This is a genomic window from Lentilactobacillus fungorum, from assembly GCF_016860605.1.
Lineage (GTDB): Bacteria > Bacillota > Bacilli > Lactobacillales > Lactobacillaceae > Lentilactobacillus > Lentilactobacillus fungorum.
In genome coordinates, this window is sequence record NZ_BNJR01000004.1 from 57,672 (window position 1) to 440,690 (window position 383,019).

Annotated in this window: 396 protein-coding genes, 4 tRNA genes, 1 other RNA gene, 2 riboswitches and 4 other annotated features; of the genes, 181 read left to right on the top strand and 220 right to left on the bottom strand. The window is 41.5% G+C overall.

What is annotated here, in order from left to right; genetic code table 11:
* The first annotated feature begins 151 nt into the window (after positions 1–151).
* The 14 genes from YK48G_RS00385 to YK48G_RS00450 all read left to right on the top strand — a co-directional run bounded on the left by YK48G_RS00385 (position 152) and on the right by YK48G_RS00450 (position 12,606).
* Positions 152–886, top strand: a complete 735-nt coding sequence (locus YK48G_RS00385) for a YebC/PmpR family DNA-binding transcriptional regulator (protein WP_203628728.1) — start codon at positions 152–154, stop codon at positions 884–886.
* A 110-nt stretch (positions 887–996) separates the two neighbouring features.
* The gene (gene comGA / locus YK48G_RS00390) at positions 997–1,968 is read left to right on the top strand and encodes a competence type IV pilus ATPase ComGA (protein WP_203628729.1); all 972 of its coding nucleotides are present in this window, start codon (positions 997–999) and stop codon (positions 1,966–1,968) included.
* Positions 1,937–2,956, top strand: a complete 1,020-nt coding sequence (locus YK48G_RS00395) for a type II secretion system F family protein (RefSeq protein WP_232365229.1) — start codon at positions 1,937–1,939, stop codon at positions 2,954–2,956. The genes comGA and YK48G_RS00395 overlap by 32 nt, the downstream gene beginning before the upstream one ends.
* A gap of 1 nt (position 2,957) precedes the next feature.
* Positions 2,958–3,272 (top strand): competence type IV pilus major pilin ComGC, encoded by a 315-nt coding sequence (comGC, locus tag YK48G_RS00400; RefSeq protein WP_203628731.1) that lies wholly within the window; start codon positions 2,958–2,960, stop codon positions 3,270–3,272.
* Positions 3,256–3,693: a hypothetical protein gene (locus YK48G_RS00405; protein ID WP_203628732.1), complete on the top strand. Its 438-nt coding sequence runs from the start codon at positions 3,256–3,258 to the stop codon at positions 3,691–3,693. The genes comGC and YK48G_RS00405 overlap by 17 nt, the downstream gene beginning before the upstream one ends.
* A gap of 140 nt (positions 3,694–3,833) precedes the next feature.
* Positions 3,834–4,280 carry a competence type IV pilus minor pilin ComGF gene (locus YK48G_RS00410; protein ID WP_203628733.1) on the top strand — a complete coding sequence of 149 codons (447 nt, stop codon included), beginning with the start codon at positions 3,834–3,836 and terminating at the stop codon, positions 4,278–4,280.
* 332 nt (positions 4,281–4,612) lie between these two features.
* Positions 4,613–5,623 (top strand): class I SAM-dependent methyltransferase, encoded by a 1,011-nt coding sequence (locus YK48G_RS00415; protein WP_203628734.1) that lies wholly within the window; start codon positions 4,613–4,615, stop codon positions 5,621–5,623.
* A 24-nt stretch (positions 5,624–5,647) separates the two neighbouring features.
* Positions 5,648–6,847, top strand: coding sequence for an acetate/propionate family kinase (locus YK48G_RS00420; RefSeq protein WP_203628735.1), 1,200 nt, complete (start codon positions 5,648–5,650; stop codon positions 6,845–6,847).
* 298 nt (positions 6,848–7,145) lie between these two features.
* Positions 7,146–8,516 carry an amino acid permease gene (locus YK48G_RS00425; protein ID WP_203628736.1) on the top strand — a complete coding sequence of 457 codons (1,371 nt, stop codon included), beginning with the start codon at positions 7,146–7,148 and terminating at the stop codon, positions 8,514–8,516.
* A 73-nt stretch (positions 8,517–8,589) separates the two neighbouring features.
* Complete coding sequence (locus YK48G_RS00430) at positions 8,590–9,198, top strand: metallophosphoesterase family protein (protein WP_203628737.1); 609 nt, start codon at positions 8,590–8,592, stop codon at positions 9,196–9,198.
* A 15-nt stretch (positions 9,199–9,213) separates the two neighbouring features.
* Positions 9,214–10,605: a bifunctional metallophosphatase/5'-nucleotidase gene (locus YK48G_RS00435; protein ID WP_203628738.1), complete on the top strand. Its 1,392-nt coding sequence runs from the start codon at positions 9,214–9,216 to the stop codon at positions 10,603–10,605.
* 13 nt (positions 10,606–10,618) lie between these two features.
* Positions 10,619–11,191 (top strand): YutD family protein, encoded by a 573-nt coding sequence (locus YK48G_RS00440; RefSeq protein ID WP_203628739.1) that lies wholly within the window; start codon positions 10,619–10,621, stop codon positions 11,189–11,191.
* A gap of 13 nt (positions 11,192–11,204) precedes the next feature.
* Positions 11,205–11,978: a TIGR01457 family HAD-type hydrolase gene (locus YK48G_RS00445; RefSeq protein ID WP_203628740.1), complete on the top strand. Its 774-nt coding sequence runs from the start codon at positions 11,205–11,207 to the stop codon at positions 11,976–11,978.
* Between the two features lie 7 nt (positions 11,979–11,985).
* On the top strand, positions 11,986–12,606 hold the full coding sequence (locus YK48G_RS00450; RefSeq protein ID WP_232365230.1) for a TIGR01906 family membrane protein: 621 nt from the start codon (positions 11,986–11,988) through the stop codon (positions 12,604–12,606).
* A gap of 80 nt (positions 12,607–12,686) precedes the next feature.
* Here the strand turns inward: YK48G_RS00450 and YK48G_RS00455 are convergent, their stop codons facing one another.
* Positions 12,687–12,875: a PspC domain-containing protein gene (locus tag YK48G_RS00455; RefSeq protein WP_203628742.1), complete on the bottom strand. Its 189-nt coding sequence runs from the start codon at positions 12,873–12,875 to the stop codon at positions 12,687–12,689.
* Positions 12,876–12,998: 123 nt separating this feature from the next.
* On the opposite strand from YK48G_RS00455, the gene YK48G_RS00460 reads away from it, so the two are divergent.
* Together YK48G_RS00460 and YK48G_RS00465 are read left to right on the top strand one after the other, a co-directional pair.
* On the top strand, positions 12,999–13,250 hold the full coding sequence (locus YK48G_RS00460) for a hypothetical protein (protein WP_203628743.1): 252 nt from the start codon (positions 12,999–13,001) through the stop codon (positions 13,248–13,250).
* 81 nt (positions 13,251–13,331) lie between these two features.
* Entirely contained in the window at positions 13,332–14,507 is a 1,176-nt protein-coding gene (locus tag YK48G_RS00465; protein WP_203628744.1) for a hydroxymethylglutaryl-CoA synthase, read from the top strand.
* Between the two features lie 63 nt (positions 14,508–14,570).
* Here the strand turns inward: YK48G_RS00465 and lexA are convergent, their stop codons facing one another.
* On the bottom strand, positions 14,571–15,200 hold the full coding sequence (lexA, locus tag YK48G_RS00470) for a transcriptional repressor LexA (RefSeq protein ID WP_203628745.1): 630 nt from the start codon (positions 15,198–15,200) through the stop codon (positions 14,571–14,573).
* 235 nt (positions 15,201–15,435) lie between these two features.
* Here lexA and YK48G_RS00475 point away from each other — a divergent pair, with 235 nt between their 5' ends.
* Both YK48G_RS00475 and YK48G_RS00480 read left to right on the top strand, forming a co-directional pair.
* Positions 15,436–15,720: a DUF896 domain-containing protein gene (locus tag YK48G_RS00475; RefSeq protein ID WP_203628746.1), complete on the top strand. Its 285-nt coding sequence runs from the start codon at positions 15,436–15,438 to the stop codon at positions 15,718–15,720.
* 94 nt (positions 15,721–15,814) lie between these two features.
* Positions 15,815–16,039, top strand: a complete 225-nt coding sequence (locus YK48G_RS00480) for a YneF family protein (RefSeq protein WP_203628747.1) — start codon at positions 15,815–15,817, stop codon at positions 16,037–16,039.
* 73 nt (positions 16,040–16,112) lie between these two features.
* On the opposite strand, the gene YK48G_RS00485 is transcribed toward YK48G_RS00480, so the two are convergent.
* A complete protein-coding gene (locus YK48G_RS00485) occupies positions 16,113–16,742 on the bottom strand; it encodes a lysophospholipid acyltransferase family protein (protein WP_203628748.1) in 630 nt (209 codons plus the stop codon).
* 88 nt (positions 16,743–16,830) lie between these two features.
* On the opposite strand from YK48G_RS00485, the gene YK48G_RS00490 reads away from it, so the two are divergent.
* The 3 genes from YK48G_RS00490 to YK48G_RS00500 all read left to right on the top strand — a co-directional run bounded on the left by YK48G_RS00490 (position 16,831) and on the right by YK48G_RS00500 (position 18,905).
* Positions 16,831–17,577, top strand: a complete 747-nt coding sequence (locus YK48G_RS00490; protein ID WP_203628749.1) for a tRNA1(Val) (adenine(37)-N6)-methyltransferase — start codon at positions 16,831–16,833, stop codon at positions 17,575–17,577.
* Positions 17,564–17,836, top strand: a complete 273-nt coding sequence (locus tag YK48G_RS00495) for a GIY-YIG nuclease family protein (RefSeq protein WP_203628750.1) — start codon at positions 17,564–17,566, stop codon at positions 17,834–17,836. Before YK48G_RS00490 ends, YK48G_RS00495 begins: the two co-directional genes overlap by 14 nt.
* 70 nt (positions 17,837–17,906) lie before the next feature.
* The gene (locus YK48G_RS00500; protein ID WP_203628751.1) at positions 17,907–18,905 is read left to right on the top strand and encodes a D-2-hydroxyacid dehydrogenase; all 999 of its coding nucleotides are present in this window, start codon (positions 17,907–17,909) and stop codon (positions 18,903–18,905) included.
* 119 nt (positions 18,906–19,024) lie between these two features.
* On the opposite strand, the gene YK48G_RS00505 is transcribed toward YK48G_RS00500, so the two are convergent.
* A complete protein-coding gene (locus tag YK48G_RS00505; RefSeq protein WP_203628752.1) occupies positions 19,025–19,753 on the bottom strand; it encodes an HAD family hydrolase in 729 nt (242 codons plus the stop codon).
* A gap of 222 nt (positions 19,754–19,975) precedes the next feature.
* Between YK48G_RS00505 and rpsB the strand changes: the two genes are divergently transcribed.
* From rpsB to YK48G_RS00530, 5 genes are all read left to right on the top strand, one after another.
* Positions 19,976–20,776 (top strand): 30S ribosomal protein S2, encoded by an 801-nt coding sequence (rpsB, locus tag YK48G_RS00510; protein WP_203628753.1) that lies wholly within the window; start codon positions 19,976–19,978, stop codon positions 20,774–20,776.
* 93 nt (positions 20,777–20,869) lie between these two features.
* Entirely contained in the window at positions 20,870–21,748 is an 879-nt protein-coding gene (tsf, locus tag YK48G_RS00515; RefSeq protein WP_203628754.1) for a translation elongation factor Ts, read from the top strand.
* Positions 21,749–21,941: 193 nt separating this feature from the next.
* Positions 21,942–22,664: a UMP kinase gene (gene pyrH / locus YK48G_RS00520; RefSeq protein WP_203628755.1), complete on the top strand. Its 723-nt coding sequence runs from the start codon at positions 21,942–21,944 to the stop codon at positions 22,662–22,664.
* 2 nt (positions 22,665–22,666) lie between these two features.
* A complete protein-coding gene (gene frr, locus YK48G_RS00525; protein WP_203628756.1) occupies positions 22,667–23,230 on the top strand; it encodes a ribosome recycling factor in 564 nt (187 codons plus the stop codon).
* A 16-nt stretch (positions 23,231–23,246) separates the two neighbouring features.
* The gene (locus YK48G_RS00530; protein ID WP_203628757.1) at positions 23,247–23,696 is read left to right on the top strand and encodes a hypothetical protein; all 450 of its coding nucleotides are present in this window, start codon (positions 23,247–23,249) and stop codon (positions 23,694–23,696) included.
* A gap of 22 nt (positions 23,697–23,718) precedes the next feature.
* On the opposite strand, the gene YK48G_RS13580 is transcribed toward YK48G_RS00530, so the two are convergent.
* Positions 23,719–23,850 (bottom strand): hypothetical protein, encoded by a 132-nt coding sequence (locus tag YK48G_RS13580; protein ID WP_284691999.1) that lies wholly within the window; start codon positions 23,848–23,850, stop codon positions 23,719–23,721.
* Positions 23,851–23,897: 47 nt separating this feature from the next.
* Between YK48G_RS13580 and uppS the strand changes: the two genes are divergently transcribed.
* From uppS to lepA, 18 genes are all read left to right on the top strand, one after another.
* Positions 23,898–24,650: an undecaprenyl pyrophosphate synthase gene (uppS, locus tag YK48G_RS00535; RefSeq protein ID WP_203628758.1), complete on the top strand. Its 753-nt coding sequence runs from the start codon at positions 23,898–23,900 to the stop codon at positions 24,648–24,650.
* A gap of 19 nt (positions 24,651–24,669) precedes the next feature.
* Entirely contained in the window at positions 24,670–25,458 is a 789-nt protein-coding gene (locus tag YK48G_RS00540; protein WP_203628759.1) for a phosphatidate cytidylyltransferase, read from the top strand.
* A 21-nt stretch (positions 25,459–25,479) separates the two neighbouring features.
* Positions 25,480–26,754 (top strand): RIP metalloprotease RseP, encoded by a 1,275-nt coding sequence (rseP, locus tag YK48G_RS00545; RefSeq protein ID WP_203628760.1) that lies wholly within the window; start codon positions 25,480–25,482, stop codon positions 26,752–26,754.
* A gap of 36 nt (positions 26,755–26,790) precedes the next feature.
* A complete protein-coding gene (locus YK48G_RS00550) occupies positions 26,791–28,500 on the top strand; it encodes a proline--tRNA ligase (RefSeq protein WP_203628761.1) in 1,710 nt (569 codons plus the stop codon).
* A gap of 178 nt (positions 28,501–28,678) precedes the next feature.
* On the top strand, positions 28,679–32,995 hold the full coding sequence (locus YK48G_RS00555) for a PolC-type DNA polymerase III (protein WP_203628762.1): 4,317 nt from the start codon (positions 28,679–28,681) through the stop codon (positions 32,993–32,995).
* A gap of 272 nt (positions 32,996–33,267) precedes the next feature.
* Complete coding sequence (gene rimP / locus YK48G_RS00560) at positions 33,268–33,741, top strand: ribosome maturation factor RimP (protein WP_203628763.1); 474 nt, start codon at positions 33,268–33,270, stop codon at positions 33,739–33,741.
* 19 nt (positions 33,742–33,760) lie between these two features.
* On the top strand, positions 33,761–35,005 hold the full coding sequence (nusA, locus tag YK48G_RS00565) for a transcription termination factor NusA (RefSeq protein ID WP_203628764.1): 1,245 nt from the start codon (positions 33,761–33,763) through the stop codon (positions 35,003–35,005).
* 18 nt (positions 35,006–35,023) lie between these two features.
* Positions 35,024–35,323: an RNase P modulator RnpM gene (rnpM, locus tag YK48G_RS00570; RefSeq protein WP_203628765.1), complete on the top strand. Its 300-nt coding sequence runs from the start codon at positions 35,024–35,026 to the stop codon at positions 35,321–35,323.
* Positions 35,313–35,630, top strand: coding sequence for a L7Ae/L30e/S12e/Gadd45 family ribosomal protein (locus YK48G_RS00575; RefSeq protein WP_203628766.1), 318 nt, complete (start codon positions 35,313–35,315; stop codon positions 35,628–35,630). The genes rnpM and YK48G_RS00575 overlap by 11 nt, the downstream gene beginning before the upstream one ends.
* Before the next feature lie 4 nt (positions 35,631–35,634).
* The gene (infB, locus tag YK48G_RS00580) at positions 35,635–38,211 is read left to right on the top strand and encodes a translation initiation factor IF-2 (protein WP_203628767.1); all 2,577 of its coding nucleotides are present in this window, start codon (positions 35,635–35,637) and stop codon (positions 38,209–38,211) included.
* Positions 38,212–38,226: 15 nt separating this feature from the next.
* Positions 38,227–38,580, top strand: coding sequence for a 30S ribosome-binding factor RbfA (gene rbfA, locus YK48G_RS00585; RefSeq protein WP_203628768.1), 354 nt, complete (start codon positions 38,227–38,229; stop codon positions 38,578–38,580).
* Positions 38,581–38,765: 185 nt separating this feature from the next.
* On the top strand, positions 38,766–39,671 hold the full coding sequence (gene truB, locus YK48G_RS00590; RefSeq protein WP_203628769.1) for a tRNA pseudouridine(55) synthase TruB: 906 nt from the start codon (positions 38,766–38,768) through the stop codon (positions 39,669–39,671).
* Between the two features lie 19 nt (positions 39,672–39,690).
* Positions 39,691–40,647 (top strand): riboflavin biosynthesis protein RibF, encoded by a 957-nt coding sequence (gene ribF / locus YK48G_RS00595; protein WP_203629094.1) that lies wholly within the window; start codon positions 39,691–39,693, stop codon positions 40,645–40,647.
* Positions 40,648–40,772: 125 nt separating this feature from the next.
* Entirely contained in the window at positions 40,773–41,810 is a 1,038-nt protein-coding gene (gene hrcA / locus YK48G_RS00600) for a heat-inducible transcriptional repressor HrcA (protein ID WP_203629095.1), read from the top strand.
* A gap of 38 nt (positions 41,811–41,848) precedes the next feature.
* Positions 41,849–42,463 carry a nucleotide exchange factor GrpE gene (gene grpE, locus YK48G_RS00605; protein ID WP_203628770.1) on the top strand — a complete coding sequence of 205 codons (615 nt, stop codon included), beginning with the start codon at positions 41,849–41,851 and terminating at the stop codon, positions 42,461–42,463.
* A 26-nt stretch (positions 42,464–42,489) separates the two neighbouring features.
* Positions 42,490–44,349 carry a molecular chaperone DnaK gene (gene dnaK, locus YK48G_RS00610; RefSeq protein WP_203628771.1) on the top strand — a complete coding sequence of 620 codons (1,860 nt, stop codon included), beginning with the start codon at positions 42,490–42,492 and terminating at the stop codon, positions 44,347–44,349.
* Positions 44,350–44,459: 110 nt separating this feature from the next.
* Positions 44,460–45,608 carry a molecular chaperone DnaJ gene (gene dnaJ / locus YK48G_RS00615; RefSeq protein WP_203628772.1) on the top strand — a complete coding sequence of 383 codons (1,149 nt, stop codon included), beginning with the start codon at positions 44,460–44,462 and terminating at the stop codon, positions 45,606–45,608.
* 252 nt (positions 45,609–45,860) lie between these two features.
* Positions 45,861–47,699: a translation elongation factor 4 gene (lepA, locus tag YK48G_RS00620; protein WP_203628773.1), complete on the top strand. Its 1,839-nt coding sequence runs from the start codon at positions 45,861–45,863 to the stop codon at positions 47,697–47,699.
* Between the two features lie 80 nt (positions 47,700–47,779).
* Here lepA and YK48G_RS13455 read toward each other — a convergent pair whose 3' ends face one another.
* From YK48G_RS13455 to YK48G_RS00640, 6 genes are all read right to left on the bottom strand, one after another.
* Positions 47,780–48,067: a tyrosine-type recombinase/integrase gene (locus tag YK48G_RS13455; protein ID WP_232365231.1), complete on the bottom strand. Its 288-nt coding sequence runs from the start codon at positions 48,065–48,067 to the stop codon at positions 47,780–47,782.
* Positions 48,068–48,164: 97 nt separating this feature from the next.
* Positions 48,165–48,398, bottom strand: coding sequence for a tyrosine-type recombinase/integrase (locus YK48G_RS13460; RefSeq protein WP_232365232.1), 234 nt, complete (start codon positions 48,396–48,398; stop codon positions 48,165–48,167).
* Positions 48,399–48,409: 11 nt separating this feature from the next.
* Positions 48,410–48,709 (bottom strand): tyrosine-type recombinase/integrase, encoded by a 300-nt coding sequence (locus tag YK48G_RS13465; RefSeq protein WP_308440154.1) that lies wholly within the window; start codon positions 48,707–48,709, stop codon positions 48,410–48,412.
* Positions 48,710–49,108: 399 nt separating this feature from the next.
* On the bottom strand, positions 49,109–50,263 hold the full coding sequence (locus tag YK48G_RS00630) for an Abi family protein (protein ID WP_203628774.1): 1,155 nt from the start codon (positions 50,261–50,263) through the stop codon (positions 49,109–49,111).
* Positions 50,264–50,265: 2 nt separating this feature from the next.
* Positions 50,266–50,655, bottom strand: coding sequence for a hypothetical protein (locus YK48G_RS00635; RefSeq protein WP_203628775.1), 390 nt, complete (start codon positions 50,653–50,655; stop codon positions 50,266–50,268).
* Between the two features lie 40 nt (positions 50,656–50,695).
* Entirely contained in the window at positions 50,696–51,028 is a 333-nt protein-coding gene (locus YK48G_RS00640) for a hypothetical protein (RefSeq protein ID WP_203628776.1), read from the bottom strand.
* Between the two features lie 1,920 nt (positions 51,029–52,948).
* Here YK48G_RS00640 and YK48G_RS00645 point away from each other — a divergent pair.
* Positions 52,949–53,131 (top strand): hypothetical protein, encoded by a 183-nt coding sequence (locus tag YK48G_RS00645; RefSeq protein ID WP_203628777.1) that lies wholly within the window; start codon positions 52,949–52,951, stop codon positions 53,129–53,131.
* A gap of 238 nt (positions 53,132–53,369) precedes the next feature.
* Here the strand turns inward: YK48G_RS00645 and YK48G_RS00650 are convergent, their stop codons facing one another.
* Positions 53,370–53,801, bottom strand: coding sequence for a hypothetical protein (locus YK48G_RS00650; protein ID WP_203628778.1), 432 nt, complete (start codon positions 53,799–53,801; stop codon positions 53,370–53,372).
* 233 nt (positions 53,802–54,034) lie between these two features.
* Entirely contained in the window at positions 54,035–54,430 is a 396-nt protein-coding gene (locus YK48G_RS00655; RefSeq protein ID WP_203628779.1) for a hypothetical protein, read from the bottom strand.
* 171 nt (positions 54,431–54,601) lie between these two features.
* Between YK48G_RS00655 and YK48G_RS00660 the strand changes: the two genes are divergently transcribed.
* The 6 genes from YK48G_RS00660 to YK48G_RS00685 all read left to right on the top strand — a co-directional run bounded on the left by YK48G_RS00660 (position 54,602) and on the right by YK48G_RS00685 (position 60,353).
* A complete protein-coding gene (locus tag YK48G_RS00660) occupies positions 54,602–54,946 on the top strand; it encodes a hypothetical protein (RefSeq protein WP_203628780.1) in 345 nt (114 codons plus the stop codon).
* A gap of 41 nt (positions 54,947–54,987) precedes the next feature.
* Entirely contained in the window at positions 54,988–55,947 is a 960-nt protein-coding gene (prmA, locus tag YK48G_RS00665) for a 50S ribosomal protein L11 methyltransferase (RefSeq protein ID WP_203628781.1), read from the top strand.
* 1 nt (position 55,948) lies between these two features.
* Positions 55,949–56,725: a 16S rRNA (uracil(1498)-N(3))-methyltransferase gene (locus tag YK48G_RS00670; protein WP_203628782.1), complete on the top strand. Its 777-nt coding sequence runs from the start codon at positions 55,949–55,951 to the stop codon at positions 56,723–56,725.
* 108 nt (positions 56,726–56,833) lie between these two features.
* Positions 56,834–59,005, top strand: coding sequence for a RelA/SpoT family protein (locus tag YK48G_RS00675; protein ID WP_284692007.1), 2,172 nt, complete (start codon positions 56,834–56,836; stop codon positions 59,003–59,005).
* 12 nt (positions 59,006–59,017) lie between these two features.
* Positions 59,018–59,464 carry a D-aminoacyl-tRNA deacylase gene (gene dtd, locus YK48G_RS00680; RefSeq protein WP_203628784.1) on the top strand — a complete coding sequence of 149 codons (447 nt, stop codon included), beginning with the start codon at positions 59,018–59,020 and terminating at the stop codon, positions 59,462–59,464.
* A 247-nt stretch (positions 59,465–59,711) separates the two neighbouring features.
* Positions 59,712–60,353, top strand: a complete 642-nt coding sequence (locus YK48G_RS00685) for an HAD-IA family hydrolase (protein WP_203628785.1) — start codon at positions 59,712–59,714, stop codon at positions 60,351–60,353.
* Here the strand turns inward: YK48G_RS00685 and YK48G_RS00690 are convergent.
* Positions 60,350–61,192 (bottom strand): fructosamine kinase family protein, encoded by an 843-nt coding sequence (locus tag YK48G_RS00690; protein ID WP_203628786.1) that lies wholly within the window; start codon positions 61,190–61,192, stop codon positions 60,350–60,352. The two genes, YK48G_RS00685 and YK48G_RS00690, sit on opposite strands and share 4 nt — an antisense overlap.
* Before the next feature lie 17 nt (positions 61,193–61,209).
* Entirely contained in the window at positions 61,210–62,052 is an 843-nt protein-coding gene (locus YK48G_RS00695; protein ID WP_203628787.1) for an N-acetylmuramoyl-L-alanine amidase family protein, read from the bottom strand.
* 470 nt (positions 62,053–62,522) lie between these two features.
* Here YK48G_RS00695 and hisS point away from each other — a divergent pair, with 470 nt between their 5' ends.
* The 7 genes from hisS to YK48G_RS00730 all read left to right on the top strand — a co-directional run bounded on the left by hisS (position 62,523) and on the right by YK48G_RS00730 (position 70,918).
* Complete coding sequence (gene hisS, locus YK48G_RS00700; protein ID WP_203628788.1) at positions 62,523–63,830, top strand: histidine--tRNA ligase; 1,308 nt, start codon at positions 62,523–62,525, stop codon at positions 63,828–63,830.
* A 1-nt stretch (position 63,831) separates the two neighbouring features.
* Positions 63,832–65,625, top strand: a complete 1,794-nt coding sequence (aspS, locus tag YK48G_RS00705; RefSeq protein ID WP_203628789.1) for an aspartate--tRNA ligase — start codon at positions 63,832–63,834, stop codon at positions 65,623–65,625.
* Between the two features lie 194 nt (positions 65,626–65,819).
* Positions 65,820–66,695 carry a YitT family protein gene (locus tag YK48G_RS00710; RefSeq protein ID WP_203628790.1) on the top strand — a complete coding sequence of 292 codons (876 nt, stop codon included), beginning with the start codon at positions 65,820–65,822 and terminating at the stop codon, positions 66,693–66,695.
* Between the two features lie 94 nt (positions 66,696–66,789).
* On the top strand, positions 66,790–67,941 hold the full coding sequence (locus tag YK48G_RS00715) for a CDP-glycerol glycerophosphotransferase family protein (RefSeq protein WP_232365234.1): 1,152 nt from the start codon (positions 66,790–66,792) through the stop codon (positions 67,939–67,941).
* Positions 67,942–67,954: 13 nt separating this feature from the next.
* A complete protein-coding gene (locus YK48G_RS00720) occupies positions 67,955–68,764 on the top strand; it encodes an ABC transporter permease (protein WP_203628792.1) in 810 nt (269 codons plus the stop codon).
* 73 nt (positions 68,765–68,837) lie between these two features.
* Complete coding sequence (locus YK48G_RS00725) at positions 68,838–69,992, top strand: CDP-glycerol glycerophosphotransferase family protein (RefSeq protein ID WP_373300144.1); 1,155 nt, start codon at positions 68,838–68,840, stop codon at positions 69,990–69,992.
* On the top strand, positions 69,989–70,918 hold the full coding sequence (locus YK48G_RS00730) for a deoxyribonuclease IV (RefSeq protein WP_203628793.1): 930 nt from the start codon (positions 69,989–69,991) through the stop codon (positions 70,916–70,918). The genes YK48G_RS00725 and YK48G_RS00730 overlap by 4 nt, the downstream gene beginning before the upstream one ends.
* A gap of 6 nt (positions 70,919–70,924) precedes the next feature.
* Here the strand turns inward: YK48G_RS00730 and YK48G_RS00735 are convergent, their stop codons facing one another.
* Positions 70,925–71,746 carry a pyruvate, water dikinase regulatory protein gene (locus YK48G_RS00735; protein ID WP_203628794.1) on the bottom strand — a complete coding sequence of 274 codons (822 nt, stop codon included), beginning with the start codon at positions 71,744–71,746 and terminating at the stop codon, positions 70,925–70,927.
* Positions 71,747–71,926: 180 nt separating this feature from the next.
* Between YK48G_RS00735 and rpsU the strand changes: the two genes are divergently transcribed.
* The 16 genes from rpsU (at position 71,927) to YK48G_RS00815 (ending at position 90,059) form a co-directional block, all read left to right on the top strand.
* Entirely contained in the window at positions 71,927–72,118 is a 192-nt protein-coding gene (rpsU, locus tag YK48G_RS00740; protein ID WP_035177572.1) for a 30S ribosomal protein S21, read from the top strand.
* Between the two features lie 92 nt (positions 72,119–72,210).
* The gene (locus tag YK48G_RS00745) at positions 72,211–72,660 is read left to right on the top strand and encodes a GatB/YqeY domain-containing protein (RefSeq protein ID WP_203628795.1); all 450 of its coding nucleotides are present in this window, start codon (positions 72,211–72,213) and stop codon (positions 72,658–72,660) included.
* 82 nt (positions 72,661–72,742) lie between these two features.
* Positions 72,743–73,708: a PhoH family protein gene (locus YK48G_RS00750; protein ID WP_203628796.1), complete on the top strand. Its 966-nt coding sequence runs from the start codon at positions 72,743–72,745 to the stop codon at positions 73,706–73,708.
* A 21-nt stretch (positions 73,709–73,729) separates the two neighbouring features.
* Positions 73,730–74,212 carry an rRNA maturation RNase YbeY gene (gene ybeY / locus YK48G_RS00755; protein WP_203628797.1) on the top strand — a complete coding sequence of 161 codons (483 nt, stop codon included), beginning with the start codon at positions 73,730–73,732 and terminating at the stop codon, positions 74,210–74,212.
* Entirely contained in the window at positions 74,196–74,597 is a 402-nt protein-coding gene (locus YK48G_RS00760; protein ID WP_203628798.1) for a diacylglycerol kinase family protein, read from the top strand. Before ybeY ends, YK48G_RS00760 begins: the two co-directional genes overlap by 17 nt.
* A 12-nt stretch (positions 74,598–74,609) precedes the next feature.
* On the top strand, positions 74,610–75,506 hold the full coding sequence (gene era / locus YK48G_RS00765; RefSeq protein WP_203628799.1) for a GTPase Era: 897 nt from the start codon (positions 74,610–74,612) through the stop codon (positions 75,504–75,506).
* Between the two features lie 75 nt (positions 75,507–75,581).
* Positions 75,582–76,343 (top strand): DNA repair protein RecO, encoded by a 762-nt coding sequence (gene recO, locus YK48G_RS00770; protein WP_203628800.1) that lies wholly within the window; start codon positions 75,582–75,584, stop codon positions 76,341–76,343.
* 378 nt (positions 76,344–76,721) lie between these two features.
* Positions 76,722–77,648, top strand: coding sequence for a glycine--tRNA ligase subunit alpha (gene glyQ, locus YK48G_RS00775; protein ID WP_203628801.1), 927 nt, complete (start codon positions 76,722–76,724; stop codon positions 77,646–77,648).
* Entirely contained in the window at positions 77,648–79,732 is a 2,085-nt protein-coding gene (gene glyS, locus YK48G_RS00780; RefSeq protein ID WP_203628802.1) for a glycine--tRNA ligase subunit beta, read from the top strand. Before glyQ ends, glyS begins: the two co-directional genes overlap by 1 nt.
* 129 nt (positions 79,733–79,861) lie before the next feature.
* Positions 79,862–81,691 carry a DNA primase gene (dnaG, locus tag YK48G_RS00785; RefSeq protein ID WP_203629097.1) on the top strand — a complete coding sequence of 610 codons (1,830 nt, stop codon included), beginning with the start codon at positions 79,862–79,864 and terminating at the stop codon, positions 81,689–81,691.
* A gap of 17 nt (positions 81,692–81,708) precedes the next feature.
* On the top strand, positions 81,709–82,875 hold the full coding sequence (gene rpoD, locus YK48G_RS00790; protein ID WP_203628803.1) for an RNA polymerase sigma factor RpoD: 1,167 nt from the start codon (positions 81,709–81,711) through the stop codon (positions 82,873–82,875).
* 443 nt (positions 82,876–83,318) lie between these two features.
* Positions 83,319–84,026 carry a tRNA (adenine(22)-N(1))-methyltransferase gene (locus tag YK48G_RS00795; RefSeq protein WP_203628804.1) on the top strand — a complete coding sequence of 236 codons (708 nt, stop codon included), beginning with the start codon at positions 83,319–83,321 and terminating at the stop codon, positions 84,024–84,026.
* On the top strand, positions 84,013–85,128 hold the full coding sequence (locus tag YK48G_RS00800) for a Nif3-like dinuclear metal center hexameric protein (RefSeq protein ID WP_203628805.1): 1,116 nt from the start codon (positions 84,013–84,015) through the stop codon (positions 85,126–85,128). Before YK48G_RS00795 ends, YK48G_RS00800 begins: the two co-directional genes overlap by 14 nt.
* A 23-nt stretch (positions 85,129–85,151) precedes the next feature.
* The gene (gene pepT / locus YK48G_RS00805; protein ID WP_203629098.1) at positions 85,152–86,390 is read left to right on the top strand and encodes a peptidase T; all 1,239 of its coding nucleotides are present in this window, start codon (positions 85,152–85,154) and stop codon (positions 86,388–86,390) included.
* A 147-nt stretch (positions 86,391–86,537) separates the two neighbouring features.
* On the top strand, positions 86,538–89,150 hold the full coding sequence (clpB, locus tag YK48G_RS00810) for an ATP-dependent chaperone ClpB (RefSeq protein ID WP_203628806.1): 2,613 nt from the start codon (positions 86,538–86,540) through the stop codon (positions 89,148–89,150).
* Positions 89,151–89,153: 3 nt separating this feature from the next.
* The gene (locus tag YK48G_RS00815; RefSeq protein ID WP_232365236.1) at positions 89,154–90,059 is read left to right on the top strand and encodes an alpha/beta fold hydrolase; all 906 of its coding nucleotides are present in this window, start codon (positions 89,154–89,156) and stop codon (positions 90,057–90,059) included.
* 58 nt (positions 90,060–90,117) lie between these two features.
* Here the strand turns inward: YK48G_RS00815 and YK48G_RS00820 are convergent, their stop codons facing one another.
* Entirely contained in the window at positions 90,118–90,300 is a 183-nt protein-coding gene (locus tag YK48G_RS00820) for a DUF2929 family protein (protein WP_203628807.1), read from the bottom strand.
* Between the two features lie 140 nt (positions 90,301–90,440).
* Here YK48G_RS00820 and dnaE point away from each other — a divergent pair, with 140 nt between their 5' ends.
* From dnaE to YK48G_RS00905, 17 genes are all read left to right on the top strand, one after another.
* Positions 90,441–93,788, top strand: a complete 3,348-nt coding sequence (gene dnaE / locus YK48G_RS00825; RefSeq protein WP_203628808.1) for a DNA polymerase III subunit alpha — start codon at positions 90,441–90,443, stop codon at positions 93,786–93,788.
* Between the two features lie 235 nt (positions 93,789–94,023).
* Entirely contained in the window at positions 94,024–95,781 is a 1,758-nt protein-coding gene (gene pyk, locus YK48G_RS00830; protein ID WP_203628809.1) for a pyruvate kinase, read from the top strand.
* A gap of 170 nt (positions 95,782–95,951) precedes the next feature.
* Complete coding sequence (locus YK48G_RS00835; protein ID WP_203628810.1) at positions 95,952–96,812, top strand: CvfB family protein; 861 nt, start codon at positions 95,952–95,954, stop codon at positions 96,810–96,812.
* A gap of 7 nt (positions 96,813–96,819) precedes the next feature.
* Positions 96,820–97,707, top strand: coding sequence for a site-specific tyrosine recombinase XerD (xerD, locus tag YK48G_RS00840; protein WP_203628811.1), 888 nt, complete (start codon positions 96,820–96,822; stop codon positions 97,705–97,707).
* A gap of 12 nt (positions 97,708–97,719) precedes the next feature.
* A complete protein-coding gene (locus YK48G_RS00845; protein WP_203628812.1) occupies positions 97,720–98,085 on the top strand; it encodes a reductase in 366 nt (121 codons plus the stop codon).
* Positions 98,075–98,824 carry a segregation and condensation protein A gene (locus YK48G_RS00850; protein ID WP_203628813.1) on the top strand — a complete coding sequence of 250 codons (750 nt, stop codon included), beginning with the start codon at positions 98,075–98,077 and terminating at the stop codon, positions 98,822–98,824. Before YK48G_RS00845 ends, YK48G_RS00850 begins: the two co-directional genes overlap by 11 nt.
* Entirely contained in the window at positions 98,811–99,401 is a 591-nt protein-coding gene (gene scpB, locus YK48G_RS00855) for an SMC-Scp complex subunit ScpB (protein ID WP_203628814.1), read from the top strand. Before YK48G_RS00850 ends, scpB begins: the two co-directional genes overlap by 14 nt.
* The gene (locus YK48G_RS00860) at positions 99,402–100,130 is read left to right on the top strand and encodes a pseudouridine synthase (protein ID WP_203628815.1); all 729 of its coding nucleotides are present in this window, start codon (positions 99,402–99,404) and stop codon (positions 100,128–100,130) included.
* Between the two features lie 43 nt (positions 100,131–100,173).
* Positions 100,174–100,294: riboswitch (FMN riboswitch) on the top strand.
* Positions 100,295–100,376: 82 nt separating this feature from the next.
* Positions 100,377–100,961 (top strand): ECF transporter S component, encoded by a 585-nt coding sequence (locus tag YK48G_RS00865; RefSeq protein ID WP_203628816.1) that lies wholly within the window; start codon positions 100,377–100,379, stop codon positions 100,959–100,961.
* Between the two features lie 105 nt (positions 100,962–101,066).
* Positions 101,067–102,119, top strand: a complete 1,053-nt coding sequence (locus YK48G_RS00870) for a helix-turn-helix domain-containing protein (RefSeq protein ID WP_203628817.1) — start codon at positions 101,067–101,069, stop codon at positions 102,117–102,119.
* Positions 102,109–103,560, top strand: coding sequence for a RecQ family ATP-dependent DNA helicase (locus tag YK48G_RS00875; RefSeq protein ID WP_232365237.1), 1,452 nt, complete (start codon positions 102,109–102,111; stop codon positions 103,558–103,560). Before YK48G_RS00870 ends, YK48G_RS00875 begins: the two co-directional genes overlap by 11 nt.
* 65 nt (positions 103,561–103,625) lie before the next feature.
* Positions 103,626–104,264, top strand: a complete 639-nt coding sequence (locus tag YK48G_RS00880) for a LysM peptidoglycan-binding domain-containing protein (protein WP_203628818.1) — start codon at positions 103,626–103,628, stop codon at positions 104,262–104,264.
* Positions 104,265–104,318: 54 nt separating this feature from the next.
* A complete protein-coding gene (cmk, locus tag YK48G_RS00885) occupies positions 104,319–105,002 on the top strand; it encodes a (d)CMP kinase (protein WP_203628819.1) in 684 nt (227 codons plus the stop codon).
* 76 nt (positions 105,003–105,078) lie between these two features.
* A complete protein-coding gene (rpsA, locus tag YK48G_RS00890; RefSeq protein WP_203628820.1) occupies positions 105,079–106,317 on the top strand; it encodes a 30S ribosomal protein S1 in 1,239 nt (412 codons plus the stop codon).
* Between the two features lie 122 nt (positions 106,318–106,439).
* Positions 106,440–107,747, top strand: a complete 1,308-nt coding sequence (gene der / locus YK48G_RS00895) for a ribosome biogenesis GTPase Der (protein ID WP_203628821.1) — start codon at positions 106,440–106,442, stop codon at positions 107,745–107,747.
* A gap of 202 nt (positions 107,748–107,949) precedes the next feature.
* The gene (gene hbs / locus YK48G_RS00900; protein ID WP_203628822.1) at positions 107,950–108,225 is read left to right on the top strand and encodes a non-specific DNA-binding protein Hbs; all 276 of its coding nucleotides are present in this window, start codon (positions 107,950–107,952) and stop codon (positions 108,223–108,225) included.
* A 68-nt stretch (positions 108,226–108,293) separates the two neighbouring features.
* Complete coding sequence (locus tag YK48G_RS00905; protein WP_203628823.1) at positions 108,294–109,556, top strand: tetratricopeptide repeat protein; 1,263 nt, start codon at positions 108,294–108,296, stop codon at positions 109,554–109,556.
* Positions 109,557–109,575: 19 nt separating this feature from the next.
* Here YK48G_RS00905 and YK48G_RS00910 read toward each other — a convergent pair whose 3' ends face one another.
* Positions 109,576–110,460 (bottom strand): YitT family protein, encoded by an 885-nt coding sequence (locus YK48G_RS00910; protein WP_203628824.1) that lies wholly within the window; start codon positions 110,458–110,460, stop codon positions 109,576–109,578.
* 743 nt (positions 110,461–111,203) lie between these two features.
* On the opposite strand from YK48G_RS00910, the gene YK48G_RS00915 reads away from it, so the two are divergent.
* From YK48G_RS00915 to YK48G_RS00975, 13 genes are all read left to right on the top strand, one after another.
* Positions 111,204–112,412, top strand: a complete 1,209-nt coding sequence (locus tag YK48G_RS00915) for a CCA tRNA nucleotidyltransferase (RefSeq protein ID WP_373300127.1) — start codon at positions 111,204–111,206, stop codon at positions 112,410–112,412.
* 3 nt (positions 112,413–112,415) lie between these two features.
* Positions 112,416–114,317 (top strand): ABC-F family ATP-binding cassette domain-containing protein, encoded by a 1,902-nt coding sequence (locus YK48G_RS00920; protein ID WP_203628825.1) that lies wholly within the window; start codon positions 112,416–112,418, stop codon positions 114,315–114,317.
* 21 nt (positions 114,318–114,338) lie between these two features.
* On the top strand, positions 114,339–115,289 hold the full coding sequence (locus YK48G_RS00925; RefSeq protein ID WP_284692000.1) for a thymidylate synthase: 951 nt from the start codon (positions 114,339–114,341) through the stop codon (positions 115,287–115,289).
* An 11-nt stretch (positions 115,290–115,300) separates the two neighbouring features.
* Positions 115,301–115,786 carry a dihydrofolate reductase gene (locus YK48G_RS00930; protein WP_203628826.1) on the top strand — a complete coding sequence of 162 codons (486 nt, stop codon included), beginning with the start codon at positions 115,301–115,303 and terminating at the stop codon, positions 115,784–115,786.
* Positions 115,787–115,882: 96 nt separating this feature from the next.
* Complete coding sequence (fakB, locus tag YK48G_RS00935) at positions 115,883–116,731, top strand: DegV family protein (protein ID WP_203628827.1); 849 nt, start codon at positions 115,883–115,885, stop codon at positions 116,729–116,731.
* A gap of 113 nt (positions 116,732–116,844) precedes the next feature.
* Entirely contained in the window at positions 116,845–117,747 is a 903-nt protein-coding gene (locus YK48G_RS00940; protein ID WP_232365238.1) for a GDSL-type esterase/lipase family protein, read from the top strand.
* 30 nt (positions 117,748–117,777) lie between these two features.
* On the top strand, positions 117,778–118,365 hold the full coding sequence (locus tag YK48G_RS00945) for a YpmS family protein (RefSeq protein ID WP_232365239.1): 588 nt from the start codon (positions 117,778–117,780) through the stop codon (positions 118,363–118,365).
* 239 nt (positions 118,366–118,604) lie between these two features.
* On the top strand, positions 118,605–118,823 hold the full coding sequence (locus tag YK48G_RS00950) for a YozE family protein (RefSeq protein ID WP_203628829.1): 219 nt from the start codon (positions 118,605–118,607) through the stop codon (positions 118,821–118,823).
* 11 nt (positions 118,824–118,834) lie between these two features.
* Positions 118,835–119,695, top strand: coding sequence for a ribosome biogenesis GTPase YlqF (ylqF, locus tag YK48G_RS00955; protein ID WP_203628830.1), 861 nt, complete (start codon positions 118,835–118,837; stop codon positions 119,693–119,695).
* Position 119,696: 1 nt separating this feature from the next.
* Positions 119,697–120,458 (top strand): ribonuclease HII, encoded by a 762-nt coding sequence (gene rnhB, locus YK48G_RS00960; protein ID WP_203628831.1) that lies wholly within the window; start codon positions 119,697–119,699, stop codon positions 120,456–120,458.
* Between the two features lie 43 nt (positions 120,459–120,501).
* A complete protein-coding gene (gene dprA / locus YK48G_RS00965) occupies positions 120,502–121,377 on the top strand; it encodes a DNA-processing protein DprA (RefSeq protein ID WP_203628832.1) in 876 nt (291 codons plus the stop codon).
* A gap of 93 nt (positions 121,378–121,470) precedes the next feature.
* The gene (topA, locus tag YK48G_RS00970; protein ID WP_203628833.1) at positions 121,471–123,597 is read left to right on the top strand and encodes a type I DNA topoisomerase; all 2,127 of its coding nucleotides are present in this window, start codon (positions 121,471–121,473) and stop codon (positions 123,595–123,597) included.
* Positions 123,598–123,761: 164 nt separating this feature from the next.
* Complete coding sequence (locus tag YK48G_RS00975; protein WP_203628834.1) at positions 123,762–125,183, top strand: C69 family dipeptidase; 1,422 nt, start codon at positions 123,762–123,764, stop codon at positions 125,181–125,183.
* A 179-nt stretch (positions 125,184–125,362) separates the two neighbouring features.
* Here the strand turns inward: YK48G_RS00975 and YK48G_RS00980 are convergent, their stop codons facing one another.
* Positions 125,363–126,796 carry a C69 family dipeptidase gene (locus YK48G_RS00980; RefSeq protein ID WP_203628835.1) on the bottom strand — a complete coding sequence of 478 codons (1,434 nt, stop codon included), beginning with the start codon at positions 126,794–126,796 and terminating at the stop codon, positions 125,363–125,365.
* A gap of 156 nt (positions 126,797–126,952) precedes the next feature.
* On the opposite strand from YK48G_RS00980, the gene thmT reads away from it, so the two are divergent.
* The 3 genes from thmT to YK48G_RS00995 all read left to right on the top strand — a co-directional run bounded on the left by thmT (position 126,953) and on the right by YK48G_RS00995 (position 130,467).
* Entirely contained in the window at positions 126,953–127,147 is a 195-nt protein-coding gene (gene thmT / locus YK48G_RS00985; protein WP_203628836.1) for a 2-hydroxymuconate tautomerase, read from the top strand.
* A gap of 229 nt (positions 127,148–127,376) precedes the next feature.
* Positions 127,377–128,885, top strand: a complete 1,509-nt coding sequence (gene glpK, locus YK48G_RS00990) for a glycerol kinase GlpK (RefSeq protein ID WP_203628837.1) — start codon at positions 127,377–127,379, stop codon at positions 128,883–128,885.
* A gap of 448 nt (positions 128,886–129,333) precedes the next feature.
* Complete coding sequence (locus YK48G_RS00995; protein WP_203628838.1) at positions 129,334–130,467, top strand: NAD(P)-dependent alcohol dehydrogenase; 1,134 nt, start codon at positions 129,334–129,336, stop codon at positions 130,465–130,467.
* A 223-nt stretch (positions 130,468–130,690) separates the two neighbouring features.
* Here YK48G_RS00995 and YK48G_RS01000 read toward each other — a convergent pair whose 3' ends face one another.
* Entirely contained in the window at positions 130,691–131,095 is a 405-nt protein-coding gene (locus YK48G_RS01000) for a flavodoxin family protein (protein ID WP_203628839.1), read from the bottom strand.
* A gap of 223 nt (positions 131,096–131,318) precedes the next feature.
* Between YK48G_RS01000 and spxB the strand changes: the two genes are divergently transcribed.
* Positions 131,319–133,079: a pyruvate oxidase gene (gene spxB, locus YK48G_RS01005; RefSeq protein WP_203628840.1), complete on the top strand. Its 1,761-nt coding sequence runs from the start codon at positions 131,319–131,321 to the stop codon at positions 133,077–133,079.
* 92 nt (positions 133,080–133,171) lie between these two features.
* Here the strand turns inward: spxB and YK48G_RS01010 are convergent, their stop codons facing one another.
* A complete protein-coding gene (locus tag YK48G_RS01010) occupies positions 133,172–133,633 on the bottom strand; it encodes a hypothetical protein (protein WP_203628841.1) in 462 nt (153 codons plus the stop codon).
* A 529-nt stretch (positions 133,634–134,162) separates the two neighbouring features.
* Complete coding sequence (locus YK48G_RS01015) at positions 134,163–134,990, bottom strand: Cof-type HAD-IIB family hydrolase (RefSeq protein WP_203629104.1); 828 nt, start codon at positions 134,988–134,990, stop codon at positions 134,163–134,165.
* Between the two features lie 80 nt (positions 134,991–135,070).
* Between YK48G_RS01015 and YK48G_RS01020 the strand changes: the two genes are divergently transcribed.
* Positions 135,071–136,435 carry an RsmB/NOP family class I SAM-dependent RNA methyltransferase gene (locus YK48G_RS01020; protein ID WP_203628842.1) on the top strand — a complete coding sequence of 455 codons (1,365 nt, stop codon included), beginning with the start codon at positions 135,071–135,073 and terminating at the stop codon, positions 136,433–136,435.
* Positions 136,436–136,633: 198 nt separating this feature from the next.
* On the opposite strand, the gene fni is transcribed toward YK48G_RS01020, so the two are convergent.
* Genes fni through mvk form a run of 4 tightly spaced genes read right to left on the bottom strand, consistent with a single transcriptional unit; the run spans position 136,634 to position 140,721 of the window.
* Positions 136,634–137,668, bottom strand: coding sequence for a type 2 isopentenyl-diphosphate Delta-isomerase (fni, locus tag YK48G_RS01025; RefSeq protein ID WP_203628843.1), 1,035 nt, complete (start codon positions 137,666–137,668; stop codon positions 136,634–136,636).
* A 3-nt stretch (positions 137,669–137,671) separates the two neighbouring features.
* A complete protein-coding gene (locus tag YK48G_RS01030) occupies positions 137,672–138,757 on the bottom strand; it encodes a phosphomevalonate kinase (RefSeq protein WP_203628844.1) in 1,086 nt (361 codons plus the stop codon).
* 19 nt (positions 138,758–138,776) lie between these two features.
* The gene (gene mvaD / locus YK48G_RS01035) at positions 138,777–139,763 is read right to left on the bottom strand and encodes a diphosphomevalonate decarboxylase (protein WP_203628845.1); all 987 of its coding nucleotides are present in this window, start codon (positions 139,761–139,763) and stop codon (positions 138,777–138,779) included.
* Positions 139,744–140,721, bottom strand: a complete 978-nt coding sequence (gene mvk / locus YK48G_RS01040) for a mevalonate kinase (RefSeq protein WP_203628846.1) — start codon at positions 140,719–140,721, stop codon at positions 139,744–139,746. Before mvk ends, mvaD begins: the two co-directional genes overlap by 20 nt.
* Positions 140,722–140,913: 192 nt before the next feature.
* Between mvk and YK48G_RS01045 the strand changes: the two genes are divergently transcribed.
* From YK48G_RS01045 to YK48G_RS01065, 5 genes are all read left to right on the top strand, one after another.
* The gene (locus tag YK48G_RS01045; RefSeq protein WP_203628847.1) at positions 140,914–143,751 is read left to right on the top strand and encodes a helicase C-terminal domain-containing protein; all 2,838 of its coding nucleotides are present in this window, start codon (positions 140,914–140,916) and stop codon (positions 143,749–143,751) included.
* 65 nt (positions 143,752–143,816) lie between these two features.
* Complete coding sequence (locus YK48G_RS01050) at positions 143,817–144,323, top strand: cell wall elongation regulator TseB-like domain-containing protein (RefSeq protein ID WP_203628848.1); 507 nt, start codon at positions 143,817–143,819, stop codon at positions 144,321–144,323.
* Between the two features lie 120 nt (positions 144,324–144,443).
* Positions 144,444–145,664 (top strand): pyridoxal phosphate-dependent aminotransferase, encoded by a 1,221-nt coding sequence (locus YK48G_RS01055; protein ID WP_203628849.1) that lies wholly within the window; start codon positions 144,444–144,446, stop codon positions 145,662–145,664.
* Positions 145,651–146,946 (top strand): asparagine--tRNA ligase, encoded by a 1,296-nt coding sequence (asnS, locus tag YK48G_RS01060; protein ID WP_203628850.1) that lies wholly within the window; start codon positions 145,651–145,653, stop codon positions 146,944–146,946. The genes YK48G_RS01055 and asnS overlap by 14 nt, the downstream gene beginning before the upstream one ends.
* A gap of 36 nt (positions 146,947–146,982) precedes the next feature.
* Entirely contained in the window at positions 146,983–147,702 is a 720-nt protein-coding gene (locus tag YK48G_RS01065; RefSeq protein WP_203628851.1) for a DnaD domain-containing protein, read from the top strand.
* A 123-nt stretch (positions 147,703–147,825) separates the two neighbouring features.
* On the opposite strand, the gene YK48G_RS01070 is transcribed toward YK48G_RS01065, so the two are convergent.
* Entirely contained in the window at positions 147,826–150,165 is a 2,340-nt protein-coding gene (locus YK48G_RS01070; RefSeq protein ID WP_203628852.1) for a PBP1A family penicillin-binding protein, read from the bottom strand.
* Positions 150,166–150,187: 22 nt separating this feature from the next.
* The gene (gene recU / locus YK48G_RS01075; protein ID WP_203628853.1) at positions 150,188–150,787 is read right to left on the bottom strand and encodes a Holliday junction resolvase RecU; all 600 of its coding nucleotides are present in this window, start codon (positions 150,785–150,787) and stop codon (positions 150,188–150,190) included.
* A gap of 131 nt (positions 150,788–150,918) precedes the next feature.
* Here recU and YK48G_RS01080 point away from each other — a divergent pair, with 131 nt between their 5' ends.
* From YK48G_RS01080 to YK48G_RS01100, 5 genes are all read left to right on the top strand, one after another.
* Complete coding sequence (locus tag YK48G_RS01080) at positions 150,919–151,491, top strand: SLOG family protein (RefSeq protein WP_203628854.1); 573 nt, start codon at positions 150,919–150,921, stop codon at positions 151,489–151,491.
* A 56-nt stretch (positions 151,492–151,547) separates the two neighbouring features.
* Complete coding sequence (gene gpsB / locus YK48G_RS01085) at positions 151,548–151,928, top strand: cell division regulator GpsB (RefSeq protein WP_203628855.1); 381 nt, start codon at positions 151,548–151,550, stop codon at positions 151,926–151,928.
* 27 nt (positions 151,929–151,955) lie between these two features.
* Positions 151,956–152,329: RNase P RNA component class B (rnpB, locus tag YK48G_RS01090), an RNA gene on the top strand.
* Between the two features lie 195 nt (positions 152,330–152,524).
* Positions 152,525–153,679, top strand: a complete 1,155-nt coding sequence (locus YK48G_RS01095) for a THUMP domain-containing class I SAM-dependent RNA methyltransferase (protein ID WP_203628856.1) — start codon at positions 152,525–152,527, stop codon at positions 153,677–153,679.
* A 59-nt stretch (positions 153,680–153,738) separates the two neighbouring features.
* A complete protein-coding gene (locus YK48G_RS01100; RefSeq protein ID WP_203628857.1) occupies positions 153,739–154,848 on the top strand; it encodes an NAD(P)/FAD-dependent oxidoreductase in 1,110 nt (369 codons plus the stop codon).
* 1 nt (position 154,849) lies between these two features.
* Here YK48G_RS01100 and YK48G_RS01105 read toward each other — a convergent pair whose 3' ends face one another.
* Positions 154,850–155,239: a ribonuclease HI family protein gene (locus YK48G_RS01105; protein ID WP_203628858.1), complete on the bottom strand. Its 390-nt coding sequence runs from the start codon at positions 155,237–155,239 to the stop codon at positions 154,850–154,852.
* A 33-nt stretch (positions 155,240–155,272) separates the two neighbouring features.
* Here YK48G_RS01105 and YK48G_RS01110 point away from each other — a divergent pair, with 33 nt between their 5' ends.
* The 7 genes from YK48G_RS01110 to YK48G_RS01140 all read left to right on the top strand — a co-directional run bounded on the left by YK48G_RS01110 (position 155,273) and on the right by YK48G_RS01140 (position 162,974).
* Positions 155,273–155,659, top strand: a complete 387-nt coding sequence (locus tag YK48G_RS01110; protein WP_203628859.1) for an EbsA family protein — start codon at positions 155,273–155,275, stop codon at positions 155,657–155,659.
* Positions 155,660–155,720: 61 nt separating this feature from the next.
* Positions 155,721–157,382 carry a formate--tetrahydrofolate ligase gene (locus tag YK48G_RS01115; protein WP_203628860.1) on the top strand — a complete coding sequence of 554 codons (1,662 nt, stop codon included), beginning with the start codon at positions 155,721–155,723 and terminating at the stop codon, positions 157,380–157,382.
* A 13-nt stretch (positions 157,383–157,395) separates the two neighbouring features.
* Complete coding sequence (lspA, locus tag YK48G_RS01120; RefSeq protein ID WP_203628861.1) at positions 157,396–157,836, top strand: signal peptidase II; 441 nt, start codon at positions 157,396–157,398, stop codon at positions 157,834–157,836.
* 10 nt (positions 157,837–157,846) lie between these two features.
* A complete protein-coding gene (locus YK48G_RS01125; RefSeq protein WP_203628862.1) occupies positions 157,847–158,761 on the top strand; it encodes an RluA family pseudouridine synthase in 915 nt (304 codons plus the stop codon).
* A gap of 80 nt (positions 158,762–158,841) precedes the next feature.
* Positions 158,842–159,375, top strand: coding sequence for a bifunctional pyr operon transcriptional regulator/uracil phosphoribosyltransferase PyrR (gene pyrR, locus YK48G_RS01130; RefSeq protein ID WP_203629105.1), 534 nt, complete (start codon positions 158,842–158,844; stop codon positions 159,373–159,375).
* Between the two features lie 19 nt (positions 159,376–159,394).
* Positions 159,395–160,486, top strand: coding sequence for a carbamoyl phosphate synthase small subunit (locus YK48G_RS01135; protein ID WP_203628863.1), 1,092 nt, complete (start codon positions 159,395–159,397; stop codon positions 160,484–160,486).
* Positions 160,470–162,974 carry a carbamoyl phosphate synthase preATP-grasp domain-containing protein gene (locus tag YK48G_RS01140; RefSeq protein WP_203628864.1) on the top strand — a complete coding sequence of 835 codons (2,505 nt, stop codon included), beginning with the start codon at positions 160,470–160,472 and terminating at the stop codon, positions 162,972–162,974. Before YK48G_RS01135 ends, YK48G_RS01140 begins: the two co-directional genes overlap by 17 nt.
* Positions 162,975–163,043: 69 nt before the next feature.
* Here the strand turns inward: YK48G_RS01140 and YK48G_RS01145 are convergent, their stop codons facing one another.
* The gene (locus YK48G_RS01145; RefSeq protein ID WP_203629106.1) at positions 163,044–164,753 is read right to left on the bottom strand and encodes an NFACT RNA binding domain-containing protein; all 1,710 of its coding nucleotides are present in this window, start codon (positions 164,751–164,753) and stop codon (positions 163,044–163,046) included.
* A gap of 130 nt (positions 164,754–164,883) precedes the next feature.
* Here YK48G_RS01145 and YK48G_RS01150 point away from each other — a divergent pair, with 130 nt between their 5' ends.
* The 11 genes from YK48G_RS01150 (at position 164,884) to YK48G_RS01200 (ending at position 173,570) form a co-directional block, all read left to right on the top strand.
* Positions 164,884–165,297: a MarR family winged helix-turn-helix transcriptional regulator gene (locus tag YK48G_RS01150; protein ID WP_203628865.1), complete on the top strand. Its 414-nt coding sequence runs from the start codon at positions 164,884–164,886 to the stop codon at positions 165,295–165,297.
* Between the two features lie 19 nt (positions 165,298–165,316).
* Positions 165,317–166,189: a DegV family protein gene (gene fakB, locus YK48G_RS01155; protein WP_203628866.1), complete on the top strand. Its 873-nt coding sequence runs from the start codon at positions 165,317–165,319 to the stop codon at positions 166,187–166,189.
* Positions 166,190–166,296: 107 nt separating this feature from the next.
* Positions 166,297–166,411: riboswitch (THF riboswitch) on the top strand.
* Positions 166,412–166,464: 53 nt separating this feature from the next.
* Positions 166,465–166,995 (top strand): folate family ECF transporter S component, encoded by a 531-nt coding sequence (locus YK48G_RS01160; protein ID WP_203628867.1) that lies wholly within the window; start codon positions 166,465–166,467, stop codon positions 166,993–166,995.
* A gap of 84 nt (positions 166,996–167,079) precedes the next feature.
* Positions 167,080–167,430, top strand: coding sequence for a dihydroneopterin aldolase (gene folB, locus YK48G_RS01165; RefSeq protein ID WP_203628868.1), 351 nt, complete (start codon positions 167,080–167,082; stop codon positions 167,428–167,430).
* The gene (gene folE, locus YK48G_RS01170) at positions 167,430–168,482 is read left to right on the top strand and encodes a GTP cyclohydrolase I FolE (RefSeq protein WP_203628869.1); all 1,053 of its coding nucleotides are present in this window, start codon (positions 167,430–167,432) and stop codon (positions 168,480–168,482) included. Before folB ends, folE begins: the two co-directional genes overlap by 1 nt.
* Before the next feature lie 7 nt (positions 168,483–168,489).
* Entirely contained in the window at positions 168,490–169,800 is a 1,311-nt protein-coding gene (locus tag YK48G_RS01175; protein WP_203628870.1) for a bifunctional folylpolyglutamate synthase/dihydrofolate synthase, read from the top strand.
* A complete protein-coding gene (gene folP / locus YK48G_RS01180) occupies positions 169,793–170,659 on the top strand; it encodes a dihydropteroate synthase (RefSeq protein ID WP_203628871.1) in 867 nt (288 codons plus the stop codon). Before YK48G_RS01175 ends, folP begins: the two co-directional genes overlap by 8 nt.
* Positions 170,660–170,693: 34 nt before the next feature.
* Positions 170,694–171,224, top strand: a complete 531-nt coding sequence (locus YK48G_RS01185) for an NUDIX domain-containing protein (RefSeq protein WP_373300130.1) — start codon at positions 170,694–170,696, stop codon at positions 171,222–171,224.
* A gap of 3 nt (positions 171,225–171,227) precedes the next feature.
* The gene (locus YK48G_RS01190) at positions 171,228–172,037 is read left to right on the top strand and encodes an N-formylglutamate amidohydrolase (RefSeq protein ID WP_232365241.1); all 810 of its coding nucleotides are present in this window, start codon (positions 171,228–171,230) and stop codon (positions 172,035–172,037) included.
* 47 nt (positions 172,038–172,084) lie between these two features.
* Positions 172,085–172,525 carry a GNAT family N-acetyltransferase gene (locus YK48G_RS01195; protein WP_203628872.1) on the top strand — a complete coding sequence of 147 codons (441 nt, stop codon included), beginning with the start codon at positions 172,085–172,087 and terminating at the stop codon, positions 172,523–172,525.
* Positions 172,526–172,619: 94 nt separating this feature from the next.
* Positions 172,620–173,570, top strand: coding sequence for a quinone oxidoreductase family protein (locus YK48G_RS01200; RefSeq protein ID WP_203628873.1), 951 nt, complete (start codon positions 172,620–172,622; stop codon positions 173,568–173,570).
* Positions 173,571–173,837: 267 nt separating this feature from the next.
* On the opposite strand, the gene YK48G_RS01205 is transcribed toward YK48G_RS01200, so the two are convergent.
* Positions 173,838–174,704: a LicD family protein gene (locus tag YK48G_RS01205; protein WP_203628874.1), complete on the bottom strand. Its 867-nt coding sequence runs from the start codon at positions 174,702–174,704 to the stop codon at positions 173,838–173,840.
* Between the two features lie 275 nt (positions 174,705–174,979).
* Here YK48G_RS01205 and xerS point away from each other — a divergent pair, with 275 nt between their 5' ends.
* Positions 174,980–176,077 (top strand): tyrosine recombinase XerS, encoded by a 1,098-nt coding sequence (gene xerS, locus YK48G_RS01210; protein WP_203628875.1) that lies wholly within the window; start codon positions 174,980–174,982, stop codon positions 176,075–176,077.
* Positions 176,078–176,173: 96 nt separating this feature from the next.
* Here the strand turns inward: xerS and mutY are convergent, their stop codons facing one another.
* The 7 genes from mutY to parE all read right to left on the bottom strand — a co-directional run bounded on the left by mutY (position 176,174) and on the right by parE (position 185,332).
* Complete coding sequence (mutY, locus tag YK48G_RS01215; protein ID WP_203628876.1) at positions 176,174–177,286, bottom strand: A/G-specific adenine glycosylase; 1,113 nt, start codon at positions 177,284–177,286, stop codon at positions 176,174–176,176.
* Between the two features lie 276 nt (positions 177,287–177,562).
* Complete coding sequence (msrA, locus tag YK48G_RS01220; protein ID WP_203628877.1) at positions 177,563–178,081, bottom strand: peptide-methionine (S)-S-oxide reductase MsrA; 519 nt, start codon at positions 178,079–178,081, stop codon at positions 177,563–177,565.
* 1 nt (position 178,082) lies between these two features.
* Positions 178,083–178,520: a peptide-methionine (R)-S-oxide reductase MsrB gene (msrB, locus tag YK48G_RS01225; protein WP_203628878.1), complete on the bottom strand. Its 438-nt coding sequence runs from the start codon at positions 178,518–178,520 to the stop codon at positions 178,083–178,085.
* Positions 178,521–178,884: 364 nt separating this feature from the next.
* The gene (locus YK48G_RS01230; protein ID WP_203628879.1) at positions 178,885–179,814 is read right to left on the bottom strand and encodes a manganese-dependent inorganic pyrophosphatase; all 930 of its coding nucleotides are present in this window, start codon (positions 179,812–179,814) and stop codon (positions 178,885–178,887) included.
* A gap of 29 nt (positions 179,815–179,843) precedes the next feature.
* Positions 179,844–180,803, bottom strand: coding sequence for a LysR family transcriptional regulator (locus YK48G_RS01235; protein WP_203628880.1), 960 nt, complete (start codon positions 180,801–180,803; stop codon positions 179,844–179,846).
* Positions 180,804–180,925: 122 nt separating this feature from the next.
* Positions 180,926–183,364 carry a DNA topoisomerase IV subunit A gene (gene parC / locus YK48G_RS01240; RefSeq protein WP_203628881.1) on the bottom strand — a complete coding sequence of 813 codons (2,439 nt, stop codon included), beginning with the start codon at positions 183,362–183,364 and terminating at the stop codon, positions 180,926–180,928.
* A gap of 12 nt (positions 183,365–183,376) precedes the next feature.
* Positions 183,377–185,332 carry a DNA topoisomerase IV subunit B gene (gene parE / locus YK48G_RS01245; RefSeq protein WP_203628882.1) on the bottom strand — a complete coding sequence of 652 codons (1,956 nt, stop codon included), beginning with the start codon at positions 185,330–185,332 and terminating at the stop codon, positions 183,377–183,379.
* 147 nt (positions 185,333–185,479) lie between these two features.
* Between parE and plsY the strand changes: the two genes are divergently transcribed.
* Positions 185,480–186,115 (top strand): glycerol-3-phosphate 1-O-acyltransferase PlsY, encoded by a 636-nt coding sequence (gene plsY / locus YK48G_RS01250; RefSeq protein ID WP_203628883.1) that lies wholly within the window; start codon positions 185,480–185,482, stop codon positions 186,113–186,115.
* An 85-nt stretch (positions 186,116–186,200) separates the two neighbouring features.
* On the opposite strand, the gene YK48G_RS01255 is transcribed toward plsY, so the two are convergent.
* The 19 genes from YK48G_RS01255 to YK48G_RS01345 all read right to left on the bottom strand — a co-directional run bounded on the left by YK48G_RS01255 (position 186,201) and on the right by YK48G_RS01345 (position 206,188).
* On the bottom strand, positions 186,201–187,085 hold the full coding sequence (locus YK48G_RS01255) for an aldose 1-epimerase family protein (protein ID WP_203628884.1): 885 nt from the start codon (positions 187,083–187,085) through the stop codon (positions 186,201–186,203).
* A gap of 18 nt (positions 187,086–187,103) precedes the next feature.
* Positions 187,104–188,516: an ATP-dependent protease ATPase subunit HslU gene (hslU, locus tag YK48G_RS01260; protein WP_203628885.1), complete on the bottom strand. Its 1,413-nt coding sequence runs from the start codon at positions 188,514–188,516 to the stop codon at positions 187,104–187,106.
* Between the two features lie 14 nt (positions 188,517–188,530).
* Positions 188,531–189,073 carry an ATP-dependent protease subunit HslV gene (hslV, locus tag YK48G_RS01265; protein WP_203628886.1) on the bottom strand — a complete coding sequence of 181 codons (543 nt, stop codon included), beginning with the start codon at positions 189,071–189,073 and terminating at the stop codon, positions 188,531–188,533.
* Positions 189,074–189,084: 11 nt separating this feature from the next.
* Positions 189,085–190,020 carry a tyrosine recombinase XerC gene (gene xerC / locus YK48G_RS01270; RefSeq protein ID WP_203628887.1) on the bottom strand — a complete coding sequence of 312 codons (936 nt, stop codon included), beginning with the start codon at positions 190,018–190,020 and terminating at the stop codon, positions 189,085–189,087.
* A 287-nt stretch (positions 190,021–190,307) separates the two neighbouring features.
* The gene (rplS, locus tag YK48G_RS01275) at positions 190,308–190,670 is read right to left on the bottom strand and encodes a 50S ribosomal protein L19 (RefSeq protein ID WP_203628888.1); all 363 of its coding nucleotides are present in this window, start codon (positions 190,668–190,670) and stop codon (positions 190,308–190,310) included.
* 92 nt (positions 190,671–190,762) lie between these two features.
* Positions 190,763–191,560, bottom strand: coding sequence for a tRNA (guanosine(37)-N1)-methyltransferase TrmD (gene trmD / locus YK48G_RS01280; protein WP_203628889.1), 798 nt, complete (start codon positions 191,558–191,560; stop codon positions 190,763–190,765).
* Positions 191,557–192,078, bottom strand: a complete 522-nt coding sequence (gene rimM / locus YK48G_RS01285) for a ribosome maturation factor RimM (RefSeq protein ID WP_203628890.1) — start codon at positions 192,076–192,078, stop codon at positions 191,557–191,559. Before rimM ends, trmD begins: the two co-directional genes overlap by 4 nt.
* Before the next feature lie 199 nt (positions 192,079–192,277).
* A complete protein-coding gene (locus YK48G_RS01290) occupies positions 192,278–192,526 on the bottom strand; it encodes a KH domain-containing protein (RefSeq protein WP_203628891.1) in 249 nt (82 codons plus the stop codon).
* Between the two features lie 17 nt (positions 192,527–192,543).
* The gene (gene rpsP / locus YK48G_RS01295; protein ID WP_203628892.1) at positions 192,544–192,819 is read right to left on the bottom strand and encodes a 30S ribosomal protein S16; all 276 of its coding nucleotides are present in this window, start codon (positions 192,817–192,819) and stop codon (positions 192,544–192,546) included.
* 107 nt (positions 192,820–192,926) lie between these two features.
* Positions 192,927–194,366: a signal recognition particle protein gene (gene ffh, locus YK48G_RS01300; protein ID WP_203628893.1), complete on the bottom strand. Its 1,440-nt coding sequence runs from the start codon at positions 194,364–194,366 to the stop codon at positions 192,927–192,929.
* Positions 194,367–194,379: 13 nt separating this feature from the next.
* Positions 194,380–194,721 (bottom strand): putative DNA-binding protein, encoded by a 342-nt coding sequence (locus tag YK48G_RS01305; protein ID WP_203628894.1) that lies wholly within the window; start codon positions 194,719–194,721, stop codon positions 194,380–194,382.
* An 85-nt stretch (positions 194,722–194,806) separates the two neighbouring features.
* Positions 194,807–196,228, bottom strand: a complete 1,422-nt coding sequence (gene ftsY / locus YK48G_RS01310) for a signal recognition particle-docking protein FtsY (protein ID WP_203628895.1) — start codon at positions 196,226–196,228, stop codon at positions 194,807–194,809.
* A complete protein-coding gene (smc, locus tag YK48G_RS01315) occupies positions 196,228–199,779 on the bottom strand; it encodes a chromosome segregation protein SMC (protein WP_203628896.1) in 3,552 nt (1,183 codons plus the stop codon). Before smc ends, ftsY begins: the two co-directional genes overlap by 1 nt.
* Positions 199,780–199,793: 14 nt before the next feature.
* Positions 199,794–200,504, bottom strand: a complete 711-nt coding sequence (rnc, locus tag YK48G_RS01320) for a ribonuclease III (RefSeq protein WP_203628897.1) — start codon at positions 200,502–200,504, stop codon at positions 199,794–199,796.
* 127 nt (positions 200,505–200,631) lie between these two features.
* The gene (gene acpP / locus YK48G_RS01325; RefSeq protein WP_203628898.1) at positions 200,632–200,877 is read right to left on the bottom strand and encodes an acyl carrier protein; all 246 of its coding nucleotides are present in this window, start codon (positions 200,875–200,877) and stop codon (positions 200,632–200,634) included.
* 51 nt (positions 200,878–200,928) lie between these two features.
* Positions 200,929–201,972 (bottom strand): phosphate acyltransferase PlsX, encoded by a 1,044-nt coding sequence (plsX, locus tag YK48G_RS01330; RefSeq protein WP_203628899.1) that lies wholly within the window; start codon positions 201,970–201,972, stop codon positions 200,929–200,931.
* A gap of 14 nt (positions 201,973–201,986) precedes the next feature.
* On the bottom strand, positions 201,987–204,017 hold the full coding sequence (gene recG / locus YK48G_RS01335) for an ATP-dependent DNA helicase RecG (protein ID WP_203628900.1): 2,031 nt from the start codon (positions 204,015–204,017) through the stop codon (positions 201,987–201,989).
* Positions 204,018–204,083: 66 nt separating this feature from the next.
* Positions 204,084–205,790, bottom strand: a complete 1,707-nt coding sequence (gene fakA / locus YK48G_RS01340; protein WP_203628901.1) for a DAK2 domain-containing protein — start codon at positions 205,788–205,790, stop codon at positions 204,084–204,086.
* A gap of 35 nt (positions 205,791–205,825) precedes the next feature.
* Positions 205,826–206,188, bottom strand: coding sequence for an Asp23/Gls24 family envelope stress response protein (locus YK48G_RS01345; RefSeq protein ID WP_203628902.1), 363 nt, complete (start codon positions 206,186–206,188; stop codon positions 205,826–205,828).
* Positions 206,189–206,410: 222 nt separating this feature from the next.
* On the opposite strand from YK48G_RS01345, the gene rpmB reads away from it, so the two are divergent.
* Positions 206,411–206,596 (top strand): 50S ribosomal protein L28, encoded by a 186-nt coding sequence (gene rpmB / locus YK48G_RS01350; RefSeq protein ID WP_203628903.1) that lies wholly within the window; start codon positions 206,411–206,413, stop codon positions 206,594–206,596.
* A 163-nt stretch (positions 206,597–206,759) separates the two neighbouring features.
* Here rpmB and YK48G_RS01355 read toward each other — a convergent pair whose 3' ends face one another.
* From YK48G_RS01355 to gmk, 11 genes are all read right to left on the bottom strand, one after another.
* Positions 206,760–207,422, bottom strand: coding sequence for a thiamine diphosphokinase (locus YK48G_RS01355; RefSeq protein ID WP_203628904.1), 663 nt, complete (start codon positions 207,420–207,422; stop codon positions 206,760–206,762).
* Positions 207,423–208,076, bottom strand: a complete 654-nt coding sequence (gene rpe / locus YK48G_RS01360) for a ribulose-phosphate 3-epimerase (RefSeq protein WP_203628905.1) — start codon at positions 208,074–208,076, stop codon at positions 207,423–207,425.
* A gap of 11 nt (positions 208,077–208,087) precedes the next feature.
* The gene (rsgA, locus tag YK48G_RS01365) at positions 208,088–208,978 is read right to left on the bottom strand and encodes a ribosome small subunit-dependent GTPase A (protein ID WP_203628906.1); all 891 of its coding nucleotides are present in this window, start codon (positions 208,976–208,978) and stop codon (positions 208,088–208,090) included.
* Between the two features lie 70 nt (positions 208,979–209,048).
* The gene (pknB, locus tag YK48G_RS01370; RefSeq protein ID WP_203628907.1) at positions 209,049–211,106 is read right to left on the bottom strand and encodes a Stk1 family PASTA domain-containing Ser/Thr kinase; all 2,058 of its coding nucleotides are present in this window, start codon (positions 211,104–211,106) and stop codon (positions 209,049–209,051) included.
* A complete protein-coding gene (locus YK48G_RS01375) occupies positions 211,099–211,848 on the bottom strand; it encodes a Stp1/IreP family PP2C-type Ser/Thr phosphatase (protein ID WP_203628908.1) in 750 nt (249 codons plus the stop codon). Before YK48G_RS01375 ends, pknB begins: the two co-directional genes overlap by 8 nt.
* A gap of 14 nt (positions 211,849–211,862) precedes the next feature.
* The gene (rsmB, locus tag YK48G_RS01380) at positions 211,863–213,200 is read right to left on the bottom strand and encodes a 16S rRNA (cytosine(967)-C(5))-methyltransferase RsmB (RefSeq protein WP_203628909.1); all 1,338 of its coding nucleotides are present in this window, start codon (positions 213,198–213,200) and stop codon (positions 211,863–211,865) included.
* The gene (gene fmt / locus YK48G_RS01385; protein ID WP_203628910.1) at positions 213,201–214,145 is read right to left on the bottom strand and encodes a methionyl-tRNA formyltransferase; all 945 of its coding nucleotides are present in this window, start codon (positions 214,143–214,145) and stop codon (positions 213,201–213,203) included. It abuts the gene before it with no gap.
* 18 nt (positions 214,146–214,163) lie between these two features.
* Complete coding sequence (gene priA / locus YK48G_RS01390; RefSeq protein WP_203628911.1) at positions 214,164–216,563, bottom strand: primosomal protein N'; 2,400 nt, start codon at positions 216,561–216,563, stop codon at positions 214,164–214,166.
* Positions 216,564–216,595: 32 nt separating this feature from the next.
* Positions 216,596–217,804: a bifunctional phosphopantothenoylcysteine decarboxylase/phosphopantothenate--cysteine ligase CoaBC gene (gene coaBC / locus YK48G_RS01395; protein WP_232365242.1), complete on the bottom strand. Its 1,209-nt coding sequence runs from the start codon at positions 217,802–217,804 to the stop codon at positions 216,596–216,598.
* Positions 217,805–217,917: 113 nt separating this feature from the next.
* The gene (gene rpoZ, locus YK48G_RS01400) at positions 217,918–218,130 is read right to left on the bottom strand and encodes a DNA-directed RNA polymerase subunit omega (RefSeq protein ID WP_203628912.1); all 213 of its coding nucleotides are present in this window, start codon (positions 218,128–218,130) and stop codon (positions 217,918–217,920) included.
* Positions 218,131–218,132: 2 nt separating this feature from the next.
* The gene (gmk, locus tag YK48G_RS01405; protein ID WP_203628913.1) at positions 218,133–218,747 is read right to left on the bottom strand and encodes a guanylate kinase; all 615 of its coding nucleotides are present in this window, start codon (positions 218,745–218,747) and stop codon (positions 218,133–218,135) included.
* Between the two features lie 173 nt (positions 218,748–218,920).
* Between gmk and YK48G_RS01410 the strand changes: the two genes are divergently transcribed.
* On the top strand, positions 218,921–219,226 hold the full coding sequence (locus YK48G_RS01410) for a hypothetical protein (protein WP_203628914.1): 306 nt from the start codon (positions 218,921–218,923) through the stop codon (positions 219,224–219,226).
* Positions 219,227–219,409: 183 nt separating this feature from the next.
* Here YK48G_RS01410 and recN read toward each other — a convergent pair whose 3' ends face one another.
* The 13 genes from recN to rplU all read right to left on the bottom strand — a co-directional run bounded on the left by recN (position 219,410) and on the right by rplU (position 228,596).
* Positions 219,410–221,107 carry a DNA repair protein RecN gene (gene recN, locus YK48G_RS01415; RefSeq protein ID WP_203628915.1) on the bottom strand — a complete coding sequence of 566 codons (1,698 nt, stop codon included), beginning with the start codon at positions 221,105–221,107 and terminating at the stop codon, positions 219,410–219,412.
* A 22-nt stretch (positions 221,108–221,129) separates the two neighbouring features.
* Positions 221,130–221,588: an arginine repressor gene (locus tag YK48G_RS01420; protein WP_203628916.1), complete on the bottom strand. Its 459-nt coding sequence runs from the start codon at positions 221,586–221,588 to the stop codon at positions 221,130–221,132.
* Between the two features lie 37 nt (positions 221,589–221,625).
* Positions 221,626–222,438: a TlyA family RNA methyltransferase gene (locus tag YK48G_RS01425; RefSeq protein WP_203628917.1), complete on the bottom strand. Its 813-nt coding sequence runs from the start codon at positions 222,436–222,438 to the stop codon at positions 221,626–221,628.
* Positions 222,419–223,342: a polyprenyl synthetase family protein gene (locus tag YK48G_RS01430; protein WP_203628918.1), complete on the bottom strand. Its 924-nt coding sequence runs from the start codon at positions 223,340–223,342 to the stop codon at positions 222,419–222,421. Before YK48G_RS01430 ends, YK48G_RS01425 begins: the two co-directional genes overlap by 20 nt.
* Positions 223,317–223,583, bottom strand: coding sequence for an exodeoxyribonuclease VII small subunit (locus tag YK48G_RS01435; RefSeq protein ID WP_203628919.1), 267 nt, complete (start codon positions 223,581–223,583; stop codon positions 223,317–223,319). Before YK48G_RS01435 ends, YK48G_RS01430 begins: the two co-directional genes overlap by 26 nt.
* 1 nt (position 223,584) lies before the next feature.
* On the bottom strand, positions 223,585–224,943 hold the full coding sequence (gene xseA / locus YK48G_RS01440; protein WP_203628920.1) for an exodeoxyribonuclease VII large subunit: 1,359 nt from the start codon (positions 224,941–224,943) through the stop codon (positions 223,585–223,587).
* Positions 224,933–225,799 (bottom strand): bifunctional 5,10-methylenetetrahydrofolate dehydrogenase/5,10-methenyltetrahydrofolate cyclohydrolase, encoded by an 867-nt coding sequence (locus YK48G_RS01445; protein WP_203628921.1) that lies wholly within the window; start codon positions 225,797–225,799, stop codon positions 224,933–224,935. The genes xseA and YK48G_RS01445 overlap by 11 nt, the downstream gene beginning before the upstream one ends.
* 80 nt (positions 225,800–225,879) lie before the next feature.
* Positions 225,880–226,293 (bottom strand): transcription antitermination factor NusB, encoded by a 414-nt coding sequence (nusB, locus tag YK48G_RS01450; RefSeq protein ID WP_203628922.1) that lies wholly within the window; start codon positions 226,291–226,293, stop codon positions 225,880–225,882.
* Positions 226,293–226,733: an Asp23/Gls24 family envelope stress response protein gene (locus YK48G_RS01455; RefSeq protein ID WP_203628923.1), complete on the bottom strand. Its 441-nt coding sequence runs from the start codon at positions 226,731–226,733 to the stop codon at positions 226,293–226,295. Before YK48G_RS01455 ends, nusB begins: the two co-directional genes overlap by 1 nt.
* 42 nt (positions 226,734–226,775) lie before the next feature.
* On the bottom strand, positions 226,776–227,336 hold the full coding sequence (efp, locus tag YK48G_RS01460) for an elongation factor P (RefSeq protein ID WP_203628924.1): 561 nt from the start codon (positions 227,334–227,336) through the stop codon (positions 226,776–226,778).
* Between the two features lie 274 nt (positions 227,337–227,610).
* Positions 227,611–227,904 (bottom strand): 50S ribosomal protein L27, encoded by a 294-nt coding sequence (gene rpmA, locus YK48G_RS01465; RefSeq protein WP_203628925.1) that lies wholly within the window; start codon positions 227,902–227,904, stop codon positions 227,611–227,613.
* A gap of 24 nt (positions 227,905–227,928) precedes the next feature.
* The gene (locus tag YK48G_RS01470) at positions 227,929–228,264 is read right to left on the bottom strand and encodes a ribosomal-processing cysteine protease Prp (RefSeq protein WP_203628926.1); all 336 of its coding nucleotides are present in this window, start codon (positions 228,262–228,264) and stop codon (positions 227,929–227,931) included.
* Positions 228,265–228,287: 23 nt separating this feature from the next.
* The gene (gene rplU, locus YK48G_RS01475; RefSeq protein WP_203628927.1) at positions 228,288–228,596 is read right to left on the bottom strand and encodes a 50S ribosomal protein L21; all 309 of its coding nucleotides are present in this window, start codon (positions 228,594–228,596) and stop codon (positions 228,288–228,290) included.
* Positions 228,597–228,613: 17 nt separating this feature from the next.
* Positions 228,614–228,689, bottom strand: a sequence feature (ribosomal protein L21 leader region).
* Between the two features lie 427 nt (positions 228,690–229,116).
* On the opposite strand from rplU, the gene YK48G_RS01480 reads away from it, so the two are divergent.
* Positions 229,117–229,190, top strand: a tRNA-Arg gene (locus YK48G_RS01480).
* 417 nt (positions 229,191–229,607) lie between these two features.
* Positions 229,608–229,826 (top strand): hypothetical protein, encoded by a 219-nt coding sequence (locus YK48G_RS01485; RefSeq protein ID WP_203628928.1) that lies wholly within the window; start codon positions 229,608–229,610, stop codon positions 229,824–229,826.
* A 983-nt stretch (positions 229,827–230,809) separates the two neighbouring features.
* On the opposite strand, the gene YK48G_RS01490 is transcribed toward YK48G_RS01485, so the two are convergent.
* The 8 genes from YK48G_RS01490 to YK48G_RS01525 form a co-directional block, all read right to left on the bottom strand.
* Entirely contained in the window at positions 230,810–231,349 is a 540-nt protein-coding gene (locus YK48G_RS01490) for a dUTPase (RefSeq protein ID WP_203628929.1), read from the bottom strand.
* A gap of 10 nt (positions 231,350–231,359) precedes the next feature.
* Positions 231,360–232,295, bottom strand: a complete 936-nt coding sequence (locus tag YK48G_RS01495) for a hypothetical protein (RefSeq protein WP_203628930.1) — start codon at positions 232,293–232,295, stop codon at positions 231,360–231,362.
* Positions 232,288–233,169 carry a hypothetical protein gene (locus YK48G_RS01500; RefSeq protein ID WP_203628931.1) on the bottom strand — a complete coding sequence of 294 codons (882 nt, stop codon included), beginning with the start codon at positions 233,167–233,169 and terminating at the stop codon, positions 232,288–232,290. Before YK48G_RS01500 ends, YK48G_RS01495 begins: the two co-directional genes overlap by 8 nt.
* Positions 233,170–233,463: 294 nt before the next feature.
* The gene (locus YK48G_RS01505) at positions 233,464–235,104 is read right to left on the bottom strand and encodes a peptide ABC transporter substrate-binding protein (protein WP_203628932.1); all 1,641 of its coding nucleotides are present in this window, start codon (positions 235,102–235,104) and stop codon (positions 233,464–233,466) included.
* 183 nt (positions 235,105–235,287) lie between these two features.
* Positions 235,288–236,631 (bottom strand): type I glutamate--ammonia ligase, encoded by a 1,344-nt coding sequence (gene glnA, locus YK48G_RS01510; protein WP_203628933.1) that lies wholly within the window; start codon positions 236,629–236,631, stop codon positions 235,288–235,290.
* Between the two features lie 20 nt (positions 236,632–236,651).
* Positions 236,652–237,053, bottom strand: a complete 402-nt coding sequence (locus YK48G_RS01515) for a MerR family transcriptional regulator (RefSeq protein WP_203628934.1) — start codon at positions 237,051–237,053, stop codon at positions 236,652–236,654.
* A 69-nt stretch (positions 237,054–237,122) separates the two neighbouring features.
* A complete protein-coding gene (gene miaA / locus YK48G_RS01520) occupies positions 237,123–238,061 on the bottom strand; it encodes a tRNA (adenosine(37)-N6)-dimethylallyltransferase MiaA (protein WP_203628935.1) in 939 nt (312 codons plus the stop codon).
* A gap of 2 nt (positions 238,062–238,063) precedes the next feature.
* Positions 238,064–238,804, bottom strand: coding sequence for a glycerophosphodiester phosphodiesterase (locus tag YK48G_RS01525; RefSeq protein ID WP_203628936.1), 741 nt, complete (start codon positions 238,802–238,804; stop codon positions 238,064–238,066).
* Between the two features lie 99 nt (positions 238,805–238,903).
* Here YK48G_RS01525 and YK48G_RS01530 point away from each other — a divergent pair, with 99 nt between their 5' ends.
* Positions 238,904–239,080, top strand: coding sequence for a DUF3042 family protein (locus YK48G_RS01530; RefSeq protein ID WP_203628937.1), 177 nt, complete (start codon positions 238,904–238,906; stop codon positions 239,078–239,080).
* Positions 239,081–239,334: 254 nt separating this feature from the next.
* Here the strand turns inward: YK48G_RS01530 and YK48G_RS01535 are convergent, their stop codons facing one another.
* From YK48G_RS01535 to YK48G_RS01565, 7 genes are all read right to left on the bottom strand, one after another.
* Positions 239,335–239,760, bottom strand: a complete 426-nt coding sequence (locus tag YK48G_RS01535; RefSeq protein WP_203628938.1) for a rhodanese-like domain-containing protein — start codon at positions 239,758–239,760, stop codon at positions 239,335–239,337.
* A 36-nt stretch (positions 239,761–239,796) separates the two neighbouring features.
* Positions 239,797–240,765 carry an ROK family glucokinase gene (locus YK48G_RS01540; protein ID WP_284692003.1) on the bottom strand — a complete coding sequence of 323 codons (969 nt, stop codon included), beginning with the start codon at positions 240,763–240,765 and terminating at the stop codon, positions 239,797–239,799.
* A 5-nt stretch (positions 240,766–240,770) separates the two neighbouring features.
* On the bottom strand, positions 240,771–240,980 hold the full coding sequence (locus YK48G_RS01545; protein ID WP_203628940.1) for a YqgQ family protein: 210 nt from the start codon (positions 240,978–240,980) through the stop codon (positions 240,771–240,773).
* Between the two features lie 43 nt (positions 240,981–241,023).
* Complete coding sequence (locus YK48G_RS01550; protein WP_203628941.1) at positions 241,024–241,686, bottom strand: rhomboid family intramembrane serine protease; 663 nt, start codon at positions 241,684–241,686, stop codon at positions 241,024–241,026.
* A gap of 23 nt (positions 241,687–241,709) precedes the next feature.
* Positions 241,710–242,264 carry a 5-formyltetrahydrofolate cyclo-ligase gene (locus YK48G_RS01555; protein ID WP_203628942.1) on the bottom strand — a complete coding sequence of 185 codons (555 nt, stop codon included), beginning with the start codon at positions 242,262–242,264 and terminating at the stop codon, positions 241,710–241,712.
* Positions 242,265–242,338: 74 nt separating this feature from the next.
* Positions 242,339–242,488, bottom strand: a complete 150-nt coding sequence (gene rpmG / locus YK48G_RS01560) for a 50S ribosomal protein L33 (RefSeq protein ID WP_081467807.1) — start codon at positions 242,486–242,488, stop codon at positions 242,339–242,341.
* A gap of 116 nt (positions 242,489–242,604) precedes the next feature.
* Positions 242,605–244,656 carry a peptidoglycan D,D-transpeptidase FtsI family protein gene (locus YK48G_RS01565; protein WP_203628943.1) on the bottom strand — a complete coding sequence of 684 codons (2,052 nt, stop codon included), beginning with the start codon at positions 244,654–244,656 and terminating at the stop codon, positions 242,605–242,607.
* Positions 244,657–244,786: 130 nt separating this feature from the next.
* On the opposite strand from YK48G_RS01565, the gene YK48G_RS01570 reads away from it, so the two are divergent.
* The gene (locus YK48G_RS01570) at positions 244,787–247,471 is read left to right on the top strand and encodes a YfhO family protein (protein WP_203628944.1); all 2,685 of its coding nucleotides are present in this window, start codon (positions 244,787–244,789) and stop codon (positions 247,469–247,471) included.
* 77 nt (positions 247,472–247,548) lie between these two features.
* Here the strand turns inward: YK48G_RS01570 and YK48G_RS01575 are convergent, their stop codons facing one another.
* The 9 genes from YK48G_RS01575 to YK48G_RS01615 all read right to left on the bottom strand — a co-directional run bounded on the left by YK48G_RS01575 (position 247,549) and on the right by YK48G_RS01615 (position 255,926).
* Complete coding sequence (locus YK48G_RS01575) at positions 247,549–247,860, bottom strand: HesB/YadR/YfhF family protein (protein WP_203628945.1); 312 nt, start codon at positions 247,858–247,860, stop codon at positions 247,549–247,551.
* Positions 247,861–248,038: 178 nt separating this feature from the next.
* Entirely contained in the window at positions 248,039–248,515 is a 477-nt protein-coding gene (gene greA, locus YK48G_RS01580; RefSeq protein ID WP_203628946.1) for a transcription elongation factor GreA, read from the bottom strand.
* Positions 248,516–248,537: 22 nt separating this feature from the next.
* Complete coding sequence (gene udk, locus YK48G_RS01585; protein WP_203628947.1) at positions 248,538–249,221, bottom strand: uridine kinase; 684 nt, start codon at positions 249,219–249,221, stop codon at positions 248,538–248,540.
* Positions 249,222–249,245: 24 nt separating this feature from the next.
* The gene (gene mltG, locus YK48G_RS01590) at positions 249,246–250,379 is read right to left on the bottom strand and encodes an endolytic transglycosylase MltG (protein ID WP_203628948.1); all 1,134 of its coding nucleotides are present in this window, start codon (positions 250,377–250,379) and stop codon (positions 249,246–249,248) included.
* Between the two features lie 46 nt (positions 250,380–250,425).
* Entirely contained in the window at positions 250,426–252,837 is a 2,412-nt protein-coding gene (gene pheT, locus YK48G_RS01595; protein WP_203628949.1) for a phenylalanine--tRNA ligase subunit beta, read from the bottom strand.
* A gap of 2 nt (positions 252,838–252,839) precedes the next feature.
* Positions 252,840–253,889 carry a phenylalanine--tRNA ligase subunit alpha gene (gene pheS, locus YK48G_RS01600; protein ID WP_203628950.1) on the bottom strand — a complete coding sequence of 350 codons (1,050 nt, stop codon included), beginning with the start codon at positions 253,887–253,889 and terminating at the stop codon, positions 252,840–252,842.
* 46 nt (positions 253,890–253,935) lie between these two features.
* Positions 253,936–254,156 (bottom strand) — a binding site (T-box leader).
* A 36-nt stretch (positions 254,157–254,192) separates the two neighbouring features.
* A complete protein-coding gene (locus YK48G_RS01605) occupies positions 254,193–254,543 on the bottom strand; it encodes a winged helix-turn-helix transcriptional regulator (RefSeq protein ID WP_203628951.1) in 351 nt (116 codons plus the stop codon).
* A gap of 37 nt (positions 254,544–254,580) precedes the next feature.
* Entirely contained in the window at positions 254,581–255,087 is a 507-nt protein-coding gene (locus YK48G_RS01610) for an HD domain-containing protein (protein ID WP_203628952.1), read from the bottom strand.
* A gap of 71 nt (positions 255,088–255,158) precedes the next feature.
* Positions 255,159–255,926, bottom strand: coding sequence for a TrmH family RNA methyltransferase (locus tag YK48G_RS01615; protein ID WP_203628953.1), 768 nt, complete (start codon positions 255,924–255,926; stop codon positions 255,159–255,161).
* Between the two features lie 29 nt (positions 255,927–255,955).
* Between YK48G_RS01615 and YK48G_RS01620 the strand changes: the two genes are divergently transcribed.
* Complete coding sequence (locus tag YK48G_RS01620) at positions 255,956–256,249, top strand: acylphosphatase (protein ID WP_373300135.1); 294 nt, start codon at positions 255,956–255,958, stop codon at positions 256,247–256,249.
* Between the two features lie 69 nt (positions 256,250–256,318).
* Positions 256,319–257,356, top strand: a complete 1,038-nt coding sequence (gene yidC, locus YK48G_RS01625) for a membrane protein insertase YidC (RefSeq protein ID WP_203628954.1) — start codon at positions 256,319–256,321, stop codon at positions 257,354–257,356.
* Between the two features lie 257 nt (positions 257,357–257,613).
* On the opposite strand, the gene YK48G_RS01630 is transcribed toward yidC, so the two are convergent.
* Positions 257,614–259,182, bottom strand: a complete 1,569-nt coding sequence (locus YK48G_RS01630; protein ID WP_203628955.1) for a HAMP domain-containing sensor histidine kinase — start codon at positions 259,180–259,182, stop codon at positions 257,614–257,616.
* Positions 259,179–259,865 (bottom strand): response regulator transcription factor, encoded by a 687-nt coding sequence (locus YK48G_RS01635; protein WP_203628956.1) that lies wholly within the window; start codon positions 259,863–259,865, stop codon positions 259,179–259,181. Before YK48G_RS01635 ends, YK48G_RS01630 begins: the two co-directional genes overlap by 4 nt.
* Positions 259,866–260,136: 271 nt before the next feature.
* Between YK48G_RS01635 and adhP the strand changes: the two genes are divergently transcribed.
* On the top strand, positions 260,137–261,153 hold the full coding sequence (gene adhP, locus YK48G_RS01640) for an alcohol dehydrogenase AdhP (protein ID WP_203628957.1): 1,017 nt from the start codon (positions 260,137–260,139) through the stop codon (positions 261,151–261,153).
* A gap of 187 nt (positions 261,154–261,340) precedes the next feature.
* Here adhP and rpmF read toward each other — a convergent pair whose 3' ends face one another.
* The 25 genes from rpmF to YK48G_RS01765 form a co-directional block, all read right to left on the bottom strand.
* A complete protein-coding gene (rpmF, locus tag YK48G_RS01645) occupies positions 261,341–261,517 on the bottom strand; it encodes a 50S ribosomal protein L32 (protein WP_203628958.1) in 177 nt (58 codons plus the stop codon).
* A 55-nt stretch (positions 261,518–261,572) separates the two neighbouring features.
* Complete coding sequence (locus YK48G_RS01650) at positions 261,573–262,127, bottom strand: DUF177 domain-containing protein (protein WP_203628959.1); 555 nt, start codon at positions 262,125–262,127, stop codon at positions 261,573–261,575.
* 81 nt (positions 262,128–262,208) lie between these two features.
* Positions 262,209–263,345, bottom strand: coding sequence for a nucleotidyltransferase (locus tag YK48G_RS01655; protein WP_203628960.1), 1,137 nt, complete (start codon positions 263,343–263,345; stop codon positions 262,209–262,211).
* Positions 263,346–263,351: 6 nt separating this feature from the next.
* Entirely contained in the window at positions 263,352–264,107 is a 756-nt protein-coding gene (locus YK48G_RS01660) for a class I SAM-dependent DNA methyltransferase (protein WP_203628961.1), read from the bottom strand.
* Entirely contained in the window at positions 264,104–264,460 is a 357-nt protein-coding gene (gene rsfS, locus YK48G_RS01665; RefSeq protein ID WP_203628962.1) for a ribosome silencing factor, read from the bottom strand. Before rsfS ends, YK48G_RS01660 begins: the two co-directional genes overlap by 4 nt.
* A 2-nt stretch (positions 264,461–264,462) precedes the next feature.
* Complete coding sequence (gene yqeK, locus YK48G_RS01670; RefSeq protein ID WP_203628963.1) at positions 264,463–265,074, bottom strand: bis(5'-nucleosyl)-tetraphosphatase (symmetrical) YqeK; 612 nt, start codon at positions 265,072–265,074, stop codon at positions 264,463–264,465.
* On the bottom strand, positions 265,064–265,696 hold the full coding sequence (locus YK48G_RS01675) for a nicotinate-nucleotide adenylyltransferase (RefSeq protein ID WP_203628964.1): 633 nt from the start codon (positions 265,694–265,696) through the stop codon (positions 265,064–265,066). The genes yqeK and YK48G_RS01675 overlap by 11 nt, the downstream gene beginning before the upstream one ends.
* Before the next feature lie 12 nt (positions 265,697–265,708).
* Positions 265,709–266,020 (bottom strand): ribosome assembly RNA-binding protein YhbY, encoded by a 312-nt coding sequence (yhbY, locus tag YK48G_RS01680; protein ID WP_203628965.1) that lies wholly within the window; start codon positions 266,018–266,020, stop codon positions 265,709–265,711.
* A gap of 17 nt (positions 266,021–266,037) precedes the next feature.
* On the bottom strand, positions 266,038–267,174 hold the full coding sequence (gene yqeH, locus YK48G_RS01685) for a ribosome biogenesis GTPase YqeH (RefSeq protein ID WP_203628966.1): 1,137 nt from the start codon (positions 267,172–267,174) through the stop codon (positions 266,038–266,040).
* A 381-nt stretch (positions 267,175–267,555) separates the two neighbouring features.
* Positions 267,556–268,071, bottom strand: a complete 516-nt coding sequence (locus tag YK48G_RS01690) for a YqeG family HAD IIIA-type phosphatase (protein WP_203628967.1) — start codon at positions 268,069–268,071, stop codon at positions 267,556–267,558.
* Positions 268,072–268,149: 78 nt separating this feature from the next.
* Entirely contained in the window at positions 268,150–268,506 is a 357-nt protein-coding gene (gene rplT / locus YK48G_RS01695; protein WP_008856900.1) for a 50S ribosomal protein L20, read from the bottom strand.
* 52 nt (positions 268,507–268,558) lie between these two features.
* Entirely contained in the window at positions 268,559–268,756 is a 198-nt protein-coding gene (rpmI, locus tag YK48G_RS01700; RefSeq protein ID WP_008856901.1) for a 50S ribosomal protein L35, read from the bottom strand.
* A 35-nt stretch (positions 268,757–268,791) separates the two neighbouring features.
* A complete protein-coding gene (infC, locus tag YK48G_RS01705) occupies positions 268,792–269,301 on the bottom strand; it encodes a translation initiation factor IF-3 (RefSeq protein ID WP_203628968.1) in 510 nt (169 codons plus the stop codon).
* 38 nt (positions 269,302–269,339) lie between these two features.
* Positions 269,340–269,476 (bottom strand) — a sequence feature (ribosomal protein L20 leader region).
* A gap of 72 nt (positions 269,477–269,548) precedes the next feature.
* Positions 269,549–271,498 carry a threonine--tRNA ligase gene (thrS, locus tag YK48G_RS01710; RefSeq protein ID WP_203628969.1) on the bottom strand — a complete coding sequence of 650 codons (1,950 nt, stop codon included), beginning with the start codon at positions 271,496–271,498 and terminating at the stop codon, positions 269,549–269,551.
* 332 nt (positions 271,499–271,830) lie between these two features.
* Positions 271,831–272,772 (bottom strand): primosomal protein DnaI, encoded by a 942-nt coding sequence (gene dnaI, locus YK48G_RS01715; protein ID WP_203628970.1) that lies wholly within the window; start codon positions 272,770–272,772, stop codon positions 271,831–271,833.
* Positions 272,773–272,790: 18 nt separating this feature from the next.
* Positions 272,791–274,164, bottom strand: a complete 1,374-nt coding sequence (locus tag YK48G_RS01720) for a replication initiation and membrane attachment family protein (protein ID WP_203628971.1) — start codon at positions 274,162–274,164, stop codon at positions 272,791–272,793.
* Complete coding sequence (gene nrdR, locus YK48G_RS01725; protein WP_203628972.1) at positions 274,165–274,656, bottom strand: transcriptional regulator NrdR; 492 nt, start codon at positions 274,654–274,656, stop codon at positions 274,165–274,167.
* A 14-nt stretch (positions 274,657–274,670) separates the two neighbouring features.
* On the bottom strand, positions 274,671–275,261 hold the full coding sequence (gene coaE, locus YK48G_RS01730; RefSeq protein ID WP_203628973.1) for a dephospho-CoA kinase: 591 nt from the start codon (positions 275,259–275,261) through the stop codon (positions 274,671–274,673).
* Positions 275,254–276,096 carry a DNA-formamidopyrimidine glycosylase gene (gene mutM / locus YK48G_RS01735; protein ID WP_203628974.1) on the bottom strand — a complete coding sequence of 281 codons (843 nt, stop codon included), beginning with the start codon at positions 276,094–276,096 and terminating at the stop codon, positions 275,254–275,256. The genes coaE and mutM overlap by 8 nt, the downstream gene beginning before the upstream one ends.
* Before the next feature lie 66 nt (positions 276,097–276,162).
* Complete coding sequence (gene polA / locus YK48G_RS01740; protein WP_203628975.1) at positions 276,163–278,820, bottom strand: DNA polymerase I; 2,658 nt, start codon at positions 278,818–278,820, stop codon at positions 276,163–276,165.
* 317 nt (positions 278,821–279,137) lie between these two features.
* A complete protein-coding gene (locus YK48G_RS01745; protein WP_203628976.1) occupies positions 279,138–279,860 on the bottom strand; it encodes a Bax inhibitor-1/YccA family protein in 723 nt (240 codons plus the stop codon).
* Between the two features lie 107 nt (positions 279,861–279,967).
* On the bottom strand, positions 279,968–281,299 hold the full coding sequence (murC, locus tag YK48G_RS01750; RefSeq protein WP_203628977.1) for a UDP-N-acetylmuramate--L-alanine ligase: 1,332 nt from the start codon (positions 281,297–281,299) through the stop codon (positions 279,968–279,970).
* 25 nt (positions 281,300–281,324) lie between these two features.
* Positions 281,325–283,526 (bottom strand): DNA translocase FtsK, encoded by a 2,202-nt coding sequence (locus YK48G_RS01755; RefSeq protein WP_203628978.1) that lies wholly within the window; start codon positions 283,524–283,526, stop codon positions 281,325–281,327.
* Positions 283,527–283,541: 15 nt separating this feature from the next.
* Positions 283,542–284,180, bottom strand: a complete 639-nt coding sequence (ytpR, locus tag YK48G_RS01760) for a YtpR family tRNA-binding protein (RefSeq protein ID WP_203628979.1) — start codon at positions 284,178–284,180, stop codon at positions 283,542–283,544.
* An 18-nt stretch (positions 284,181–284,198) separates the two neighbouring features.
* On the bottom strand, positions 284,199–284,525 hold the full coding sequence (locus tag YK48G_RS01765; protein ID WP_203628980.1) for a thioredoxin family protein: 327 nt from the start codon (positions 284,523–284,525) through the stop codon (positions 284,199–284,201).
* Between the two features lie 129 nt (positions 284,526–284,654).
* On the opposite strand from YK48G_RS01765, the gene YK48G_RS01770 reads away from it, so the two are divergent.
* Complete coding sequence (locus tag YK48G_RS01770; RefSeq protein ID WP_203628981.1) at positions 284,655–284,966, top strand: hypothetical protein; 312 nt, start codon at positions 284,655–284,657, stop codon at positions 284,964–284,966.
* Here the strand turns inward: YK48G_RS01770 and trmB are convergent.
* From trmB to YK48G_RS01785, 3 genes are all read right to left on the bottom strand, one after another.
* Positions 284,956–285,597, bottom strand: a complete 642-nt coding sequence (gene trmB / locus YK48G_RS01775; RefSeq protein WP_203628982.1) for a tRNA (guanosine(46)-N7)-methyltransferase TrmB — start codon at positions 285,595–285,597, stop codon at positions 284,956–284,958. The genes YK48G_RS01770 and trmB overlap by 11 nt on opposite strands.
* Positions 285,598–285,858: 261 nt before the next feature.
* On the bottom strand, positions 285,859–287,091 hold the full coding sequence (locus tag YK48G_RS01780; RefSeq protein ID WP_203628983.1) for an ABC transporter permease: 1,233 nt from the start codon (positions 287,089–287,091) through the stop codon (positions 285,859–285,861).
* Positions 287,088–287,825 carry an ABC transporter ATP-binding protein gene (locus YK48G_RS01785; RefSeq protein WP_203628984.1) on the bottom strand — a complete coding sequence of 246 codons (738 nt, stop codon included), beginning with the start codon at positions 287,823–287,825 and terminating at the stop codon, positions 287,088–287,090. The genes YK48G_RS01780 and YK48G_RS01785 overlap by 4 nt, the downstream gene beginning before the upstream one ends.
* A 128-nt stretch (positions 287,826–287,953) precedes the next feature.
* On the opposite strand from YK48G_RS01785, the gene YK48G_RS01790 reads away from it, so the two are divergent.
* The 3 genes from YK48G_RS01790 to YK48G_RS01800 all read left to right on the top strand — a co-directional run bounded on the left by YK48G_RS01790 (position 287,954) and on the right by YK48G_RS01800 (position 289,717).
* Complete coding sequence (locus tag YK48G_RS01790) at positions 287,954–288,382, top strand: HIT family protein (protein ID WP_203628985.1); 429 nt, start codon at positions 287,954–287,956, stop codon at positions 288,380–288,382.
* Complete coding sequence (locus YK48G_RS01795; protein WP_232365244.1) at positions 288,382–288,699, top strand: hypothetical protein; 318 nt, start codon at positions 288,382–288,384, stop codon at positions 288,697–288,699. Before YK48G_RS01790 ends, YK48G_RS01795 begins: the two co-directional genes overlap by 1 nt.
* Positions 288,700–288,832: 133 nt before the next feature.
* Positions 288,833–289,717, top strand: coding sequence for a peptidylprolyl isomerase PrsA (locus YK48G_RS01800; protein WP_203628986.1), 885 nt, complete (start codon positions 288,833–288,835; stop codon positions 289,715–289,717).
* A gap of 80 nt (positions 289,718–289,797) precedes the next feature.
* Here YK48G_RS01800 and YK48G_RS01805 read toward each other — a convergent pair whose 3' ends face one another.
* The 7 genes from YK48G_RS01805 to YK48G_RS01835 form a co-directional block, all read right to left on the bottom strand.
* Entirely contained in the window at positions 289,798–290,781 is a 984-nt protein-coding gene (locus tag YK48G_RS01805) for a 3'-5' exoribonuclease YhaM family protein (protein ID WP_203628987.1), read from the bottom strand.
* A 298-nt stretch (positions 290,782–291,079) separates the two neighbouring features.
* Positions 291,080–293,665: an ATP-binding protein gene (locus YK48G_RS01810; protein ID WP_203628988.1), complete on the bottom strand. Its 2,586-nt coding sequence runs from the start codon at positions 293,663–293,665 to the stop codon at positions 291,080–291,082.
* The gene (locus YK48G_RS01815; protein ID WP_203628989.1) at positions 293,662–294,900 is read right to left on the bottom strand and encodes a metallophosphoesterase family protein; all 1,239 of its coding nucleotides are present in this window, start codon (positions 294,898–294,900) and stop codon (positions 293,662–293,664) included. The genes YK48G_RS01810 and YK48G_RS01815 overlap by 4 nt, the downstream gene beginning before the upstream one ends.
* Positions 294,901–295,254: 354 nt before the next feature.
* Positions 295,255–295,599, bottom strand: coding sequence for a YlbF family regulator (locus YK48G_RS01820; protein WP_203628990.1), 345 nt, complete (start codon positions 295,597–295,599; stop codon positions 295,255–295,257).
* A 68-nt stretch (positions 295,600–295,667) separates the two neighbouring features.
* Complete coding sequence (locus tag YK48G_RS01825; RefSeq protein ID WP_203628991.1) at positions 295,668–297,755, bottom strand: PBP1A family penicillin-binding protein; 2,088 nt, start codon at positions 297,753–297,755, stop codon at positions 295,668–295,670.
* Between the two features lie 247 nt (positions 297,756–298,002).
* The gene (gene argS / locus YK48G_RS01830; protein WP_203628992.1) at positions 298,003–299,694 is read right to left on the bottom strand and encodes an arginine--tRNA ligase; all 1,692 of its coding nucleotides are present in this window, start codon (positions 299,692–299,694) and stop codon (positions 298,003–298,005) included.
* A gap of 306 nt (positions 299,695–300,000) precedes the next feature.
* Positions 300,001–300,071: transfer RNA gene (locus YK48G_RS01835), tRNA-Gly, on the bottom strand.
* Positions 300,072–300,197: 126 nt separating this feature from the next.
* Here YK48G_RS01835 and YK48G_RS01840 point away from each other — a divergent pair.
* The gene (locus YK48G_RS01840) at positions 300,198–300,536 is read left to right on the top strand and encodes a YisL family protein (protein ID WP_203628993.1); all 339 of its coding nucleotides are present in this window, start codon (positions 300,198–300,200) and stop codon (positions 300,534–300,536) included.
* Here the strand turns inward: YK48G_RS01840 and YK48G_RS01845 are convergent.
* From YK48G_RS01845 to asnB, 4 genes are read right to left on the bottom strand one after another with little or no spacing between them, the layout of a single operon-like run.
* Complete coding sequence (locus tag YK48G_RS01845; RefSeq protein WP_203628994.1) at positions 300,533–301,261, bottom strand: aspartate/glutamate racemase family protein; 729 nt, start codon at positions 301,259–301,261, stop codon at positions 300,533–300,535. The two genes, YK48G_RS01840 and YK48G_RS01845, sit on opposite strands and share 4 nt — an antisense overlap.
* A 12-nt stretch (positions 301,262–301,273) precedes the next feature.
* Positions 301,274–302,524: a carboxylate--amine ligase gene (locus tag YK48G_RS01850; protein ID WP_203628995.1), complete on the bottom strand. Its 1,251-nt coding sequence runs from the start codon at positions 302,522–302,524 to the stop codon at positions 301,274–301,276.
* Between the two features lie 4 nt (positions 302,525–302,528).
* Complete coding sequence (locus YK48G_RS01855) at positions 302,529–304,064, bottom strand: UDP-N-acetylmuramoyl-L-alanyl-D-glutamate--2,6-diaminopimelate ligase (protein ID WP_203628996.1); 1,536 nt, start codon at positions 304,062–304,064, stop codon at positions 302,529–302,531.
* Between the two features lie 29 nt (positions 304,065–304,093).
* Positions 304,094–305,974 (bottom strand): asparagine synthase (glutamine-hydrolyzing), encoded by a 1,881-nt coding sequence (gene asnB / locus YK48G_RS01860; RefSeq protein ID WP_203628997.1) that lies wholly within the window; start codon positions 305,972–305,974, stop codon positions 304,094–304,096.
* 204 nt (positions 305,975–306,178) lie between these two features.
* Between asnB and YK48G_RS01865 the strand changes: the two genes are divergently transcribed.
* Positions 306,179–306,415: a hypothetical protein gene (locus YK48G_RS01865; RefSeq protein ID WP_203628998.1), complete on the top strand. Its 237-nt coding sequence runs from the start codon at positions 306,179–306,181 to the stop codon at positions 306,413–306,415.
* A gap of 98 nt (positions 306,416–306,513) precedes the next feature.
* Here the strand turns inward: YK48G_RS01865 and YK48G_RS01870 are convergent, their stop codons facing one another.
* Complete coding sequence (locus YK48G_RS01870) at positions 306,514–306,954, bottom strand: universal stress protein (RefSeq protein WP_203628999.1); 441 nt, start codon at positions 306,952–306,954, stop codon at positions 306,514–306,516.
* Positions 306,955–307,367: 413 nt separating this feature from the next.
* On the opposite strand from YK48G_RS01870, the gene YK48G_RS01875 reads away from it, so the two are divergent.
* Positions 307,368–307,868: a cupin domain-containing protein gene (locus YK48G_RS01875; RefSeq protein ID WP_203629000.1), complete on the top strand. Its 501-nt coding sequence runs from the start codon at positions 307,368–307,370 to the stop codon at positions 307,866–307,868.
* A 158-nt stretch (positions 307,869–308,026) separates the two neighbouring features.
* Here the strand turns inward: YK48G_RS01875 and YK48G_RS01880 are convergent, their stop codons facing one another.
* The 14 genes from YK48G_RS01880 to YK48G_RS01945 all read right to left on the bottom strand — a co-directional run bounded on the left by YK48G_RS01880 (position 308,027) and on the right by YK48G_RS01945 (position 320,899).
* Positions 308,027–308,272: a hypothetical protein gene (locus YK48G_RS01880; protein ID WP_203629001.1), complete on the bottom strand. Its 246-nt coding sequence runs from the start codon at positions 308,270–308,272 to the stop codon at positions 308,027–308,029.
* Positions 308,273–308,549: 277 nt separating this feature from the next.
* Complete coding sequence (locus tag YK48G_RS01885) at positions 308,550–308,816, bottom strand: hemolysin XhlA family protein (protein ID WP_203629002.1); 267 nt, start codon at positions 308,814–308,816, stop codon at positions 308,550–308,552.
* 2 nt (positions 308,817–308,818) lie between these two features.
* Positions 308,819–309,619, bottom strand: a complete 801-nt coding sequence (locus YK48G_RS01890) for a GH25 family lysozyme (protein ID WP_203629003.1) — start codon at positions 309,617–309,619, stop codon at positions 308,819–308,821.
* 2 nt (positions 309,620–309,621) lie between these two features.
* Positions 309,622–310,095, bottom strand: a complete 474-nt coding sequence (locus YK48G_RS01895; protein WP_203629004.1) for a phage holin, LLH family — start codon at positions 310,093–310,095, stop codon at positions 309,622–309,624.
* Between the two features lie 269 nt (positions 310,096–310,364).
* A complete protein-coding gene (locus tag YK48G_RS01900; protein WP_203629005.1) occupies positions 310,365–310,781 on the bottom strand; it encodes a hypothetical protein in 417 nt (138 codons plus the stop codon).
* An 11-nt stretch (positions 310,782–310,792) separates the two neighbouring features.
* Entirely contained in the window at positions 310,793–311,824 is a 1,032-nt protein-coding gene (locus YK48G_RS01905; RefSeq protein ID WP_203629006.1) for a phage upper tail fiber protein, read from the bottom strand.
* Positions 311,825–312,427, bottom strand: a complete 603-nt coding sequence (locus tag YK48G_RS01910; RefSeq protein WP_203629007.1) for a hypothetical protein — start codon at positions 312,425–312,427, stop codon at positions 311,825–311,827. It lies immediately after the preceding gene.
* 11 nt (positions 312,428–312,438) lie between these two features.
* Positions 312,439–313,725, bottom strand: a complete 1,287-nt coding sequence (locus tag YK48G_RS01915) for a baseplate J/gp47 family protein (RefSeq protein WP_203629008.1) — start codon at positions 313,723–313,725, stop codon at positions 312,439–312,441.
* Positions 313,709–314,107 (bottom strand): hypothetical protein, encoded by a 399-nt coding sequence (locus YK48G_RS01920; RefSeq protein ID WP_203629009.1) that lies wholly within the window; start codon positions 314,105–314,107, stop codon positions 313,709–313,711. The genes YK48G_RS01915 and YK48G_RS01920 overlap by 17 nt, the downstream gene beginning before the upstream one ends.
* Positions 314,104–314,490 (bottom strand): hypothetical protein, encoded by a 387-nt coding sequence (locus YK48G_RS01925; RefSeq protein ID WP_203629010.1) that lies wholly within the window; start codon positions 314,488–314,490, stop codon positions 314,104–314,106. Before YK48G_RS01925 ends, YK48G_RS01920 begins: the two co-directional genes overlap by 4 nt.
* A complete protein-coding gene (locus YK48G_RS01930) occupies positions 314,483–315,415 on the bottom strand; it encodes a hypothetical protein (protein WP_203629011.1) in 933 nt (310 codons plus the stop codon). The genes YK48G_RS01925 and YK48G_RS01930 overlap by 8 nt, the downstream gene beginning before the upstream one ends.
* On the bottom strand, positions 315,415–315,750 hold the full coding sequence (locus YK48G_RS01935) for a phage baseplate plug family protein (RefSeq protein WP_203629012.1): 336 nt from the start codon (positions 315,748–315,750) through the stop codon (positions 315,415–315,417). Before YK48G_RS01935 ends, YK48G_RS01930 begins: the two co-directional genes overlap by 1 nt.
* Positions 315,750–316,958, bottom strand: a complete 1,209-nt coding sequence (locus YK48G_RS01940) for a hypothetical protein (RefSeq protein WP_203629013.1) — start codon at positions 316,956–316,958, stop codon at positions 315,750–315,752. The genes YK48G_RS01935 and YK48G_RS01940 overlap by 1 nt, the downstream gene beginning before the upstream one ends.
* Positions 316,955–320,899: an NlpC/P60 family protein gene (locus YK48G_RS01945; RefSeq protein ID WP_203629014.1), complete on the bottom strand. Its 3,945-nt coding sequence runs from the start codon at positions 320,897–320,899 to the stop codon at positions 316,955–316,957. Before YK48G_RS01945 ends, YK48G_RS01940 begins: the two co-directional genes overlap by 4 nt.
* A gap of 87 nt (positions 320,900–320,986) precedes the next feature.
* Here YK48G_RS01945 and YK48G_RS01950 point away from each other — a divergent pair, with 87 nt between their 5' ends.
* On the top strand, positions 320,987–321,199 hold the full coding sequence (locus YK48G_RS01950) for a hypothetical protein (RefSeq protein WP_203629015.1): 213 nt from the start codon (positions 320,987–320,989) through the stop codon (positions 321,197–321,199).
* A gap of 22 nt (positions 321,200–321,221) precedes the next feature.
* On the opposite strand, the gene YK48G_RS01955 is transcribed toward YK48G_RS01950, so the two are convergent.
* The 16 genes from YK48G_RS01955 to YK48G_RS02030 form a co-directional block, all read right to left on the bottom strand.
* Positions 321,222–321,410, bottom strand: a complete 189-nt coding sequence (locus YK48G_RS01955; RefSeq protein WP_203629016.1) for a hypothetical protein — start codon at positions 321,408–321,410, stop codon at positions 321,222–321,224.
* Between the two features lie 97 nt (positions 321,411–321,507).
* Entirely contained in the window at positions 321,508–321,663 is a 156-nt protein-coding gene (locus YK48G_RS01960) for a hypothetical protein (RefSeq protein ID WP_203629017.1), read from the bottom strand.
* A 104-nt stretch (positions 321,664–321,767) separates the two neighbouring features.
* A complete protein-coding gene (locus tag YK48G_RS01965; protein WP_203629018.1) occupies positions 321,768–321,908 on the bottom strand; it encodes a hypothetical protein in 141 nt (46 codons plus the stop codon).
* Positions 321,909–322,032: 124 nt separating this feature from the next.
* Positions 322,033–322,662: a hypothetical protein gene (locus YK48G_RS01970; protein WP_203629019.1), complete on the bottom strand. Its 630-nt coding sequence runs from the start codon at positions 322,660–322,662 to the stop codon at positions 322,033–322,035.
* 59 nt (positions 322,663–322,721) lie between these two features.
* Complete coding sequence (locus tag YK48G_RS01975) at positions 322,722–323,222, bottom strand: hypothetical protein (RefSeq protein ID WP_203629020.1); 501 nt, start codon at positions 323,220–323,222, stop codon at positions 322,722–322,724.
* A gap of 15 nt (positions 323,223–323,237) precedes the next feature.
* Positions 323,238–324,326: a hypothetical protein gene (locus YK48G_RS01980; RefSeq protein WP_203629021.1), complete on the bottom strand. Its 1,089-nt coding sequence runs from the start codon at positions 324,324–324,326 to the stop codon at positions 323,238–323,240.
* A complete protein-coding gene (locus YK48G_RS01985; protein WP_203629022.1) occupies positions 324,326–324,817 on the bottom strand; it encodes a phage neck terminator protein in 492 nt (163 codons plus the stop codon). Before YK48G_RS01985 ends, YK48G_RS01980 begins: the two co-directional genes overlap by 1 nt.
* Positions 324,810–325,178 carry a hypothetical protein gene (locus tag YK48G_RS01990; protein WP_203629023.1) on the bottom strand — a complete coding sequence of 123 codons (369 nt, stop codon included), beginning with the start codon at positions 325,176–325,178 and terminating at the stop codon, positions 324,810–324,812. Before YK48G_RS01990 ends, YK48G_RS01985 begins: the two co-directional genes overlap by 8 nt.
* A gap of 1 nt (position 325,179) precedes the next feature.
* Positions 325,180–325,503, bottom strand: coding sequence for a hypothetical protein (locus tag YK48G_RS01995; RefSeq protein ID WP_203629024.1), 324 nt, complete (start codon positions 325,501–325,503; stop codon positions 325,180–325,182).
* A 4-nt stretch (positions 325,504–325,507) separates the two neighbouring features.
* Positions 325,508–326,110, bottom strand: a complete 603-nt coding sequence (locus tag YK48G_RS02000; protein WP_203629025.1) for a hypothetical protein — start codon at positions 326,108–326,110, stop codon at positions 325,508–325,510.
* A complete protein-coding gene (locus YK48G_RS02005) occupies positions 326,107–326,445 on the bottom strand; it encodes a hypothetical protein (RefSeq protein WP_203629026.1) in 339 nt (112 codons plus the stop codon). Before YK48G_RS02005 ends, YK48G_RS02000 begins: the two co-directional genes overlap by 4 nt.
* Positions 326,446–326,447: 2 nt before the next feature.
* Entirely contained in the window at positions 326,448–327,569 is a 1,122-nt protein-coding gene (locus YK48G_RS02010) for a glycosyltransferase (RefSeq protein WP_203629027.1), read from the bottom strand.
* Positions 327,566–328,465: a hypothetical protein gene (locus YK48G_RS02015; RefSeq protein WP_203629028.1), complete on the bottom strand. Its 900-nt coding sequence runs from the start codon at positions 328,463–328,465 to the stop codon at positions 327,566–327,568. Before YK48G_RS02015 ends, YK48G_RS02010 begins: the two co-directional genes overlap by 4 nt.
* A 12-nt stretch (positions 328,466–328,477) precedes the next feature.
* Entirely contained in the window at positions 328,478–329,176 is a 699-nt protein-coding gene (locus tag YK48G_RS02020) for a hypothetical protein (RefSeq protein WP_203629029.1), read from the bottom strand.
* A gap of 82 nt (positions 329,177–329,258) precedes the next feature.
* Positions 329,259–330,320 carry a phage major capsid protein gene (locus YK48G_RS02025; protein WP_203629030.1) on the bottom strand — a complete coding sequence of 354 codons (1,062 nt, stop codon included), beginning with the start codon at positions 330,318–330,320 and terminating at the stop codon, positions 329,259–329,261.
* A gap of 12 nt (positions 330,321–330,332) precedes the next feature.
* Positions 330,333–330,992, bottom strand: a complete 660-nt coding sequence (locus YK48G_RS02030) for a DUF4355 domain-containing protein (RefSeq protein ID WP_203629031.1) — start codon at positions 330,990–330,992, stop codon at positions 330,333–330,335.
* A 211-nt stretch (positions 330,993–331,203) separates the two neighbouring features.
* Between YK48G_RS02030 and YK48G_RS13585 the strand changes: the two genes are divergently transcribed.
* Positions 331,204–331,326 (top strand): hypothetical protein, encoded by a 123-nt coding sequence (locus tag YK48G_RS13585; protein WP_284692004.1) that lies wholly within the window; start codon positions 331,204–331,206, stop codon positions 331,324–331,326.
* A gap of 16 nt (positions 331,327–331,342) precedes the next feature.
* Positions 331,343–331,591: a GlsB/YeaQ/YmgE family stress response membrane protein gene (locus YK48G_RS02035; RefSeq protein WP_203629032.1), complete on the top strand. Its 249-nt coding sequence runs from the start codon at positions 331,343–331,345 to the stop codon at positions 331,589–331,591.
* Positions 331,592–331,634: 43 nt separating this feature from the next.
* On the opposite strand, the gene YK48G_RS02040 is transcribed toward YK48G_RS02035, so the two are convergent.
* Genes YK48G_RS02040 through YK48G_RS02060 form a run of 5 tightly spaced genes read right to left on the bottom strand, consistent with a single transcriptional unit; the run spans position 331,635 to position 336,466 of the window.
* Positions 331,635–332,582: a minor capsid protein gene (locus YK48G_RS02040; protein ID WP_232365245.1), complete on the bottom strand. Its 948-nt coding sequence runs from the start codon at positions 332,580–332,582 to the stop codon at positions 331,635–331,637.
* Positions 332,539–334,275 carry a phage portal protein gene (locus YK48G_RS02045; RefSeq protein WP_203629033.1) on the bottom strand — a complete coding sequence of 579 codons (1,737 nt, stop codon included), beginning with the start codon at positions 334,273–334,275 and terminating at the stop codon, positions 332,539–332,541. Before YK48G_RS02045 ends, YK48G_RS02040 begins: the two co-directional genes overlap by 44 nt.
* Positions 334,259–334,582 carry a hypothetical protein gene (locus YK48G_RS02050; protein ID WP_203629034.1) on the bottom strand — a complete coding sequence of 108 codons (324 nt, stop codon included), beginning with the start codon at positions 334,580–334,582 and terminating at the stop codon, positions 334,259–334,261. Before YK48G_RS02050 ends, YK48G_RS02045 begins: the two co-directional genes overlap by 17 nt.
* 11 nt (positions 334,583–334,593) lie before the next feature.
* A complete protein-coding gene (locus tag YK48G_RS02055; protein ID WP_203629035.1) occupies positions 334,594–335,913 on the bottom strand; it encodes a PBSX family phage terminase large subunit in 1,320 nt (439 codons plus the stop codon).
* Entirely contained in the window at positions 335,903–336,466 is a 564-nt protein-coding gene (locus YK48G_RS02060) for a terminase small subunit (protein WP_203629036.1), read from the bottom strand. Before YK48G_RS02060 ends, YK48G_RS02055 begins: the two co-directional genes overlap by 11 nt.
* A gap of 275 nt (positions 336,467–336,741) precedes the next feature.
* Here YK48G_RS02060 and YK48G_RS02065 point away from each other — a divergent pair, with 275 nt between their 5' ends.
* A complete protein-coding gene (locus YK48G_RS02065; protein ID WP_505744171.1) occupies positions 336,742–336,966 on the top strand; it encodes a CsbD family protein in 225 nt (74 codons plus the stop codon).
* A gap of 167 nt (positions 336,967–337,133) precedes the next feature.
* On the opposite strand, the gene YK48G_RS02070 is transcribed toward YK48G_RS02065, so the two are convergent.
* From YK48G_RS02070 to YK48G_RS02160, 20 genes are all read right to left on the bottom strand, one after another.
* Positions 337,134–337,460, bottom strand: a complete 327-nt coding sequence (locus tag YK48G_RS02070; RefSeq protein ID WP_203629038.1) for a M78 family metallopeptidase domain-containing protein — start codon at positions 337,458–337,460, stop codon at positions 337,134–337,136.
* Positions 337,461–337,652: 192 nt separating this feature from the next.
* Entirely contained in the window at positions 337,653–337,868 is a 216-nt protein-coding gene (locus YK48G_RS02075) for a hypothetical protein (RefSeq protein ID WP_203629039.1), read from the bottom strand.
* A gap of 530 nt (positions 337,869–338,398) precedes the next feature.
* Complete coding sequence (locus YK48G_RS02080; protein WP_203629040.1) at positions 338,399–338,836, bottom strand: DUF722 domain-containing protein; 438 nt, start codon at positions 338,834–338,836, stop codon at positions 338,399–338,401.
* A 100-nt stretch (positions 338,837–338,936) separates the two neighbouring features.
* Entirely contained in the window at positions 338,937–339,305 is a 369-nt protein-coding gene (locus YK48G_RS02085) for a YopX family protein (protein ID WP_203629041.1), read from the bottom strand.
* A gap of 259 nt (positions 339,306–339,564) precedes the next feature.
* Entirely contained in the window at positions 339,565–339,972 is a 408-nt protein-coding gene (locus tag YK48G_RS02090; RefSeq protein ID WP_203629042.1) for a DUF1064 domain-containing protein, read from the bottom strand.
* Between the two features lie 44 nt (positions 339,973–340,016).
* Positions 340,017–340,466, bottom strand: a complete 450-nt coding sequence (locus YK48G_RS02095) for a hypothetical protein (RefSeq protein WP_203629043.1) — start codon at positions 340,464–340,466, stop codon at positions 340,017–340,019.
* Positions 340,467–341,150, bottom strand: a complete 684-nt coding sequence (locus YK48G_RS02100) for a putative HNHc nuclease (protein ID WP_203629044.1) — start codon at positions 341,148–341,150, stop codon at positions 340,467–340,469.
* 15 nt (positions 341,151–341,165) lie between these two features.
* The gene (locus tag YK48G_RS02105; protein WP_203629045.1) at positions 341,166–341,573 is read right to left on the bottom strand and encodes a single-stranded DNA-binding protein; all 408 of its coding nucleotides are present in this window, start codon (positions 341,571–341,573) and stop codon (positions 341,166–341,168) included.
* Positions 341,574–341,584: 11 nt separating this feature from the next.
* Positions 341,585–341,992 carry a hypothetical protein gene (locus YK48G_RS02110; RefSeq protein WP_203629046.1) on the bottom strand — a complete coding sequence of 136 codons (408 nt, stop codon included), beginning with the start codon at positions 341,990–341,992 and terminating at the stop codon, positions 341,585–341,587.
* Entirely contained in the window at positions 341,973–343,250 is a 1,278-nt protein-coding gene (locus YK48G_RS02115) for a DnaB-like helicase C-terminal domain-containing protein (protein WP_203629047.1), read from the bottom strand. Before YK48G_RS02115 ends, YK48G_RS02110 begins: the two co-directional genes overlap by 20 nt.
* Positions 343,250–344,158, bottom strand: a complete 909-nt coding sequence (locus tag YK48G_RS02120; RefSeq protein WP_203629048.1) for a phage replication protein O — start codon at positions 344,156–344,158, stop codon at positions 343,250–343,252. Before YK48G_RS02120 ends, YK48G_RS02115 begins: the two co-directional genes overlap by 1 nt.
* Before the next feature lie 31 nt (positions 344,159–344,189).
* On the bottom strand, positions 344,190–344,981 hold the full coding sequence (locus tag YK48G_RS02125; RefSeq protein WP_203629049.1) for an ERF family protein: 792 nt from the start codon (positions 344,979–344,981) through the stop codon (positions 344,190–344,192).
* On the bottom strand, positions 344,978–345,469 hold the full coding sequence (locus tag YK48G_RS02130; protein WP_203629050.1) for a siphovirus Gp157 family protein: 492 nt from the start codon (positions 345,467–345,469) through the stop codon (positions 344,978–344,980). The genes YK48G_RS02125 and YK48G_RS02130 overlap by 4 nt, the downstream gene beginning before the upstream one ends.
* Positions 345,453–345,626 carry a hypothetical protein gene (locus YK48G_RS02135; RefSeq protein ID WP_203629051.1) on the bottom strand — a complete coding sequence of 58 codons (174 nt, stop codon included), beginning with the start codon at positions 345,624–345,626 and terminating at the stop codon, positions 345,453–345,455. Before YK48G_RS02135 ends, YK48G_RS02130 begins: the two co-directional genes overlap by 17 nt.
* Before the next feature lie 157 nt (positions 345,627–345,783).
* The gene (locus YK48G_RS13590; protein WP_284692005.1) at positions 345,784–345,909 is read right to left on the bottom strand and encodes a hypothetical protein; all 126 of its coding nucleotides are present in this window, start codon (positions 345,907–345,909) and stop codon (positions 345,784–345,786) included.
* A gap of 12 nt (positions 345,910–345,921) precedes the next feature.
* Positions 345,922–346,140: a hypothetical protein gene (locus YK48G_RS02140; RefSeq protein WP_203629052.1), complete on the bottom strand. Its 219-nt coding sequence runs from the start codon at positions 346,138–346,140 to the stop codon at positions 345,922–345,924.
* 5 nt (positions 346,141–346,145) lie between these two features.
* On the bottom strand, positions 346,146–346,652 hold the full coding sequence (locus tag YK48G_RS02145; RefSeq protein ID WP_203629053.1) for a hypothetical protein: 507 nt from the start codon (positions 346,650–346,652) through the stop codon (positions 346,146–346,148).
* A gap of 121 nt (positions 346,653–346,773) precedes the next feature.
* Positions 346,774–347,433 (bottom strand): antA/AntB antirepressor family protein, encoded by a 660-nt coding sequence (locus tag YK48G_RS02150; protein ID WP_373300143.1) that lies wholly within the window; start codon positions 347,431–347,433, stop codon positions 346,774–346,776.
* 27 nt (positions 347,434–347,460) lie between these two features.
* Positions 347,461–347,793 (bottom strand): hypothetical protein, encoded by a 333-nt coding sequence (locus tag YK48G_RS02155; protein ID WP_203629054.1) that lies wholly within the window; start codon positions 347,791–347,793, stop codon positions 347,461–347,463.
* Positions 347,793–347,999, bottom strand: a complete 207-nt coding sequence (locus YK48G_RS02160) for a helix-turn-helix domain-containing protein (RefSeq protein WP_203629055.1) — start codon at positions 347,997–347,999, stop codon at positions 347,793–347,795. The genes YK48G_RS02155 and YK48G_RS02160 overlap by 1 nt, the downstream gene beginning before the upstream one ends.
* Positions 348,000–348,153: 154 nt before the next feature.
* Here YK48G_RS02160 and YK48G_RS02165 point away from each other — a divergent pair, with 154 nt between their 5' ends.
* The 6 genes from YK48G_RS02165 (at position 348,154) to YK48G_RS02190 (ending at position 350,998) form a co-directional block, all read left to right on the top strand.
* Positions 348,154–348,519 carry a helix-turn-helix domain-containing protein gene (locus YK48G_RS02165; protein ID WP_203629056.1) on the top strand — a complete coding sequence of 122 codons (366 nt, stop codon included), beginning with the start codon at positions 348,154–348,156 and terminating at the stop codon, positions 348,517–348,519.
* On the top strand, positions 348,516–349,172 hold the full coding sequence (locus YK48G_RS02170; protein ID WP_203629057.1) for a hypothetical protein: 657 nt from the start codon (positions 348,516–348,518) through the stop codon (positions 349,170–349,172). Before YK48G_RS02165 ends, YK48G_RS02170 begins: the two co-directional genes overlap by 4 nt.
* A 172-nt stretch (positions 349,173–349,344) precedes the next feature.
* Positions 349,345–349,677 (top strand): hypothetical protein, encoded by a 333-nt coding sequence (locus YK48G_RS02175; RefSeq protein WP_203629058.1) that lies wholly within the window; start codon positions 349,345–349,347, stop codon positions 349,675–349,677.
* 173 nt (positions 349,678–349,850) lie between these two features.
* The gene (locus YK48G_RS02180) at positions 349,851–350,240 is read left to right on the top strand and encodes a hypothetical protein (protein WP_203629059.1); all 390 of its coding nucleotides are present in this window, start codon (positions 349,851–349,853) and stop codon (positions 350,238–350,240) included.
* Between the two features lie 43 nt (positions 350,241–350,283).
* A complete protein-coding gene (locus YK48G_RS02185) occupies positions 350,284–350,556 on the top strand; it encodes a DUF3892 domain-containing protein (protein WP_203629060.1) in 273 nt (90 codons plus the stop codon).
* 220 nt (positions 350,557–350,776) lie between these two features.
* Complete coding sequence (locus YK48G_RS02190; RefSeq protein WP_085013283.1) at positions 350,777–350,998, top strand: DUF2188 domain-containing protein; 222 nt, start codon at positions 350,777–350,779, stop codon at positions 350,996–350,998.
* Here the strand turns inward: YK48G_RS02190 and YK48G_RS02195 are convergent.
* Positions 350,995–351,195, bottom strand: a complete 201-nt coding sequence (locus YK48G_RS02195; protein ID WP_203629114.1) for a hypothetical protein — start codon at positions 351,193–351,195, stop codon at positions 350,995–350,997. The genes YK48G_RS02190 and YK48G_RS02195 overlap by 4 nt on opposite strands.
* Entirely contained in the window at positions 351,192–351,449 is a 258-nt protein-coding gene (locus YK48G_RS02200; RefSeq protein ID WP_203629061.1) for a helix-turn-helix transcriptional regulator, read from the bottom strand. Before YK48G_RS02200 ends, YK48G_RS02195 begins: the two co-directional genes overlap by 4 nt.
* A gap of 134 nt (positions 351,450–351,583) precedes the next feature.
* On the opposite strand from YK48G_RS02200, the gene YK48G_RS02205 reads away from it, so the two are divergent.
* The 8 genes from YK48G_RS02205 (at position 351,584) to YK48G_RS02240 (ending at position 356,768) form a co-directional block, all read left to right on the top strand.
* On the top strand, positions 351,584–352,294 hold the full coding sequence (locus YK48G_RS02205; RefSeq protein ID WP_203629062.1) for a helix-turn-helix domain-containing protein: 711 nt from the start codon (positions 351,584–351,586) through the stop codon (positions 352,292–352,294).
* A 65-nt stretch (positions 352,295–352,359) separates the two neighbouring features.
* Positions 352,360–352,914: a DUF4352 domain-containing protein gene (locus tag YK48G_RS02210; RefSeq protein ID WP_203629063.1), complete on the top strand. Its 555-nt coding sequence runs from the start codon at positions 352,360–352,362 to the stop codon at positions 352,912–352,914.
* Between the two features lie 58 nt (positions 352,915–352,972).
* On the top strand, positions 352,973–353,353 hold the full coding sequence (locus YK48G_RS02215; RefSeq protein ID WP_203629064.1) for a transporter: 381 nt from the start codon (positions 352,973–352,975) through the stop codon (positions 353,351–353,353).
* A 654-nt stretch (positions 353,354–354,007) separates the two neighbouring features.
* Positions 354,008–354,301 carry a hypothetical protein gene (locus YK48G_RS02220; RefSeq protein ID WP_203629065.1) on the top strand — a complete coding sequence of 98 codons (294 nt, stop codon included), beginning with the start codon at positions 354,008–354,010 and terminating at the stop codon, positions 354,299–354,301.
* 30 nt (positions 354,302–354,331) lie between these two features.
* Entirely contained in the window at positions 354,332–354,709 is a 378-nt protein-coding gene (mscL, locus tag YK48G_RS02225) for a large-conductance mechanosensitive channel protein MscL (RefSeq protein ID WP_203629066.1), read from the top strand.
* 357 nt (positions 354,710–355,066) lie between these two features.
* Complete coding sequence (locus tag YK48G_RS02230; protein WP_203629067.1) at positions 355,067–355,300, top strand: hypothetical protein; 234 nt, start codon at positions 355,067–355,069, stop codon at positions 355,298–355,300.
* An 88-nt stretch (positions 355,301–355,388) separates the two neighbouring features.
* Positions 355,389–355,460 (top strand) — tRNA-Ile (locus YK48G_RS02235).
* A 123-nt stretch (positions 355,461–355,583) separates the two neighbouring features.
* The gene (locus YK48G_RS02240) at positions 355,584–356,768 is read left to right on the top strand and encodes a tyrosine-type recombinase/integrase (protein WP_203629068.1); all 1,185 of its coding nucleotides are present in this window, start codon (positions 355,584–355,586) and stop codon (positions 356,766–356,768) included.
* A 194-nt stretch (positions 356,769–356,962) separates the two neighbouring features.
* Here YK48G_RS02240 and YK48G_RS02245 read toward each other — a convergent pair.
* Both YK48G_RS02245 and YK48G_RS02250 read right to left on the bottom strand, forming a co-directional pair.
* Positions 356,963–357,046: transfer RNA gene (locus YK48G_RS02245), tRNA-Leu, on the bottom strand.
* Positions 357,047–357,067: 21 nt separating this feature from the next.
* Positions 357,068–357,766: a DUF2238 domain-containing protein gene (locus YK48G_RS02250; protein ID WP_203629069.1), complete on the bottom strand. Its 699-nt coding sequence runs from the start codon at positions 357,764–357,766 to the stop codon at positions 357,068–357,070.
* A 133-nt stretch (positions 357,767–357,899) separates the two neighbouring features.
* Between YK48G_RS02250 and YK48G_RS02255 the strand changes: the two genes are divergently transcribed.
* Positions 357,900–358,355 carry a MarR family winged helix-turn-helix transcriptional regulator gene (locus YK48G_RS02255; RefSeq protein WP_203629070.1) on the top strand — a complete coding sequence of 152 codons (456 nt, stop codon included), beginning with the start codon at positions 357,900–357,902 and terminating at the stop codon, positions 358,353–358,355.
* A gap of 79 nt (positions 358,356–358,434) precedes the next feature.
* Here the strand turns inward: YK48G_RS02255 and YK48G_RS02260 are convergent, their stop codons facing one another.
* The 9 genes from YK48G_RS02260 to YK48G_RS02300 all read right to left on the bottom strand — a co-directional run bounded on the left by YK48G_RS02260 (position 358,435) and on the right by YK48G_RS02300 (position 367,974).
* Positions 358,435–359,187, bottom strand: coding sequence for a serine hydrolase (locus YK48G_RS02260; protein WP_203629071.1), 753 nt, complete (start codon positions 359,185–359,187; stop codon positions 358,435–358,437).
* Positions 359,184–360,074, bottom strand: coding sequence for a C40 family peptidase (locus YK48G_RS02265; protein ID WP_203629072.1), 891 nt, complete (start codon positions 360,072–360,074; stop codon positions 359,184–359,186). Before YK48G_RS02265 ends, YK48G_RS02260 begins: the two co-directional genes overlap by 4 nt.
* A gap of 126 nt (positions 360,075–360,200) precedes the next feature.
* On the bottom strand, positions 360,201–361,274 hold the full coding sequence (locus YK48G_RS02270; protein ID WP_203629113.1) for a dipeptide epimerase: 1,074 nt from the start codon (positions 361,272–361,274) through the stop codon (positions 360,201–360,203).
* Between the two features lie 21 nt (positions 361,275–361,295).
* Positions 361,296–362,915 (bottom strand): peptide ABC transporter substrate-binding protein, encoded by a 1,620-nt coding sequence (locus YK48G_RS02275; RefSeq protein ID WP_203629073.1) that lies wholly within the window; start codon positions 362,913–362,915, stop codon positions 361,296–361,298.
* A 126-nt stretch (positions 362,916–363,041) separates the two neighbouring features.
* Positions 363,042–363,593 (bottom strand): C39 family peptidase, encoded by a 552-nt coding sequence (locus tag YK48G_RS02280; RefSeq protein WP_203629074.1) that lies wholly within the window; start codon positions 363,591–363,593, stop codon positions 363,042–363,044.
* On the bottom strand, positions 363,590–364,696 hold the full coding sequence (locus YK48G_RS02285; RefSeq protein WP_203629075.1) for a DmpA family aminopeptidase: 1,107 nt from the start codon (positions 364,694–364,696) through the stop codon (positions 363,590–363,592). Before YK48G_RS02285 ends, YK48G_RS02280 begins: the two co-directional genes overlap by 4 nt.
* Before the next feature lie 289 nt (positions 364,697–364,985).
* On the bottom strand, positions 364,986–365,696 hold the full coding sequence (locus tag YK48G_RS02290; protein WP_203629076.1) for a CPBP family intramembrane glutamic endopeptidase: 711 nt from the start codon (positions 365,694–365,696) through the stop codon (positions 364,986–364,988).
* Positions 365,697–365,846: 150 nt separating this feature from the next.
* Positions 365,847–367,706, bottom strand: a complete 1,860-nt coding sequence (locus YK48G_RS02295) for a S53 family peptidase (RefSeq protein ID WP_203629077.1) — start codon at positions 367,704–367,706, stop codon at positions 365,847–365,849.
* Between the two features lie 10 nt (positions 367,707–367,716).
* The gene (locus tag YK48G_RS02300) at positions 367,717–367,974 is read right to left on the bottom strand and encodes a hypothetical protein (protein ID WP_203629078.1); all 258 of its coding nucleotides are present in this window, start codon (positions 367,972–367,974) and stop codon (positions 367,717–367,719) included.
* 158 nt (positions 367,975–368,132) lie between these two features.
* On the opposite strand from YK48G_RS02300, the gene mscL (YK48G_RS02305) reads away from it, so the two are divergent.
* The 3 genes from mscL (YK48G_RS02305) (at position 368,133) to pgmB (ending at position 372,050) form a co-directional block, all read left to right on the top strand.
* Entirely contained in the window at positions 368,133–368,501 is a 369-nt protein-coding gene (mscL, locus tag YK48G_RS02305) for a large-conductance mechanosensitive channel protein MscL (protein WP_203629079.1), read from the top strand.
* 122 nt (positions 368,502–368,623) lie between these two features.
* Positions 368,624–371,341, top strand: a complete 2,718-nt coding sequence (locus YK48G_RS02310; RefSeq protein WP_203629080.1) for a glycoside hydrolase family 65 protein — start codon at positions 368,624–368,626, stop codon at positions 371,339–371,341.
* 37 nt (positions 371,342–371,378) lie between these two features.
* A complete protein-coding gene (gene pgmB / locus YK48G_RS02315) occupies positions 371,379–372,050 on the top strand; it encodes a beta-phosphoglucomutase (protein WP_203629081.1) in 672 nt (223 codons plus the stop codon).
* Positions 372,051–372,148: 98 nt separating this feature from the next.
* Here the strand turns inward: pgmB and YK48G_RS02320 are convergent, their stop codons facing one another.
* Positions 372,149–372,919 carry a Cof-type HAD-IIB family hydrolase gene (locus YK48G_RS02320; RefSeq protein WP_203629082.1) on the bottom strand — a complete coding sequence of 257 codons (771 nt, stop codon included), beginning with the start codon at positions 372,917–372,919 and terminating at the stop codon, positions 372,149–372,151.
* 154 nt (positions 372,920–373,073) lie between these two features.
* Here YK48G_RS02320 and YK48G_RS02325 point away from each other — a divergent pair, with 154 nt between their 5' ends.
* The gene (locus YK48G_RS02325; RefSeq protein WP_203629083.1) at positions 373,074–373,727 is read left to right on the top strand and encodes a deoxynucleoside kinase; all 654 of its coding nucleotides are present in this window, start codon (positions 373,074–373,076) and stop codon (positions 373,725–373,727) included.
* A 45-nt stretch (positions 373,728–373,772) separates the two neighbouring features.
* Here the strand turns inward: YK48G_RS02325 and YK48G_RS02330 are convergent, their stop codons facing one another.
* The 3 genes from YK48G_RS02330 to pepV form a co-directional block, all read right to left on the bottom strand.
* Positions 373,773–374,570 (bottom strand): DUF3658 domain-containing protein, encoded by a 798-nt coding sequence (locus YK48G_RS02330; protein ID WP_203629084.1) that lies wholly within the window; start codon positions 374,568–374,570, stop codon positions 373,773–373,775.
* Between the two features lie 167 nt (positions 374,571–374,737).
* On the bottom strand, positions 374,738–375,208 hold the full coding sequence (locus YK48G_RS02335; protein ID WP_203629085.1) for a universal stress protein: 471 nt from the start codon (positions 375,206–375,208) through the stop codon (positions 374,738–374,740).
* Positions 375,209–375,222: 14 nt separating this feature from the next.
* Positions 375,223–376,626 carry a dipeptidase PepV gene (gene pepV / locus YK48G_RS02340; protein ID WP_203629086.1) on the bottom strand — a complete coding sequence of 468 codons (1,404 nt, stop codon included), beginning with the start codon at positions 376,624–376,626 and terminating at the stop codon, positions 375,223–375,225.
* A gap of 120 nt (positions 376,627–376,746) precedes the next feature.
* On the opposite strand from pepV, the gene YK48G_RS02345 reads away from it, so the two are divergent.
* The 3 genes from YK48G_RS02345 (at position 376,747) to YK48G_RS02355 (ending at position 379,909) form a co-directional block, all read left to right on the top strand.
* Positions 376,747–377,580 carry an NAD(P)H-hydrate dehydratase gene (locus YK48G_RS02345; protein ID WP_203629087.1) on the top strand — a complete coding sequence of 278 codons (834 nt, stop codon included), beginning with the start codon at positions 376,747–376,749 and terminating at the stop codon, positions 377,578–377,580.
* 350 nt (positions 377,581–377,930) lie between these two features.
* Positions 377,931–378,956 carry an acyltransferase family protein gene (locus YK48G_RS02350; protein ID WP_203629088.1) on the top strand — a complete coding sequence of 342 codons (1,026 nt, stop codon included), beginning with the start codon at positions 377,931–377,933 and terminating at the stop codon, positions 378,954–378,956.
* Positions 378,956–379,909 carry an alpha/beta hydrolase gene (locus tag YK48G_RS02355; protein ID WP_203629089.1) on the top strand — a complete coding sequence of 318 codons (954 nt, stop codon included), beginning with the start codon at positions 378,956–378,958 and terminating at the stop codon, positions 379,907–379,909. The genes YK48G_RS02350 and YK48G_RS02355 overlap by 1 nt, the downstream gene beginning before the upstream one ends.
* Before the next feature lie 150 nt (positions 379,910–380,059).
* On the opposite strand, the gene leuS is transcribed toward YK48G_RS02355, so the two are convergent.
* Positions 380,060–382,480, bottom strand: a complete 2,421-nt coding sequence (gene leuS / locus YK48G_RS02360) for a leucine--tRNA ligase (protein ID WP_203629090.1) — start codon at positions 382,478–382,480, stop codon at positions 380,060–380,062.
* Positions 382,481–382,552: 72 nt separating this feature from the next.
* Positions 382,553–382,754: a binding site (T-box leader), on the bottom strand.
* Positions 382,755–383,019 lie beyond the last annotated feature (265 nt).

The following is a 383,019-nucleotide window of genomic DNA, read 5'->3' on the forward strand; positions in this document are numbered from 1 at the left end:
TTTAGGCCGTACACATCACTGTCCAAGGTCCGTGATGATGGATTAGCTAACCAATTCAATTGGCTTTAACCGCTTGAAACAGGTTCGCGGATCTGGTAAGATACTGATGTGTGTTTGTAACTAGTAATAAAATTAGAAAAGAGGAATTATTATGTCAGGACATTCAAAATGGCATAACATTCAGGGGCGTAAGAACGCTCAGGATGCTAAACGTGGAAAGATTTTCCAAAAAATATCACGTGACTTGTATCAAGCCGCTAAAGCAGGTGATCCTGATCCAGAAAATAATCCTCAACTACGACTGGTAATGGAAAAAGCTCGAGCAGCTAACATGCCTAAAGACAACGTTCAAAGAGCAATTGACAAAGCTTCCGGAGTCGGTGGCGCTAAGTTTGAAGAGATTACTTACGAGGGTTATGGTCCTGGTGGAACAGCTATTATGGTATCGGCGTTAACGGATAATAAAAATCGAACGGCTGCGGCTGTTAGGTCAGCGTTTACCCATCATGGTGGCTCATTGGGAGCTAATGGATCGGTTTCTTATATGTTTGATCGCAAGGGTTACATTGTTGTGTTGCGGGATGGCCTTGACACCGATGAAGATACCATGCTAATGGATGCTCTGGATGCTGGGGCTGATGATATGAAGTCCAGTGACGATGAATTTGAAATCTTCACGGATCCCAAATCCCTTCCAGAAGTTAGAGATGCTTTACAGGAAAAAGGGTATGACCTCGATACAGCTGAAGTTCGAATGTTCCCAGAGAACACAACGGAAGTGCCAGAGGATAAGATTTCTCAATATACTGGGTTAATTGACGAACTTGAAGATAATGATGATGTTCAAGACGTTTATGAAGCAGCAGTATTGCCGGAAAGTAACTAATTAAATCGTATTAATTTAACTTAGGATGATCATTTTTTTGATCGTCCTTTTCTTTTTGTCCAAAAAATGGGATTTCACTGCCGTATTTAAAAATATGTGAGGTGAAATAAATGGAAGTAAGTCAAGTGGTTGATGACCTTTTTAGAGCGGCCATTAAGCATCGAGCGAGTGATATCTATTTTTTACCCGCCGAAAACGGCTACCAAATTAAAATTAGAAATTATAACGGAATTACTTTATGGACCCAAATGGATCATTTAAAGGCCCGGCGAATGATGAACTATTGTAAATATTTAGCTGATATGATCCTGAGTGAACAGCGGCGACCACAATTGGGGGCAATGCAATGGCAGCTTGATGATGCCAAATTTGCTTTAAGGCTATCTTCGGTTGGCAATTTCAATGATCACGAATCACTGGTTATCCGAATAATCTATTCGCTTGAGCGAACTAGGGATCCCTTTTTTAATAAGGCGCCTATTCAATTAATTACGAAGATGACTCAAAAAAGGGGGTTGATTGTTTTTTCGGGGCCAACCGGAGCTGGAAAAACGACAACGATTTATCGATTGGTTAATGAATTAGCTGAGAATGAATTGGTGATGACAATTGAAGACCCAATTGAAATTGAGGAAGCAGCGTTTTTACAACTTCAGGTGAACCGTGAAGCTGGGATGGATTATTCTGATCTCATTAAGGTGGGGCTGAGACATCGACCAGATGTTTTTATTATTGGCGAGATTCGTGATCGACTGACGGCCCAAGCGGCGATCAATGCTGCGCTAAGTGGCCATTTAGTTTACACAACGGTTCATGCCCAAGATCCACTTGGCGTGATTAGGCGGCTAACCCATTTGGGTGTTAGCGACGAGTATTTAAATCAGGCGCTGACAGCCGTTGCCTATCAACGATTAATACCAACCGTTAGCGGCAACCCTAAAGCGCTATTGGTGGTTCACGAATTAGAAGCGTTAACGGCAAAGAACACTTATGATTGGGAGGAATGGCAACGTGAACTTAAACAGGCGAGGACAAAGGGGGTGGTTTCAGATGAAACGGTTAAAAAGTTCTGGGAAGGTTAGCAAGTGGTCGACGGCTATGCAAGCTGAATTTTTTGATTCGCTTGCCAATCTTTTAAAAATCGGTTTTTCATTAATTCAGGCGCTGAACTTTATTTCGGATACAGATCAGCATTTAAGTCTTGGTGTTACGCGGATAAAAGAGCAACTTTCCACTGGAAATGATTTTTCAAAGAGCGTTCAGGATCTGATCGCACCGCAAGCCTATCAACAACTCGTAATCGCCGAAAAACATGGTCAACTCAGTGATGTTCTCGAAGAACTTGCCAGGTTTAACCGGCTAAAAATGAAGCAATTAAAGAAAATTCAGTCGATCTTGGTGTATCCGCTGTTTCTTTGCATCCTCTTGTTGATCTTAATTGGGCTTATTCATCTCTATGTATTCCCACAAATTGCGCAATTAATGCCAAGTATCAACCCGAATCCTCCTCATCACGTCATCAGAATAATTAACTATTTAATTGTAATCGTTGTGGGAACCTTTACCGGGTTGCTGGTTTACTGGCGACGCCAACCGGTATTAAAGCAAGTGGCATGGTTAATACGTGTCCCGTTGTTTGGTAAGTTGTATCAAAAATATATTGCTTATTATTTGGCCAGCAACTTAGCAACCCTTCTGAAAAATGGGTTAAGTGTCAAAGAGATTTACATGACACTTTGTAGATTCAATTCTGGTTCACTGCTATTTGAATTAGGTCAGCAATTGAACATAGCAATTGTGAAAGGTGACTCAATTAAACAGGCTATCAGACGGCATGGCTTTATTCCCAAAGAGATAATCAAATTCATGAGTTCTGGTAATACGGTCCCTGAAATGGCCAATTCCATGATTGCCTATTCGCAATTGATGTTTGACGACATGATTTTAACCACTAATAAAATGATTGGATTGATCCAGCCCGCCATGTTTTTAGTAATTGGTATCACGATTGTCGCGACCTATTTTCAGTTGTTGATACCAATTTATGATTCAGTGAAGGGGATGTATTGAAATGAAGAAGAAAATTCGTCGCACCAAGCCGGCCTTTACATTAATAGAGATGACGATCGTTCTATTTATTATTTCTCTATTAATTTTGATTATTATTCCGAACTTATCTAACCAACGTAAACATGCTCAATCGGTCCACAGTTCAGCGATGAACTCGGTGATTCAAGCACAAGTTGATGCCTATACGAGCCAGCACCCTAATGTTAAGTCGGTCGGGTTTGAAGACTTAACTAAGGAAGGCTATTTAACCAAAAAACAAACCAAACAGGCAAAAGATGAAGGGTTAAAGATTACTAACAATGAAGTTACTAAATAAATCAGCGTTTACGTTGATTGAATTAATTGTATATCTGGGAATCATCGTGAGTGTCTTACTGCTGAACTTGATTTTGATTAAAGTGGTTAAATTAAATAATCCAGCTGAAACTATTTTTTGGGAATCAGTTGATAGCGCTTGGAATGAAATGACTATTACATCTCAAATTTATCATACCGGCTATCAAGTTCAGTTTTGGCAGAATCGGTTGATTTTTATTCCCAGCGACAAACGACTTAAGCGTAAAATAATTTCTTATCCAACTGATTTACAAATTGTCCAGTTTGTGTCGTTTAAGGTTTCAGATGATGGCTTCGTTGCCCCAAGAACCGTTCACTGGTATTCCAAGGATGGCCGGGAAAAATATCAACAAAAAATTCAATTAGGATGGAGTGGTTATCGTCTTAAAAAAACAAACTAAGAGGGGCTTTACAGCAATCGATTCCCTGATTGGTCTAACAATCATCTCAATTTTTAGCCTTTTTTATATTTACGTAACGGCACAAATGGATCGCACAATTGATCAGTCTCAGCGAACAATGATTGTAGAACGGCAAAAGTATGAAAAAACGATTCAGCGATAGTCTCTTTGGAGCTAAGAAGGGCTATTTATTAGTTGAGAGCTTGATCAGTTTACTGGTCTGTTTGTTAGCAATCTGGACCGTCGTCGTGATGGTGACTTATATAAGTCACGTTAAAAGTAGACAGACGATCAATTTTTATGCTTTTATTCAGTTGGTTGAATCAGATAAATATCAGTTCGAAATTAAGAATGTTAATGCCATAGATGTTAAATTGTATAGCCCCATAACTAAGAAGAATTACCATTTACAACAATACGACGATATGTTGCGGATCACCGGTATTAAACTAGGGCATGTACGTATTTTAACGCAAGTCAAAAAAGTACATTGGGCTAAAGATAAGGAGTGTTTAAGGACAGTTGTTACGTTTAAAAACGGCCAAAAATGTACGGCCTATTCAAAGTTGGCGACCAAGGAAAAATAAAAACGGATCGTTAACGGTCGTGGCGGTTATCTTTTCAGGCATTTTACTGACTTGCTTAATTTTTCAATGCCTATCATATACGCAAGAAGTTTCAGCAATCAATGAGATGACCAATCATTTTCGAAGCCAGCGGATCCATGACCAGCAGCACTTTGATCAGCAGTATTCAATAACTGGTAAAGTTGAAAAGCGCCCTCACCATCATTAAATCAATCAGGTAAGTCTGAATGAAAGCCGGCAAGCCAACATCTTTTGAATTTTTATAATCTCACTTGAATTCTTAAAGCTGTTTCTGGTACTATTTAATAGTGTTCAACTATTGTGAAAAGGAGTTGAGATTTCTGACAGAGAAACAAGTCGAACGTTTCTTTGATATCTTGAATCAATCTAGTGAGCTTATTCAAAAAGAAAGGGATCAATCCTATTTAGACTCATTAATTGAAACGTTGACGGCTGTTCAAGATCAAGATACTTCAGATCTTGACTTAACGGCTGACAGTATGAAGAAGTTAGGTCGCATTTATTCGGAATTTAACAGAGATGATTATGATTCGGAAACCTTACGCAAAGGAATTCAGTTAGCAATTTTGAAAGCTATTAAGGTTGATGATATTCAAGCTAATTATCAAATTACTCCTGACACAATTGCTAATGTTATCGGCTATATAATTTCTGGGATATTCCGGGGAACAGATAGCATTAGCTTACTCGATCCCGCAATGGGAACCGGTAATTTGTTAACCGCACTGTATAACCAACTGAGCAATACATTAGCACTGACTCCAACGGTTTCTGGCGTTGAAAATGATGATGCAATGTTTGAATTGGCTGCAGATTCATTTGAAATTCAGCACATTCGAGCCGAACTTTTCCATGAAGATGCCATCCAAAATGTTTTGGCACCGATGGTTGATGTTGCAGTGAGTGATTTGCCAATTGGGTATTATCCAATTGATGAAAATGCTAAGGGATTCGCCACCCATTCTGAAAAAGGACATTCCTATGTTCACCATTTGTTGATTGAATTTGCAATGAATCACGTTAAAAAAGACGGCTTTGGTATATTTTTAGTTCCTAGTCAACTTTTCCAAACGGACGAGGCTAAGCAATTATTAAAGTGGATGCAAGGGAAAATTTACTTACAGGGGCTTTTAAATCTACCAAGTGAATTATTTTCAAATGCCGCCGCCCAAAAAGCCATTTTGATCTTGCAAAATGAGGGTGGGCACGCTAAACAAGCTGATCCAGTCATGCTGGGAGAGTTCCCATCGTTTAAAGATCAAAAGGCGTTTGCAAAGTTTTTGACCGAAATTGATGCTTGGGAAGAAAAAGATCTTAAATAAAATTTAGAGGAGCAAATGATCGTTATGGGAAAATCAATCGCAATTAATGCTGGTAGTTCAACACTTAAGTATAAGTTATTTCAAATGCCTGAAGAAGAAGTATTGTCAAGCGGTGCTATTGACCGTATTGGCTTAGGTTCTTCTGATGTTTCAATTAAGTATGGTGATGGCAAAAAGTTTAAAGCAACTCAAGATATTGATAATCACGAAGAGGCAATTCAGCTCGTGTTAGACAAGTTATTGAGTTTGAACATCATCAAGAATTACAACGAAATAACGGGTGTTGGCCATCGGATCGTTGCTGGTGGGGAATTATTTCCCGATTCTGTTATCATCGATGACGATGTGATGAAAAAGATTGAATCATTAACGGATTTTGCACCATTGCATGAACCCGCTAACTTATTAGGAATTAAAGCCTTCAAGAAAATATTGCCAGATGTGATTAGCGTGGCGGTATTTGACACCTCATTTCATACAACACTGCCTGAAGTTAATTATATGTATAGTTTGCCATATGAATACTATCAAAAGTATCAAGTTAGAAAGTATGGCGCTCATGGGACAAGTTATCGTTATGTATCGCAAAGAGCGGCTGATTTGTTAGGCAAACCACTTAAGGATCTTAAGCTTGTTGTGCTCCATCTTGGTGCAGGCGCATCAATTGCCGCAATCAAAGATGGTAAGTCATTTGATACGTCAATGGGATTCTCACCAGTTGCCGGAATTACAATGGCAACACGTTCAGGTGACGTTGATCCATCAGCTCTTCAATATGTTATGGATAAAGCAGGTATTAAGAGCATGGATGAAATGGTTGATATTTTAAATCATAAGTCTGGCTTAGTGGGGGTTTCTGGTGTGTCTGCCGACATGCGAGAGATTGAAGGAGTCATGCACACAAATCATCGAGCAATGCTTGCCCGTGAAATATTTAAGAATCGCATTATTCGCTATATTGGTAGTTACATTGCTGAAATGGATGGGATTGATGCCCTAGTTTATACGGCTGGAATTGGTGAAAACGATATTATGATTCGCCAAGAAGTTGCCGACAAGTTAGACTATTTTGGGATCAAGGTTGATCCTGAGAAGAACAATATCCGCGGGGTTGAACGAGATCTTTCGGCCGAAGGCGCTACCGTGAAAACCCTTTTGATTCCCACGAATGAGGAGCTTATGATTGTAAGAGATATTGAACGTTTGCGTAAAACACAAAAATAATTATCTGAACTGAATTTTAAAAGTTTCAAATTCGTATTTTAGCGATTAAAACAGTTAGTGTTTTGATTTTAAAGTTTAAGCTAATAGCGCAATTATTCCGGATTTTGGAATGGTTGCGCTATTAGCTTAAATGGCGGCAATCAATTGTATTAGGAGTATAAGCCATTGATTTGCCAATTAAGTTTGTCTGTAAGTCTTTGGCTGTTTTTTGAAAACTTATCATCAGCTTATAGAATGTAAGTTAAAATTATTAGTTATTTTAGAAGCAAAAGATTGATTTATAAGAGGAGGAAGCTTATTGGGCAAGCAACGAACCAATCAGCAACAGCTTTCACGGGGGTTAAAGAATCGCCACGTCCAATTAATTGCGCTGGGCGGAACAATTGGTACAGGACTCTTTTTAGGAGCCGGTCAATCAATCCATCTTGCAGGGCCATCCATTATGCTTGCTTATTTGATTGCCGGGCTTGCCTGCTTTTTATTAATGCGGGCGCTGGGTGAATTGTTGCTATCTGATCTAAGTAGTAATTCATTTGTGTTTTTTATTAAAAAATACCTTGGAGATAAAATGGGATTTGCAATTGGTTGGACCTATTGGATGTGTTGGATTGCCATTGCGATGGCAGAAGTTACAGCTTCTGGTCTATATGTTCAATTTTGGTTTCCAAAAGTGCCAATTTGGTTAACCGGGCTAGTGTTATTGATTATTTTATTTATCATTAACATTGTTGCAGTTTCCGCATTTGGTGAAACTGAATTTTGGCTTGCGATTGTTAAAATCGTTGCGATTGTCGCTTTAATTGTCACGGGTATTATGTTAGTGATGGTTCATTATCGAACGCCATACGGTCACGCATCGCTTGGAAATATTGTTTCTGGTGGCATGTTCGCAAAGGGGATCAAAGGTTTTGTTTTGTCATTTCAAATGGTTTTATTTAGCTTTGCTGGAATTGAAATGATTGGGATGACGGCCTCAGAGACCCAAGACCCTATGGTGACCATTCCCAAGAGTATTAATGAAGTGCCCACCCGGGTTTTGTTATTCTACATTGGGTCATTGCTTGCCTTGATGAGTATTTTTCCCTGGCAGCATGTCTCGCCAACGTCGAGTCCGTTTGTCCAGGTCTTTTCCGGCGTTGGAATTAATTCGGCAGCTACTATTATTAATTTTGTGGTCTTAACCGCTGCAATTTCTGCTTGTAACAGTTCTTTGTTTACAACTGGCCGGATGTTATTTTCGCTTACGTATGAGGGTCAATCCCGCTTTAGCAAAATGGTCGGTCACTTATCAAGACGTCAAATTCCGTTTAATGCGATTTTGTTTTCAACCGGTGTGATTGCCGTGATTGTTTTGTTAAGTATAATGATGCCGGGAAACGTGTTTAGCTTTATTTCAAGCGTGGCAACGACTTGTTTCTTGTTTGTTTGGGGGATGATCGTCGTTGCCCACATTAAGTATCGCAACGAAATCAAACGGTCTGGTAATGCTAAACAGTTAACGTTTAAAATGCCGCTATTTCCAATTTCAGATTATTTTGTGCTCGCTTTTTTAGTTTTTGTTGGCTGCATACTTGTTTTAAAAACCGATACCTTAATTGCGTTGGTCGGATCAATTATCTGGATAAGTGGTCTCTTTTTAACTAAAGGAGTTGTTGATCGAGCTAGTTGATGACTATTTTCATTTTTTCGGATGGTTGGTGGTATCATTAATTGTATAATTAAGGAATGAAAGAAGTTTTTCGATGCAATATTTTACAGCGGACACCCATTTTTTTCATGAGCGATTGCTAGGGGTTAGTGAATTTGCTCCCCGGCCTTTTCTAACGGTTGAAGATATGAACGAAACAATCATTCGTAATTGGAATAAGCGCGTCAATCAAAATGACGTGGTTTATCATTTAGGAGACATTGCAATTTTGCATACAAGACCTGAAAAAAACGCTTTGGAGCAGATTTTTGAGGTGTTGCGACAATTAAATGGTCGACTGATCCTAATCAAAGGAAATCACGATTCACGGGCTTTATTCAAGTATTTGGCCCAGCATAATTATCAGGTTAATAATCACCCGAAGTTTGAATTTCATGACGTGGGTGTTTTAATTAAAATGAATCATCGTCAGTACTACCTCACCCATTATCCAATGATGTTGGGTATTGTTAAACAGATTATCAATTTGCATGGTCATATTCACCACTATGCGGTTCCCGTTAAGGAAAACATTAACGTTGGCGTCGACACACCAGAAGTTGATTACTTAGCTCAAAAGCCACCATTTGGAACGCCTTTTTCACAAGTTGAAGTCGAGAAAATGGTTGAGCAAAAGGCCATTGATTTTGCAAAACGACAGTAGGATAGGGGCACTTGTATGACGGAAAGAATCACCATTTTGCACACAAACGATATTCATTCACATTTTGAGAATTGGCCGCGAATTCGCCGTTTTCTTACACAAAGGCGGCAGTCATTAAGCCAACAAGCTAACTCAGCGGTTATCACAGTTGATTTGGGCGATGCCGTTGATCGGGTTCATCCCCTAACCGAAGTGACCAATGGTAAAGCAAATGTCGAATTATTAAATCAAATCCACTACGACGCTGTCACAATTGGTAATAATGAAGGCTTAACCAATACACACGAGCAACTTGATGAGCTTTATGCCGATGCAAATTTTGACGTCATTTTAGCAAACATTTTGGACCAACGAACCAATCAAATTCCCGGTTGGGCCAAACCATTTAAAATAATAACGACGCCGAAAAAGACCCGGGTCTTAATCATTGGCCTCACTGCCCCTTATGAGTTGACCTATCCAATTTTAGGATGGCAGCCATTGCCGCCGGAGCAGGTCCTACCGAAATTATTAGCAGAAAATAAGGATCATTATGACATTGCTGTCCTACTATCTCATTTAGGCCATGACGTTGATCGTCGATTAGCACGGCAGTTCCCACAATTAGATATTATTATTGGTTCGCATACGCACCACTTGTTGGCAAAAGGGGAACGTGTTAATCACTCTCTCTTGGCAGCGGCTGAGAAGTGGGGGCATTACGTTGGTGAAATTACAATTGATCTTGATGCGGCTCATCACATTGTGGCAGATCAAGCCACGGTGGTAAAAACGGCAACATTGCCAGCTGAAAAGACCGATCAGGCAGAAATTGATGAGTATGCGCAGCATGGTGAACACTTGTTAGCTAGGAATAAATTGGCTCGGCTAAAGATGCCAATGACAACTCATTTAGTTGGTCATTCACGCTTAGTTGACGAAGGTTTACGAGCAATTATGGAAAAGGCGGACACCCAAGCGGGTATTTTAAATTCCGGTTTATTCCTGCGAAACTTACCAACTGGAATCGTTGATCGCAATCAACTTCATCAAATGCTACCTCATGCGATGCATGTCATGCGGGTCACACTTGATGGATATAATCTTTGGCGACTCATCAAGGAAATGGAAAAAAACGATCATTTTTTAATTAAATTTCCTCAAAAGGGTATGGGCTTTCGTGGCAAATACTTTGGAGAACTTCACTTTAGTGGATTAAGGTACGATAATCAGGCAGGCCAACTTTTCTTTCGTGAAGAATTGGTCTCGCCAATTAACACTTACCAGATCGCAATGCCAGATCATTATTTGTTTATTCCGTTTTTTCCAACCCTTGATATAATCGGTAAAAATGAAATTTTGTATGATCAAAATCTTCGCGATGTTTTTGGAGATTACCTGGCGAAACATTACCCACTGAATAGTTGAAAGAAGGGATACTTTGGATCGTAAACAACTTGAAGAGCTGGTTGACCAAAAAAATGAGATGCAAAAACCATTGGCTCGGATTACGCGCGTCAGCGAATCTGAATTACTAATTAATGATCATAAATATGAGTTGGTAGATGATCATGAAAAAGGATTTGATTTTGACGCATTTGTAGCCCGTTATAATCCAGCACTAAGCCAGTTTGACTATATTATCGGTGATTGGGGTTATGGTCAGCTTCGACTTCGCGGCTTTTTCAATGATGATCGAGATGTGCATGGCGGACCATTTATTTCTGACTTGAATGACTATATTTTAGAATTTGTGAACCTTGGTGCCCCTTATTTTGTGATCCATAATTTAGAAGCCCGACCAATTATTAGAAAGTCTCGGAATCTTCGAAGTCGGCGCCATACGAGTAAAAACCACAGTCGAAATACGCATCATAGTCGCCGAAACCATTCGTTTACTGAGCAGAAAGTGTCAAATCAGAAACGATCGGCGCCAAAACGTCAAAAAATGGTGGTTAAGGCTGAAGAAAAGTCACATAACCATCACTTTATTATTCGCGAAAGTAAAAAGTGAGAGGAAGAAATTGATGAAGCATTATAAGGGTTACTTTATTGACCTGGATGGGACTGTTTACGCTGGAAAAAAGAAAATTCCGGCTGCTAAGCGGTTTATCAAACGACTCCAAGAACGGCAGATTCCGTTTTTATTTGTCACCAATAATTCAACTCAAATGCCCCGAGATGTTGTTAAAAACTTAGCTGAGAATCACGATATTTTTGTAAAGCCGGAAAATGTCTATACTTCCGGTATGGCAACGTTAGACTTTATGAATGACGATCACAAAGGTCAGCCAGCGACGGTCTATATCGTTGGTGAGCTGGGATTAAAACAAGTGATTTTAGCTGATCATTATCGACTAGAGGCTGATCATCCCGATTATGTCGTTGTTGGCTTAGACTCTGATCTAACTTATGAGAAACTGGCACAAGCGGTTTTGGCAATTCGAAGTGGTTCTAAGTTCATTGGCACAAATCCAGATACGAATATTCCCAAGGAGCGGGGAATGATGCCGGGCGCAGGAGCAGTTGTTGATTTTGTTCGATACGCAACCCAACAATCACCCATTATGATTGGGAAACCTAAGGCTAGGATCTTGGATAGCGCTGCTAAAAAAATTGGTTTGGCAAAAAATGACGTTGTGATGGTGGGGGATAATTATCACACCGACATCATGGCGGGTATTAATGCCGGTGTTGACACCTTGCTTGTTTACACTGGTTTATCAACAAAGCAACAGGTGGCCGAACAGTCGGTTCAGCCAACATATCAAATTGATAGTTTAGATGATTGGCGGCTTTAGTGTGAGGATGACTTTAAGACAATTTGTAACAGCAACGATGGTTATTTTAGCGTGTTTATCATTGGCGATCTTTTTGACTGTCAACAGCACATGGCTATTTGCCATTAACATTCCATTGTTGCATTTAACTCATGCAACCGGCTTAACGACCACTCAAATGATGCGAGATTATGATCGAATCATTCAATACTTACAGTTGCCTTGGGTCGGATCGCTTAAATTTCACTATTTCTTTAGCTCTGCTAAGGGCCTTCAACATTTTAGCGACGTTCGCCGATTGATTATGGTTAACAATCTAATCGGGATTATTTTGGTGCCAATTAGTAGCTACGTTTTGATTAAACTCAATAAAAAATCATTAACGTGGCTGTTGATCACGCCCATTAAGGTTGTGGTCACGCTGGCGTTAATGATAATTGTGATGATGCTGATTAATTTTGATCAAGTATTTATTGGGTTTCATAAAATTCTATTTCGCAATAACGATTGGTTATTTGATCCTCGAGCCGATCCGGTAATTAACATGTTACCGGATACCTTCTTTTTGGAGTGCTTTGGGTTGTTTTTTGTCTTCTTTTTAGGTACTTTGGGAATTGTTTATTGGCTTGGTCGGCGCTCATTGAAGTAAATTTCCAAAGACTAGCAAGCTGAATGGACGTTGAAGTGTTGGTTGAGCACCAAATCGTAAACGAAGCCTGATATATCAAGCTAGCTTGGATCCTCCATCAATATCCAAAGAACTAAATAAATAATAATACCGGGGACTAGTGGTGTCAGTCCTAGTATCACGAACAAAACGCGGACAAGTGTTGGGCTCCAATTAAAGTGTTCACTTATGCCACCAAGTACGCCGGCAATAATTCTGTCATCGTTGGATCGTTGAATATGAATTTTCATCAAAACCGCTCCCTTTATATGATCAATTATTTGAGTAACTAATTACACCTTAACTGATTAGCATTTGGATTTCAATTATGCTATATTATGATGTTGTACAGACGAAATTGCTAGGAGAATTGTATGTTAATTATAAATGTAAATGGAAACTTAGGAAATCAAGAAGTTGTCCTCTCAGATAACACGACCGGCACGTTTACCGGTGTTCGAGTATTCGGCTCAGCATTGAGTGGGAACCAAGTTGTTCAATGGACTTTTATCTCTACCGGCCACCAACATGAAGGGTTTGTATATGCTGGCAATCTGTCCGAAGGCTTAGAGATCAAATCGATGAATGGCCATGATACTTATAAAATTCATTTTATAAGTGAATGATTTTAATAGTGGTACATAATGGGACCGGGGTGGTGCGTGAAGCACTGCCTGAGTCTCATTCTTTCATAAAGGAGAAAATTTATGACCGTTGGAATTGATAAAATAGCCTTTTTTACTTCACCGTATTATATTGAAACGGCTGACTTAGCCAAGGCTCGGGGAGTCGATCCGAATAAGTATTTAATTGGTATTGGTCAAAAACGTCAGTCGGTCATCCCCCCAACGCAGGACACCGTTACGTTAGCTGCCAACGCCGCTGTTAAAGTTCTAACCCAAGAAGATCGTGATACGATTGATATGGTTATTTTGGGAACTGAAACCGGTATTGACAATTCTAAAGCGGGCGCAATTTACATCCAAGAGCTTCTCGGGATTACGCAGGCAGCTCGAGCATTTGAAATCAAACAAGCTTGTTATGGCGCGACAGCAGGCGTTCAAATGGCCGTTGAGCACGTTACCTTACATCCTCATAGCAAAGTATTGGTCATCGCTTCAGATATTGCGAGATATGGCTTGAAGACTGCTGGTGAAGTGACTCAAGGTGGCGGGGCAGTTGCAATGCTTATTTCGAGTGATCCTGAAATTTTGATTTTAGGCGGTCAAAGTGCTTTTCACTCAGAAAATATAATGGACTTTTGGCGACCGCTTTACCGACGAGAGGCATTAGTTGACGGTCATTATTCGACTGATGTTTATATTGATTTCTTTAACAAAACTTGGCAGCAGTACCAACAAGCAACCGGGCAAAGTTTAAGCGACTTTTCAGCTTTTGTATTTCATTTACCATTTACCAAAATGGGGCTTAAAGCTTTGCGGTCGGTGGTTTCAACTAGTGAGCACGCGGATCGGCTACTTCACGAATTCGATTTTTCAACTCAGTACGGCGAAATTGTTGGCAACCTTTATACCGGATCGCTTTATTTAAGCTTATTATCATTGTTAGCTAATTCTGATCAATTACACATTGGTGATCGGATTGGCTTATTCAGTTATGGATCAGGCGCACAAGGTGAATTCTACAGTGGTCAACTTGCGACTGGTTTTAAGCGACAGTTACTTAAAACATCAGTTGAAGACGTGTTGACTAATCGCCAGCAATTAACGATTCCAGAGTATGAACAGCTGTATTCAACGGATATCTCATTACACGCGGGCGACGTTGATTTTGACACTCAAAAAGATGAGAGTCGATTCCTGCTGGCCGGCCGTCACGGAGGCCAGCTAAAATACGTTGATTCAAGCCTTAAACGTGGCTAGGAGCTTAGCTGAACTCAGAATTAAACAATAAAAAAGCCAGGCGATTTGCCTGACCCATCCTGATTATGAAATATCACTACGGTACAAACTGACCACTTTTCCTAAGATTGTCACTTTGGTAAGAATAATTGGCGCCATCGTATCGTTTTCTGGCTGAAGCCGATAATGGTCACTTTCTTTGAAAAATCGTTTGCAAGTGGCTTCGTTTTCATCCGTCATTGCAATCACGATATCACCATTATCTGCTGAAGATTGTTTGCGTACGACTACGTAGTCTCCGTTGAGAATGCCGGCATTGATCATGCTTTCGCCACGAATCTGCAGCATAAATAATGGTTGATCACTGTGAGAAAGTGCTGGGGGCAGTGGAAAATAATCGGTGGCTTCTTGAACGGCTAAAATTGGTTCACCAGCTGTAACGGTTCCTAACACCGGGATCTGCTTTTGCTCTGGGGCAATGCCTAGAACATCAAGACCGGCAGTCGTGACTTCCAACGCTCGAGGCTTAGAAGGGTCCTTGACGATATAACCTTTGCGCTCTAAGCGGGAAATGTGGCCGTGAACGGTTGAAGTTGAAGATAGGTGGACAGCTTCACCAATTTCACGGACAGTTGGCGGGTATCCTTTTTCGTTAACTTTTTCCCAGATATAATGTAAAATTTGATATTGTTTACTTTCGGGATTCTTAATCATGTTGACACCTCATAAGTTCGTTTAATAGTTGATTTAATCGTATCATAACCCCATCAACTTTTCAAACACACGTTCGCATATTTTTATAAAAGACGTTATAATATTCAGTAATCGAGTTGGGCTGGACAGAAATTTGCGGATGAGCTTCGTATCATCCGTTAAAATTTGAAATCGATAGCTTTTGTTAATCCGTTGACTGCTAGTTGCCAAGTCGTGTTTATTTGGAGGAAATAATATGAACGAAAAAGAGAAAAAAGAATTACAGTCAAAAATTGGTGATCATGTCTTAAAAGAAATCGTCCCTCGAATCAATGAGTTAGCTCATAAAGCAAAACAAGAAGGGCTTACTGAGCTTGAAAAGGTTGAACAAGCCGAACTACGTAAAAAGTATGTCGCCCGGTTCCGGGATAATTTTAAAAAGCAAATTGAAATGATGAAAATTTATGACAAAGATGGCAACGAGGTTACTTCCAAAAAAGTTCGAAAAATTCAGAAGCATAAAGGCCTTCGCGATGACTGAAGACCAAGCCAAAGAGGATTTTGCTGATTAGGCCTTTCATTCTGGCACGTTATTGTGTAGAATTATTAGATGAGATTGTAAAGGAGGCCTTGCTTTGGCAACTTGGATTTGGATATTAATCGTCGTATTGGCCTTGATCTTAGGCCTGATTGGCGGTTTTTATGGTGCCCGGAAGTATATGGAAAAGTACCTAAAAGAAAATCCACCATTCAATGAAGATCAATTACGGCAAATGATGCTGCAAATGGGTCAAAAACCATCACAAAAGAAATTGAATCAAATGATGCATTCAATGCAGAATCAAGCTAACAAAAAGTAATGGTTGACTTGAATTAAAAAAGCCCCGGCAGCGATTTGATGTCAGGGCTTTTTTACTAGAAAAAATATTTGAGTTAATCACTTTTCTTTGAAACGTCAATGTATTTAAAGCTTGGGTCAACAGCATAGTCCAAAGCGTCAAACGCACTTTGCATTTGGGCTTCAATTTGTTTTTGCGCCGCATCATTGAGCTTGGCTTTTCGATCCAAATAGATGGGATCGCCAAATGCAACTTTAACTGGCTTTCGACTAAATAACTGCTTAAATGTCAACGGCCCTTGATAAACGACTGGTACAAGTGGTACGTTGGCAAGCTTGGCAATCAGTGCCGCGCCGCCTTTGAGCTGTTCTGAATGCCTGGTTCCCGATGGAAATAAAATGAGTGATAAATCAGTTTTTCGTAACTTTTGAACAGGTGTTTTGATTGCAGATGGTCCCGGATTTTCTCGATCCACGGGGAATGCATTGGCGTGATCTAAAATGAAGCGTAAAATTGGATTTTTAAATAGTTCTTTTTTCGCCATGAACGTAAATTTTTTCGGGCTGGCTGCAAGGGCAAAATAAATTGGATCAAACCAAGTTCGGTGAGGGCCAACCAGAATAAAATTGCCCTTTGGTAGCCGCTCTTTGTGTAAATAATGTGCATTCCCATTAATTAATAAGACTAGAAAACGGACAATCAGTCTGGCAAATGAATAAAACAATGCCATTTCCTTCTTTCATCATCAGATAGAATTATCTTAACTTAAAAGAGAAGCGTTTGGCAAACTAAAATATAAAGGAATCATCACAATGCAAGTTAAATTAAATCAAGATGAGCGCATTGATCGTCTTTACAGTAAACATATTTCAATTATTCAAAGTGATCAAGTATTTTCGTTTTCCTTGGACGCTGTTTTATTAGCCGATTTTGCCCAGACAAATAAGCGGGTCAAAAAGGTTGTTGATCTTTGCGCCGGGAATGGGGCAATTGGCTTATTTCTAAGTGAAAAGACAGCTGCGCATATTCAGATGATTGAGATTCAGCCGCGATTGGCTGATATGGCGCGGCGCAGTGTGCAATTAAATGGCCTTCAAGGACAAATTGACGTTATTAATGATGACTTGAAGCGTGCTGGCGATTATGTGGATAAAGATTCAGTTGATGTCGTCGTCTGCAATCCGCCGTATTTTGTTAATTACGAAACAAGTGAAAAAAATCCCAATCATTATTTGGCCATTGCACGCCATGAGTTGACAACCAATTTAGCCCAAATCATTGACGTGGCTGCTGGACTTTTAAAAATGAATGCGAAATTATTTATGGTCTATCGGCCTGATCGATTGAGCGACCTCATCACTAACTTACGGGCGCATCGATTAGAACCCAAAAGTGTTCAGTTCGTTCGTCCCCGGTCAAATAGCGATGCGAATATGGTCCTAGTAGCAGCCATTAAGGATGGCAAACCAAACGGGCTTAAAGTTAAGCCAGATTTGGTCACTTATGATGGCGATGATTATACTCCCAAAATTAAGAAGATGCTTTATGGACATGAATAAAAACTTCTTTATGTACGTGCTGTTGTGCGATGATGGGAGTCTGTATACCGGATTTAGTACGGACGTTGAACGGCGTTTCCAGCAACACCAGGCGGGATTAGGCGCTAAGTACACCCGTTCGCACCATCCAAAGACAATCTTATTTAAGCAGCCATTTTTAACGCAACATGATGCGCTGAGTGCTGAGTATCATTTTAAGCATCTCACCAGAAAACAAAAGCTTGCTTATTTGCGAATGCAAGGGGTCAGATTGCCCTGATACCAAGAATGGCAGCCGTAAAACCAAATCGGGAATGTGGTATAATGAACCTTTAAAGGAGGTAATAGTCGTGAGAATTATTGCATATGGGATTCGGGCAGACGAAAAACCATTTTTAGATAAGTGGTCAGAAGAAAATGCTGACGTCGAAGTTATTTCAACTGATCAATTATTAGATGACTCAACGGTTAATCAAGCTAAAGGGGCAGATGGCGTCGTTACATACCAGCAGAAGCCTTATACCGCCGATGTTTTGGACCAATTAGGCAAGTTTGGGATTAAATATCTCTCACTTCGAAACGTGGGGGTTGACAATATTGATGTTGCCGCTGCTAAACGAAATGGTATTCAAGTGACTAATGTGCCGGCTTATTCACCACAAGCCATTGCGGAATTTACAGTTACGCAATTGATGCGGTTATTGCGGCGAACGAACACGTTTGATCGGAAAATGGCGAATGGTGATTTACGCTGGGCACCAGATATTGCTGAAGAGTTGAATCAAAAGACAGTCGGTGTTTATGCAACCGGTCGAATTGGCCGTGCGGCTATTCAAATTTATAAAGGATTTGGCGCTAAAGTCATTGCTTACGATATTTATCATAATCCAGAACTGGAAAAAGAAGGGCTTTACGTTGAGACCCCGGATGAACTTTATGCCAAAGCAGATGTCATTTCTCTTCATGCACCAGCAACTAAAGAAAATGAGCATATGTTAAATGATGCGGCTTTTAACAAGATGAAAAACGGGGTTTATATTCTAAATCCGGCACGTGGCGCTTTAGTAGATACTGATGCCTTAATTCGGGCCCTTGATTCTGGCAAAGTTGCTGGCGCGGCAATTGATACTTATGAAGACGAAGTTGGCATTTTCAATACGGACTTTGGTAGCTTTGACCAAATTCCCGACGACCGATTAAAAAACTTGATGAAACGAGATAACGTCTTGGTTAGCCCCCACATCGCATTTTATACTAAGCGAGCGGTTCGTAACATGGTTTACTTTGCGATGGATGCCAATAAATCATTGATTGAAACTGGCAAATCCGATAAGTTAGTACAGTTATAATAAACTTATTGGAAGAGTGGTTCTTTTTTCGAACTAAAACAAAAAAAGCGCCAGAAGTTAGTACTTTTGAGGCATTCCTCTTGAAATACTAACTTCTGGCGCTTTTGTGTGTCAATACGTTAATCAACCTGAGCCGCTAAGTCTAAGAGTAAGTCGCGGAGCTCACCGGGATTTCGAACGGTTTGATCGGGAATAATATTGGGATCGCTGATTGAACTATTATGGTTGTTATACCAAACTGTCTGCCAGCCGGCCTTTTTAGCTGGGACGATATCATCTAAATAAGAACTACCAACGTAAATCATTTCGTTGCCACGCAAATTGAATTTTCGATTCATGAGTGTAAAGATCATTGGGTCTGGCTTTTTAACCTTTGCATCCTCAGATGTAATAATCTGATCCCGACTAAACCAATGATGTAATTTTAATTTCATAATTTTGGCAAGCTGAAATTCATTGGTTCCATTTGTGATGATTCCTAGCTTAAATTTGGTTACTAGTGTGTTTAAAACGGTGGTAAAACCATCAGAAAGTTGGATTGATTGGCTGAACTCTTCAAACGTCCCTAAGAATTTATGAGCGTTTGACTGAGTTAATCCGGGTAATTGAAATTTTTTAAACGTGTGATGTAGACAATGAAAATTAATCTCATCTTTTGAAAGCACGATTGTTGAATCTGCGTTCATTTTAGCGATGACTAATTGTTCTTGCTGGGTATAGTTAGAAAAGACGTTAGATAGTTCATCGGCTGGTAAATTGAAATGAAAAGTTTGCTCGAAAGCTCTTTCAAAGGGCGGTTGTTTGTCATATAGCGTATCGTCAATGTCAAAAACGATGGCTTTTATCATGTATGCTCCTCCTTGTCACGAATTTAAATTGTAACACGTTTTACAGAGTTTTAACAATTTATGTCACAAAACACAGTTAATGCTTGCGCTAAGAAGGGATATCGGATATACTTTTAAAGGTGTTTTAAATACACACCTAGCGTGATAGTCTGAGCAGTGCCAGTTAATGGTTCTCAGATTAACGGAGCGTTGGGGAGGAAAAAACTATATGGAGGCTATATTATGTCTGTAATTTCTATGAAGCAATTATTGGAGGCCGGTGTTCATTTTGGTCATCAAACTCGTCGTTGGAATCCAAAGATGAAGCAGTATATCTTTACTGAACGAAACGGGATTTACATTATTGACTTACAAAAGACCGTTAAGTTAATTGATGTTGCTTACAATTTCATGAAGGAACAAGCTGCTAAGGGTGCTGTGGTTCTGTTTGTCGGAACTAAAAAACAAGCACAGGATTCAATTGCCGAAGAAGCAAAGCGCGCCGGTCAGTACTACGTCAATAACCGTTGGCTTGGTGGAACTTTGACTAACTGGGAAACCATTCAATCACGTGTTAAGCGCCTAAAGGATCTTAAGAAGATGGCGACTGACGGTACGTTTGATGTTTTACCAAAGAAAGAAGTTTCATTATTAATCAAGCAACAAGATAAATTGGAACGCTTCTTAGGTGGGATTGAAGACATGCCGAAGATCCCTGATGTTTTGTTCATCGTGGATCCTCGCAAAGAGCAAATTGCTGTTCACGAAGCCCAAAAGTTGAATATTCCGATCGTTGCGATGGTTGATACGAACACCGACCCAGATCAAATTGATGTCGTGATTCCATCAAACGACGACGCCATTCGGGCCGTTCGTTTGATTACATCAACGATGGCTGATGCAATCATTGAAGGTCGTCAGGGCGAAGATGATGTGAATGAACAAACCTTTGAAGGTCAAACAGCCGATAAGCAGGACAAAAAAGAAGATTCAATCGAAGATATCGCTAACGCTGTTGAAAGCAACGACAGTTCAAAGAAATAATTAAGTAGAAGCACTAGGCTGACCCTATCGCTACGGACCAATTTGGCCTTGGTGTGGGTCAGCTTTTATTAACAATTAGAGGAGGCCATTAGAATGGCAAAGATTTCCGCATCTCAAGTTATGCAGTTACGAAAAAAGACAGGCGTTGGTATGATGGACGCAAAAAAGGCTTTAGTTGCAACTGAAGGTGACTTTGACAAAGCCATTGAGGTATTACGCGAAAAGGGCGTTGCCAAGGCGGAGAAGAAGAGTGACCGAGTTGCTGCCAATGGATTGACTACGATTGCAGTTGATGGTAATACGGCAGCAATCGTTGAAATTAATTCTGAAACCGACTTTGTCGCAACTAGCGACCCGTTTAAACAATTAGTTAGTCGCGTGAGCCAAGCAATTGTTGCTAACAAGCCAGCTGATGTCGATGCAGCCCTTGCTTTAACCACTGATAAGGGAACGATTAAGGATGATTTGATCGAAACAACTCAAGTAACGGGTGAAAAAGTTACTTTAAGACGGTTTGCGATTATTGAGAAAAACGATGGTGACATATTCGGCGAGTACTTGCATAATGGTGGCTTAATTGGTGCCCTTGTACAATTAAAAGGCGCAGATGAACAGACTGCTAAGGACGTCGCAATGCACGTTGCCGCTACTAACCCCGAATACTTGAACAAAGACGAGGTGCCAGCTGATCGTTTAGCTCACGAAAAAGAAGTATTGACTCAAGAAGCTTTGAATGAAGGCAAGCCTGAAAAGATCGTTGAAAAAATGGTTGAGGGTCGTCTCCATAAGTTCCTGGCAGAAATCTGCTTAGAAGATCAAGAATTTGTGAAGGATCCGGATCAGACCGTTTCTCAATATGTTGCATCGAAAAACGGTTCAATTGTTAAGTTCATTCGTTACGAAGTTGGCGAAGGAATTGAAAAGAAACAAGAGAGTTTTGAAGACGAGGTTCGTGATCAATTAAATAATTAATAATTTTGAAAGCTGGGGCAAGATATTGTATTAACCTCAGCTTTTTTGTTAGGCTAAGGGGTATCGATCAATCAAAGAAGCTGGTGATCCTCGAAATAAATGCTAAGAATTATTGAAAATACTAGTTTTCTTGTTGCTGCCTTCCTTAGTATGCTAAAATTGATTGTAATGATTAACTATGGGAGGCACCTAGATGTCTAAAGTAAAGTATAACCGAATTATTTTGAAATTAAGCGGAGAGGCATTAGCGGGTAAACGCGGATTTGGAATTAATCCCCCGGTTATCAAAAATGTCGCCCAAGAGATTAAAGATATCTTTGATCTTGGTGTCCAGATTGGTATCGTTGTTGGCGGTGGTAATATGTGGCGGGGCGAAGCTGGTGCCGAAATGGGAATGGAAAGAGCCCAAGCTGATTACATTGGAATGCTAGGAACAACCATGAATGGGCTAGCCCTCCAAGACAACCTTGAATCATTGGGGGTACCAACTAGAGTTCAGACGTCAATTGAAATGCGCCAAATCGCTGAACCTTATATTCGTAGAAAAGCCATCCGCCACCTTGAGAAAGGCCGAGTTGTCATTTTTGCTGCGGGAACCGGTAACCCATATTTCTCGACCGACACAACCGCTGCACTACGGGCCGCAGAAATTGGTGCCGATGCGATTCTAATGGCTAAAAACGGGGTTGACGGGATCTATTCCGCTGATCCTCGGACTGATAAAGACGCAGTTAAATTCCAGACATTGACATACATGGATATACTTGAAAAAGGACTTAAAGTAATGGATTCAACTGCGAGTTCCCTTTCAATGGACAACCATATCCCATTGGTTGTGTTCAATCTTAATAATCCTGGAAATATTCGCAAAGTAGTGATTGGCGAAAATATTGGGACAACTGTTAAGGAGAAATAACTATGGCAGATTCAAAAGCAGTGTTAGCTGAAGCAAAACAAAAAATGAAAAAAGCGCAAGATGTACTTGAACGTGAACTGGGAAAAATCCGGGCAGGCCACGCAAATGCGAGCTTATTAAATGGCGTAATGGTTAATTATTATGGTGCCCCAACGCCGTTGAATCAAATTGCGTCAATTACCATCCCAGAAGCTCGGGTGATCCTAATTACCCCGTATGATAAATCAGCGCTAGAAGATATTGAAAAGGGAATCTATGAAGCTGACTTGGGAATTAGTCCTGCCAATGATGGCAGTGCCATTCGTTTAGCGGTTCCGGCTTTAACTGAAGAACGGCGAAAAGAAGTGGCTAAGCAAGTAAAGGCTACTGGTGAAGACAGTAAAGTTGCCGTTCGAAACGTTCGTCGAGAAGCAATGGATGCTTTAAAACGCAGCCATAAGAATGAAGAAATTACCGATGATGACTTACACCGACTTGAAGACCAAGTCCAAAAGTTAACTGATGATGCGATTAAGACAGTTGATAAAATTGTTGCTGATAAAGAAGACGAAGTTATTAACGGATAGAAAGAAGGACCCTAAATTGGCAGATAAGAATTCAGATCAAAATAATGATGAAATTGCCGTTGTACCAGGAACTGACGAGTTTGAGAAAATGTTGTTTAAGCTGAATAAGCCCGTCGACGCTGATAACCTTTCAGTACTTGATTATAATGGTGGGCACCTACAGCCAGTCCAAGATGGCCTGTACGCAATGCCAGCATATGTAACGGATGATTTTAACTTGTTTTTCATTGTTTCTCAATTGGTGGAAAATGATTGGGTAATTGCCTTTTCTAACGCAACCATTGAAAATGGCAATGAAATTACTGACCTTTCTGAACCAATGACGACAGGTAAGGGGCTCAATTTACTTGGTCAAAAGAGTCCTGACGATGCAAATAAATTGTTGAAATATTTTAACACGTTAGGTGAAGCCAACCGCGGTGAGTGGCGAATGGTCGAACGACCAGAAGGTTCCGATAACAACTAATTAAGCATGGTTCAAATATTGACTAAATTTGTTTCATTTTAACGTTTAATTTTGAGAGGGAGCTTGGAACAAGAAGCGGCTTTAGGCCATTTTTAACGCCAGCGTTGCTAAACGGATCACTCAGCTGGACAGTTAATACCTTGGCAATCGTCATTTCATCCCGCCCTCTTTATTTTTGCCTGAATAGTTTAGGAGCGTGTCATGTTCAATCACACAAATAATCGGCCAGAAATTGACCCTAATCGAATTCCCAACCATATCGCCATTATCATGGATGGCAATGGTCGTTGGGCCCAAAAGCGGCATTTACCAAGAATTGCTGGTCACCGACAGGGAATGGAAACTGTCAAAATAGTCACCAAGGCTGCCAGCCAATTGGGCGTTAAAGTATTGACTTTATATGCATTTTCAACTGAAAATTGGAAGCGGCCTAACGACGAAGTTAATTTCTTGATGGGATTGCCAGTTAAGTTTTTTAACAACTTTGTTCCTGAACTCATTGAAAATAACGTTCAGGTCAAAGTGATGGGCATTATTGATCAACTCCCCCCAAAAACTCAGGTAGCAGTTCGAGACGCCATTGCTGACACTCACGATTGCACTGGCATGATTTTAAATTTTGCCTTAAACTATGGTAGTCGATTAGATATTCGCATAGCCGCGCAGCAACTTGCCCAAGAAGCAAAAGCGGGGCTAATTGACCCTCAAAAAATTGATGATCAAGCTATTTCTGATCACTTGATGACGCATTTTCTTGGTCGGTTTGCTGATCCAGATCTACTCATTCGAACGAGTGGGGAAGAGCGAATATCCAACTTTTTGCTATGGCAAATTGCCTATAGTGAACTAGTTTTTACGGATGTTTTATGGCCTGACTTCGATGGGCAGACTTTAGTGCAAATGATTGATGAGTATCAACAGCGCGATCGTCGGTTCGGTGGGCTTAAGAAATAGTAAATAGGAGAGAGCAGTCGTGAGACAACGGGTAATAACAGCAGTAGTCGCATTGATGATTTTTATTCCCATCATTATTTTGGGACATATTTGGATAGATATTGCCGCAATGGCGTTAGGAATTGTCGCGGTATCTGAAATTTTAATTATGAAGAAACGGATATTGGTATCGGCCGAGTCGATCATCGCTTATCTAGGGGTAAGTGTTCTGGTATTGCCAGATACTTGGACGGCTATTTTGCCAGGAAAGGTAGAACAAAATTTCGTTTTCTTTCTTTTCGTTTTGATGCTGTTGCTACTGACGGTATTTAGCCGCAACTTGTTTACCTTTGACGATGCAGGCGTGATTGCGCTGGGGATGTTGTATGTCGGCATGGGTTTTCATTACTTTATTCTGGCACGAGCAGAATCTTTAGTGGTCCTTCTATACGCTTTGTTCATTGTATGGTCGACAGACAGTGGGGCCTATATTTTTGGTCGACTATTTGGTAAGCACAAGTTGGCGCCACGAATTAGTCCTAATAAGACTTGGGAAGGCTCAATCTACGGGTCACTGGCGGCAACAATCATTTGTTCAACGTTTGTTTTCTTTTTCCCAATTACAGGCTACTCGCTAGTCCAAATGATTTTAATTACGATTATTTTATCGATTGCCGGCCAATTTGGTGATTTAATCGAATCCGCGCTTAAACGCTATTATGGTGTAAAAGATTCTGGTAAAATATTACCTGGTCATGGCGGGATTTTAGATCGATTTGACAGTTTGCTGTTTGTACTGCCAATGCTGCATCTTGTTGGCATCGTTTAGTTTGTAGGAGGAAAGGTTCCCTTGATAAGGACAATTGTTGTATTCATTATCGTTTTTGGTATTCTGGTGATCTTTCACGAGTTTGGCCACTATATCATCGCAAAGCGCTCAGGGATTCTTGTGCGCGAATTTTCTGTTGGCATGGGGCCAAAGGTTTTTTATTATCGAAAAAATAGCACGACGTTTACTTTGCGGCTGTTACCACTCGGTGGGTATGTTCGAATGGCTGGTGAAGCTGATGACGGTGAAGAAGAATTAAAGCCAGGAACGCCCGTTACCCTCCAACTAAATGATCAAGGAACGGTTACGTCAATTAATACCAGTAACAAGCATTCACTGTTTCAAGGAATTCCCTTAACGGTAACCGACACGGACTTGGATACGGGACTATACATCAAAGGTTACGAAAATGGCGACGAATCTCAAGTCAAATCATATCCGGTTGACCATGATGCAACGATCATTGAAACCGATGGGACTGAATTACAAATTGCGCCCCGAGACGTTCAATTTCAATCAGCAACGTTACCCAAACGAATGTTAACAAATGTTGCCGGGGTATTTAATAACTTTATTCTTGCAATTTTGGTATATACAATTTTAGGTTTTGTTCAAGGCGGCGTTGTTTCAAATAGTAACCAAATCAACGTTACGCCAAGTAACTCGGTTGCCCGGGATGCTGGAATTAAATCTGGTGATCGTATTTTATCAATTGATGGGCACCGAACAACTAACTGGCAGGAAATGGCCGTTCAAATTCAGTCAAAACCAAACGAGAAAATCTCGGTAGTCATTGATCGGGATGGTCAAAAAAAGACTTTTTCAATGAAGCCCAAGGTTCAAACGGCTAATGGCAAAAAAATGGGCGTTATTGGCATTACGCAATCAATGGATACGAGTTTTAAGGCCAAAATTTTGTCTGGACTCACAATGACGTGGTCAATGGGTAAAACCTTATTAGGCGCGCTCTGGTCGATGGTCAGTGGGCACTTTAGTTTAAATGACCTGGGGGGACCAGTTGCTATTTTTGCGACAACTTCGCAGGCAACCCAGATGGGAATTGCTGGTATCCTAAACTTTTTGGCGTTTCTATCGCTTAATTTAGCAATCATTAACCTCGTACCAATTCCAGGCCTTGACGGCGGTAAGCTTGTTTTAAACATTATTGAAGCAGTTCGGAGAAAACCCGTTTCACAAACAACAGAAACAGTTGTAACGCTCATTGGCTTTGCGTTCCTGATGCTTTTAATGATTCTGGTTACTTGGAACGATATTGAACGTTATTTCCTACATTAATCCATTACTTAGAAGTTAAAGGAGACCATTTTTATAATGAAGCAATCACAGATTTTAGTTCCGACACTTAAAGAAACCCCTAGTGGCGCTGAAGCCTTAAGCCACCGAATGCTCGTTCGCGCGGGCTATATTCGCCAAATTTCTGCTGGGATGTATGCCTATTTACCGTTAGCCTACCGGGTTTTAACCAAGATTGAAAATATTGTGCGTGAAGAAATGGTCAAAACGTCGGCACATGAAATGTTGATGCCAGATATTTTACCAGCCGATCTTTGGAAAGAATCGGGCCGTTATGATACATATGGCCCAGAGCTATTTAAGTTCAAAAATCGGCATGATACCGATTTCATCTTGGGTCCAACCCATGAAGAGACATTTACCACTCTCATTCGCGATTCAATCAAGTCATATAAACAACTACCACTGATTTTGTATCAAATCCAAAATAAATATCGTGATGAAAATCGGCCGCGTTATGGTCTGTTACGTAGTCGCGAATTTATTATGAAGGATGCTTATTCGTTTGCAACCAATGAGGCCGACTTGGACAAAGCCTATCAGGCAATGGAGCAAGCTTATCGGAATATTTTTGACCGCATTGGGTTGAATTATCGCGTTATTATTGGTGACGGCGGTGCAATGGGCGGATCTGATTCAAAAGAATTTTCTGCTATGGCGGCTGTTGGCGAAGATACGATCGTCTATTCTGACGAGAGTGATTATTATGCCAACCTTGAAATGGCCAAGGCTAAAGTAGTCGATACACCGGATGCCGATGATGAAGCTGAACTAAAGAAAGTTGCCACACCAGATGCTAAGACCATTCAAGAAGTTGCGCAATTCTTAAAGGTTCCAGTTGAGAAGACTATTAAATCAATGCTCTATATCGCAGATGAACAACCTGTCTTGGTTTTAGTTCGCGGTGACTATGATGTGAACGATGTCAAGGTGAAGAACTATCTCAAAGCCGACTTCTTAGATTTAGCAACTGATGAACAAGCTCAGAAATACTTAGGAGCTGACTTTGGTTCCCTTGGCCCCGTGGGGGTTTCCGAAGATGTCAGAATCTTAGCGGACCTTCGAGTGGCCCACTTGAAAAATGCAATTGTTGGCGCCGACCAAGATGGTTATCACTTTGTGAATGCCAACGCCGGTCGTGATTTTAGGACTGATGAAATTGATGACTTTGTGGTCGTAAAGCAAGGCGAGTTGTCGCCAGATGGTAAAGGTCAATTAAAATTTACCCGAGGGATTGAAATTGGTCATATCTTTAAGCTGGGAACGAGATATTCAAAGAGCTTAAAGGCAAATGTACTGGATGAAAATGGTCGCTCAGTTCCAGTGATTATGGGATCGTATGGGATTGGGATTAGTCGATTACTCTCGGCGATTTCAGAACAAAATGCGGATGAAAATGGGTTGGTTTGGCCAACCTCAGTGGCGCCCTTTATGGTTCACGTGATTCCAGTTAACGTCAAAAAACAAGTTCAAAGCGATTTAGCTAATCAAATTGAGGATCAGCTAACCAAGGATGGCTTAGAAGTGCTGGTTGATGATCGAAAAGAACGCGCCGGGGTTAAATTTGCTGATTCGGACTTGATGGGCATCCCACTAAGAATTACAATTGGCAAAAGAGCTGACGAAGGGATTGTTGAACTGAAAGTTCGAAAGACCGGTAAAACCCTCGAAAGCAAAGTTGATGAATTAAGCGACACCGTTAAGGAATTATTAAAGAATTTGGATTAATTTTGACAGTAGTGAAACTAAGTAGCCCATCGGCTTCTTGGACGTTAATAACTTATCGCTTGCATCTTTGCAGTTGGTGAGTTATTAAGCCAAGAAATTGATGGGCTGCCATGCTAAGAATATGATTGAATTATTGTCGAAGCGTTTTGCGTTAAGGATGTATTAAGGAGGACTTGCCGTGAGTTTAGATCGGAATGAATTATTTGAAAAGCTACTGGAGCAACTTCAATGGCAGCAGGCGGGCCAGATGCCTTATTTTCAAGATGCTAAAATCGATCGATTAGAAGTCCATCAACAAAGTAATCGTTGGCAGTTTGATATCACAACCCCCAGAATCTTGCCATTTGAGGTGTTTACTGATTTTAATGCGCGCCTCAAATCTGCCTTCAATGAGATTGCGCAAGTTTCGTTGAAGATTACGGCTGCTAATCATAACTTTACCGAACAATTATTGCGGCAATACTGGCAGTGGGTGGTTGTCAATAGTGGCGTCACTTCGCCGCTTGTCAAAGAGCTTTGTGAGGATCGAGCGCCGTCAATTGTGGACTCACGAATCGAATTTGTAGCTGAAAATGACATTGTAAAAGATTTCATGACGGATACGGCTCTCGGCCCCATTGAAGAAATGTACCAACAAGCTGGCTTTCCAGTATTTACAATTCACACGATTGTTGATGAAAGTTCCTCACAACAAAACATTCAGGCACTCAAGCAAAAAAATGAAGCAGCTAATGCAGAGCTCGTTAAAAAGGCAAATGAAGCGATTAAAAAAACAAGCGTTGAAAAAAGCAAACATAACGGGACAGCTAAAGGACTCATTGGCCGCAAAATAAAAGATGACTTGCCGGTTACCCAAATGGCAGATATCACGGAAGAGGAACGTTCAATCGTGGTTTCTGGGTATGTTTTTAACAAGGAAATTCGCGAATTACGGTCCGGCCGGCAATTATTAATGTTAAAAGTGACGGATTATACGTCCTCTATTCAAGTTAAAAAGTTTTCTAACAAAGGCGAAGAAGCATTGTTTGCCGGCGTAAACGAAGGTGACTGGGTAAAAGTTCGGGGAAATGTTCAAGAGGATAATTATTCTCACGAATTAACGCTGAATGCCTATGATATTAATCCGGTTAAAACGGTTGCCAGAATGGACGATGCGCCAGCTGATGAAAAGCGGGTGGAATTACACTTGCATACGTCGATGAGTCAAATGGATGCGACTAACAATATTGCCGATTTTGCCAAGCAGGCCAAAAAATGGGGGCATAAAGCCCTGGCAATTACTGACCATGCCGGCGTTCAAGGCTTTCCGGATGCGTTTCATGCAGGCCAAAAGAATGACCTCAAGATGCTGTATGGCGTCGAAATTAATTTGGTAGATGACGGCGTGCCAATTACCTATAACGATAAGCACGTTCCCTTGTTGGATGCAACCTATGTCATTTTTGATACTGAAACGACTGGCTTATCGGCGATGTACGATCGGGTGATCGAATTGTCAGCGGTCAAAATGAAGAACAGTAACGTCATTGACCAATTTGAGGAATTTATTGACCCCGGTTTTCATCTTTCAGAACAGACGACAAATTTAACCTCCATTACCGACGAAATGGTTCATGGTTCGAAATCCGAAGAAGAGGTTTTTAAACTTTTTAGAGATTTTTGTGGGGATGCAATCGTGGTTGGCCACAACGTGACTTTTGATATGGGATTTATGAATAAAGGTTACGTCAGACACGGTATGCATGAAATGGCCAACCCAATCATTGATACCTTAACGTTGGCTAGATTCTTGTATCCAAACTTACGTGGTTATCGGTTAAACACGCTTGCTAAGAAATTTGACGTTAATTTGGAACATCATCACCGAGCAATTTATGATGCCGAAACCACTGGCCATCTGAATTATTTATTTCTAAAGGATGCCGAAAAGCGTTATGGGATTGCTTATCATGATCAGCTTAACGCACATATGACCGATAATGATGCTTATAAGCACGCTCGGCCATCGCACGCGATTCTGCTTGCCAAAACCCAAGCTGGTCTCAAGAATATGTTTAAGATTGTGTCATTATCGAATGTGAAATATTTTCACCGTGTTCCAAGGGTTCCAAGAAGTCAACTAGAAAAATATCGTGACGGCATTCTTGTTGGCTCGGCTTGTTCTTCTGGAGAAGTTTTTACAGCCATGATGCAAAAAGGCATGGACGAAGCAGAACAAAAGGCTCGATTTTATGATTATTTGGAAATCCAGCCACGGAGTGCTTATGCCCCACTCATCGAATCCAGGCTCATTGCGGATGAAGATAATCTGAAAGAAATTATGACCAACATTGTCAAATTAGGAGAAGAACTTAAAAAACCGGTCGTGGCAACTGGTGATGTTCATTACTTGAACCCGCAGGATTATATTTATCGGAAAATTTTAATTAATTCTCAGGGTGGCGCTAATCCATTAAATCGACAGGTCTTACCAGATTTACATTTCTTAACGACCGACGAAATGCTGGCCGATTTTGCCTTTTTAGGGACGGATAAGGCCAAAGAAATTGTGGTGACAAATACAAATAAAATTGCAGCTGAAATTGATGATGTCCATCCATTAAAGGACAAGCTATATACACCTCGAATGCAAGGAGCCGAAGATGAGATTAAAACCCGGGCAATGGATACGGCTCACAAATGGTATGGCGATCCGCTGCCTAAGATTGTCGACGACCGGTTAAAAAAGGAATTAAAGAGTATCATTGGCAACGGTTTTTCAGTGATTTATTTAATTGCTCAACGACTGGTTGCCAAAAGTAACAAAGATGGTTATTTAGTAGGATCCCGAGGGTCAGTTGGCTCCAGTTTGGTGGCAACGCTGACGGGGATCACCGAAGTTAATCCATTGCAGCCACACTATCGCTGTCCAAAATGTCAGCACACGGAGTTCTTTACTAAAGGAGAATATAGTTCGGGTTACGATTTACCGAAAAAGAGATGTCCTAAATGTGGCACATTAATGATCGGTGACGGCCATAATATTCCCTTTGAAACTTTTTTAGGCTTCACAGGAAATAAGGTGCCGGATATTGATTTAAACTTCTCTGGTGACTACCAGCCAATTGCTCATAACTACACCAAAGTATTGTTTGGCGAAAAGAATGTTTTTCGAGCTGGAACAATTGGAACAGTGGCTGATAAAACGGCTTATGGATATGTGAAGGCATATGAGCGTGATAAGGGTAAAACTTATCGTCAAGCGGAAGAAGACCGATTAGCGAAGGGCGCAACGGGCGTTAAGCGAACGACCGGCCAACATCCGGCTGGTATCATCGTTGTGCCGGATTATATGGATATTTATGATTTTACCCCAATCCAATATCCCGCTGACGATCAAGATGCGGCCTGGCAAACGACCCATTTTGATTTCCATTCAATTCATGATAATATTTTGAAAATTGATATTCTGGGCCATGATGATCCAACGATGATTCGAATGCTTCAAGACTTGTCAGGCATTAATCCAAAAACAATTCCAATGGATGATCCGGGCGTGATGTCGATTTTTTCGAGCCCCAAAATTCTTGGCGTTTCTGAAGAACAAATTCAATCTAAAACTGGAACACTAGGGGTACCTGAGTTTGGAACCCGGTTTGTACGGGGGATGCTCGAACAAACGCACCCAAGTAATTACTCTGAGTTGCTGCAAATTTCCGGATTGTCCCATGGCACCGATGTTTGGATGGGAAACGCGGATGAGCTAATTAAGAATGGGACGGCCACAATCGCGAATGTGATCGGTTGTCGGGATAACATTATGACTGATTTAATCAACTGGGGATTGGATTCTGAACTCTCTTTTCAAATTATGGAGAGTGTTCGTCACGGCCGTGGCATCCCCGATGACTGGCAAGCAGAGATGAAAAAAGCTAAGATTCCGGATTGGTACATTCAGTCTTGCTTAAAAATTAAGTATATGTTCCCACGGGCTCATGCGGCAGCCTATATCTTAATGGCCCTTCGAATTGCCTACTTCAAGGTTTATTTCCCGATGATTTACTATGCTGCTTATTTTTCGGTTCGGGCGGACGACTTTGACATTGTTTCGATGTGTCGAGGCAAAGAAGCTGTCAAAAATGCAATGCATCAAATCAATGATAAAGGAATGGAAGCTTCTACCAAGGAAAAGAATTTGCTGACAGTCTTAGAACTCGCTAACGAAATGCTTGAGCGCGGCTACAATTTTCAGATGGTTGACTTAGCCAAATCTGATGCCAGTCAGTGGTTAATTGATGGCAATCATTTGATTGCACCGTTTAATTCGGTCCCAGGCCTTGGTCTTAACGTGGCGAAGCAAATTGTGGCGGCCAGAGAAGATAAACCATTCTTGTCAAAAGAAGATCTTGCTAAACGTGGTAAGGTATCAAAATCGTTGATTGACTTTATGACGGAGAACCACGTTTTAGACGGGTTGCCTGATGAAAATCAACTGAGTTTATTCGACATGATGTAGTCAGTCATTAGATGACTTAGCTGATACTTGGTTGTGGCAGTTGCACTTGTGAATTGTGTATGGTATACTATACTCATTAAATAACTTGCAAGGAGTGAGCAGAAATGCTCGCTCTTTTTAATGGGAAATTTTTAGAATGGCTGCGTAAAGCGAAAACCTGCGGGTCAGTTCTTAATAATCAGTCTATAAAAATGATCGATTGGTTATTGAAAATTCGATCTGAGGATTTCCAAGTGCTTTTCGCCGCTCAGGTTACTTTAGGAGGCCTTTTTTTGAGCAAAGTTGTTGAAACGGTCAAGCAGGTTGTCAAGCCAATTTTAGCGAAGCACTCATTTTATTTGTTTGATGTGGCGTTTGTGAAAGAAAAGGGCGGCTGGTATCTGCGGGTATATATTGATAAAGACGGTGGTGTGACCATCGATGACTGTGTTTTAGTCAGTGATGAATTAGGTGAGAAGCTGGATGAAATGGAACCAGACCCGATTCCTCAAGCCTACTTCTTGGAAGTTTCATCCCCAGGCGCTGAACGGCCTCTCAGAAATGATGAGGAATTACGACAGGCGGTTGGTGAGTACGTTAACCTATCGCTTTATAAGAATTTGAATGGTAATAAATCTTTTGAGGGCACGTTAAAGTCGGTGACCGAAGATCAGGTTGTTTTAGAAAATGATCAATGGGGTAAGCACCCAACTGTTGCCATACCACGAGATTTAATTGCCAAAGCACGGCTTGCGATCAAATTTTAGATAAAGGAGACAATCAAGAATGAGTAAAGAACTTTTGGGCGCCCTTTCAGCATTAGAAGAAGAAAAGGGCATCAAAAAAGAAGTAGTTATCGAAGCCTTGCAGGCGGCACTAGTTTCAGCTTATAAACGAAACTATGGCCAAGCACAAAATGTTGAAGTTAATTTTGACGAAACGAAGGGTGAAATGCACGTCTACTCCGTGAAAACGGTTGTTGACGATGTTGTTAACGACCAACTTCAAGTGTCACTAAGCGATGCCCTTCAAATTAATAAGGGTTATGAGTTAGGCGACGAGATTAAGTTTGAGGTAACCCCTAAAAACTTTGGCCGAATCGCTGCCCAAACAGCTAAGCAAGTTATTATGCAGCGGGTACGAGAAGCCGAACGGGAAAATGTTTACGACGAATATTCCAAATATTTGGATGAGTTGGTTACTGGAACCGTTGAACGGCAAGACACCCGTTTTGTTTATGTAAATTTGGGGAAAGTTGAGGCGGTCATGGGAATTAAAGACCAAATGCCTAACGAAGTTTATCGTCCCCAAGATCGGATTAAGGTTTACGTGACTAAAGTTGAAAACGCCACAAAGGGACCACAGGTATTTGTTAGCCGAACAGCCGCCGGCATGCTTAAACGCTTGTTTGAACAAGAGGTGCCGGAGATTTATGATGGAACTGTTGAGATTGTCTCGATTGCTAGAGAAGCTGGTGATCGAGCAAAAGTTGCGGTTCGTTCAAATAGCAAGGATATCGATCCGGTGGGAACCGCAGTTGGGCCAAGGGGTCAGCGAGTTCAAACAATTGTGAATGAGCTTCATGGCGAAAATATGGATATTGTTGAATGGGACGAAGATGATGCAGTGTACATTGCCAACGCCTTAAATCCCGCTGAAGTGATTGACGTCATTTTCGATGATGACAATGATCGGGCTTGCACCGTTATCGTACCGGATTATCAACTGTCATTAGCAATTGGTAAGAAGGGCCAAAATGCAAGGCTGGCGGCAAAGTTAACCGGTTTTAAGATTGATATTAAGTCGGAAACCGATGCCAAGGAATTTTTGGCCAATCGCCAAGCTGCAACGAACGATTCTGGTAACCAGCCAGCCGATTCGGCGGATCAACCCGTTGACTCAGATGAATCAGTTAAACCTAGTGAAGCCGCTCAAGCAAACGACTCGGCTGAAACGACGCCATCTGATGCATCGGTTAACCAGACATCCGTCACCAATCCCAACGACACCGATCAATCTGATCAGGATTAATTTTTAGGAGGCGAGTGTATGAAAAAGAGAAAAATCCCAATGCGCAAAGATATCGTCACTGGAGAAATGGCTCCTAAAAAGGAATTAGTTCGAATCGTCCGTGACGCTGATGGCAATGTTTCGATTGATGAAACGGGCAAAAAATCCGGTCGGGGTGCCTACATTTCAATCAATGTCGATATCGCTAGGAAAGCCAAGGCCCAGCATACCTTTGAAAAGGTTTTTGCGACTAAGCTAACTGACGACTTCTATGATGACTTGATTGCTTATGTTGATCACAAGCAAGCTCGAAAAGAGTTGTTTGAGAATGGCAAATGACCAAGCAATTTTAAACTTTATCGGTATCGCAAGAAGAGCAAGTAAAATCGTCTCTGGACAGGAGAAATTGCTTTCCGAAATCAGAAGTGGTAGAATTCATTTCTTATTTATTGCTTCGGATTCGGGTCAAGCGACTCAAAAAAAGTTTACTGATAAGTCTAATTACTACCATATTCCAATAAATAACGGGTACACTAAAGAAGTGCTTAGTAATGCAATCGGCATCAAGCGAACGATTATTGGTATTTCTGATCAGGGTATGGCGAAGAAATTAATTGAACTAACTGATAATAACAAGGGAGAGTGATGATATGGGGAAAAAGCGAATTTACGAATTGGCTAAAGAACTCAATGTCTCCAGTAAACAAATCGTTGATCGCGCTGATCAAGCTGGCTTTTCAATTAAGAACCACATGTCAACGGTCGATGATAACCAAGAAAGGCAAATTAGAAAGCTGTTTAGTAAGGGTAAAACCAGCTCGGCAAACCACCAAGCACGGCCAAAACAAACGAATGGCCAACATCCGGTAAATCATAATAATCAAAAAGCGGCAGCGACTCATTCAACCACTAACCGCAATTCAGCAAGTGGCCAATCAAATCATGCAAGTAGTAATCGGCCTGGCAACCATTCTTTGAATCGATCCAGGACGCAGCAGTCAACGAATCGTGCCGAAAGTCGCCCGAGTCGTGACAATCACGCGGGTAATACTAATCAATCCCGTAATGGCAATAGCAATCGAAATGCTAATGGTAATCATTCTGCTAGAAATGATCGCAGCCAGAACCAAAGTGATAGTCGAAATCGTTCACGGAATAACAATCAAAACCATAACCAAAATAACAGTCAAAACCATAGCCAAAACAATAATCATTCCGGCAACACAACGCGGCCAACGACGAATGCGTCAAGTAATCGGCCGAGTGAAAATCATGGTAACAGTCATTCAAATGCGGCTCATCGGAATACGGGTAGCGGCCGGTTTGGCGGTAGTTTGAATCGAAATAATAATCGTGGCGGTTCCAGAAAATCAAATAAAAAGCGTAATAAGAAGCAACGCAAGCAAAAGAACCAACGCTTACGTCAAGTTGAACATCATGGAGCACCTGAGCGTAAAGAGCGGCCATTACCAAAAGTACTTGAGTACGAAGATGGTATGAATGCTCAAGACCTCGGAAAAATTTTGCACAGAGAGCCAGCAGAAATTGTAAAGAAGCTCTTTATGCTTGGCGTGATGGTTAACCAAAACCAATCGCTTGATAAAGACACGATTGAAATTTTAGCCGCCGATTATGGCATTGAGGCTAAAGAAAAGGTTCATCAAGATTTATCTAATTTGGATAAGATTTTTGAAAAAGAAGAAGCCAACGCGGATCATTTAGTATCCAGGCCACCAGTTGTAACAATTATGGGACACGTTGACCATGGTAAAACAACCCTGTTGGATCATCTACGGCACTCACACATTACGGCTGGTGAAGCTGGTGGGATTACCCAAGCAATCGGGGCTTACCAAGTGCGCCATGGCGACAATTTAATTACCTTCTTGGATACGCCTGGACACGCGGCCTTTACTGAAATGCGGGCTCGTGGGGCTAATATTACTGATATTACGGTCCTTGTGGTTGCGGCTGATGATGGGGTGATGCCACAAACAATCGAAGCTATCAACCATGCCAAGGCTGCTAAGACGCCAATCATTGTAGCGATTAATAAGATTGACAAGCCGGATGCTAATCCACAACACGTGACTGATCAGTTAATGCAGTATGGATTAATCCCAGAAGATAATGGTGGCGACACCATCTTTGTTAATATTTCTGCTAAGTTTGGCAAAAATATCGACGAGTTACTTGATATGATTATTCTTGAAGCTGAGATGTTAGAATTAAAGGCTAACCCTGAACAACCGGGAGCTGGTTCAGTCATTGAAGCTCGTTTGGACCAAGGCCAAGGACCCGTGGCAACGTTGCTGGTTCAACAAGGAACGTTACGAGTAGGCGATCCAATTGTCGTGGGTAATACTTTTGGTCGAGTTCGAACAATGACCAATGAACGAGGCCGTGATTTGAAGAAAGCCACGCCTGCAATGCCGGTATCAATTACTGGCTTAAATGACGTACCGGAAGCCGGTGATCGATTTGTTGTCTTTGATGATGAAAAGACCGCTCGCTCGGTTGGTGAAGAACGGGCTAAAGAAGCCCAAGTTGAAGAACGTCGCAAGACAACCCGAGTAACGCTGGATAGCTTGTTTGATTCCCTAAAAGAAGGGGAAATGAAGGAAGTTGACATTGTCATTAAGGCTGACGTTCAAGGTTCCGTTGAGGCGCTTTCAAATAGCCTGCAAAAGATCGATGTTAAGGGCGTCAAGGTTAACATTATTCATGCCGCTGTTGGTGCTATCAATGAAAGTGATGTTGCTTTAGCAGAAGCAAGTAATGCCATCATCATTGGTTTTAATGTCCGCCCAACCCCACAGGCTAAATCTCAAGCTGAAAGCGATCATGTCGACATTCGATTGCATCAAGTAATCTATAATGCAATTGATGAAGTTGAGTCGGCCATGAAAGGAATGCTGGCACCAACTTATCAAGAACAAGTAACTGGCCAAGTTGAGGTTCGAGATATCTTTAAAGCTTCTAAAGTTGGGACGATTGCTGGCGGTATGGTTGTGGATGGCTACATTCAAAAGAACAGCAAAGTTCGCCTGATTAGAGATGGCGTTGTTGTTTACACGGGTGAGTTAAATAGCTTGAAGCGATTTAAAGATGATGTTAATGAGGTTAAACAAGGCTTCGAACTTGGTTTGACCATTAAAGATTATAATGATATCAAGGTCGGTGATGTGATTGAAGCCTATATCATGAAAGAAGTCCCAGTTAAGTAATCGGAGGTATTTCTTATGGCACACTATCGCGTTGGTCGATTAGAACAAGAAATCCAAAAAGAAGTCAATGATATTCTGCTAAAGCGAATTCGCGACCCACGGGTTGAAGGCGTCACGTTAACTGGCGTAGAAGTCACTGGCGACTTACAACAAGCAACGATTTATTATAGTATCTTGTCAGACAAAAAAGAAGATGAACAGCGAACAGCTGAGGGACTTGAAAAAGCCAGTGGATTGATTCGTGGTGAGCTGGGGCATCGACTAAGCATCTACAAGACACCTGAAATCAAGTTTGAATTGGACACGTCTGTCCAATATGGTGATAAGATTGATCGATTGATTAATAAACTTAAGCGGCAGGGAGATTAATCTTTCAGCTGTTAAATTAAAATAGCGTGGCCAAAAAGGCGGTTTTGATGATGGTACTCTGGCGGTTAATGAGTTTCGATGAAATTCATTAACTTTTCGGAGCTGATCAAGAAAACGGCGGCTTTTCTGGGCCACGTTATTTTTGTGATATACTTTTATTACATGACAATACTAGGAGAATGAGAATGGATGGCGTAATTGCTTTGTATAAAGAGCGGGGGATGACCAGCCATGAATGTGTCAGTTCCCTGCGAAAAATTTTGCATACGAAAAAGATTGGTCATACAGGGACTTTAGACCCCAATGTAGACGGTGTGCTGCCAATTTGTATTGGTAAGGCAACTAAAATTAGTGAACTGATGATGGCTTCTGGCAAAGTGTATCGGGGTGCCATTACGTTAGGGGTTGCTTATGATACTGAGGACTTGGATGGACAATTGATTGCTCAGCAGCCAATTAAAACACCTCTAACGGCAGCAAAGATTGATCAAACATTGGCCAAACTTACCGGCGATCTGATGCAGACGCCACCGATGTACTCGGCTGTTAAAGTGAACGGCCATAAGTTGTATGAGTATGCTAGAAAAGGATTAACGGTTGAGCGGGCTTCTAGGCCAATTCACATTGATTATTTTAAGCAGCTTAAGCCGGCTAGTTATGATCCCACACGGCAGCAACAGACAATTTATTTTGAAGTTGGTTGCTCAAAAGGGACTTATGTGCGAACGTTGGCGGTTGATTTTGGCCGATTAATTAACGTGCCTTCGGTGATGAGTCAATTAACGCGAATTCAAAGTGGTGGCTTTTATATTTCACAGTGTGTCACTTTGGAACAAGTGCAGGCAGCAATGGATGCCGACGATGTCATTCAAGTGCTGCAGCCGCTAAAAGAAGCGCTCAAGCAGTATCCAACCTATGCATTGGATGAGAGCCGGTGGCAAATCGTGTCCCATGGTGGCTTTTTGGATGAGTCCATCAATTCAGATCACGCACCGGTTGTCTGCTTGGACTATTTGGGTGAAGTTAAAGCACTGTATCGATTTGAGCCAGCAAATTCGCAGTATCGGCCGTTTAAAATGTTTATTGCTTAAATAAGGAATGTGATTGATGATGAAAATAACAAAGCTTCATTACCCATTGGCAGATTCGTTTCATGTCGATGGGCAAACGGTAGTTGCGATGGGCTTTTTCGATGGGTTTCATAAGGGACATCAAGAAGTGCTGAGACGGGCAAAGCAGGAAGCTGAAAAAACAGGCGCGACGTTTGCTGTGTTGACGTATGATCACCATCCAGCTGTTGTTTATAAAAAAATGTCGATGCATGAACGGCGCTATTTGACCTTGTTAGATTATAAAATGGCGTTATTTGAGAAGTTTGGGGTCCAACAAGTCTTTTTGGTCAACTACTCGTATGCGTTTCAAAGCCAGACCCCAGCCCAATTTATTGATCATTTTATCCAACGATTTAACGCCGTCGCGGTGGTGGCTGGCTTTGACCATACATATGGGGATAAGCAAACCGCAACGATGCAGAAGCTGCCAGAATATGCAAATGGTCGGTTCAACGTCATAACCGTTCCACCAGTTGAAAGTGGTGGGCAAAAAGTGAGTTCAACTCGGATCCGAATTGGCTTAGACTCTGGTGATGTTGACCAAGTAAACCAACTACTAGGCCGTTCATTTCAAACAACCGGGCTGATTGTCCACGGTGAAGAACGCGGCAGACTACTGGGTTATCCAACGGCTAACGTTGAACACTCCGAGTACCAATGGTTGCCGAAAATCGGCATTTATGTTGTGACCGTCGATGTTTGCGGTCAACAATATTTAGGCATGGCCTCAATTGGCAAAAACGTCACGTTCTCCGCCACTCACCCAATGACGGTCGAAATCAACCTATTAGATTTTAATCAAAACATCTACGGTGAAGTTGTCAAGGTCAACTGGCTGCACTACTTACGCGATGAAATTAAATTTGAAACCCCAGAGCAATTAATCAACCAGCTTGGTAGTGATGCCAAAGCGACTCGCCAATATCTAATGGCTCATCCAGAAATTTTGGCTTAGCACAATTAGCACTCAAAACAAATTATTGCTAAAAAGATGCTAGTTTTCCTTGACTAATGCGGAGGGGTTTGTTAAATTATAAATGTGCCTTAGCACTCGGATATATTGAGTGCTAAAAAGAGGTGATTCTGGTGCTAACGGATAGGCAAAAAAATATTCTTCAAATAATCATTCGTGATTATACAAGGACAGGGATGCCAGTTGGTTCCAAGGCATTAGCTTCGGAGTTTCCAACCCACGTCAGTTCCGCAACGGTTAGAAACGATATGGCTGCACTGGAATCAAAGGGCTTAATCACCAAGACGCATTTTTCTTCCGGACGGATACCGTCAATTGAAGGTTATCGTTATTACGTTGATAACTTAGTTGAACCGGATCCCTTGGATGATAGTGCAGAGGATTTAATCAAGAATTCCTTTAACAGTGAGTTCAATCGGATTGATGAGATTATCCAAGAATCTGCTAAGGTATTGTCTGATTTAACGAATTATATGGCATTAACGTTTAATCCCGAGTCAAGTGATAAGGTGACGCTTGGTGGCTTTAGGCTGGTCAAGCTAGATGATCGTCAAGTGATGGCGATTATTGTGACGAATACAGGCCACGTGGTTAATAAAATTTTCCGTTTGGCAAACGTTTCTTCTGAGCAGCTTGAGACCATCGTTAATATCATTAATTCAGAGTTGGTTGGCAAACCACTGCAACAGGTGATGGTCAAACTTCAATCTGATATTCCCATGTTAATGACAAGATACATCCAGACACCGGAAGGATTTTTAAAGATCTTTGGTGAGATGCTCGATGAAGCTGGCAAAGACAAAGTTCACGTTGATGGTGAGCTGAATTTATTGCGGTTTGTTGAACGTCAAGATATTGATCGTCTCAAACCGTTGTATAATTTGTTGGGAACTGAAGATACGGTTCAAAAGATCATCAACCCAAATTCTAACGATGTTCAGGTTCGAATTGGCGGTGAATTGCGTAATGATCTGCTAAAGGATTATAGTATCATTACTGGAACCTATGATTTAAACGAATACGGGCACGGCGTAATTGCAGTGATTGGCCCAACTCGAATGCCTTATTCAAAGGTGATCGGCATCGTTGGTGCTTTGAGAGAAGAGTTAACCAAGAAGCTTCTCGGTTACTATGATGATGACTAAGCTGGTATTTATGATTGACAATTTAAGGAGGCGATTGTTTGGCAGACAACAAAAAAGATGATTCATTGAATCAGAATCAAGAACAGTCAAAAGAGCGCGACGTAAAGAAGCCCGTTGACGATGCTAAGGCCACTCAAGTTGATCATCAAAACAGTTCAGCTAGTCATTCTGAAAAATCGTCAGAAGAAGTTACTAAGTTGAAGAAGACGGTTGTTGAACTGCAGCAAAAGCTTGACAAAATGGAAGATCGTTACCTGCGGGCTGAGGCTGATATGAAGAATATTCAAAATCATGCCAAAAAAGAGCAAGCAGATTTGATTAAGTATGACGGTCAACAATTAGCACACGACATCCTACCAATTGTTGATAACTTAAAACGGGCGCTTGAAGTTGAAGTCGTTGACGACAACGGCAAGCAGCTTAAAAAAGGTGTGTCGATGGTGTATGAGCATCTTAATAAAGCCCTCACAGATAACGGGGTGGAGCTTGTGGATGCGTTAAACAAGCCATTTGACCCTAAATTCGAACAAGCGATCCAGACTGCCGAAGCTGATGATGACCATCCAGCAGAAACGGTCGTTAAAGTTTTGCAGGATGGCTATCGTTTAAAGGATCGGGTATTGCGACCAGCAATGGTTGTTGTAGCAAAATAAATCTTTAAAGAAAAAGAGGATTATTTATGGCAAGTAATAAAATAATTGGTATTGATTTAGGAACCACCAACTCAGCCGTTGCCGTACTTGAAGGCAACGAACCTAAGATTATTGCAAACCCTGAAGGCTCACGGACAACACCATCTGTTGTTGCGTTCAAAGATGGCAAGCCTCAGGTAGGTGAAGTTGCTAAGCGACAAGAAATTACGAATCCAAATACGGTTCGTTCAATTAAGAGTCACATGGGTGAGCAAAATTACACCGTTGATATTGATGGTAAGAAATATACGCCACAACAAATTTCGGCAATGATTCTCCAATATATCAAGGAATTTGCGGAAGACTATCTGGGCGACAAAGTTACTCAAGCGGTTATTACTGTCCCAGCTTACTTTAACGATGCCCAACGACAAGCAACCAAAGATGCCGGAAAAATTGCTGGCTTAGAAGTTAAGCGAATCATTAACGAACCAACCGCTGCGGCTTTGGCATACGGTCTTGATAAGCAAGATAAAGACGAAAAAATCTTGGTTTATGATTTAGGTGGTGGGACTTTTGATGTTTCCATCCTTGAATTAGGTGACGGTGTCTTCCAAGTTCTATCGACTAATGGTGATACCCACCTTGGTGGTGATGACTTTGACCAACGTATTATTGACTGGTTGGTTGACAACTTTAAGAAAGAAAATGGCGTTGATTTGTCAAAAGACAAGATGGCACTTCAACGTTTAAAGGACGCGGCTGAAAAAGCTAAGAAAGATCTTTCGGGTGTGACTGAATCAGAAATCAGTTTACCGTTTATCTCTGCGGGCGAAAATGGACCTTTGCATTTGCAAACAACGTTGACCCGGGCAAAGTTTAACGAACTCACTTCTGACTTGGTTGCAAAGACCAAGGTACCGTTTGATAACGCATTAAAAGATGCTGGTTTGCAAACATCAGACATTGACCAAGTGATCTTAAACGGTGGTTCAACTCGAATCCCAGCCGTCCAAGATGCTGTTAAGTCATGGACTGGTAAAGACTCTAACCATTCAATTAACCCTGATGAAGCGGTTGCTTTGGGCGCTGCTATTCAAGGTGGTGTGATTACTGGTGATGTAAAGGACGTTGTTTTGCTTGATGTAACGCCATTGTCACTTGGAATTGAAACCATGGGTGGTGTCTTCACTAAGTTAATTGACCGTAACACAACCATTCCAACTAGTAAGTCACAAGTCTTCTCAACTGCAGCAGATAATCAGCCTGCCGTAGACATTCATGTCTTACAAGGTGAACGCCCAATGGCTGCTGATGATAAAACGCTTGGCCAATTCCAGTTAACGGACATTCCGCCTGCACCACGTGGTGTTCCTCAAATTGAAGTCACCTTTGATATTGACAAGAACGGGATTGTTAACGTTTCTGCCAAGGATAAAGGAACTGGTAAAGAGCAAAAGATCACCATCAAGGATTCATCAGGCCTTTCAGATGATGAAATCAAGAAGATGATGAAGGAAGCTAAGGAAAACGAGGAAGCAGATAAGCAACGCAAGGAAACTGCTGACTTGAATAACGAAGTTGACCAATTACTCTTCCAGACCGACAAGACGCTTAAAGAAGTTAAGGGTAAAGTTTCAGATGATGAAATTAAGAAGGCTGAAGATGCCCGAGACGCCCTTAAGAAAGCCAAGGAAGATAACAACGTTGATGATATGAAAGCTAAGAAAGATGATCTCAACAAGATTGTTCAAGACTTGGCAGTTAAGCTGTATCAACAACAAGCACCAAAAGACGGTAACGGTGCCGGTGCGCAATCAGGCGCTTCTGACAATAAAGACGATGGTAAAGGTGGCGACGGTACTGTCGATGGCGACTTCCATGAAGTTCACGATGATAAAAAATAATCTTTAAGATTGTTATTTTAACGAGAAGTCAAGGCCGGCCGGCTTTGGCTTTTTGTTAAAATATGGTATTCTATCTAAGATAACGAATTGATTGAAGATGGGAGTTTCTAATGGCAAGTAAAGATTATTATGACATCTTGGGCGTCTCTAAGGACGCTTCCGACGATGAAATCAAACACGCCTATCGTAAATTATCCAAAAAGTGGCATCCAGATATTAACAAGGCACCAGATGCCGAGGAGAAATTTAAGGAAATTAACGAAGCTTACGAGACGTTAAGCGATCCGCAAAAGCGGGCTAATTATGACCAATATGGTTCAGCTGAAGGTGCTGGTGCCGGCTTTGGCGGTGCTAATGGCGCTGGTGGCTTTGGTAACTTCGATGGCGGCGGTTTTGGCTTCGATGATATTTTCAGCCAATTTTTTGGTGGCGGTCAGCGAACGGTTGATCCATCGGCACCACGTCAGGGACGAGATTTGCAATACCAGATGACTTTGGAATTTGAAGAAGCCATTTTTGGTAAGAAGACGGTCATTAAGTATAATCGTGAAGCCCAATGTAAGACTTGCGGTGGAACTGGTGCCAAGCCTGGGACGTCGCCGACAACGTGTTCACGTTGTGGTGGCCGGGGCTATATCGTTACCGAAACTAACACGCCACTTGGGCGGATGCAATCTCGACAAACTTGTCCTGTCTGCCACGGAACTGGTAAAGAAATTAAAGAAAAGTGCCCAACTTGTGGCGGTCGTGGCCGAGTTGACGAACGTCATGAACTTGAAGTCAACGTTCCCGCTGGTATTGACGACGGTCAACAAATGCGGCTTCAAGGACAGGGTGAGGCCGGCGAAAACGGTGGTCCTTATGGCGATTTATACATTGTCTTTAAGGTTAAACCAAGCAAGGACTTTACCCGAGATGGGTCAACAATTTACGTTGATGAAAGCATTAGTTTCGCCCGGGCAGCGCTTGGTGGTAAGGTTAAGGTCAAGACGGTTCACGGTGATGTGGAGCTTAAGATTCCGGCAGGGACCCAGACCGGTACAACCTTTAGATTAAAGGGTAAAGGCGCTCCGCGATTACGAGGTAATGGCAATGGGGATGAACGGGTAACTGTGACAGTTACGACGCCTAAATCCCTTAATAAGGAACAAAAAGTCGCCTTGGAAGCATTTGCTAAAGCCAGTGGTGAAAGCATTGACGGCAAGGGCGGTAGTAATTTTTTTGACAAGATGAAGGATGCTTTTGACCCAAAGAAATAGGTTTGAAGGTTCTTAACTAAAATCAGAATCTGGAGCGATGATCGATTACTAATCCCTAGATTCGTGTCAGTAGCGTGATTATTTCTAATTTGGAAATGGTTGCGCTATTTGTTTGATTTGAATTATCGAAGCTTGTACTGGGTGAAGGTGACTAGTGGTTGTACCAATTAAGTTGCTAGTTGGTTAATCTTCATTTACACTGGAATGGTTGGTATAATAAAGTGTAACTATGAATGAAAGTGAGAGCACAACATGGATTTACAGAAAATGAAGGAACATCAAAAATATATTCGCAATTTTTCCATCGTTGCTCACATCGACCATGGGAAATCGACGCTTGCAGATCGAATTCTCGAAATGACAGATACGGTTGCTAAGCGGGACATGAAAGATCAGTTGTTGGATAATATGGATTTGGAGCGTGAGCGAGGGATTACGATTAAATTAAATGCCGTTGAACTCACGTATCATGCCAAAGACGGGCATGACTATGAATTTCATCTAATTGATACCCCAGGCCACGTTGACTTTTCTTATGAGGTTTCTCGAAGCCTGGCCGCTTGTGAGGGGGCTGTCTTAGTCGTCGATGCCGCTCAAGGGGTCGAGGCCCAAACGTTAGCTAACGTTTACTTGGCGATTGACGACAATTTGGAGATTGTGCCGGTCATTAATAAGATTGATTTGCCATCTGCCGAACCCGAAAAAGTCCGAACCGAAATTGAAAATGTGATTGGCATTGATGCGTCCGACGCGGTGCTGGCCAGTGCTAAAAAGGGAATTGGTATTGACAAGTTGTTGGAACAGATTGTCCACAAGGTACCTGCACCGGCTGGAGACGTGACCGGGCCACTTAAAGCGCTAGTTTTTGATTCGGTTTACGATGATTATCGAGGCGTTGTTTTAAGCGTGCGGTTATTTGAAGGCACTGTCCAACCTGGTGACAAGATCCGCATGATGAATAGCGGCAGTGAATATGAGGTCACAGAAGTTGGTGTTAACTCGCCTAAACCGGTTAGAAGAGGTTATCTCATGTCTGGCGATGTGGGCTACATTACGGCTAGTATTAAAGATATTACGCAAACTCGAGTGGGGGATACGGTGACAAATGCGGACGATCCGGCAGACGAAGCCTTACCAGGTTATCGCGTGATGAATCCGATGGTTTATGCTGGCTTGTACCCAACCGACAATGCAAAGTTTGATGACTTGAGAGAAGCCCTTGAAAAGCTCAAGTTAAACGATGCTGCCTTGGAATTTGAGCCAGAAGTTTCTCAAGCTTTGGGATTTGGTTTCCGGTGCGGCTTTTTGGGCTTGCTTCACATGGATGTTGTCCAAGAACGGCTTGAGCGAGAGTTCAACCTTGAGCTGATCACCACGGCCCCTTCTGTGACGTATAAGGTGGCGATGACGGATGGGCAAGTCAAAGACGTGGAAAATCCTTCCGAGATGCCGGAAGTTTCTGCGATTAAGGAAATCTCTGAACCATATGTGAAGGCGACCATCATGGTGCCTAACGATTATGTAGGGCCAGTCATGGAGTTATGCCAAAGACGGCGCGGGGAATTTGAGACCATGGAATACTTGGATGAGTACCGGGTGAACGTGGTCTACCATATGCCATTATCAGAAATCATTTTTGACTTCTTTGATAAATTAAAATCCAGTACCAAAGGCTATGCCTCATTGGATTACGACTTAGAAGATTATCGTCCGAGTGATTTGGTAAAGATTGATATTTTATTGAATGGTGAACAAGTAGATGCGCTGAGCTTTATTTCTCACCGGCAGTTCGCGGCAACAAGGGCTCGTGATATTGTTGGTCGTTTAAAGAATATTATCCCCCGGCAAAACTTTGAAATCCCAGTGCAAGCAGCAATTGGCGCTAAGATTATTGCTCGAACCAATATCAAGGCTTACCGAAAGGACGTGACCGCCAAATTATATGGTGGCGATCGAACTCGAAGAATGAAGCTCCTCGAAAAGCAAAAAGCTGGTAAGAAACGAATGAAAGCCGTTGGCAAGGTCGATATTCCCCAAGAAGCCTTCATGGCCGTTTTGCAGACGGATGAGGAGGAGAAGGGCGATAAATAAGGATTTGGGGGTTGCGGCTACTTACTAAAAGATACCAAATTCCTACCATTTTCCTACCTAAGGTTTGAATGTCGGAAGTTTTAGCCGTTCTCTTTAGATTGCTTCAACATCTTTTCGAAGATATTAACAGTCTGGTTTTGCATCTTTCGGGTGACGTGAGAATAGGTATCCATCGTCGTGGTAATCTTTGCGTGGCCTAAACGGTGTCGAACTTCCTTCATCTTGGCACCATTTTCCAGTAACATAGTGGCATGAGTATGTCGCAACGAGTGAAAACTAAACGGAAAACCAAGCTTTTTCTGAATTTCTGTACAGTAGTATTTTGATGGAATTCGGGGAGAACTGGTTTCCCGTTTTCTTTTGTGCACACAAAATTTGATTCGAAATAAAATTCGCCATATCGCAACCGCTGTTCCGTCTGGTGTTTCTTTTACTCTTTCAAAATACCGGTAAGGGTCAGATCAATCACAATCGTTTGATAGCCTGCCTGGCTTTTGGCGTCTTCAGTTTCCAGTCGGCTTTGCCATACTGCTGCATATTTCGCTTAACTTGAATGGTTTGCTTATCGAAGTTGACACAATCCCACTGTAGCCCGCAAATTTCACCGCGTCGCATACCAGTATTGAAAGCAACTTGAATCGGCACATAGATTGGATTAGCTTTAGAGGTAATTGACAGGATCTGTTCATACTGCTCCATTGAGATTATCTTCAGTTTTCCCGGGTATAGGTTCGATCTTCAATGTATTGAGGGAATTGGGTGTAGATGGTGGGATTTTGCTTGATCAGCTGATATGGAAACACCGCTATCTTAGAGGCTTTTCGTAAGACCGTCTGAATAATCTCATAGGTGTGCTTAAATAAGGATGAGTCTCCAAGCTCATTCAAATACGCCTGGATCATGGTCGGATTGATACTTTTGATTTTGTGGATCCTAAATTTAGGGATGAGATGGTTATCCAAAATACCCAGATAATTCTTCTGATTATTTTCTTTGAGGTTAGTCACCACGTAATTTTCATACAAGAAGTCAAGAAGTGAAAATATTCCTCTAAGCTCATATTGCTTTCAACTGGGACTTGACCACCACTTTCATATTTACTGAGAGCTTGTCTAAGCAACTTCTCGGCTGTTTGCTTTGAAAGTTGCCAGCCGAGCGCTCGACACGGCGGCGCTTGCCATCTTTGCGGCCTATTTCAAATGAATAGTAATAATAGCCATCACGAGACATAATAATCTTCCTTTCTTCATACATAGAGTATAGAATATTGAATATAAATAGAACGTATGCTCTTTTATCTTGTTAAATAAAAGCCCTGTGAAGGGCTGGCTAAGTTGGCCTCGAAATGGTTTTTGCTGTAGAACGAGATGAATAAGCTAATTTCGACACTTTATAGGCCACATTATTTTTTAAATGAATTTTGGAAGCTGGTTTATAAACTTTTCTCCATTTTCGATCAGTGGTATGGGAAGGTGGAAAATACTTTCAAAAATAAATTTAGCTTCATCATCAGTAGTCAATAAATCCATGGTTTGTTTCAACTCATTAATAAAAATTTGAGCTTGTACAAAGTCCTCTGATAAAACCAAGATACTTAAAAAACATGCCACTAAGTTATGAGAGTTAGATAAATTATTTGGAATATTATATACGAGATTGATTTCGTCTTCATGAGGCCGTATAAATAATGTTAAATCTAGCTCCGTTTTACTCTGCATGTGGCTTAATACAGAATTGTGAGCAAAAAAATTTCTGAATTCACGAAGAACGTTCATTGAATCTAGGAAAAGGTTGGCTATCTGATCCTGAGATAAACCGCTGGGAAGATGAAGGAGCTCATCATCGAGTGTCTTTTTGCCATTAGCTTTAAGACATTTATACCAATAAATTGTTTGCCCTAATGTTAGTTCTTCTATTAGGATCCATGGTGGGATGTGGTTATGGTGTTCTCTGTAATAAATTATGGGGTTCCCTTGACGGCTTTGAACCTTCCCATCACGAATGTTTCTCAGCTTTTTCATGGTTTTAGAAACGATATCTCCTCTAGCATTGCTATAATGCCTCTTAGTGAGATATCCTCCGGAATGGCTATCGACTCCAAAGTTCTTTGAAATATAGTAAGACAAGCTAGTCTTAAAAGATTTTTCAATCATTAATATTTGTTTCAAAAAGATTGATTTAATTCTGTCTTCAGTAACGCGGATTTTGACCAAATCCTGAATGGATATGCCATCTTGGAATTTATCTGGGTGTCTGTGTACCATGAGTTTGTCCAGGTTACCATTTACAAGATCATAATAAGAGTAAGTTTTAAGCAGATGCTCAGCATATTCTGTATCATCGATGATAAGATTGCGCTTCTTTAAAATTTCAATTTGCTGAGAATAGGTTTTGAATGGTTTATCAGGTAGAAACACATTCAATGAAACTTCGAATAAAGGATAGAGAAAAGGCACTTCTTCAACTATGCTTGAAGAAATGCCCTTTGCTCTAGTCGGCTTACCGTTTCGGGTTACCAACCATCTCATTTCCTCAAGTTTACTGTAAACGAATAAATAAGTCAATATTACACACTTCTTACCGGATCGCCGATTTGTATCTCTTTATTTTTTACATTCCGGGGTTTTATTTGGTCAGTTTTGATGGGCAAAGAATGAACAGTTCGCGTTGTAACCTTACGAGATGACTGAGCAAACGCAGCTAATCCACCCTTAGAAATTGTTTCTGTATCGGTTGTAATGTGACTTACAACTGAGAACGCTTCATGAACCTCTGTAGCCTCAACTTTTGCTTTTATGTAATCTAAGGTTCCAAGAGATTCGTGAGTTGAAGGGTCTTTGACCGCTTCTCCCGGTTCGTAAATCTCAAATTCTTGACCATAACGTACCTCATCATTGCTTCCTAGATTTATTAATAATTCTGTATCACTTAAAATTCTAATGACTTTTCCTTCCATGAGTTCCTCCTTAATAGCTATGACCTTTCTTTCAGTCAAATTAGTGTATCCCTTGCCTAAACCACGAGTGCCCACTTCTTTCAATTACATAAGCATAGTGGGTTCCGGAATTAAATCTGCCACTTTCAGCCACCCAAGGAAAGACCCACGATTGACGAACTTTTACGTGGTAGCCTGGGTGCATTTTATATTTTGCTACTGTATAACTATTGGACATTGGTTTTTCAATTTTAGTCTTGTATACGTAAGTAGTTCGTCGGATTGTTACCCAGTGTGCATATCCCCAATTAGCCGCTGCTACGTTAGTTATAAAAACACTAATGCCAAGAGACAGTGCCGTGATCCCCAATAAAATACTATTTTTTACTTTCATGATTTCCTCCCAATTAAACACAAAATCGATGTTAAATTTATCCTGTTACTCCATGATTTGCATACCAGTAATAGTGGCTCTTACTTACCTTGTGGAGAATCGGCATTCCTTTAAATTTGAGCTTGTTTTTCGAAACATGACGAATTTTAAGCGTGAAATATGTGGTATTTCCTAATGTAAACTTACTGTGGATGCGATAATTATGTCCGCTTTGATTGACACGTAAAACTTTGTACGAGTATATATCAGCTTGGGGGCCACCTTCTGAGACATATCCACGAGTAATCTTAGCCATGTATCAGTTGCCAATGTAGTATCCGCGTATAGCCCTTGGAACAGTTTGGTAAGTAGTATAGGCATGTGCGGCTAAAGGTACTGATGATGTAGTAGCACCAAGTGATAATGCAGCAACTCCCAACAATAGCGACTTCTTAAATTTCATAATTCCCTCCAATAATTAACAAATGTCTTTAAAATGATATCCGTACATAACCCCAACCATGTGAAGATAATCAGTTTGAACGCCTAAGTCATTAGCGAGTTCATAATCATTATCTACACCAAATCTTGCAAGACTGTCTAACCGTTTCCTTGATCCGTGATGCTCCATTCCCCAGTATCGAGTTCGCTTCTCCTGCACCATGTTATCAGCTATGTGGTATAACTGATGCAAATACATGGCCAATTTTCTCATAAAGCCATTCTGTTTTTAATATATCCGAACTAATAGTGGTCTGATTGCCAATGGTTAACCCTCGTAGTCCATATGGTATGTGTTCGAATTGATAACTGAGCTGGCTGCGAGCTGTTGAGACATCAACCGTTCAATATCATCTATTCACATTAGTCTTTTTTCGTGCTCTTTCCGATATTATGTCTGTTTAATCTGATACCTTTTTGTCGCTTGGGTGCTAAATTAGATCCTTATGAGCAGCTACTCTTAGACCGTCATCCACTTTGTGATCCAAGGGATAATCTGTTGCAACCATAAAGTAGTTAGCAATTGTTAATAACATTTCAGTATCCGGCTCTGATCTTCCAACTTCCTAACTACCAATAATTTATCGAAATACAGAAAGAGCTTTTACGAAATAACTTTGACTCATTGCTTGCAGTTTCTAAGGTCGCTTAAACACGTGATCGCCTCAGTTCTGTTATCTTGATATTACCACGTTTTGTAGTTTAAAAAGACATGTATAATACAAAATAGTAAAAAGTCGACATATTATTACAATTTATGGTTTGGGTTAATCGTGTAAAATTATTAAAAGGGATGCAAGTGAAAGACTATGTTTTAACTGATCAAGAAAGATCTATTGATCCAAGTAGTCGAGATATTAGTTTTATCGAACGCTTTCCCAATGAAACTTTCAAAGAAGTTTTGAAGCTTGTACTAATGACTTATGAATAATAAAAAAGCCAGCAACTTAAGTTACTAACTATATATTATGTATTTGAATGTCTGATGCACTTTAACTTGACGACTAAAGCATATGAGGCATTTTTATTTTTTAAGAGAACCGTGTGTTTTGATAATTATCAAAGATAGATATTTTTGTTGCAAAGTTAAGGATTACTGATCTAAGGAATTCAAGACATAGTGATATTCAGGGCATGGAAAGAGGGGAAAGGATGTTAAGATGTTAAAAACAGCAAAAGAAATCCCCGATATATTCATAGATTCTTGGCAATCTACACGTTGATAAGGTTCATGATCGAGGATTTCAAAAAGAAAAATAAGAAATAGGATTTAGGGGCTTTACCCTTTTTCCTGTAACCATATTTTAACACCTTATAATATGAAAAATCTTAAATATCTGTTGATTGTAATTGCCTTAATATTGAGCTGGCTGTTTTTAGGGTAGTACAAGCAATTGGCGACAGCAATTTTAACAATCTATATAGTTTGGAGTTTAAATCATGATGAAAAATGATCGAACAGAGTGGAACAAAAACTGGCAGAAAAAGAATCCTGAACATGCACGGTATTTGCGTTATCGAAGTACGGCAAGAAACTTCATTAAAAAACATGCCATGTTTGAAGATGTTGGAGAACTTGAAGAACTGCTTGAACAACGAAGGAAGGAGTTATCGGAAAATTAAGGCTTTCAAAACAGATCTGGAGGTGTTTAGGCACCTCGATATCTCAGGATCTTCGAGGATTATGATGTTTACCACCGTACTGTTTGATTAAACTTTGGCGTTAATAATTTTTTGTTCCTACCACAGCTATCATCATTACCCTTCATATTTTACATATTTCATTTAAGAGGTACTGTTTAATAATAAAAAAAGCAGGAAACTGATCAGCTGACCACATCCCGTTTTTCTTTACCTACCATTATGACTTTGCGGTGGGCTTCTTGTTTAGTTTTTGATGATAAATTTTCTCTAGCTTTTCAATCTCTAATTGGTCTGCTAAGATGTCATTAAATAGTTGTTCAATCGTGGAAGCTATCGCGGGTTCGTCGGCAGGGGCATCTAGTTTTTCGACCTTTTCTTGTTCAAACTCATATAACTCTTGTAACACGTTAATGAGTCGATGACGAAAATGCGATAATTGAACACTCGTTGAAACACCCTTCATTGGGGCAAGATGGTAATCATAATATTGTTCTAATTTCTCGACGGTGCGCAGCGATAAATTATCAATTGAACGGTTATTATTCCGCAGTCTAATAATCACTGAAGAATTAACGCCGGTTAACTGCTGAATCTGATAAGCACTGTCATCACTGTCAATAATCACTTGAATTTTATCCCTAACGTTCATATTCCTTACCCGGAACCGGTTATATTTTGATAATTAAATTATCAATTCCCCGACCGATTACCTATATTGTATAAAAGTCACTTTTCTCATAACCAGTATATGTCAGTTGACACATACTGTCAATCTTTTAAAATTCATTAAGTAAAAGTGAGCTATTTTAGATTTTGAAACGATTAGGGTAAAATAAAAAATAGGCCGGATACGTTAAAACGAGTTAACCTAACGACTTATTCTCAACCAATACGTAATTCGGTAATTAACTTGGTTTCAATTAGGCTTTGATCATCATCGGTTGTTTTTCGAATGACTCGATCCAGCTGGTGATTTTGAATAATATATTGATCAAAGAACGGTTTGGTGGGTACTTGTAAAATGCTCTTATCATGAGATTGTTCAAAACTAACTTTATCGAGGACAAAATCTTTTGGGACTGCGGAAAAAATATTTGTAATGGCGCGTAAGGCGACTTCGCCGTTTTTGAGGATCGTGTAGTCTAGATGATGACGATTAAAGCACTGGTGCCCCTCAAAGATTGTGTCGCTAGAAGGGGCTTCAAGCACTGCTCGATAACGGATCTCAATGGTATCCGGCCTAATTTTATTGATGAAACGAATGCGAAATAATTCCATGGATCTTCAACTCCTTTCTTTCATCATATGCTAGTTAGATTGGTTAACGCAAGCAAGATTATCAACAAAATGTTTGCGTTTTCGATTGCATTCAATTATTATATATATTAATTCGTTTTTTATTCGATTTGAGATTAATTATAAAATTATTAGGCGAGGAGGTGTTTATGATTGTTAAGTAGAACAAAACAATATCTCAGAAAAAATGGTTATTTTTACAAAAAAGAGTATATTCGCCCCTTGCTCACACCGGATAACATTTATATTTTTCGTTTTGGCCGGGATCGGTTGGATAACCGACTGATTATTCGTTATAGTCATAAATGGACTGGTCGGCAGCGAATCAATGAAATCGACTTGCGGCTTCATAAACAAAAACACCCCCGGATTTTTCAAACCGAATCCGAACTACTTCAATACTTAGAAGGGCATCTTCTAAAACATGAAGCCAAAGTGCGCGCTCGGGAAGCTAAAGCCAAACAAGAACATCAAGTACCTGATGGGGCATCCAAGTAGGGTGCTCTTTTTGTATCGAATATCAACAAAGGGGATTGCAAATGGATTGGACAGAAGTTTCAGTAATGACGAGTAGTGAAGCTGTTGAGGCAGTTTCAAATATTTTAATGACAAGAGGTGCAACTGGGGTCTCAATTGAAGATGCCAAAGACTTTGATAAACTCAAAGCCGGCCGATATGGAGATCATGGTGAAATCGTGGATCCAGCCGATTTAGTGCATATTACTCAGGGCGCGGTTGTTTCGGCTTACTATCCAAATAGTCAAGACATTCAATCGCAAGTAACCGAAATTGCCGCGCAGGTTCGGCAGTTGAAATCATACGGCTTGAATCCAGGGCCGGCTGAGGTGAACGTTAATGCTGTCAAAGACGAGAATTGGCGAACAGCTTGGGAAAAGTACTATCATCCAGTCTCAATTACCAGAATGTTAACCGTTGTGCCTAGTTGGGAAGACTATCAGCCAAAAAATAAGGCAGAACAACTTATTCGACTAGACCCTGGAATGGCCTTCGGTACTGGTACTCACCCAACCACTCAACTGTCATTGCAAGCCCTCGAAACGGTGATGCGTGGTGGTGAGTCAGTGATTGATGTTGGCACTGGCTCAGGCGTTTTGAGTATTGCCGCCAAATTGATGGGGGCTTTTGATGTCCAAGCATTTGACGTTGATGAAGTAGCCGTCCAGTCGGCCCAGAAGAACTTTGAACTGAATCCAATTGCTAAGGACGTGCAAGTTGCTGCAAATGATTTGTTAAGTGGCATCCATGAGCAAGTCGACATCGTGATCGCAAATATTTTAGCAGAAATTATTGTGCCTTTAGTGCCGCAAGCGTTTGAAAATTTGAAGCCCGGTGGTTATTTCTTGACTTCTGGTATTATTAAAGCTAAATATGAGCTTGTCAAAAAGGCATTAGTCAATGGCGGCTTTGGTGTGGTCGAGTCACTGAAGATGAAAGATTGGTACGCCGTGATTGCTCAAAAACCAAAGGAAGATAATTAGCATGCAGCATTATTTTTTAAATCGAACATTGACCCCTGGCGATCAGATTGGATTACCAGCCGAAATTAGCCACCATTTAGACCGAGTTTTACGTAGTCAAGTGGGTGATGAAGTCGAGTTGGTTTCGTCACAACAGGTCGTTTTCAAAGCCCAAATTGATCGCATTGCTGATCGAACCGTTTTTGTATCGATCATTGAAAAATTAGCGGTCAACGTTGAATTGCCAGTATCAGTAACCGTGGTAAGCGGTTTGTCCAAGCGTAATAAGCCGGAGTTGATTGTTCAAAAAGCAACGGAGATGGGGGCCAGCAAGCTTATTTTTGTACCAATGGCGTGGTCGGTTGTTAAGTGGGCGCAAAAAAGCGACAAGAAAATCAAGCGGCTTCAAGAAGTTGCGCTAAGTGCTGCTGAACAGTCCCACCGAAACGTTGTGCCAACGGTTCAGTATTTGGACAACCTGGCCGCGTTATTTAACGACCCGTTTGACCTAAAATTGGTTGCGTATGAGGAATCGGCTAAAGCCGGTGAAGCTGCCAACTTGGTTAAATTAGTGGCAGGAAGTCAACCCGGTGCATCAATTGTGGCCGTGTTTGGACCTGAAGGGGGAATTTCGCCGACAGAAATTGACCAATTAAGCCAAAATGGTTTCATTCCGATGGGGCTGGGACCGCGAATCATGCGAACCGAAACGGCGCCACTCTATTTTCTGGCTGCCTGTTCGGTGTTGACGGAATTAGCCGGTAAGCTGAACAAACCCGCGAATCATGATAAAATATGAGTAATTGCATTTATAATCCCTTTGGTGGGAAGATTTAGAGAAGAGTTGATATGATTGGCAACTAAAATATGGACTGCAGATGACGTCATTAACAAAGTAGCTGAGTACATGAATGACGACCACGTGAAGCAGGTCAAAAAAGCCTATGAATTTGCAAAAATTGCCCATCGCGACCAAAAGCGTCAGTCAGGAGAACCCTATATTACGCACCCAATTCAGGTGGCCGGGATTTTAGCAGATCTTCATATGGATCCTGAGACGGTCTCAGCTGGCTTTTTACATGATGTCGTTGAAGATACTGGGGCAGAACTGAGTGACATCAGGGAGCTTTTTGGTGATGATGTCGCTTTAATTGTCGATGGTGTCACCAAATTATCCAAAATCAAATATAAATCAAGCCAGGAACGTTTAGCTGAAAACCATCGAAAACTTTTGTTGGCAATGTGTAAAGATATTCGGGTAATGATTGTCAAACTAGCAGATCGGCTTCACAATATGCGGACATTAAAATCATTGCGACCAGATAAGCGTCGGCGGATTGCCAAAGAAACCCTGGAAATTTATGCCCCGATTGCTGATCGACTTGGAATTGGGACTATCAAATGGGAATTAGAAGATATTTCGTTGAGGTATTTAAATCCACAGCAGTACTACCGCATTGTGCATTTAATGAATTCGCGGCGAGACCAGCGGGTGGATTATATCCAAAAGGCCATCAAAGAGGTTCGCAGCGCCATTGCTGATTTAGATATTCAAAGCGAAATTTATGGTCGGCCGAAGCACATTTACTCGGTTTACCGCAAAATGGTTGAGAAGCACAAACAATTTAGTCAAATATACGATTTACTTGCGATTCGGGTGATTGTTCAGTCAATTAAAGATTGTTATGCCGTGTTAGGAGCGATTCATTCCAAATGGAAACCAATGCCCGGCCGGTTTAAGGATTATATTGCAATGCCAAAAGCCAATATGTATCAATCCCTGCATACGACCGTTATCGGCCCGGAAGGCAAGCCCTTGGAAGTCCAAATTCGAACTGAAGAAATGCACTGGGTAGCTGAATTTGGTATTGCTGCTCACTGGGCTTACAAAGAGGGAATTCGAAGTGAAGTTAAAGCCTCTCAGGATAACAATAAACTCAATTGGTTCAAACAGATTATCGAACTGCAGGAAGATACTGATGACGCGGCCGACTTTATGGACAGCGTCAAAGGGGAACTATTTGGCGATCATGTATACGTCTTTACACCTAAAGGAGATGTTTACGAACTACCAAAGGGCGCTGGACCGCTTGACATGGCTTACATGATTCACACGGAAGTTGGTAATCATACGACGGGGGCTCGGGTAAACGGCAAGATTGTGCCGTTAGACCATCAAGTTAAAAACGGTGATATTGTCGATATTATTACTTCGACTAGTTCGGCTGGCCCAAGCAGAGACTGGTTGCCGCTCGTTCATACAAGGCGGGCCCGAAATAAAATTAAACAGTACTTTAGAAAAGAAGATCGGGCCAAAAACATTGAAGATGGTCGTGGACTGATCACCCGTAAACTGCGAGAAGAAGGCTTTGATTCTCACGCTGTGATGACACCTGCTAAATTAGAAACGACCGCGACAAACATGCATTATCAACATGCTGATGATTTGTTGGCAGCCATTGGCTTTGGCGATGTTCAGCCGACCGGCGTTGTTAACCGACTCACTGAAGACGTTCGGGCACAACAAAAACGTGAGCGGCAAGATCAAGCCGAAAAAGAAGTCTTGGAAGGCCATCAAACTATTACGGAAAATAGTGAGACTAGTAAGAAAAAGGCCAAGAAGTCTTCCAATGGCATCGTCATTGAAGGCGTCGACAACTTATTGGTTCGACTCAGCCACTGCTGCACGCCAGTTCCAGGCGATCAAATTGTCGGCTACATCACAAAGGGCCGCGGCGTTTCCATTCATCGGGTTGATTGTCCTAATATTGTTAAGGCAGAAGAAAATGGTGAACGGTTAATTGAAGTTTCTTGGGCTAATGATCCGGCTGAACGAACCACTTATGAGGCAAGTTTATCAGTTCAAGGCTATAATCGAGCTGGCCTATTGACGAACGTTTTAACAGCTGTTAATAACGTTACCAAAACAGTTTCATCGGTCAATGGTCAAGTGGATCACAATAAAATGGCGACGATTAGCTTGCTCGTTGGTGTCCGAAATTTAGAACAGCTTGAACGGTTAATCAACGCGATTAAGAATGTCCGGGACGTTTATTTGGTTGAGCGTAAATTTAGATAAGGAGTCGGCAAAATGCGAATTGTGTTGCAAAAGGTCAATCGGGCCTCAGTTTCAGTTGACGGGGTTCTTCATGGCAAAATTGGCAGGGGCTTTATGCTGCTGGTAGGCGTTAAAGATAGTGACGGCACAGATGAAATTAACTACTTGGCTCATAAAATTCATAAGTTGCGGGTCTTTGAAGATGACAACGACAAGCTCAATCTTGATATTGACACGGTCGGTGGATCGATTCTCTCAATTTCACAGTTTACCCTATACGCGGATACTAAAAAGGGAAATCGACCGAGCTTTGTGAATGCTGGTGAACCTGAGCATGCCCAGAAAGTTTATGAACAGTTTAATCAAGCGTTACGGGATGCGGGCTTGGAAGTTCAAACCGGTGTTTTTGGAGCAGATATGCAGGTTGACTTGGAAAACGACGGTCCGGTCACCATCCTATTTGATACTGAAAATCAATAATGCAAAATCGCATTTAATAAAGGCTTATCCATAAGCCAGCTTTATATGTTGGCAATTAAAATTTGATGGATAGGCCTTTTTATTGAGCCAAGCGTAAGGGGTTATGTACGCCAACTGTTCACAAAGCAAAAGTGGCTCTGTCAGCCTGATTTTTTTAAGCTGAAATGATACAGTTCGGATATTTAATAAATACTTGAAGTTTCGGCCTATTTTGCCCGGCTCATTTAAAAAGGAGGACACTATTTTTATGATCAATCAATTATTTTGGGACTTCGATGGGACACTATTCAACACGTACCCAAAAATGGTTCAGGCTTTCAAACAAGCATTAACGGACTTAAACATTGATGAAGTTGAAATTGATGAACACGACATTTACTTGACCATGCGGCAACACGATGTTGGCACGGCAATTCGAAAAAGTGCGGCTTTTTATGGAATTAATGAAGCGAGTTTGCGGCGGTTAAATAAAAAACACCAGACAAAGTTAGTGGCGGCTGCCCAACCCTTTGCTGATGTTAACGAAGTTTTAAAATTAGCTAAACAATTAGGTGGTGATAACTACCTGTTAACCCATCGTGATGACCAAGCCAAAGCTTTGCTCGAGCAATTTAAATTAACCCAGTACTTTTCCGACTATGTGACGTCTGATTTGAATTTGCCGAGAAAGCCCGACCCCAAATCAATCAACTATTTAATTCAGAAACATCACGTAGATAGGAAGGCAGCGATGATGATTGGAGATCGCAAATTAGACATTGCTGCCGGCCATAATGCCAATATTGCTGCCTGTTTGTTTGACCCAGACGGCATCATTGGGGATTCCGGCAATCCAGATATTCGGATTACCGCAATGGCTGATTTGATATCATGGTTAACTAAGCACTAATAAGCCCTTAGAATTTGATCGACCATGGGGCCATAGGTTTCGCCAAACAAGTTTAGGTGTGCAAGTAAATAATTAAGCTGGTACCAGCCAAGTCGTTTGTCAACGCCAATCGTGAGTGGGTAGACTGAATTATAGCCTTGGTAAAATTCTTGGGAGAAACCGCCAAAAAGTGTCGTCATGGCAATATCCAGTTCTCGATCACCATAAAAGACGTCCGGGTCGATTAACATGGGTTCCCCGTCCGCTGTAAATAAGTAGTTGCCTGACCAAAGATCGCCATGTAGTAAGCTTGGGACGACTTGGTGAGTTGAATAATATTTTTTGAACTGGTCGCTCATTGATTGGAATTGAGATTGTCGCCAATCATTCCAGCGGCTTTTTTTCGTTGCCAGTTTAACGAGGGGGTTAAGCCGTTGGTCAAGATAAAAAGTGATCCAGTCGGTTTGCCAAGTGTTATCCTTAGGCAGCTTACCAGCCATAAAGTCATGATCAAGGCCGAATTTTTCAGCATGCTGTTGATGAACTTTGGCAACCATTTTACCAAGTTCAAATTGGCTGCCTTGCCCCGTATCAATCCAGTTTAAAAGTAAAAAACCATCATTGCCGACTTCGCCGCTAGCGACCACTTGGGGCACATTGGCAACTTGGCCCAACAAATGGAGGCCTTCAACTTCGTGAGCAAAAAAAGCTTTGCCGCGATTGGGCTGAACTTTCATAAAATATTGAGTAGTTGGTGTTTCTAGTTTATATGACTCATTAATGTCGCCGCCAGAAACGGATTTAACTTTTTCGACTTGATTAATTGGCAATTGTTGAAGCCAAGCTTTACTAAGTGACATAGATTAGGTTTCCTTTCTTAACGTTGTTGTTTAAAGTAAGCCGATAAGCCGGCAACGACGTTATTGGCGTATTTTTCTTGGTAAGTTTTGCTTTGAATGAGCTTGAAATCTTTCTCAGTATTAAGATAGCCACCTTCGATTAGAATTGCCGGCACCGAATTATCGCGAATAACCAGAAAATTACCAAATAAAACCCCGCGATTAGTGAGTGGCAAACTAGTCATTTGAGAATCGACTGCCTTGGCTAAGCGTTTGGAGTCACCAGCATGATAATAGTAACAAGTATAACCAGATGCCGTATTGGTTTCATCCGACGAATCAAAATGAAAACTGATAAATGCGTTCGCAGAAGCGGTCATAGCGGTTTGTGGACGGGCAGACAGTGAAACGGTTTTGTCCTGATCACGGGTCATGATAACTTTAGCGCCCTTTTCCCGCAACTTTTGGGCGACCAGTTTGGCAACGGCTAAAGTATACCGCTTTTCGGGCTGGCCACTAGCAGCTAGTGCGCCAGTATCACTACCGCCATGACCAGGATCCAAGACAATTGTCGCTTCTGACAGGCGAGTGACGTTTTTAATATCTGGATTGGTTACCAGCCAAGAAGCAACCCAGCCGATGACACGATGCTTATAGATGACTTTTAGCCAGTCATCTTTTTTACTAATGACTTGAAGGTGCTCTCCTTGGGCAACTTTTGCTTTGACCGAATAGGTGACAGCCGGTCCGCTTCGAATATTGAGTTGGTTGACCTTGACGATGACAGAATTGGAATAAAGTGCGACTAAAAGCACCGCGAACGTGATGATAATCACCAAGGTCGTCATAAGCCAACTTTGATTATCTTTGAGTCGTTTCATTGGGATTCTTTCCTTCATTCTTAAGGCAAATAGACGAAACAAAAGCTAATTTCAGAAAGTAGTATTGACCAGGTGTTTCAGTCCTTGTGGTCAAATAATGAGGTGCAGTTGTTTCGTTGATTCAAATAAGATTATTATAGTTGAAAATTGGTAGGTAATCTAGCCTAGAAAGGGGTTGGTTATAATCTGGTCTTGACTTTTGTGCCTGGGTCAACTAATCTTAATTACAGTTAAATATTCAACCGGACAAAAAGAACAGTAAAAATGATTGTCAAACAGAGAACATTTGCTTGCTGAGAGAATGTGAGAATCATTTTGAAGTGACACTTTTTGAGTAAAATTGGTTAATAGTGTATGCTATTCGCGCGAGCGTTATCCTTGAGTTTAATAAAGGTGGTACCGTGCAAATGCACCCTTGTCTTAGGACAGGGGTCTTTTTTTTCGGAAATGTAAACGGGAGGCAGCGGTTAATGAAATATCAACGACCAAAGGGAACGGCTGACATTTTGCCAGATGAAGCAAAAAAATGGAACTATGTTGAAGAAACGGCCCGAATGTTGTTTGAGGACTATCGATATCATGAGATTCGAACCCCAATGTTTGAAAGCTTCGATGTTTTTTCCAGAACGTCTGGAGATACGTCGGATGTTGTAACCAAGGAAATGTATGATTTTGACGATAAAGGCGGGCGACACATGAGTCTGCGGCCGGAAGGAACTGCCGGCGTTGTTCGGGCATTTGTTGAAAACAAACTTTACGGTCCTGAACATATTCGGCCAGTTAAAGTCTTTTATATGGGGCCGATGTTTCGTTATGAACGACCACAATCAGGGCGTCAACGCGAATTTCACCAAATCGGAGTCGAGGCTTTTGGGAGTAACGAACCGGAGTTAGATGTTGAAGTAATCGCAATGGGGATGAATTTACTCAAGCAGTTTGGTCTGTCCGACTTGCGGTTGGAAATTAATACGTTGGGTGACAAGGAATCTCGGGCTGCTTATCGGCAGGCCTTAATTGATTACTTGGACCCACACTTTGACGAGTTAAGCGAAGATTCAAAGGTCCGCCTTCATAAAAATCCATTGCGGGTATTAGATAGCAAGGATAAGCGTGATCAAGAAATTGTCAAAGGGGCCCCTTCAATCCTGGATTATCTCAACGAGGATTCAAAGCGTCACTTTGATCGGGTCAAGAATTTGCTGGATGCCCTACACATTTCATACGTCATTGACCCTGATATGGTGCGTGGCCTCGATTATTACAACCACACGATTTTTGAAATCATGGTTAATTCAAAAACACTGGGAGAAGGCTATACAACGATTTGTGCCGGTGGCCGCTATAATGGTCTCGTTGAACAGCTTGGCGGCCCAGAAATGCCAGGAATTGGCTTTGGCATGGGGATGGAGCGACTGATGATACTGATGGAAGCCCAAAAAGTTAAGTTCCCTGTTTTAGACCAATTGGACGCTTACGTTGTTGGGATTGGTGAACAAACCAGCGTCGAAACCCTGCAAATTGTGCAAGCTTTACGAGCGGGCGGCTTTTCCGCTGATCGGGATTATTTAGATCGCAAGCCTAAAGCCCAATTCAAATCGGCTAACCGCTTGAACGCCCAGTACACGATTACAGTGGGCCAAAGTGAATTGGCAGCCAAAACGGCAAACGTTAAGCAGATGACAACAGGCAAAGAAGTTTCAGTTCCGCTAGCAGATATTACCAATGATTTTGATGTGGTAATCAATAAATATTTTAATGACGGCGAGGAGATTGATTAGGATGAAACGAACCACGTATGCTGGCTTAGTTAACGAAAAGTTAATCGGCCAAGAAGTTGTGTTAAAAGGTTGGGTGCAAAAGCGTCGGGATCTTGGCGGCTTGATTTTTATCGAATTGCGCGACCGTGAAGGTATCGTGCAACTGGTTTTTAGTGAAGAATTTGGTCAAGATGCTTTGGCAGTTGCTGACAAGCTTCGAAGTGAATACGTTGTTGAAGCAAGGGGCAAAGTTGTTGCCAGGGCTGACAAGGAAATTAACCCGAAGATGAAGACTGGCAAGATCGAAGTCGATATTGTTGAAGCCAAAATTTTAGCGACTGCTAAGACGCCGCCATTTTATATTCAAGATAATATTAATGTTTCAGAAGATTTAAAATTAAAATATCGATATTTGGATTTGCGGCGGCCGGAAATGCAAAAAAATATTTTGCTCCGAAACCGGATTATTCAATCGATTCATAGCTACTTCGATAAGGAAGGCTTTATCGATATCGAAACGCCAACCTTAACTAAATCGACGCCAGAAGGGGCGCGTGATTATTTAGTTCCTTCCAGAGTTTATCCAGGTTCCTTTTATGCATTACCTCAGTCACCCCAACAGTTTAAACAATTATTAATGGGCGCCGGGTTTGATAAATACTATCAAATTGCGCGTTGCTATCGGGATGAAGACTTGCGAGGTGATCGTCAACCTGAGTTTACTCAGATTGATATGGAAATGTCTTTTGCGGATCAAGAAGAGATTGAAGACGTTACTGAAGGCTTTATTGCCAAGGTGATGAAAGATGCGATGGGCATCGACGTCAAGCTGCCATTTAAGCGAATGGATTGGGACGAATCGATGGCTCGATTTGGAACGGACCAGCCTGACGTGCGATTTGGCATGGAATTAAAAGATCTTTCAGCTATTATGAAAGACGTTGATTTTAAAGTCTTCTCAGGTGCTGTTAAAGACGGTGGCCAAGTTAAAGCAATCGCGGTACCAGGTGGCGCTGATAAATATTCAAGAAAAGATTTGGATCAATTTGCAAGCTATGTTGAAAGATTTGGTGCAAAAGGATTAGCTTGGTTGAAAGTGACTGATGATGGTTTCAACGGTCCAATTGCAAAGTTCTTCAAAGATGCTGATTTACGTGAAAAAATTCTTGAAAAAGCTGAAGCTAAGCCGGGTGATTTGTTATTATTTGCGGCTGATAATCGCCGGGTGGTTGCCAACACTTTGGCCTATTTGCGAGTTGAAATCGCCAAGGAACAGAACATGATCGATGAATCTAAGTTTGCATTCCTATGGGTCGTTAACTGGCCATTGTTTGAGTGGGACGTTGACTTAAAGCGTTACGTGGCTGCCCACCATCCATTTACGATGCCTAATGAAGATGATGTTCACTATCTGATGAACGACGGTGAAGATCCTCACAAAGCCTATGCGCAAAGTTATGATATCATCTTGAACGGCCTTGAACTTGGCGGCGGTTCAATTCGTATTCATACCCGGGCACTTCAAGAAAAAATGTTTGAAGCCCTTGGATTTACTAAGGAAAGCGCCGAAGCCCAGTTTGGCTACTTCTTAAATGCATTGGACTATGGTTTTCCGCCTCATGGTGGTTTGGCAATCGGCTTGGATCGATTTGTTCGTTTGCTGGCTGATCGGGAGAACATTCGAGACGTCATTGCCTTTCCAAAGAATTCTAAAGCCGTTGAGCCGTTGACAAGCGCACCACAACCCGTTGCTAACAAACAACTTGAAGACTTGGGATTGTTTGTAGCGGAACAAGATCAAAATGAAAAGCAATAATTTTTTTGGTTGTTATTTTAGTCAAGTAAGCGATCATAATTGCTAAATCCAAATCAAATCCTGTAGTCTAATTGATGATTACAGGATTTTTGATGTTGCGCGCTTCTTTATGATTTAAAATAGAGGTGTTTGAAGAACTCACTGTTTTTAAGGTAGTGGACGGACTAAGTGACTATCATGAGAGGAATTTAACTATGGATGACGTTTCGAAACTAATGCGGCGACATACTTATGTTACCAGGACTTCTACCTCGCTGATCTACGCAATTTTGGTATCGATTGCCGTTAACTTCTTTTGGACTCCTGGCCACATTTATTCATCAGGGATTACTGGATTTGCCCAGTTACTAACGACAATTACGTCGCGAACTTTGCCAATTACAATTTCAACTGGGTTAGGATTATTTTTGCTGAATATCCCGCTGTTTTTTCTGTCTTGGCGGGCAATTGGCAAACAATTTACTATTTTTACGGTTATTACCGTGTTTCTTTCAAGTTTTATGATCCAGTTACTTAAACCAATCCCACTTACTCATGATCCGATTATTTGTGCGATCTTTGGTGGGGCAGTTAACGGTTTTGGCACTGGATTAGCACTAAAAAATGGGATTTCAACTGGCGGCTTGGATATTTTAGGAATTGTGATCCGCCAGCGAACCGGGCGCACGATCGGGACAATTAATATCGCTTTTAATACATTAATTATTATTGCTGCAGCTTTTATGTATGGATGGCCATATGCTTTTTATTCTGCTTTGAGTTTAGTTGTTAACGCCAAAGTAATGGATATGACCTATACGAAACAGCAGCGCCTGCAAGTTATGATCATTACGAATCGGCCCAATACCGTTATTGATAGCGTTCAAAATCACCTGCGAAGGGGCATTACGATTGTACACAATGCCGAAGGCGCGTATCGGCACGATGCCAAGACCATTTTATTTACGGTTATCTCTCGTTATGAAATGAATGAGCTGGAAGAGGCCTTATTGGAATCTGACCCGAATGCGTTTGCTAGTATTGCCGACTCGGTTAAGATCTTAGGGAGATTTTATGAACCCAAACCGTAACTTTCTAAAGATTTTTTAAGAAAATAGTTCTGCAAATTGTTTATGTTATAATGTTTCAGTGTGTGATAACTAAATACTGAAAACGGTGAAAATATTGAAAGTTTTATACTTATGGCTGATTAAGGTTATTTCTGTGCTAAACGTTTTTCGACCCAAAAATAAGGCCATTTATATCATGAGTTTTGATGATAACGTTGACTTCATTAAAACATTTGCGCAGACGGTTCCTAGCAAGATTGACTTGGTTGTCCTATACCGTCCTGATACAGAAGCAGCCGCGACTGATTTAGCTGCGTTTGGGATTGTTACCAAGCCATTTAAGGACGGACTAAAATTCGCCTTGGAAGCAATTCCCTTGCTGATGGCGGCTAAACTCATTATTTGTGATAATTATTACGCTTTTTTAGGCGGACTCATTCATCGTCGCGGGACAAAAATTGTCCAAATTTGGCATGCTGATGGTGCCATCAAGAAGTTTGGTTGGCAAGATCCGACGACGCAATCCCGCAGTCAATCAGATAAGCGGCGGTTTCAATCAGTTTACGATCATTTTGATGAATACATCGTGGCTTCAAAAGCAATGGGGAACGTCTTTGTTACCAGTTATCATGAAGACTTCACTAAAATTCGACTGCTGGGTTATCCTAGATCAGATCAGTATTTAGATACTAATTGGCAGCAGGTTGCTCGGCAGCGAATCTTTCGAGCAGCACCAGAGCTTAAAAACAAGCGGGTGATTCTATACGCGCCTACTTATCGGCCACAGCAAAGTTTTAAATTACCGAGTGGGTTAAGTGATGCGCTGGCGGCAGATCCAAATGCGATTGTCGTGGTCAAATTACACCCGGTTTTACGCGATAGGGAAACCGCAGTTAGAGAAATTGGCAATCCCCGCATTAAGTTTTACCACGAATTAACAACGAGTGATTTGTTAACAGTTGCGGATACCTTGGTGACAGATTATTCTTCGGTGGCCTTTGACTTTAGCTTGTTGCCGAATGCTAAGTCAATGATCTTTTTTATGTTTGACCTTGAACAGTATCAACAAAATCCTGGTATCCAGGATGATTATCTAGATTGGCTGCCATCAAAGCCGCTGTCGACGGTTCGTGAGCTTCGACAAGCAATTATTGAAGCCCAGCCAATGGATTTCGGTGAGTTTAATGAACACTGGAACACATTTAACGATGGCAAAGCAACCAAACGGGTGGTCGCGCGTTACGCCCAGTTTCTAAAATCGCATTAAGGGGTGCCTGAAAGTGAAAGAAGTTTTTACGCTACTAAAGGAACAGTTTGAAAATATTGGGATTATTTTTCGAATTTCAAAATATGAAGATAAGGCGGAATATCAAAGCCATTATTTAGGGTTGGTTTGGGAATACTTGTATCCGCTGATCCAAATTGCAATTTATTGGCTGGTCTTTGGAATTGGTCTCAAACATGGCAGCACGACCCATGGAATTGATTATTTACCTTGGATGGTCATTGGGATTACCCCTTGGTTTTTCATGAATCGGGCAAGCTTGGATGCTTCAAAGAGTATTTACCAACGTGTTGGCATGGTTTCAAAAATGAAGTTTCCGGTTAGTGTCTTGCCGACGATCAAAATCGTTAGTAACTTAAGTGCCTTTTGGACAATGTTAGTCTTCTCAATCGTAGTAGGGTTTCTTTATGGCGTGATGCCATCGATTTATTGGATTCAATGGCTCTATTACTTTATTTGTATGATTGCTTGGCTCATTGCATTTGGGATTTTTAATTCAACGATTTCCGTATTGGTTCGAGATTATCGAATCTTACTCCAATCGGTTATGCGGATGTTGTTCTATATGTCTGGTGTGCTGTTTAATTTTGAGACAAATTCATTTCCGGCACCGTTTGTCCATATCCTGCAATTGAATCCATTTTTCTACGTGGTTTCCGGCTTTCGAGATTCGATGCTATCGACGAATTGGTTCTGGCAAAAGCCAACGCTTACGATTGTCTTTTGGGGAATGATTTTATTCTTCTTGTTGGTTGGTTCGCATCTGCACTACAAATTCCGTTCAAGATTTGTAGACCTGATCTAGCGGGGAGGTCGAATGATTGAAAAGTGCTTTAATTAGATTGATTAAATTAATTGCGCGCTGGGTACTCATCGTGATGAACGATGGGTTTCTTTGTATGCGAGTAAAAAAGCAAACGATCGTGTTTGAGAGCTTTAATGGTCGAGATATTAGCGACAACCCGCTGGCAATATACAATCAGTTAGTTAAATTGGCACCTGAGAGGCGCGCTACGTGTTATTTTAGTGTGAAACCAGCCGAATATCGGCGGCTGGCGGCTGCTTTTCCAGATGTTCAATTAATTAAACGGTTTACGCCGGGTTGGGTGAGCGTGATTGCCCGCGCCAATTTTTGGGTGATGAATTCACGAATGCCAACTTGGTGGCGAAAAAATCGCGGGACCATTTATATTCAAACCTGGCATGGCACGCCGCTAAAAAAATTAGGCGTTGATATTGACAACGTCGAAATTCCCGGCAGTTCCACCGCCAAGTATCATCGTAGTTTCGTGGCCGAGGCGAGCCGCTGGGATTATTTGATTGCGCCTAATCAATATTCTGAAGATATTTTTAGATCTGCTTTTAAGTTTAAAAACCAGTTTTTAGAGGTCGGCTATCCTAGAAACGACACACTTTATAACGATAATAATTCAGCACATATCGCTAAAATTAAGCAGGCCTTATTTGGGTATCAACCAAAACAAGTCATCATGTATGCGCCAACTTGGCGGGATGATGACTTCAAGCGGCAGGGGACCTATAATTTTGAGTTGCCGTTTTCATTAGCCGCGTTTTTTAATACCGTTTCTCAAGATACGGTGTTGATTATTCGCCCCCATTATTTGGTTAAAGATCATATCGATATCTCCGGATTTGAAGATCGGGTTAAGATTTTTGCCAATGAGGATATTAACGAACTTTATTTGATCACCGATCTTTTGATCACCGATTATTCTTCGGTCATGTTTGACTATGCGAATTTAAAACGGCCAATCCTGTTTTTCCCATATGATTTGAAGCATTATCGGGATGAATTACGCGGCTTTTATTTTGATTATCGGCAATCTAACTTACCAGGGCCGATGGCAACGACTCAGACCGAATTTTTAAGCTATCTTAGACAATATTACTTGAGTGGTCGATTTATTGATTTTGACGGCAATTTAAATCGGTTTAACCAAAAGTTTTGTGCATGGGAAACTGGTCAGGCGGCTCAAAAAGTCGTACAGGTTATTTTAGGAGGACAATCATGAGTGAAGCAACATTCTTAATTGGATCACATGTTAGTATGAATGGCAAAGACATGTTTTTAGGATCTGCCGAACAAGCAGCCAGTCTTGGTGAAAATGTGTTTATGGTTTACACCGGTGCACCACAAAATACCGTCAGAAAACCAATTGACAAGCTTAATGGTGATGCTGGCAAAGCCTATATGAAAGACCACGGCTTAAAAAAAGTCGTGGTCCATGCGCCATACATTATTAATCTGGGTAATACATTGAAGCCACAAAACTTTGCCTTTGGCATTCAGTTTCTTCAACAAGAAATTCGACGGGCCGAAGCAATTGGTGCCAAGCAAATTGTTTTACACCCAGGGGCCCATGTAGGTGCGGGTCCGCAAAAAGCAATTCAGCAAATTGCCGAAGGCTTAAACGAGGTAATTACTAACGACCAACACGTCCAAATTGCTTTGGAAACGATGGCGGGCAAAGGAACCGAAGTGGGGACATCATTTGAACAGTTAGCTGAAATTATCAATCAGGTGGTTGATAACGATAAGTTGTCAGTGACGTTTGATACTTGTCATACTAACGATGCCGGCTATGATGTCAAAAATGATTTTGACGGCGTCTTAAACGAATTTGACCACGTTTTGGGCATTGATCGGTTGAAAGTTATTCATTTAAACGATTCTAAAAATGAGCGGGGCAGCCGCAAAGATCGCCATCAAATAATTGGCTTAGGAACGATTGGCTTTGACGCGTTAAATTATATTGCCCATCACCAACAATTAACGGCGATTCCAAAGATTATGGAAACGCCGATTTTAAAAGACGAGCATGACAAAAAAATCAAGTATAATCCTCATGGCTATGAAGTCGCCATGTTAAAGCGCCAGCAGTTTAACCCAAAGATTATTGCGGATATGAAGGCAAATAAGCCTTATGATACGTTGTAAGTTGAATTAATCCTCAAAGGTCGTTGTGTCCAAGTTGAGACTTTCCAAGATAATTGTTGCCGTTTCTTCGATTGATTTGTTGGCGACATTGATTGTCAAACAGCCCAATCGTCGGTAAAGTTCCTTAGCATATTGAAGTTCTTTTTTGATATTTTCCGTATCTGAATAAGGGGTGTCACCAGCCATCCCGTATGATAGCATTCGCTGACGCCGAATCTTATGAAGCTTTTCGGGAGTATTAAGCAACCCAAAAATCCGGTTTCGATCAACCTGATCTAATTCTTCTGGGATTTTTAAACTGGGACCAATGGGGAGATTTGCGACTTTTTGATTTTGATTGGCCAAATAAAGCGATAACGGTGTTTTGGACGTCCGCGAAACCCCTAGAAGGACAATGTCGGCTTCTAAAAGCCCCTTGACGTTTTTGCCATCGTCATTTTCAACTGCAAATTCAATTGCAGAAATTCTGGCAAAGTAGTTCTGGTTAAGATCATGAATAAGCCCTGGAATATGGGCCGGGCTTTCGCCGATTGATTGAGAGATCATTGCCATGGGCTGTTGGACACAATCAAAATTAAAAATCTGGTTTTCTTTACAGAAGTCTTCAACCAGCTGGCTGAGATCGGGACTGACGAGGGTATGGAAGATGATAGCGTGGTTACTTTTGGCTAATTTTAAAATGCCCCTTAGAATTGAATCCGTTTGAATAAATGGAAATCGTCTCATTTCTGCTTTTAGGTCAGGAAATTGGGAGACAGCAGTTTGTGCGATCGTTTGAGCCGTTGCACCGCTTGAGTCTGAGATAATAAAAATGTTTTGCGTTTTCATGGTGGGAGCGCTCCTCTAAATTAATTTTCTAAATAAATAGTAACATGTACCAGCGTTTTTAGTTTAAATCATTGACGATACTGACAATCATATGTATAATTTATTTCGAACCGTTTTAGGATGCACACTTGGAGTGCTTTTTAAACAGTTACATTCAAGCTCGGAGGGAGGGAATTTCACATGGCAAAGACAGTCGTTCGTAAAAACGAGTCTCTTGATGATGCTCTTCGACGCTTCAAACGTACAGTTTCAAAAAGCGGTACATTACAGGAATATCGTAAACGTGAGTTTTATGAAAAACCAAGTGTAAAGCGTAAATTAAAGTCCGAAGCAGCACGTAAGCGTAACAACAAGAAGAAACGTCGTTATTAAGACACTATTAAAGGGTCGGAGCCTAATTTTTATTAGTCTCTGATCTTTTTTAATGGTAAAATTTAAGTATTAATCGAAAAGAGGCCACTTTGATGAGTGTTTATGATCAATTAAATTCAGACTTAAAAGATGCAATGAAAGCCCACGATAAGGTAAGGTTGGGGGTTATTCGCGGCATTAAGTCTCAAATAATGAATGCAAAAGTAGAAAGTGCGGATCATGATTTATCTGACGTTCAGATGATGTCGATTGTCATGAAAGAAATCAAGCAGCAAAAAGAATCCTTGGAAGAATTTAAAAAGGCCAATCGACAAGACTTGGTTGAAGACCAAACCGCCAAGCTAAAAATCGCTGAGACTTATGCACCGAAACAGTTGTCGGCGGATGAGGTTCACCAAATTGTTAAACAGACAATTGATCAAGTTGGTGCCGAATCAATGGCTGACTTCGGTAAGGTGATGGGGGTAGTCATGCCGAAGGTAAAAGGAAAAGCTGATGGCAGTGTCATTAATCAACTTGTTAAAAAACAGCTGCAAAGTTAATTAATTACCAAAACGTTTTGGAAATAGCTTGATTTATGCTAGTATCACACTAATCATACTAATTAAAAAGGAGTTTGTGTATTTGGCTGATACTGAACAGATAACAAAGGAATTTATCGTATCTGACCCAAATCAATTGCTACAAATTGTTGGGACTCAAAACGAGTTTGTGACGATCCTTGAAGAAGGTATGGCAACTTCAATTAACGTCTTTGGTAATTCAATTCGAATTACGGGAGATGCCGCAACTGTTGATTTAACTGTCCAGATTTTAGAAAACATCTTAACGTTGATTCAAAAGGGCATCAACATCAACAGCAGTGACTTTATTTCTGCTGTGAATATGGCTAAAAAAGGGACGTTGGAATATTTTCAAGACCTTTATAACCAAGTCCTGATAAAAGACGCTAAGGGAAGAGCTGTCCGGGTTAAAACGTTTGGTCAGCGCCAATATGTTCAAGCCATTCGCCATCACGACGTTGCGTTTGGGATTGGGCCGGCTGGCACGGGCAAAACATATTTAGCAGTCGTTATGGCGCTTGCTGCCTTAAAACAAGGAACTGTGGACAAGATTGTCTTAACTCGGCCCGCTGTTGAAGCAGGTGAGAGCCTTGGCTTTTTGCCTGGTGACCTTAAGGAAAAGGTGGATCCTTACTTGCGGCCAATTTACGATGCTTTGCATTCGATTCTGGGCGCAGAACACACAGAGCGGCTAATGGATCGGGGTGTCATTGAAATTGCCCCACTAGCTTACATGCGTGGTAGAACGTTGGATAATGCATTTGTCATTTTAGATGAAGCTCAAAATACGACAAACATGCAGATGAAGATGTTTTTAACTCGCTTGGGGTTTGGTTCCAAGATGATCGTCAACGGAGACATCTCACAAATTGATTTGCCAAAGCGAACGGCCAGTGGACTGGTGGCTGCACAGCAAATCTTGAAAAATATTGATCAAATCGAATTTGTGACCTTTACTGCAGAAGATGTCGTTCGTCACCCAGTCGTTGCCAAAATTATCACTGCTTATGAAAATAGCGGTCACTAAACGAATTGAGGAAGAGTTTGAATGGATTTAGAGATATACGATAAAACGACGGATGGGGTTGTTGAACAAGACCAAAAACTCATCCGGGACGTACTTGATTTTGCTGGGCATTATCTTAAGTTGGCAGATAATACGGAAATGTCTGTGACTTTAGTGAATAATGACGAGATTCAGCGAATTAATAAAAAATATCGAGGAGTAGATCGGGCAACGGATGTCATTAGTTTTGCGATTGAAGATAACGCTGATGATGAGTTCCCAATTGTCATGGACGAAGCCCTCAAAGAAAGTATTCCAGAAAACATCGGTGATATTTTTGTTTCCGTTGATAAGGTGGCTGAACAAGCGGATTATTTAGGCCATTCATTCCAACGAGAACTAGGGTTCCTAGTTGTGCACGGCTTTTTGCATCTCAACGGGTATGATCATATGAAAAAGGCCGATGCTGACGTGATGTTTCCGTTGCAAAAAGAGATTTTGAATAGATATGGCCTTAAAAGATAAAGATAACAGACAGATTGACAAAAATAAAACCTTTATCCAATCCCTTGGGCACGCCTTGGATGGGATTAAGCGATTAATTTTAGAAGAACGTAATTTTCGTTTTGATTTAATCATCGCTTTTTTGGCAATTTGTTTGGGCGTTATTTGCCAAATTAAAATTAATGAGTGGGTTTGGTTGTTTGCAGCGTTTTTTTCTGTAATTGGTTCGGAAGTGCTTAATTCAATTATTGAAAATGTCGTTGATTTAATTGTCGGCCATCATTACGATTTTTTGGCTAAACGAGCTAAGGATATTGCCGCTGGGGGAGTTTTAATGTCAGCGCTATTTGCCGTTATTATCGGTTCGCTGATTTTTATCCCCAGATTTATTCAACTACTAAAATAAGTGAGGTAAAAAATGGATAATCCAAATTTTCATTCCGGATTTGTTGCAATTGTTGGCCGGCCCAATGTTGGGAAGTCGACTTTTTTGAACAGAGTTGTCGGGCAAAAGATTGCAATTATGAGCGACAAGCCTCAAACGACTCGAAATAAAATTCAAGGCGTCTATACGACCAAGGAGTCTCAAATTGTCTTTATCGATACACCGGGAATTCATAAGCCTAAAGATAAGCTGGGCGATTTTATGATGGAGTCGGCTTTATCGGCCCTCAAAGAGGTTGACGCAGTTTTGTTTATGGTTAATGCCACTCAACGGCGGGGTGCGGGTGATAACTTTATTATTGACCAGCTTAAAAAACTTGATCGTCCCGTTTACTTGGTTATTAACAAAATTGACGAAATTTCACCTGATGATATTATGGCCATTATTGATCAATACAAAGATGCCTTACAATTCAAAGATGTTTATCCAATTTCTGCTCTTCAAGGTAATAATGTTAATGAACTCATCAATACCCTCGTTCAAGAACTTCCTGCCGGTCCGCAATACTACCCGGCTGACCAAGTAACTGATCACCCAGAGCGGTTTGTTATTTCGGAACTGATTCGAGAAAAGGTGATGCAGCTAACCCGCCAAGAAATTCCAACTTCAACGGCGGTGTATGTTGAAAGTATTAAGGATGATAATGGGCTGCTTAGGATTCAGGCAACCGTTATTGTTGAGCGGGATGGTCAAAAAGGCATTGTGATTGGTAAGGGCGGATCGATGCTCAAAAAAATTGGCACCCTCGCCAGAAAAGACATTGAAAATATGATGGGCAATAAAGTCTTTTTGGAATTGTGGGTAAAGGTTCAACCCCGTTGGAAAGATAAGCAAAGCTTACTTGATACCTATGGTTACAAAAAAGATTAATCGCTAACAAAAGACTTTCGGATTTATTGATGTTTATAATTTCTGCAATATTTTTTGTATCCGGGGTGGTAATACTTGGCAAAGGGGCAGTTAACTGATTTTAACGGCATTTTGTTGTATACAAAGCCTTATCGTGAGCGAGATCTTTTGATTAAATTTCTGACAAGGGAATTCGGTAAAAAGATGTTTCTTGTCCGAGGTGCCAAACGGCCACGATTTAAGATGCGAGCGGCGATTTTGCCATTTACTTTTGGGTTATATGGCGGCGATATCAAAGAAGACGGACTATCGTACGTTAACGATGGCAAGCAAGTAAATCACTTTAATGAAATTGCCGATGACATTACTAAGAATGCCTATGCAACTTATGTCATGTCATTAATCGACTTGGCCTTTCATGATGGCGAACCGATTCCAGCTTGGTATGATCGATTACTCATTGGCCTCCGGTTAATTAACGAGGGGTTTGATGCCCAAATTATTACCAATATTTTTGAAGTTCAATTGTTACAGGCCTTTGGGGTTGCCCCTAATTGGGTGGATTGTGCGGTTTGCCATCGACGCGATTTGCCATTTGATTACTCAGAAGCTTATGGAGGCCTACTTTGTCAAAACCACTGGCATCTTGATCCTTACCGATTGCATTTAGATGCCAGAACGATCTATTATCTGCGACTTTTTTCTGTCGTTGATCTGGCCAAGTTGACACATATTGCCGTGAGCGATAAAACTAAAAAAGCGCTTCGGCAGGTTTTGGATCAGATATATCAGCGCAGCGTTGGAGTGGTGCCTAAGAGTAAACGATTTATTGATCAATTAGGCAAATTTAAGCTTTAATGACATGGCATCATAATGCTACGTTGACATTCAAGCTAATCTCAACTATGATTATTTTTGGAATAAATATGTTTCAGCAATGAGAAAAGAAACGGTTTGTTTTGGTTGATAAAGCGAAGTCGGATAGGTGCGAGCCGGCTGAAGTCAGGCATTCACGTGGCGCTTTTTGAGCTGAATAATTAAGTGCTGGCAGAATTGTCAGAAGTAGGGTGGAACCGCGATTTATTCGTCCCTATGTTTAAGTGGCTGAGTGTAGCCATTAAACATAGGGACTTTTTTTGATTAAATCAGATAGCTATGTAACGCACAAAGCTGCATCTAAATCTGCTTGGCACTTTTTACCGCTTTGCTTCGCTCACTTTATGAGGAGGAATATTAATGACTGAAAAATTATCAGTTCAAGAAATTATTTTACGATTGCAAAAATATTGGGCAGCTCAAGGCTGTATGCTGATGCAGGCCTACGACACGGAGAAGGGTGCCGGGACGATGAGCCCTTACACCTTTTTGCGGGCAATTGGTCCAGAACCATGGAACGCGGCTTATGTAGAGCCATCTAGAAGACCGGCTGACGGCCGTTACGGTGAAAACCCTAATCGGCTTTACCAACATCATCAATTTCAAGTAATTATGAAACCCTCCCCGGAAAACATTCAAGATTTGTATCTGAATAGTTTGAAAGAGCTTGGCATCAACCCACTTGAACACGATATCCGGTTTGTTGAAGATAACTGGGAAAACCCTTCAATGGGTTGTGCTGGTGTTGGTTGGGAAGTTTGGCTTGACGGAATGGAAATTACTCAATTTACGTATTTTCAAATTGTTGGTGGCCTGGAAATGGATCCGGTTGCTTCTGAAATTACCTATGGCTTGGAACGGTTATCTTCCTACATCCAAGATGTTAATTCTGTTTTTGACTTGGAATGGTCAGACGATGTCTTGTACGGAGATATTTTTAAGGAACCCGAATACGAGCATTCCAAATACAGTTTTGAAGTAAGCGATCAAGAAATGTTACTCAAACATTTCAATGAATACGAACATGAAGCTAAACGATTATTAAAATTAAGCTTAGTTCACCCAGCTTATGACTATATTCTAAAGTGCAGCCATACCTTTAACCTGCTAGATGCACGCGGCGCGGTGTCAGTCACCGAACGAGCCGGCTACCTGTCAAGAATTCGAAATTTAGCTCGTTGGGTTGCCAAAGAGTTTGTTGCTGCCAGAAAACGGCGGGGCTTTCCATTAATTAAGGATGAAAAAAAGCGCCAAGCCTTACTTAAAGATGAAACGGAGGAAAAATAATGGCTAACAATTTCTTACTTGAAATCGGCTTGGAAGAAATTCCTGCCCACGTCGTGACACCAAGTATTCATCAGCTTAAAAAACGGGCTGAAGATTACCTTAAACAGCAACGGATTGCATTTGATCATATTAAAACGTTTAGCACGCCAAGGCGCTTAACGCTATTCATTGCTGGATTAGCTGATAAGCAGCCAGATATTGATCAATCGGTCAAAGGCCCGGCCAAAAAAATCGCGCAAGATGCCGATGGTAACTGGACCAAAGCGGCGATTGGCTTCTCCAAGGGTCAAGGGGCCACAACTGATGACATTACGTTTAAAGAAGTCAAAGGCACTCAATATGTGTTTGTGGAAAAACATATTGCTGGCAAGCCGGTGGCTGAAATTTTGACAGGCATGAAGGACGTCGTTACGTCAATGACTTTTCCAACGATGATGAAGTGGGGAAGCTATTCGTTTGAATATGTTCGACCAATTAAGTGGTTGATTGCTTTGCTCAACGATGAAGTGATCCCGTTTAAGATTTTAGACGTCGCAACTGATCGGATAACTTCCGGGCACCGTTTTTTGGGCCAAGATATCGAGTTGGCGAATGCTGATGAGTATGAGGAAAAGCTTACAGAACAATTTGTGGTTGCCGATGCTCAAAAGCGCCAAGAAATGATTACGAAACAAATTCAACAAATTGCCCAGGACCATAATTGGCAAATCAACTTAGACCCGGATTTGCTTGAGGAGGTTAATAATCTGGTCGAATGGCCAACTGCCTTTGCCGGCAATTTCGATGATAAATATTTGGCCATTCCAGATGAAGTGTTGATTACTTCAATGAAGGATCACCAACGTTTCTTTTACGTTACCGATCAAGACGGCAAGCTCCTGCCGCATTTTGTTTCGGTTAGAAATGGCAATGATTATGATTTGCAAAACGTGGTTCAAGGAAACGAAAAAGTCCTGACGGCACGATTGGAAGATGCCATGTTCTTCTATCAAGAAGATCAAAAGAAGACTATTAGTGATTACGTTGAGCGATTAAAAAAGGTCAGTTTTCATGACAAGATTTCGACAATGTATGAAAAAATGCAACGAACTCAAGTCATTGCCGATTATTTAGGTAATTTAGTTGGTCTGTCTACTAATGAGTTAAAGGATTTAAAACGGGCCGCCGAGATTTATAAGTTTGACCTGGTTACCGGCATGGTGGGTGAATTTGCTGAACTGCAGGGGGTCATGGGTGAGAAATATGCCTTGCTGGCAGGCGAGTCTCCGGCCGTTGCCAAAGCAATTGCAGAACATTACATGCCGATTTCGGCGAGCGGCAAACTACCGACTTCAACGATTGGAGCTGTTTTGGCGGTTGCCGATAAATTAGACAGTATTTTGACTTTCTTTGCTGCTGATATGATTCCAAGCGGTTCCAATGACCCGTATGCACTACGTCGTCAGGCAACTGGCATTGTCCGGATTGTTTCGGCTCAAAATTGGCGGTTTGATTTAGACGACTTGCTAGCTAACGTGATTGACCGCCAGGAACAAGCAAAAGTTGCCCCCAAGCTGAATATGCGCGCCCAGATTAGTGCTGTCAGCGATTTTGTTAAGGATCGGATCAAGCAGTTCTTAGACGATTTGGGAATTCGCTACGATATTTCTGATGCCGTGACATCTGGTTCCCATACCAACATCGTTTATAATATTGCGAGTGGAAAAGTGCTTCAGGACCACAAAGCTGACCCTGACTTCAAGGAAGTCATTGAATCACTCACTCGGGTTCAACGAATTTCAAAGAAGGGGCAGTTTGCTGATGATGATTTGGCCGTTGAACCGGCTTTATTTGAAAATGAGTCTGAAAGCACCCTTTATCAAGCTGTCACTCAGGCACTTGACCAGTATACAAGTCAATCCGCTGAAAATGCCTTCCAGCGATTGGCTCAACTGAAGGATCCAATCAACGACTACTTTGATAAAACAATGGTGATGGCAAAGGATGACAAACTGAAAAATAACCGGCTTCGTTTGTTAACCGTGATTTCACGAATGATTATGTTCTTGGGGGACCTTGATAAATTAGTCGTAAAAGGTGAGTAAGGGTTTATAATTGTACAAATCAAAATTATATGATAGTATATGATTACGTATCGCTAGGACAATAAGTCGCACTTTTAGGTGCGACTTTTTGCCGGTATTTGGACATGTAAAGATGGGAGGCGAAAGACGATTAAGATCCCAGAAGATGTGATTGAACAGATCAGATCGCAAGTTAACATTGTTGATGTGGTTTCCCAATTCGTTCAGTTGAAGCAATCTGGTAAGAATTTATTTGGTCTTTGTCCGTTTCATGAAGAACGAACCCCATCTTTTTCAGTTTCAGAAGAGAAACAGATTTTTCATTGTTTTAGTTGTGGCCGTGGGGGTAATGTTTTCAAGTTTTTAATGGAACTGCAGAATATTTCGTTTCCAGAAGCAGTTAAAAAAGTTGCTGAGATGGCAAACATCCCCCTCGATAAAAAGTATTTAGAAGTCGGCCATTCAAATGGCGCTAGCGAAGAGAACTCGCGACAAAAGCAGTTGGTTGAACTCCACGAGCAGGCAGTCAAGCTTTATCACCATATTTTGACAAACACTAAAATGGGTGAGGCCGCCCTTGCTTATCTTCACAAGCGTGGGGTTTCTGATGAGACCATTACAACTTATCAGTTGGGATATGCACCTGCTCAACGATTGTTGAAGCCATTCTTTGACGAACGTCACGTTGATTATCAATTGTTGCGAAAGTCAGGGCTCTTTTCTGAAGACGAAGCCGGTAATCTACGGGATCGGTTCGTTGACCGGGTGATGTACCCAATTCGAAACGGTAGCGGGCAAACGGTTGCGTTTTCGGGCCGATTGCTTACAACCAATCCGGAGATGCCGAAGTATTTAAATAGTCCGGAAACAGAAACGTTTAATAAGCGTAAGATCCTTTTCAATTTAGACTTAGCCCGTACAAATATTCGCAACCAACAGCCAGCCATTTTATTTGAAGGTTTTATGGATGTCATATCTGCCTATCAAGCAGGGATTAAGTCTGGGATCGCGTCGATGGGAACCAGTCTAACTGAACAACAAATTTATGATATTAAACGGATTACTCGTGACGTGGTTATTTGCTACGATGGTGATACGCCAGGGCAAAAAGCGATCAAGCGGGCAATTGATGAGTTTAGTCATCACGATACCAACTTGAACGTCAAAGTTGTGTCGATACCAAATGGAATGGATCCGGATGAATTTATCAGATCCAAGGGTGCCGATGATTTTAATAAGTTATTGACTCACGCCCAGGCGCCAGTTGAGTTTGAGCTGAACTATCTAAAAAAACAGTACAATTTGAATTCTGAGGTTGATCAAAGCCGCTATATTGCAGAGGCAATTAAATTGATCAGCCAAGTTAATTCCGGCATTTCGCGTGATCTTTATTTAAACCGGTTAGCCGACGAATTTTCAGTTGATAAGTCGCTTTTACAGCAACAATTAACGCCGCTGCTCAAGAAAACGCCGCCGACTCGTCGGACACCCTATCAAGCGTCGGGTATTCAACCACCGGCACAAGCCCCTAAGAAACAGTTAACACTGGTCCAAACCGCTGAAATGCAATTGCTTAACCGGATGCTGCATTATCACGATGTTTGGTTGAAGGTCAGTAACATTCCGGGATTTGCGTTTGTCGATGACCAATTTCAGATGTTATATCTTTTAGCTGAAGGGTATTTTACAAAAGCAAGTGAGTATAACGTGGCCGCGTTTAGCAACTTAATTTCTGAGAATTCCTTACAGAGCTTATTAATTGATATTGAGATGTTGGAATTACCGGATTCGCCCAGTGAACAAGAAATTGATAATTGTGTTAATATCTTAATGCATCGGGCGCCAGTGGATTCCAAGCTCAAAAAAAAGCGGGCAGAACTAAAACAGGCGACTAAAATTGGCGATGTTGATAAGCAAAAAGAATTAATGGTTGAAATCATTAAGCTTGAGCAACAAAAAAGATTAGAGCAACAAGTCTAACTTCAGGAGGCATTTTGATGGCTAATAAGAAAACAAGCAAGGTAAATGTAACAAAGGAAACCCAAAGCAAGAAAGCAACAACTGCTAAGAAAGCCGAAAAGCCTTACAAGAAGGTATTTGATGCGATTGTTAAAGAAAACAAGCAGATCGGCCACATTACCTATGATGAACTCCAGAAGAAGATTCAAGAACCATATTCTTTGAATGATAAAGACATGGAAAGCTTGCTTGAAGCGATTGAAGATTCAGGAATCAGCGTTGTTGATGAAAATGGTGATCCTGATCCACGGGCAATTGGCGCTGCTAAGAAAGTGACTAAAAAGGAACTTTCCGACGTTTCGGCCCCAACTGGTGTCAAAATTAATGACCCCGTTCGAATGTATCTTAAGGAAATTGGTCGTGTTTCATTGCTGAGCGCCGATGAAGAAATTTCACTGGCTAAACGAATTGAGGCCGGCGATGAAGAAGCCAAACAGGAATTGGCCGAGGCCAACTTGCGATTAGTGGTTTCGATTGCCAAAAGATATGTTGGCCGGGGAATGCAATTCCTTGATCTTATCCAAGAAGGTAACATGGGCTTAATGAAAGCTGTTGAAAAATTTGATTACCGAAAGGGCTTCAAATTCTCAACTTACGCTACTTGGTGGATTCGCCAGGCCATTACCCGAGCAATTGCTGATCAGGCTCGAACTATTCGAATTCCGGTTCATATGGTTGAAACGATTAATAAACTTATCCGAATTCAGCGTCAATTGCTTCAAGATCTTGGCCGAGAGCCGTTGCCTGAAGAAATTGGGGCCGAAATGGATATGCCGACTGAAAAAGTCCGAGAGATTTTGAAAATTGCTCAAGAGCCGGTTTCATTAGAGACACCAATTGGTGAAGAGGATGATTCGCATCTGGGTGATTTTATTGAAGATCAAGATGCTACTTCACCAGCTGATCATGCCGCTTACGAGTTGTTGAAGGAACAGTTGGAAAGTGTTTTGGATACGTTAACTGACCGAGAAGAAAACGTCTTACGCTTACGTTTCGGCTTGGATGACGGTCGAACCCGAACACTTGAAGAAGTTGGCAAAGTATTCGGTGTTACCCGCGAACGAATTCGTCAAATCGAAGCCAAGGCGTTACGCAAATTACGTCATCCTTCACGAAGTAAACAACTTAAAGACTTTTTAGAGTAGTCAAAACAATTGATAGGAGTCCTGAACAAAATGAAATTTTGTTTATGGGCTCCTGTTTTTTTGCTCAGTTATAATTTATAATGAATTTAACATTTAATTTACAATAGGTGCGCAAAGCCGCATGGTGGACACAAGCCTTGTTCTGTTCGTTTTATTAGAATGCGTCAAGCAGAAACTTCCGCATAAAACATCTTGGCCAAAAATCCAAGCCGGGGATTTCTGTCTGAGGAGCCTTACGCTCCGACGGCCGTGAAACGCCTAGCCTACTTGGCGCTTTCTAACCGCTTTGCTCCGCTCACTTTCTTAGGACAGCTGCGCCAGGCAGAAAGCTACACGTAAGCACCTCTAACAAAAATTCCAAACCCGGGAATTTTCGTTAGAGGAGCCTTACGCTCCGCTTTCTAAGCGCCTGGCTCCGCTCACTTTAACATAAGGAGTCATGAATGAATAGTCTGCATTTATCAAATCGTTTACAAACTGTCAGTGACCACGTTGAACCCGGTAGTCGGCTGGCAGACATTGGATCCGATCATGGTTATTTACCCATTTATCTAGCCAAAAAGCAAATCATTTCCTATGGTGTCGTTGGTGAAGTAGCCAAAGGGCCGCTTTCAAACGCCACGTCTGAGATTAAAAAAGAAGGGCTGCTAACGGTTTTGCATCCCCGCTTAGCTGACGGTTTGGCTGCGATTAAACCCGATGACCATATCAATACAATTACCATTGCTGGCATGGGCGGGATTTTGATCACCCATATTTTAGAAGCCGGCCAGTCAAAGTTAACGGGAAATGAAAAGCTTATTTTACAGCCAAATGTTGGCGAGAAAGTGGTTCGGAAATGGCTGATGACCCATTCATATCGGATTTCTGCCGAGCAAATTTTGGCTGAAGATGGTCATATTTATGAAGTGATTACCGCAGCCAAGACTGCCCAAAAAGTCAGGTATAGTCAACGGGAAATCACCTTTGGGCCATTGTTGATTAAGGAGAAATCACCTGTTTTTATTGCCAAATGGCAAGAAGAACAGCAAGCTTTAGAACGGGTCGTTAAAAATATGCAAAAAGCAACTCACGAAGATGTCGCAAAAATTAAGTCAATTCAAGCAAAAATCCAGACCATTGAGGAAGTGATGACCAATGAAAGCAAGTGAGTTGGTAACACGGTTTGAGCAGTTTGCCCCTAAAAAATTGGCAATGAAAAATGATCCAATTGGGTTACAAATTGGCTCACTTGATCACGATATTCATAAAGTGATGACCACATTAGATGTAAGGCCGGAAGTCGTTGATGAAGCAATTGCCAATCACGTGGACTTTATTTTTGCTCATCATCCGGTGATGTTTCATCCCGCACGGAATCTGGATCTAAGTGTCCCTCAAAACGCGATGTATGCCAACATCATTGCACATGGGATTACGGTTTACGCTGCTCATACGAATTTGGATTCAGCGGATGGTGGTATGAACGATTGGTTAGCTGAACAAATTGGCCTTCAAAACGTTGACGGGTTCGTCCCAGAATATACTGGTTCGGTTTTTCGGTTAACTGTTCAGGTGCCTAAAGTGTACGCAACCGCTGTTAGGATGTCGCTAGTGGATGCTGGCGCGGAGGTGTCCGGTGATCAGTTTGAGGGGTATACTTACGAAATTGACGGTACCGTTTATTACGTTCCTAAAGCCGGAGCTGACCCCACAATTGGGGTTGCGGGTGAGCCGCGGGAAGTTGAAGATTCCCGGCTTGAATTTGAAGTGCCGGAAGAAGCGCTTAGTCAAGTCCTCAAAACCCTGGCGGATGTTCATCCACTTAGCAAGCCGCTTTATAATTTAATTCGACTTGAAGATAAACGGCACCATTACACAATGGGGCGAATTGGTGAATTGGCTAACTCGGTATCATTAAGAGATTTCGTTGCTGCCTGCAAAACGGATTTCCACGTTCCTGCACTACGAGTGATTGCCCGTGATTTAGATCGGCCCGTCAAGCGAGTGGCGATCCTCGGCGGTGACGGCGGTAAATTCTTTAACCTGGCGCAGCAAAAGGGCGCCGATGTTTATGTGACTGGCGATGTGTACTACCATACAGGCCATGATATGTTGGCGGCCGATTTGCCGGTTATTGATCCTGGCCACCATATCGAAAGTATTTGTATTAAAAAGCTAGCTGCCTTGTTTTTGAAATGGGCAACTGAAAACAATTGGCACTTACAAGTAATTGAATCAAAAATTAATACCGATCCGTTTACATTTATGTAATTAACTAATAGGAGTGAAGCATGATGTCAAAGTATCCCGAATTAATAACGAATTTTTTAAGCTTTGTAAAGGTTAATACCCGCTCGGATCCAAATTCAACCACGATTCCGTCTGCAGAACGGGAAACCCATTTTTTGAACATGCTAAAAGAAAAGCTCGAAAAAATGGGGTTAGCCGACGTGCATACCAATGAGCAAAGTGCCTATGTCTTTGCGACCCTACCGGCTAATACAGAGCAAGCAGTTCCAACGGTCGGTTTGATCTCCCATATTGATACGGCAGATTTTAATGCTGAAAACGTCACCCCCAAAATTGTTAAGAATTATGACGGTCAATCGGTCATTCCCTTAGATAAAGCTGGGAAGTATACGTTGGACCCAGCTGTTTTTAAAAGCCTCAAGAAGTACAAAGGCGACACGTTGATTACAACGGATGGGGCGACTTTATTGGGAGCCGACGATAAATCTGGAGTTGCTGAAATTATTGCCGCAATTGCTTATTTACAGGCTAACCCAACAATCAAACACGGGACAATCAAGATTGGTTTTGGCCCTGATGAAGAAATCGGTACTGGCGCCGATCATTTTGATGTGAACGACTTTGGCGCCGACGTGGCTTATACCGTTGATGGTGGGCCGTTGGGCGACTTGAACTACGAAACGTTTAACGCGGCCGAGGCTAAAGTGACAATTCAAGGAACTGACGTTCATCCGGCAGAAGCTAAGGGCGTAATGGTTAATGCCATTCAATTGGGTATTGACTTTCATGAAGCATTGCCTGAATTTGACCGGCCAGAGCGAACGGCAGGCCGGCAAGGATTCTTTCATATCTATGATTTTCAAGGCAGCGTCGACCACACCAGCTTAACTTACATTATCCGCGATCATGACCGCGAGCGATTCGAAGCACGTAAACGGTTATTTAAAGGGATTGCGGATCAGATGAACGCTGAATTGGGCACTGAGCGGATTAAAGTGACCCTAAAAGACCAGTATTATAACATGGGCGAAATCATTCAAAAGGACCCTGCCGTCGTCGAGGTTGCTGAACAGGCGATGAAGAACGTTGGGGTTCAGCCACACATTTTTCCGGTCCGTGGCGGGACTGACGGCTCTAAAATTTCTTTTATGGGCCTGCCAACGCCTAACCTATTTGCTGGCGGTGAAAACATGCATGGTCGTTTTGAGTATGTCTCCGAACAAACGATGGAAAAGGCCGTGGATGTGATCATTGAAATCGTCAAATTATTTGCTGAAAAATAATTGGTCAAAAAAGGTCAAATTAGTGTGTTTGACTCGAAAAATTTGATAACATAGCAATAGATGGTTTGAAATGAAAGCGAACATTTTTATTTCAAACCTTTTTAATAGGTTAAATAAGACAATCAAAACAGATAAGGTGATAATTGAATGAATCCAGATAATTTAACTGAAGCAGTCACTCAAGCAATTTCGCAGGCGCAACAAATTGCCACGACTAGAAAACAACAAAACATTACCGTTGCGCATTTGTTTAAATTTCTAGTTCAACCAGGCGAACTTGCTCGCGAGATTTATTCTCAACTCGGGTTAAACCTCGAGGATTTAAATACCGAACTAGACAATGAAATTGACCAGATTGCGACGGTTGAAGGCAACAACGTTAATTATGGTCAATCACTTTCTTCCAACCTGTATGAATTGCTACAAAATGCTGAACAGGTTAAAAATGAATTTGGCGATTCGTTTATCGCTGTCGATACATTGACAATTGCCGTTATGCAGCTGCATGGTGATAAGTTTGCCGATTATCTAGTTGCTAAGGGAATCACTGAGCAAAAGGTTCGCAACGTGGTTGAAAAAATCCGGGGTGGCCAAAAAGTCACAACTAAGAATCAAGAGGATCAGTATCAGTCCCTAGAAAAATATGGGACGGACCTGGTTCAAGCAGCTCGTGATAATAAATTGGGCCCAATTATTGGCCGCGATGAAGAAATTCTAGATGTTATTCGTATCCTTTCTCGCAAGACGAAAAATAATCCAGTGTTAATTGGTGCCCCTGGGGTTGGGAAAACGGCCGTAGTTGAAGGATTAGCCTTACGGATTGCCTCTGGCGACGTTCCTGAAAATTTAAAGGACAAGACGATTTTTCAATTAGACATGGGATCATTAATTGCCGGGGCAAAATACCGGGGTGAATTTGAAGAACGCCTGCAAGCCGTCTTAAAAGAGGTAAAAAAAGCCGAGGGCCAGATCATCATGTTCATCGATGAAATTCATAACATTGTCGGTGCTGGCAAGGCAGAAGGCAGCATGGATGCTGGTAATATTTTAAAACCGATGCTGGCACGCGGTGAACTCCACTTAATTGGGGCCACGACGATTGATGAATATCGCAAGTACATGGAAAAAGATAAGGCCCTAGAACGTCGCTTCCAGCGAGTCATGGTGCATGAGCCTTCCGTAGAAGACACGATTACCATCCTCCGGGGGTTATCTGAAGGCTTAGAGATTCACCACGGCGTTCGGATCCATGATAGCGCCCTGGTAGCCGCAGCTAAGCTATCCGATCGATATATCACAGATCGTAATTTGCCTGATAAGGCGATTGACTTGGTTGATGAGGCTTCGGCCGAGATTCGGGTTGAAATGAATTCGAGCCCAACTGAACTGGATCAAACCAGAAGGCAATTAATGCGTCAAGAAGTTGAAGAAGCCGCCCTCAAACAAGAGTCCGATGATGCTTCAAAGAAACGGCTGCAGCAACTGCAAGGCGAACTGGCTAACACTAAAGAAAAAGTCAATGCACTCAATGCACGTTGGAAACAGGAAAAAGACGCAATTAAGAAGATTGGTGATAAAAAGAAACAGTTGGATCAGGCTAAAAATGACTTGAAGCAGGCTGAAAACACCTACGATCTCAACAAAGCTGCCGTCCTGCAGCACGGGACGATTCCTCAATTAACAAGCGAATTAAAACAGCTGGAGCAAACCGACCAGCATGCCGATTGGTTAGTTTCAGAGTCTGTCACTGCTAACGAAATTGCGGCCGTTGTTAGTCGAGAGACTGGCATTCCGGTTACTAAGTTGGTTGAAGGCGAACGTCAAAAATTATTGCACTTGGCTGATAATCTCCACAAGCGTGTGATTGGCCAAGATGCGGCGGTTACCGCGGTTTCTGATGCGGTTATCAGATCGCGGGCTGGGTTACAAGACCCTAGCCGACCGCTTGGTTCATTCCTATTTCTTGGTCCGACCGGGGTTGGTAAAACAGAATTAGCCAAGGCATTGGCCGAAGACTTGTTTGATTCCGAAAATCATATGGTTCGAATTGATATGTCCGAATATATGGAAAAAGAGTCGGTTTCTCGATTAGTCGGCGCGGCTCCTGGGTACGTTGGCTATGAAGAAGGCGGTCAATTGACCGAAGCGGTTCGCCGCAATCCTTACACAATTGTGTTATTTGACGAAATTGAAAAAGCTCACCCAGACGTTTTCAATATTTTGCTTCAAGTCTTGGATGACGGCCGACTAACCGACAGTCAAGGCCGAACAATTGATTTTAAGAATACAATTTTGATTATGACCTCTAACTTAGGATCGGATATTTTACTCGAAGGAACCAATGAGGCGGGCGTTATTTCTAATGAAGCCAAGCAACAGGTTGAGCGACTATTAAAGACATCGTTCAAACCAGAATTCTTAAATCGAATTGATGACGTGATTATGTTCACGCCATTATCGCGGGCAGACATTGAAAAAATTGTTCAAAAATTAGTGGATCAATTGTCTGAGCGAACTCACGCTCAAGAAATTAAGTTGTCAATTTCTGATGAGGCTAAGCGTTGGATTGCCAAGAATGGCTACGAACCACAGTATGGGGCGCGACCATTGCAGCGTTATGTTACTAACGTGGTTGAAACGCCGCTGGCCAAGATGATCGTTGGCAATCAAATACAACCTCACAGTATCGTTCATATTAATCTCGACGGTGATCACTTAACCTTTGTTCCTGAAAAATTAACTGAAAGCCAAGTGGTCTAATTGATGATTGAAACTGTTCAACAACCGGTCATGAGCCAATTACCGACTCAAAATCATACCAAACTGTCGGTTGTATTATTAACCGCTAAACAACCACGGGGGATTGTTCAAATTATTCACGGCGCCCTTGAGCATAAGGAGCGTTATTTTGATTTTGCCCGCTTTTTAGCGGCTCATGGGTACCATGTCATCATTTCCGATAATCGTGGTCATGGCGCCTCAATCTCTAAAGATGATCCATTTGGGGTGATGAAGGATCTCTCGCAATTAATTAATGACCAGGTACAAATTACGCACTTAGCTCAAAGAAAATGGCCAAATCAGCCGGTTCACTTATTTGGTCATTCTTTTGGTTCAATTTTGGCCCGGCTTTATTTACAGCGGCACGATCAAAATTTGACGAGCCTATGCTTAACCGGAACGGCTAATTATATCCCAATCGTGTCAGTAGGCTTGCGATTAGCCAAGTGGTTCTTAAGACACCATTCGCCATTGGCGCGTAGTCGCATCCTTTCTAACCTGTCTGGATTGAATCCCAACCACCATCAATGGTTGAGCAATAATCAAGAAAATATTGCCAAGGTAATCGCTGATCCCCTGATGATTCATGAATATCCCGTGATCAGCTTACAAACGCTTTGGACAGGTGATGATGAATTGAAACGATTTGATCACTATCACTGTCAACATCCCGATTTACCTATATTGAGTATCGTGGGTGACCATGATAAATTTAGTGGTGGCAGGCGGGGGTTGGCTGATACAATGGCCACGTTAAAAAGAATTGGCTACCACGATGTAACAAGTATTGTGATGCCTAAGATGAAGCATGAGGTCTTAAATGAAGTTCACCACCAAGAAGTTTATCACTTGATTTTAAGCTTTTTGGCGGCCGCCCATCGTGCTTAGAAAAAAAGAGTTGAAGACGAAAAACATCTTCAGCTCTTTTTTATCAAATTGGTTAATTTTACGAATCTTTACTAATCAAGTAAATTCCGTTAACGGCAACAAAGGCCACTACTGCAGCAGCAATTCCAACTTGCCACATGTTATAAGGCATTACTTCAAGCTTGGAACCTATGTATCCGACAATTTCGCCAAAAATAAAGGCCCAAAAGATTGCCACTAGATTTGAACTAATGAGTTTCATGACAACAGCCACCTCTCTACATTTACAATCAAAAGTATTCTAGCACAAATTACCTTAAAAATCACGGGAACATTTTACAACCATTAGCAACTTTCAGACTGAATTTTGGTATAATTTCACATAGAAAGCGGGGTAATAAAGTGAGTTACGTGCCATTACAAATCATCAGTTCCTACAGTTTATTACAAAGCCCCATCCGAATTTCCGACTTAATTGCCAAAGCCAAGCAGCGTGGGTATCAAGCATTAGCCCTTACCGACGTTAACGTCATGTATGGGGCCGTGGCTTTTTACGATGCCTGTTTGCAGGCCAATTTGAAGCCAATTATTGGACTGACGTTAAAAGTGCCAGGAATTGTTCTGGCAGACAGGCAATACCCGCTCGTACTAATTGCTAAGGATCAGGTTGGTTACGCAAATTTAATGCAGATTTCAACGCTCAAAATGACTAAGGATGACCTTGAATTGGCTGATCTCAAGGGATTTTTAAATCACTTATTTATCATTTTGCCGCCACTAGCCGAGGTTAATGATTTACTTTTACAAGGCCGTCAAACAGACATTGCCCAGCTGATGACGGCAATTAGACAATTAAAAGTTGATGAGGATGCATTAAACCTTGGCGTCGATTACCATTCAACTGATAACGTCATCGATATGCTAAGTAAGCTGGCAGCGGATAATCAAGTGGACCTTGTTGCCGATAGCCCAGTTGATTATTTGGACGCGACCGATTATTTTCCAATGCAGGTGTTAAAAGCGATTGCGGCTGGGACAAAGATCGAAAACGTTGCCCAGCTTGCCAAACAAGTGGGCCCATATTGGTTGCGGCCAGCAGCTGAAATGGCTGGTGAGTATCGGAATAGTCATTTACAAGCTGCTTTGGATCAAACCAATGTCATTGCTGAGAAATGCCATGTTGAAATTAAAAAACAGCAACCAAAATTGCCGGCGTTTGCAACACCTGATGGCAGCGACTCTGGAACGTTTTTACGCCACTTGTGTGAACAGGGATTAAAGTCTCGGCTCAAACAAAACGGAATTGATGACGCGAAGGCTTATGAAGCACGCTTGGATCGAGAATTGTCGGTTATTCATTCAATGGGCTTTGATAATTATTTCCTGATTGTCTGGGATGTGATTAATTTTGCCCATCAAACCAATATCGTCACCGGCCCCGGTCGTGGATCAGCGGCCGGTTCATTGGTCGCTTATGTGCTATTCATCACCGATGTTGACCCCATTAAATATGATTTACTGTTTGAACGTTTCTTAAATCCAGAACGAGTTCAAATGCCCGACATTGATTTGGATATTCCCGATAACAAACGTGATGAAGTGATTCAATATGTGCATCAAAAATACGGTCATGAGCGGGTAGCCCAAATTATTACGTTTGGGACGTTGGCAGCCAAACAGTCTATTCGAGATGTTGGCCGGGTATTTGGTTTAACAACCGCCCAACAAGATCAGTGGAGCAAGGCAATTCCCAACGCCTTTCACGTCTCGCTTAGTGATGCCTACGCCAATTCACAAAAGTTAAAGAATCTGGTTGCAGATAGTCCACTTAACCAAGCTTTATTCGAGACTGCCGCCGCCTTGGAAGGTTTGCCAAGACATTATTCAACCCATGCGGCCGGCTTAGTCTTAAGTGATAATTCATTGGTGAAGTTAGTCCCGTTACAGGATGGTAACGATGGGCTGTTAATGACGCAGTATTCTAAAGATTACGTTGAATCAGTTGGCCTTTTGAAAATGGATTTTTTGGGGTTGCGTAATTTGTCAATCCTCGCTGATGCCCTTGAAGAGATTCGGCGCGCTACTGGCCAAGTCATTGATATTTCAACCATTCCGCTGAATGACCCAAAGACCATTCACTTATTTGCGAAGGGTGAAACGACTGGGGTCTTTCAATTTGAATCAACGGGCATTCGAAACGTGCTTCGCCGACTCAAGCCGGAACGGTTTGAAGACGTGGCGCTGGTCAACGCGTTATACCGGCCTGGACCGATGCAAAACATTGACGAAGTGGTTGCTAGAAAAAACGCTCACGAAAAGTTAACTTATCCAGATGACTCACTGGAGGAGATCTTAAAGCCCACCTATGGCGTCATTGTCTACCAAGAACAAGTAATGTTGGTTGCATCGAAATTGGCTGGTTTTTCACTTGGTCAAGCCGACATTTTACGCCGGGCGATGAGCAAGAAAAAGCTTGCCGTTATGGAACAAATGAAGTCCTTGTTTTTGGCAGGGGCTAAGAAACGCGGTCATTCTGAAGCTGTTGCGAATAAAGTATTCGACTATATTGAGAAGTTTGCTAATTATGGATTCAATAAATCGCATGCCGTGGCATACAGCAAAATGGCCTATGAGCTGGCCTATTTAAAGGTTTACTATCCTGGCGAGTTTCACGTTGCCCTTTTAAATTCGGTTCAAAGCAATCCCGTAAAGATAAAAGAGTACCTATTAGATGCTAAAGCAATGAACGTGGCCGTTATTGGCCCGGCCATCAATCAAAGTTTAGCTGGCTTTTCGTATCAGGATAACCAGATCATCTTTGGCCTCGATGCGATTAAGGGCCTTCGCCATGATATGGTCGCTGATTTGCTTGCTGATCGGAAACAAAATGGCCCGTACCGGACATTTTCAGAATTCTTAACACGGTTGGCAAGCAAATACCGAAAAACGCCGCTAATTGAAGCGCTGATTTACGCTGGCGCGTTGGATACATTTTCTTTTAATCGCGCAGAATTAATCGCAGCGACGCCCGAATTTATTAGTTCCGTCGAATTAAGTGGTCATTCAATGAGCTTGTTTAAAGCCTTGGAGCCAAAGATGCCTCATAAAGAAGAGCTGCCGTTGATGACGCGTTTAGATAAAGAAAATGAGTACTTGGGGGCTTATTTATCTGGACATCCCACCGAGCGTTTCTCCCGGCTTGCCAAACAATTGGATGCAAAAGCGACAAATGAGCTGACGGTGGGGATGAACCATGTTTTCGTTATTTTATACGTGACTAAGGTGAAAGTGATTCGAACTAAAACTGGCAAACAAATGGCCTTTGTTGATGGGAGTGATCAAGTTGGGGAAACGTCAGTCACCGTTTTTCCGAATATTTTTTCCCGCAACCAATCGTGGCTTCATAAGGACATGGTTATTTTAGTCCAAGGAAACGTTGAAAAAACGACCGATATCCAAATTGTTGCCAATCAAATTGAGCCAGCCGATAATGCGATGAGAAAACTTGGTGCAGCCCAAAGCCAAAGCAAATGGTTCCTTCGAATTGATGCCAGTCATAATAAAAATGCAATTTTTCAAAGTCTGGCTCAACTCGCAAAAGAAGTCCATGGTAACGTGCCCGTCGTTGTGTATGAGGCAGAAACGAAGCGGACTTGGAGATTAGACCAAAAGTTTAACTTAAAGTCAGGCAGGCAAATCGAGGAGCGGCTTATCACGATTTTTGGTCCTCAAAACGTGGTTTACCAGTAACTTTAAAAAAGTTAAGCAAACAATTCAGTAAAGGCTTACATTTCGGTCAGGTTAACTTTTATCTTTGTAAAATACTTTCATAACGGCATTCAAACGGTAAAATGTGGGCGACAAGCCGGCTGAAAAGTGATAAAATACGATTGAAATCTAAAAGGATACCAATTGTTTGGTTGTGACGTTAATCACGTTACAAAAAAGTGTTTGGTGCCCAAAAACCGAAGGAGAGATTTTACTTATGAAGAAAACTAAGATCGTAAGTACATTAGGACCGGCTAGTACCGATGTCGATACAATTACTAAGCTTATAGAAGCTGGTGCTAATGTTTTCCGATTTAACTTTTCACATGGTGACCACCCTGAACATCTAGATCGTATGAACAAGGTTCACGAAGCTGAAAAGAAAACTGGTAAGACCGTTGGAATCATGCTTGATACGAAGGGTGCCGAAATTCGAACGACTGTTCAAAAGGATGGTAAGATCGAATATCACACTGGTGACAAATTCCGAATTTCAATGGATGACAGCCTTGAAGGAACCAAAGATAAGATTGCTGTTACTTACCCAGGACTTTACGATGATGTTCACGTTGGCGGCCACGTTCTTTTTGACGATGGTTTATTGGACACTGTAATTGATGAAAAAGATGATGCAAACAAGGAATTGCTTGTAACTGTTCAAAACGATGGTGTTTTGGGTTCCCGTAAAGGGGTTAACGCACCAGGCGTTTCAATCAATTTGCCAGGAATCACTGAAAAGGATTCAGACGATATTCGGTTTGGTCTGGATCACGAAATTGATTTCATTTCCGCTTCGTTTGTTCGAAAGCCTCAAGATGTTTTGGACATTCGTGAATTATTGGAAGAAAAGCACATGGAACATGTTCAAATCTTCCCAAAGATTGAATCTCAAGAAGGCATCAACAACTTCGAAGATATTATCAAAGTTTCTGATGGCTTGATGGTTGCCCGTGGTGACATGGGGGTTGAAATTCCGGCTGAAAACGTGCCGTTGGTACAAAAAACATTGATCAAGCGTTGTAACCAATTAGGCAAGCCAGTTATTACGGCTACTCAAATGCTTGACTCCATGCAAGAAAACCCACGACCAACTCGTGCCGAAGCTTCTGATGTGGCTAATGCCGTTTTTGATGGGACAGATGCAACCATGCTTTCTGGTGAAAGTGCTAATGGTGACTATCCAGTTCAATCTGTCCAAACGATGGCTCGAATTGACGTTAAGGCTGAAAACGCCTTTAGTGAATTTGGAACCCCTCGTCCTAAGTTTGATTCCAGTGACGTGACTGAATCAATTGGTGAGTCTGTTGCGCGAGTTGCCAAAGAATTAGGTGTTCACACGATCGTAGCTGCAACCCGTTCTGGTTATACGGCTCGAATGATCTCAAAATATCATCCAGACGCTGATATTTTGGCGATTACTTTTGATGAACGGACTCGTCGCGGCTTAATGATTAATTGGGGTGTTCACCCAATCTTAGTTGACGAAGTGAAGAGTACCGATGAAATCTTTGAATTAGCTTCCAAGAAAGCCTTAGAAACCGGCTTGGCTAAGGAAGGTGATTTGATTATTGTAACTGCTGGTGTCCCAGTTGGTGAAAGTGGTACAACGAACTTAATGCGAGTTCAATTGATTGGCTCAAAGTTAGTTCAAGGCCAAGGGGTTGGCGATAAGACGGTGATTGGTAAAGCCGTAATTGCCAAGAATGCTGCTGATGCCAAGAGCAAAGTAACTGAAGGCAGTATCTTGGTTACCAAGTCAACTGACAAGGAATACTTGCCAGCCATTGAAAAGGCCAGTGCCGTTGTTGTTGAAAATGGCGGTTTGACTTCACACGCTGCGGTTGTCGGTATTTCAATGGGCATCCCAGTTGTTGTGGGCGCTGCTGATGCAACCAGCAAGATCTCTGATGGTGAATTAATTACGGTTGATTCTCATCGCGGCGTCATTTACCATGGTGCTTCAAGTTCTATCTAACACTTAACGATAAAGTTATCATTATAAAGGTTGGGACAAGATTAGTTGTCCTAGCCTTTTTTGGTTGAAAGCTGCTGATGCTAATTGACCGGCATTTTACGAAGCGTTTCTAGTAAAGGGGTCATAAAACGTGTAAAATGGCATTAAGAAGTTTTAGATCGGAGATTAATATGAATAATATAATTGCTCAAGTTGTGACTGGTAAGGTCATCGATGAAAATGATGATGACTATTTTGTCCAAATTGAAGGTGAAACCTTTTTGCTTGATAAGGCAGAAATTAAGAAGCCACTGAAACTCGAAGCGGCCTTTACTGGTTTCACATATGAAAATGAACATCATAAAATGCAAATCACCCGAAATATCCCTAAAGTCCGGCGAGATCATTATGCATTTGCGACCGTTGTGAAGGAAAAGTTTGGGTTGGGGGTCTTTTTGGATATTGGACTCCCTAACAAAGATATGGTCCTGTCGATTGACGAATTGCCGACGATCAGATCTCTTTGGCCGCAAGCTGGCGATCAATTGTTGGTTTGTTTAACTGTCGATAATAAGAACCGGGTTTGGGCCCACTTGGCCGACGAAGAGATTTTTGCAGCAATTGCTCGACCGGTAGTTGGCGATATCAAGAATAAAAATCTGAAAGCCCGGGTTTATCGATTGAAGCTGGCTGGCACTCGATTATTAACCGAAGACTATCACTTGGCATTCTTGCATCCAGATGAGCGCCAAATCGAACCGCGATTAGGTGAAGAAGTGAATGCGCGGGTAATTGGGACACTGCGGGATGGGTCAATTAACCTATCAACTAAGCCGCGGGCCTACCAAGAAATTGGTGAGGACGCCAAAATGATTTTGGCAGCAATTGAGCATACTGAAGACCACCAATTGCCTTATAGTGATAAAAGTACGCCAGATGCAATTAAAGCCTACTTTGGCATCAGCAAGGGGGCCTTTAAGCGAGCATTGGGTCATTTATTAAAGGAGCAGCTGATCATCCAAGAAGATGGTCATATTGAACTAAAAAAGTAGGGATACCATGATTGATGAAGTAATGGACTATATTCACTATTTAAGAGTTGAACGGGGATTGGCAGAAAACACTTTAACGAGTTATCGACAGGATTTGATGGCAGCTGTGACGTATTTTCAGAAATCAACGGTTAACTTCAATCAAGTCGATCAGTTTTTAATTTTAAATTATCTGGAACTGTTGCAAAATCAAAACAAATCCCGAAATACCGTAATCAGGACGGTTTCAAGCTTAAGAAGATTTTTTCAATATTTAGTCCAATTTGGCATCATTCAAGAAGACCCAATGCTCAAGGTGGATTCGCCTAAAAAAGCCCAAAGTTTACCAGATGTGTTATCTGAACAACAGGTAAATCAGTTATTAACCGCGCCAGATACGACAAAGCAGCTTGGTATCCGTGATCGGGCGATTTTAGAGACTTTGTATGCGACCGGTTTGCGAGTAAGCGAGTTGATTAACCTCAAACTCGTTGACCTGCATCTATCAATGCACTTATTGCAGACGATTGGTAAGGGAGATCGGGAACGAATTGTGCCAATTAGCGATGTTGCCATTGAGTGGCTGACGCGTTATCTACAAACTACCCGGGTTAAGTTATTAGTGAAGCGGCCCAATACCGACTTTGTTTTCTTAAATGCTCATGGCAAACAGTTGACGAGACAGGCAATCTGGCAACTAATCAAAAAATATGTTAACCAAGTTGGCATTCGAACGCACGTTACCCCGCACACCCTGCGGCATTCCTTTGCGACCCATTTATTAGAAAATGGGGCTGATTTGAGAATTGTTCAGGAATTATTAGGCCACGCCGATATTTCAACGACTCAAATTTACACCCACATTTCACACCGACACTTAAAAGAAGTCTACGACAAGTTTCATCCCAGAGCTTAGCGAGGTCAAAAAATGTTATATCAGTATCGAAAAGATTATGAAAAAATTGCCATGGGGCTGTTTTCGCTTGTTTCCGAACTGCAAAACATGGATTTAGTCACCCAAGAAATGAATTGGTATGATGATCAAGACAACCGGATGATTTACCTTTGGCGGGATCAAAATGATAACTGGTCTGGATTGGTTGGGATTGAACTACGGGGCCGTCAATTATTAATTCATCAACTGGTGTTAACGCCGCAAAGCGTTGACCAGCGAAATTATAATCAGTTATTAAACGAGCTGCAGGCGTTATATCCAAAATATACAATCATTGGCGGCTTTGATAACAAAACAATTTGCGCCAAATGGGAGCAGTCAAAAAATCATGCTAGATAATAAGCAGCCGGAACTTCATTTAACGGACTTTGACGGGCCATTGGAAGTCCTTTTGCATTTAATTCAGGAATCAAAGATGGATATTTATGATATCCAGATTTCTCAGATTACGGCTCAGTACATGCAGTATATTTATGATGCGCAACAGCTCAATTTAGAGATTGTTGGTGAATACTTTGTGATGGCTGCCAAATTAATGGTGATCAAATCAAAAATGCTATTGCCAAGTGACGAAGCAAGCAATGCTGAAGAGCCAATTGAAGACCCGCGAGAAGCACTAGTCACTCAACTGTTGAATTATCAACGATATAAACTAGTAGCCGGCCAATTAAAACAACTTGAAAAAAAGCGGCGCCAAAGTTTTACTCGGGCTGAATTGTCGATGGCCCCTTCAAAGGAGGAACTTTTGCGGCCATCGCCCTTTAATGCTTTGGACTTGATGGCCAGTTATGTGGATGCTTTGAAACGCTTTGGATATAACCAGCCGATGTCAACGACGATTCATGAATGGGAGTTTACGATTGAAAGCCAGTCTGAATTGGTGAGAAAGCTGCTACATCGATCAAAGACCCCTGTTTCATTCGATCGATTAATTCGGCGAGCCCATAAAGCAGAGGAAGTGGTGACCGACTTTTTAGCTATTTTGGAAATGGCTAAGTACCGTGAAATTACGTTAAAACAAGATCAACTCGATCAATCAATTCAAATTGGGAAGGGGCCAGCATATGACCGTGAGTAATTTAGCAAAAATTGAAGCCTTACTATACGCTGCTGGTGACCAAGGAATTACGCTCAGAGAAGTTGCCCAACGAACCGCGCTTAGTACGGCCGCGTGCCGGCAGTTGATTGAACGGATTACAGAACAGTTTGCTAGTAACGGCGATTGTGGCCTCCAAGTGCTTGTAAGTGACGACGTTTATCGGCTTGGAACTAAAGATTCCTTGGCGGACTTGGTCAATGATTATGTCAACGATGCCAAGCCCCGGGTTCTTTCCCAAGCGGCCTTGGAAACAATTGCCATTATTATGTATAACCAACCAGTTACTCGAATTGAGATTGATGATATTCGCGGTGTTAATAGCTCAGCCATCATCCATCGATTAATTAATCAAGGGCTTGTTGAAGTGGCCGGGATTCGCCAAGAAGTTGGCAACCCCAAAGAGTACCGGGCAACCAATTTTGCATTAGACTATTTTGGTTTACACTCGATCAAGGAATTACCAGTATTGCCAAGCGATGAAAAATTAGATGATAATACAAGTGATGCCTTATTGACTCGATTTAATAAGGAAATTAACCATGATAAGGAGGACTAAATGAACGAACGTTTACAAAAAGTGATTGCCCACGCGGGAGTCGCATCCCGGCGGAAGGCAGAAAAATTAATTACGGCGGGACATGTCAAAGTGAATGACGAGGTCGTCAAAGAACTCGGAACCAAAGTTAGCGCCAAAGACATCGTCAAAGTTGACGAAGTGCCGATTTCAAAGGAAGCCCCAGTTTATTATTTATTATATAAACCTCGTGGCGTGATTACAGCAGTGAGTGATGACAAGCATCGAAAAACAGTGGTGGACATTCTAAAAGAGGTCCCTCAACGAATCTATCCAGTTGGCCGACTTGATTACGATACTTCCGGCTTGTTGCTGCTTACTAATGACGGTGACTTGGACAATCGATTGACCCACCCCAGATATGAAGTTGAAAAAACATACGTTGCCAAAGTAAAGGGGATCGTTTCAAACGATGATTTAAAACAATTGCGAACCGGAGTGGTGATTGATCATCGGAAAACGGCCAAAGCGAAAACCAAATTGATTCGAACTAACCAAGAATCGTCAATTGTCTCACTTACGATTCATGAAGGTCGTAATCATCAGGTTAAAAATATGTTTGAAAAAATTGGTCATCCCGTTGAGAAGTTGAGCAGAGAAACGTATGGATTCTTGGATCTGCATGGCCTCCAGCCTGGTGAATACCGAAAGTTGCGACCGCATGAGGTCGAGGAATTAAAGACATTAGCGATAACCGATACAAAGCGTTGACAATTTGTAAGTTTCTGATATATTGTAGGTAAATAAATAATTGGTTTATCTTCAGGGCAGGGTGTAATTCCCGACCGGCGGTAAAAGTCCGCGACCGTGAGCAATCACGTTGAACTGGTGTGATTCCAGTACCGACAGTAAAGTCTGGTATGCAGAAGATTAATTTTGCTACATTTAGAATGCCCTGATAAGTTATTATCAGGGCATTCTTTTTGAAGATTGACCATTGAGGAGAGGTCTTTTTCAATGGAAAATAGTGGTCGTAATCACCAACTCATCACAACCCGGCTTGTTGAGATGTCGGTGTTAGCTGGTTGCTCATATGTTTTGATGTTCTTTTCGTTTCCAATTATTCCGATTGTGCCATATATGAAAATTGATTTTAGCGATATGCCAATCCTGATTGGAGCCGTTTTGTTTGGCCCGGTCGGAGGGATGACGATCGCAGGGTTGAAATCCATTTTGTATTGGGTCACAACGGGCGCGTCAATTCCCGGTCTGATCGGGGTTGGGTCTTCGTTTATTTCGTCGGTCGTACTCATCTGGGCTTTTTATCTGGTTAATCAAGTTGCTTCAAAGCTTGGTGGGGTTAAAAAGGTGATACTTGTTATTGCGACGATGGCGATTAGTTTGGCAATTGTAATGTCGGCATTGAATTGGGCGGCGGTAATTCCGCTTTACATGAACGTGATTGGGTTGAAGCTTAGTTTGCCGCTCGCAACCGTTATTATGGCTGGAGTTGTGCCGTTTAACTTAATTAAAGGCATTGTCGTTGGTGGCTTGTTTTATGCCATTAAAGGCAAATTTTTGCCACGTTTGCGAATTAAGTAATTTCAAAACGTCAATCGATAAAATCGTATATAATAATTATATTGAATTATCAATGAGCTGTTTCAAAACAATTGTTTTGGTTCAGCTTCTTTTTTAGGAGAAAAAATGGAATTATCAACGTTATATATACTATTTGGCGATTTGACCCAAACAAGGCGGGCTAAAGCACTCAAAAATATTTTAGCGGGTAGGCGAACCGTCTCTAATTTATATTGGGCACTGGAATACGATTTGCTGCCTTACTTCGGGGCGCTCCGTGATTTCAAGCTCGGCGATGAGAAAAACGCGCTTGATCGATTAGCTCATCTCGGCTTGATCGTTTTGACTGATCGTTTTTCGTTTCAATTGACCAATCAAGGTCGCGACCAACAGGTCAATCTGCTGAAATTATTGCCCCCAATTAAAAAGCTCACAATTGCCGCCCAAAATGACGTCGTCAGATTTTCTAGTCGGTTTATTTTTGCGACCCAAATCGTTTCAGAGTATAGTTATTCGAATAAAAGGTATTATCCACAGACAATTGGCTTTTTTGACGACCAACTCATTAAACGGTGGTTTATTCAAAATAAACAGCGACAGTTGCCGAATTATTTTCAGGAATTGCTAGATCGTTTCTTAACCCAGCTACATGACGATCTGCTCGCCGAAATTTTTATCCAGAGTCTAACGGGGCACCACTTCTCCGGCGAAACTGAAGACCAATTAAGCGCTAAAATGGGGGTGCCGCCGACGATCATTCAGTTGCAGTGGTTAATGCTTTATGCCGATTTGCTGACACGGGTGCAACAAATCCCGACGAGCCCTCTCAAACTCTTGCTAGTCGGATTGGCAAGGTCGCCAATGGCCAATAGTACCAACAAAACATTGATAATGTATCGAAATACTGATTACACGCCTGAGCAAATTGCGTCACGTAGACGAATCAAACTAACCACGGTTTATGAGCATCTCTTAGAAGCGGCGATTGTGTTGCCGGTAAATCAATTTCCGTTTTCGCGATTATTAGCCGAGCCAACCAAGCAAGCCTTGGAATCCCATCAGCCGTCAATTATTGGTGAATGGGCGTTCAAGGAGGCTAAAGCGGCGATTCCTGATTTATCATTCTTTGAATTTAGGCTGTTTCAAGTTTTAGATAAGAAGAGGAAAAATGATGATTGACCTTGAAGAACAATTGCATCGGTATTCGGATTTTAAATCATTTAGGCCTGGTCAAAAAGCCGTTTTAACTCAATTACTCAATCATCATGACACCCTGGCAGTGTTGCCGACTGGTGGTGGTAAAACCTTGCTATACCAGCTATATGGCGCGATCACTAAGCAGCGCGTGATCATTGTGTCACCGTTAATTTCACTCATGCAAGATCAGGTTAGCCGGCTTCAGTACTTGGGATCAAAACGCGTGATTGCGATCACTTCGGCAATGGCGTTTGAAGAACGCGTCGCCATTTTGGCGCATCTTAACCAGTATCAATTTATTTATGTGTCGCCGGAAATGCTCGCTAATGCGACTGTGTTAGCCGCTATTTCTCGACAAGAGACGGGGTTACTAGTAGTCGACGAAGCGCACTGCATTTCAGAGTGGGGACCGGATTTTCGCCCGGATTATTTGAAGCTGCGAACGATTCGGAAGCAATTGGGCAATCCGCTGATTTTGATGATGACCGCGACGGCTACGAAAGCAACTCGAACAGATATTTTGGTTAAAATGGGCTTTTCACCGGAAAATGTTGAACAAGTCATTATGCCGACTAACCGGGCAAATATTTTTTTGAGTGCCAAAATTTGCCTTAACCAAAAAGAAAAAAATCAGGTACTTGTTGATTTGGTCAGTCAGCTAAATGGAGCTGGAATTATTTATTTCTCCAGTAAAAGTCAAGCGGAACAAATGGCTGCAACCTTAACCCAGCAAACTGGCAAGCGGGTCATGGCCTATCATGGTGGCATGGCTAATCAGCGACGATTCCGAATTCAACAGCAGTTTATGAATGATGCAATCGAGATTGTCTGTGCTACCAGCGCGTTTGGGATGGGAATTGATAAAGCTAACGTTCGTTATGTGATCCATTACCATCTGCCGGCAAACATCCAAAGTTATGTACAAGAGATTGGCAGATGCGGTCGCGACGGCCACCAAAGCTTGGCAATTTTACTCTATGAACCAAACGATCAGTACTTACAGCTGAACTTAATGGCCGCAACCATTCCGGAAAATCAATTATTAGCGCATTTGTACCAACATCCCAACCAGCTAAGTCAAAACGATGCGTTTCGAGTGATCAAGTATTATTATGATAATGGCAAATCATTCGAACAGGCGACTCAAATCTTTAATCAGGCCAAATTAAGGCGCCAGCGTGAATTAAATACGATGATTCGCTATATTTATACGACTGGTTGTCGTCGTAAGCTGTTATTGCAATATTTCGATGAAACCATCCACGATTTAAACCCGGATTTGTGCTGTGATTTTCATACAGATTTTTGGGGGCATTGGCAATCATTCAATCAACAATATTTGATGCAGACGCAATCAGTCGAAAAAAAACCGTTAAATGACTGGCGGGCAATCCTTGATCGATTGTTTTTATTAAAAAATTAAGGGAAGTTTGCCGTAAATGATGATAAAATGGGAATGTCTATATTCCAGATGAGGGAGGGGATCATATGAATACAAACGACCCACATAAACGATCAGATGATGATCAGCCATGGAATCAAACATTCTCTGAAGATCGTGATGAAAATGGTCATTTATCTCGAGTTCAGTTGCGTAAAGAAAGCCAAAGTCATCATCTAATTACGATTATTTTAGTTGCATTGATTAGTATTGTCGCATTGGCTGCCCTAGCATATGGCCTGATCCGTCAAAGTGCGACTAAAAGTGATTCAAAACAATCAGCAGCTCCCAGGGTCGTACGCCAGGAAAGTGCAAAAAAAAAATCCTCAACAGATCAATCTAAGGTAACCCAGAAAAAGGCGAAGCGTTCATCAACAACTGCCAAGCAATCAGATGATGATCAGCAAGCGTCAGTGACTACCGCCAAGCACGCGGCAAAAACGGCTACAGCAAATAAACAGTCGGCGGCGGCCAGTTCAACAAGTCGACCGCAAACTGCAAAGCAAGCGTCACAACAGTCATCATCACAAGTGACAACTGGCCATAAGTACGCAACCGTCAAAGCTGGTCAGGGATTATATCGAGTTGCGGTCAATCACGGAATCAGTTTGAATGAGTTGTTACAGCTGAATGGGTTGACCACAAACTCTGCAATTCATCCTGGTCAGCGGTTAAGGGTCAAATAACGTCAGCGATCATCAGGTCGTTACGAAAATTAATGTTAAGTTAGGAATGTTATCATGCATAAAAATGGATTACAAGTTGCAATTGATGGACCGGCATCCGCTGGTAAAAGTACCGTTGCCAAATTAGTCGCTAAACAGTTTGGCTATATCTATTGCGATACAGGCGCAATGTATCGGGCAATTACTTTAAAGGCGTTAAAAGAAGGCATTTCGCTGGATGACGCGGCGACAATTGCGCAATTAACTCAAGCAACTCAAATTTCGTTTACCCCTGATGAAGGTGGTCAGCGGGTCTTTATTGATGATAAGGAAGTGACGGAAGCTATCCGTCAAGAAGACGTCACTAATTCGGTTTCGGCAGTCGCCGCCATTCCAGCAGTTAGGGCCGAATTAAGCGATCGCCAAAAAGTGATTGCAAAAGACGGTGGCATTGTCATGGATGGTCGAGATATTGGCACGGCTGTTTTACCCAATGCAGAGGTTAAAATCTTTTTGGTTGCCAGCGTTAAAGAACGGGCTCAACGGCGTTATAAAGAAAATATTCAAAAAGGAATTAATACGCCGCTTGATGAATTGCAACTTGAAATCGAAGCCAGGGACTACAAAGATTCCCATCGAAAGGTTTCTCCACTTACTAAGGCTAAGGATGCTGAGGAAATTGATACGACGTCGCTTTCGATTCAAGAAGTTGTCTCCAAGATTGCAAATGTCATTAATAATAAATTGAATGATAAGTAATTGGTCAATTGACTGGTAATCTTAGCGATTTTAAGATAAAATTATGATTAGAGTTGTTTCAAGGAGGAATTGTTTGATGAGTGAAAATGCAAATAATGATAAAAACGATCTATTAAACGCTTTAAATAGCGTTAATGAAGTAAAAGTAGGCGACGTTGTCACCGGTGAAGTTTTGGCTACAGATGATAATCGACAATTAATTGTTGGTATCGAAGGTTCCGGTGTCGAAGGCGTTGTTCCTGAACGTGAGCTCGCATCTTCACAAAAGTTTGATGATATCAAGCAAGGTGACAAGCTTAAGTTAGTTGTAACATCAAGAATTGGTAGCGATAAAGAGGGTGGCAGCTTTGTCCTTTCCTCTCGTCAATTAGAAACACGCAAAGTTTGGGATGAATTAGCTGAAAAATCCAAGAATGATGAAACCATTACTGCCAAGGTGTCTCAAGCCGTCAAAGGCGGTTTGGTTGTAGACGCTGGTGTTCGTGGCTTTATTCCAGCTTCCATGATCTCCGACCATTTTGTGGATGATCTTAATCAATTTAAGGGCCAAGAACTTGAATTGAAGATTATTGAAATTGATCCAGTTGAAAATCGTTTGATCCTTTCACACAAGGCAATTGTCCAAGCAGAAAAAGCTCAAGAACGTGAAAAGTTAATGGAAACCTTACACGAGGGTGACGTTGTTGAAGGAACCGTTGCTCGGTTAACCAGTTTTGGTGCCTTTGTTGACCTTGGGGGCATGGATGGCTTGGTTCACGTTTCTCAAATTGCTTATGAACGGGTTGATAAGCCTTCAGACGTTCTTAAAGTTGGCCAAAAAGTTAAGGTTAAAGTTCTTTCTGTTGATTTTGACCGTAATCGAATTTCACTTTCAATTAAACAAACTCTTCCAGAACCTTGGGACGGAATCGAAGAAAAAGCACCTGTTGGCAGTGTCCTTGAAGGAACAGTTAAGCGATTAGTTGATTTTGGGGCCTTCGTTGAAGTATTTCCAGGCGTCGAGGGACTGGTTCACATTTCCCAAATTTCACATGAACATATTGCAACTCCTGGGGATGTGTTAAAAGTCGGTGAAAAGATTCAAGTGAAAGTTTTGGATGTTGATCCTGAAAGAAAGCGATTGGCACTTTCCATTAAAGCTTTAACTGATGCACCTGCAGAAGAAAAGCCAAAAAATGATGCACCAAAACGTGCCGCACGCAAGCCACGTCAAAGTTCTAACAATAATAATGCGCCTGAAGAAGAAACTGGGTTTACATTAGGCGATATCATTGGTGACGAACTCAAAAAGCACACCGATGACGATAACAAATAAGCTTATCGGCTAAATTAAATTAATTTTATATCAAGGAACAATAAAAGTGGATGGTGACAAAACCAAGCGTTTGTCCCAGCCACTTTTCTTTCTGAATACCCAAGTAAGGGAGGTTATTTAATATGGCAATGCCAACAGTGGCATTTATCGGCCGACCTAATGTCGGTAAGTCAACCATCTTTAACCGGATTGCTGGTGATCGGATTTCAATTGTTGAAGACACCCCGGGAGTTACGCGTGACCGAATTTATTCACATGGTGAATGGCTAACAACGAAGTTTGCAATGATCGATACGGGCGGAATCCAAATTAGTGATGCTCCGTTTAGTACCCAAATTAAAAGTCAAGCTGAAATTGCCATTGATGAGGCTGATGTGATTGTCTTTATTGTGAGCGGTAAAGAAGGGGTGACCAGAGATGATGAACAAGTCGCCAAAATCCTTTATCGTAGCAATAAGCCAGTTGTCTTGGCAGTTAACAAGGTCGATAACCCTGAAAACCGTGAAAATATCTATGACTTTTATTCGCTAGGATTTGGTGACCCGATGCCAATCTCTGGTGTCCATGGTTTGGGAATCGGTGACTTACTGGATAAGGTCGTTGAGGCGTTTCCTAAAGTAGACGACCAAATCGATAATGATGATATCCGATTTAGCATTATTGGCCGGCCCAACGTTGGTAAGTCATCGTTAGTCAATGCAATTTTAGGTGAGGATCGCGTTATTGTCTCAGACATTGCTGGGACGACTCGTGACGCAATTGATACGCGCTTTGAAGCTGATGGGATTAAATTTACCATGGTGGATACGGCCGGCATTCGAAAGCGCGGCAAAGTCTATGAAAATACAGAGCGCTATAGCGTCATGCGAGCTATGAAAGCAATTGATCAAAGCAGCGTTATTTTGTTTGTTATCAATGCCGAAGAGGGCATTCGTGAGCAGGATAAAAAGGTTGCCGGATATGCCCATGAAGCTGGAAAAGCGATTATTACCGTGGTGAATAAATGGGATACTTTAAAAAAGACCAATCATACGCAGCAAGATTTTGAAACGCTTATTCGAAATGAATTCCAGTACATGGCTTATTCACCGATTATTTTTGTCTCGGCGGTTACTAAGCAACGAATTGAAAAATTACCGCAGCTGATTAAGCAGGTTTATGACAACCACGAAAAGCGCGTTCAATCTTCGGCGTTAAACGATGTGATTATGGACGCCGTGGCCGTTCACCCAACGCCGACTGTCAATGGCAAACGGCTGAGAATCTATTATGCAACTCAAGTCAAGGCCGGGCCGCCAACGTTTGTCGTTTTTGTGAATAATCCGGATTTGATGCATTTTTCATATGTTCGGTTTTTGGAAAACCAAATTCGTGAAAATTTTGACTTTTCTGGGACCCCAATTAAAATCATCAAAAGAAGCCGAAAGTAAAGCATTTAGCTCAATTATGACAATCTTGTGTTAATTAGGCGTTTTTGACCACTAAATTCTAATAAAACATTGCAATGACGGCGTTCTTATGCTATCTTGGAACAAGAAATGATACAAAATGTATTATTTTAGCAATTCTGATTCCAGCGAATCAAGTTTGTGATGTTTTACATACCTATCTTCGAGGGAGGTGAATACACTCATGGCAAATAAAGCAGAATTGGTAAGCAGCGTTGCTTCTGCAACCGGCTTGACTAAAAAAGATGCTACAGCAGCTGTGGATGCCGTATTTGATTCAATCCAAAGCAGTTTGGCAAATGGTGACAAGGTTCAATTGATCGGCTTCGGTAACTTTGAAGTACGTCAACGTGCTGCTCGTAAAGGCCGCAACCCACAAACAGGTCAAGAAATTCAAATTCCTGCAAGCAAAGTACCAGCTTTCAAACCTGGTAAGGCGCTTAAGGATGCTGTTAAATAATATTCATCTGTTAAGCCAGAACGGCATTTGTCGGGCTGGCTTTTTTGATACCTTAATGGAGGACTGCTATGACTTATTCACAAACGGCCTTGGATCAGCTTGAAGGCGGCCAATTAGAAGCATTCAAGCAATCGTTTCAATTGGCTTTAAATCATGACGACGATGATATGCTGTACTCACTGGCAGAAGAACTTTATTCGTTGGGATTTTCAACCTACTCAAAGACTATTTACGAAAAACTGCTCAAGAAATTTCCATCAGATGATAATTTAAAAATTAATCTTGCAGAAATTGCAATTGATGATGACCACGACGATCAAGCACTTAACTATTTATCTCAGGTTACAAAAGATTCCCCCGAATATGTGCGTTCCTTGCTTGTCTCAGCAGATTTATACCAGACTCAAGAGCTATTTGAGATTAGCGAGCAAAAGCTCTTAGAAGCGCGAAATTTGGCGCCTGATGAACCAGTTATTTTATTTGCGCTGGCTGAATTTTATTTTACGACTCGAAATTATCGCAAGGCAATTAATCTTTATTTGACGCTTATCAAGTCTGGTACTCTTGAAATGTCTCAAGTAAACTTAGTCGAACGGTTAGGGGTTTCGTATGCCGAAATTGGTAAATTTGAACAAGCAATTGGTTATTTAGAGCAAATTAAACCAGTGAATATGAATAGCGATGTCAAGTTCGAGTTAGCCTTTACTTACTTTAACTTAAAGGATGACCAAAAAGCCGTGAAAGCCTTCGAAGACTTGCGCGATTCTGATCCCCAATACAGCTCGTTATATCCTTATTTAGCCGATGCTTTGGTTCGCTTAAAGCGGGTTGATGAGGCATTGAAGGTGATTCAAGAAGGGATTGCCATCGACCAATATAATGAAAAAATTTGGCAGAAGGCTGGCCAAATTGCTCAAATGGCCGGCCAAGAGGACCTATCTCTAAAATACCTTCTAAAAGGCCGAGAAATCGCTCCTGATGACATGGAAATCTTAACTTTAATATCTGACTGGTATATTGCTCATGAACGTTACAGCGACAATTTGACGCTTTTAGAACCAGTTGTCGAAGATCAGGTGTTTGATGCTCATTTAGCCTTTAATTTAGCTAGGTCGTATCAGGCAGTTGGTAAGACCAAATTAGCCGCTAATAATTATGAAACGGCTGCCCATGAATTGGGAGACAATCCGAACTTCTTGAAACATGCGGCTTTATTTTACCGAGAAGCTGGCAACATCACTAAAGAAAAAACTTATTTGAAAAAATATATTGACTTGGTGCCGGATGATCTCGAAATGGCGTCGATGTACGATGAAGACATGAATATCTAAAAAAAATAAATAATAAGCGTTATAAAATTCGGAATTTCTTTGGCCGTTTATAAGTAAAGCCTTCACCAATTGCTTCGTTAACGTTGATGATTGAAATAAAGGCTTCTTGATCGATGGATTCTACTAGTTGTTTTAAACTGTGGAGTTCACTGGGCGAAACAACACAGTAAATGACTTGCTTGGCATTATGCGAGTAGCCACCCTCAGCATTTAGGAAAGTTACCCCGCGACTTAATTCGTCTTGGATTGCGGTGGAAATAGCGTTGGATTCATTACTAATAATTATAATCCCGCGAGCTGTATAAGCTCCTTGCTGGGTGAAATTGACAATAACGGAAAAAATCCATACGTAAATCAACGTGTAAGCCATTTGCCGAACATCCAAGTAAATTAACGAAGATAGCAAAACAATGACGTCAATGGTTAATAAAGTTTGCCCCATTTGAATACCTTTAAATCGCTCGAATAAACGGGCAACAATGTCAACACCACCGGTAGTTCCCCCAAAGCGATAGACAATCCCACAGCCAAAGCCGCCAAAAAGTCCGGCGCCAATTGCCGATAGAAGTAAGTCGTGTTGAATATTAATCACAATTGGAACCCGCTGCCAAACCCACAAAAAGATTGCCAGCATGATCGTACCATACAGCGTGTAAAACATATCTTTTTTGCCAAGAAAACGATAGCCGATAATAAACAGCGGAATGTTAACCAAAATAGTCGAGTAGGCAGGATCGAGGTGAAATAAGGCCCTTAGTATCAAGGTGATCCCCGTTACGCCGCCGTCTGCTAGGTGGTTGTAAATGTTAAAGAAGACAATACCAAATGAATAAATTGCAGTTCCCAGCGCAATGATGATTAAATCGATTAGCGAAATGTTTAAATGAAATTGTTTTTGTGCCATCGTTTTTCCTCCTAAATAAAGTGAGCGGAGCCAGGCGCTTAGAAAGCGGAGCGTAAGTCTCCTCTAACGAAAATTCCCGGTTTTGGAATTTTTGTTAGAGGTGCTTACGTGTAGCTTTCTGCCTGGCGTAGCTGTCCTACAAAGTGAGCGAAGCAAAGCGCTTAGAAACTGGAGCATAAGGCATCTTGACCAGAAATCCCGGGTTTGGATTTTTGGCCAAAATGTTTTATGCGGAAGTTTCTGCTTTGCGCAGCTGTCCTAAAAAAAGTGAGCGAAGCAAAGCGGTTAGAAGTCGGAGTGTAAGTCTCCTTGGCGGGAAATTCCCGGGCCTGGAATTTTTCGCCAAGGTGCTTACGTGCAGCCTTCTGCTTTGCACAGCTGTCCTAATAAAGTGAACGGAACAAAGCGATTAGAAATGGCATCTAAGCTGGTCTACCGGGCTTAGGTTTGGGGATAAGTCAGCTTAGATGCAGTTTTCTGTTTTGCGCAGTTATCCTAAAAAATGACCGAAACAAAGTAATTAAAAAGCAGTGCATAAAGTCCCCCAGCCGGAATTTCCGGGCTAGAAATTTTTAGCGGAGGTGCTTTCATGCAGCTTTCTGTTCTGCAGCGTCATCCTAAAAGTCCCGAGTTATCATATCAATTTTACGTCTAAATTGGCAATCTTGGCGACCCCTTTTTCATCTGGTGATAATTCTGGTAAAATTGATTACGGACTAAATACAAAATGGATGGCGATTATCGTGAAAATAAGCAAGATTCCAAACGAATTTCAAGAAGCCCTGCCAATTCTTCGAAAGATTGAACAGGCCGGCTTTGAAGCATACTTTGTCGGCGGTTCAGTTCGAGATACACTCTTGGGACGGCCTATTCATGATGTCGACATTGCTACCAGTGCTTATCCAAGCGAAGTCAAAAGTCTGTTTCGGCGGACTGTCGATACCGGCATTGAGCATGGAACGGTGATGATTTTGGATCACGGGACTGGATATGAAGTAACAACTTTTCGAACGGAATCCGGTTATCAAGATTATCGGCGGCCGGATCATGTCAAATTTGTTAGATCACTTAAGGAAGATCTTAAACGCCGAGATTTTACGATCAACGCGCTGGCAATGAGCGAAAACGGTCAAATTACCGACCTATTCGGTGGCTTGGCAGACATGGCTGCCCACGTTATTAAAGCCGTTGGTGACCCTAATGAACGCTTTAACGAGGATGCGCTGCGAATGATGCGAGCAGTCCGGTTTGCAAGCCAATTGGATTTTAAAATCGAAGCCAACACTTTAGCCGGTATTTCGCGGCATAGCCAACTACTGGAAAAAATTGCCGTTGAACGAATTCATGCTGAATTTGTCAAAATGATGATGGGAAAAGATGCCAAGCGCGGACTGGATCTAACCCTAATCACGAATTTGTATCGCCATATGCCCGGTTTTGCTTCAAAAAAAGCCCAACTGCAGGCGATTGCCACGACTGGATTTTCGGTTCAAAATGAGGTACAGGTTTGGGCCCTGCTAGCCTTTTATTTCAATGATCATTCAGAACAAATTAAACGATTTTTAAAAGCATGGAAATCTGCGAATCAGGTGATTGAAGATGTTATACTAACTACTGAGTTACTGTTTAAGATGACGGCAGATGACGTTTCAAATTGGGATTTATATCGAGCCGGTCAAAGGAATGTTCAAAATGCCGTTACAATTTTAAATGCTGGTGGCACAACATCGTTTTCCGATTATTTAAACGATTACGATCAACTACCAATTACCAACAAAAAACAACTTCAGATTACTGGCGGCGAACTCATCAAAGCTGGGATTTTATCGCCCAGCCCACTTTTGGGTCAAACACTCAATTATCTGGAAAAAGCCGTCGTGCAGGCAGAAGTTACCAACGAAAAACAAGCACTGATCGCGGCAGTCAGCCATTTTGTAAATGGAGATGATTAATTAATGGAAACAATGCGGGTTGAAGGACTTACCAAGACGTATGGCGAAAAGACCCTGTTTGATCAGTTAAACTTTATGATTAATGAGCACGATCGGATTGGCTTAATTGGTACAAATGGCAGCGGTAAAACATCATTATTAAACGCCATTTCTGGGGTTGACCATGATTCAAGCGGCCAAATTATCACGTCCAAAGCATATACGATTGGTTATCTAACCCAGGATCCCGAATTAAATAATGATTTATCGATTATGGATGCAGTTTTTTCAGGTTCTCAGAAGGTTTATCAGACCATCCGCAACTACGAACAGGCACTTAACGCTTATTCGATTCATCCAAACGACCCGGCTGCTTTGAAACGCTACACAAAGGCTGAGGCGCGAATGAATGAGGAAGATGCTTGGAATGCTCAAAGTGATGTTAAAACAATTTTAACCCAGCTAAAGATTGATGATGACCAACAAAAAGTAGGTGACTTATCTGGTGGTCAACGGCGGCGAGTTGGTCTTGCTCAAGTGTTGATTCAATCGCCTGACTTATTATTACTTGATGAGCCAACTAACCATTTGGATTTTGACTCAATTGATTGGCTGCAAAATTATTTGGCTGGTTACAAAGGTTCTTTGATTGTCGTCACCCATGATCGCTACTTCTTGGATCAAGTGGCTAATAAGATTTGGGAACTTTCCTTTGGCAAACTCTATGAATACGAAGGCAACTACCAGGACTACGTTGCCCAAAAAGCAACTCGGGTTCAAGGGGCCATTGAAGCCCAACATAAAACGCAGCAATTGTATAAAGCTGAATTGGCATGGATGAAAACGGGGGCTAAAGCGCGATCCACTAAACAGCAAGCCCGCATTAACCGGTTTAATGATTTAAAGAAAAATGTGAACACCTTGCAGCTAGACCAAGATGTTGATATTTCACTTGGCCAGACGCGGCTGGGCAAAGAAGTTATCAATATCAAAAACGCTAACTTAACGATCGCCAATCAAACGATCCTAAAGAATTTTGACTTATTGGTTCAGCCAAATGAACGAATTGGCATTAGCGGTGAAAATGGAGCTGGCAAGACCAGTCTTTTAAACGTCATTGCGGGTCGCCTTAAATTGGATTCTGGTATCATAAAGATTGGCGAAACTGTTAAAATGGCGTATTATACTCAGTTAACTGAACCCATTCCAGAAGATAAGCGGGTGATTAACTACCTAAGTGAAATCGGCCAGCAGGTGACTGATAAAGAGGGTCAAAAGATCAGTGTGACAGAATTATTGGAACAATTTTTATTCCCACGGTTCATGCATGGAACCCTGATTCGTAAATTGTCTGGTGGCGAAAAGCGACGGCTGTATTTATTGAAACTTTTGATGCAGCAGCCAAACGTTTTGTTACTGGATGAGCCGACTAATGATTTAGACATCGCCACGCTAACGGTTTTAGAAGATTATATTTCTAAATTTCAAGGAACGGTTATCACGGTCTCTCATGACCGGTATTTTTTGGATAAGGTGGCCGATCGGTTATTAATTTTTGATGGCGATGGGGTGATTGAAGAACATCGTGGCCGATTTAGTGATTATTTGACTAAAAAGCGTCAGTTAAACAAACAAAAAAGTCGAAATGCTAAGCCCAAGCCAGCTAAACAACCAACCACCAATGATGCCGCTTCCCAAAAACCGCAAAAGAAAAAGCTAACCTATGCCGAGCAGTTAGAGTACAGTCACATTGAATCGGATATTGATAAACTTGAAACACAGCAAAGTGATATTGACAAGCAAATGCAGTCAAATGGCAGCGATTATGATAAATTAGCTGACTTGCAGGCTCAAAAAGATCAATTAGAATCAGAAATTGACCAGAAAATTAAACGTTGGGAATATTTGAGTGAGTACGCTGAGTAATAAAGTAAAAGGAGAATTGCCATGTTAGAAGATGCCTATTTAACCCTTGAAAAGTACGTTTTGGAACACGGCCACCAAAAGTCAGACCGCACCCACACAGGAACATTAAGTACGTTTGGCTACCAAATGCGATTTGATCTTTCAAAAGGGTTCCCCTTGTTAACAACTAAAAAAATCCCATTCGGACTTATTAAAAGCGAATTACTATGGTTCTTAAAGGGCGATACCAACATTCGTTTCTTGCTACAACATAAAAATCATATTTGGGATGAATGGGCCTTTGAAAAGTTTGTAAATTCATCGGATTACACCGGTCCTGATATGACTGACTTTTCACATCGAGCACTCAAAGATCCCGCCTTTAATCAAGTGTATCAAGAACAAAAGCAGTTATTTTGTCAACGAATCCTAGACGATGAAGACTTTGCTAACAAATATGGCGATTTAGGTTTGGTTTATGGTAGTCAGTGGCGAGCTTGGAAAACTTCAACGGGACAAACTATTGACCAGATTCAAAACGTGATTGAACTTATTAAACACCATCCGGATTCTAGGCGAATGATTGTATCCGCTTGGAATCCAGAGGACGTGCCAACAATGGCATTGCCACCGTGTCATACGCTATTTCAATTCTATGTGGTGGATGGTAAGTTAAGCTGCCAGTTGTATCAACGGTCAGGGGATATTTTTCTTGGCGTGCCTTATAACATTGCTAGTTATTCATTGCTCACTTCCTTGATTGCCAGGGAATGTGGCTTGGAGGTTGGCGAGTTTGTTCATACCTTGGGCGATGCTCATATTTATGATAACCATATTGAACAAGTCAAAGAACAGTTAACCAGAAAGCCAAAGGATGCTCCTCAATTATGGTTAAATCCAGATAAAAAGCAGCTGGCTGATTTTACGATGAAAGATATCAAAGTCAAAAATTACGATCCTTATCCGGTTATCAAAGCACCGGTTGCAGTATAGGGGGTCGTTGCATGATTTCATTTATTTGGGCAGAAGATCAAAATGGTCTCATTGGGGCTAATGGTCAGCTGCCTTGGCATTTGGCTGATGACATGAAGTATTTTAAACAAACGACGATGGGCCATCCAATTGTGTCTGGTGCCCGAACTTTTAGAAGTTACAATCGGCCATTGCCAGGAAGGGAAAACATTGTGGTTTCTAGGCAGCATGACTTTCCTGAAGGCGTGGTCGTTGTATCCTCGATAGCTGATCTAAACCGATTAATCACAGCCAATCCAGGGCAAAATTATTTTGTTACGGGCGGCGCCAATTTATTTTCACAATTATTAACCCAAGTTGATCGGCTTTATCGGACTAAAATTGCGCATTCATTTACTGGGGATACTTATATGCCCACAATTGATTACACCAACTTCGAATTGGTTAGCAGCATCGACGGTGTTGTAAATGAACAAAACCCCTACCCCCATGTTTTTGAAGTTTTTGAACGAAACTGACCCTTCAAAATGAATATGTCAGTTAATCGCAAACTCTGATATAATAATGTTTGGGTTAAAATAATTATTAATTTTGTAAAGAAACGAGTGGCTTAAATGGCAAAAGTAAAAATTGTGACGGATTCATCAGTGCAACTTTCTGACGAAGAAGTTAAGCAATATGATATTACCGTAGTGCCTTTGACTGTCATGATTGATGGCACTGTTTATGTTGAGCGTGATACGATCAATAATGAACAATTTGTGCCCAAAATGTTGGCAGCAAAGGATCTACCAAAGACTAGCCAACCACCTGTTGGTAAGTTCATCGAGGCGTTTGACGAAGCGGGAAAAGACGGCAGTCAAGTGCTGTGTATTAATATGCTTCAAGCGATTAGTGGAACCGTTCATGCAGCCGAACAAGCCGCAACTCTCAGTAAAAGCGATGTAGAAGTTGTTGATAGCGAATTTACGGATCGTGGTTTGTCTTTTCAAGTCCTTGCGGCTGCTAAATTAGCTCAAGAAGGGGCCGATCGCCAGACTATTTTGAATACAATTGCTAAGATCCGGCAAAACACAAAGCTTTATCTTTGCGTGATGACGCTTGATAACATTGTAAAAGGCGGCCGTCTTCATCCGATTGCCGGGGCAATTACCAACTTTTTGAATTTGAAATTAGGGCTCCAAGTTGCTGACGGCAAGTTGAAGGTTATTTCAAAGGGTCGCGGTGATAAATCACTACGGAAATTCTTTGGTAAAATCATTGATGACATGAAGAACACAAAGGCCATCAAGATGATTGGGGTTTCGTATGTAACCGAAACAGATGTTTTAAAGGACACTGTTCAACAACTCAAGGAACTCTTCCCAGATGTGCCGCTATATTATCGGACAACGTCTCCCATTATTGCGACACACGTTGGTCGGGGTGGTTTTGCTTTGATTTATTACAGTGATCCAGATTAAAATAAACTGACTATTACAAAAGGGCTGAGACAATTTTGCTATGTCGATGCTCTCTTTTATATTTTAATCAATGATAGGTGACCGACTAAAGCGGCCTTCAGGAGCGTTCATAAGTGAAAAGAACTCATAAAAAAACTCACAAAATCAGATTTTGGTTGATGATATTGGCGACGTTCATGGTTGCCGGGATTGCGTTTGTTATATACAATCAATATCAAAATCGACCACCAAGGGCCGTCAAATTAACGGCTGTCGGTGATTCGTTGACCCAAGGCGTTGGTGATCCTAAGGGACGGGGAGGCTACACTTACTTAATTAGAAAAAAGGTTAACGATCAAAATCCTCATGTTAAAATGTCAACTGCTAATTTTGGAATTTCTGGTGAAACGACTAACCAAATTAATAATCGAGTCGTTCACTCGGCCAAATTACGACGCAGTTTGCGAACCGCGGATGTTATTACGGTTACAACGGGTGGTAACGATTTACTACATTTTTTAAAAAATAACGTTGTCGATAATAATCGAACCCAATTGAACGGACGACTGACTCACTACCAAACTAGTTATCGTCAGCGAGTTAATCGCCTATTTACAGATATCCGCAAGGTCAATTCCCATTCCCCAATTTTTGTGTTTGGCATTTATAATCCAGTCTATGTTTATTTCCCCCAAGTTTCATTCATTAGTCGCGCGGTTGCCGCCAACAATACGGTGACAAAATCAGTTGCGCAAAAGCATTCCCAGATTTACTTTATTCCAATTAATAAACCCTTATCGGATGGTCAATATCGAACGGCCAAATCTCGCCAACACTTGCGTCAGCGGGCAGCCGCTATTGGCAATCAAAGCAATGACGCTAATGAAATTGAAGCTTTACTAAACGGAAATGCTACCCAATCAAATCGATATTTATCAACCGAGGATCACTTTCACCCAAATCAAATTGGGTATCAAATCATGACAAACTTGTTATACAAACAACTCAGTCAGCACTTGGACTGGGTGAAGGGATGATGGTAATTAATGCAACGAAGCTCATCAAAAATGACAAAACAACGAAATCCGTGGAAAATTGCCTTTTTAACGTTGATTGGCTTAATTGTATTGATTTTTTTAGCGCTACTATTGGTCGTTCAATTACCTTCGAATAGCGATAATCAATTTGGCGAATCATCAAATACCCAGCGTACGACACCAATTTCTGCCGAGCTTAACAAAAAGCAACTCAATACATTATCGGAATATTATCTTGACAAGCTGCAAAATGGCAGTGATAATGCCAAGTATCACTTCAAAGTGGCTGACCAAGGAATCGTCTATGGTTCAATGAAGTTGCTGGGGGCAAACGTTGACTATACCGTCTTCTTTGACCCGAAGGTATTATCGAATGGTAATATCGAGTTACACGCAACCAAGCTTTCACTAGGTCAATTTCCCGTCCCAATTAGCTTTGTTTTAACTTACGTTGAAAAGAGTTACCGACTGCCCAAATGGGTACAATTAGTGCCAAAGCAAAAATTAATTAAGCTTGATATTAACCACATGAGTCGGCATGGTGTTAATTACCGTGCTAAGACGATCGATATGACTGGCAAGGGCAAATTTGCCTTTGATATTTTGTTACCGCAATAACGAGGTTGCTATAACAATGAAGCCTTTAGGCGACATATCAGTAAAAAACTTCAGTTTAGGATTCTTGACGGTTATAAGCGCTTTGCTTCGCTCACTTTAGTAGGACAGCTGCGCAAAGCAGAGAGCTGCACCTAAGTCCACTTGTCCAAAAATCCAAGCCCGGGATTTCCGGCTAAGTGGACTTAGGCTCCGCTTTCTAACCGCTTTGCTTCGCTTACTTTTTTAGGAGGCAACAATTAATGAATAAAACCTTTTATCAATTTTTAATGACTCAACGAAATCCGGGAAGTGCTGATCCAATTGCTGAGTTTGCAAATAATGCATTTTATGATCAATCCTTTCCAAAACAGGTGGACCAGTTTGACCAGATTTCAAAATACTTGGAAGAAAATGCTTCGTATCTTCCAAATATGGAAATATTTGATGATGCATGGAAATTGTATCAAGAAAGCATGTAGGAAGTGACAAAATGGCAGTAACAATTCAATGGTTCCCGGGCCACATGGCAAAAGCCATTCGCCAATTTGAAGAAAATCTTTCGTTAGTCGACATTGTGTTCGAAATTATCGATGCGCGGATACCCTATACCTCCCAAAATCCTGAGATTCGACGCATTAGTGCGGGGAAACCTCATTTGTTTATTATCACTAAGCGGGATCTAGCTGATCCGTTAATAACCACGCAATGGCTAACGTATTTTCAACAAATTCAGCAGCCAGCAATTGCCATTGATGCTAAAACTAATTTTGGCATTAACAATGTTCTCTCAACTATTTTGCCGATTTTAAAAGATAAACTGCAAAGAGAGCAAGCTAAGGGAATGAAAAAACGGCCGATTCGAGCCATTAGTGTTGGCGTGCCCAATGTTGGTAAGTCAACTGTTTTAAATCGTTTGGTTAACCGTAGAGCTGCTCAAGTTGGTAATCGTCCGGGGGTTACAAAGGGCCAGCAGTGGCTCAAATCTGGCGATCGCCTTGAATTACTTGACACTCCCGGCATCCTTTGGCCTAAGTTTTCAAATCAAGAAGTTGCTAACAAGTTAGCGCTGACCGGTGCCGTCAAGGACAGCGTTTTTCACAGTGATGATATTGCATTGTTTGGGCTTCATTATTTTAAAGCGTCCCATCCTGAAGCTTTGTGTCAGCGATATCACTTAGAACAAGTGGATCTTGGTTTATCAGATGTCGATTTATTGCTCAAAATTACGGCCAAAATTGGTATGCGTGATGATTATGAGCGGGCTTCTAACCGAATTATTCAAGACATCCGTTCTGGAAAGGTCGGTCGATATACTTTGGATGATCCAAAATCCTTAGTGGGTGAAGGTTGATATGACAATTTCAGAGATTAAACAGTTATTGTTAAGCGTTAAGAAACCAACTGATCCGCGGCTGGCTCAGCTGGCCCAAGATCCGCGTAAGGGCGTTCAAGTAGCCGTTCGGGCGACCCAAAAACGGTTAGCTAACCAAAGCGCCCGTTTAGCTGCTTTTGAGCAACGCTTTAAATATGAGCGCCAATTTTGGCAGCGTGGGCTTCAATACGTAGCCGGTGTTGATGAAGTTGGTAGGGGACCATTAGCCGGCCCAGTTGTGGCTTGTGCGGCCATTTTGCCGCCTGACTTTGATTTGATCGATGTGAATGATTCTAAACAACTCACTCGAAAGGCGCGGGAAAAACTTTACCCGTTAATTAAGCAAGAAGCGTTGAGCCTTGGAGTGGGGGTTGTTGACAACCAACAAATTGATCAACTCAATATCTATGAAGCAACACGGGTAGCAATGAAACAGGCCGTGGCCAAACTTATTCCCCAACCTAATGAGATTATTGTCGATGCCATGCAGATTGACACGCCAATTCACCAAACAAGGCTGATTAAAGGAGATGCAAAGAGTATTAGCGTCTCTGCTGCCAGTATCATTGCCAAAGTTTATCGGGATCATTTAATGACTGACTTTTCCCGCCAATATCCCGAGTACGATTTTGAACATAATGCCGGTTACGGCACCGCAAAGCATTTAGCAGCTTTAAAAAAATTTGGGCCGACACCAATTCATCGAATGAGTTTTGCGCCAGTTCAAAAAAATAGCAGATAATCAGCTCTTTTTTCCGTAACTACTCTTAAAAGGAAGAACGAAAATGCTTTTAAGAGATTTTTTGCTGAGAATTCATTTATGTCGGGGAATTGGGATTGTTGGTAAATCAAAAATTTATGATTGGCTAGCTACTCGGGGCTTTAATGATCGCAAACTGCCTGAACTGTCGACATTAATGGCGGTTGCTGAAATTAAGCCGCACAATCAAGCCGCTTTTTCAGCTGCTTACCTTCAACTCATGAATAATGATCACTTGGTTGCCCAACTTGTCGACGGCGAAAAATGGGTAAGCATTGCTGACCCGAGCTATCCAGCTAACCTTAAAGAAGCTTACGCGGCGCCGATTGTTTTGTTTTACCGGGGCAATCTTGCTTTAGTCACTGGTCAACTATTGGGAATTGTTGGGGCAAGAGAAGCGACAAATTACTCGACCATCGCATTAAAATATTTGATTCCCGGAACGATTTCCAATAGAATGACAATTGTGTCTGGTCTGGCCAAAGGTGTTGATACACTTGCTCATCAATGTGCAATTGCCAATGACGGCCAAACAATCGCGGTGATTGGGACCGGATTAGACATTGCTTATCCACGAACAAATCGATATTTGCAAGACCAAATTGCTACTCGCTACTTACTAATCAGCGAGTATCCAAACAAAACCCGAGGATATCGTAGCCATTTTCCGGAGCGCAACCGAATTATCGCCGGCTTGGTGCAAAGTATTCTGGTGACTGAAGCGAAGCATCACTCAGGTAGTTTGATTACGGCTAATCTTGCCCTTCAAAACAATCGAAATGTGTTGGCAATTCCGGGACCGATTCACAGCCCATTATCGGTTGGCACGAACGAATTAATTGCGGCCGGAGCCAAACCCGTTTTAAGGGCCGAAGATATTCTCGAAGAATTCATTAGTTGACACTTAAAAATACTTGCCATATGATATGGTAGATTTGTGCAGATAAATAAATGCTTAACTAATAAATAACTAGTAACGTTGAAAGGAGAAATCATGGCTACTACAACCAAACCCAGATCCAAAGCCAAAAGCAAGACCAAACGCCGGTCTTCTCCAAAGAAAAATCTGGTTATTGTCGAATCGCCTGCAAAAGCAAAGACCATTGAAAAGTACCTTGGCCGTTCCTATAAAGTTGTTGCCAGCAAGGGCCACGTTCGGGACTTGCCAAAAAGTAAGATGGGCGTCGACATTGATCATGATTACGAACCCCATTATATTTCAATTCGAGGTAAGGGGGACACGATCAAAGAATTAAGGTCGGCTGCAAAAAAGGCAAAAAAAGTCTATTTGGCAGCCGATCCGGATCGAGAAGGCGAATCAATTGCCTGGCACTTGTCCCACATTTTAGACTTAGACCCCAAAGCGGATAATCGAGTGGTCTTTAATGAAATTACGAAGGACGCTGTTAAGGAATCCTTTAAACATCCCCGAAACATTGATATGAACTTAGTAGACGCCCAACAAGCTCGCCGAGTGCTTGATCGACTAGTCGGCTATTCAATTTCACCGCTATTATGGCAAAAGGTTAAAAAAGGGCTGAGTGCTGGTCGGGTCCAATCGATTGCACTGTGGCTGATTATTCAGCGGGAAAACGAAATTAAAAATTTTGTGCCTGAAGAATATTGGTCAATTGATTCGGAATTTAAGAAGGGCCGCAGTAAAAAGTTTAAAGCGAGTTTCTATGGTTTAAATGGTAAGAAAAAGGCGTTACCGAATAATGACGCTGTCCAGGATGTTTTAAAGCGATTGGATCCAAAGGGTGACTTTGAAATCACCAAAGTGACTCGAAAGGAACGCAAACGCCAGCCGCAGCCGCCATTTACAACTAGTACGATGCAGCAAGAAGCAAACCGGAAACTTAACTTTCGAACGCGAAAAACAATGATGGCAGCCCAGCAGTTGTATGAAGGCATCAATATTGGCAAGGAAGGCAGCCAAGGCTTAATCACATATATGCGGACCGATTCAACAAGAATTTCGGCAATCGCCAAGCACGAAGCCTCGACATTTTTGCATGAAAAATACGGAGCTGAATACGCCGCTACCAAACCCATCAAAGGAAAGTTGCCAGAAGGTGCGCAAGATGCCCATGAGGCGATTCGGCCAACTTCGGTTTTCCGAACGCCCGCCAGTTTGAAGCAATACTTGAATAAAGACCAGTTTAAATTATATCAATTGGTTTGGTCGCGGTTTGTGGCTAGTCAAATGACACCTGCCATTATGGATACCATGGCAGTCACTATCGAACAAAACCAAGTTGTTTTTAAAGCGAATGGGTCGAAACTTAAGTTTGATGGTTTCTTAAAGATTTATGGCGATGGTAAGGAAAAAGATAATCTATTACCAGACCTCGAAACTGGCGATACCGTTAAACTTGTCAAAAACAATCCTGACCAACATTTTACTCAACCGCCAGCTCGCTATAGTGAAGCTAATTTAATCAAGGCGCTGGAAGAAAAGGGCGTTGGTCGACCATCAACTTATTCACCGACCATTGATACGATTCAGCGACGGTACTATGTCAAAGAAGTTGGCCGTCGGTTTGAACCAACGGAACTTGGTGAAATTGTCAATAAAATTATCGTTGAGTATTTCCCAGATATCGTGAATATTGATTTTACTGCCAATTTAGAAGGCAAGTTGGATCAAGTCGAAGAGGGAAAAGAAAACTGGATCAAATTAGTTGATAAATTTTATCGACCGTTTTCTGACGAAGTTGAATCAGCAACTAAAAATATGGAGAAGGTTCAGATCAAAGATGAACCAGCTGGTTTTAACTGCGACATCTGTGGCGCACCAATGGTTGTTAAAATGGGCCGTTACGGTAAGTTCTATGCATGTTCTCGCTTTCCAGATTGTCGAAACACAAAAGCCATTGTTAAAGAAATTGGCGTGATTTGTCCGAAGTGTCACCAAGGCCAAGTCATTGAACGTAAGTCAAAACGGAATCGCGTTTTTTATGGTTGCTCCCGTTTTCCAGATTGTGACTTCGTCTCCTGGGATAAGCCCATCGGCAGAAATTGTCCAAAAGATGGTCATTTCTTGGTCGAAAAAAAGGTCAAGGGCGGCACCCAAGTGGTTTGTCCAAACGGCGATTACGAAGAACCGCCTCAAAAATAGTGATATGGTATTAACCAAAAAAGATTGTTACAAGTGGCCTTGTAAACAATCTTTTTTGTTTGGTAACAGTTTATCTAATTGGCTAAAAGATCCCAAAAGATGGCTCACAATACCGGCAAACTGGTGTAAAATCAAGCTAGATGATATCTAGGAGGGTTAAAATTATGTCTGCGTCAAACCATAGTAGTTGTACCACTTTATTAGTTGGTAAGAATGCCAGTTATGATGGGGCTACTTTAATCGCTAGAAATGAGGATGCTGGCGAAGCAGTCCATCCTAAAAAATTTGTTGTAGTCCATCACGAAGATCAGCCAGTTGACTATCACGCAAAGCTCAGTCAATTTTCAATTACTTTGCCTGACCAGCCGGTTCGTTACACATCAATGCCAGATGCGGCCACGGATGAGGGCATTTGGGGCGAAGCTGGGGTTAATCTGGATAACGTGGCGATGAGTGCCACCGAAACAATTACAACTAATGCTAGAATCTTGGGAGCTGATCCGTTTGTTAAAAATGGTTTTGGTGAAGAAGACCTCCTCACAATTACCTTGCCATATATTAAAACAGCTAGACAAGGGGTTCAACGAGTGGGGCAACTACTCAAAAAGTATGGTACTTACGAATCAAATGGAATTATTTTTTCGGATATTAATGAAATTTGGTATATGGAAACTGCCGGCGGCCATCATTGGGTCGCTCAGCGAATTCCCGATGATGCATATGTCATTGCGCCAAATCAGACGGGGATTCAAGAAGTTAAATTTGATGACCCGGATAACTTTATGTATTCAGCTGACCTGCTCAAATTTGTTGAAAAAAATCATTTAAATTTAGGTGAAGGCTTTAATTTCCGAAAAATTTTTGGTTCCGACACCCAGTTAGATCATCACTATAACACGCCGCGAGCTTGGTTTGGTCAGCGCTACTTTAATCCTAAACGGGTGGCTAATCAATCACCTGAGAGTGCTGATCTGCCATTTATTAATTATGCGGATCGAAAAATCACGATTGAAGATATTAAATACGTCCTTAGTTCTCACTATCAAGATACGCCTTATGACCCCTTCGCTCCAAGCGCTGATTATCATACCAATCCATATCGGCCAATTGGCTTTAACCGTAATCAGGAATTGTCGATTCTCCAAATTCGGCCGTATGTGCCAAAGGCATTTGCCGCAATTCAGTGGATTGCGTTTGCTGCCAACCCGTTTAACACGCTGGCGCCCTTTTATACGAACATTTTGGATACGCCCGACTGCTATCGCGACACAACAACACTGGTGGATAGTCATAATGCCTACTGGGCGAATCGGTTAATCTCACTAATCGCTGCTGATCACTACTCAGAAGTAATGGCAGACATCGAAGCCTATCAACAGGCAACTTTGGCATACGGTCATCAGCGAATTTCTAGAATTGACAAAACGGTGGCCGATAAAACTGGCGGCGACTTAATGCAGGCCTTAAGTCAAGCTAATGAGCGAACTGCCGATCGAATCATGAAAGATACTGAAGACTTATTAACAAAATTAGTGACGAAAGTGAGTGATCATAGCCGCGGCGCGTTTACCCGTGATCATTATTAATCAGCAAAACTGAAACAGTTTAAGTTCATTTAAGCCAAAAGCGCCATCATTTCAAAACGATTTTGAAATGGTGGCGCTTTTGGCTTAGTAACTATCAAGATCGGATTGCTGATTGGCTGGAACCAATGCGGCAAAGGGCAGCAGTGCCAATTAGTGCGCGGCGCTCTTCGGTTCTATACTTATAAGTTAACGTCCTGCTTAAAATTCAGGGGTGATAAGTCCGTTGAATGAGTGATGATATTAGAAATTAGCTGTTGATAAGCAGTTAATCCCCTTTGAGCGTTAGCAAAGTTAATTTTGGTCAGATAATTTGCTTGTTCGACGTTGGAAAGGCTGTTCACAACCTGATCTGCATTTGAAATAGCTTGTTGAAAGCTAATTCGCAATTGCTTTTGTGTATCGGCCAGTTTGGAGCCAAATTTAACATAATGCGGATCAACTAAAACGCCAGCTAGTTTGTACGTCCAGTAAGCCTGGTCCGGTGAATACGAGCCAGTTGCATGTTGGTATTGGCTAGGGGTGTCGCTGGCGCCGGCATAAAAGGGAACGAATGAACTTTGCGCAGCGACTCCCATAGCTAACCATTGAATCCCGGCAGCGGGGGTAGGCATAGAAGGGCGAATTTGGAGGATATGAGCCTCTTGAGTCTTGGCAAGACTAATTGGTCGGAAACGATGCTTGTCGGCCTCTGAGCCCTCACCAATTGGATCATAGGGGGTGCCTTGATAATGTGAGCTTAAAAAATCTTGGACGTCAAAGACACTTAATTTACGGTTACTATGATTAATGAATGGCATTTCCTGATCGGTTGGGTCATAGGTTTGCTCCGGTGAAAAAAGCCTGAGGCCGTACCAAACTCGCGGTGTATTGTAATAAGTGTCCGCCAATGTCGCTGTCCCAAAGATTTTGCGGAAGTTAAACGTTTGACCCGCTAAATCAGGATTTAGATGATGAGTTGCCACGAACTCACGGATATGAGTCGCCCACATGAAATGATCGAAATCGTCAAAATCAATTTCTTGAATGGCCGATTGATTTGCGATGACAACGTAGCTATCGTCTGGGATCCGCTGGGCAACCCATTGATGGCCACCGGCAGTTTCCATGTACCAGGCTTCATTCTTATCAGCAAATAAAATGCCGTTTGATTCTGAAGTTCCATAATGTTCAATAATTTGGCCTAGTCGAGCTACTCCTTGACGGGCCGTTTTCACATAAGGTAATACCACCGTAATCATGGCTTCTTCGCCAATCCCATCTTTTACGAGGGGATCAGCTCCCAACGCCAGCTCGTTAGTGTAGGTGCTTTCAGTGGCACTCATTGCGACGCCGTATTCATTGAAGCCATCTTCTTCAAATAATCCGTATTGAGAGGTCCATTCAGGGGTTGCTGAATATTTGGCCCGAATCTTAGGCAATGGCATTTTAAAGCCATTGTCCGTGGAGGAAAAAAGCTGATCGTCAGAGAATTCCTGATGTTCGTGGATCACGTAGTTTTTTGGCCAAGACGATTTACTATCTTCGTTGCGGGCAATCATAATTGAGCCGTCAACGCTGGCGTTTTTGCCGACGATCATGCTGGTGCAAGCAGAATAATTAGTTGTTGGAATCATATGCATATCTCCTATCGAAAGTGACTTCTATCTGAATTATTGTATCATCTTTTAGATAAAATCGGGCGGTTGACTGTTCAAGTTGGTAAATTCATATTGCGACAGAAAATGAAAGAGCGTATACTTTTTTCAAACTCATAGTTTGGAGGGACTGTTATGCCAATTGTGGATATTCATTTGATTGCCGGCCGATCGCAAGCTCAATTAAAAGGGCTTGTTGAAGATGTTACGGCTGCCGTGGTTAAAAACACCGGGGCGCCAGCTGAGCACGTTCACGTTATTTTGAGTGAAATGCAAAAGGATCGCTACAGTGTCGGTGGCGTTTTAAAGAGCGATGAAGAGTCAAATTAAAATAGCTTGTTTGATGAATTAATTGAGGGCTGCCAAATTGAAATCCCAATCCGATTTCAATTTGGCAGCTCTTTATTTGTGTTTCTGTAATCGGCTTAAGCTCATACTTATATTTCTTTTAGTTTTCTAAAGTTTAATGATGGATTGGTTTGTCTGATTAGAATATTGTATACTAATGGAGATGTATAGAAGCGACAAACGCACTAATAATAAGAATGGAGACCTTTACATGAATGATCAACAATACATAATGTCAATTGACGAGGGAACGACCAGTACTCGGGCAATCCTTTTCAATCATGATGGCGATATCGTTGGTAAATCACAGCGGGAATTTCATCAGTACTTCCCCAAATCCGGTTGGGTAGAGCATGATGCAAACGAAATCTGGAATGCGGTTCAATCAGTTATCTCAGAAAGCTTGATTAATGCGGACGTCCCGCCATACAAAGTACGGGGGATTGGCGTGACTAATCAACGTGAAACGACCGTTATTTGGGATAAAAATACCGGCGAGCCGATCTATCACGCAATTGTTTGGCAGTCAAAGCAAACGGCCGCACTAGCTGATCAACTCAAGCAAGCCGGCAAAAGCGACTTCATTCATGATAAAACGGGCTTAATCATCGATTCCTATTTTTCTGCTACTAAGATTAAGTGGATTTTAGATAACGTTGACGGTGCCCGCCAAAAAGCGGATAACGGCGACTTGTTATTTGGCACCATTGATACTTGGATTCTATGGAAAATGACTGGTGGCAAAGTTCATGCGACTGACTACACGAACGCCAGTCGGACAATGCTTTTTAACATTCATACACTTCAGTGGGATCAAGATATTTTGAAGCTATTGGATATTCCAGCAACGATGCTACCAGAAGTTCATTCTTCTTCTGAGATTTATGGTTACACCTCTGGTTACTCGTTTGCTGGCGTTCAAGTGCCAATTGCTGGCATTGCCGGTGATCAACAGGCTGCTTTGTTTGGCCAAATGGCGCTGCAGCGGGGGATGATTAAGAATACCTATGGCACTGGGGCTTTTATCGTTATGAATACAGGAGAAGAACCCACTCTTTCCAAACGAGGCCTGTTGACAACGATTGCATATGGCCTTGATGGAAAGGTGAATTATGCACTTGAAGGGAGTATTTTCGTGGCGGGTTCGGCAATCCAATGGCTAAGAGATGCCATGGAAATGGTTAAAACATCGCCTGAATCTGAGCAAATGGCCATTGATGCCAAAAGCAGCGATGGCGTCTACGTAGTGCCGGCATTTACCGGCCTGGGGGCGCCATACTGGGATCAAGATGCCAGAGGGGCCGTTTTTGGGCTTACTCGCGGCACCACTAAGAATCAATTTGTTCGGGCGACATTAGAGTCCCTGGCATACCAAACAAGGGATGTTGTTGATACGATGGTCAAAGAAACCGGCATTGATTTAAAAGAATTAGCCGTCGATGGTGGCGCAGCTAATAACAATTATTTGATGCAATTCCAGGCTGATATTTTAGGCACACCAATCCAGCGGGCTTCAATTGCAGAGACCACCGCGCTTGGCGCCGCTTATTTAGCCGGTTTGGCGGTTGGCTTTTGGCAGTCGGTTGATGAAATCAAAGAAACTATTAAGGCCCGGGATGAATTCAAGCCACAAATGACCGTAAAGACCCGTGAACACCTTTACGCCGGTTGGCAGCGGGCAGTGAAAGCGACGATTGAATTTCACCCAGAAGCCGATTAGGTACGACTGGTTAAGTGAGTAATGCTTAGTTAAATAAACCACTTGATAGATAATCCTTCGATTAAAAGTGTTATTTACCAAGTGGTTTTTTAATGCGACATAAAGGTCAAAAATGATAATGGTTCACGGATATTATGATGAATTTTGGGCCACATAGAATAAATAGTGAGCTTTTTAGGCATATCAGCTGGTGGTTATGCTTGTTTTGTTTTAAGCTAATAAGCGCATTGTTCCAATAATTTTAGCAGTACCTATTGGTGCCTTAATTTGTTAGCTTGTTTAACGGGTTTCACAATTATGCAACTTTTATTATCATGAAAATTAGTGAATAAAATAATGAGTTTCATTGCTTGAAATGGAATAATATTCATTATATGATTTCATCGTGGAAGGGCTTACAAGGTACTTTGAAGGGGAGATCAAGTTATCTTTGAGGGGAGTTTGAAATATGTCAAGAAAAATTACTGGCGCAGTGGTCGAAGAACTCAACGCACCGTTTAAGTTGGAAACGTTAGAAATTGATGATCAGCCGAAAGCTCACGAAGTTTTGGTTCACATTGTTGCAAGCGGGATCTGTCATTCAGATGAAGCCGTTCGAACTGGAGCAGCTGGCGACTATCCATATCCGGGGGTGCTTGGTCATGAAGGCGCCGGCATTGTTGAAAAAGTGGGTAATCAAGTTACAACGGTTAAACCAGGCGATCATGTTATTTTGTCGTATGATTATGATGGAACTTGTCGTCAATGTTTAACCGGGCATCCGTCTTCATGTGTTAATTGGGATCAATTAAATTTCAAGGGTGTTCGGCCAGATGGTTCGGTTGCGTTTACGCGTCCGGATGGGTCACCCATTCACAATTTCTTTAATCAATCATCAATGACTACTGAAACGCTAGTCCAAGAGCGTAATGTAACAGTCATTGACCAAGCAATTGATCTAAGAAAAGTTGGTCCGTTGGGCTGTGGCTTTGTAACCGGTTCCGGAACTGTTTTTAATGGGTTAAATCCTAAAGAAGGTTCATCAATTGTAATCGTTGGAACAGGTGCTGTTGGTTCGGCTGCGCTAATGGCGGCCAAAATTAAAGGCTGCACAACCATTATTTGCGTCGATATTCATGATTCACGCTTGGAAATGGCAAAGGAGCTGGGCGCAACCGATACCATTAATAGTCTCAATGAAGATTGGGTTGCCAAGGTCAAAGAATTGACTAACGGCCAAGGCGTCGATTTCGCCATTGATACAACTGGAATTTCTGCAATTATGCATCAGGCAATTTCCGCGTTGGCTTCCGGCGGTCACTTAGCGCCAATTGCCGTCACCCAAAAGACCCTTGAATTCATGCCTTGGAATGAAGTAACAGCTCTTCAAAAACATGTCGATGGGGTATTGATGGGAGATGCTATTCCCCAATTGGCGATTCCAACGTTGATTCGTTTTTGGCAAGCGGGTCAATTCCCATTTGATAAATTAGAAAAGTTTTATACCCTTGAACAGGTCAACGAAGCTAACCAAGCTTCAAACAATGGATCAGTTATCAAACCAGTGATGATCATTGACCAGGACTATGTTCCCGGGGAATAGTGACTGACGAAAATAGTCGCCTTTTGAATAATGCGCCTTGACAAACCACTTGGCGGCCAACAATTCATATCGGAATTGTTGGCCGCCAGGTGGTTTGTTGTTTCAGTTCCCCTTAATTTGGGGGAGTCATACGGACAATCGGTTGAAAAGTAAGTTGATCACGGGATCATAGGAAAAACTTGTGGCAATTTCACTCAGCTTACTTGATGGTCAATCGCTATTTTTATTCAGTAATTGTTTCTCTGGCAAATCCCTTAATTTCTGCTCGTTGACGTTGATTGATGTTGCCAAGCTTTGGCATAAGCCCATGAAGATATAAGTGATCAGGGGCAACCTTGATTTGCCGTTGATCTAAGATTTTGGTGAGCTGCTTGCCGACTGTAAAGACACTGCCAGATGTTCCAAATAAAAAGACTTCTTTTACATCATGCGGGTCCAATTGGCTAGCAAAGGCTTTCAGATGTTTATCAACACTCATATTATAAATGCCACCGCCTAAGTAAAGCCGATCAACTGGCCCGACTAGTGGAACTGTAATGGGGTGTGGTTCTAATTTTAATAGCTCGCCTAATATGGTTGCTAATTTTTGAGTATTTCCGGTTCGTGAATAGTATCTAATTGCATCCATATTCTGCATCTCCTTTTATAAATGGATAAGGACCCTTCTCAATTTCGATTATAATTCTGAATCCGCTTTCTTTCAATTAAAAGCAGCTTTTTTTGTTGATTAAAGTTATCGAAACAATTACTAAAAACGATTTTATAAAGCGTTTACATTTTTCAAATTACGCACTATACTCGAATGAGTAGGAGTTCATATGAATTCAATTTTCAAAGGGGGATGTTGATTGATGGTTGAAAAGATTAGTGGCTCCGATGCTGTATTAAAGGTTTTAGAGCAATGGGGTGTTAAACACATCTACGGGCTGCCTGGCGGCTCGTTTGACTCAACCATGAATGCAATTTATCATCAGAAAGGTAAAATTAAGTACATTCAGGTTCGCCATGAAGAAGCTGGGGCAATTGCTGCTTCAGCAACTGCAAAGTTAACCGGTAAGGTAGGGGTTTGCTTTGGTTCGGCAGGCCCGGGTGCCGTTCACCTGCTAAATGGCTTGTATGACGCCAAGAGTGACGGTGTGCCAGTGGTTGCGTTAGTGGCGCAAGTGCCGACTAACCGGATGAATATGGATTTCTTTCAAGCAATGGATGAGGAACCGATTTTTGATGATGTTGCCGTTTGGAATCGAACCGCAATGACTGCCGAAGCTTTACCGAGAATGACTGACGAAGCAATCCGGCAAGCTTATATGAAACATGGTGTTGCCGTTTTGACAATTCCTAAAGACCTTGGCTGGACAGAAATTGATGATACTTACCAGCCGAACGTTAAATCACAGCAAATACCAGTTGAAGTACCAGATAAAGCGGCGATTTCAAAAGCGGTTCAACTGATTAAAACCGCCAAGGCGCCAATGATTTACTTTGGCATTGGTGCTCGTGACGCCGCTGATGAATTAAAGCAAGCGGCTGAAAAATTCAAGATGCCGCTGGTTTCATCTGTCTTGGCAAAGGGAATTTTACCAGACGATTATCCGGCTTATTTGGGCTCCACTGGACGTGTGGCACCAAAGCCTGGCGTAGAAGTTGGCTTTAGCACTGACTTAATCCTATGGGTCGGCAACGATGTCCCATTTAGCATTTTCTTGTTTAATAAACATGCTAAGGTCATCCAAATTGATATTGAAAGTGAAAAGCTAGGCAAACGGCGTCACAACGATGTTTCGATTCTTGCTGATTCTAAAGCAGCTTTGACCGCAATCATAAAAGCAGGTGATGCACGCCAACCATCCGCATTCTATCAAGCGGCGTTGGCAGACAAGCAAAACTGGAACGATTGGCAGGATAGCTTTAAAAACGCCGATGAATTGCCCATCCGACCAGAACCAATTTTTGATGTATTAAATAAGACGGCATCGGACCAAGCTATCTTCGCAGTTGACGTTGGCAACGTTGATATTAATTTTGAACGTTTGTTGAATATGCGTGGCCATCAAAAATGGGCAACATCTGGGATATATGCCACGATGGGTTTTGCTTTGCCAGCTTCAATTGCTGCTAAGTTGGAATTCCCTGATCGGGATGTTTATAGCTTGAGCGGTGATGGTGGTTTTGCCATGTTAATGGAAGAAGTGATGGTCCAAGTAAAGTATGGCTTGCCAATTACGAATATCATCTTTAGTAATGAAACCTTAGGCTATATTCAAGCTGAACAAACCGATGATACGCACCAGCCGTTATCGGGGGTTGAGTTGCCTGATACGAATTGGGCCGAAGTGACCAAAGGAATGGGGGCCATCAGTTACACTGTTCGCACCAAAGATGATATGCAAAGGGCACTGAATGCCGCTAAGGGGACTGATAAGCCAGTGGTGATCGACGTTAAATTGACACATAAGATGCCATTAACCACGCAGCATATGTTTATTGATCCAACTTGGCAGGATCAAGATAAGGTGGCGGAATTTATCCAGAAATACGATGCGCAGGCTTTGAAGCCATTCAGCTATTTTTTAGATGAAGCTAAGCATCGTCAGCCGCAGTTGAATGCCTGACATTAAAACAATCCACTACACCCGGATAAAAATTGGTAGTTATCAATTTTTATCCGGGTGTAGTGGATTATTAGTAAGGATTAACGGCGTCATCAGCTTCTTAATCTGTATTCAAACCAAAGACGATCTTCGTATGGCTTAAGGGCTTTTTCAAGTTGGCTGCGCACAATGTTGACGCGAAAATCAGCGGCTAAAATAAAGCCGCAAATCACTAACATCATGATTTCAATGGTAATCAACCCCCAATTTTGCTTGGCAAAGATCACCAATCCCTGTTGAAGAGCTAAGATGAAGATCATTGTCCCAGTTTTATTCGCTAAGAAATACCAACGGTTAATAATCCTAATCTTCTTAGCAGCCAGTACCTGAGCCTCTGCAGTTAAATTAGGCGTGTTTTCAAGGGCAAGCTTGAGTGCGCGGGCATCTTTTTTGAGTAGTTTAGAGATGGTAGCCGACGATTTGCCGACCTTTCGGATGGCAAAAAAATCGCCGATCCACAAATTAATGAGAAAATAGATTAAAATAAAATCTGCCACTTTTAAAATATCGTTCATCGTAATCCCTCCAATCCGGCAATCGTTGAGGCTAAATTCAATGAGTTAGCTAGGTCAAAAAGTTGATAGCGGCTTTAGTAACTGACAATGACGTTTCTTAATATGAGCAGTATATATCGATTATCACAGTTTTGGTATTAATGTGCTTGAGATAACCCACATAACATTTTAATTAGCGAATAATTGGAATTCAAAAAATTGGTTTGATAATCGTCAACTTAACTATGATATTTGAATCGAGGTAAATAATCCCTTTGATCCCAGAAGTTAATCAAAAAGTGTCAATCATTCCAAAAGCAGAAATGATTGACACTTTTTGATTCGTTAACATTAATGATTTGAGAAGTAGGTGAAAAGTGGGCCACGGCTGCCTTAACTTACATCTTAATTGTCACAATCATCTAACTGATAGTTAATGACAACTCGATCTTTGAATAAGTGCTGTTACCAAATTGAATGGCTATAATCCCTAAAAGCGTTGAATTAGCCTGGCAGCATGGCCGCCCGCTGATTTTCGGTCACGCAATGTTTATTGACTCACGGCTAAGTCTAAGTGCTCTTGTAGATAACGGGCGACGCCATCTTCTTCATTGGTGTATGAAGTAACGTCGTCAGCCAGCGCCTTGATGCTTGGAATGGCATTTTTCATTGCAACGCCCGTACCAGCGTATGCCATCATCGTTGCGTCATTGCCTTCGTCGCCGAATGCAATGATGTCTTTTTGGAGAATGCCGTAATAATCAGCCAAGAATTTTAAACCGGTCGACTTATGAACGCCTTTCGTTGCAATTTCAACGATCGGATGGGGGCCACCCCAAGGCGAAACTTCAACTTGATCGCCAAACTGGGTTTCAACAAATTCGATTAAACCCGCTTTCAACTCCGGCTTGACTTCCACGGTGATACTGATTGGATTATCACGTAAACTTTTCTGGCTGAGAATTTGATTTGTCTTGAGCGTACTTGGGAAAAAGCCAAAACCACTTTTAATCCCTTTATTAGCTAAAAATAAATCTCTGCCTTCCACGGCAATTAGCGACAACCCTAATTGCTTACTCTTGGCAAGCAATTCCATCACGATTTGTTTATCAATTGTGTACTGATACTCGCGGGACCATTCTTGATGTGGTAAAATGCCAAGGTTACCGTTAAAATTAATCATTGGTGTTTTTAGATGTAAGTCATCGTAGAAATTTTCAGAAAGACGGTTAGGCCGACCAGTCACGAGGCTGACGATACAGCCGGCTTCAGCTGCTTGTTTGATTGTTGCTCGAGTTTGGGGGCTTATCTGACCATTATCATTTAACGTTGTCCCGTCTAAATCAAGCGCTATTAATTTTTTAGTAATGATTATCACTCCCTTAATCAGCATATTGCTTAATACTAGCTAATAAATAATGTTTCGTCAATCATTGTTATCGAAAAGGAAGAATCAAAATGAATTTACCAGCTGCATTTGTGACTAAATATCAAAATCTAATGGGCAAATCAGAAGCTGCCGATTTTATCCAAAGCTTCTCGAAACCCGCTAACCATGGCTTTAGACTTAACCCGCTCAAAGATGTTCAAAGGACAGATTTGGATCTTAACCAACCGCTTGAACACTGTCAATTTGGCTACCGCGGTCAGGTAAATGGCAAAAGCATTGCTCACCAAGCCGGTGCCGTTTATAGTCAAGAACCCAGCGCAATGTACGTTGGTGAAGTTGCCCGGCCCAATCCAGGTGAGCGGGTTTTGGATTTATGCGCTGCCCCTGGTGGCAAAACAACCCATCTGGGCAGTTACCTACAAAATACGGGGCTTTTGATTGCCAATGAAATCGATGCCAAACGGGCCAAAGTACTTGTTGAAAATGTTGAGCGATTTTCATTAACCAATACCATTGTAACTAACACTGATCCAGACACCCTAGCGGCCAAGTTACCTGACTTTTTTGATCGAATTCTCGTCGACGCACCGTGTTCTGGCGAGGGAATGTTTAGAAAAGATCCGGATGCGATGACTTATTGGGACATCGATTATCCAAAAGTATGTGCTAATCGTCAACGGACAATTTTAAAAGCAGCTGTCCAAAATCTTCGTCCAGGTGGGGAATTGATTTATTCCACCTGCACGTTTGCGCCTGAAGAAGATGAACAAATCATTGCCTGGTTAGTTACAACTTACGGATTTGAGATCCAACCAATTAAAAAATTTGCCGGCATGGATGATGGCGTTCCAGAGTGGGCAGACGGCAATCAATCATTAAGTCGTTGTGTCCGGATCTTCCCACACCATTTTGATGGTGAGGGGCATTTCATCGCCAAATTAAAAAAGCCAGCCAGTGGCCAAATTAAGCGCACTAGCCAAAGAAGCAGCCGGATTAGTCGCCACATTCAAAAGATGACCAAGGACCAACAGGCTTTATGGGACGCCTTTGAAACGACTACACTTGCTCGACCGGTTTCAGGGCGGCTGGTATGCTTTTTTGACGATCTTTATTCAGTACCGATGGAAACACCCCAACTTGATGGGATTAAAATTATGCGACTGGGACTTCAGTTAGGAACTTTTAAAAAGAAGCGCTTTGAACCCAGTTATGCGTTAGCGCTGGCTTTGCGCCCTGATGACACTAAGCGCCACTTTGAGATTACCCCGACAGAGTGGGCGGCTTATGTTCACGGCGATACTTTCCAAGTTAGCCGGCAACTTCAGAAGGGCTGGTACCAAATCAGCTGTCAAGGCCTGCCGGTGGGCTTTGTAAAAGTGGTTAATGGGGTCGCTAAGAACTTCTTTCCTAAGGGACTGCGCTTTAATCTGTAGCTTAAAATGACGCTCTTAGAAAACCAGCAAGCCGGCTCAAGATTCATTCAAGTTAACCAATGATATTATCGGATTAGTTGAAAAAATTACTAACCCAAAAATCCCGTAAAGACGGCCAACTAAGGTCTGATCTTACGGGATTTTTGAGTTTAAAAGATGGTTTAATTAATTTGTGACACAAGTTAGTTGAGAACCGCGTTAATACGTAATTTGTCGTTGGTGAATAAACGTCATCAACTCTGGAGACAAAATGAGCTTTTGGGATTGTAAAGCGGTTATGTTTTGGCAGCCCAGCATTAACATGATGGCTTTTAACCCATACTGCCATTGATGAATCGTTTCGATAATCTCATCATCATCATGCTTGATAAGCTGATTTAAAAAGAAGCCGGCAACCCCAACCGCGGAACTGCCTAAAGCAAGACATTTTGCAACATCCAACGGGGACTTGACGCCGCCTGAAGCAATGAAAGTAGCTTGTTTTTGAAAGGGCCGACTCTCTAATAACGATTCAATTGTCGTGAGACCCCAGTTTTGCAAATAAGGCATCTCTTTTTGGGGACGACGAAAATTTTCGATCTTTGCAAAATTTGTGCCGCCGCGGCCACTTAAATTAATGTATTGAACGCCAAGGTTAATTAACTGTTGAATCGTTTTTTGACTCATTCCAAAGCCAACTTCTTTGACGATGACTGGGACGGCTAGTTGAGAAACAATTTCGCCAATTCGATCAACGAAGGCAAACGTTCGATCACCTTCTGGCATAATTAACTCTTGGGCAACATTGACGTGGATTTCTAATGCGTTTGCATCAATCATGCGAACAGCAGCGACGGCGTCTTTAACTGAATGATTGGCGCCGATATTAGCAATTACAATGCCATTTGGGTTTAATTGTCTTACAACCCTGAACGTTTCAACCAGACTTGGGTCGCTCAATGCCACGCTTTGAGAGCCGACAGCCATTGCTAGATTTGTTTGTTCGGCAATTTTAGCCAATCGCGCGTTGAGCTGCTTGGTACGCTCACTGCCGCCAGAAATCGCTTCAAAATAAAACGGGGTTGTTAAGTGTAAAGTGCCTAGGGTGGCATTGAGCGTAATCTCATTGATGGCCATGTTCGGCAGGCTTTGATTGACGAAGCGAACTTGGTCAAAGGAATCTGTATCCGCTTGGTAAAACTTTTCCGCTAATGAAACGTGTTCATCTTTTCGATGGGAATGTTTTGAGGTCATGCCTTACTCCTTGTTTAAATCAATCACCGGATGAACGCGCAATGATAGGCGGGTAATACCATTTTGCTTCCACCGTTCGATCATGCTGTCGACATTGGTATGCTTGTCAATAATCACAATCCCACAGTCGCCGCCGCCAGCTCCTGAAGACTTTGCTGCAGCTGTATGTTCGACAGCAATATCACACATCTTCTTTAAGGTTGGCGTTTCAATTGGTACGTGGGTAAAATCGGCTAAGCCTTGCAAAATTTCCCGATTTTTTTTAATGCCCGCTTTAATGGCATCCAAGCTACCATCTTTGAACCCACGAATCAAGCCTTCCAAGCAATTCTTGCTATCCTGCAAAAATTGAGCGTAAACTTGATGCTGGCGGCTCTTTTGGATAGCAACTTTATCAACCAAATGAGACGTGGAGGCCGGCGATCCGGTCCAGCCAATAATCAACTGTAAGTTCTTTGGTGGAGTTAACTGGGTAATTTTCAAATGCGGCCAGGGTTGGTTCACCAATTGCGTTAATGTCTGCTGATTTCTAGCAGCAATCAACCAGTTGCGATCAAATGACCGATAGGCAATCCAGCCACCATAAACACTTGCAGCAATATCACCCAACGAGCCGTTACCTTGAACATCCAAATGGGCAATTGCAGCGAGTTTAAAAAGCTGACTTTTTGTTAATGGCAGCTGATAAAACTGACAAAGTGCTTTGACGGTTGCAACGGTGACCGCTGCTGAAGATCCCAAGCCATATTTCTTGCCGTTTGGGCTATCAAGATCACTATTGACTTTTAAATCATATAGCTCCATTGGCCGACCAAGTGACTGAGCGTATTGTTCCGTTAGTCGAATCGCAGAGATTATGTAATTAAAGGTATTATCACGGTTGTCCAAAATCATTTGATCGCCTTGCCGCCGCCAAAGGACTGAATCATCGCGGTATTGTTTGGAAACAATACTGCCGTACGATTTGCTCCGAGAGATTTCAACCGTTACGAACTGATCTAAAGCAACGATGATGGATGGGTAGCCGGTTTCAACCACCGCGTATTCCCCTGCAATATACAATTTTCCTGGAGCTTTGACCGTAATCAACCGATCATTTCCTTTCTGATTATAGATAATGAACACCTGGCCCGGCAGATAGGGTCGTCACCCGATTTTGGCCAAGTAATTTGGTAAACGTATCCGCAATTTTAGTCGCATTTGCCGATTGAACAATCACTTTGACGTTTGGGCCGGCGTCAATCGTGTAATAACATTCAATCCCTGCATGCCGCAAACGTTTTACTTCATTCATAATTGCCAGCGTTTCACTGTTAAAATAAGTGAAGTCCGGATCTGCACTCAACGTTAACGCGTGCATGCGCATAGCGTTTAATTCGCTAATACTGCCAAATTTAGTAAAGTCTCCAGCGGCAATGGCAACTTTGATGTCAATTAAATCGTGCTGAGCCACTTTAATCCAGGTTGGATAGTAAGGCGACGTTGCTACTGAACGATTCATTCCTTGGCGGCTTGAGATCGGCTTGGGGCCACTTTCAGTCGTTAGTGCGATAACCTTAACGTCATTGAGACCAACTTGGGAGAGGGGCTGTGCATACGAATCAGCATCGCTAGTACCCCGTTGCCATTCGACGAAGCCGCCAAAAATAGACCGGCAGGCTGAACCGGAACCCCGGCGGGCAAGTCTGGATAAGTCGGTTTTCGATAACTTAAGGCCAGCTGCTTTGCTGGCAGCGGCTGCCAAAGCGGCAAACGCTGAAGCAGAAGAAGCTAATCCGGCAGCTGTTGGGACAAAGTTGGTAGAGGACACTTCGGCGGCAAGATGAATCCCAGCCAAGTCCCTGACAATTGTCAAGAAATCGTGCACTCGTTGCCAAGCTTTGCCGGAAATGAATTGGCCGTTGATTTGAACGCTATCACGGTCGTTGTCAGAATTGAAGCGCACCGTCGTTTGGGTATAAAAACGATCAAGGGTTAGCGATAAACTGCTTGTATATGGAATAATGAGTTGCTCGTCTTTTTTGCCCCAATACTTAATTAACGCAATATTAGTATGGGCTTGGGCCTTGGCTGAATTATTTGACAAGGTTGTCATGCTGTTCTCCTGTTGTAAACTCGTAATTTTTGAATGATTGAATCCATGTCTGGGTGGCTCCGGCCTGTCGAAGCTTGGTGGCGATGATTTGGGCATCCCGCTGGTTTTTTGCCAACGCAATCATGCAACCGCCCAAGCCGCTCCCTGTGAGTTTAGCCCCCAGGGCATTATAGGTAATGGCAATTTGGCAAAACTGGTCAAGGGCTTTGGTGCTAACGCCTAATTTAGCCAAATCGGTTTGGCTTTGGCTCATCAAACGACCAAGGGTCACCTGATCCGAATCGGCTAATGCTTGTCTGGCAGTGGTTGCGATTTGACCCAATTGGTCAATTAATGGCATGGCCATATCAGGTTCGTCAATCAAGTTGTTATGAACAAGTGAAACCGCCTCACTGGTTTTTCCCTTGATACCACTATCGGCAATGACTAAGCACAAGTTCGACCGGTGAAATTCAATTTGTTCGTTAACTTGGTTTTTAATAAACCAAATCGGGGCCTCAGAACTGGCTGTTGCGGCATCTAGGCCACTAGGGTTGCCATGAGTAATCTTTTCTTCAATATCAGCCAATGTCAATAGTTCAAGGCGACTCAACGGTTTTTCAAATAAATTGAAAAAAGCGCGGACTAAAGCAATTGCCGTTGCTGCCGAAGATCCCATTCCCCGTTCTGCGGGAACTTTGCTTTCAATTGTTAGGCGAAAAGAAAGCTCATTTGCCTCAAATAAATTAAGTAGTCGATCAATCAATACCCGCACACCCTGTAAATTATCATTCATTTGACTAATTGGACCATCAAAATAACGACAATGGATGGTTTGACCAATGACAGTCCGTTCAAGGGTGGCTGAAACATCAACTGAATATAGAGGAATCGCGACAGCCGGTTTGCCGTACACCACACTGTGCTCACCAAAGAAAATAATTTTTGCGTAGCTCGTTCCTGTTGCTTTTTCTTTCAATCTTTATCCGCTCACTTTCAAACATTCCAATTTTATCATAATTTAAAGGGTGCAGAAGCCTTTCAGCCGATTTTTAGATATTTATAAACATTCGTCAATAGATTACATGGTAGATTATCACATTCCGCTTGTAGTATGATTAAAGATAGTAAACTCTTAATAAAGTTATTTAAAATGAGATTGGTGAACAAAATGAATTCGAAAACAACTTACGCGGTTGTGGATATCGAAACGACGGGAACCGATATTGCTGCCGATAATCGCGCCATCCAGTTTAGCTGCTGCTTGGTTTCTAATAACCAGATTACAGAGACGTATGTCGTTGACATAAACCCGCAATGTGTCGTGCCTAATCGGATTGTTCAATTAACGGGTCTTACCAACGAACGCTTGCAACACGCCAAAACGTTCGATCAGTTGGCAGCCAAATTATACGCCTTATTAAGCGGAACTGTCTTTGTTGCCCATAACGTCAACTTCGATTTTCCGTTTTTAAATGCTGAGTTTCAGCGAGTTGGCTACCCAGAGCTGCAAATTGAGGCAATCGATACGGTAACGCTAAGCCAAATCCTGTTACCAACTCTTTCCAGCTATCGTTTGCAGGACTTGAGTACTTACTTTAACATCCGCCACGACCATCCGCATACGGCTGATAGTGATGCCTTGGCAACGGCCAAGCTTCTCATCATACTATTAGGCCAAATTAAAGAGCTCCCAGCGATCACCCTGCGCCAAATCGTGACTATCAATCCACCATTGCCACAGGATACACTCAAAGTATTCTTGGAGGCAAATGAAGCGAACCAAAAAGCGGTTCATCAACAATCACTACCGGAATATTTGGAATTTGTTTCAGGATTGGTGCTGAGGCGGCGACCAAATATCGAACCAGTCCCCGAACAACCAAAAACATTGGCTCAGTACCCCAAAACCAAAAAAGCTAAAGCTAAAATCCTGCCCAAGCAACTAGAATCACGGCTCGAACAAAATAAAATGATGAACCTGATCTATCGCAACTATGCCGACCCCAAAGCACATCCCGCCAAGATAATGGTCGTAGAAGCGCCAACGGGCATTGGTAAAAGCTTGGGGTATTGTCTACCATTTGCCTACTTAGCAACTGCTAAAAAGCCGGTGGTCATTAGTACCGCAACTACTTATCTTCAGTTTCAATTGCAAAACCAAACGATTCCGATGCTTAATGAAGAACTGCCCTTTAAGATTAATAGTGTCATTCTCAAAGGAACCCGACATTACATTGATCTAGACAAATTTCGAAATTTATTGTTCGTGCCGGACAATTCCCACCAAACGCCCTTTATTAAAGCGCAAATTTTAGTCTGGCTCACCAAAACAACTACGGGTGACTTGGACGAATTACATTTAAATGTCGAGCAAACCCCATTTGTATGGAAAATTCAGCATACCGGTGTTAACTGGTTAGATCCAAACGAACCATTTTATCAAGATGACTTCCTGCGCTACAATCTTAAACGGGCTGAGACGGCAGACTTCATTATCGTCAATCATAGTTATTTAATCAGAAACTGGCAGCAATTTAAAAAGACGACACCAAAGCCCTATCTCTTAATTGATGAAACGCAACAGTTTGCCGAAACGGCCATTAAGAATAATCAAGTAAAGCTTAATCCGCTTTCACTGATAACGTCCATTAATAAGATTTTGGCTAACCTCAATCAATCGCATGAAGCTAATATTCGCGAGATTGTCGCCAACAATGCCATTCTCAGCAATTTAGCCGATCAACTAGAGACCCGGCTAAATGCCGCAAAGGCTTTAACACATGCGCTTATTTCGGCTTTGTTTGACCAATTGATCAAGGGCAAGAAGCTCCATCAAAACGCTGCTTTTTTTGAACGGTTAATTCCAATTAACGAAATGAAAAAGGTAACTCGGGCTAATTCGAAACTCATTCAGCAATTACGATCGGTTAACGATCAAACGGATAGGCTGTTAGTCAAACTCAATCAAGAAATTGACCATAACGCGGATTCGTTTATTAACCAAGATTTTCTGGGGATTTATACGTTCTTTGAAAATAATCATGATTTTAATGATCAACTGCGTCAGTTGTTAGAAATGGTTGATACCGATGACCAATCAATTGAGCAACATGTTACCTGGATAACGATCAATCATGCCAAAGATGTTAACAGTTTAACGATTAATCAAGGGATTTTAAAACCCAAAGACTATTTAAACGCGTACATTTATAGTGCCTTTGAGCCGGCTACCTTTACCGGGGCAACTATTTTTTCGTCTAAGCGGTCACAGTTTATCTATGATTTACTGGGAATTGATCGCCAAGAAGCGATTGTAAAACGGCTTAAAAGTGATTTTAATCCAAGCGAGCAAGCCCGCTTATACTTGGTGACGAGTCAAGCTGATCCAAAATTTGCCACTAATTCCGACGCGTATTTACAGCGGGTGGCTGAAAATATTGAAGCGATTTATGAAAAGGGTCCCCGACAGACTTTAGTCCTCTTTAATTCGCTTAATGCGATTGAACGTACCTATCGACTGATGCAGGAAAGTGGTTTTACAGCAACGCATTTTGTTTTGGCTCAAGGGGTTCACGGCACGGCAACTAAAATCAGCAAACAGTTTATTCATCATGAACCAGCTATCTTGCTTGGCGCCAACACCTTTTGGCAGGGAGTAGACTTTCCACACCATTTATTAGAAAATTTGATTATCGCGCAATTACCGTTTGATACACCGGTTGATCCATATAATCATGCGCTATACTCAATTGAGCGCAGCAAGAACAAAAATCCATTTTATAGCCTGACATTACCTAAGGCAACTTTGCGCCTCAGGCAAGGGATGGGACGATTGTTGCGGACAAAAGATGATTACGGAACGGTCTTTGTTTTGGATCCAAGATTATTAACCAAACAATATGGCAAAACGATCCTAGCAAACCTGCGAAATGATATTCCGGTGGTAAAAGGAGAAATCAATGAGTGTCTTGAAGACATGGTTAAGTTTTTTGAAAGCAAGACCTAGAATTCTTTGGGCAGGACGGTTATTTGCTATAATGAATACGACTAATAGTGCGAAAGGACACAATTATGCAAAGACAGCGACGTATCAAGAAACAGCCAACCGTTAAATTTTGGTGGATTGGATTAGCAGTTATCTTGGTTTTGCTTTTTTCCGTGTGGATCATTTTTCATCAGGCAACTCAGCCAATGAGTACTGCAAGAAGTCAAACGATTTCAATGGCTAAAAAGTATGCTGGTCTAAAAACCGTTAGTTCCTTTTACGCGTCTGATTTAGGTAAAACTTATTATTCAGTCGCAGGAAAGGACAACAAGGGGCAAAAGATTTACGTGATCATTGCCAAAAAAGGCGGTAATTTAACGGTAATTAACCAAAGCAGTGGGATGACGGAAGCCGAAATTAGAAATATTATCAATGAAAAAAAATCGCCTAAAAAAATTAATAGCATTAGTTTAACCTTAATTAAGGGTGATCCTTATTGGGTGGTTAGCTACCTCAATCGTGATAATCAGCTCTGCTTTACAACTTTGAATTTTAAGACAGGCAATATTTATAAGTCGATTGAAAATATTTAAGCCAGCTATGTGATGATGGGCTGTTAAAGCGCCTCTGGAAAAAAGTTTAGGTGCTTTAACATTCCTACAAGCTTACTTGGTAATTCTCAGCTATCTTACAATGTGAACGAAAGGAAAATTATGGAACTTTCAAAACGCACAATGAAGCTGACGCCATCCGCCACGGTGGGGGCGTCCAACAAAGCTAAACAATTGATTCAATCAGGTATCGATGTGATTAATCTCAGTATTGGTGAGCCTGATTTTACAACGCCCAAAGAAATTACTGATGCGACAATTCAGGCAATTGAGTCAGGAAAAACGAGCTTTTACACACCGGCTAGCGGGCTCACCGGATTGAAGCAAGCGATCAAAGAGCGAATTAAGGCAGATTACCAGGTAGATTATGGGCTGGACCAGATTAGCGTTACTACGGGAGCAAAAATGGCCCTTTACGCTTTGATGCAGGTCCTGGTCGATCCAAGTGATGAAGTTTTATTGCCAAGGCCTAGTTGGGTCAGCTACCAACAGCAGGTCGTATTAGCTGGTGGGGTACCGGTAATGGTTGAAACCAACCCACAATTTAAGCTGACAGTTGCTGCTCTTGAGCAGGCCCGGACTTCACAAAGTAAAGTCTTAATTTTGAATAGTCCCCAAAACCCAACGGGAATTATCTATTCCCAAGCTGAATTAATGGCAATTGGCAATTGGGCGGTGGCGCATGACATCATCATCATTGCGGATGATATTTACGGCAAATTAATTTATAATGGTAATCGGTTTTGCTCGCCAATTCAGTTAACGAACCGAATTGCCCAAGCAACCATCATGGTGAATGGCGTGTCAAAAGCGTATTCAATGACGGGCTGGCGAATTGGATACATTGCCGGGAATCGTGACGTGATTCAAAAAGTGAATTCACTGCTGTCGCATACAACTGGTAATCCAGCGGCGGCAAGTCAATACGCCGCGATTGCAGCATTAAAATCCGATCAAGCCGAAGTGGCGTTGATGCGCCAAGCATTTGAAGAACGGCTTAATACGATTTATCCGTTAGTAAAGCAAATCCCTGGGTTTGAAATGAATCAAAAACCTCAAGGGGCCTTTTATTTGTTTCCGAAAGTAACGGCAGCATTGCAACTGATCGGCATCAATTCATCAAAAGAATTGGCCGATCGGCTGTTAACGCAAGCCCACGTTGCGGTCGTCGATGGCGGCGCTTTTGGCATGCCTGGATATCTTCGGTTAAGTTATGCCACTGACTTGGCTGATTTAAAGGTTGCCGTAACCAGAATTGCTGGCTTCATGAATCAATATCTAGAAAAAGAGTTGTCTGGAGGAATTGGGATTGGAACAGATTAGTATGATCGATGCACCTAAATATGTAAATGAAAAAGTTAAGATTGGCGTTTGGCTTACGAATAAGCGCTCAAGCGGCAAGATTGCTTTTTTGCAGTTGCGGGATGGCACCGCTTTTTTCCAAGGAGTCGTTGTTAAGAATAATGTGACCCCGGAAACATTTGAGTTAGCCAAAGAAGTTAAGCAAGAGACCAGTATGTGGGTCACTGGCATCATTCATGAGGATAGCCGTTCAAAGTTTGGCTATGAGATTGAAGTCGAAACGATTGAAGTGGTTGCCGAATCCCATGATTATCCGATTACGCCCAAAGAACACGGGGTTGATTTCTTAATGGATCATCGTCATTTGTGGCTGCGGTCGAGTCGTCCCCATGCGGTTATGCGCATTAGAAATGAAGTTATTAAAGCTAGTTATGACTTCTTCTACGATGAAGGGTTTGTCAAAATTGATGCGCCCATTTTGACTGGTAGTGCGCCAGAAGGAACCACGACGCTTTTTCATACGGAATATTTTGACCGGGATGCCTATTTATCCCAAAGTGGTCAATTATATGAAGAGGCCGGAGCAGAAGCTTTTGGGAAGGTCTTTTCATTTGGGCCAACTTTTCGGGCAGAAAAGTCTAAGACTCGTCGCCATTTAATTGAATTTTGGATGATTGAACCGGAAATGGCTTTTATGCACCAAGAAGAAAGTTTAGATATTCAGGAACGATATATTGCTTACTTAGTTTCACGGGTGATTAAGAACTGCCAGCACGAGTTAAAGACATTGGGACGAGATATTGAAACGCTTCAAAAATATACGGTCTTACCATACCCGCGGATTAGTTATGACGAAGCCATTGACATGCTTAAAAAGGGTGGATTTGACTTGGACTGGGGCGTTGATTTTGGTTCACCAGAAGAAACTTACTTAGCTGACCAATTTAATCAACCAGTGTTTGTTTTGAATTATCCAAAGGCAATTAAGCCGTTTTACATGAAGCCACACCCAACTCGCGATGATGTGGTTATCTGCGCAGACTTGCTCGCGCCGGAAGGCTACGGTGAAATCATTGGCGGTTCTGAACGGGCGGTTGATTATGATTACCTTTATGAGCAAATCGTAAAACATGGATTAGATCCTAAAGAGTATTCATGGTACTTGGATTTGCGTAAATACGGTAGTGTACCACATGCAGGCTTTGGTTTGGGGCTTGAGCGGGCATTAACTTGGTTGACGGGTGAAGATCATGTTCGAGAAGCCATTCCGTTCCCAAGACTGCTTAACCGGATTTATCCTTAATTAAAACAGGCTTTAAATTGAGAGGAGGCAGTGTTATTGGAACGATTTGCACAAGAACTTCTCAAACAGGGGCAGACAACTGTTAGTAATTATTTGCTCAAGAATTATCATCGGATCGGTTTGGATAATGAAGAATTACTCATCTATTTGCTGATTAAGGGCGAATATGATTTGGTTGTACCGATGCCGGAGATTGACGACTTACAGCGTCAAAGTGGTTTTGATAAGCAAAAATTATTTAATATTTTTCATCAGTTAATCGAAAAAAAACTAGCGGCGATTACGCAGGTAACATTACTAGGGCAACAAGTTGATGCCTACGACTTTAGTCAACTTTATGATAAGCTTTCGCGATTGCAGTCAGAAGAAGTTGAATCAAAAATTGATGATCAAAAAACAGCCAATGTCTCTGAACGTCAAGCCGTCTTTGAAAGTATTGAAAAAGAATTTGGCCGAACGTTATCGTCAATTGAAATGGAAACAATCAGCCAGTGGCTAGATATCGATCATTATGATCCACGAATTATTCAGTTAGCCTTAAAAGAGGCCGTTTTAAGTCAAGTCTATAATTTAAAATATATGGATCGTATTTTAATTAATTGGGAGAAAAAGAACTTAAAATCACCTCAGCAAGTAGAAAATTATCGGCGTCAGCGGCAATCTGCTCGTACAGATCAAAATGAATTAGTGAGGTATCACGGCCCGCAAATTCCTTTCATTAATTTATCTGGAGATCCAGAGCGCAAAGGCCACTAATCCAGTAGTACGAAACATTTAGCGTAGTGTACTATAGGCTCCAAAAACAAACGACCCACCAAATCGGTATCACACACTGATTTGGTGGGTCGTTTAATTAGGTCATTATCGAAATGGTTATGCTTAAGGATTATTGGTTGTGTCATTCCCTGTATCGGTACCGGTATTTGTATTGGTATCAGGACTGGTTGTTGAACTATCTGAATTGTTATCTGTGGTATTACCACCGGTGCTGTCAGTTGTTGAAGAAGATGCCGAACTGGAACTGCTGCTATCGCCGCCATTCCCACTTGGTTCTTGGGTTGTTGGGGTTTGGGAAGACTCAGTGGTTCGATCACTACTTTCAGAGCTTTCATTACTCCGTGGTTGAGTAACGGTTGTATCGCTTGAACTAGAACCGCTATCAACAGTATAGCCGCTGGTCGTTTGGCTGGAGCTATTATCAGAAACGGTGTTAGGGTAGCCAGCAACATAATATTCAGTGGTGCCGCCACGATCGGTTGCAACAACGTCATCCGGCTTAGTCCAGTCAACATTAGGCTTATTTGTTGAAATATAACCCATCACTGACTTGTAAATTTCTTGAGCAATCGTCGTTTCTGGTTGGGAAATGTACGAATTAGCTTGGAATTGGTGATCATAGCCGGTCCAGATTGCGAGTGAATAGTTCTTGGTATAACCAGAGAACCAAGAATCCATTGAAGAATCTGCTGGCACTTTATTCAAATAGTCATCAGGATATTGGGTAGTTCCAGTTTTTCCAGCCTCATAAAGGCCAGCAACTTTAGCGGCCGTTCCAGATCCGTTTGAATCAGTCATGACACCTTTTAACATATTAGTAATCATAAACGCAGTGGCTGGAGACATTGCACGCTTTCCTTGAGACTGATACTGGTGGGTCTCACCGTTTGGTTGAACAATTTTTCGAATTAAATAAGGCTTATAGTAAATCCCACCATTTGAAAAGGCGGCATAAGAAGCTGCTAATTGTTCAGTCGAGATGTACAGCCCAATACCGTTCTGGAGTTCAAGCGGTTTACTAAATGACATTCCCAGCTTCTTGAGAAAAGTCGTTGCCTGATTTATGCCAACGTTTTCCAACGTTCTGATCGCTGGAATGTTTCGAGATTCTACCAGTGCTTTTCGCATGGTAATGGTGCCCTGATACTTATTGTCAAAATCCATCACGGACTTATCCGAACCAGCATAAGTGTATGGTGTGTCCTTGACGGGCTGATAAGTGGGGTATTTTAGGTATTGGATGGCTGGACCATAATCCATAATGGGCTTAGCGGTCGAACCAGAAGACCGTCCTGTTTGGACAGCCCGGTTAAGACCAAAGGCAACCTTTACATTCCGGCCGCCTTGCATTGCCAAGACCTGACCGTTATTAGGATCAACCAACGTGGCTCCCATCTGGAATCGCTTGCTTGGATATGCAATCCCGGAGTCGGTTCCGTTAGCCACTTGATACAGCTTTTTTTGAGCGTTTAGATCCAAATTTGTATAAACCTTCAAACCACTATTTTGTTTATAACCTTTTTTCCGGAGCTCTTGGAGCGTTTGCTTTAAGTAGGCGTCAATGTACTTAGACGTCTTTAAAGACGTCTGAGCTTTGGCGTGGGTAGTTGATAAGCCCGTCTTAACACTCACGTTCTTTGCGGATTGGGATTGCGCTTGTGTAATGACCTTGTTCTTTACCATTGCGTTTAAAACTTCATTGCGACGTTCCGTTGCATACTTAGGATATTTGTAAGGATTATACAACGTTGGTGATTGTGGCATGCCGGCTAATAAGGCAAACTCTGGTAAGGTTAAATTCTTTAAGGTTTTATTATAATAATACTCAGCGGCCGTTTGCATTCCGTAAACCCCGTTGCCCATATAAACCTTGTTAATATAAAATTCTAGGATTTGGCTTTTAGAATACTGCCGCTCAATTTTTAGTGCTAACCACGCTTCTTGAGCCTTCCGTTTGAGGGTTCGATCACTAGCAGCCGTTGAAAATACGGATAATTTAACTAACTGTTGGGTTAAGGTACTCCCACCTTGTAACCCGAGTGAAGAGCCGGTAACGTTTGAAATTGTTGCGCCAATGATTCGAATTGGATCGACACCATGATGCTTATAAAAACGACGATCTTCAATGGAGACTACCGCTTGCTTAAGTGTCTTAGGAATGTTTTTCGACTTGACATAATCGCGATTTTGACTGCCAAGTCGAGAGATTACCTGACCGTTTGCATCATAAAATTTAGTTGAATTATCACTGGAAAGGGCAGAGCGGGTAATCTGGGGGGCACTTGAAGCGTAAAACGTAAATAATCCCGCACCAAATAAGATAACTAAGCCAAACAAAATCAACAAGTATTTGATGATTCGTTTAAAGGGGCTCTTTTGCTTCTTAGCAAATTGATGCCCCCGGCGAATTTTGGTACGAGACTTAGGACTATTCTGTGACATAGAGTTCTCCTTTGTAACTTACTTAATCAATGATTGAATCAACGGCTTGTAAATATGGCAAGCGGGGGTTGATTCGGTAAGGCACTAAAAAGCCAGCTTTTTCAATAAACTTTCGGGGAATGGACTTTCGACCACCAAGCGCTTGCTTGTCCCAGTAGTCGATAAGATCGCTGGCCTTTAGAACAAAAACTGACTGATCGCTGACAAACTTAATAACCGCAAAACAAATACCTTGCTGTCTTAGACATTGTCTCATATGTTCAACTTGATGTTTATGAAAATTTTTTAAAGGAAACGAAGTCTTATTCTTGGTTTCCTTGGCATCAAAGTCAATGTAGCGGCCTCGATAGACACCATTATAGTCCGTTGTTGACGATCGCCTAAAATAAGCTTCATTAATTCTAGCAGCACTTCTTTTAGGGTAGTCAACCGAAACAATTTGAATGGGAGTCGGCTTCTTATGGATGACTGCGGTGCCGTGATTTAAATAGTACAAGTTGCTTTTATTAAGTTCTTCTTCTAACGTCATCCCCCGGTTTGAAAAGTCGATAGAACGACTGGATTGCTTTGAAGAGGCTGGCTGTTCGTAAAATTGGTTGCCGTTTGGGTATCTAATAGTCATGAACTGAAAGCTTCCTTTTCTAGGTATGAATAGTTACATTGTACTGCAGTTTTTTTAAAATAGACCCCTAATAATGGTATTATATCAAGTGGAATAGCTATTGAAAATATTTTATCTGGCAGGGTGGTATCTTGAGCCGATTATGGATAACGGGTTATCGAAGTTATGAGTTAGGTATCTTTAAAGATGATGACCCCAAGAAAAAAGTTATTGACATGGTCTTAAAGTCAGAACTCATACAAGCAATTATTGACGGTACTGATTGGATTATCTCCGGCGGCCAATTAGGGGTTGAACAATGGGCATTAACGGTCGCCAATCAATTAAAGTCAAATTACCCAGGCGAATTTCAAACCGCCCTCATGTTACCATTTGTGGCTTTTGGATCCAATTGGAATCCAGATAATCAAGCACGGCTTTCGAAGGTCAGCCAGGCCGTTGATTTTTCGGCAGAGGTGAGCAAAAAGCCTTATACCTCACCGGAACAATTAAGAAATTACCAAGAATTTATGTTAAGTCACACTGATCAAGCTATCTTGATATATGATTTAGATAATCCGGGAAAAACGCAATACGATTTCAATAAAATTAAACAATTCGCTGAAAATCATCCTTATCCATACCGGCTGATTACGTTTGATGACCTCCAAGCGGCGGCGGATGAATATCAAGAAAACTTAAATAACGGTTCCCAAGACGACTAATTTATGATACTATTTTAGTGGTTTGTTGCAAATTGAAGATGAGGTGTACCCAATAAATGGAAAACATTAATTATACGCCAAAGGATATTCTACAAAAGGAATTCCGGCAAAAGATGCGGGGCTATGATCCTAACGATGTTGATAGCTTCTTGGACAATATAATCAAAGATTACGAGACCTTTAACAAGCAATTGCAAACATTGAGCGATGAAAATGAGCGGCTCAAAGTTCAAGTTGATGAATTAAACAAGCAAATTGCCGTTTCTGGTACACAATCAATGCCAACTGCAGGAACGAGCCCGAGTCGGGTGACGACTGCAAGCCAACCAATGTCCAGTGCAACCAACATGGATATTTTAAAGCGATTATCCAATTTGGAGCGGCGGGTATTTGGTTCTCAATTGGATAACAATACCAATGATTCTCATCGGCTGTAATTCAAAGCAATGATAATAACCGGTGTAAATCCTGAGTAATTGCGGTCGTATTACTACGGCTGAGGAAAGTCCATTCTCGCACAGGCTGAGATGCCTGTAGTGTTCGTGCTCGGTGAAAAAATAAGCCGGGGGACTCTTTTTAGAGTTACGGCGGAACCAATCGCTAAGGCTTTGCTATGTGATTGGTTCCCTAAGGTGCCACAGTGACGAACAGTATCGGAAACGGTGCTGATGGAACGCGGTAAACCCCTCGAGCGGGAAACCCAAACTTTGGTAGGGGAGCTTCACACACGGTAAATGAACCAAGTGTGGGGGAGAAATTCTTGTGATTTCTCAGATAGATGATTACTACTTGCTTGATCGCCCTGGGATAAAGCAAGCACAAAACATGGCTTATAGGGATTTACACCAAACAGGTTGGGAGGATGGACAAAAGTAATTTTGTTCCATCCTCCTTTTTTATTAACCGTTACCTTGACTGTTGTCGAGCGAGCAGATAAGCAGTCGTTACTTTAAGCTTTGGAGAACCATTCCTTATTAAGAGGATGGCTAGGACTATTAATTGCAACATAAATCCAAGAAATGAGATGAAAAAAATGAAATTCAATTTAATGGCTACCTGTGCGGCTGGGATTGAAGCCTTGGTTGGCAAAGAATTAAGAGATCTTGGCTACGATGTTCAAGTTGAAAACGGTCGGGCAAGATTTCAGGGAACACCCGTAGATATTATTAAAACCAATTTGTGGTTAAGAACGGCTGATAAAATTAAAATTGTCATCGACGAATTTGACGCAACAACTTTTGATGATTTGTTTGAACAAACGACGGCGATTGCGTGGGATAAATTTCTACCCATGGATGCCGCTTTTCCGGTTGAAGGCCGGTCGAAAAACTCAAAGCTCCACAGTGTGCCGGATTCTCAAGCCATTGTTAAAAAGGCAATTGTGAATGAGCTAAGTAATGCTTATCATCGCCACACCAGGTTACCAGAAACCGGCGCTTCCTTTCCACTAGAAGTCACCATCAACAAGGATCACGTCATGCTGTTACTAAATACAACCGGGGCAAGTCTATTCAAACGTGGTTATCGGGTTGAAAAGGGCGAAGCGCCGTTAAAAGAAAATATGGCGGCGGCTTTAGTGATGCTGACAAACTGGTATCCAGATATGCCGTTTTTGGACCCATTTTGCGGTTCTGGGACCATTCCCATCGAAGCAGCGATGATTGGTCGAAATATCGCTCCCGGCTTTAATCGGGACTTTATTTGTGAACAGTGGCCGATGGTTGATGATGAGATGGTTCAACAAGTTCGAGACGAAGCCGATGCGCAAGCTGACTATGATACGGAATTAGACATTACCGCTAGTGACGTTGACGGTAATATGATCGAAATTGCTAAGCGCAATGCCGAAGAAGTGGGGCTGTTAGCTGATATTCAGTTCAAACAATTAGCAGTTGCCGATTTTAAAACAAATAAAGTTAACGGCGTCATTGTTGGTAATCCACCATACGGGCAACGAATGAGTGATGCAGCGCGTGCCCATGACCTTTATCGACAAATGGGAAGGGTATTTAATCCATTGACAAGTTGGTCGAAATACTTTTTAACCTCTGATTTAGACTTCGAAAAATATTATGGCCAACCAGCAACGAAGCGCCGAAAGCTTTATAACGGTTCACTAAGAACGGACTATTTCCAGTTTTGGGGTAAAAAAGTTCGTGATTTGAGGGTTTTGAACGAAGTAAAATAAAATTTCTTCAAAATATATGGTAAAATAAGAACAACTTGGTTAAAAGAGGCGGTTATCATTTGAAACATGTGGCAATTATTGGCGGTGGGATTATCGGGGCCACCGCTGCTTTTTATTTAAGCCATCTACCCGGCAGCAGTTCAATCGCAACAACTTTATTTGACGACGAAAACGGCCAGGCAACCAAAGCAGCCGCTGGTATTATTTCACCATGGCTATCCAAGCGACGGAATCGGCGCTGGTATGAGCTAGCCAAGCGAGGCGCCGAATTGATGCCTCAATTAGCTGAGGCCGCTCATTTGGGGCCTGACGTTTATCAGCAGACGGGGACCATCGTAACTCGAAAAAATCATTCGGATTTAATAGCCCTCTTTCATCGCGCTGAAATCAAACGGCAAACGACGCCGGCAATGGGAAAAGTAGCCTTGCTTTCGTCTAGTCAAGTTGGCGAAAAATTGCCATTTTTGACTCATCCGCCAGCAGGGGTATTTGTGAGTGGTGGGGCCAAAGTTGAAGGGGCTCAGTTGGTTAATCGGCTTTTAGCAGCCGCCCAGCGACAAAATCTAACCATTATCCATCACCGAGGTGTGCTGCGGGATAACAATCGTGTGGATGACCACTCGACGAGCCGTTCATTCGATGATATCATCATTGCAAGCGGCGCGTGGATGAAAGAAACTTTGGCGCCATTGCACTTGTCAGTTGATATTCGGCCACAAAAGGGACAATTAATCGATTTGTCCCTTAAAAATTGGCAAACAACAACTGACCTGCCAGTCATGATGCCTGATGCAAGTAGCGATATAATTCCATTTGCAGATGGCCGCCTGGTTATCGGCGCAACCCATGAGGATGATGGCGGCTTTGATTTAAAACCGACTGCTGGTGCTCGTAAAGCTTTATTACACAATGCCAGTCAATTTATGAGCAACTTAAATGAATTGGCCGTGCTGGATTCACGAGTGGGCACCCGGGCGTATACGTCTGATTATGGTCCGTTTTTTGGAGGATTGCCTACCAACCCGCATATTTTAGTCGGCGGCGGCCTCGGTTCATCGGGGTTAACCACGGGACCGATGATTGGCTATTTCTTAGCCAATCAAGTTCTCGGCAGCTTGGCTGAACCACTAAATCGTTACACCAAGCCGGTTGGCTACTATATTCACTAGTTCACATCGTATGAAGTGCTTGGCTAGCCAAGTAATGGGCCCCGTGATTTTGGCTGTCTGGAATCCAGGTATTGATGACGGTTGAAAATTGATCTTGTAAAGCTAAGAGCTGATTAACTTCTGGTTGGAAATGTTTGGCATAGCCTTTATTAAGACTGTCAATTACGATTTTACTGTCGGTATAGTAAAAGACAAATTCATCAGGATCGTCTGCCACGGCAATTAATTTTTTAAAGGCGTTAATCGCGGCAATAAATTCGGCTTCATGATTATCGACTGCCTTAATGGGAGATTTAACTTGCAGTTGCTGGCCATTGTGGATAATTAAAATACCAATTGCCGCTTTTTGGCTCTTTTGATTAACGGCTGCATCACTATAAACTTTAAACATTGAATGATTGTCACTTTCTAAGGAGTTTTGTTAATGATAACGCAAAAACGTCATTTTTTTTACCAACCAAGTCCATTAGGGAGCATTATTTGTTGGAGCTGGACATTCGTCATTTTCTTTATTGGTGTCATTATCTGGTTAGAGATCACTCATTTCCAGTGGATCACCCTATTTTTCTTCGTGTTGTTTGCTTTTATCGCGTGGGCGGAGATTCATTTCCGCAGTATTAAAATTTTTGAAAATCATTTAGTGGTCAGCCGGATTACAAATCCCCACTGGCTCATGATCGATTTAGATAAAATTTCTCACGTGCAAACATCTAAGTATCAACTTGGTTTTGTTGCCAACACAAAGATCTATAGTTTTATTCTACCCGCAAATTCAGTGATTGAGATTAAAGAATTAATTACGACTCATTAGCTGGCTTTAATAATGGCTCCTGTACCGTTGTAACGTTAATTCATAGGAGGTTGTTTGCACGATGAAAAGCGATGTTGAAATTTCTCAAGAATCAAGGATGGATCCCATTGTTAAAATTGCCGCAAAGCTTGGTATCAAAGAAGATCAGCTTGAACAGTATGGTCATTATAAAGCCAAGGTTCAATTTGATCCTAAAGTTGAAAAGCCCGCTGGTAAGCTGATCTTAGTAACTTCTATTAACCCAACGGCTGCAGGTGAAGGTAAGACAACCGTCACAATCGGGTTAGGTGATGGATTAAGTGAACTACATAAAAAGGTTGCCTTGGCGCTGCGTGAACCGTCCCTTGGCCCAGTGATGGGCATGAAAGGTGGCGCAACTGGCGGTGGTTACGCACAAGTGGTGCCAATGGATGATATTAATTTACACTTTACAGGCGATTTTGACGCCCTGACAGAAGCTCACAATACATTAGCCGCGTTAATTGATAATCATATTCAACACGGCAATCAATTAAACATTGATCCTCGCCAAATTACTTGGAAACGCGTCCTTGACGTTAATGACCGTGAGTTAAGACAAGTAGTTGTTGGCCTGGGTGGCAGAACCTCTGGTGTTCCAAGGCAAGATGGTTTTGATATTACCGTTGCCAGTGAATTAATGGCGATCTTATGCCTGGCCACTGATTTGGTCGATTTAAAGAAACGAATTGGTCAAATGTTGATTGGCTATACATACGATCGTAAGCCAATTTTAGTTTCCGACCTACATGTGCAAGGCGCTTTGACACTCTTATTGAAAGATGCGATTAAACCCAATCTGGTTCAAACAATTGAGCACACCCCGGCGTTTATTCATGGTGGTCCTTTTGCCAACATTGCGCATGGGTGCAACAGCATTTTAGCAACGCAAGCGGCCCTGCATTTTGCTGATTACGCAATTACTGAAGCTGGTTTTGGTTCTGATCTGGGTGGCGAGAAATTTATGGATATTGTTTCACCCAAACTCAACAAAACACCAGACTGTGTGGTTGTTGTCGCAACCGCTCGCGCCCTCAAGCTTAACGGCGGTGTCAATAAAAATGAATTGAATCAAGAAAATTTGGCCGCGTTAGCTGATGGGGTTGCCAACTTGAAACGCCACGTTGCTAATATGCGGCAGTACGGCAAGCCGGTAGTGGTTGCCATCAATCGTTTCTCAAGCGACAGCGAGGCTGAAATTAACTTTTTAACTCAGTATGTTACCAATGAACTACAAGTTAAGAGTGCTGTGATTAATAGTTGGGCTCAAGGTGGTAAGGGCGCCATTGAGCTTGCCAAAGAAGTGGTAGCTGCTTGCGAGCAACCGGCTGATTTCAAACCTTTATACGCCGCTGGTACGCCTTTACTGGATAAAATTAAAGCCATTGTCACTAAAACCTATGGCGGCAGTGACGTGGTATTATCGACCAAGGCGCAAACCGCGCTTAAACAGATTGAAAAAATGGGATATAGTCAATTACCTGTCTGCATGGCTAAAACGCAGTATTCCTTGACTGATAACGCCAAGCAATTGGGCGCACCAACGAACTTTATCATCCATGTTTCGGATCTGCAATTAAAACTTGGGGCTGGCTTTATTGTCGCGCTTACTGGTAAAATATTAACAATGCCCGGGTTACCCAGCCATCCAGCTGCCCTTGACATGGATATCGATGAAAACGGCCGAATTACTGGGCTGTTCTAAAGGAGTTTTTAAGTTGCCTGTCATTTACGTGATTATTATTGGCTTATTGGTCGGCCTCGATCAGCTTGTCAAACATTGGATTGTAATCAGTTTGGGAATGGGCCAATCGGTTCAAGTAATTCCCGGTTTGTTATCATTGACGCGAATTAATAACACTGGTGCAGCATGGAGCATTTTATCCGGCCATCAGATGATTTTTGTCGTGATTGCTTTAGCAGCCAGTGGGTTAATTGCTTATTTTTTGGTCCATTACTGGGAAAATGTTACTTATCGGATTGGCTTAAGCTTATTGCTGGCCGGAACGATTGGCAACGTCATTGACCGGATCTTTTATGGGCATGTTGTCGACATGTTTCAATTAGATTTCATCAATTTTCCAATTTTTAATTGTGCTGATCTGTTTTTAACGGTGGGCATTATTGTGTTGGGCTTGGCAATTCTACGCGAACGATAGTTGGGGATTAATGATAGTGAAAACAATTATTTTAAATGAACATACAGGCAGACTGGATAAAGTCATTTCAGAAATTGATTCGACAATTAGCCGCTCGCACGCTAAAAAATTAATTGAAGACGGCCAGATCACCGTTAATGGTGACGTCAAAAAGCCAAAATATCAAACAGTAGTTGGCGATCAAGTCGTTATCAAAGATGTTATCCCTCAGTCAATCGATTTGGCGCCAGAAGCAATTCCGCTAGATATTGTTTATGAGGATAATGATGTCATTGTCGTCAACAAACCCCAAGGAATGGTCGTTCACCCATCTGCTGGTCATCCCAATCATACCTTGGTAAATGGATTGTTGCATCATAGTCCGCTTTCAACGATTAACGGTGAATTTCGGCCGGGAATTGTTCACCGAATTGATAAGGATACCTCAGGCGTACTCATGGTCGCCAAAAACGACGCTGCCCACCAAGCGTTATCAGATCAACTTAAAAAACAAAAGAACTTAAGAAGCTACGTTGCGTTAGTTCATGGGCGAATTAATGAAGATGCTGGGGTGGTGAACGCACCAATCGGCCGCTCACTGAAGGATCGAAAAAAACAAGCAGTTGTCGCCGACGGCCGAGCTGCAGTGACCCATTTCAATGTGTTGGAACGATTTGAGGATTACACGTTGATTACCTGTCGGCTAGAAACGGGGCGGACTCACCAAATTCGGGTTCACATGAAATATGTTGGTCATCCAATCGTTGGTGATCCGTTATATGGCCCCCGTAAAACAATTAAAGGTCATGGTCAATTCTTGCACGCACAGACTTTGGGCTTTGAGCATCCAGTTAGCCACAAATTGATGATTTTTTCAGCACCGGTTCCACCGATTTTCGAAAAAACAGTGAACCGTTTGCGAAGGGCTGCCACATTGAAATCTTGACAAGTTGGCTTCACGCACATATTCTGAAGTTAACTGTTTTTGATTTCTCAATCCGATACTAATCTAAGGAGTACTTGATGATGGGAAAGATAATTTTAGACAAAATGGCAATGCAACGCGCCTTAACACGAATTACCTATGAAATTGTAGAAAAAAATAAAGGGGTAGAAGACCTCGTCTTAATTGGCATTAAAACGCGTGGCATTTTTCTTGCTAATCGAATTGCTGATCGATTGCAACAGTTGGAGAACGTTACGATTCCGGTTGGCGAGTTGGATATTACTAATTATCGAGATGATATTGAGCATGATTCAATGAGTATTGATGTTAAAATGTCCAATAATAAAATCGACTTTTCAATTGAAGGCAAGCGCGTGATTCTAGTCGACGATGTGCTATATACTGGGCGAACGGTGCGAGCCGCTTTATCTGCTGTCATGGACTTAGGACGGCCAAAATCCATCAATTTGGCAGTTCTCGTCGATCGTGGCCACCGTGAATTACCAATTCGCGCTGACTTTGTTGGTAAGAACATTCCGAGTTCTCAAAAAGAAAAAATCAAAGTTTACGTATCAGAAATTGATGATAAGGATGCCGTTGAGCTCATCAAATGATACCTAACGAGGAGTCAACATGACGCAAAGATACTTGATATTAGCAGATGGCTCGGCATACCCTGGAAAAGCGTTTGGTTCACTAGCGACAACGACCGGTGAATTGGTCGCCAATTCAACGATGAACGGCTATCAAGAAATCATCTCTAACCAAATTTATCATAATCAAATTATTGTTTTTACCCAATCATCAATCGGTAATACAGGACTCGACCAAAATGCGTACGAGTCCGTTTTGCCGTCCGCAAAGGGCGTAATTGTTCGCGAATATGAAAACTTAGCAACGGATCACTTTAAGCGAATTTCATTGGATCGATACTTAAAGCAACACCGAATTCCTGGCATTTATGATGTCGACACCCGGGAAATTCGGCACCGCCTGCAAAAATATGGCAATATGATGGCCAGCATTGTCGATGTTGCTGACGATCATGCTTTTGATCAATTACACGCTACAGTTTTGACAAATCAACAAGTTGCCCAGGTTGCAACCCCCAAACCGTATCCGAACCCTGATGAGGGCGATAACGTGGTTGTCGTCGACTTCGGATTAAAAAGTGGTATTTTACGGGAGCTTTCAAGGAGAAATTGCAATGTAACCGTGGTTCCTTGGAATTCAACCAGTGAGATGATCTTAGACCTTGATCCAGATGGTATTGTATTATCAACTGGTCCTGGGGCACCGTCTAATTTACCTGAATCGGTGTTAAAAATGATTACAGAAATCCAAAGTCAAGCGCCGTTATTTGCAATTGGGTTAGGCCATGAATTATTTGCGTTGGCGAATCAAGCAAAAGTGTCCAAGCTGCGAGTTGAACACCATGGGGCTAATCATCCAATCAGAGAAATTATTACCAACGAAATTTTCTTTTCAGGTCAAGAACAGGGATACGCGGTTGATCCTAAGTCAATTGATCACGCAAAGTTATTCATTACTCATGTCGATTTAGTCAATGGAACGGTTCAAGGTTTACGTCACAGAGATTTTCCAGCCTTTTCAGTTCAGTTCTCTCCTGATGGTGCCCCTGGGCCAAAGGATAGCGTCGACTTATTTGATGATTTCATGGAAATAATGGAAAGGAGAAGGGACGAAAATGGCAGTCGATATTAATAAAGTCCTCCTCTTAGGCGGCGGCCCTACCAGCATCGGTCATGAAAATGAACTTGATGCAGCAGCTTATGAACGGCTAATCGCTTTAAAAAAGACCGGTGCTCAAATCATCTACGTAGATGACAATCCTTTCTCAGTTACCAGCGAAGAGGTACAACCAGCCAATGTCTATGTCCAACAAGTGAATTTTAAAAATGTGGTTAACATTATTGAAAAAGAACATCCCGACGCCATTATGGCAACGACTGGTGGTTTAAACGCCATGCAAATTGCCTGGCAGCTTTCCGAGAGCGGTGTTCTAACATCTAACAACATCAATTTGTTAGGGATTAAGCCAGCCGATCTTCGCAAAGTGATTGACAATGAAAAGCTACGGGACTTATTAACCGAAATTAATGAACGGGTAATTGCTTCTCGAATTGTTGCCGACGACACTGAGGCAATGGATTTTGTCCGAGAAGTTGGTTTCCCTGTGATCGTTAAACCAATCTCGGCTAGTCATGATACCAGCCGGTTTATCTGTAACAATACGGATGAACTTGAAGATGCTTTAGATGTGAGTTTTAAGCGTGCGTATATTAAGCGCTGCTCCATTGAGCAAAGTATCGTTGGTTACAAAGAGATTGAAATGGTTGGTATTCGTGATGCAAATGGCAATAAACTTTTAATCTCCGGCTTGGAAGATATGGATCCCATTGGTATTCACTCGGGTGATTCAATTATCTTTGCGCCGACCCAGACATTGATTAATGAAGAATATCAAGCGTTGCGGACCGCGACATTTAGAATTATGGATTCTCTTAACGTGACGGGAACTTGTCATGTACAATTTGCTCAAAGCAGAACCGATTCTAATTATTTTGTAACCAAGGTTAGCCCATTTTTTACGCGAAACACCTTATTGGCCGCTAAAGCAACTGGTTATCCGTTAACGTATGTGGCGAGTTTTTTAGAACTAGGATACGGCTTTACCGAAATTAAATTACCCGCTAAATATAGTAAATACACGCCCTTCATGGAGCCGACAATGGATCACGTTCTAGTACGAATTCCACTCTGGCCGTTTAGAGATATCAATGACGTGGACCAACATCTAAACACCCTAATGAAGTCAGTCGGATCAACCATCGGGGTGGGGCGGACTGTTGAGGAAGCCATTATTAAGTCGATGCATAGCTCGCAATTTTCTCCTCGAGACATTTTACCAAGCGTTTCAAAAGTGGATGACGATGACGTGATTAACCAACTGATTCATCCATTGGCAAGCCGAATTTTAATTTTGATGGAAGCTTTGCGGCGCGGCTTTTCGATTGATGAACTTTCTGAGTTGACAAGGATTGATCGCTTTTATTTTTACAAATTAAATCAGCTGCTGCGAGCTCAAGACTTTGTTATTAACCATCCGCTTTCGCCACAATCAGTTCAGGTCGGTCATAAGTACGGTTTCGGCGACGGCATGTTGGCAGAATTATGGAACGTTAACATTGCCCAAATTACAAGAATGAATCAAAACGTCAACCATCAAGTGACTTACAAAGAAATTGAGCCGAGTGCCGGGGAATTCTTGGAAGCCACTAACATTTTTTATAGCAGTTATGAGCTTGAAAACGAAAGCAAACCGTTTGCGGAAAAAACAGCGTTGGTTATTGGCCGTGGTGGCAACCAATTAGGCCCTAATTCAGCAGCTGATTACTATACAGCTCAAATTTTAATTTCACTTAAAAAAGTTGGTTATAAAACACTGATTATGAACACCAATCCCAATGTCGTCTCGCTCACGCCGCAGTTAAGCGATAAGCAGTATATCGAGCCAATTCAACTTGGTAATATTTTGAACATCATTAATTTGGATCGTCCAGACGTTATTTTTTTACCTGGGAACCGGCACTATCTGTCCAAGCAGTTAAAGCAATTTGCTGACCTGAATATCATTGTGTTGCCGCCAGACCAAAAAGTTGCTCATTACAAGCGTCATTCTGCAACCACAGCTGTTGACTTGTTTATCCAAGGAAAAGAAATTATTCCTGTCACATCATTGTCGTTTTTTAATCATCATAATCGAAATGATTTACATCACCTAAACGATTATCAAGAACCGATGATTGACTGGCAAAAAGATGAATCGCTGATCATGCAGCAAGCAATTAAGACGACCAATCCGAGCGAATGGCAAGGCTTAGTCCAAGTTTTGTTTAACAAAACCAACTCTGGCGACTATATTTGTACGGGAATTCGACCAGTTAGAATCACTGAAACCGCATTTTTAACTAAAACGACTGGTATTAATTGGATTAACGTCCTAGTTAAAAAATATTTAGGAATTTTAGATATGGCTTCACTGCGAGAACAACTTAAACCGATTGCCCACAAGCGCTATTCGATTATGACCGCCCATTTTCCTTTTAAACAGCTCCAATCAAACCGGAAAGAGGGCACGACAAGACAAGAAGTCGGTGCCGCATTATCATTCGAAAATTTTATAAATTAACGCAAAAAAGCAATGGCGACAAATCGACTTTGGGTCAAGGATTTGCTGTCATTGCTTTGTTTTTGGCGGTTACTTTCTTAACTGATTAACGAGTGATTCGGATGGGTCGACCAATAACGTTTGCTGGTGGTCATAAATGACAAAACCAGGCTTGGTTCCGTTAGGCTTGCGGATATGTCTGACTCTCGTATAATCAACTGGCACTTTAGAAGATTCCCGTGCCTTTGAAAAATAGGCTGCTAAATTAGCTGCTTCGGTTAGGGTATTGTCTGATGGATCAAAACTTCTAATGATAACGTGAGATCCAGGAATATTTTTTGTATGAAGCCAAATTTCGCGTTTATCGGCTGTATGCATGGTGAGCCGTTCATTTTGTAAGTTATTCTTACCAACTAAAATTTCTGTCCCATCCGAAGAAATAAACGTTTCGGGTTTGTTAATTTTTTGCCGCTTGGCTTTTTTCTTTTTACGTCCCTGTTCATGATCCTTGAGATAGTGACCTTGTTCTAATTCAAAGCGGATATCAATTAAATCTTCTGGTTGGGCAATTTCAATTTGGGATTGAATATTTTCGAAATAATCAATTTCTTGTTCCGTTAGTTGAATCTGTTCATTAAGATATTTAACCGCGTTTTTGAGCTTTTGATATCGTTTAAAATAACGCTGCGCATTTTCTGAGGGAGATAATTGAGTTGAAAGTTTAATCTTAAGTGGGGTATTATTTGCATAGTAGTTTGGCAATTCGATTGTGGCCATTCCCCGTTGAAGCTGGTTGAGATAGGTTGTCAAGATTTCACCCTTAATTCGATACTCATCGGCATTCTCCGTTTCTGCCATATCTCGTTTCAGTCGCTTTAGTTTTGTGCGGTTTTTCTTTAGCTGTTTTTTAACGACTTGAATTAAAACGGCTCCTTGTTCACGAACCCGGTCATGCTGGGCCCGTTTTGCATAATAATGGTCCAGAAGTTCACTCAAGGTTGGATAAAGTTGATTTTTAATTGCACCTGGATAAGGAAATGCGGTAAAATTAATCTTGTTATTAGCAAGATTGCTTAACGTTGGCTTTGGTGTATTAAATTGATCAAAGAATCGTTTAAAATTGGCTGCTGGCTTGCCACTTTGATGTAAATAACTTGCTAGTGCCAAAGATGTATCTTTGCCCAATCCTTGGAGCCCTTTTCGAAGGTTAGTGGCAAGAACGTCAACGTTTGGAAATTCGGTCATCAAGTTGGTAATATCTTCAAAGGTCGTTTTCTTGAACGGGTCTTGCACATCTTGCTTGGGTGGCTCGATGTAAGTTGCCCCTGGAAGCAAAAGGCGGTACCGGTTAACATCTGCCCCAACATGTTTGATTGCATCAATAATCTTACCGTTCTTTTGGTCAATCAAAATAATATTACTGTGTCGAGCCATCATTTCAATGCTTAGGCATAACGCTGTTTGATCGCCCAGTTCATTTCGAGAAGTGAACAAGAAATTCAGTACCCGGTCATTATCTAGTTGTTGTACGTCAACTAAAATTGCACCGCTTAGATGTTTTCGCATAATCATGGTAAAGTTGCTAGGGACGCTTGGGTTAACATAGGGGATCTTTGTTAATTGAACCCGGGCGTAAGTGGGGTTCGCTGACAGAAGTAATTGTTGATTTTTACTTTGGGCGCGAATGGTTACGATTAACTCATTAGGATAGGGTTGATTGATCTTGCTTACTCGCCCAGTTTTTAAAGTTGAAGCTAATTCATTTCTCATGGAATGGGTAAAAGAACCATCGAATGACATCTTATCACTCACTTTCATCTAAAATCGCATCTACTAGTATAGCGCACTTCAGCTGCTGATGCGAAGCCTGTTGTTCATTTGTATGTCATTATCATTTAGCGTATACTATTTTTTCGGAGGTCTTTTCAGAATGAAGGATATTCTGCCAGCACTTAATTCTGCTGCTAAAAATCATAAAGCACAATTATTTGCGATTACTAAATCATATGGATTAACCATTTCGGAGTGGAAATTATTGTGTCAGGTGATTGCGGGCAATACGACCCAAGAAGTTTTATCACAAAAAACCAAATTAGACATTTCCACTCTGTCTCGACAATTGAAACGATTAGTTGAAAAAGAGATGTTAAAAAAGACCGCCGTTGGCAAAGATAAGCGTCAATTGATTTATAATGTCACTCAAAAGGGAATCGATTCGAGTACATATGTTCAAGAAAGACTTGATAAGTTGACTGAACAAATCTTTAGCCATTGGACTGATGAAGAAAAGAATCTCTTAAAAATTTTAATTAACAGACTCGAACAAAGCCTCAGCAGAATATAAGAACGAGCAGGTGGATTTAATGAAGATTGCGATTGTAACGGATAGCACAGCGTATTTAACTGACGAAGAGCGACAGAAGTATCACATTACAGTGGTACCAATCCCGGTCATTATCGATGGCAAAGAATACAAAGAGGGGATTGATTTAACGACAACCGAATTTTATCAGAAATTAAAAACGGCCAATTCTTTTCCCAGCACTTCCCAACCACCAGTAGGTGAAATGATTGAATTATACAATTCACTAGCTGACAAGGGTTATGACACTGTAATCAGCATTCACTTGGCAAGTACAATTTCTGGTTTCTATAATTCATTAGAGCAGATTGCGCCATCAATTCAAAATATCAAAGTCATTCCATATGATTCCAAAATTACGGTTAAATTAATGGGATACTTAGCTATTCAAGCTAGTAAGATGGCCAGCTTGAATCGAACAGCCGAACAAATTATTGCCTATTTAGACGACTTACGCTCAACGATTGATGAACTATTCGTTGTCGATGACCTTCAAAATTTAGTTCGGGGCGGTCGATTATCTAATGCGTCGGCTTTTATTGGCGGCATCCTTAAAATTAAGCCGTTGTTGACTTTCGATGATCAAAGTAACGAAATTGTTGCCTTTGAAAAGATTCGTTCTCGAAAAAAGGCTTTAAAACGGGTCGAAACGCTTTTTGCGAATGCTGAACAAAAGGCAACTTATCCCCTCAGAGCACTGGTCATTAATGGCAATGACCCTAAGGCCGGTAACGAGTGGGCAAGCAAAATACACGAACTTTATCCACAAATGAAAATTGAGCAAAGTTACTTTGGCCCAACGATTGGAACGCATTTGGGCGACAAGGCTCTAGCCCTTGCCTGGCTTCGGGACTTTGATCAGGACAAACTATAAAACATAACGATTATTAAAAGCAATCACTTAATGTTCGGAAAAAGACCGGCAAAACGATTGCTTTTTTTGTTTAATATGGTAAACTTTAGGGGTTGTATCATTTAAATTATGGGGTAGGATTCAATGCGTTAAGTGTCGAAGGAACGGAATGTGAACTTCGGACGAAAAATGACGAGCTTCGACTTGTTCGCCATTTGCGGTATTGTTTCCGCATTCGCCATTTTATTTAGAACCTCTAAATATTGGTGAGCTCCTTTAGAGGAGATGTCGGGATCATGAAGTCAGTATCATTAGGTTTTCGGAAGTTACGAACGGTTGACGTCGTTGTTTTAGGTGTTTTGATGGCGTTAGCGTTAATTTTAGGTCGACTAACAGTTGGCACACAATTTTTAAGGTTAAGCTTTGGCTTTATCATGATTGCCATCACCAGTTATCTATACGGTCCGCTATGGTCTGCCACAACGGCTGCGTTAGGGGATATTATTGGAACCCTTATTTCGGGTAGTCCGTATTTCCCAGGGTTTACCGTTTCTGCAATTTTAGGAGCAGCTATCTATGGCGTTTTCTTTTATGATAAGCAGATTAGCTGGCAACGGGTTATTTTTTCTCAGTTACTCATTGCTGTCTTGGTAAACACAGTTTTGAATACGCTCTGGTTAACCGTTATGTATCAAACCCCGTTCTTCGGGTTATTGCCGGTTCGTTTGTTAAAGGAAATTATCATGACGCCGATCCAAATTGCGATCCTTTATTTTGTCTTGAATTCAAAAACATTTCAAACGATTAAGGACCGGCTTTTAAATTAGTTAACAAAAGCGACACGCTGGATATGATCAATATCTAAACGGGCCGCTTTTTGTCGTATACTTTTTTCAAAGGAAGATGACCAAATGTACACAATTAAATTAAACAACATGCAATTTCACAGCCATATTGGGGTGTTACCGGCAGAAAAAGTCGTTGGCCAAGCACTGCAGATTGACCTGATTACGGTCATTAATGCGGACCCTCAAAATGATCAGTTAGAAAGTACCGTTTCATATGGGGATTTTTATCAGCAAGTTGCGCAAATCGTTTCAAGTAAGCAGGTTGATTTACTTGAAACTTTGGCGCAAACCATTTTGGAACGAATTAAGTCATTGGACCCACGGATTGGCAAGACAACCGTTCGAATCAGGAAATTAGCCCTTCCAATCGATGGGGTCATTGATAATGTGGAAATAGAAATGGAGCGTTCGTAATGGAAACTGTTTACTTGAGTTTGGGAAGCAATATTGGCAATCGCCAGCAGTATATCAAAACTGCTATTAAACGATTAGGAGCGGATCCACAAATCATGATCGAGCAGGTGGCCGCGTTTTACGAAACTGCTCCAGTGGGAAACGTTTCACAACGAGCCTTTTTGAATACGGCCGTTCGTCTTTTAACAACCCTTAGTCCACAAAAGTTACTGAAGTTAATTCATCAAATTGAACAACAACTGCATCGAACCCGCAAGATCCATTGGGGGCCACGGACATTAGATATTGACATTATTTTTTATGGGGATCAGACAATTAAAAGTGCTGATCTGCAAGTTCCCCATCCAGAAACATTTAACCGGCGATTTGTCTTGGTGCCACTAATGGAATTAATCGATCAATCGTTTCCATATTATCATCAACTCGCTTCAGCAATTAACCAAATTGACGCCAATGAGCAGCCCCTAAAGAAGGTGCCAGCGACTGATGGGCATGATCAAGATCCAGTTGCCGAATCAGTTAAGACTATATTGACAGCGATTGGTGATGATCCAACCCGCTCCGGACTGGTCGAAACACCAGATCGAGTCAGTCGGATGTATCAGGAAATTTTTTCATCAATCGGATTGGAAGATTTCACTGATTACAAACTATTTCATTCAGCGGACTTAGATCAATCAAAAATGGTTATGATGAAGCAAATTCCATTTTATTCAATGTGCGAACATCATATGATGCCTTTTTGGGGAACGGTTAGTGTAGCCTATCTGCCCAATAACGGAACAATTATTGGGCTAAGCAAGATCCCGCGATTAGTTGATTTTGTTTCCCATAAATTAACGTTACAAGAAGCATTAACTGACGAAATCAGTGACCAATTAAATAAAATTTTGACACCAAAAGGAGTCGCGGTTGTGGTTGATGCGCGTCATATGTGTGTTGAAATGAGGGGGGTCAAAAAGACAGGGTCGACAACTAGAACCGTTCGCTTCTCTGGCAAATTTAGTGACAGTGTGGCTTACCAGAATGAATTTTTAAGCGCATTAAGGTGATTTAACAATGAAAACACAACCATTTTCAACTTTTCTATACGATCAAGGTGATCGAATTGCTTTATTAAAGAAGTTGTTACGCCACTTAGATGATCCCGACCGGGCATTTCTAATTATTCACGTTTGTGGGACTAATGGTAAGGGATCGACCGCCATGATGATCAATGCTTGTTTAACAACCCTCGGTTTTCGAGTTGGTTTATTTACAAGTCCTTTCATTGGCAATCTAACCAATAGCATTCAAATCAATAACCAGCCAATAAAATCAGCCGATCTACAAGCCGCTTTAGCGCAACTTGAACAGCTGATGAAAACTCCTGAATTTGCGCATCAACAACTATCTGAGTTTGAAGCTCAATTTCTAGCAGCGATGAATTACTTTGCGACACAACAAGTTGACTGGGTCGTTTTAGAATGCGGCTTAGGCGGTGAACTTGATGCGACGAATGCAGTGACCACAACGGCATATTCAGTTTTTACTGAGATTGGTATGGATCACGTGGGAATTTTAGGCAATACCCTCGAAGAAATTGTGACAACCAAATCAAAAATTATTCGTCCTGGTAATACGACCATTATTGGACGCCAACACACCAAGGTTGTGAACCAAATTATCGAGAATGAAGCCGACCGCAAAAAAGCAACGATCATTGACGTTGCGAGTTCTGTTCAAGTCAGCCCATTTCACCTGAGTGATTCCGTAATTCATTTTCAAGTTGGTCAAGATAAAGGCCAATTTAGATTTGGACTGACAGCCAGTTATCAACTTGAAAATGTGCAAACAGTGATCGCATGGTTGGCTCATTTCTTAAAAGCTCAGCGGTTATCAATTAAACCTGATTACATTCTCAATCAGGCACTCTCAAACTTGACCATTCCAGGCCGATTTGAAACAGTTAACCATGATCCACTAGTTATCGTTGACGGCGCGCATAATCTCGACGGCATAACCGCGTTTGTTGAAACGGTTAATCAAATTTTTCCTCTCCAGGATAAATTGATTGTCGTTGGCTTCTTGAAGGATAAGAATTATTCAGGAGCCGTTCGAGAATTAACGACCATTCCGCACGCTAATTTTATTGTGACCGAACCGCAACATCCTACCAGAAAATTGGCCGCTAGCGAACTACAACGCTCAATTAAAGAAGTGGCCGGGATCGATTCAACCATCATCAATCATCCAATCACGGCAATTAATACCGCAATGAACCAATTGCAATCAGCTAAACACGCACTCGTGTTGGTGGTTGGCTCCTTTTATTTACTGAATCCTATCAGAAATTATCTTAACAAACAGGAGGGCACTCATCATGAATAACCAAGCAAGTAGCCAAGCAAGCAACCACTTTACCGGCCCCAATTTTGATTTTGACCTTAACCAATCGCCAATTATTTATTCGATTCTTAATCTGACACCGGATTCGTTTTACGATGGCGGGGTCAATTCTAGTATTGATAAAGTGCTCAATCGAATCGAAGTGGAAAGGAGCTACGGTGCATCCGTTTTTGAGCTCGGAGGGAAATCTTCCAAACCACATTTTGATGATATTAGTGCCGAGGCCGAATGGGCAAGAATCGCCCCTTATTTAAACGCAATTCAAAAGCGATTCCCCGATATTGTTTTAGCCTTGGATTCCAATACCAACGAAGTAATCGAACGGGCATTAAAATCCGGCATTCAAATCATTAACGATATTGACGGCTTTAATTCGCAAACTAAGTTAGAATTAGTTGCCAAATACAAGCCTGCGGTGGTCAGCATGTTCAATGGCCGAAATTTTAATGAAAAACCGGAAACCTTAAATCAGATAATGGCCGATTTCTTTACCCATACAATAAGTGATCTAACAGCATCAGGGCTTCAAAAAACAAACATTGTTCTTGATCCGGGGGTAGGCTTTTCCAACCACAACACATTAGCCCTCGACATTATTAAAATGCAGTTTACCAAGCAGATGACCCGTTACCAGACACCGATCATGATTGCAATTTCGCGGAAGAGTTTTTCTAAACAATTATTTAATTTGGAATCGGCCGATGACCGACTCATCCCAACACTACTTTTTGAATCACTGATGACGGTTTTGGGCGGCCGCGTTATTCGAGTGCACGATGTCAAGGAAACTGAGTGGCTAATTAAGACATTTAACTTATTAAAAACACAATTAGTAAACTAATTCAAAGGACACGCCAATCCAGAGGAGGTTTAAAATGGCTGAATCGACAGTATTGCTTCATACAATCATGACCAAACTCATTGAATTGGAGCAGGCAAATTTTCCTTGGGCATCTTGTGATAAAATTGACAGGTTGAAACACCTACTATTAGTCCATGCACCTGAATTGCGAAACCGTCGTTCGCAGCTTCATCTTTCCGCAAGTGCTTTAGTTTTTTGTCATCAAACCGCCTTTTTTATTCGCCATCCGTATTTAAAGACGACCTTATTACCAGCAGGTCACGTTGAACCAAATGAATTGCCGGCAGCATGTGCTCAGCGGGAATTTCACGAAGAAACCGGTTATCAATTGCAGCCTAACGGTGGTCGGTTAATTGACCTGAATTTAATCTCAATTCCGGCTAATCCAATTAAAGGTGAGGGGGCGCACCAGCATATTGATTTTAGATTTAACTTTAACTTGTTGAACGATCTTCAAGACAAACCCGAATTGCCAGTATTTTGCTTACCAAAAACGCAAGCGCCTAAGGAATTTGCCCGCTACTTTGACCTAATTTTAAGGTGAATAATGATGAAGAATTACCGAGTATACAATGCGACCAGTCATCAATTTCCGATTGTCATTGACCTGCCACACAGTGGAACGTTTGTTACCGAGTCAATGACCAATCAATTGCTGCCAACCGCTGTTTTGGCCAATACGGATTGGTTTTTAAGGGAGTTATACGATTTCTTACCACAAATGGGACTGACCGTTATAGAAAACAATTTAAGTCGTTATGTGATTGATCCTAATCGAGATTCAAAGGCTGAAGTGAGCGGCAATTATTATCACTTGATTTATGAACAAAATACGTTTGGCCACCAACTATACCAAACGCCATTGACAAGCCAGGAGATCAATCATCGAATTGTGCACTTTTATCAACCTTATCATCAACAGCTTCAACAATTATTAGCAGATAAATTAGCGGTTTTTGATCAAGTGCTATTAATTGATTTGCACAGTTTTGCTGAATATACCCATCCGTCAGTTGGGAAAACAGCGGATGTTGTTTTAGGAAATAACTGGGGGCAAACGAGTTCGTCAGCGCTATTTTGTTATTTCCAAACGCTTTTTCAGAGTCAATCTTATCGTGTTGACAACAATTTTCCATTTCGAGGAGGCTATATCACCCGGTATTATGGCGATCAACCCGGTATTCAGGCCCTTCAAATTGAATTACGTTATAATCAATATATTCAAAAGCGCTATTTTGGTGAAGAAATGATTGATTCCTGGGAACCCAGTGTTTTCAACGATGCTAAACAACGACTTGAGTTTATTTTTCAAAAATTAGCAGCAGACCTCATTACGAAACGTTTGAGGTTAACTTGATTGCTTCGTTAGTGTTAGCGAATGTAAAATTAAAGAAGGGTGATTAAATGATCAAAAAGGCCAATGAACTTGTTGGTATTCGCAAAATGACAGTGACAGACTATCCTGATGCTTATGCACTTTGGAAAGTAACACCTGGCATGAACTTGCGTGAGTTTGATGATAGCTTCAAAGAAATTAGTCGATTAATTCAGTTCAATCCTGATTTTTGCTTTGTTGCAGAACAGAATCATCAACTAATTGGCACAATTTTAGGGGCTACGGATGGTCGTCGCGGTCGAATTTATCACTTAGCAGTTGCTAAAACAGCTCAGCGTCAAGGAATCGGGACCAAGCTCGTAAACTTAGTGATTGAGCGTTTACGGGAAGTAGGAATTTCCAAAATATCAGCGACAGTCATGAAACATAATCACGCTGGCGCGGCATTCTGGCAAAAATTAAAATTTAGTGAACGTTTAGAAATTGAAACCTTCACTAAAATTATTTAAAGTGCATTAAATTCTTGCATTTAAGTCGCAACCATGATTAAATGGCGGTGTTCAAACGGATTTTAAAAATGTGATAAAAAGAGGTTACTTACTTATGAAAGCTGCCGTTTTAACCGAATATGGTAAGACCCCAGAATACCGAGATTTCCCTGAACCCGAAGTCGCCAATGACCAGCAACTATTGGTTTCACCAAGGGCTTCTTCGATTAAGCAATTAGATATTAGCAAGGCCGCTGGTAACCATTACACAAATTTTGATCCATTACCAGCTGTAATGGGCATGGACGGGGTGGCTGAACTGGATGATGGTACCCGGGTGTATGCGATGGGAATAACTGGTATGATGGCCGAAAAAGCGATCATTGATAAGCGTCATTTTCTAAAGTTACCGGCTGGGTTGGACAATGCTCGAGCGGCAGCTTTGCCGAATGCTTTGATGGGTTCTGATCTTGCTTTAATTGAAAAAGGAAAGATTAAAGAAGGCGACGTGGTCTTTGTTAACGGTGCAACTGGGGCAACTGGCATGATGGCCGTTCAATTGGCAAAGTTTCATGGAGCCGCAACAGTTATTGCAACTGGACGCAATCAGCAAACGCTTAATCGCCTTAAATCAATTGGTGCGGATATGACAATCTCACTTAGTCAACCAGATGACCAAGTGATTAAGATGGTCATTTCTGCTTATGAGAAAGCGCCATTTGATACAATTATTGATTATCTTTGGGGCCATCCGGCAGAATTAGTTTTGGAAGCAATTCGAAGACTAACGTTGGCAAGGCGGTTAACTTATATTACAGTTGGTGGCATGGCAAGCGCAGCAATATCTTTGCCGTCGCAAATTTTGCGTAGTAAAAACATTGTACTAATTGGTTCAGGAATTGGTAGTTTTTCAGCTAAGGTTTTTCAAAGTTACTTAAGCAACAACTTACCGGTGTTGTTTGAATACGCTGCAAATGATCACTTATATATGAATTTAAATGTTTTTCCATTATCGCAAGTTGCAACTGCTTGGTCATCGACAGGACGCTCAGTTATTATGATTTAATGAATGTAATTAAAAAGTCACTAACTGAAAAAATTCAGTGGTGACTTTTTAATAGGTTGGACCAACGTTCAAAGAAGTAGAGTAGTAGACTAAATTGGATTAAAGGATCAGTTTTAAATTTTACTTTACATAATATATATTATGCGAAGAATGCAAAAAATCCAAAAAAGCAATGCGCGTTGACGTTCAATCATAATCATCAACGCGCATTGCTTAAATTAAAACCAGCATATTCGAATTTAATACTAATCAATCCAATCTTTTGGTTTAACCGGCTTCAGCTTTAAACCCGGTTATGGCTGATGGCAAATCTTTAGAATCATCCGTTTCGCTTATTGTTTGGGGATTATCCAGCTTAGCAATCAAAATATGACGCTGAACGCGTTTTTCAACTGGTGGCAGCTTCATGTAGTTGCCATAAAGCCGTTTCAAGTACGAATCATATCCTGCTAATACTGGTACCTGCAAATTCTCAAATGGTAACTTAATCAAACGATGGATTTCATTTGGCATAATGAGTTCCTTGCCATATGCATACGGTGAAGATAAATTCACATACGGCAAACCCGGTTGATCATTGTATTGGGTCATGACACGTAACCGTAGTTTGTAAAGCTGTTGTAGACTCATTTGGGTATATGGGCGCTCGGCAACACCATTACTTGTGGCTTCTGGATAAAATCGACGTCGAATTTCGTTTAAAATATTTTGCAAAATATGACGCTGTTTAAATTGTTGCTGCTTTTTTGCTGGTAATTTATCAAACGGAAAAACATCAATAAAAATACCATTGTGGGCTTTCGCTTCTTCACGGCCGCGTTCTAGAATTTGAGAATCACGTGTCATTACTTTAGCAAAATCATATTCATAGCGCGGGTTTAATCGGTTTTGTTCCACGATATAGTTTGTTGTCGCTAATTCAGTTGGTGCAACTCGCAAAAACTTCTCAAAATCCTGACGCGTTAAACCAATATCAATATCATCGTCCCATGGAATAAACCCATGATGACGAACGGCACCAATTGCGGAGCCGCCAGTCATAAAATAGTTGATCCGGTATTTTAAACTCAGCTGGGTCACTTTTTGTAAAATATCCAACTGGATGCCATGAATTTGTTTCATATCAATCATCATAGGAAAGCCCCCTTAAATCAGTATTAATTCAATCTCATCTGAAAACCTCTTTTAACTATTTTTTATTCGTCAAACCTAGTCTATTAAGTTTAAAGAAACAGGTCAAATATTTAGTCTTTATTTATACAAATTTATGTCAATTTTTGATATAATATAACTTAATAAAATTAGTGTTTTATCTAGTTATCAGCGAATTAAAATAGGGTTCCCTCGTTTTTTCTATCAATTCAGCTAACCATTATTCTTACAAATCTTAAACTTTAAGGTGATTATTAATGCGAAAAACAGCTTATATTTCTAATAACGAACAACTTGTCCAGCAGATGCCCACCTACGTTCACGACTATTATCTGGAAAAATCAACTGTCCCACTATCGCCGGCGACGCTGTACCAGTACCTAAGTGAATTTAAACGATTCTTCACTTGGATGATCGAGACTAAAATTACCACCGCCACGACAATTAAGCAAATTTCACTTGATGAACTTGCTCACTTTTCAAAGCAGGACATGGAGCTTTATAAGTCATTTCTTCTCAATCGTGGTAAACAAACGGCTAAAGCCCCTCAAGGAACGCTCGCTCACCAAACTGTCAATCGTTCGTTGAACGCCCTAAGTGCGCTTTTTCGATATTTAACTGAAGAATCTGAAAACGAGAATGGTGAACCCTATTTTTATCGAAACGTGATGAAAAAAATTGCGTTGGTTCCCGATAGTGAAACCTATCAAACACGAGCTCATAACATTAAAGATCAACTCATGCTTGGTGAGTCGGACGTTGACTACTTAAACTTCATTTTGAATAATTATCCAAAGCAGTTGCGTGGTAAACGGCTGCTTAAAATGTATCAGCGGGATCGGGAACGGGACGTTGCCATCAATGCCTTAATGCTGGGGACTGGCATTCGGGTTTCTGAGTTGACTAACGCCAACCTTGCCGACTTAAGCATTAAAAAAGCGACCATTTCGGTTCTTAGAAAAGGCGGCAAACGAGATTCAGTCCCAATTGCTGACTGGGTTTTACCTTACATCAAACCCTACTTAGCGATTCGGCACAGTCGCTACCTTGCAAATAAAACCACCCCTGCCCTTTTTCTTACGAAAGGGGCAAGGCTGCCGCGGCGAATTTCAACCGCAACCGTCGAATTACTAGTTGCTAAATATTCTCAAGCCTTTAATCACGTTCGAATTACTCCGCACAAGCTGCGGCATACCCTCGCGTCCAAATTATATCTGGAAACCAATAATGAGCACTTGGTAGCAACTCAGCTTGGGCAAACTTCGACGAAAGCAACTGGCCTCTATACGCACATCGTCGATACTCGGCAAAAGGAAGCCTTAGACGAACTTCATAAAAACCATGATCAAAGTTAGACCGAAGCTACTTCATAACCGTTATCTATAATTGCCCAGCAGGCAAGCCGCAGTCTACCCCTCAATCGTTTTGCCAGTTTAACGTTTCACTTTATTTTATTTATTGCTGGCATTGCTATACGCCAACCACATTTTTGACTGCACTTTTGAAAACGGCGTGTTTTCAAATTCACTTGTTGGAATCCAGTTACCGGAAAAGAAACTCAAATCAGCATCCGCAGACAAACGGCTGCTTAATAACGTAATTTGCCATTTTTGATGCGTAAACGTATGGCTAACTGGTTTACTAGGAACTTTTGTTAAGTGAAGCGATAACCCGCTTTCGGAGTGAAATTGTTTCTCCAAAGCTTGAATTAACGAAGTTTCTGTCATTGATTCATCAGCAGCAAGTGCTGATTTATTGAATAACGGAAACATCCAAAATCCCGCCAGGATTCCCTTAGCTGGGCGTTTTTCAAATAAATATCCTTGGTTAGAGTGGATCACTAAACCAAAATAATCGACTGGAACGGGACGCTTCTTTTTAGTTTTTACCGGATAATGAGCTTCAACACCATCTAAATAGGATTGATTAAACGCTTTTACTGGTGACTTGGCCGTTTCATAGTTTGTTGCCGTCATATAGCTAGCGCCTAGGTCCATAATTGCTTGGTTAAAATCGCCCGGGCGCTCCTTAGAAATAATCCGATTAATCACCTTCTCAAAAACTTTTCGAGTTTGAGGCTTGGCAATATCATCGTCAATTTCTAATAGGCGTGAAAAGACTCGAAACGCATTCCCATCGACAGCGGCTACCGGTTGATTAAAGGCAATGCTAGCAATAGCGCCAGCTGTGTATGGGCCGATTCCGCTTAATTGCTGAAGTTCATGGACGTCTGTTGGCCAATGCCCCTGATAATCATCCACAAGTTGTTGAGCAGCTCTTTGCAAATTTCGGGCCCTTGAATAGTAGCCCAGGCCTTCCCAAGCCTTCATGAGTTCAGTTTCCTCAGCGTTAGCTAAAGATTGAACCGTGGGAAATTGCTTCATGAATCGCTGATAATAAGGAATAACCGTCTGGACTTGGGTTTGCTGCAGCATGATTTCTGATATCCAGACGTGGTATGGATCGTGATCCTGTCGCCATGGAAGATCGCGTTTGTTCTGGTCATACCAGTTAAGTAATGTTTTTTGAAATGCGCGAACCTTTTCTTCGGACCAGTTAATCATGTAAGTTACCTCCTGTGTGTCTAAAAATGATCAAGGCCCAAAGTCGAATTCGATTTAACCAATCTGTAAGTTTTGATTAAATCGAGTTCGCTTGACCCACTATCCTAAAAATTAGTTGAGTCACTTAGAAAGGGTTAAATAAGTTTAATATCGTTGCCAAAACGGTTTGGATTTTAAATTCCCAACTCACCGACCTAATTAAGTTACGATTATGTAATAAAAAACAGCAGCTCATCACCATAAGTGGTCTGCTGTTTTAGTGTATCTTATCTATCTTTATTTCTGCCAATTTTGCTTGATAAAAGCTTCTCGACCACCCATTTCTTCCATTTGATAACGCAATGGATTCTTTTTATAGAATTCTTGATGTTCTTCTTCCGCAGGGTAAAACGGCTTGGCATCCTCAATTTGAGTGACAATTGGGTCATCAAATTGGCCACTAGCAGCCAAAGCTTGCTTTGATGCCTCGGCAATTTGTCGTTGAGCTTCATCTTCCACAAAAATAACCGGCCGATAGTTATCACCACGGTCTTGAAATTGGCCCATTGCATCTGTGGGGTCTGTTTGGTGCCAATAGATTTCTACTAATTGTTTATAACTAATCACCTCAGGGTCAAAAGTGATTTTAACAGCCTCTGTGTGCCCCGTCGTGTGGCTAGCTACTTGTTCATACGTTGGATTGGGAACATGGCCACCCGTATAACCGGAGATCACCTTCTTAATTCCCGGCATCGTATCAAAAGGTTTAACCATACACCAGAAACAACCGCCTGCAAATATTGCTGTATCTTCCATTTTATTCACCTCGTTTAAATAAGTTAAGGTAATCGCCATAACCGGCAGCAGCCATTTGGTCAACTGGAATAAATTTTAATGCTGCCGAATTGATGCAATATCGTTGGCCACCCTGCTCTTTTGGCCCATCAGGGAATACGTGACCTAAGTGTGATTGGGCTTCTTTACTTGTCACTTCTTCTCTAATCATCCCGTGGGAGGTATCCAAGTGACGGGTCACGTTTGCACTAGCAATCGGTTTGGTAAACGAAGGCCAACCACAACCGGCGTCATACTTATCAGTTGAAGAAAAAAGCGGTTCGCCGCTCACAACATCCACGTAGATACCATCCTGATAGAAGTTGTCATACTGACCAGTAAAAGGGGCTTCAGTTGCCCGCTGTTGCGTCACGGCGAATTGTTCTGGCGTCAATTTTGCTTTAAGTTCTTCTTGATCCATTAACGATCCCTCCATCTAATTCCAGGTCAAACCAGCGACTAAATTGAGTTGCACACAACTTAGTTTTTATTATAAAGATCATGGCTGTCCTTGTAAATTAAAAATGACTTTTTAATTGGCAATTGTTCTAAAGTGGTCCTAATGCGGCAAGAAATTACTGCAACTATCGTTTTTTAACTTATGAGACCACCAGTTTTAACCAGCAATTCTTCCCTGACTCAAGTAATGTTTTTAAGAAGTTTTGCTAATTAAGGCGATAAATGAATCATTCCCATTGGAACAATCGATTTATCGCCTTAAAATCTCTTGAAGCTAGTCAAATATGACTATTTATTTTACAATCTAGGTTTTATTAGCTCACAAGTTAGCTTAATGCTTCGTTTAGTGGTGGAACAACTTGCTTCTTTCGAGAAACGACCCCTGGCAATGACATGGTTGCATCTTGGCTGAGCTTATTGTTAAATGCCTTTTCAACGGCTTCAACTGGATCGCCGACAACAATCAGTCTGGAATCGCTATTCAAAACGTTGGTAACTAATACTAAGAATAGGTCATAGTTCTTATCCTGAGCCTCTGTTGCCATTGCGTTCTTAATATCATCTTGACGCTTATCAATGTCTTCAAAATCGACCACATTAATTTGATCGATTCGGACATTTTTGCCGCCCATTGTAAAGGACTTTGCATCCGAATCAATTAATTCTTGATCGCTTTTAGCGGCAACGTTTGTCCCTGCTTTTAGCATTTCGATACCGTATTTCTCGTAATCGATATCGGCAATTTCTGCTAACGTCTTAACTGCAATTCTATCTTTGTCGGTAGTTGTTGGGGATTTCAATAAAAGTGTGTCAGAAATAATAGCCGAAAGCATCAATCCAGCCAATTGTACGGGGATATCAATTTTGTTTTCATCAAACATTTCCGTCAAGATCGTGCTGCAGCAGCCTACCGGTTCGGCCCGATAATAAAGTGGTTGATCAGTTCGGAAATTAGAAATTCGATGATGATCAACAACATGTGTAATTGTTAAATCTTTGATATCACTCACGCTCTGTTGAAATTCATTGTGGTCAACCAGCATAACCGAATCAACCTCATCTTTGGCTGTTTTGATAATCCGAGGAGTCGGCTCATCAAAATAATTTAAAACAAAGGCCGTTTCAGCATTAGGCTCACCCAAGGCAACGGCTTCCGTATCATAGCCTAGTTGGTTTTGCAGATAGGAATAAGCCTTTGCAGCAACGATTGCATCTGTATCAGGACTTTGATGACCAAAAACTAATTCTTTACTCATTAATATGATCTCCTTTGACAATAATTAATTTATTTTGCTAACCGTGATAAATAATCCTTTTTAGCAAGAAAATCATCAAACTTGCTTAAGAATCTGCCAATTCGTGGAATCTCATTCTTGTTCTTACGATAAACAAACTTGAGATCAAAGCGAATCTTCGGGTCAAATTCTGTCACCCAAATATCGTCATCAGTCATTTTATTCAAGTCTAAATTCAACAAGAACGACTTTGGTAAAGCGGTATTTGTATGTGTGTTAATTGCAAACTTTAAAATTTGTTCCGGCATCGTATAACGAGCCGCTGTTTGCGGAAAATCAACCATTTGATTCTTAAAGGTTTCCCGTAAAGTTTGATTTAAATAATAATCTTCGGGGTACATAACCCATGGACGATCCCCTACATATTTAAGCCGAATTTTTTTCTTATCGGCAAATTTTGGATTATGGTGAATAAACAATAAATCGTCAGAAATAATCTTTTTAGAACTATATGGTTTCCAGTTCTTAATCGATTCATCTGGTAGATACATAATTGCCAAGTCAATCCGGTTGTTTTCTAAGCTCTCCCAGATTTCCTTTCTTGTCAGCATATGGAAGTTAACTTCCAAGTCGGGGTTTTCTTTATACAATTCAAGGGCAAAATCTTCAAAAACTTTAGTTTCGATTGAGGCTAAAATTCCTAAATTAATCTGGCCGGTAGTTGAGCTGGTTGCTTGTTGAATTTCATCAGTCGCATTATTCAATAAATCATAAATCTGATGCGTCGTCTTCAACATGATATAGCCAGCATCGGTCAGCCGTAACTTTTTGCCTACTGAGTAAAATAATGGGGTTCCAACAGTCCGCTCAAGCTTCTTGATCTGTTGGGTCAAAGCAGGTTGCGTGATGCCCAAAATTTGGGCAGCTTGAGTATAGTTCATGGTATCGGTTAGTTGGAGGAAGTACGATAATGTTTTTGATGAAAAAATATTTTCCTGAGTGGTTTTCATTCAGTCTCTCCTTAATGGGCCAATACTGACCATTAGATAATTAATTATTAACTATTACCATTAATGATAATTCGAAATGGCAATACATTCAATTATTATCACTTAATATCAATTAAACTTAACTAATTGATAGTAATTTCAGCTGGCTTTTCTCTAATCTGAGTGGGAACGCCTTCGCTATCAACATCGATAACAAACGATCCATTAGAGTAGCGGCCGCCGAGTGAAAATTCTGCTGGTAAAATGTCATGTGTTCGCTTTCGGTCAGTAACGATTTCTAGCGGCTGATGCTCATCGTTAATCAATGCGAAATCAACCACCCGGTGTGGATGGTTTTTAAGTTCACGCAGAATCATAACCCCTTTTCTAGCCCGGGAGGTCACTGGAATTTCTTTGACGGCTAGTTTTTTAAACGCGCCCCGTTGAGTGACAATTGCAAGTTGGCTATCATCGTCAACTAGCTGTAGGTTGACAACTTGATCATCTGCTCGAAGTGCCATTGATTTAACGCCGGTCGTTCGAGCACCATTAACAGAAACTTCCGGTATTGTATATCGTAAGGCCAGCCCATGTTTTGAAATCAGTAAAATCTGTTTGGCTTGGTCGGCTTCCGTTAAATACTTAACTGAAACCACTCTAGCACCCTCATCCTTTAATTTTTCATACGTATAAGCATGCTTTTTATAAGTTCGCCCTGGTGTCAAGTCACTAAACGCAGTTTGCTTAATATGGCCTTCATCGGTCGCAATTAGAAAATAACCAGGTTCTTTGAGAGAACCAAAGGCAAAGGTTCCGATAATTTCCTCATCCCCGTCTAGTCCAATCGTCTGGGATATATGTTCACCCGTATCTTTCCATTTGACATCGGCAATCTCATAAACCGGCCGATAAATTAAATTCCCCTTACTGGTAAACATTAATAAGTGATCCCGCGCATTTAACTGTTTCATAAAAATCGGGTAATCATCATCTTTTAAGCCGCTTTCAGTAACGGATGCCTTGTAAGAACGAATCGAGCTTCGCTTAATATAGCCATCATGACTGACCATGACCACAACATCTTCGTCTGGTACTAACACATCGGTGCTGATCTTGATGTCTTGTACTTGACTTTGAATTTCCGTTCGTCGGGGGTTACGGTATGTTTTAGCTAATTCCCGTAATTCCCTGGCTAAAACCCGGTTAAGCTCTTTCGGGTTATCCAGAATTTTCTCAAACCCGGCAATTTGTTGGGCCAATTGCTTAGATTCTTTTTCAAGTTGCGTCACATCGGTATTGGTTAGCCGGTAGAGCTGCAAGGCAACAATTGCGTCAGCCTGTTTTTCGGAAAAATCATATGTCTTAACTAAATTATCTCTGGCATCCTTGCGATTCTTGCTGGCCCGAATCGTTTTGATGACTTGATCAAGAATTGATAAAGCTTTAATGAGGCCGTCGACAATGTGTTGGCGGTCCTTAGCCTTTTTCAAATTAAATCGGGTTCGTTTCTCAATAACCTCTTGTTGAAACTTGAGGTAGGCTACCAGAATTCTTTTCAGCGAGAGCCGCTCTGGCCGCATATTATCAATGGCAACCATGTTGAAGTTATAGGAAACCTGTAAGTCAGTATTTTTGAACAAATAATTTAAAATCCCAGTTGAATCAACGTCGCGCTTCAACTCAACGACGATACTTAACCCATTACGATCGCTTTGGTCGCGAACTTCAGCGATCCCATCTACCCGCTTATTTAAGCGAATCTCATCAATGCGTTTGACCAATTGTGCTTTGTTAACTTCGTAGGGAATCTCCGTAATAACAATTTGTGATTTATTTCCCTTTAGTGGCTCAATCGCCGTTTTAGACCGGACAATGATTTTGCCATGACCCGTTGCATAAGCTTTTTTAATGCCGTCAATTCCCTGCACAATTGCGCCGGTTGGAAAATCTGGTCCTTTAACAAATTGCATCAAATCATCTAAAGTCGCGTCTGGATGCTTCTGCAAATACAAAATCGCATCGATCACTTCACCTAAATTATGCGGTGGAATGTCAGTCGCATAACCAGCTGAGATTCCCGTTGAGCCATTAACTAATAAATTGGGGAATCGGGACGGTAAAACCGTTGGCTCATATTCGGTATCATCAAAGTTTAAGACCCAATCGACGGTATCTTTATCAATATCCCGCAACATTTCGCCGGAAATCTTACTTAACCGCGCTTCGGTATACCGCATTGCTGCAGGCGGATCCCCATCCATTGACCCATTATTGCCGTGCATTTGGATCAATGGCTCTCTAACCTTCCAGTCCTGGCTCATGCGAACCAAGGCTTCATAAATGGAACTATCGCCATGGGGATGGAAATTTCCCATGACGTTTCCCACGGACTTGGCAGACTTTCGAAAGGCCTTGTCGTAAGTATTGCCATCCTTATTCATTGCATAAAGGATCCGGCGTTGAACCGGTTTTAAGCCGTCGCGGATATCTGGTAATGCCCGTTCTTGAATAATTGAACGGGAATAGCGGCTGAACCGCTCGCCCATGACATCCTCGAGAGTCAAACTTTCAATTTTACTCAAAGCCGCGCCTCCTTAATTAGTTGTATTATCCAAAATGCTGCCCTCTTCTTCGAGGTTAAACTTAACGTTACTTTCAATCCATTTTCGTCGCGGTTCAACTTTATCACCCATCAGAGTGGTAACCCGCCGCTCAGCAAGCGCTGCATCATCAATTCGCACGCGAATCAACGTTCTGGTTTCTGGATTCATCGTCGTTTCCCATAGTTGATCCGCGTTCATTTCGCCGAGACCTTTAAATCGTTGCAAACTGTAGCCCTTGCCAAACTGTTTTGAAACCTTATTCAACTCGTCGTTCGTCCAGGCATACTGAATTTTAGTTTTCTTGCCGGCCCCTTTTTGGAGCTTATATAATGGCGGCAAGGCAATAAATACGCGACCATTGTCGATCATCGGTCGCATATATTTGTAAAAGAACGTTAGAAGTAGAATTTGAATATGAGCGCCGTCATCGTCGGCATCAGTCATAATGATGATCTTATCATAATTGGCATCGTCAATATTAAAGTCGGTACCGACACCGGCACCAATTGTGTAAATCATGGTGTTGATTTCTTCATTCTTCATAATTTCTGGTAATTTTGCCCGTTCGGTGTTAAGCACCTTTCCTCTTAACGGCAGAATGGCTTGATAACGCCGATCCCGGCCCTGCTTGGCAGAACCGCCGGCAGAATCACCTTCGACTAAGAAAAGTTCATTCTTACTATAATCCTTTGATTGGGCCGGTGTTAATTTCCCAGAAAGCAGCCGTTCTTGCTTTTTATGACGCTTGCCATGGCGGGTTTCATCACGCGCTTTTCTGGCGGCCTGGCGAGCTTGTCTGGCACGTAATGCTTTATGTACCAACGTTTGGGCAAATTCGCCGTTCTCCATCAAATAGTACCCGAGTTTTTCAGAAACAATGGCATCGACAATTGAACGTGCTTCGGGGGTGCCCAATTTTTCCTTAGTTTGACCTTCAAATTGGAGAATTTCTTCTGGAATTCTAAGCGATAGGACAACCGAAAGGCCCTCACGAACATCGCTGCCCTCGAGGTTTTTATCCTTATCCTTTAACATCCCAACTTTGCGGGCGTAGTCATTAAATGCTTTGGTCCAAGCATTACGAAACCCGGCTTCGTGGGTGCCACCATCTTTTGTTCGCACGTTGTTCACGAATGACAGCATCGTTTCCGAATAGCCGTCATTGTACTGCGCAGCGACTTCAACTTCCACCCCTGATTTAAAGCCATCAAAGAACATAACGTCACCCAAGGTGTGTTTGTCTTCGTTTAAATATTGAACGAATTCCTTAATGCCTTCTTCGTAGTGATAAACTTCGGTTTGCTCCTGTCCAGGGCGTTCATCGGTCAGCGTAATCTTAGTGCCCTTCAGTAGGAAAGCAGATTCCCGCAACCGTTCAGAAAGCGTTGAAAAGTGGTAAACGACACTGGTAAAGATTTTAGAATCAGGCTTGAACGTCAACGTCGTCCCACTATGGTCACGCGTTTTACCAATTCTTTTTAGCGTCCCAACTGGATGACCGCCATTTTCAAAATTTTCTTCATAGCGGTAACCATCCCTGACGATCACCACCTTTAACTTTGAAGACAGTGCATTGACGACGCTAGCCCCAACCCCATGCAAGCCACCGGAAGTTTTATAGCCGCCTTGGCCAAATTTACCACCAGCATGTAGCATCGTTAAAATCACCTCAGGGGTTGGTTTGCCAGAGGCGTGCATCCCAACCGGCATGCCACGACCGTAGTCCTTAACGGTAATGCTATTATCTTCGTGAATGGTGACATTAATTTCATCACCATAGCCGGCTAACACCTCATCGACGGCATTATCGACAATTTCATAAACCAGATGATGCAGGCCCCGAGAATCAGTTGAGCCGATGTACATTCCCGGTCGTTTTCTGACCGCGTCGAGTCCCTCAAGTATTTGAATCGAGGAATCATCGTATTTTTGCTTTTGTTTTACCATTCGTTATGACTCCTTTTTTTGCAATCTACTTCATAATAACCTAAATTACCGGCTTTGAAAATAAATTTTGTTGGCGATAACGCATTATCATGCTAAAATTAAAGGCGCTGTAATGGTTATTTACATACTACAATTAAGAGGTTTGCTATGAATTCTCAAGCTATTCAAGTTATGTTAATGTTAGTTATTGCTTATCTACTAGGCTCAATCCCAAGTGGCGTTTGGATTGGCAAAGCATTTTTTCATATCGATATTCGCCAACATGGCTCTGGCAATATCGGTACGACCAATACTTACCGAGTATTAGGTCCGACTGCTGGTACCATTGTGATGGCCATGGACATTTCAAAGGGAGCCTTGGCAACGCTTTTACCCGTTTTTTTTGGTAATGACACCATTAACGCCTTAGTCTTTGGCTTGGCAGCAATTCTTGGCCACACTTTCTCAATTTTTGATCATTTTAAGGGAGGCAAGGCGGTCGCAACGAGTGCGGGGATGATTCTTGCCTATCAACCAATTTTCTTTTTGATTGCAGCTGGGATTTGGATCTTGGTCATTTTATTAACCAGTATGGTCAGTCTTGCCAGTATGGTTGCATTCACCCTTACCACAATCACCACTTTTTTTGCTAATGATTTATTTTTAAGCATCTTAGCCATTGCCTTAACGGTCTTTATCTTTTATCGCCACCGGGCAAATATTAACCGAATCTTGCATGGAAATGAAAGAATGGTTCCCTTCGGATTGGGAAATTACTTGCGCCGAAAAAAGCAGTTCAACTGACACCCATCATTCTCATTACCCCACTAATAAAGCGAGCGATTCAATTTGAATCACCCGCTTTTTGTCACTTCCGTTTTTAATTTAACTAGAAAAAGCTGATGTTATACCCCGCGTCAAAAGTTTTTTGAGGCGCCAAGGTATTAATGGCTAATTTGTCGGCGAGTTGACCATCTGAATCAACCGTATCGGCTATGCCCCACCAAGGCTCAATACAAACAAACGGTGCCTTCTTAGGATATGGGGACCAAATGCCAACGTAAGGCGCATTAAGCGTCGTTAAGGCAACACCATGATCATTAGCCGTACTTGCCAACATCACCGTCGTTTCCTGATGATTTAACGACAAAACCAACGCATCGTTTTCAAATAACTTATGTCTTAATGACAGTGGTTGCGTGAAATCCATTGTTTTAACATCATTGGGATCGCTATACGGCGGTTTCAATGGAATCCGTGGGTAATCCTTTTTAGGAGCGACCCGGACAAATGCATCCTTAAACGTTCCCTTTCCTGGGATGAGTGGAACGTTAAATCCGGGATGAGCCCCCAACGAAAATAGCAAGTTACGCTCATCGCTTGGATTAACAACGCTTAACCGCACCTTTAATTCATGGTCAACTAATTCGTAGGAAACGGTTAGTCGAAATTTAAACGGATAATGCTGAAAGGTTTCGTCAGTTGCTGTCAACGCTAACTCAACCGCAGTGTCACTTTGTGCTTGAACATCAAAGAAATTATCTCTGGCAAATCCATGTTGCGTCATCGAATACGTTTGGCCTAAATACTGATACTGATTGTCCTTTAAGCGACCAACAATCGGAAACAAAATGGGTGCATGGCGTTTCCAGTAGTTAGGATCAGCTTGCCAGATGTATTCAATATGGGCTTCATCTAATCCTTGGACGCTGGTTAACTCAGCGCCAAATTCATTAATCAAGACCGACAAATATTGGTTCTTTAATGTAATCATGGTAGCCCCCGATCGATTCTAAAGAATATATCGTGAAAGATCTTCATTCTCAGCTAACTTACCAACTTTATCATCCACATACTTTTCAGTAATGGTGATATCACCCATCTGCATATCAGGGCCTTCGTATAAAATATCTTCCAGTAATTTTTCGAGAATCGTGTGTAACCGTCGTGCCCCAATGTTATCGGTATGATGGTTCACATTGGTTGCAATTTCAGCAATCCGATTAATCGCTTCAATTGTGAACGTCACCTTGATGTTGTCGGTACCAATTAAGGCAATGTATTGCTTAGTTAATGAGTTGGTTGGCTCAGTGAGAATCCGCACAAAATCTTCTTTGGTTAAATCATTTAGCTCAACGCGAATTGGAAAGCGGCCTTGTAATTCCGGAATTAAATCTGAAGGCTTGCTTTCTGCAAAGGCCCCAGACCCAATGAACAGCATGTGATCGGTACTAACGGGACCATATTTGGTATTCACTTGTGAGCCTTCAACAATTGGCAAGATATCGCGCTGAACGCCTTCTCGAGACACTTCGCCACTATTCTTTGAATTACCGGGAGCAATTTTATCAATTTCGTCGATAAAGATAATGCCGGTGTTTTCAGCCCGAACAATCGCATTATGATAAAGATCAGCTTTATTAATTAACTCTTCGGATGCTTGGCGAGTGAGAATTGAGCGGGCCTCACTTACTGGAACCGTTCGCTTAATCTTTTTCTTTGGCATTAAACCAGAAAGTGTATCGTTTAAATCAATTCCCATCTGATTGAGCATGGTGTTTTGGCCGGAAAGTTGTTGAGTTGGATCATCCATTTCAATTTCAACCTGCTCATTTTCTAATAAGCCGGCACGCAATTTCTCTGCCGTCGACATCCGCTTTTCCCGAACGTCATCAGTCACATCTTCTTGATCTTCCGTGGTTTGGGATGGCATTTGCCCCTGTTGCATCTGAGTAAAAAGACTCATGAGATTTTGCATTTCGTTTTGATTTTTCTTTTTCTTTTGGGCTGGCACCAATAGTTTAACGAGTTGGTTATTGGCTTGCTTTTCAGCTTCCGTGCGCACCTGCTTATATTCATCTTCACGCTCTAGTTGGATGGCATTCTCCACTAAATCCCGAACCATTGATTCAACGTCACCACCAACGTAACCAACCTCGGTAAATTTTGTGGCTTCAACCTTTACAAATGGCGCGTTGACAATCTTAGCCAGCCGGCGGGCAATTTCAGTTTTTCCAACGCCGGTGGGGCCAATCATCAGTAAATTTTTAGGTGAAATTTCATCTTGCATTTCCTTTGAAAGCTGCATTCGCCGATAGCGATTCCGCAAGGCCACCGCAACGGCTTTCTTGGCTTCATTTTGACCAACGATATATTGATCTAAAACTTCAACAATTTCTTTTGGTGTTTGGGTAGATTCTGTCAATTTAACGTCCCTCTCTAGATTTCTTCTGAAATAACATTCTGGTTGGTAAAAATGTCGATGTTGCCAGCAATATGAATGGCAGCCTCGGCAATTTCTCTTGCGTCCATATCAGGAGCGTGATGCTTCATTGCAGTGGCAGCAGCCAAAGCAAAATTGCCACCTGAACCAATAGCTAGAATATCGTCGTCTGGTTCAATCACTTCTCCAGAGCCTGACACGAGCAGTAAATCATGGTCGTTCATCACAATCAATAACGCTTCAAGCTTTTGCAATTGCTGATCGCCTCGCCAATCTTGAGCTAATTCAACGGCTGAGCGTTTAAGATCGCCATCATATTGGTTAAGCTTTTTTTCGAAGCGCTCTTCAAGGTTAAACGCATCGGCAACGCTTCCCGCAAAGCCGACAACAACTTTATTATCGTAGATCCGCCGAACCTTATGGGCGGTTCCTTTCATAATCACTTTTTCTCCCATTGTGACTTGCCCGTCGCCGGCCATTGCTAAATGACCGTTATGACGAACTGCTACAATTGTGGTTGCTTCAAATTTAACTGGCATAATGTCCCTCTTCATTTTTTAGATTTTAGTGATTCCCGATTCCTGGGAAAATACTTTTGGTAATCATTCATTAAATGACTTTTGGTCACGTGAGTGTAGATCTGGGTCGTGGATAAACTGCTGTGTCCCAGCAACTCCTGAACCGATCGCATATCCGCGCCATTATTGAGCATTTCAGTCGCAAAGGTATGCCGTAGCATATGCGGATGAATCCCAGTTGTCAAACTACTTTGTTTGACGATTTGATCCATGATATATTCAATTCCTCGTGGCGTCAACGGTTTACCATAATGATTAATAAACAAATAAGAATGTGTCTGTGAAAATCGCTTCATCAGTGGCTCACGGCTACTTCGTTCATAATTCACGATGGCCCGTTTCGCGTGGTCGCCAAAGGGGATGTATCGCTGTTTATTCCCTTTTCCAGTCACCAGGAGCATCCGATTATCCAGGTCAATGTCTAACAGTTGGATGTTAGCACATTCACTGACCCGGATACCGGTTGCGTAAAGTAATTCTAACACTGCCTGGTTGCGCAAAACCAACTGCCGATCGGATCCTTTTTCTGCTGCGGCAAATAACGCCCGCATTTCGTTTTGATAAAAGAAACGCGGCAAATGACGGTTGCTGCTTTTTAAATGAACGTATTCAAACGGATTGACCGTTAAAAGCTCATTTTTAATTAAAAAATTATAAAAGGATTTCAAGGCAGAAACTTTTTGGGCAACTGAACTGCGGGCGTACTGATGATCATAGAGGTGGGTCAAATAAGCTTCAACGTCATACGCATCGATGGCACAAAGCCCCTTGGCATCTGCTGCCACTGACTGGAGAAAAAGAATGAATTCATCAATCGCGGTTTGGTAGGCGGCAATCGTGTCTGGTGAATAGTTTCGCTCATTTTTTAAATATTTTAAAAACCAGCTGATCAGTTTTTCATCCATCATTGCCACTCACCCCACAATTCTTTTTGATGCAATTACTGCCCATGAGACCAATATGTAATCGGAATCATGCGCTAATACTATGATAGCAAATAAACCGCTAATTTGTCTGGATTTGCTTGAATAATCGTTAAAATAATTTAATTAGTCCTAATATCGATGATCTGGACACGACAAGTCTGTTCAAGCTTATTCCGATTACGGAACCGGATCCGTTAAGAAAATTAGCAGCGACTGACCCAACAAAAAAGGACTGAATCAAGGTTGCTTGATTCAATCCATGGGCCATCTTATGACCGCGTTCTAAGTGAAGCTCGAATTCGAGCAGCCTTACCTTGCAATGCTCGCAAGTAATAAAGTTTAGCACGACGAACGTGACCATGTCGAATAACTTCAATTTTGTCAATTCTTGGTGAATGAAGTGGGAAGATACGTTCAACGCCGACACCATTACTTACTTTACGAACGGTGTATGTAGCTTGAATACCTGAACCCTTGCGCTTAATTACAACGCCTTCAAACAACTGAATTCTCTCCCGGCTACCTTCAACAACTTTTACGTGAACTCGTAGTGAGTCCCCTGCCCGGAATGCAGGAATATCGTCACGCAGTTGCTTTTGATTGATTTTTTCAATCAATTGATTTTGTCGCATAAACAAATCTTCCTTTCACTAACATTCATTATCTTGTTCGACAGCGGAATGTTGTTTTGCGGCTTGCGCCAAATGTTAGTCTATCACAGAACTTAGTCTTGTGTAAAGGACTTTTTCTTGTCAGCAGCTGCTTTGTCTGCCTTTTCTTCTTCCTCAATTCGGACATCGGCTAACAACCGCTTTTGCGTACTGGTGAGCTTTCGGTGATCTATGAGACCTGGTCGACGAAGATAAGTTCGCCGCAAGGCTTCTTTTTGGTTCCAGAGGGCAATTTTTTGATGATCACCATTCATTAACACGGCTGGCACTTTCATTCCCCGAAAGTCAGCTGGCCGAGTATATTGAGGCTCTTCTAGCAACCCGGTTGAAAATGACTCTTCTACTTTGGACTGCTGATTGCCAAGGACTCCTGGAATCAGGCGACTGATGGCATCAATCATCACCATTGCTGGTAATTCGCCTCCGGTTAGCACAAAATCGCCAATCGAGTATTCATCAGTAACAATCGATCGAATTCGCTCGTCGTAGCCCTCGTAGTGGCCACAAATGAACGTTAAATGTTGATCGTGTGCCAGGGCCTCTGCGTCAGCTTGCTTAAAAGGCTTGCCCGCCGGATCAAGTAAAATGACTTTACCATTTGGAATACCAGCTTGTTCAGTCCGTGTCTTAATATCTTGATAAGCATCGATGATCGGTTGGGCCTGCAGCAACATTCCTGCGCCGCCACCAAATGGATAATCATCAACGTGGCGATGTTTATCCTGTGTAAAGTCACGAAAATTGGTTACCTGCAAGTCAATCAGCTTGTTTTCAATTGCCTTACCAATAATTGAATCGTGCATTGGGGTCGCAAACATTTCTGGAAATAAACTTAAAACATCAATTCTCATTCATCTAACCCCTCCGGAACATCTACAGTAATTTGCTGCTGATCAAGGTCAACTCGCTTAATCACTGAATCGATTTTCGGCAGCAATAAGTCATTTTTCCCAGCTCGCTTAACAACCCAAACATCGTTAGCGCCCGGCGATAAAATTTCTTTCACTGTTCCGATTAATTGACCAGTAACGTCGACCACGGTTAAGCCAATAATCTGGTGATAATAATATTCGCCCGGCTTCAAATCATCAGCGGATAATGCTGTTTCATCGATCAGTAAATCAGCCGGTTTGAGAAACAAAACATCGTTAATTGATGAATAATCTTGAAAATGAAGTAATACAAACCCTTTGTGCCTTCTAACCCCATCGATTATCAACGGGATTAGTTCGGTCTTTTTTTGAGTTTTAGCATAAACTGTGTTACCGGTCTTAAAGCGCTTTTCGGGAAAATCAGTAATACTAATAACGCGGACTTCACCCTTGATTCCTTGAGTGTTAACGATCTTACCAATCGTATAATACTTCATCGATCCACCTCCTAATAAAGTGAGTACCCTTAGCAATTAAAAAACCGAAACTTCCTTGAATGTAACTTCATCGACTTGAAAAGTGTTTTCAAGATAAGTAGCCACTAGTCTTTGTCCAGTGGTGTTATCAACAAGGTCAATTTAAACGAGTTAAATAAGAAAAAAGTTCCTAAACAAAACCTTCGTTTCGCTCAAGAACTTACTGTTGGTCATCATCGACGATTAATCGTGCTTTTTTGGGGCCTTCTGTCGGCACGCTATAAACAATTGTTCGAATTGTTTGAATAACGTGACCGTGCTTGCCAATAATTCGCCCTACATCATCTGCGTTTAAACGGAGATGATACTCCATAAACCGATCAGATTCATTATGAGAAATCTCGATCTGATTTGGATAATCAACTAATGGTGACACAATCTTTTTTATTAAGCCATCAATACTCACCATGATGTCTGATCACTCACTTACTTTTTTGCGTATTTAGCTTCGTGATATTTCTTCATGATTCCAGCATCCGATAACAAATTACGAACCGTATCAGATGGTTGAGCACCATTATTTAACCAATTTAAGATGGCTTCTTCTTCAAGGGTCACCTTGGCTGGCTGTGATAATGGGCTATAAGTCCCAACTTTTTCGATGAACCGGCCATCACGCGGGCTGCGTGAGTCGGCAACAACGATTCGATAGTACGGACGCTTCTTTGAACCCATGCGCTTTAAGCGAATCTTAACTGACATGTATTTGACCTCCTATAATCATTTAACGATTAATAATATACCAGCAATTAGAATGCTTGTAAAGGTTTTTTTCTTTACACCATCAAAAGAAGGTATTTTGAACTGGATTAACGCCGCTTTTTCTTCTTTTTGTTTCGGCGTCGCTTATTCTTTTTCATTTTGCGGCTAAACTGTTTCATTGCCAGCTTGGATAACTTACTGCCACCCATGCCGCCAGCATTCATCATGTTTTCCATTCCAGACATATTGCCTTTGGAGACCTTATTCATCATGGTCTTCATTTGGCCAAATTGTTTGATCATCCGATTAACTTCTTGGATTGGTCGACCGGAGCCGCGGGCAATTCGGCGCCTCCTAGATGGATTTAAAACATCTGGATCGACTCGCTCCTGCTCAGTCATGGAATAAATAATGGCTTTTAGATGATCCATGTCTTTAGGATCCATATTTACATTTTGGAGAGCTGGATTATTTGCCATTCCAGGAATCATCTTCATGATTTCATCCATCGGTCCCATTTTTTGAATTTGGGATAACTGATCTAAAAAGTCATTAAAGTCAAATGTGTTTTCCTGAATTTTTTCTTGGAGCTCTTCTGCTTGCTTTTGATCGTATTCTTTTTGGGTTTTTTCAATCAGTGAGAGCATATCGCCCATACCAAGAATTCGAGAGGCCATTCGATCCGGATAAAAGACGTCTAAGTCACTCATCTTTTCACCTTGACCGACAAACTTAATTGGTTTATCGGTAACGGCTCGAATTGATAGGGCAGCCCCGCCCCTGGTGTCACCATCTAACTTGGTTAAGACAACCCCGGTAACGTCCAGCGTATTATTAAACCCTTCCGCGGTTGCTACAGCGTTTTGACCGGTCATTGCATCAATCACTAATAGAATTTCGTTGGGTTCTACTGCTTCTTTGATGTCGCTTAGCTCACCCATTAATTTTTCATCAATTTGCAATCGACCAGCGGTATCAATGATCACATAATCATTATGATTTTCCTTTGCTTGCTCAAGCCCACGTTTGGCAATTTCAACCGGATCAACATCAACGCCCAATTGAAAAACCGGAACGTCAATTTGTTGACCAACGGTTTGGAGTTGTTCGATCGCAGCAGGTCGGTAAACATCATCGGCAATTAATAGCGGCCGGGCATTTTGCTCGTCCTTTAACTTCAATGCCAATTTACCGGCAGTAGTCGTTTTCCCGGCTCCTTGAAGGCCAGCCATCATAATGATAGTCGGAATCTTGTCTGATTTATTCAGGGGAGCTGCTTGCTGCCCCATCATCTTGGTTAATTCTTCATCAACAATTTTAACAATTTGTTGAGAAGGATTGAGTCCTTCTAGAACTTTAGCCCCAGTTGCCCGTTGCTCGACAGTTTTAACAAACTGGCGGACAACTTGAAAGTTAACATCGGCTTCCAGTAAGGCCAACCGGATTTCACGCATGGTTTCGCGAAGATCTGATTGAGAAACTTTCCCTTTGCCCCGTAACTTCTTCATGGCATTTTGCAGCCGTTCCGTTAATCCTTCAAAAGCCATTTTTTCACCACTTTCATTGTTCTTCAGTCGTTTCGAGATTGCTAATCAACTTATTTAAAGTCGTATCCGCGGGGTAATGTGCTAAAACGTATGCTTGAATCTTATCAAGCTTTTGATTGCGGTCGACAAAGCTATGGTACAAATTAAGCTTATCTTCATATTGCTGTAAGATCTTTTCTGAACGCTTGATGTTATCGTATACTGCTTGGCGGCTCACTTCGTATTCCTCAGCAATTTCACCGAGCGAATAATCATCGGCATAGTACAGCTCAATGTAATTAGCCTGTTTTTTGGTGAGCAATGGTTCATAGAACTCAAACAATGAATTAATATAGTTGTTCTTTTCCAGTTCCATTTTGAAGCCCCTTTAGTGTCCTTAACAACATTCTCTAGATTACAGGCTTTTGAGCAGTCCGTCAACACTGTTTACCCGGCTAACATCATTCTGAAATGAGTCCTTTAAACAAGCCGTAGACAAAGTCGTTAGGATCAAATGGTTTTAGATCAGTAACCTTTTCACCAAGGCCAACGTATTTAACAGGCAAGTGAAGTTCACTTCTGATTGCCAGTACAATTCCCCCACGAGCAGTGCCATCAAGTTTAGTTAAGACAATTCCAGTAACATCAGTGGCTTCTTTAAACATTTTAGCTTGGGTCATGGCGTTTTGACCGGTGGTCGCGTCCAAGACAAGCAAGACTTCATGGGGAGCGGCTGGAATCTCTCGCGTTAAGATCTTCTTCATTTTACTTAATTCGTTCATCAGATTCACTTTATTTTGAAGCCGGCCGGCAGTGTCCACCAGTAGTACATCGTAACTTTCATCCCGGGCCTTCTTAACCGCATCAAAAACAACCGATGATGGGTCGCTCTTAGGTTTGCCCTTCACAATATCAACACCGTCACGCTCCGCCCAGACATTTAGTTGCTCAATGGCCCCAGCCCTAAACGTATCGGCTGCAGCTAAAACAACTTTTTTGCCTTGGTTCTTGTACATTTTAGCCATCTTACCAATGGTTGTTGTTTTACCAACGCCATTAACGCCAACAAACAAAAGAACAGTTGGCCCACTCTCGGCCATATTAATTGTAGCATCTTCACCATTTCCGGCTTGATCGTACATGTCAATGAGCTTTTGAACAATGACGTTTTGGACATCCTTTGGCTTTTTGGCGTTTTGCAACTTAACTTCTTCTCTTAGCTCATCCGTAATTCGCATTGACGTTTCAAAGCCTACATCAGATTCGATGAGTAAGTCTTCCAAATCATCAAAAAAGCCTTCATCAACATGTCGAAAGTTGGCTAATAAGGCGTTGAGCTTTTGGCCAAAAGTTGACCGTGATTTGGCAAGTCCCCGCTCATAAGACGCAGTTGTATCAGTTTCTGGTTGTTCCTGGGCTTGTTTGCCACGATCGCTAGTTACAAGTGAATCCCCAGCTTTTGAATTTGCCGGTTCAACAGACGTTATGGGAGTGGCTGGTTCATCACTGCCCGTAAAATTTTCTTGTCCTTGGTCTGAAAGCTGGCCTGCTGGGGTTGATTCTGCCGTAGTGGTTGTCTCATGGTCAGGCTTAGCACTAACGGCCGCTTTGACCGCTTGGCTGCCAACTGGCTGAGCTTCTTCGCTGCCAGCTTGACTGCCAGTCGAATTTTGAGCAGCCTCACTGGCAACTGTCGGTTGTTGGCTGGTAGGCTGACTTGGTGCCACAGCCTCCTTACTAATCTCATCATTACTGGGCTTAGCCGACGTTGTTGCCGCTTTAGCACTCTCAGATTGTGCTTGGGAACCCGGTTGTTTCTCTGCGGCTTGCTGTTTTTCCTGATCCTTTTTTGAGCGTCGTTTAAAAATATCAAATAGTCCCATTAGCTCACCTCCGTTTGTAAGTTATCCAAATTAACCCCAACGACTTTAGAAACACCTGATTCCTGCATCGTAACTCCGTAAAGTTGATCAGCGTAAATCATCGTTTCTTTTCGATGGGTAATCACAATAAACTGAGTTTCATTACCAAATCGCTTTAAATATTGAGCAAACCGATCCGCATTGAAAGGATCTAAGGCCGCTTCGGCTTCATCTAAAATACAAAATGGAACTGGCCGAACCTTAATGATTGCAAATAGCAACGTAATGGCGGTCAATGCCTTTTCACCACCAGATAAAAGACTCAAGCTGCGATAATTCTTACCAGGTGGTTTTACCATAATTTCAATACCAGTTGTCAATGGGTTGGCCGGCTCGGTTAAGACCAGTTTAGCTTCACCGCCGCCAAACATATCAACAAAAACCTTTGAGAATGCTTTGGCAATTGCCCTAAACGTTTTGTCAAACTGGCTGCTGATTGTTTGGTCCATTTCAGCCATTGTCTGCGTTAAATGATTCTTGGCTTTGAGTAAATCTTGCTGCTGTTGGGATAAAAACTCATAGCGGCTAGAAACATCTTTAAACTCCTGAATGGCCCCAATATTAACTGGGCCAATCTCGTCAATTCCGGTTCGAAGTAATTTAATCTGTCGGTCAAGCTGCGTTGCATCAACCGTTAAAGGCTGGTTAGCTAAATCGGCAGGCTTAAGGTGATAAGTTTCATTAAGCTGGCCATAAGTCACTTGAAGCGCTTGGCGGATCTGTTGCAGCTTGGTGGCGACGGTTTGCTGCTCAAATTGGGCATTGCGCAGGTTTAACTGGCTGGTTTGAACCGTTTCGTTGGCAGCGGCCAACTGTTGCTCGGTTCGATCAACGAGTTGCTTGGCTTGCTTCAGTTGGCTACGAAGATCCGCTTGTGTAGCGGTTACTTGTTTGATTTGGCCAGCAATCTTTTCAACGTCCATTGTTTGATTTAATTCAGCCAACAATTGCGCTCGTTGCTTTTTTAACTTTGCCAAGCTGGCTTCGTGGCTCTTAAGCTGGTCTTGTACTTCCATCAAACGCTTGTGAACTTGAACCGATTGCTGCTTGGCAATAACGAGTTGATCATGAACTTTTTGTTTGGCTTGTGAATAGCGATTAGCTAATTGCCTAGCCTTAGTCAATTGCTCTTGTTGATCATCCAGTTGACGATTGATGGCTGCCAATTCCGCTTGAATTGATTGGCTCTGAGCGGCTAGGTCAGCCTGCTTAGTCCTTTGCAAATTGTGTGTCAGGTTCTTTAAAGCCAGTTTTAAGGTTCGGGCTACCCGATTTTGCTGATGAAGTTGATCTTTCAAATCGTTAAGGGCAACAAGCTGATTTTCATAAGTTTGGCTGAGTTCAAAAACGTGTTGCTTACCACGATCATAAGAAGCTTGAAATTTTTCCAGCTTGCCCTTAGCTGTTTTTAAAGCAGCTTCTTTAACAGCTAACTTTTGAGCCATTTCCTTGGTCGCTTTTTCCAGTGAAGCCAATTCAGTCTTTTGAATTAGCACCCCTTGATGATCATTTCGATTCGCGCCACCGGTTAAAGAGCCGCCAGCATTAACAACTTGCCCGTCTAACGTTACAATTCTGGTTCGATGATGAATCGCTTGACTAATGGCAATTGCATTGGCTAAGCGATCTGCAATCACGGTCGTTCCCAGCAAAAAACGTTTGATAGCTGTTAATTGATCTGGCATGACTACCAAATCCGCTGCAACGCCAATGTAGCCTTGATGACCTTCAGCTTTTTGGATTAACCCTGGATTGAGCTGTCGGCCTTCAATTGTTGAGATTGGTAGTAAAGTAACCCGACCAAGTCGATTTCGAGTGAGAAAATCAATGGCAACAGATGCTGCTTGGTTATCTTGGACGATAACGTGTTGAACTTGACTGCCAAGTGCCGTATTGATTGCTTTAACATATTTTGAGTCAATTTTTAAATAATCGGCAACCGGGCCTAAAATACCACTTAATTGATCCTTATGGCGCAGTAAATTTGAAACGCCCCGATAAAAGCCACGGTATGAATCGTGCAGTTGTTTCAATGAATTGGCCTTGGCCTTAGCCTCTTCTGCAATTTTTAATGCTGCGAGCCAATCGGCTTGGGTTTGATCAACAATTGCTTGACAATGCTTATGGGACTGTTTTAGGGCGGCTAATTGCTGTTGGGCGGCCTCAAGCTCGGCTTTACTAGAAGCAACGGTAGCCGTAAGTCCTTGATACTTCGCTGATAAGATATCAACTTGATTATCCGCTTCTTCTACCCGTTTTTTTTGAGCAGCTAGTTGGGCTGCTCCCTGCTGATCTTCGTGAGCTTTTTGAGTCATTAAATTTTTGACCGTCGTTTGTTCCTGCAGAAGATCGACATATTGATTGCGCAAGTCATTAATTTTTTGTTCAACTACAGCAACTGAAGTTTGTTTTTGCTTGGCTGTAATGGTTGATAACTCGGTTGTGTTTTGTTTTAACTTTGCCGCTAAATTTTCCTGCTCATTAATCAATTGGGCTTCTTTTTTTCGATCGTCAGCCAATCGGGTTTGACCCGTTTGAAGTTGGTCGACCAGTCGATTGAGTTCAGCAGTTTTGAATCCTTTTTCTTGCGTTGTCAATTGATGCTGACTTTTGAGGGACTGAATCTGGTTGGCCGCTTTTAGCAGTCGGTCATTCAGGTCATCGACTGTTTTTCGACCGTCGGTTAATTTCACTTGTAGTGAATCGCGTTGCTGTTTGGCTGCTGTTAACCGCTGCGTTAAAGACTTAACAACCGCCTGCTTTTGAGAAACTGATTCTTCTAACTGAGCCCCTTCAGCCGCCGATTGAGTTGCTTTAAAAATTAATTGCTGCTTGAGTAAGCCGTCTAAGCGCTTTTTTTGGTCCAAATAATCCGTTGCTAAGCTGCTTTGCTCTTCTAGCGGTTGCAAGCGACGTTTCAATTCACGAAGAATGTCTTCCACTCGGTTCAAATTATCATTTGTCTCATCGATTTCCTTTTGGGCAGTCAGCTTATGCTGCTTATATTTGTAAACACCGGCAACATTTTCAATGATCGATCGCCGTTCAATTGGTTTGCTGTTAATAATTTCTTCAACATTTCCCTGAGAAATAATTGACAAAGATCCCTGACCAATACCAGTATCCATAAAAAGGTTGTTAACATCCTTTAAACGACACTGCTTATCGTTAATAAAATAAGCACTGTCGCCATTTCGAAAAAGTTTGCGAGCAACCAAAAGCTCATCAAACGGCGAGTCAACATAGTGATCGTGGTTGTCTAACCGCAATATGACTGAAGCCATCCCTAACGAATGACGGTCAGCCGAACCGGAAAAAATAACGTCCGGCATTTTAGTACCGCGAAGATTTTTGGCAGATTGCTCACCCATCACCCAACGGATTGCCTCGGCAATATTACTTTTACCACTACCATTTGGGCCGACAATGCCCGTCATACCACGAGGAAAGTTAATTCTAGTTTTATCAGCAAAGGATTTAAACCCAATGATTTCAATGGACTTAAGTTGCACGGTGTTTCTCCATTCTAAACAAGATTATCGCCTTCAGTGTTAAAGTGCGTGAGGGCTTGTTGAGCAGCCCGTTGTTCAGCAGCTTTCTTGGAATGCCCAACACCAACACCAAAGACCTTGCCACCAATTGAGACGTTAACTTTAAAGGAGCGGTCGTTATCCGGACCAAATTCATCAATTAATTCATAATCAATGTCAACGGGACCATCTACTTGAGCAAGTTCTTGAAGCTCAGTCTTATGATCGAAGAATTCTGCAAACATCCCTTCATCAAGCTTGGGAAAGATTACTTGTTCTACAAATTTTTCAACGGCTGCTTGCCCTTGGTCCAAATAAAGCGCGCCAACAAACGATTCAAAGATATCGCATAATAACGAGTCACGATCGCGAGCACCGGCCTTTTCTTCGCCGCGCCCAAGCCGAATGTACTGATTAAAATGACATTCTCTAGCAAAAGTACTAAAACTTTTTTCATTGACCATCGCTGCCCTCAGTCGAGTAAGTCTTCCTTGCGGCATTTTGGGATAGCGCTTAAAGATATAGGCTGACACAATTAATTGTAAAACGGCGTCACCTAAGAATTCCAATCGTTCGTAAAATTTCAGATTTTGATCTCGATGCTCATTAACGTAAGATGCCTGCGTAAACGCTTCATCTAATAAATCCTGATTGTTAATATGAATGTCAAAATCTTGATTTAACATTTCATTTAAACCTTTTATCAATCCATTGCCTCCAAAATTTTCAATTAAACAGTAAAAAGTTGAAATTATCACCGATTCGAAATAATTTCAACCATGCTTTTCACGTTGTTAGAGTCAGCCTCTGTTAATTACCGGTACTTCATCGAGATTAGTTATTTTGATGACTCATCACATAATCAACCGCTTCGTCAATTGTGTTTAATTTTTCGGCGTCTTCATCTGAAATCTCAGCGTTAAACGTATCTTCCAAATCAAGAACAAATTCCACAAAGTCAATTGAATCAGCGTCGAGATCCTGTTTAAAGTTTAAACTACCAGTGATTTTACTTCGATCAATGTCGAATTGATCGGCGACTAAATCCGCAATCTGATTAAAAACTTCTTGTTTATCCAAAATTGTCCACCTGTCTCATTTAATAGTTTACCTGACCATCATTATATCAAACTATTTACCGCTTTTGATACTATCTTTAATTTGTTTTAAGTCGTCGGCGTGATCCGTCAAATACGTGTTGAGGTCAGCGATCATATGAGAATCAATTATCTCTCTAATCTGGCCGATTGTATTCTTAACCGTTGGTGCCTTACTGCTGCCATGGGTTTTGACAACCGGTGCTTTAACGCCCAGCAAAACGGCGCCACCGTATTTTGAATAATCCATTGAACTGGCAATATCACCGAACGTGTTTTTAAGCATCAATGCACCAAATTTGGCTTTGGTGCCACCAGACAAAATGCTACTTTTAATGAGCTTCAGCATTGAAAGGGCCGTGCCTTCAATGCTCTTTAAAACGGCGTTGCCGGTAAAGCCATCGGTTACAACAACGTCAGCGGCACCATTAAGTAATTCCCTTGATTCAACGTTGCCAATAAAGTTGATATCTTTGTCCGCGGCTAATAAATCATGGACTTTTCGATGGTTCATATCCCCCTTGTCGGCTTCGGTCCCATTATTCAATAAACCGACTTTAGGATTGGCGACTTTATGGACATTTTGGGCGTAGTACTTGCCCATCAAGGCATATTGATAAACATTCAAGACCTTAGTATCCGCGTTCGCGCCAACGTCGATCATCACAAATTTGCCGGCGTCTTTTCCGGTAACTACTGGCAGCGTGGTTGTCAACCCGGGACGGTCAATCCCCTTAATGCGGCCGATGATAAACAATCCGGCAGCTAAAATTGCCCCCGTATTGCCAGCAGAAAAGAAGGCATCCGCTTCGCCTTCTTTAACAGCCGTTGCTGCCAAAACAATACTGGATTGCTTTTTAGTCCGAACAGCCTTAACCGGCTCGTCACCCATTTCAATCACTTCATCGGCTTGGATGATTTGAATCCGAGAATCATTTTGCAGGAATTGTTTGATTTCATCAGTCTTGCCAAATAGTTGGAATTCAACGTTTGAATAGGCGTCTCTTGCCAATTCGATTCCTTTGATAATTTCCTTGGGCGCGTAATCGCCGCCCATTGCATCAACTGCAATTTTCATTTTTAAAAGCCCCTTTAATCAGTTGTAATCGTTTGATGATATTTTAAATACTTAGCTAATTGTACATTTTCTGGCTTTTTTTGCCAATCAGAATTCTGGGCAATTTCTTGAGCTTCCTGATTGGCGACCGTTAAAATATTAAGGTCACCAACTGGATCGGCAACTTTAAAATCAGGCATTCCAGATTGCTTGTAACCAGTAATATCGCCTTGGCCACGTAGTTCAAGATCCTTTTGTGAGAGGAAAAAGCCATCGGTACTACCCGCGATTGCTTTCATCCGTTTTTTACCAATTGTATTTTTAGGATCGGCGATCAAAATGCAATATGATTGCTTAGATCCTCTGCCGACCCGCCCGCGTAATTGGTGCAATTGAGCCAAGCCAAAATGATCGGCATCAAAAATGACCATGGTATTTGCATTGGCAACATCAACGCCAACTTCAATTACGGTCGTTGCAACCAATACCTGAAAGGCATTATTTTTAAAGTCAGCCATTGCGGCATCCTTTTGTTGGTCCGACATTTGACCATGAAGCAAGCCAACGCTAAATGCCGGTTCAAAAATGGCCTTAAACCGTTCAAAAATGGCCAACGCATTTTTCATATCCACGGCCTCAGATTCTTCGATTAATGGCGTAACCACGTAGACTTGGCTGCCTGCTTCTAATTGTTTTTTGACAAACGCTAACGCTGAGTTGGTTTTAGCCGATGGAATCCAAGTGGTTTTGATGGGTTTTCTTCCTTGTGGCAATTCATCGATAACGGATACATCCATATCACCATACATCGTAATTGCGAGCGTTCGCGGAATTGGGGTTGCGGTCATTGCCAGCATATTCGTACTGGTTCCTTTTTGGTGAAGCGCTTGGCGTTGATTAACCCCAAAGCGATGTTGCTCGTCAATAACGGCTAACCCCAAGTCATCATAATCAACTTGATCTTGAAAAAGCGCGTGAGTGCCGACAATGAGGTTAACTTCACCGTTTTTAATACTTGGCAGCATCGCCCTTCTAGCCAGTGCAGAAGTTGCCCCGGTTAACAACGCAATATTAACCGGTTGATCCGCAAACATTTTTGCAAAACTGTTGGCGTGCTGTTCGGCTAAGATTTCGGTTGGCGCCATAATGGCAGCCTGTTTGCCAGCACTAATCGTTGCCAGAATTGCAATTGCCGCCACTACCGTCTTACCACTGCCGACATCGCCTTGGAGCAATCGATTCATCTCAATTGGGCGGCGAAGATCCGCCAAGATTTCTGTGACCACTTTTTGCTGAGCGGCCGTTAGCTTAAAGGACAGCTGTTGTTTAAACGCTTTAATCCGGTTAGTATCGTAAGCGATCTGGGCAGCTGGCTCAATTTGGCGCTGGGTGGCTTTCAATAGTTGAAGCTTCATCGCAAATAAAAAAAATTCCATAAATTTGGCTGTCCGAAAAGCTTTTTGCGCTGCCATCGGTGAAGTTGGAAAGTGAATATTTTGAATTGTATCGTGAAAGCTCTCCAGCCGATATTTTTTACGAAGCCAATCAGGAATAATGTCGATCAACAGGTTCTCGTATTGCGTAAATGCCAGCTGGATGAGTTGCTTAATGGTTGCTTGCTTCACTTCTTTATTACTTGGATAAATGGAATCGTAGGTATCACTTTTATCACCATTTAAAATCTTCATCCCTTGAATTTGATTATGATTACGATCAAAGGTTCCAAAAATAATGATCGGCTTTTCTAATTCAAGTTGTTTTTTTAGCCAAGGCTGATTAAAAAACGTGACGTTATAGATATTGTCATTAATAATGATTCGAAAGCTTAAGCGACTTTTTTTTCGACCAAAAAAACTTAACGTCGGCGCAGTAATTACTTGTCCTTTAACCGTCACTTTTTGACCATCGACAGCAGTCGTTAAATCCTTTAATGACAAATCATCGTAGCGTCTTGGAAAATATGTGAGCAAATCGTTTATCGTATTGATGCCAAGTTTATTTAAAGCCGTCAGTCGTTTTTGACCAACACCCTTTAAGACTGCAACTGAATCACCTAAACTACGCAATATACTTCCCTCGCTTCAAAATATAAAAAGTTTGGCCAACTTGATGACCAAACTTTTAATCATAACTTATTCAACGGAAATCAAGAATGGGTAAACTGGCTGGTCGCCTTCGTGAACTTCAACTTCGAGGTCATCAGCCATTGTCGAAACAGCCGCTTCAACTTGATCTGCCAGCCCTTTATTGGCACCAGCTCCCCAGATAACCGTGATGGCTTCACTGTCGTCATCAAGCATCTTTTTAACCATTTCTGTTGCGGTGGTGACTAAATCATCGCCAATGGTAACAATTTTACCGTCAACAATCCCCATGTATTGATCTTTTTTAATTGAAAAACCATTAATCTGGGTATCTCGGATTGCAGTGGTGACTTGGCCTGATTTAACAGTTGGCAAGTTATCTTCCATCGCTTTTTGATTATCCAACAAAGAATCTTCTGGATTAAAGCCCAACATTGCGGTAATCCCCTGCGAAATTGTTTTAGAATGAACGATAACCGTTTCAATCTCGGCAACTTTAGCTGCTTGTTCGGCTGCTAAGAAAATATTTTTATTATTTGGTAAAATGATTGCCCGTTTAGCATGCGTTTGATTAATCGCATTCACAATATCTTCTGTACTAGGATTCATGGTTTGGCCGCCATTCACAATGTAAGTAACCCCAAGGCTCTTAAACAGTTTATTTAACCCTTCACCCGACGAAACAGAAATGACGGCTGTATCTGAAACCGGCTTATTCTCGGTTGCTGCGGTGACGGGTGTTTCAGCCTGGCTATCGGCGGCTTCTTCGTCATTTTCAATGATGGTCTCTTGCTGAAGCCGCATATTATCAACTTTAACGGTTGCAAGATCACCAAATTCCTGTCCCCAAGCCAAAACCTTACCAGGATGCTCTGTATGGACATGGACTTTGACAATGTCTTCATCGTTAACAACTAGTAGCGAGTCACCTAGTTTTGCCAGGTAATCATAAAATGTTTGGTAGTCAAATTTACGATCAACTTCTCGGCCCTTCCCAATTCGAACCATTATTTGCGTACAGTAGCCGTAAATGATATCTTCTGGATTTAATTTGCTTTGGACGCTTTGATCAGCGGCATTGATGAGTTGATTTAGCTCAGCATCATTAGGCTGACGTTCATCGCTTTGCGCTTCTGTTCGGCCATTTAATACATCATCGAACGCTTCTAAAACAAAAACTAATCCTTGACCGCCAGAATCCACTACCCCAACCTGCTTTAAAACGGGTAATAGATCCGGCGTTTTCTTTAATGCCCTTTCAGCATTTTGATAAATTGCGTCCATTACGGCAATCACATCATTAGTAGTGGCGGCGGTTTTCTTACCAGCTTGAGCTGCCATTCGCACAACCGTTAAAATAGTGCCCTCAGTAGGTTTCATAACTGACTTATAAGCCGTTTCAGTCCCAGCAACAAACGCATCGGCCAAATCTTGGGCACTCAACGTTTGTTTGCCTTCAGTTGATTTTGAGACCCCTCGGAATATTTGAGAAAGAATCACGCCAGAATTTCCCCGGGCACCCATTAGTAACCCCTTAGCTAACGCGTTTGCCAGATTACCGACATTGTCGCTAACATCTTTATTAACGTATTTGTAACCACTTGCCATTGACAGGCTCATATTGGTGCCGGTATCACCGTCAGGAACTGGAAAAACATTTAAGGAATTAATAAAATCAGCATTTTTATTCAATTTATTAGCGGCCGCTTGAACCATTGCCGTAAATTCGGTATTGGTAATTTTTGCTACTTTCAACTACTTGTCCTCCTTGGTCAATTTCAATCATCAAATTAGTCGTTTAATACTTGAACACCTTGGACAATGACATTGACCGAATTTGCAGTTACCCCAAGCATGCTTTGTAAGTTATATTTCACTTTTGCTTGCACATTTTTTGAAACTTCGGAAATTTTGTTTCCGTATGCCACAATAATATAAACGTTAATCTCAATTTCGTTATGATGTTGGTTAACTTCAACACCTTTAAAATAATTTTCGCGATTTAAAATCACATTCATGTTATCCCGTAGCTGGTTGCGACTTGCCATCCCAACGACACCATAATTATCAGTTGCAGCACCACCCACAACATTAGCAATCACGTCGTTGTCGATATCAACTGTACCAAACTTTGTTTTTATTTTGACGGCCATCAACTGCAGCCTCCTTGATTTTAATCTATTACCTATAACGATAATTAATATTACCACAATCACGGCAAAAACCAAAGTAAACTTAACTGGTGTGCTGAGTCCTGTCAAGTATAATTACTTGAAAGAAAAGTATTGCAATGTCTAGGCAACTATGATAAATTGTTCTAGTGTAATGAATCAGAAGGTAACACGAAAATTGCAGAGAAGGGAGATTTATTACCCATGGCTAAAGATTTTATTACTGGCAAGCGGACTCACTTTGGCAATAAGCGTTCTCACGCTTTGAACTCAAGCAGACGTAGCTGGAAGCCAAACTTGCAAAAGGTTCGAATCTTAGTTGACGGCAAGCCTAAGAAAGTATGGATTTCTGCTCGAACACTTAAATCAGGTAAGGTAACTCGTGTCTAGTACACAGCGGATCGATTAATAGTCGGTCTTTTTTTGTGGCTATCAACTAAAAATCAGCTCAGGAGACAACTTGTAAGTTGTCCCTTGGGCTGATTTTTAGTTTAACGGCAACAAACCGTTTATCATAAATGGGTTTGACCCACCGATAAGCCATGCAGATTAGTTAATTATATCGATTAATATCCTTACTTTGAATGACACACATCACCCCGCTGGCAAACTTAAACCGAGCTTCATTACCCACAAACTCGTTACTGGCCAACGAAATTGGTCGTTTGACTTGATAATCGTTTAATTGGTACTTTTCGTCAAACAAGGTTAAATGAGCCATCGGTGTTAACGCAACGAACGCCAAGTACTTCTTATCTGGTTCTTTTTTGATTGTATACTCTCCTGGTAAAAAGAATGTGAGGGTATTTTGCTGATCGATCATCCTGATTTTGGGTGCGTATTTTTGAAACCGAGGTTCTAAAACCATCCACAAATTAGCTAAAAAGTGATCCAGGCGACCACCAGTAGCACCATAAATATCTAGTCGATCCGCGTGATACTCATCCAAAGCTACCTTTAAGCCCAATTGGGTATCGGTATCATCCTTTTCTGGAATTGACTGCCGAATATCTTGCACGTGAGCTTTCATTAATTGATATTCGTTCGGCTGCAAAGAATCAAAATCACCAATAGCCACTAACGGGTCAATTCCCATTTCGATTAGATGAAGATTTCCCCGATCGACACCAATCCAATCACCAGATACGTTACCATCTTTTAATTGTTGGGGCCAAAGCTCAATTGGCCCGCCCACTAATAAATTCAAGATTTTCATTTATTTAGTAGCATCCTTTAAAGCCTGAATTCTAGAAACCGGGTCATCGTTGTCAAAAACATAGGAACCGGCCACGGCAACAGTGGCCCCAGCTTGATATGCGGGAACAACGGTTGAATCATTAACGCCGCCATCAATTTCAATATCAAAGGTCAAGTTTTGAGACTTTTTAATTTCATTTAAGGCTGCAATCTTTTTGACAGTCTCCGGCAGGAATTTCTGGCCGCCAAAGCCAGGATTAACCGTCATAACGAGAACTTGATCCACCATATAAAGAACTGGCGTAATGGCTGCGACTGGCGTTCCCGGGTTAATAACGACCTCGGCTTTAACGCCCTTGTTCTTAATCATTTGCAATGCCCGATGAATATGGGGGGTCGCTTCCGTATGAACGCCAATAATATCGGCTCCCGCATCCGCAAAGGTATCGATGTAGCGTTCAGGTGATTGAACCATCATGTGGACATCTAAGGTCAAGTCCGTGATTGGTCGAATCGCCTTGACCCAGCCGGGACCATATGAAAGCGCCGGTACAAACGCACCGTCCATAATATCGATATGTAAGAGTTCAGCGCCCCCCTTATCGACCATTTCAATATCTCTTTGAAGATTAACGTAATCCGCGCTTAAAATTGAAGGTGCAACTTTAATCATAATTAACTTCCTCACTTTTTATAATTTGGTTTGCGATTCTTAATGTCGGTATACAACTGTAAATAATTTGTATAACGAGAGGTCATAATCTGACCATCATGAACTTGACGCTTGACTTCACAATCCGGCTCATTAACATGGACGCAACCTCTAAATCGGCATTTAACGGCTGCTCGCTTAAATTCCGGAAAATAGGCTGCGAGTTGCCGATAATCGATCGTTAAAGTATCATATGATGAAAAACCGGGTGTGTCGGCAATGAGGCCATCGTTCACTTTGAGCAGGGCAACTTTTCTAGTTGTGTGTTTACCTCGATTCAGAGCTGTTGATATCTCGCCAGTCGCAAGCGCTAACTCTGGTGCTAAATGATTTAATAACGTTGACTTGCCAGCACCAGTTTGCCCCATAATGACATTTTCCTTGTTGGCAAACAGCTGGCGTAATTTAGCAAGTGATGCAGATCCAAACGCCTGTTCCGGGAGAATCACCTCATAGGGAATTTGACGATAGCCCGCTGCGATTTTTTGAAGCGATTGCCACTGATCGTTGGATAATAAATCTGTTTTTGTAAAATAAATAATTGGTGTAATCCCACTGATCTCTAAGGCAATGAGCTGCCGGTCCAGCAGGTTACTCGAAAATTCGGGCTGAGTCGCGGCGGTTGCAACAATCGCTTGATCAATATTTGCGATTGGTGGTCTTGTTAACTCATTTCTTCTGGGCAAAACAGTTAAAATATACCCTTTGTCACCATCTTCAATCTGAAAATCAACGTCGTCGCCGACTAACGGCGTAATTTTACGCTTGCGAAAATTCCCCCGCGCTCGGGTTCGATAAATTTTGCCAGCCGAGTGCACATCGTAAAAACCGCTAAGAGATTGAAAGATTTTACCTGTTGCCAATTAATCACCTCGATAAAAAAATTACTTCACCTATCATTATAGGAGAAGTAATCTTAGTTTGCAGTAATTATTATTGGGAATTTTGGGTGACGTTGTTGTCCCGCAAAATTGTCTTGCCATCACGAACGACTTTATAGCGACCAACTTCGTTTTTAGTTAACTTAAATGGTAGCATGACCGTTGTATCTTTTGTGATAACCATTTGTTTATAAATGGTCGAAAAATCGTGATCATGATCTTTTAAGTAAATGAAGACCACATTTTCAGTATTGGCTGTTGGCGTAGACTGTGTATCAGCATCACTTGAGCCGGATACGGTTGTCTCACTACTATTGCTGCCAGCTAGCGGCGTTGAGCTGCTTTGATCGTTCAGATAAGGAATCGTCACCCGAACATTAAAGCTTTTGAGCGTATCCTGTTGCTTGGTCTTGGCCCCTCTAGACAGCCAAACTGCAACGTTACCACCCTGTTGAATCACTTCATTAGCGCCAGGCGATTGACGGACAACTCTCCCCTTTGGTTGATCATTTGAATAAACGTAATCAAAGGTTGGGTTGATTTCTTCCTTGTTAGCGTAATTAACCACTTGACTCTTTGTCATTCCGGTAAGGTCTTTTAACGTAATCTGCTTAATGCCTGTCGAAACGACAAAAGTCAGTGTCTGCTTAGCTGGATTAAGTTTGGTTCCAGCTCGAAAATCCTGTTGTAAAATTCGGCCAGCATTAAACGTCCCAGAAGGTGCGTTTCGCTTTTTGACTTTAAAGCCCTCCCGTTCAAGTTTTTGTCTAACAGTTTGATAATTTTGACCAACATAGTTCCCAACAAGGACTTTTCGTGGGCCAGAACTCACAACCAACGATATTTTGGTATTCTTTTTAACTTTGGTATTTTCCTTTGGATTAGAAGAAATGACGCGGTTGCGGTCGACTTGATCACTGCTGTGATACCGGATCTTACCAACTTGTAAATCGGCAGCCTGAATTTTTCTGGACGCTTCATTTTCAGTCGTACCACTAATGACAGGAACCACCGTTTTACCACTTGCTGTAGCAATCAAAATAAACGCTACTACAAGTACCAATAAGCCGAAAATAGCGGTAATTATGATGCGCCGGCGCCGCTTTTTCTTTCGATCTGGCGGCTTTTTCTTGGGATTCTTGGTGGCTGCATTCGTTGGGCCAGTTCTTTTTTCGACCTGATCGGCAGCAGCCTTTTCATCTGAAAGTGGTGAAAATGGCATCACTCGGGTAGCTTCATTCAAATCGGGATGATGGTTCGGGACAACAAATTTTGATTCATTGGCGCGTGAACGATCCAACGACGTATTCAAATCATCCGCAAGTCGTTCAACCGTTGGATAACGGTCATTTGGGTCTTTAGCTGTTGCCTTTAGAACAACGTTTTCCATCGCCTGAGGGATTCGGGGGTCAAAGTCTCTGACTGACGGGATCGCCTGTTGGGAATGTTTAATCGCAATTGACACCGCTGTGTCACCCGTAAAGGGGACTTTCCCAGTTAACAATTCATACAGGATAATTCCCAATGAATAGATATCAGATTGCTGCGTGGCCATCTCGCCTTTAATTTGTTCTGGGGATAGATAGTGAATCGACCCAATAATTGACCTAGTTTGGGTCATCGTATCCTCAGTGCCAGCCCGAGAAATCCCAAAGTCAGTAATTTTGATATAACCGTTTTGATCAACCAAAATATTTTGCGGTTTTAAGTCTCGGTGAATAATGTGATGCCGATGAGCCTCACTAACCGCTGAACAAATTTGTTCCATGATGTTGACAACTTCAGCATACGGGATCGGGAAATGATCACTGATATATTTCTTTAAGTCTTCGCCATCGATGTACTCCATGACTAAGTACTGCATCCCCTCAACTTCGTCAACATCATAGATGCCAACAATATGGGGGTTGTCTAATTGGGTAGCGGCCATTGCTTCATGTTGAAATCGTTTTTTGGCTTTAGGATTGTCACGGAAGTCAAGCCGCAACAGTTTTACAGCCACTTTTCGCTTTAAGATGAGGTCTTCAGCAAGATAAACATCCGCCATTCCTCCCTCTCCTAGCCGGCTGATAATTTCATAGCGGCCGTTGAGGACGTACCCCTTATTCATCGGCTTTCACCTCCGAATCATATTGCGCAATCAAAACGGTAATATTATCTAAACCGCCGTTTTGATTCGCAATTGATACCAGTAAGTTGCATTTTGCTTGCAGTGGCTCATCCATTGCCAACACTTTTTCAATATCTGAATCATCAACCATATTAGTCAAGCCATCGGTGCAAAGTAAAATCTGATCATTTAAAGCGGCCGTATGCGGCTTAAAATCCGCAACCGAATCATCGTTAATGCCTAAACTTTTTGTGATGATATTTTTGTATGGATTGTTTTTTGCCTGATCAGGGGTCAAATCCCCGTGTTTCACGAGTTCATTGACATAAGAATGATCTTCTGTAATTTGGGTGAGCTTTCCGTTTGAGTAAATATAGCCGCGACTGTCGCCAATGTTAGCGATTAAACTTTGTTGACCATCAATTAAGGCCGCGACAATGGTCGTTCCCATTCCATGCAACCGGCTATCCGTATTGGACTCTTTAATAATTGTCGTATTTTCTTCCGTCAGTTTGTTTTCAAACCAGGTTTCGAGTTCATCCAAACTGTCGATGTCGGTTTTTTGAAAACTGTCGCCAAAATGGCTAACGACCATTTGAGAAGCAACTTCACCGGCATTATTGCCGCCAATACCATCGGTAATAATAGCTAATACCAAGCCCTTTTTGTTTGAAAACGAACCGACGGCATCTTCGTTTTTATCACGAACTTTGCCCGTCGATGATTGATACGCAATTTGCATGTAAACCAACTCCGTTATGATTTCCTTACTAAGGAACTAACAAAGAAGCCATCAGAACCATAGTCATCGGGATAAATTTTGAGCTCTTTTTCACTGCGCTGGCTGTGTAATTGTAAATCAGTTGGGGTGAACGCAACCTCAAAATTGGGATGCTTTTGGATAAATTGATCAATAACGTCCTGATTCTCCTGATCGACAATCGTACAAGTACTATACGTAATCATACCACCAGTCTTAACTTTTGGCGCGACTGCCTCTAAAATCTGCAGCTGAATGTCACTTAGATGATCAATATCTGCCGGGGTTTTATCGTACCGAATTTCCGGTTTTCGTCGCAATAAGCCTAATCCCGAACAGGGTGCATCCACTAGGATTTGATCGAATAACTGATCAGGGAACTTTTCATCGACCTTTCGCGCGTCAAGCTCAAAGGTGTCAATTTTTTGGTTAACTCCTAACCGAGTCGCGTTCTTCATCACCGTTTTAAGCTTGTTTTTGTGGATGTCTAACGCGAAAACTTTTCCGGTAGTCAATCGAGTGGCAATCTGAGTTGTTTTGCCGCCAGGGGCACTACAAGCATCTAAAACCATGTCATCGGCTTTGAGGGTCATTGCCTCAACTGGTAACATCGCACTTTCGTCTTGAATTGTTAACAAGCCAGCCGCAAAAAATGGGCTGTGAACAATTTGACCGTTTTCAATTATAAGGCCTTCTTCGGCAACCGCGCTTTGATGAACGTCGAAGCCGGCCGCTTTTAGCTTCGTAATTAAAGCTGGCTTACTAATTTTGCTAGTATTGACTCGAACGGATTGTTTCGGCGCTTTATTAAGTGATTGTAAAATTGCTTTGGCTTTTGGCTTGCCCAACTGTTCCTGCAGCATCACTACCAGCCAAGTTGGAACACTATAAGTAATGGAGAGACGTTCTACCTCATCTTTAATCGCATCCACGCTAGGAGTCCCTTTTCGGTCCATTTGATGCAAAATCCCGGTGACAAATCGTCTGGTCCCATCGTGGCCCATCGTTTTGGCAATTTTGATCGTTTCGTCAAAAATTGCCCGCTTAGGAACCCGATCAAGATAAGTCTGCTGATACATCGCCGTGTACAGCAGCTCTTTAACCCAAGGTTCTGTATTCTTGGGTTCTCGCAAAAACGGCCGCAATTGGTAAGCCAACGTTAACCGGTGTTGAATAACACCGTATACAATATTGGTAAACAACGCTTTATCGGCGTCATTCATCGACGTCGACTGGATCACCGCATTGATTTGTAAGTTAGAATATGAACCAGTACTTGTTTTGACAAGGGTTTCGACTGCAAGTTGCCTAGGGTTATTCGTTTTAAATTTCATTTAGTTTATCACCTGTTGGCCGACCTTAATTGATTGGCCGCTACCATTTAAATAATCTGTAATTGCTTGTTTGGGTTTGCCCGCCGGTTGAACTTCCAATAATGACAAAACCGTTTGCTGGCCGGCAGCCAAATATAAGTGATGCTTATCTTTTTTAACCACGACACCGGGGGCTTGCTCAACCTTTTCATTAATGACTTCGGTTTGCCAAATCTTTGTTCGCTTACCGTTTAAAATCGTGTAGGCGCCTGGGTCTGGCCGTAATGCCCGAACCTTAGCATCGACTAAAAAGGCCGATTTTTCAAAGGCTAGCTTTTCTTCTTCCGGTTTAATATTCGGCGAAAAAACAACCTGAGCTTCATCCTGTTTAATGGGCTGCACATCGCCAGCAATAATTTTAGGAAGAGTTTCCAGCAAGACATCGCGACCCACCAAACTTAATTTAGCAAAGAGTGATTCGGTATCATCGCCCTTTTTAATGGGAATTGCTCGTTGGGCTAAAATATCGCCAGCGTCCATTTTCTTTACCATATAAATTAAGCTAATTCCGGTTTGCTGGTCACCATTCATAATTGCATACTGAACTGGCGCGCCGCCACGGTACTTTGGCAACAACGACCCATGGACGTTAATCGCCGCCACTTTAACGGCATTTAACATCTTGGTTGGCAAAAACTGACCATAGGCGGCCGTTACAATCAAATCCGGATGCAAATCAATCACCCGCTGCATTTCTGGGCTACCACTTAACTTAGTTGGCTGATAGACCGGAATATTCAGCTTTTCGGCCAATACCTTAACCGGTGTCTGTTGAATCTTGTGCTTACGGCCGACTGGGCGATCAGGCTGCGTAACGGCCGCGACCACTTCGTAATCATGATCAACCAGCCCCTGTAGAATTGGCACTGCAAACTTTGGTGTGCCCATAAAAACAATCGTTGTCAATTTCATCAATCCTTTCGTTTACATAAAATCCAGTGGTTCATTATCAATCGCAACCTGGAGGCCTGCTCGCTGTTTTTTTTGAGAATCCATCAGTATCTGATCGAGGGCGGACCGCAGTTGCGGTTCTTTTCGGTATTTAATGATAATTTGATAATAATAACGATTATTAATTCGTGTAATTGCCTTTGGGGTAGGTCCCAAAATAATCGCTTGTGAAGATAACCGATCCTTTAAAAAGTTTAGGATACCAAACATTTCCGCGGCCGTTTGATTCTCATTAGCCGCACTACCAGTTACCTTAACCGTAAAGTAATATGGCGGATATTTGCCATCATGGCGAACCCGCATCTCAGTTGCGTAAAAGCGTTCGTAATCTTGCGTTTGGGCAAGTTGAATTGCGTAATGATCCGGATTAAACGTTTGGATAATCACTTCGCCAACCTTATCTGCGCGACCAGAGCGCCCCGAGACTTGGGTTAGTAGTTGGAATGTTCGCTCACTTGAACGAAAATCTGGAAATTGCAATGCTGAATCGGCGTTTAACACGCCAACCAACGTTACTTCTGGAAAATCCAACCCCTTTGCGATCATCTGAGTGCCGAGCAAAATATCGGCTTGATGGGCACCAAATTGATTAATAATTGCCTCATGGGCCCCCTTTCGCCTTGTCGTATCAACGTCCATTCTTAAAACCCGCGCAGTTGGGAATAATTGCTTGACCTGCTCTTCTAATTGCTGGCTGCCAACACCATAAAAGCGAATTCGATTACTATGACAGTTTGGACAAACCATTGGAATTGGTTCTTTATGCCCGCAGTAGTGGCAATTTAGTGTATGTGTATCCTTATGTACCGTTAATGAGATATCACAATTAGGACACTTAGGCACGTAACCGCAGTCTCGACACATCAAAAAAGATGAGTAGCCCCGCCGATTCAATAATAAAATAATTTGTTCACGACGTTTAAGCCGACTCGAAATCGCGTCAATGAGTTGATCTGATAAAATACCTTGTCGTTTGGTAGCAACTTCCTTCATATCAACAATTGAAACATGCGGTAAAGCCTGTCGGTTGATGCGATGTGGCAGTGTGAGCAACTGATAGACCCCTTTCATTGCCCTGGCCCGCGATTCTAATGAAGGCGTCGCACTACCTAAAACAACTGGGCAATGATGGTAGCCGGCACGCCATTTAGCAACATCACGGGTTTGGTAACGAGGGTTATCACTTTGTTTGTAGCTGCTGTCATGTTCTTCATCGATAATAATTAAACCGATATTTTTAAGGGGGGCAAAAATAGCTGATCGAACCCCTACCACGACTTTAGCTTGACCGCTGTTAATTCGCTGCCACTCATCGTGCCGTTCGCCATTTGACAACGCACTGTGCAGCATGGCCACTTGATCACCAAACCGGCTGCGGATTCTGGCAACGATTTGGGGCGTTAACGTAATTTCCGGAACTAGCATCAGCGCTGTTCGCCCGAGTGCCAACGCATGGGCAATTGATTGAAGATAAACTTCAGTTTTACCCGAGCCCGTCACGCCTTCTAGTAAGAAAACTTGATCAGCACGTTGGGTCGTTGCCGTATTAATCTGATCAACTGCCCGTTTTTGATCGGCATTCAGCTGCAGCGGCGCGGTAGGTTTGGTCGGCCGCAAAAATGGGTTACGTACCCGTTGGACGGCGGTTTTTTTAAGCCAACCCCGCTGTTGGGCAGTTTTTAAAGTGGTGGCCGTGATGCCGTCAGCCGTTAATTTGCTTTGAAGAAAGGTCTGGTTGGGGTGCTTCATTAATAAATCCAATAACTTAATTTGGCAGGTTGCGTTTTTTCGAACCTTTGCTAATGCTGATTGGGCTGTCGCTGGAGAAATTTCGCCTCGATAAGCTTTTAACATCATTGGATGCGTATGATGCGTTAAGTTTTCCACCACTTGAATCTGACCGGCCCGTTGAAGTTTAAGCACAGTCGCAACGGTTTTATCGTCGGCCCGTTTTTGATTATAATCAATTTCTTGATGACCATGAAAAATCTCGGGGTGCTGTTGGACAATGACGTCATCTTTGGCGATTAATCGTTTTTGATTCCGCGTTCGCATCCCCCCCGGCAACATTGTTTGCAAACAACTAATTTTAAATGAATAGGTTTGATCAGCCAACCAAGACGACAATTTTAGTAGTTCCGGGTTAATGACTGGCGCTAAGTCGATCAATGAATCAATTGGCTTAAGTTTGCCGTCAAACTCGGACTTATTCGTAACAGCCACGACAAAACCAGTCACCTTACGATTACCAAATGAGACTTCAACCCGCATTCCGACCATAACTTGGTCCTTTAAGGTATCCGGGATGAGGTAGCTGTAGGGATTATTAGTTTGTCGCGTTGGAACATCAACGATTACTTGAGCGATCTGCAACGGTGACTGCTCCTTTCAGTTTAATTCATTCATCAGTTTAAAAAGTGGTCGGTAATTAATTGAATCAACCGCTCCGCAATGGCTGCCTTACTTTCAAGTGGTGACTTAATTTGCTGTCCATCCGCAAACAAAAATGTCACTTGATTTTGATCGGCATTAAACCCAATTTGTTTGTTGGCAACATCATTGGCAACGATTAAGTCTAACTTTTTGGCCTTAATCTTTTTGGCTGCATTCGCAATTAAATCATTTGTCTCAGCAGCAAATCCCACTACGACTTGCCCGGGACGTTTGCTAGTTGAAATGGTTTGAAGAATGTCCGGATTGCGAACAAGTTCTAAAGTCATCGTCTGATTAGCAGCAGTCTTTTTAATCTTCTGATTGGCAACAACTGCTGGACGATAATCAGCGACCGCAGCGGCCATTATTAGCCCATCAGCAACTGGGAAGGCCTTCTTAACAGCGGCCAGTAACTCGTTGGCAGATTCAACGCGGATCAGGCGAACATGATTGGGCACCGGCAGTGCCGAATTTGCTGAAATTAAAGTGACCTCAGCTCCTGCTCCTTGGGCCGCCGCTGCAATCGCATAGCCCATTTTACCAGATGAGCGATTTGTCAAATACCGAACTGGATCAAGGGCTTCGCGGGTACCACCGGCCGTGACGATCAGTTTTTTACCTGAGAGGCGATCTGAAGCATCTGTGTATGTATGATTGACCCAGTCAAAAATTGCTTCGGGTTCTGGCATTCGACCGCGACCAGAATAGCCCTCCGCCAGAAAGCCTTCAACAGCAGGCATCATGTGAATCCCGTGATCGGCTAATTCTTGCATATTCTGTTGGGTAGCAAAGTTAGCCAGCATTTTATTATTCATCGCCGGCACGACAAAAATGGGCTGATCAATTGCCAGCAGTGCAGCTGACGCAACGTTATCAGCGATCCCGTTGGCTAGCTTAGCAATGGTGTTAGCGGTTGCCGGCGCTATAATCGCAAGATCAGCATCATCAGCAATTTTAACGTGGGGAATGCTGGTTGGATCATCTCCAGAAAAGTCATCAACAATCACCGGGTTTTTGCTCAAGGTTTGAAACGTCAATGGCTTAACAAACTGTTGGGCAGCTTTGGTCATAATAACGTGAACATCGTTGCCAGCTTTAACTAAAAGTCGGGTCAACGTTAACGATTTGTACACAGCAATACTACCAGTTACAAATAAAGCGACATTTTGATTCGAAAGCAAGTCAATCACCACCATTTCATTGTTCGTCAATCATTGTAACAAATATTTTCTTGAAAAAGAAAGAAGCTGGTTCAAAACAAATGATTGTTTTGTCCCAGCCTTTCGTAAATCGTTTAGTTAAAATCTTGTTGCTTTGGATCAATTTTTAAAACGCCAGCAGCAATTTCTTCCAATGCTTTTCCAACTGACTTTTGGGATTCATAATGATCCAATAATGGTTTGGCACCCGCATCCAATTCATGGGCGCGCTTGCTGGCTAACATGATCAACGAATAACGCGAATCGATTTGATCCAGCAACTTATCGACTGATGGATAAAGTAACATAATTAGTCTTCTCCTAACATTGATTCATAATCGGGCATCACCCGAGCAACTCGTAATCGTTCACTTCTGATAATTGACTTGATTCGATCAACGGCTAGCGGTACCTTATCATTTAGAACCGCATAATCGTAATTACGCATCATACTGATTTCGCCGACCGCCTTTTTAATTCGCCGATTGATAACATCCATCTTATCAGTTCCCCGGCCAATTAGCCGATGCTTTAATTCCATCAAATCTGGCGGTGTTAAGAAAACAAAAACGGCATCTGGACAATTGGCGCGAACTTGCATGGCCCCATTGACTTCGATTTCTAGAAATACGTCTCGACCGGAGTCCAAGGTCTCATTTACATATTTTAATGGCGTTCCATAGTAATTGTCAACGTATTTTGCGTATTCAAGCATCTCACCATTTTGGATATTTTTTTCAAACTGTTCTTTAGAGACAAAATAGTAATCCACGCCATTTTTTTCACCCGGGCGGGGCTTTCGAGTAGTCATCGAAGTTGAATATTCAAAATCAACGTCTGGCTCTTCAAATAGCGCTTTTCGAACCGTCCCCTTGCCAACTCCTGATGGGCCTGACAAAACAATCAACATTCCTCTTTTAGCCATTGAAAAAATCCCTTCAAATATTTATAGTACCCACAATTATCGCCCTTTTTTGCTGATTTGACAAGTCTTATCGCCAGCGAATTCAAATCGGTCGGTATTTCGAAAATTGGGCTTGCAATTTCGAACGGTTGTTCGTATAATGAAATCACAAACAAACGTTCGGGGTGAATAACATGCAGAACAACCAATCCTATCTATCAGAAATTACAAAATCGGTTAAGGATAACTATAACCGCTTCTTTGAACTCGTAACGACTACCAATCGTGTTAAACAGATGCCAACTTTTCAGCTAAAGCTATTTATTAATCAAGCTTTGACTCAAAACTTCCCAGTCGTTATCCAATTTAATGATCAGACACCAGATATTGCCGGCCATCTGAAACAAATCAACGAGCAACGATTTGTTGTCACCTCAGCTAGTAACCGACTGAGCCGACTCTTTTCATTAGGTGAAGTCCAAGCAATCAAAAAGTTTTAACGATAACTGCCGATGGTCTGGCTCACAGATTAGTTAAACTATCTTTAGTAGATGATTACCAGTCCACTTTTATTCAACAGATAACAATTCAAAATCGTTTTATGACTATCAACGGGTTAGCCAAACATGCAAGGTTCAAAATGTTTGGTTAACCCGTTGATATTTTAATTAGTCACTCTCAAACTAACCGTTACTAATTTTAACTTTTTCGTCGTCCGCTAAATGCAGTAATTCTTCGGCGTGTTCCTTGGTCAGTTTAGTAACTGCAGTACCAGCTAACATTCGAGAAATTTCATTAATACTCTGTTTAGCAGTTAATTCTGTAATTGTCGTTGTGGTTCGATTTTGAGTGATTCGTTTTTCAATAAAGTCATGATGGTCACTCATTGCCGCTACCTGTGGCAAATGCGTAATACATAATACCTGTGATTTTTTCGAAATTGTATAGATCTTATTACCAATTGCTTGGGCGACTCTTCCAGAGACGCCTGTATCAACTTCATCAAAAATAATTGAAGTTACCCCAGCTGCCCGCGCAAACATTGTTTTTAGCGCCAGCATAATTCTGGAAAGCTCGCCACCGGAAGCCGATTTAACCAATGGCAGCATCTTTTCACCTGGGTTTGTCTGAATATAAAATTCAACGTGATCAGCCCCCAGCCGGTTTAATACACGATTTTGTTTAAACCTAACCTCAAAGACAGCTTTATCCATATAAAGGTCAGCTAATTGCTGATGAACGGCTTTTTCCAACGCTTTAGCTGATTTTTTACGAATATTGCTGATTTGGTCGGCATCTTTAATTAAGGATGCCTTAATGGTCGCGAGCTGCTTATCAAGATCCTCATCTTCATTCACAGTACCCACCATGTCGTTTAATTCCTTTTGAATTTTTTGCAAATAATCCAAAATCTGATCAACCGAATCCCCATATTTATGTTTTAGTTGATAAATTGTGTTCAGCCGCTGCTCAACCTGATCCAGTCTTTCCTGATCAAATTCGAGGCTGCTTAATTGATCCGAAATTTGACTGGCCACATCTTGCAAAGTAAAAAAAGCTCCCGATAGATTATCCGAAATTTGTTTATAATCCGTATCTAAATCTTCAATTTCTTGCATGGCACTCATTGCAGAGCCGATTGAATCCAGCGGCCCCACATCATCGCCGTTAATACCGTTATAGCTCGTCAACAATGCATCATGAATTTTTTGAAAATTGGTCAGTCGATCACGTTCAGTCGTTAATTCAGTATCTTCATTTTGATGAAGGTCAGCAGCTTCAATTTCCTTAATTTGAAATTTAAGCATATCAACTCGCTGGGCCCATTGTTTTTCGTTTTGCCGTTTCTTCTCGTTTAACTCACTCAGCTTGATAAATTGATCATATTTTTTTTGATAAGAAATTAAGACCGGGGTTAATTGGGCTTCAGCAAAATCATCCAACAGGTGGATATGCCGCTCTGGTTTCATTAATTCCTGATGTTCGTTTTGCCCCTGAATATCAACGATAATTTCTCCAATTCGCTTTAGTGAGGCAATATTGACCATGATGCCGTTGACCCGGCTGCTGTTTCGACCGTTAGCGAAGATCTCTCGTTCAATAATCACGTTACCGTCAGGATGATCGATGCCAAGATCATCTAAAACAGCATATGTAGGATTATCATCGTGGAGGATAAAATTACCTTGAATCACCGACTTCTTAGCGCCAGTTCGAATTAAGTCGTGAGATCCTCTACCGCCAACAAGCAATCCGACTGCGTCAATAATAATTGATTTCCCGGCACCAGTTTCACCAGTTAAAACGGTCATTCCTGATTGAAATTCAATGTCTAAGTGTTCAATTATTGCAAAATCAGTAATTGATAGTTCAAGTAACATAATTTAACCCTTTCAATGATTACTATTCCGTGCTCAGCATGTGGTTAATCTGATCGCGGAAACTAAGTGTAGCTGCTTCAGTTTTACAAATAATTAAAACCGTATTATCATCGCCAAGCGTGCCAAATATTTCACTGTAATTCATTTGGTAAAGTAGACTCGAAATAATGGGGCCGCTTCCCGGGAGAACCTTTAAAAAAACAAATTTATCCTGTGAATCGACCGACACAAAAGAATCCCGAATCGTTTGGACCAGTTTCTTTTCGGTATCAATATTCTTTTGGGTTGGTAAACTATAACGATAGCCACCAGTCACGGACGGGACCTTCACCAATTGCATGTCCTTAATGTCTCTGGAAACTGTCGCTTGGGTAACTTTGACGCCTTTTTGGTCAAGTAAAGACACAAAATCCTCTTGACGTTGAATATTATTACTGGTTAGTAATTGTTTGATTAATCGTTGGCGCTCTTTTTTGCGCATACTTTCACCCCCGGAATGATATTGAAAGGATAAAAGATTATCCCTTTAATTCAGAATAAGCGTTTTCAAGTACTTTTTCAATCGAAACGTTGTCCGCCATGACGGGATTCTTAACCGATTTGAGTTGTGCTAAGAACTCAATATTGCCAGCGCCGCCCTTAATAGGTGAAAAATCCAAATTTTCAACAGTATAGCCACTATTAACGGCAAAAGTTAAGATTTTTTCTAAAACCATGCGGTGAACTGCTGGATCTCGAACAATTCCATGTTTGCCAACGTTTGCTTTACCCGCTTCAAATTGAGGCTTAATTAACGCGACCACCTCGCCATCAGGGACCAAGATCGTTTTTAGGACTGGCAAAATAAGTTCCAACGAAATAAAGGAGACGTCAATTGAAGCAAATTGTGGTTGACCGTGAGTAAAATCGCTTGGCTGACTGTATCTAAAATTAGTGTGTTCCATCACAATGACCCGCGGATCTTGTCGGAGTTTCCAAACCAGCTGATTACTGCCAACATCCAGCGCGTAACTTAATTTCGCACCATTTTGAAGCATCACGTCGGTAAAGCCGCCCGTTGATGAACCAATGTCCAAAACCACTAAATCTTTGACGTTGATTTTAAACGTTTTAAGTGCCTTGGCTAGTTTTAGGCCACCTCGGCTGACGTATGGCATTGGCTTTCCCTTTAGATGCAACTCGGTATCGACAGGAATTTTGGTTCCAGGCTTATCAAGTCGTTCTTCGTTATTCCCCAACACTTCACCGGCCATTACAGCCCGTTTGGCTTTCTCTCGAGTATCAAATAATCCCTGGGTTACCAATAACACGTCAACTCGTTGCTTTTCCATTGTTTTTTTCATCCTTCAATTTAAAGTAATTACAAAAGTCTGCTAATAAGGAAACGTCAACCCTCAGATCTTGGCCAGCGGATTTAAGCGCTTGTCGTGCGTGTTGAACAACCTGGTTTAACGCTTGATAAGCGCCATTAAGGCCCAAAAGGTTTGGATAAGTGTTCTTATCGGCATCTTGGTGAACTGGCTTGCCAATTTGTTTTTCGGTCCCAACGACATCTAAAATATCGTCATAAATTTGAAACGCTGCGCCATAATCATCAGCAAACGTTAATAAATCTCGTTGTTTTGCTGGCGGCACTTGAGCCATAATCAAGCCGGCAGCAATCGAATAATGGATCAAGGCACCGGTTTTATTTCGATCCAATTTCTTAAGCTGTGGTAATGATAACCGGGTGCCTTCAAACTCAATGTCATCAGCTTGGCCAGCAACCATTCCACTTGGCCCTGCCGCTTTAGCTAACGCCAATACCAATTGAGTCTTAATGGCATCGCTCAGATGATTATCAACCAACCATTGAAACGCCAACGTTTGTAATCCATCCCCGGCTAAGGTCGCCATCCCAGCACCGTAAACGATGTGGTTGGTGGCTTTTCCCCGCCGTAGGTCATCATTATCCATTGCTGGTAAATCATCGTGAATCAGTGAATAAGCATGCATGAGTTCCAACGCACAACTGGCTTTTAGCAGATCGTCATCAATCGGCTGACCCAGGGTCGTTAAAGTAGCCAGCGTAAACAATGGCCGCAGGCGTTTGCCGCCAGCATTGACGGAATAAGCCATTGACTCACCCAACATTTTTTGGTCGGCGTCTTGTTGAATCCCATCGGCCAACCAAGCGTCAATTTTAGGTAACCACTTCAAACGAAAAGCGTTAAGATTGTTGATCATCGCTACCATCCTCTGATTGCTTATCCGAGCCTTCAAACGGTACTTCACTGCCGTCTTTGGCCATCATTTTAGCCATGGTATGTTCCGCATTCGTCAGCGTTGTTTGGAGCTGTTCGCTCAATTGGATACCGGTTTTAAATTTTTCCATGGAGTCCTCTAACGAAACGTTTCCCTGTTCTAATTGCGTGACAATTTTTTCCAGTTCAGCCATTTTCTGCTCGAAAGTTTGATTGTCTTGTTGATCGGCCATGTTAGTGACCCTCTTTCTTAGTTATTTTGGTAACGGTTGCCTTGATAACACCGTCTGTAAAATGGACCTTAATTGAATGGGTCTGTAATCGGGCAACTTTTCCAATCAAATGATCCTGTTCATCGGTTGTGTACGTATAACCTCGGCTTAAAATTTTAAGCGGGCTTAAATGATCCAGTGAACCGACGAGTACCTGATATTGTTGGCGCTGATTTTTTAAATTTTGAGCCATTCCTTGATTCAAGCGATTACGCAGCGTTGCCAAGCGCTGTTGCTGCTCTTTGATTAGATAAGTTGGTGCCACTAGTCGCAAACGCATTTTTAAGTCAGTGAATTGTTCTTTGCGCTTGCTGGTAATCTTATCGGCCTGATTAACGAGCCGTTGGTTTAATAAATCAAGATGTTGAGAAAAAGTCTCGTAAATCCGTTGAGGGGTTGAGAAAACTGGCGAGGTTTGCAGTCGCTTTAGCTTGAGTTTTTCTTGTTCAATTTGTTGGTAAGTAGCGTTAATAATCCGATTTTGGGTGGTCTTTAAATCGACAAGTACCTGATCTAATTGCGGCACTGCTAACTCAGCGGCAGCCGTTGGGGTCGCGGCACGAACATCGGCTACGAGATCTGCAATCGTTGTATCCGTTTCATGACCAACCGAAGAAATCACTGGAATTTTACTACCAACAATTGCTCTGGCAACATTTTCTTCATTAAATGGCCAGAGGTCCTCAATAGAACCACCACCACGGCCAACAATGAGCGTGTCAAAGCGGCCCAGCGCGTTAACCCGATGGATTTGATCCACAATGTCAGCGCTCGCCTCGTTTCCTTGAACGAGAGCGGGAAACAGGACAATTTGGGCAATCGGATATCGCCTGCGAACCGTGGTGATGATGTCGCGAATTACTGCCCCACTGGGTGATGTCACCACGGCAATTCGTTTGGGAAATTTCGGTAGTGGCTTTTTGGGTAGGGCAAATAATCCCTCGCCGGCTAATTTTTTCTTTAACTGTTCGTACGCCTGATAAAGTTGGCCAACCCCATCCGGTTCCATTTGTTCAACGTAAATCTGATAGCTACCACTTGGCTCATAAACGGAAATGTGGCCGACAACTAAAACCTTCATCCCTTCTTCGGGAGTGAACTTGATTCGATTGAACGCCGATTTAAACATGATTGCACTAATTTTAGCATGATCATCTTTTAAACTAAAGTATTGATGCGCATTGGGCCGTAATCGAAAGTTAGAAATTTCGCCGGTCAGATACACCTTAGATAGATACGGATCCACATCGAACTTTCTTTTAATATATTTAGTTAATGCGCTAACCGTTAAATAACTGGTCGCGAAACGATCATTTGTCACTTTGAATACTCCATTCTGCTAAATCAACACTTTGCTGCATCAAAGTTGCGATCGTCATCGGTCCGACGCCACCTGGTACCGGCGTGATATAGGCAACTTTATTAACTAGATCATCATAATCGGTATCACCTACCAAGTGCCCAGCCTCATTGATATTTTGACCAACGTCAATGACTACTGCTCCTTCTTTGACAGCCTCTTTAGTTAACGTGTGTAAGTGCCCAGTAGCCGATACAATAATGTCGGCTTGCTTAGTATACTCGGTAATATCTTTGGTGTATCGATGCAGGATTGAGACACTTGCGCCCTGGTTGAGCATCAAGGCAGCCATTGGTTTGCCGACAATTGCACTTCGCCCAATCATAACCGCATTTTTACCCTTGAGCGAAATCCCGTATTCTGAAAACATCGTCATAATTCCTTTAGGCGTACATGATACAGGATATTGAGTCGTATCGTTTAAGTACAACTTCCCAACATTGATTGGGTGAAATCCGTCCACATCTTTTTCGGGTAAAATCGCTCTGGTGATATCTTTTTCGTTAATTTGGTCAGGCAAGGGATCTTGAACCAAAATACCATGAATCGCCGGATCTGCATTATAATGCTCAATCAACGCCAGAAGCGCTTCTTCGGTCGTGTCTTTTGGTAACTGTTTGACGGTGGAGTTGATTCCCAAACGCGTAGCAGTTCGGTTCTTATTACGCACATATCTTTGACTTGCCGGATCATCGCCGACAATTATGACAACTAACCCAGGTGTGATCCCAAAACGCTCTTGGAGGGTTTTAACCCGATTACTAGTAGTTTGATTTAACTGTTTAGCAAGTGCCCTGCCGTCAATAACTGTTGCCATTTAAAATCTCTTCCTCTCTAAAGTCAATTCATATCGTTGTAAGCGTATGTACAAAAAAATAGACTTACAGATGTGTAAATCTATTTTACCAGTTCTTCAAGTGCATGTGACAATATCCCGTTAACAAATTTTCGGGAACGATCATCACTATATTTTTTTGCCAGTTCGATTGCTTCGTTAATTGAAACCTTAGCAGGTAAATCGTCAACATAAATCATTTCATAAAGCGCGATTTCTAAGATAATCAAATCGGTCTTAGCAATTCGGTTAAGTGACCAGCCGGCAATTAAGTACTTTTGAATTAGTTGATCGATCGCCGGTTTATGATCTAAAACCCCCGCAATCAATTGATGAAGATACTTTGGGTACTCATCACCGTACTGACCGTCAGTCAATACCTGAAAAAAATCTTGCCAATCGGTTTGCTCGTTGGTATTTAAAGCAAACAAGGTTTGAAATGCAATTTCTCTAATGTGATGCCTGGTTAGTTCCACTAGTTCTCACCGTCTTCTTCATCATCAGTTGCAAAGGGATTATTGGGGTCAACCGTACTGGTCGTCTTTTCTGGAATCACGCCTTGAACGTGGACGTTTACTTCATGAGCCTTGAGATCTGTCATAAAGTAAAGCTGTTGTTCCACTTGGCTTTGAATCTGCAAAGCAACTTTTGGTACGGAGACACCGTAATTGAGATAAACATAAATATCAACGACAAGTTCTTCGTTGGCGTAGGTTAATTTAACACCCTTGCTATGTTCCTTTCTGCGGCCCAATAGTTCATTAACGCTGCTGGAAAACGACCCGCGCATCCGATTAACACCGTCAACTTCTGTTGAAGCAACCCCAGCAATAATTTCCAAAACATTGGGGGCAATCTCAATTTTTCCTAATTCAGGATCATTTGTATGAAGTGTAATATTCGTATCTTCAGCCATTTCAAAGCCTCCGTTTTCAATCAAATCAGCCAGTTCTATTGATTAGGCCCGGGAAATATAAGTACCATCGGTTGTATTAATCACCAACTTGTCCCCTTGATTAACAAAGAATGGTACTTGAAGGGTTAGGCCGGTCGTCATTGTAGCCGGTTTAGAACCGCCAGAAGCCGTATCGCCTTTAATTCCAGGTTCAGTTGACGCAACTTCAAGGGTAACCGTATTTGGCAATTCAACTCCTAAAGTTTCAGTTCCATACTGGATAACGTTGACTTCCATATTTTCTTGCAAGTAATTCAACTCATCCTTAATTTGTTCAGCTGGAATTGAAATTTGGTCATAAGTATCCATGTCCATAAAGACATGTTGATCACCGTCTGCGTATAAGTATTGCATCTTCCGGGTATCAATTTGGGCTTGTTCCATCTTTGCACCGGAACGGAAAGTCTTTTCTTGAACGGCGCCAGTCCGCAAATTTTTAAGCTTTGAACGCACGAACGCGCCACCTTTACCGGGTTTTACGTGTTGAAAACTTAAAATTCTCCAAATTGCACCATCAACTTCGATGGTCAAACCGTTCTTAAAATCAGCAGTTGAAATTGCCATTCTAGTTCCTCCTAATAAAAATAGTAAGCAAAACCAGGCGCTTAAAAAGCAAACGTTCTTTGAACACATAATTCAAGCTTTAACAATTATGTTCAAGGTACTGATCAAGTTCCCGCCTGGTGGCGCTATTCTAAATGTAAAGTAACATACCTAATTATATAATACTTTTTGGTGAAATATCCAACTTTAATCGATTAAGTTCAAACACCTGATAAAAAAGCTGGGAAGCAAAACAGGTGTTTTGTCCCAGCTTTTCATTCAAAATTTCTAACGATTACTTAGCAGCTTCAGCAACTGGATATACCGAAACCTGACGTTTGTCGCGACCTTTTCTTTCAAAACGGACAACCCCGTCAACTAATGCAAATAACGTATCGTCATTACCACGCTTAACGTTATTGCCCGGGTAAATATGGGTTCCACGTTGTCGGTAAATAATTGAACCGCTATGAACTGATGATCCATCAGCTGCTTTAGTTCCTAAACGACGACCAGCAGAGTTTCGGCCGTTGGCAGTTGATCCACCACCTTTATGGTGAGAGAAAAATTGTAAATTCATTGCTAACATGATGACACCTCCGAATCCAATTTGTTATTTTGTCATTGTTAAATTAATATATTGACTATAACTTGATGCAATATCAGCCATTCCGTTTTGAAAAGTCTTCAAAATTGCATCTGCTTGAATGCTTTTCTTTGAATCGGTAATGACTGGGATGCTCACTGATAAATAACCACCCTCATCATCGTGGCTGTCGACTTCAATGTCCAAGCCAGCCACCTCTTGAAGGCCATTAACGGTCGCAATACTCAGAACTGACACGGCTGAACAAACAATATCTTGTCCGTACTCTCCGGCATCCGCGTGACCGGTAATGATAAAGCCACTAATATATTGATGATAATGATTAATGGTTGCTTGTATCATCGGTTGAACACCTCGTGTATCAATTAGGCCTTAATTGAGTCAATAACAACCTTTGTATATGGTTGACGATGACCCTTCTTTGAACGTGAACCTTTCTTTGGCTTGTAACGGAAAATGATGATCTTCTTTTGCCGACCCTGCTTTTCAACAGTACCAGTAACAGATGCGCCATCAACTAACGGCGTACCAACCTTCACTGTATCGCCGCCAACCATCACAACTTGGTCGAAAGTAACTTTGTCACCTTCATTTGCGTCTAACTTTTCAACGTAAATAGCGTCACCTTCAGAAACTTTGTATTGCTTTCCGCCTGTAGTAATCACTGCGTACATATTGTGCACCTCCTTATATTTTTGCTTAGACTCGCCGAAACAGAGCGGCCGAATCTCGACACTTTAGCTCGAATCGAGCGGTTGTAGCTGTGGAAGCCACAATTACAACGTTACTAGTATACATAACCATCATTGTTTCGTCAACTCATAATTCCTAAAACAAAAAAACAACCGTTTCGCCGGTTGATTTTTCTACTTTCTTTGAGCTAAATGTTTGCCATTCCCCCGAATGGATGTTGAAGAGTCGGCAAAATATTGAAAAATTCCACAAATAATGAAAATAAGAACAATAAATATAACGAATCCCACAACTTCCACCTCCTAAAAACAATAGTGCAACTGCACTACAAGTTCATTATGAACCAATTACTAACTGGTCATCAAATCATTAGGGATAAACAAACGAAAATTTAATAAAAACTAAATATTCTCACTTGAATCACAATAATTATTCAGCTTAATCCGTCACTTAGACATTGACTCCCCCTGAAATATCCCATATAATTGTTATTGTTGATTTGTCGCAATAGCTCAGCTGGATAGAGCAACGGTCTTCTAAACCGTAGGTCGAGAGTTCGAATCTCTCTTGCGACATTGTCAGCACTTTTTACTAAGTGTTGATGTAACGCGTTCAATCCTGACGGGCTATGGGTTGAGCGCGTTTTTTTGTTGTCTTTAAGTTCCCTCTTTTATAAAACTCGGGTCAAAAGAGGGTCAACGACCACTATTCTCTCATATTTGTTTCTTTATTAGTCAACTATCAGGAATTATTTTGGGACCACAAAACGCTCATGCCCCAATTAATATAGAAGAACAAGTGCAAATGCTATTATCCATCTCTTCTCCCGGCAAGAAAGGCAGAAAATGGTCTTACAGATAACCAACCTATTTACGTCGATGTTGACATTTTGATCTTCACCATCACCAATAAGATATATACTTAATATATAAAGTATATATCTTATTGGGGTTTCGTGCATTTATGTTCGAAATTGATTGGGGGTTATCGTGATGCTCATGATTTTGGCAGTTTTGTTCATTGTCTTTTGCTATAAATTCTTTACGTCTTGGCTTTGGTGGATCATCGCTTTGCTGCTGTTGATGGACATTTGGAGCTTCATAGATACATGGCAAGTAATGTTTTTAATCGGTTTTACTGCTCTAGCTATTGGAGTTCACGGGATTATCAAAAAGAAGCATCTAAAATCACCAACTGATCAGCAAAAATAAAATTATGAATTATGTAATGGAGGCTGGGACAAAAGTCCCAGCCTCACCCTCCCTGAAGGGGATGGCGAAGTAATCATCACATTCTAGTCTGAATTGTATACATAAAGGCCAGTACCTTGAGACGCTGACAGGTAACACGAGCTTATAACCCTGAGCAAGCCCCCATTGGACGGTGATTATGACTGTCTTTAAGTTTCCTCTTTTATAGAACTCAGGTCAAAAAACGGTCAACGAGAATTTCGAAACAACCATTCTCTCATATTTGTTTCTTTGTTGGTCAACTATCAGGAATTATTTTAGGCCTGAAAAATGCTCATGCCCAATTAATATAGAAAAATAAGTATAAATGCTATTATTTACCCCTCTTCTCCCGGCAAAAAAGGCAGAAAATGGTCTTACAGATAATCAACCTATTTACGTCGATGTTGACATTTTAATCTTCACCATCACCAATAAGATATATACTGAACATATAAAGTAATATCGACTTGGAGTTTTGTACATTTATATTCGAAGCTGATTGGGGGTTATCGTGATGGTTTCACTACTTCTATTTTTAATTGTTGTCTTTTGCTATAAGTTCTTTACTTCTTGGCTCTGGTGGATCATCGCTTTGCTGCTGTTAATAAATTTTTGGAATTTTATTACTTCTTGGCAAGTAATTGTACTTGCTTTGTTTAGTGCATCAGCTTTTCTAATTTACGAAGCTATCAAGGGCATACATTCTAAATCACAACCTAACAAGCAAAAATAAAAATATGAATGACAGTAATTGCCCTGTTGGGAGACTTTTATTTAACGCGAAATTAAAAGCCAAGTGGGCTTCAAGGAAAATAATTTGCATGAATGATCGGAAAAAATTCGAAAATATTCTTAGGAACGTTAATTTTAAATATTTTGATACTTTGTAGTTCTCGATAATCCAAAAACGGCGAATTCTGTCATTACCCATAGAATTCGTCGTTTTTGATTCGTTAAATTGATTAATAATTATTATCTTGGCGTCGTTCATTAATCTGATTTTTATCTTTAAACGCTGACTCAATTTCGTCCTCAGAATAGCCAAAATCGACTAGCCCAAATTTTAAAAATAAGCGCCAAGAATGGTTAAAACTATCGCCGCTATGATTAAAGTAAGCATCAAACAGCATTCGCTTCATTGCGAGGTACTGCTTATCCAAGCGTTCTTCTTTTTTTAATGAAGTAACCTTATCAAGATCCTTTTCGGAATTTAATATGAAATGATTCCAATTTTTTAAATTAGCAATCAATAAATAAAAATCAAGCGCATCTACATACTCATATAAAAGCGTTTCACGAGGGGTCTTGTCGGGATCGCTTTTCCCGCGATGAATTTTCCAGACTTTAAACCATTCGGAAGTATTGGCCATTTCTGCAAGCTCTACATCCAAGGCAACAAACGCATTTTTAATTCGAGCATCGTTAGACCAATGAAGTTGCTTTTTTTCTTCAATTTGTCGATTTAAGAACACTGAAGCTGAAATGAGTGATTGCAAGTCCATTTAATAACTCCTATCCAAATATTAGTTGATTTGAGAGAATCCCTAATTGCTTTTTATTATCTAAATACCACTCTTGGATGAATGGATAATCTAACAGTAAATACACAAAACTTTCCTTTTGATCAGGATCGTGAATTGAAGCACCCCATTGCGGTCGATCCGCGCTGCCCATGTTATACACCTTTAATTGAATATCATGATCAAGATTGAGCGAAGCGCCGCCATTTTGATCTGCCATTAGAATAAACTGATTATCGGCAGATTTAACGAATAATTCATCCATAATGGACTCGGAGACGTCACCAGCCGCGAATTTGTAAAATTCATTATTGATACCATCTAAAACGTTAAAATCAATCTTGAAGCCAAAGTGCTCTTTTAAAATTTCGGCGACTTTAAGTAATACTTGTAGTGTGGCTTTTAAGTCAGCAACATCAGTCCCCTGCAGGTCAACAACAAAATAATCAATTAAAGAGGCCCCGTGGAATAGCAATTCTTTGGTTGCAAGGTTCAGGTAAAACAATGGTCGATTATAATCAGTCGGCCCAAAGAAAAAGCCAGTTGTATTCTTAGTTGACTTAGTAAAAGTAAACGTCTGATCACCAAGTGCAGCAAACTTGCAGAGTAATTTTTGAACATGATCTGGATTACTAATCTGCAAACTATTACCGACATTGGCAAGCTGCAAGATTCGTTCCAAAAAAATGAGTTGCACATCTTCATCAGAGAATTGATGCGGAAAAACAACGAAGTCGGCGTTTAGCTGATAATTCGTCAATTGAACGGCAGCTGCCAGCAGTTCAGCTTGATCAGTTGTATCGTTTAACTGATCAAAGGCTTTTACATATTGATAGCCATTGTCCAAGCCGGCCTTAATCGCCTCACCGTAACTCGTTAGCAACTGTCCAGTTGTCATCGTTTTAGTGCTTTCAGATTCATTACTCATCGTCTTTCACCTGCGATTCAGCTGTTAAGTTTTGGATATATTTGGCATATAAATGATCATTACTATCATTAAACGCATCAAAGCTGCCAAAAGACGCGCGGATATTCTGTTTTTCAAGATTCAAAATGGTTTCTTCCTTAGATAAAGCAAGTATTTTATTCTCATTTTCTTTAATTTTAGGTCGCGCATTAGTCGCTTGTTCATCAATGTTTGTCAGCTCCAGTAACGCATCGGTTAGTTGTTGATGGGCTTCCTTAACTTTACCGGCTTCCCAAGGCATTGGCGATTTTTCTTCATTTTCTTTCAGCTGTTTTCGAACCGCTTCTTTTTTTTGGTCACGCTTATCTTGGTCCTCGATTAATTGCGTTAATTTTTCATTTTCTTCGCCAAGTTGCCGCATTTCGTCATCATTGACCCGCTTATTTTCTAATTCTAGTTGAAATGACTTGGCCAGCATCCCATAAGCCTCTTCAGAAAAATTGAAGCGAACATTAATTGGGTCTAATTCACCAAACAGTCGATGATCCCACCAATTACCAAAATAAATATGAAACTTGCCTAACTCATATTCATGATAATAAAAGAATGGGTACGTTTTACCTAAATAATCAATCAATTGATCACTTAAATGGTGACTAAGCTGGGCATTTAAATCAGACGCCAGTCCATAATGATCAGGTTTAGTCTCCGTTAGAGTCTCCCCATTTGCTTCTGTCGCAAATCGATTTGGATCGATTAATTCGTATACTTTAAGATCATTCCCTTTAGTGATTGATTCACTAAGATCATTTAAATACGCCATCTTCTGCTTGAGTGCCGAAGACAAAATGGCATCATTTTGACTGAATTGATCTTCTTCAGTTTTTCTATCCATAATATTGCCTCATTTTCCCCGTTATTTATACATTAATGTTATCTGAAAAACGTACATAAATAAAGAGCTAATCACATTATTTATGAAAGATTTGTCAAAGTGATGAGAAAATAAGCCATTCTTTTGAAAATTAAATGACAACAGCGGGCAGGCCATCATGATGAGTTCGTGATGACCTGCCCGCTTGAATATTCAACTGGTTGCTAACATAATCGCCAGCTGAAAGTCTGAGAAACTTTTTTCGATCTGCCTAGATTTTGGTATCCAATAGTCTCGTGGCTTGCTTTGATGGCCTTATTTAACAATGTAGACATTCTTATAGTTGTATGTTGCCCCGGCAGTATTATAAATAATCCCTTTCACCTTGCTGCTCAACAAGTTTTTACTTGCTGATTGATATAGTGGGGTAATGCCTTGGTTCTCCAATAAGATATTTTGAGCCTTGGTCATGTCCTCAAATCGTTTGTCAGTGTTGCCGGCATCAGTCGTTGAAGATGCCTTGATCAACTTGTCGTACTGCTTATTTGACCATTGAGGAACATTGCTTGGGTTGCCTGTCGTTAGGATGTTTAAGAAAGTAATGGGATCGGCAAAGTCAGCGTACCAATCGCCCATTGTGACTTCGTAATTATGTGATTTCTGCCGTGAAAGTAACGTTTGAAACGGGATATTTCTTAAATTGACTGTTAATCCAGGCAGGTTCTTTTCTAATTGCGATTGCAGATATTCACTGACTTGTTTTTGTGCAAATTCGTCTGAACTGAGCAGCGTAAAACTCATTTTGGTGATTCCCAGCTCTTTGAGGCCGGCTTTCCATAACGCCTTTGCCTTGGTTGGATTATAGTTTAACGCATCCGGTTTGGCGGTTGTAGCTGTGAAATCTTTACCAGTCTTAGGGTTAATTGATAATCCTTTGGAAACAAAACTTTGTGAGTTAAATGAACCGTCTCCCAGAATCTTCTTGGTCAACTGGCCGCGATCGATTGCCATTGAAATAGCTTCTCTAATCTTTAAGTTTTTGAACAATTTTTTCTTTTGATTGAATGCCAAGTAGTAGCAGCTCGAAGTTTCTCGAGTCACCAAATTCTTATTATTCTTCAAATTTTTGGCCAAAACACCTGACAAACCAACATATTGCAGCTTATTGATCTTGAATTGATTATAGCCGGTCGAAGGGTCCTTGGTCACTTGATAATGGAGCTTATCCAATTTGACTGCTCTCTTATCCCAATAGTTCTGATTCTTGACGAGCGTCCAAGTCATACCGGTTCCGTTCCAACTGGTCAGTTTAAACGGCCCATTGTAGACCATATCAGCACTCTTTGTCCCGTAATTGTCGCCAAATTTCTCAACGACTTTTTGATTCTGTGGGAAGTATAACGGAAAGCCCATTAGCAGTTTAAAGTAGGGAATTTTCTTTTCCAAAGTTACTACTAGTTTATAATTGCCAACCGCTTTAATCCCAAGCGAATTTGGTGACTTTTTATTGGCCTGAATTGCATCGGCATTTTGAATTCCTGAGAAAAGATATCCATACTGGGACGCCGTTTTTGGATTGACAGTTCTTCGCCAGGAATACACGAAATCCTTGGCAGTCACGGGATCACCATTGCTCCATTTGGTTCCTTTGCGCAGATTAAACGTATATTTTAACCCATCATTTGAAATGCTGGTTTTGGTGGCCAGTGCATTCTCAATTTTGCTATTCTTACCCAAACGATAAAGCCCTTCATCGATATTGTTTAAAACTTCAAACGTTTGAACAGACGTCGTTTTGGAAAGATCAACGGTCGAAAGTTCTGAATCTACTGCGGTGGTAAATTCCTGCTTAGCAGCCAGTTTCCCCGAACCGCTCTTTTGCGATGAGCAGCCGGTTAAAATTAAGGCCGCTGTGACAACTAACCCCACTTTTAAACCAAATTGACTATTTGCCATAATGAGACACCCCTTAAAAAGTTGCATGAGAGTAAAAATCATCTAGTTATAATTACATGATATTTTAATGAGAACTAATCGGTATAAAAAAGAGTCCATAGAAGTACACCATTGTGCACCACCATGAGCTCTTTGAATAGTCGATTACGCTCTTATTAAGTGCGGTAGCGTTATTTTAGCACACTAATACTTTTCAAGGTATTGATCTCGTTCCCAACCGGAAACTTGTGTGCGATATGAATCATATTCCAAGTTCTTAGCTTCAATAAAGCTGTGGTAAAGTCGGCTGCCCAACGCTTTTTTCATCGTTTCGTCAGCTGAAAGGTCTTTCAGAGCATTATGCAAAGTGTCTGGCAAGTTTTGGATGTGGCTCTCAGCTAATTCATCACTATTCATACGATAAATATTGCGATCAACACTGTGTTCTGGTTCGATCTTGTTTCGCAAGCCATCCAAACCGGCTTCCAAGACAGTCGCAATTGCCAAATATGGATTGGCAGCTGGATCAACACTTCGAAGTTCCAGACGGGTGGAGTTTCCTCGAGCGCTTGGAATTCGAATTAACGGTGACCGGTTGGAGCCAGACCAAGCGACGTAGACTGGTGCTTCGTAACCAGGCACTAAACGTTTGTATGAGTTAACAATTGGGTTACATACCGCTGTAAATGAACGCGCATGTTTCAACAAGCCACCTAGGAAGTAATAAGCCTCTTGTGAAAGCTCTAATTTACCATCTTTATCGTAGAAAGTATTTCCTGTATCGTTAAACAACGACATGTTAATATGCATGCCAGAACCATTAATACCGCTTAGTGGTTTAGGCATAAACGTTGCGTATAGACCATATTTGCGGGCAACTGTTTTCACAACCAATTTGAAGGTCTGAATATTGTCAGCCGCAGCGAGGGCATCCGCATACTTAAAATCAATTTCATGTTGACCAGGGGCAACCTCGTGGTGGGCCGCTTCAACATCAAAGCCCATCTCTTCCAAAGTCAACACGATTTCACGACGGCAATTTTCACCCAAATCCATTGGTGCCATATCAAAGTAGCTGCCCTTATCATTTAGATGTAAGGTTGGCTCACCGTTTTCGCCCATCTTGAACAGAAAGAATTCAGGTTCAGGGCCGATATTAAAAGCAGTGAACCCAGCTTTTTTCATATCACCCAAAACACGAATTAAGTTATTTCTAGGATCGGCTTCAAATGGATTGCCATCCGGTGTATAAACTTCACAAATAACCCGAGCAATTTTACCACGATCCGTGCTCCACGGAAAAATCATCCAAGTCGACAGATCTGGGTATAAGTACATATCACTTTCTTCAATTCGAACGAATCCTTCAATTGAAGAACCATCAAACATCAATTTATTGTCAAGTAATTTATCTAATTGCCCAATCGGTATTTCAACATTTTTAATGGTGCCGAACAAATCAGTAAACATCAAGCGCAAGAACTTGACATCTTCTTCTTTTACCATCTTACGAATATCATCTTTTGTGTAATTGTGTTTTGTGGCCATCTATACAACGCTCCTATCAGTTATTTGTTAAATTTAGTGAAATTATTCGGATCATCAAACGTCGAAGAAGGTGGCTTCAGCCCGCCGATATTAAGAAATTCGTCTTGAAGAATTTTTCTGACATCACTATCCGTGAGGCCCTTTTCCATATTCTTTTTCCGCTCTTCTTCCAATTGAGATTGCTTTTTATAGACTTCTTTAATTCCAGAAATATTTAAGCCATCATCCAAGTAATCTTTAATCTCCAAAAGCCGATCGACGTCATTCAGTGAATACATTCTCCGATTACCCTCGTTTCTGAGGGGCTTGATCAAATCCTGCTGTTCATAATATCTTATCTGCCTTGCGGACAAGTCAGTCAGCTTCATCACGGTTCCAATCGGCAAAACTGACATTGAGCGCCGTAATTCCTTCTCTCGCATTGTTCACCTCCTAAATCTTGTACTCATCATAACATTCTAAGTGCTAAAGTCAATAGCCAATGTTATGTTTTATGACATCGATTGGTGTTTTGCTTCTGCCAGCCAATTTGCCACATCTGTTAGCAACCGCTCACGATCTTTTGATGAGTTGATCACGTCATACCAATGGGGTTTGGTTTTATTTCTAAACCAAGTAAGTTGGCGTTTAGCATAGTGCCTCGAGTCTTTTTTTACTTGCTCAATCGCTTCTTCAAGGGGTTCTTGACCGGCAAAATAATTGTCAAACTCATGATAGCCAATTCCTTTACCCGCCTGAAGATTCGTACCACCGTGCTCAAATAAATTGCGGGCTTCACTCAACAGCCCATTTTTGACCATAAGATCAACTCGTTGATTGATCCGTTGATAAAGTAGTGACCGCTCAGTGGTTAAGCCAATAATAAAGGCATTGATTTGTCGGGGCTGATTGACCTGATCCGAAAATCGATGCCCCGTTTTGAGTGTCACTTCGATCGCCCGCACAACTCGCCGGACGTTGTTGACAGGAATACGCCTAGCCGCGATCGGATCCAAGGCTGCCAAGCGTTTATGAAGTGCCACGTTACCTTTACTATCGGCAACTTGTAAAAGTTCTTGACGTAAATGGTTATCTGTATAGGGATCACCGCCAAGTTCCAATCCCGAAAGCAATGCCTGTAAATAAAAACCCGTGCCGCCAACGATAATCGGCAATTTATTGCGATCCGTAATATCGTTAATCGCCACTTCCGCATCACGAACAAAGTCGGCAACCGAATAACGCTCATCAATGTTTCGAATATCAATCAAATGATGCGCAATCCCCTGCTTTTCTTTCTCAGTTACCTTAGCCGTTCCAATGTCTAGCGTTCGATAAACCTGCATTGAGTCGCCAGAGATGATCTCGCCATTAAACCGTTTAGCTATCTGAATTGACATTGCTGTCTTACCAACGGCTGTCGGGCCAACAATTGCTAAAACTTTTTTCATTGCTATTCACCTCTCATTTCTGCTCGCAATTGAACTGCTCGGGCCGGAAAATCAGTAATGATCGCAGCCATATTTTTTTTAAAGCAATATTGCATATCCTCAGTTGTATTCACGGTCCAAGGACGCAAATGCTTAGCCGAAGCAAAATAGGGATGTCGTTTCACCCAACGAATATCTGGATGAAAGTCTTCAATGAACCGGCTTCTTTTCAGTCCCTTGGCCTGCTTAGCTGCCGTTTTGAATAACTTAGCCCGATAGGCTTGCGGATCAATATTTGTTAATATTTCCAGTGATCTAGCATTAAAACTTGAATAAATCAATTGAAAAGGATAATGAATTGAGGAAAAATATTCATCAACCGCTTGTTCAATCCCTGGATACTGAATTTTATTCGTCTTTAGTTCCAGATTAAAAATCCCAGCGAACTGATTATCAATTAATAACTGAACCACTTCTTGCAGCGTTGGCACTTGGGTCCCCTTAAACTCCTCTGAAAATCGCATTCCGGCATCCAAATGTTTAATTTCAGCCAGGTTTTTTTCGTAAATTAACCCATGACCATTTGTTGTTCGATCAACCGTCTCATCATGCATGATAATTAATTGGTGATCTTTTGAAAAATGCACATCCGTCTCAATTCCATCGGCGCCATCATTGAGGGCAGCTTGAAATGAGACTAATGTATTTTCAGGTCGGGTGCCTTTACTACCACGGTGCGCAATTACTTTTGTATCAATTTTCATGATTTTCTCCCACAATCTTGGAATAATGAGACAATTAACTAGATATCTGAATCTAAATAACGCATAATAAAGGTATCAAGTTGCATTGGAGGGTTTGCTATGAAGCATTTTACAAGTGGTTTAGTCGTCGGCGTCATCGGAACAGTTGCCGCCGGCTTGGGCGCGTTACTGACTTTTAAGAAAGCCGTCGTTGATCCAATTGAAGATGAGGAACAAAAGTTTGAAGAGAACCGCAAAAAGGCACTCCGAAAGAGCCGTGCTGCCCACCATAATTAACTAATCAAGATTTCTGAGTACTTAACTTAATTACTTGTGGCTGACCAGCGAATAAAGTGATTAAGATACTTGCCTAAAGTTCCAAACTCAAGCAAAATAGCGTAATCATCCCGGTCTTGGAATGGTTACGCTATTTTGCTTGAGTGACCAAGTTCACGTTTATCACAGGTCAAATCAAAATGGTCAATCATACTTAGCACGCCAAAACTTGTTGCCATTTCCGGTTGAGTAATCCTAAGCAACTAATCGTCTAATTAAAGATTGCTCTTCTTTTCTTTACCATTCCAATTTTGATAACCCGTTTTTAAAATATAAATCTCATGATACCCTTTTTTACTTAAATACAAAGCTGCTCGCTTACTAATGGTCTTTCCTTGGTCGTATAAATAAACCGGTAAGTCAGAACGGATTTGCCCATAAAAATTTCGAATTGTTGAAAATGGTACGTTGCGGGCCCCTAAAATATGGCCATCCTTGAAACTTTTTTGTTCTCTTAAATCAATGACCTGGGCTTTTCGCATACCATGTTTGAAATCATCATTAGATAAGTATGTAGCAACCTTTTTGACTCGCGTGTTTTGGATAAGTGTGTAACCAAGCCAACCAATCAAAATAATGATTAAAATAATTGACATGATCATGTTTGCGCTTATTGCTCCTATTATCACTTGTGATATCATCCCTTTGTTTTGTATTTAGTGATTAGTGATTAGTGATTAGTGATTACGAAACTGAAGTGCCAATGAAGCAGCTCCGATGACGCCTGCATCATTACCAAGTTGGGCTAATTTAAGTTTAGTGGAATCTCGAACAGATGGAAAGGCATTTTCTTGGAAATAACGGGTCGTTGGTTGTAAAAGTGTATTTCCAGCGTTTGAAACACCACCACCAATAATAATATTTTCTGGATTTAAAATATTACCAATATCCGATAAAGCTAACCCAAGGTACGAACAAACCCGGTCTACAATCCGGTTGGCTAAAATGTCGCCATTATCGGCTAAATAAAAAACCATCTTCGAGGTGAGGCCTTCATCACTATCTAGTAGCTCTTGAATTCGGGACTTGCCGGTAAATTCCTTTGCTAAGTCCTTTGCTAATCGGACGACACCAGTTGCTGAAGCGTACTGTTCCAAACAACCCCGTTTGCCACAAGTACATAGATAACCGCCTGGCTGAACAGTAATATGACCAATTTCTCCAGCACCATTGTTAATCCCATGAACCAGATGACCATTAGCAACTACGCCGCCGCCGACACCTGTACCTAAGGTGACGAAAACAACATCCTTAGCTTTATCGCCAGCGCCTTTCCAATATTCCCCCAATGCGGCACTATTGGCATCATTATCGATCATAATTGGTAGTTGTAAGTTGGCAGAAATAGTTGCGCCAACCGGTTGCACAATCTTCCAACCTAAGTTGTAGGCGCCGACCACAGTTCCTTTTTTGCGATCAACAGCTCCTGGCGTTCCCATGCCAATTCCGAAGAAATCATTAGCAGTATAGTCTTCCTTGCGCATTTGGTCGCCAATTGACTTAACGATGTTCGGCACAATATTACTACCGGCGTTACTGATATCAGTAGGGATGCGCCACTTTGCTAAGATATTTCCTTCTTGATCAACAAACGCAAACTTAGTAGTCGTTCCTCCCAGATCAATTCCGATTAAATTCTTTGCCAATGTCATTACCCCCGACTTTCATTTTTTTCCTCGACACGATGCTCACGATTCAAAATTAGTTTTGCTTGAAGGAATTCTTTGTGAGAAATTAAATGCGCTTCATGCAAGTGATCCAACTCTAAAGCCATCACCTCAATGTCCCAGAGCCGTTTGCCAACATACACATAAATATCGAACTTCTTAAGTAGTTGTTGAACATCATATAGCGTTTTCATTATCTCACATCCTCATTAAAAATTCTTTCTAATTTGAAAAATATTAAAGATTTCCTTGCATGCCAAGAACGAATAAGCCAACTGCGATTACTAGTAGCATCGCGCCAGCAATTAGCCGTTTAACTGAGCTTACCTTGCCAAAACTGACCCCGACCACGTAGGCCACTAAAAAGCCACCGATTAGCCCGCCAATGTGTCCGGCAATATCAATTCCTTGAACAAAAATGTCAGTGCCAATATTTAATACAATAAACAGTAAAAATGTCCTTGCCATCGAAGAAATCGCTGGGTTATTCGAGAAGCTTTCACCCAGCATCATGAAAGCACCGAATAAGCCAAAAATTGCGGTACTGGCACCGGCAGATAACCCAACGCTAAATGTAAAACTAGCCAGGTTACCAACAATTCCAGACACTAAAAAAATGACTAAGAAACGAAGATGGCCAAATAATTGCTCAACGTACATCCCAATAAAATAGAGGGTAATCCCATTCATTAAGATATGCGTAAACCCAATATGAATAAAGATAGGGGTTACGAGTCGCCAATATTGGCCAGCTCGAATGGCAGGATTATACTTAGCCCCAAAGTTAACGAGTGTCATTGGATCGGTAGTGCCACCCATGATCGACATTATTAAAAAAACAACGATCATCATGGCGAGCAATCCATAAGTGACATAAGGTTGATCTTTTAAACGCGTCATTATATCTCCTTATCCGCAAAGCTTTAATAAATCAGTTTATCAATTAACATATCATGGGCTTCAGTCGGCCAAATCGGGGTCTCATAAAGCTGGGGCGGCAAGGCCAATGAGATACTCTTGCCAGAAAAGCCCGCCAGATATCGATCATAAAAGCCACCGCCAAACCCAACGCGGTAATGGTTTTTAGCAAATGCCAATCCTGGGACAATCAAGGCATCGAGTGATGTTTTATCAACAACGTGGCCACCTTTAGGTTCAGTTGTCCCAAACGGGGTTGTCACAAATTGGGTATCCGCTTCTAATAAAACGAATTCCATTTGCCGTTTAGGCAGCGTTCGCGGCACCGCAATTTGCTTATGCTGCTGTTTTGAATAGCTGATAATTGGTGCAGTATTGAGCTCTCCCGCCATGCTTAAGGTTACCCCAATGAGTTGACTATTCAAATAATCAGGATCCGCAAATAATTGCCGATATAGCTGATTAATGATGGCATCAGCAGTTGATTGCTCAAAAAAGACTTGTAATTTGTGTTGCTGAACCGCTCGTAATTGAGCTTTGGATAATTTGGGTTCACTCATTTGACCACCAACGTTTCTTCAAAATCATTATCCACAGTTAAATAAAAAAGGTTTGGGATAAAATTCCCCAAGCCTTATTTGGTTTCACGATGTAATGTCACTTTACGTTGACGTGGACAATACTTTTTAAGCTCCAAACGGTCGGGATTGTTACGACGGTTTTTGCTAGATAAGTAAGTACGTTCGTGGCATTCTGTACATTCCATTGTAATGTGTACACGCATGGAATAGGACCTCCAAACTTTTTATTAATACAGCTACTCTATTAGCCTTAACTTAAAATAGTTTATCATCAATTGACCTAAATTACTAGGATTAAATCGATAATTGTTAAGTATTTTTACTTAACAGTTGACGTTGACTGGACGTCCTTCCAATAAGCTGCGTAGATTTTCTTAGCGAGCTGCATATTATTGCTTTCAGCATTTACACCCAAATTAGGCATTGCCAGGGCGACAACCACTTGGGGATGGGTGGATGGCGCATAGGAAGCCAAACTTAACGTAACCGTTTCGTTGCCATTATAGAACGTTTGTGCTGTTCCAGTTTTTGCCGAAATTTCTGGTTTAATCGTATCCAATTCGCCACCGGTCTTATACGTGTTTGACCCATGGACAACATCGTACAATCCTTTTTTGACAACTGCTCGTTGAGCCGCGGTCATATCGATATGGTTCAAGACATTCGGCATGACGGTTGACTTCACTTGCCCGAGCTTACCATCCTTGGTTGTCCCGCGGATAGACTGAACAACGTGTGGCGCGATTCGATAGCCGCCATTTGCGACCGTTGAGATATATTGGGCAACTTGCATGGTCGTGTAAGCATCATAGTTTCCAAAAGCTAAATCAAGCGCGCTTCCGATGTGCTTTGACCCACTCTTCCCCTTTAAACCAGTTGATTCTCCAGGAATGTCAATGCCAGTATCAACGCCTAAGCCAAATTGGTTAAAGTAGCCCCGCATTGTATTGAAGACATTTGGACTCATCGTAAGAGCCCCACCCTCAACGTAATTAAAGTGGCCTTCTTTCATTGCCAACTGCATCATATACGAGTTGGAAGAAACCTCAAGCGCGCCACTTGCGTCAACCGCAATATTAGCATTACCACTATGGTTAAACCATGAAGATTTTTTAACGCCACCAGTCGTAATCGGTTGATCGGTTAGCGTACTATTGGTTGGTGTAATGACCCCATCCATAAGTGCGCCGGAAACCATGGCCCCCTTCACAACCGACCCCATTACAATTGAACTATTAATCGTCCCTAAGATGTTGTCGGTAATTTTAGACGTTTTGGGATCCCGGTTAACGCCGCCCATTCCAATGATGGCACCATTATTGGGGTTCATGACCACTGCATAAGTACCGGTAGAATTGCCGCCGGCTCCTTGTTCTGCAGATCGGACCAACGATTGTAAATCTTTTTGGAACTTGGCGTTAATCGTTAATTGAAGGTTGTCTCCTTTTTGACCACCATACTTTTTGATTTCTTTTTTAATTTCGTTATCGCTATTTAACACAACTTGTGTTTGAGATTTGGTCCCCCGAAGAACGGACTCGTATTGCCGCTCCAAATAGCTTTGACCAACGCTGTCGTTTCTAGAATAACCTTGAGCTAACAATTCATTAACCCGATCGCTGGGCAAGCCGGTCTTTTCATTGGAAACCGTTCCGGTAATGCCTTGAATCGCCTGTCCATTAGGGTAATTACGACTCCAGCTGGTACCCACGTTAACTCCCGGCATTTCAGAAAGGTGTTCGCCAACTTCAGCAACTTCTTTTTGCGTCACGCCACTATCCTTAATATTAACCGTCGAAAGTTGGTAAGCGCTACTCATTTTAGCAAAAATGGTTGCCGCAATCTTCATCTGGTGGCTAAACTGAGCGGATCCCATTTTTTCAACGTACTCAACCGCTTTGTTATACCTGGCATCTTCACTATAGCCAGAGGTATTCGGTAACTTCTTTTCAACTGCTGATAACCTTGTTGGATCACTCAAATAGTAATCAGCTAACTGTCGCTTGGTTAAGCTGCCCGTTTTGACCGTAATAAAACTAGCCAGTCTGGTTGCTGTTTTGTACAAATCAGTAGTCAAATCATTGGCGCCCTTAGTGTAAATAATTGCTTGATGAGCTGAATTGCCAACTAAAATATGTCCTGTAGAGTCATAGATCATCCCCCGCTGAACATTGCCATTGACGATTGAAGTATCCGAGCGATTGACTTCGGCTTTAAACTTTGAGCCATACATGACCTGCAGATACGCTAACTGCGTCAAAAGTGCGACAAATAAGATGCCGACAATAATAAAAATAATATTAATCCGAAATGGTAGGGAAGCTGCTTTTCCCTTTTTAATTCGTTTGTTTCTCTTTTTAAAAATTTTCACGATATTTACTCCTTACCATGAAATCAATTCTATCAAATTTTTAGCTTAAAAACTAGAACCGTTCCCCATTCTTTAATTAATTATGATATTCTAAACAATGATATTTATTTTTTGAAAAAGGACGTTGGTTATGAAAGTTAAAAAGACAAAACGAATCATCATCTATACCATGTGTTTTTTGGTACCACTCGCAATTGCGACTTGTTATTTTATTTATCGCCGGTTTGCCCCGTTTGGTAATTCTTCGATCTTAACGGTTGATATGGGACAACAATACATTGATTTTTTTGCCCACTATCGAGATACACTCCTACATAATCCAAACGGCTTTATTTACTCCTTTGCAAACGCTTTGGGCGGTGGCATGATTGGAACCTGGAGTTACTATTTGATGAGCCCGCTTAATCTGTTAATTTTACTGTTTCCGCTGGCAAAAATGCCCAGCGCGATTGCCATTATTTCGTTACTTAAATATGGCTTGAGTGGCTTGAGCTTTGGCTATTTCCTAATTCAATCAAAGAAATATATCAGCTGGTCGATTGTTGGGTTTGCGACTGCTTATGCCTTGATGGGCTGGATGATTGCAAACCAATTCAATACACTTTGGATTGACGCCGCCATTATCTTACCAATTATTTTCTTAGGATTCCAAAAGCTTTTACGGGATCAATCAAGCGTTTTATATGTCGTTGCTTTGACGGCCATGTTCATTATCAACTATTACATGGGCTGGATGATTGCCATGTTCTTAACTGCTTATATGGTTATATATGGAATTGCCAGGGCCTACCCGGTTGAAATAAGTGCTTATGGTCATATCATTTTCAAGTGGATTAAAGCCTCCGTTTTAAGTGCGATGCTATCTGCTTGGTTGCTGATCCCAACCTTCTTTTCATTGCTCGCGGGTAAAACGCATTACACTCGAAATCAATTCCAAATTCGATTTGAATATAATCCATTGGATATGCTCGGTAAGTTTTTTAATGGGTCTGTTGATTTTAAGCAATTGCCGAGTGGAACGGCCAATATCTTTGTTGGCAGCATCGTTGTCGTCCTATTCATTTATTACTTCTTTATTCCAACGATTAAGAAAAATATCCGCTTCGCTAATTTGGGCTTAACCGCATTTATGATTTTCTCCATGGTCTTTCAACCACTGGATTTGCTTTGGCATGGCTGGCAGCTGCCAGTTTGGTACACATTTAGGTTCTCATATCTCTTTTCGTTTTTGATGATTATTACCGCCTTTTCCGCCTTTCTCCATATCTTATCAGAAGGTCTTGATTATAAGCGCTTCTTAATAACTTTAGGCCTCATCATTTTAGGGGTTGCTTACGTCGGCCTCTTTAAGAAACACTTTGAATATCTTAAAGCTGATAACTTTATTTGGGGAAGTGTCTTCTTAGTAATCAGCATTGGTGTGATTATTGCCTGTGCGATTTACAAAAAGAGCTTGTTGTTATCGGTGGCCGTTTTTGCTGTGATGGCTGGAGAAATGGGGCTAAATATGGTCACCTCTTTAAATAATCTAGATTACCTAAAGAGCAGTGACTACACCACCTACGCGCAAATGTTGCGCAAAGAAGTAAATCAGGTCAAGAAACGTGACAAGGGATTCTATCGGATCGGGACAACGTTTGCAAGAACTAAGAACGACGCCTTTACTGCTGACTATAATGGCGGCTCAATTTTCTCGTCAACTCTAGAAGCGGATACGTCTCAATTCTTCAAACATATCGGTCAACCCAATGGTGACTCTTTTGTATTGTATTCAAACGGGACGATGTTTACTGATTCCTTGCTTGGAATGAAATATTATATGAATCAACAGATTCCAGAAAACAATCCGAACAAAAAGCGCCAAAAAGAACCGGTCCCTGCTTTGACTAGAAAACCGGACTTAAATAGTTATGAATTACTTTCGCAGGATAAACTGATTGGGACTTATCAAAATCCATATGCGCTGCCGCTCGGTTTCTTAACGCCCAAGAGTGGCATGAACAATGATAAAATTGCCTCTGATCCAATTGAATATCAAAATGAATTAGCCCACCGCCTGGATCCAAACATCAAGCGTCTTTATGAGCCGACAACCTATTCGCACATTCAATACAACAATATTTACAAGATTTCAAAGCTAAACAACGCGATTTTAAAGAAGAACATGATGGAACTTTCATACATCATTTTAACAATTCCGGTTCAAAAAGATACTTCGTACTACATGACGTTGGGAACTAACTTTAACAAAGGCCAAATTTCGATTTCAGTTGATGGTCAAAACCAAACTCAGTTTACGCCATCAGAACGAACGATTATTGCCAATATTGGTAACGAGCAAATCGATGGCAATATTAATGTTCAAATTTTCGTTAACGCCAGCAGCACGCTGTTGCATGATTTCCGTTTATATAAAGTTCATAATAGTAAAATCGCTAAGTTCTCTAATGATATGAAAAAAAATCCCTATAAGATCACTCAGTGGAACGAACGATCAATGACTGGAACGGTTAACGTCAAATCAAACCAACAGGCTTTAACCACGACTATTCCTTATTCTAAGGGCTGGCACGCAAAAGTCGATGGTAAAGCAGTTACCCCTAAAAAATGGGAGAACATGTTCTTATACGTTCCAATGACAAAAGGTCATCATACGGTTAAATTGAGCTTTTGGCCAGAAGGATTAACTACTGGCATTATTCTTGGATTAATCGGTTGGGCTTTGATTGGATTTGAATTTTATCGAACACGAAGGAAAAAACAAGCCCTACCAACCCAAGCAGCCGATTCTACAGACAAACCATCTTCCAAATAACTAAATTTAAAAAGCAGCTGGTAACCAAACATTTGACGTGTTTGGCTACCGGCTGCTTTTTTAAACCTCAAAATCAATCAAAGTTCACCATTCTCTTGATAAGTATAAACCACGTTTTCTGGATCCTTTTTAGGGTCAAAATCAACTTTTAAATCATACCCCTTAAAAAACCAGCGGTCATCTTCATCCACAAAGTAATGAATCCCATCCTTATCCGTTTGGGTATAAACGTCATTTGGATCATCATCCCTGGTCAAGGCCAATGAAAAGCCATCATGGACAGGTGTTTTTCCATAAACTTTGCCATAAAAACGGACACCATTGCCATTGCCTAAGCCCATTTCTGTTTGGAACCATTTGCTGGCAGCATCAGTCACTATAATTTTCATTATTTGGCCACACCCCTAATTTCGATTGTCATTTCAACATCTTCTATTATATCATCAGGATAATAATTCACAAACTTTTTGAATGATTAGGCAATAAAAAAAGATAAAGGCCTAAGCAGGAACGTTGCCGAGGCCTTTACCACTTAAAACAAATATTTTGTGAAAAAATTGAACGTTACTATTCAACTTTAATAATTTTAACCTTCATGTTTCCAGCGGGAATCTGAATGACCACTTCTTCATTAAGCTTGTGGCCGAGAAGCCCCTTGGCAATTGGTGAATCATTGGAAATCTTACCAGACATTGGGTCAGCCTCGGCAGCCCCAACGATTTGATATGTTTCCGGTTCTTCATCTGGTAGTTCTTTAAACGTCACGTGTTTGCCGACCGTCACTTCATCTTTATCACTATCATTGGAATCAATAATTTCAGCATATTGAAGCATGTGCTCAATTGTATTAATTCGACTTTCTAACATACTTTGCTCATCTTTAGCTGACTCGTACTCGGAATTTTCAGATAGGTCACCGTAACTACGAGCAACTTTAATTCGTTCAACCACTTTTGGTCGTTGATTTAATTTGAGATCTTCCAACTCCGCTTTAAGTTTATCACGGCCATCGGCAGTCATTGGGTATGATTCTTGTTCAGCCATTATATAATTCCCCTTTGTTAATTTAGATTGTTGAATCAAAATTGTCATGAATTTTTTTGTTACCACGTTTCATTAAAATCGACCGCATCTTTGTTGTCAAGAGGTCAATGGCAACTTGATTTTCGCCACCCTCTGGCACAATCAGATCAGCATAGCGCTTAGTCGGTTCCACAAATTGGTGATACATTGGTTTAACGGTTGTCAGGTATTGATTAATCACACTATCTAGTGAACGACCACGCTCCTTGGTATCCCGCTCAATGCGTCGAATCAAGCGAATATCATCATCAGTATCCACAAACACTTTGATATCCATTAAGTCACGTAATCGTTTGTCATCTAAAATCAAAATGCCCTCCAAAATAATCACTTCGCGGGGATCTTGATGAATTGTCTGCGTACTTCTTGTAAATTGATTATAATCATAAACCGGTTTTTCAATCGGCTGATACCTTAAAAGTTGCGTTAACTGTTGAACTAATAAGTCATAATCAAAGGTATTAGGATGATCGTAATTGACCCGTTTTCTTTCAGCCATCGTCATTTCTGATTGATCATTGTAGTAAGAATCTTGCTGTAAAATCATGATCGAATAATTTGATAGTTCATCAAATATTTTTCGACTCACGGTTGTCTTTCCGCTACCTGAGCCACCAGTAACACCAATTACCACGGGACGTTTTTTAGGAGTTGCAGTTGTTGACATGAAATAATCGTCCTTTCAAGCTCATTAGTTTTTATCTTTTTTACTTGCAGAATGTTTTTCGATTTGTGCTTGGTGTTGTGCGTAAGTCTTGGAATAGTAGACTTTTTGGGTTTTGGTATTCGCAAAAAAGTACAGGTAATCTTTCGAGCGGTCAAGTGGATGCAACACCGCACTAATCGAACTCATACTTGGACTGTCAAATGGTCCTGGACCAAAACCAGCATTGACATACAGATTATATGGTGAATCCACTTGTAAATCTTTAGCTGTTAAGGTTTTACTATTTTTGCGAATCGCATACAAAACTGAGATATCGGATTGAATTGGCATGTTAATTCGAATCCGGTTTAAAAAGACACCGGCCATCTTCCGTCGATCAACTTGGTTAACCCCTTCCCGCTCAATCAAAGAAGCGAGGGTCATGAATTCTTGCAGTGTCAATTTTGACTTTTTAATTTCTGGATAATACGGCGTGAGAACCTGATTGGTTTTGGCGACCATTTGTTCGACTAGATTTTTTAAAGAAGTATTTTTCTTTACCTCATAAGTTGCTGGATAAAGATAGCCTTCAAGGCGATACCGAACGCCCTTTGCTTTCATCGCTGAAGCCAGTAATTTCGGGTATTTTTGAGCCAATTGATTGATGAAGCTTTTATCCTTCATTAACGCAATAAAGTCCTTGGCGGTAAAATCAGTTGTAGCTGCAACTTGCTTGGCAATCTGATCAATGTTAATCCCTTCTCGAACCAAAAGTTTCCCCTTGGTACTTTGAATTGGCTGATCAGTACCGCCTCGTTGCAATCGAACCGCAATTTTTTTCAGGCTCATCGCCGGCGTGAGTTGATAATAGCCCGCCCGGAAATTAGCCATATTATTTGACTTAACATAATAATCAAAAACCATCCCGCTCTTAACGATCTTTTGATTTTGCAGAATTGAACCAATTTGTTTGTTGGAAGCACCTAAAGGAATATGAACCTGCTTCACTTGATTATCCTTTGGGTTAAGCGGTTTTAAGGCCTCTTGAAAATAATGATAGCCCATAAAGCCAATGGTTACTGCCAAAACAATAATCAACGTGATCACGGAAATAATGATTCGCCGACCAAGGCTGCGATTGGGTTTTGGACTTCTTCGTTCATCCGGGTTGTTGCGCATCGAAAGCTCCTCCTTTTACACTTACGCTTTCATTATAAAGTCGAAATTACCTAATTTCCGCATTTAAGTCAGCTGTTAACCGTTTTTTAATCTTTTCAAAAGCCGTATTGACTACTTCATCCTTCAAGGTCTCTCGGGGGTTTACATAAGTCAGTGAATAAGCCATTGATTTTTTGCCATCTGGCACGTTTTTACCTTCATAAACATCAAATAACCGAATTCCGTGGAGATAAGCCCCACCACGTTTTTGCATGACTGCCACAACTTGGTCGTTAGTCACGTTACTGTCGACAATCATTGAAATATCCCGTTTAATTGATGGGTATTTGGCGATTGGCTGGTATTGGTCATCATTTTTCGGCAAGTCAATTAGTGCCTGCATGTTTAATTCAAAGGCATAAGTTTCTTTAACCTTAAACTGTTTGGCAATCCGTGGGTGAATTTGGCCAATAAAACCAACTTGATGGCCGTGAATTAAAATATCAGCTGTCCGACCTGGATGCATTTCAGGATAATGATCAGCCGCGACGTACTCAATGTCGCCTTTAATACCCAAATTCACAATGAATTGGTGAACCATTCCCTTCATCACGAAAAAGTCAACCGGCTTTACATGGTTATTCCATGATGGATCCGTTAAATTACCGGTGATCACCCCAGCAACGTGCTCAACTTCTTCTGGCCGTATTTGATCAGCGGAATCTTTATAAAAGACCCGGCCAATCTCATATAGCGCAACGTCGTCCACTTTATGGGCGTGATTATAAGCCACGTCATCTAGTAAGCCGGACAAAAGGTTCATTCGCAATGTCGTATGATCCTGCGTCATTGGCCAAAGCAGCTTGGTTTCCTCACTGGCGCGCATTAAGAACATCCGAGCTTTTTCAGCAGTCGTCAGTGAATAAGAAATGGCTTGGGTCAATCCAATGCCTTCAAGGATTTGTCGGGATGCACGCTCCAAACGTTGAGTGGCAGTCAGAACGCCGATGGTTTGGCGACCGGTTGGCAATGTTGCCGGTAGATTATCGTAGCCATAAATTCTAGCTATTTCTTCAAACAAATCAGCGTCAATGTGAATATCCCAGCGACGAGCAGGAATCGTGACGGCTAATCCTTCTCCCTGTTTAACGCTGGTAAAGCCCAATCTGTCAAAGATACTTTGAATTTCATCAATTGTAAGTGTCGTTCCCAGAACATGGTTTGCCCGATCAGCCGTTATTGCAATAACTGGCAGTGCTGGATGATAATCACTAGCGGTCACTATCCCTTTAGCCACTTTGCCACCAGCCAGCTGATGAATTAAGGCTGCAGCCTCATTAATGGCATCTTCAACGCCATCAGGGTTAATCCCCCGTTCAAATCGTTGCGCGGCTTCTGAATGCAACACATGCCGTTGGGCTGTCTTTCGAATGTGAAACGAATCAAAGATCGCCGATTCAATGACGACATTTTGTGTTTGATCACTAATTTGCGTATTTAAGCCACCCATGACACCTGCAAGGGCGATTGGCTGGGCATCGTCGGCGATTACGATATCTTCTGGTGACAACTCCTGCTCGTCTTCATCTAAGGTGGTCAATTTTTCACCTTGATGCGCATTGCGAACAACAATATTGCCGTTAATCTTATCTTGATCAAATGAATGTAATGGTTGCCCGTACTTTAACAAAATATAATTCGTCACGTCAACTACATTGTTAATAGGTCGAATGCCCGCATTCCACAGCGTTATTTGCAACCAAGATGGGCTCGGCGCCACTTTGACGTCTTTAATAACTCGCAACTTATAAGTTTTGGCCAGCTGTTCGTCTGCAGTCGCTGAAATTTCATTGGCAGCATCAATTGAGTCATCTTCATTCACAACCGGCTGTTTGATCTCAGGGTGCTGATCATAGATGGCCGCCAACTCATGAACTGTTCCAATAATGCTTAGCATATCACCACGATTAGGGGTCACATCCAAGTCAATAATTGGATCATCCATTCCCAAATAATGATAAACAGGTTCACCGACTGGCACGTTGTCATCAAAGACATAAATACCATCAGCCCATTCCTTTGGTACAACATCTTTTGAAAAACCAATTTCATCTAACGCACAAATCATGCCTTCTGACTCTACGCCACGCATTTTGGAGCGCTTAATTTTAACGTTACCGCCAATCCGAGAATTGGGGAGCGCCACAATCACTTTTTGGCCAGCAGCGACATTGGGCGCGCCACACACAATTTGGAGTGGCGTATCTTCGCCAACGTCGACTGAACAAATGTGTAAATGATCAGATTCAGGATGATTACTCATCGTTAGGATGTGACCAACTACCAGCTTCTTTAAACCCGTTTCACCAAGGGTTACTGAATCGACTTCTACAGCCGTCCGTTCAATTTTTTCAGCTAAGTCCTTGGCAGGCATATCCAATTTTAAGTATTGTTTGAGCCAATTGTAAGATACTTTCATTTTTAATTACCCCTCTTGCTGAATTGATTTAAGAAACGAACGTCGTTGAGATAAAAATCACGAATATCATCAACCCCATACTTCAGCATAGCGAACCGATCAGGGCCAACACCAAAGGCAAAGCCGCCGTAAATGCTGGCATCAACCCCAGCCATTTTCAAGACATTTGGATGGACCATTCCGGCACCTAAAACCTCAATCCAACCAGTGTGCTTGCAGACGTCACATCCCTTGCCCATACAATTAAAGCAAGTCACGTCAACCTCAACTGATGGCTCAGTAAACGGAAAATAACTCGGCCGCAAGCGAATATCGAATTTGTCACCAAAAATGTTTTGGGCCATTGTGATTAATGTCCCCTTAAGGTCAGCCATTGTAATATGCTCGTCAATAACCAGTCCTTCGACTTGATGAAATTGATGAGAGTGGGTCGGATCATCCGTATCTCGTCGATAAACGATCCCGGGTGAAATCATTTTGAGCGGTCCCTTTGAAAAGTCGTGCTTTTCGAGAGCTCGGGCCTGCATTGGTGAAGTTTGCGTTCGCATCAAGATTTCTTTGCTCAGATAAAAAGTATCCTGCATATCGCGAGCCGGATGATTTTTCGGTAAATTCATCATTTCAAAGTTATACTTATCTTCCTCAACTTCAGGGCCGGTAAGTACTTCATAGCCCATCCCTAAGAAAAGATCAACGATTTGATCAATAATTTGTTGAATCACGTGGGGCTGGCCTTGAGCGACTGGTTTTCCAGGCAACGTCACGTCAATTTTTTCAGCAGCCAACTGCGCATTAAGCTGCCTTGCTTCTAGTCTATCTCGTTGGGCAGCAACCGCTGTTGTAATCGCATCTCGAATTTTATTGGCATAACTTCCCACTTGTGGTCGCTCTTCTGGCGTCAGTTCCTTAATCCCGCGAAGGGCCGCTGTAATTGGCCCTTTTTTGCCTAACAGATGAACCCTAATTTCATTGAGCGTTTTTAAATCGGCTGCTTGGGAAATATTCGCCAGCCCATTTTCTTTAATCTCGGATAATTGATCCCGTAAAGACATAGTATCCCTCCAAAGTGATTTTTTTGCACAAAAAAAGCTTCGCCCACAAAGGGACGAAGCAACGCGGTACCACCCTAATTTGCCGACTACTGACAGTAGCGGCACACTCAATTTATCTTTAACGGTGATAACCGGAAATTTTTCGTTATGTTTAACTCCCAATTTCAGCTCGAAAAATGAATTCGTGAAGCGTTTTTACCCTGTTCACACCGCCCACAGGGTCTCTGAATAAAACCGCAACCTACTACTTTTTTCTCAAACACTTACCAATGAATAATAAGCTAAAATAAAAAAATGGTCAAGCTACTTTTCCAAGTTAGCGTACCATTTTTCTGACCAAGTATGAATTGAGTGCATAATTGGCGCCAATTCTTGGCCTTGTTCGGTCAATGAATACTCGATCAATGAAGATTCCGGATACTCGCGCCGATCAACAATTCCGTCTTGCTCAAGCTCTCGAAGTCGTTCAACAAGGACCCGATCACTGCATTTAGGAATCTGTCTTGCTAATTCACGAAAGCGCATCGTACCTTCTTGTAATAAGACATCGATAATTAAACCATTCCATTTCTTCCCCAGAAACGAGAATGTTTTTTCAAACTTCGGACAAAGATAGTAATTAACGGCATCTTCTAGTCCAACCATCTGCTTCATAGAATTCCCCCAATCAAAATTTAATGAGTTCAATGACTTACTTGCTCATTGAGATTCGTCGTACCCGATTTTTGAAATCAGCCAGTTTAACCTTCACTGGGCTCATAAATTCGTGAACGGCTTCGTAGTCATCTACTAAAGAAACTATAACACTTTCTTCATACTTTGGTCTAGCAAGTGTTAATCCCCACATATGTTTGAGGATAATATCCTTTTCAATCGGAGAAAGTTCAGTGATCTTTTCAGCGTTTCTTAAGGCAACCCGCGGGTGAATAAATGCATGAGAGCCGAGGTCAAACTTCGTGGTTCTCCAGTCATAGAAAAATAAATCATGAAGGAGTCCTGCCCGTGCAACCGCCCGATAGTCTAAGCCTCTTCTCTTAGCAATCTTATAACTGTCAAAAGAAACTGCTAAAGAGTGTTCTAACCTGGTTGAATGATGGTGTTGTTTATAATTTGCTAATTTTTGGACAGTATCATTCGCTAACAAGTCAGCAACTAATGCGCGATACTCGGAATCATTTTTCCATTCATTCTTTTGCATATAATTCCCCTTTGCCTTTTATTAACTGCTATAATACATGGTATTGCAGTAAATATCAATCAAAAAGATTTTCATTGAACTAAATGAAAAATTAGGATGCCACTGGCCACTGCCACGTTCAACGACTCCGCTTCCCCTTTCATTGGAATATACAGGTTCTGATCGACCGCCGCTAAAATTTCCGGGGCAACCCCATTTCCTTCATTACCCATAACCAATCCAAATGAACTGGTAGGTTTAACTTCTTGATATGAAACGGCTTGATCATTTAATTCAGTTCCATAAGTTGGGATGCTTTGCGCTTTTAGTTTAGACAGCCAGTCAAGAATATTGCCACTAAATAATTTCAGGTGAAACTGGCTTCCCTGCATCGCCCGAACGACCTTTGGATTATAAATGTCTGCCGAACCATTACCAAAGACGATGCCCGAAACACCAGCAGCGTCTGCTGTGCGGACCATCGTGCCAATATTGCCTGGATCTTGAATATTATCTAACAATAGCCAGCTGCCGGCTAAATTTTTTGGAATCGTGTTGTGATAATCGGCAGTTCTTAAAATTGCAAAGACGCCTTGGGGAGTTTCTGTCGCAGAGATGTGTTTAGCAATTTCTGGTGTAATTAAGTATGTTGGGACACGAGTCGAATCAACTGCCAATTTGGTCAAAAAAGCTTCGTCAACGACCATCACTCCCAGAAGCTTTTGGTGGTGGCTAATGGCTTCACCCACAATATGCCAACCTTCAATAATGTACTCCCCGGCCTTAAGGCGTCCTTTTTTTGACTGCATTTTTCGCCATGCTTTGACTTTACTATTTTGATTTGACGTAATTTTTTCCATTTTTATCTCCTATAATCAGTATTTAGGTGGTGTTTCATTTGAAACGACAAAAGCAATCAGTTGAAATGATCGTTACCGGCATCGTCCAAGGCGTTGGCTTTCGCTACGCTACAATTAAACTTGCAGAAGCTTTAAACATTAACGGCTGGGTTAAAAACAAGCCAGACGGGTCAGTTCAAGTTGTGGCCAGCGGCTCGCCGGATAACTTAACCCATTTTGTTAACAAGATTAAGCAGTCGCCCACCCCTTACGGTCGAGTTGACCATATCACAGTTAATTATATAACCAATTTTGATCATAAAGGGTTCGATGTGAAATATTAAATTGAAAAGTTTACTAGAATCTAGTAACATTACTTTTGTTTGTGTACTAAATTAAGAAAGGTCCTACTAATGAAAAAAATTAAACATGTATCGACTCTCGGGCTTCTCGCGGGATTAGCACTATTACTAAGTGGTTGTGTCCAAACGACTAAATCTGGGAAACCATACGGCGTTATCTATGATTACTTGGCCCGACCAGCCCAAGCTATTATGGAAGCAATCGCCCAAATTGTTGGTAGTTATGGCTGGGCAATAATTGTTTTAACGGTCATTGTCCGAATGCTGCTGCTACCAATTATGATTCGCCAACTCAAAGCTTCAACGATTCAACAAGAAAAGATGCAATTAATTAGACCCCAAATGGCTGAGATTCAAAAACGGCAAAAAGCAGCCACAACGCAAGAAGAAAAGGCTGCCGTGAGCCAAGCAATGATGGCACTTTACCAAAAAAATGGGATTTCAATGACTGGCGGGATTGGTTGTTTGCCACTGCTAATTCAAACACCTATTTTTTCGGCCCTGTATTTTGCTATTCGCTACTCACCGGAGCTTTCCCACACAGTCTTCATGGGAATTCAGCTTGGTCAATCTAGTTTACTGCTCGCCATTTTATCCTTTCTATCCTACCTGCTGCAAGGCTATATTGCTTTGCTTGGAACTCCCCAAGCACAAAAGAAGCAAATGGGAATGATGATGCTGTTTAGCCCGGTGATGATTCTTTTTATCACAATGAGCGCACCGGCTGGCCTTGGCATTTACTTCTTCATCGGTGGCCTATTCGCATGCTTGCAAACGTTAATTATTAATCTTTACCGACCGCGAATCAGAAAGAACATTGCCAAAGAAATGGCTGGCAAACCCAAAGTAACTGTTGAAGACTTAATGCCAAAAGCCCCTGCTCCACAGACATCTGCCAGGGAGAACGCTTCATATAACCAACAGCGTAATCGACAACGTAATGCCGGCAAACAACGCCATGCTGGTCAGCCATCTACCAAACAACAGACAGTTCAACCTGAACCGCAGAAGCCAGTTAATCAACCAACCAACCGCAGCCGAAATGCTGGTAAACAGCGAAATGCCGGCAAACAGCACCGTCAACGTTAATCATTAACTGATCACCAGCATTATACCCTTTTAATAACTACATTAAAGAATACCCGTAAACCAACGCTTCTAGACATTGGCTTACGGGTATTTTGATCCTAACCGCCATTATTTGGCTAACAATTCCCTACAACAAAAAAATCCCAAAGACGAGCCGGAATATCAAAAGAATTCAATATTTGGGTTGCCGTTGAGATTACTCACAAACTAAACACCAAATAACGATTGGCATAAAATTTTGAGTTAACAATTAATGATCATTGATCTTGTTTTGATGAATCCCCTGCTCCGTCTGCCGGAGTGGCTTGATCATCAGCACCTTCAATATCTTTTTCAGACATATTAGTAATAATTGGTAAATTCACTTGAAAAATCGAGCCATATCCCAATGAACTTTCAATCGAAATATTACCATGATAAGCCTCGATAAGGCGGTGAGCAATTGATAACCCCAAGCCATTACCGCCCTTGTTTCGACTACGAGCTTTATCAACCCGATAAAAACGATTAAAGACCTTTTCCTTGTCCGCTTGAGAAATGCCTTCCCCAAAATCTTGAACGGCAATATTAACCATCGACATCGACGTCGCCAAGGATAAGTGGACCTCTTTGCGCTTAGTTGAGTATTTAATGGCATTATCAAGTAAAATCACTAAAACCTGCTCTAAGTGATTGCGGTAGATCTTAACATAAACACTCCCCTGGGTATCATCATCAAACGTAAAGGTAAAATCAGGATGGATCATTTTGAAATCATTATAAACTTGTTTGAAGACATCATTAACATTGGTAATTTCTTCGCCATAATTAATCTCAATTTGCTCAGCCCTTGATAAGTCAAGCATTTCAGCAACTAAACTCTTCATTCGTTTAGTTTCTTGAAGGGAGGCGTTTAAAGATTCAGACAAGACTTCCGGGTCATCTTTCCCCCATCTCAATAACATCTCAATGTGCCCTTGAATCACGGCAACCGGCGTTCTGAGTTCATGAGAAACGTCTTCAACAAATTGCTGCTGCTGGTCAATATAGCGCTTGGTTTGATCTAGCATGCCATTTAGCAGCGCTGCCAAATCAGCCAGTTCATCATTGGTTTTAAGCTCAGGTACTCGAGCATCAGAATCCGGGTCACGCTTAACTTGATTGATGGTCCGCTGAATTTCATTAATGGGTCTTAGCAGTTCTGCTGCCAGTAAATAAGCAAAAACCATCGCAATGATAACTGAAATGAGTACCAAAATTATCAGAATCGCCAATAATTTCCCAGTTGTCCGGCGATAATCGCCTAATTGATCCGTTACTTGTGCATAACCAACTAATGATCCGTTTTTCTTAGAAAGCAAGGGTTCTGTTCCAACCAGGGCTTTTTTGCCTTGATACTTTGTAACCGTAATTTTTCGTTTATCCGTCGAACGGAATTTAACCGGCGCATTCCGTGACTCAAATAATTGCTTCCGGTTGACATCATACACATTAACCAAAATGTTATCCCTTGAAAAGTTCACAATCAAAGCGTCCGAATAAATATTATCAGAGCCAGTCTGATTATTTGCAGCAGTTGAACTGCCATTTGAGATATTTGGCTGTAAATAACGATCAACGTCGCGTTTACTTAGTGGTGACTGATAATTAGATAAGCGTGATGAAACCGTTGTTAACGTGTCGTTAATGTGAATTTTTTCTTGCTGCAATAACACATTTGTAAATCGATTAAATAGCAACACAGAAAAAATAACGACAATCGCTAAAACGCCAAGAGATGTAAAAAATGCCCATTTCCATTTAAGTGATACTTTTCGTTTGGTTCGATTATCATTGGACTGGGTCATGAACGCATCACGTACCCAGTCCCCCTAACAGTTTGAATGTAACTGTTCTCGCCAGGACGATCAATTTTGTTTCTAAGGTAACGAATATAAACATCCACAACATTTGTCTCGACTTCGGAATCATAGCCCCAGACCTTGGTGAGTAATACATCACGAGCTAAAACCACATCAACATTTTCCATTAATGTTAACAACAGCTCATATTCACGTTTGGTTAAGTTAATGACTTCATCGCCACGACGAACAATCCGACTTTCCTTTTCGATCGTTAAGTCTTTAAAGGTAACTGATTTTTTACTGTTCTTTTGTTGGTCATTTTCAATTTGAATCCGCCGAAGCAAGGCTCTAATTCGTGCTAATAATTCTTCAATTGCAAATGGTTTAACAATATAATCATCAGCACCATGGTCAAAACCGGAGACCCGATCAATAACAGAATCTCTGGCAGTCATCATGATAATCGGTGTGTTCTTTTTTTCACGAAGCCTCCTAGCAACTTCCATCCCGTTTAATTCTGGTAACATTAAGTCCAACAAAATGACGTCAAAATTTTCATCTAACGCCGCTTGTAGACCAGTTCTACCATTCAATTCAACCTGCGTTTCATACCCCTCATGCTTTAATTCAAGTTCGACGAAGCGCGCTAAGTTCTTTTCATCCTCAATAATCAAAATTCGACTCATAAATGATCAGCTCTCCTAGGTATTCTAATTTAAATTTATTAATATAGCTTGAAATGTTTTAACGTAACTCTCATTTTAACATAATTACGTTAGCCATAGTGGGATACTTTAACGTTTTGGCGGAAATCCAAATAAATTTTTAATAAGCAGACTTTAATTGGAAACTTTTTTCATATTTTTCATTTTTGTGTATTTTTTCACTTGAATCCATCGACCATCTTGCCTATAATATAGGTGTTTGAAAATATATTACAAAAAGGATGATTACTAGATGAAAGCAGCAGTTGTACGTGATCCAGTCGACGGATACGTCGATATTAAAGATGTTAATTTGCGACCAATCCACGAAGGGGAAGCCCTAGTTAAGGTTGAATATTGTGGATTATGTCACACAGATCTCCACGTTGCCGCCGGAGACTTCGGCAAGGTACCCGGTCGCATTATTGGCCATGAAGGAGTCGGCCGTGTCATTCAAGTTGCTGACGACGTTGATAACTTAAAGATTGGCGACCGTGTGTCAATTGCTTGGTTCTATCGAGGCTGTGGCCATTGTGAATATTGTACTACTGGCCGTGAAACCCTTTGCCGAAACGTTCAAAACTCTGGCTACACGGTTGATGGCGCAATGGCTGAACAAGTCATTGTCCCAGCTGATTACGCTGTTAAAGTGCCTGAAGGCCTTGACCCAGTTGAAGCAACTTCACTGACCTGTGCTGGTGTGACGATGTACAAAGCGTTAAAAGTCGGCGAAACACGCCCTGGTCAATGGGTTGAAGTCGTCGGTTGTGGCGGTTTAGGTAACTTAGCCGTTCAATACGCCCACAATGTCTTTGGTGCTCACGTCGTTGCCGTAGATGGTAACGAACAAAAGTTGCAGGCTGCTAAAGAAAATGGCGCCGATATTACCATTAATCGTCATGACCCAGATGTTGCCGAACAGATTCAAAAGAAGGTCGGTGGCGTTCACAACGCCCAGATTACCGCTGTTACTACTGATGCCTTCACCACTTCAGTTAATGCCTTACGTCCAGACGGCAAGTTAGTTGCCGTTGCGCTTCCTAAGGGTGATATGGCGCTTAATATCGATAAGACTGTTCTCGACGGCATCCAAGTTGCCGGCTCACTTGTTGGTACCCGTCAAGACTTAAAAGAAACCTTCCAGTTTGGTGCTGAAGGTAAAGTTAAGCCAATCGTTCATACCCGCCGCCTTGACGAAGTAAACAAGATCATTGACGAAATGAAAGCCAACCAGATTGTTGGTCGGATGGTTGTTGACTTTACTAAATAAATAACCAATTAGCATGAAATAATTTAATGAGAGACCGCGACAAAATGATTTTGTTAGCAGTCTCTTTTTATTTTGCCTAAATTAAAACTACCAACATCACGATTAAAATCATCTAAGCTATGTCATTTCATTTTTAGCCAGAAAAAAACAGCTTAGAATCCATGGCGTTCTAAACCGTTTAATGAAACTACTTGTTATCTTTAATCACTTTACGGCCCTTATAAAAGCCTGATGGTGAAACATGGTGCGGTAAGCTGTATTCGCCGGTCTTAGGATCCAGACTCAAATTAGGAGTCGTTAACTTAATGTGGCCGCGACGCATCCGCTTCCGTGCTTTAGATGTTCTCCGTGCTGGTGTTGCCATCCTTTTTCCCTCCTCGTAAATCAAACTATCCACTAGTGAATTTTTAAGTCCAGCATTAATTAGAATCTTGGTTCTTAAAAAGATCCTTTAACTTTGCTAGACGTGGATCAACAGTTTTTAACTCTGCCTTTTGAGCCTGATAATCATCCGCTAATAAAACTTCCCAGTCCTTGCCACTTGGCATTTTTTTACCAGCCACTTCATCAGGAGACAGAACGTGCATCGGAATATGCAAAATAACGTTATCAACGACAGCGGCTTGCATATCAATTTGGCTATCTTCGTCAACAACAAAAACAACGTCATCTTTATCATATCGTGACTCAGCAGCCTTTGAAGGAATATAGTACTCTTCAACACTGAAATCTAACGGCAAATCAACTGGTTCAAGTGATCTTGATGACGGAACAACCAACTTGCCTACAATATGAGTATCAATGATAACATCGCCACGATCAGAAAACACCCTGCCATCGATATTAAACTCAGTCGCATCGATAACCTCATTGGCATATCGATCTAACAACTCATCTTTAATATCAATTCTTTCATTAAACATGAAAGGATCTGTATCGGAGTACTTTTGAAGATCCTTAAAGTACCATTTCAATATAATTCCTCCAATGCAACAAAACTCATTATACCGGCAACAAATAGGCTTGTCAAGGCGTTTTGCTTGATAGGTGAACCCTCAATTTTGAATAATCGGATGCTGATAAAAGTCTTGAGAAACGTTTGTCACCATTTGATAGAGCATCCCTGCCTTAAAGTCCATCTTAATCCGTTGCTGGACAATATCGTCAGTAATCTTGGTAATCATAGGCAGCGCCAGCGTCTTCTTAATTTGGCTTAAATAGGCCTGCCCCTTCCTAGTGAAGCCTAGCAACCGCAAGTAAGTTGGCTCTACCAGCATGTCTCGCGTATAGGCATGAACCATAACGTAGGCGCATAATCGTTGAATCCTAGTATACGTATAACGTTTTGTTTTTACCAAATGTAAGAAGTTTTCAAATGAAGTCGCTCTCATGGCACACCGTTTTAATCGGTATTCGATTCCTTCCGTCATTTGATAAATTTTGTGAAGTTCAGCGATTGGCGTCTCTACTAATTCAAATCTCAACATTGGCCAAAAATCACGCCAACTCACTATTTTTTGGGATCGGGCCAATCGATAGGTGTTGCTGGGCACGAACCGCTCTATTGATGAGTCCCCGCCATTTACCAATACGTTTCGAATAGCTGAGGCGCTTGAAATGGCGCCACTTTGCTCGAGTTGATCATCATTATGGCCGCTCCCCATTCGTTTAATAGGCAACAATTTTAACGGTGATCCCAAATTAAAATTTGCGTTCGCATAACCAAAGGCTAGAATATCATTTGGCTGATTCAATCGGATCCCAGTTTGATCAAACAAATAATCTTGAAAGATTGAAGCATATGGTCGATCAAATTGTTTAAATCGACTGTCATGATGGGGCTGGTGATCAATCAGCTGCTGATAATCAATAGTGGGATTTTCTGCACCAAACGAAAGCCACTCGCATTGCATGGCGGCGATTAGTTGAACCGCGCCGGCCGCAAATAAATGCGATGGCTGAACGGCTGAATAAAACGGTAATTCAATGACGACGTCCACCCCGTTCGCCAAGGCAATTTGGGCCCGCTGCCATTTATCAAAAATGGCCGGCTCGCCACGCTGCAGCCAATTGCCGCTCATCAAGGCAACGACGACATCAGCTCCTGATAGTGCTTGAGCCTGCCGTAATTGATACAAATGACCATTATGAAACGGATTATATTCAGAAACAATTCCAACTGCTCGAAGCATTAACCACTACTCCTTCACAACGTCAACAAACCACCGTTTCACTCGTTCAACATATGGCTGCTCACCAAAATCAGTCGTAAATATGGGCCTCTTAAACCCATTAACAGCCAATGCCGCAGTCAGCTCATCACGATCATACGCCCGTTCACGATGTAACTCACTATACGCGTCATAAGCATCCTTTTGCGCGTTATATAAAAAGAAGCTTAAGTCATGTTCAACTGATACTGGTGCAAAATCACCTTCATAACTGGTCCACATAAAAGCAGCTGTTTCATCTCGATAATTATACATGAATCCTGGATAAACGACTTTAATTTGATAAGGGGTAATCACATCAAATAAAAAGTGGCCGCCCGAATTCAAATGTTGGTTCACAGAATTAAATGTTTGCCTTAGATCAGCTGAGGTCACTAAATAATTCAGTGAGTCATCAAAGCAAGTAATGATATCGTATTGATCCAAGCCCTCTAAATCACGCATATCAGTTTGGATGAATGGAATACTGACGCCGGCTTTGGTTGCGCGTTGATCGGCCATCGTTAACATGTCAGTGGACAAATCAGCTCCCGTAACTTGATAATTAGCGTCGGCTAACTTAACGGCCAGCCGTCCCGTCCCACAGGCAAGGTCCAAAATCTTGGTAGCTGTGGCTAACTGATGATGCGTCTTGGCCACGTTAGTTGTATACGTTAGCCATCGATCATACAATGACACATCGAATAAATCATCATAAAACTGAGCAAACTTACTGTAAATCATACTTCAACCCATGAATCGATATTAACAACTGGTGCATCCGACCACAACTTTTCAAGATTGTAGAAATCACGAACTTCTTTTTGGAAGATGTGGACGACAACATCGCCCAAGTCAATGAGGATCCAACGAGCAGAGTCTTTGCCGGAAACACTATAAACGTTAACGTTATTCGACTCTACTTGGTCAATTACCTCGTTGGCAATTGCTTTAACCTGTCGATCTGAATTAGCATCTGCAATCACAAAATAGTCAGCCATCAAGCTAACCTTTTGCATGTCTAGAACAACAATATCATTAGCGCGTTTACTATCAGCAGCGCGGACAACAACTTGTGAAATTTCTTTACTATCCATACTTACTCCTTATCTAGTCCTGAATTTGGTACCCAACTATTGTAGGTAACAATGGTTTGCGGGAAAACGGGCTTGTTATGAGCAACTAAGTAACTAAGGGTTTGTTTAGTTTGAAAGGCCACTCCTTGTGCCAAATTGGCAAAGGTGATCTTTCTAGCCTCATCAACTCCCGGAAAATCTCTACCCGGTTCAATATAATCTGCCATATAAACAATCTGTTCCAGCGGGGTCATATATTCATGACCAACTGTATGATAACGAACTGCATTTAATATTTCAATATCATTGATCTGAAGTTCGTTCTTAACAAATAGCCAGCCAACAACGCCGTGCCAAATGGCATTCCCATAATGAAGCAGTTCCGGATCCAAGTGATACTGTTTAATTGCTAAAATAAAATCTTCATCCGGCCGCTGCTTGGCATAGTCGTGAACCAATCCAGCAATGCTGGCGCTTTGAAGATCAACCTTATTTAAGGCAGCGAGCTTCATTGCGGTCTGCTCAACCCGTAAAACATGCTGGAAACGACTATCTGTTAGGGCAGCTTTTAACTTTTCAACCAATTCTTCTCGGCTAAAAGGCATTCCCTTGTACGCTAATTGCCTATTTTCCATACAATTGATGCTCCTTTATATAGTTTTCCACCCCGTTGGGAACCAAATAACGAATTGACTGATGTTGATGGATCTTTGACCTAATAAATGAAGAAGAAATGTCAATATACGGGACATCGACCCAAATAATGGGATATTTAGATGTTGGTGCGTAACCATCGCGCTTAACCCCAACAAAGGACACCAATTTGACTAAATCATCAATTCGATGCCACTTTGGTAGATAATTGACCATGTCACCACCAATAATAAAATAATATTGGTTCTCGGGATGCCTTCTTGTCAGTTCAACCATCGTATCATATGAGTAACTGATACCGCCACGATTCACTTCGGCCAGTTCAATTGAAAAATGAGGGTTGTCCCAAATGGCAATCTGAATCATCGCCACTCGGTCCTTAGCATCAATTGCAAGTTTGCGATCAACATGCGGTGGATTAGCATCGGGCATAAACAAAATCTTATCTAGTCCTAATTGATCAAGCACTTGTTGGGCAACAATCAGATGACCATTGTGGATCGGATTAAAGGTCCCGCCAAGAATACCAATCCGTTTACCATTGTTTCGGACGACTGTTTTCGTTTTTGGAAGTGTCTCTACCGTGCGAACAACATTAACCATTTTAAAATACCCCTAAATTGAGAATACTTTTTTTGATATTTCTTGATGATTCTGATGATTGGAAGGTTTGAACAAAATAAGGGTTTTCCCAATTGTCTGAACCACCACTACATCACTATTAGTTTCGATATATGTCTGAATGTCAGCCAAAGACGTTGCTGAGTTTTGTAAAACGTTCACTTTAATTAATTCTCGACTGGCTAAAGCTCTTTGAATCTCCGTCAGCCAAACCGCAGATGGTCCATTTTTACCAATTTCAAAAATGGGCCGTAATCGATTGGCGCGAGCTCGTAAAAATCGTTTTTGCTTTCCAGTTAATTTCATAGTTACCCCTTAATTCTCTAAATCATCGCGGGCCGAAGCAAAACAGCAACGCCCTTTGGTGCCCATCCCACTATTGAAACACCACTCGGAACAGTAATCCAGCCTAAGCCTTCTATGACCAAGTCACTCTTTTGAGTCGTTTTAAACTCGTGTGCTTCAAGGGCTGGAAAATCAGCGACATGCTCTTGGCTTGGTGGCGTCAATAAATGGCCCACGTGTTTGGTATAGAAACCGTCAGCATTGCTGAGTTTAGTCCGGTGAATATATAAATTGTTTTCGGCATAGACCGTAAAACCATATTTACGATCGCCAGCTCGGTAGTCAAACCTAGCAACGCCGCCAAAGAAGAGTGTCTGCTCAGGATTTAACTGATACTCTTTGGGTTTGATCCGCTTTTGTGGCGTTACCAAGTTAAGTTCTTTACCAACCAGATGATGAGCCATTTGTTCCGGTTGAATAATTCCCGGGGTATCAACCAAATGCTTCCCATCCTTTAATGGGATATCAATCCGATCAAGCGTGGTCCCTGGAAAACGGGACGTGGTAATTAACTCCTGGATGCCAGTTGACTGCTTGACAACGGAATTAATTAACGTTGATTTACCAACGTTAGTAACGCCAACTACGTAAACGTCTTTACCTTTGCGATATTTTTCAATCTGGTCTAGTAAATGATCAACATCCTGGTTAGTTTTAGCAGAAATTAAGTCAACATCAATTGGGCGAATCCCAGCCGCATTGGCTCGCTGCCGCAACCAATCCTTGACCTTATTTTTCTTTAAACTGACTGGCAGCACGTCAAGTTTGTTACCAACCAGTAACACTGGGTTGTCACCGACAAAGCGATGAAGGCCTGGAATCATACTCCCATTAACATCGAAAATATCGACAACATACACAATTAATGAATCCGTATCGGAAATACTGGTCAATAGCTTCAAAAAGTCATCATCGGACAAACTAACTGGGGCGATTTCATTATAGTGGCGCAGCCGAAAACAACGCTGACAATAAACCTCACCACTTGCAAGTCCCTTTTCAAGTGCCGACTTGGGTGTATAGCCAAGCGCCTGTTTATCATTTGTCTGAACCTTTGCGCCACAACCAATACAATGAATAATTTCGCCGTCCACAACAACTTGATTCTCTGCCATAAATACCTCCTAAATAAAGTGAGCGGAGCAAAGCGCTTAGAAACTGGAGCATAAGGCATCTTGGCCGGAAATCCCGGGCTTGGATTTTTGGCCAAGATGTTTTATGCGGAAGTTTCTGCTTTGCGCAGCTGTCCTACAAAAGTGAGCGGAGCAAAGCGCTTTAGAAGTCGAAGTACAAGTCTCCTCGAACGGAAATTCCCAGGCTTGGGATTTTTGTTAGAGGTGCTTGTACGTAGACTTCTGCTTTGCGCAGCTGTCCTACAAAAGTGAGCGAAGCAAAGCGCTTAGAAAGCGGAGCCTAAGTTAACTTGGCCGGAAATCCCGGGCTTGGATTTTTGGGTAAGTTGACTTAGGTGCAGCTTTCTGCCTGGCACAGCTGTCCTACTTCCAATGTAAATCTGGATATTTTTTAATTAACTTATTCCAGACAATCTTTTCAAAATATCGATTAATGGTTGTATTCCATGCATCTGTCCTAACCAGTGGCTTAACCAAAATACTTCGAACCCCACAACTATTTGCGGAAACGACATCGGTCATCAACTGGTCGCCAACCATCACCGTATTTTTCTTGTTTAGATGAAATTCTTTAATTGCGTGCCGAATCCCAATTGATAATGGCTTCATCGCCCTAGGAACAAAAGGTAATTCATAATCTTTCACAGCCGCTTGAATTCGGTGATGGCTATTATTGGAAACAACAATCACTTGAATGCCATATTTTTTAATACTAGCAAGCCACGCTCGCAATTCATCGGAACCAACCTTAGAATTCCACGGCACTAACGTATTATCTAAATCAGTTAAAACACAATTGATTTTGTGTTCCAACAAGAATTGAGGTGAAATACTGTAAATGTTTTCAATCATCCAAGTTGGTTTAAATCGAGACAACATATGTCGCTCCTTAACAAGTTGTTATTTTATTTAAAAAAACTTCCACCAAAGCTATCGGTGAAAGTTATTTTAACCAAATTACTTGAGTGCTTCCTTAGCAGCATCAGTGAGCGCTTTAAAAGCGTCAGTATCACTAACTGCAAGGTCTGCAAGCATTTTACGGTTCATATCAATGTTAGCTAGTTTCAAACCATGCATAAATTGGCTATAGCTAAGATCGTTCAACCGAGCAGCAGCATTAATTCTGGCAATCCATAGTTTACGGAAGTTGCCTTTGTTGGCGCGACGGTCACGGAATGCATAAACCTGTGACTTCATTACTTGATCTTTAGCAGTCTTGAATAAACGGGATTTACCACCGCGATATCCTTTAGCTAATTTTAAAACACGCTTACGACGTGCATGGGTAACTGTTCCACCTTTTACTCGTGGCATTTTGAATTCCTCCTAATATTTAAAGAACGTCATTTTGGACAGATGAGTGATTTTATAGATGTGGTAATAACTTCTTGTAAGTCTTGATGTTCGTCTTGTCCATCATACTAGTACCACGAAGTTGGCGGCGTTGCTTCTTTGTCTTACCGTGAAAACGGTGACTTGTATAAGCATTAGCACTTTTAAACCCACCGTTGGCAGTTCTCTTAAAACGCTTTGCTGCGGCGCGATTTGTTTTTTGTTTAGGCATTGGTAAAAATCCTCCTCAAGTATTTAACAAACTAATTATTTTTTGTCTGCTTCTTTGGGTGACAGCATCAAGAACATGCTTCGACCATCCATTTTTGGCCGCTGAGTAACAGTGGCGACGTCAGACGTTTCTGAAGCCATTCGGTCAAGGACTTTTCGACCAATATCCTTATGGGTAATTGCACGGCCTTTAAATCGAATTGAAACTCTTACTTTTTCGCCCTTTGCTAAGAATTTCTTAGCATTCTTCAATTTGGTGTTAAAATCATTCACATCAATTGTTGGGCTCAAACGGACTTCTTTGACACTGATGACTTTTTGCTTCTTACGAGATTCCCGTTCCTTTTTTTGTTCTTGGAATCGGTATTTCCCATAATCAAGAATCTTTGCAACTGGTGGCTTGGCTTTAGGGGCAACCAAAACTAAGTCTAAATCGGCATCTTCGGCCAGCCGAAGCGCTTCATTCTTAGATTTAACACCCAGTTGATCACCATTAGCACCAATTAAACGAACCTCGCGAGCGCGGATTCCATCATTAACCATCATATCTTTTGCTATGGTACTTCACCTCCGAAATTTTTGGAAAAGCAGAAAGAAAGCGGGCACAGAATTGCGCCCGCTCTCAATTATAGGATCAAAATAACTAGATCCTGACTCGATATCATGCCCAGCAAATTCAAGATTTACTTAGGCGAGAAGCGGGTTGCCTCTGCTTTCATTTAAACAACTATTAAATCATATCATCAATCACAATAAGTGTCAATCAATAATCACTCACCACACGTTAAAGCGATTACTGATTATCTTCACGTGAATAAGATGCGATATCCTTTTGAATTTCATCAACAAATCCGTCAAGCGATTCAGATTGGGTATCCTTTTCACCATACCGCCGAACCGAAACGGAGTTGCCATTTACTTCTTCGTCTCCGACCACTAACGTATATGGGATCTTATGAGTTTGGGCATCCCGAATCAAATAACCCATCTTTTCAGCTCGAGTCTCAACTGAAGAACGAATCTTCAACTTACGAAGCTGCTCATTAATCTTCTTAGCATAATCGCCGTGTTTATCTTGACTAACCGGAATGATCTTAACTTGATGCGGTGCCAGCCAAGTTGGAAAAGCCCCCTTGTAAATTTCAGTCAAGTAAGCAACAAATCGTTCCATGGTTGACACAAGGCCACGGTGAATCATAACTGGCCGGTGCTGTTTGCCGTCTTCACCAACGTAATGAAGGTCAAATCTTTCAGGCAACATAAAGTCCAACTGAATTGTTGACAGTGTTTCTTCGTTGCCGAGTGCCGTCTTCGTTTGAACATCTAGCTTAGGGCCGTAAAAAGCAGCTTCACCTTCTGCTTCAGTGTATTGCAGGCCCATTTCATCCATGGCGCCTTTTAACATCGTTTGTGCTCGCGTCCACATTTCATCATCATCAAAGTACTTTTCAGTATTTTGTGGGTCACGATAACTCAATCGGAACGTATAATCGTTGATATCAAAGTCGTGATAAACATCAACCATCAAATTCAAGATATTCTTGAACTCTTCTTGAATCTGATCTAAAGCCACAAACGTATGACCATCATTCAAGGTCATTTCACGAACCCGCTGTAAGCCAGATAACGCACCTGATTTTTCATAGCGGTGCATCATGCCAAGTTCGGCAATCCGTAGTGGTAATTCACGGTAAGAACGAATGTGATGATTATAAATTTGAATGTGACTTGGGCAGTTCATCGGCCGTAATTCAAGCATTTCACCATCGCCCATATCCATTGGCGGGAACATGTCTTCTCGATAATGAGCCCAGTGACCGGATTGCTTATAAAGATCGAGGTTAGCCAATACCGGTGTATAAACGTGTTCATAGCCGTTAGTTACTTCCTTATCGACAATGTAGCGTTCAATGGTTCTTCGAATCGTTGCACCATTTGGCATCCAGTATGGCAAGCCGGCACCAACCTTGGGATCAACAAAGAACAAATCAAGTTGATTACCAATTACTCGATGATCCCGTTCATGGGCCTCTTGACGTTTTTCCAAATCAGCATCCAACTCTTTTTGCTTGTTAAAAGCAGTTGCGTAGATTCGTTGAAGCATTGGGTTAGATGACTTACCTTGCCAATAAGCACCAGCAACTGACAAAAGTTTGAAGATCTTAACCTTACCAGTGGATGGCAAAACGGCCCCTTCAGCAATTGATTTAAAATCACCAATCTGAAAGAATTTCACTTGACCGTCGACTTCGTTTTGCTTAACCAATTCCTTTTGGTAAGGGTCATCGCCAATTGCTTCATTAGCATCAGCAGCACTTAAGAAAACGACCTTGATTGGCAAATCTTCTTTGATAATCTTATGCATAGACTGACTAAGATCTGCTAATTGATCAACGCTAATTTGTGTATCTGGCTTATCCGTATCAACAAAGAACCCATCGTCATCGGCAGCACTTTCACCAAAATGAATGTTTTTAAACTCATTGGCAATGGCCATCTTTAAAATTTGGGCAGCCGTTTCTCGAAGAACGCTTAGGCCATCGTCACTATCTGCAGTGACGATTTCAATCTTACCGCCTTTATGTAATGGTTCGTCTTTGTTGACAAAATGATCGTCCACCTTGGCAGCCACGGCCTTTTTGCTTAAACTAACTGCAATTGACTTGGCAATGTCTTCTGCCGTGATGCCTTCATCAAACTGTTTAACACTACTATCTGGAAATTCAAATGAAAGTTGTGACATATCTCTTACTCCCTTTTTATTTTGATTAGAACCACAAAAAAATCCCTAGTATACCTAATGTATACTAGGGACGCAATTAGCGCGGTTCCACCCGTATTGGATTCTTGACAGCACAAAGCCGCCAACAAGCTCTCAAGTGGTTGCTAACGGGACCATCCGGGATAGCATTATCCGCAATCCATTTCAAGAAGTGGTAACAATGGCTTTCTAAACAAGCAGCTTTCCAGGCTAGAGCTGCTCTCCCTGCGATGAGAAGTCATTATCATGTCTCCTTGATTCATTGACTCTAAGTATAAAGTCGGCCTTTTGAAAAGTCAATTGTAAATCAACAATTAACCTGGTCGCCGATTGGCCCCAGTCATTTCAACCTCCCGGGATAAGAATCTAATTCGCTGCATCAGCCGTTTAGCCTTAAGAGGTTCATCATCGCCCCGCTGATTGACTCGCAAATGTTCTTGCTCAAGCTGGTTCATCGAAAAGTTAGAAGTAAAGAAGGTCGATAACTGCTGTTGCATGCGATACTCCAAAATAACTCCTAAAACTTCATCGCGAACCCATGACGACATCGAATCGGCCCCAATGTCGTCAATCATCAAAACTGGTGACTTCTTAATTGCATCAATCTTTTCAGCAACGTTGTTAGTCGAAATCGCAGCCTTCATCTCAACTGCAAAGCTTGGAAAATGTACCATGGTTGTCTGGATGTTTCGATCAGCTAATTCATTGGCCAGTGCCCCCGTTAAGTACGTTTTCCCAACACCAAATGGTCCATAAATATACAATCCTGGATGAAAATGGGTAGGATCAGCTTTCATCGCATTGATAAATTCAATTCCCTTAGTTAAGGCATCAAATCTGGATGCATCTTTATCAAAACCATCAATCTTAGCTTGCTTAATATCTTTTGGCATCGAAATAGTTGTAATCCGACGAGCCAACGACTGCGAACGTTGCTTGGCAATTGTTGTTGGCGAAGCAGTATACGCAATATCAATCAAATGATCATTGACGACCAGTTGCGGTAAATATCCGGGCGCAAAAGAGCGTTTGTCTTCTTTTAGCTGACGTTTGACGGTTACGTATTCATATAATTTAGCAGCTGATCGCTCAACCACATCGTCAGCCAGTTCTTTTTGATGCTGTTTCAAGAATCCAGCAATTTCAGGATCGTGTTGAATATCCATCATCATTTTATTGAAGGTTTGGGTAAAGGTGCCACCGTTAATTTTTCGATCTGCCATTATCTTTTTGACGTAATCAGACACTCGCTGCATCCACACTCACCTACTTTCCTACTTTTGATTTTTTAATTGATTTAATTGTTCTGCTAATTGTTTCTTCTGTTCAGCGGTTAAACCAGATTTGCCAACTTTCTTTTGGGTACCTTGAGGCTCTTTTGCCCAGTCAGGCAAAGTCTCTTTCACATTAATCCGCTTGTTGGCCCGTCGGCGAGTGGTTTTATCAGTCTTTTGCTGAACGTGGTTTCTCAACGCCGCAATTGCACCTTGGGCAGTTTGAACCTTTTTTTGTGACCAATCATCGGCAATCGTAGAAATTAAGTTTTGATTCAACGTAGAATGCTGTTCGTCCACCAAAATATGATAAATTAAAATGTTGATCACTTCATTTGGAAATACGCGTAAATTAACTAAATTTCGCAATATCCGCTGCTCACCAGGCGTCACCAGGCCGTGCTTTTGGTCCTTAAGTTGTTGAAGAAATGCCGCTGGAGCTGTCGCTTGACTGATTTTAATCAGTTGCTGCGTTGCACGGTCCAATTCCGCTTCAGGGCCACTTGATTGGCCAGCAACCTGTTGACTATGCTCGACAGGCGGCTTTTGCATTTCGAACTGTTGTGCAATTAGCAGCTTCAATCGGCGCTGATTCAATCGATTTGTATTTAAATCGGTTGCCTTTTGAATCAATTTAACCATCTCAACTTCATCAATACCATAAAGTAAGTGTTCTGATAAAATTAAGTCGTGGGCAACCTTCACACTTGCTTGATCGACGTATGAATTTGTCAACATCTGTAAAATTAAATTGAAATCAAATTTCATCGCTGCTGGTTGTAAACTTTCCGCATTGCTGAAACTAGCCTCTTCATTATTGAGTGCCTGCTTAACTTCATTGACAGTTCCAGGAATATGTTTAACCAAGTTAGTGGGCACTTGAAAAACATCTAAGAGGGAAGCAGAAATATTATTAACCGGCCCAAGATCGGGTAACGGTACCATCAAGCGTGAAACAATTTGCTTATAAGTCTCATCACCCACTTTTCCCAACAGCATCACCGACAAAATGTCTGTTTTCAAGAATTCCTTGGCTGACAATGGCTGCTGCAACGCGTAAATTAACGGTTCCGTGGGTTTCTCGGTTACAAACGTCCCAAGTAAATTGACAGCTTCTAAAGCCTTTCGCTGATTGGCAATCTTTTCAATTCCAAGGTTTAGCATGCTTTGCAGCTCATAGTGCTTATGCAAAACCATCTGATTGTGGTCGTTAACACTTAATGACCACAATAACCGATATAACGACAGTGCATCGCGGCCAATAATTGGCAAATACAAGTTATTTAAAACATTGTCATCAATCATACTATTCACATTTGCGTTAATCATCACAAATTTGGCATCCGGAGTCAATTTGTGAACCGAATTTGGCATTTATTTTCCCTCCGGATTCGTCTTGGCGTGCTTTTTCTTATCCTTTTCCATAATTTCTTTAAGCTCTTTATAAAAAACTGACATATCTTTAAATTGTCTGTAAACGCTAGCAAAACGAATATAGGCGATTTCATCCAGGTTAGCTAAATCTTCCATCACGTACTCGCCAATCTGTTGACTGGACACTTCGTTTTCACCCAATGATCGCAATTTATTTTCAACTCGATCAACCAATTCCGTAATTGAATTCATTGAAACGGGCCGTTTTTCTGCGGACCGGACAATCCCTTTCATCAATTTTTCCCGGTTAAACTCTTCACGGTTGCCATTCTTTTTAATCACCAGAAGCGGTGTCACCTCAACCCGTTCGAAAGTTGTAAACCGAAAACCACAGTGTTCGCACTCTCTTCTACGCCGAATAACCCGGCCGTCATCAGTTGGCCTGCTATCAACAACTTTAGAACCGTTATACCCACAATGAGGACATTGCATGACCTTCACCTCGCTTAATTCGTTTCTGTGGCTAGCCACTTATCAATTTGCGCCCGAGTTTGCATGATCGTTCCAGAATTATAAATAATTGTATCAGCCAAATTGCATTTAGTTTGCAAAGGCCACTGACTATTAATCCGCTGATTTGCGGCACTATATGTCAAGTGATTGCGGTTCATCAACCGTCGTAGCTGCGTAGCCGAGTTGCAATACACAACAACCAATTCATCGACAATATGCGCATACCCATTTTCAAACAAAGTTGGCGCGTCCAAGACAACTAAATGAGCCGTTTCGTATTTCTTGAATTGTTGGCTGATCTGGTCACGAATAAACGGGTCGATTGTCCGAACCAATTGTTTAAGGGCTGGTTGACTGCTAAATACAAGCTGGCCAAGCGCCCGACGATCAATTTCACCATCATCTGCTAAAATGTCGTGGCCAAATGTTTGAATAATTGCTTCATATCCTGCCTGACCCTTTTTCTCAACTTGATGAGTGATCAAATCAGCATCGATAATTGGGATCCCAAGCGTTTTTAAATAACTACTGACTGCGGACTTACCCGTGGCAATTCCACCAGTCAATCCAATTAACTTACTCATTTTCTTCTCCATGTATGACTTGACACTGAGGGCAAAAATGCGTGCCCCGTTGTGCCAACTTAATCTTAACAATTGGCGTTCCACAGCGCAAACATGGTTTGTTTGTTCGACCATAAACGTTTAAATGATTTTGAAAACTGCCAGCTTCACCATACGCATTCGAGTAAGAATGAACCGTTGTTCCATGCCCAGCGATGGCCTTTTGGATTTCAGTAATAATGTTCATTCTTAAACGCTTAATTTCGTCAAGCGTGAGCAAATTAACGGGTTGCTCTGGATGAATTTTACTCAACCACAGAACCTCATCCGCATAAATATTCCCTAGGCCGGCGATTTTACTTTGGTCCAGCAAAAACGGCTTAATCATTTTCTTACTCTTCGCAAAAATGGTCTGCATATAGTCAACTGTCAGGTCACGTTCAGTCGGTTCCGGGCCAATATTTCGCAAACCGGCAACCGACATTTCATCACCCGTATGCACCAAGTTCATTCGGCCAAACTTTCGGGTATCGTTATATCGTAATTGACGGCCATCAGCTAGGTGAAAAATAACATGGGTGTGTTTGCCGATTGGTGCGCCTTCTGGTTCAACGTCATACTTGCCTTCCATTCGTAAATGAGAAACAATCGTCAGCCCGCCACTTATTCGGATAAACAAGTACTTACCCCGGCGGTCGACCGCTTCAATCGTTTTTTCCCTTAAAGCATCTTCAAAGGGCTTCTTGGGTAGATTAATCATTTTTTCATAAATAACGTCAACTTTTTTGATTTGGCTTCCGGCCACCAATTGCGTTAACCCACGGCGAACCGTTTCAACTTCAGGTAATTCTGGCATTCTATCTCCCCATCAATCGTTCGTTTAATCTAATTGTTTGTGGTCAATCTGGTTTCTAAGATCTCATTACTTTGCATCATACCACGTCTTCCCCCAATGACTTTCAACTTTGAGCGGTACATTGAGTTTAATTGCGGAATCCATCACCTTAGGAATCAATTCTTTGACCGTTGCTAATTCATCATCGGGCACCTCAAAAATCAATTCATCGTGAACCTGGAGCAACATTGTCGTTCGCATGTCCTTGATAGCGTCTGCCATATTAATCATCGCAATCTTAATAATATCGGCCGCACTTCCCTGAATTGGCGTGTTCATCGCCGTTCGCTCAGCAAAAGCCCTTAAATTAAAATTCCTAGAATTAATATCTGGTAAGTATCGGCGTCTATGGGCAATCGTTTCCACATACTGATGATTTCTAGCAAACTCCACAATATCTTCCGTGTACTTCTTTACCCCTGGATATTCTTCAAAATATCGTTGGATAAATTGATGGGCCTGTTTTCTAGAAATCCCGGTATTTTTAGAGAGACCATAATCACTGATACCATAAACAATCCCAAAATTAACCGCTTTAGCTTGACGCCGCAATTCAGGTGTCACCTCGTCATTAGAAGCCAGCCCAAAAATTCTGCGGGCAGTTGTGGCATGAATATCTTCGCCTTCACGAAAGGCCTCTTGCATGTTTTGGTCATTCGTAATGGAAGCCAAAACTCTCAGTTCAATTTGAGAATAATCAGATGAAAAGATTTGCCAGCCTGGATGTGATGGCACAAAGGCCTCCCGAATCAATCTACCTTCTTCAGTTCTAACTGGGATGTTTTGCAAATTTGGGTCAACAGATGATAATCGGCCGGTTTGCGTTAACGTCTGTAAATATCGCGTATGCACCTTTGAGTCATCTTGATGAATGACTTTTAATAACCCATCAATATACGTTGATAGCAGTTTAGAAATTTGGCGATAGTCCAAAACGTCCTGCACAATTGGCGCATCAGGGGCTAACTTTTCTAACACATCGACGGACGTCGAATAGCCTGTCTTCGTCTTTTTTAAAACCGGCAAGTGAAGTTTTTCAAAGAGAATTTTACCAAGTTGTTTAGGTGAGCCAATATTGAAAGTTTCGCCTGCTTGTTGATAAATTGCTTGTTCAATTTCACTCAGCCGTTCAGTGAACTTGCTGCCCATTTCTTCAAGCTTTGTTGGATCAACCTTAATCCCGCTGATTTCCATATTAGCAAGCACAAACGCAATTTTGATTTCAATGTCGCGGTAAAGCTTCGTTTGATTGTGCTGATCCAAATCAGCAAACATGTTGTCATGTAAAGCATCAATCGCCTTGGCTTTATGAACCAAATGAGCTAAAAAAGCTGGCGACTGCGTGTCAATCGACCGCTTAGCGCCTTTACCATAAACTTCCTCGTCTGTTTTCACATTGTTAAAGCCATGGAGATGAGCAACCGTGCCAACGTCGTTACTATTATTAGTTGTATTAAGCAAATAAGAAACCAGCAACATATCAAAATCAACGTTTTGAAGAATGATTGACTGGCGATAAAGACCGACGTATGTCCGTTTAGCATCAAAAACGTTTTTCTTAATGGTCGGGCTGGTCAAAAGTTGTTTCACGATATCCGCTTGCAGTAAATCGGGGTTGTTAGTTACAAACCATTGATTACCTTGGCCAATTGCAAACCCAAGGATTGGCGACGTATGATAATTCTCATCGGCCATTTCAAGATGAAACGACACTTCGTCTTGAAATTGCTTTAGAGCTGACAGATTATCGGCAGTGAGCGTTTCATATTTAATTGCCGCAAATTGATTCTTTTCGTCATCAGAATCATCAACTGCCAGATTTGACAAAAATGACTTAAAGTTCATTCGTTCATAAAAGTCGGTTAATTGTTCTAGTTGATCACCCTGATAGCTCAAATCCGAAAGCGAAATTGTAACGGGCGCATCACGATTAATGGTTGCCAGTGTCCTTGCGCGCTCAGCCTTATCCTGATCTTGAATCAAGTGTTCCTTTAACTTCTTGCCAGAAACTTCATCAATGTGATCGTACAAATTTGCGATGGTGCCAAATTGCTGAACCAGCTTGAGGGCCGTTTTATCGCCAACTTTTTCAACGCCAGGATAATTATCGGAATTATCACCCTTTAACCCCTTAATTTCAATGATTTGGCTAGGCTCAACGCCTAATTTTTTTTCGACATGCTCCGGGGTATACTTTTCTAACTCAGTAACGCCCTTTTTAGAAACTTGTACGGTTGTCTTATCAGAAGTTAACTGCGTTAAATCGCGGTCGCCGGTTACAATAACGACTTCATAATTACCTGCTTGTTCAGCTTGCTTAGCCAGTGTGCCAATAATATCATCAGCTTCATAATTTGGCAGCTCATAAGCTTTGATTCCTCGAGCATTCACTAGCTCTCGAATAAACGGAAATTGTTCGGATAATTCACTGGGGGTCTTAGCCCGGCCGCCTTTATAATCCGAATACATCTTCGTTCGAAACGTCACTTTACCAGCATCAAAAGCAACCAAAACATCGGTTGGCTGTTCTTCTTTGAGAACTTTGTCTAACATGCGGTTAAATCCGTAAATGGCGCTCGTATGTAATCCCGAAGTATTTGTAAATCGATCCAGAGATTGATATAACGCGTAAAACGCTTTAAAGGCAATGCTATTTCCATCGATCAATAATAATTTCTTTGTCATGTCTTCTCCTCTGTATTAGTGAACAGCGCAAAGCGATTCTAGAAATTGACAATTACAACTGGTTTCTATCATGAGAACCCGGTCGCTTCAAACTAAAAGTTCCCAATTTTTGAATGCTTGACTATGGCATGTGTCTGGCGCTGCTCTGCGTAACTGTTCTGAAGCACTTAATATAAGTTTACCACGCTGGCCGGCGGTTATGTAGCCAAAAAAGGAAGGCATCAAGCGCTATCCCTCTTTGAGCTTTTCTGGTCATCTAAAAAAGGGTCAGAACAAAATAACTGTCCCAACCCCAAAGTTGATCTTTCAATCGTATTTTAGCGTTCATTACTGTTACCGAAAATTGACAATAACTGCAAGAACAAGTTAACAAAGTCCAAGTATAACTGCAAAGCACCAAATACTGCCAAACCAGTCATCGAAACTTCGCCGCTGCCGGAGTATTGATTGTACATACGCTTCATCTTTTGAGTATCATAAGCTGTCAAAATCGTAAAAATCACAACGGCAATGATTGAAAAGACAAATGCGATAATCGTGCTTCTCAAGAAAATGTTGATAATCATTGCGACGATCAAGGCGATTAGCGCAGCGGTTGCCTGTGCGCCCCATTTATCAAGATTACGTCGCGTTACTAATCCATACGCCGTCATTGAAATGAAAATAGCCGAGGCGGAAACAAACGCTGAGGCAATTGACGCGCCCGTATAAGCAAATGCAATTGTTGAAAAGACAAAACCGCTTAAAACGGCATACAACATTAAAACAACAAAGGCAAACGTTGGCCGCTTAAGTGCTTGAAAAGAAACAATGAAAGGCATGACGAACCAAGCAATCAAAGCAATCCACATCGTGCCGCTATGCGTATTAATGGATGCGCCCGTTTGACCGAGGCCCGTACTAATCAAAAACGCCGTCGCAGCAGAAACCAACACAGCTAAACTCATCCAACCATACATCTTAGTTAAAAACGCATTCAGGCCGGCCGCATTGTTAACCATTTTGCGCTCGTTCGGTCGTTCATTTGGGTAATTATCCATGAAATCCGCTCCTTTTATAAAAAATTCCTACTCTTGTTAGATAATTCTACCAAACAGAAGCTGATAATCAAGTAAAAATACTTCACTATCAGCTTTATAAGAAATCCTTAATTAATTTTCTTGCTTAAATGACTCAATAAATCTTCATATGATTTTTCATATTTTTGAATATCGCCAGCACCCATAAAAATCACAACATCATTATCATAGTCCAACAATGGTGACATATTATCTACCGATAAAATTCGGCCACCTTTGGTAATCTTTTTGGACAGATCCTCACTTGACACTTTGCCGTGGCTTTCCCGTGGCGAACTATAAATTGAAGTCAAGAAAACTTCATCCGCCAAGTTTAAGCTTTTAGCAAAATCATCCATCAAGGCAATTGTCCGGCTAAAAGTATGGGGTTGAAAAACAACGGCAATCTTCTTGCTTGGGTATTCCTGGCGAGCAGCATCAATGGTTGCTTTAATTTCAGTTGGATGGTGCGCATAATCATCAATAATCGTCATCCCAGAAATTTTGCGCTCTGAAAAGCGCCGCTTAACGCCTTGGAAGGTTTTCAACTCTTTACGAATCTCATTAAGATCTACTTCCTCAAAGTAGGCAACGGCAACCACAGCCAAAGAATTAAAGATATTGTGTTCACCAAATAACGGAACTGAAAATTCTCCTAAATCTTTGCCTTTGTACAAAACATGGAAGCTAGAGCCACTTGTGGTTCGTTTAACGTCGACTGCTTGAAAATCATCCGTATCATGCAGGCCGTAATAATAAATGGGTACGGCCGCCTTCAACTGACGCAGCCGTTGATCATCACCCCAGGCAAAAATACCCTTTTTAGTCTGATTAGCAAACGTTTGAAATGCGTCTTGCACGTCATCAATGCTCTTGTAGTAATCTGGATGATCGAAATCAATATTGGTCATAATGGCATAGTCGGGTTTTGTCGCCAGAAAATGACGACGGTACTCATCGGCTTCATAGACAAAAAACCGTGCATTGGGCACTCCTTTACCAGACCCATCACCGATTAGATAGTCCGTCGGCGCAATTCCGGATAACACATGGGCTAGTAAGCCGGTTGTACTCGTCTTACCATGAGCACCGGAAACTCCAATACTGGTTTTGCCTTTAATCATCTTCCCCAGAAATTCATGGTAACGATAGACTGTTAAGCCCATCTCACGAGCTTTCTTAATTTCTGGATGATCATCCGTAAACGAATTGCCGGCAATCACCGTCAAGCCCTCGTGAATATTATCGGCACTAAACGGTAAGATCTTAATGCCAGCTTGTTCCAATCCCCGCTGAGTAAACGTGTACTGTTCAATATCTGAACCCTGAACTTTTTCACCACGGTCATGTAAAATTAATGCCATGGCACTCATTCCGGTTCCTTTAATTCCTACAAAATGAAAAACAGTGTTTGAATTCATATGTCAACCAACCTACCCATCAATCTTAATTTTTAGTATCGTCAGCGGAATCGTCGCCGTTTTGGCGGTCAGAAGGATTATAGTAAACACTTCTGGGTTTTGCTCCTTGCTGCTCAGAAACCAGATGGCGAGCTTGCAAATCATCAATAATGTTTGCAGCTCTATTATAACCGATTGAAAATACACGTTGAAGCTTTGATGTCGAAATTGTCTCTTCTTGTGCAATAAATTTCATGACTTGCGGCATCAATCGGTCATGGGAATTCTGATTTGAGACGGTCTGTTTTAAACTATCTGGTGTAAAAAGATAGTTTGGCGTGCCCTGCTTGCGAACGTAATCAATAACCTCAGTTAATTCTTGGTTCGTTACAAAGGCGCCTTGTAATCGATTAGGTGTGTTTGCGCCGCTTCCAAGGTAGAGCATATCACCTCGTCCAAGCAATTGTTCAGCCCCGCTGGTATCCAAAATTGTCCTTGAATCAACTTGGCTGGCAACCATAAAAGCAATTCGAGTGGGAATGTTGTTCTTAATGGTGCCCGTTACAACATCGACGCTTGGCCGTTGGGTGGCAACAATCAGATGAATTCCTGCTGCCCGGGCCTTTTGGGTAATCCGAACAATTGCATCCTCAACTTCATTTGAAGCCACCATCATTAAATCAGCCAATTCGTCGATGATAACCAAAATATAAGGCATCTTCAAACCAGCGTCGCCCGTTTGGTCAGCTTGCTTATTAAACTGTTCAATATTGCGAACCCCCGCAGCAGATAATTTTTCATAGCGATTATCCATTTCTTGGGTTAACCATTTTAAGGCTGCCGCTGCGCTTTGCGGATCAGAGATAACGGGTGAAAGCAAATGAGGAATGCCATCATAAGGGGCTAATTCAACTGCTTTGGGATCAATCAACAGCAATTTTAACTCGGCCGGGGTGGCTTTAAAAAGCAATGAAACTAACAAACTATTAATGAAAACACTTTTACCAGAGCCGGTTGCCCCTGCAATAAGCCCGTGAGGCATTTTTCTAATATCAGTCAATCTCGGTGTGCCAGCTAAATCAACGCCTAGTGCAGTCGTGAGCGGGGAGTCGGCCTGTTTAAAGTCATCAGCCGTTAAAATCTCTGATAACAGCACTGGGCGCGGATGGGAATTAGGAATTTCGATCCCCACGGTTGACTTTCCGGGGATCGGCGCTTCAATTCTGATATCTTTAGCGGCCAACGCTAATTTTAAATCGTCAGTTAGATTGGTAATTCGGCTCACTTTGACGCCTAAGGCCAACTTAACCTGAAATTGGGTCACCGTCGGGCCATTTGTCCAGTCAACAACCTCAGCATCAACCTTAAAAGCTTTAAACGTTTTATCAAGTACATCAATTTGATGTTCAATCCACTCATCCAATGAATTATCGTTAGCCTTGGTTGGTAGATTGAGCAGCGTTACTGGAGGAAATGAATAGCCCATTTTAGCCGGCGCAGGTGGGCGCCGGACTAAGTCATTATTAGTTTGCGTATCAGAATTGAGTGTCGCTGGCTGTTGTTGATCAGCTGATTCCAAGTGGCGTTCATTTTCTTTTGGTTGCGGATTGTCATCAAATAACGCCAGTGATTTTGACCCACGCTGTTCCTGTGATACAATTGCCGCCAACGATTGGCCAAGCCCTCGTCGTAGCTGGGGATGGTTTTCTTGACTATGGTGCAATAAGTTTGTTCGCTTAGTCTGGTGATCAATTGTTTTAGGCAGCTCATCACTCTTTGCTAATTTCTTAGCCTTAGCAGTTTGGTCGACTTTTTGCAAGTCAGCTGTATGCGTATATGGACTGGGTGTATGTATAGAAGAGGCTGTTTTAGTTGCTTGCCTCTCCGTTGTTTTAGTCTGATCGCTTATCACAATTAGCTCATCTTGATCTACTCGTAATTGATCCGTTAGTCGCTCATAAAGACGTTTTTGCCTTCGCGTTTGATTAACAAAATAGCTTGGCATCACTTGCTTTTTGTGAACAGCATTTTTCGGTCGCCTTTTCGGTTGAAAATTTTTAATTTCCTTCAAAAAGGCGGGAACCTCGTCATCACGAACTGCCGAATTGCTTAGTTTCGACTGGGGCCGACTAACACGCCTGGGTACAGACAAACGATTGGCGTTAGGCTGCCTAGGTTGCTCCTTATTTTGGCTTTTGCTTCTCGTTAACCGACGTCGAAAAAAAGCTGGTCCGTCGTAATTCGTCATGTTATATCACCTAAATTAACTAAATAAATTTTGTGCCCTTTTAAAATCAAATGGTTCTCCCACCTGATAATCATCGGGTAATATCAATGCTCCTGGAACCTGTGGCGCATTCGGTAATCCTAATTCTCTGCCAGAACAAATCATGCCATTGCTTTTCACCCCACGGAGTTCACCCGGCCAAATAATTTGTCCATCTGGCATCATCGCTCCGACTTTGGCAACTACCACTTTGATAGCTGCTTTCATATTTGGCGATCCACTGACAATTTGTAGTTCCTGACCATGATCAACTTCAGTTTGGGTAATTTTTAGATGATCCGAACGGGGGTGAGCGTCAACTTGCTTAACATAACCCACTACAAACCTAGGCTGGTCATCAAATTTGATGTCCCCGGGAAACCCATGAGCGGTTAAATATTGATTTAACAAATCAATTTGATGCTGATCCAAATCAACGCGGCCATTGATATGAACAAGTTCAGGTAAAATGGTGCTCGCCTTTAAAAAGTTGTAACCCAACGTCGTATGATGGGTCGAATCAAAAATTCGTGCCACGTTATCATGAATGGCTACCTGTTGTTCAGCTGTATCTTGATTCATGATCAAAACCATCGTGTCACCAGTACTTTTAGGGTTATAACTTGCAATTAACATTAATTTATCCTTCCAAACTTACTTAATTTTGAGTGAATCGATAAATGATTCGACTTCTTTTTGAGTCTTTCGGTCACCGTTTGAAAAACGGCCAATTTCTTTGCCATCCGAGTAAGCAATAAAGCTTGGGATGCCCATTACATTCATTTCGCCTGCCAAGTCGATGTTTTCATCCCGATCAACCTTTAAAAATTGGTACTCAGGATAATCATTTTCAATCTGAGGCATTGCCGGCTTAATAAAGCGGCAATCCGGGCACCAGTCGGCTGTGAAGAACAACATATATCGACCGGTTTTAAGCTGTTGATTAAGTGATTTTAAATCAGTTTTTGGTAAATCTTTCATTCTAATCATTCCTTTCATCAAATACTACGAACTAAAGTATAGCGCAAAACCCTAAAATTACCGAAGAGTTTGCTCAGACACCATTCCTATATTAAAGTATATTTAATAACTAGAAAAGGATGCCTTTTTATGAAAAAACAAACACTATTTTATACTTTATCTTTAGTTACTGCTACAACTTGTCTCTACATTCAATCCAGAAAAAAGCACCATCAGCAACGCTTTTTAGACCAAATTGTTCAACACGCAAAACGCCAGCGACCGCTTAAACATGAACGCTATCTTGGCAGCTGGCAGCTACCACCAAGGCGTGATTGCGCACCGGCAGATTTTCACTTTGGATTAAACTATCAAGACAATCATGGCCAAATCAGTAGCCAACAGTTTTGGGCAGATAGTCAGACCGGCCAAATTCTTGGCTACCAGCTCATTAAGCTGTGAAGTGAGCAATTAGCTTATAAATCGGCCCGTTTGGACTAAATTTTTGCTCGTATTCAGTTTCAATATTCGCTTCATTTTCGGGGGAATGGTGCAAATCTAATGATACATAATCAAACCTGAGTGGAAAATTATTCATGGTAACCAGCGTGTATTCAAATAGGCCACGATTATCAGTCTTAAATTCAATCTGACCATCTGCACTTAGTACTCGTTGATACGTTTGCAAGAACTTGGGTGACGTCAATCGCCGTTTAGCGTGTCGTTTCTTAGGCCAAGGATCAGAAAAATTCAAAAAGAGTCGTTGAATTTCATCCGCTAAAAAGATTTCATCTAAATTGGCCCCATCCGTTAATACGAATTGTAGATTAGGCAAAGGATCAGCCATGAAGCTTCTCAATGCCGTTGCAATAACTGATTTTTGCAGTTCAACGCCAATATAGTTAATTTCAGGATGAGCCTTGGCCATTTCAATGATAAAGCGCCCTTTACCAGTCCCCACCTCAACATTTAGTGGCTGGGGCTTGATAAACCGTGTCTGCCACTTGCCTAACCAGTTCTTTGGATCAATGACAATATAATCTCCATGGGCTTTGATGTATGAATCAGCCCATGGCTTATTTCGTACCCGCATAAAATTCTCCTAAACGTTTAATCATAACTGAGTTGAAATAACTGATTGCAACCCAGGCTATTGTAATTGTTAACTTCAAACCAATCGCACAACTATTTCAATTTAGCATGGTTGTGCGATTGATTTATTTTGGTAATAGCTTCATCCATCAGATAAATAAGTGACCAGCTCTCTTCTCGTCATTGACACCACTTCTTACTTGAATAAACTTTATCTGCATGAAAGCTAATTGCCTTGCCGCACGTGCTTCTTTTTTATTGGTTAATCTCGACTCCGCTGGCCCCTTGCGATTCGACGGGGAACGTACAAATAAATAAACGCCCAAATTTCGACAGCTTCGCCAATTATCACGCCTAAAATTGTCATCAAATTATTGGCATTTACAGCGATTACCGCAATGCCAAAAATGATTGCGACGATACTTAATAGCCACAACAATACCCGCTGAAAATTCTTTAGTTGAAATTGATGAGTGACTGGGTAAATATGAACAAAAGCATTGTCATCAAAGTGAAAGTAAAATGGGATCATCTGAAAACCAATGAGGTAAACAAACAATAAGCATAAAACGATTGGCAATGCTTCACCTTTGATAAAAACTAATAACAGTGTCCCAATAACCATCAGTCGAACGTATAGGCCACTCATTTCGTTATCCCGGGCAATTCCGTGTGCATAAAGATAAAGATAAGTATTATCTGGAATGAGCTTGATTCGGCCCAGTAATGTATCTAAGTATCGACGACGCTTAACCGAGCCGGAAATTGCCGGCACATCGGTAAACAAATTAAAAAATTGATACACAGTGTGCATCCGACTATTTTCATCATTAATCATCGTTTGCCAATCAACAGACCGATTTGACCATGATCGGCGGCCAACCCAACTAGCCACAACTGCAGCGGCCACCAGTAACAAGGCTGCCACATAGCTAAAGTAAGCTGCAATGGTCAAGGCCAATAACGGAATAATGAACCGCCAAATTAAGCGCTGATAACCCAACCGCCAATTTGGCCGCAACCGATACTTTCTGGCAAACTCCGCATTCAGCCAAGTTGCCTTTAGCCCCAACAGAATCAACAATAACATAACCATTTCCAAGCTATCAATGCGCGTTGTGATCTGAATAAACGGCAGCATGACAAACCAGATGAGAATTTGAATGAACCAAGCCAAAATCAGGCTGTAATTAAACCCCCGCTTGAGGTAATCAATCATTTCAAATTCCTTGGGCAGCAAGAATACGTAGTCTGGATCTTGGACCAAGGTTGCCATGCGCCCCAATTGAAGACCAACAAGGTGGATGCCGATTGATACAAGTGGCGCCCACCACACGCCCACATGAAGCTGCTTTAACGCATTGGAATAGTAATACCCCAATCCGCCGATCATAAATAAAAGCGCCAGCACAAAGTAATCGTTAAACACCAGCCGCAGATAGCTCATCATTTCTTTTAGATGATTAACAAGCCGTCGTTTAAATAACTGCTTCATGACTGCCCGCCTTCCCTTGCTAGGGTCAGGTAAATGTCATTTAATGAATCGCCTGCATCAGGGAATAACTGCCTGAGCTGCTCAATTGTGCCTTCGGTTCGAACCTGACCATCGTGGAGTAATACGAAGCGATCACAATACCGTTGAGCCGTATCTAGAACGTGCGTTGACATTAAAATACTGGCCCCCTGCTTTTTACGATTAGAAATTAAGTTTAGCAAATCGTTAACGGCTAGTGGATCCAATCCCAAAAACGGTTCGTCGATGATGAACAATTTAGCATTAGTTAGAAATGCGCAAACAATCATCACTTTTTGCCGCATCCCTTTGGAAAAATTATCTGGGAACCAATCAAGCTTGTTGTCCAATCGAAACAGCTTGAGTAATTTGCGCGCACGTTGCCAAGCTTGGTCATGATCCAAATTATAAGCTAACATCGTCATTTCCAAATGTTCCTTTAGTGTTAGTTCCTTATAAACAATTGGTGCCTCTGGGATATAGGCAATTTGTTGCTTATATTGTTTAACATCCTGATCCAAGGTCGTTCCGTTAATCTTAATGGTTCCCTTAAACGGGGTTAACAAACCAATGATGTGGTTGATAGTCGTCGATTTACCAGCACCATTTAAGCCAATCAGCCCCACTAACTCGCCATCCTTGACATCAAAGCTGACATCTTTTAAGACAGGTACCTGCGAGTAGCCGCCAACTAGGTTGGAAACTTCTAAAGTCATCTTGTCACTCCACATCCCTAATAAATTTACAGAACAAATTATAACATATAAAATCTGCCCATGAATGAGCCCCAACAGACATTAATGTTATAATACCAAGTAGTATTGGTAGAAAGAAGGTTAATTTAATGAAAGATTGCATTTTTTGTAAGATTGTCGCCAACGAGATCCCAAGTTACACTGTTTATGAAGACGACATCGTCAAGGCTTTTTTGGATATTTCCCAAGGAACACCGGGCCACACACTGGTAATCCCCAAAAAACATATCCCCAATATTTTCGAATATGATGAGGAGCTTGCCAGCCAAGTATTTGCCAGAATTCCTAAAATTGCGAGGGCCGTTAAAGCTTCTAATCCTGATATCAAAGGAATGAATATCTTAAATAATAACGGGCAAGTTGCTTATCAATCCGTTTTTCATTCCCACTTCCATTTAATCCCACGCTACAGTAATCAAGATGACTTTAAAATGATCTTCAAAGATAATTCAAATCGATATGATGCCGATGATTTGAAGAAAATTCAAGAGTCAATCAAGGAACACATGGGTGATTAATGATGAAAACATTTCTTAAGATTGCGGGGGCAACGACATTTGTTGCCGGCGTCTACCTTTATTCGCGTAAACAAACCCCATCTGAGTTTGTTGAACAGGCCAAGCAAACTTTTAATGTCAAAAAAGCAGCCGTGAAAGATTGGCAAACCGCTTATGGTGATTTCAAGAAATCACTTGCTCATTTTCAATCACAACTTCCCAAAGTTATGGAGGTCATCGATGACATACAGCGAGACGTTGATGAAGCCAGCTTCCAGATCCAGCCGCGAATTGAAGAGATTAATCAAATTGTTAATCATTTAGGTGAAAAGGCTTAATCGAATGTTAGACAAATTTGAACATTTGTTTAAATTCAAGCCCAAATTATAAATATTCCAGATATTATGGTATTATTATCTGGAACGTTTGCTTTCCAAACGAATACTATTGTAGAAATGGATGTGTTTTTGTATGAAAAAATGGCTAATCGTTTTAGCCGGTGTCATGATGAGTTTCACCCTTGCAGCTTGTGGCAGTAAATCTGTTGCCACAACAAATGGTGGCAAGATTACCGAAAGTGCTTATTATAGTAGCTTAAAGAGCACTTCAAGTGGTAAACAAGTCTTGCAACAAATGATTTTGAACAAGGTTCTTGAAAAGCAGTATGGCAAAAAAGTTTCCAAGTCACAAGTTAACAGCGAATATAATAAGTATAAGAAGCAGTATGGTTCTTCGTTTAACGCTGTTCTCCAACAAAATGGTATGACTGCTTCCCAATTAAAGGATTCAATCCGTTCAAATCTCTTATTAAAAGCCGCTGTTAAAGACAACGTTAATATTACTGATGCTCAGCTTAAAGATCAGTTCAAGTCATACCAGCCAAAAGTGACGGTTAATCAAATCTTGGTATCCAAGAAATCAACTGCTGAAACCGTTATTAAGCAATTGAAGCAGGGCAAGAGTTTTGCCAGCTTGGCCAAGAAGTACTCAACTGACACTGCGACTAAGAACAAGGGTGGGCGTGTTGCACCATTTGACAACACAAACACTACCTATGATACAAACTTCAAGAACGCCGCCTTCAAGTTGAAGAATGGTGAATATACTAAGACCCCAGTTAAGACGCAATATGGTTACCAAGTTATTCAAATGGTCAACCATCCAGCCAAAGGGACTTACAAAGACCACGAAAGTGAATTAAAGAGTCAGATCGTTGATAAAAAGATGGCTGACAGTAACACCCTTCACTCAGTTGTTTCAAAAGTTCTGAAGAAAGGTAACGTTACAATTCAAGACAAAGACCTTCAAAACGTTTTGTCTGATTACCTCTCATCAAGTTCAAGTTCAAAGAAGTAAGTTCTAATCTTGTAACACAAAAAGATTGAATTTTGGGAATTCTCAAAATTCAATCTTTTTTTCGCTTATTTTAGAGTTCTTTAAAAAAGTTGACTTTGTGAAGGTTTCTGAGTTGGAACTGGTGGCTTGGGCTTATAAAAGCGACGGTTATCTAACCCGAAGATCCGATCTGTATAATCACCTGGCGCGACGTTTTTTAACGCGGATTGAATCATCATAATTGTGGCATCTAGTTCATCCAGATGATGCAAAATCTCTGCTTCCAGAATTTGTGGGCGCTCCGGGGATCCGTATTCTAATAATCCATGATGCGCCAAGATCATATGACGCAGAAGAATCAGATCCTGTGAATCCCTACTAATCCCAAGTTTATCAGCCGCCTCTACAATCTCAGCGTCCATAATACTTAAATGTCCGAGCAGATTACCAGCTAGTGTATATTCAGTTGCAACCGGTCCAGATAATTCAATAGTCTTTCCCAAATCATGTAAAATCGTGCCGGCATATAGCAGCGGCGCATCAATGTCCTGATACTGATTCACAATCGAATGTGCCAGCCTCAGGATCGAAATCGTATGAAACGCTAATCCCCCAGCAAAGTCGTGATGATTTGACTTAGCCGCTGGATACGTAAAGAAAGCATCAGCATGTTTAGCAATCAACGCTCTCACAATTCGGTTGTATGTCGCATTAGTAATTTCAAAAATTGTCTGGTTAATAATATCTTCCATTTGGTTGCGTGTCATTGGTGCTCGCTTGATAAACGCAAGTGGATCATGAGGTTCATCATTTTTCGCCAGCCGCATCGCCATAATCCGAATTTGTGGGGAATTCATATAATTTTCGCGCTTCCCTTTCAATAAAACGACTCGGCCAGAAACAAACTGTTGAATATCTGCCGCCGACGCATCCCAATATTTACCAGGTAATTGCCCCGATGAATCCTGAAATACCAAGGAAATAAAATTCTTACCATTTTTTGCAACCCGCTTTTTGGCTTCTTTAAGTAATACATAAAGTTCAAATTCTTCATCAAGCTGGAGATCCATTAATTGTTTGGCCATAAAACTGCCTCCTAAATAAAGTGAGCGAAGCAAAGCGCTTAGAAAGCGGAGTGTAAGGCTCCTCAGACAGGAATTCCCGGGCTTGGAGTTTCTGTCTGAGGTGCTTACACGGAGCTTTCTGCTTTGCATAGCTGTCCTAATAAAGTGAGCGAAGCAAAGCGCTTAGAAACTGGAGCAAAAGCAGCTTGACCGGAAATCCCGGGCTTGGATTTTTGGTCAAGATGTTTTATGCGGAAGTTTCTGCTTTGCGTAGCTGTCCTAGTAAAGTGAGCACACCCCACATCCATTGCCATAACACCTATAGCTGGCTTAAATCCAGCACGTCAAACTGATCCAGACCACTATCTAAATTAGCTGTAAAATACAGGACTTGCGTTTGCTTGCTAATTTCTTTTAACGTTTCAAAAGCCGCTTGTTTCCGCTGCTTATCAAAATTAACAAACCCATCATCGATGATAATTGGTAATGGGTACTGATCACTAAAGCCAACCGTCATCGAAAAAATTAATGATAGGTACAATTGTTCCAGCGTTCCCTTTGATAATTCATTCAACGCAAACACCATATCGTCCTTACGAACAACGCTGATATCATCCTTAAATAAGATGTCCTTGTAGCGACCAAGTGTCAAGATTGAAAAATAACGTTTAGCCAAGTTTAAAATTTTAGGGACTCGACCGCGCGTGGCGATATTTAAAACGTTTCGAATCCACCTTGTTGCTAATTGTAACGCTAAATAGCGATGAACATCACTTAAAATATCCGTTTCTAAGTTAGCTAATTGTTGTCGCAAGTTATAATAATCACCACTCTTAACCAATTGATCGACTTTAACGTTTAGGCCAGCTCTTTGCTCACTTAAAGTATTAATCGTCTGTTGCAACTGATCGATTTGCTGATCGGTTTGTTGAATGGTTGCTTGTAACTGCGCTTGATCAACGGTCTTAGGAATCGTTACTTGCGCTGCTTGAATCTGTTCAGCCAATTCCTTTTGACGTTTCAAATCCGCCCTTATCCGTGCTTGATCTTTTAATTGCATATAAAAATCATTATCCGTGGCAATTGCGCGCTCCTTAAAAAATGACTGCTTTTTCTGGATAATTTGCTGACGTTTTAGTGTTGCTTGATCAATCATCTTTTGATAAATTGCTAAACTGTTTTGCTTGCTTAATTTGTCAGCACTTTGTTCCCGCCAGCGTGAAATGGTTTGTTCAAGCAGGCTTAAATTATTTAAGGCGTTTTGATTATCAAATCGTAGCCAATCTTGGGCAAACCGCCAGTGATCAAAAAATTGCTCGTAACGCCCCTGCTTTTCTTGTAATTGAGCGTCAATCGTCGCTAGTGACTGTTTCAATGCAGTAAGTTGTCGAAGTTGAGGCTGAATTGCCAGCCACTGTGCTTTGGCAATTCCCTCCAAACGATAACGGGTCTGTACCTGACGAAGGCTTTCTTGAACCTGTTCTAATTGGTTCGTTAAGTTTAGGGAAGTTGCCGGCTGATCGACAGTTGGGGTTGGTTTGTGATTAATTTGTGGTTGCAGTGCCCAAATTAACAGGCCAGCCGCCACTAAGTATCCCAACCATCTCACTCCCCCGCTAAATAAGAACCCAGACATCAACGCAACCAAACCAGCAATGCCGTAATAAATGATGGCCGGGGTTTTAGAAGCAGCTGCTTTTCCCCTTTCTTGTCTCGTGCGTTGGTGCTGCGTCATTTGTTCTTGCAGAACTGCTTCTTGGTTTAACCACTCATTGATGGTCACCACCTCATCTTCTGCAAACGGACTTGGTAATTGGCCGTCATGATTTTTAGGGATGGTGGTCACTAACTGGTTGATTTGGCGTTGCGTTTGCCTTTGCTGATCGGTTAAGTAATGAATCTGGGCTGCAATATTGCGCTGTTCTGGAATTTGCTGGGCGAATTCATCAATTTGCTGCCGGTGGCCCACATAAAATACCTGAGCTGGATTAGTGGTCATTGCCTCACTGGCCGCCTTTTTTTTGGCCTGATTTTCTGCTATCTGTCCCGTTAAAGATTGAATTTGCAAGTTAAAATTTTCAAACATTTGGCGATCTGGTTCAGAAAAGCCCGGCTTAACTTGCTGATCATTTACATGAGCTAATTCTTGTTGTTCCTTGATGAGCGGTAAGTATTGAGCAACCTGATGATTCTGGCGAGCTTGTTTTTGTTTAGCGGTGAGCTTCGTTCGCTCATCTGCAATTTGAGTTGTTAAATCAGCTACTTTTGATGTGAGTGAGAGATACCGGGGATACGCTTCTTTAGCCTGCTGAACCGCTTCTTCAAGTTTTCGGTATTGTTTTAACTTAACGTTAATCGTTTTCGTGCGGCCTCGAGGCTTATACAACTTATCGGCGGTCTTCGCCAACGCTTTTTGCAATTGGGCCCATTGATCGGCATCTGTCACCCCAATTTGTTGAATTCGCAGCCCCAGTTCGGCTTCGTCCGTCCTATAAAAGGCTTTCTCATCAAAATCGCCAAAGTAGAATAACTGCCGATAAGCCGTTCGGTCAATTGGTGAAATCAATTTCTGAAAGTCAGTTTCCAAAAGGTGCTGGTGAGCACTCACGTCAAAGAAATCGACGTCACCACCATTTTTGCCTTCTGTTCGAATAAGTTTATAGTCATTGCCGTTAGCCGAAAATAACAGCTCACCACCATATGCTTGGGATCGTTTGGGATGATACTGTCCGTGAACGGCTTGATTTTTAGTTTGGAAGCCAAATAACATCGATTCAATAAAATCAATAAGGGTACTTTTTCCCGCTTCATTTGGCCCATAAATAACCTGTAGCGGTGCTTTGATTGGAATTTCTTGGTCAAGCCACTTTCCATAACCGTAAATCGTTAGTGCTTTAATGTTCACTTGGAAGAATCCCCCTCATCATCTGAGTGCAAAACCTGCTCTTGTAAAAGCGCACTAGCTTGGTTGAACAAGTCCTGCTGGTTAGCTGGATCAGCCAAATCGGCTTTAATAAAAGGATACTTACTTAAGCCCTGATCCATTAGTTTAATAAGCTGATCTTGGGTCAACGTCATTTCCTTTGCTTCTTCAAAAAAACGTTGATCCAGACTACTTAAAATTACTTGATCAAAAACATGAACTCTAATCGACGTTATCCAACAGTTTAACTGCTGCCAATGGTTGCCCATCAGTTGCTGAACGGCTGCTAACAGATCACCATCAGTGACCGATTCTAAAATAGCTTTTGGTAACGACTGCTTTGAAGTTAACCTGATTCGGATGAAATGCAGGGACGGATATTTTTGCCGTTCAATTTGGCTCATGATGAGACTGGCAAGGCCATTAACGGATTGGGTGGTAACCGGAACCGTCAGAATCTGCCAGATGATCGGCGCAGTGGGACGAAATTCGGCAGCCAGATTGTGCCCCGTACTTTTAACTAACAAATAACCCTTTTCACCAGATTCGTTAATGTGTCTCCCTTGCGAATTTCCTGAGTAATTAATGACGCCGCGATTGTCAAGGGACTGACGCTTATGAATATGCCCTAGCGCCCAATAGTCGTAATTTTTGGACTGCAGCTGCTCTAAAGTAAACGGCGCGTAATTGGCTTCTGGTGACTTGAGGGTAGCTAAACTGCCATGAAGCATCCCAATATTCCAATCAGCGTTCGCTGCCAGCGGGTAGTCGTTGATGATCGGCTGGGTCACCCATTGGCTGCCAAAACTAAAGCCATGAATGGCCACCAGTTGGCCGTCAGGTAAGCGAAGTTCTTTAGTCTCAACCTGATTACCAAAGACCTGTGTATTCTTGGGATAATCCAGATTTTTAAAATCCCCGCGGTAATAATCATGATTACCAAAAATGATAAAGACGCTGATTCGCTGTTCAGACAATCGCTGCAACTGCTTCATCAAAAATACCTGTGCTGACACACTCCGCTCCTGTCTGTCAAATAAATCTCCTGATAATAAAACAAAGTCAACTTGCTGAGAAATGGCGTCATCAACAATTTTTTTAAACGATTTAAAAGTTGAATCTCGAATTATTTCCCACAATTGCGGTGGTAGTGAATCGTTATGTAACCCTAAGAACGGACTATCTAAATGTAAATCCGCGGCGTGAATGAATTTCATCGAAAGCAATTTCCTCCTAAATGATTATGTCTAACTCGCCTAAACGATGCATTTCCGATTGGTGGTTTCCTCAAAAAGCTCGGCAAGTGACCAATTAATGAATGATTAATTTTGGTCGAACCATCAAATAATCCCCTTCGTCTAAAAAGAGTGATCGAAACAAAATAAGTTTTGCCTCAATCACTCCTATAACCAGAATACCATGTCGATTAACTTCGTTGTAAAGCACCCATCATCAATGATCCAATTTTTCAAACCATTGATCGTTTGTCTACCAAGTGTCTATCAAGGCAGCCACAATGAGTGGCCAATTAAATCAACCTAAAAGCACCTTCGAAACACTGGTACCGTCTATTAATTCCGGTACAATTCCATGATTGGTTTAGTCACCAAATCGTTTACATCACCTAAGACCTGATTCAAAGCCTTTTCATTGCTCATTAACTCAGAAATAATTTGGTTCTGTCCCATTTGAGTGGCCATTTGTTGCGCATCATTAATTTCTGCTTCAGTTGGCTGAGTTCCCTGCATCTGCTTGCGTTGCAACTGCATTTGGGTTTGTTGAAACTTTTTAAATAATTGAAAAGTGTCTGAATCTGCTCGCAATTTTTCATAAGTATTCTTTAAATCTTGAAATTCTTTGGTAGCCGTTAATTCTTGTTGCAATTGGGTCGCTAACTCAGTCATTTTGTCATTCATTAAATTATCCACCTTAATTTTCATATTTCCTTTAGTTTACCACAAATGCCTATCAAACTCCGAGGGATCTATTGGCCAAACCAACTCTTAGCATCATTGAACCATTCCTTAGCTTTTTGCTCAACTTTATTTGAATAGTCGTTGGTTTTCTTCTGGATGGTATCCCAAATACTATCATTATTGTTTTCACCTTGGACAATTGTTTGGGCATCCTTAGTATTAAACGCAGAATTTTTTGTATAAGGGAGCATCGTTTGCATTTCGGTTTTAAATAATGGACCAACTCCAGTTCCGCTCAAGTTCTCCAAATGGTGGGCTTGACTAGTACTATCAAAGCCCTCCCAAGTGGCAACCACTAAATCAGGCGTGTAGCCAATAATCCACTTATCCTTAGTCGCATCTTTAGAGCCAGTGTCATCCGCTTCAGTACTCCCTGTTTTGCCGGCAACTTGATAACCATACGGCTTGGCATCAACACCGGTTCCATTATTAAAGACGCCCAGCATCATACTGGTCATTTGCTTGGCAACTGACGAAGACATAATCTGGCGGCCTTGCTGCTTAGCAGTATTGTCAACAATCACTTTCCCAGTTGAATCAACAATTTTTCTAATGTAGAAAGGTTTAAAGACCTTACCGCCGTTTGCAAACGCCGTGTAAGCACCGGCCATTTGCTGGGGAGAAACCCCACCAGACATCCCGCCAAGTGCTAAAGCAAGGTTCTTGTCCTTTTTAGTCACTGGAATATTAAAATCTTTGACTGATTGATAACCGCGATTAACGCCAATCTGATTCAAAAGCCAAACCGCCGGTGCGTTCATGCTTTGGGCTAAGGCCTCATACATCGGCACTTTTCCTTGATACACATTATTATAGTTTTTCGGGGTATAGTGATTACTGCCATACGCCTTTTTTCGATCGACGAGTTCTGAATCAAATTTGTAACCAGCTTCCAAAGCTGGGGTATAAACGGCGAGTGGTTTCATCGTCGAGCCAGGTTGTCTGGTAATCTGGGTTGCCCGATTATAGCCACGAAAAACGTGTTTCCCGCGGCCACCCACAACCGCTGTTACCCCGCCAGTCTTAGGTGAGACACCTATCGAAGCAGCCTGAACTTTAGTGCCATCCGTCGCGTTAGCCGGGAAGTAATAATTATTATCAAAAGTTGTCTGCATTGCTTGTTGCTGAGACTGGTTCAAATTGGTGTATATTCGATAGCCGCGGTTCATAATTTCAGATTCAGTCAGCCCGTATTTACTAATTGCCTCATCAATTACGGCATCAAAGTAGTAAGGATACTTATAGCCATCTTTGCGCACATAAGTATCTCGAAGCACAATTGGCGTCTTTTTATAATAATCAGCCTGGGTTTGTGTTAATTGATGATTTTCAACCATTAATTGTAGCACCACATTTCGCCGCCATTTTGCCGCTTTAGGATGATCAATTGGATTAAAGGCACTCGGCGAAGTCAGCATCCCGGCCAATACGGCTGAATCCGGCACCGAAAGATCCACAGCGTTTTGCCCAAAATACTTCTTAGCAGCATCTTGAACGCCCCAAACGCCGTTGCCAAAGTAAGCATTGTTCAAATACATCGTTAAAATTTCTTTTTTTGTATAAACATTTTCAACCTGAATCGACAAAAAAAGTTCTTTTAACTTCCGCGTCATCGTTTGCTCTTGCGATAAGTAAGCATTCTTCACCAATTGTTGGGTCAGGGTACTACCGCCGCCACTAATATAATTTCGATGTAATAATTTGTTTTTTAATAGTAAAAACATCGCTCGGGCAATTCCCTTAATCGAAAAACCATATTCGTGATAAAAATTGCGATCCTCAGTTGAAAGGACGGCTTTAGGAATATTCTTAGAAACCTGATTTAGTTGGACATAAGTTCCCTTTTGCGCATATAATTCGCCTGCCTTATGGTTACTGGCGTCAAAGATTTCAGTTGTTTTGGCAAGTGAAGATTCCAAATTCTGAACATGCGCCGTTTTGGCTAGAAAAACTAGATAAGTACTCGTTGCTAACCCAATACTCAAGAATAAAACAACAAGCCATTTAACCAAATGATACTTTCGACAAAAGCGGTTAAATCGTCTAAACAAAGGTCCAGCCTTTTTCCTAAATGATTTGGTTGAATTGTTGTTCATACTCATACTCCTTTTATAAATACTTACACATTGTATCACACCTAGTTTTTCTGATTTGGCGGCTTTCAAAAACTTAACGAGGATTTAAAATGTGTCAAATTAGTGATGAGTAACTAATTTCGCTGACAGGCAAGGTTAAAGGCTGAGGCGTTTGACTGAACAACGTTAAAACGAGAGCCATAGGCAACCTGAAAAGGTGTCAATCGACTCTCGCTTTTAATTAATCTAATTATGAAGTTAGTAACGATTACATTGCGTCTGGTGCTTTGACCCCCAATAAATTAAGGGATTCTTTGAGAACAATTGAAACGGCCTTGACCAAGGACAAACGAGCCCCTAATTGGTCGTCGTCCACCAAAATCTTTGAATGAGCATAATACTTGTTAAAGGCTTTAGCTAATCGTAACGAATACTTGGCGATTTCTGATGGTTCGAAGTCTTTGCAAGCACTCACAATAACGTCTGGGAATTCTTTTAAAGCCGTCACCGTTTCCCAAGCTGACGGATCGGCGAGGGCTTTATTAGCCCCGTGAAAATCAATGCTGCCGGCTTTTTTGAGGATACTTTCAGCTCGAGCATGAGAATATTGAACATAAGGACCGGTTTCGCCTTCAAATTTGAGTTGATCCTCCAGCACAAAGTCAATATTATTGGTCCGTTCGTTCTTCAAGTCACCAAAGATGATTGCGCCAACCCCAACTTCTTTGGCAACTTCCTCTTTGTTAGGCAAGTCTGGGTTTTTAGCTTCAATCTGCTCTTTAGCTAAATCAATTGCATCGTCTAGGACTTTATCAAGCAAGATGATTCGACCGGAACGAGTAGATAACTTTTTACCATTAACCGTAATTAAACCAAATGGAATATGATGCAAGTTTTCAGCAGAAGGCAAGCCCATTTCCAACAAGACGGCCTTGAGCTGTTGGAAATAATAAGTTTGCTCAGAACCAACAACGTACAAGTTCATAGCTGGCTTATAGGTCCTATCCCGATAGATTGCCGTGGCAATATCCCGGGTGATGTATAAAGTTGCCCCATCACTCTTGAGGATCAAAGCAGGGTTCAAATTATACTTGTCAAGGTTCACGACTTGAGCGCCACGAGATTCAACCAATAGTCCCTTATCTTTTAAAATCTGGATACCTTCATCCATTTTATCATTATAAAAGGCTTCACCGTTGTAGGTATCAAAGGTAACCCCAAGCTTTTCATAAATCTTGTTAAAGGATTCGAGCGAGACTTTTCGGAACCATTTCCAAAGAAAGACTTCTTCTTCATTGCCTTCCTCTAGCTTTTTGAATGTCTCTCGAGCTTCATCATCCAATTCTGGGTGAGCTTTGTCTTCTTGATGGAACTTAACATAGTACTTAACTAAGTTGTTAATGGGATCTTTTTTAACATCTGCTTCATTACCCCACTTTTTGTAAGCAACAATTAGCTTACCAAATTGGGTTCCCCAATCACCTAAATGGTTATCTTTGATTGGGTGGTAGCCATTTTTAACTAAAATTTTAGCAATAGAATTACCGATAACGGTTGAGCGCAAATGCCCCATTGAAATTGGCTTAGCAATATTGGGTGAAGACATATCAATGGGCACGTTACCACCCTTACCATTGTCATTTTGACCATAGGCGGCGCCTTGCTCTAGAACATCTGTCAATACTTCATTGCTAAACTGACCCTTGTCCAAGAAGAAATTAATATAAGCACCCTTTGCTTCAACCTTTTCATAAGAGGTTTGATCAATCTTGGCAACCAATTCGGCCGCGATCTGATTAGGGGCTTTATGGAAAACTTTTGCCAAAGCAAATGCAGGGAATGCTAAATCCCCCATTGCCAAAGTCTTAGGTTGTTCCAATTTTTCATAGACCTCCGCTGAAGACAGTTCATCATTCAGAACGCTCAAAATTGAGTTTGTCACTTGTGCTTTATAATCCATTGCTTTTTCCCTCCGTCTAAAAATATACAAAAAAACTCTTACAAAAAAATTGTAAGAGACGAGTAAACCCGCGGTACCACTCTAATTGATAAAAATATCCGCTCAACTTATTAAGTTATGATTCTAAAAGCACGCTTCGTTGACTGAAAAATTCGGCTCTCACCATCCCGAATTCGCTTGCTATCCAGCAACCAACTACTACTCTTTTATAATGGAATAACTTGGAACTTAGTGGATTAACAGCCGGTTATTAAAACACTTGGCTAATAAAATCAATCCAATAATCCGTGGTTAAGTTCACCACGAAGCGGGTAACGGGAATCGGACCCGCGACGCAAGCTTGGGAAGCTTGAATTTTACCACTAAACTATACCCGCATAACAAAGACAATTATATCACGGCTTTTCGTCTTTGTCATACTCTTTTGAAATTTATAAAGAATGAAAATAAAGATTGCTTTTTGCCGCTAAACTCCTAATACTTAAAGTAAAGAGGTGATCTGAATGTGGATTTTGCTTAACTACGCTTGCTGGGCAATCTTTTTTATCAATTTTATTTGGGGCCTGACCCGGCCAATTAAGAAACGGGTCATCGACTCCATGATGATCTCAAGGCTATTTTATTGGTTAATTATTATCAGCCAAGTTGTCATCGCCCTGCGTTCATTTCACCGCCATCCAGCCATCGTTATCATTGGAGTTTTAGTGACGCTAGGTACCATTGCCCTTAGCGAAAACGCCTATGGCCGCAAACAAGATACGCACTATACGCCGAGATTGCTTTGGCTGCTAATGATTGCGACGCCAATCGCTGTTGTCTTACAAACCCTTGTCAACTATTAATTAGTTGGCGATTTTTTTTGCTTCCGCAGTTGTTGAGCTAACTCAATACAACGATCTGCTAAGACTGCTTGGGCATCAATGACCGGATAGTTGAGGCTGCCAGCCCGTTGTTGAGCCACCGATAATTCCGTACAGCCAAGGACAACGATATCACAGCCAAAGCCATCAACCATTTCTTCGAGAATTTGATGATATAAATCACCATCAACTTTGTTTTTAGCTTTAACATCATCATAAATCAGGGTCATCGTCTGGTCAGCAATCGCTTCAGTTGGTTTAAACAGTTCATAACCAGCGTCGATGATTTCTTTATCATAGATACCATCGTGAAGCGTTCCTTTAGTCGCAATCAAGCCCACTTTGCGTGCATGTGGCACTTCGGTTTTGATTGCTTTGATCGTTTCATGTGGCATATTTAGAATCGGAATATCAGTTAACGCCTGCAACTCATCAAAGAAATAGTGTGCGGTGTTACATGGAATCGCAAAAAATGCTGGCTTTAATTGACTTTGCTGTTTGATATCTGCTGCCAGCGGCGTTAGTGGATTAGGTTTTCGATGATCCAAAATGTAATCCGTTCGATCCGGGACGGTTGAATGATTCACTAAAATATAATTCAGATAATCTTGATCTCGATGAGCCGGGGTTCGCTCATTCAAAATATGAATAAACGTTTCGGTTGCCTCAGTTCCCATTCCACCAATAATTGTAAAAAAGTCATCCATAGCTATCAGTCCTTACTTGGCAACAAAATACCGGTTGAAATTCTTGGCATAATTATGAAACATCCATTTATATAATGCAAATCGCTTAAAGCTCTTGTCTTTGCCATACCAGAATGTATCACCATAACGGCCTTCATTAATCAACTGTAACGCGGCTTTTTTAGCTTCATTATCTTTAGCATATTTTTCAAAAATTTTCGTTGAAACGCCTAACCAAAGAAAATACTTATTTTTATCCTGGTTCGCATAAACGGTGGCTTTATCCCGCAATGAGTCAAAAACATAATCTTGGACAACCCAATCAGCTAGTTTGTAACCATTCAAGGTGACAAAGAAACTACTGCGGCCTGTTCGCAAATTAATTTCAAACAACTTGTATGACTGATCACGCGTATCAAATTTAATATCAAAATTAGCATAACCAGTAAAATTAATTTCTTCCAAAAACTTTTGAACCCGATTATAAATATCCTGATTATACTCGGGAATAATCGCCACATAGTTGCCAATGGCAGCTGGGGATGGGTCTTCAAGTAATGGATGCCCAAGACACATCAGTTTAACTTGGTGGTTGCGATCAACATAAACGTTTAGTGTCCGCATATTACTGTCATCGCCAGGAATAAAGTCTTGAAGAATAAAGTCTGATGTATAGCCATTATCATAGCTTTTGGCCACAACATCTTTAAACTCGGCTTCATCTTTAATAATGAACGCTTTTTTCCGGCCTTCAAAGTGAATATCCAACCACTCCACGCTATTGGCCGGTTTTAAAGCCACTGGGTAGCCAAATGGCTGTTCAATTGGTTGGCCTGATTCATACATCTGCTTAGAAATAATCTTTGTTTTTGGGTATGGCAAGTCATACTTATCACACATCTTATAGAAGTTTTCTTTGTCATTTAACTGTTTAATCAAATCATAGTCAATATACGGACAAACGAAAACATCTTCTAATTCCGCTTTGTGTTTGGCAATTAATTCCGCATAACCATCACCACAGCCAATTAAAATCACAGGTTCGTGATGATCTGCATATCGCTGCTTAATTCGCTTCATTGAGTTAATCCAAGTTGGATCTTCACTAAACCCTGGAATTAATTCCAAGTCAACGATTTTAGTATACCGAGTTGGCGCCAAACTAACCTGGGCAAACGCCTTTACCGGCTTGCCATAAAGCTCATAAAGGCAACGAGCCATCCCATAAACATTAAAATCACTGCCTAATAAAACTGGTGTGAAATCACTAGTCTGATTATCCATTCACTTATAGTCCTTTCACTAAATTAGCAACAATTGCCGCATCCCCTTCGTAGGGAACGTTTTGGCCATCAATCTTTTGAAATGCGTCGTGCCCCTTGCCGGCTACTAAGACAACGTCCCCGGGCGCACTTTGAAACACGGCCTTCGTAATTGCGGCTTTGCGGTCTGCAATGTACACGACTTTGACCTTACGTTGATCAATATGCTCAGCAATTTCAGCTGCGATTGTCTGGGGATCTTCTGTCGCTGGATCATCGGTCGTCAGAAAAGCTTCGTCGGCAAACTCATTAATGGCTTTGCCCAATCCCTCTCGACGATCAACCCCTTTATCACCCGTGCTGCCAGTAACGACCACAGTCTTGCCAGTTGGTTTTTGTGCTTCCAAAAAATTTAAAACCGAATGCAAGCTGCCATAATTATGCGCATAGTCAACGTAAATTGTGCCATGCGCTTTGGTTGGATAGATTTCCATCCGCCCCGGAACGTGCGTGTGAGCCAATCCATAAGCAATATCTTCGCTACTAGCATTCATCAAAGCGCTAGTAATCGCGGCAGTTACGGCATTGCCTTCGTTGTAATCACCAGGAATACTGATTTCATATGTGCCATCAATTGCTAACCGTTTAGCGTGTTCGGTGTTAGCAACCAATTTAATTTTGTTTTCAGCTAACGAATCAGCAACTGATTCATACTGAAAATCGACTGGGATTCCCAACTCAGCAACTTTTGCCTCTCGTCCGTAAATAAAAATGTTTTCAGGTTGAGTCGTCGCTTTAGCTGCATAGTAGATATCGCTGATGTGGGTCCCATCCGCGTTAAGAATACAAATAGTGGAATTTACTAATAACTGCTCTTTACAGTGCAAATAGTCCGCGAACGTTGGGTGCTCATTTCTCCCAATATGATCTGGGGAAATGTTCAGAAAAACCCCGACATTGTAATGAAGACCATAAACCCGATTCTTTTTATATGCTTGAGAAGAAACTTCCATAATCAAGTGAGACATTCCATTATGCACAGCCGCCGCCATATTGGTAAATAAATCCAAAGACTCTGGTGTCGTTAAATTCGACTTAACACTATCAGCTGGATTAAGGCCAACAATTGTATTAATCGTTGAAAACAGTGCGACTCGCCGACGATAAGTCCGGTCTAAAATGGCTTTGGTAAAGTATGCAGAAGTTGTCTTACCCTTTGTTCCTGTAAAAGCAATTGTCGGCAAACTGTTTTGTGGGTAGCCAAAAAATGCCGCAGATAATAGCGACATGGCTTTTTGGATATTGGTGACAATAATTCCTGGCAGCGCAACTTGATCGTATAACTGTTCAGCAACATAGGCGATTGCCCCGCGATTTTGAGCATCCACCAAGTAATCGGCTTTAAAATTTCCCTTGCAAAAGAACAGACATTTACCAGAAACTAATTTAGAATTGTACGCAATTTGCTTGAAACTCAAACGCAAGTTGTTTAATTGACTATTTACTAGCAAATCATGCTCTTTTAAGATGACTAAAATTTCATCAAGCGTCACTTGTGCCAATCCTTGCACCTTCCATTTCCTTCAAAATGCTAAATTTGTGTCCGATGAACCAAACTCACTGTATTTTCCGTTGTATCTTCAGGGAAGTACACTTGATACCATAAGATAAACGTGTAAATGGTAAAAATCTTTTGCATATTGGACTTTCCTTCGGCATGTTCTTTCAATAACTTATCTAATGCTTCCGTATTGAAGAACTTCTTGCCTGTATCTGAATGAAAAGCATGAACAATTCGATCATGATACTTTGGATCATTAATCCAGCTGGCAATTGGGGATGGGAAACCTAATTTTTCCTTTAATGCCGTCTTCTTAGGCATCTCTCGCTCCGCCGATGTTCTAAGCGCAATTTTGGTTTCTTCAGGCGTGATCCGTGTCTTAACCGGCATCGTCTCGGCGAACTTTGCGACTTCCTTATCGACAAATGGTACCCGGACTTCTAATGAATTACACATGCTCATTCGATCAGCCTTGTGTAAAATATCGTAAGGCAACCAAGTGTTGATATCAAAGTATTCCATTTGCGTCATTTCATCTTTGTCAGCAACATCATCAAAAATGTGCTTTGTATAGGCCCCTGAGTCAAGGTTAATTGAAGGGTCCTTTAGTACCTTGTTACGGTCATCATAGTTAAAAACGTAATTAACCCGATAATACCGTTCGCTTAATGGCTGGGCCCCTCGAATCAAGAAGCGGCGACCATGGAATCTTGGCAGCCGTTTGGCTACTGCAGCTAATCCCTTACGAATCGGCTTGGGCACATACTTTTGGTAACGGTCGAACGGAATAGCTTCTAAGTAAGTGTTATACCCGCCAAAGAATTCGTCGGCGCCTTCACCTGATAACGCAACCTTGACGTGCTTAGAGGTTTCTCGTGAAAGGTAATAAAGTTGAATGGCAGCTGGATTTGAAAGTGGCTCATCCATGTAATACATCATTGTTGGCAGAAAATTAAAATAATCATCACCATCCATGTAGATTGGGGTGTTCTTCTGCTGAATTGTTTTAGCAAATTCAGTTGACCAAGCTAATTCACTATATTTTGAATGATGAAAGCCAATTGAAAACGACTGAATTGGTTTTAACTTAGCTGCCTCGTTTAAAACATAGCTGGAATCAATTCCACTTGATAAAAAGCTTCCCACTTCAACGTCGGCAATCATATGAGCCTTAACGGAATCGTCAATTAACTTACCAATTTTATCCGCATCGCCTTCAATTGTTTGACTATTATCAATGTGATCATAGTTAAACTTAAAGTAACGGTGCGTTTCCGTCTTGCCGTCCTTGTGAAGGAAGTATTGACCAGGCAGCAACTTGTAAACGTTTTTGAACATTGTTTCACGAGATGGAATGAATTCAAAACTCAAGTGAATCGGCAGTAACCTCAAGTTTAATTGCTTCTTGAAATTTGGGTGTTCCAAAAAAGCCTTGATTTCTGATCCCCACATGAAGGTATCACCATCATCATAGTAGTAAAGCGGCTTAATTCCAAAGTGATCACGGGCGCCAAAAACCTCGTTCTTCTTTTTATCGTAAATCACAAACGCAAACATCCCACGAAGTTTGTCAAGAAGCGCAGGGCCCCATTCTTCGTAGCCGTAAACCAAGACTTCAGAGTCAACGTCTGTTTTAAATTCATAACCAAGGTCACGCAATTCTGCACGAACTTCTTTGTAATTATAAATCTCGCCATTAAACGTTAGCACTTTGGTTTGGTCGGCGTTATACATGGGTTGCCGACCATGGGCCAAATCAATGATTGAAAGCCGGCGAAATCCCATTGATACGGCATCATCGGCAAAGTAAGCTTCATCATCGGGGCCTCGGTGCTTAATTCTATCCGCCATATCATTAATTGTATTTTCAGGAACATCTTTTTGGTTAACATAACCAACAAATCCGCACATAATTCAATCCCCTTTTGTTAATTCAATCTTCAGCAAAACATAACGCCTATTATTTTATCAGATAACCGTCCAAGCTACCAGTAGTATAATGTTTTCTTAAAAAAGCCTGCCCGAATCAGATAAAAAATAGTCGAATTTCATTTTATCACGACTTTACGGTATACTTTAGTTAAGAGTCAAATGGCATTGAAAGGAGCGGTATCTATGGATGAAATTGTATTTTTCAACCCTGGCGATTCAATTGGTAACTTTCATGATCATAATGAGGCAGTAAAAACTGCTCAGATATATAAAGAAAAACAGGATCAAAATAAGCGGGTTCTTGTTGTCCATGGCGTTAACAATAAGGGCTTTGATATTTTTTTAGCAGACGACATTGTTTCTCATGATAATGAAAAAGGGGCCGTTCAAAAGCCCTATAAAGTATCGGATCGTTTATAATTATTTCATTAATCACAAAAAGGATTGAGAGCAAATTGAGCTTTCAATCCTTTTTGTGATTAAACTAGTTTCTTATATTGACAATCATTGTGTGACCGCTACTCTTTAGCATTAACGACTAATACTTTAGTCGTTGCATTTCTAACAACGTAAGCCGTTGTTGACCCAATAAGCAAACGGTTCAATGCGTCCACACCAGATTTCCCGATAACAATTAAATCAACATCATGCTGATCAGGATAAATATGGGCAATAATATTCTTAGGATTACCAATATCAACAGCGGTCTCATATTCGACGCCTTGTGAATCAACGTACTTCTTGGCATCCGCAATGATCTGATTTGCCACCGTCTTTTGATCATCATACATGTTTGCCGGCAGCCCCGTGCCACCAGCACCATAATAGAAGTTGGTGTTGTTAATAACCGTGATAAGGCTCAATTTCGACCCAAACTGCTTTGCCAGCTTGACCGCTTCTTCGAGCGCCTGTTGAGAATTTTTACTGCCATCAAGGGGTACTAAAATGTGCTCATACATGCTTATCATCCTTTCTACTTGTGAAAGCGCAATCAACATCACTACACTACTATAATGCAACGTTTATTGATAAAAAGCAATCAATAAGTACTATGATATAATAGAATCATAATTACTTATGAAAGCAGGCCAATCACTATGTTGCTAGCATCATTTTCCACTTAGTTACTATGATAACAATGCCGTATAAGAGAATGATTCTTGTTAGTATCCTAACAAGTTTAATCAATTTCGTCACATTTTCTGCCTACCTGCTTTAATATCAACTCGTTAATTAACGCTTTTATCATCAGCGGTATCATCCAAACCATTATTTTGCCTTTCGATAGCAAGGGTAATTTGCTGAACAGCCACAACGCACATTTTTTCAAAAATAATCGGTTCACTTATTTTGAAACAGTAAAGGAGTTCTTATGAATACTAAAGAAGATTACATCCAATCCCTTAACTTAGTTCCCCATCCAGAAGGCGGTTGGTATCGACAAGTTTACCACAGCGATGATACTTTTTTTGCGCCTGAGAGCAACGGTGATCGTTATCGGTACACATCAATTCTATTTTTATTAACCAGCCAAATCCCCTCCCATTTTCATCGCCTCAATCACGACGAACTTTGGTACTTTCATATAGGCAGCCCAGTAACGATTCATTTAATTAGTCCACTCGGCGTGTATTCAACTGTTCAATTAGGAAATCACTTATTAACTGGTGAACAACTGCAATTTCGAGTACCTAAAAACACAATTTTTGCTTCTGAAATCGCCGACCGGGATGCATTTACCGTTGTCAGCTGTATGGTAGCCCCTGGCTTTGATTACCATGACTTTGAGTTACTTTCCAAAAAGCAACTGTTGCACAATTATCCAAATAATGCCGAGGTAATTGAGCGGTTAGCCAGTGATGCAAAGCAATAAACTACGCGGTTGGACGTACTGTTGGGCTTCATTATTGTTGCCTAAAGCCACTGTAAATTGCTTTCTCCAAAAAATATTACTGTAACTCATAACAATTTGGGGTAAAAGTGGCAAATGATTTTAAACTTATTTAATTCTATTTTCACTTATGTAATCAGTTAAAGATAAAAGATATCCTCAATCTCTTGATTTAAGTGAATTGAGGATAAATAAGATGTAATGAGATAAGCTCCCAAAATGCTGCCAAATGCCCGAGCAAGATTCGAATGTTGCCTAGTTAATGGTGCTGGTAACCACCGGTTGACCATTTTTTGACCATCGAAGAAAAAAAGTGCCTTTTTCGGTGATTTTCGTAAATAAACATAGAGGTGAATAGAGGTGAAAAAATGTGGTTTTTGTTCCATTTTTCCACCTCCCCATGTCTTTCTTCCTGTATTACATCTTTCGTTGATTTTTGTAAACCTTTAATGCACAAAAAGCCCACCCCCGAAGGAGTGAGCAAATAAATTATAATTATATATGTATCCCTTCTTGCACCAGAGCAAGAAAGGAGCTTAACCTAATGGCATATACTAACCACCACAGTTAGTACTTAACGAGATAGCCAGTCCCGTCAGCAAGGTGAACCCCTGTGTCAATCTCTATATATGAAGGATAGAATTTTTTGATTAAAACTTCAAGTTAAAAAAACTTTTCCAGCACATAAATGCCTAATGGCACCACAATGCCAACGACAATTACCCCGATTTCCCAGTATAAAATCGTCTTTAAATTGCTGATGTCACCGGCATTAGCTTTAATGTTATCAGCATTGGTTTGCGATAATTGAAGGGCCTTATCAGCTTTATTATCAGCACTATTTAAGTTATCCATCTTGGTTTCGACTCGTGCCAGGCGTTCGTTAATTTCCATGAGCGTCTCAGTAACGTTAATTTCATTTTGTGGCATGCTTATCCCGCCTTTTTAATAAATTTAATGAACGCTTTATTGGTCGTAAAGTAACCTAGCGGGGTCTTAAGCCGGGTAATTTTGCCATACTTGACCGGTGTCCCATAGATCCGACTGCCTTTACGTAAGCGAACATAGCGTTTGGACTTGGCAGCCAAATCATTATACGCATGGATTTGTCCAATACGCACTTCGTATAACCCTGGAGTTTGATAGTAGCTTGGTTTAGCCACCGTCGTGGTGCCTGACAGTGACCCGTCAAAGTCCAAACTAGCATCAACCCCGTGAAAGTTGTCGGTGTACTGCCAGGCATTCGCATTGGCCACGCCCGGGGCATAGTTATTATAAGCGGCTACCCAGATATGTTTGTCAACCAAAGCGGATCGTTTGATCCGGCCCGTATTAAACCACGAGGCACTCCCGTAGGTGATCACATGTTTGTACCCATGAGCAATCAGATACTTTAAGAACACATTGACTTGTGAAGTCGTCGACGTTGGCAGATCGCTAGCTTCAACATCAATTGCCAATACCGTCGAAGTGTCTAAGCCGAAGGCCTTAATCCCCCCCAAGAAATGTTTAGCTTCGGCTAAGCCATAGCCATGAAAGAAATGGTAAACACCGACACTGTTAAATACTTTTAAACCATTAGTGATTTGAGCACTAGCTTTAGGATTCAGATAACGGGTGCCTTCAGTTAACTTAACGATTGCAAACCTCGCCCCTTGCTGCTTCTTCGTTTGCATGAAAGCTAAGGAGCTGGCTTGATAAGATGAAATATCAATTCCACGTGGGTAGGCCATGACTATCCCTCCTTTGCTTGTGCATCATCAGTGGCCGTTTGGACAGGCTTTTCAGAGGTAGACGTTGAAGCAGATGCAGCCACGCTAGTTGCTGGTTCATCAGGATCTGGGAAAATGGTTGTTTTAGGAGCGTGATTGTCATAGCCTAACTTCTTAAACTGCTGATAGGCGGCTTCAACTAATGAAGTGACAATTGTTGGGGTTACCCACGTGAAGCCTAGCTGTTGAGCAAACTGAGTCACTTCTTGGATGGCCGCTTTTTGGCGATCCGATTTGGATAGTCCCACTAACGTGGCCATTCTAATAACCGTCTGCAACGCATATTGCGTTAACTGGTTTAATTGCTTATCTTTAATGTGGGTTTTTAAGTATGGAGCCAATTGCTTGATAACTAAAGCAACCAGTGTCCCTAAAGCGGCTAAGATACCAGTGCTTTCCAACCAATTAAAAACATCGTTAATTTGATTAAACATCATGATTCCTCCTTAATTTTGAGCAAAATAAAAGCACCCACTGACAATCAGCAGATGCTCAACTTGAATCCAAGTAGATTCAAGCGTTATGAGAACTCAATAGACTGGCAGTTTTTCCGCACTGCCAATCATGATCAATTGTAAACCATTTAAACATCGAACAAACAAAAACGCCTGCTGGGGGGAGCAGACGCTGGATATATATTGAGGGGGGCATATCATGAAAAGAATATGCGATCCATATGAATATCTGGGGAGGATATTCGCACTAATTATAGCACAGAACTACCTATCGTTACAGTTCCACCCGTAATAATAACCGGTACATTGGTTTGATTGCCCAAATCAATTTCATTGTTAGTAACTGTTACTGTACCACCAACAACTTGATTACCACTTGTACCACCGGTATACCAAAATTCTTCTGTATAAAAGCTACCAGAAACCGTTTTATTCGGTATAGAAATACTAAGAGTTACAGCGCCATCCATGGTATTGGTTATCATGTAACCTCCTACTACATAACCATAGCTAGGATTTTCTTTTGGGATATAGATACCAATGGTTCCATCCATAGAGCTTGAATTGACCTCAAAAGGAATATAGTCGTAGGCAGAATCCTGTTCATACACCTTCTGAGTACCCTTATAAATTCGGATAACCTCTTTACCATTAAAACTTGCACTCATTTAATTGCCCCCTAGTTCGTATTGCCTTCTAAAATATAATAGTAGGTATTATCATCTTTGGTAGTAATGTTATTGAACTCAGCTTGAGTACCATTCCAAAACTGTGGTACACCATCTTTGGTGATATAGGGATTACCTTGCGAATTTGTTGGATCCTTCTTAAATTGGTACTGACCATTAATAAATTGGGCTGTATTTGTAATAGCATTATTAAGGTCATTGGAGTTCTGATATGAATAGCCATCAGGGCTTGAAGGGGTCATCTCAAACTTTTTAGGCCCATGGATCACCTCTTGCGTGGTATCACCAGTAACACTGTGCACAACTTTACTATCATCAGCCGGCGTGTAAGTCTTCCCGTTGACTGTGATCGTGCCGTCACCGTTGTCCGTTACTTTTTTATTAACGTCATCTAAGGTGGCAATATTCGAAGGAATTCCCTTACCCGTAATGTATGCATCACCATTTTTGTCAATTGGTGCGGTGTCAAACGTTTTAGTACCTGCTATCTCTTCGTCGCCTGTTTTGTGGACAACCTTATTGGCATAGGACTGCAAAGCTGCATCGAGATCTGTTTCAGATACATAGACATCATCAGAATTAGTAAAAGTAACGTTATCTGTATTATTAAGCGCCACTTTGTAAGAATAGGTAACGGCTTGTGGTGTTACCCCATCATACTCGGGTAAGTAGTTAGGCTTGGGTGCAATTGTAACTCCATAAAGAATTTCATTGTCTCCGTCGTCCTTAGCAAAGACCGCATACGTTTTTACATAAACACCGCTAGTTAGTGATTCATTTGTCCCGGTAGCTCGAATACGAGTTTCTCCGGTATTATCATCCAAAGTTACTTCAGGACTATTAACTACAACCTCTTGTGGTGTAATAGCCGTTAATGCTTTTATTTGATCATCACTTAGTTGACTATTATCCATACTTGAAAAAACAATTTTACTGAATGTAATCTTTGCTTGACCGGCATTAATCTTATCAATCAATGCTTTTCCGGCGGTTGTTAAAATACCAACATTTGGTGTAGCCAATTAAACCATCTCCTCTACGGTAATTTGTGGATACGTTTGTGCGTGGACGCCGACAAAGATTTGATTGCTAACAGTTGTGGCATATTGCAGATCTTTTAATAAATATTCCGGTGGCAACATTGATTGAATGGCATTGGTCAGAATCTTTCGCTTAACCTCAGCTTTGTCACCTGAATTAAAATCAAAAGGAATATTGGTAACTTCAATCTCTTCTGGATTGTCCGTTCCATTAATATCAAATACATCTGTACCAATGTCTAACACCGTGGCAATCAATTGCTTGATATCATCAGTGGTAACACCCATATGATTTTTAAGTAGTTGGAGTTTAACTTGAAATCTCAAAAAATCGTCATCATCGTCTAACCGACTAATTCCGTAATCTAGAGCAATCTCTGTTAACGTTTGCCCACTGGCATTATCTAATAAAACTTGATCCGAAATGCTAAGCAAATTGTTCTTATGCATGTTAAGCAAAGCAGCAATGATATTGAGTACATTTTGATTATTGGATTGATCCTCTTGATTCATATAAGCTGGGAACATTGACGTGATCCAATCATGTAAAGAATCGTCAGTCAGATCTTTTTCTGTTTGATACATCTTTATCCCCCTTAGCTGTTATCAATATTAATGGTAATATTGTCGGCACTAGTGACAGCGAGTTGAAAATCACTAACCGAAACATCGGCTTCACTTAAACTGTCACCATTAACCGTAATAATTCCTCCATCCGTAGTTGGAGTTACGTCAACCTCTGGAGTAGTTCCAAGCTTAACCGAAACATCAATAACTCCGGCCGGGGAATATGCTGGCCCATATAATTTGGAATACAAGACTTTGCTGCCCATTGTTAAAGTATCAAAGTAGTTTAAAATGTTCGTTTTAATTTGCTGAGGGCCATTGTCAGTATCGAATACGGTATCATCAATGGTTAAATCAACTTCAACATAAACCGGCACCGTTTCAGCACGATCAAACGAAACTGCTGTTTGACGGCCACCAATATCAGTGGCTGTTCCAATAACTGAACCAATCGTATTAGTCTGTGGTGGCAAAACGTCAAAGAACTTTTGAGAAATATCCGCATCACTACCACCGATAACATATAGATGAACTGACTTCGCCGGATTCCCGTAAGCATCAGTTGTCATCGTATTGTTGTTGACTAGCCGAACATCTGTAACGCCAGTTAAATTCTTGATAGCAGTTTGAATACCATTTACAGTACTATTTTCAGTGCTTTGCCGATTGGCCAATATTCGTTGACGCAAAGCATCATCAGTTTCAGCATCTGTACCACCATTAGCAGCGGCTAAGTTGGTAACCGCATAGAAACCATCAATTGAATTAATTGGATTAACAACCGTGCCGGGCATGACATTGGAATCCGTCCCCGTCTCCATAGCTGCTGCCTGAACAGTTTGCCGTCCAAGCGCATTACCATCGTCATCAACTAAAGGCTGACTGTTGCCACCATCATCCTTGTAAGTAGCTTGTTGCGTAATGGTGACGGCAGCTTGAGTAGCAAAGGTTTGCCCATCAGGAGTAGCAAACTGGGTTCCCTCTGGAATAACCGTTGGTGAATCTGGATCAACATAACCGTCAATCTGCAACTCGACATATGCATAAGTGGCTGCTTTCCGATAGACATTCAGTTCGGCTCCCAAATCATCCAAATTTGCGCCTGAACTCTTTAGAACAAAAAAGGAATTGTAAACACCTTGAGCTAATTGTTCCAAGGAATCATCGACTTCTGATAAAATCCCCGCAAGCATCCCAGGGGTTTGCTCGTCATCCAGATCAATTCCGTCACCAAAATACTTAATAAAGAGCGCATTTATATTATCCCGAAGATCATCCAGTTCAGGCCGATCATACCCACTACTCGTTAGTGGCATTTTCACCATCTCCTTCATCTGAATTAACATCAGTTGTAATTGTCTGACCAGTTGTTAAAGTAACTGTAGCTTCCAAAGCTGTGATTCGCTGCTGATAGTCAACACTGAAATTAGTAATCTCAACTGAATCAAATAAGTCTGGCCACTGATCCTCTAGATAATCGGATAGGATGGCTTGAATTACTCCTTTATCATCGCCACTAGCCAATAACTCGTTATGGTTTAACCCAATATCCTCATTCCAAGGAAGTTCAGCAATATTGATATTAAGCAATGAACTTAGCTTTTGAGAAATTTCATCGTCATCAGTAACCATATTAAAAACACCAGCATTGGGATCAAAGTCCAAATCACGGGTGCTGTCTAATCCAAATGCAATCATGGCTTAATCACCGCCTCGACTACTGGATCCTGCTTACTGTGCATCCGTTTCGTATCAATTTTGTAATTACTTGTGCCGGTCCAATTGTCCATTTCACGGTCACAAAAGCCAACCCACACAACCGAGCCAACTTTGATAGTAAGTTTATCAATCAGATACAAAGATGCCGGCACAACGCACTCAGTTAATGTGGCCCGTTTGTCGCCATCGGATTGAAGTGGCAGTGGCTGCACATCGCAACGATGGTTACTACGATCATAAGAGATAATCCGTCCAACCATGTGACAATCAAGGTTCACACCAATATAGTCCAGTAAATCTCCTTTGAGAAAATTAAGCTGTTTATTTTTGGGATCAATTGCCACTTTACGTTTTTTAGGCATACACAACCACCTCCATTTGGTAAGTGTCCTGATCATGAGTATGATCAACACTCTTCACTTTTTTTAATCCGGTAACATTGTCTGATTTCACATAAACAGCGGAGCCAGCGGCAATTCTGGGATCGTCAAAGCATTCCAGTGTCCAAGTCGGTTCGCCATCGTCATCACTATTATAAGTGGGCTGTTGAGTTAATCCCGTTGTCGTTGTTAAATAGATATGCTCATTATAAGGGTTGGGCTTTGATCCATCATCAATATAAAGCGCACCCTTGCGATAATATACTTTGCTTCCACAGTCTTTCACAATGGACTGAATAGCCGCCAAGGGCTTGGCAGAAAGCGTATAACCTTTTTTATATCGGTGGTTGGTCTTTAAGTGAACGCCAGCAATATCAATTTTGGCATCACGTCGAATGCGATCAATAATTTGGCTGGCTTTGGTTCCCTTTTTAAAGGTAATATTAACTTTCTTTACCTGACGTTTTTTGTAGGATACTTTGGTACCATTACTTTCCTTAACAGTATGCGTAACTAGCTTTGATCCGTTAAACTTGGAATATAATCGTTTTTCCTTAGAATAATCTTTACCTTCCGAAAAAGTAATCTGAGTTTCCTTGTCCATACCGCTAAGTGTTTCTGGAGCAACCTGGGTAATGGTGCCTTCAGTTAATTTTCCGTATAAATCAGTTGGCCCGCTGTACACAACGATATGGTCATTCTGATCAATCTTAGCTAAATGTGACTTTGAAAGATTATAAACGGTAACCGTACAAGTCGCTGGGCTGCCACCATCATCAGAAGGAACATCATAGTTAATCCCGACTCCATCTCTCTCAGCAAGCTTTAGTTGATACCCATTATGGGTAATCACAATAGTTGTCGTATATCCCCAATAATAGCCTTTATTATTAATTGTTTCCGTCATTAATCCTCACCATCCGGAATATCATCAATACATAGTTGAATCGTGTCACCTAGATTCCCGGGATCAAGTTCAGTTTCATTCCCCGATTCGTCTAATGGTGTAATTGTCTCCAACGGCAATCCATCTACATTAATGTTCCGCCAAAGCGGTTGATTAAGAACCAACACTTCACCGCCTCGAATCAGGTTGCCTTCCAAGTCACTAACGTCAACGGTAAAAACTCGATCGGTTTCGTTCCATTGAAATGTAAACAAGTAATTTCCGGAATCCAAATCAATTTCTTGTTCGTAAGGCATATCATCTGGAAGCACCGGAATATAATCATGAACTGGCATTATTGATACCTCACTTTCGCACCAACTGGGATATCCGTTGCAGGCCATTTATTGAGTTTCTCTAATGTTGAAACACTTACCCCGTTTTTTTGTGAGACATACCAATAAGTCATCCCGGATTTCATGGTGATAGTTTTCTTGGTTGTCTTTTTACTCCCACTACTTTTGGTAGTTGAGGATTTGGCCTTTTTCTTGGTCTTCTTTTTAGAAGAAGCAATTTTGGCTTTCATGGAATAAGTGAAGGTAATTGAAAGTTGCATTGAGCTTTTATTGCCTGCCGGATAGCCTGTTTTACCAACTGAAGACAGGTAACAGTGGGCCCACTTAGCAAAGCCCCGGACAACCACTTCAACGCCCTTACGTGCCCATCCCTGAAGAATCTCATAAGCCGTATCACAGTCTTCTAAACTGTTGCCAAATAAATAGTACGTTCCCGACAACTGTTTGGAGGAACGTACACTGTAATTAGTTCGGGTGTCGCCTTTGTCAACGGCATAAACCGGAACATCTTGATCATTAGTTTCACTTGGATCAGCCTCTCCCAATAGGTAAACCCGACTGGTTTTTAAATCAGCACGATAAACAGCGGTTTGACCCCCCATATACGTGTGATCATTTATTCGGCCAGCTTTCTTGGCAGCAGCAATTGTCTTCTTGATCTTAGCGCTGTTAGCTTTTTGCTGCTTCTTAACCTTGGCGGCATTACGAGCAGCTTTTTCTTTAGCATAAGCACTGTACTTCTTACTGTCTTTAGACTTCTTGGCCATTAAATCGCTAATCTTTTTCTTCTCAGTTTTAATGTTGGCTTCTGCTTTAGTCTTAGCAGTCATTTCTTTGTTATATCCGGCACTGGAAGCAATCTTCTTCATCGTTGTAGCTACTGCCGCTTTTTGCTTCTTTAAATCTTTAATCTTGGATTCGATTGATTTCTTTTTCGAAGAACTCTTAGTTTTGGCTAAGGCTTTCTCCTGATCCTCAATTTGACTTTCCAGAGCATCATAAGCTTGGCTTTGGGTTTGGTAGCCATTAGCCTTATTTAAGTAATCGCTAGCTGTTTCGATTTTGTCCTTAGCAGTATCGATTGCCTTTTTGGCTGCATCGATTTTGTCAGCATCACCGGATACCACTTTTTTCCAAGTCTCTGTATCTTTAGCAATTGTCTGATCACTTTTGCCTTTTAAATTAAGTTTCTTTAGTTTGGTTGTCATACCGTTATGCCCCCATCATCATTAAAGCCAAGTTGTTGATGAAATTTGGCAATCTTTTCATCATTCGCTTTATTAAGCACTTCATAAAGCTTGTTGAGCGTACTATCGCTCATATCTTCGCCACCTTGGATAGTGACATTAGTGCGGGCATCGATGGTCGCAGTTTTCTTGCCATTAATAATTTTTTCAGAAGCCTCATGTGGAATCATCAGGCCGCCCGTATCAGGTTTGAATAGCTCCCAGCCGTCTTCATTGACTTTAGCCAGTTGATTCTTTTGAATTCTGCCGCCTTTGGCATATCCTTCAGGGCCTGAAACACGGGCAAAGGCTGATGCACCTTTACCATAGATGTGCTTCATGTAATTAATGCCAGCTAATAAATCATCATAACCATTAAAAATATTTCCATGTCCTTTAAATTTATATGCATTAAAGGTAGGCCCAATAGTTTGGACAAGCCCTTCAGACGGATGGCCAGCCTTCGCGTTAGAATCCCAATGGTTAACAGCTTTAGGATTACCATTAGACTCACGTTGGATAACTCTCATCCAAGCTGCCACTTGCGAAGCAGAAGCACTAAAACCGTTAGCTTTCAAAGCTTTAATGACATACGGCTTCCAACGAGAAACCGAATCTCCCGCCGGATTACCATACGATCCACCAGCATTGTCGCCAAACATGCTGGCTAACTTGTCCATAAATTTGAAAAAGCCACCGCCAACTTGTTTTTTAATCAGTGATTGCATTCCACTTCCAGCGGACTTTTTCTCATTCTTTCCTTTTCCATCTCCATCTGTTAAACCTGGAACTCTGAACAAGCCTCTAAAGCCACTCATAAATCCTTTAATTGGGGCAAACTTAATTCCATCACTTGGATTTTCGGCATTGTACATCCGACCATTTCCAGATGTAGAAGTTACTACACCAACATGCCCATTCCAAAATGCCAAATCACCTGGTTTGCCAGAGCCCCACGAAATATGGTGAGAGGCTGCTTGCTCAGGCCCGGTAGTTGATCCAGGAAGAGTAATACCAATATGTTTCAAAGCTTCATAAACCAATCCAGAACAGTCATAGTAATTAGGGCCTAAACGTTTACCTGCTACCTCTGAATAACCAGAAGCTGCTTTGCCTAACTTGATGGCTTCACGAACAAAATCTCCGCGTGAACCTGATCCATAACCGGCACTGCCATCTAGATCAACCATTCCCCAAAGAGATTTCCACCAATCAGAAGCTTGTGACTTCATTTTGTTGTAGAAACCACCAGCAAAGTCCGACAGCACTTCACCACTGCCTTTGGGTTTGGTTAACATCCCAGTTAGGTACTTAATTGGATGTCCAATAATCTTTTTGACTGTCTTGAATACTTTTTCAGTAGCCTTTAAAACGCCGCCAGCAACGTTACCAATAGCTCCGATCCCTTTTTCAACGCCACCGACAACCGATGATCCAACACTCTTGGCACCGTTCCAAATGCTGCTTAACAATCCGGTCCCTTTAGCAAAATGCTGAATGCCATTCAGTGACAATGCAAACTTAGTTTCAGAAGCGTTCAACACTTCGGCGCCTGGTTCAAGCAATCGTTTAACGTTAGTTCCTTTGATCAATTCACTCATTCCGTTAGGATGAATCAACATTTCACGGTTGCCAGTTTCAGGTGAGTCATGACCATCATTTAGCATAGCTAAAGTTGGCCGAGTAATCTCTTGACGTTGGTTGCTAAGCATTCCCGTACCAGAAGCAAAATGGACATAGCCAATCTTACCAATGGCGTTGCTCTTGCCACCAAACATGTGGATAACCGAATCAATACCACCAATTCCAGAATTCAGAACTTTAATCACATCATTAATTCCGTTCTGAACATGCTTGACAATCCCTTTCCATAAGTCGCCAAACCAGTCAGAAATACCATTCCAAAATGACTTCCAGCCTTTACCAATATCATGCCAAGCATTGCTAAATAGTTTAATTGTGTCGTTTAATCTGCCGCCGGTTAGATCATTAATCCAGTCAAGACCAGACTTAAAGATATTCTTTAATAATTTCCAAAGTGATTCTCCTACCCTAGAAATATCTTTTCGTAAGTTTTTCCAATTTCCAGTTAGTATATCTATCCAAGTATTCGTCACCCGTTCAATGACTTTAAAACCTGTTTTAAATATTCTTTGAGCGTCTTTCCAAAGGTTCCCAAACTGTTTAGTAACGTCTTTTGCTAATTTTCGAGCTTCTTTTACAATACCGTTTACAAACGTTCGGAATTTTTTATCATGTTTGTACAACTTTGTAAGAATAGCTATAACTCCAACAATTGCAGTTATCCAAATAGCCCAAGGTGCCGCTTTAATAGCAGCATCCATTATTCGAGTGGCTCCTGTAAATTCAAGTATTCTTTTTCTTAAATTAAACATTCCCAAAGTCATTTCTAATAGCTTTTTCCCTGCAAACGCCGCTACCATTGCTGATCCAATTCCTCTGATTGCATTCTTCTGCTCAGCAACATTTTTTATACCATTAGCAATTCCCCGTATACCTTTGGATGCTTTACCACTATTGCCGCCAATTGAACGAATGATTGCTGAAATAGGCTTCCATGCACCAACTGCAAGATTCTTCCCAATGCTAAATACTGATTTAGCAATCTCCGTTAACGGTTTGCGGTTTTTAACAAGAAATTTAATCGCGTCTCCAAGATAATTCCCTACTTTAGCACCCAAGGCCTTGGCAATCCCTTGTAGTTGTTTCTTTACGTCTCCTAAACCGCCCTTCTTTCCATCAACGGATTCAAGCGCTTTAGCAACACCTTCAGTCAAAGGAGCCGCAAACGCTGATTTAACATTCTGCCAAGTACCCACAATACTTGCTAACTGTCCTTTAGTTGTCTTACCAAACGCCGCCCATTCTTTACTACTCATTTTAGCGGCGGTAGTCATATATTGTTGTAACTTAGCGCCAGTAATCTTGCTATTCTTTAATTGATCATTGAATGCCTTGGTGGTCATACCACTCGCAGAAATAATTGCTTTTTGGAATGCAGGAAGTTGTCCAATTGAACGCTGAAAGAATCCAGCAGACACATTTTTAGACCCGCCAAGTTTAGCTACGCCCATTGCGATTTGTTGTATTTGTTGACCTGATTTACCGGCTGCTGATCCAAACGCCGAAATTTCATTAGTGAACTTCTTTGCTTGAGAGTCGCTATTAGTTAACGCATAAAATTTCTTTTGCATAGCATCAATCGCGGTTCCAGCGATGTTAGATTGTCCTCGAATAACTCCGATTTCATCAGTCATACCTTTTGCCTGTTTTTTAGACAAACCGATATTTTCCCATTGTGCACGAATTTGTTCACCGCCTTCGGCCAACTCATAACCAGATTTAACGACACCCTCAATTCCAGAAGCCATAGTCTGTAGCCCATTTGATACTGCCGTCCCAACGAAACTACCAAAAATAATATCGTGTAGTCGTTTCATTCTTTGATGAGCTTTATCAACATGATTAGAGTAGTTCTTAATGGCATCTGATCCCTTGTTGGTTGATTTGGTTATATTATCAGTAGATTGATTAATTTCAGTTAAAACGTGCTTAGGCATTCGCTGCATTTCATCGGACGCTGCTTTAACTGAATCTTTCATTCTTCTCATTTCAGAATTTTGCTGATGAATAGCATCTGTTGTTCGAGTAGTAGCTTTGTTAAAGTATCCCATACCTTCAATAGTGCCTTTAATGGAGTCTTGTATTTGATTAAACTCTCGACTGCTCTTACCGCCAAAGCCACTAAATGAGTTTCGGAATTGCTCCGTCACATGGTCAAAATCTTTAAATGCCGCTTTAAGGTCATCAACCATTGAGCTAGCTTTACGGAGATCTTCCAGCCCATTCATATTCAGATCAACACCAATACCGGCATGTTTAAGTTCCTTAGATTCAGCCATTATTCTTACCTCCTTTCTAATTAATCTGTTTATGTTGAACCCCTTAGTGGGATAATGAAAATAATTCCATTAAGGGTGGTGATAAAAATGGCTTTTGTAAATCCGGATTCGTTTGCTAACGCAGTTCTTGCTTCAAGAAAGGATAAAGTTTCTCTGGAAGATGCTTTAGAATTCTACGAGCAAGCTGTCAAAATTGCTCAAGTGCATAACGCAAAAGAACCAAAGGGCAATTCTGAGGATGCTGACTTATCATTTGAAGAGCAAGATCAGCTATTGCGCGATAAGGGAATTATCGATTAGTCATTGTGGAAAGGAGTGGGGCCTAATTCTGCTCCTTTTTGCTCTCAAAAAGAGTTTGGGCACTGTAATTATTGTCTAGGAGCTTGATACTATTCATGATATTTCTATCTAGAACACTGTTTTCGTTTCCGTATACGTTTATCAGAATCAGTAACCTAAGCAGTCGATTAGTCCGTTTAAGTTCCATAATCACATCATCCTTGGCACTCATTCCCTCACCTCCTTTCAGCTACAATGTCTATCGTCGAGTTCTCTAATGCATACTCCCACGAAGCTCGTTCAAAATCCTTGTTGGCTGACTTTGGATTCTAACCAGAGCATCGTGCAACATATTCTTGGTAATGACGTTCATACTCTTGTCTGGAAACGGGACCACCTTTGAACGTTAATCCAGTAAAAATAGATTTATATTTGTGGTTTTGGGAATCCTTACTTTCCGGAATCACATTTTTGTTATGCATCATTCTCTGCCTCCTTACATTCTTGCCTCACGGTTTAACGATAGCATTACCAAAAAGAAGCTTACAAAGTCGCAGTTTAGTCAAAAGATTAAACGTGGTGGCTCCATTCATTTTCCCTTCTTTTTCCCAAACAAATCATTTGCAAATTTAATCAGTGCTTCATAGACACCACTTGCAACAATTTCTCTTTGTTGTTCTGCAATCTTTTGCGCCTTGGAATTTGCCAAAATGAATTCATCTTGTGTCATCTTTTTAAGCTCTGTTTCAGGAATCCCCAGCATCCAAGATGTATTAAGATAACTGATGTTTTGTTGAATCTCTTTGGCTACTTTCTGATGATCAATTTGTCCGAATTCATTAGCATACTTGGATCTACTTCGGTCGTACCGTTCCCGCAACGAATCGAAATGATTTCATCAGAATAGCCAAAACACCATTTCGATTTAAAATATCACCCAGATAATTGGTAGCCTCACTCATTGCCGTGCCACCTAAGCCATAGCCGTGACCGGCTGGATCCCAATACTTCATTTTGACAATTTGAGGCGTTTTTTCATCAGTCCGCAGGACCTCATGATTAAGTGACTCTAAGGTGTCATGCATATTCAAAGCTCCAGATGGCCGCTCACCACTCATAAACAGCTGTAATGCTGTTCGATATCTTGGAAAGACCAGGTTAATTTTGACATCTTCACCGCGATTGTTTTTCTTAATAATTGTCTTTTTGTTCAGTTTTTCTGGTAAGTCATTGTTAAGCTGACCATAGTTAAGACGTGGATTTACCAAAACATTCGTCATGATCAGGTCGAACGCTGACCCATAGTCGGATGTATCATCGCCAACATTGATAAGGTCCATAATCTGTGTAGCAATCCCGATTCCAGGATCCTGTAAAGTGATCGTTTTAGTATGCTTTTTATTGTTATCGTCAGTCCATTCAACAGTTTCATGAAATTCATTACCCATTAAGGCTTTAAGCTTTGTTTCATCATTTTCGGACATTTTAATTTCTCCTTACAAAAAGAGCTGCCATTTAGGCAACTCCAATTTCCTTATTTAATTTAATCAGAAAACAGTGAGTCTTCTGGTTGATTACCATCATTGTGATAGTAACCAACTAAGACTGACCATGCCAATGCGTATGCTGCCTCATTACCTTGGTTGTTTGGATAACCAGCCAATCGGCAACCTTCAGCAGTAATAACTTCGCCTGTTGAATCGTTAACGATATTTAAGCCAAAAAGATCATCAGCCGTTAATTTGCCTGCTGTCATCTTATCATGTTGAGCATGGAACAAATAGAATAGAATGTCAGTCGTAGTTGTCCCAGGATACGTGTTAAGCGTGATGCTACCCGTTTCATCTTCAGTATCAAAGAACATCACATTTGAGTGAAAATCACCCTGCATAGTTGTCTGGGCTCCAGTAGCTTGAGAACTAAAAGCTTCACCATTTTGGAAGCCTCCAAGTTCCTTTGACTGACTCTTCCAGAGTAAATAAATGTGAAGGAAACGAGCTGAATATAGGTTAACTTCTTTGCCATTTGATAATGTAATTGTCATAAGTTATTCACTCCTTTATAAAGTCAAATCAATCTTGGCATTAATGGTATTAATATCGTCAGCAATCTGTGCTTGGATACTAAAACCGTTATATTCACGCGAAGCAACTTCACTGTTAAGAACCTGTGCCCGCGGAACACTGTTGATGACAATCGGTGAAGCCAATACGCCTAACTGAACCAAACTGGTGCTAGCCGCATTCAGAGTTTGCGTCATCTCTTTGATTGTGTTGTCATTGTAAATTGGAAATTTAGTTCGATTCAAATACTTCTGCAATGCCGTTTGCAAAGTATCAATAACCAACTGTGTGTGGACAAACTGGTCAGTGTAGTTACCAGCCAAGGCTTTGCCGTTGAGCAGCATATAATCGCCGGCCTTGTTAACAACTGTCGAAGCGTTTAAACCAGCAATGGTATCATAATCGTCAGTCGATAAGTCACTGTCGGGTTCAAACTGTGACTGATTGCCAATGTGCTGGAAGTCAACTGGTAAGTTAGCAGCGGCATAGGCAGCAGCCTGAGCAGCTGGAAAGCGATCCGTTGCTGTCTCAACAATTGCTGTCGTATTTCCAAGCTTATTTTCTTCATTCTGCACACCAGTAACGTGAGTTGCTAGCGTCTGCAAATCAGCAATTGAAGTCGGCTGAGTAACTAACATAATTCGTTGATTCTCATACAAGAAATCAGACAAAGCTTCAATCTCATCTTCACTTGCTCCATCAAGAACTAAATATTTGAAGCCATCAAATAAATGTTCAGTTAATCCGGCAACAATCCCAGGAGTGGTAGTTGCGGTTACAGTAGCTCCGTCCTCTGTTGGCGTTGTTTGAACATTATCCGGTGTTGGTACATCAGCATTCGGATAACTAATAACTTCAATTGGGCCTTGAAAATTGTCCGCATCAAACATGGCTTCCGCAAGCGAATAAACACCAGTGTTCTCTGGATAATCATTTGATAAATCTTCTAAAGCATAGTAAAGCGCCGATTTGGTTGTCGCATCTGTGTTCTTGGCGCCAATGGCTACCGAAGGGGTAACTGCCCCATTCGTAAGCGCGTGGATGGCAACGATAAAATGAACATCAGTGGTTTGCTTAATAATCACTATGATGCATCTCCTTTTTTAATATTAAACTGCGGTTTGATCGTCGAAATGGTTCCAGTTTGAGTTTGATCAGTGAAGTTATCTTGAACCTCAAACGCATAATCTGCTCCAGCCGTAAACTGCCAGTCAACATCCAGATACTGGTCAACCGGTGGAATAGCATCACAAGACTGAGCAATGATGTGTTGTTGATAAAGCTCGTAAGCGGGTTGTTGTAAGAAAAAAAGCTTCCGCAACTCTTGCCCGAGTGTTTTAGCTTCGCTTTCACTATTTGAAATTGCCTTAAATTGAATATGAACATCAAACGTTTCGTTTTCAACGTCATTAAATAAAACTCGATCATAATCGTCATAAATTTTATAAGTGATATATGGTGGTGCTGGCGGGGACTTCTTAATACTTTGTGGTCTTACCGGAACACCTGGAAAGTATTGTTTGATTTGCTTAACCAAGGCGGCTGAGATTGCATCGTATAAATTGTAATCACTCATCAATTCCCACCTCTTTAATTTGGTAATAGACTAAGCCCGCCTGAATATCGTCAGCGTGGTTAATCACTTCGTATTGAGAACCATTAGTACGCTTAACTTTGGTTCCTTTTGGACAACCAGAAAGATGAGACAGCCAGTAAAGCGTTCCAACAGGTAGTTGGCCACCCTCTTCCATGCTATAAGTCATATTGGGATTAACGGTATTGGTAATCGGTTCGCTAACCTGTTTTACAATCGGATCATCTGTGATTGGCCGACCCAAATCATCTGTTTTGCCAGTGTCAGATCCTGGGATTGTAACTGTGAGGTCCTCAGCTAATTGATCATTCATAAAAGCAAAGCTGTTGAAGTTTTCAAACATACTATCCCTCCGCTGTTACGGTAGCTCCGCTAGTTGTTGAGACCACTTTGATATTTTTAGGCTTTGGTATCCCTGGAATTGTATACCCAGACACGGACATAAATTGGCCTAAAAAGCTTTTAGTGGTGGGATCATAAAAGGTTACATAGTATTTACCATTAGGAATTGTATCCCCAGGTCCATAGCCGGAAAGCTTAACCACATTTGGTTCGCCATTTTCTGGATAGAAAGCAATCTCGTCAGGAGTTTCACTTGCCCGCTGAGGCCTAATGTAGTTGCCCTGGCTATCCTGCTTAGCAGCAACAATCACTAATTCTCTACTCATCTTTTTATCTCCTTTCAGCAATCCAGTTAATCGAATCACGTAATTCTCCTCTCTCAATTAGTGGATCATCAAAGCCTTTGTTAGCAATTGTTAAAGGAGCATTCTTGGGACTGCTGAATTCCTTAATGGTTTGCTTCAGATCTTCAACAATCGCGTTACCTAGAATCGGGTAGACATCCTGATAATCCATTTCGCGAATTAACACTTTGTATGCCAAATCACGAGCTAATTCAGTCCAACGATTCAAATTATGGTCAAAGGTAAATCTGATGAATGGGCGTGGTGGAATATGCACTTCATCTTTAAGAATGAACATTACGCGCATACCATGCGGCTGAGACTTATCAGCAACTGCTAGCACGTGATTGTGTGGCGGCTTTGGTCGAAACAGGCCTTGAATTTGGCCGGGCTTTCGGCCTTTAGCTTCTTTAGTTGGAATAATTAGATAAGCTCGATTCTTCGGCTTAATATCGGCTCCGTATTCATTAACAAGCGCAATCATGTTCAGATAATGGTTAGTCCACGGAACACCGATTGACAGCCAATTTGACTGTAACTTTTCTAGTTGTTCTAAAGCTGCCGGAATGTTGTCAAAATCTTCAGTCATTCTGTCCACACAGCTCCCATATCGTCAGACACACCATGTTCTTCAACAATTTGATTATATTCGAGCAGATCTAAATCCACACCATTGTAGTTAATCATGGTCTGCGTATTGCCAAAGGTGCCAGCAGACTGGACCCCACCATAATTCATAACAAAGTCTGAATACAACAAGTGTCTGGCAAAAGCCCTAATAGCTCTAGCTTGCTGGTCATCAGGAAGCTGGTCATGGTTAACTTGACTGACAGCATCATCAATTCGTTCTGTAATGTGATCATCACTAAAGTTCTGAAAAATCTTAATGTCACTTTTAACATCTGCCACAGTTGGGGTATCCATACCTAGTTCCCCTTTCTAAATAAATGTTTTAACCAATTAATTAGTTTTGCGACCCAGCTTTGCCTCGCACTTGCTTTTACCGAAGTGGAACTACTGGCTGACGTTGATGCTGAGGCCCCATTTCCTAGCTTTAAAAGGGCTTCACTAGTGGCTTGGATAATGTAAAAGCCCTCCCGGATGCGTTGCGAGAAGGGCTGAATATGATCCAAATAACCTTGGTATTGTCGTTGAGTCACTTTAGCCAATGCCGGTGCTAGTTCATTGAGATTGTCAATTGCTAACCCCAGGCCGTTACTTGTGACAAACTTAGCTGCGTGGGATTGACGCCAAACAATGACCGGAATACCAGCCGCTAAATAAGCACTCAGCTTATGTGACCAGTTATACGCTAGATAGGTCCCATATTTGTTTGCCGATAAGGGATTGATCTCACCGTCCCATACCAGACCAAAACCATCATTTAATCGACTTGGCAAGTGATCCGGCTGCGCCGTTCCTAGCCATTCGAGATTAGGCTTAAAAGACCGTTCCGCTGGTTTATCGCCGTAAACTTTAAGCTGAACGTTGCTTGGTAATTCATCCAGGAAATGTGACTTTTTAACCGTTAAGTTGCCGGTATAGTAAACATTCTTAGTGAATAGTTTAGTGCCGGTAACCGGGCCTTTAACCAAATAGTCCCACGGACCACGCGTAACCATTGGTACATTGACGCCCCATTCAGCTAACAGCTTGTTAAGCCGACTGGATAGATTAATTAAGCAATCAAATTGGTTTAAAAATTCGGGTAAGCTCCCAACTTCTGCTCCCAAACCGCGTAAGACATCGACGTCATGCACCAAAGCAATCACTTTCACACCATAGGTGTGTGCAGCTTTAACAAATTCGCTTTCATACGGCCAGTAACTGTTATAAGTTGGCGTTTGCCAAAGGACGACATCTCCTGGCTTAAACTGACTAACTGCTTGGCGAATGTATTGGCGAGCTTCTGCTTGACTGAGCCGATAAAACATTGGCAACTTTAACCGTCGCCAGCCAACCGATACTAAAAAAGCCGCGACATCATAGCGCGGTTTAACGGTGGCATCCCAAGCAAAGTTGTTAATTGGTTCCACTACATAATTCAATTTTTCACCTTCTTAATCGCTTCAACGTACTTGCTAGAGCACAGCTTGGGATTGACCCAGGAAAGATCATCATTAAACGGCTCTTTGAAATTATAGTCAAGCTTGCAGAACATCCCATGCCGACTGTCAGTGGCACCACTATCGTGGTAAATCTTGGTTTCATAATAGCGATGCAACGGATCCGTTGCCCAGGCAAAGTCCAGTTCCATTGTCGGAATGGTTTGAATACCGGCACCCCACATGTTATAGAGAGTTGCCCACATTTCGGCTGCCCACCACCGTGTTTTTAATTGACTGTGCATGGATTCCATCACATGATTCATCTTGACTGAATCCAAAAAAACTTTATGCCAGAACTCTGGCTGAGAATCGGCTATCAAGAACTGCGCCCCAATGCATTCGTGATTATGCTGTCTGACATCTTTCAAAGTAATCCCGGCAACGTTAGCCATTTTTTCAATATCGTGATCATCATGCGTAAAGATATGCAGATAATCTAAATCCAGCGTGTACCACAAGTAAGTGCCATACCATTTATGTGCGTTCGGTGTAAATAAATCAAACTCGGGAATTTCTCGAAAGATGATATCTGAATCCATATAGAAATAGGTCTGCTTAGCGGCCTGTGGATCCCTAGTAAAATATTGCCAGAGCAAATACGGCTTGATGGCTGGTAAATAGGCTTTATCAGGCCTTAGATCATCACTAAATGTTTCTACCTGAACACCAAATTTATGTTGAATAAATGGTGGAATATCTGCTTGTGTGCCTGGCGACATGTCAAATAATACAATAATATCCTGTGACTTAATCCCTAAGCTCAACATGTTTGTAATGATCACTTGTAGTTGCCAGCGAAAACGTACAATTGCTGGCTGACACATAATATATTTCATGTGCCGACCTCACTATTTCTCTGAGGTGCTGGTGGAAGCTGATTCACTCGCGCTGACTGATTCTGAAGCCGAAACTGATTCACTTTCACTAGTAGACGTTGAAGCTGGGGCAACCGGAGTAACGTGAACTTCCAATGAATCATCACGTTCAGCTTCATTACCATCAACAATGCCAACTGCCTCAACCGTATATTCAGTGCCGTTGTCCAAACCAGTAACCGTTCCACTAGGGTGCATTTTATCCACATCAACGGATTCAGCATTATCCCAGTCATCTGACTGTTTCTTATAATAGATCTTATAATCATTCGAGCCGTTGCCCTTAACGGTATACTCAAAGCCACCATTAATTGGAGTAACTTCCACCGTTGTTGCTTGAGGTACCTTAGTTGACGTTGATTGAGAAGCACTGGTGGAAGCTGAAACCGACTGAGACTCAGAAACACTTACTGACGCAGATTCCGAAACACTCACTGACCCACTAGTTGAAGCACTAACACTAGTAGAGCCGCCTAAAACAGTCCATCCCGGCACATCATATTTTGTACTTGTAGTAGTTCCATCTGAAAAAGCAACTTGATATTGGCCATCAGGGACAACGGTTCCGGCCGACAACCCGGAAATTGCAACTGTCCCAGAACCCTTCTCTCCAGATGCAACTTGTTGGCCATTACTAAAAGCTAACAGCGTTAAATTACTAATATCTGCCATTATAGATAATCTCCTTTTTATTAATTAGCACTGATTATTGCCCCGTCAGCAGTCGGAGTCACATTAACCCCGGACGGGGGTGTTATTTTGACGACGTGCTGTCGCTTGCTGAAGTGCTTGTACTGGTACTCCCTTTTGGTGCATTGATAGTTGGGACAACATAATCTGTGCCAACTTTAAATCCATACTTCACCAATTGGATTTGACGAGGATCATAAGATACTGCAAACAATGGCTTAGTACCATCTTTCAGGTCAGCTTGATAAGTGTCAGGATTAGTTTGTGTAAGATCAACGTTTGTTCCGGCAACATGACAAGTTACAACCCGCTTTTGGATAACGGCAACCATGCCGCCCTTTTGAAATTCGTCACGTTGAACAACTAGTCCATTGGTTGGGGTAGCTGCTGCATAATCAATTGCACCAGGTCCAAAGATAAGAGCATAAGTGGTACCATCAGATGCTACCGGAATACTGTCATCTTGGATAATGCTCATGCCTTGGTATGTCGCAATTGGTGTCCCAGCACCAGCCGGTTGCAAGTATTGAATAAGTTGTTGCTCACGCATCTCTGAATATGCAGCAGAATTGACAACCAAAGTTGACAACGTGTTATCCATCACATCACCCATACGGGCAAGCGCTTTGACAAAGTTTCCAGCTGATAATTCTTCCTCAGCACCAACGCCATAAGTCTTAGCTGTTGCAATATCAGCATTGTTAAACGTTGCTTTAACAGTATTAAGCAAGAGCTGAGTATCCTGACGAGTCCACCAGTTGCCAAAACGGTTGGCAATTTGTTGCTGTGTGCTGGCTCCGGAAATCAAGTCACCCCAATCAGTATTACCAAATGACTTGTCTTGATACATTTTAATGCCATATTCCATAGCAGAATCAACACCATTGGTTTGGATATCGTGACTATCATTCCACTCATCGGCATCGCCATACAAATCATTCATTGCTGGAATCTCAACTGTTCGACCCGGTTGTAGCAGGCGACCGCCTAACACCGGATCATTTTTTAACACGCCAGATTGTACGAAACGATTAGTCTGTGTGTTCTGCCGATAGATCCAATCAAGAAAGACAGTGGGTTCAATTAAATTGCTAAAATTAGTAGGATTGCCGTTAATTACAGCCATAACCTACACCTCCTATTTAAGTTTGTTATATAGATCCGGATTTTGACGATAAAGATTGGTCTGCTCTTCAAGACTCATCTTTGCAAAGTCTGCCTGTGTTAGTGCTGTGCTAAATTGCTGGCCACCATTCTGGGGCGACTGCTTACCAGTCACTCTCTTTTCAACTGCTTCTTGGACTGCCTTATTAAATAAGCCTGTAAACTTGTCCAAATTGTTGTTGCGAACCTCTTCCTTAACATCACTAATGAATTCCGCAAATTCAGCCGGAATGTGTTGGTCAGTTAGAGCCGTTTTGGTTGCTGCCAAGGCGTCTTTACGATCGGCTTCATCTAACTTTTTTTGAAGTCGGTCTTGTTGATCCTTGAGGGCTTGGCGTTGTTCGTCCAAATCAGCTTGAGCCTTTTCATTAGCATTCATGCCGGCTCGTTTCTCACCCTTTTCAAGCCATTCCTGCTTTTTTTGCTCAAGTTCTTTTTGAAAGTCATCCTTTAGATTGCTTTCGACTTCCTTAGCTTTAGCAGCCATCATTTTCCCAATATCATCCTGTGTATAGGTCTTGCCAGATGGCTTGGGATCTTTAGGATCTTGAGCAGGATCGTTAGGTGTTGGCTTTGGATCAGTTGGTTCAGGGTCATTACTTGGATCAGCAAAGAATTGCAAATTAGTTTTCATTGTCAAAACTCCTTTTTTAAGTCCGTAGACTGAATTGTTTGTAAGTGCAATAACTAAATCAATCATTCTTTAACGCCTGTAATTGAGAGAAAGGCAATTATACAAACATTCGGATTTACCCTATAGAGAGAAAGCAAATAGCTTGTTCAAACATAGCCGATTGTTTATAATTTGTTCTGAAGGATGTGTCATAGTTAATGGAGGAATTCGTATGAAAAAAATTGGATTTTGGTCAAAAGTATCTGTTATCGTTTCTATATTTCAACTTTTGTTAGCCATTTTTAAAGAAATTCAAAATTATAACGAATCCAGAAAACGTCCTTCACAAAAATAAGAAAGGATGATGTTTTATGCATTGGTTATGGGTTTTAATCATTGGTGCTATTATTGGTGCTATTGCAGGAGCAATTACCAGTAAAGGGAAATCTATGGGGTGGATTGCTAATATTGTTGCTGGGTTAATTGGATCCTCAATTGGAGAAGCAATACTGGGATCTTGGGGTCCACAATTAGCAGGTATGGCAATCATCCCTTCAATCATTGGAGCAATAATTGTGGTCGCTGTAGTTTCTTTCTTCATTGGAAAATCAAACGACTAATTTTTCGAAAAGCCACTTAGTTTTATTAAGCTAAGCGGCTTTTTCAATCTTGCAATACTTCGTCAGTCTGTCCTTTAAGTAAAATACCATTCTCGTCACAAGCAACTAATTGGCAACGGCATCTTGGATGTGTATCAGCAATAGGAATTGGTGCTTCACCATATGGGAATATCTGTCGATCAAGTGGTTCACAAATGTCACATACATGATCATCCTCTTGGGTCAACCACATAACATACTTAACATTCTGTTCTTCATATGCTTTACTTTTACCTTTATTGCTATTATTGGCGCCTTCATCAATGGTTAGCGTGTGAATCCTAGATAACATCTGGTTCATTGGAGTAGCCAAATTGCCATCAATTCGATCACCGCTTTGGGGAATACTACGGGTCATCTTGTTGATATCTGCTTGACCCATTCCACGACTTAATCCCTTGTTCAGGGTTTCTTTCATTCGTGTTGTCATAACGTCGCCATGAACCCAAACTCGTTGAGAATATTCAGTCTGTTTAGCCACTTTAGCTGGAACCGTCGCTAACTTGCGGGGGCTAAAGTCTTCATAGCCATCAATATACTGTTGTTTGAGCTCATTAACTGCAAATGACTCACTTCTAGCCGTGGCAATGCTCATACCAGCACCAATCAATGCACCAAGCATATCGCGTCGAGAAATGGATGCTTGAGCATAAATTGCCTGCAGACGCTGAGACAACTTATCGTCTGGGCTAACATCAGCTAGCATTTCATTAATAGCCTGATAGAATTCCTGAATATCCCAAGAATTGACATTTTGGGATACTTGGTTAAGTGTCAAACCGTTTTCATCAGCATATTCATTGTAAAATTCATGGAGATGGTTCCCAATAATACTTAAAGCTTGCTGATAGAATCTATCAATCGTCTGATTGTTGCGGTTGTCCCGTTTGATCAGTTTGTTGATCTTCTTACGTTCCTGCTTGATCGTTGCCATCATCATCACCCGATCCATTATTCATCTTCTGTGCATTAGCTTGTGCATTAGCAATCAGTGTAGCGGTCCGATCATCCTGTTGAGATCCTTCATCATCAGATCGCTCTTTTTCCTGATCAGCAGGAATTCCCGTAATCGGTTCAGCTAATTCGCGTAACGTTTGCGCAGAGAACTTGCCAGTTTGATTTAACCCTTGGATTAAAGTCATCGTTTCTTGATTATTCTTGGGTAAGTTTGGCGTAAATGTGATTGTGACGTTATCGGCTGGGTTGCTATCATCAGTTACCTTAACTCCTGTATTTGATAGGTAGCTCCAGTAAATGGCTAATAGCTCCAAGCGCCGTCTAATGCCACGCTGATAGAGTGTTTCCGACATTGCCATTTCCTGATCGGATCCCCAGAGCTTATAAGCCATGGCAACCCCAGACGCATTGGCCGCAAAGTTCTGATCAGTTGTATCTGGGGTGTTTGTGTCCTTATGAATATCTGACAATAGCTGCTGAATATAAATTTGCCACTCATTGGCATCAAGTGACTTGGTCAGGTAACCAGCGGATGTATTACTAATAGATGGTGTTCCATTCGGGTTCTGATGAATGTAGGGCTTCAAATAAAGCACGTTGGCTTTGGTATCCAAAACTTTCTGAACCATAACCGGTGCATTAGGTTTGCCATTTGTAGTTGACTGATTAGTATAACCACCATGCGTATTGTCAAGATAAACCGGCTGTCCTTTTGGATCTAGCATCTGCTCAGTTTTACCAGAATTATTAGCAACTTTCCCATTAACCATCAGCGTAGCGTTGCTAAAATCTTCTTGAGAATTAGCCATTTCAGATAATGCCTGATCGTATGCATCCAGCTCATCAAGCTTGGTCTCCCATGCACCCACACGTTCCTCATTTAATCGATATTCGATCAACGGTACTTCTTTGAAGAAATGTTCATCTGAATGATCTAAGGTCCAATCGGAATCGGGGTTATCCTTACAGTTGAAATAATAAATGTGGTTGTCAGTATAGACTTCAACTTGATAGTAAGTTTCGTCAGCAACATTCACGACATAATAGCGAACAGCAAATAACTCAACTGGCTCAACATCTGTTGACCAAACAACGAACGCACTATTAGGATCAATTGCTGTAATCTTAGGCTGTTTACTGTTCTGGGGAACATATAATAACTCATATGCCCGGCCAACATTTGCCAAGTTCTTACCCATTATTTTTTCGTGATATGGTTCATCATTGCTTTGGTTAAAATCATCTAAAACTTGCATGATATTGTCGCCGGTGTCATTGTCATTATCTTTATTCTGATAACCAAATGTCAGTGGAGTTCCAAACTCGTAGCCAACTTGAATGTTGGTAATATATCGGGCAAGCGCACTGGATATTCGATTGTCTGCTCGATTCGATTTTTTATGTGACAACCAGTAATGAATATTGTTATCTGCTAAATAATAACGTTCCAGTTCAAGAATTCGGGGCAGCTGATTGTCAAAATGATCGCTGACATACCACTTAACCAACTTTTGAAATTTATCAGGGCTGTCTTTAACCGCTTCCCATTTAGAAGACGGAATGTTGTATGCCTGGTTAGTCTGGAAAGAATAGCGGTTCCCATAACGTCGACCATTTAGTAAACTTATTGAGTTTGGTTGAGGATTGATTGACCGATAGTGAGCGGATAAATCATTGGTTTCTGCCACTTGTATTTACCTCACTTTCCTGCTTGTGCAGTTTGCAATATTCGTGAGCAAATTTAACAGCTAATAATTTGTGACCATCATCAACTGCCTTATCTTTCTCAGTAAGGTTGTCATTAACCAGTTGTATCAAACCTTCAAAAATCATTTTGACATCCTGACCAATCGGGACGGAGTAAGTAATACCCCGATCCTCAAATTCCAGTGGATGCCCATTTAACATTGGTTCAAACACCGGCATATCCATTGGAGCTGTTTCTTTAGTAGTTCGTTGCTTCTCCCATTCTTCCATTGTCATTAACTTTGACATTTATATCACCCCTAAAATAAATCATCCGGATAATCAATTAGACCTTTGTCAGCCAATAGTTGTTCTTGTTGCTCGTAATTATCATGTGGCTGGTTATAATCATGATTCCATTGACGGGTTGCAATTGCGTAACGAACAGCATCCATGACGTGGTCATGCTCTTTAACTGGTTCACCAGTTTTGTCATCCCACACATATTGATAGATCTCATCGAGAAATTTTTGAATGCCCTCTTGAATCGCCATAAACTTCCGTTTCTTAATTAGACCAGCCACTGTTTCGATACCTTTTAAAACAGCCTTATATCCATACAGTGCATTAATATGATTTTCCTTGAACTTATCTATATGTTCCGTTCGTGCGGTATCACAATAGAAAGGAATATTGAAGCCATATTCTTGCTGGATCTGCTTAGCTATATCAACCCAATAATCGATTTGCTGTAGATTGCCTGTATGTTCTTCAACCAGGTATGTGTTGCCATTATTATCATCAGCCAATACGACGATTGAAGTATCGTGTTCATATCCCCAATCAACACCAGCGTAATAAGTAAGCTGCTGATTAACAGTACGTTTATTAAATTCATCACGAGAAATCAAGTTTTTTTGCTTATCAAAGTCTTGATAAACTAGTCCTTCTCCAGCAACCCATAAGCCAAGTATTTTTCGATCATAGAACATGCCGGAAGGGGTCGTTGCTTTCTGGCCAGCCACATATTCCGGATCCAATGCAGTATTATCATCCATCGTAAAATGGTTACTAATGATTTCACTAGAATGCTTAGGATTATCAATATAATCCGTTTTTAGCCAATGTGTGGGCACATCAGGGTTGGTGTCACAGACAACTCTTGCGCCGTGCTTAGAGCATCGTGAGCGGATTTCTTCGAAGACCTCTTTATTGGCCAGTGAAGCTTCGTTAATATAAGCTCCATATGACGTCATTCCACGAATGGCACCCAATCCTGATATAGATCCTGTAAACGTCTGGACAATTTTGACAGCCGGTAAGCCAGGAAATTTAATTTTGAATGAATTATGCTTATCAAATTTAAAAGTCAACCCAAATGTATTGGCTATTTCATTCAGGATGTTATTGGCAATTGCTTTACTTGAAACTCCAGCCAGAATGTACATCGGATATTTAATGCCCTCTGACTTGGCAGTCCGGGCCGCATGCTTGACTTCATATAAAAAAACGAAGTTGTCCACGAACGTTTTGCCCGCTCTGGCAGCTCCATAATTGATCATCAATTTCCAACGGTGGTTGTTCAGCTCTTGGTTTAACACTTGCTGTTGCTTCTTAGTAAATAGATCGTCAACTGTCATTCTTATCATCCTTTGGCACATTCTTAGCAAGTTTGCCCAACATATCAGTTAATGCGTCCATCTGATCATCTTTATCATCTTCAAGATCTGCCAACTTGGCTTCAGCAATTTTAGCCTCAGCGTTAGCTTTACGGATCTTAGCATTCGTTAACTCCCCATCATCGGCTTTGAGCTTACCAGCCATCTGCAAAACTAGTTGGGCTGCCGCTACCTGATCTTTAACTGTTGGTGGACCAGTGTATGTTTTGTCACTAGTCAGCTCTTCCTTCAAGTGGTCATAAGTTGTCGAACGATGTTTTGATGGCATACCAGAAGCTGTTTTTAAGAGATTGGCAATCACCATATCTGTTGTTATTTCAGTTTCTGCTTCGGCCTTACCAGTCTTTCTGTGAATGAATTGTTGGATTCCAGTATTTTCCAGTAATTGTTTAGTTGCGTTACGAGCTGTACCCTTTGCGTAGCCTGCATTTATGGCTGATTGATAGGCGTTATTAGTTTTAATATATTCGTTGGCAAATTTTCGCTGTTTCGGTGTTAATTTACGTTTAGACATTACATATCACCACACCTCCGTATTGTTTAACTTTATGCATCAAAAAAGCACCGCCGTTAAGCGATGCCATTAATCTTTTCTTGTTTGGATTTTAGTTCATTCAATCGCCACACTGCTAAATTCTTCTGTTTGCGATCTTTAACTTTAAATTTTTGTGTGCTTATTGTGTTTACTCATCGATATTCAAGGCCTCCAATTTTCCTATACGTCTAAATACTTGCAATTGGGTTATTTCCCTAAGATAATATAGATGTACCATTTAATAAATAAAGGAGATGTTCTTTATGAGTTTAAAAGATAAAGCTGACAGTACTAAGGATAAGGTAAGCGGAAAAGCTAAAGAAGTTGAAGGCAAAGTTACCGATGACAAGGCTCGTGAAGCTGAAGGTAAAGGCCAAAACATCTTAGGCAAAGCTAAAGAGAAACTTTCTGACGTAAAGGAAACGGCCAAAGATACCGTTGATGAGATCAAGAAAAATGTTAAAAAAGATGAACAGTAATTAGTTAGCAGGCAGACTATTCAGCCTGCCTTTTTAATTGCCTAGGTATGAGATAGTTTACCTTTCAGCTTCAGCTCATTCAATCGTCGGGTCTGTAGAGCTTTTCGCTTGCGATCTTTGATTTTTGACTTCTTATGACTCTTCGTATGCTTAATGTGTTTGCTCATTTATTGTTTCAAACTCCCTTCTGGCAAATATAAGAAATGTAATTTAGGATTATCTGCTAACACTTCATTAAGTACATTGCCAAGCGGATTAACTAACTTTTCATCATTACAAACATCATCTAATCCAGCTTCATGAAGCATGACATGAACCATTTCATGAATCAACGTCTGACGCCTCTTTTGCCAAGATAATCCGTCACGTAGAAAAATCGTAGCCTTCTCATACTCAGTCAATCCCCAGCATGGTTGATTAGTATCCTCTAAGTTCTTTACAAATTTTATTTGATAATTTATTCCACCAATACATACTTTAGAAATTTTCTTCATCGGTTTATCCTCCAGAGAATATAATTAGATCATGGGAGGTGATTCCATGGCTATTCCTGAACATCGTAATTTTCCGGCTCATCCACATAAGTTGGGACCAAAAACTGTTATTGTTCATCCATCCAAAAGGCAGCCAGGATATAAGCGTTCTGCACCACGACACATTAAGAAATAGAAAATAAGTGAAAATGGTTAGGAATCCTTCCTGTTCGTTTTCACTTTTTGAGTGTTTAAGCTGTGCTTGCCATGAAGAAGTTCCCTCTTTTTCTTCAAATTAACAGTATCCTCTTTGCGAAGATACTGCTTTAAATCCTTATCTAGTTGCTTATCAATCTGCTGTTCTGTTTTACATACATAGCCGTAAGCGGTTTGCTTCATCGGCGTGTGTGGATGTTTACGATCACTCATCAGTACCACCAGCCCTTATAACGACCATATTCAGCAAGACCAGCCGGCAGCAACATAACCAAGATTAAAATAATTAACGTGGCCACATTGCCACCTCCTTAACGATACTCATTGTAAGCGTTTCCCTTTGTGCTATAATAGTAACCGGGGAGTGAATAAAGTTTCATCTGCAGGCGACTTAAATGCCTGCAGTTTTTGTGTACTAAAAAAGCCCACGTTTTCCGCCGCAGGCATCACGTAACTCACTACAACTCAAGTCTAGACAACACAACACATACGTTTTGTATTTGCGTGAGCTACATGTTTGTTGACTGGCCAGGTACTACTCATTGCATTTGGGAAGAATTCATTTTTATACAAGACCAGTCAACAATGTGGCTGGCAGGGAATCGAACCCTGCAGCGGCTATTCTATGCCGTACCCTTCCGCAATTCTACGTAATCAGCCACGCTCTAAGGAAAGAAAGTGAAACCTCATCACAAATTCCACAATACCATTCTAGGGCGTTTAGGCCCCTCAAAAATCCACGATTAGTCCACGTCTGATAAATCATAGATATCAAGCCCTTCAGCAACCTCATTAATAAAATTACTTTGAAGTTCATATGCTTTTGACCTACTAACATGGATCCTGCCATTAGTAATCAGACCATCTATTGTATATTGAGGATGCCGCTTGAAGTAAAGCTCCCTGATAATTGTTTCTGTATCTTGTCCAGCGTCGTCCAAGCAATCATCAATGACATCTCGGTGATGCTTTAATGTATTAAGAATTTTATCTTCTGCAAGACTAATCGCCGTGTAAACAACTGACTGATCATATTTATATTGAGCACGCCCACCGCCAACATTTTCGTCAGATTGTTTAGCTGGATAGATAATTTGTAGCGTTCGCTCCTTGATATATCGATTGGTTTCCGGATATTCGCGCAAGTATTCTTCGATCATACGTTTAGTACGTGTCTTCATCTGCTCAATCCCCTTTGCTCTAACCATAATTGATGCTATACTGAAGTTGCCTATTAATTAGCACCAACTAGCTTCCGGAAACGGGAGCTTTTTTATTTACTCATTTTTCTGCCTCCAGTAATTCTGGATTTTCGTGGATATTGCCAACCACAGCAGACTTGGGAACAACTTTCCAAAATTGAAAATTACCAATAATAAACCCAGCGTCTGAGTTTGACCATTTAACCTCACCTATTTCATAATTATCACTAAAAGGGTACTTAATTTTTAATAAATCCCCCTCGTAAACATCTTTGCCATTCTTATCTTTTAAACAGGTAAACTGCTCAAGAACAAAGTTATTAGTCATTTTTTTATGATAAGTATCCACATTTTGGATATCTCCTCCATCACCCCAGCTAATTTCAGTTGGAAAATCCATAACTTGATCATCTTTATCCCATGCTCTAAATTTAATTTCTCTGCTCATTTGTCTGCCTCCTTAATTGCTCCGATATTTGTGTAGCTCAGCTTTTAGTTCAGCTTCTCGTCGCACCACACTCTTGGACTCTATCCGAATGATCATCATCGCTTCAGGCAACACCGGAGTATTGGCAATACCGTGTTTGTCAGTCCACTTGGTGGGTTTCTGAAAGGATGGGTAATCATGCTGAACCTGGCGTAACAAGTCGGCCTTCGTTGGTCCCTTGGCATAGAGCTTGTGGCTCTTAATTCCAATTAACTTGATATTATTTCTCCCTTTCTTCAAAAACATGATGCTGGTAGTCGTACGTGGCGATAATGACCGGAGCTTTGTATTGATGTTCAAAGAACTTCATTCGCAAGCTCGACGCATCAGTTAACGTTACCCAACTGCCCTTGGTATCAACAACGCTGTTCAACTTGCCATCACTGTATATGCTGAAATCTGGTGTATAAACACAGTGCCTAATGTGATGGCCGTCTGGCAAATCAAAAGCTTCCTGGATCTCGAATTTCTCATGCACCTTGAAGTCAAGCTTCAAATTCTTCAGTTGCTGGTAATAGGCAGCTTCAATTTTGCTATCAAACTTATGTCCATCAACGATATTTTTGTGGTTGTTGAACTTAGCTTTTGGCGGACTAAGTTCTTTTGATGATTGGGTCACTGATTTCATCCCCTTGTATGGAAATCTGATAGTAATACCACTTGGATAGCTAATCATTTAGCTACCATATCCATTTCATCAGCAATTCGTTTCGTATCCCTAACAACGTTTTCGTCTCCAAAACGCTCTACGTGATTATCGTCAAACCCAACAATCCAGAAGTAAGCTTGACCGTCAGTAAGCTTTTTTATCTCATTTAGATATGATGGTTTGATAAAATCAAAGCAATCTTGTAATGTGTATTCCTTTTGAAGATTTTCAAAATCCGGCTTAGGCGCCATGATTAGGCGCTCCCCATATCGGATGACCGATGGATAAATAACACCAATAAACGTTGGCCCACACCAAAAGTTAAACTGATCATAAAATTTATCGTCATAGTTATGGGGCATGTCTTTATCAATTTGGATATATCCATCAAGGAATGGTGGAAACATAGCATTTCCGGACATCTGATGTGTAAAATATTTACGATGACGTTGCGTTTCTTTAATTTCAATCAATTAAATCATCTCCTCATCAATTTCGTTCATTCGTTTACGAGTCATAATGTGCAAGTCAATTAGGTCTTGTTCACTCAGCTTCACGGGTTTGATGTGATATTTCTCGATGAAACTCTTAGCTCCTAGTACGTGGCGCTCTTGATGATGCTCGCGACAGAGGCACTCAAAATACAATTTGCGGTGATCAACTAACTGCCGACTGCGATTACCTACGGGGGTAAAGTGATCGATGTCACTGTGTAACTTGCCGCAGATAATGCACTGACGGTGACGCAAGCACTGCATGGCCTTTGGATAAGTGTCAGGAATGCTGTCCCAGGTCTTTGTTTTGAACGGAATGCCGTTATCAAAGCAAAAGTCTAAGATAAATGTCAAAAACTTGTTCGCCGTGTCAACACTACAATCACTCATTGAGAACGTTTCTGTGCCCGTTTTGGCGTAGTAGAAGTATTTCATCCACTGCTCCATATCACGGACGTCATAACCGGTAAATCCAGCCATATCGCGCAGCATGGCGAAGATCTTCTTGCGTTGATCCGGCGAGATTTGGCGGCCATCAGCAATAGCAAGTTCAACCGTTGGTTGCTTACTGTCGGCAAACCGCTTCAACCGATACATGTTCAGTTCGTCATCAAGCTGGATCGTAATTTGATCACCCTTGATTGCTTTGAGCTTGCCAAACATCTAATCACCTCGAATTTAGAATGGTAGCTGGTCATCCGTGACATCGATTTGATCGCCTGAACCAGCAAACGGATCCCCTTGACTATGATCGCTCTGTTGATTTGACTGCCGTTGTCGATGCGGCAAATCAAAGTCGTTAACATTTAGCTCCAAGCCAAATTGATCCTTGCCACGATTATCTGTCCACCGGTTGATTGACCATTGACCGGAAACCGCCACGTTATCGCCTCGGTGAAAATACTTCATGACGGTATTGGATCGCTTACCGAAGACCGAGCACCGAACCCAATCGGCTCCGTAGTTGCCATCTCGATTGGGTCGATTACGCCTAACCGCTATTGAGAAGTCGGCAACCTGATTGTTTCCGACCTGTCGACTAGTCGGGTCTTGTCCCACGTTCCCCGTAATTGACATGTTTCGCATCCTTGTCACTCCTAACTAACGCGCTCCAAAGCACGCTTTTTATTTTGATTATTTTCCATTTCTTGCAACTCATAAATCAAAACCAATCGCTTCAAATCTTTCAGGCTGTTGATAAAGTCCAAGTCGCCATATTTATCGACTAGCTGGCTCTTGTAGTAGTGCTGGTCTTCCAAGAAGCGCCAATGCTGCTGTTTTTCCTCGCTGGCAACCTCAATAGCTTTGTAGATGTACTTGGCGCGCTGTTCATCACAAGCCTTAATCTTGTCGGCAAACAGCTTTTCACCCGATTGCTTAAAGACATGGATTCGCTCAGTGTACAACGCTGCCTGTTTCAACAGAATCTTCACTGCTTGTGTAACGTGCAAATCATTATCGACAAAGGTCTGCTTGATTTCGTCCTTATTCATGTACGGCTGCATGGTGACTCACCTCAGCAATCTTTTGAATATTCTTCTGGAAGTAGAATTCAATCTTTCCTAGTGCCCCATCACGGTTTTTCTTGATCGATAAATTTAGATTGGCATCGTCTGGGTTATCACTTGGCCGCCAAAGAAATCCAACAATATTGGCGTCCTGTTCAATCGCCCCTGTTTCCCGCAAATCGCTAAGAAATGGCTCATTGCTATTACGAGATTCAACACCTCGGTTAAGTTGACTTAAAGCAATTAGCGGAATCTTCAACGTCTGGGTTAGCATTTTCAGCCGTCGAGAAACTTCTTCGAGAGCTTGGCGAGTATCTTGCTTAGGATTATCAGTAGCAACTAGCCCGATATGATCCACAATTGGCAGGTAGTTGCCTGATCCCAAGCGTTGAGCATGTTGTTTGATAACACTGGCAATATCATCAATCGTAATCAGCCGGTCATTTGACCAGAAGTTAGTTTGGGCAACTTGCTTAATTGTCTCTGCCGCAGTCTTCTTTTGGTCAGCAGACATCCGTACCGCTGGATTCTTCCAGAAATTCAACGGAATATTTGACATCGCTGAATAGACTCGATGCATGTTCTGTTTAGAACTCATCTCGAGTGAAAAAATTTCAATTGTCAGATTTGGATTTTGCAGGATCGCATTCATTCCCAAATTCAATGCAAATGCCGTCTTACCAACGGATGGCCGGGCACCTATAATCATCAATTGATTAGCGGTTAATCCCCCACCCAGCAAGCTGTCTAAACTCGGATAAGTTTTTACAAAATGCGTTTGGGGATCGTCCAATTCCCGGAGTGCTTCATCCGCCATCTTGTAAGCCTCGTTGTCAGTGGCATCGTCTTTTTGATCTGCTTGTTTGCGCAATTCTTCAAGATGATCAATGTTGAATCCTGATGGATCTTTAAACACATTCATAGCGGCTGATTTCATTTCGTTGTGATAAAACGCTTGGCGCAGTTGCAAGAAAGTCGCATGAGCATCCGTCGGCATCTCAACCGATTGGATTGACTGGATAGCCTTCTGCACGTCATATTTTTTGCCGAACGGAGTTTCACCAAAGGCGGCCGCTATCTGATCAGCATTTTCGTACTGACCGGCCCACATGTTGATATAGCTGGTTAGAATCCGGAAGCTGTTGTTGGTAAACCATTTTTCATCAACCGTCTCAGAATTTAGAATTTGTGGTTGGTTAATTAAGAACCACATCGATTTACGCTCAATCTCTGGAACTGCTTTATTTGTCTGCATTATTTGACACCTCTTAACTCTGGCGGATTAACCACACGGTCAGCATCTTCGTACGTAATATCTGGATAGATCGCTTGGATTTCTGGCAACGCCCGATCAAGGTCATTGCCAAACTCTGAATATTTGTTATAGATCAAGTCATTACGCTGTTGCTTGGCAACTGCCTGGTCAAAATCCGAAGAACCAGAACCCTGTGGCTCAGGGGTAGAACCATTGGCAGCCTTCGACTTGATATATAGCTGTCCAAACTGTTTACGGAGTTTAGCTGCTGACAAGATATTAGTTGACCAGAAAGAGTCTTGCTGACACCACTTGATCACTAAAGCAACGTCATGCTTACTACGATGATCCAGTTCAACCAGCTTACGCATGTCATCAGCCCACTTCTGCAAGTTAGGCTTTTTGGCATCCGGATCGTTTTGTAAGATTTGCTTTTGCAAGAACTTAGCCAATTTCATGTAATCAGAACCTTGGTCGTAAACGTGTTTACGACGAGAAGTTTTTTTATGTTTCTGTTTAAGTTTATTTAATGTCACACTACTGTCTACACTATTGCCCACACCATTGCCTACACTACTGTCTACACCATTGCCCACACTATATGTGGGCAAATCGCTGTATAGCTTGGTAATAGTGTATTCAGCGGCTTGGTTTCCTTTGCGTGATTTCCATGTAATCAACCCAGCTTGTGTAAGCCCGTTGCGTGCTTTGAAGAAATTGGAGGATTTAGAAATGTTCTTCATTCCAGCTTTGTTGCATAACACCGATGCAGCTACCGTAAATTTATCTGACCATGCTGTCTTATTGTTTATGGACATTAAGGCGTTCCATAAAGCAATTTCAGATGAGTTCAGCGGATTTAGTTCGAGCCGATCATAGAATGCATTCAGCTGGCTAATGTAGTTCATCTTGCAACCCCCTTTCTTTGATCAGACATATTTAGACGTCTACGTCTAAGTGATCCAAGAAGTCGTCGCCAGCTTCGGAAACTTTGCCGGTATCTTTCCGCTGAGCCTGACGGAATTCCATCAGTTCCGTGGATAACTCGTGATCCAGTGCATTAATATCTTCCCTGGTCATGTGGCTTAAATCCTTAACTTTGGCTTTACCAGCAGCATTGACTAGCAGTTTCTTTTCAGTCATCTTCATTTCGGCACTGATTGACTTTAGTCGTACTTTTAAGTCTTGTTTGGCCTTCGCATTCGGATCAGCTGACTGGCTTGCACGAGAATTAGTTGATCGATTAATAGGCTTACGTTGGCTAGCTGGTTTGCTTTCAGCAACTTTTTCGGCTTCTTGACCGTCATCATCAGCTTCTGAATTAACACCAAAGGTTGTCCCAAGCGAATAGCGCTTAGCGTAGGTAATAGCAGAACCAACATCTTGCGGCATTCCATTAGTTCGTAAAGTTAGCCACGGTGATTTGTATTCATAGCCCGTGTCACAATCAATAATTGTGCGAACACTAACGCCGCTATCCTGATTAGTTGTTTCTTGTCGCCAGCTAAGTTGGGTGCCTTTAAGCGCTTTGTCAATCGCCTTGATTAGGTCATCAAGCAAGATATAGTCGTACTTGGTGCGGCCTTTCTTGCCGGTAAAATCAACATGACCATTTTTCTTAGGTGCTTCAATTTGACTACGAAATTTGGACATCCCTTTGAAAAAGTCCGACCGTAATTTAATATCTTCTTTAGTTGGTAAGGCTTGGGTTACTGCTGTATTTTCAGTCATTTGATTACCGCCTTTCTGTTAGGAACTAACCGGGCACCAGGAACTTCTTCGCCAGCTTTAAGCTGATCGTAAATTTCTTTCTTCTTGGGCTTATCGGTGACAACCCGCTCAATATAGTCAATCGGCAAGTCATGGACATCGTCGATCACTGTCGAAGCTCGGTAATTTCGAGTAGTGACGATGTGGTTATCCGTCTTGATCTTCTTCATGTTGGCTTGGTCAAGCGAATCAACGATGTACTGATTCAATGACTTGTTCTTATTTTCTAGTGACTTCTTAGCTTGCTGGAGTAACTTAATTTTCTTGGCGTAGAAGTCAATGTCGGCGTTGTTAGAATCAATCCATGAAGCAATGTTGTCGATCTTGTTGCCCATTGAATCATTAATTGAATCCAAGGTGTCTTTGATGGCCTCTGGGTCTAAGTCATCCCGGTTCTGAAGTTCTTGATACGTTGAAGCTAAGTTATATAAGCTATTTGGATTTTGCATAATCAGATACCTCCTTAGATTTTTCGGCTGAAATCTCTTTACTACGATTTACAAGCCGCTGCATTGACTTGAGATCGTGGTGTTTAAAAGCTACGTCGAATACGCGACCAATCACTATCTTTTTATCGATGTAGTCAATTAATTTATCAATATCCACTGTTCAACATCCCCTTTAGACGTTGCCAAATTGATGGCTTTTTGCTACGATAGACATGTAAATTAATTAGATATGTTCTTAACTGTGTAGCGTTTGGCAATCCTACTTGTCGAGCGCTTTTTTTGTTGTCGTTATTCATAGCTTTCATCTCCATTTCTTAATCAAACCATTCTTTCATCCAGGCCTGGGGATCATCCCGATATTTGCGGTATTCGTTACCCGCAAAGAAGCCAACAGCAACTAAGACAACCCACCATACCCAATCTGGTAATACAAGTACCATGTTCTCATCTCCTTAAAATCCATATTTTGTATGATCGTCAATCCATTTCTGAACTTTTGCTTTTTGATAAAGCGGACGTTTCTTACCTGGAATAAAAGTTTGTGGGAAATCTTTTGTATAGAAGATTGGGTTAACCGTGTTGTAAGAATGTCCCGAAAAGAATTCGTCGATAACCTCCATCTTGCTAAGTAGTGACTTTCCCGCAGATTCACTCTTTGACTCATCATCCATAACTGTTAACCTCCTAACCGTTTGTTGAATTGGGCAATTAATTGCTTAGGATCGTTATCGGTGTATCGACACCATTCAAGAAGCTCCGTAATATCAGCGCCGATTTCTTCGGGAAACTCCTTGCTGAAAGTGTCCAGGTTATTCCAGTCCTGCTCGGTTCGCTTTGCTGGTGGCACCGCCGCACTTTCAAAAGCGGCATCTTGGATCTTTTGACGATCAGCTTCCTGCTGCTTTTGATTTACCACTGCTGCAAACAGTCCCTCACGCAATCGGTTGCTTTTAAAAAATGATAAAGTACCGTAATCAGCTCGAGCAGCGGAATACTTGTAGAACCAGTCATCAACGAATTTTGCAGTCCGCTTTAACGTGTCACTATCCATCTTGCGTAAGCCCTTACGCCAACGGCTAATTGAGGCTTTACTGGCGGGAACATCATGTGCCAATTTGGTTAATGGTGATTTAATTCCAGAATGCTTTAACGCTGAATCTAATTGCATTGCTTCTTTATACATAAAAATCATCTCCAATCGGTAAATGGCCGATAATTAATTTCCAACTTATCAAAGTACAATATAAGTAAGGCTAGAAGTTAGCCTTCGTTACTAGCAACTGGTTCGCTTAACTGCTTGATAATCAGGATGGTTGCTGTTGACGGTACCCAGTTACGAATGTACCTATCAACGTTCTCAAAATCCTTTTCGCGGAGCTGAGCTCGTGTTTGGATTCCTGCAATCTGTTTAATGCCACCATTGATATCTTTCCTCGTTGCTTAGCGGTCAAGATTAAGTGATGTGTTTGAACATAGGTGTTAACGGCACCACTGACCGCATGAGAAATATAGTTGTACTCTCCAGGAGCTAAGGGTTTATTGTGCTCCAAGTCCTTAACTCGATTGTCAATTTGGTTGATCTTCTTGTTGCCTTCGTTGGCGTTTTGAAGTAGCAACGTAATCTTTTCTTCTGGCGTTTGTGGTAAAGCCATTTGCTTAGCTTGCTTTTCCATCGCAATAAAGTATTGTCGAGCCTGTTTACCTTTTTCCGTTCTTTGAATCATGGATAATTCTTTCGCCATGTCCAAAGTTAAGGCATGATTTACCTGTGGACGACCACCTTGAGGTTTTACGCTTTTTCCAGTAAAACTGATGAAATCAACGTTTTCAGTAAATCCATACTTTTGCATATCTTTGAACCAGTCGTTATATCGTTCCTTTACTTCTAAGAAGTCATGCAAGTCACGACCGTCAACAGCAACGGAACCGTTGCTTCGCTTAATCGTTTTAATTAGTTCATTCATTCGAATCATCCTTTCGTCCTTTGAAAACTAAATAATCTTCTTCAACGCTTCGAAAGTCTTTCGTGCTTCATCAATGTTGGTTTCGTTAATTTGGTTGACATTGCGAATATTGACGTGAAGTCGAATCACTGTGCTAATTGCGCCAGGTAACGATGTCAAATGGCCAACCTTCGTTCCAGCAAGGGTATTAACATATTCATTGATCTCTTTCCAAAGCTTTTGCCATTCACCACTTCGGCGTGATTTAGGGGCGTTCTGTTTAACTTCGTCCAGCTCACGTCGTGTATCGGCCAACTCGGATTGTGTTTGGTGAAGTTCGTTAGTTAGAGCTGCAAACTTCTGGTCAATCGTTACGTCCATTACTTGGTCACCTCCTTTTCCTTTAATAAATCGTCTGCGGTTACGTTTAACGCATCTGCGAGCTTCGATAAATTAGTTGAAGTTGGGTCCCCGCCTCTTTCAATAGAACTAATCGTTGTCTGTAAAATTCCACTTCTAATCGCTAGATCTGTTTGGGAATAACCTCTTGCTTTTCTAAGACGTCTAACATTGATGCCTACAGTCATTTAATTTGCCTCCTTCTAGGTAACATTTTTTTGTTAACCTATACCTATATAATGCCAAAACTTTGCAGAATGTCAACATTTCTTTGGTAAAATACATTATTTTTTTGCTTAAGTTGTTACAATTAATAGCAAAAGATTGTTAGGAGCTATTTCCATGAAAGCTGATTCCGAATTAATAGCCGACAGGTTAACAAAACTTATTAAAGATAGAGATATCACAATCAACAGACTTGCAACCTTATCTTCTTTGGGACAATCTTCTGTAAATGCCATTTTTAGAGGTGATAGTGCAAGCCCCAAGCTTAAAACACTCGTTAAGATTGCCAATGGTCTCAATATGTCCCTCACGGAGCTTTTAGACTTCCCACCGTATAATCAGCGACCAGATGGATCATCTCCTGACCAGGAAGCTGATAGGTGGCAAGAATTGGGTCAAGCACTAACGCCTGACGAAAAAGAACGTGTTTGGAAGATTCTTACCGGTCACGACTTCCCGCCCTACAACGAGGTGGAAAAATGAACGCGGTAGTTGAATGGATTTTGCACCAAATATCAACTCAATGGATTGCGATCCTCACAGCCATTGCTGGTTTTATAGCTTGGAAAAATGATCATGCGAAGCTACTGGTAGAATGCGATAAAATTGCCAAGCCAACCGCTGGAATACTTTTAAGCGATGGTGGATCAATCATCAATCAAGAAACCAGCATGCAGCACTTAACCATGTGGTTAATTAATCCTTCAACAAATGATATAAGCTACTTTGATTTGCGAATGCTTTCAGATACTGATGAAATCAATTACTATACATCGGTTCAATTCAGCTATTTAAATAATTTGGCGGGTAAAACTGCTGAAGCTTTAATCCCATTTAAAGATGGCAAACCATCTGATGAATCAATTGCAATAGAATTACCAAAAACAAACTATGGAACCGTACCAGCACATGGCTTCGTTCAACTTGATTTAGTTTTTCATGCTGACACAACCTATAGTGATGGCATGATCGTATTGAAGCTTGCCCAATCTCATAACTTATGGGGTCGCATTCGACACTCGAAATGGGCTCCAAAATGGTTGCGTCCGAAGTCGGGGTACCTTTGGTCTGAAACCCAAGAGACTTCTTTGTTATTTCAGGTGACAGATATTCAAAAATTGGAGATACCGAATTAATCTTTTGACGATACTTCACCGCCTCCGCAAATGAATCAAACGTCTTTGACGAACCCAGAATATATACTTTTCGAACCGCAGCGTTTTGACTTATATGCCGTGCCATTCAATTACCTCCTCTGTTGTTCTATCTGCGCTGCTTCCGAAAGAAGTTCCACAGTCGTCGGACATAGTGCCGGACAAAGCTCCCAAAGAAAGTACTGGAACGGAAGTAAAAAACGATTCCACTCCAGATGAAGACGCAGTAAGCAATAAAGCCACTCAAAATGATGAAACTAATGCTCAATTGGATGAAGGTTACGAAAATATCGTGCAACCTAATAGCTCCTCTCTTTGGTCAATCAGTAGTTTACGCAACAATATGCCAAACGAAATACGTTCATATCTTATCGGCAATTTCATCACCTTCATTGTCTGGGTCACGATGAACTATGGATCAGACCTTGCTGAGCAAACAGTCTCCGTTTTAGTTAAGTGGATTACTTATTTGGAACAGCAAGGCTAGATTGTGTTTGGTGAAGTCCCCAGAGTAACTTTTCGTCATACCTTTCACTCTCTAAAGGAAACCTGTCAGCCTCTGAAGATTTTCGTATTCAAATTCAAATTCAAAAGTTAGACCGGCTTCTTGGAACTGATATTGGTCCCCGAAGTATCCAACAAATTAAGTCTTTAAGACTTGTGACCAAACAAAAATTTACTAAAGAACTTCTTTCGAGCATCGACAAGGTTTCTCCTGACACCAGGATCGAAGAAAATATAGACATCCAGCACCAGAGCAGTGATTTGAGCGAAGCTGCAAATCTTGTCAATTGGGAAGATATCATTGAAGAAGCAAAAGCCTACGCCGAAGAAAGTGGTTCCCAAAATCAGGAAGACATCACAGAAAGAGACAATATTGTTGTACCAAGTCTTGATTTGTTAGCACCTCGAATCTTTGATTATTTGGCTTTCATTTTTAACACCCTTAAATACATCTACACGCAAACTAAAGGTCCAGCCGAATATTTTGCGAATATCGCCACAATATTAACGGCACTCGGTTTGCTAATTAAATACTTGAATGAGTAACCATTTTTATCTACGATTCCCACCTTACAAGGAGGTGAATAGTATGGAGCATAAAATTGTAAAAGTTCATACAGAGAATGATTCTGCAACCAAAGAAAGTGAAATTGTCTCCGTAGAATTAGCCAATGGCGACGTTGAAACTAAGGAACAAGTCGTTGCTTGGCTTGACCTGGGCAACGACTACTTCTTCACAAACTCTGCTCATTCCAAAGTAGACGTAAAAGTAGTTCACCCTCACTTACCTAAGAAGCCCTATATTCAAACAGACCCCAATGCAACAACATCTGACAACTTACTAAGCCTTCCAAGGTTCTAAACGACTAATCTCTCACTCCTTTGTGGGGGATTTTCTAATAACTACTTGATAGAGTTCTGTGACGGTTGCGATCATTGCAGGACTTTCGTTATTAATATTTTTTTGCTTGATTGAGAAAAAAAGTATTAATAACCCTGTAAATCTTGTTCGGTCATTTATTCACCTCCTTTCGTTTCTTTAGTGGGATAATTGAGTTATTCCATTAAAGGTGGTGACATAAATGGCTGATCAACATGTCGTTCCTGATGGTAAAGGCGGTTGGAATGTAAAGGGCGCTGGTAATTCACGAGCAACTGCTAACTTTGATAACAAAAAAGAAGCTGAGAAAGTGGCTCGTAAAATTGCTGACAATCAGCATTCCGAATTAGTAGTTCATAATCGTGACGGAAAAATCTCTCGCAAAGATAGTCATGGTCATGATCCACATCCTCCTAAGGGTTAGTCCTTATTTGGATACGCCTTAATCAAATATCCAGTAGCAGGGGTCGCATCGTCAGTATTGATCTCTGCTACTTTTTTACCTTCTGTCGTAGTGACCACGATTCGGTCCCAAAACTTACTGTTCAGCATTGAACCGCCAAAATCAGGATCATTAGCCGGATGAACAATTACTACTGGTACTTCTTCTTTTTTACTCATTCTTTCACCTCCTTTCTTGGTGGTATGGGCAGTGTTGCATGTTTATGTCGTTCATGTCGTACATCATCAGTAAAAAAAATACTTTCAACAGTTTCGCCAAGCGATTGTGCAATCCGTCCGCCAAGATCGACAGAAGGATCATTCTTACCATTCTCTAGATTGCTCAAGTAAGCCCTATTTGTGTGTAATGCTTGAGCAAGCTGTTCTTGCGTAATATGCTTTGCCTTACGCACTTCTGCAATTCGATTCTTCATTTTTTCACCTCCTCTAATCAACAACCTTATTGTATGACATATCGCACATGTTGTCAATGTATTACAGTAAATTATTTTATTTTTATTTTATTATTGTGTGACATATCTTACAATTAACCTAAGGAGTGGATCTTATGAGTAACGAACTTGGTAAATATTTGAAACAACTTCGTGGCAAAGAATCGCTTCGAGACGTTTCCCATCGAATTAATGGGAAACTGAGCTTTTCTTACATTGGCGATTTGGAAAAGGGAGTAAATCGTCGCGGTAATCCTATAAATCCCAGTCCTGAAACTTTGAAGATACTTGCAGATGCATATCACATTGACTATCTAAAACTCATGGAGTTGGCTGGATACACCCCTTCAGTGGACAAACTAACTGTTGAGCCAACAAGTGATGGTGCAACAATTTCGGCAACCACAAAATGGGAAACATCACATGAACCATTAGACGTTTATGGGAAAATTACCGCTGGTATCCCTACCTTCGCTGATGAACACATCATTGGTCAAACAATCATTCCCGATGAACTAATAGATAGGTATGGTCGTGACAACTTGTTTGCATTACAGGTTAATGGAGATTCAATGAGCAAGGTTATTGCACCAGGGTTTATTGCCGTATTTGTTAAAGATTGTGGGATAGATAATGGCGACATATGCGCCGTTCTGGTAGATGGAGAAAATGCTACACTAAAGAGGTTCAAAGAAACATCAAAGGCTGTTATCTTTGAACCAGAATCATTTAATCCTATTTATAAGCCGCTGATCTTTCCTAAGAACATCGAACAAGACTTTAGGATATTAGGTAAGTATGTTTTTGCAACAAGCTTATTAAAGTAAGGGGCTGATAGATCAAATATTCTCGTTTAGAGCAGTATCGATATTTTATTAGGGGGTTGAGTTAAATGGATAATCAGAAGAAACAGCCAAAGCCATGGTATAAAGTTTGGTGGTTTTGGATATTAGTTATTATCATCGTGCTTGTGCTTGGGGGTATGATGAATGATTCCAGTAGTTCATCCAGCTCATCAGATAGAAAACCGAAGGCTCACAAAGTTTCGCCGTTTAAGCGAACCTATAAAGTGGGGCAAGTTGTAAACTATAAAGGATATAAGTTCAAGGTTAACCGAGTTAAATACTTTAGTGGAAACAGTATGGACACACCCAAGAGTGGTAATCAATATGTTATCTGCAACGTTACCATTAAAAATGATAGTCATGAAAAGCAAGATTACAACGAGATGGATTTTCAACTGAGCGCTAATGGTAATACAACTGATTTTGGAGAAATCTTAACATCTGGTAATTATGAAAACAACACCTTAGACAGTGGATCACTTGATAAGGGTGCTACTGTCTCGGGAAATTTAATTGGTCAAGCAAAAAAAGATGCGAAACTGAAGCTAGAATATCAACCGTCATTTTTGGACGATAAAACAATTAATGTCAATTTGAATTGATTGCTACGTCCAAATACTGACGACGTTAAAAGCTGAATTCATCATGGGGGTTTTATTTATGAAGCGATTAAAGATCAACACATGGACGGGAATTCTTGATATTGTCAATTGTGTTCTGTTCGCAGCTTCGTGGTTTGTTGTGTTTGGAGCGGCCTTATCATCAGGATCCGGTGCCGCAGATTCTTCTGGGACTTTTTTCTATGTGATGGCTTGGATTGGGGTAATCCTTAACATCATTGCATTGTTGCAATCTAGGCGGCATGGAATCTCTCTTGTTGGGTCAGTGTTAGGCATTATTGGTAGTGCATTATTTGGAGTTACTGCAGCGATGGCTTTCCCTGCGATGGTTGTTTTGATTGTAGCTGCTGTTTTTATTATGCTTCAACATCCAAGTAAATCATATTTACAAAGTCATAACTCAAACTTAAATAATCAATAATTGGTTAATTTTCCCCACTCGGAACTAATACCTGTTCAACTCAGGCATGGGGAATTACAGTCCAAATCCTGATGACTTTAAAAGCTGAAAAAACTAGAGGCGAGTTATTGTGAAAGCGTTGAAGAGAACGGCCGTTATGCTTTCCGTTATGTTTACTTTAGTGCTAGGTGGTGCTGCACCAACCATCCCAGCTAATGTAGACGCCCACGCTAAGACTACATATGTGTGGATTGCACCCAACCATGGTAAAAAGTGGCATCATTCTAAACATTGCCGTGGGCTGAGTAATGCTAAGTCTAAGAAACATGTCACCTTAAAGTGGGCACGCCATCATGGCTACAGAATGTGTAAATGGTGTTATTGATTCACCTTCCCCACCGGTGCCAGCGATAGGTCCAACTCCTACCGGGGAAATTGGTCCAAATGCTGATGACGCTAAAAGCGGAAACTTTTTATTAAAAGCCCTCTGTAATGCATTGGCTCCCCCACAGGGGATATTATGAAACATGCTTATGGTTTCTACTGATATGCTGGATTGATTAAGGATATGATGAGTCAAAAATTGCTCAGAGTTTTATGCAGGATAAAGGTGGGTGACAGCTTTCAAACCGTCACACCACAATAAAACATTCTAGGGAAAGAGGCAATTTAAAAATGGTTGAACAAAATCAACACTACCATTTAACTCAAGGACAAGTCTATATTTTTGATGAAACCATCAAGAACTTTGACAAAGTAAATGATCACTTTTACGAACAACAACGCGTCATTGATTTACAAACTAAATACATTACAGATCTACAACAAAGTGTCACACATCTATCTGATCAAGTTGGCAAACTTTCTAATACGTTGAACTCGTATAAGCGTCGCGTCCTTTTTAAAAATATAGTACTCCCACTGATAGTCGGAATCATCGGAGCTTTAATTGGTATATATTTTGGATAACTTTAAAAAATACAACAGTGGAGGAATGTTATGTTAAAAGAATTCAAGAATTTTATTGCACGTGGAAATGTTATGGATTTAGCAGTTGGTGTCATTATTGGAGCTGCATTCACTGCTATTGTTAAATCACTGGTCGATAATTTAATTAATCCATTTATAGGAATCTTTTTGGGCCAAATTGATTTTTCCAAATTAGTCTTTAAAGTTGGTAATGCAACATTTAAGTACGGAGCCTTTATTAATTCAATTATTAATTTTTTGATTATTGCATTCGTTGTATTCTTACTGATTAAAGGTGTCAATAAGATCATGCCTAAAAAAGAAAAAGCAGCCGCTCCAATCTCAATCGAAGCTCAATACCTAAAAGAGGTCGTTGAAATATTGAAGAAAACCAACGATTCTCAATAAACCATATTAACCTGCGAAAGAGATGATTATGTGAGACGCCTTAGCCATCCGTAAGATTCGCAGGAATAAACAGAAGGGATTATTGCTATGAGTTATATAGACATATTTAATATCAAACATGAAAACGCAAAAATTGTTAACACGCGAAATGACTTTAATCGTATTTTTATTATTGAAGATACTAATGGTGTCCGCTATGCATGCTTAAAAACCGATGCCCCAGAGGCAACAAAAACAATAAACCATTTTAAACCCCTTAAGCCTGAGTGCGCCCCATTAAACTACCTAACACCTTATTTCACAGGAAAGCGCCACCATTAATTACTTATTCATCAAAGTCAGGAATCTAATTTATTAATGGATAAAAGATTTGACTCAATGAATAGCCGCTTTGATAAAATTGATGATCGCTTGGGCAAGCAAAGCGGTGATATCAGTCAAATAAAACAGGATATGGTAAGTATCAGATCAGATATTAAAAATATTCCGCAACAAATAAAATTAACATTATGGGATTTCTCATTTAAATATCTATTGCTTCCAGCCGTAACCGGTATCCTGGGTTGGTTTTTGCACAGTTGGTTTGGGTAAATATGGATAAAGGGAATTACAAATATACCCCAAGATTAGTAGCCACCCCACTCAGCACCATACCTGTTCGACTCAGGTATGGTAAATCGGTCTCTTAGCTCAACGGGTAGAGCGTGCGGCTGATAACCGTGACATATTGGTTCGAACCCTTTAGAGACCATTTAAAGATCAATAACGGCACACTGGTGAAAGATAATGATGCCGTTAAATTTGGTTTGGTCAGCCCTTAAACAGGGCTTTTATTTAACACGTAACGTGAACGTATGTACGAGGAGATGATGACATGGCATCGATCTATAAGCTCGATAAGTCTTGGGCGGCACGATTATCATACCAAGAAAACGGACGGCGTAAGCGGCTCAACAAGGCTGGTTTTGCCACCAAGTCAGCTGCCCGTGCCTGGGCGACTGCACAAGAAGCTGAGATCCAAAAACGTGGCAGTAGCAATCTTTCTAAAGAGACCGTCACGGATTACTTTCACAACTGGTTTGACACTTACAAGAAGCCGCGACTTGCCCCGGCAACTCAGCGGCGCTATGAGGCCACTAAGACGGTGATTGGTGACTTCTTTGATGAGCGGTCGATCAACTCGATTGACTATGACGACTATCAGAAATTTATCAACGACTACGGTAGCAAGCACACAATCGCTTCAGTCCGCAAAGTACACAGCCAATTTCGAGCCGCAATCAAAAAGGCTTACCAGATGGGTAAAATCAAATTTGACTTTACTGAGGGTGCCGAGCTATCTGGCTTATCTGGCAAAAAGCAAGCTGAAAAATATTTGGACATGGACGACATGAGCAAGCTCCTCGCCTACACAACCGAAAATATTCACGACATCACCAACGTAGTCAACGCCATGATCGCCACGGCTTTACTGACTGGTATGCGCTATGAAGAAGTTATCGGCTTAACTTGGGATTGTGTCGACTTTGATGCTCACACTTTGCAGATCAACAAAGTTTGGTACTATGTCGACAACCAATTTGGGCCAACGAAAAATGATCCGTCCAATCGAACGATCAAAATTGATGACCAGTTGATCGACGTACTCAAGACTTGGAGCAAGATACTGGATGAGTTCTTGCTCAAGCATGGCTACAAAAATCCACACAACTTTGTGTTCTACTCACGTTTTTGCCAAGTCGTCTCAAACACTGACGCCAACACCATGCTTAAAAAGCTGTATGCTCATGATCACATCATCTCCAAGAAGATCACCTTCCACGGCTTACGGCACACCCACGCCAGTTTTCTGATCTCTAATGGCATTTCTATCCAGTACGTCTCAAAACGCTTAGGACACAAAAATACGGTGGTTACCCAGACAACCTACGCACACCTCTTTAAAACTGCTCAGACAAGCGAAGAGAACCGCACGATGGACATACTGAAGAAACTAGATCCAGATGAGCAGCCATCACCCATGCAAGCAGATATCATCTCAATAAAAAAGAAAAACTAGCACCATTTATTTTTTTGACCGACTTCGTTGACCATCTCGTTGACCATTTTTTGACCCGCTTTCTGAAAAAGAGAGAAACTAATAGAAACTAACGACAACTTTTTAGATAACAAAAAAGGCTCTCGATCTTATGTGGTAAAAGATCAAGAGCCTTAGATCAACGTTTGTGCGGAAACGTTGATTTTGACGCCAAATGCCCCGAGCAAGATTCGAACTTGTACTTGATTTCTCAAACAGCGACCTGAACGCTGCGCGTCTGCCAATTCCGCCATCGGGGCATCAACATTTATAATTCTACACTAAAAGTACGAACTTGAAAAGAAGTTTTGCCGTTTTGACTTAAAAACTAAGTATCGACTGGTGCTTGGATCGTTTTTCATTAATAAGTATCCAATTAAAGCCATTAGGAACGCGCCAGCTAAGTCAGCGATCAGGTCTGTCATGGTATCCATTAATGCTGCCCGGCCAACGAGCATTCGGCCGGCTTGCTCATAACGCTGAAGATTTAATCCACCCAAACCATCTGCGGTAAATTCGTAGAGTTCCCAAAACACGCCACAAGCGGTCCCGAAAGCAAAAGCAAACAAACTCATCAAGAACGGGGCCCGTCGAGCATTGTCACGTGAATTCATCAACCCCTGAAAGATCGAAAAACCCAGTCCAGCAAGCATCATTGCAGAAAAGACGTGTTCATATTTATCCCAAAACGGTACCCCGTAGAATTGGAGTCCCGATCCCAAGAAGATTGACATGTATAAAAAGATATAAAAGAAGATTAATTCGATTTGCGGAAAATAAAAATTACCAATCTTTTCAATTATAAATGGTAAAACCGAAATGAGAATGCCAACGACCACCTCAATCAAAAGCAGCACTTGATTGTGAAACTTGGGCTGCCCTTTAAAATACCAAAAGCCATAGTAGCCAATGTAGCCAATCATCGAAACAAGCGTCACGATAAACAACCAAGTACTCAATCTTAAACGACTAATCTTCATACGTCCCATTCCTTTACAACAGATTAAAAAGGTTGTCCACAATTTGATAGTACATGGGCACTCTTCTTGCTTTTATTTTCAAATCCTATACAATGACACTATATAATAACTAAAACTAATAGGAGCTAAGTTCATGGCTAATACACAACCCATCCAATTAGATACGCAATTATGTTTTCAGCTTTACACCGCCAATAAAAAATTTAACCATTTTTATCAAACCGCTCTAAAACCATTTAATTTAACCTATCCCCAGTATATTGCTATGCTGACATTATGGCAATATGCGCCTTTAACAGTGAAAGAATTGGGGCAACATCTCAACTTGGATAGCGGCACTCTTACGCCACTTCTCAAGCGTCTGGAGAGCCGGGGTTGGATTAGTCGGACGCGTAGTTCAAAAGACGAGCGTACGGTTAATATCGAATTAACTGAAATGGCCGCCCAAGAGCGGGACAAAGTCTTTGATCACGTAAGTCACTGTTTTGACGTGTTAGGGTTACAGGACACTGATAAGCAAGATTGTTCAAAAGCAATCCAACTAATTGAAGACAAATTAGATGCTTACAATCAAAACGAAGCTGAATAATTGCTATGTACAAAGAGATGGCGTTCAAGGTTATAACAACCTGGACGCCATCTCTTTGGCTTCTTTACAAAACAGCCGCTTAGTCACTTATTGCATCAGCCAACAATTGACCAATTTGGTTAAATCGCTGAATGACCGCCATCCGTTGCGACCGACTAATTGTCAATAACGCAACATCCATCAAATGATTGCCATATACAAATCTCGCAACATCATGATCAATTTGGTTACCCTCACCAGTTTTATTAAATACTTGAATCCGGCTGCCAGCTTCATCGAAGTTTCCCGGTAACTTGTATCGGAATTGCTGATGACTAAACCAGCTCATCACCATTGGCCCATGAGCCAAGGCCATTTCTAATAACTGGAGCGCTTCTGAAGCGTTGATTTGGTTATCGATCCCCTGTTTTAAAGCTGCTGAATCCATCAAATAGCGATTTAATCGAGTCCCTTCAAAGCCTAACTGATCCAAGTAACGGTTAATCGATCCCATGCCAAAGTGCGCAATTAAAACATTACTGGCAAAGTTATCCGATACGCTGATCATTAACGCCAATAAGTCCCGCAGCTGCCATTGCTTTTGAGACAATAATTGAAGAACACCAGCCCCACCAACCGGCTTCTTGTCTGCTACAAGAATTTTCTCATCTAAGTCAAAATCTCCATCTAAGACGTAATTTAGAACGGCCAGTTTGATAAGTGATGCTGACGGGAAAATTTCTCTACTGTGCTGTTCGATGATGGTTTGATTATCTAGTTTGACAATCATTCCCGCTGTTAGCCAATCAACCGCTAGCAGATTTTCAATTTTACTTTCCCAATCAGCACTCATCGCCAGTATCTCCTAAAGCCAGCAAACTCAGAAGCAAATTTAGGCTCCGTTAAACTGGCAATATCGACTTTGGCACCAGGGGTTCGTGACTCAATCATTTGGCCGTTTCCAATATACATGCCAACATGGTGAACATAGCCGGTGCCATGGTCATAAGCAAAAAAGACCAAGTCTCCTGGCAGAACTTCTTCTGGCGAAAGCGGCAAACCGCTTTCCTGCTGGTCATCAGCGTCCCGAGGAATATCAAATCCTAAAACCCGATGAAGCGTATAAGCAAAACCAGAGCAATCGAAACCATACGAACTAATGCCGCCCCACAGATAGCGCATCCCTAAAAATTGCTTACCCATTTGAACCATCGTTTCACCGGCATTTTGGCCGACAAACGGCAGAACGGCCGCCTGTTTGTCAATATACCCCGAACCCAATGGTGAAACAACTTTAAGATAATCTCCTTCAGTACCTGTTTGAGGTAAAACAGTCCCTAGGCTTAATTCTAAAATCGGTTTTTTGTTTGCATCATACAAATTTGTGGTTTTAACAGCAATTCGAACCGTTGTCGTAACGGGCGGGTAAGTGATTTGTTGCTGACTCAATAGCTTGGTTGGCACCCATCCCGGATAACCACGTGAATCTGAATCATCCCGTTGGTTAGCCACAAACACTTTAGCCCAGTCACCATCAAAGTGATCAATAATTAATTCATCGTTAAACAGCGCCTGAGTTTCTAATAGATCGTCTTCTGATAAGTCCATCGATTGTTGATCACTCATCTGGGCCACCCATTTCTTAACATCCCCGTCCAAAGCCGGCTGATCCACTTTTCTTGGTGAATCTTTTGTTTTCCAGATCGTTGCAACCGGAACTACTACTCTTCTTGTTTCCATATGGGCACCTCCAGTCTTTTTTCAATCACATTAATAAATCGTGATCGTAATTCCTACACCATCATATCACATCCAAAATGGTCCATCCCGCAAAGCGACGCATTACGAGATGAACCATCATCATGACTATGCATTAGTTGTAAATCCTAATCCTGCAGTTTGAGGTAACTTGATTCGATTACCCTCATTAACAAGGCCACCCGTTACCGGATTACTTGAAAACATCATTGAAGCATCTAAATCAACATACTTAATGTTTCGCTTAGCAGCCGCCAAATGCGCAGCAGCAGTGACTGAAACGGAGGATTCAATCATACTACCAACCATACAAGGAATTCCTGCCGCTTGCGCTAACGTATTAATCTTTAGCGCATTATCGATGCCTCCAGCTTTCATTAACTTTAAATTGATTATATCACAACCATTCATTTTGATAATTCTAAGGGCATCCGCGACCGAAAAAATACTTTCATCGGCCATAATCATTGTAGTTGTATTAGCCGTTACATAAGCCATGCCCTCAAAATCAGTCGCTACAACCGGCTGTTCAACCAACTGAATTTGCAGCCCCAAGTCAGCCATTCGATTAATCGCCGCAACGGCCTGTTTAGGATGCCAGCCTTGATTTGCATCCAGTCTCAGTTGAATTGTTGGCCCTACCGCCCGTCTAATCGCGACGACTTTTTCCAAATCGGCTTCTTCTGACTCACTGCCAACTTTAATTTTAAGCGTCGTAAAGCCAGCTGCAATCAACGCTTTTGCTTGGGCAATCATGTCATCAACCGGGCCAACGCTGACGGTGTAATCCGTCAAAATCGAATCAGTATGGCCGCCAAGTAATTGGAAAAGTGGTACGCCATAATGTTGGGCAAGCAAGTCGTTAATTGCGATATTAACAGCGGCCTTGGGGCTGGTGTTATGAACCATTGACTGCTCAATCGTGGCTTTGAGGTCTTCAGAATTAACCAGCGACTTGCCAATTAATTTGGGGCCAATTACGTTTGTAATGGCTTCTTTAATACTTGCCATGGTATCGCCGGTAATCACTGGTGTCGGAGCCGCTTCGCCAAATCCTATCCGACCAGTGCTATCAATGACGCGCACAATTAATGTTTGCGCTGTTGTCACCGTCCTCAATGCCGTTTTAAACGGCCGTTTTAGCGGTACCGCGGCGCTGTTTACTTCAATCCGTTCAATCATCGGCTCCAAGAACGTTACCCCCTACTTAATCGATGCGTTTTTAAAGTTATAATTAGCGCCGGCAGTGTTATAGATGACACCTTTGACATTGCTATTAACCAGCCATTTCTCACCAGATTGGTAAAGTGGAATGATCGCTTGATCTTTCAATGCCAAATTTTGTGCTTTGACCATATCGATCCAACGAGCTTCTGCGTTATTACCGTCATCGTTGTTACTTGCTTTAATCAATTGATCATAGGTCGAATTCTTCCACTGTGAGATGTTACTTGGGTTGTTGGAAGTTAAAATGTTCAAGAAGGTAATCGGGTCTGAAAAGTCAGCAAACCAGTTAGCAACCGTTGCCGTAAACTGATGATCAGCTTGCCTTGACAAGATGACTCTGCCAGGAATATTGTTCAATGTTACCTTTAATCCTGGTAATTTTTGCAAAGCACTTTGTAGGTACTCACTTAATTGCTTTTGATCATAAGTATCTGAATTCATTAACGTAAAGTGAAGCGAATTTAAACCAACCTCTTGTAACCCTTCTTTAAACAGTTGCTTTGCTTTAGTTGGATTATAGCTCATCGAAGCCGGTGCGGTAACATCTTGAGTAAAGTCTGTCCCGTTCTTAGGTGATACGGCCAACCCTTTTGAAACAAAACTATCAGTATCCATTGCACCGCCGCCAACTACTTTATTAGCCAATACCTTTCGATTAATAATCATTGACATTGCTTGTCTAATCTTCAAATTCTTAAAAGCCCGGTTCTTTTGATTTAGCGCAATGTAGTAGCAAGAAGACTGTTTTCGAGAAATCATATTCTTATTATTGCTCATTTGTTTAGCCTGAGTAGCCGATAATTGTGCCATGTCGAGCTTCTTTTGATTAAACAAGTTTAGACCCGTTGAAGGATCCTTAACCACGCTAAACTTAATGTTATCGACCTTGACCGCCTTTTTATCCCAGTAATTTGGGTTCTTCTTTAATGTCCAGTTCAGATTGGTCCCTGTCCACTTAGTTAATGTAAATGGGCCATTATAAACTTGGGTTTTAGACGACGTGCCATAATCGTTTCCATATTTTTTAACCGTTTTTGAATCTTGTGGGAAGAACACTGGAAAGCCCATTAGCAATTTAAAGTACGGGATTCTTTGTTCCAATGTCACAACTAGCTTGTACTTACCGTCAGCTTTAATTCCCAGAGAAGAAACCGCTGCTTTTCGGTTCTGAATCTTATCAGCATTTTTAATTCCAGAGAATAAGTAACCATATTGTGAAGCTGTCTTTGGGTTCAACGTCCGGCGCCAAGAGTAGACAAAATCCTGAGCAGTAACTGGATCGCCGTTGCTCCACTTGGCATTTTTCCGCAAGTTAAACGTATAAGTCTTGCCATCCTTCGAGATAGTCGATGAAGTCGCAATGCCTGGCTCAACTTTGCTATCTTTTCCTAACCGGAACAGGCCCTCGTCAACGTTATTTAAAACGTTAAAAGTCCCAACAGCCGTTGTCTTTGAAAGATCCACCGTTGTTAACTCAGAATCAGTGGATGTTGTAATTGTCTTCTTTTTCTGACTGGAATTGGATCCACAACCGGCTAAAATCACCGAAATACTTGCTACCCCCGCTAACATGGCCATACTTCGCGATAACTTCATAATAAAATCACTCCTCAATGATTTGTTTAATGATTAACAAAGCTTAGTTCCTAATTTAGCATAAAATTGTAAAAAAAACAGGCCTTTTCTAATATTAATTTAGTAAGACCCGAATGTTTTATAAATTCATTTCAAAATTGTTATCGCCATTTTTCGTGATTGATAAATTGTCTCGAAGCGATTCTTAGATAACCAGTAACGGCCATCAATTGGGTCACTAACATGAACCTGTTGATCACAAACCCCATCAAGTAAAACTGCATGATTATTAGCTGGAACTTTACCGAACGGATAAATTTCAAATTCCGGCGCTTCAAAATGCACGGTTACATATGTTAAAACCGGATTACCCTGTTTAACCGATTCATACAACCAATGCGGCGTTGCGCCACTGAGGTTTTGGACGTTGCCATACTGCTTAGCCCAATCAATCAACGGTCGAACAAAAATCGCCTCAAACTTTCCGGCTTGATTCTTAAACGGTGAGCCGCCAAAGCCATGATACGGATTCCCATCGGCACTGATCGGCATTGCCAATAAAAACTGGCCGTAGTTCATTGTTAAGGCGCTTTGCTGATAATGAAGACCCTCCAATAGGCTGGCTGCTTCACACCCGTTGATGGCGCCCCAAGCCATCTGGTTAATATTTTCAGCGTTCAATAAAATCTGATGCGTCATTTAATCACCCCAAGTTCCGTAAACACTTGATTCACCATGTCGCTATACTCAGGTTGCCGACGAACTAACTCTTTTGCGGCATCGACGAAACTAAACCGAAGCCGCCCCTTTCGGTCAACAATTGATTCTGCGTGGACCAACGAGCTTAAAACAGATTCATCAACCACCGCTGCAGTCGCCCTAAAGAATGTGTCAATCACGTTATCATTAAGTCTTTGAACCGTTTCCACGTTCTGTTTGGCAAAATGCTGAACCAGATTAGTCGTTGAAAAGGCGAAAACGATCTCACCACTACCATTGCCAATAAAGCCACCCGTTCGATTGATCCCAACTGTTGCCCGTTTGGCAATGCGCTTAAGTTGCCGTGAATTAAGGGGCGCATCCGTTGCTAAAACCGTAATAATTGACCCCTTTTCTTCTTTGTGTTTATCTGCGGCTAGCAGTGCAGCTAGTGGCTTGCCAATTGGCTGGCCGTTAACAACTAAATCTTGAAGGAAGCCATAGTTGCTCATTACTAAAGCACCGATTGTATATGAGTGATCATCAATCCGCACGATTCGCGAAGCTGAACCGATGCCGCCCTTTAGGTCATAGCACATCATGCCCCGCCCAGCGCCAATTGCTCCTTCAGCAAAGTGGTCACTGGCAGAATTCAGTGCCGCATTCACATCGGCTTCAGTGAGCCGCATTTTTCGAATATTAGAAACGTCACCGTCATTACATTCAGCAACAATTGGGTTAACCGTACTGGTCGTATCACCGATCTCCGGATTGGATGCAAGCATCAGCTTAGTAAGCGCATTGGTAGCGGTCCCAACACCAAACGTATTGGTTAGTACCAACGGCGTTTCAATCGTTCCCAATTCATCGATTTGAACTAAGCCCACACTTTTGCCAAATCCATTAATCACATATGAGGCGGCAGGCACCTTATTCTTAAACAATCCCCGTTGATGCGGCCAAATTGCCGTCACCCCAGAGTGAACATCACCATCATCAACCGTCGTTTGGCCAACCAGCACCCCGTTAACGTCTGTAATTAAGTTTTTAGCTCCCTTTACGCCTTCAGAAACATCGTTGAATAATTTTACTGTCAACCCCATCGTTCATCACCTCATGAAAAAATTGCTTTTAAGCTAGTATGTGGAAGCCCATTCGTCAATCATGGATCATCAGCTCAACGCGTTAATAGCCCTCAACTGTGAAAACCATTTTTAAACTAAGAAACTGAATTCAGCCATTTGTCGTACATTTAATCCAAAATATGGTTAGTGATCTAAGTTGCAATGACGGCTGAAAATGAAGTTTTGTCCTTGCCTTGAACATTAAATCTGACAAATTAATTGCCTTGGTTGGCATTTAACCCAACAGTGACCCCTACTTAATCTAAGCTCAAGAATTAGTTGCCAAAATTTGCGCAATCATCAACCCTACGGCAATTAAATTATTCAAAAAATGCAGGCCAATCGAGACTTTAATATTTCTGGTTTTAACGAATAAATAGGCTAAAATGCCACCTAACAGCGCATACGTCGAAAAACTAATGACGTTGATCGTTTCCATATGCGGAATTGCAAAGAAAATGGCGCTGGTGATAATCGGCGGCCAAAAACTGTTGGCTTTAAAGAAAGCGCCAACTAAAAATCCGCGAAAAACCAATTCTTCTAAGATGGGCGAACAAAACACGGCCGTGAAACCCATTAAAATGAGCGTTAAGTGGCTATTAGTCATCATTGTTTGAATAACTTCATTGTTCGATGTTTGCGTTACATGATAAATTGCTTGATTTAGCAATCCCAGGACCACTTCGATAACGAAGAAACCCAACCAAGAAAAAATAATCCACTTAATATTTTGTGCCGTAATTGGCCGCTTAGCCGGACGCGCATATTTCTTAAACGCATAATTGGCAATCCAAATGGCGATGGCAAAGCCAACCAGATAGCCGCCGCCAATCACATAATTAATCGGTGTCGAAAATCGACCAGAAATGATCAATCCTAACGGCAGCTGAACAATTCCCACAATAATAAATAACCCAACAAATACCATTGCTCGTTCAAAATAATCGCCAAACATCAATTGGCGTGATTGATTGTCCATAAAAACCTCCTAATTTAAAAGTGGGCAGAGCCATTAAGCACTTTCAAAGCCGGCAAGCCATTTTTGGCTATCAAAGTCTAACGTTGCCTAATCGAAACCCCGTTTGAATTTTTGACCCCGTAGACTTACTCTCTGATTTGCGTAACGGTTCTAATTTGATTGACCATTAAACGCTTGATCAAGTTTTGTAAAATCAATCGTTCCTAACCCGGTTGCCTGATTATATAGTTTGCCGGGTTGCCCTGTGTAGAAAAGATTCGTATTATCGGTTCTACTATCCAACGGCGTAAAGGGTGACTGATTGGCAGTTGCAAACCGGTAAATTTGTGGGTTCCAAAATCCAAGTCGACCAACAGCATTATCAGCCATCAGCACACTTGCTGCGGCCATTTGCGGTGCCACAACACTGGTCCCCCCCGTCACTTCCCATTCTCCTTTGGCGCTTGAATTACTTTTTGGGGTAATGAACATACTGTAGCCAGTAAATGGGTCAGCATTGGCGGCAATATCCGGAACATTTCGCCCAGCATGCTTGCCGGAAACATTTTGAGGGTGCTTCAGCAATGTCGGCTCCCCTTTTTTAAATGCCCAAAGCTTCGTTGCATCATAAGTCCCAACACCACTCACCCCCGTTTGGTAACGAGGTACCTTGTTGTAGCGGCTAAAACCGCCGCCGCTCCCAGAAAAATAACTTTGAATCATATCAAGGCGGCTAAAAAATTTTTGATGGCGATAATTAGGATAAAGAAACTCCGAACCCCATGCCCGCTCATCAGTAACCCGAACTTTCTTTTTATTCACAGTATAGGTTTTAGGCAATGTCGTCCCGCCTACTGACGTGACATATGGTGAATTAGAGGGTGTATCAACCGACAAGCCATTCGTTAAGCCCGTTGCAATCCCATCGTAAGCCCCATTGTCACCACTAGCCGTAAAGACACTAATTCCTTGCGCAGCTGCCTGTTCAAATAATAAATTCAAAATTTGATTGTACTTGCTGGGTGTAATTCCTTGCTTAATCTCATACGCAACCTGAGCTTCGCTTTGCCCCCAGCTAATTGACAATGAATCAATTATATTTTGACCATTGGCTGCTGCGATCGAATTGACCATTCCCGTAATGTTTGATTGGGCCAAATATGTTCGAATATTGCTATCGGGGGCAATGGCGCCCGCTTGTTCAACATCCATCGTTGTTTCATCATAGCCATTCCAAGTGCCCTTATACCCATTGGTTCGATAAACGCTTAACCGGTTGTTCTTAACGTTAATCCCTTCCCCATCCCAATAGCGATAAACATCATTCGGATGGAAATTGGCAAATGAAATAATTCCGATCGTTTTGCTTCGACCAGTTGAGCCGTTTGCATAAAGCGAAGACAAGTGGTATCGATTCACAAATTTTTTAGGCGAATATTTTGCCGGTTGGTCAGAGCCGGTTTGAGCCGCCGTATAAAACGAAGTTGGCTTAATTGTTGACTTCGTTGAGGAAAATGGCGAATACGTTGATAATCCAAAAACGGCATAAACAGATTTGGAAATTGTTTTTGGCAGTTTAGGGGCACCTTTTGATTTCTGATAGCTTATGCCGTCTGATTTGACATTTACCAAGTTGACTTTAAACGCTTTTTCAATGTTTCGCGTTGTTCCCTTGACGGTCATTACCAAATTCCCGCGATAAACTGAGGCTTTGAGATGATGACCATGCAAATACTTACGAATTTTAACAATGTTTGCCGACTTTTGTCCAAATCGTTTCGCAAAAGTACCCGCCGTGACAAATCGCCGGTAATTTTTGCTATTTGGATTAACTGATTGGTAAACAAATTTATCCAAATTGGTTTGACTCTTAGGCTTTAACACAATATCGACTAGTTGCTGTTTAGAATCCGAAACTTCAGATGTTTGCTCACTGGCAGCTTGGGTGGGTGATGAAAATAAAAGTGCTGTCGTAAAGATGAGCCCCCCAACCGCCGGTATTAAAAATTTTTTGAGCATATCTGCTTTCATAAGATTCTCCTTAATTTAAAGTATTTGAATCATGATCATTTGCTTGAGGCGACCGATCAGTTGACTGGGTAGCCTCTTTTTTAGCATCCCTGGTTCTAACAAGCCAAACAACGAGTGGCGTTAATATTACCCGAATCAGTACAATCGCAACAATCCAGGTGATCACAAAAAGGGCCATCGAGTGATCAAACATTTTGCTGAGATAAAACGCAAGCCCTAAAATGACGGCCACAATAATTGCTGTGATAATTGTTCGCTTATTCTTCAAAATTAGGCTCCTTTAAAATTACTGACATCATAATATCATATTTTATCAAATGATCTAAAAGACAAATTTAGCGGAGCTGCCATTTGTATTATGACTGATTCCCTTTATATAATGAATATAATTACCATATCACATAAATTGTTAGGAGACTGATTTTTATGTTAAAAGAATTCAGAGAATTTATTGCGAGAGGAAACGTGATTGATCTTGCAGTTGGGGTCATTATTGGTGGTGCATTTACCGCCATTGTCACGTCGCTGACGACTAACCTGATCAATCCGCTCATTGGCATCTTTATCGGCCGCATTGATCTGTCAAGGCTTTCATTCACTATCGGTCAGGCCACTTTTAAATATGGTGCCTTTCTTAATTCGATCATTAACTTTTTAATCATTGCTTTTGTTGTCTTTATTTTGATCAAACTAATTAACAAAGTTGTTAAAAAACAGCCACAAACTGCCAGTGTTGACCGAAAAGAAATTTTATTATCCCAGATTAAAGATCTGCTAGAACAACAGAAAAAATAAGCTTGTTAAATTGGAAAAACCAGCGTCAAACCGCCAATTAATTGCGATTCATAAGTGGTTGGACTAGAATTAACTTGTAAAGCAGTTTTGTCATCGGAAAATATTTGAGAAGAGGTTTTGTTATGAGAACGTTTGCGATAAGGGCTCGTGATGGGGTCATGGAAATCAATTACTCAGAAGATTCCAACAACCCCCCTTTTAGAAAATTTATGATTACCTACAACCCCAAATTTTCAATTGGCGATAATCTTGAGAACATCAAGGCGGCCCTCACTGGGCTACCTGTTGACGCTGCAATTATCGAAAATTCACTCAATTATGAATTTTCAGACACCATCATTGGGATCAACCATCAAAAAATTGATATTGGGTTAGCCATTGCGAACATGATGAACATCCCAGTGGTTAATCTACACAAAGTCCAAGAAGTGGGCTTAAAAAAAGCTGTGGCAGAAAAGCAGGAATACTTAAAGTGGCACCTGGATTATTATGGGGAATACAGCGGCAAACGTAACTATGGTCAAGAAGCCATGTTGACAATTGGCAATGGTTATTTTGGCCTACGAGGCGCTTATGTTGAAGCAAATGCTAATCAGGATAACTATCCTGGAACGTACGTTGCCGGTGTCTATAACCAATTAACGACTAACATCAATGGACGAGATGTTGTGAACGAGGATTTGGTTAATTTACCGAATGCTCAATATATCAGCTTTGGTGTTGATCACCAGCAGCCATTTCAAATCAAAAAAGAAGATATTCAAGATATCTATCGAAGCTTAGATTTACAAACTGGTGTTTTAACGACTACACTGCATATCCAATTATCCACCGGGCACATTCTCCAGGTTCGGGCTACTAAAGTTGCCAACATGACAAACTGGCACCGTTATGCCATTAAATACGAACTTAAACCAATTAATTTTTCAGGTAGCTTACAACTTTACTCAAAGATTGACGGTGACGTTATTAATGGTAACGTTGAACGGTATCAAGACTTCAATCAAAACCATATTGACGTCATTGGCATGGCTGCTCATGATGACCAAATTTCTATTAGTGGCCAAACTAAGACTTCGCATGTTAATTTTGTGATTAATTCAAAATTAACCAGTCAATCTTGTGACACCCAAAAACTACTTACTGCCGAAACCGAAGACAAGCAAATCCAGCAGCGGCTGAGTCTTAAAGTTGAACCAGAAAAAACGTACGAGTTTGAAAAGTGTGTCACCATTTTTACTAGTCAAGACGAGAACCAAAATCTAGAAAGTCTGGCCCAAGACGAACTTAACAACTCATCATTTGACGATACACTAGGTGATAGTCAAAAATTCTGGAGTAACGTTTGGCAGAATGCGGATATCCAGATTGACAATGATATGACTAGCCAGAAACTCACCAGGGTTAATATTTATCATTTGTTGGTAACTGGTGCCGCCCTTTCCTCCGGGAAATTAGATGCATCAGTTGGTGCCCGTGGCCTTCATGGTGAAGCCTATCGTGGCCATATTTTCTGGGATGTTACCTTTGACTTGCCGTTTTATGCACTGCACTATCCAGCCATTGCCAAACAATGTTTGCTATATCGGTATCATCGGCTTGGTGAAGCTCGCAAATATGCGGCTTCCGAAGATAAGCAAGGAGCAATGTATCCATGGCAATCAGGTATGTACGGCGATGAACAATCACAGTTCGTTCACCTTAACCCGGTGAGCGGCGGTTGGGATCCGGACAACAGCCGGCTTCAACGCCACGTGTCGATTTCTGTTGCCTACGACGTTATTAATTATGTTCACCTCACTGGTGATGCCGACTTTATGAAAAACTATGGGTTAGAAATGCTCTTGTCCATTTGTAAATTCTGGGTCAGCATGGCAACTTATGATAAGGACGCCGATCGCTACGATATTCATCACGTAATGGGGCCAGATGAGTTCCATGAAGAATATCCAAATTCTGATGACCAAGGATTAACCAACAACGCCTACACCAATATCATGGTTTCCTGGCTGTTTGATAAGGTTGCCGGCATTATTGCCCAACAAGATGCCGCTGTCGTGAAAGCTGCTAACGAAAAAGCCGGAACTAATGCTGATTTGTTAGCCAAGATGGGTGATATCGACCACAAACTTCGCTTGGATATTAACGAAGAAGGGATTATCGGTCAATTCTCAGGTTACTTTAATCTATCCAAGTTAAACTTTGACGCTTACCGGAAGAAATATGGTGATATTTCAAGAATCGATCGCCTACTAAAGGGTGAAGGTAAATCGCCTGATTCCTATCAAGTGGCCAAGCAAGCTGATACACTGATGGCTTATTACGAACTCCCATTTTCAGAGGTTCAAGCTGTCATTAATCGCTTGGGATACCAATTGCCGGCAAATTACTTTACCACTAACCTCAGATTTTATCTTGACCGGACGACTCATGGTTCCACCCTTTCCCGGATTGTTTACTCCGTCTTAGATGAAATGGACGGCAATATGGATCAATCGTGGCAATTGTTCTCAACCGCCCTATTTTCCGACTACTACGATATCCAAGGTGGTACAACTGCAGAGGGAATTCATCTTGGCGTGATGGGTGCCACCCTACAAATTGAAACCAAATGCTATGGTGGTGTTCGCTTTGACAGCGACGAATTGACGATCAATCCGCATCTTCCAAGCAACTGGCATCAACTTTCGTTTAAAGAGACTTATCAAGGCATTACTTATCGCTTTGAAATTGATCATCATCATATCAAAGTCACCGCTGATACTAACAGTCACGTGAAGGTTGCCGATAAAGCCTACTCACTGTCCAAGAATAAACCAACTAAGATTACCTACAGATAAACAATTTCGTAAAGCAAATCATTAAGGAGTGATGACGATGGCAAAGTTTTCAGACATCAAAGGGTTCGTATTTGATTTAGATGGTGTTATTACGGATACATCCATTTTTCACAGTCAAGCCTGGCACCAAGTAGCCGACAAGGTCGGTGCGCCTTGGTCCAAAGAGCTTGAGGACGGCTTAAAGGGCATCAGTCGAATGGATTCATTGGAAATGATCCTAAAAGCTGGCAATCTTGAGGATCAATATACCGATGATCAAAAAGTCGATTTAGCAACTGAGAAAAATACCAATTACCTAAAATTAGTTGATAAAATGACCCCGGCTAACATTCTGCCGGGAATTAAGGCCTTTCTAGACGAAATCAAAAATGGCGGTTACTTGCTGTCCTTAGCGTCGGCTTCTAAAAACGCCCCAACCGTTTTAAAAAAGCTTGAATTAACTGACTACTTCCCTAAAATTGTTGATCCAAAAACGCTAAGTAAGGGTAAACCCGATCCTGAAATTTACCTGAAAGGTGCAGCGTTAATCGACTTAAAGCCCGAGCAATGCATCGGCGTTGAAGATGCCGCAGCCGGCGTTGAATCAATTAATGCCGCCGGTGAAACATCCATTGGAATTGGTGACAAAACCATCTTAAAGGATGCTGACATTAACTTTGAGACAACTTCTGAAATGACATTAGCTAATATTCAAAAACAAATGGCTTAATGGTCATTGGATCTTAAAAGCCAAACGGGAGATTTGAGCGATAACCGCTCAAGTCTCCCGTTTGGCTTTTAAGAACCCGATAACTTGATAATTAGTGCTTACTTAATGAGCCCATAGTGCTGCAGCCCATAAACAATGCCACCATTGATGTTTGACTTAGTGACAAACGAAGCTTTCGCCTTGGCATCTGGGTGCCCATTTCCCATCGCAATCGGGTAATCGACTTCCGCGAACATCTGTAAATCATTTAGTTGATCACCAAATGCATACGTCGGGATGTCACCTAAGTTAGCCGTTTTAAGAAGTGCTTGGATTCCGGTTTGCTTTGAAACGCCCCACTTCATCGTATCCAAACAGCGGGGGTTATTTCGAACCAAGGATAGCCGACCAGCAAACGCCTCTTGATATAATTTATCCTTGTCATAATTAAAGACGTTTAAGAAATTAACTTCATGGGTCTTATAGAAGTCCGGATCGACATGGGGAGTCAATCTTAACAAGCGATAGTTAACCTTAGTTAAGTCATTTTCAGCAGTTAAAGCAAATTCTTGATTATTATAAAATGAGATGACATCGCCTTGATCCTTTGCAAACGCCAAAATTTCTTCAATGACGTCTTGGCTGATCTGTTCTGCCTTTAACTTTTTGCCCTCATATTGGACATAACTGCCATTTGCGCTTACTAAAGAATCGATGCCGGTGGCGTCTATTACGTACTGAATTTCGAAAATATTTCGGCCAGTTGAAATGACAGGTAAAATATTATTTTGCCGTAATTGGTTGATGGCCGCGATATTATCATCCGAAACATTCTTTTGATTATCGAATAACGTTCCATCTAGATCGAAAAAAACAACCGCTTTATACATGAGATTCCCTCCATTTAACTCGATACATACATTGTACTACTTAATAAGCAGACCCCTTTGATTTTCGCCTGATTTTTTCCAATAAATATCAATATTGTGTGACTGCTTTTTGTGATACACTATATCTTGTAACTTTATTAAAAGAGGGGCTACCATGGTGATAATTACAGCAGGAATGATCGGCGTTGGAAAGACAACGTTAACCGCAAAAATTGCAGCACATCTTGGCACAAAGGCTTTTTTTGAACCCGTTGGCGACAACCCGGTCCTACCGCTTTACTATTCAAATCAGAAACAATATGGCTTTTTATTGCAGATTTACTTCTTAAACAAACGCTTTTCAATGATCAAACAGGCCCTGAGTAATGATAACAACGTCCTAGACCGTTCTATTTACGAAGATGCATTGTTTACTAAGGAAAATAACGCCGAGGGTAATATTAGCGATACCGAATTGGCCGTTTATCTCAAGTTACTTGACAACATGATGAGCGAATTGGACCAATTACCAAAAAAGGCGCCTGACTTGTTAGTTTACGCTGACAGCGACTTTGAAACCATTAAGTATCGCATTAAAAAACGCGGCCGCACATATGAACAATTTGACGGCAATCCGGGATTACAAGACTATTACTTCAAGATGTGGGCAGCTTATAAAAAGTGGTACCAAGATTATGACGTGAGCCCTAAAATGAGAATCGATCTCCAAAAGTACGATCTCAGTGATCCCAAAAATGTTCAAATCGTCCTTGGACAAATTGATGACGCACTGGCAAAGATTCGCCAACCGCAACAAGAAACGCTATAAAAAACGAAGACTGTCTCTGGATAAATTGCAGAGGGTCTTCGTTTTTTAGTCATTTCGTTTAATTTTACCCGGATCCAATTCGTTGACGTGAGGATCAGCTTTTTGAAAATTCAACACGCCTTTAGAAATAAGATAATCAATCCGATGACGGTACCACCAATCGGGCGCACCAACTGGATAGCGACCGAGCGTTTCACCGATTACCCGGACGACATTTCGAAATTGTTTAGAACTCACTTGACTTAACAGAAATTGATCATAAAAATTGATTGGCTGGCTAACCAATTGACCATTGATATTCACCCGAACCGGTGTATTATCAGACCGCAAATCGCGCCAACCATAACGATAGACCTTCCGCTGCTGTCGAGTGAGTGGCTTTTCAAATTTGGTCAATCCCAGTCGTTCAATATCGTCGTAAAGAAGTTCGCCTAAACTTGATAACGTCACCAAGGCCTCACCTCTTACAAACGAAAGCGGCACGTGGATCTCAAAGACTCGCGCTCCCTTGTCGGCCAGTGCTTCACACAGCCATAAGAAACCGCACACGTCTTCACTTAGATCACTCCACCAGATTCGAATTGGTAAGCCTCGCTCAGCGACTTCATCCAGTTGTTTCAACGATTCAGTTAGCTGTTGCATCTTTCTAGAAGTCGTCGAAAACCGATCGTGCGTACTCTGAATTTTAAAGAGCGTTCGTCGATTTTCGATGAAATTTCCCAGCGTGATATCACCCAAATTCAGATGAACCGGTAAAACAATCAACTCGTTGGCAATTTGATGCTGTTGATAAAAATATTTGAGTGAGTTTGCGAAGCTTTCATTGAACAAAACATCGATCATCTGTAATTCCCCATCGCTTAAGATTACTAAATAGTGTACCCAAGAAGTATAAACTTAACTGGTCATATGATGCAACCACCAGCTAGTGATTGCCCGGCTTAACCCCAATTAAAAAGCGCAGCCGCCCCCTCGGATCCTTCCGATTGGTTCAACCACGCAGGTTACTACTATTGACGATCTCGATGAACAACAAACACGTCACATGGTGCTTGGGCAATCACAAACGCTGCCGTTGAGCCCATTGTAACGCGGCCGACAAAATTTGCGCCGGTCGCGCCAATCACAATTGCGTCAATATTTTCTGCTAACACAATCTCACGTGCAAGAACTGTCTTCGGATCACCAGTCGTTACAATTGTTTTAACCTTAACCCCACTATCTTCAGCCTGCTTAGCATATTTATCAACCAACCGTTGATAATGATTCTTCAAGCGATCGATTGTTTCGGGACTGACATTGCCAAACCCTAACCTAGCAGTCTTGGAAACGCCAATGATATCTCGATTGTTAATGACGGTCGCGATCACTAACCTGGCAGCATTCCGGTTGGCAATCGCAATTGCTTTGCTAACAGCTTTATCAGCCGTTTTTGAGCCATCAACGCCGACCAAAATAGTTTGATAATTAAATTCGAGCATATTAGCACCTCAAATCATTTGGCAGCTAACTCATAAATTGACTGACCATAAATGGCCATTGCTTTAAGTAAGTCAGCGACCGGCTGGAACTCGTTTGCTTGATGCATCGTATCGGCGGTTCCTGGGAATAATGCACCAAAGGCAACCCCGCGATCCATCAGCCGTGCATAAGTTCCGCCACCGACAACTTCTGGGGTAGCCGCCTTTTCGCCACTTTGTTCTTGATAGACGTTTAACAGCGTTTTAACAATTGGATCTTGAGGGTTTACGTAGTGGGGACCCATATGATCAATTTCGCTTACTTTGCCATTATGTTTCCCGGCAGCCGCCACCAAACGTGCTAAGATTTCTTGATCATCGGTTCCTTTTGGGTATCTAAAATTCGTGTTGACTAGACCGCCATCGGTAGGGTTAAAGCTCATAATTCCCACATTCATAGTCACATCACCCATTACATCATCAACATAGTTTGCGCCAATCTTAGTGGCCCGCGAATCATCATGAAGATCATCCGCCAGATAATCAATGAATTCTTTGGCTGCCCCACTAAACTCAAACTGCTGTAAGAACTTAGCCAAATATGTCCCAGCATTCACGCCATTCTTCGGTTCCATCGCATGGGCTGCTTTTCCAATCACGTGAACAATAACGCCTTGATCAGTCGCTTTTACATCACCCGCGAGTGGATTGGTATCTAAAAATCGCGTAAACGCGTCGGCAAAGCCCTCGTTATCACCCGTCTCAACCAATGCGGTTGCGTTTCCCGGAACCATATTTGGCCGCAGCCCAGACTCAAAGTTCTTTAAAGTATATTCTTCGCCGTTGGTATGACCAAACGTGGTGATGTAGGTTACATTGCCTTTTTCACCATTAATCAGTGGAAATTCTGCATCCGGCGAAAAGCCAAACGCCGGTTTCGGTTCAACTTCAAAATAATGCTTCATGCCGGTCCAGTGGCTTTCTTCATCAGTACCAATAATTAGGCGAATTTTCATCTTGGGGGTAATGCCATTATCTTTTAGCATCTTCAAGCCGTAGTAAGCGGCAAGTGCCGGCCCCTTATCATCAGAAGTGCCCCGGCCATATACGTTGCCATCTTTTTCAACCATCTCAAACGGTTCGGTCTGCCAACCATCTCCAGCTGGCATCACATCCGCATGCGCCTGGATTGCCATTGTTTGCTCCCCGCTACCATACTCAATATAGCCGACGATGTTGTCGAGATTTTTAGTAACAAACCCATCCCGGTCGCCAAAAGCTAAGAATTGTTGCATCGCCTGTGTGGGTCCTTGGCCTAACGGATATTCATCAGTTGCGTGATCGTCGTCTCGTACACTTTTAATGCTGATAAGTGTGCTTAAGTCCTTCAAATAGCGATCACGATAAGTTTGTGCTTGTTGTTTCCAATCGATTGTCATTGATTTCTCACTCCTGTCATATATCTGTATTTTATCACAGAACGCCATTCGCGTTATGATTGCTTACCATTCGTAATGTTATAATAAAAATAGTAATTAATTTCAGTGAGAGAAGGATTAATGATGAAAAAAATCACGGATAAGATTCTAACAAAGGTGATTCGCCAACGACCCGCTGATAGTTTTAAGGGGACTTATGGTAAAGTTGCCTTAGTTGGCGGCAGTCAAAATTTCGGTGGGGCCATTATTATGGCTTCCTTAGCTGCAGTCTATAGCGGCGCGGGTTTGGTAACAACCGTCAGCGACTCAACTAATCAAACCAGCCTACATGACTGGCTGCCAGAAGCAATGTTTGTCGATAACAACCAGTTTGAAATGGCCGAGCCAATTCTCTCGGCGGCAACCGTGATTGTTATTGGCCCGGGATTGGGAACAGATGAAAAGGCCCGTACTTTGTTAGAACGGACGTTTGCATTGGCCAAGCCCGGTCAAGTTCTTGTCATCGATGGCTCAGCGCTCACATTGCTTGCTAATAGCAAACTCACGTTACCCAGTGGACCGCTAAACGTCCTTACCCCTCACCAAATGGAATGGCAACGCGTTTCAGGGATTAAAATTGCCGACCAAACGCCAGAAGCGAACTTAGCCGTGGCAAATCAACTAAATGCCATTGCCGTCATTAAATCTCACCGGACGCAAGTTTGCCTCAATAACCAAGTTTACGAAAATACCGGTGGTACCCCTGCACAAGCAACTGGCGGCATGGGAGACACCTTGGCAGGGATGATTGGCGGCTTTACAGCTCAATTTGCTGATAAGCCTGCTGCGGTACTTGCAGCCGTTTATGCCCATAGCGCAATTGCCGATCAATTAGCAAAAAAACAATACGTCGTTTTACCTCATCAAATTAGCGAGTCTTTACCTGAGTTCATGCACGCCCATCAGGCGAATTAAAAGCTACGGTTACAACTAAATGCTCCTTAATTTAGTTAAACCCGTGAACCGTGATCCAAATGACCTAACGCTTAGTCAGCCTATTGATTAGGCGTTTTTTACATCTTTCAAAAATTTTCAGCACTTCGCTCATCTCACCACGAAGTGCCAACACCACCATCCCGATTAATGAGCTCGCTGAGCAGGGTTGGCAATGACTGGTTGCATTAGCATTCAGGACAAGATATAGTAAGGACTGCTAAACCCAACTGTTTTTATTGGCTTGTCTCTAAAAACGGTTGTCAGGAGGGTCTAATATGCACTAGAATATTTTTAATAGTGCTTTTAAAAATTGATGAGGTGAAATTGTTGTGAGTAAAAAAAGAATCGAATGGATCGATGTGGCCAAAGCCGTTGGGATTGTTGCCGTTGTCTTGGGTCACGCGATGACCCGTCACGGAACAATGTTTCATTTTCTGTACTGGTGGCATATGCCAATCTTCTTCATTATGGGGGGCTTTTTCTTAAAGCCGATCGTTAATAATCAATGGCTGGCCTTCTTAAAAAAGAGGATTTTCCCGTTATTGATTTCATACTTTATCTGCGGTGGTTTTTTGATTATGGTTTCGCACTTCGTCCGTGGAGAAAGCTGGTCTTATACTCTTTTTTACTTTGTTCGGCTTGTATATGGCGGTCGGACCTTGAATCACTATCTTAGCGTTTTTTGGTATATCAACGTCTACCTGCTTGCTCTTTTATTGACATCAATTGTCATTACATACGTGAAAAATCGAGAAGCACAAATTATCATCGCGTTTATTTCGCTAATTGTTGCCACCAGCTATAAACACATCTACTTTTTGACTTATAAATACCTGCCATGGGATTTTGATGTCGCTTTCATTGCCATGTTCTTCATGTTATTTGGTTATCTTTACTTCCACAAAATTCAAGAAATGGTCAAGGACTTATGGATCATTATTCCAGCGGCACTATTTACTGTGTGGGCGTTTTGGATGCAGCACATGGATCGCTTTAATTTCGGCTTTTATTTAAAATCAAAGATTATTCATGCCTCATATCACCATGTCCCTATTTCGCGAGTTTCTTACATCGTGTTTATCCCGATTATCGTTTGCTTGGTTGTCTTTAGTGCCAGCTATTATTTCTGCAAATTAATGCCTCAATTAGCCATTAAACCAATTCAACTGCTTGGTCAGCAAACTCTGGGCATTATGTATTTGCATAAGGCGGTAATTGACATTGTCGATGAAGCTGGCTACAAGAGCGCTATTTTAGAAACGATCTTGGCACTCATTATCTCGTTTGTTCTTTCTATTCTCTATGCATACGTCAAGTCTAAGGTAAAGAATTCGTTACACAAGGCGGTTAGTTAATGTTTGATGCTCGGCATTCCAACACATTTAGAATACTTTATTTTTTAATCGGTAGCCTAATCATCTTAGGAATCGGGGTTTCAATCTGGCATAGTCAAGAAAAACAACGCCAGTTAACGCAACGGTTTGTCAATTCAAATATCCCAACCTTGTTTGTTCACGGTTGGAGTGGCTCATTGCGATCCGAAAAAGAAATTATTTCCGCTACAGAAATCAGTGGGGCAGCGACTCGTCGAATGATCATCCATGTTCACTCAAATGGCAAAATTTCAGTCACTGGTACTATTAAGCGATGGATGAGAAATCCGATTATTATGGTTCGAATGGATAATAACCGTGCTGGTGAAGTGCAGTATACTCATTGGCTGACTAAGGTTGCTAAGTTGCTCAAGAAAAAATACCACGTTAACCAACTTAACTTCGTTGGTCACTCAATGGGGGCATACGCCGTTATCTACTATAATCTCTTAAACGGCAATCAGCCTAACCTTCCCCGGGTTAACAAAATTTGTGTGATCGCAGGTCCCTACGATGGCATCATGAACAACCATAAATCTAACCAACCAACTTCTGGTCCACTGGTTCAGTTGTGGGACGACGCGCCAAATCAAAATCGGATTTTGCCGACCGGAAAACCGCAGATTATCCATCCAGAATATAAGATGCTCTATCGATTAAGACGAAATTTCCCAAAACAAGCTCGCGTACTCAATATATATGGTAACTTGGGCAACGGCACAAATTCTGACGGAGTCGTCACAAACGCCTCTGCCCTCTCGTTAGGTTATGTACTCCGCGACCACGTAAGTTTTTACCAAACGTTTCAAGCATTTGGCCCCAAGGCACAGCATAGTGAATTACACAATAATAATTTAGCAGTCAATAAAATCTTAACAGAATTTTTATGGGCTAAAAACTATAAAGATAATTCGGCCAGCGAACTGGACCAATAATTAATTATTTTTCAAAGTCCTTAAGCACTTAACCACTTGTTTTATCATTAAAATCTAATTCATCTTAACTATTAGAAAAAGCCAAATAACGAACCCATTTTCATTAAGAAATGAATTCGTTACTTGGCTTTTTAACTTGCTGTTCTGTTACTAACTCACAACAATATTAACAATCTTATTGGGGATCACAACCACTTTGCGAATCGTTTTGCCGGCCGTGTATCGCTGAATATTTTCATCACTCTTTGCAAGTGATTCAACTTTTTCTCGATCTTCATCCCGGGCAATTTTTAGATGAGCGCGAACCTTACCATTTACTTGAACGACCACCTGAACTTGATCTTCAACCAATTGGTCGGGATCATAAGTTGGCCATTTCTCATAAGTAATCGTGCCATCATGGCCTAACAAGCTCCAAAGTTCCTCTGCAATGTGCGGGGCAACCGGTGAGAGCATCTTGACAAATCCTTCCATATAAGCGATTGGTAATGCCTCTGCTTTATACGCATCGTTGATGAACACCATCATCTGGGAGATCCCAACATTAAAGCGCATATGCTCAAAATCATCGGTTACAATCTTGACAGTTTGATTATAGACTTTGTCGAGCTTCCCATCATTAAATGTCGTCACCCGATCCCGCAAGTGATTATTGTCGTCAATCATCAACCGCCAAACCCGGTCCAACCAGTGATGAGCACCATTGATTCCTTCAGTACTCCATGGTTTAGCCGCGTCAATTGGTCCCATAAACATTTCATAGACGCGCAATGTATCGGCACCATAATCTCGAACAATATCATCTGGATTAATGACGTTGCCCTTGGACTTAGACATCTTTTCATGGTTGGTTCCCAGAATCATTCCCTGGTTAACTAATTTTTGGAATGGTTCTTTCGTTGGGACAACCCCCAAATCATAAAGGAACTTATGCCAAAATCTTGCGTACAATAAATGAAGAACCGCATGTTCAGCACCGCCCACGTATAGATCAACTGGTGACCAGTACTTCAATTTTTCAGGGTCAGCAATCACTTGATCGTTATTTGGATCAACATAACGAATGAAGTACCAAGAACTTCCTGCCCACTGTGGCATGGTATTAGTCTCACGTTTACCCTTTCGGCCATTCTGATCCACTACGTTAACCCAATCAGTTAAGTTAGCCAGGGGACTCTCCTTGCCGCCTGAAGTTTGGATATCTTTGGCTTTTGGCAGTTTTAACGGCAATTCATCTTCCGGCACCAATGTAGTTTCACCATCTTCCCAGTGGATAACTGGAATTGGCTCGCCCCAATATCGTTGACGGCTAAAGATCCAATCTCGTAAACGATAATTGACTTTTTCATGGCCAGCCTGGTGATCGGTCAACCAATTAATGGCTGCCTTGATGGCGTCATCTTTAGCCATTCCGTCCATAAAGCCAGAGTTGAAGTGAGGGCCATCGCCCGTATAAGCTGCTTCATCCGTATTGCCGCCCTCAATTACTGGAACAATTGGCAATCCAAATTTCTTTGCAAACTCGTAATCCCGGTCATCATGGGCGGGTACGGCCATAATTGCACCGGTACCATAAGATTCAAGAACATAATCACCGATCCAAATTGGCACTTCTTTACCATTCATTGGATTAATCCCATAAGCGCCCGTGAAAACCCCGCTCTTATCTTTATTTAAATCAGTTCGTTCAAGATCTGATTTCCTTGATACTTCATCCCGATATTGATCAACGGCAGCTTTTTGTTCTGGGGTTGTAATCTTAGAGACCAAATCATGTTCAGGAGCTAAGACCATATAAGTGGCACCAAAGAGCGTGTCTGGCCGAGTCGTAAAGACCTCAATTTGCTCATCGGGGTGGCCTTTGACCTTAAAGAAGACACTAGCCCCACGAGAGCGGCCAATCCAGTTTCGTTGCTGTTCCTTGATACTTTCCGGCCAATCAAGATCATCCAAATCATCAATTAAGCGATCAGCGTATGCCGTGATTCGAAGCACCCATTGTCGCATTGGTACGCGATAGACGGGATAACCGCCACGTTCAGTCTTGCCATCGACAACCTCTTCGTTGGCAACCACCGTCCCGCCCATAAAGTCAGGGGCCCAGTTAACCTCAATATTATCTTCGTAAGCTAAGCCATGTTTGTATAATTGCTCAAAAATCCACTGAGTCCATTTATAATAGCTCGGATCTGTCGTATTAATTTCTCGATCCCAGTCGTAAGAGAAACCAAGCGATTTAATCTGCTTTTTAAATACCTTAATGTTTTTAGCGGTAAAATCACGCGGATTATGGCCTGTTTTTAAAGCATATTGTTCAGCGGGTAACCCAAAGGCATCCCATCCCATTGGGTGTAACACGTTTTTGCCCTGCATCCGCTTCATTCGAGCCATAATATCAGTCGCCGTGTACCCTTCAGGATGCCCCACATGCAGGCCCTGGCCGGATGGGTATGGAAACATATCCATCACATAATATTTATCCTTAGTTTTGTCTTCAGTTACTTTAAAGGTCTTATGTTCATTCCAATAATGCTGCCACTTACGCTCAATTACGTCGTGATTGTATGCCATTTTGCAACTGCCACCTTTCAAAGTTTTTCAATACAAATGAAAAAAAGCCTATAAGAAACCACACTGGGATTCTCATAGGACGAATTATCGCGTTACCACCTATCTTCTCATTCACTGAGCACTCAAAATCGATAACGGCGATAGTCCGGAACAGCCTACTCACTTCAGCCATTCATTCGACGATGAGTTCACCTAAACCTGCTCCAAGTTCACAGCAGCCACTTGGTTTCTGATCAACAAGTTATAAGTTACTAATTCGTCTCTTCATTTTCATTAAATTGAAATGATTGCCTATTATCATACCAAAGGCGCCCGTAAAAAACAACCGCTCTTGCGTGGTATAATTGGAATACTTGCGGACATAGACGCTTACATATGAATATTTCGGCAAAAAGTTTCAACCTAAAATCCGCTAATTCAAAGGATTCTGTCGGGTTATGTTTTTTGCTGACCGCCAAACAGCTATTTTACGATTCTAGTCGTTTAGCTTCACTTCCCAGCCGCTTGCTTTGTTTACTTTATTAGGACAGAAGCTTGCG

What these genes read in the sequence shown, in the direction of transcription:
- YK48G_RS00385 (WP_203628728.1), top strand. Translation starts at nt 152, where the DNA reads ATGTCAGGACATTCAAAATGGCATAACATTCAGGGGCGTAAGAACGCT.
- comGA (WP_203628729.1), top strand. Translation starts at nt 997, where the DNA reads ATGGAAGTAAGTCAAGTGGTTGATGACCTTTTTAGAGCGGCCATTAAG.
- YK48G_RS00395 (WP_232365229.1), top strand. Translation starts at nt 1,937, where the DNA reads ATGAAACGGTTAAAAAGTTCTGGGAAGGTTAGCAAGTGGTCGACGGCT.
- comGC (WP_203628731.1), top strand. Translation starts at nt 2,958, where the DNA reads ATGAAGAAGAAAATTCGTCGCACCAAGCCGGCCTTTACATTAATAGAG.
- YK48G_RS00405 (WP_203628732.1), top strand. Translation starts at nt 3,256, where the DNA reads ATGAAGTTACTAAATAAATCAGCGTTTACGTTGATTGAATTAATTGTA.
- YK48G_RS00410 (WP_203628733.1), top strand. Translation starts at nt 3,834, where the DNA reads ATGAAAAAACGATTCAGCGATAGTCTCTTTGGAGCTAAGAAGGGCTAT.
- YK48G_RS00420 (WP_203628735.1), top strand. Translation starts at nt 5,648, where the DNA reads ATGGGAAAATCAATCGCAATTAATGCTGGTAGTTCAACACTTAAGTAT.
- YK48G_RS00430 (WP_203628737.1), top strand. Translation starts at nt 8,590, where the DNA reads ATGCAATATTTTACAGCGGACACCCATTTTTTTCATGAGCGATTGCTA.
- YK48G_RS00435 (WP_203628738.1), top strand. Translation starts at nt 9,214, where the DNA reads ATGACGGAAAGAATCACCATTTTGCACACAAACGATATTCATTCACAT.
- YK48G_RS00445 (WP_203628740.1), top strand. Translation starts at nt 11,205, where the DNA reads ATGAAGCATTATAAGGGTTACTTTATTGACCTGGATGGGACTGTTTAC.
- YK48G_RS00450 (WP_232365230.1), top strand. Translation starts at nt 11,986, where the DNA reads ATGACTTTAAGACAATTTGTAACAGCAACGATGGTTATTTTAGCGTGT.
- YK48G_RS00455 (WP_203628742.1), bottom strand. Translation starts at nt 12,875, where the DNA reads ATGAAAATTCATATTCAACGATCCAACGATGACAGAATTATTGCCGGC.
- YK48G_RS00460 (WP_203628743.1), top strand. Translation starts at nt 12,999, where the DNA reads ATGTTAATTATAAATGTAAATGGAAACTTAGGAAATCAAGAAGTTGTC.
- YK48G_RS00465 (WP_203628744.1), top strand. Translation starts at nt 13,332, where the DNA reads ATGACCGTTGGAATTGATAAAATAGCCTTTTTTACTTCACCGTATTAT.
- lexA (WP_203628745.1), bottom strand. Translation starts at nt 15,200, where the DNA reads ATGATTAAGAATCCCGAAAGTAAACAATATCAAATTTTACATTATATC.
- YK48G_RS00475 (WP_203628746.1), top strand. Translation starts at nt 15,436, where the DNA reads ATGAACGAAAAAGAGAAAAAAGAATTACAGTCAAAAATTGGTGATCAT.
- YK48G_RS00490 (WP_203628749.1), top strand. Translation starts at nt 16,831, where the DNA reads ATGCAAGTTAAATTAAATCAAGATGAGCGCATTGATCGTCTTTACAGT.
- YK48G_RS00495 (WP_203628750.1), top strand. Translation starts at nt 17,564, where the DNA reads ATGGACATGAATAAAAACTTCTTTATGTACGTGCTGTTGTGCGATGAT.
- YK48G_RS00505 (WP_203628752.1), bottom strand. Translation starts at nt 19,753, where the DNA reads ATGATAAAAGCCATCGTTTTTGACATTGACGATACGCTATATGACAAA.
- rpsB (WP_203628753.1), top strand. Translation starts at nt 19,976, where the DNA reads ATGTCTGTAATTTCTATGAAGCAATTATTGGAGGCCGGTGTTCATTTT.
- tsf (WP_203628754.1), top strand. Translation starts at nt 20,870, where the DNA reads ATGGCAAAGATTTCCGCATCTCAAGTTATGCAGTTACGAAAAAAGACA.
- pyrH (WP_203628755.1), top strand. Translation starts at nt 21,942, where the DNA reads ATGTCTAAAGTAAAGTATAACCGAATTATTTTGAAATTAAGCGGAGAG.
- frr (WP_203628756.1), top strand. Translation starts at nt 22,667, where the DNA reads ATGGCAGATTCAAAAGCAGTGTTAGCTGAAGCAAAACAAAAAATGAAA.
- YK48G_RS13580 (WP_284691999.1), bottom strand. Translation starts at nt 23,850, where the DNA reads ATGACGATTGCCAAGGTATTAACTGTCCAGCTGAGTGATCCGTTTAGC.
- uppS (WP_203628758.1), top strand. Translation starts at nt 23,898, where the DNA reads ATGTTCAATCACACAAATAATCGGCCAGAAATTGACCCTAATCGAATT.
- YK48G_RS00550 (WP_203628761.1), top strand. Translation starts at nt 26,791, where the DNA reads ATGAAGCAATCACAGATTTTAGTTCCGACACTTAAAGAAACCCCTAGT.
- nusA (WP_203628764.1), top strand. Translation starts at nt 33,761, where the DNA reads ATGAGTAAAGAACTTTTGGGCGCCCTTTCAGCATTAGAAGAAGAAAAG.
- rnpM (WP_203628765.1), top strand. Translation starts at nt 35,024, where the DNA reads ATGAAAAAGAGAAAAATCCCAATGCGCAAAGATATCGTCACTGGAGAA.
- YK48G_RS00575 (WP_203628766.1), top strand. Translation starts at nt 35,313, where the DNA reads ATGGCAAATGACCAAGCAATTTTAAACTTTATCGGTATCGCAAGAAGA.
- infB (WP_203628767.1), top strand. Translation starts at nt 35,635, where the DNA reads ATGGGGAAAAAGCGAATTTACGAATTGGCTAAAGAACTCAATGTCTCC.
- rbfA (WP_203628768.1), top strand. Translation starts at nt 38,227, where the DNA reads ATGGCACACTATCGCGTTGGTCGATTAGAACAAGAAATCCAAAAAGAA.
- truB (WP_203628769.1), top strand. Translation starts at nt 38,766, where the DNA reads ATGGATGGCGTAATTGCTTTGTATAAAGAGCGGGGGATGACCAGCCAT.
- ribF (WP_203629094.1), top strand. Translation starts at nt 39,691, where the DNA reads ATGAAAATAACAAAGCTTCATTACCCATTGGCAGATTCGTTTCATGTC.
- dnaK (WP_203628771.1), top strand. Translation starts at nt 42,490, where the DNA reads ATGGCAAGTAATAAAATAATTGGTATTGATTTAGGAACCACCAACTCA.
- dnaJ (WP_203628772.1), top strand. Translation starts at nt 44,460, where the DNA reads ATGGCAAGTAAAGATTATTATGACATCTTGGGCGTCTCTAAGGACGCT.
- lepA (WP_203628773.1), top strand. Translation starts at nt 45,861, where the DNA reads ATGGATTTACAGAAAATGAAGGAACATCAAAAATATATTCGCAATTTT.
- YK48G_RS13460 (WP_232365232.1), bottom strand. Translation starts at nt 48,398, where the DNA reads ATGGAGCAGTATGAACAGATCCTGTCAATTACCTCTAAAGCTAATCCA.
- YK48G_RS00635 (WP_203628775.1), bottom strand. Translation starts at nt 50,655, where the DNA reads ATGGAAGGAAAAGTCATTAGAATTTTAAGTGATACAGAATTATTAATA.
- YK48G_RS00640 (WP_203628776.1), bottom strand. Translation starts at nt 51,028, where the DNA reads ATGAAAGTAAAAAATAGTATTTTATTGGGGATCACGGCACTGTCTCTT.
- YK48G_RS00645 (WP_203628777.1), top strand. Translation starts at nt 52,949, where the DNA reads ATGATGAAAAATGATCGAACAGAGTGGAACAAAAACTGGCAGAAAAAG.
- YK48G_RS00650 (WP_203628778.1), bottom strand. Translation starts at nt 53,801, where the DNA reads ATGAACGTTAGGGATAAAATTCAAGTGATTATTGACAGTGATGACAGT.
- YK48G_RS00655 (WP_203628779.1), bottom strand. Translation starts at nt 54,430, where the DNA reads ATGGAATTATTTCGCATTCGTTTCATCAATAAAATTAGGCCGGATACC.
- prmA (WP_203628781.1), top strand. Translation starts at nt 54,988, where the DNA reads ATGGATTGGACAGAAGTTTCAGTAATGACGAGTAGTGAAGCTGTTGAG.
- YK48G_RS00670 (WP_203628782.1), top strand. Translation starts at nt 55,949, where the DNA reads ATGCAGCATTATTTTTTAAATCGAACATTGACCCCTGGCGATCAGATT.
- YK48G_RS00675 (WP_284692007.1), top strand. Translation starts at nt 56,834, where the DNA reads ATGAATGACGACCACGTGAAGCAGGTCAAAAAAGCCTATGAATTTGCA.
- dtd (WP_203628784.1), top strand. Translation starts at nt 59,018, where the DNA reads ATGCGAATTGTGTTGCAAAAGGTCAATCGGGCCTCAGTTTCAGTTGAC.
- YK48G_RS00685 (WP_203628785.1), top strand. Translation starts at nt 59,712, where the DNA reads ATGATCAATCAATTATTTTGGGACTTCGATGGGACACTATTCAACACG.
- YK48G_RS00690 (WP_203628786.1), bottom strand. Translation starts at nt 61,192, where the DNA reads ATGTCACTTAGTAAAGCTTGGCTTCAACAATTGCCAATTAATCAAGTC.
- YK48G_RS00695 (WP_203628787.1), bottom strand. Translation starts at nt 62,052, where the DNA reads ATGAAACGACTCAAAGATAATCAAAGTTGGCTTATGACGACCTTGGTG.
- hisS (WP_203628788.1), top strand. Translation starts at nt 62,523, where the DNA reads ATGAAATATCAACGACCAAAGGGAACGGCTGACATTTTGCCAGATGAA.
- aspS (WP_203628789.1), top strand. Translation starts at nt 63,832, where the DNA reads ATGAAACGAACCACGTATGCTGGCTTAGTTAACGAAAAGTTAATCGGC.
- YK48G_RS00710 (WP_203628790.1), top strand. Translation starts at nt 65,820, where the DNA reads ATGGATGACGTTTCGAAACTAATGCGGCGACATACTTATGTTACCAGG.
- YK48G_RS00725 (WP_373300144.1), top strand. Translation starts at nt 68,838, where the DNA reads ATGAACGATGGGTTTCTTTGTATGCGAGTAAAAAAGCAAACGATCGTG.
- YK48G_RS00730 (WP_203628793.1), top strand. Translation starts at nt 69,989, where the DNA reads ATGAGTGAAGCAACATTCTTAATTGGATCACATGTTAGTATGAATGGC.
- YK48G_RS00735 (WP_203628794.1), bottom strand. Translation starts at nt 71,746, where the DNA reads ATGAAAACGCAAAACATTTTTATTATCTCAGACTCAAGCGGTGCAACG.
- rpsU (WP_035177572.1), top strand. Translation starts at nt 71,927, where the DNA reads ATGGCAAAGACAGTCGTTCGTAAAAACGAGTCTCTTGATGATGCTCTT.
- YK48G_RS00745 (WP_203628795.1), top strand. Translation starts at nt 72,211, where the DNA reads ATGAGTGTTTATGATCAATTAAATTCAGACTTAAAAGATGCAATGAAA.
- ybeY (WP_203628797.1), top strand. Translation starts at nt 73,730, where the DNA reads ATGGATTTAGAGATATACGATAAAACGACGGATGGGGTTGTTGAACAA.
- YK48G_RS00760 (WP_203628798.1), top strand. Translation starts at nt 74,196, where the DNA reads ATGGCCTTAAAAGATAAAGATAACAGACAGATTGACAAAAATAAAACC.
- era (WP_203628799.1), top strand. Translation starts at nt 74,610, where the DNA reads ATGGATAATCCAAATTTTCATTCCGGATTTGTTGCAATTGTTGGCCGG.
- glyQ (WP_203628801.1), top strand. Translation starts at nt 76,722, where the DNA reads ATGACTGAAAAATTATCAGTTCAAGAAATTATTTTACGATTGCAAAAA.
- glyS (WP_203628802.1), top strand. Translation starts at nt 77,648, where the DNA reads ATGGCTAACAATTTCTTACTTGAAATCGGCTTGGAAGAAATTCCTGCC.
- rpoD (WP_203628803.1), top strand. Translation starts at nt 81,709, where the DNA reads ATGGCTAATAAGAAAACAAGCAAGGTAAATGTAACAAAGGAAACCCAA.
- YK48G_RS00795 (WP_203628804.1), top strand. Translation starts at nt 83,319, where the DNA reads ATGAATAGTCTGCATTTATCAAATCGTTTACAAACTGTCAGTGACCAC.
- YK48G_RS00800 (WP_203628805.1), top strand. Translation starts at nt 84,013, where the DNA reads ATGAAAGCAAGTGAGTTGGTAACACGGTTTGAGCAGTTTGCCCCTAAA.
- pepT (WP_203629098.1), top strand. Translation starts at nt 85,152, where the DNA reads ATGTCAAAGTATCCCGAATTAATAACGAATTTTTTAAGCTTTGTAAAG.
- clpB (WP_203628806.1), top strand. Translation starts at nt 86,538, where the DNA reads ATGAATCCAGATAATTTAACTGAAGCAGTCACTCAAGCAATTTCGCAG.
- YK48G_RS00815 (WP_232365236.1), top strand. Translation starts at nt 89,154, where the DNA reads ATGATTGAAACTGTTCAACAACCGGTCATGAGCCAATTACCGACTCAA.
- YK48G_RS00820 (WP_203628807.1), bottom strand. Translation starts at nt 90,300, where the DNA reads ATGAAACTCATTAGTTCAAATCTAGTGGCAATCTTTTGGGCCTTTATT.
- pyk (WP_203628809.1), top strand. Translation starts at nt 94,024, where the DNA reads ATGAAGAAAACTAAGATCGTAAGTACATTAGGACCGGCTAGTACCGAT.
- YK48G_RS00835 (WP_203628810.1), top strand. Translation starts at nt 95,952, where the DNA reads ATGAATAATATAATTGCTCAAGTTGTGACTGGTAAGGTCATCGATGAA.
- xerD (WP_203628811.1), top strand. Translation starts at nt 96,820, where the DNA reads ATGATTGATGAAGTAATGGACTATATTCACTATTTAAGAGTTGAACGG.
- YK48G_RS00845 (WP_203628812.1), top strand. Translation starts at nt 97,720, where the DNA reads ATGTTATATCAGTATCGAAAAGATTATGAAAAAATTGCCATGGGGCTG.
- YK48G_RS00850 (WP_203628813.1), top strand. Translation starts at nt 98,075, where the DNA reads ATGCTAGATAATAAGCAGCCGGAACTTCATTTAACGGACTTTGACGGG.
- scpB (WP_203628814.1), top strand. Translation starts at nt 98,811, where the DNA reads ATGACCGTGAGTAATTTAGCAAAAATTGAAGCCTTACTATACGCTGCT.
- YK48G_RS00860 (WP_203628815.1), top strand. Translation starts at nt 99,402, where the DNA reads ATGAACGAACGTTTACAAAAAGTGATTGCCCACGCGGGAGTCGCATCC.
- YK48G_RS00865 (WP_203628816.1), top strand. Translation starts at nt 100,377, where the DNA reads ATGGAAAATAGTGGTCGTAATCACCAACTCATCACAACCCGGCTTGTT.
- YK48G_RS00870 (WP_203628817.1), top strand. Translation starts at nt 101,067, where the DNA reads ATGGAATTATCAACGTTATATATACTATTTGGCGATTTGACCCAAACA.
- YK48G_RS00875 (WP_232365237.1), top strand. Translation starts at nt 102,109, where the DNA reads ATGATGATTGACCTTGAAGAACAATTGCATCGGTATTCGGATTTTAAA.
- YK48G_RS00880 (WP_203628818.1), top strand. Translation starts at nt 103,626, where the DNA reads ATGAATACAAACGACCCACATAAACGATCAGATGATGATCAGCCATGG.
- cmk (WP_203628819.1), top strand. Translation starts at nt 104,319, where the DNA reads ATGCATAAAAATGGATTACAAGTTGCAATTGATGGACCGGCATCCGCT.
- rpsA (WP_203628820.1), top strand. Translation starts at nt 105,079, where the DNA reads ATGAGTGAAAATGCAAATAATGATAAAAACGATCTATTAAACGCTTTA.
- der (WP_203628821.1), top strand. Translation starts at nt 106,440, where the DNA reads ATGGCAATGCCAACAGTGGCATTTATCGGCCGACCTAATGTCGGTAAG.
- hbs (WP_203628822.1), top strand. Translation starts at nt 107,950, where the DNA reads ATGGCAAATAAAGCAGAATTGGTAAGCAGCGTTGCTTCTGCAACCGGC.
- YK48G_RS00905 (WP_203628823.1), top strand. Translation starts at nt 108,294, where the DNA reads ATGACTTATTCACAAACGGCCTTGGATCAGCTTGAAGGCGGCCAATTA.
- YK48G_RS00910 (WP_203628824.1), bottom strand. Translation starts at nt 110,460, where the DNA reads ATGGCACAAAAACAATTTCATTTAAACATTTCGCTAATCGATTTAATC.
- YK48G_RS00920 (WP_203628825.1), top strand. Translation starts at nt 112,416, where the DNA reads ATGGAAACAATGCGGGTTGAAGGACTTACCAAGACGTATGGCGAAAAG.
- YK48G_RS00925 (WP_284692000.1), top strand. Translation starts at nt 114,339, where the DNA reads ATGTTAGAAGATGCCTATTTAACCCTTGAAAAGTACGTTTTGGAACAC.
- YK48G_RS00930 (WP_203628826.1), top strand. Translation starts at nt 115,301, where the DNA reads ATGATTTCATTTATTTGGGCAGAAGATCAAAATGGTCTCATTGGGGCT.
- fakB (WP_203628827.1), top strand. Translation starts at nt 115,883, where the DNA reads ATGGCAAAAGTAAAAATTGTGACGGATTCATCAGTGCAACTTTCTGAC.
- YK48G_RS00945 (WP_232365239.1), top strand. Translation starts at nt 117,778, where the DNA reads ATGACAAAACAACGAAATCCGTGGAAAATTGCCTTTTTAACGTTGATT.
- YK48G_RS00950 (WP_203628829.1), top strand. Translation starts at nt 118,605, where the DNA reads ATGAATAAAACCTTTTATCAATTTTTAATGACTCAACGAAATCCGGGA.
- ylqF (WP_203628830.1), top strand. Translation starts at nt 118,835, where the DNA reads ATGGCAGTAACAATTCAATGGTTCCCGGGCCACATGGCAAAAGCCATT.
- rnhB (WP_203628831.1), top strand. Translation starts at nt 119,697, where the DNA reads ATGACAATTTCAGAGATTAAACAGTTATTGTTAAGCGTTAAGAAACCA.
- dprA (WP_203628832.1), top strand. Translation starts at nt 120,502, where the DNA reads ATGCTTTTAAGAGATTTTTTGCTGAGAATTCATTTATGTCGGGGAATT.
- topA (WP_203628833.1), top strand. Translation starts at nt 121,471, where the DNA reads ATGGCTACTACAACCAAACCCAGATCCAAAGCCAAAAGCAAGACCAAA.
- YK48G_RS00975 (WP_203628834.1), top strand. Translation starts at nt 123,762, where the DNA reads ATGTCTGCGTCAAACCATAGTAGTTGTACCACTTTATTAGTTGGTAAG.
- YK48G_RS00980 (WP_203628835.1), bottom strand. Translation starts at nt 126,796, where the DNA reads ATGATTCCAACAACTAATTATTCTGCTTGCACCAGCATGATCGTCGGC.
- thmT (WP_203628836.1), top strand. Translation starts at nt 126,953, where the DNA reads ATGCCAATTGTGGATATTCATTTGATTGCCGGCCGATCGCAAGCTCAA.
- glpK (WP_203628837.1), top strand. Translation starts at nt 127,377, where the DNA reads ATGAATGATCAACAATACATAATGTCAATTGACGAGGGAACGACCAGT.
- YK48G_RS00995 (WP_203628838.1), top strand. Translation starts at nt 129,334, where the DNA reads ATGTCAAGAAAAATTACTGGCGCAGTGGTCGAAGAACTCAACGCACCG.
- YK48G_RS01000 (WP_203628839.1), bottom strand. Translation starts at nt 131,095, where the DNA reads ATGGATGCAATTAGATACTATTCACGAACCGGAAATACTCAAAAATTA.
- spxB (WP_203628840.1), top strand. Translation starts at nt 131,319, where the DNA reads ATGGTTGAAAAGATTAGTGGCTCCGATGCTGTATTAAAGGTTTTAGAG.
- YK48G_RS01010 (WP_203628841.1), bottom strand. Translation starts at nt 133,633, where the DNA reads ATGAACGATATTTTAAAAGTGGCAGATTTTATTTTAATCTATTTTCTC.
- YK48G_RS01020 (WP_203628842.1), top strand. Translation starts at nt 135,071, where the DNA reads ATGAATTTACCAGCTGCATTTGTGACTAAATATCAAAATCTAATGGGC.
- fni (WP_203628843.1), bottom strand. Translation starts at nt 137,668, where the DNA reads ATGACCTCAAAACATTCCCATCGAAAAGATGAACACGTTTCATTAGCG.
- mvaD (WP_203628845.1), bottom strand. Translation starts at nt 139,763, where the DNA reads ATGACAACCTTGTCAAATAATTCAGCCAAGGCCCAAGCCCATACTAAT.
- YK48G_RS01045 (WP_203628847.1), top strand. Translation starts at nt 140,914, where the DNA reads ATGAATTCGAAAACAACTTACGCGGTTGTGGATATCGAAACGACGGGA.
- YK48G_RS01050 (WP_203628848.1), top strand. Translation starts at nt 143,817, where the DNA reads ATGCAAAGACAGCGACGTATCAAGAAACAGCCAACCGTTAAATTTTGG.
- YK48G_RS01055 (WP_203628849.1), top strand. Translation starts at nt 144,444, where the DNA reads ATGGAACTTTCAAAACGCACAATGAAGCTGACGCCATCCGCCACGGTG.
- YK48G_RS01070 (WP_203628852.1), bottom strand. Translation starts at nt 150,165, where the DNA reads ATGTCACAGAATAGTCCTAAGTCTCGTACCAAAATTCGCCGGGGGCAT.
- recU (WP_203628853.1), bottom strand. Translation starts at nt 150,787, where the DNA reads ATGACTATTAGATACCCAAACGGCAACCAATTTTACGAACAGCCAGCC.
- gpsB (WP_203628855.1), top strand. Translation starts at nt 151,548, where the DNA reads ATGGAAAACATTAATTATACGCCAAAGGATATTCTACAAAAGGAATTC.
- YK48G_RS01095 (WP_203628856.1), top strand. Translation starts at nt 152,525, where the DNA reads ATGAAATTCAATTTAATGGCTACCTGTGCGGCTGGGATTGAAGCCTTG.
- YK48G_RS01105 (WP_203628858.1), bottom strand. Translation starts at nt 155,239, where the DNA reads ATGTTTAAAGTTTATAGTGATGCAGCCGTTAATCAAAAGAGCCAAAAA.
- YK48G_RS01110 (WP_203628859.1), top strand. Translation starts at nt 155,273, where the DNA reads ATGATAACGCAAAAACGTCATTTTTTTTACCAACCAAGTCCATTAGGG.
- YK48G_RS01115 (WP_203628860.1), top strand. Translation starts at nt 155,721, where the DNA reads ATGAAAAGCGATGTTGAAATTTCTCAAGAATCAAGGATGGATCCCATT.
- YK48G_RS01125 (WP_203628862.1), top strand. Translation starts at nt 157,847, where the DNA reads ATGATAGTGAAAACAATTATTTTAAATGAACATACAGGCAGACTGGAT.
- pyrR (WP_203629105.1), top strand. Translation starts at nt 158,842, where the DNA reads ATGGGAAAGATAATTTTAGACAAAATGGCAATGCAACGCGCCTTAACA.
- YK48G_RS01135 (WP_203628863.1), top strand. Translation starts at nt 159,395, where the DNA reads ATGACGCAAAGATACTTGATATTAGCAGATGGCTCGGCATACCCTGGA.
- YK48G_RS01140 (WP_203628864.1), top strand. Translation starts at nt 160,470, where the DNA reads ATGGCAGTCGATATTAATAAAGTCCTCCTCTTAGGCGGCGGCCCTACC.
- YK48G_RS01145 (WP_203629106.1), bottom strand. Translation starts at nt 164,753, where the DNA reads ATGTCATTCGATGGTTCTTTTACCCATTCCATGAGAAATGAATTAGCT.
- YK48G_RS01150 (WP_203628865.1), top strand. Translation starts at nt 164,884, where the DNA reads ATGAAGGATATTCTGCCAGCACTTAATTCTGCTGCTAAAAATCATAAA.
- fakB (WP_203628866.1), top strand. Translation starts at nt 165,317, where the DNA reads ATGAAGATTGCGATTGTAACGGATAGCACAGCGTATTTAACTGACGAA.
- YK48G_RS01160 (WP_203628867.1), top strand. Translation starts at nt 166,465, where the DNA reads ATGAAGTCAGTATCATTAGGTTTTCGGAAGTTACGAACGGTTGACGTC.
- folB (WP_203628868.1), top strand. Translation starts at nt 167,080, where the DNA reads ATGTACACAATTAAATTAAACAACATGCAATTTCACAGCCATATTGGG.
- folE (WP_203628869.1), top strand. Translation starts at nt 167,430, where the DNA reads ATGGAAACTGTTTACTTGAGTTTGGGAAGCAATATTGGCAATCGCCAG.
- YK48G_RS01175 (WP_203628870.1), top strand. Translation starts at nt 168,490, where the DNA reads ATGAAAACACAACCATTTTCAACTTTTCTATACGATCAAGGTGATCGA.
- folP (WP_203628871.1), top strand. Translation starts at nt 169,793, where the DNA reads ATGAATAACCAAGCAAGTAGCCAAGCAAGCAACCACTTTACCGGCCCC.
- YK48G_RS01185 (WP_373300130.1), top strand. Translation starts at nt 170,694, where the DNA reads ATGGCTGAATCGACAGTATTGCTTCATACAATCATGACCAAACTCATT.
- YK48G_RS01190 (WP_232365241.1), top strand. Translation starts at nt 171,228, where the DNA reads ATGATGAAGAATTACCGAGTATACAATGCGACCAGTCATCAATTTCCG.
- YK48G_RS01195 (WP_203628872.1), top strand. Translation starts at nt 172,085, where the DNA reads ATGATCAAAAAGGCCAATGAACTTGTTGGTATTCGCAAAATGACAGTG.
- YK48G_RS01200 (WP_203628873.1), top strand. Translation starts at nt 172,620, where the DNA reads ATGAAAGCTGCCGTTTTAACCGAATATGGTAAGACCCCAGAATACCGA.
- YK48G_RS01205 (WP_203628874.1), bottom strand. Translation starts at nt 174,704, where the DNA reads ATGATGATTGATATGAAACAAATTCATGGCATCCAGTTGGATATTTTA.
- xerS (WP_203628875.1), top strand. Translation starts at nt 174,980, where the DNA reads ATGCGAAAAACAGCTTATATTTCTAATAACGAACAACTTGTCCAGCAG.
- mutY (WP_203628876.1), bottom strand. Translation starts at nt 177,286, where the DNA reads ATGATTAACTGGTCCGAAGAAAAGGTTCGCGCATTTCAAAAAACATTA.
- msrA (WP_203628877.1), bottom strand. Translation starts at nt 178,081, where the DNA reads ATGGAAGATACAGCAATATTTGCAGGCGGTTGTTTCTGGTGTATGGTT.
- msrB (WP_203628878.1), bottom strand. Translation starts at nt 178,520, where the DNA reads ATGGATCAAGAAGAACTTAAAGCAAAATTGACGCCAGAACAATTCGCC.
- YK48G_RS01230 (WP_203628879.1), bottom strand. Translation starts at nt 179,814, where the DNA reads ATGAGTAAAGAATTAGTTTTTGGTCATCAAAGTCCTGATACAGATGCA.
- YK48G_RS01235 (WP_203628880.1), bottom strand. Translation starts at nt 180,803, where the DNA reads ATGAAAACCACTCAGGAAAATATTTTTTCATCAAAAACATTATCGTAC.
- parE (WP_203628882.1), bottom strand. Translation starts at nt 185,332, where the DNA reads ATGGTAAAACAAAAGCAAAAATACGATGATTCCTCGATTCAAATACTT.
- plsY (WP_203628883.1), top strand. Translation starts at nt 185,480, where the DNA reads ATGAATTCTCAAGCTATTCAAGTTATGTTAATGTTAGTTATTGCTTAT.
- YK48G_RS01255 (WP_203628884.1), bottom strand. Translation starts at nt 187,085, where the DNA reads ATGATTACATTAAAGAACCAATATTTGTCGGTCTTGATTAATGAATTT.
- hslV (WP_203628886.1), bottom strand. Translation starts at nt 189,073, where the DNA reads ATGCCAGTTAAATTTGAAGCAACCACAATTGTAGCAGTTCGTCATAAC.
- xerC (WP_203628887.1), bottom strand. Translation starts at nt 190,020, where the DNA reads ATGATGGATGAAAAACTGATCAGCTGGTTTTTAAAATATTTAAAAAAT.
- rplS (WP_203628888.1), bottom strand. Translation starts at nt 190,670, where the DNA reads ATGCGACAAAATCAATTGATTGAAAAAATCAATCAAAAGCAACTGCGT.
- trmD (WP_203628889.1), bottom strand. Translation starts at nt 191,560, where the DNA reads ATGAGAATTGATGTTTTAAGTTTATTTCCAGAAATGTTTGCGACCCCA.
- rimM (WP_203628890.1), bottom strand. Translation starts at nt 192,078, where the DNA reads ATGAAGTATTATACGATTGGTAAGATCGTTAACACTCAAGGAATCAAG.
- YK48G_RS01290 (WP_203628891.1), bottom strand. Translation starts at nt 192,526, where the DNA reads ATGGTGAGTATTGATGGCTTAATAAAAAAGATTGTGTCACCATTAGTT.
- rpsP (WP_203628892.1), bottom strand. Translation starts at nt 192,819, where the DNA reads ATGTCAGTTAAGATTCGCTTAAAGCGCATGGGTTCAAAGAAGCGTCCG.
- ffh (WP_203628893.1), bottom strand. Translation starts at nt 194,366, where the DNA reads ATGGCTTTTGAAGGATTAACGGAACGGCTGCAAAATGCCATGAAGAAG.
- YK48G_RS01305 (WP_203628894.1), bottom strand. Translation starts at nt 194,721, where the DNA reads ATGGAACTGGAAAAGAACAACTATATTAATTCATTGTTTGAGTTCTAT.
- ftsY (WP_203628895.1), bottom strand. Translation starts at nt 196,228, where the DNA reads ATGGGACTATTTGATATTTTTAAACGACGCTCAAAAAAGGATCAGGAA.
- plsX (WP_203628899.1), bottom strand. Translation starts at nt 201,972, where the DNA reads ATGAAAATTGCAGTTGATGCAATGGGCGGCGATTACGCGCCCAAGGAA.
- YK48G_RS01345 (WP_203628902.1), bottom strand. Translation starts at nt 206,188, where the DNA reads ATGGCCGTCAAAATAAAAACAAAGTTTGGTACAGTTGATATCGACAAC.
- rpmB (WP_203628903.1), top strand. Translation starts at nt 206,411, where the DNA reads ATGGCTAAAGATTTTATTACTGGCAAGCGGACTCACTTTGGCAATAAG.
- YK48G_RS01355 (WP_203628904.1), bottom strand. Translation starts at nt 207,422, where the DNA reads ATGAAAATCTTGAATTTATTAGTGGGCGGGCCAATTGAGCTTTGGCCC.
- rpe (WP_203628905.1), bottom strand. Translation starts at nt 208,076, where the DNA reads ATGATTAAAGTTGCACCTTCAATTTTAAGCGCGGATTACGTTAATCTT.
- pknB (WP_203628907.1), bottom strand. Translation starts at nt 211,106, where the DNA reads ATGAATAAGGGGTACGTCCTCAACGGCCGCTATGAAATTATCAGCCGG.
- YK48G_RS01375 (WP_203628908.1), bottom strand. Translation starts at nt 211,848, where the DNA reads ATGCAAATTGCGTATCAATCATCGACGGGCAAAGTTCGTGATAAAAAC.
- rsmB (WP_203628909.1), bottom strand. Translation starts at nt 213,200, where the DNA reads ATGAAATTTAAAACGAATAACCCTAGGCAACTTGCAGTCGAAACCCTT.
- rpoZ (WP_203628912.1), bottom strand. Translation starts at nt 218,130, where the DNA reads ATGTTACTTTATCCATCAGTCGATAAGTTGCTGGATCAAATCGATTCG.
- gmk (WP_203628913.1), bottom strand. Translation starts at nt 218,747, where the DNA reads ATGGCTAAAAGAGGAATGTTGATTGTTTTGTCAGGCCCATCAGGAGTT.
- YK48G_RS01410 (WP_203628914.1), top strand. Translation starts at nt 218,921, where the DNA reads ATGCAGAACAACCAATCCTATCTATCAGAAATTACAAAATCGGTTAAG.
- recN (WP_203628915.1), bottom strand. Translation starts at nt 221,107, where the DNA reads ATGTTACTTGAACTATCAATTACTGATTTTGCAATAATTGAACACTTA.
- YK48G_RS01420 (WP_203628916.1), bottom strand. Translation starts at nt 221,588, where the DNA reads ATGCGCAAAAAAGAGCGCCAACGATTAATCAAACAATTACTAACCAGT.
- YK48G_RS01425 (WP_203628917.1), bottom strand. Translation starts at nt 222,438, where the DNA reads ATGGAAAAGCAACGAGTTGACGTGTTATTGGTAACCCAGGGATTATTT.
- YK48G_RS01430 (WP_203628918.1), bottom strand. Translation starts at nt 223,342, where the DNA reads ATGGTAGCGATGATCAACAATCTTAACGCTTTTCGTTTGAAGTGGTTA.
- YK48G_RS01435 (WP_203628919.1), bottom strand. Translation starts at nt 223,583, where the DNA reads ATGGCCGATCAACAAGACAATCAAACTTTCGAGCAGAAAATGGCTGAA.
- YK48G_RS01445 (WP_203628921.1), bottom strand. Translation starts at nt 225,799, where the DNA reads ATGGCAACAGTTATTGACGGCAGGGCACTTGCTAAACAGTTAAATCAA.
- YK48G_RS01455 (WP_203628923.1), bottom strand. Translation starts at nt 226,733, where the DNA reads ATGGCTGAAGATACGAATATTACACTTCATACAAATGATCCTGAATTA.
- efp (WP_203628924.1), bottom strand. Translation starts at nt 227,336, where the DNA reads ATGGCAATTTCAACTGCTGATTTTAAGAACGGTTTGACCATCGAAGTT.
- rpmA (WP_203628925.1), bottom strand. Translation starts at nt 227,904, where the DNA reads ATGTTAGCAATGAATTTACAATTTTTCTCTCACCATAAAGGTGGTGGA.
- YK48G_RS01470 (WP_203628926.1), bottom strand. Translation starts at nt 228,264, where the DNA reads ATGATACAAGCAACCATTAATCATTATCATCAATATATTAGTGGCTTT.
- rplU (WP_203628927.1), bottom strand. Translation starts at nt 228,596, where the DNA reads ATGTACGCAGTGATTACTACAGGCGGAAAGCAATACAAAGTTTCTGAA.
- YK48G_RS01485 (WP_203628928.1), top strand. Translation starts at nt 229,608, where the DNA reads ATGCTCATGATTTTGGCAGTTTTGTTCATTGTCTTTTGCTATAAATTC.
- YK48G_RS01490 (WP_203628929.1), bottom strand. Translation starts at nt 231,349, where the DNA reads ATGGACTTGCAATCACTCATTTCAGCTTCAGTGTTCTTAAATCGACAA.
- YK48G_RS01495 (WP_203628930.1), bottom strand. Translation starts at nt 232,295, where the DNA reads ATGAGTAATGAATCTGAAAGCACTAAAACGATGACAACTGGACAGTTG.
- YK48G_RS01500 (WP_203628931.1), bottom strand. Translation starts at nt 233,169, where the DNA reads ATGGATAGAAAAACTGAAGAAGATCAATTCAGTCAAAATGATGCCATT.
- YK48G_RS01505 (WP_203628932.1), bottom strand. Translation starts at nt 235,104, where the DNA reads ATGGCAAATAGTCAATTTGGTTTAAAAGTGGGGTTAGTTGTCACAGCG.
- glnA (WP_203628933.1), bottom strand. Translation starts at nt 236,631, where the DNA reads ATGGCCACAAAACACAATTACACAAAAGATGATATTCGTAAGATGGTA.
- YK48G_RS01515 (WP_203628934.1), bottom strand. Translation starts at nt 237,053, where the DNA reads ATGCGAGAGAAGGAATTACGGCGCTCAATGTCAGTTTTGCCGATTGGA.
- miaA (WP_203628935.1), bottom strand. Translation starts at nt 238,061, where the DNA reads ATGAAAAAAGTTTTAGCAATTGTTGGCCCGACAGCCGTTGGTAAGACA.
- YK48G_RS01525 (WP_203628936.1), bottom strand. Translation starts at nt 238,804, where the DNA reads ATGAAAATTGATACAAAAGTAATTGCGCACCGTGGTAGTAAAGGCACC.
- YK48G_RS01530 (WP_203628937.1), top strand. Translation starts at nt 238,904, where the DNA reads ATGAAGCATTTTACAAGTGGTTTAGTCGTCGGCGTCATCGGAACAGTT.
- YK48G_RS01535 (WP_203628938.1), bottom strand. Translation starts at nt 239,760, where the DNA reads ATGATATCACAAGTGATAATAGGAGCAATAAGCGCAAACATGATCATG.
- YK48G_RS01545 (WP_203628940.1), bottom strand. Translation starts at nt 240,980, where the DNA reads ATGAAAACGCTATATGATGTTCAACAACTACTTAAGAAGTTCGATATT.
- YK48G_RS01550 (WP_203628941.1), bottom strand. Translation starts at nt 241,686, where the DNA reads ATGACGCGTTTAAAAGATCAACCTTATGTCACTTATGGATTGCTCGCC.
- YK48G_RS01555 (WP_203628942.1), bottom strand. Translation starts at nt 242,264, where the DNA reads ATGAGTGAACCCAAATTATCCAAAGCTCAATTACGAGCGGTTCAGCAA.
- rpmG (WP_081467807.1), bottom strand. Translation starts at nt 242,488, where the DNA reads ATGCGTGTACACATTACAATGGAATGTACAGAATGCCACGAACGTACT.
- YK48G_RS01570 (WP_203628944.1), top strand. Translation starts at nt 244,787, where the DNA reads ATGAAAGTTAAAAAGACAAAACGAATCATCATCTATACCATGTGTTTT.
- YK48G_RS01575 (WP_203628945.1), bottom strand. Translation starts at nt 247,860, where the DNA reads ATGAAAATTATAGTGACTGATGCTGCCAGCAAATGGTTCCAAACAGAA.
- greA (WP_203628946.1), bottom strand. Translation starts at nt 248,515, where the DNA reads ATGGCTGAACAAGAATCATACCCAATGACTGCCGATGGCCGTGATAAA.
- udk (WP_203628947.1), bottom strand. Translation starts at nt 249,221, where the DNA reads ATGTCAACAACTGCAACTCCTAAAAAACGTCCCGTGGTAATTGGTGTT.
- mltG (WP_203628948.1), bottom strand. Translation starts at nt 250,379, where the DNA reads ATGCGCAACAACCCGGATGAACGAAGAAGTCCAAAACCCAATCGCAGC.
- pheT (WP_203628949.1), bottom strand. Translation starts at nt 252,837, where the DNA reads ATGAAAGTATCTTACAATTGGCTCAAACAATACTTAAAATTGGATATG.
- pheS (WP_203628950.1), bottom strand. Translation starts at nt 253,889, where the DNA reads ATGTCTTTACGGGATCAATTATCCGAGATTAAAGAAAATGGGCTGGCG.
- YK48G_RS01605 (WP_203628951.1), bottom strand. Translation starts at nt 254,543, where the DNA reads ATGAAGCAGATGGTTGGACTAGAAGATGCCGTTAATTACTATCTTTGT.
- YK48G_RS01610 (WP_203628952.1), bottom strand. Translation starts at nt 255,087, where the DNA reads ATGCAAAAGAATGAATGGAAAAATGATTCCGAGTATCGCGCATTAGTT.
- YK48G_RS01615 (WP_203628953.1), bottom strand. Translation starts at nt 255,926, where the DNA reads ATGGAAAAAATTACGTCAAATCAAAATAGTAAAGTCAAAGCATGGCGA.
- yidC (WP_203628954.1), top strand. Translation starts at nt 256,319, where the DNA reads ATGAAAAAAATTAAACATGTATCGACTCTCGGGCTTCTCGCGGGATTA.
- YK48G_RS01630 (WP_203628955.1), bottom strand. Translation starts at nt 259,182, where the DNA reads ATGACCCAGTCCAATGATAATCGAACCAAACGAAAAGTATCACTTAAA.
- YK48G_RS01635 (WP_203628956.1), bottom strand. Translation starts at nt 259,865, where the DNA reads ATGAGTCGAATTTTGATTATTGAGGATGAAAAGAACTTAGCGCGCTTC.
- adhP (WP_203628957.1), top strand. Translation starts at nt 260,137, where the DNA reads ATGAAAGCAGCAGTTGTACGTGATCCAGTCGACGGATACGTCGATATT.
- rpmF (WP_203628958.1), bottom strand. Translation starts at nt 261,517, where the DNA reads ATGGCAACACCAGCACGGAGAACATCTAAAGCACGGAAGCGGATGCGT.
- YK48G_RS01655 (WP_203628960.1), bottom strand. Translation starts at nt 263,345, where the DNA reads ATGCTTCGAGCAGTTGGAATTGTTTCTGAATATAATCCGTTTCATAAT.
- YK48G_RS01660 (WP_203628961.1), bottom strand. Translation starts at nt 264,107, where the DNA reads ATGATTTACAGTAAGTTTGCTCAGTTTTATGATGATTTATTCGATGTG.
- rsfS (WP_203628962.1), bottom strand. Translation starts at nt 264,460, where the DNA reads ATGGATAGTAAAGAAATTTCACAAGTTGTTGTCCGCGCTGCTGATAGT.
- yqeK (WP_203628963.1), bottom strand. Translation starts at nt 265,074, where the DNA reads ATGGAAAATAGGCAATTAGCGTACAAGGGAATGCCTTTTAGCCGAGAA.
- YK48G_RS01675 (WP_203628964.1), bottom strand. Translation starts at nt 265,696, where the DNA reads ATGGTTAATGTTGTTCGCACGGTAGAGACACTTCCAAAAACGAAAACA.
- yhbY (WP_203628965.1), bottom strand. Translation starts at nt 266,020, where the DNA reads ATGAAATTAACTGGAAAGCAAAAACGATTTTTACGAGCTCGCGCCAAT.
- yqeH (WP_203628966.1), bottom strand. Translation starts at nt 267,174, where the DNA reads ATGGCAGAGAATCAAGTTGTTGTGGACGGCGAAATTATTCATTGTATT.
- YK48G_RS01690 (WP_203628967.1), bottom strand. Translation starts at nt 268,071, where the DNA reads ATGTTGTCTCGATTTAAACCAACTTGGATGATTGAAAACATTTACAGT.
- rplT (WP_008856900.1), bottom strand. Translation starts at nt 268,506, where the DNA reads ATGCCACGAGTAAAAGGTGGAACAGTTACCCATGCACGTCGTAAGCGT.
- rpmI (WP_008856901.1), bottom strand. Translation starts at nt 268,756, where the DNA reads ATGCCTAAACAAAAAACAAATCGCGCCGCAGCAAAGCGTTTTAAGAGA.
- infC (WP_203628968.1), bottom strand. Translation starts at nt 269,301, where the DNA reads ATGATGGTTAATGATGGAATCCGCGCTCGCGAGGTTCGTTTAATTGGT.
- thrS (WP_203628969.1), bottom strand. Translation starts at nt 271,498, where the DNA reads ATGTCACAACTTTCATTTGAATTTCCAGATAGTAGTGTTAAACAGTTT.
- dnaI (WP_203628970.1), bottom strand. Translation starts at nt 272,772, where the DNA reads ATGCAGCGAGTGTCTGATTACGTCAAAAAGATAATGGCAGATCGAAAA.
- YK48G_RS01720 (WP_203628971.1), bottom strand. Translation starts at nt 274,164, where the DNA reads ATGCCAAATTCGGTTCACAAATTGACTCCGGATGCCAAATTTGTGATG.
- nrdR (WP_203628972.1), bottom strand. Translation starts at nt 274,656, where the DNA reads ATGCAATGTCCTCATTGTGGGTATAACGGTTCTAAAGTTGTTGATAGC.
- coaE (WP_203628973.1), bottom strand. Translation starts at nt 275,261, where the DNA reads ATGAGTAAGTTAATTGGATTGACTGGTGGAATTGCCACGGGTAAGTCC.
- mutM (WP_203628974.1), bottom strand. Translation starts at nt 276,096, where the DNA reads ATGCCAGAATTACCTGAAGTTGAAACGGTTCGCCGTGGGTTAACGCAA.
- polA (WP_203628975.1), bottom strand. Translation starts at nt 278,820, where the DNA reads ATGACAAAGAAATTATTATTGATCGATGGAAATAGCATTGCCTTTAAA.
- YK48G_RS01745 (WP_203628976.1), bottom strand. Translation starts at nt 279,860, where the DNA reads ATGGATAATTACCCAAATGAACGACCGAACGAGCGCAAAATGGTTAAC.
- murC (WP_203628977.1), bottom strand. Translation starts at nt 281,299, where the DNA reads ATGAATTCAAACACTGTTTTTCATTTTGTAGGAATTAAAGGAACCGGA.
- YK48G_RS01755 (WP_203628978.1), bottom strand. Translation starts at nt 283,526, where the DNA reads ATGACGAATTACGACGGACCAGCTTTTTTTCGACGTCGGTTAACGAGA.
- ytpR (WP_203628979.1), bottom strand. Translation starts at nt 284,180, where the DNA reads ATGTTAATTGCAAGTTATAACCCTAAAAGTACTGGTGACACGATGGTT.
- YK48G_RS01765 (WP_203628980.1), bottom strand. Translation starts at nt 284,525, where the DNA reads ATGAAAGATTTACCAAAAACTGATTTAAAATCACTTAATCAACAGCTT.
- YK48G_RS01770 (WP_203628981.1), top strand. Translation starts at nt 284,655, where the DNA reads ATGAAAAAACAAACACTATTTTATACTTTATCTTTAGTTACTGCTACA.
- trmB (WP_203628982.1), bottom strand. Translation starts at nt 285,597, where the DNA reads ATGCGGGTACGAAATAAGCCATGGGCTGATTCATACATCAAAGCCCAT.
- YK48G_RS01780 (WP_203628983.1), bottom strand. Translation starts at nt 287,091, where the DNA reads ATGAAGCAGTTATTTAAACGACGGCTTGTTAATCATCTAAAAGAAATG.
- YK48G_RS01785 (WP_203628984.1), bottom strand. Translation starts at nt 287,825, where the DNA reads ATGACTTTAGAAGTTTCCAACCTAGTTGGCGGCTACTCGCAGGTACCT.
- YK48G_RS01790 (WP_203628985.1), top strand. Translation starts at nt 287,954, where the DNA reads ATGAAAGATTGCATTTTTTGTAAGATTGTCGCCAACGAGATCCCAAGT.
- YK48G_RS01795 (WP_232365244.1), top strand. Translation starts at nt 288,382, where the DNA reads ATGATGAAAACATTTCTTAAGATTGCGGGGGCAACGACATTTGTTGCC.
- YK48G_RS01800 (WP_203628986.1), top strand. Translation starts at nt 288,833, where the DNA reads ATGAAAAAATGGCTAATCGTTTTAGCCGGTGTCATGATGAGTTTCACC.
- YK48G_RS01805 (WP_203628987.1), bottom strand. Translation starts at nt 290,781, where the DNA reads ATGGCCAAACAATTAATGGATCTCCAGCTTGATGAAGAATTTGAACTT.
- YK48G_RS01815 (WP_203628989.1), bottom strand. Translation starts at nt 294,900, where the DNA reads ATGAAATTCATTCACGCCGCGGATTTACATTTAGATAGTCCGTTCTTA.
- YK48G_RS01820 (WP_203628990.1), bottom strand. Translation starts at nt 295,599, where the DNA reads ATGAATGACAAAATGACTGAGTTAGCGACCCAATTGCAACAAGAATTA.
- YK48G_RS01825 (WP_203628991.1), bottom strand. Translation starts at nt 297,755, where the DNA reads ATGAACAACAATTCAACCAAATCATTTAGGAAAAAGGCTGGACCTTTG.
- argS (WP_203628992.1), bottom strand. Translation starts at nt 299,694, where the DNA reads ATGGATTATAAAGCACAAGTGACAAACTCAATTTTGAGCGTTCTGAAT.
- YK48G_RS01840 (WP_203628993.1), top strand. Translation starts at nt 300,198, where the DNA reads ATGTGGATTTTGCTTAACTACGCTTGCTGGGCAATCTTTTTTATCAAT.
- YK48G_RS01845 (WP_203628994.1), bottom strand. Translation starts at nt 301,261, where the DNA reads ATGGATGACTTTTTTACAATTATTGGTGGAATGGGAACTGAGGCAACC.
- YK48G_RS01850 (WP_203628995.1), bottom strand. Translation starts at nt 302,524, where the DNA reads ATGGATAATCAGACTAGTGATTTCACACCAGTTTTATTAGGCAGTGAT.
- asnB (WP_203628997.1), bottom strand. Translation starts at nt 305,974, where the DNA reads ATGTGCGGATTTGTTGGTTATGTTAACCAAAAAGATGTTCCTGAAAAT.
- YK48G_RS01865 (WP_203628998.1), top strand. Translation starts at nt 306,179, where the DNA reads ATGGATGAAATTGTATTTTTCAACCCTGGCGATTCAATTGGTAACTTT.
- YK48G_RS01870 (WP_203628999.1), bottom strand. Translation starts at nt 306,954, where the DNA reads ATGTATGAGCACATTTTAGTACCCCTTGATGGCAGTAAAAATTCTCAA.
- YK48G_RS01875 (WP_203629000.1), top strand. Translation starts at nt 307,368, where the DNA reads ATGAATACTAAAGAAGATTACATCCAATCCCTTAACTTAGTTCCCCAT.
- YK48G_RS01880 (WP_203629001.1), bottom strand. Translation starts at nt 308,272, where the DNA reads ATGGAACAAAAACCACATTTTTTCACCTCTATTCACCTCTATGTTTAT.
- YK48G_RS01885 (WP_203629002.1), bottom strand. Translation starts at nt 308,816, where the DNA reads ATGCCACAAAATGAAATTAACGTTACTGAGACGCTCATGGAAATTAAC.
- YK48G_RS01890 (WP_203629003.1), bottom strand. Translation starts at nt 309,619, where the DNA reads ATGGCCTACCCACGTGGAATTGATATTTCATCTTATCAAGCCAGCTCC.
- YK48G_RS01895 (WP_203629004.1), bottom strand. Translation starts at nt 310,095, where the DNA reads ATGATGTTTAATCAAATTAACGATGTTTTTAATTGGTTGGAAAGCACT.
- YK48G_RS01900 (WP_203629005.1), bottom strand. Translation starts at nt 310,781, where the DNA reads ATGAGTGCAAGTTTTAATGGTAAAGAGGTTATCCGAATTTATAAGGGT.
- YK48G_RS01910 (WP_203629007.1), bottom strand. Translation starts at nt 312,427, where the DNA reads ATGTATCAAACAGAAAAAGATCTGACTGACGATTCTTTACATGATTGG.
- YK48G_RS01915 (WP_203629008.1), bottom strand. Translation starts at nt 313,725, where the DNA reads ATGCCACTAACGAGTAGTGGGTATGATCGGCCTGAACTGGATGATCTT.
- YK48G_RS01920 (WP_203629009.1), bottom strand. Translation starts at nt 314,107, where the DNA reads ATGATTGCATTTGGATTAGACAGCACCCGTGATTTGGACTTTGATCCC.
- YK48G_RS01925 (WP_203629010.1), bottom strand. Translation starts at nt 314,490, where the DNA reads ATGCCTAAAAAACGTAAAGTGGCAATTGATCCCAAAAATAAACAGCTT.
- YK48G_RS01930 (WP_203629011.1), bottom strand. Translation starts at nt 315,415, where the DNA reads ATGACGGAAACAATTAATAATAAAGGCTATTATTGGGGATATACGACA.
- YK48G_RS01935 (WP_203629012.1), bottom strand. Translation starts at nt 315,750, where the DNA reads ATGCCAGTTCATGATTATATTCCGGTGCTTCCAGATGATATGCCTTAC.
- YK48G_RS01940 (WP_203629013.1), bottom strand. Translation starts at nt 316,958, where the DNA reads ATGACAACCAAACTAAAGAAACTTAATTTAAAAGGCAAAAGTGATCAG.
- YK48G_RS01945 (WP_203629014.1), bottom strand. Translation starts at nt 320,899, where the DNA reads ATGGCTGAATCTAAGGAACTTAAACATGCCGGTATTGGTGTTGATCTG.
- YK48G_RS01950 (WP_203629015.1), top strand. Translation starts at nt 320,987, where the DNA reads ATGGCTTTTGTAAATCCGGATTCGTTTGCTAACGCAGTTCTTGCTTCA.
- YK48G_RS01955 (WP_203629016.1), bottom strand. Translation starts at nt 321,410, where the DNA reads ATGAGTGCCAAGGATGATGTGATTATGGAACTTAAACGGACTAATCGA.
- YK48G_RS01960 (WP_203629017.1), bottom strand. Translation starts at nt 321,663, where the DNA reads ATGATGCATAACAAAAATGTGATTCCGGAAAGTAAGGATTCCCAAAAC.
- YK48G_RS01965 (WP_203629018.1), bottom strand. Translation starts at nt 321,908, where the DNA reads ATGACACAAGATGAATTCATTTTGGCAAATTCCAAGGCGCAAAAGATT.
- YK48G_RS01970 (WP_203629019.1), bottom strand. Translation starts at nt 322,662, where the DNA reads ATGTCCGAAAATGATGAAACAAAGCTTAAAGCCTTAATGGGTAATGAA.
- YK48G_RS01975 (WP_203629020.1), bottom strand. Translation starts at nt 323,222, where the DNA reads ATGACAATTACATTATCAAATGGCAAAGAAGTTAACCTATATTCAGCT.
- YK48G_RS01985 (WP_203629022.1), bottom strand. Translation starts at nt 324,817, where the DNA reads ATGAGTGATTACAATTTATACGATGCAATCTCAGCCGCCTTGGTTAAG.
- YK48G_RS01990 (WP_203629023.1), bottom strand. Translation starts at nt 325,178, where the DNA reads ATGTTTGAAAACTTCAACAGCTTTGCTTTTATGAATGATCAATTAGCT.
- YK48G_RS01995 (WP_203629024.1), bottom strand. Translation starts at nt 325,503, where the DNA reads ATGAGTAGAGAATTAGTGATTGTTGCTGCTAAGCAGGATAGCCAGGGC.
- YK48G_RS02000 (WP_203629025.1), bottom strand. Translation starts at nt 326,110, where the DNA reads ATGACTGAAGATTTTGACAACATTCCGGCAGCTTTAGAACAACTAGAA.
- YK48G_RS02005 (WP_203629026.1), bottom strand. Translation starts at nt 326,445, where the DNA reads ATGGATACCCCAACTGTGGCAGATGTTAAAAGTGACATTAAGATTTTT.
- YK48G_RS02015 (WP_203629028.1), bottom strand. Translation starts at nt 328,465, where the DNA reads ATGAAATATATTATGTGTCAGCCAGCAATTGTACGTTTTCGCTGGCAA.
- YK48G_RS02020 (WP_203629029.1), bottom strand. Translation starts at nt 329,176, where the DNA reads ATGGCAGATATTAGTAATTTAACGCTGTTAGCTTTTAGTAATGGCCAA.
- YK48G_RS02025 (WP_203629030.1), bottom strand. Translation starts at nt 330,320, where the DNA reads ATGGCTGTAATTAACGGCAATCCTACTAATTTTAGCAATTTAATTGAA.
- YK48G_RS02030 (WP_203629031.1), bottom strand. Translation starts at nt 330,992, where the DNA reads ATGAAAACTAATTTGCAATTCTTTGCTGATCCAAGTAATGACCCTGAA.
- YK48G_RS13585 (WP_284692004.1), top strand. Translation starts at nt 331,204, where the DNA reads ATGAAAAAAATTGGATTTTGGTCAAAAGTATCTGTTATCGTTTCTATA.
- YK48G_RS02035 (WP_203629032.1), top strand. Translation starts at nt 331,343, where the DNA reads ATGCATTGGTTATGGGTTTTAATCATTGGTGCTATTATTGGTGCTATT.
- YK48G_RS02040 (WP_232365245.1), bottom strand. Translation starts at nt 332,582, where the DNA reads ATGGATCGGGTGATGATGATGGCAACGATCAAGCAGGAACGTAAGAAG.
- YK48G_RS02050 (WP_203629034.1), bottom strand. Translation starts at nt 334,582, where the DNA reads ATGTCAAAGTTAATGACAATGGAAGAATGGGAGAAGCAACGAACTACT.
- YK48G_RS02055 (WP_203629035.1), bottom strand. Translation starts at nt 335,913, where the DNA reads ATGACAGTTGACGATCTATTTACTAAGAAGCAACAGCAAGTGTTAAAC.
- YK48G_RS02060 (WP_203629036.1), bottom strand. Translation starts at nt 336,466, where the DNA reads ATGTCTAAACGTAAATTAACACCGAAACAGCGAAAATTTGCCAACGAA.
- YK48G_RS02065 (WP_505744171.1), top strand. Translation starts at nt 336,742, where the DNA reads ATGTTCTTTATGAGTTTAAAAGATAAAGCTGACAGTACTAAGGATAAG.
- YK48G_RS02070 (WP_203629038.1), bottom strand. Translation starts at nt 337,460, where the DNA reads ATGAAGAAAATTTCTAAAGTATGTATTGGTGGAATAAATTATCAAATA.
- YK48G_RS02075 (WP_203629039.1), bottom strand. Translation starts at nt 337,868, where the DNA reads ATGAGTGATCGTAAACATCCACACACGCCGATGAAGCAAACCGCTTAC.
- YK48G_RS02080 (WP_203629040.1), bottom strand. Translation starts at nt 338,836, where the DNA reads ATGAAGACACGTACTAAACGTATGATCGAAGAATACTTGCGCGAATAT.
- YK48G_RS02085 (WP_203629041.1), bottom strand. Translation starts at nt 339,305, where the DNA reads ATGAGCAGAGAAATTAAATTTAGAGCATGGGATAAAGATGATCAAGTT.
- YK48G_RS02090 (WP_203629042.1), bottom strand. Translation starts at nt 339,972, where the DNA reads ATGAAATCAGTGACCCAATCATCAAAAGAACTTAGTCCGCCAAAAGCT.
- YK48G_RS02100 (WP_203629044.1), bottom strand. Translation starts at nt 341,150, where the DNA reads ATGTTTGGCAAGCTCAAAGCAATCAAGGGTGATCAAATTACGATCCAG.
- YK48G_RS02105 (WP_203629045.1), bottom strand. Translation starts at nt 341,573, where the DNA reads ATGCGAAACATGTCAATTACGGGGAACGTGGGACAAGACCCGACTAGT.
- YK48G_RS02110 (WP_203629046.1), bottom strand. Translation starts at nt 341,992, where the DNA reads ATGCAGCCGTACATGAATAAGGACGAAATCAAGCAGACCTTTGTCGAT.
- YK48G_RS02115 (WP_203629047.1), bottom strand. Translation starts at nt 343,250, where the DNA reads ATGCAGACAAATAAAGCAGTTCCAGAGATTGAGCGTAAATCGATGTGG.
- YK48G_RS02120 (WP_203629048.1), bottom strand. Translation starts at nt 344,158, where the DNA reads ATGAACTACATTAGCCAGCTGAATGCATTCTATGATCGGCTCGAACTA.
- YK48G_RS02125 (WP_203629049.1), bottom strand. Translation starts at nt 344,981, where the DNA reads ATGACTGAAAATACAGCAGTAACCCAAGCCTTACCAACTAAAGAAGAT.
- YK48G_RS02130 (WP_203629050.1), bottom strand. Translation starts at nt 345,469, where the DNA reads ATGCAAAATCCAAATAGCTTATATAACTTAGCTTCAACGTATCAAGAA.
- YK48G_RS13590 (WP_284692005.1), bottom strand. Translation starts at nt 345,909, where the DNA reads ATGGTACTTGTATTACCAGATTGGGTATGGTGGGTTGTCTTAGTTGCT.
- YK48G_RS02140 (WP_203629052.1), bottom strand. Translation starts at nt 346,140, where the DNA reads ATGGATGATGAGTCAAAGAGTGAATCTGCGGGAAAGTCACTACTTAGC.
- YK48G_RS02145 (WP_203629053.1), bottom strand. Translation starts at nt 346,652, where the DNA reads ATGTATAAAGAAGCAATGCAATTAGATTCAGCGTTAAAGCATTCTGGA.
- YK48G_RS02150 (WP_373300143.1), bottom strand. Translation starts at nt 347,433, where the DNA reads ATGAATGAACTAATTAAAACGATTAAGCGAAGCAACGGTTCCGTTGCT.
- YK48G_RS02155 (WP_203629054.1), bottom strand. Translation starts at nt 347,793, where the DNA reads ATGGACGTAACGATTGACCAGAAGTTTGCAGCTCTAACTAACGAACTT.
- YK48G_RS02160 (WP_203629055.1), bottom strand. Translation starts at nt 347,999, where the DNA reads ATGACTGTAGGCATCAATGTTAGACGTCTTAGAAAAGCAAGAGGTTAT.
- YK48G_RS02165 (WP_203629056.1), top strand. Translation starts at nt 348,154, where the DNA reads ATGAAAGCTGATTCCGAATTAATAGCCGACAGGTTAACAAAACTTATT.
- YK48G_RS02170 (WP_203629057.1), top strand. Translation starts at nt 348,516, where the DNA reads ATGAACGCGGTAGTTGAATGGATTTTGCACCAAATATCAACTCAATGG.
- YK48G_RS02185 (WP_203629060.1), top strand. Translation starts at nt 350,284, where the DNA reads ATGGAGCATAAAATTGTAAAAGTTCATACAGAGAATGATTCTGCAACC.
- YK48G_RS02190 (WP_085013283.1), top strand. Translation starts at nt 350,777, where the DNA reads ATGGCTGATCAACATGTCGTTCCTGATGGTAAAGGCGGTTGGAATGTA.
- YK48G_RS02195 (WP_203629114.1), bottom strand. Translation starts at nt 351,195, where the DNA reads ATGAGTAAAAAAGAAGAAGTACCAGTAGTAATTGTTCATCCGGCTAAT.
- YK48G_RS02200 (WP_203629061.1), bottom strand. Translation starts at nt 351,449, where the DNA reads ATGAAGAATCGAATTGCAGAAGTGCGTAAGGCAAAGCATATTACGCAA.
- YK48G_RS02205 (WP_203629062.1), top strand. Translation starts at nt 351,584, where the DNA reads ATGAGTAACGAACTTGGTAAATATTTGAAACAACTTCGTGGCAAAGAA.
- YK48G_RS02210 (WP_203629063.1), top strand. Translation starts at nt 352,360, where the DNA reads ATGGATAATCAGAAGAAACAGCCAAAGCCATGGTATAAAGTTTGGTGG.
- YK48G_RS02215 (WP_203629064.1), top strand. Translation starts at nt 352,973, where the DNA reads ATGAAGCGATTAAAGATCAACACATGGACGGGAATTCTTGATATTGTC.
- YK48G_RS02220 (WP_203629065.1), top strand. Translation starts at nt 354,008, where the DNA reads ATGGTTGAACAAAATCAACACTACCATTTAACTCAAGGACAAGTCTAT.
- mscL (WP_203629066.1), top strand. Translation starts at nt 354,332, where the DNA reads ATGTTAAAAGAATTCAAGAATTTTATTGCACGTGGAAATGTTATGGAT.
- YK48G_RS02230 (WP_203629067.1), top strand. Translation starts at nt 355,067, where the DNA reads ATGGATAAAAGATTTGACTCAATGAATAGCCGCTTTGATAAAATTGAT.
- YK48G_RS02240 (WP_203629068.1), top strand. Translation starts at nt 355,584, where the DNA reads ATGGCATCGATCTATAAGCTCGATAAGTCTTGGGCGGCACGATTATCA.
- YK48G_RS02250 (WP_203629069.1), bottom strand. Translation starts at nt 357,766, where the DNA reads ATGAAGATTAGTCGTTTAAGATTGAGTACTTGGTTGTTTATCGTGACG.
- YK48G_RS02255 (WP_203629070.1), top strand. Translation starts at nt 357,900, where the DNA reads ATGGCTAATACACAACCCATCCAATTAGATACGCAATTATGTTTTCAG.
- YK48G_RS02260 (WP_203629071.1), bottom strand. Translation starts at nt 359,187, where the DNA reads ATGAGTGCTGATTGGGAAAGTAAAATTGAAAATCTGCTAGCGGTTGAT.
- YK48G_RS02265 (WP_203629072.1), bottom strand. Translation starts at nt 360,074, where the DNA reads ATGGAAACAAGAAGAGTAGTAGTTCCGGTTGCAACGATCTGGAAAACA.
- YK48G_RS02270 (WP_203629113.1), bottom strand. Translation starts at nt 361,274, where the DNA reads ATGATTGAACGGATTGAAGTAAACAGCGCCGCGGTACCGCTAAAACGG.
- YK48G_RS02275 (WP_203629073.1), bottom strand. Translation starts at nt 362,915, where the DNA reads ATGAAGTTATCGCGAAGTATGGCCATGTTAGCGGGGGTAGCAAGTATT.
- YK48G_RS02280 (WP_203629074.1), bottom strand. Translation starts at nt 363,593, where the DNA reads ATGACGCATCAGATTTTATTGAACGCTGAAAATATTAACCAGATGGCT.
- YK48G_RS02285 (WP_203629075.1), bottom strand. Translation starts at nt 364,696, where the DNA reads ATGGGGTTGACAGTAAAATTATTCAACGATGTTTCTGAAGGCGTAAAG.
- YK48G_RS02290 (WP_203629076.1), bottom strand. Translation starts at nt 365,696, where the DNA reads ATGGACAATCAATCACGCCAATTGATGTTTGGCGATTATTTTGAACGA.
- YK48G_RS02295 (WP_203629077.1), bottom strand. Translation starts at nt 367,706, where the DNA reads ATGAAAGCAGATATGCTCAAAAAATTTTTAATACCGGCGGTTGGGGGG.
- mscL (WP_203629079.1), top strand. Translation starts at nt 368,133, where the DNA reads ATGTTAAAAGAATTCAGAGAATTTATTGCGAGAGGAAACGTGATTGAT.
- YK48G_RS02310 (WP_203629080.1), top strand. Translation starts at nt 368,624, where the DNA reads ATGAGAACGTTTGCGATAAGGGCTCGTGATGGGGTCATGGAAATCAAT.
- pgmB (WP_203629081.1), top strand. Translation starts at nt 371,379, where the DNA reads ATGGCAAAGTTTTCAGACATCAAAGGGTTCGTATTTGATTTAGATGGT.
- YK48G_RS02320 (WP_203629082.1), bottom strand. Translation starts at nt 372,919, where the DNA reads ATGTATAAAGCGGTTGTTTTTTTCGATCTAGATGGAACGTTATTCGAT.
- YK48G_RS02325 (WP_203629083.1), top strand. Translation starts at nt 373,074, where the DNA reads ATGGTGATAATTACAGCAGGAATGATCGGCGTTGGAAAGACAACGTTA.
- YK48G_RS02330 (WP_203629084.1), bottom strand. Translation starts at nt 374,570, where the DNA reads ATGATCGATGTTTTGTTCAATGAAAGCTTCGCAAACTCACTCAAATAT.
- YK48G_RS02335 (WP_203629085.1), bottom strand. Translation starts at nt 375,208, where the DNA reads ATGCTCGAATTTAATTATCAAACTATTTTGGTCGGCGTTGATGGCTCA.
- pepV (WP_203629086.1), bottom strand. Translation starts at nt 376,626, where the DNA reads ATGACAATCGATTGGAAACAACAAGCACAAACTTATCGTGATCGCTAT.
- YK48G_RS02345 (WP_203629087.1), top strand. Translation starts at nt 376,747, where the DNA reads ATGATGAAAAAAATCACGGATAAGATTCTAACAAAGGTGATTCGCCAA.
- YK48G_RS02355 (WP_203629089.1), top strand. Translation starts at nt 378,956, where the DNA reads ATGTTTGATGCTCGGCATTCCAACACATTTAGAATACTTTATTTTTTA.
- leuS (WP_203629090.1), bottom strand. Translation starts at nt 382,480, where the DNA reads ATGGCATACAATCACGACGTAATTGAGCGTAAGTGGCAGCATTATTGG.